This window comes from Photobacterium kasasachensis (genome assembly GCF_050336885.1).
GTDB lineage: Bacteria > Pseudomonadota > Gammaproteobacteria > Enterobacterales > Vibrionaceae > Photobacterium > Photobacterium kasasachensis.
Window position 1 is genome coordinate 173,015 of sequence record NZ_JAKJSH010000006.1, and the last position, 328,677, is coordinate 501,691.

The 328,677-nt window shown below is 49.5% G+C and carries 279 protein-coding genes, 3 tRNA genes, 1 pseudogene, 1 riboswitch and 2 other annotated features (1 of these 286 running past the window's edge); of the genes and pseudogenes, 163 read left to right on the plus strand and 120 right to left on the minus strand.

Features of this window, described 5'->3' with window-relative positions; genetic code table 11:
- Together feoB and L4D19_RS08505 are read left to right on the plus strand one after the other, a co-directional pair.
- On the plus strand, nucleotides 1–1,906 hold the 3' portion of the coding sequence (gene feoB, locus L4D19_RS08500) for a Fe(2+) transporter permease subunit FeoB (protein WP_428452112.1). The gene continues 371 nt to the left of window position 1, outside the view; 1,906 of the gene's 2,277 nt are visible here — the last part of the coding sequence; the start codon falls outside the window, past its left edge; its stop codon occupies nucleotides 1,904–1,906.
- Nucleotides 1,903–2,145 (plus strand): FeoC-like transcriptional regulator, encoded by a 243-nt coding sequence (locus tag L4D19_RS08505; RefSeq protein ID WP_428452113.1) that lies wholly within the window; start codon nucleotides 1,903–1,905, stop codon nucleotides 2,143–2,145. The genes feoB and L4D19_RS08505 overlap by 4 nt, the downstream gene beginning before the upstream one ends.
- A gap of 64 nt (nucleotides 2,146–2,209) precedes the next feature.
- Here the strand turns inward: L4D19_RS08505 and L4D19_RS08510 are convergent, their stop codons facing one another.
- The gene (locus L4D19_RS08510) at nucleotides 2,210–2,638 is read right to left on the minus strand and encodes an HIT domain-containing protein (RefSeq protein ID WP_428452114.1); all 429 of its coding nucleotides are present in this window, start codon (nucleotides 2,636–2,638) and stop codon (nucleotides 2,210–2,212) included.
- A gap of 239 nt (nucleotides 2,639–2,877) precedes the next feature.
- Between L4D19_RS08510 and L4D19_RS08515 the strand changes: the two genes are divergently transcribed.
- The gene (locus tag L4D19_RS08515; RefSeq protein ID WP_075768314.1) at nucleotides 2,878–3,483 is read left to right on the plus strand and encodes a DUF924 family protein; all 606 of its coding nucleotides are present in this window, start codon (nucleotides 2,878–2,880) and stop codon (nucleotides 3,481–3,483) included.
- Nucleotides 3,484–3,573: 90 nt separating this feature from the next.
- On the opposite strand, the gene L4D19_RS08520 is transcribed toward L4D19_RS08515, so the two are convergent.
- Both L4D19_RS08520 and argS read right to left on the minus strand, forming a co-directional pair.
- A complete protein-coding gene (locus L4D19_RS08520; protein WP_428452115.1) occupies nucleotides 3,574–4,593 on the minus strand; it encodes a GGDEF domain-containing protein in 1,020 nt (339 codons plus the stop codon).
- A gap of 142 nt (nucleotides 4,594–4,735) precedes the next feature.
- A complete protein-coding gene (gene argS, locus L4D19_RS08525) occupies nucleotides 4,736–6,466 on the minus strand; it encodes an arginine--tRNA ligase (protein ID WP_428452116.1) in 1,731 nt (576 codons plus the stop codon).
- Nucleotides 6,467–6,900: 434 nt separating this feature from the next.
- On the opposite strand from argS, the gene L4D19_RS08530 reads away from it, so the two are divergent.
- Nucleotides 6,901–7,485 (plus strand): VOC family protein, encoded by a 585-nt coding sequence (locus tag L4D19_RS08530; protein WP_428452117.1) that lies wholly within the window; start codon nucleotides 6,901–6,903, stop codon nucleotides 7,483–7,485.
- 61 nt (nucleotides 7,486–7,546) lie between these two features.
- Here L4D19_RS08530 and purU (L4D19_RS08535) read toward each other — a convergent pair whose 3' ends face one another.
- Nucleotides 7,547–8,380 (minus strand): formyltetrahydrofolate deformylase, encoded by an 834-nt coding sequence (purU, locus tag L4D19_RS08535; RefSeq protein ID WP_428452118.1) that lies wholly within the window; start codon nucleotides 8,378–8,380, stop codon nucleotides 7,547–7,549.
- A gap of 152 nt (nucleotides 8,381–8,532) precedes the next feature.
- Between purU (L4D19_RS08535) and L4D19_RS08540 the strand changes: the two genes are divergently transcribed.
- The 8 genes from L4D19_RS08540 to rnd all read left to right on the plus strand — a co-directional run bounded on the left by L4D19_RS08540 (nucleotide 8,533) and on the right by rnd (nucleotide 16,808).
- Nucleotides 8,533–9,009, plus strand: coding sequence for a group I truncated hemoglobin (locus L4D19_RS08540; RefSeq protein WP_428452119.1), 477 nt, complete (start codon nucleotides 8,533–8,535; stop codon nucleotides 9,007–9,009).
- 147 nt (nucleotides 9,010–9,156) lie between these two features.
- A complete protein-coding gene (gene yoaA, locus L4D19_RS08545; protein WP_428452120.1) occupies nucleotides 9,157–11,115 on the plus strand; it encodes a DNA repair helicase YoaA in 1,959 nt (652 codons plus the stop codon).
- Complete coding sequence (tsaB, locus tag L4D19_RS08550) at nucleotides 11,116–11,817, plus strand: tRNA (adenosine(37)-N6)-threonylcarbamoyltransferase complex dimerization subunit type 1 TsaB (RefSeq protein ID WP_428452121.1); 702 nt, start codon at nucleotides 11,116–11,118, stop codon at nucleotides 11,815–11,817.
- Nucleotides 11,818–11,949: 132 nt separating this feature from the next.
- A complete protein-coding gene (locus tag L4D19_RS08555) occupies nucleotides 11,950–12,231 on the plus strand; it encodes a hypothetical protein (RefSeq protein ID WP_075768321.1) in 282 nt (93 codons plus the stop codon).
- Nucleotides 12,232–12,288: 57 nt separating this feature from the next.
- A complete protein-coding gene (locus L4D19_RS08560; protein ID WP_428452122.1) occupies nucleotides 12,289–12,843 on the plus strand; it encodes a Slp family lipoprotein in 555 nt (184 codons plus the stop codon).
- A 12-nt stretch (nucleotides 12,844–12,855) separates the two neighbouring features.
- Nucleotides 12,856–13,776, plus strand: coding sequence for an alpha/beta fold hydrolase (locus L4D19_RS08565; RefSeq protein ID WP_428452123.1), 921 nt, complete (start codon nucleotides 12,856–12,858; stop codon nucleotides 13,774–13,776).
- 129 nt (nucleotides 13,777–13,905) lie between these two features.
- Nucleotides 13,906–15,591, plus strand: coding sequence for a long-chain-fatty-acid--CoA ligase FadD (fadD, locus tag L4D19_RS08570; protein WP_428452124.1), 1,686 nt, complete (start codon nucleotides 13,906–13,908; stop codon nucleotides 15,589–15,591).
- A gap of 95 nt (nucleotides 15,592–15,686) precedes the next feature.
- The gene (gene rnd, locus L4D19_RS08575) at nucleotides 15,687–16,808 is read left to right on the plus strand and encodes a ribonuclease D (RefSeq protein ID WP_075768325.1); all 1,122 of its coding nucleotides are present in this window, start codon (nucleotides 15,687–15,689) and stop codon (nucleotides 16,806–16,808) included.
- Between the two features lie 46 nt (nucleotides 16,809–16,854).
- Here the strand turns inward: rnd and minE are convergent, their stop codons facing one another.
- Genes minE through minC form a run of 3 tightly spaced genes read right to left on the minus strand, consistent with a single transcriptional unit; the run spans nucleotide 16,855 to nucleotide 18,621 of the window.
- Nucleotides 16,855–17,118, minus strand: coding sequence for a cell division topological specificity factor MinE (gene minE, locus L4D19_RS08580; protein ID WP_428452125.1), 264 nt, complete (start codon nucleotides 17,116–17,118; stop codon nucleotides 16,855–16,857).
- 6 nt (nucleotides 17,119–17,124) lie between these two features.
- The gene (gene minD / locus L4D19_RS08585; RefSeq protein ID WP_075768327.1) at nucleotides 17,125–17,937 is read right to left on the minus strand and encodes a septum site-determining protein MinD; all 813 of its coding nucleotides are present in this window, start codon (nucleotides 17,935–17,937) and stop codon (nucleotides 17,125–17,127) included.
- 21 nt (nucleotides 17,938–17,958) lie between these two features.
- Nucleotides 17,959–18,621: a septum site-determining protein MinC gene (gene minC, locus L4D19_RS08590; protein ID WP_075768439.1), complete on the minus strand. Its 663-nt coding sequence runs from the start codon at nucleotides 18,619–18,621 to the stop codon at nucleotides 17,959–17,961.
- Between the two features lie 223 nt (nucleotides 18,622–18,844).
- On the opposite strand from minC, the gene L4D19_RS08595 reads away from it, so the two are divergent.
- Both L4D19_RS08595 and L4D19_RS08600 read left to right on the plus strand, forming a co-directional pair.
- A complete protein-coding gene (locus L4D19_RS08595) occupies nucleotides 18,845–19,132 on the plus strand; it encodes a YcgL domain-containing protein (protein ID WP_075768328.1) in 288 nt (95 codons plus the stop codon).
- A 2-nt stretch (nucleotides 19,133–19,134) separates the two neighbouring features.
- Nucleotides 19,135–20,106 (plus strand): lytic murein transglycosylase, encoded by a 972-nt coding sequence (locus tag L4D19_RS08600; protein ID WP_428452126.1) that lies wholly within the window; start codon nucleotides 19,135–19,137, stop codon nucleotides 20,104–20,106.
- Nucleotides 20,107–20,319: 213 nt separating this feature from the next.
- On the opposite strand, the gene L4D19_RS08605 is transcribed toward L4D19_RS08600, so the two are convergent.
- Nucleotides 20,320–20,718, minus strand: a complete 399-nt coding sequence (locus L4D19_RS08605; protein ID WP_428452127.1) for an H-NS family histone-like protein — start codon at nucleotides 20,716–20,718, stop codon at nucleotides 20,320–20,322.
- Nucleotides 20,719–21,090: 372 nt separating this feature from the next.
- Nucleotides 21,091–21,274, plus strand: a riboswitch (Lysine riboswitch).
- A gap of 95 nt (nucleotides 21,275–21,369) precedes the next feature.
- On the opposite strand from L4D19_RS08605, the gene L4D19_RS08610 reads away from it, so the two are divergent.
- Nucleotides 21,370–22,971 carry a Na+/H+ antiporter NhaC family protein gene (locus tag L4D19_RS08610; RefSeq protein WP_428452128.1) on the plus strand — a complete coding sequence of 534 codons (1,602 nt, stop codon included), beginning with the start codon at nucleotides 21,370–21,372 and terminating at the stop codon, nucleotides 22,969–22,971.
- A 165-nt stretch (nucleotides 22,972–23,136) separates the two neighbouring features.
- A complete protein-coding gene (locus L4D19_RS08615) occupies nucleotides 23,137–23,715 on the plus strand; it encodes a thymidine kinase (RefSeq protein ID WP_428452129.1) in 579 nt (192 codons plus the stop codon).
- 115 nt (nucleotides 23,716–23,830) lie between these two features.
- On the opposite strand, the gene hisIE is transcribed toward L4D19_RS08615, so the two are convergent.
- The 11 genes from hisIE to L4D19_RS08670 form a co-directional block, all read right to left on the minus strand.
- The gene (hisIE, locus tag L4D19_RS08620) at nucleotides 23,831–24,457 is read right to left on the minus strand and encodes a bifunctional phosphoribosyl-AMP cyclohydrolase/phosphoribosyl-ATP diphosphatase HisIE (RefSeq protein WP_075768333.1); all 627 of its coding nucleotides are present in this window, start codon (nucleotides 24,455–24,457) and stop codon (nucleotides 23,831–23,833) included.
- Nucleotides 24,454–25,227 (minus strand): imidazole glycerol phosphate synthase subunit HisF, encoded by a 774-nt coding sequence (hisF, locus tag L4D19_RS08625; protein WP_428452130.1) that lies wholly within the window; start codon nucleotides 25,225–25,227, stop codon nucleotides 24,454–24,456. The genes hisIE and hisF overlap by 4 nt, the downstream gene beginning before the upstream one ends.
- 18 nt (nucleotides 25,228–25,245) lie before the next feature.
- Nucleotides 25,246–25,980, minus strand: a complete 735-nt coding sequence (hisA, locus tag L4D19_RS08630) for a 1-(5-phosphoribosyl)-5-[(5-phosphoribosylamino)methylideneamino]imidazole-4-carboxamide isomerase (protein WP_428452131.1) — start codon at nucleotides 25,978–25,980, stop codon at nucleotides 25,246–25,248.
- A 42-nt stretch (nucleotides 25,981–26,022) separates the two neighbouring features.
- Complete coding sequence (gene hisH, locus L4D19_RS08635; protein WP_428452132.1) at nucleotides 26,023–26,664, minus strand: imidazole glycerol phosphate synthase subunit HisH; 642 nt, start codon at nucleotides 26,662–26,664, stop codon at nucleotides 26,023–26,025.
- The gene (gene hisB, locus L4D19_RS08640; RefSeq protein WP_428452133.1) at nucleotides 26,664–27,734 is read right to left on the minus strand and encodes a bifunctional histidinol-phosphatase/imidazoleglycerol-phosphate dehydratase HisB; all 1,071 of its coding nucleotides are present in this window, start codon (nucleotides 27,732–27,734) and stop codon (nucleotides 26,664–26,666) included. Before hisB ends, hisH begins: the two co-directional genes overlap by 1 nt.
- A 19-nt stretch (nucleotides 27,735–27,753) precedes the next feature.
- A complete protein-coding gene (gene hisC / locus L4D19_RS08645) occupies nucleotides 27,754–28,806 on the minus strand; it encodes a histidinol-phosphate transaminase (RefSeq protein WP_428452134.1) in 1,053 nt (350 codons plus the stop codon).
- Nucleotides 28,807–28,808: 2 nt separating this feature from the next.
- Complete coding sequence (gene hisD, locus L4D19_RS08650) at nucleotides 28,809–30,131, minus strand: histidinol dehydrogenase (RefSeq protein WP_428452135.1); 1,323 nt, start codon at nucleotides 30,129–30,131, stop codon at nucleotides 28,809–28,811.
- Nucleotides 30,132–30,134: 3 nt separating this feature from the next.
- Complete coding sequence (gene hisG, locus L4D19_RS08655) at nucleotides 30,135–31,031, minus strand: ATP phosphoribosyltransferase (RefSeq protein WP_428452136.1); 897 nt, start codon at nucleotides 31,029–31,031, stop codon at nucleotides 30,135–30,137.
- Between the two features lie 39 nt (nucleotides 31,032–31,070).
- Nucleotides 31,071–31,208 (minus strand) — a sequence feature (His leader region).
- Between the two features lie 252 nt (nucleotides 31,209–31,460).
- Nucleotides 31,461–31,646 (minus strand): hypothetical protein, encoded by a 186-nt coding sequence (locus tag L4D19_RS08660; protein WP_160650436.1) that lies wholly within the window; start codon nucleotides 31,644–31,646, stop codon nucleotides 31,461–31,463.
- Nucleotides 31,647–31,913: 267 nt separating this feature from the next.
- Nucleotides 31,914–32,435, minus strand: a complete 522-nt coding sequence (locus L4D19_RS08665; RefSeq protein WP_428452137.1) for a YchJ family metal-binding protein — start codon at nucleotides 32,433–32,435, stop codon at nucleotides 31,914–31,916.
- Nucleotides 32,436–32,438: 3 nt separating this feature from the next.
- Nucleotides 32,439–33,665, minus strand: coding sequence for an EAL and HDOD domain-containing protein (locus L4D19_RS08670; RefSeq protein WP_428452138.1), 1,227 nt, complete (start codon nucleotides 33,663–33,665; stop codon nucleotides 32,439–32,441).
- A gap of 230 nt (nucleotides 33,666–33,895) precedes the next feature.
- Here L4D19_RS08670 and L4D19_RS08675 point away from each other — a divergent pair, with 230 nt between their 5' ends.
- The gene (locus L4D19_RS08675; RefSeq protein WP_160650431.1) at nucleotides 33,896–34,789 is read left to right on the plus strand and encodes a sulfite exporter TauE/SafE family protein; all 894 of its coding nucleotides are present in this window, start codon (nucleotides 33,896–33,898) and stop codon (nucleotides 34,787–34,789) included.
- A 112-nt stretch (nucleotides 34,790–34,901) separates the two neighbouring features.
- Here L4D19_RS08675 and lpxH read toward each other — a convergent pair whose 3' ends face one another.
- Both lpxH and L4D19_RS08685 read right to left on the minus strand, forming a co-directional pair.
- A complete protein-coding gene (gene lpxH / locus L4D19_RS08680; protein ID WP_428452139.1) occupies nucleotides 34,902–35,636 on the minus strand; it encodes a UDP-2,3-diacylglucosamine diphosphatase in 735 nt (244 codons plus the stop codon).
- 42 nt (nucleotides 35,637–35,678) lie between these two features.
- Nucleotides 35,679–36,176: a peptidylprolyl isomerase gene (locus L4D19_RS08685; protein ID WP_075768345.1), complete on the minus strand. Its 498-nt coding sequence runs from the start codon at nucleotides 36,174–36,176 to the stop codon at nucleotides 35,679–35,681.
- Between the two features lie 351 nt (nucleotides 36,177–36,527).
- On the opposite strand from L4D19_RS08685, the gene cysS reads away from it, so the two are divergent.
- Together cysS and glpQ are read left to right on the plus strand one after the other, a co-directional pair.
- A complete protein-coding gene (cysS, locus tag L4D19_RS08690) occupies nucleotides 36,528–37,910 on the plus strand; it encodes a cysteine--tRNA ligase (protein ID WP_075768346.1) in 1,383 nt (460 codons plus the stop codon).
- 329 nt (nucleotides 37,911–38,239) lie between these two features.
- Nucleotides 38,240–39,325 carry a glycerophosphodiester phosphodiesterase gene (gene glpQ, locus L4D19_RS08695; RefSeq protein ID WP_160650425.1) on the plus strand — a complete coding sequence of 362 codons (1,086 nt, stop codon included), beginning with the start codon at nucleotides 38,240–38,242 and terminating at the stop codon, nucleotides 39,323–39,325.
- A gap of 107 nt (nucleotides 39,326–39,432) precedes the next feature.
- On the opposite strand, the gene L4D19_RS08700 is transcribed toward glpQ, so the two are convergent.
- From L4D19_RS08700 to L4D19_RS08710, 3 genes are all read right to left on the minus strand, one after another.
- The gene (locus L4D19_RS08700; protein ID WP_428452140.1) at nucleotides 39,433–41,043 is read right to left on the minus strand and encodes an SgrR family transcriptional regulator; all 1,611 of its coding nucleotides are present in this window, start codon (nucleotides 41,041–41,043) and stop codon (nucleotides 39,433–39,435) included.
- 192 nt (nucleotides 41,044–41,235) lie between these two features.
- The gene (locus tag L4D19_RS08705; protein ID WP_428452141.1) at nucleotides 41,236–42,054 is read right to left on the minus strand and encodes an ion transporter; all 819 of its coding nucleotides are present in this window, start codon (nucleotides 42,052–42,054) and stop codon (nucleotides 41,236–41,238) included.
- Between the two features lie 137 nt (nucleotides 42,055–42,191).
- Nucleotides 42,192–42,830, minus strand: coding sequence for a YchE family NAAT transporter (locus L4D19_RS08710; protein WP_160650419.1), 639 nt, complete (start codon nucleotides 42,828–42,830; stop codon nucleotides 42,192–42,194).
- Between the two features lie 724 nt (nucleotides 42,831–43,554).
- Between L4D19_RS08710 and adhE the strand changes: the two genes are divergently transcribed.
- On the plus strand, nucleotides 43,555–46,260 hold the full coding sequence (gene adhE, locus L4D19_RS08715) for a bifunctional acetaldehyde-CoA/alcohol dehydrogenase (protein ID WP_428452142.1): 2,706 nt from the start codon (nucleotides 43,555–43,557) through the stop codon (nucleotides 46,258–46,260).
- Nucleotides 46,261–46,366: 106 nt separating this feature from the next.
- Here adhE and L4D19_RS08720 read toward each other — a convergent pair whose 3' ends face one another.
- From L4D19_RS08720 to cmoA, 8 genes are all read right to left on the minus strand, one after another.
- On the minus strand, nucleotides 46,367–47,059 hold the full coding sequence (locus L4D19_RS08720; protein ID WP_160650415.1) for an SDR family oxidoreductase: 693 nt from the start codon (nucleotides 47,057–47,059) through the stop codon (nucleotides 46,367–46,369).
- A gap of 357 nt (nucleotides 47,060–47,416) precedes the next feature.
- A complete protein-coding gene (locus L4D19_RS08725; RefSeq protein WP_160650413.1) occupies nucleotides 47,417–47,926 on the minus strand; it encodes a VC2046/SO_2500 family protein in 510 nt (169 codons plus the stop codon).
- Between the two features lie 74 nt (nucleotides 47,927–48,000).
- On the minus strand, nucleotides 48,001–49,161 hold the full coding sequence (locus L4D19_RS08730) for a MalY/PatB family protein (RefSeq protein WP_428452143.1): 1,161 nt from the start codon (nucleotides 49,159–49,161) through the stop codon (nucleotides 48,001–48,003).
- Between the two features lie 147 nt (nucleotides 49,162–49,308).
- The gene (locus L4D19_RS08735) at nucleotides 49,309–50,283 is read right to left on the minus strand and encodes an alpha-L-glutamate ligase-like protein (protein ID WP_160650410.1); all 975 of its coding nucleotides are present in this window, start codon (nucleotides 50,281–50,283) and stop codon (nucleotides 49,309–49,311) included.
- 3 nt (nucleotides 50,284–50,286) lie between these two features.
- Nucleotides 50,287–51,792 carry an inactive transglutaminase family protein gene (locus L4D19_RS08740; protein ID WP_428452144.1) on the minus strand — a complete coding sequence of 502 codons (1,506 nt, stop codon included), beginning with the start codon at nucleotides 51,790–51,792 and terminating at the stop codon, nucleotides 50,287–50,289.
- Nucleotides 51,793–51,806: 14 nt separating this feature from the next.
- Nucleotides 51,807–52,577, minus strand: coding sequence for an ATP-dependent zinc protease family protein (locus L4D19_RS08745; protein ID WP_428452145.1), 771 nt, complete (start codon nucleotides 52,575–52,577; stop codon nucleotides 51,807–51,809).
- 89 nt (nucleotides 52,578–52,666) lie between these two features.
- On the minus strand, nucleotides 52,667–53,641 hold the full coding sequence (gene cmoB, locus L4D19_RS08750) for a tRNA 5-methoxyuridine(34)/uridine 5-oxyacetic acid(34) synthase CmoB (RefSeq protein ID WP_160650404.1): 975 nt from the start codon (nucleotides 53,639–53,641) through the stop codon (nucleotides 52,667–52,669).
- A gap of 16 nt (nucleotides 53,642–53,657) precedes the next feature.
- Nucleotides 53,658–54,386, minus strand: coding sequence for a carboxy-S-adenosyl-L-methionine synthase CmoA (gene cmoA, locus L4D19_RS08755; protein ID WP_428452146.1), 729 nt, complete (start codon nucleotides 54,384–54,386; stop codon nucleotides 53,658–53,660).
- A gap of 544 nt (nucleotides 54,387–54,930) precedes the next feature.
- Here cmoA and L4D19_RS08760 point away from each other — a divergent pair.
- On the plus strand, nucleotides 54,931–56,871 hold the full coding sequence (locus L4D19_RS08760) for a methyl-accepting chemotaxis protein (RefSeq protein ID WP_428452147.1): 1,941 nt from the start codon (nucleotides 54,931–54,933) through the stop codon (nucleotides 56,869–56,871).
- Nucleotides 56,872–57,021: 150 nt separating this feature from the next.
- Here L4D19_RS08760 and L4D19_RS08765 read toward each other — a convergent pair whose 3' ends face one another.
- A complete protein-coding gene (locus L4D19_RS08765; protein ID WP_428452148.1) occupies nucleotides 57,022–57,909 on the minus strand; it encodes a DUF72 domain-containing protein in 888 nt (295 codons plus the stop codon).
- A gap of 329 nt (nucleotides 57,910–58,238) precedes the next feature.
- On the opposite strand from L4D19_RS08765, the gene aspS reads away from it, so the two are divergent.
- The 6 genes from aspS (at nucleotide 58,239) to ruvB (ending at nucleotide 64,825) form a co-directional block, all read left to right on the plus strand.
- Nucleotides 58,239–60,023, plus strand: a complete 1,785-nt coding sequence (gene aspS / locus L4D19_RS08770; protein WP_428452149.1) for an aspartate--tRNA ligase — start codon at nucleotides 58,239–58,241, stop codon at nucleotides 60,021–60,023.
- A gap of 106 nt (nucleotides 60,024–60,129) precedes the next feature.
- Entirely contained in the window at nucleotides 60,130–60,873 is a 744-nt protein-coding gene (locus tag L4D19_RS08775; protein ID WP_160650397.1) for a YebC/PmpR family DNA-binding transcriptional regulator, read from the plus strand.
- Nucleotides 60,874–60,926: 53 nt separating this feature from the next.
- The gene (ruvC, locus tag L4D19_RS08780; RefSeq protein WP_428452150.1) at nucleotides 60,927–61,448 is read left to right on the plus strand and encodes a crossover junction endodeoxyribonuclease RuvC; all 522 of its coding nucleotides are present in this window, start codon (nucleotides 60,927–60,929) and stop codon (nucleotides 61,446–61,448) included.
- A 167-nt stretch (nucleotides 61,449–61,615) separates the two neighbouring features.
- Entirely contained in the window at nucleotides 61,616–63,079 is a 1,464-nt protein-coding gene (locus tag L4D19_RS08785; RefSeq protein WP_428452151.1) for a methyl-accepting chemotaxis protein, read from the plus strand.
- A gap of 95 nt (nucleotides 63,080–63,174) precedes the next feature.
- Nucleotides 63,175–63,795, plus strand: coding sequence for a Holliday junction branch migration protein RuvA (gene ruvA, locus L4D19_RS08790; protein WP_428452152.1), 621 nt, complete (start codon nucleotides 63,175–63,177; stop codon nucleotides 63,793–63,795).
- A 13-nt stretch (nucleotides 63,796–63,808) separates the two neighbouring features.
- Nucleotides 63,809–64,825 carry a Holliday junction branch migration DNA helicase RuvB gene (ruvB, locus tag L4D19_RS08795; protein WP_075768367.1) on the plus strand — a complete coding sequence of 339 codons (1,017 nt, stop codon included), beginning with the start codon at nucleotides 63,809–63,811 and terminating at the stop codon, nucleotides 64,823–64,825.
- Between the two features lie 70 nt (nucleotides 64,826–64,895).
- Here ruvB and L4D19_RS08800 read toward each other — a convergent pair whose 3' ends face one another.
- On the minus strand, nucleotides 64,896–65,792 hold the full coding sequence (locus L4D19_RS08800; RefSeq protein WP_428452153.1) for a dihydrodipicolinate synthase family protein: 897 nt from the start codon (nucleotides 65,790–65,792) through the stop codon (nucleotides 64,896–64,898).
- A 312-nt stretch (nucleotides 65,793–66,104) separates the two neighbouring features.
- On the opposite strand from L4D19_RS08800, the gene L4D19_RS08805 reads away from it, so the two are divergent.
- The 18 genes from L4D19_RS08805 to L4D19_RS08890 all read left to right on the plus strand — a co-directional run bounded on the left by L4D19_RS08805 (nucleotide 66,105) and on the right by L4D19_RS08890 (nucleotide 83,235).
- A complete protein-coding gene (locus tag L4D19_RS08805) occupies nucleotides 66,105–66,971 on the plus strand; it encodes a MurR/RpiR family transcriptional regulator (protein ID WP_428452154.1) in 867 nt (288 codons plus the stop codon).
- 496 nt (nucleotides 66,972–67,467) lie between these two features.
- On the plus strand, nucleotides 67,468–68,178 hold the full coding sequence (locus L4D19_RS08810; RefSeq protein WP_428452155.1) for an N-acetylmannosamine-6-phosphate 2-epimerase: 711 nt from the start codon (nucleotides 67,468–67,470) through the stop codon (nucleotides 68,176–68,178).
- A gap of 8 nt (nucleotides 68,179–68,186) precedes the next feature.
- Nucleotides 68,187–69,062, plus strand: coding sequence for an N-acetylmannosamine kinase (locus tag L4D19_RS08815; protein ID WP_428452156.1), 876 nt, complete (start codon nucleotides 68,187–68,189; stop codon nucleotides 69,060–69,062).
- A gap of 56 nt (nucleotides 69,063–69,118) precedes the next feature.
- A complete protein-coding gene (locus L4D19_RS08820) occupies nucleotides 69,119–70,612 on the plus strand; it encodes a sodium:solute symporter family protein (RefSeq protein WP_428452157.1) in 1,494 nt (497 codons plus the stop codon).
- A gap of 82 nt (nucleotides 70,613–70,694) precedes the next feature.
- Nucleotides 70,695–71,180: an N-acetylneuraminate anomerase gene (gene nanQ, locus L4D19_RS08825; protein ID WP_428452158.1), complete on the plus strand. Its 486-nt coding sequence runs from the start codon at nucleotides 70,695–70,697 to the stop codon at nucleotides 71,178–71,180.
- Nucleotides 71,181–72,200: 1,020 nt separating this feature from the next.
- Nucleotides 72,201–73,787: a cytochrome ubiquinol oxidase subunit I gene (cydA, locus tag L4D19_RS08830; protein WP_428452159.1), complete on the plus strand. Its 1,587-nt coding sequence runs from the start codon at nucleotides 72,201–72,203 to the stop codon at nucleotides 73,785–73,787.
- Between the two features lie 17 nt (nucleotides 73,788–73,804).
- On the plus strand, nucleotides 73,805–74,941 hold the full coding sequence (cydB, locus tag L4D19_RS08835; protein ID WP_075768375.1) for a cytochrome d ubiquinol oxidase subunit II: 1,137 nt from the start codon (nucleotides 73,805–73,807) through the stop codon (nucleotides 74,939–74,941).
- Between the two features lie 11 nt (nucleotides 74,942–74,952).
- Nucleotides 74,953–75,060 carry a cytochrome bd-I oxidase subunit CydX gene (gene cydX / locus L4D19_RS08840; RefSeq protein ID WP_075768376.1) on the plus strand — a complete coding sequence of 36 codons (108 nt, stop codon included), beginning with the start codon at nucleotides 74,953–74,955 and terminating at the stop codon, nucleotides 75,058–75,060.
- A complete protein-coding gene (ybgE, locus tag L4D19_RS08845; protein WP_160650384.1) occupies nucleotides 75,053–75,364 on the plus strand; it encodes a cyd operon protein YbgE in 312 nt (103 codons plus the stop codon). Before cydX ends, ybgE begins: the two co-directional genes overlap by 8 nt.
- Before the next feature lie 310 nt (nucleotides 75,365–75,674).
- A complete protein-coding gene (gene ybgC / locus L4D19_RS08850) occupies nucleotides 75,675–76,082 on the plus strand; it encodes a tol-pal system-associated acyl-CoA thioesterase (RefSeq protein ID WP_428452160.1) in 408 nt (135 codons plus the stop codon).
- A complete protein-coding gene (gene tolQ, locus L4D19_RS08855; protein WP_160650380.1) occupies nucleotides 76,079–76,765 on the plus strand; it encodes a protein TolQ in 687 nt (228 codons plus the stop codon). Before ybgC ends, tolQ begins: the two co-directional genes overlap by 4 nt.
- 6 nt (nucleotides 76,766–76,771) lie before the next feature.
- A complete protein-coding gene (gene tolR, locus L4D19_RS08860) occupies nucleotides 76,772–77,218 on the plus strand; it encodes a protein TolR (RefSeq protein ID WP_075768380.1) in 447 nt (148 codons plus the stop codon).
- 12 nt (nucleotides 77,219–77,230) lie between these two features.
- Nucleotides 77,231–78,334 (plus strand): cell envelope integrity protein TolA, encoded by a 1,104-nt coding sequence (gene tolA / locus L4D19_RS08865; RefSeq protein ID WP_428452161.1) that lies wholly within the window; start codon nucleotides 77,231–77,233, stop codon nucleotides 78,332–78,334.
- Nucleotides 78,335–78,358: 24 nt separating this feature from the next.
- Complete coding sequence (gene tolB / locus L4D19_RS08870) at nucleotides 78,359–79,705, plus strand: Tol-Pal system beta propeller repeat protein TolB (protein WP_428452162.1); 1,347 nt, start codon at nucleotides 78,359–78,361, stop codon at nucleotides 79,703–79,705.
- 37 nt (nucleotides 79,706–79,742) lie between these two features.
- A complete protein-coding gene (gene pal, locus L4D19_RS08875) occupies nucleotides 79,743–80,282 on the plus strand; it encodes a peptidoglycan-associated lipoprotein Pal (protein ID WP_428452163.1) in 540 nt (179 codons plus the stop codon).
- 16 nt (nucleotides 80,283–80,298) lie between these two features.
- Nucleotides 80,299–81,057: a tol-pal system protein YbgF gene (gene ybgF / locus L4D19_RS08880; RefSeq protein ID WP_428452164.1), complete on the plus strand. Its 759-nt coding sequence runs from the start codon at nucleotides 80,299–80,301 to the stop codon at nucleotides 81,055–81,057.
- 156 nt (nucleotides 81,058–81,213) lie between these two features.
- Entirely contained in the window at nucleotides 81,214–82,275 is a 1,062-nt protein-coding gene (gene nadA / locus L4D19_RS08885) for a quinolinate synthase NadA (protein ID WP_428452165.1), read from the plus strand.
- A 105-nt stretch (nucleotides 82,276–82,380) separates the two neighbouring features.
- Nucleotides 82,381–83,235, plus strand: a complete 855-nt coding sequence (locus L4D19_RS08890; RefSeq protein ID WP_428452166.1) for a bile acid:sodium symporter family protein — start codon at nucleotides 82,381–82,383, stop codon at nucleotides 83,233–83,235.
- A gap of 73 nt (nucleotides 83,236–83,308) precedes the next feature.
- On the opposite strand, the gene L4D19_RS08895 is transcribed toward L4D19_RS08890, so the two are convergent.
- Nucleotides 83,309–83,884, minus strand: coding sequence for a UPF0149 family protein (locus L4D19_RS08895; protein WP_428452167.1), 576 nt, complete (start codon nucleotides 83,882–83,884; stop codon nucleotides 83,309–83,311).
- Nucleotides 83,885–84,169: 285 nt separating this feature from the next.
- On the opposite strand from L4D19_RS08895, the gene L4D19_RS08900 reads away from it, so the two are divergent.
- The 11 genes from L4D19_RS08900 (at nucleotide 84,170) to L4D19_RS08950 (ending at nucleotide 96,707) form a co-directional block, all read left to right on the plus strand.
- A tRNA-Ser gene (locus L4D19_RS08900) sits at nucleotides 84,170–84,257 on the plus strand.
- 239 nt (nucleotides 84,258–84,496) lie between these two features.
- Nucleotides 84,497–85,369: a formyltetrahydrofolate deformylase gene (gene purU, locus L4D19_RS08905; protein WP_428452168.1), complete on the plus strand. Its 873-nt coding sequence runs from the start codon at nucleotides 84,497–84,499 to the stop codon at nucleotides 85,367–85,369.
- A gap of 740 nt (nucleotides 85,370–86,109) precedes the next feature.
- The gene (locus L4D19_RS08910) at nucleotides 86,110–86,562 is read left to right on the plus strand and encodes an L-alanine exporter AlaE (protein ID WP_160650365.1); all 453 of its coding nucleotides are present in this window, start codon (nucleotides 86,110–86,112) and stop codon (nucleotides 86,560–86,562) included.
- Between the two features lie 836 nt (nucleotides 86,563–87,398).
- On the plus strand, nucleotides 87,399–88,079 hold the full coding sequence (locus L4D19_RS08915) for a methyl-accepting chemotaxis protein (protein WP_428452321.1): 681 nt from the start codon (nucleotides 87,399–87,401) through the stop codon (nucleotides 88,077–88,079).
- A 15-nt stretch (nucleotides 88,080–88,094) separates the two neighbouring features.
- Nucleotides 88,095–88,463 carry a response regulator gene (locus tag L4D19_RS08920; RefSeq protein ID WP_075768397.1) on the plus strand — a complete coding sequence of 123 codons (369 nt, stop codon included), beginning with the start codon at nucleotides 88,095–88,097 and terminating at the stop codon, nucleotides 88,461–88,463.
- A gap of 13 nt (nucleotides 88,464–88,476) precedes the next feature.
- Entirely contained in the window at nucleotides 88,477–88,788 is a 312-nt protein-coding gene (locus tag L4D19_RS08925) for an STAS domain-containing protein (protein WP_428452169.1), read from the plus strand.
- Nucleotides 88,789–88,825: 37 nt separating this feature from the next.
- Nucleotides 88,826–91,102 carry a chemotaxis protein CheA gene (locus L4D19_RS08930; RefSeq protein WP_428452170.1) on the plus strand — a complete coding sequence of 759 codons (2,277 nt, stop codon included), beginning with the start codon at nucleotides 88,826–88,828 and terminating at the stop codon, nucleotides 91,100–91,102.
- Nucleotides 91,103–91,188: 86 nt separating this feature from the next.
- Nucleotides 91,189–91,719: a chemotaxis protein CheW gene (locus tag L4D19_RS08935; protein ID WP_428452171.1), complete on the plus strand. Its 531-nt coding sequence runs from the start codon at nucleotides 91,189–91,191 to the stop codon at nucleotides 91,717–91,719.
- A gap of 93 nt (nucleotides 91,720–91,812) precedes the next feature.
- A complete protein-coding gene (locus L4D19_RS08940) occupies nucleotides 91,813–94,608 on the plus strand; it encodes a methyl-accepting chemotaxis protein (protein ID WP_428452172.1) in 2,796 nt (931 codons plus the stop codon).
- A gap of 122 nt (nucleotides 94,609–94,730) precedes the next feature.
- Nucleotides 94,731–95,582: a CheR family methyltransferase gene (locus L4D19_RS08945; protein ID WP_428452173.1), complete on the plus strand. Its 852-nt coding sequence runs from the start codon at nucleotides 94,731–94,733 to the stop codon at nucleotides 95,580–95,582.
- A 39-nt stretch (nucleotides 95,583–95,621) separates the two neighbouring features.
- Entirely contained in the window at nucleotides 95,622–96,707 is a 1,086-nt protein-coding gene (locus L4D19_RS08950; RefSeq protein WP_428452174.1) for a protein-glutamate methylesterase/protein-glutamine glutaminase, read from the plus strand.
- Between the two features lie 36 nt (nucleotides 96,708–96,743).
- Here L4D19_RS08950 and mscM read toward each other — a convergent pair whose 3' ends face one another.
- Nucleotides 96,744–100,040 carry a miniconductance mechanosensitive channel MscM gene (gene mscM, locus L4D19_RS08955; protein WP_428452175.1) on the minus strand — a complete coding sequence of 1,099 codons (3,297 nt, stop codon included), beginning with the start codon at nucleotides 100,038–100,040 and terminating at the stop codon, nucleotides 96,744–96,746.
- 221 nt (nucleotides 100,041–100,261) lie between these two features.
- Between mscM and L4D19_RS08960 the strand changes: the two genes are divergently transcribed.
- The 5 genes from L4D19_RS08960 to L4D19_RS08980 all read left to right on the plus strand — a co-directional run bounded on the left by L4D19_RS08960 (nucleotide 100,262) and on the right by L4D19_RS08980 (nucleotide 107,025).
- Nucleotides 100,262–100,349, plus strand: a tRNA-Ser gene (locus L4D19_RS08960).
- Between the two features lie 24 nt (nucleotides 100,350–100,373).
- Nucleotides 100,374–100,464: transfer RNA gene (locus L4D19_RS08965), tRNA-Ser, on the plus strand.
- Nucleotides 100,465–102,108: 1,644 nt separating this feature from the next.
- Nucleotides 102,109–103,074, plus strand: a complete 966-nt coding sequence (locus tag L4D19_RS08970; protein WP_428452176.1) for a hypothetical protein — start codon at nucleotides 102,109–102,111, stop codon at nucleotides 103,072–103,074.
- A 520-nt stretch (nucleotides 103,075–103,594) separates the two neighbouring features.
- Nucleotides 103,595–104,608, plus strand: coding sequence for a cytochrome-c peroxidase (locus L4D19_RS08975; RefSeq protein ID WP_428452177.1), 1,014 nt, complete (start codon nucleotides 103,595–103,597; stop codon nucleotides 104,606–104,608).
- Complete coding sequence (locus tag L4D19_RS08980; protein WP_428452178.1) at nucleotides 104,605–107,025, plus strand: ATP-binding protein; 2,421 nt, start codon at nucleotides 104,605–104,607, stop codon at nucleotides 107,023–107,025. The genes L4D19_RS08975 and L4D19_RS08980 overlap by 4 nt, the downstream gene beginning before the upstream one ends.
- 22 nt (nucleotides 107,026–107,047) lie before the next feature.
- On the opposite strand, the gene L4D19_RS08985 is transcribed toward L4D19_RS08980, so the two are convergent.
- On the minus strand, nucleotides 107,048–107,497 hold the full coding sequence (locus L4D19_RS08985; RefSeq protein ID WP_428452179.1) for a MarR family winged helix-turn-helix transcriptional regulator: 450 nt from the start codon (nucleotides 107,495–107,497) through the stop codon (nucleotides 107,048–107,050).
- Between the two features lie 89 nt (nucleotides 107,498–107,586).
- On the opposite strand from L4D19_RS08985, the gene L4D19_RS08990 reads away from it, so the two are divergent.
- The 4 genes from L4D19_RS08990 to L4D19_RS09005 all read left to right on the plus strand — a co-directional run bounded on the left by L4D19_RS08990 (nucleotide 107,587) and on the right by L4D19_RS09005 (nucleotide 110,920).
- A complete protein-coding gene (locus L4D19_RS08990) occupies nucleotides 107,587–108,753 on the plus strand; it encodes an Acg family FMN-binding oxidoreductase (RefSeq protein WP_428452180.1) in 1,167 nt (388 codons plus the stop codon).
- A 154-nt stretch (nucleotides 108,754–108,907) separates the two neighbouring features.
- On the plus strand, nucleotides 108,908–109,357 hold the full coding sequence (locus L4D19_RS08995; RefSeq protein ID WP_428452181.1) for a hemerythrin domain-containing protein: 450 nt from the start codon (nucleotides 108,908–108,910) through the stop codon (nucleotides 109,355–109,357).
- A gap of 17 nt (nucleotides 109,358–109,374) precedes the next feature.
- Nucleotides 109,375–109,653, plus strand: a complete 279-nt coding sequence (locus L4D19_RS09000) for a DUF2249 domain-containing protein (RefSeq protein ID WP_428452182.1) — start codon at nucleotides 109,375–109,377, stop codon at nucleotides 109,651–109,653.
- Entirely contained in the window at nucleotides 109,634–110,920 is a 1,287-nt protein-coding gene (locus L4D19_RS09005; protein ID WP_428452183.1) for a hypothetical protein, read from the plus strand. Before L4D19_RS09000 ends, L4D19_RS09005 begins: the two co-directional genes overlap by 20 nt.
- Before the next feature lie 4 nt (nucleotides 110,921–110,924).
- Here L4D19_RS09005 and L4D19_RS09010 read toward each other — a convergent pair whose 3' ends face one another.
- Complete coding sequence (locus tag L4D19_RS09010; protein WP_428452184.1) at nucleotides 110,925–112,070, minus strand: anaerobic sulfatase maturase; 1,146 nt, start codon at nucleotides 112,068–112,070, stop codon at nucleotides 110,925–110,927.
- Between the two features lie 266 nt (nucleotides 112,071–112,336).
- On the opposite strand from L4D19_RS09010, the gene L4D19_RS09015 reads away from it, so the two are divergent.
- Both L4D19_RS09015 and L4D19_RS09020 read left to right on the plus strand, forming a co-directional pair.
- Complete coding sequence (locus L4D19_RS09015) at nucleotides 112,337–113,722, plus strand: DUF1254 domain-containing protein (RefSeq protein ID WP_428452185.1); 1,386 nt, start codon at nucleotides 112,337–112,339, stop codon at nucleotides 113,720–113,722.
- A 54-nt stretch (nucleotides 113,723–113,776) separates the two neighbouring features.
- Nucleotides 113,777–114,946 carry an OmpP1/FadL family transporter gene (locus tag L4D19_RS09020; RefSeq protein WP_428452186.1) on the plus strand — a complete coding sequence of 390 codons (1,170 nt, stop codon included), beginning with the start codon at nucleotides 113,777–113,779 and terminating at the stop codon, nucleotides 114,944–114,946.
- A gap of 114 nt (nucleotides 114,947–115,060) precedes the next feature.
- Here L4D19_RS09020 and L4D19_RS09025 read toward each other — a convergent pair whose 3' ends face one another.
- The 8 genes from L4D19_RS09025 to L4D19_RS09060 form a co-directional block, all read right to left on the minus strand.
- Nucleotides 115,061–115,843, minus strand: a complete 783-nt coding sequence (locus tag L4D19_RS09025) for a hypothetical protein (protein ID WP_428452187.1) — start codon at nucleotides 115,841–115,843, stop codon at nucleotides 115,061–115,063.
- Between the two features lie 481 nt (nucleotides 115,844–116,324).
- Nucleotides 116,325–117,653 carry a heavy metal sensor histidine kinase gene (locus L4D19_RS09030; protein ID WP_428452188.1) on the minus strand — a complete coding sequence of 443 codons (1,329 nt, stop codon included), beginning with the start codon at nucleotides 117,651–117,653 and terminating at the stop codon, nucleotides 116,325–116,327.
- A 9-nt stretch (nucleotides 117,654–117,662) separates the two neighbouring features.
- A complete protein-coding gene (locus L4D19_RS09035; protein WP_428452189.1) occupies nucleotides 117,663–118,343 on the minus strand; it encodes a heavy metal response regulator transcription factor in 681 nt (226 codons plus the stop codon).
- A gap of 112 nt (nucleotides 118,344–118,455) precedes the next feature.
- A complete protein-coding gene (locus tag L4D19_RS09040) occupies nucleotides 118,456–118,833 on the minus strand; it encodes a DUF3316 domain-containing protein (RefSeq protein WP_428452190.1) in 378 nt (125 codons plus the stop codon).
- Between the two features lie 174 nt (nucleotides 118,834–119,007).
- Nucleotides 119,008–120,555, minus strand: coding sequence for a sulfatase-like hydrolase/transferase (locus L4D19_RS09045; RefSeq protein ID WP_428452191.1), 1,548 nt, complete (start codon nucleotides 120,553–120,555; stop codon nucleotides 119,008–119,010).
- Nucleotides 120,556–120,592: 37 nt separating this feature from the next.
- The gene (locus tag L4D19_RS09050) at nucleotides 120,593–122,029 is read right to left on the minus strand and encodes a DUF1254 domain-containing protein (protein ID WP_428452192.1); all 1,437 of its coding nucleotides are present in this window, start codon (nucleotides 122,027–122,029) and stop codon (nucleotides 120,593–120,595) included.
- Between the two features lie 71 nt (nucleotides 122,030–122,100).
- Nucleotides 122,101–123,015, minus strand: a complete 915-nt coding sequence (locus L4D19_RS09055) for a LysR family transcriptional regulator (RefSeq protein WP_428452193.1) — start codon at nucleotides 123,013–123,015, stop codon at nucleotides 122,101–122,103.
- 219 nt (nucleotides 123,016–123,234) lie between these two features.
- Entirely contained in the window at nucleotides 123,235–125,946 is a 2,712-nt protein-coding gene (locus L4D19_RS09060) for a molybdopterin-dependent oxidoreductase (protein WP_428452322.1), read from the minus strand.
- 447 nt (nucleotides 125,947–126,393) lie between these two features.
- Between L4D19_RS09060 and cobA the strand changes: the two genes are divergently transcribed.
- The 7 genes from cobA to yiaY all read left to right on the plus strand — a co-directional run bounded on the left by cobA (nucleotide 126,394) and on the right by yiaY (nucleotide 137,233).
- On the plus strand, nucleotides 126,394–127,242 hold the full coding sequence (gene cobA, locus L4D19_RS09065) for a uroporphyrinogen-III C-methyltransferase (protein ID WP_428452194.1): 849 nt from the start codon (nucleotides 126,394–126,396) through the stop codon (nucleotides 127,240–127,242).
- A gap of 44 nt (nucleotides 127,243–127,286) precedes the next feature.
- Nucleotides 127,287–129,836, plus strand: coding sequence for a nitrite reductase large subunit NirB (nirB, locus tag L4D19_RS09070; RefSeq protein ID WP_428452195.1), 2,550 nt, complete (start codon nucleotides 127,287–127,289; stop codon nucleotides 129,834–129,836).
- A gap of 12 nt (nucleotides 129,837–129,848) precedes the next feature.
- A complete protein-coding gene (gene nirD / locus L4D19_RS09075; RefSeq protein ID WP_428452323.1) occupies nucleotides 129,849–130,220 on the plus strand; it encodes a nitrite reductase small subunit NirD in 372 nt (123 codons plus the stop codon).
- Nucleotides 130,221–130,514: 294 nt separating this feature from the next.
- The gene (locus L4D19_RS09080; RefSeq protein WP_428452196.1) at nucleotides 130,515–131,990 is read left to right on the plus strand and encodes a NarK family nitrate/nitrite MFS transporter; all 1,476 of its coding nucleotides are present in this window, start codon (nucleotides 130,515–130,517) and stop codon (nucleotides 131,988–131,990) included.
- An 84-nt stretch (nucleotides 131,991–132,074) separates the two neighbouring features.
- The gene (locus tag L4D19_RS09085; protein ID WP_428452197.1) at nucleotides 132,075–133,835 is read left to right on the plus strand and encodes a bifunctional protein-serine/threonine kinase/phosphatase; all 1,761 of its coding nucleotides are present in this window, start codon (nucleotides 132,075–132,077) and stop codon (nucleotides 133,833–133,835) included.
- A gap of 368 nt (nucleotides 133,836–134,203) precedes the next feature.
- On the plus strand, nucleotides 134,204–135,712 hold the full coding sequence (locus tag L4D19_RS09090) for a lytic polysaccharide monooxygenase (RefSeq protein WP_428452198.1): 1,509 nt from the start codon (nucleotides 134,204–134,206) through the stop codon (nucleotides 135,710–135,712).
- A 372-nt stretch (nucleotides 135,713–136,084) separates the two neighbouring features.
- Nucleotides 136,085–137,233, plus strand: coding sequence for an L-threonine dehydrogenase (gene yiaY / locus L4D19_RS09095; RefSeq protein ID WP_428452199.1), 1,149 nt, complete (start codon nucleotides 136,085–136,087; stop codon nucleotides 137,231–137,233).
- A 98-nt stretch (nucleotides 137,234–137,331) separates the two neighbouring features.
- On the opposite strand, the gene L4D19_RS09100 is transcribed toward yiaY, so the two are convergent.
- From L4D19_RS09100 to cls, 5 genes are all read right to left on the minus strand, one after another.
- Nucleotides 137,332–138,429: a GGDEF domain-containing protein gene (locus tag L4D19_RS09100; protein ID WP_428452200.1), complete on the minus strand. Its 1,098-nt coding sequence runs from the start codon at nucleotides 138,427–138,429 to the stop codon at nucleotides 137,332–137,334.
- Nucleotides 138,430–138,477: 48 nt separating this feature from the next.
- Complete coding sequence (locus L4D19_RS09105) at nucleotides 138,478–138,810, minus strand: putative pterin-binding protein (RefSeq protein ID WP_428452201.1); 333 nt, start codon at nucleotides 138,808–138,810, stop codon at nucleotides 138,478–138,480.
- 488 nt (nucleotides 138,811–139,298) lie between these two features.
- Nucleotides 139,299–141,161, minus strand: coding sequence for a response regulator (locus tag L4D19_RS09110; protein ID WP_428452202.1), 1,863 nt, complete (start codon nucleotides 141,159–141,161; stop codon nucleotides 139,299–139,301).
- 8 nt (nucleotides 141,162–141,169) lie between these two features.
- On the minus strand, nucleotides 141,170–142,009 hold the full coding sequence (locus tag L4D19_RS09115; protein ID WP_428452203.1) for a PhnD/SsuA/transferrin family substrate-binding protein: 840 nt from the start codon (nucleotides 142,007–142,009) through the stop codon (nucleotides 141,170–141,172).
- A 121-nt stretch (nucleotides 142,010–142,130) separates the two neighbouring features.
- The gene (cls, locus tag L4D19_RS09120; RefSeq protein WP_428452204.1) at nucleotides 142,131–143,588 is read right to left on the minus strand and encodes a cardiolipin synthase; all 1,458 of its coding nucleotides are present in this window, start codon (nucleotides 143,586–143,588) and stop codon (nucleotides 142,131–142,133) included.
- A gap of 352 nt (nucleotides 143,589–143,940) precedes the next feature.
- Here cls and L4D19_RS09125 point away from each other — a divergent pair, with 352 nt between their 5' ends.
- The 4 genes from L4D19_RS09125 to L4D19_RS09140 all read left to right on the plus strand — a co-directional run bounded on the left by L4D19_RS09125 (nucleotide 143,941) and on the right by L4D19_RS09140 (nucleotide 147,570).
- Nucleotides 143,941–145,275, plus strand: a complete 1,335-nt coding sequence (locus L4D19_RS09125; protein WP_428452205.1) for a sodium-dependent transporter — start codon at nucleotides 143,941–143,943, stop codon at nucleotides 145,273–145,275.
- 142 nt (nucleotides 145,276–145,417) lie between these two features.
- Nucleotides 145,418–146,104: a TIGR01621 family pseudouridine synthase gene (locus L4D19_RS09130; RefSeq protein WP_428452206.1), complete on the plus strand. Its 687-nt coding sequence runs from the start codon at nucleotides 145,418–145,420 to the stop codon at nucleotides 146,102–146,104.
- A 194-nt stretch (nucleotides 146,105–146,298) separates the two neighbouring features.
- Nucleotides 146,299–146,505, plus strand: a complete 207-nt coding sequence (locus L4D19_RS09135; protein ID WP_428452207.1) for a hypothetical protein — start codon at nucleotides 146,299–146,301, stop codon at nucleotides 146,503–146,505.
- A gap of 126 nt (nucleotides 146,506–146,631) precedes the next feature.
- Entirely contained in the window at nucleotides 146,632–147,570 is a 939-nt protein-coding gene (locus tag L4D19_RS09140; protein WP_428452208.1) for a class I SAM-dependent methyltransferase, read from the plus strand.
- 95 nt (nucleotides 147,571–147,665) lie between these two features.
- Here L4D19_RS09140 and L4D19_RS09145 read toward each other — a convergent pair whose 3' ends face one another.
- From L4D19_RS09145 to L4D19_RS09200, 12 genes are all read right to left on the minus strand, one after another.
- Nucleotides 147,666–148,052 (minus strand): GspS/AspS pilotin family protein, encoded by a 387-nt coding sequence (locus tag L4D19_RS09145; RefSeq protein WP_428452209.1) that lies wholly within the window; start codon nucleotides 148,050–148,052, stop codon nucleotides 147,666–147,668.
- A 46-nt stretch (nucleotides 148,053–148,098) separates the two neighbouring features.
- Entirely contained in the window at nucleotides 148,099–148,398 is a 300-nt protein-coding gene (locus L4D19_RS09150; protein ID WP_075768424.1) for a YciI family protein, read from the minus strand.
- A gap of 139 nt (nucleotides 148,399–148,537) precedes the next feature.
- Complete coding sequence (yciA, locus tag L4D19_RS09155) at nucleotides 148,538–148,936, minus strand: acyl-CoA thioester hydrolase YciA (protein WP_428452210.1); 399 nt, start codon at nucleotides 148,934–148,936, stop codon at nucleotides 148,538–148,540.
- Between the two features lie 15 nt (nucleotides 148,937–148,951).
- Nucleotides 148,952–149,491 carry a septation protein A gene (locus L4D19_RS09160; protein WP_428452211.1) on the minus strand — a complete coding sequence of 180 codons (540 nt, stop codon included), beginning with the start codon at nucleotides 149,489–149,491 and terminating at the stop codon, nucleotides 148,952–148,954.
- 187 nt (nucleotides 149,492–149,678) lie between these two features.
- Nucleotides 149,679–150,932, minus strand: a complete 1,254-nt coding sequence (locus tag L4D19_RS09165) for a dicarboxylate/amino acid:cation symporter (RefSeq protein WP_428452212.1) — start codon at nucleotides 150,930–150,932, stop codon at nucleotides 149,679–149,681.
- Between the two features lie 374 nt (nucleotides 150,933–151,306).
- Nucleotides 151,307–152,113 carry a tryptophan synthase subunit alpha gene (trpA, locus tag L4D19_RS09170; RefSeq protein ID WP_428452213.1) on the minus strand — a complete coding sequence of 269 codons (807 nt, stop codon included), beginning with the start codon at nucleotides 152,111–152,113 and terminating at the stop codon, nucleotides 151,307–151,309.
- A complete protein-coding gene (gene trpB, locus L4D19_RS09175) occupies nucleotides 152,113–153,303 on the minus strand; it encodes a tryptophan synthase subunit beta (protein WP_075768429.1) in 1,191 nt (396 codons plus the stop codon). Before trpB ends, trpA begins: the two co-directional genes overlap by 1 nt.
- A 14-nt stretch (nucleotides 153,304–153,317) precedes the next feature.
- Nucleotides 153,318–154,688: a bifunctional indole-3-glycerol-phosphate synthase TrpC/phosphoribosylanthranilate isomerase TrpF gene (trpCF, locus tag L4D19_RS09180; RefSeq protein ID WP_428452214.1), complete on the minus strand. Its 1,371-nt coding sequence runs from the start codon at nucleotides 154,686–154,688 to the stop codon at nucleotides 153,318–153,320.
- 2 nt (nucleotides 154,689–154,690) lie between these two features.
- Nucleotides 154,691–155,701 (minus strand): anthranilate phosphoribosyltransferase, encoded by a 1,011-nt coding sequence (gene trpD, locus L4D19_RS09185; protein ID WP_428452215.1) that lies wholly within the window; start codon nucleotides 155,699–155,701, stop codon nucleotides 154,691–154,693.
- Nucleotides 155,702–155,722: 21 nt separating this feature from the next.
- Nucleotides 155,723–156,340 (minus strand): aminodeoxychorismate/anthranilate synthase component II, encoded by a 618-nt coding sequence (locus tag L4D19_RS09190; protein ID WP_428452216.1) that lies wholly within the window; start codon nucleotides 156,338–156,340, stop codon nucleotides 155,723–155,725.
- 11 nt (nucleotides 156,341–156,351) lie between these two features.
- Nucleotides 156,352–157,932 (minus strand): anthranilate synthase component 1, encoded by a 1,581-nt coding sequence (locus L4D19_RS09195; RefSeq protein ID WP_428452217.1) that lies wholly within the window; start codon nucleotides 157,930–157,932, stop codon nucleotides 156,352–156,354.
- Nucleotides 157,929–158,942 (minus strand): bifunctional 3-deoxy-7-phosphoheptulonate synthase/chorismate mutase, encoded by a 1,014-nt coding sequence (locus L4D19_RS09200; protein ID WP_075768434.1) that lies wholly within the window; start codon nucleotides 158,940–158,942, stop codon nucleotides 157,929–157,931. The genes L4D19_RS09195 and L4D19_RS09200 overlap by 4 nt, the downstream gene beginning before the upstream one ends.
- A 101-nt stretch (nucleotides 158,943–159,043) precedes the next feature.
- Nucleotides 159,044–159,138 (minus strand) — a sequence feature (Trp leader region).
- Between the two features lie 117 nt (nucleotides 159,139–159,255).
- Here L4D19_RS09200 and rnm point away from each other — a divergent pair.
- The 3 genes from rnm (at nucleotide 159,256) to rluB (ending at nucleotide 162,038) form a co-directional block, all read left to right on the plus strand.
- Entirely contained in the window at nucleotides 159,256–160,137 is an 882-nt protein-coding gene (rnm, locus tag L4D19_RS09205; RefSeq protein ID WP_428452218.1) for an RNase RNM, read from the plus strand.
- 8 nt (nucleotides 160,138–160,145) lie between these two features.
- Nucleotides 160,146–160,766: an L-threonylcarbamoyladenylate synthase gene (locus tag L4D19_RS09210; protein ID WP_160648145.1), complete on the plus strand. Its 621-nt coding sequence runs from the start codon at nucleotides 160,146–160,148 to the stop codon at nucleotides 160,764–160,766.
- A 264-nt stretch (nucleotides 160,767–161,030) separates the two neighbouring features.
- Entirely contained in the window at nucleotides 161,031–162,038 is a 1,008-nt protein-coding gene (gene rluB, locus L4D19_RS09215) for a 23S rRNA pseudouridine(2605) synthase RluB (protein ID WP_428452219.1), read from the plus strand.
- A 277-nt stretch (nucleotides 162,039–162,315) separates the two neighbouring features.
- Here the strand turns inward: rluB and L4D19_RS09220 are convergent, their stop codons facing one another.
- The gene (locus L4D19_RS09220; RefSeq protein WP_428452220.1) at nucleotides 162,316–163,074 is read right to left on the minus strand and encodes a YciK family oxidoreductase; all 759 of its coding nucleotides are present in this window, start codon (nucleotides 163,072–163,074) and stop codon (nucleotides 162,316–162,318) included.
- A 105-nt stretch (nucleotides 163,075–163,179) separates the two neighbouring features.
- On the opposite strand from L4D19_RS09220, the gene sohB reads away from it, so the two are divergent.
- Together sohB and L4D19_RS09230 are read left to right on the plus strand one after the other, a co-directional pair.
- A complete protein-coding gene (sohB, locus tag L4D19_RS09225; protein WP_428452221.1) occupies nucleotides 163,180–164,241 on the plus strand; it encodes a protease SohB in 1,062 nt (353 codons plus the stop codon).
- 9 nt (nucleotides 164,242–164,250) lie between these two features.
- Nucleotides 164,251–164,664 carry a DUF805 domain-containing protein gene (locus L4D19_RS09230; RefSeq protein WP_428452222.1) on the plus strand — a complete coding sequence of 138 codons (414 nt, stop codon included), beginning with the start codon at nucleotides 164,251–164,253 and terminating at the stop codon, nucleotides 164,662–164,664.
- A gap of 66 nt (nucleotides 164,665–164,730) precedes the next feature.
- Here the strand turns inward: L4D19_RS09230 and L4D19_RS09235 are convergent, their stop codons facing one another.
- Entirely contained in the window at nucleotides 164,731–164,979 is a 249-nt protein-coding gene (locus L4D19_RS09235) for a YciN family protein (RefSeq protein ID WP_075766568.1), read from the minus strand.
- Nucleotides 164,980–165,580: 601 nt separating this feature from the next.
- On the opposite strand from L4D19_RS09235, the gene topA reads away from it, so the two are divergent.
- Nucleotides 165,581–168,226, plus strand: coding sequence for a type I DNA topoisomerase (topA, locus tag L4D19_RS09240; protein WP_428452223.1), 2,646 nt, complete (start codon nucleotides 165,581–165,583; stop codon nucleotides 168,224–168,226).
- A 129-nt stretch (nucleotides 168,227–168,355) separates the two neighbouring features.
- Here the strand turns inward: topA and miaE are convergent, their stop codons facing one another.
- Nucleotides 168,356–169,150 carry a tRNA isopentenyl-2-thiomethyl-A-37 hydroxylase MiaE gene (gene miaE, locus L4D19_RS09245; protein ID WP_428452224.1) on the minus strand — a complete coding sequence of 265 codons (795 nt, stop codon included), beginning with the start codon at nucleotides 169,148–169,150 and terminating at the stop codon, nucleotides 168,356–168,358.
- Between the two features lie 382 nt (nucleotides 169,151–169,532).
- Between miaE and L4D19_RS09250 the strand changes: the two genes are divergently transcribed.
- The 3 genes from L4D19_RS09250 to L4D19_RS09260 are packed head-to-tail and all read left to right on the plus strand — an operon-like array spanning nucleotide 169,533 to nucleotide 172,740.
- Nucleotides 169,533–170,531: an ABC transporter substrate-binding protein gene (locus L4D19_RS09250; protein WP_075766565.1), complete on the plus strand. Its 999-nt coding sequence runs from the start codon at nucleotides 169,533–169,535 to the stop codon at nucleotides 170,529–170,531.
- A 57-nt stretch (nucleotides 170,532–170,588) separates the two neighbouring features.
- Nucleotides 170,589–171,488 carry an ABC transporter permease gene (locus tag L4D19_RS09255; RefSeq protein WP_075766564.1) on the plus strand — a complete coding sequence of 300 codons (900 nt, stop codon included), beginning with the start codon at nucleotides 170,589–170,591 and terminating at the stop codon, nucleotides 171,486–171,488.
- Entirely contained in the window at nucleotides 171,481–172,740 is a 1,260-nt protein-coding gene (locus L4D19_RS09260; protein WP_428452225.1) for a quaternary amine ABC transporter ATP-binding protein, read from the plus strand. Before L4D19_RS09255 ends, L4D19_RS09260 begins: the two co-directional genes overlap by 8 nt.
- A gap of 98 nt (nucleotides 172,741–172,838) precedes the next feature.
- Here L4D19_RS09260 and L4D19_RS09265 read toward each other — a convergent pair whose 3' ends face one another.
- A complete protein-coding gene (locus L4D19_RS09265; protein ID WP_428452226.1) occupies nucleotides 172,839–173,600 on the minus strand; it encodes a DNA repair protein in 762 nt (253 codons plus the stop codon).
- A gap of 321 nt (nucleotides 173,601–173,921) precedes the next feature.
- Here L4D19_RS09265 and cysB point away from each other — a divergent pair, with 321 nt between their 5' ends.
- Nucleotides 173,922–174,896 carry an HTH-type transcriptional regulator CysB gene (cysB, locus tag L4D19_RS09270; protein ID WP_239412706.1) on the plus strand — a complete coding sequence of 325 codons (975 nt, stop codon included), beginning with the start codon at nucleotides 173,922–173,924 and terminating at the stop codon, nucleotides 174,894–174,896.
- A 130-nt stretch (nucleotides 174,897–175,026) separates the two neighbouring features.
- A complete protein-coding gene (locus L4D19_RS09275) occupies nucleotides 175,027–176,229 on the plus strand; it encodes a methyltransferase (protein ID WP_428452227.1) in 1,203 nt (400 codons plus the stop codon).
- A 28-nt stretch (nucleotides 176,230–176,257) separates the two neighbouring features.
- Here L4D19_RS09275 and L4D19_RS09280 read toward each other — a convergent pair whose 3' ends face one another.
- The 3 genes from L4D19_RS09280 to tyrP all read right to left on the minus strand — a co-directional run bounded on the left by L4D19_RS09280 (nucleotide 176,258) and on the right by tyrP (nucleotide 179,465).
- Nucleotides 176,258–176,971 carry a sulfite exporter TauE/SafE family protein gene (locus L4D19_RS09280; protein WP_428452228.1) on the minus strand — a complete coding sequence of 238 codons (714 nt, stop codon included), beginning with the start codon at nucleotides 176,969–176,971 and terminating at the stop codon, nucleotides 176,258–176,260.
- Nucleotides 176,972–177,056: 85 nt separating this feature from the next.
- Nucleotides 177,057–177,950, minus strand: a complete 894-nt coding sequence (locus L4D19_RS09285; RefSeq protein ID WP_428452229.1) for a DUF3943 domain-containing protein — start codon at nucleotides 177,948–177,950, stop codon at nucleotides 177,057–177,059.
- 306 nt (nucleotides 177,951–178,256) lie between these two features.
- Entirely contained in the window at nucleotides 178,257–179,465 is a 1,209-nt protein-coding gene (gene tyrP, locus L4D19_RS09290; RefSeq protein WP_428452230.1) for a tyrosine transporter TyrP, read from the minus strand.
- 546 nt (nucleotides 179,466–180,011) lie between these two features.
- On the opposite strand from tyrP, the gene L4D19_RS09295 reads away from it, so the two are divergent.
- Entirely contained in the window at nucleotides 180,012–181,226 is a 1,215-nt protein-coding gene (locus L4D19_RS09295) for a CinA family nicotinamide mononucleotide deamidase-related protein (protein ID WP_428452231.1), read from the plus strand.
- Nucleotides 181,227–181,601: 375 nt separating this feature from the next.
- Entirely contained in the window at nucleotides 181,602–183,221 is a 1,620-nt protein-coding gene (locus L4D19_RS09300) for an EAL domain-containing protein (protein ID WP_428452232.1), read from the plus strand.
- A gap of 7 nt (nucleotides 183,222–183,228) precedes the next feature.
- Here L4D19_RS09300 and yfaE read toward each other — a convergent pair whose 3' ends face one another.
- The 6 genes from yfaE to L4D19_RS09330 all read right to left on the minus strand — a co-directional run bounded on the left by yfaE (nucleotide 183,229) and on the right by L4D19_RS09330 (nucleotide 189,298).
- Complete coding sequence (gene yfaE, locus L4D19_RS09305) at nucleotides 183,229–183,528, minus strand: class I ribonucleotide reductase maintenance protein YfaE (protein ID WP_428452233.1); 300 nt, start codon at nucleotides 183,526–183,528, stop codon at nucleotides 183,229–183,231.
- Nucleotides 183,525–184,658: a class Ia ribonucleoside-diphosphate reductase subunit beta gene (gene nrdB, locus L4D19_RS09310; protein ID WP_428452324.1), complete on the minus strand. Its 1,134-nt coding sequence runs from the start codon at nucleotides 184,656–184,658 to the stop codon at nucleotides 183,525–183,527. The genes yfaE and nrdB overlap by 4 nt, the downstream gene beginning before the upstream one ends.
- Before the next feature lie 49 nt (nucleotides 184,659–184,707).
- A complete protein-coding gene (nrdA, locus tag L4D19_RS09315) occupies nucleotides 184,708–186,975 on the minus strand; it encodes a class 1a ribonucleoside-diphosphate reductase subunit alpha (protein WP_428452234.1) in 2,268 nt (755 codons plus the stop codon).
- Nucleotides 186,976–187,355: 380 nt separating this feature from the next.
- A complete protein-coding gene (locus tag L4D19_RS09320) occupies nucleotides 187,356–188,042 on the minus strand; it encodes an HAD family hydrolase (protein ID WP_428452235.1) in 687 nt (228 codons plus the stop codon).
- A 191-nt stretch (nucleotides 188,043–188,233) separates the two neighbouring features.
- Nucleotides 188,234–188,941 carry a bifunctional 2-polyprenyl-6-hydroxyphenol methylase/3-demethylubiquinol 3-O-methyltransferase UbiG gene (gene ubiG / locus L4D19_RS09325; RefSeq protein WP_428452236.1) on the minus strand — a complete coding sequence of 236 codons (708 nt, stop codon included), beginning with the start codon at nucleotides 188,939–188,941 and terminating at the stop codon, nucleotides 188,234–188,236.
- 222 nt (nucleotides 188,942–189,163) lie between these two features.
- Nucleotides 189,164–189,298: a hypothetical protein gene (locus L4D19_RS09330; protein WP_275690342.1), complete on the minus strand. Its 135-nt coding sequence runs from the start codon at nucleotides 189,296–189,298 to the stop codon at nucleotides 189,164–189,166.
- Between the two features lie 430 nt (nucleotides 189,299–189,728).
- Here L4D19_RS09330 and gyrA point away from each other — a divergent pair, with 430 nt between their 5' ends.
- The 5 genes from gyrA to L4D19_RS09355 all read left to right on the plus strand — a co-directional run bounded on the left by gyrA (nucleotide 189,729) and on the right by L4D19_RS09355 (nucleotide 196,907).
- Complete coding sequence (gyrA, locus tag L4D19_RS09335) at nucleotides 189,729–192,380, plus strand: DNA topoisomerase (ATP-hydrolyzing) subunit A (RefSeq protein ID WP_428452237.1); 2,652 nt, start codon at nucleotides 189,729–189,731, stop codon at nucleotides 192,378–192,380.
- Between the two features lie 265 nt (nucleotides 192,381–192,645).
- Complete coding sequence (locus L4D19_RS09340) at nucleotides 192,646–193,086, plus strand: DUF2846 domain-containing protein (RefSeq protein WP_428452238.1); 441 nt, start codon at nucleotides 192,646–192,648, stop codon at nucleotides 193,084–193,086.
- Nucleotides 193,087–193,328: 242 nt separating this feature from the next.
- Complete coding sequence (gene serC / locus L4D19_RS09345; RefSeq protein ID WP_428452239.1) at nucleotides 193,329–194,411, plus strand: 3-phosphoserine/phosphohydroxythreonine transaminase; 1,083 nt, start codon at nucleotides 193,329–193,331, stop codon at nucleotides 194,409–194,411.
- A gap of 342 nt (nucleotides 194,412–194,753) precedes the next feature.
- Entirely contained in the window at nucleotides 194,754–196,034 is a 1,281-nt protein-coding gene (locus L4D19_RS09350; RefSeq protein ID WP_428452240.1) for a DUF5666 domain-containing protein, read from the plus strand.
- A 195-nt stretch (nucleotides 196,035–196,229) separates the two neighbouring features.
- Nucleotides 196,230–196,907 (plus strand): hypothetical protein, encoded by a 678-nt coding sequence (locus L4D19_RS09355; RefSeq protein WP_428452241.1) that lies wholly within the window; start codon nucleotides 196,230–196,232, stop codon nucleotides 196,905–196,907.
- A gap of 325 nt (nucleotides 196,908–197,232) precedes the next feature.
- On the opposite strand, the gene L4D19_RS09360 is transcribed toward L4D19_RS09355, so the two are convergent.
- Nucleotides 197,233–197,658 (minus strand): nucleotide triphosphate diphosphatase NUDT15, encoded by a 426-nt coding sequence (locus tag L4D19_RS09360; protein WP_428452242.1) that lies wholly within the window; start codon nucleotides 197,656–197,658, stop codon nucleotides 197,233–197,235.
- 166 nt (nucleotides 197,659–197,824) lie between these two features.
- Between L4D19_RS09360 and aroA the strand changes: the two genes are divergently transcribed.
- From aroA to lapB, 6 genes are all read left to right on the plus strand, one after another.
- Nucleotides 197,825–199,105: a 3-phosphoshikimate 1-carboxyvinyltransferase gene (aroA, locus tag L4D19_RS09365; protein ID WP_160648167.1), complete on the plus strand. Its 1,281-nt coding sequence runs from the start codon at nucleotides 197,825–197,827 to the stop codon at nucleotides 199,103–199,105.
- Between the two features lie 254 nt (nucleotides 199,106–199,359).
- Nucleotides 199,360–200,043, plus strand: a complete 684-nt coding sequence (gene cmk, locus L4D19_RS09370) for a (d)CMP kinase (RefSeq protein WP_428452243.1) — start codon at nucleotides 199,360–199,362, stop codon at nucleotides 200,041–200,043.
- 99 nt (nucleotides 200,044–200,142) lie between these two features.
- Nucleotides 200,143–201,813 (plus strand): 30S ribosomal protein S1, encoded by a 1,671-nt coding sequence (rpsA, locus tag L4D19_RS09375; protein WP_160648168.1) that lies wholly within the window; start codon nucleotides 200,143–200,145, stop codon nucleotides 201,811–201,813.
- Between the two features lie 72 nt (nucleotides 201,814–201,885).
- The gene (ihfB, locus tag L4D19_RS09380; protein ID WP_075766543.1) at nucleotides 201,886–202,179 is read left to right on the plus strand and encodes an integration host factor subunit beta; all 294 of its coding nucleotides are present in this window, start codon (nucleotides 201,886–201,888) and stop codon (nucleotides 202,177–202,179) included.
- A gap of 130 nt (nucleotides 202,180–202,309) precedes the next feature.
- The gene (locus tag L4D19_RS09385; protein WP_075766542.1) at nucleotides 202,310–202,594 is read left to right on the plus strand and encodes a LapA family protein; all 285 of its coding nucleotides are present in this window, start codon (nucleotides 202,310–202,312) and stop codon (nucleotides 202,592–202,594) included.
- A 6-nt stretch (nucleotides 202,595–202,600) separates the two neighbouring features.
- Nucleotides 202,601–203,770, plus strand: coding sequence for a lipopolysaccharide assembly protein LapB (lapB, locus tag L4D19_RS09390; protein ID WP_160648169.1), 1,170 nt, complete (start codon nucleotides 202,601–202,603; stop codon nucleotides 203,768–203,770).
- Between the two features lie 68 nt (nucleotides 203,771–203,838).
- On the opposite strand, the gene L4D19_RS09395 is transcribed toward lapB, so the two are convergent.
- Entirely contained in the window at nucleotides 203,839–204,720 is an 882-nt protein-coding gene (locus tag L4D19_RS09395; protein WP_428452244.1) for an AEC family transporter, read from the minus strand.
- A 357-nt stretch (nucleotides 204,721–205,077) separates the two neighbouring features.
- Here L4D19_RS09395 and pyrF point away from each other — a divergent pair, with 357 nt between their 5' ends.
- Both pyrF and L4D19_RS09405 read left to right on the plus strand, forming a co-directional pair.
- Complete coding sequence (pyrF, locus tag L4D19_RS09400; RefSeq protein ID WP_428452245.1) at nucleotides 205,078–205,773, plus strand: orotidine-5'-phosphate decarboxylase; 696 nt, start codon at nucleotides 205,078–205,080, stop codon at nucleotides 205,771–205,773.
- A gap of 184 nt (nucleotides 205,774–205,957) precedes the next feature.
- On the plus strand, nucleotides 205,958–207,229 hold the full coding sequence (locus L4D19_RS09405) for an MgtC/SapB family protein (RefSeq protein ID WP_428452246.1): 1,272 nt from the start codon (nucleotides 205,958–205,960) through the stop codon (nucleotides 207,227–207,229).
- Between the two features lie 71 nt (nucleotides 207,230–207,300).
- On the opposite strand, the gene L4D19_RS09410 is transcribed toward L4D19_RS09405, so the two are convergent.
- The 6 genes from L4D19_RS09410 to pspF all read right to left on the minus strand — a co-directional run bounded on the left by L4D19_RS09410 (nucleotide 207,301) and on the right by pspF (nucleotide 213,738).
- A complete protein-coding gene (locus L4D19_RS09410; protein ID WP_160648173.1) occupies nucleotides 207,301–208,125 on the minus strand; it encodes an ATP-binding cassette domain-containing protein in 825 nt (274 codons plus the stop codon).
- Nucleotides 208,122–209,123, minus strand: a complete 1,002-nt coding sequence (locus L4D19_RS09415) for a peptide ABC transporter ATP-binding protein (RefSeq protein ID WP_428452247.1) — start codon at nucleotides 209,121–209,123, stop codon at nucleotides 208,122–208,124. Before L4D19_RS09415 ends, L4D19_RS09410 begins: the two co-directional genes overlap by 4 nt.
- Nucleotides 209,123–210,010: a putrescine export ABC transporter permease SapC gene (gene sapC, locus L4D19_RS09420; protein ID WP_160648174.1), complete on the minus strand. Its 888-nt coding sequence runs from the start codon at nucleotides 210,008–210,010 to the stop codon at nucleotides 209,123–209,125. Before sapC ends, L4D19_RS09415 begins: the two co-directional genes overlap by 1 nt.
- Complete coding sequence (locus tag L4D19_RS09425) at nucleotides 209,997–210,959, minus strand: ABC transporter permease (RefSeq protein ID WP_428452248.1); 963 nt, start codon at nucleotides 210,957–210,959, stop codon at nucleotides 209,997–209,999. Before L4D19_RS09425 ends, sapC begins: the two co-directional genes overlap by 14 nt.
- A gap of 4 nt (nucleotides 210,960–210,963) precedes the next feature.
- Nucleotides 210,964–212,583, minus strand: coding sequence for an ABC transporter substrate-binding protein SapA (gene sapA / locus L4D19_RS09430; RefSeq protein WP_428452249.1), 1,620 nt, complete (start codon nucleotides 212,581–212,583; stop codon nucleotides 210,964–210,966).
- A 147-nt stretch (nucleotides 212,584–212,730) separates the two neighbouring features.
- Nucleotides 212,731–213,738 (minus strand): phage shock protein operon transcriptional activator, encoded by a 1,008-nt coding sequence (gene pspF / locus L4D19_RS09435; protein WP_428452250.1) that lies wholly within the window; start codon nucleotides 213,736–213,738, stop codon nucleotides 212,731–212,733.
- A gap of 197 nt (nucleotides 213,739–213,935) precedes the next feature.
- Here pspF and pspA point away from each other — a divergent pair, with 197 nt between their 5' ends.
- From pspA to tyrR, 6 genes are all read left to right on the plus strand, one after another.
- Nucleotides 213,936–214,601 carry a phage shock protein PspA gene (pspA, locus tag L4D19_RS09440; RefSeq protein WP_075766531.1) on the plus strand — a complete coding sequence of 222 codons (666 nt, stop codon included), beginning with the start codon at nucleotides 213,936–213,938 and terminating at the stop codon, nucleotides 214,599–214,601.
- Between the two features lie 48 nt (nucleotides 214,602–214,649).
- Nucleotides 214,650–214,874 (plus strand): envelope stress response membrane protein PspB, encoded by a 225-nt coding sequence (pspB, locus tag L4D19_RS09445; protein WP_428452251.1) that lies wholly within the window; start codon nucleotides 214,650–214,652, stop codon nucleotides 214,872–214,874.
- Nucleotides 214,871–215,257 (plus strand): envelope stress response membrane protein PspC, encoded by a 387-nt coding sequence (pspC, locus tag L4D19_RS09450; RefSeq protein WP_428452252.1) that lies wholly within the window; start codon nucleotides 214,871–214,873, stop codon nucleotides 215,255–215,257. The genes pspB and pspC overlap by 4 nt, the downstream gene beginning before the upstream one ends.
- A 166-nt stretch (nucleotides 215,258–215,423) precedes the next feature.
- Nucleotides 215,424–216,821 carry a YcjX family GTP-binding protein gene (locus tag L4D19_RS09455; RefSeq protein WP_428452253.1) on the plus strand — a complete coding sequence of 466 codons (1,398 nt, stop codon included), beginning with the start codon at nucleotides 215,424–215,426 and terminating at the stop codon, nucleotides 216,819–216,821.
- Nucleotides 216,818–217,849: a YcjF family protein gene (locus tag L4D19_RS09460; RefSeq protein WP_428452254.1), complete on the plus strand. Its 1,032-nt coding sequence runs from the start codon at nucleotides 216,818–216,820 to the stop codon at nucleotides 217,847–217,849. Before L4D19_RS09455 ends, L4D19_RS09460 begins: the two co-directional genes overlap by 4 nt.
- Nucleotides 217,850–218,100: 251 nt before the next feature.
- Nucleotides 218,101–219,636 carry a transcriptional regulator TyrR gene (gene tyrR / locus L4D19_RS09465; protein ID WP_075766526.1) on the plus strand — a complete coding sequence of 512 codons (1,536 nt, stop codon included), beginning with the start codon at nucleotides 218,101–218,103 and terminating at the stop codon, nucleotides 219,634–219,636.
- 51 nt (nucleotides 219,637–219,687) lie between these two features.
- Here the strand turns inward: tyrR and L4D19_RS09470 are convergent, their stop codons facing one another.
- A complete protein-coding gene (locus L4D19_RS09470) occupies nucleotides 219,688–220,173 on the minus strand; it encodes a methylated-DNA--[protein]-cysteine S-methyltransferase (protein WP_075766525.1) in 486 nt (161 codons plus the stop codon).
- 203 nt (nucleotides 220,174–220,376) lie between these two features.
- Between L4D19_RS09470 and rimJ the strand changes: the two genes are divergently transcribed.
- Nucleotides 220,377–220,961: a ribosomal protein S5-alanine N-acetyltransferase gene (rimJ, locus tag L4D19_RS09475; protein ID WP_428452255.1), complete on the plus strand. Its 585-nt coding sequence runs from the start codon at nucleotides 220,377–220,379 to the stop codon at nucleotides 220,959–220,961.
- Between the two features lie 128 nt (nucleotides 220,962–221,089).
- Here the strand turns inward: rimJ and pyk are convergent, their stop codons facing one another.
- Nucleotides 221,090–222,535 (minus strand): pyruvate kinase, encoded by a 1,446-nt coding sequence (gene pyk / locus L4D19_RS09480; protein WP_428452256.1) that lies wholly within the window; start codon nucleotides 222,533–222,535, stop codon nucleotides 221,090–221,092.
- A gap of 418 nt (nucleotides 222,536–222,953) precedes the next feature.
- Nucleotides 222,954–223,808, minus strand: a complete 855-nt coding sequence (locus tag L4D19_RS09485) for a MurR/RpiR family transcriptional regulator (RefSeq protein ID WP_075766522.1) — start codon at nucleotides 223,806–223,808, stop codon at nucleotides 222,954–222,956.
- 316 nt (nucleotides 223,809–224,124) lie between these two features.
- On the opposite strand from L4D19_RS09485, the gene L4D19_RS09490 reads away from it, so the two are divergent.
- From L4D19_RS09490 to fabV, 4 genes are all read left to right on the plus strand, one after another.
- On the plus strand, nucleotides 224,125–224,973 hold the full coding sequence (locus L4D19_RS09490) for an SDR family oxidoreductase (protein ID WP_428452257.1): 849 nt from the start codon (nucleotides 224,125–224,127) through the stop codon (nucleotides 224,971–224,973).
- A gap of 1,363 nt (nucleotides 224,974–226,336) precedes the next feature.
- Nucleotides 226,337–227,011 (plus strand): TetR family transcriptional repressor PsrA, encoded by a 675-nt coding sequence (gene psrA, locus L4D19_RS09495; RefSeq protein ID WP_428452258.1) that lies wholly within the window; start codon nucleotides 226,337–226,339, stop codon nucleotides 227,009–227,011.
- Nucleotides 227,012–227,057: 46 nt separating this feature from the next.
- The gene (locus tag L4D19_RS09500; RefSeq protein ID WP_428452259.1) at nucleotides 227,058–229,334 is read left to right on the plus strand and encodes an acyl-CoA dehydrogenase; all 2,277 of its coding nucleotides are present in this window, start codon (nucleotides 227,058–227,060) and stop codon (nucleotides 229,332–229,334) included.
- Nucleotides 229,335–229,635: 301 nt separating this feature from the next.
- The gene (gene fabV / locus L4D19_RS09505) at nucleotides 229,636–230,838 is read left to right on the plus strand and encodes an enoyl-ACP reductase FabV (protein ID WP_428452260.1); all 1,203 of its coding nucleotides are present in this window, start codon (nucleotides 229,636–229,638) and stop codon (nucleotides 230,836–230,838) included.
- A 105-nt stretch (nucleotides 230,839–230,943) separates the two neighbouring features.
- Here the strand turns inward: fabV and L4D19_RS09510 are convergent, their stop codons facing one another.
- From L4D19_RS09510 to L4D19_RS09525, 4 genes are all read right to left on the minus strand, one after another.
- Nucleotides 230,944–232,287, minus strand: coding sequence for an ATP-binding protein (locus tag L4D19_RS09510; RefSeq protein WP_428452261.1), 1,344 nt, complete (start codon nucleotides 232,285–232,287; stop codon nucleotides 230,944–230,946).
- Nucleotides 232,284–232,958: a response regulator gene (locus L4D19_RS09515; RefSeq protein ID WP_075766516.1), complete on the minus strand. Its 675-nt coding sequence runs from the start codon at nucleotides 232,956–232,958 to the stop codon at nucleotides 232,284–232,286. Before L4D19_RS09515 ends, L4D19_RS09510 begins: the two co-directional genes overlap by 4 nt.
- A 213-nt stretch (nucleotides 232,959–233,171) precedes the next feature.
- Complete coding sequence (locus L4D19_RS09520; RefSeq protein WP_428452262.1) at nucleotides 233,172–234,854, minus strand: aspartate:alanine antiporter; 1,683 nt, start codon at nucleotides 234,852–234,854, stop codon at nucleotides 233,172–233,174.
- 156 nt (nucleotides 234,855–235,010) lie between these two features.
- Nucleotides 235,011–235,274: a GrxA family glutaredoxin gene (locus L4D19_RS09525; RefSeq protein ID WP_075766514.1), complete on the minus strand. Its 264-nt coding sequence runs from the start codon at nucleotides 235,272–235,274 to the stop codon at nucleotides 235,011–235,013.
- 276 nt (nucleotides 235,275–235,550) lie between these two features.
- Between L4D19_RS09525 and L4D19_RS09530 the strand changes: the two genes are divergently transcribed.
- From L4D19_RS09530 to L4D19_RS09550, 5 genes are all read left to right on the plus strand, one after another.
- Entirely contained in the window at nucleotides 235,551–236,753 is a 1,203-nt protein-coding gene (locus tag L4D19_RS09530; protein ID WP_428452263.1) for an iron-containing alcohol dehydrogenase, read from the plus strand.
- Nucleotides 236,754–236,859: 106 nt separating this feature from the next.
- Nucleotides 236,860–237,585, plus strand: a complete 726-nt coding sequence (gene nfsA, locus L4D19_RS09535) for an oxygen-insensitive NADPH nitroreductase (protein ID WP_428452264.1) — start codon at nucleotides 236,860–236,862, stop codon at nucleotides 237,583–237,585.
- Between the two features lie 173 nt (nucleotides 237,586–237,758).
- Nucleotides 237,759–238,982, plus strand: a complete 1,224-nt coding sequence (locus L4D19_RS09540) for a hypothetical protein (protein ID WP_428452265.1) — start codon at nucleotides 237,759–237,761, stop codon at nucleotides 238,980–238,982.
- A gap of 421 nt (nucleotides 238,983–239,403) precedes the next feature.
- Nucleotides 239,404–239,994, plus strand: a complete 591-nt coding sequence (locus L4D19_RS09545; protein WP_075766510.1) for an acetate uptake transporter — start codon at nucleotides 239,404–239,406, stop codon at nucleotides 239,992–239,994.
- 146 nt (nucleotides 239,995–240,140) lie between these two features.
- Entirely contained in the window at nucleotides 240,141–241,109 is a 969-nt protein-coding gene (locus L4D19_RS09550) for an ADP-ribosylglycohydrolase family protein (RefSeq protein WP_428452266.1), read from the plus strand.
- A gap of 119 nt (nucleotides 241,110–241,228) precedes the next feature.
- Here L4D19_RS09550 and L4D19_RS09555 read toward each other — a convergent pair whose 3' ends face one another.
- The 4 genes from L4D19_RS09555 to pabB all read right to left on the minus strand — a co-directional run bounded on the left by L4D19_RS09555 (nucleotide 241,229) and on the right by pabB (nucleotide 246,311).
- Complete coding sequence (locus tag L4D19_RS09555; RefSeq protein WP_428452267.1) at nucleotides 241,229–242,590, minus strand: L-serine ammonia-lyase; 1,362 nt, start codon at nucleotides 242,588–242,590, stop codon at nucleotides 241,229–241,231.
- A gap of 240 nt (nucleotides 242,591–242,830) precedes the next feature.
- Nucleotides 242,831–244,084 carry an aromatic amino acid transport family protein gene (locus tag L4D19_RS09560; RefSeq protein ID WP_428452268.1) on the minus strand — a complete coding sequence of 418 codons (1,254 nt, stop codon included), beginning with the start codon at nucleotides 244,082–244,084 and terminating at the stop codon, nucleotides 242,831–242,833.
- Nucleotides 244,085–244,275: 191 nt separating this feature from the next.
- Nucleotides 244,276–244,875, minus strand: a complete 600-nt coding sequence (locus tag L4D19_RS09565; protein WP_428452269.1) for a CoA pyrophosphatase — start codon at nucleotides 244,873–244,875, stop codon at nucleotides 244,276–244,278.
- A 32-nt stretch (nucleotides 244,876–244,907) separates the two neighbouring features.
- The gene (gene pabB, locus L4D19_RS09570; protein WP_428452270.1) at nucleotides 244,908–246,311 is read right to left on the minus strand and encodes an aminodeoxychorismate synthase component I; all 1,404 of its coding nucleotides are present in this window, start codon (nucleotides 246,309–246,311) and stop codon (nucleotides 244,908–244,910) included.
- 305 nt (nucleotides 246,312–246,616) lie between these two features.
- On the opposite strand from pabB, the gene L4D19_RS09575 reads away from it, so the two are divergent.
- The 4 genes from L4D19_RS09575 to L4D19_RS09590 all read left to right on the plus strand — a co-directional run bounded on the left by L4D19_RS09575 (nucleotide 246,617) and on the right by L4D19_RS09590 (nucleotide 253,659).
- Complete coding sequence (locus L4D19_RS09575) at nucleotides 246,617–248,125, plus strand: fumarate hydratase (RefSeq protein ID WP_160648199.1); 1,509 nt, start codon at nucleotides 246,617–246,619, stop codon at nucleotides 248,123–248,125.
- Nucleotides 248,126–248,466: 341 nt separating this feature from the next.
- Nucleotides 248,467–249,501 (plus strand): efflux RND transporter periplasmic adaptor subunit, encoded by a 1,035-nt coding sequence (locus tag L4D19_RS09580; protein ID WP_428452271.1) that lies wholly within the window; start codon nucleotides 248,467–248,469, stop codon nucleotides 249,499–249,501.
- A 1-nt stretch (nucleotide 249,502) separates the two neighbouring features.
- On the plus strand, nucleotides 249,503–250,591 hold the full coding sequence (locus L4D19_RS09585) for an efflux RND transporter periplasmic adaptor subunit (protein ID WP_428452272.1): 1,089 nt from the start codon (nucleotides 249,503–249,505) through the stop codon (nucleotides 250,589–250,591).
- A complete protein-coding gene (locus tag L4D19_RS09590; RefSeq protein WP_428452273.1) occupies nucleotides 250,591–253,659 on the plus strand; it encodes an efflux RND transporter permease subunit in 3,069 nt (1,022 codons plus the stop codon). The genes L4D19_RS09585 and L4D19_RS09590 overlap by 1 nt, the downstream gene beginning before the upstream one ends.
- A 98-nt stretch (nucleotides 253,660–253,757) precedes the next feature.
- Here the strand turns inward: L4D19_RS09590 and pyrC are convergent, their stop codons facing one another.
- Both pyrC and L4D19_RS09600 read right to left on the minus strand, forming a co-directional pair.
- A complete protein-coding gene (gene pyrC, locus L4D19_RS09595; RefSeq protein ID WP_428452274.1) occupies nucleotides 253,758–254,792 on the minus strand; it encodes a dihydroorotase in 1,035 nt (344 codons plus the stop codon).
- A gap of 220 nt (nucleotides 254,793–255,012) precedes the next feature.
- A complete protein-coding gene (locus L4D19_RS09600; RefSeq protein WP_428452275.1) occupies nucleotides 255,013–257,016 on the minus strand; it encodes a methyl-accepting chemotaxis protein in 2,004 nt (667 codons plus the stop codon).
- Between the two features lie 378 nt (nucleotides 257,017–257,394).
- Here L4D19_RS09600 and hinT point away from each other — a divergent pair, with 378 nt between their 5' ends.
- The 8 genes from hinT to L4D19_RS09640 all read left to right on the plus strand — a co-directional run bounded on the left by hinT (nucleotide 257,395) and on the right by L4D19_RS09640 (nucleotide 264,389).
- Complete coding sequence (gene hinT / locus L4D19_RS09605) at nucleotides 257,395–257,745, plus strand: purine nucleoside phosphoramidase (protein WP_160648204.1); 351 nt, start codon at nucleotides 257,395–257,397, stop codon at nucleotides 257,743–257,745.
- Nucleotides 257,746–257,867: 122 nt separating this feature from the next.
- Nucleotides 257,868–259,253, plus strand: coding sequence for a COG3014 family protein (locus tag L4D19_RS09610; protein ID WP_428452276.1), 1,386 nt, complete (start codon nucleotides 257,868–257,870; stop codon nucleotides 259,251–259,253).
- A gap of 2 nt (nucleotides 259,254–259,255) precedes the next feature.
- Nucleotides 259,256–259,642, plus strand: coding sequence for a YcfL family putative periplasmic lipoprotein (locus tag L4D19_RS09615; protein WP_160648495.1), 387 nt, complete (start codon nucleotides 259,256–259,258; stop codon nucleotides 259,640–259,642).
- Nucleotides 259,643–259,701: 59 nt separating this feature from the next.
- Complete coding sequence (gene lpoB / locus L4D19_RS09620; RefSeq protein WP_428452277.1) at nucleotides 259,702–260,295, plus strand: penicillin-binding protein activator LpoB; 594 nt, start codon at nucleotides 259,702–259,704, stop codon at nucleotides 260,293–260,295.
- 42 nt (nucleotides 260,296–260,337) lie between these two features.
- A complete protein-coding gene (locus L4D19_RS09625) occupies nucleotides 260,338–261,192 on the plus strand; it encodes a phosphotransferase (protein WP_428452278.1) in 855 nt (284 codons plus the stop codon).
- A gap of 204 nt (nucleotides 261,193–261,396) precedes the next feature.
- Complete coding sequence (locus L4D19_RS09630) at nucleotides 261,397–262,242, plus strand: DUF6279 family lipoprotein (RefSeq protein ID WP_428452279.1); 846 nt, start codon at nucleotides 261,397–261,399, stop codon at nucleotides 262,240–262,242.
- Nucleotides 262,243–262,351: 109 nt separating this feature from the next.
- On the plus strand, nucleotides 262,352–262,894 hold the full coding sequence (gene ycfP, locus L4D19_RS09635; RefSeq protein WP_428452280.1) for an alpha/beta hydrolase YcfP: 543 nt from the start codon (nucleotides 262,352–262,354) through the stop codon (nucleotides 262,892–262,894).
- 205 nt (nucleotides 262,895–263,099) lie between these two features.
- Nucleotides 263,100–264,389, plus strand: a complete 1,290-nt coding sequence (locus L4D19_RS09640; RefSeq protein WP_160648210.1) for an FAD-dependent oxidoreductase — start codon at nucleotides 263,100–263,102, stop codon at nucleotides 264,387–264,389.
- Between the two features lie 110 nt (nucleotides 264,390–264,499).
- Here L4D19_RS09640 and bamJ read toward each other — a convergent pair whose 3' ends face one another.
- The 15 genes and pseudogenes from bamJ to L4D19_RS09715 all read right to left on the minus strand — a co-directional run bounded on the left by bamJ (nucleotide 264,500) and on the right by L4D19_RS09715 (nucleotide 281,953).
- Nucleotides 264,500–264,973 carry a BamJ family beta-barrel-assembly machinery protein gene (bamJ, locus tag L4D19_RS09645; protein WP_428452281.1) on the minus strand — a complete coding sequence of 158 codons (474 nt, stop codon included), beginning with the start codon at nucleotides 264,971–264,973 and terminating at the stop codon, nucleotides 264,500–264,502.
- Between the two features lie 111 nt (nucleotides 264,974–265,084).
- Nucleotides 265,085–265,663, minus strand: a complete 579-nt coding sequence (locus L4D19_RS09650; RefSeq protein ID WP_428452282.1) for a GNAT family N-acetyltransferase — start codon at nucleotides 265,661–265,663, stop codon at nucleotides 265,085–265,087.
- Nucleotides 265,664–265,753: 90 nt separating this feature from the next.
- The gene (locus L4D19_RS09655) at nucleotides 265,754–266,350 is read right to left on the minus strand and encodes an IS630 family transposase (protein WP_428452283.1); all 597 of its coding nucleotides are present in this window, start codon (nucleotides 266,348–266,350) and stop codon (nucleotides 265,754–265,756) included.
- The gene (locus L4D19_RS09660) at nucleotides 266,301–266,621 is read right to left on the minus strand and encodes a helix-turn-helix domain-containing protein (RefSeq protein WP_428452325.1); all 321 of its coding nucleotides are present in this window, start codon (nucleotides 266,619–266,621) and stop codon (nucleotides 266,301–266,303) included. The genes L4D19_RS09655 and L4D19_RS09660 overlap by 50 nt, the downstream gene beginning before the upstream one ends.
- Nucleotides 266,605–267,563, minus strand: a pseudogene (locus tag L4D19_RS09665) (IS1595 family transposase). Before L4D19_RS09665 ends, L4D19_RS09660 begins: the two are co-directional and overlap by 17 nt.
- A 183-nt stretch (nucleotides 267,564–267,746) precedes the next feature.
- A complete protein-coding gene (locus L4D19_RS09670) occupies nucleotides 267,747–269,486 on the minus strand; it encodes an ABC transporter ATP-binding protein (RefSeq protein WP_428452284.1) in 1,740 nt (579 codons plus the stop codon).
- Between the two features lie 14 nt (nucleotides 269,487–269,500).
- Entirely contained in the window at nucleotides 269,501–270,784 is a 1,284-nt protein-coding gene (locus tag L4D19_RS09675; protein ID WP_428452285.1) for a radical SAM protein, read from the minus strand.
- A 1-nt stretch (nucleotide 270,785) separates the two neighbouring features.
- A complete protein-coding gene (locus L4D19_RS09680; RefSeq protein ID WP_428452286.1) occupies nucleotides 270,786–271,466 on the minus strand; it encodes an ABC transporter ATP-binding protein in 681 nt (226 codons plus the stop codon).
- Between the two features lies 1 nt (nucleotide 271,467).
- On the minus strand, nucleotides 271,468–272,721 hold the full coding sequence (locus tag L4D19_RS09685) for an HlyD family efflux transporter periplasmic adaptor subunit (protein ID WP_428452287.1): 1,254 nt from the start codon (nucleotides 272,719–272,721) through the stop codon (nucleotides 271,468–271,470).
- Between the two features lie 9 nt (nucleotides 272,722–272,730).
- Nucleotides 272,731–275,112 carry a hypothetical protein gene (locus L4D19_RS09690; protein ID WP_428452288.1) on the minus strand — a complete coding sequence of 794 codons (2,382 nt, stop codon included), beginning with the start codon at nucleotides 275,110–275,112 and terminating at the stop codon, nucleotides 272,731–272,733.
- A 161-nt stretch (nucleotides 275,113–275,273) separates the two neighbouring features.
- Complete coding sequence (locus tag L4D19_RS09695; protein WP_428452289.1) at nucleotides 275,274–275,480, minus strand: hypothetical protein; 207 nt, start codon at nucleotides 275,478–275,480, stop codon at nucleotides 275,274–275,276.
- Between the two features lie 448 nt (nucleotides 275,481–275,928).
- Nucleotides 275,929–276,822: an IS1595 family transposase gene (locus tag L4D19_RS09700; RefSeq protein WP_428452290.1), complete on the minus strand. Its 894-nt coding sequence runs from the start codon at nucleotides 276,820–276,822 to the stop codon at nucleotides 275,929–275,931.
- Between the two features lie 228 nt (nucleotides 276,823–277,050).
- Nucleotides 277,051–277,890 (minus strand): peptidoglycan binding protein CsiV, encoded by an 840-nt coding sequence (locus L4D19_RS09705; RefSeq protein WP_428452291.1) that lies wholly within the window; start codon nucleotides 277,888–277,890, stop codon nucleotides 277,051–277,053.
- 29 nt (nucleotides 277,891–277,919) lie between these two features.
- On the minus strand, nucleotides 277,920–281,375 hold the full coding sequence (mfd, locus tag L4D19_RS09710) for a transcription-repair coupling factor (protein ID WP_428452292.1): 3,456 nt from the start codon (nucleotides 281,373–281,375) through the stop codon (nucleotides 277,920–277,922).
- Nucleotides 281,376–281,380: 5 nt separating this feature from the next.
- Nucleotides 281,381–281,953, minus strand: a complete 573-nt coding sequence (locus L4D19_RS09715; protein WP_428452293.1) for a PilZ domain-containing protein — start codon at nucleotides 281,951–281,953, stop codon at nucleotides 281,381–281,383.
- Between the two features lie 189 nt (nucleotides 281,954–282,142).
- On the opposite strand from L4D19_RS09715, the gene lolC reads away from it, so the two are divergent.
- From lolC to lolE, 3 genes are read left to right on the plus strand one after another with little or no spacing between them, the layout of a single operon-like run.
- A complete protein-coding gene (lolC, locus tag L4D19_RS09720; protein WP_428452294.1) occupies nucleotides 282,143–283,351 on the plus strand; it encodes a lipoprotein-releasing ABC transporter permease subunit LolC in 1,209 nt (402 codons plus the stop codon).
- Nucleotides 283,344–284,033: a lipoprotein-releasing ABC transporter ATP-binding protein LolD gene (gene lolD, locus L4D19_RS09725; RefSeq protein WP_428452295.1), complete on the plus strand. Its 690-nt coding sequence runs from the start codon at nucleotides 283,344–283,346 to the stop codon at nucleotides 284,031–284,033. The genes lolC and lolD overlap by 8 nt, the downstream gene beginning before the upstream one ends.
- Complete coding sequence (gene lolE / locus L4D19_RS09730) at nucleotides 284,033–285,277, plus strand: lipoprotein-releasing ABC transporter permease subunit LolE (protein ID WP_428452296.1); 1,245 nt, start codon at nucleotides 284,033–284,035, stop codon at nucleotides 285,275–285,277. Before lolD ends, lolE begins: the two co-directional genes overlap by 1 nt.
- 249 nt (nucleotides 285,278–285,526) lie before the next feature.
- On the opposite strand, the gene L4D19_RS09735 is transcribed toward lolE, so the two are convergent.
- Nucleotides 285,527–286,036: a DUF2062 domain-containing protein gene (locus tag L4D19_RS09735; protein WP_075766486.1), complete on the minus strand. Its 510-nt coding sequence runs from the start codon at nucleotides 286,034–286,036 to the stop codon at nucleotides 285,527–285,529.
- A gap of 32 nt (nucleotides 286,037–286,068) precedes the next feature.
- Between L4D19_RS09735 and L4D19_RS09740 the strand changes: the two genes are divergently transcribed.
- From L4D19_RS09740 to kdsB, 5 genes are all read left to right on the plus strand, one after another.
- Nucleotides 286,069–288,402 (plus strand): DNA internalization-related competence protein ComEC/Rec2, encoded by a 2,334-nt coding sequence (locus tag L4D19_RS09740; protein ID WP_428452297.1) that lies wholly within the window; start codon nucleotides 286,069–286,071, stop codon nucleotides 288,400–288,402.
- A gap of 119 nt (nucleotides 288,403–288,521) precedes the next feature.
- A complete protein-coding gene (gene msbA / locus L4D19_RS09745) occupies nucleotides 288,522–290,279 on the plus strand; it encodes a lipid A ABC transporter ATP-binding protein/permease MsbA (protein WP_160648219.1) in 1,758 nt (585 codons plus the stop codon).
- Nucleotides 290,279–291,295, plus strand: coding sequence for a tetraacyldisaccharide 4'-kinase (gene lpxK, locus L4D19_RS09750; protein WP_428452298.1), 1,017 nt, complete (start codon nucleotides 290,279–290,281; stop codon nucleotides 291,293–291,295). The genes msbA and lpxK overlap by 1 nt, the downstream gene beginning before the upstream one ends.
- Nucleotides 291,276–291,455: a Trm112 family protein gene (locus L4D19_RS09755; protein ID WP_075766482.1), complete on the plus strand. Its 180-nt coding sequence runs from the start codon at nucleotides 291,276–291,278 to the stop codon at nucleotides 291,453–291,455. The genes lpxK and L4D19_RS09755 overlap by 20 nt, the downstream gene beginning before the upstream one ends.
- On the plus strand, nucleotides 291,455–292,204 hold the full coding sequence (gene kdsB / locus L4D19_RS09760; RefSeq protein WP_075766481.1) for a 3-deoxy-manno-octulosonate cytidylyltransferase: 750 nt from the start codon (nucleotides 291,455–291,457) through the stop codon (nucleotides 292,202–292,204). Before L4D19_RS09755 ends, kdsB begins: the two co-directional genes overlap by 1 nt.
- A 114-nt stretch (nucleotides 292,205–292,318) precedes the next feature.
- Here kdsB and L4D19_RS09765 read toward each other — a convergent pair whose 3' ends face one another.
- The 3 genes from L4D19_RS09765 to elyC form a co-directional block, all read right to left on the minus strand.
- Complete coding sequence (locus tag L4D19_RS09765) at nucleotides 292,319–292,678, minus strand: YgiW/YdeI family stress tolerance OB fold protein (RefSeq protein WP_428452299.1); 360 nt, start codon at nucleotides 292,676–292,678, stop codon at nucleotides 292,319–292,321.
- A 201-nt stretch (nucleotides 292,679–292,879) separates the two neighbouring features.
- Nucleotides 292,880–294,271 carry an L-cystine transporter gene (locus L4D19_RS09770; RefSeq protein WP_428452300.1) on the minus strand — a complete coding sequence of 464 codons (1,392 nt, stop codon included), beginning with the start codon at nucleotides 294,269–294,271 and terminating at the stop codon, nucleotides 292,880–292,882.
- A gap of 318 nt (nucleotides 294,272–294,589) precedes the next feature.
- Complete coding sequence (gene elyC / locus L4D19_RS09775; protein WP_428452301.1) at nucleotides 294,590–295,432, minus strand: envelope biogenesis factor ElyC; 843 nt, start codon at nucleotides 295,430–295,432, stop codon at nucleotides 294,590–294,592.
- Nucleotides 295,433–295,552: 120 nt separating this feature from the next.
- Between elyC and cmoM the strand changes: the two genes are divergently transcribed.
- The 10 genes from cmoM to L4D19_RS09825 all read left to right on the plus strand — a co-directional run bounded on the left by cmoM (nucleotide 295,553) and on the right by L4D19_RS09825 (nucleotide 310,113).
- Complete coding sequence (gene cmoM / locus L4D19_RS09780; protein ID WP_428452302.1) at nucleotides 295,553–296,389, plus strand: tRNA uridine 5-oxyacetic acid(34) methyltransferase CmoM; 837 nt, start codon at nucleotides 295,553–295,555, stop codon at nucleotides 296,387–296,389.
- Nucleotides 296,386–297,708, plus strand: a complete 1,323-nt coding sequence (gene mukF, locus L4D19_RS09785) for a chromosome partition protein MukF (RefSeq protein ID WP_075766476.1) — start codon at nucleotides 296,386–296,388, stop codon at nucleotides 297,706–297,708. Before cmoM ends, mukF begins: the two co-directional genes overlap by 4 nt.
- The gene (gene mukE, locus L4D19_RS09790) at nucleotides 297,689–298,420 is read left to right on the plus strand and encodes a chromosome partition protein MukE (protein WP_160648224.1); all 732 of its coding nucleotides are present in this window, start codon (nucleotides 297,689–297,691) and stop codon (nucleotides 298,418–298,420) included. The genes mukF and mukE overlap by 20 nt, the downstream gene beginning before the upstream one ends.
- Entirely contained in the window at nucleotides 298,420–302,880 is a 4,461-nt protein-coding gene (mukB, locus tag L4D19_RS09795; RefSeq protein ID WP_428452303.1) for a chromosome partition protein MukB, read from the plus strand. The genes mukE and mukB overlap by 1 nt, the downstream gene beginning before the upstream one ends.
- 294 nt (nucleotides 302,881–303,174) lie before the next feature.
- Nucleotides 303,175–304,209: a hypothetical protein gene (locus L4D19_RS09800; RefSeq protein ID WP_428452304.1), complete on the plus strand. Its 1,035-nt coding sequence runs from the start codon at nucleotides 303,175–303,177 to the stop codon at nucleotides 304,207–304,209.
- 325 nt (nucleotides 304,210–304,534) lie between these two features.
- Nucleotides 304,535–305,320, plus strand: coding sequence for a tetratricopeptide repeat protein (locus L4D19_RS09805; protein ID WP_428452305.1), 786 nt, complete (start codon nucleotides 304,535–304,537; stop codon nucleotides 305,318–305,320).
- A 298-nt stretch (nucleotides 305,321–305,618) separates the two neighbouring features.
- Entirely contained in the window at nucleotides 305,619–305,792 is a 174-nt protein-coding gene (locus L4D19_RS09810; protein WP_428452306.1) for a periplasmic nitrate reductase, NapE protein, read from the plus strand.
- Nucleotides 305,793–305,830: 38 nt separating this feature from the next.
- Nucleotides 305,831–307,015 (plus strand): pentaheme c-type cytochrome TorC, encoded by a 1,185-nt coding sequence (gene torC / locus L4D19_RS09815; protein WP_428452307.1) that lies wholly within the window; start codon nucleotides 305,831–305,833, stop codon nucleotides 307,013–307,015.
- Nucleotides 307,016–307,036: 21 nt separating this feature from the next.
- A complete protein-coding gene (gene torA / locus L4D19_RS09820; protein WP_428452308.1) occupies nucleotides 307,037–309,517 on the plus strand; it encodes a trimethylamine-N-oxide reductase TorA in 2,481 nt (826 codons plus the stop codon).
- Between the two features lie 158 nt (nucleotides 309,518–309,675).
- The gene (locus tag L4D19_RS09825) at nucleotides 309,676–310,113 is read left to right on the plus strand and encodes a group II truncated hemoglobin (RefSeq protein ID WP_075766468.1); all 438 of its coding nucleotides are present in this window, start codon (nucleotides 309,676–309,678) and stop codon (nucleotides 310,111–310,113) included.
- 84 nt (nucleotides 310,114–310,197) lie between these two features.
- Here L4D19_RS09825 and L4D19_RS09830 read toward each other — a convergent pair whose 3' ends face one another.
- Together L4D19_RS09830 and cuyB are read right to left on the minus strand one after the other, a co-directional pair.
- Entirely contained in the window at nucleotides 310,198–310,326 is a 129-nt protein-coding gene (locus L4D19_RS09830; RefSeq protein WP_275690343.1) for a hypothetical protein, read from the minus strand.
- Between the two features lie 88 nt (nucleotides 310,327–310,414).
- Nucleotides 310,415–311,125 (minus strand): cysteate racemase, encoded by a 711-nt coding sequence (gene cuyB, locus L4D19_RS09835; protein WP_075766467.1) that lies wholly within the window; start codon nucleotides 311,123–311,125, stop codon nucleotides 310,415–310,417.
- Between the two features lie 192 nt (nucleotides 311,126–311,317).
- Here cuyB and L4D19_RS09840 point away from each other — a divergent pair, with 192 nt between their 5' ends.
- Together L4D19_RS09840 and L4D19_RS09845 are read left to right on the plus strand one after the other, a co-directional pair.
- Entirely contained in the window at nucleotides 311,318–312,202 is an 885-nt protein-coding gene (locus L4D19_RS09840; protein ID WP_075766466.1) for a LysR substrate-binding domain-containing protein, read from the plus strand.
- 131 nt (nucleotides 312,203–312,333) lie between these two features.
- Nucleotides 312,334–313,104 carry a TSUP family transporter gene (locus L4D19_RS09845; RefSeq protein ID WP_428452309.1) on the plus strand — a complete coding sequence of 257 codons (771 nt, stop codon included), beginning with the start codon at nucleotides 312,334–312,336 and terminating at the stop codon, nucleotides 313,102–313,104.
- Here the strand turns inward: L4D19_RS09845 and L4D19_RS09850 are convergent.
- Nucleotides 313,064–313,909 (minus strand): LysR family transcriptional regulator, encoded by an 846-nt coding sequence (locus L4D19_RS09850; RefSeq protein ID WP_428452310.1) that lies wholly within the window; start codon nucleotides 313,907–313,909, stop codon nucleotides 313,064–313,066. The two genes, L4D19_RS09845 and L4D19_RS09850, sit on opposite strands and share 41 nt — an antisense overlap.
- Before the next feature lie 95 nt (nucleotides 313,910–314,004).
- Nucleotides 314,005–314,493, minus strand: a complete 489-nt coding sequence (locus tag L4D19_RS09855; RefSeq protein ID WP_075766463.1) for a MarR family winged helix-turn-helix transcriptional regulator — start codon at nucleotides 314,491–314,493, stop codon at nucleotides 314,005–314,007.
- Between the two features lie 404 nt (nucleotides 314,494–314,897).
- Between L4D19_RS09855 and L4D19_RS09860 the strand changes: the two genes are divergently transcribed.
- From L4D19_RS09860 to L4D19_RS09910, 11 genes are all read left to right on the plus strand, one after another.
- Nucleotides 314,898–316,154 carry an imelysin family protein gene (locus L4D19_RS09860; protein WP_428452311.1) on the plus strand — a complete coding sequence of 419 codons (1,257 nt, stop codon included), beginning with the start codon at nucleotides 314,898–314,900 and terminating at the stop codon, nucleotides 316,152–316,154.
- 87 nt (nucleotides 316,155–316,241) lie between these two features.
- Nucleotides 316,242–317,681, plus strand: coding sequence for a di-heme oxidoreductase family protein (locus L4D19_RS09865; RefSeq protein WP_428452312.1), 1,440 nt, complete (start codon nucleotides 316,242–316,244; stop codon nucleotides 317,679–317,681).
- 12 nt (nucleotides 317,682–317,693) lie between these two features.
- Entirely contained in the window at nucleotides 317,694–318,704 is a 1,011-nt protein-coding gene (locus L4D19_RS09870) for an imelysin family protein (RefSeq protein ID WP_428452313.1), read from the plus strand.
- Entirely contained in the window at nucleotides 318,685–319,794 is a 1,110-nt protein-coding gene (locus L4D19_RS09875) for a DUF1513 domain-containing protein (protein WP_428452314.1), read from the plus strand. Before L4D19_RS09870 ends, L4D19_RS09875 begins: the two co-directional genes overlap by 20 nt.
- Before the next feature lie 243 nt (nucleotides 319,795–320,037).
- Nucleotides 320,038–321,720 (plus strand): L,D-transpeptidase family protein, encoded by a 1,683-nt coding sequence (locus L4D19_RS09880; RefSeq protein ID WP_428452315.1) that lies wholly within the window; start codon nucleotides 320,038–320,040, stop codon nucleotides 321,718–321,720.
- A 152-nt stretch (nucleotides 321,721–321,872) separates the two neighbouring features.
- Nucleotides 321,873–322,421 carry a peptidoglycan L,D-endopeptidase MepK gene (mepK, locus tag L4D19_RS09885; protein WP_160648238.1) on the plus strand — a complete coding sequence of 183 codons (549 nt, stop codon included), beginning with the start codon at nucleotides 321,873–321,875 and terminating at the stop codon, nucleotides 322,419–322,421.
- A 174-nt stretch (nucleotides 322,422–322,595) separates the two neighbouring features.
- A complete protein-coding gene (locus L4D19_RS09890; RefSeq protein ID WP_428452316.1) occupies nucleotides 322,596–323,249 on the plus strand; it encodes an MBL fold metallo-hydrolase in 654 nt (217 codons plus the stop codon).
- Between the two features lie 426 nt (nucleotides 323,250–323,675).
- Complete coding sequence (gene uhpT, locus L4D19_RS09895; RefSeq protein ID WP_428452317.1) at nucleotides 323,676–325,076, plus strand: hexose-6-phosphate:phosphate antiporter UhpT; 1,401 nt, start codon at nucleotides 323,676–323,678, stop codon at nucleotides 325,074–325,076.
- A gap of 189 nt (nucleotides 325,077–325,265) precedes the next feature.
- The gene (uhpA, locus tag L4D19_RS09900; protein ID WP_075766455.1) at nucleotides 325,266–325,874 is read left to right on the plus strand and encodes a response regulator transcription factor UhpA; all 609 of its coding nucleotides are present in this window, start codon (nucleotides 325,266–325,268) and stop codon (nucleotides 325,872–325,874) included.
- The gene (gene uhpB / locus L4D19_RS09905; RefSeq protein WP_428452318.1) at nucleotides 325,874–327,385 is read left to right on the plus strand and encodes a signal transduction histidine-protein kinase/phosphatase UhpB; all 1,512 of its coding nucleotides are present in this window, start codon (nucleotides 325,874–325,876) and stop codon (nucleotides 327,383–327,385) included. The genes uhpA and uhpB overlap by 1 nt, the downstream gene beginning before the upstream one ends.
- 49 nt (nucleotides 327,386–327,434) lie before the next feature.
- A partial coding sequence (locus tag L4D19_RS09910; RefSeq protein WP_428452319.1) for an MFS transporter occupies nucleotides 327,435–328,677 on the plus strand: 1,243 nt, incomplete at its 3' end.

The window sequence follows — 328,677 nt, forward strand, 5'->3', positions numbered from 1 at the left end:
GCAACGTCAGCGTCAGGTGCTGGATATCAAGGCTCTGGAAAAAGCGCTGGGTTGCCCGGTATTGTCCCTGTCTGCAAACAACCTCAAGCAGGTACAGGAGTTTAAGACCCAGCTTCACAAGATGCTGGCGCAGGGGATCGCGGTTAACGATCTCAGCCTGAACTACGGCGATCAGTTCGAGACTGCGATTGGTGAGCTTGAGTCTATGTTTGGCAGTGAAACACTGAACGTGCGTGCCCAGGCGATCCGCGTGCTTGAAAACGATACGCTGGTGATTAACGGTTTGTCTGAAAATGAGAAAAACAAAGCGTGTAACATCCGCAACAAACTGATGGTTGATGTCGACCCGGATATACAGGTTGCCGATGTCCGTTATACCTATCTGCACCAGTTATGCCAGAAGGTACGTCGTCAGGAAGGCAAGCTAAGCCGTAGCCTGAGTGACAAGATTGACCGGGTACTATTACATCGCGCCTTTGGGATTCCATTCTTCTTTATCGTGATGTACCTGATGTTTATGTTCTCTATCAACATCGGTAGCTCATTCATTGACTTCTTTGATATCAGTGCCGGAGCCCTGTTGGTTGATGGCGGCCATTACTTACTTGATGATCATCTGCCGGTTTGGCTGGTGACGATTATTGCCGATGGTATTGGCGGCGGTATCCAGACGGTAGCCACCTTTATTCCTGTGATTGCCTGCCTGTATCTGTTCCTGGCAGTACTGGAAAGTTCGGGTTATATGGCGCGTGCAGCGTTTGTTCTGGATAAAGTGATGCAGAAAGTCGGCCTGCCGGGCAAAGCATTTGTCCCGTTGGTGCTAGGCTTCGGTTGTAACGTTCCTTCTATCATGGCAACCCGTACCCTGGAGCAAGAGCGTGAGCGTAAGCTAGCCGCTGCAATGGCACCGTTTATGTCATGTGGTGCACGCCTGCCGGTATACGCGTTATTTGCCGCGGCGTTCTTCCCTGAAAGCGGCCAGAATGTCGTGTTTGGACTTTACCTGCTAGGTATTTTCGCCGCTGTGATGACCGGCATGATCCTGCGCAGTACGCTGTATCCGGGAACGAGTGACAGTTTCATTATGGAGATGCCGGACTACGAATTGCCGACAATGCGCAATGTGGGTATCAAAACCTGGCAGAAACTGAAGAAGTTTGTCTTGGGTGCCGGTAAGACAATTGTTGTTGTGGTCGCTTGCCTGAGCTTCTTTAACTCGCTGGGGGCTGATGGCTCGTTTGGCAACGAAGATACCGAAAACTCGGTACTCTCCAAGGCTGCTCAGGTCGTAACGCCAGTGCTGGCACCAATTGGCGTTAAAGAAGATAACTGGCCAGCAACGGTCGGTATTATCACTGGTATTTTTGCCAAAGAAGCCGTAGTTGGTACGCTAAATAGCCTTTATGCGCCGTCAGAAGGTGAAGAGGGCGGTGAGTATGATCTGCTGTCAAGCTTGCAAGAAGCGGTTGAGACTATCCCGGCGAACCTCGCTGATCTAAGTTACTCAGATCCTCTGGGTATCGAAGTGGGTGAGTTGACGGATCTTGATGCTGTTGCTGAAGATCAGGAAGTGGAAGCATCAGTTTTTGGTAATATCCAGCACCACTTTGTCAGCTCGGCGGCGGCAATGGCTTATCTGGTCTTTATCCTGCTATATACGCCTTGTGCTGCGGCGATGGGCGCCTATGTTCGTGAGTTTGGCCAGAAGTTCTCTGCCTTCATTGCCGGTTGGACAATGCTTCTAGCCTACACCTTCGCTACGGTCGTGTATCAGGTGGCCCACTTTGCTGACCATCCTGTGACCAGTATGCTGTGGATTGGCTTCTTTGCCCTGATTAATATCGGCTTGTATGTTTTGTTCAAGCGTCAGGGACAGAAACAACCGGAAGAGGTGTTGGCACTGTGATCCTTCAGCAACTGAAACAGTATATTGAGCAGCATGGCCGTTCCAGCAGAAAGAGTCTGGCCAATCACTTCGGCATGAGCGAGGATGGGGTCGATACTATGCTGGATGTCTGGGTACGCAAAGGCTTGATCAGCAAAGAGCTGATAGGCTGTGGCAAAGACATTTGTTGTCAGAGTGCCGAAGACGTCTGGTATCGAAGCCAGAAGGTCGATGAGCTGTCGGTGACTGTTTTGCGCTGATGAAAATGCAGAGGCAGCCCAAGGGCTGCCTTTGTTTTATTTGCTAAAGGGTAAATAGTTTCGGCTAAATGGCCGTAAACCCGTCGATATTGGCTAGCTCGTCCCGAAGCTCTTCTGCCAATGCTTGCTGTATTCCTTCTTCTCGCTGTGTTCCGTCGGTATTTCCCCATATCGGTCCCGGCCAGGCGATGTCTGACTGAAATCTTGCTATATGGTGAACATGCAATTGGGGAACCAGGTTGCCCAGCGCGCCGACGTTGATTTTATCTGCCTGATAGTCAGTTTCCAAAAGGCGGGCAACAGCGCTCGATTCGCGCATCAGCCGAAGCTGATCCTGTTCGGGCAGATGATGAATTTCGGTGATTCCGTCCCTGCGTGGAACCAGTATAAGCCAGGGACCCAGTGCTTCTTTTGATAGTAACACTCTGCATAACGGCAAGTCGCCGAGAACCGTGGTATCTGCTGCCAGTCTCGGATGGAGTGAAAAATGCATTGTTGTATTCCTTAAATGTATTGAGCTGCTCACATGCTGGAACATTGTTCATCGTTATCGGTGAAGGCTGCTTGTATGCTGGTAATACCACAGAAGGATAAACAGTCTTCTAACTACTCATGTCATGGTAATACCAATTGAAATAAAGACCAGTATTGATAACCACAGATTGATGAAATCGGTGGTAGTTGGGCGGTGGCGAACACATTGAGCTTGCGATAATCGTTGGGGGGTAAAGTATGGTCGCGGAATATCAGGAAGTTCTGGATTTTTGGTTTGGCGAGCTTGGTGAGGAAGTTCCGGCTACCGATCGAAATTCGCTCTGGTTTCAGGGGGGAGAGGAAACGGATCAGCTTATAGCCAAACGTTTTCAGCCTCTGGTGAGCCGGGCCGGGCTCGGTGAGCTGAGTCACTGGGCGGAGGAGCCGAAAGGGGCATTGGCCATGATTATCTTGTTGGACCAATTTACCCGCAATATCTACCGCGGCCTGAGCGCGGCGTTTCGTTATGACTCCTTGGCGCTGGCAATTTGCAAGCGAGGGTTGGCCAACAACTTCGATGAGCAGCTGAGTCCTATTGAGCGCGTCTTTTTCTATCTCCCGCTTGAGCATTCGGAAACGGTTGAAGATCAGGAGGAGTGTGTGTTTCGTTTTGACCGTTTGCGCCAGTCAGTCTCGCCGGCACATGCCGTTGTTTTCGAAGGGTTTTACCAATATGCCGTGAGTCATCATGATGTGGTTAAACGCTTTGGTCGTTTTCCGCATCGCAATGCGGTTCATGGGCGACTGTCTACTCAGGAAGAGCTTGACTGGCTCCATGGCGGGGGCCAGCGCTTCGGGCAGTAAAAAGCGGCCATTCAATAACACCACCACACCTGGAAATACCAGGGAGAGGGTGGTGTTTTTGTTTCAATCTGTTGTCTGGGGAAACAATAATCAGTTGATGGGAAGTACCCGGTTTCTTCCAAGTTGCTTGGCTTGATTGAGGTGGCTGTCGGCGCGAGCAATGACATCGGCGGTGGTTTCGTCTTCCTGCTTGGTGGCAATACCAAACGAGGCGGTAACAGAGTTGATCCGCTGGCCTGATTTTTTATCCAGCACCGATATTTTTTCGATGGCACGACGGATAGTTTCTGCCTGCTGTCTTGCCGAAGACAGTGTTTTGTGCGGCAAGATGATAATAAACTCCTCCCCCCCAAAGCGATAGGACTGTGCATAGTCACGGCTGCACTCAAGTAGCCGGCGGGCCACGATTTTGAGCACCTGATCACCGAGCAGGTGGCCGAAGTTATCGTTGAAGTCTTTGAACTTGTCGATATCCATAATGATAAGGCTGTAAGGAATTTGGTTATCGGAATAACTGTGGATATCTCGCTCAAAAGCCCTTCTATTGTTAAGGCCGGTCAGGGCATCCTGGTTTGCTTCTTTTTGACTTTCGCTCAAGGCTTCCCTTAGCGCGGCAATCTCTTGCTGGGCATTGCTTAGCTGGCCTTTAAAGGTGCCGGTTGTTAGCTGGATCTGACGGGATTCCCGAATGAGTTCGCGTACCAGTGTCATAGTGTCTTCCAGCGACAGTCCCTCTCTTTCGGCAGACTCCAGTTTGCTGAAGGTATGGCTCAGCGCCCCCTGGAATGTCTCGGCGTTAGACAGCGTATCTGACATCGTACTGGTTAGCTCCTGCATCATTGCCGTCAGGCTTTGCTTGAGCTGAGCCACGTCCTTATCGGTCTGGCTGGCCAGGTGTTCCTGATACAGGCTGTCACACAGGGTCGGCGTGCAATGCCCTAGTGCCTCGATGCCTTGATCAACCGCGTGGTTGAGCGTCGGCTGTTGCTGAGTCGCATAGGTATACCAGAGCGCATAGTTGGTCGGGGTCGTTGGTACTTTGTGTTTTATCATCAGGGGAACCGTTTTTTTCAACGTTTCCGTCGATTCCACAAAGCTGTCTTTGCTCATACTTTGAATTCCATTTTTGTCGCAAATACAAAAGCAAACTGATTGAATGCTGGTAGCATAAAAAAAGCCTTCTAAGGATACCCTAGAAGGCTTCGGATTTTTAGTATGTAACAGGTTATTTCTTTGAATGAAATAGCAAAAATTACATACGTTCTAGTGTTTCGATACCTAGCAGATCAAGACCCTGCTTGATAGTGTTAGCTGTTAGTAGAGCCAGTTTCAGACGGCTTTGCTTCACTGCTTCCTCGGCATTGAGGATTGGGCAGGCTTCATAGAAGCTAGAGAACTTGCCGGCAAGCTCGAACAGGTAGCTACACATTACGTGTGGATGACCTTCGCGAGCAACGGTCTGAACGGCTTCTTCGAACTGAAGCAGGGTGGACAGAAGTGCCTGCTCCTTTTCTTCGTTAATCACAACAGGGTGCGTCAGATCAGCAAGCTTAACATCGGCACGTTTGAAGATAGAAGCAACACGTGTGTATGCATACTGCATGTATGGTGCCGTGTTACCTTCGAAGGCCAGCATGTTGTCCCAGTCGAAGATGTAGTCAGTGGTACGGTGCTTGGAAAGATCTGCGTATTTAACTGCGGCCATCGCAACAGTCTTGGCAATGTTCTCTTTTTCAGCCGCATCCAGATCGGGGTTCTTCGCTTCGATTAGCTTCGCTGCGCGCTCTTCTGCTTCGTCCAGAAGATCGGCAAGGCGAACGGTACCACCCGCACGGGTCTTGAACGGACGACCGTCTTTACCCAGCATCATACCGAAGGCGTGGTGCTCCAGGGTAACTTCTTCTGGTACATAGCCGGCCTTACGAACAATCGTCCATGCCTGCATCAGGTGCTGGTGCTGACGTGAGTCGATGAAGTAAAGCACACGGTCAGCGCCAAGCTGCTCGTAGCGGTATTTGGCACAGGCGATATCGGTGGTGGTGTATAGGAAGCCGCCATCACGCTTCTGGATGATAACACCCATAGGCTCGCCGTCTTTGTTCTTGTATTCCTCAAGGAAGACAACCTGTGCGCCGTCGTCTTCAACTGCCAGACCTTTCTCTTTAAGGTCGGCAACAATGCCTGGTAGCATGTCGTTGTACATGGATTCGCCCATGACGTTATCACGGGTCAGGGATACATTCAGGCGATCATAGTTATGCTGGTTTTGGACCATAGTAACGTCAACCAGCTTCTTCCACATTTCTGCGCAGTACTCGTCACCGCCCTGTAGCTTAACAACGTAGTTACGTGCGCGCTTTGCGAACTCTTCGTCTTCGTCGTATAGCTTTTTGGATTCGCGGTAGAAGGCTTCAAGGTCAGACAGTTCCATTGAAACTTCGCCAGACTCTTGCTGAACACGTTCCAGGTTGGCAATCAGCATACCGAACTGAGTACCCCAGTCACCGATGTGGTTGGCACGCACGACTTTGTGACCCAGGTGCTCAAGGGTACGAACAACAGCATCACCAATGATAGTTGAGCGCAGGTGGCCAACGTGCATTTCTTTGGCAACGTTCGGCGCTGAGTAGTCGACAACAATAGTTTTCTGCTCTTCTTTGGCAACGCCAAGACGTTCGTCAGCCAAAGCTTCTTCGGCACGCTCGGCCAGCCAGGTTTTGCTTAGGAAAATGTTGATGAAGCCAGGGCCTGCAATTTCAACTTTCTCTGCGATACCGTCAAGATCCAGTACGTCGATAACTTTTTGTGCGAACTCGCGAGGGTTAGTGCCAAGCTTTTTGGCTACGCCCATGACACCGTTAGCCTGGTAGTCACCAAACTGTGCTTTCGCAGACTGGCGAACCGCTGCTGGGCTACCTGCTGGTGCGCCTGCGGCTTCTAATGCCTGAGATACTTTATTGTTAATTAGTGCTTGAATGTTCACACGCTTATCCTTTAAATCATTTAGTTCGCCAGTAGACTGATTGTACTGGCGAGGCAAAAACGTCACGGTATTCAAGAGCTGCCAGAAGCAAAACCGTCAAAAATAATCACGTAAGCAGGCCACATCAATTGCAGCATAATGAATGCTGGTGGGGATCACATGAGTATTTTTGACGGGACACTCTCTTGGATCAGAGGTGATATCTTGAATACGTACATTGCATTGCCTTAATAATACCCACAAAGTTAGGTGTTTTGGCAACCCGAAAAAGGCATTGTTTGCGATTTTTTTTTCGTTTTGGATAGAACGTGAAAATTATGCACAAATCAAGCAGCAACAAGGCTTGTCGTCGCCTTGAACGGGGTTTCTATAAACCTAAAACTGTGGATAATTATGCGTTCGTTTTCCGATGCAGTATTAACTGGAGAAAAAACATGCAGAAGCTAATTGATGCCGGCCTTCACCCCGAACAAATGCTGGCAGGGCTGCCTGCTTTTGTTGCGCGTATCGAGTCTCTGGCGCAAGAGATGAATATATCGTTGTCTGGCTACCAGGCTGATCATATTGCATTACGGGTGAATGACCTTGAAGTGGCCAAGGCGTTGCACCATGCCTGGTTGGAATACGGTGAGGAGTGGTCGAACAACGAAATCAACGGTCGGCCGATTATTGTGATTGGTTTTCACCAGCCGCTAGAAGTTGGTCGTTGGCGCATTGAAGCACTGGAACTGCCGTATCCGGGCGACAAGTCCTATCCGCAGCAAGGCTGGGAGCATATTGAGTTTGTTATTCCGGCCAGGGCCAATAATACTGATGAGCTTAAAATCAGACTGGATGAGGCGTTTCCGCTGTTAGCGTGGGATAAACTGGCTGAGCAAGATATTAAGGTAAAGGCCAGCATGCCGTCGGGTGAAAAAGAACGCCTGCCGAATCCAACGTATGCCTTTAAGAAGCAGGGTGTGTGTATCAAGCTACATCCTTGTTCGCTCAAAGATGTGATTGCAAGTGAACAAGGCTAGTTCAGAATGAGCCTTGTGTTGCGGGCCAGTTAGCAGCCCGCAACGTAAAAGGTATTTGTTGTTAGAGAATGACGGTGCGGTTTCCGTGTACAAAGACCTTGTCGTCAAGCACCAGGCCAAGTGCCTTGCTCAGAACCGACTTTTCAACATCACGCCCGGATCGGGCCATATCGCCGGCGCTGAAGTTATGATCCACATTGATGACATTCTGGGTAATGATCGGGCCTTCATCTAAATCGTTGGTCACAAAGTGGGCAGTCGCCCCGATGATTTTTACCCCGCGCTCGAATGCCTGCAGGTACGGCTTGGCACCGATAAAGGCCGGCAGGAAGCTGTGGTGTATATTGATGATTTGGTGCGGGAACTGGGCGACAAAGTTTGGCGTCAGGATCCGCATATACTTGGCCAGTACGACATAGTCGGGACTGTACTGCTCGACGGCCTCAAGCATTTTTTCCTCATGAGCCTCGCGGCTCAGCCCTTCATGGCAGACATGGTGGAACGGGATATCAAACTTCTCGGTTAGCCCTGCCAGCGTATCGTAGTTGCCGACAACGGCTGCAATCTCAACATCCAGGGTCCCGTCGAAGGCTTTGACCAGAATATCGCCCAGACAGTGTGCCTCTTTGGTGACCATAATGACAATGCGTTTGCGGGCCGAGCTAACCAGACGGCGGTAGCTGCCTTCGGGCAACGCGCGGTCAAGATCGAACAGGAAGGTTTCGTCGTTAAATACCCCCTCCAGCTCGGTGCGCATGAAAAAGCGGGTATGGGAGTGATCAACAAATTCGTTGTTATGAATAATGTTTAACTGGTGTTTGTAACAGATGTTGGTGATTTTAGATATTAAACCCATTGCATCTGGGCAGTCGGTGAGAAGGGTTTTGGTTTCCATGTGCTTCCTTGAACTACTATATTTATATTTCCGTTCTCTTTTATTTACCGCGTATTTATTTCAGGGTCAAAACAAAATTCGAATTAGTTTCAGTGATAGTTGCCATTTGTACAAAAACCTAACTAATGAGTTGCATTATCTAGGAGGAAGCTATGTGGTCACACCGGCTGACATTTTTTTTGAAAACCCTTTTGCTCGCTCTACCGTTTCTTAGTATTGGCTTCGCCTATGCCGACAGTCACTCCAAGGACAGCAAGTCGCTGTATACCCGGCTCGGGGGATTGCAGCCCATTTCAGTTGTCGTCAGTGATTTTATCGATGTGATAGTGGTCGATGACACTCTTAATGCCAACCCGGCAATTGATGCGGCACGAAAAGTGGTTCCAGCGCCCTACCTGAAATACCAGGTTACGGCAATGGTTTGCAATGCCACTGGCGGCTCGTGTAAATATCAGGGGCGGTCAATGAAAGATGCCCATGTCCACTTGAACATTTCTGAGAAAGACTGGCAGCAGATGGAGATCTTGCTGAAAGGGGTACTGGACAAACATGGCGTGCCGGAAAAAGAGCAGCAAGAGCTAATGGAAATTGTCGGCTCGACCAAAGCTGATATTGTTACTGCGCCCTAATAACCGTCTCTGGTTGCTAATAATGCAACCAGAGATCTGCTCGTCTAACCCATCGACATCCTGGGTATAAATAACCATAGTCGCAGGCTGGCAAACTTGGCATAATGTTATTTTTCTACTGTATATATAACCAATAAGCTCGTTGGAATGATTGCCAAGTTTTTCGCCTCAGGTGGCGCACTCGACAAAGCTATACCCGGTTTCCAGGCTCGCCAGCCGCAGATTGACATGGCCCAGGCTGTCGATGATGCAATTTGTGAACAGACCCAGCTGGTAGTGGAGGCGGGGACGGGTACCGGCAAGACTTTTGCCTATTTAGTTCCGGCGTTGGTTCGCGGTAAAAAAACCATTATCAGTACCGGTTCGAAGAACTTGCAGGAGCAGCTTTTTCACCGGGATCTGCCTTTGATGGCTGATGCCCTGGGCTTTACCGGGTTGGTCTCCCTGCTGAAGGGACGGGCCAACTACTTGTGCCTCGACCGTTTGAGTCGCCAGATCACCGAAAGTCATGGTACGCATGTCGATCCTACCTTGTTGAGCCAACTGGTGAAGGTCCGCAGCTGGTCTTCGACCACCCACACCGGCGATCTTGGCGAGTGCGAAACGATTGCCGAAGACAGTCCGGTGATCCCGATGATCACTTCAAACAACGACAACTGCATCGGCCGGGAATGCCCGTCCTATGAGGATTGCTTTGTTGTCAAAGCGCGCCGCAAGGCAATGGAAGCAGATGTCGTCGTCGTGAATCACCACCTGTTCCTGGCGGATCTGGCCATCAAGGAAACAGGGTTTGGTGAATTAATTCCTGAAGCAGAAGTCTTTATCTTCGATGAGGCTCACCAGATGCCGGATATTGCCAGTCAGTATTTTGGTCAGAGCCTGACCAGCCGCCAGGTGCAGGAACTGGCGAAAGATGTCGAAATTGGCTATCGCACCGAAGCAAAAGACATGCGTCAGCTGCAGAAAACGGCCGATAGGTTGGCTCAGTCAGCTTCGGATTTACGTATCGTGCTGGGCGACCCCGGTTTTCGTGGCAACTGGCGCGAAGCGGTAACCAGCCCGGCGATTCAGCGTGAGCTGACCCGGTTAAATGACGCGCTTGATCTGACCCATGAGGTGCTCAAGCTGGCCCTTGGGCGTAGCCAGTTACTTGATGCGGCTTTCGAGCGGGCGACCTTGCTAAAAGCTAAGTTGGCCAGACTTTCCGATACCTCTATCACCGGCTATTCCTATTGGTATGAATGTACCCCGCGTCATTTCAGCCTGAATATCACCCCGCTGTCGGTGGCGGAAAAATTTCGTGAACAGATGCAGTTGCAGCCGGGAGCCTGGATATTTACCTCAGCCACCCTGGCGGTCGATGATGATTTTAGCCATTTCAGCCATCGCCTTGGGTTAGAGCCCAAGCAGCAGTTTGCGCTGGAAAGCCCTTTCGACTACCAGCAACAGGCCCTGCTGTGCGTGCCCCGTTTTCTCCCCGAACCTAATAGCTTTGGTATTGCCGACAGGCTGGTGGAGATGCTGGCTCCGGTCATTGAGGCTAATGATGGCCGCTGTTTCTTCCTGTGTACCTCGCACCAGATGGTCCGTGAACTGGCAGAAGGGTTTCGGGCGGTACTGGATTTGCCGGTACTGGTTCAGGGAGAGACGACCAAGCAAAAGTTATTGGCGGAATATCTGGAACGTGGCAATGCCTTGTTGGTAGCGACGGGGGCATTTTGGGAAGGCGTCGATGTTAGAGGACAAGCCCTTAGCTGTGTTATCATCGACAAATTGCCCTTTACAGCACCGGATGATCCGTTGCTGAAAGCGCGAATCGAGGATTGTCGCCTGCGTGGCGGGGACCCCTTTTCGCAAGTTCAAATACCCGATGCAGTGATCACCCTGAAACAGGGCGTTGGGCGTCTTATTCGCGATAAGCAGGATAAAGGCGTGTTGGTTATCTGCGATAATCGTTTGGTAACGCGTCCGTATGGCGCGGTATTTTTAAGAAGCTTGCCACCAATCCCACGTACGAGGGATGTTGATGGTGTCGGGCAGTTTTTGTCTGCAGTGAACGGAAACGCGAGTACTGTTCAGTGTGACGACCAGCATTCAGAGGCTTGAATGAGCACCAAAATCCTTGCAGTCGATACTGCAACCGAAAATTGTTCTGTTGCCCTAATGGTAGGCAACGATGTCATTTCACGTTGTGAGTATGCCCCGCGTGAGCATACGACGAAGATTCTGCCGATGGTGGATACCGTTCTGGCCGAAGGTGGCCTGAAGCTTAACCAGCTAGACGCACTGGCCTTTGGTCGTGGACCTGGCAGCTTTACTGGTGTCCGTATCGGTATTGGCATCGCTCAGGGGCTGGCCTTTGGCGCGGACTTGCCGATGCTTGGCGTCTCGACGTTGGCGGCGATGGCTCAGGGATCCTATCGCCTGCATCAGTCAGAGCAGGTACTGGCGGCCATTGATGCCCGTATGGGTGAGATTTACTGGGGACAGTACCAGCGCCAGGCCGATGGTGACTGGCTAGTTGTTGACAACGAGCTGGTTATTCGTCCTGAAGGATTGCTTGAGCAGTTTCGCGCTGACAATGGCCCTTGGTTAACAGCTGGTACAGGTTGGGAGAGTTACGCTGAACCTCTCGCTCAGCTGAAGGTCCAAATGGAGAAAGGAACTGTTTTATATCCGGATTCGCAGGATATGGTTCACTTGGCGAAATTTGCGCTGACTCGAGGCGAGGCCGTTGATGCAGAGCATGCCAGCCCGGTTTACCTGCGTGACACGGTTACCTGGAAGAAGCTGCCGGGCCGTGAGTAATAACTAGAATCTGGGTGCCGGGCTTTGAAAGCACAGCACCCCGATCTTAAGTACCGCAATGAGCCCTGTTTGGCTCTTCTGTCGGTCTTTGAAATCAGCTGAAGGATCTACTCTGCCGATAGGTATTGCATTATGGTTTCAATTCAACGTTTACCAACATCAATACACTCCCCGCACAAGCCCCGGGTCAATAAACCGGTACAGGCACCAGTGGCTGCCGAACAGACGGTGGTCGCAAAAGCGGTGGCCAAATCGGTCCGTGATCCGGAGCTGATCCAGGATGCCCATTCCAAAATTCAGTATGACGAACCTGAGGGCAAGAATCGCCAGGCCCTAGATTCCTACATGGGTGTAATGTATCAAAACCGTAAGGAAGAGCTATCTTCCCTGGTTGGTGTCGACGTCTACGTTTAGCCTGTCTGACAATCTGGAAAGTTGACTGGATAATGAGCATTTGTCTAGGAGTATCTGATGTTTAGAGTGCTATTTCTTGGGCTGTTAACGGTCTTTATGGTAGGCTGCGCCAGCGTGCCTGAAAGCTTGCGCACTCAGTCAGAGAGCCCCATCACCGACTTTATGCTTATACGCGATAATCCTGCGATTGCTCAGGATCAGGAAGTGCGACTTGGTGGCGTTATCGCTGCTATCCACAATGAGAAACGACGTACTCGGATCGAGATAGTCAGCCTGCCGTTGACCAGCGACGGCAGACCCAAGATAGATGCGAAACCGCAGGGGCGCTTTGTCGGATATGTCGAAGGATTTATCGAACCGTTGGAGTATCGCCCCGGTCGCTTGCTGACAGTAGTCGGTATAGTCAACGGTCAGGAGCTGGGGACCGTGGGCGACTTTGACTACCAGTTTCCTGTTGTGGATATTTCCGGTCGGCAGTTATGGCAGGTCAAGCAGGAAATACGGATTGATGATTTTGCCCGCTACCATGACTGTACCGGTACACGATGCTCGTTTATGAGCTACGGCATAGGCTTTACCCGGGGCGAGGTCACGCAACGGGTGACCAAGTAGATTGAGAGTGTTGTGTCGAATGTAATGTACAATACACGCTTCCGGCTGGCGGAGATAACGCTGGCGGGATTGTGTTCATTTCAGCATCCGGGCGAGGTTGTTTCACCTTCATCGCCGCTGTCCTACCCGTGTGATCAAAAGCCGATATTACTGTTCTTGCATGGTTGGCAGGATAATGCCGCCAGCTTTGACGCCTTGTTTGTGACACTGGCGGAAAAGTGTCATCTGATTGCAATTGATTGGCCGGGCCATGGTTATTCTCAGCCTAGGAGCAAGGATAACTATTACCATTTTGTTGATTATATCGATGATCTTAATCAGCTGATGGCTTTGTTGCCAGACCGGGAGGTTTTTCTGGTCGGGCATTCGCTGGGGGCGTTGGTTGCCGGTTGCTATGCGGCTGTCTTTCCGGACAAGGTTGCCGGGGCTGTGCTGATTGAAGGGCTTGCCCCGCTGCATGAGTCGCCGGAGCTGGCGGTACAGCGCCTGCGTGACGGGATTGCCAGCAGGCAGCGCTACCGTCGTCGGGCCGAGCGATGGGGAAAGGGCAGGGGAATGTCGTCGTTCCAGGAGGCCTTGCAGTTACGCTGCGCGGTCAACCACCTGTCGGCAGAACAACTTGCCCCATTGGTGGCGAGAGGCACTTGTCAGGACGGCTCGAGCTGGTATTGGCGGCATGATAATAAATTGCGCTGTGACTCCCTGTATCGCATGGCCAAAGAGCATGCCAAGACATTGGCGTCACAGATCCAATGTCCGGTGCTGTCGATTATCGGCCAAAGCGGATTTGAAACCCTGAGTCAGCCGGATGGCGGGAGATATTGGTTGCAGAATGGCTCTCAGGTAGTCGTTGACGGTGGCCATCACTGTCATATTGAAAGCCCGCAGGCGGTTTGTGAACACGTAGTGGTATTCACATCAAATTTCAAATAACTGGTCCAATCAGTTGTTGTTAATTCTTTGTTAATTGTGTTGTAATGGTGGTAACAAACACTTGTTTGAATGAGTCCCCCTACAACAAGCATTGGGCGATGACGCCAGAAAAAATAAGGAGAGTGCAAAGTGGATAAGGTTTGGCTTAACCGCTATCCGGAAGATGTACCGGCAGAAATTAACCCGGACTTGTACCCGTCTCTGGTAGAGATGTTTGAGCAATCTGTACAGAAGTATGCAGACCAGACAGCCTTTATCAATATGGGGCAGGTCATGACCTTCCGCAAGCTGGAAGAGCGCAGCCGTGCTTTTGCTGCATATTTGCAAAATGAGCTCAAGCTGAAAAAGGGTGACCGTGTTGCAGTGATGATGCCGAACCTGCTGCAGTATCCGATCGCCTTGTTTGGAATTTTGCGCGCCGGTTGTGTGGTGGTTAATGTTAACCCGCTGTATACCCCGCGAGAACTTGAGCATCAGCTAAACGATTCCGGAGCCAAAGCGATCGTTATTGTTTCGAACTTTGCACACACTCTAGAAAACGTGGTGAAAAATACTGGCGTCCAGCACGTTGTCCTGACCCGACTGGGCGATCAGCTGTCACGGCCGAAAGGTACGCTGGTTAACTTTGTTGTGAAGTACATTAAGAAGATGGTGCCGAAGTACCACCTTCCTCATGCCACCTCCATGCGCTCGGCGCTGAGCAAAGGCCGCCGGATGCAATACGTCAAGCCGTTCATGTCCGGCGACGATACCGCCTTCCTGCAGTATACCGGTGGGACAACCGGTGTCGCCAAAGGGGCGATACTGAGCCACCGCAATATGCTGGCCAATGTCATGCAGGCCAAAGGGGCCTACGGGCCGGTACTGACCGAGGGACGCGAGCTGATTGTGACGGCACTGCCGCTCTACCATGTCTTTGCGCTGACGGTGAATTGTCTGCTGTTTATTGAGATGGGCGGCCGAAATCTACTGATCACCAACCCGCGTGACATTCCGACTTTTGTCAAAGAGCTTCAGCGCTACCCGTTCACGGCGATCACCGGGGTCAATACGCTGTTTAACGCGCTTGTGAATAACGAAGATTTCCACGAACTTGACTTTAGTAACCTGCGCCTGTCGGTTGGCGGTGGCATGGCTGTACAGCGAGCCGTGGCCGACAAGTGGAAGCAGATGACCGGCAACTACTTGCTGGAAGGGTACGGTTTGACGGAATGCTCTCCGTTAGTGGCTGCTTACCCGTATGATCTGGTTGATTACAATGGTTCAATTGGCTTGCCGGTACCGTCTACTGATGTGCGTATGGTCGATGACGAAGGCAATGTGCTGGGTAACGATCAAACTGGTGAGCTGCAGGTCCGTGGTCCTCAGGTGATGCAGGGCTACTGGCAGCGTCCGGAGGCGACTAAGGAAGTACTGACGGACGATGGCTGGTTGTCCACCGGCGATATTGTTCGCTTTGACGAAGACGGCTTCTTGCATATTGTTGATCGCAAGAAAGACATGATTCTGGTGTCGGGTTTTAACGTTTACCCCAATGAAATTGAAGATGTTGTTGCCCTGAACAGCAAGGTGCTGGAAGTGGCCGCGATTGGTCTGCCGCATGAAGTCTCCGGCGAAGTGGTGAAGATTTGCGTGGTCAAGCGGGATCCGAGTCTGACCCGCGATGAGCTTCTGATGCACTGCCGCGAGCACCTGACCGGGTATAAAGTGCCGAAGGTTGTCGAGTTCCGTGACGAGCTGCCGAAAACCAATGTCGGTAAAATCTTGCGCCGAGCTTTGCGTGAAGAATCGGATAAGCAGCCGCAAGAAGCATAAGCTGTCAATTCAGGTTACAATGAGATTAATTTGAGTGCCGGCTATAACGCCGGCACTTTCTTTCGGTTAGTCATAACTGATAAAAAAGGTTTGCTGTGAATTTTGAAATCATAACAACAACTGAGCGGTTGGAAATTGTCTGCGAGCATGCCCGCACCAAGGCGGCAGTCATGCTTGATACGGAATTTGTCCGCACGCGTACCCTGTACCCCAAGCTCGGATTGATCCAGCTGTTTGACGGGGACAGTTTGGCTTTGATTGATCCGCTGGAAATTGACGATCTAGAGCCGCTATGGGCCCTGCTCCGCGACCAGTCAGTCACCAAGGTACTGCATGCCTGCGGCGAGGATCTGGAAGTCTTTCAGCATTACGCCGGCTGCCTGCCGACACCAATGATCGATACCCAGGTGATGGCTGCGTTTCTCGGCTATGGCGTCTCTGCCGGTTTCGGAACCCTGGTTAATGACTTCCTGGGGATAGAGCTGGATAAAGGCGAAGCTCGCACTAACTGGTTGGCTCGTCCGCTATCGGCAAAACAGCTCGATTATGCCGCGGCAGATGTGTTTTATCTGCTGCCGCTGTACCAGAAGCTCTCGGCACAGGTTGAAGAGAAAGGATGGCAGGATGCATTGGTGCAGGAGTGTGCTGCGCTTATGCTAAAGCGCATTAAGCCGGTTGACCCCGAGAAAGTGTATCTGGATATCAAGAATGCCTGGCAGCTTGAACCCAAGCAGCTGGCCGTGTTGCAGAAAGTGGCCAAGTGGCGTTTGCTGGAAGCCCGCAAGCGGGACTTAGCTCTGAACTTTATTGTCAAAGAACTGCACCTGTGGAAGTTGGCGCGCTATAACATTCGCTCCAAGGCCGTTATGGCCAAAGAGGGCTTTGATAATATGGAGATTCAGCGCCATGCCAATCGCCTGTTGAAAATGGTGCATGATGTTGATGATATGCCTCCTCAGCAGTACCCGGAAAAAATCGTTCGGCTTGTAGATCTGGCTGGCTATAAGCAGCTGGTGAAGCGGATAAAGGATGAAGTCGCAAAAGTTGAGAAGGAAACAGGCCTTGCCCCGGAGTTTCTGGCCTCCAAGAAGCAGGTCAACCAGCTGATTTCATGGGCGTGGAAAAAGCAAAGGCCTGACGATGATCGTCCCGATATGCTTAAGAACTGGCGAAAGGAGCTGTTCGAAGCGCGTGTTCTCCCTTTGTTGGACAGATAAAAAAAGCCCCGGTTGTAGTGACCGGGGCTTTTATTTTGAATGATGGTTATTTTTCTTCATCCGGCAAGGTGACATTGAGCTCCAGAACAGAGAGATCTTCTTCTTTCTGATCCAGGTTGACACTGACTTGGTCCGGAGTGATCTCAACATATTTGCGGATCACCTCAAGAATGTCTTGTTTTAGCTGCGGCAGGTAGCTAGGCGTGCCTTGGTTGGCCGTACGCCTTTCGGCAACGATGATTTGTAGCCTTTCTTTGGCTACGCTCGCCGTTGTTGGTTTCTTGGGGCGGAAGAACTCTAGCAAAGCCATAGTGAATTAGCCTCCAAACAAGCGTTTAAGGAAGCCTTTTTTCTCTTCCTCTAGGAAACGGAACGGGCGTTCTTCACCCATTAGACGGCCGACGGTATCTTCATAGGCCATACCTGCGTCGGATTCCTTGTCGAAAATTACAGGCTCACCTTTGTTGGAGGCATTCAGTACCGCCTGACTTTCAGGGATCACGCCCAACAGTGGAATGTGCAGTATCTCCTCGACATCACCGACACTGAGCATTTCCCCCAATGTCACGCGAGCAGGGTTGTAGCGGGTCAGAAGCAAGTGCGTTTTCACCGGCTCCAGCGAGTTTTCCGCACGGCGCGACTTGGAATCGAGAATACCCAGGATACGGTCGGAATCTCGGACCGAAGAAACTTCCGGGTTAGTCGTTACAATTGCTTCATCGGCGAAATACAGTGCCATCAGCGCACCGGTTTCAATACCAGCCGGTGAGTCACAGATAATAAAGTCGAAGCCCATCTCATCCAGATCATTGAGTACACGCTCGACACCTTCACGGCTGAGGGCGTCCTTGTCACGTGTCTGAGAGGCCGGCAGCACGAAGAGGTTCTCGACGCGCTTGTCTTTGATCAGTGCCTGGTTGAGGTTGGCTTCACCGTTGATCACATTGACAAAGTCATATACGACACGACGCTCGCAACCCATGATCAGGTCAAGGTTACGCAGGCCGATATCGAAATCAATGACTGCAGTTTTTTTGCCGCTTAAGGCAAGGCCCGATGCGATAGCTGCACTGGAGGTTGTTTTACCAACGCCACCTTTCCCCGAGGTAACAACGATAATACGTGCCATCTATAAATTCCTTATCAAACGTTATAAAGCCAAATGCTCTATGTTTAAATTATTTTCAGCAAGTGAGATAACGACACCTTTACCCCAGAACTCAGCTTCAATTTTATCACTTAGCCAGTAGTTTCCGGCAATGGAAATCAGTTCAGATTGCAAATTTTGACAAAAAATACGCGCCTGTTGCTGGCCGCTGGCCCCGGCAATTGCTCGGCCGCGCATAGTACCGTAGATATGGATACAACCATCGGCAATAATTTCCGCACCGGCACTGACATGGTTCATAACTACCAGATCACAGTTTTTGGCATAGATTTGTTGGCCTGAGCGTACTGGCGTGCGAATAATCCTGGTTGGCTCCATGGCCGTTTCGGCCGCTTTAGTTTGTCGTGCAGCATTCATGATAGCAAACCCGGCGCGCTTTGCCTGACTTTGCAATTGAGTATCTTTACAGCCACTTATCCCTACAGGGATCATTCCTGCCTTTTGCACTTCCGATTTTAATGTACTGAAGTCGATGTTGTTGCCGGCTTGGCTAATGTCGATGACGACGGGTGCAGCGGCGAAGAAATTGGGCGCCTGACTGACTTTTTCTTTTAAAAAGTCCGTCGCCTTTTCGATGTCCCCATCAACAAGATGCAGGGCCGAGAGCGTGAAAGAGCTCCCTTTCAGTTCTGCTGGTTTTGTCATACTCATTTAATGACTGTCGCTTAATTAGCCGTTAAGGCTCGTTATCACATAGATACTTGCATGTTATATTCCCAAGGGTATATCAGCAAGCTATCCTTGCTTTAGCGTTGGAAATTCAGACAAGCGTCCCATCTGTGCCGTCTTAGACTGGCTATTCGAGGGAATGATTTCGCAAAATCGCGGTCTGAATGAGATGAAAGCTTTAACGAACAGGCTATTTTTAATGTTTTGTGCAATCTACAAAAGCCCTAAGAAAGAAAACACATATCTATATATCAATACTAAAGATGACTTCTCAGATGTTCCTGAGAGTCTTATGGCAACCTTTGGTACTCCGCAGTTTGTGATGGTACTTAAGCTTGATAATGGACGTAAATTAGCACTGGCTGATGTGGAGAAGGTAAAAGAAGCTCTGGCGACAGTTGGTTATTACCTTCAGGTTCCACCGCCAGTTACGAATTTGCTTGAGAAATATAAGGCCGACAAAGTCGGAAAAGATGCAAAAGGGTAACTATGCGTAAGAGATTGATGTCGGCCCTGGTGGCCTTAGGTTTAGGGATCTCGTCATCGGCCTTTGCGGCCGATGCAGGGTTTGACGAATATGTACTCGGGCTGAAAGCTGAAGCCCGGGAAAATGGAATTTCAGAGTCGATAATCAACTCTGCTTTTGACGGTATTACATTTACTGAGCGTGCCGTTAAGGCTGATAAAAACCAGCCTGAAAAAAAGCTGACCTTAGATGAATATATCCCCCGGGCAGTTCCGGAATGGAAAGTTAAGCAAGCAAACCAGTTATATCGGAAGCACAAAACGGCATTGGATAAAATTGGTCGGCAGCTGGGCGTACAGCCAAGGTTTATTGTCGCCCTGTGGGGCGTAGAAAGTAACTTCGGTCGTCTGATGGGAAATTACAATGTGATTGAAGCGCTCTCTACATTAGCTTATGAAGGGCGCCGAGAAGCTTTTTTCCGTGGCCAGGTGATGGCGGCGCTAGAAATTTTGGATGCCGGACATATCACCCCAGCGAAGATGAAAGGTTCCTGGGCGGGAGCGATGGGGCAGCCTCAGTTTATGCCGACGTCATTTTTAGCCTATGCGGTCGATGGAAATAATGATGGTCGCATTGATATTTGGAACACGGAGGCAGATGTATTTGCCTCGGCAGCCAATTATCTGAGCAAGTCAGGCTGGGATGATAAATATACCTGGGGACGGCAGGTGAAAATACCGAATGGTATAGATGAGTCACTTCTGGGTATTGAAAAGGATAAAGGTCGTCCTCTGGCAGAATGGCAACAGCTAGGTGTCAGAAGATTAAACGGGCAGTCTCTACCCAAGGCTGATATTAAAGCTTGGCTTATTCAACCCGATGATAATCATGGCAGGGCATACTTGGTATACGGAAATTACCAGACGTTGCTAAAGTGGAATCGATCACATTATTTTGCGCTCGCTGTTAGCCACTTGGCTGATCAAATACGATAAGGTTGAAAAGAAAGCCAGACATAATGTCTGGCTTTTTTATCTTTGATAAAACACGCTGAGTTCTATCGTCAGAGTTATTAATTCAATGAATGGTATTTGATTTCCGCCCAGCAGCTAGCCCTTTATAGGGAGGCATGACAGGCATGTCTGCGAAGGCCAGATACAAAAAAGCCTGGAATTATTCCAGGCTTTTGTTCAGCTTATATTCAGCGTTTATTTGATTTCGAACTCTTCTAGAGATTTGCCTTCATCAAGTGCTTTCTTCAGTGCACTTGGTGTACGGCCTTGACCTGTCCAAGTTTTTTCTTCGCCGTTTTCATCAAGGAATTTATATTTAGCAGGACGAGCAGCACGTTTTGCTTTAGGAGCTTTGCTTAGTGTTGCCAGTAATTCTTCCGGGTCGATGCCGTCAGCTAGAAGCATTTCACGGTACTGAGCCAGTTTCTCGTTACGTTCATTTTCTTTTGCACGTTCTTCAGCTTCAGCTTCTTCACGTTCAGTAACGACAGTTTGTAGTTTCTCTAGAGCTTCTTGAAGTTGTTCTAGAGTATATTCACGAGAAAGAGCGCGAAGGCTACGTAGGTTTAACAGCGCTTTCATTGCATCAGACATTTTTAATTTCCTGTTGGCCTAAAACTATTTTAAATAATAATAGCAGTCTCAAATCAATAATTGCAATAATAATACTTTTAATACCCTGATGCCAAATAAAATATCCACTCTCTATTTGAAATTTTTCTAATTGGGTTCAAATAATCTCATTTGTAATAACATCTAACCCATGCTGTTAGTGCAATTAATCAAGAGAATAGTGGTATTGATCAGAATAATTAAGTGCGTGCTATTTCATATTGGGGCAATATAGAGGCTCGATAGTTGGTTGTTTTTTCGGCATGCGAGCAAGATTATTCACTATTCGTGTTAATTTTTTCACTTGAAGTTGTTGCAAATGAATCGCTATCCCGTAGAATTAGCCATTCCTTGACTAAGGGTAGAGGCGCATTGTCTATAAGTAGCAGGTTGGAGGGTGATTCCAATGATGATCTGCAAAAGGAGCCAATGCCGAAGTAAGTAAGGATTATCACTCCTTCTTGCTGGGGTTGTCACCGAATAGGGGCAACACTGCCATAGTATATAATTACATTAACTATGGAGCGCTACTGTGGGGTCGGAAAAGGTAACATCCTCTTCTTATGCTCTTTTCTCGCGACATTGTCGTGTTCAGCAGTAGATCTCCAACCAAAATCGGTTGTTATTGAGATCATGAACATTGTAGATTTTTCCCATTCTTCTATTTCGCTTCTACCGCCATTGGTGGCGTTAGGTCTAGCGATTTTAACTCGCCGCGTTTTGATTTCATTAGGCGTTGGTGTCCTTCTCGGCTCATTGTTATTGACTGACTTCTCCTTTGGTGCAACGGCAGGATATGTCGGTACCACAGTGAAGGGACTTTTCATTGATGACGGAGCAATTAATAGCTGGAATATGAGTATCGTCGCCTTCCTTATTTTACTGGGGATGACGACGGCATTATTGACGCTCTCGGGCGGTACCCGTGCGTTTGCCGAGTGGGCGCAGACCAAAATTAAAAGCAAACGTGGCGCTAAGCTGCTGGCTGCTTTTCTGGGTGTATTCATTTTTGTCGATGACTATTTTAATAGCTTGGCAGTGGGCTCGATTTCCCGTCCGGTAACTGACCGCTTTTATGTGTCCCGTGCAAAACTGGCCTATATTCTCGACTCAACGGCTGCTCCGATGTGTGTGCTGATGCCGGCATCCAGCTGGGGTGCTTATATTATTACCCTGATTGGCGGTATTCTGGTTTCACATGGCATCACTGAATATTCAGCATTAAGTGCATTTATTCAGCTTGCTCCAATGAACTTCTATGCGGTCTTTGCACTATTAATGGTATTTGTTGTGGCCTGGTTCCAGCTGGATATCGGTGCAATGAAGAAGCATGAACTTCAGGCGAGCCATGGTCATGGCTTTGACGACGGCGATGATGACAGCCAGGCAAAGGATCTGAATGACGAGCTGGAAATTGAAGAAAGCGATAAGGGCCGTGTATCCGATTTGATCATGCCAATTGTTGCCCTGATCTTCGCGACCTTCTTCTTTATGATCTTCACCGGTTACCAGGCGCTGGCTGCCGACGGTCTTGCCTTTAATATTCTGGGCGCGTTTGAAAATACCGATGTTGGTATGTCGCTGGTATACGGCGGTACTGTTGGTCTGCTGGCTGCGCTAGTACCAGTATTGCGCCAGCGTCTGCCAATGGCTGATGTTACCAGTACGATGTGGATTGGTGCGAAGTCAATGTTTGGTGCCATCCTGATCTTGTTGTTTGCCTGGAGTATCGGTAGCGTGATCAGCGATATGGCAACGGGTAAATACCTCTCGACCTTGGTGCAGGGCAATATCAACCCGATGCTACTTCCGGCAATCCTGTTCCTGCTGGCAGGTCTGATGGCGTTCTCGACCGGTACCTCTTGGGGGACATTCGGTATTATGCTGCCTATCGCCGGTGACTTGGCGGGAGCGACTGAGATTGCTCTGATGTTGCCGATGCTGGGCGCAGTACTGGCCGGTTCGGTGTTTGGTGACCACTGTTCGCCAATCTCGGATACGACAATTCTGTCTTCAACCGGTGCACGCTGTCACCATATTGACCACGTTGCAACGCAGCTACCATATGCTGTAGCCGTGGCGGTGGTATCGACAGTCGGCTTCCTAGTGCTGGGTTTGACCAGCTCGATGGCTGTGGCATTCATGGCAGCAACAATTACCTTTATCCTGGTTTGTCTGCTGCTGATGTGGCTGTCTCGTCGCCCTTCAGCGCTGGCCGCTAATATGAAAAGCTAATAACTTCCAGCTTCTGTTTTGATGAAAAGCCTGCAATGTGATTGCAGGCTTTTTTCTTATCTTCCGCTTAGTATTTGTTACCTTTTCATTGATGCTGACGCTTTTAATTCGGTGCCGTTTTCTGTAGCATTTCGGCAGTTTTTTTGCGCTTGGACGGGGAGCCTTATGGCCCAGATGTATTTCTATTACTCGGCAATGAATGCGGGTAAGTCAACGACGTTATTACAGTCATCTTTTAACTATCGTGAGCGTGGAATGACTCCGGTGATCTTTACCGCTGCTATCGATGACCGCTACGGCAAAGGCAGGGTGAGTTCGCGTATCGGGCTACAGGAAGATGCTGAACTGTTTAATTCGAAGGATGATTTGTACTGTAAGCTTCAGGATATTCATGCAACGAATAAAATCGACTGTGTATTAATTGATGAGTGCCAGTTCCTCACCAAAGAGCAGGTATATCAGTTGACCGAGGTAGTGGATAAAATGCATATTCCTGTCTTGTGTTACGGCCTGCGCAGTGATTTCCGTGGTGAATTGTTCGAGGGAAGCAAATACTTGCTGTCATGGGCCGATAAGCTGGTCGAGCTGAAAACTATTTGCCACTGTGGCCGAAAAGCCAATATGGTGATCCGACAGGATGAAACCGGCCGTGCGATAGCCGATGGTGATCAGGTCGAAATTGGTGGTAATGACCGATATGTGTCTGTTTGCCGCAAGCATTATAAAGAAGCGCTTGGCCGCTAATTCCTGTTGAAACAAACAGTCGATTTGAAAAAGCCTGAGTCATGGACTCAGGCTTTGTTATTTCTGCGCCGCTAACGGAACCCGTTCGGAAGGGCTTTGGTTATCTAAATCCGGCTTATTTATGACGCTCTTGCAGCTTGGCCGTGACATCAGACAAAGAGAGTCCTTGGTCCTGAAGCAAGACGATCAGGTGATAGATCAGATCCGCCGACTCGCAGACTAGCTCCTTCTTGTCACCCGACGTTGCCGCAAGCGCGACTTCAACGCCTTCTTCGCCCACTTTTTGCGAAATACGCTTGGTACCGCGGGCGTAGAGGCTGGCGGTGTAGGAGGAGTCAGGATCGGCATCTTTACGAGCAGCCAGAACTTGTTCAAGTTGATGAAGGAACACCAGGGCAGGTTGCTCGTCCTGTCCTTCGATGGCGTTATCGCTGTCAAAACAGGTGGTGGTACCCAGGTGGCAGGTCGGGCCGACAGGATTTACCTTAACCAGCAGGGTATCCTGATCACAGTCTAGCTTGATGCTTTTTAGCTCCAGCACGTTGCCTGAGGTTTCTCCCTTGGTCCACAAGCGGCTCTTGGTACGTGACCAGAAGGTAACCTGCTTGGTTTCCAGGGTTTTATTCAGAGCCTCGTCATTCATATAGCCCAGCATCAGCACCTGGCCGCTGGTATTGTCCTGAACAATGGCGGGGACCAGTCCGTCTACTTTTTCCCAGTTAATGCTTGTTGTTAGACTCATAGTCGGATCTCCACGTCCTGTTGTTTCAAATACTGCTTAAGTTCACCGATATTGATGACTTGTTTGTGGAAGACAGAAGCGGCTAGGGCACCGTCTACATTGGCTTGGTTGAAGGCATCGGCAAAGTGAACCATTTCACCGGCACCGCCGGATGCGATAAGCGGGACATGGCACACTTCACGCACCATATTAAGCTGAGTCAGATCATAGCCGTTGCGAACGCCGTCCTGGTTCATCATGTTCAGGACAATCTCGCCGGCACCGCGTCGCTGCACCTCCTGTACCCAGTCGCGCGTTTCCCACTGGGTCGCCTTGGTACGCGCCTCGTCACCGGTAAACTGGTACACCTGATATTTGCCGGTATCGGCATCGAAGTAGGAGTCAATGCCGACAACGATGCACTGCACGCCAAACTTATCGGCCAGTTCGGTGATTAGCGCCGGGTTGGCCAGAGCCGGTGAGTTGATAGAGACTTTATCGGCGCCAAATTGCAGGATGCGGCTGGCATCTTCTGCTGACTTAATACCGCCGGCGACACAAAACGGGATGTCGATAACCTCGGCTACCCGGGCTACCCAGCTTTTGTCGACCACCCGGCCGTCGCTTGAGGCGGTGATATCATAGAACACCAGCTCGTCAGCCCCTTCTTCGGCGTAGCGCTTGGCAAGCGGTACAATGTCACCGATGATTTCGTGATTCCGGAACTGAACGCCCTTTACCACCTGTCCGTCACGGACGTCTAAACAAGGAATGATTCGTCTTGCTAGCATACTGTTACTCCTTGTCTGTTAGCTGTTCCAGCACTGAAAAGCTTCTTCAGCGCTGAACTTTCCGTCGAGTAGTGCACGACCGACAATCACGCCCGCCACACCACTTCCCTTGAGGGCTTCGATATCTTTCAGGCCGCCGATGCCGCCCGAAGACTGGAACTGCACCTGCGGATACTGGGCACAAAGATCGACATAGAGTTCGACATTTGACCCGGCCAGTGTGCCGTCACGGGAGATATCGGTACACAGTACATGCTTGAGGCCGACGGTGAGGAAGTCATCCAGCAGGGCTTCGATACTGACCCCTGAGTCTTCCTGCCAGCCCGAAATGGCAACATGGCGGTTGCCGTCTTCGTCGATGTTGACGTCGAGCGCCAGAACAATATGTTCCGGGCCATATTTTTCCATCCAGCCTTTGACCAGCTCCGGCTGTTTTACCGCTGTCGAACCAATAACCACTCGCTGGGCACCGGCTGCCAGCAGATCAGCGACGTCCTTTTCGGTTCTTACTCCGCCGCCAATCTGAATGTTGGCAGGGGTACTGGCGAGCAACTGGCTGATCAGTTCCAGCTGACGCGCCGAGGTGTCTTTGGCCCCGGTTAGATCAACCAGGTGCAGCCAGTCGGCCCCGGCCTGGTTATAAAGCTTGAATTGTTCGGCAGGGTCGACTTTGTATTCTGTGACTTGGCCGTAGTCGCCCTGAAAAAGGCGAACAACCTGGCCGTTAATTAAATCAAGTGCGGGAATAATCATCCTAAGTCCTTTTGATGTGTTTTAGCTCGCTGAGTTAACAAGTCACATCTCTAAAAAGTTTTTAATGAGCTGGGCACCGGCTTTGCTGGAGCGCTCGGGGTGAAACTGTACCCCGTAGTAGTTCCCGCTCTGCACTGCTGCCGTAAAAGGCTGCCCATATTCACAGCGGGCGATAGTATAGCCGCTTTGTTCTACTTCTTCGGCTGAAACCGGCATCGCATAGCTGTGAACAAAATAGAAATAGCTACCGGCTGGAATGTCCTTAAACAGCGGGTGTCCTTCCGCAGGAGAAACAGTATTCCAGCCCATGTGCGGCAGCGGCAGCGAGCCGGTTTCCAGCTTTTTAATCGGGGCATCACACAGTGCAAGACACGGGACGAGCTCGGTGCCGCTCTGGCCCTGCTCCTCAGAGAAGGCGCCCAGTAGCTGCATGCCGAGACAAATGCCCAGCAAGGGCTTGTCGACCTGTTTGACAAGCTCGACTAAGTCACGTTGTTCGAGGTTGTTCATTGCCTCGCTGGCGGTGCCGACGCCCGGTAAGAACAGCTTGTCGGCGGCCAGTACAATGCTTGGCTCCTTGCTGACGGTGACGGTGTAGCCAAGGCGCTCGATGGCAAACCGGACCGATGAGACATTGGCGCAGCCTGTATCAATAATGACGACTTTCTGGTTCTCGCTGGCCATTACAGTACTCCTTTACTGCTCGGTAGTTCGGTCCCTTCTACCCGGATAGCCTGGCGTAATGTACGGCCAAACGCCTTGAACAGGCTCTCAACGATGTGGTGATCGTTCTCACCCGTCGAAGACAGGTGCAGGGTACAGGCCAGGGTATCGGTGAGTGAACGGAAGAAGTGCGACACCATCTCTGTCGATAGATCACCCACTTGCTCGCGACCGAAATCGGCATCGAATTTTAGGAACGGGCGGCCGGACAGATCCAGCGCACATTGTGCCAGGCATTCATCCATTGGCAGGCTGAAGCCAAAACGGCCAATTCCGCGTTTGTCTCCCAAGGCATCTTTCAATGCTTGTCCGAGCGCCAGTGCGGTATCTTCGACACTGTGGTGGTCATCAATGTGCAAGTCTCCCTTGACGGTCAGCTCCATGCGGAAACCGCCGTGGGTGGCAATTTGATCCAGCATGTGATCGAAGAAGCCAAGGCCGGTTTCGATCTTGTTGCCGCCAGTCTCATCAAGGTTAACTTTGACCCGGATATCGGTTTCCTTGGTGGTACGTACCACCTCGGCGATCCTTGGATTGGTAGTCAGATCCTTAACGATCTGTTGCCAACTCATCGTCTCGGGGTTGTACTGGATCCCGCGAATGGCCATATTCTCGGCAAGTTGCAGATCGGTCTGGCGATCGCCGATAACTGCCGAGGTGGCGAAGTCCACTCGACCTTGCTGCAGGTACCCCTTAACAAGCCCCAATTTAGGCTTGCGGCAGCTGCAGTTGTCTTCGTCGAAGTGCGGGCAGATCAGGACATCATCGAACTTGACGCCCTGTGACTCGAAGATTTCCATCATCATGTTGTGTGGCGCATCGAAGTCTTGCTGCGGGTAGCTGTCTGTGCCCAGGCCGTCCTGGTTGGTTACCATGACAAGTTTATAACCTGCATCCTGAAGCTGAAGCAGTGCCGGGATCACGAAGGGCTCAAGCTTGAGCTTATCCAGGCGGTCAACCTGAAAATCTTCGGGTGGCTCGACAATCAGGGTGCCGTCGCGATCAATAAATAGAATCTTTTCCTTGCTCACAATGTTCTTCCTTTAATGCTTAATTCTGGGTCAGCTGCTCGCGGATAAATGCCAGCGTCTTTTCACATTCATCGCGGTTGCCGATACTGATGCGAATACAGTTTTCAATCGGGGAGCGACGCAAAATAATGCCGTGGTCCCACAAGGCTGCGAACAGGGCGTCTGCATCCGGGAATTTCACCAGCAGGTAGTTGCCATAACCGTCGAAGACAGTGACACCTTCGAGCATGCCCAATCCGGCCTGTAGATAGGCGCGGTTGGCGTTGAGATCGAGCACCTGGAACTTGGTCTTTGCCAGCCCGGCAGGTGAGAGGGCCTGTACGGCAATGTCAGTGACAGGAACCGGGACCGGGTAGGGGGCAATGACTTTGAGCAGTAGCTCGATAATTTCCGGATTGGCCAGTGTAAATCCGCATCGTAGACCAGCCAGTGCAAAGGCTTTTGACAGGGTACGCAGGATGACCAGGTTCGGGTAGCGATCCAGTAAATCGACCGTGGAGGCTTCCGGGCAGAAATCAATGTAGGCTTCGTCGACCACAACCAGCGCATTATCTGCCGCCATATCAAGCAGCGCTTCAATATCCTGACGGTCAAGCAAGTTGCCGGTCGGGTTGTTCGGGCTGCAGACAAAAATCAGTTTTACACCGTCGAGGTTGTCGCGGATGGAGGCGAGATCCAGCTGCCAGTCAGCGGTCAGCGGGACCGTTTTGGCGCTGACATCAAATGTCTCGGCACTGATCGCATACATACCATAGGTCGGCGGGCAGTATAGAATGCTATCCTGATTCGGTTCGCAGAAGGCACGGATCAGCAACTCGATGCCTTCGTCTGCCCCACGGGAAGTGAGCACCTGCTCTTTCTTTATTCCCGCGTAGTCGGCATAGGCCTGGATCAGCTCTTCTGGCTGGCAGGTACTGTAGCGATTGAGGCGATCACACTTGATGTTGTATTCATTGGCGAAGGGAGACTCGTTGGCATTGAGCCAGATATCACCGCTGCCACCGAGGCGGCGGGCTGACTGATAGGGTGTCAGCTCCCGGACTGTTTTTCTCGCTAGCTTTGAAACTGTCATACCTATGCTTCCTTTGCTGCTGTCTGGGCGGCTTGCTGCGCCTGTAGTTTCTCGACCCTGATCGTGACGGCACGTTTGTGGGCATCGAGGCCTTCCGCTTCGGCGATTGTCACCACTGTCGGTGCCAGCTGCTGCAGGCCGTCGGCACTGAGCTCTTGTACGGTCATGCGCTTGGTGAAGTCGGCCAGTCCCAGGCTGGAATAGGTTCGAGTATAGCCGTATGTCGGCAATACGTGGTTGGTTCCCGAGGCATAGTCTCCGACAGATTCCGGTGACCAGTCGCCGAGGAAGATGGAGCCCGCATTGTCTAACAGTGGCACCAGCTCACGCGGGTTCCGAGTCTGGACAATCAGGTGCTCGGGACCGTAGTGGTTCGAGATAGCAATACACTGGGTCAGGCTGTCGGCCACAATCAGCAGACTTGATCCGAGTGCCTGGCGGGCAATCTCGGCCCGTGGCAGTTCGGCCAGCTGCTTCTGGATAGCATCGGCAACGCGATCGGCGATACTTGGCTCCGGAGTAACCAGTACAACCTGGGAATCAGGACCGTGTTCGGCCTGGCTGAGCAAATCAGCGGCAATGAAATCCGGGTCTGCCGTTTCGTCGGCAATCACCAGCACCTCAGAAGGGCCGGCAGGCATATCGATTGCCGAGCCGCGGAAGTCGTTGCTGACCTGACGCTTGGCCTCGGTAACAAAGGCATTACCCGGACCGAAGATTTTATCCACTTTGATAACCGACTCTGTGCCGTAGGCCATCGCAGCGACAGCCTGGGCTCCGCCGACATTGTATATTTCGCTAATTCCGCACAGCTTGGCCACGTACAGAATTTCATCGGCGATAGGCGGTGGCGAGCACAGAACTGCCTGGCGGCAACCGGCAATTTGCGCTGGCACACCGAGCATCAGGACTGTGGACGGTAGCGGCGCACTGCCGCCGGGAATATACAGACCGACAGTGTTAATAGGGCGCGTTACCTGCTCGCACACAACGCCTGGCTGGGTCTCTACCCGCAAAGTTTGTTGCTGTTGCGCTTTGTGGAAAGTTGCGATGTTGTCATAGGCCTGCTTGAGGGCCTGTTTCATTTCGTCACCAAGGCGATCTGCCGCGGCTTCCACTTCCAGGTTGCTGACTTTGATTGATTCCGGACGAATCTTGTCGAACTTCTCTGTCAGCTCCAACAGGGCATCGTCACCGCGTTGACGGACATCTGCAATCACCTCAGAGACGATCGCCGTGATATTGGCCCCTTCGGTGATCGCCGGACGCTGGAGCAGGGATTCCTGCTGGTTATCGCTTAAAGATTGCCACACAACCGTCTTCATGGCTTACTCCATCATCTTTTCAATTGGCAGGACAAGGATTGAGCTTGCGCCAAGCTCTTTAAGCTGTTCCATGGTTTCCCAGAACAGGTTCTCTGAGCTGACAAGATGGATGGCAACACGGCTCTTATCAGCAGCAAGCGGCAGCACGGTCGGGTCTTCGGCGCCTGGCAGCAGTGCCGTGATTTGGTCCAGACGATCCGTCGGGGCGTGTAGCATGATGTACTTCGACTCTTTGGCCTGGATAACGCCCTGCATACGGGTAAGAATACGCTCGATGAGCGCCTGCTTGTCTTCGCTGAATTCACCCGTACGCTGGATCAGAACCGCCTTGGAGCGCAGAATAACTTCGACTTCCTTCAGGCCGTTGGCCTCGAGGGTCGCGCCGGTTGATACCAGATCACAGATAGCATCTGCCAGGCCTGCTCGAGGTGCGACTTCGACTGAACCGTTTAGCATACACGGGCTGAACTCGACACCCTGCTCATCCATATAGCGCTTGACCAGCTGCGGGTAGGTGGTGGCAATACGCTTGCCATGCAAGTCTTGCGGGCCGGTATATTGCTCGTCTTTGTCGATGGCAATAGACAGGCGGCAACCACCAAAATCAAGGCGGCGCAGTTTGGTGTAATCGCATGGCTCGTTAAGGGCGGCACGTTCAAGACCGACTTCCTCAAGCTCGTTTTCACCGATGACACCCAAATCGACCACGCCATCCATGATCAGGCCCGGGATATCATCATCGCGTACCAGCAACAGGTCGATAGGCATGTTTTCGGCGTGTACGACCAGGCGCTCACCCATCAGGTTGAATTTAATGCCGCAGCGTTTGAACAGATCCTGGCACTCTTTGCTCAGGCGTCCTTTCTTTTGAATTGCGATTCGTAGTCGTTGAGTCTGCATCGTTGTGTTCCCTGTATCGATTATTCTTAAAGCCTGAAAACGAAAAAACCCTCGGAAGTGAGTTCTTCCGAGGGTCTGAATTCTGTTATTTCTAATGACCGCTGGAAGAGTTTTTGTCCGTCTTCCAGAGTGAGGCGTATCCTCCCGAAAGACTAGTCAGGATGATGATGGTGATGTAGGTTTACCATTGGGATACGCATAATTATGTACTCTGTTTAAATCGTTATTAACTCGTTGCTTGCTATTCACACTAACCAAGCTAATTTGATTTTGCAACAGTATTTTTACCGAAATATTGATTTATTAAAAAAAGGTAAATAAAACAGGTGAAAAAGGCTCAGGGCCAGTGAGTTATCGAATGGATGGCCCTGAACTGATGATTAATAAAGTGAAATATTTAACATTTGCCGCTAATGGTAGGCATAAAAGTTAAACATAAATATCAAGCAGACCTTTGGGCGGGCGCTTTTTGGATTGCTCCCTGGGGGGATCCTGCTTGTTGTCTTCGCTTTTGGCTTCGACTTTTTGTTTGCGTTCATCAATCAGGGATGCCTGGGTGACTTTCTTTAGCTGTTTATGAGCGTTCAACGGCAGATTGTTGTTGGGGTTTATCATGTCATTGCCTCATTTCTTTAAAGAGTTGTGGTCAATTTATCGACAATGAGGGGTTGAAATTGAGTGTTTTTTGTTCGTTGTGTCTGTGTTGTTAGACAGATTGTGACCCTGATCAAACTGTTACTGAGAATCGTAACACTAATTCGTAGAAGCTGATCAGACAACAGTGAATGTGGAAATCGTCAGTTGGGTAATAGAGTGAATGGGAAAAGCAGGGTTGGAAGGGGAAAAAAGCCCGATAATTCGGGCTTCGGACAGGCTTACCGGTTAGCCGCAGCACTTTTTGAATTTTTTGCCGCTACCGCACGGGCATGGGTCATTACGACCGACTTTATCGCTGATGGCCGGTGTCGGTGTTTCAATTGGCTGTTCTTCTGCCAGTTGCGGGTATTCCCCGTCGATATAAAACCACTGGCTTTCCTCGCCGACAGGCTCGCGCAGGAAGCGTGATTTTTCTTGTAGGCAAAATTCATCGTCGCCTTCTTGGTAATAGGCCTTGAATTCAACATACCCTTCACCGTTTTCGGCAACTTCGCTACTGATAACTTCCAGGCCCAGCCAGTGAGAATGTACTGATTCGGCAATGGCCTCGCGGTATTGCTCTGCCTCGCAGCTTGGGTGGTAGGTGGCAACGACAAAGTCAACAAGGCCAAGGACATGCGCACTGTACCTGGCACGCATTAACTGCTCCGGGTGCTGGGCTCGTGATGGCTGTTGATGGATGGGCTGGCAGCAAGTTATCTGTGTTTTCTTGCTACCGCACGGGCATTGCTGGTCTGGCGTAGACATGGATTAATCAGTCGCTGTATGTTCAAAATAAGAAGACCATTTTAAAGACTCCAGATACAGTTCTGCAACGTCTGATTCATTGATTTGGAGTTGTTTGCTCAGCAGGCTAACGGCTTCCCACTCGGCTTTGTCATACGCTGTAATTAACTTGAGAATATGCCCCAGCGGACCGGTTTGGTGCACCAGTGCCTGCTGGACTTGCTTATCCAGAGGAAGCAGGGTGATCACCTCTTCTATCGGCTGGTCGAGCAGGGAGTCCAAGAGCGAGAACAGTCCGGTCAGGAAGGCCTGATTCCCGATGATGTCGGTTGCTGCCAGATTACTTAGGCGCTCACAAAAATGGGCTCGCTGCAGCGACAGGCTATAGAGTGACTGCGGTTTTTTTTCGGTGGCATGGGCAGTGGCCACGAAGGTAACAAATCGTCTCAGGCGCTCTTCACCGAGATAGACCAGCGCCTGTTTGAACGAGGAGATCGGTTTAGCCCGGGTGTATGTCAGGTTGTTGACATGGCGTAGCAGCTTGTATGACAGCGAGACATCGGTGGCGATGATGCTTTCGATGGTGCCAAAGTCGACGTCGGAAAGGGTAATCTCCTTGTACAGGCGCAGCGTGGTCAATGCACAGGGCGTGAGAGTCTTTCGCTGCAACATTTCCGGCTTGCTGAAGAAAAAGCCCTGGAAAAGGTCAAAACCCGCCTCGCAGGCTTCGGTAAACTCGTCGTGCGTTTCTACTTTCTCGGCCAGAAACAGGATCTTGTTCGTCTTGTCCTTATGGTGGCGGATAAAGAAGCGGGCCTTGGCAATAGGTACCGTGCGAATATCAAATTTGATGATATGGATATACGGCAGGAAACGCTTCCACTCGGCACTGGGAACGAAGTCATCAAGTGCAAGGGTATAGCCTTTGCTGTTGAGCTCGATCACCGCTTCGAGTAATTCGTCACTGGGATCGCAGGTTTCAAGGATCTCGATGACAAAGCTTTTCTTAGGGAACATCAGCGGGGTGCGCTGAATGAGGCTGGTATAGGGAAAATTGACGAAGGCTTTTTTCCCCGACGTCGCTTCTATTGCCCCCGAGGTAAAGAAATTATCAGCTAACAAACGATTGGTAGCATGTTCGTCACCAACATCCGGAAAACAATTATTAGGGCCATCACGGAACAGCAACTCGTAACCAACGGTTGCTTTGTCTCTGTTTAAAACAGGTTGTCGAGCAAGATATGAGTGCATGAAATCTGACGTAATCTATTGATATTGTAATTAATGAGCCGTCCGGCACCAGAGTTTGCTTGGCAGGCGATAAAACGCTTTATCAGGCTGCCTTAAAGACAAAATACTATAAATGATGATGGTTTCACAGAGTGCATCCAATAGCAAATCACGTCTGTGACCAGTAGCATAGAATTAATCACTAAGTTAATCCACAATATAGTCCCTTTTGAGAAAATTTTGTGCAAAATATGACGGTCTTTACAGTCATACAAGCTGGATTGCTTGTAGGTGGAGGCATTTTTGTTGTCATGCTGCTAAATGCGTGGCGCAAAAATCGTAAGCAGGAAGCGCAAACTAAGATTTTTCCGATTGGCCTTATTGGCGGCTTTGCCAATTTTTGCGATACCCTCGGAGTGGGTAGCTTTGCAATTAAAACGGCCGGGTATAAACAATTCAAGCTCGTTGATGACAAGCTCCTGCCCGGTACCCTGAACAGTCAGGCTGTGGTAGCGACGGTTGCTCAGTCACTGATCTTTTTAACTGCGGTTGATGTTGACGAAGTCACCATGGTGAGCCTGGTCCTGGCTGCCTGTCTTGGGGCGACGGTTGGCGCTCGGCTGGTATCCGGCTGGGATCGCCAGCTGATACGGTTGGCGATGAGTGCGGCGTTGCTGGTGGTTGCCACCCTGATGCTCGCCGGTCAACTGGAGTTGTTCCCGCTTGGCGGATTAGCCCTCGGGCTGAGCGGCTGGAAGCTGGGGGTTGCCATTGCCGGTAACTTCTTGTTCGGGGCGCTGATGACGGTGGGAATTGGCTTGTATGCGCCGTGTATGACGATGGTGTACCTGTTGGGTATGCACCCGCTGGCAGCCTTCCCAATCATGATGTGTTCCTGTGCATTCTTGACGTTTTTCTCGGCTGGCAGTTTTATCCGGATGAATCGTATTAACAGCCGGGCGGCCTTGGTGGTAGCAATTACCGGACCGATAGGGGTGGTGATTGCGGCATACCTGGTTAAGTCGTTAAATCTGCAGCTGTTGGCCTGGCTGGTAATTGGCGTTGTACTCTACACCTCGTTCTCGATGTACCGCTCCTGGGCGGGTGAACGTGCGAAGCTAAGCTCTGCACAATCGCTGTCCTAGCCATTAGAATCAGTCGTCATCACAATAAAAAAGGTACGCATGGCGTACCTTTTGAGTGATGAGCTAGTAAGTAATGAGCAAGAGGCGAGCGGCCTGGCTGAACCGCTAGCGGTCAGGACGACAGGGTAAAGTCGCGCGTTTCCAACTGGCAGCCGTCAGGTGTGCAGACCAGTACCGAGCCATGATCATACCAGTCACCCAGTACCGTTCTCGATGCAGGCAGGCTGTCGACATTCAGGTGATGAATTGCCGGGCGATGGGTATGGCCGTGGATCATTGCCGTTACCTGGTACTGTGCCATGATTTTTTCCACCTCATCCGGGGTGACATCCATGACATCCTGCGCTTTTTCCTGGTTCGTCATGCTGCTGTTACTGCGCATCTTGTTACCGATTTTCTGTCGATAGGACAACGGCAAGCGGAAGAACAACCATTGAATGAATCGGTTATGTACTTTTTTCCGGTAGCGTTGATACTCTTCGTCCAGGGTGCACAGTGTATCGCCATGGAGGATCAACGTCGGCGTACCATACAAGTCGATCACACTATGTTCCGGCAGTAGCTGGACCCCGGTTTCCCGGCTAAATCGTTTCCCGACCAGAAAATCACGGTTACCGTGAATGAAGTAGCAGGGGACTCCCGAGTCTGTCAGTTGCCGGAAGGCTGACTTGATTTGCTGGTGGAAGGGAGAGTCGTCATCATCGCCAATCCACATTTCGAAGAGATCACCCAACACGTACAGGGCATCGATCCCCGTGGTTTCTTCTTTCATGAAAGTAAGAAAACAGTCGGTGATATCGGTACGCTCGGCACTGAGGTGCAGATCAGAAATAAACAGTGTTGTCATAAGGAAGGGAGGGCGGCCATAAGGCCACCCTGAGAGTATGGATTACTCTTCGATAGTGACGCTGTTGATGACCACTTCTTCAACAGGTACGTCCTGGTGCACATAGCCCCAGTTACCGGTAGAAACCGCTTTGATCTTGTTGACAACGTCCATGCCTTCAACAACTTCTGCAAATACACAGTAGCCCCAGCCGTCAGGTGTTTCTGATTTGAAGTCCAGGAACTTGTTGTCGTTTACGTTGATGAAGAACTGAGAGCTTGCAGAGTGCGGCTCCATAGTACGCGCCATTGCCAGCGTACCAACTTTGTTGCTTAGGCCGTTGTTCGCTTCATTTTTGATTGGCGCGCGAGTTTCTTTCTCTACCATGCCAGAAGCCATGCCGCCGCCCTGGATCATGAAACCATCGATAACACGGTGAAATAGTGTATCGCTGTAGAAACCGTCACGGCAGTATTGCAGGAAGTTTGCACACGTTTCAGGCGCTTTTTCTGTGTTTAGCTGAATCTTGATGTCACCAAAAGTAGTGTGAAGCGTTACCATGAGCTTGTCCTTTAATGGATGTTTATTGCTTTAAATACCGGATTTTATATTACTAAGGAAAGGCGTCAACATGATCTCTCATCATTCTCAGTCTATGGTGAAATAAGATGATTATTTCACCGAATTTCATGCCAAACCAATAAGTAACCATATTGGTATAACTATAGGTGAACCGTGATGAAAGCGGGAAATCAATTACCCTGCGATTGCGGACTTTCCGGCACAGTGGTTGTTTTCTCTCCCAGGCCGGTATAAACCGCGTCCTGAGCGTATTTTTCCTTGCCTTCATTAGTTATTAGAGGTGTAATTACTCCTCTTAAAGTAACCCCATAAAATGAGTAACTACGAGACATGTTAAAGATCTATAACTCGCTCACTAGACAGAAAGAGGAATTTACACCCATCCAGCCTGGTAAAGTAGGCATGTACGTCTGTGGGGTTACCATTTACGATTTGTGTCACATCGGTCATGGCCGTACTTTCGTGTCGTTCGACGTGGTTTCGCGCTACCTGCGCTATTCCGGTTATGATCTGACCTTTGTACGTAATATCACCGATATCGACGACAAGATCATTAAGCGTGCGGCAGAAAATGGCGAAAGCTGTGATTCGCTGACCGAGCGCCTGATCGGTGAAATGCACGCCGACTTCGATGCGCTGGGCATGAAGCGCCCGGATATTGAACCTCGTGCTACGGACTACATCGCTGAAATTATTGCCATGTGTGAGCGCCTGATCGAACGTGGTTTTGCCTACGTCGCTGACAATGGCGATGTGATGTTTGAAGTCAGCAAGTTTGACGAATACGGCAAGCTGTCCAAGCAGGATCTTGAGCAGCTGCAGGCCGGTGCCCGCGTTGATATCGAAACGGCCAAGCGTAGCCCGCTGGATTTTGTGTTGTGGAAAATGTCCAAGCCGGGTGAGCCGACGTGGGAATCGCCATGGGGCGCAGGTCGTCCGGGCTGGCATATTGAATGTTCGGCAATGAACTCGGCGATCCTGGGTGATCACTTTGATATCCACGGTGGCGGTTCTGATCTGCAGTTCCCGCACCATGAAAATGAGATTGCTCAGTCATGCTGTGCAACAGGCTCACAGTATGTGAATACCTGGATGCACAGTGGCATGGTAATGGTTGATCGCGAGAAGATGTCCAAGTCTCTGGGTAACTTCTTTACCATCCGTGACGTACTGGGTTATTTCGATGCCGAAACTGTACGTTACTTCCTGATGTCCGGTCACTACCGCAGCCAGCTGAACTATAGCGAAGATAACCTGAAGCAGGCTCGCTCTGCCCTTGAGCGCCTGTATACCTCGCTACGCGGTCTGGATGCCGACGCACCAGCAGCTGGTGGCGACGAGTTCGTGACTCGCTTCAAAGAAGCGATGGATGACGATTTCAATACGCCGGAAGCGTATTCTGCACTGTTTGATATGGCACGTGAAATTAATCGCCTGAAATCAGATGATCTCGCTGCGGCATCGGCGCTGGGCGCACGTATGCGTGAGCTGGCTGATGTTCTTGGCCTGTTGGCGCAGGAGCCTGAAGCCTTCCTACAGGGTGGTGCCGGTGAAAGTGATGACGTTGCTGAAATCGAAGCGCTTATCCAACAGCGCCTTGATGCGCGTGCAGCTAAAGACTGGGCGGCAGCCGATGAGGCCCGTGACAAGCTCTTGGCAATGGATATCATCCTTGAAGATGGTCCTCAGGGCACGACATGGCGCCGTAAGTAGTTGCATGTAACAACTGCCCAATAGATTGAAAACCGGAGCTTTTTTGCTCCGGTTTTTTTATATCTGACGATGACGCTTGAGCTTGAGAGGAAAGTGCAGGTATACCAGTACAGATTGACGGACGAGGTAACACATTTCGAACGAGTATGGAAATGGACCCAATATCACTATTCGAAACTATTATGTGGTTATTCGAATGTATCTGATCACGTTTAGAGTAAAAGTTCAGAAATTGTCATCCAATAGTGCTTATTATGATTGCCGTTGTATAAGCCGGTATTGGCTTTGCTTCCCCAGATAAGAGCACCGAACGTTAAGGATTGATAATAATGAAAAAAATATGTCTTGCCGCAGCTATTGCCAGCACTTTGCTTGCTGCTCCTGCTTTCGCTCAATCAGCCCCTGACTCAGACAAGATAGTTGTCGCCCACCGTGGCGCTTCCGGATACCTGCCAGAGCATACTTTACCGGCCAAAGCGATGGCATATGCAATGAAGCCTGACTATATCGAGCAGGATGTAGTCATGACCAAAGATGACCGGTTGGTGGTACTGCATGACCACTATCTGGATCGTGTTACCAATGTGGCTCAGCTCTTCCCTGATCGTGCCCGTGATGACGGTCGCTATTATGCGATTGATTTTACCTTGCCTGAAATTAAACAGCTGAGCGTAACCGAAGGTTTTAATATTAAAGACGGCAAGCAGGTTCAGGGTTTCCCTGAGCGTTATCCGATGTGGCAGTCGGACTTCAAAGTACCGACTTTCGAAGAAGAAATCGAGATGATCCAGGGGTTGAACAAGTCGCTGGGCTATGACATCGGTATCTACCCTGAAATTAAAGCGCCATGGTTCCACCGCCACGAAGGCAAAGACATCAGTAAAGCGGTGCTGAAGGTGCTTAAAGACTATGGCTACACCAGCAAAGACAGCAATGTCTTCCTTCAGACGTTTGATTTTAACGAGCTAAAGCGCATTCATGACGAGCTGATGCCGGCCATGGGCATGGATGTTAAGCTGGTGCAGCTACTGGCCTACACCGACTGGAACGAAACAATGGTTTATGACGGCAAAGGACAGGCCCAGCCTTATAGCTATGACTGGATGTTTGCCAAGGGCGGAATGGAAAAAGTGGCCAAGTACGCCGATGGTGTAGGTCCTTGGAAGCCAATGGTGGTGTCCGATCAGTCAACCAAAGGTAACATCAAGCTAACCGGTTTGGTGAAAGCCGCTCATGAGCAAGGTATGCAGGTTCACCCTTACACCTTCCGTGCCGATACCGGCCGCATTCCAGCTTATGCCAATGACTTTAACGACATGCTGGATATCTTCTACAATACGGCAAATGTAGACGGTGTCTTTACCGACTTCCCGGACAAGGCCGTGGGCTACTTGTCGTCCAAGGACAGTAAATAAGGGATGTGACTGCGGATATAGGGCCAAACTGGCTCTTTAGTCCAGCAGCGGAAAGGTGATTTAAGAGAAGGCGATCTAAGTGATCGCCTTTTATTGTTTTGGAGTAACTACACCGTTTGCACCAAAGCTGTATGCTCGGGAGTGTCATTAATCCATAAGGTTGAGAAGTCGCACCAACCAACGTGATTGACCTCGAGCCCCTGGAGTTTGATCGGAGCGGTGATCGAGAAGCCCTTGGCGTTCAGACGACGGATAACCTTGATCTCTTCCAGCCAGTCGAGCAGGCCAACGAGCATATCTAGCGCTTTCTTTTCGATAGGCTGAAGCTGGGTTTCAAGCAGCTGACTTCGAAAGAGCTGGTACTCGGCCTCTGTCAAAATCGCCTGCCAGTTCATATCGCACTGGAAAAAGTAGCGCAGGCTGGTGATTTTACAGCCTTCAGTCCTTATTGCGCCAAGCAGCACATCTTCGCTGCTGTTGCTATCGTTGATGCAGCGAGAAGAAAAGGTCAGTTCAGAGTTGCTATCCTGTGCCGCCTTGATTTCTTCGGCCTGCTTGCGACCGTCATTATTGTTTTCGACCGCAATGTGGATATTTCCTTTTATCGGCTTATCAGCCGGATTGCCGAGTAGCAGGCCGCCGATGTCAGCGATAACCGGGTTGTCTCGGCATTCCCTATTTGTTGTTAGCATATAGAAGATGCCGCCGCCGGAACGACTGACGGTGTAGACCGGTTGATGCTGCTCTAGGAAAATAAGGTGCTCCCGGCATTCTTTCAGATCTTCCCACTCATTGTGAAACCATATTTCGATCACTGGGGCGAGAGCAAGCTGTCCGACATAGCTGGGATTGCGCTTTAGCCTTAGCATTCTTGCCGATACGACATCGGGGAAGAAAGGTCCGGATCCGACGGGGCCATCTTGCACCGTGGCTGCATTGATCGTGGCCGAACTCATGATCGAGGCTTCCGGTCTGGCAAGCAGCCGGGGCAGGCACCAGTCAGGATGCGACAGCCTGATCGTCACGGTGGTAGACGAAATGATATCGATGCCGGTGATGTGGCCGTAAAGCTGTTGCCAGAAGGGGCGCCTTGCAAGCCATAAAAGACTGGCTTTAATGTCTTTGGCACTCAGCTCGCTCTGATTATGAAAGAAGACGGAAGGGCGCAGATGGAATGTCCATTCATCACCCGTTGAATTCGACCACCAGTGGTGGGCAAGATCCGGCATGACCTTGTCATTTTTATATTGCGTCAGGCGCTGGAAAATTTGCAAGATCAAATGGCGTTCGGTGCGCTCGAATGCCAAATGAGGGTGAAGCGATTTTAACTGGCGATGAAAAGGGATCCGAATAGCGGACTGGCTTCTGTCGAGAGACGAGGCCAGATAATGCTGAAGCTCGGTAGACAGCTTGCGGTCATTGAAGTCCATAAGCTTGATCGCGGCTTCCGTTTTTCCCTGTGCCATCAACTGGTCGACAAGCTGATAACAGGCATCGGTGGGTTCTATTTTGCACGTTATCTTGGCCCGCTTGCCCCGACCGGGAGCTGCCTGCCAGTCAATCCAGTCCATATCGGTGAGCTGGTGCAGCAGGTTTCGTGCATGGCGGGGTGAACAGAAAACAATTTCGGCTACGTCTGAAAGCTGCGTGTCGACACAGCAGGGACCAAAGCGTCTGAAAAGTCGCTCGTAGTTCTCGAGTGCGCGCTTGTAGTTCATTGAGGTGGTGCTTTCCTTATTCCTGTGGACTTGCAGCTGTGGTCGCTGCTAGGGGCGATCAGGTTCCCTCTCATCCGCCTGTTTGAATCCAGTATTCTGGGTTGGTTACAAGCGGAAAAATAGAGAAGGAAATGAGTAACAGTTCCGTAAATTGATACATGTGCAAGAGGTATCTGAATAGCTGGCTTGCGACTAGGGATGCTGAGGCAGTTCGGTCCCGCATTTTTTACAGTAATTGGCGTCCGCCTCATGTCCGCTGGTGGCGCAGTTCAGGCAGCGGATAAAATCTCGCTGGGTCTTCATTTCCTGACTGAGCTCTGCCGTAATAATGCCAGTGGGCACTGCCAAGATGGAGTAACCAAGCAGCATGGTAAAAGCGGCCAGTGTTTTGCCGAGATCTGTCTGCGGAACTATGTCGCCGTAGCCGACGGTGGTGATGGTGACGATAGCCCAGTAGATACTGGTCGGAATGCTGGTAAAGCCGTTTTCCGGCCCTTCAATTGCGTAGAGCAATGCACCCAGTACAGTGACAAGGATGGCGACGGTACTGAAGAAAACCAGGATCTTGCGCTGCGCCATTAACAGGGATCTAAGCAGGATATTGGAATCTTTGAGAAAGCGCGCCAGCTTTAATATCCGGAATATACGCATGACCCTGATCAGCCTGACGATCAACAGGTAGTTCGAGCCCGGGAATAAGAAGGCAATATAGCTCGGCAAGATAGCAATTAGATCGATGACACCATAAAAGCTCTTGGCGTATGCCCAAGGGCGCGGCGAACAATAGAGCCGGGCGATATACTCAACGGTAAATAACAGGGTAAAGACCCATTCCATCACAAATAGAAGACTGGAGAACTCTGTCGCTACACCTTCGAGCGACGAGAGGATGAGGACCAGCTCGGAGCACAAGATAGCGAGGATTAGTACAATGTCAAAGTACTGCCCGGCCTTGGTTTGGGTGCCAAAAATAACTTGATAGAATTTTTGCCGAGTGTTGAGCGTAACCATAAAACCCTGAAATAAAAATAGAAGTACTACCCGTTAGGATAATGAACATTAAAGGGGGTTACCAGTTGGCGGCAATAAGTACCTCTCCAAAATGAGATAGAGAGGTACAATTGTGCGGAGACTCCGCGGGGAGTGTGTTAGGCGAGACCCGGAAATAAGGCGCGAAGGCCGTTGGCAATGAATTCAATGCCCAGGGCTGCCAGGATCAGACCCATAATACGGGTGATAACGTTGATGCCGGTTTGACCCAGAAAGCGAACGATAATCGGGGCTGCGCGAAACAGCATCCAACAGCAAAAGGCAAATGCCGCTATTGTGGCTGCAATTCCCAGTGTGCTGGTCATGCCTGGGTAACGTGCGCTGTACACAATTGTCGAACTGATAGCACCTGGGCCGGCCATAAGCGGCATAGCCAGCGGGACAACGCCAATTTGCTCCCGGCTAACTGATTCTGACTTTTCTTGTTTGTTCTGTTTATCCTCACCCAGTTTACCGCTCATCATTGAGAAGGCGATAGTCAGCAGCAGTAAACCACCGGCAACGCGGAACGAGTCGAGGGAGATGCTGAACATATCCAATAAAAACTGTCCGGCCAGCAACGAGACAATAAGGATCACGCTGACGGCGAGGCTGGCGGTATAGGCTGTTCTGTTTCTCTCCTCGGTGTTCATGTGGCCGGTAAGAGAAACAAAGATAGGCATAATACCGATCGGGTTGACGGCTGCGATCAGACCGACGAAAAACTGTAAGAAAATGGCAATTTCGATTGTTTGCATTGTGGGATCATCTAACAAACGTAAAAAACAAGAAGCTAACTTCCTCCTCTTTAACAGGTTGCCACGTAATATCTGAAAGGGCTTAAAAAAAGGCGCAAAAAGCAGTGCGTGAAAAGTGCTGCCTAGGGGCCAGAGTTGCGACGATATTAGGCGGCTTCCTGTTATTTGGCGCTACTTTAAGCTAAAGCTTAACGTCAGACCAATTAAAAATAGTTATCTCTACCCTTATTAATAATTATCGGTAAATTATGTGTTACACCCCTGTAAAAAGGCGGTGTTTTGGATTACTCTTTATGGGCACTCGGCGTGCCACACGCAATGTAATTAAGGTAACTGTATCCTGCTAAGCCTGTGATTTACTTCACGTTAAGTGTTGAAAGTGGCCAATTATGTATGTTTGTTACGTAATATTTGTTACTTGAAATGTCGCTTTATGAAGTAATCTGATATAATTTCAACCTTGCCGGTCACATTATGGACTTTTAAGTCTTTGAATTAACATGATGCAGCTCGGATTTTGACAAAAAGTACTCCTATGGGGTTACAAGTGATCTAAATCAATTTTTTTCGGGGTGTGAAAGAATATAATCAGTTTTGAAAGCAATTTACTAAGTATGTGTGTTGTCGGGGCGTTAAATGCTGGGTTTGCCAGGTACTGATAAATCGAAAGTAGCGACGACAGATTCTTACTAAAAAGTTTTTAATATTAAGTTAGGAGTTAACTATGCCTGTAACAAATATGGCTGAACTAGATGCAATGATTGCACGCGTTAAGAAAGCGCAAGCAGAGTTTGCTACATACTCTCAGGAGCAAGTAGACAAAATCTTCCGTGCAGCTTCTCTGGCAGCTAACCAAGCTCGTATCCCGCTAGCTCAACAAGCGGTTGCCGAGTCTGGTATGGGTATCGTTGAAGATAAAGTAATCAAAAACCACTTTGCTTCTGAGTTTATCTACAACAAGTACAAAGATGAGCAAACTTGTGGCGTTCTTGAAGAGGACGACAACCTAGGTACGATGACTATCGCTGAGCCTGTAGGTATCATCTGCGGTATCGTACCAACAACTAACCCAACTTCTACAGCAATCTTCAAATCTCTAATCTCTCTGAAGACTCGTAACGGTATCATCTTCTCGCCACACCCACGTGCGAAGAACTCTACCAATGACGCAGCTAAACTCGTTCTAGATGCAGCAGTAGCTGCTGGTGCGCCAAAAGACATCATCGGTTGGATTGACCAGCCATCTGTAGAGCTTTCTAACGCGCTAATGAAGCACGACGACATCGCTCTTATCCTTGCAACTGGTGGTCCAGGCATGGTTAAAGCTGCTTACTCTTCTGGTAAGCCAGCAATCGGTGTAGGTGCAGGTAACGTTCCTGTTGTTATCGACGAAACTGCTGACGTAAAACGTGCAGTAGCTTCTATCCTGATGTCTAAGACTTTCGATAACGGCGTTGTATGTGCTTCTGAGCAGGCTGCAATCGTTGTTGACGAAGTATACGACGAAGTGAAAGAGCGTTTCGCTTCTCATAAAGCATACGTACTGAGCAAAGCAGAAGCTGAGAAAGTACGTAAAGTGCTTCTAATCGACGGCGCACTAAACGCGAAAATCGTTGGCCAGCCAGCTGCGGCAATCGCTGAGATGGCAGGTGTTTCAGTTCCAGCTGACACTAAAGTACTTGTTGGTGAAGGTCTGGGTAAAGTGTCTTACGACGACGCATTCGCTCATGAGAAACTATCTCCAACACTTGGTCTGTTCCGTGCTGACAACTTCGAAGACGCTGTTGCTCAGGCTGTGACTATGGTTGAGATCGGCGGTATCGGTCACACATCTGGTCTATACACTAACCAAGATGTTAACGCAGACCGTATCCGTTACTTCGGCGACAAGCTGAAGACAGCTCGTATCCTAATCAACATTCCAACTACTCACGGTGGTATCGGTGACCTGTACAACTTCAACGTTGCACCGTCTCTAACACTAGGCTGTGGTTCTTGGGGTGGTAACTCAATTTCTGAGAACGTAGGTCCTAAGCACCTAATCAACAAGAAAACTGTTGCGAAGCGAGCTGAAAACATGTTGTGGCACAAACTACCTAAGTCTATCTACTTCCGCCGTGGTAGCCTTCCAATCGCTCTTGGCGACCTAGAAGGTAAGAAGCGTGCATTCCTGGTAACTGACCGTTTCCTATTCAACAACGGTTACGCAGATGATGTTGTTCAGCTACTGAAAGCACAGGGCATGGAAGTTCAAACGTTCTTCGACGTTGAAGCTGACCCAACGCTAACAGTTGTTAAGAAAGGTGCAGAAGCAATGCAAAGCTTCCAGCCTGACGTAATCCTGGCTCTAGGTGGTGGTTCACCAATGGATGCTGCGAAGATTATGTGGGTAATGTACGAGCACCCAGAAACAGCATTCGAAGAGCTGGCAATGCGCTTTATGGATATCCGTAAGCGTATCTACAAGTTCCCTAAAATGGGTCAGAAAGCTGAGCTTGTATGTATCACTACCACTTCAGGTACTGGTTCAGAAGTTACTCCATTCGCCGTTGTTACTGACGACGAGACAGGTGCTAAGTACCCACTGGCTGACTACGAGCTAACGCCACAGATGGCTATCGTTGATGCTAACTTGGTTATGAACATGCCTAAGTCTCTGACAGCGTTCGGTGGTTACGATGCAGTAACTCACGCACTGGAAGCTTATGTATCTGTTCTTGCTAACGAATACTCTGACGGTCAGGCTCTGCAAGCGCTTAAGATGCTTAAAGAGTACCTACCTTCAAGCTACGCGAACGGTGCTAACGACCCAATCGCTCGTGAGAAAGTACACAACGCAGCAACTATCGCTGGTGTAGCATTTGCGAACGCATTCCTGGGTGTGTGTCACTCAATGGCTCACAAAATTGGTGCTGAGTTCCACCTACCTCACGGTCTGGCGAACGCACTGCTTATCTCTAACGTTGTACGTTACAACGCGAACGATAACCCAACTAAACAAACTGCGTTCTCTCAGTACGACCGTCCACAGGCACGTCGTCGTTACGCAGAAGTTGCTGACCACCTAGGCCTAAGCCAGGCTGGTGACCGTACTGCTCAGAAGATCGAACGTCTTCTAGCATGGTTGGATGAGCTTAAGACTGACCTAGACATCCCAATGTCTATCCAGGCTGCTGGTGTTTCTGAGGCGGACTTCAACGCTAAACTGGATGAGCTATCAGTAGAAGCGTTTGATGACCAGTGTACAGGTGCTAACCCTCGTTACCCTCTAATCAGCGAGCTGAAAGAAGTTCTTCTGGCTTCTTACCACGGTACGCCTTACGTTGAAGGTGAGACTTTCGAAGGTACGACAGTAATCAAGAAGAAAGCAGATCAGAAACCTGCTGAAGCGCCAAAAGCTGCAGCAAAGAAAGAGACTGCTAAAGCTTAATCATTGTTTTAGCTAGCGCACTTTAAGCCCGCCATTTTGGCGGGCTTTTTCGTTTTACCAAATATAAAGTGCGATTCAGAAACCAGACCAGCGGCCTGTATTCCCCTTATCCCACTTCAGCCTCTATCATCCGGCCATTAAAATAGTCGTTGGCAACAATGTACTCGGCGCTTCTGACAATTTCGTACTGGAGCGGCTGGCTGAGCAAGTTGCCGAGCGGAGGGTGGTCATCCTCGTGGGCAAAGCTTAATGGAACAACGCCCCCGACCCGGATATTGAACTCAGCCAGTTCTTTGGCCCAGCTCTGGGTCAGCCCCGAAATCATGGCTTTCGAACCGTTGTTGATGGGTTGGTGGGTGTTTATCAGATTGGCCGCCAGATTGACGATAACCCCCTCGCAGTGATGTACCCGCATGTAGTTGGCGGCCTGTTTGCCAAAAATGAAGAAGGGGGTTGCGCCTTCTGACATGGAGCGGCAAAACTGATCGACAGAGGATGGGCTGAACAAAGTGGGCAGATCTGAGCCGAACCAATAGTTAATCAATACATCAATGGTGCCAAACCGTTGATGAACCCTATCGATGAGGTTGGAAATCGATACCTCATCTTGGCATTCCAGCAAGAAAGGATGAGAGTTCCCTCCTGCTGCCAGGCAGGCTTGCTGAGTTTGCTGCAAGCGGTCAGCTTCGACATCTACAAGGGCTAGCTTGGCCCCTAATGAAGCGAAGTGGAGTGAAATCGCTTTGCCCATTGGGCTGCCAGCGGCAGTGATTACAATGACAGATTGCGCGATATTCATAACTCGTTCTTTCCCCCGTTTGTACCGGATGGTGCGCTGCTTGGTAGCAGTTTCTGGGCACTTCGAAAGTGAAAGTCTTCAATTTGGCACTGTTGGGATGTTGTGTTTTTTATTGCCAAATTTATCCAATTCCAAAGTTACGCACCTGGCCGATAAATCGATCATCAAGTAAACGAAAAAGATAATTCTATAGTGAAGCCTTGGGCGGGGATTAACTGTGAAAAAGCGCCCAATTTGCCCCAAACCGCCACTAAATGTTAGTGAATTGTGAGCAGTGTGCTGCCGGAAAATAACAAAGCTATGATGGTTGTCACGAAAATACAAATACTGTGAGCAACGGGGGAATTTGGCTGCAATTTAGGCAGTTTGATACATTTCGGCAAAGCGTTTGGCGTGGATCAGTGACAGGTACAAATCCTGTGGCGATGCCTTAATGGTTGCGTCTTCCTTCGGGGGGAGCATCCGGCGTTCATGACCGGACAAGTTGTGGTAGACCTCCTCCGGCATGCCCTTGGTACCCTGCGGCGGAAAGTTGAGTGCCGTCGGCTGCAATTCATGGAGCAGACGGGCGTCTGCAATCCCGCTGCTATGAAAGGCCTTGGCTTGCGCGGCCCCGTTATCATAGCAGTGCTCGGTAGTACTTAGCGGTTGTGGATCCTGCAGCTCGAAGTAGGCGCGCAGTTCCGGCTCTGTCTTGCCGGGCTTGGGCAGTGCGTCAACCGGGATAGTTTCCAGATGATCCGGCGACAACATGGCGAGCATCAATGCAAAGTCAGCACGGCGACCACCTTCAACCGCATGGTTGAGGTTATTGCCGAGCTGCACTTCATTAATGAGCTGCGCTTTGTCTAAAGTATGGATCTGCATTGTCTGAGAAAATAGGTTCCCGGTTTGTATTACTCCTTTTATCGGATTTAACTGTTAGAACTTTAGCAGTATTTTTATTTCGTTTTATCTAATGCCTCAATGGCGGTCCGCATTCGGCTCAGCCCTTCGTCCAGCGTATCGCTCCGGCAGGCAAAGTTGAGTCGGACAAAGCGGGAGTTGCCAAAGTCAGCCCCGGGTGACAGGCCGATACCGGCTTTCTCGAAGAATTTGAACGGACTGGCTACCGGCAGTGCCGAGGCGTCTATCCAGGCGAGGTAGGTGGCTTCAATCGGGTGAAGCTTGAGATACGGCATCGCATTGATTTCCAGCTCGACTTTTGCTTTTTGCTGACGAAGAAAATCAAGCTGCTGATCGAGCCAGGGCTGACAGTTCTCGTAAGCCGCCTGTGCCGCCGTATAAGCCAATACATTAACGTCCGGGACAATGCCGGCCTTGGCACGGATAAACCGCCTTCGCAGGTCCGGATTTGGGATGATGGCCATCGAAGCGCCGAGGCCGGCAATATTGAAGGTCTTGCTTGGCGCGATAAGTGTTACCGAGCGCTGGGCAGCATCTTCGTTCAGGCTGGCAAAAGGAATATGCCGGGCGGTTTCGTCGAGGATTAAGTCACAGTGAATCTCATCGGAGCAGACGTAAAGATCATGTTTCTGAGCAAAATCAGCCAGCGCTAGCAGTTCATCACGGCGGTAGACGGTCCCGCCGGGGTTCAGCGGGTTGCAAAACAAAATCAGTTTGGAGTCTGGAGTCACTTCAGCCTGCGTTAAATCCATCAGCCAGCGATTGTTTTGCAGGGCAACCGGGGCAACAGACAATGGACGTTTGGCCAATCTTACTGATGACATAAACGGTGGGTAAATAGGCTTGGGGCTGATCACGCCCTGGCTATGCTCGGTCAGTGATCTGACGGCGAGGTTGAGTCCGCAGACGAGTCCCGGCAGGTAGACAATCCATTCCGACTGTATGTCCCAGTTATAGCGTTGCTTCATCCGCTCGACAAGCAGCTCGGTAAGACGATCAGGTGCCTGCCCGTAGCCAAATATACCATGCTCAACATGCTGGTGCAGTGCGAGCGTAATGGCTTCAGGCACCCGAAAGTCACTGTCGGCTACCCACATTGGCAGGATGTCCCGGTCTTTGTATTTGTTCCACTTTACGCTGTTGCTGTCGGTACGGTCGATAGGTTGCTCGAAGAGCGGGAAAGGGGAGTGCGTCATAGTGAGTCCATTCATGATGCTGTCGGTTGAGTATTATCTTATACCAATTAAGTTAAGCATTTGATTTTTTTGAGTATCATAGCCGCAAATTAGAGTGAAAAAAAAGCCCTGACGATGAGATCAGGGCTTTCGTTTTTAGCGGTAGGCTTAGAACGCGGACTTGGTGCCGAACTGCTTGGCTGCGTAGGCCACACGCTCTTCCGGTGTCGGCGGGGTATTCGGGGTACCGAGGTTTTCGATATGGTGCAGACGTGGCAGCAAGCCACAGCCGTTGGCTGTCTGGATAGCCAGCCCGGGACGGGCATTGAGTTCCAGCACCATTGGCCCCTGTATTTTATCCAGCACCATGTCGGTTCCCATGTATCCCAGTCCGGCCATCTCCCAGGCACTAGCTGCTAGTGTCAGCAGCTTATGCCAGTTAGGCACCGCGAGCTCGCTAAGCAGTTTGCCGGTGTCCGGATGGCGTTCAACCGGCTGATCGAACTGAACGGCCCGGATTGCCTTGCCGGTCGCGATATCGATGCCGACCCCGACCGCCCCCTGGTGGAGGTTCGCCTTGCCGTCCGAAGCCGCCGTCGAGCAGCGCATCATGGCCATGACCGGATAGCCCTTAAAGACGATGACCCGCACATCGGGCACCCCCTCGTAGCTGAAACCGTCAAACACGTCATCAAACTGGATCAGGTTCTCGACCATGGCGACGTCATTCTTGCCTCCTAGCGAAAAGAGGCCCGCCATGGTGTTGTTGATATGGCGCTCTACGTCCTGCTTGTTGATTTCCGCACCCGACGGTTTGATGTAAACCCCGTCTTTGTGCTTGACGACAACCAGGATCCCCTTGCCCCCAGAGCCCTGGGCAGGCTTGATCACAAAGCCCGGCCAGTCTTTCACCATGTCGTGGATCTTTTTCACGTCGACCTGGCTGTCAATAACCCCAATCAGCTCGGGAACAGTCGCCCCCGCCCGTTGGGCGATATGCTTGGTCTTCAGCTTGTCATCCACTAGCGGATACAGGCTGCGGTCATTGTAGCGGCCGATGTAGCTATGGTTGCGCTGGTTCATTCCCATGATACCGCGCTCACGAAGCTTGAACGGAGAGGTAAACTGTGAAAATAAGGACATAGTTTAGCTCTCCGCGAGTGGTTTAAAGCGACGAAGCTCACTGAGACGGTAGCCTGTGTAGTTACCCAGCATCAGGATTAATGCCAAAATAATTAGTTGGATACCAATAAAGTTAAACGTCAGGTGGCGAACCAGGCCGTTGGTCATCGCCAGGTAGACCAGAACTGCGGTAAGCAGTGAGCCGCCACCCTGGATCAATACTTCCTTGGCACCTTCTTCTTCCCACAGGATCGACATACGCTCGATGGTCCAAGACAGGATGATCATCGGGAAGAAGGTGATGGACAAGCCCTCAACCAAGCCGATCTTGAAGGCCACGACGGTAAAGACCGAAATGATCATGATCACCGTGATGATCACCGCGGATATTCGGGCAACCAGCAGCAGGTTGAGTTTCGACAGGTAGCTACGGATAACAAGGCCGGTGCCGACAATCAGCAGGAAGCCGAGAATACCGGTAACTAGCTGAGTCTGAACGAAGGCAACCGCAATCAGAACCGGCATAAAGGTACCGGACGTTTTCAGGCCGACAATTATCCGCAGGAAGACGACAATCAGGGCACCGATCGGAACCAGCATGATGGTTTTGAACATTGCCTGCTCTTCAACCGGTAGGCTGTGAATGGAGAAGTTCAGCAGATCTTCTGCCTGGACTTTCTCCCGGGTTGCCTGCTGAGGTGTGATGTCCTGGGCGATGATCGAGAAGCTGATGTTGGAGTTGCGACCGCCAATGACATCCAGTAATGAGTGGCCCTGCTGGTTCCATACCAGCACATCATCAGGCTTGCCTTCCTGTCCGGTCTGGAGGTTAAACAGCTGCCACTTGGTGCCGTCCCAGACTTCTACCATCGGGTTGATGCTCTGACGGCGGCGGCCGTCTTCAAGCAGCAGACCACCGACAATACGCGCGTGGATGTTTTCCAGCGACAGCAGGTTGATAATGGCCTGCTCGCGGCTCAGGCTGTTGAGCAGCAGTGAGGCATTCTGATTCGTCTTGTCGTTGAACTGCTTGATGAGTTCGCGGGCGAGGGTGATATTGTCGGCAGACAGGCTACGCGCCTGACTAATCAGAGCTGTTGCTGCTGTCTGTTGCGGGTTATCCAGGCTGACAGAAACCGTTGCACCTTTTGGAGGCTCGGAAGAGTAAGTAGCCAGCTGGTCAACCAGCATCTGGGTTTTGTAGTAGAGGATTTGTTTGCCGGTAGCTTCACGGATCGACCACTCGGCTCGGCGTCCCATGTCGGTATCAATCAGGGCAACGCCATAGCCAGGTGACGATGTGCTCTCGTCGATGAGGGTAAAGCCCTGCTGGGTTTCCGGTGCCGCCATCGAGACTTTGACCGGATCGCCAATAGCATCAAACTCGATACGCGCTTCCAGTTCCCATAACGCGCGTTCTTCACCTGGCGTCCACGGTACACCGTAGACATCATGACGGTACATGCTTAGTGCAGCCCCGGCAATGACAAGCAAGGTGATTAAGAAATAAAACGGAATTCTTGACGTCATGGCATCCTCATCAATTAATTAGTCGTTGTTAGTATTTGCTGCTCATTCATTCCCTGAACGAACTTTTTGCCGACATCAACCAAGGCGATATCTTTGAAGAACTCGCGGCCAAGCAATACTGGGTAGGTCATGTGGCTGCGATCAGCCAGCGTAAACTGGGCTTTTTCGTGCAGCTGTCCAAGTTTGACCCAGGCTTCAATAACAGGCCGGCGTTCTGACTGCTCCGATGTCGACTGACGAACTTTTACCCAGCGTACAACCGGGGCTTCGACAATTTCACTATTATCACCGTTTCCTTCAAATGTATGGTTGAGATTGAAACGAGCCCACTCTTTTCCATCACGTTCGAAGATCTGAATATCGATAGCATTGAGAGAGGAGGTCGTCGCACCAGTATCGATTCTGGCTTTGAAGAATGACTGTATTGAATCTAGCCAAACCCATTCTTCCTCGCCCAAAATGACTTTGCCGTGAGCCATTTTGGTATCAATGACCGGCTCGCTAACGGCAACCGCTTCCTCTTCTTCAACCGTAGCGTCGACAACCGAGGCAACATGTACTGGTGGTCGTGACAATTCCTCAGAAATTGATGATAACTCTTTTTCTAGATTAGCAATATATTCATTTTGTTCATTAATTTGCTGAATCATTGTCGCAAATTGAAAATTAACACGCTCTTCCATCGTATTGATGGCATTCATTGTTTTTTCATGATTGGCTGATTGCGTGAGAGTGCAGCCGGAAAGTAAAGCAATAGTGAGTAATGGCACACAGCGGCGAAGCATTATGTCTCCTAGAAGTACTTCTTATTTTTCTATAGGCGGCAATATTTTAACGTACAAAAAGGGATGCGAATAGCATCCCTTGTCAATAGTTAGTCAGGATTTCTGGCCACCAGGACCGCCCGTTTAGGGGCTGGGTAGCCTTCTATTGTTAGGCTCGGGTTCTGCGGGTCTAAATATTCAGGGAGTGAATTATTGGTCATCCAGTCAGTTGACCTTTGCTCGTCGGTTGTGGTGACACATTCGTCGACAATGCGTACGTCCTCGAAGCCACATTTCTCCATCCACACCTTCAGCGCTTTGGCCGACGGGAAGAAGTAGACATTGTGCATTTGGGCATAGCGGCCGGTTGGTACCAGGACATCATTTTCATCGCCCTCGATAACCAGGGTTTCAAGAATAACTTCGCCACCTTTGCGCAGCTGGTTCTTCAACTGGATGATATGGTCCAGCGGAGAGCGGCGGTGATACAGTACGCCCATGCTGAACACGGTATCAAAGGCTTTCAGTTCCGGCAGCTGCTCGATGCCGAGCGGCAAAAGAAAGGCACGGTTATCCTGGCCCATAAGGCGACGGATAGCCTCGAACTGGATCAGGAACAGGTTAGACGGGTCGATCCCCACGGTCAGCTTGGCGTCTTCACCCAGCATTCGCCACATGTGGTAACCGTTACCGCATCCAACATCCAGTACCGTCCGGCCTTTTAGTGGCGAGATATGCGGTAGGACGCGATCCCATTTCCAGTCCGAGCGCCATTCGGTGTCAATGTGGATGCCGTGCATGTTGTACGGCCCTTTGCGCCAAGGATGAAGCAGGCGAAGCAGGCTTTCCAGGCGTTTCTGTTCGCCATCGGCAATCCCGTCTTCATAACGGACACTGACTTCATTTTTTAGATCGATAATGTCTGGCTTGGCGGTCGGGAATTTTTGCAGTGCGCGCATCCAGCGGCCCATGTCGCCATGCTCGGCCGCTTCCCAGTCACTCAGCTGCTTAGGCAGTGTATTGAGCCAAGGACGCAGTGTTTCATGTTGGGCAATGAGTTGATAAAACTCAGAAAAACTAAACATAGTGGAACGAATTACCTTATTTAATGGCGAACATAGAGCCGAAGTTGAAGCATTGGAACCAGACTTCAGAGCTGCTGAAACCGATATCGGCAAAGCGCTGCTTATGGGTGTCGATGCTATCAGGGCGCATGACATTTTCAATGGCACTGCGCTTTTGGCTGATCTCCAGCTCGCTGTAGCCATTGGCACGTTTGAAATCGTGGTGAAGATCGATCAGCAGCTCGTGGGAGCGCTCATCGTCAAAAATGTATTTTTCAGACAGGATCAGAATGCCGCCGGGACGCAGGCCGGCAAAGATTTTTTCTAGCAGAACCTGACGATCTTCTGGTACCAGAAACTGCAGAGTGAAGTTCAGTACGACGACCGAGGCATCGCTGATATCAATGTCGCGGATATCGGCTTCGATAACCTGTACCGGGGTGTCAGAGCGGTAGGCGTCGATATGTAGACGGCAACGTTCAACCATGGCCGCGGAGTTGTCAACGGCAATGATCTCGCAACCTTCCTGGTTGATATGACGGCGCATTGACAGGGTTGCCGCACCCAGTGAGCAGCCCAGATCATAGATTTTTGAGTGTGGTTTGGCAAAGCGCTCGGCCAGCATGCCAATTGCAGAAATGATATTGCTGTAGCCAGGTACAGAGCGTTGGATCATATCCGGAAACACTTCAGCTACGCGTTCATCAAAAGTGAAATCGCCGAGCTTTTCTATTGGCGCAGCAAAAATGTTGTCGTGGCCTGCCATTCTCACGAACCTCTTATCATGTAAAGAACTGGGATCCTGATGTCATGGGTAATTATTGTCTTACCCTCGGGTGATCCTTCACCGCCTGAAAGGCCGCGTATTGTAGAGAAAATGCGGCCATTTGTCTTTAGTGATTTGCGACATTGATTGGTTTGCCTGCTCCTGGCATTGGTGTGCGCCTTGCTCGCATCATTGCATTTCGTGATAAGCCAGCCACATTGAGGCAGATAGAATTGATAACAACAAGCGATAATTAATAGGCTGGCCAAGTTGAGTTTTATTTAATTTGTCACATGATGGTTTTAATATTAACAATATGAGGCAATATGAATATTATGCAAATATATGCTCTTTGGCAGTATTGGTAAATATAAGGGTAATACAACGCCAGTCATGTGATACTGGTTTAATATTGTCGTTTGATATATTTTTCATTACTTTGAGGGATGTCAACTTTATGACTACTGTCATAATTTTGTTGGTTCTGTTTTCGTTATTAATCGTTACAGTGGTTTTGGACGAATAGTAAAGAAAAGGAAGTTCAATGAAACTACAACAACAATTAATAAGTGGTTTTGGCTTACTACTGATCCTATTGCTTGCATTATCTATTTCATCATTTTTTCGGTTCAGTACGACATTGGATGGGTTTGTTGAATACCGGGGGCTGGCAAAATCGAGTGTTTCCTCTGGCCGGATTCAGGCCAATATTTTAGAGGCGCGATTGGCGGCAAATAAATATATAAAAAACCAGTCAGAAGATCTGAAGCAAGCGATAAACAATCGTATCGATACCGCCATGGGGCTGTTGGACCAGGAGCTGGCGGCTGAGTTAGAGCCGGAGCTACGGCGTCGCTTCCAGGATATCAAAACGGGAGTTGAGAATTATCAGCAAGGGTTTACTCAAGTAGAAGCATTAATAAAAGAGCGTCATAAAACCGTCGTTAACAGACTTGATCCTAATGGTTTAACCATGCGGAAAATGCTCACTGATATTGCACACACTGCATATGACGATGGTGATTTAGAAGCGGCTTTTTATTCCGGTGAATTGCAGGAAAGTGTCATGTTAGCACGGCTATATGTGACGAAATATTTGGTCAGCAATGAAATTGAAGACAAAGATCGAGCATTAGCTGAATTTAATAAAATTAAACGTCGCGCTGGCTCGTTAATAAATCAAATTCAAAACCCTAAGCGAGTTGAGCTATTTAGAAAGTTTGAGAATGCCTTTTCTGCCTACCAGCTAGCATTTAACGATACGTCAGACATTATCGAAAAAAGAAATAGTTTGGTTGCTGAAGTTTTGGATGTGGTTGGCCGAGAATCGGCTGCCTCAATTGAAGAGATTAAATTGGAAGCTAAGAAGCACCAGGATGAAATTGGCCCGACACTGCAGAGTGATATCGTTAATGCCAAATATATATTAACTATTTTATCTATAGTCTCTGTCATTATTGGTTTGTTATCTGCTTTATATATCTACAAAGGCGTGATGCGTGTTGTGGGTGGCGAACCGAGCCAGATTGCAGAGATGGTGAAGAAAGTCTCGGAAGGTGATCTCACCTCCGATTTTACCGTCAGCGGGAAAGAGACCGGCATTTACGCCAATACTATTGCTATGCACCGTGAATTGAAGCGAATAATTGCAGGCTTTCACTCCATTTCTGACAATGTCTCTTCGGCATCGGTTGAGCTGACGGCAGTGATGGCGGAGTCTAAAGCCAATTCGGAGCAGGAACTTGCCCAGGTTGAGCAGGTTGCTACGGCGGTAAATGAGTTATCCAGTACCGCGGCTGAGGTCAGTGCCAATGCTGCCAGCGCTGAAGAAGCGGCGAATGTGGCGGGAAGAAATGTTGCTGATGGCCAGCAGGCCCTGCAGCGCTCGGATAAGATTTCGGAACAAATTAATAGCTCGGTGCAAGAGTCGACACAAATCGTCAATCAGCTCAAAGACTACTCGAATGAAATCGGTACCGTTGTCGATGTGATCAATGGTATTTCAGAGCAGACCAACCTATTGGCATTGAATGCGGCAATCGAAGCGGCCCGGGCGGGCGAGCAGGGGCGCGGTTTTGCTGTGGTTGCTGACGAAGTACGCTCTCTGGCTGCCAAAACGCAACAGTCAACAGTCGATATACAGGAGCTTATTTCCCGGCTTCAGGAGCAAGCGCAGCAAGCGGATGACTTTATGCAGTCTAATGCCGAGCTGATTGCAGAATCGCTGGTTATTACTCAACAAGTCGGTGAGGCGTTTAGCAGTATTTCCAGCTCCGTCGCCCAGATATCGGAGCTCAATACCTTGGTGGCGACAGCTTCTGAAGAGCAGTCTGGCGTGACGAAAGAGATCTCCGAGAACGTTGAAACGACGTCTGAGATTGTCCATCAGAATGTCAGCGGCATTACTCAGAGTACCCATGCAAGCGAAGAGCTATCGCGTTTGTCCGAAGAGCAGAAGTCGCTGCTGGCGTACTTTAAGGTATAGCTATTGAGCGCACTTGGTTGTCGCTAATAGCCGCGATACTACGTTTAACCATTTGACGAGTAGCCCCTGCCAGTGGCAAGGGCTACCTTTTTGTGAGTGACTATATCGCAGCTAAAGGTGTTGATAGTCGCAACGCCTTGTTATTCCCGGTTATAACAAATCAAACTGCGGGTTGGCCTCGGCCTGCGGTGGAAGCTTGTGATCCGGCAACTGGAGTGAACCGGACATCTGTTGTTGTAATTGTGCGTAGAGACGGACGGCCAGTTCCGGAGCATGGTTGTTGTCGGGGGTATGGATAAACAGATAGGGCTGCTTGCCATTTTCCAGCCACGCGGGCAGGCGCTTAAGCCAGTTGGCAAAGAACGCATCATTGCTGGGATCGTCTGGATGGCCGATAAATCGGATCATCGGGTTTTCGGCTGTCGCTATGGCGTGTACCGGTACCCGCGGCTTTTTCTGATGGGCATCAATGACGGCTTCGGACGTTGGCGGGGCGGCAAAGACCGGGCGGCTGTCCATAATAATGCGGTTGGCCTTGTTATCGACCAGCAGCCGATTCAGCGCTGTTTCTTCTTCCCCTTTGGCAAAGAAAGCCGGATGGCGAACCTCGACACCACAGGTAAAGCGGGCAGGCAGTTTTTGCAGGAACTTTTCAAGTGCCGGCAGAGCCTGCGGGCCGAAGTGGGCGGGCAGCTGAATTTTCCACAGCCCGACCTTTTCTTCGAGCGGACTCATCACCGTCAGAAAATCTGCCAATAGCTGATCACAATGCATCAGCTGGTTCTGGTGGGTGATGGCTGACGGCAACTTGAAGGTAAAGCGAAAGTCATCCGGTGTCGCGTCATGCCATTTTCTGACTGTCGTGATGGCCGGCGTCGCGTAGAAAGTGGTATTGCCTTCTACGGTATCAAAGGTCTCTGCATAGCGGGCAAGGCGCTCGCCGGTCTTGCAGCCTGTACCATACAGGCTTTGTTGCCAGTGGCTGTGGGACCACATGGCCAAACCAAGACGCAGCGGGCGGGCAGAAAGTACAGGCATAATCAAAACCGTGTATTTGGTTGAAATTGAATCAATGGCTGAGACGTCGAAATGCTGTTAATGATTCATTGTGAATAGTTTGTTTGCGGTAAGTCAATCATCGCCCAAAAGAATAGGGGATTTTTGCTTGATTTCGGGGCGCTATTTTTCCTACAGTGACGTTTTTGCTTTATAATACCTCGTTATTTTTGCCTCTCGGCCAGTGTTAATCCCCTATTTCGGATAAAGATTGAGCATTCTGGGCCGGGATTGAATCAGCCTGTGAAGGAAAGTGACTAGCAAATCTAGTTCACCCACAGGATAGTAAGTAAACAGATCGGGAATTTCATATGCGCACCCAATATTGTGGTCACCTGAACAAGTCCCTAGCAGGACAAACAGTAGAGTTATGCGGCTGGGTTAATCGTCGCCGTGATTTAGGCGGTCTTATCTTCATCGATATGCGAGATCGTGAAGGTATTGTTCAGGTAGTTGTCGACCCGGATATGAAAGACGTATTTGAGGTGGCTAACCACCTGCGCAACGAATTCTGTATCCGCCTGACCGGTGAAGTACGTGTTCGCCCTGAAAGCCAGATCAACAAAGACATGGCAACGGGTGAAGTAGAAGTCTTGGCTAGCGGCCTGGAAATCATCAACCGTTCAGATGTGTTGCCACTGGATTTTAACCAGAAGAATACTGAAGAGCAGCGCCTGAAGTATCGTTATCTTGATCTTCGTCGTCCGGAAATGAGTGATCGCATCAAGTTGCGCGCTAAAGCATCTAGCTTTGTTCGTCGTTTCCTTGATGACAACGCGTTCCTGGATATCGAAACGCCGGTACTGACCAAAGCGACACCGGAAGGTGCCCGTGACTACCTGGTACCGAGCCGTGTTCATAAAGGCAGCTTCTACGCACTGCCACAGTCTCCGCAGCTATTTAAGCAGCTGCTGATGATGTCAGGCTTTGATCGCTACTACCAGATCGTTAAATGTTTCCGTGATGAAGATCTTCGTGCTGACCGTCAGCCTGAGTTCACTCAGATCGATATCGAAACGTCATTCATGTCTGCCGAGCAGGTACGTGACGTAACTGAGCGTATGATCACTGAAATGTGGCAGGAACTGCTGAATGTCGATTTGGGTACTTTCCCAATTATGCCATTCGAAGAAGCAATGCGTCGCTTCGGCTCAGACAAGCCGGATCTACGTAACCCGCTTGAGCTGGTAGACGTTGCTGATCTTGTTAAAGACGTTGACTTCAAAGTGTTCTCTGGCCCGGCTAACGACGAGAAAGGTCGTGTTGCCGTGATCCGTGTGCCAGGCGGTGCTTCTCTGTCTCGTAAGCAAATTGACGAGTACGGCAAGTACGTGGGTATCTACGGTGCCAAAGGTCTGGCATGGATGAAGGTGAACGATCGCGAAGCGGGCTTCGACGGTGTTCAGTCTCCGGTTGCCAAGTTCCTGAGCGAAGATGTGGTTGCGGGCATCCTTGACCGTACCCAGGCGCAGACTGGCGACATCATTCTGTTTGGTGCTGACAAGAAGCGCATCGTTGACGAAGCGATGGGTGCACTGCGTCTGAAGCTAGGTACTGATCTTGAGCTGACCGATACGTCTGCATGGGCTCCGCTATGGGTTGTTGACTTCCCGATGTTCGAGGAAGACGACGAAGGTAACCTGCATGCGATGCACCACCCGTTCACCTCTCCACTAGGCGTTAGCCCTGAAGAGCTGAAGGCAAACCCTGCAACAACCAACTCAAACGCCTATGATATGGTAATCAACGGTTATGAAGTCGGTGGTGGTTCGGTACGTATCCACAACGCTGAGATGCAGTCGGCGGTATTTGACCTTCTGGGTATTGAAGCCGATGAGCAGAAGCTGAAGTTCGGCTTCCTGCTAGATGCGCTGAAGTTTGGTACGCCTCCACACGCAGGTCTGGCATTCGGTCTTGACCGTCTGGTGATGCTACTGTGCGGTACCGAGAACATCCGTGACGTGATTGCATTCCCTAAAACAACAGCGGCATCTTGTCTGCTGACAGATGCGCCAAGCCTTGCTAACCCAGCAGCACTTGAAGAGCTAGCTGTGACGGTATCTGTTGCGAAAAAAGAAGAAGCGAACCAGGAATAATTGATTCGCATACTGGCCAGCTTTTGTCACCTTCAGCGGTGGCAGGCTGGCCATATTTATTTTTGTGAAACTTGAAGCCACTTAGGCTACATATACGGAGCGTGTTATGGCAGGTCATAGTAAATTCGCCAACATCAAACACCGTAAAGCAGCACAGGATGCTAAACGCGGTAAGATTTTCACCAAGCTTATTCGTGAAATTGTCGTCGCGGCCAAAGAAGGCGGCGCAGAGCCAGAAAATAACCCGCGTCTGCGTGCCGCCGTCGACAAAGCACTGTCAAACAACATGACGCGCGACACCATTAACCGTGCGGTTAGCCGTGGTGCTGGTGGCGAAGGTGACGAAGGCGTCGAAACTGTTATCTACGAAGGCTACGGCCCGGCAGGTACGGCAGTGATGGTTGAGTGTATGACAGACAACCGTAACCGTACGGTTTCAGGTGTGCGTCATGCATTTAGCAAGGCTGGTGGCAACCTGGGTACCGATGGTAGCGTAAGTTACCTGTTCGACAAAAAAGGGGTGATTTCTTACGCCCCGGGCCTGGACGAAGATGCGATTATGGAAGCGGCGCTGGAAGGCGGTGCTGATGATGTCGAAACCAATGATGACGGCTCAATCGACGTATTCACGACGCCTGCAGATTTCGGTGCCGTGAAAGATGCGCTGGATGCCGCGGGTTTTGAAGCGGCCAATGCAGAAGTAACCCTCGTGCCATCCACCAAGGCTGATCTGGATGCAGATACCGCACCTAAGCTGCTGCGCCTGATTGACGCGTTGGAAGATCTTGATGACGTTCAGGAAGTCTACCATAACGGTGACATCTCTGATGAGGTTGCAGCGCAGCTTTAAGTTCATAAGAACTTTAGGCTTGCAGCAGCTTCCTTGCAAAGGAGCGTGACTGAATGTCAGTCATCCTAGGGATTGACCCCGGTTCGCGAATTACCGGTTACGGCGTAATTCGGCAAGTCGGGCGAAACCTTGAATATCTCGGCAGCGGGTGCATTCGTACCTCTGTCGAAGATATCCCCGGTCGGCTTAAACAAATTTACGCCGGCGTATCAGAAGTTATCACTCAGTTTCAGCCTGATTTTTTTGCCATTGAAGAAGTGTTCATGGGCAAGAATGCCAGCTCGGCGCTTAAGCTCGGTCAGGCCCGCGGGAGCGCAATTGTTGCTGCCGTGAATGCCGACTTGCCGGTGAGCGAGTATGCCGCACGACTGATTAAACAGGCGGTGGTTGGCAGCGGCGGTGCCGATAAGGCCCAAGTTCAGCATATGGTGTGTTCGGTATTGAAGTTACCGGGCAAGCCCCAGGCGGATGCCGCCGATGCGCTGGCTGTGGCCATTTGTCATGCCCATACGCATAAGACATTGATTGCGATGTCTGGTCAGGCACGCGGTGCTCGTCGCGGGCGGTATCGATAATAAGTGTGATAACAATTTGTTATCGATGTACTGTCTCAGTTGCATAGTGATAGCTTGATCAAAAAAGCAGCCATTGGCTGCTTTTTTCTTTTGTTAATTTATTGTTTCTTGGCATATATTGGTCGGAGGTCATACTAGTGATAATATTGTTGATAAGGATGTGATAAATGACCCCACTGGCGTTATGGCGAGCCCTGTTCTTGCCTTCTTCGCATAGCTGGCAGGGAGAACACGCCCGCTATGTCGATACCCTTCTATTCTTCACCCTGTTGTCCTTCTTTGTTGGGTGTTACAGCTTACTAAAATGGTTTAATCACGATCACTCACTGTTGGTCATAACATCAATGTTGCTTATCGGTTGCGAGCTGATGGCCGGTGTGATTTTACGTCTCGTGCGTTCACCCGTTCTGGCCTTGAACATCGGCTTTTTCGGTATGGTTGCCCACGCCATGAATATCGTCTATCAGAGCGGTGGCATTGTGGTATCGACACAGTCATTCTGGATGCCGTTGCTGATTGTTGCCTTTTTTCTTGCCGCCAAGCCGATGATGGCAGCTATTTGGAGCGTCACTGTGGTGATTGTGTCGGCTTGGATGATTGGCCAGCATTTGTCCGGCTATGCATTTCCGCACCTGGAACTGACTGAGGCGGCAGCGGCTGTTGAGGTGTGGTCAGGCATGCTTATGCCGCTGGTGGTGATTGGCATAGCGCAAGCTTATACCGTCAGACAGCGACAGGCTGCGATTCAGTCATCCGAGCTGGCTCAACAGTCAAGCCAATTGCTTGCCGAGCAGGCTCAGCAGGGGGAACATCAGCTTTCCTCGGTATTGGCACAGGCCACAGACAACGCCACTCAGCTTGGCCGGGTTGCCGAGCAGCTAGAACAACAGTCGGGCAGCCTCCACCAACAAGTTAATGATCTGAACCTAAACTGTGACTCGCAGGCCAGTGCGGCCGAGCAAATGAGCCAGCAGCTGGCGCAGATGACCTCAGGGATCGACGAGTCAGACCGTTTTGTCGGTGAGCTGAAAAACCGTAGTGAGACCATTCGTGCCCAGGCCGAGAAGAGTTCGACCTCGCTGAGCGCATCTACCGAGGCGATTGCCCAGATCTTGAGCAGTAATGACGAGATCATGTCGGTCGCTGATCTCATTACCTCGGTGGCGGAGCAGACCAACTTACTGGCACTTAATGCTGCCATTGAAGCCGCGAGGGCCGGTGATCAGGGGCGTGGCTTCGCCGTGGTTGCCGATCAGGTCCGTGAGCTGTCGGCGAAAAGCAATAGTTCGGCTGTCGAGATCCGTGCCTTGCTCGATAAAAGCAGGCAGGAAGTCCAGCACGGGCAGGCGGTGATAGAGGCCAGTGCCAATGAACTGTCTGGGATCATCGAACAGGTGGGGAGCATCTCGGGCGATGTGAACAAACTGGCAGAAATTATCGGCCATCAGGTCCATGCCCTTAAAGAGCTCAATACGGCCAGTAGCAATGTCGCTAATGGTGTTGTAGAGACTAATCAGGTTTCCGACTCGGTTGCCATTCAGGGCGCCCAATTGGCTGAGCTGGTGGAAACGCTAAAGACACTGGCAGATAGCCTGAATGCGGTGGTGTCTGTCAAGCCCCAAGCATACTGAATCCTTGTCGAGATAACCTGAAAAAAGAGCTGGATATATATCCAGCTCTTTACTATCCTAAAGCCTATTTTGTGAATCAATAAAGAGATGTTGCTGTGATAGGCCGACTACGTGGAACGATTTTAGAAAAGCAACCGCCTGAAGTACTGCTTGAAGTAGGTGGTATTGGCTATGAAGTACAGATGCCGATGAGTTGTTTTTATGAACTACCGGAAGTTGGTCAGGAAGCGGTGATCTCCACGCATTTTATCGTTCGTGAAGATGCCCAGCTACTTTACGGCTTCAACAAAAAAAGCGAGCGAGAACTTTTCCGCGAAGTGATAAAAGCCAATGGTGTCGGACCCAAGCTGGGGCTGGCTATTCTGTCGGCGATGACGGCTAGCCAGTTTGTGCTTAGTGTGGAAAATGAAGACATCACGACTCTGGTGAAAATTCCGGGCGTGGGCAAGAAAACCGCCGAGCGTCTGGTCGTTGAGATGAAAGATCGTCTGAAAGGCTGGGGCGAGGGTGACTTGTTCACACCTGCTCTTGATTCGGCAGCGTCCAATGCGCCGGTTGAGGATCATTCGGCTGCCCGTGCGGAAGATGAAGCGGTCAGTGCGCTGATTGCGCTGGGATATAAACCTCAGCAGGCATCGAAAGTGGTGTCTCAGATCGCACAGCCAGATATGACTAGTGAAGCGATGATCCGCGATGCACTGCGTTCCATGGTTTAAGGTGTAATATCCGATGATTGAAGCAGATCGACTCGTTTCCAATGATTTCCCGGTTAGTCGCGAAGATGACATTATTGATCGCGCGATTCGCCCCAAGCTGCTGGATGATTATCAGGGGCAGGATCATGTCCGTGATCAGATGGAAATCTTCATCAAAGCGGCCAAGCTTCGCGATGAGGCGCTGGATCACCTGTTGATCTTTGGCCCTCCCGGGTTAGGTAAAACAACATTGGCGAACATTGTTGCCAATGAGATGGGCGTGAGTATCCGGACGACATCAGGCCCGGTCCTGGAAAAGGCGGGCGATCTTGCCGCATTGTTGACCAACCTTGAAGAGAACGATGTCCTTTTCATCGATGAGATCCACCGTTTGAGCCCTCAGGTCGAAGAAGTCTTATACCCGGCAATGGAAGATTACCAGCTGGATATTATGATTGGCGAGGGGCCGGCAGCACGTTCGATCAAAATTGACTTGCCGCCTTTTACCCTGATTGGTGCGACAACACGTGCAGGCTCGCTGACGTCACCGCTGCGTGACCGTTTTGGTATTACCCAGCGACTCGAATACTACAAGGTGGATGATCTTAAGGATATTGTTCAGCGTAGCTCTAACTGTCTTGGCCTGTCGATGGAAGAGGCCGGGGCGATGGAAGTGGCCATGCGTGCCCGTGGTACGCCTCGTATTGCCAACCGCCTGCTGCGTCGTGTCCGTGATTATGCCGAGGTGAAAGGGAATGGTCATATTTGTCCGGACATTGCTGCCAAAGCGCTGGATATGCTGGATGTCGACAGCAGTGGCTTTGACTATATGGATCGCAAGTTGCTAATGGCGATTATCGATAAGTTTATGGGCGGTCCCGTCGGTTTGGATAACCTGGCAGCAGCGATTGGTGAAGAAAAAGATACCATTGAAGATGTGCTGGAACCGTATTTGATCCAGCAGGGCTTTTTGCAACGGACTCCCCGCGGTCGCATTGCGACCCAGCGTGCGTATTTGCACTTTGGTTTGGATCTTCCTGAAACGCGTTAATCTTGTCTATTTAACTGTTGATATAGAAACGAGGCCCGATGGCCTCGTTTTTTTTATGTTCTCTTTTCTGTTAAAGCTGGGTGAAGCCTGCCGCACGCATTTTGCTGACGACGTCTGCTTTTTGCTCGTCGGTCAGAGGCTTAAGCGGAAGACGAGGATCACCGGCATTAATATCATGCAGTGCCATTGCCGCTTTGCCAGCCGCAACTCCGCCGTATTGAACGAGTACTCGGATCAGCGCAATAACACTGTCCATATCTTTATAAACAGCGGCCTGATCGCCTTTGGCGAAATCGTTGATGATTTTATGGAACAAAGGGGCGGCATAGTTATAAGTACTACCGACAGCGCCGATTGCACCCACAGCAAGCGCACCCGGCAAGTGCTCATCAACACCAAACGGAATATCAAACTTGCCATTGCAGGCGCGCAGGCAGCGCTGGTACTCGTAAAGATCACCGCTGTTAAATTTCAGTCCGTATAGGTTCGGGATGCGTGATTCTGCCTTGATCAGAAACTGCTCCATATCCAAGTTCACCCCGGACATACCCGAGTGGTAATAGTAAAACCCTTTGGAAGGGGCTGCCGCGGCCACTTGTTCACAGTAGTCAACAAGATCATCGACAGAGCCGGGCTTAAAGAAGCATGGGCCAATGGCAGATGTGGCAAAAATGTCGATCGTTTCAGCATGGCGGGTTAATTCCAGGGTATCAACAATACTCAGGGCGCCGGTATGGACGGTAATTTTCAGCTTTCCTTGGGCAGCACGGACCCAGCGCTCGGCAATAGCCTTACGCTCTTCAACCGAACAGTGGATACCTTCACCCGTCGTCCCGCAGATATAGACGCCGTTAACACCATCGCGGATCAGGTGCTGGGCGATTTGATCAATGACGGGGAAGTTAACATTGCCGTCAGCATCAAACGGCGTATGCGGAGCGGCGATAAGGCCTGTGAGTTTTTCCATTGTGTAGCACCTCTAAGTGATGAAGTTAAACTTCAAAATAAGGAATCTTGGTGGAGTTTTGTTTTATTCTATGGAGTAAAGTTTCATCTGACAATCATGAACGAAAGGTTTTTTTCGCCGTGGCTTAAAAGTGTGACACCGCTTACAAAGCATCATTTTTGCGACAATAGAGGATAGAACAGGTGAGGCAAAGGTGATTAAGTGCATATTTTATTGATATCTGCGGAGTAATACTTCACAACAAATGGAGCTCATGGGAAAATCACTATAACGAATCAGAGTTAGTCGATAGCCAGAGGTAGAAGGATGGTTATGCAACATATTCCGGCAAAAGCAGGGAAAGTGCTTGATATGATGGGCAGCCTGCATGAGAGCCTGACTCCATCAGCAAGACGTATATCCGATTTTGTCTTGGCCAATCCCGCTGAAGTCACCAAGTTGTCCATTGCGGAATTGTCTCAAACGGCCAATGTCGGTGAGGCGACGATCATTCGATTTTGCCGTACGCTTGGCTTCAAAGGGTTTCAGGACTTTAAGATGGAGTTGGCCATTGAGCTCTCCAGCCAGAGCAAAAATGAGAAATCGATTCTTGATACCGATGTCACCCCAGAAGATGATGCCGAGCTGATCGGACAGAAACTGCAGAGCACGATAAACAGTGTATTAGCTGAAACACTTAACTTGCTTGATTTTACGACGTTAGAGAAAGTGGCTGAGCAAATTCGAACCTCGCGCGCTGTCTATTTCTTTGGTGTAGGCTCGTCCGGTATTACGGCAGAAGATGCCAAGAATAAATTTATGCGGATTGGCTACAATGTAGATGCACTAACCAATAATCACTTTATGTATATGAAGGCCGCGTTACTGCAGCCCGATGATTTGGCAATAGGTGTGAGCCATTCAGGCAGCTCTGCAGAAACCGCCAAGGCGTTGAAATTGGCGAAAGAGGCCGGTGCCAAGACAGTTGCGATAACTCACAATCCGCGCTCGACTATTACTGAGCATGCCGACTGGGTATTGGTGAACGGTAATCGCCAGGGCAAATTGCAGGGGGACTCCATTGGTACCAAGATCTCTCAGTTGTTTGTGTTGGATTTGGTGTATACGCTGCTGGTCAGAGATGATGTTTCCGGCGCTCAGGTTAAGAAGCTAAAGACAACCAAAGCTCTGGAGTCATAGTAGAGCACTATATTAAGTGCCAGATTTTAATGGAACAGTGCCCGGTCTATTGATAATAAGCCGGGCTTTGAGTTTCTGTGCCTGTTTTGCTCTCGGCTGAGGTTTAGGCTTAGCCTTTCCCAATACTTGCCTTGTCCCACATTTAGTTTTCCCATCATTTGTTTTTTCTTTAAGCATTATCTCTGCATGTAGAGTGAAGCCGCTTTTTCATCCCAACTACACTTAACATACCCAACATTTCTGGCCTGTTAGTTTGAGATACGCCGCTTATCCTGAATAGAGGATTGATTTGTAGAATCTTGCGTGGAGTGTAACTCCATCTCAATATGTGCTTATGGCGGTAAAATTTGCGCGTGATCGCGTTTATTGTGGAGTTTACGGTCAAAAGTGAGCTTGAGATCGCTGTTTTGAGTCATGGTTGTTGAAGTTTAACTCCGCAATAAATAAATTGGAGTCAAACTTCATTAGTAAATATCATCCTGGAGTGGTGCTACACATGACTGCCATATCTAAAAACTGCTTTACAGCCTTGCAACAGGGGTTCGTGGCTTCCTGTCAGCCTGTTGATGATGGGCCGATGGATTCTCCTGAAATTGTGGCTGCAATGGCGAAGGCTGCCGTTGCTGGTGGGGCTGCTGGCCTCAGAATTGAGGGGATCGATAACCTGAAAGCCGTTCGAGCGGCTGTATCCGTACCGATTATAGGGATAGTCAAACGTGATCTTGCAGGATCCGAGGTTCGCATTACCCCTTATCTTGAAGATATCCGGGCACTAAAAAGTGCAGGGGCGGACATTATTGCTATTGATGCCACGGAGCGCGAGCGCCCGGTGCCGGTATCCGACCTGATCAATGAGATCCACCGGCTTGGCTGCATGGCAATGGCTGACTGCGCAACATTTGAAGAAGGTGTGCGCTGCCATCAACAAGGGGTAGAAATTATTGGATCAACTTTGTCGGGTTATACCGGTGGTCCGGTCCCCGAAGAACCTGACTTCGAACTGGTCCGTCGACTCAAAGAGGCTGGGTGCAATGTGATGGCAGAAGGGCGTTACAACACACCGACGCTTGCTCGCAAGGCAATAGAAGCCGGAGCATTTTGCGTGACTGTCGGCTCGGCCATTACACGTATCGAACACATATGTGATTGGTTCCGCTCTGAGGTCGATCTTGGTCGACAGCAGATTTCTCAAGCGCAGGCATCATAGGTGTAGCTATGAAAACGTATCTAGCGGTTGACCTTGGTGGAACGAAAATAGCGGCGGCGTTAGTCCGCAACCATATTATTATTCAGCGAGCGCAGATAGAAACCCCGTCATCACAATCACCAGCAGCGCTTTCTGATGCTTTGAAAGCCTTGTTGTTACCTCTTTCTCATGAGGCTGACTCCGTCGCGATTGCCTCGACGGGGATCATCGACAACGGGGTTCTGACAACACTTAATCCGGATAATCTGGGTGGCCTGAATAACTACCCGTTGCAGGACGTTGTTGCTGATATAACGGGGCTGGAGACAGTTGCGATCAATGATGCCCAGGCAGCGGCATGGGCTGAATATAAGGCGCTGTGCCAACCTGCTGAAAATATGGCTTTTGTTACTGTATCGACAGGTGTAGGGGCCGGATTGGTCATTGATGGAAAACTACTGACCGGGCCTCGCGGCGTAGCCGGTCATGCCGGGCATATGCTGGCAAATCCTACTGGGTCGATGTGTGGTTGTGGCCGCAGAGGGTGTGTCGAAAGCGTGGCATCCGGCAGAGCTATCGCACGAGCGGGAGAAGCTTTTTTTGCTGCCGGTTGTAGCGGATATGCGGTTTACCAGCAATTTCTGGCGGGCGATGAAAATGCCGAGGCAATTATCCGCCGCTCTGCAAAGGCGATAGCCAATTTGATTGCTGATCTGACTATTAGCCTTGATCTTGACGTCGTGACGCTCGGTGGCAGTGTCGGGCTCGCTGAAAACTACCTTGCTCTGGTTCAGTCGTATTTATCCCAATTGCCTGCAGTCTACCAACCTAAGTTGATCCCGGCTGTAACCGGGGCTGACGCAGGGTTGATCGGCATCGCCCGATGGGCTGAAGCCAATACCTAAAACAGAATAAATGAATCAACTTACCTCAACCTACTTTCATTGACAGGAGTTAAGGCATGGAAATGCATGCATTTGGTACCCTCAATTATATCGTTCTACTGGTGTATCTCGCCGCCATTATGCTAGTGGGGGTGTATTTTGCACGTCGCCAAAAGTCAGCGGATGACTACTTCAAGGCGGGAGGTCGGATTCCCGGCTGGGCTGCCGGGATCAGTGTTTTTGCCACAACATTAAGCTCGATCACCTTTATGTCGATCCCGGCCAAGGCCTATACCGGAGACTGGACGTTTCTGATTGGCCAGTACATCGCGATCCTGATATTGCCGTTCGTGTTTATGTACTATATTCCGTTCTTCCGTAAGCTGAACCTCACCTCGGCCTACGAGTATCTGGAAAAGCGGTTTGATATCAAGATGCGTCTGTTTGCCAGCATTTCTTTTATGCTGTTTCACATCGGTCGTATTGCAATCATTACCTACCTGACGGCGCTGGCACTTATACCTTTCATCGACATCAACCCGCTAACAATTGTCTTCCTGATTGGTGTTCTGTGCATTATCTATACCTTTATGGGCGGGATTGAAGGCGTTATTTGGACCGATGTGATCCAGGGGATAATGCTCTCTGTGGCCGCGGTGATGATCTTTGTCATGATCTGTTTCAACGTCGACGGTGGAATGACCGAGATATTCAGTATGTCAGCACAAGCCGACAAGTATTTCCCTGCTGACAAGTTTGCCTGGAGCTGGTCTGAAAGTACGATACCGGTACTGATGATAGGGTTCCTGTTCGCCAGTCTGCAGCAATTTACAGCCAGCCAGGATGTTGTCCAGCGCTACATCGTGACTGATTCCATTGATGAAACAAAAAAGGCCCTGGTGACGAATGCAAAATTGGTTGCCTGCATCCCGGTGTTCTTCTTTGCAGTAGGGGCGGCGCTATACGCTTATTACACACAAAACCCATCGTTATTGCCTGAAGACTTTAATACCGGCGGGATTTTACCTTTCTTTGTTATCTCGCAGATGCCAGCTGGGATCGCCGGTCTTATCATTGCCGCTATTTTTGCCGCATCACAATCAAGTATTTCAAGTAGCCTGAACAGTATCTCGGCCTGTTTCACCTCTGATATCTACAACCGTCTTGGTACAACCAAGACGCCGGAAGAGAACCTGAAGGTAGGGCGAATCGTGACAGTGCTGGCTGGTGTCTTTGGCGTGCTGGCTTCCACTTACCTCATTATGTCGAATGAAAGCGAGCTGTGGGATGCCTTTAATAGCCTGATTGGCTTGATGGGCGGCCCGATGACAGGTCTGTTCATGTTGGGCGTCTTTGTTCGTAGAGCCAATGCCAATAGCGCGCTGGTTGGTGTGGTTGCCGCTGTTGCCTCGGTATTGTGGGTTCGCTCGACAACCGATCTGAACTTCTTCTTCTATGGTGTTATCGGTACCCTGGTAGTGGTTATTGTTGGCTATCTGACTGCGCCACTATTCAAAAACACTCACGCGAAAGAAGAAATTGAAGCTCTTACGATTCAGGGCCAAGACTAGCCGCTTGATTTGAATTTTCTCCCATTCCCCCTGAAGGCTTAAGTCTTGATGGCTTAGGTCTTCTCTTTTAGAGAGTCAGATAATGATATTAGGTCATATAGAACAGCCGGAGAGTTATGCTTTTCTGCCTGGGGCGATAAAAAAGAGCCTCGACTATTTGCGTGCTACCGACTTACAGGCACTTGAGCTGGGTCGGCACGAAATAGATGGCAATGACATCTTTGCCAATGTGATGGCATTCGACACCGTGGATGCCAATGAGAAACTGGCCGAGGTCCACAAGGAGTATATCGATATCCAGTACTTGATATCAGGTACCGAGCGAATTGGCTTTGGCCTGCCGTCAGCGGCTAATCAGGTAGCCAAAGAATATGATCAAGCGGACGATTACTATCTGGTTGAAGGTATGGAGTGTGAATCTGAAGTCAACCTCGGACCGGATATGTTTGCCATATTTTTCCCGGAAGAACCTCATAAGCCGGGTTGCCGTTGTCAGAGCAGAAGTTCTATCAAGAAAGTGGTGGTCAAGGTACATAAAAGTTTATTGGCCGCCACTGCATTGGGATAGCCTTTCATCTTCTGTGAACCGTTTGGACTACAGCGAGCAGGTATAAAAAAACGAGGCACGATGGCCTCGTTTTTCGTTTTTGCTAATCCCAGAGCATATTAATCGCTTAACGTGTTCCTGTTCCGTTTACATTACGTTGACAATTCACACAGTGGCCTTGAGCCCTTTGAGTTTTGCCAAGTGAGTTAACGGCGATTAATGGGGCGTTTTTAGCCCAATTTAATGATTGCTTTTGTACAACTCGGCAAAGCTTGGTTGGTACAGGGCAATAACTTTTTCAAAAATACGAGCCATAACTACTTCCTCAATCTAAAAACAATTCTGATGGGGAAACAGCTTACAACCCGCCTAAAAGACGTCTTTTACTGTCTGGGCGGCTTAATCTGTTTCTGACGCTGATTATAGATATTTATTTGTCATGCAAAAGCGAGATAAATTCTGTTTTGGCATTAATTTTTCTAATCTGAAATATTATCCCTATGTTCTCGCATATTCATGTTTTATAGCTTTTATAGAGAGTTGCCTGAGTGATTTATTGATACTGTGATCTCGATAGACCTGTTTTTTCTAAGCCATTTTCCTGATGAATATGACGATTTAAAACAGATTGTGACCATGTATTAACTGGTCGTTTTTAGTATGAAAGATCGTGTTTTTTTCTATTCACAGAGAGATTTATCTAGTTGTGGCTTTGGTTGATCTAAATCAATTAAAATCGATGTGTATAAATCTTGAGCGGCGTTTCTTGATATTTATCAAAGCAAATTGTGAGATAAATAGATTGAGCGGGGCGGAGAATATCAGTAATATTAGCAATGACTTTATTAGCTGTAGCTTAACAACAAATTAACTAATTTGGCACATGACTGCAACATAGAAAGGAAGCCATTGATTCTTAATAAAATGGCTACCAGGAAGGTGACCTAAATAAGCGGTTTGTAAGCTACATTTTGCTAGCCCAACCATTGGTACACAGTGTAGTACTGTCGTCAGTCAGCCTGGCGAAAAAAGGAGTTCTCAATGTTCACTGATATCGTCGAACTATCGCGGTTACAGTTCGCATTAACTGCGATGTATCACTTTTTGTTCGTCCCCCTGACTCTTGGTATGGCGTTCCTGCTTGCCATCATGGAGTCGGTTTATGTAATGACCGGAAAGCAAATCTACAAGGACATGACTAAGTTCTGGGGTAAGCTTTTCGCCATCAACTTTGCCCTGGGTGTTTCTACGGGTCTAACCATGGAGTTTCAGTTCGGTACGAACTGGGCTTACTACTCCCACTACGTAGGTGATATCTTCGGTGCCCCGCTGGCTATCGAAGCACTTATTGCCTTCTTCCTTGAATCTACTCTTGTCGGCCTGTTCTTCTTCGGCTGGGATCGCCTGTCTAAGCGTCAGCACCTTGCTGTAACTTGGTTGGTGGCTCTTGGTTCCAACTTCTCGGCATTGTGGATCCTTATCGCAAACGGCTGGATGCAGAACCCTGTGGGTGCAGAGTTCAACTTCGAAACCATGCGTATGGAAATGGTGAGTTTTGCCGAAGTGGTGATGAACCCTGTTGCTCAGGTGAAATTTGTTCACACTGTAGCATCTGGTTATGTCTGTGGTGCGATGTTTATCATGGGTATCAGTGCCTACTACCTGCTGAAAGGCCGAGATATTCCGTTTGCTCGCCGTTCTTTCGCTATTGCCGCTTCTTTCGGTATGGCGTCAATTCTGTCGGTTATCGTACTGGGTGACGAATCTGGTTATGAGCTGGGTGACGTACAGAAAACCAAGCTGGCTGCTATCGAAGCCGAATGGCACACAGAAGAAGCCCCGGCAGCGTTTACACTATTCGGTGTACCTAACCAGGAAACCATGGAAACGGACTTCGCGATTAAGATCCCTTATGTGATGGGGATTATCGCTACGCGTTCTTTTGACACTGAAGTGACTGGTCTTCGCGATCTTAAAGACGAGCACGAAGTGCGTATCCGCAATGGTATGGTCGCCTACGGTCTGCTAGAGAAGCTACGTGCCGGTGAGAAGACACCTGAGAACATTGCAGCCTTCGATGAAGTGAAGCATGACCTGGGCTATGGCCTGCTACTTAAGCCGTACGCTGACAATGTGGTTGACGCGACAGAAGCCGATATTGCACAGGCGGCAGATGATTCAATCCCGACGGTTTGGCCGCTATTCTGGAGCTTCCGTATTATGGTGGCTTGTGGCTTTATTATGCTGGGTATTATTGGTGCCGCATTTATTCAGACTTGCCGTCATAAGATCACTGGTAACAAGTGGGTACTAAAAGCAGCGCTTTACGGTATTCCACTACCTTGGATCGCTATTGAAGCGGGCTGGTTCGTTGCTGAATATGGTCGTCAGCCTTGGGCGGTGGGTGAAATTCTGCCGGTATCAATGGCCGTGTCGAACCTTCAGGCCTCTGACATCATTACTTCTATGTTGGCTATTATCGCCTTGTACACCGTGTTCCTGATCGCTGAGATGTACCTGATGATCAAGTTCGCTCGTCTGGGTCCAAGCAGCCTGAAAACAGGTCGTTACCACTTTGAAACAACCGATGCACCGCAGAATGTGGTATCGCGTCAGGTTGAAGCGTAATCAGGGAGAATTAGGCAATGTTTGAATATGAAGTATTGCGATTTATCTGGTGGGTGTTGATCGGTGTGCTATGCATCGGCTTTGCAGTCACGGATGGTTTTGACATGGGTGTTGGTGTTCTGTCCCGAATCATTGGTAAAACAGACACTGAGCGCCGAGTAATGATTAACTCGATCGCCCCGCACTGGGACGGCAACCAGGTTTGGTTAATCACCGCGGGTGGTGCGCTATTTGCGGCATGGCCACTGGTTTATGCAACGGCATTTTCTGGCTTCTATTTTGCCATGATCATCACGCTGGCTGCGCTTTGGCTGCGTCCGATTGGTTTCGATTACCGTTCGAAAATTGAAAACCCACAGTGGCGTGAAACATGGGACAAGGCGATCTTTGTCGGTAGCTTCGTACCACCAGTGATCTTCGGTGTGGCTTTCGGTAACCTGCTGCAGGGTGTTCCGTTCGAGCTAAGCGATCTGTTGATCCCTACCTATACCGGTTCGTTCTTCGCGCTGCTTAACCCGTTCGCACTATTGTGCGGTATCGTGAGCATCCTGATGATCACCACCCAAGGTGCAGCGTACCTGCAGATGAAGACATCTGATGCGATCCGTGAGCGTGCTCGCCGCGTCGCAATGATCACTTCGATCGGTACAGCAGTGTGCTTTGCAATTGCCGGTTTCTGGGCTCAGAGCATTGAAGGTTATGTGATCACCTCTGAGATCATGACCAATGCGCCATCTAACCCACTGACCAAAGAAGTAATGCGTCAGTCTGGTGCACTGTTTGCCAACTTTGATGCCTATCCGTTGCTATGGATTGCGCCGGCACTGGCGGTATTCATGCCATTGCTGACAGTACTGGCTTCACGTGCGAACAGCGGTGCGCTGGCATTTATTACCTCTAGCCTGACAATGGCGGGGGTGATTCTGACAGCAGGTTTTGCACTATTCCCGTTCATCATGCCTTCAAGCACGGTTCCTAACCACAGCCTGACGATGTGGGATGCGACTTCATCTGAGCTGACGCTGAACATCATGACGGGTGTTGCGGCGGTAATGGTGCCGATTATCCTGGCGTACACCTCATGGTGTTATTACAAAATGTTTGGCCGTCTTGATAACAAATATATCGAAGACAACAAGACTTCACTGTACTAAGGAGACAGACTATGTGGTATTTCGCTTGGATTCTCGGTGTTCTGCTAGCCTGCTCTTTCGGTATCATCAATGCCCTGTGGCTTGAGACAACCGAAAATATGGATGAGAACGGTGAGTAAGGTTAATCACTGGGTGAAGGGTACTCACCTGTTATTGGATAACGGTCTATTACGCCTGGTATCCATGGTGCTGTCATTATCGGCGGCAGGTCTGGTGATATGGGAACCCACACTCTTTGCCCAGGCGATTGGTGGATTCGGGCCGGTGATCTCACCAGCCCTGATATGGGCGACATGTACAGCAATGATTTATGGTGTGGGTTTCGTACCGCGCCGTTGGTACTGGCAGGTGTTCTTCACTCCGTATCTGGCATTGCCGATTTTGTCCTATATCATGTGGTTACGTCTGTTTCCTTCGGTGTAATCGCCGAAACAGACAGATAACGATAATTCACACAATGAAACAGCCCATTACAAAACAGTAGTGGGCTGTTTTTTTATACGTCTGTTAGTGTTTATTGCCCAGATAAGTGTGCAAAATGCATATACTGACACGAATTATGCAGTGTTGCCGGTAACGAAATGACAAGCTTGTCAAAAAATCATCGCTTTTGTGAGTGTTAGTAAATGCGGTGTTTTATAAAGCTTCGCAACTTCGGTATAGTAAGCGATTATTTGAAGACTGGGCGAGTACCTGACGGGTACTGGCTGCTATGTGATTGCATGGATATCTGATGACCGAAGAAAGTGCCTTTGAGTGGCCAATCACTATTTATTATGAAGATACCGATGTAGGTGGGATTGTTTACCATGCCAACTACCTGAAATTCTTTGAGCGGGCGAGAACGGAACTCTTCCGCAGTCATGATGTCAGTTTACAGGCATTATTTGCACAGAATGTTAGCTTTGTGGTGCGCCATATGGATATTGATTTCCTGAAAGGCGCCAAGCTCGATGAACGGCTGGTGGTCAGGACATGGCCGGTTAAAATTCGCCGGGCCTCGATCGAATTTTGTCAGGTTTTAGTTAACAATGCCGGCCAAACCTTGTGCAAAGCGATGGTTCAGGTAGCCTGTGTGCATCCTGAATCCATGAAACCAATTCAGATCCCAGAAAATATTAAGTCGGAGATATCTAAGTGACTGCTGAACTATCGATTTTAGATCTTTTTTTACAGGCCAGCCTGCTTGTTAAGATCGTGATGCTTATCCTGCTAGGTATGTCTGTCGTTTCCTGGGCAATGATCATCAAGCGCTCCTCGGTACTGTCGGATGCCGCCTCCAAGGCTGAACGCTTTGAAGACCGTTTCTGGTCGGGCATTGATTTGTCACAGCTTTACCAGGAAGTGCAGGCAAGAAAAGACAACCTGACTGGCTCAGAGCAGATTTTCCATGCCGGTTTTAAGGAGTTCGCCCGTCTGCACCGCAGCAATGGCAAAGTGCCGGAAGCGGTAATGGAAGGTACGGGACGCGCAATGCGTGTTGCCCTGTCTCGTGAAGTGGACGATATGGAAACAAATCTGCCGTTCCTGGCAACGGTGGGTTCAATTAGCCCGTATATCGGCCTGTTCGGTACGGTATGGGGTATTATGCACGCCTTTATTGCGCTGGGCGCGGTAAAACAGGCAACACTGGCCATGGTGGCTCCGGGTATTGCCGAGGCCTTGGTGGCAACCGCCATGGGCTTGTTTGCTGCAATCCCAGCGGTCATGTTCTACAACAAATTGACCAACCAGGTGTCGAAACTAGAACACACCTATGCCACTTTCATGGAAGAGTTCTCAAGTATTCTACACCGCCAGGCATTTGCCGCTGCGCAGGAGTAATAAGCAATGGCTTATCAACCGAAAAAGCGCAAAATGACGGCGGAGATCAACGTCGTACCTTATATCGATGTGATGCTGGTACTGTTGATCATCTTCATGGTAACGGCCCCGTTTGTGACTCAGGGGGTCGATGTCGAGTTGCCGTCTACTCAGACGGCGAAGACCGCAGCTGAGCTGGTCGGCGATGAAAACAGCAATGCACCGATCATTGTTGAAGTCGACCAGGACGGCAATCTGGGCCTGAGCGTCGATAACGGCGATATGCTTCGCGGCCTCAGACTGAATGATCTGCTTACCCGGGTCAGGGCCGAGCTTCAGCTGAATCCAAAATCGACTGTCTTGGTCGGCGGTGACAGCCGTGCACCTTACTCTTACATTATCGAGACGCTTGATGCACTGAATCAGGCCGGAGTAGGTTCTGTAGGTTTGATGACCGAACCTTTAGAGAAGTAGGCAGGCTTGCGGATGAAAAACAATAATTACAGCGCTGCCGTCATTATATCGTTACTTCTTCATGGTTTATTGTTAGCGGCTTTGTTATGGGGAACGGATTTCACCATGGACAAGCCAAAGACGTCGGGTAATACCATTAAAGCGGTTGTTGTCGATCCGGCGTTGGTTAATCAGCAGGCCAAGCAGATCCGCCAGCAGCGTGACGCGGCGAAAAAAGCCGAGCAGGATCGCCTCAAGCGACTTGAACAACAGGCTGCAGCGCTTGAACAGCAACGCCAGGCTGAAGAGAACAAGTTGCGCCAGCTGAAAGCTGACAAGCTCAAGGCCGAAAAAGATGCCCGTGTAGCAGAAGCTGAACGTAAGCGAGTGGCTGCCGAGCAGAAGAAAGTGGCTGAGGCAAAACGTAAGGCGGAAGAAGAGAAGCGCAAAGCTGACGAAGCGGCCCGCATCTCTCGGGAGAAAGCGGCCAAAGCGGAAGCAGAGCGTAAGAAACAGTTAGCCCAGCAGCGCAAGGCCGAGGAAGCCAAGCGCAAAGCGGAAGAACAGAAACGTCAGGCGGAAGCTGCTGCCCGTAAGGCAGAGGAAGAGCGTCAGGCAAAACTCGCCGCCAAGAAAAAAGCGGAAGAGGAAGCCCGCAAGGCTGAAGAAGAGCGCAAGGCGAAAATAGCGGCGAGGAAGAAAGCCGAAGCTGAAGCTCGCAAGGCAGAAGCAGCCCGTAAGGAAGCCGAGCGTAAAGCGGCGGAAGCCCGCGAGAAACAGAAACAGCAGGAAGCGGCCCTCAACGATATGTTCGCGGGTCTGGAAGCCGAAACTGAGCAGCGCGGCGGTGCCCGAGGCCAGTTTATTGCTGACGAATCTCAGCGTTATGGTGCCATCTATACTCAGATGATCCAACAGAACTTGTTAAAAGATGAAAGTTTTGTTGGTAAAGAGTGCAATTTGAGAATGCGTCTTTCTTCGAATGGCCTGGTATTAGATGTATCAAGTAACGGTGGCGATCAGAGTGTTTGCCGTGCAGCCAAAGCTGCTGTGGTTAAGATAAGTCAGTTCCCGATGCCGGAAGATCCGGCAGTAATTGAGAAAGTTCGCACTGTATCGATGATTGTGAAACTGTAAGCCCGCAATGGTGAAGGAGTAGTTATGAAACGTTGGTTAATGGGCTTGTGTATTGCTCTTCTGAGTTTTAGCCAAGTCGCACGAGCAGAATTGGAATTGGTGATTACTGAAGGTATCGATTCTGCCCGTCCGATAGGTGTGGTGCCGTTCCAGTGGGAAGGCGAAGGCAAAATGCCGTCGGATATTTCTGCGGTAATTGCATCGGACTTGCGCCGCAGCGGTAAATTCAGCCCGGTCGCGACCAGTAAAATGCCACAGACGCCATATAGCGAAGAAGAGGTTGATTATAATGCCTGGACATCGTTAGGGGTTGATGCGCTGGTAACAGGCAAAGTTAGCCTAAATGCCGACGGCAACTATGTGATTAACTACCAGCTGGTAGACGTGGTGCGTGGCCAGTTGACCAGTGGCGAAAGCCGAGGTCTGGAAAATGGCGAGCTGGTACTGACCAAAGATCATTTGCTGGTCAATAACCGTGCGACTGTTAAAGAGAGCCGTCTGCGTCAATACGCTCACCGAATTTCTGATGTTGTCTATGAAAAACTGACAGGCGAGAAGGGTGCATTCTTGACTCGTATTGCTTATGTCGTGATTGACGATAAGGCCAAGTATCCGTATCAGCTACGTATTGCCGACTATGATGGCTTCAACGAGCGTTTGGTACTGAAATCACAGCAGCCTTTGATGTCACCGTCATGGTCGCCGGATGGCAGCAAACTGGCCTATGTCAGCTTTGAAAACAAACAGGCGCAGATCTTTGTGATGGACATTTACAAGGGTAGCCGCGAGATGGTTGCGTCCTTCCCGCGTCACAATGGTTCACCACGTTTCTCGCCAGATGGCAAAAAACTTGCCATGGTGCTGTCGAAGAGTGGCAGCTTGCAGATCTACATTTTGGATCTGGAAACGAAGAAAATGACCCAAGTTACCCGTGGTCGGGCCAATAATACCGAGGCATTTTGGGATCCAAATGGTCAGTCTATGATCTTTACCTCAGACAGAGGTGGTAAACCCCAGATATATCGAGTAAATTTAGCAGATGGTTCGACCGAACGCCTAACTTGGCAAGGAAGTCAGAATCTGGGTGGTCAATTGACGCCTGATGGACGGTTCCTGGTAATGGTACACAGATCAGACTCTGGGTATAACATTGCCAAACAAGATCTGAAAACAGGTGCGCTTCAAATTTTAACGAAGACATTTTTGGATGAGTCGCCAAGTATTGCACCGAATGGCGGCATGGTGATATACAGCTCAGTTAATGATAAATCCAACGAGCTGTCGTTAGTGTCGATTGACGGGCGCTTTAAGGCACGATTACCTGCGACGAACGGGCGGGTTCGGGCTCCATCCTGGGGGCCGTTCCTCTAACGTTCACCGTAATTAGCGATATAAAAGGAAAAAAATAATGCAACTGAACAAAGTTCTAAAGGGGCTGGCAATTGCGCTGCCAATGATCACTCTTGCTGCGTGTAGTTCAACAGAAAGCACTGATAGCTCAGCTGCGTCTGAGTCAACTACTGGTACAGGTACTACTGCTACTGAGCAAACTACAGTTGCAACACCAGTAGAATCAGGTTCTGCAGCAATGTCTGAGCAGGAGCTACGCAGCCAGCAGCTACGTCAGGAGCAAACTGTATACTTCAAGTTTGACAATGCTGAAATTCAGTCTGACTACCAGGAAATGCTAACTGCTCACGCTGATTACCTGCGCGACAACACAGCAGTTAAAGTGATTGTTGAAGGTCACGCTGATGAGCGCGGCACGCCAGAGTACAACATTGCACTGGGTGAGCGTCGTGCGGCAGCCGTTGCTAAATACCTTCAGGCTCTAGGTGTTTCTGCAAGCCAAATCTCAATTGTCAGCTACGGTGAGGAAAAGCCTTTGGTACTAGGCCACTCTGAAGCTGACTATGCTAAGAACCGTCGTTCGGTTCTAGTTTACTAATTTATAGGTAAACACGATGAACAGTAACAAAATGCGGACCCTCGCGTTGACGTTGCTGGTTGGTGCGGCGACCCAGGTGGTCGCCGCACCTGCTCCTGTTACCGAGCTTAACGGAAACAGTGCACAGGGCGGAGATAATAGCCTTGCGCGTTTGGAGCGTATGATTGAGGCGCGAAACCAGGTGCAGATTGATATGCAGCGTCAGCTGGATCAGCTTGCATCTGAAATGGATGAACTACGCGGTCTTGTCGAGCGCAATAGCTATGACCTGAGTCAGATGCTGGAGCGACAGCGAGAATTGTACCGTGAGGTTGATGCACTTAGCCGCCAGCCTCAGAAAGAAGTCGACGAAACGTCAGATTCCACTCCGGCTTCTACTGAGACGTACACCAGTAACGTGAGCGAAAACGAAGCCTATGAAAGCGCCGTTAACCTGATCCTCAAGGAAAAAGATTATCCTGGTGCGGTCAAGGCATTTCAGGCGTTCTTGTCGGCTTATCCTGAGTCTGTGTACAAGCCCAATGCCCACTACTGGCTAGGTCAGCTGTACTTTACTAAAAGTCAGCTGAAAGAGGCCGGTGAGCAGTTTACGGCTGTGGCTAGTTTCAGTGACTCTAACAAGCGGGCTGATGCCATGCTGAAGCTTGGCGTGATCGCCGAGCGGAGCAAAAAGCCGGATGAAGCCAAGAAGTATTACCAGCAGGTAATTGAGCTTTACCCTGGCTCGACCAGCTCCCGCCAGGCTGAGAAAAACCTCAAGGCGCTTGCTAAGTAGCCATGGTGCAGCCATTGATAAAGGCCAGTTTTTACTGGCCTTTTTTATTTCTATAACCAAACAGTAACAGTGCGATTGCCAGAAAGGTGATTATTTCGATGTTTGCGGTGTATAATGCTCGGATTAGTAAGGACGAGCTGATAGAGCAATCGAGAAATGAGCCTGACATTTGATCCCTCAGAAATGGTATATCCGTTTCCACCAAAGCCAACGCCGTTGACTGTTGACGAGCAACTGGCATACAAAGAGAAAATCAAAGCCCTGTTGAAGGAAAAAGACGCGGTTTTGGTTGCCCACTACTATACCGACCCTGAAATTCAGGCGCTGGCTGAAGAGACCGGTGGATTTGTCGGTGACTCTTTGGAGATGGCCAAGTTCGGCAACCAGCATCCGGCGAAAACCCTGGTGATTTGTGGCGTTCGTTTCATGGGGGAGTCGGCTAAGATCCTAACACCGGAAAAGCGGGTGTTGATGCCGACGCTTGAAGCCGAGTGTTCTCTGGATCTCGGTTGCCCGGCAGATAAGTTTACCGAGTTTTGTGATGCCCACCCTGATCATACTGTGGTTGTCTACGCCAACACCTCTGCGGCGGTGAAAGCGCGTGCCGACTGGGTGGTCACATCAAGTATTGCGCTGGAGATTGTCGAGCATCTTGATAGCGAGGGCAAAGACATTATCTGGGGACCAGACCGTCACCTTGGCTCTTACATCCAGAAGCAAACAGGCGCTGAAATGCTCTTGTGGCAGGGCGAGTGCGTGGTTCACGATGAATTCTCGTCCAAAGCGCTGCGTGATATGAAGAACCTGTACCCAGATGCGGCTATCTTGGTTCACCCTGAGTCACCGGCATCTGTAGTTGCGCTGGCTGATGCGGTCGGCTCGACGAGCCAGCTGATCAAGGCGGCGAAAACCTTGCCGAACAAGCAGCTGATTGTGGCGACTGATAAGGGTATCTTTTTTAAGATGCAGCAGATGGTGCCTGACAAGGAACTGATTGAAGCGCCGACTGCCGGTGCCGGTGCAACCTGTCGTAGCTGTGCCCACTGTCCGTGGATGGCAATGAACGGTCTTCAGGCTATCGAGCAAGGTTTGCGTGAAGGCGGCGAGCAACATGAAATTTTTGTTGATGAGTCACTGCGTGAAAAATCACTTATCCCGTTGAATCGGATGCTGGACTTTGCAGCAGAGCTGCAATTGAAAGTGAAGGGCAACGCGTAATATTATTGCAGAATAATTAAGATGAGAATGGCGACCTTATGGTCGCCATTTTTATCGGCTATAGTTCGACAGTTATTAATACTGGTATAACAAGGATAAATAACAATGAGCCAGACAATGTTAACAGTGGCATTGCCGATTGCCCTCGCATGGATGATGTATTGCGTCGGGCTGACCCTGTCTACCACAGACTTTAAGCGGGTCGGGCAATATCCTGGCCGGGTGCTTATGGGGCTGGTGGCCCAGTTGCTAGGGTTGCCGTTGCTGGCATACGTCATTATTACCTTGTTTGCGCTGCCAGAGGCGGTGGCGATAGGTCTATGGTTATTGGCACTGGCACCGGGTGGGGCCTCGTCAAATGCGATAACCCATATGAGCGGCGGTGACTCGGCGCTTTCTATCAGTATGACAGCGGTCAGTAGCCTGATCATTCCGTTCAGCCTGCCGGTGATGCTGCTGTTGGTCGTCCCGGATACCCAGTTAGTCTTCCCGCTGAAAACGGCCATTTTGCAGCTCACAGCGGTCACGCTGGTTCCCGTATTGCTGGGCATGGCGACTCGGCATTGGGCTAAGGGCGAGTGGTTTGCCCGGTTCTCTCACTTTGCCGGCCGTTCGGCGCTAGGGGCGCTGTTTTTGACAGTCATGGTGACGGTTGCTGCCAATACTGGCGTTTTTCACCAGCTCTTTTCGGTGGCATCGGTAGCGGCGATCAGCCTGTGTGTGGCGGGTATGCTGTTGGGTGCCTTCGTGGCTAAAATGCTGCGTGGTGATAAGGTACTGGCTAAGACACTGGCCATTGAAGTCGGGGTACAGAATGCAGGGACGGCTATCTTTGTTGCAGTGGTACAACTGCAGCGCCCGGAGTTGGCATTAACGCCATTGCTGTATGGGTTGCTGATGAACTTGCCGGCTTTTGGATTGATCTACGTTTATCAGCGCCGTAAGCTGGCGAGTGCCTGACAGGCCTTAGAGAAAAAGCCAGGGTAGCAGGCTACGAAATGAGACATTAACAGCATTTCGTAGCCAATCATTGTTATTGCTCTTGTACCAGTGCCTGCGCTTTTATTGTCAGGCCGCAAAGCATGGTCGGAACAGATGTGAAGATTTCCTCGAACTGGGCAAGACCGTCAGCACCTTCCTGAGACAAGGCCTCCATCGCATTTTCTGGATCATAAAGCAGGCTGAAACACAGCAATACACCACCTAGCAGTGCATTGTCCTCACTGCCTTCCGGCATGATGGTATCCCAATCGTCACGGGAAAGCTGCCAGCCTTGTAACATACCTTCTGCCAGCTCACGGGTTGCTTCGGTAACCAGCTCCTTGTCGTCAAGCGTGCAGCCTTCTGGCCAATGCCATTGGCCTGTCAGCAAGTCCTCGCGGCTTTGGTTCCACATATTGACGATTTCATTGGCGTAAGCTTCAAGCTCTTCGTGGCTTTCAAACGGTGAGGTTTCATCGCCTCCCCACAGAAAAGCCAGCCACTCGGACGGATCAATCAGGTGTGGCGCTGCTGCCATCGCGGTAACAAAACCGCGGGTCTGGGCTTCGGACAACAGTTGCTCGGCTAGCTGTGGGTTTTTCAGTAACTCACTTAGCGGTGAAGACATAATACAATCTCAGTTCGGTTGTATGTTTTCCCTCTACGCCGACATACGCTGGCATAAAGTGTTAACAGTAATAGATAGAATGGTTGCAATGCTGGCTATTGTAGCAGCCTGGGGTGCTCAGCACAGCTTAAGTACTCTTTTTATCGTCGCGATGGCCAATACCGTCGTAAAAATAGACATCTGACAGCCTAAATATTGATTTTTATTGACCTTCCACCGCGAGAGCACTATAGTAGCGCTCCGTTGAGAAAATAGCAGCTTGCTCCTATTGCTCAACAACAAGATGGTGAGGTGTCCGAGTGGCTGAAGGAGCACGCCTGGAAAGTGTGTATACGGCAACGTATCGAGGGTTCGAATCCCTCCCTCACCGCCATCAAATTCAGAGAAAACCCGTTGAGCATCAACGGGTTTTTTCGTATCTGAAGCTTATCAAACCGCCAGATTCCAGGGGCTATTCTCCCCTGGCCTATATCTTTCCCCGTTTCAAATTATGTTATGTCTGTGGCGTAATTGAGAAAAAACGCAATAGTCTCCCGTTTCGTACTCTATGCTGCTAGAAAAGCGCGCCCGAATTAAGGCGTGCCGGCGTTGCTACTGAACAGGGGGGAGGATATGAACCAACAGAGTGCGACTTATATTTTAACGGCGAGCTGTCCGGGCCAGTCGGGGACGGTGGATGTTGTTACCCGTTTTCTGCGGGAGTTTGGTTGTTATATCAATGAGCTGAATTCCTTTGACGATGCGTTGAACCACCGGTTTTTCATTCGTACGGTGTTCCGTGTCGAGGACAATACGCCACTTGACCAATCGGCATTCTGTACCCGGTTCGCCGAACGGGCCAAGGTGTTTGATATGGAGTGGGCGCTGACGCCATCGGATTACCGACCTAGAGTGGTGATCATGGTGTCAAAATACGATCACTGTCTGAATGACCTGTTATACCGCTACCGGGCCGGCAACCTTCCGGTAGATATTCGCGCCGTGATTTCCAATCACCCAGATCTGCAGTCACTGGCCGAATGGCACGAAATCCCTTATTACCACTTTCCCATTACCGCCGACACCAAGCCGCAACAGGAGGCCCAGGTACAAGCTGTCCTAGACGAAACAGGGTGTGAGTTGCTGATACTTGCTCGCTATATGCAGGTACTCTCTCATGACATGTGTGTTCGCTGGTCAGGGAAGGCCATCAATATTCATCATTCGTTGCTACCGGGCTTCAAAGGGGCTAAGCCGTACCATCAGGCCTATAACAAGGGGGTCAAGATGGTGGGGGCCACGGCGCATTATGTCAGCGATGATTTGGATGAAGGGCCGATCATTACTCAGGGGATGGAAACGGTCGATCATACATATTACCCCGCGGATTTGGCACGAAAGGGGATGGATGTAGAGTCTCTGACACTGGCAAGGGCCATTCATTATCATGTCGAGAAACGGGTATTTCTGTTTAACGACAAAACGGTGGTGTTTGAGCGCTCGTGAACCACTATAAGGCACTGTACCAATCGTCTGTATTGTCGCAGTGCCTGTTATATCCTTCTATTTGTGTAATTTAATTACATCCTTTAAGGCTCAATTCTCAGCAGCCAGCAAAGTGCGAGTAATAGGTTTCTCGCAATATCCACCATGAATCGCATTAATGCTACGGATAAAAGTTAGCCAATAGTATCAACTTCGATCATGTGTATGGCTAATTGTGGTGGGCTGGATTAAATATGCTGAGTTGTGGTGGTTTAAAAGTCTTATGGTTGGTTTTTTATTAATGTTTTGAGACTTTATTCTGTTTTGGTTTCTTCTGTATAAGTATGTGTAAAGTGTTTTAATTCAATTGGTTATGCTTAACTTTCTTCTCGTGTTATCTGTTGGTTGTATTTTAACCTTGCATTTTTCAAGGTTTAAACTGACTGTTGATGCTAATTCTCTTCTTTCTTTCATTTTGCGCTCACATTTCAGCTAAAACTGTAAAGTTTAGTGAGTGTTTTGAATCCTCTTTCTACCAAATTTTAACATGCAGCACGGCAGTGCCGCCTTTGTGGTGATTTGTGCCAATTTGTATGTCAAAAGTAGTTGTAAGTTTACCAGTTTATTAGATCTTTGGTGATTAATTCTAGTTAAAACCTGTTCTAATACGCAAATCAACTGGCTTATTGCTTTATAGCCAGTGAAAGAGTCTTTTAATCCTGCGTTTTCTGGCCTTATTTTCTATTTTGGAGGTTTGCGGTATGTCTGTTAAAGGTCAATTCAATGTGCGTAATGCGGCTGCTGATACATTTGCTATGGTGGTTTTCAGTTTTGTGACTGGCATGTTGATTGAGGTGTTCGTGTCGGGGATGACATTCGAACAATCTTTAGCATCGCGAACCTTATCTATCCCGGTCAATATTGCGATTGCCTGGCCATACGGGCTTTTCCGTGACTTTGTGATTCGCTCTGGTTATCGTTTTTCGCCAACCAACGGGATGAAAAGCCTGTCTGATATGGTTGCCTATGTACTGTTTCAGTCACCGGTCTATGCAGGTATTTTGTTTGTTGTCGGGGCAGATTTCGATCAAATCGTTACGGCTGTAACCAGTAATGCATTTGTATCAGGCGCTCTGGGCGTGGTGTATGGCCTGTTCCTGGATAGCTGCCGCCGTATGTTCCGTGTACCTGGCTATTACCACCAGCAAGCCTAACAGGCTATAACGGCACAGTGTCAAAAAGCTCCTACGGGAGCTTTTTTCGTATCTGGACAGTAGATATTGTTAGTAAACATGATATGCAACTAGCTATATAGGCTGCCATCAGGATCAGAAATACATCAATTGCAGCCAAATCTCCTGAATTTATTAACATGGCAGCGGAACTCATTGATAGTCTTCAATATTTGAACCTCGTCAAGGTTTTGAGTTATACCGTATTCTGATAAGCCTATCTTCCAATATTCCATCAGTTTGTGTGCCTATACTTCAGTATTCCATTTGGAAACATTATGTATTGAATCTGGTAGCGGGGCTTTATGGAAAGAAGCCGTTTCTTATGGGTACCTGTCGGGCTGTCTGTTGTTGCGGCACTCGGGGTGATCCTGGTGGGCAATCTGAGTGAAATGTCTTGGGTGATAGCGGGCGGGCTGATAGTCATCAGCTATTTTGCAGCGCGCTTTCTTCTCGCGGGTTATGACAGGGCGATTGCCGATATTCGTGACAGGCAAAACAGTGAGTTGCTTTATAAACAGCAACATGCGCAACAAGAACTAAAACAGCTGGTCGAGCTGTGCCTGCAGATCTTGCCAATCTGGCAGCGTCAGTTATGTACCGTCAGAGTGCAAACCGAAACTGAAGTGACGGCGTTGTCACAACGCTTCTCGGAAATTATCAGTGAGCTGGATCAGGCTGTTACCGAATCACAACATGTTGCCGGTGGTGGTTCGGATAAAAGTGACAATGGTGTGTTTGCGGTATTGAACAACAGTGAGCAGCGGCTGGATCAGGTTATCGACCTGCTTCGCTCGGCGATGCAGGCAAAAGAAGAAATGCTGGCTCAGGTTCGCCATTTGGCGAGCTATACCGAAGAACTTGACAGTATGGCGGTTGATGTCGCCAAGATTGCCGAGCAAACAAATCTGTTGGCCCTGAATGCGGCGATAGAGGCGGCAAGAGCGGGCGATCAGGGACGTGGCTTTGCCGTTGTTGCCGGAGAGGTGCGCAAGTTGTCTCAGCTGTCTGGTGAAACAGGGAAGCATATTCGTGACAAGGTCCAGCTGATCAACCAGGCCATGGACGATACCGTCAGTATTGCCGAACAGAGTGCCCGGCAGGATGCCCAGGCTGAAGCGGCGTCAGAAGCCAACATTGAATCTATCTTGGCGAACTTCAAACAGCTGGCCTCCGAGCTCACAGACTCAACCTCATTACTTCAAGATAAAAACCTGGATATTCAGCGTGAGATTTCCGGCGTGATAGTGTCGCTGCAGTTTCAGGATCGTGTCAGCCAAATCATTACTCAGGTTGAGAAAAACCTCGACAAGCTACAGGCAGAAATTTCCGATTACGAGTCAGAGCAGCATAGCGATGACGAGGCACATCGCCTTGATGTGAATAATTGGCTTAATGAAATGAAGCGAGACTATGTTGCTCAGGAGCAACACCATAATCATGAAAAAGGCGAGGCGACGACAGCTTCCTCTAAAGATAGCGAGATAACTTTCTTCTAACCCTCGGAGAGTACTATGGCTAAGACAATTTTGATTTTGGATGATTCGGCGCCGATCCGTCAGGTCGTTGGGATTGCTCTCAGAGGAGCGGGCTATGAGGTGATTGAAGCGAATGATGGTGTTGACGGGCTGGGTAAACTCGATGGCAAGAAGGTGAACCTGATCATTACCGATGTCAATATGCCGAGGATGGACGGGATCACGTTTGTCAAAGAGGTCAAAAAGCTGCCTCGTTATAAATTTACTCCCATCATTATTCTGACGACTGAGTCGCAGGACCATAAAAAGCAAGAGGGGCGGGCTGCAGGAGCCAAGGCCTGGGTGGTTAAGCCCTTCCAGCCGCCTCAGTTGCTTGATGCCGTCTCCAAACTGATATTGCCTTAACCGGGAGCTACCAATGGACATCACGATTGCACAGGAACAAGCGGGTACGGAGTGCAGGCTAAGCCTTAGCGGGGAAATGTCTATTTATAATGCCGCCGAGTTAAAACCCCGACTATTGGCCTGCTTACAGGATGCAGAATCACTGGATCTCGATCTTACCGAAGTCACCGAACTGGATACCGCCGGCTTGCAGCTGCTGTGGCTGTGTCAGCAGGAAGCAGCATTGACAGGCAAGGCGTTTACTATCACCGCGACCAGTGCTGCGGCAATGGAATCTATCGCCTTGCTGGGACTCGAACAGCCATTCAACTTACTGCCTATGTAGCCGCCGGGTTTCATTGCCCCATGATCAAGGAGCGAAAATGGAAGAGATGGAACATGCCCAAGAGATGTTTGTCGATGAGAGCCTGGATTTGCTGCAGGAGATGGAATCGGCTTTAAATAAGCTAAAGGCAGCCCCTGAAAATATCGAGATGATCAACCTGGTATTTCGTGCTGCACATACCATCAAGGGGGCGGCAGGGCTGTTTGGCTATGACGGCATTGTTGCCTTTACCCACACGGTTGAAAATGTTCTGGAGAAGGTCAGAGCTGGTGAACGTCATTGCGACGATACGCTTATTGCGGTCTTGCTAGACTGCCGGGATCATATTGAGAGTCTGATTGAACAACTGGGCAGTGAGGATGCCTCAAGCGAACAGGAGTTGGTGCGGCAAGGTCAGGCTTTACTGACGCAGTTGTCGGGTTCGGCGGATTCTCAGCAACACTGCGGCGTTAATGATCTGTCATCATTGGGCCAATATACCGAGCATCTGCCGGGATTGGATCACAGTAATATCAACCGGGCCGCATTCAATCCCTATTGGCACTTTTCTCTTCGGTTCGGTGAGGATGTGCTGCGTAACGGTATGGATCCGCTGTCATTTTTACGTTATCTCCGCTCCTTGGGAGATATCGTAGAGTTGGTTCCCCTGTTTAGCTTGCCCGGTAGCAGCAGGATGGATCCCGAGTCCTGTTATCTCGGTCTGGAGCTGATATTAGACAGTGATGCCGATCAGCCCACCTTGCAGTCTGTGTTTGAATTTGTTGCTGACGAGTGTCAGATCCACATTATTCCTCCCCATAGTGATCTTCAGCAGTATGTCGCACTAATGAAGGAGCTTGACCAGGAGGCTGATGAACTCGGTCAGTTGTTTATTCAGTGCGGTGCGCTGACGCAGGAAGAACTTGCGTATGTGCTGGAGGCGCCCCTGGCCGACCTTATCCAGCCTGCTCAGTCTATGCATGAGTTTGACTCAGAACCCCAATCACAGTCATTGTCACAGCCACAACTAGATCCACAGTTACAGCCACAAACGCCGCTTCAGTCGGAAGTCGGGGAACCTGCGCAGCAGATATCCCCTCAAGAAGTGGCTCCGAAAAAAGCGGCGGCGGGCCTACCAGATCTCAAGCGCCAGGAAAGCCGCAGTCTTCGGGTTGATGCCCACAAACTGGATCAGTTAATTAACCTGGTGGGAGAGCTGGTGATTGCCGGTGCCAATACCAGCTTGCTGGCGAAACAAAATGGCGATCCTGAACTGATGGAATCCAGTGCGGCAGTTTCTTTGTTGGTTGAAGAAATCAGAGGGCTGTCGCTGCACCTGAGAATGATACCAATCGATGAGACCTTCAAGCGTTTCCATCGTGTGGTACGGGAGATAAGCCGTGATTTGGACAAAGATATCCGGCTGATGATTGAAGGCGGCGAGACCGAGCTTGATAAAGGTGTCGTGGAGAAAATCAATGATCCACTGATGCACCTGGTGAGAAATGCGATTGACCACGGTATCGAGGCCAAGGAAGACAGGCTTGCCAAGGGAAAACCTGCCACTGGTACGGTGATCCTCCGGGCCTATTACGATTCTGGCAGTATTGTGATTGAAGTGTGTGACGACGGGGGAGGCATAGACCCGGCTAAGGTGCGGGCCAAGGCGGTCGAGAATGGCCTCATTAGCGCAGAACAGCCAATGAGTGAGAAAGATATTCTGCGGCTGATATTGGAGGCCGGTTTGACGACCAAAACCGCTGTGAGCGATCTTTCGGGGCGAGGGGTCGGCATGGATGTGGTCAAACGTAACATCGAGGCGTTGCAGGGCAGTATCGAGGTCGAAAGCCGGCTGGGTGAGGGCTCGTTGCTGCGCCTTCGCCTTCCTTTGACGCTTTCTATTATCGATGGCTTCGCCGTTGGCGTGGGGGCATCTAGCTACGTTATTCCACTCGATGCGGTTGTCGAGTGTATCGAGTACAGCGAGCAGCACAGCAAAAATGGCAATTACGTCAATCTGCGGGGGGAAATCTTGCCCTTTATCAACCTGAGGCAGCGATTCAAGGAAAGCCATATTGACGTTAAACAACGCAATATCGTTGTGGTACAGAGCGGCGAGCAAAAAGCCGGATTCGTTGTTGACCAGTTACAGGGCGAGCTTCAAACCGTTATTAAGCCGTTAAGCAAAATCTTTTCTCATCTTAGCGGGATCAGCGGTTCGACAATCCTGGGCAGTGGCGAGGTGGCAATGATCCTGGACGTCCCGGCCCTGATCCGGGATGCAGAAACACATTGTTCACCGCGTTATATCGGCCACGCAGAGGTAGTGCCATAACTCGGGATCAAAACCACCACGGTGTAAAGCTCGAAGTCTGAATAAATGGGTATTTAGCCCGGTTGCAGCATATAGAGGGGGGCGCAATGACGCACAGCCTAACTCTGGCAGAGTCCAGAGGCCAAGAAGATAAGGACGTTGATATTACACAAGAGCAACAGCAGTTCCTGACATTTGTTCTGCGGGAGGAGCTGTTTGCTATCAATATCCGTCCCATTAAAGAGATTATCGAGTATGGCCAGCTGACCGTGGTCCCCATGGTACCTGAGTTCGTCCGTGGTGTGATTAATGTACGCGGCAACGTCGTGCCCATTATTGACCTGGCAGTGCGTTTTGGCTGGCCGACCACGAAGGTGACCAAGCGCAGCTGTATCGTGATTGTCGAGGTAGAAAGCGAAGGGGAGCGGATCGAAATTGGCGTGGTGGTTGATGCCGTTAGCGAAGTGCTTGATATCCCGCTGACGGATATAGAGCCTGCGCCGAGCTTCGGTGCCCGGCTCCGGACCGATTTTATTGAAGGGATGGGCAAAGTAAATGACGAGTTCATCGTGTTGTTGAATGTTGGCCGGGTGCTGTCAGTGGAAGAGCTGTCATCGCTTGAGGCGTTGCAGGAATAGCCGTTTAGGTGTGGTTGCTGTTGGTTAGGCTGGCTGCAAAAGCGGGTGATTATTGAATAATTAATAACCGGAATATTAATCCAGGGAGGCGTTATGCTCCGTTTTAGTGACATCAGGATGAGACCTAAGTTGATCGGCCTGTTTTTACTGGTCAGTCTTATTCCATTGGCTATTGTTGTATTTATTGCCGTAAAAGCGGCTGCAGATGCGTTGACCATGGAGTCTAACCATCAGCTCATCGCAATGCGAGATGTGAAAAAATCTCAGATAGAAGATTATTTCGCAGAGCGTCAGAGCGACTTAGGCGTTTTGGTCGATACCATTGATACGCTACGGACTAATACGCTCAACAAGCTTCATGCCGCGAAACAGAGTAAGCGCGCTCAAATTGAAGGGCATTTTCAGGCTCTGCAGGATGATATCGTTATTCTGGCGGAAAGCGATGCTGCCTCCGAGGCGTTAATCGGCTTCGATATTGCCTATCGAAATGCCGGTCTGCAAGCTGGCGGTGATGACTGGCAAGCTGTAGATAGTCAGTACGGGGCCTGGCTGAGTCGCTATACCGAACATTATGGTTTCTATGATCTGTTTTTGGTGAATGTAGACGGTGAAATTGTTTACTCCGTCACGCAGGAAGCTGATCTCGGGCAAAACATAAAGTCCGGGCCTTTACGTGACAGTGGTATTGGTCGGCTATTTGGCAAGGCCCAGTCAGGTGTGGCCATTGAAGATTTTTCCCCTTATGCCCCATCGAATAATCAGCAATCGGCATTTATCGGCGCGCCCGTTATTAGCAACGAGGAGCTGTTAGGGGTGCTTGTTATGCAGATCCCGACAGAAGGCATTGATGCCATCATGCAGCGTGATGACAACCTCGGTGAAGTGGTCGAGACCTATCTGGTCGGGAACTATTCTGGCAGCAATACCTTGCGAAGTAATTTTGTCGGCACGGACGGAACTGAGCATCAGATTGGCATGCCGACAGACGATCTTTTTGTTGAGCAGTCATTGGCTGGCAAGGTCGTTGATGGTGCCTATACCGATCAAAGCGGTCGGCTATTGATGGTATCGGCGTCTCCGCTTGAGATTTTCGGCCTTAATTGGGCGCTGGTCTCGGCCATGGATCTGGAGCAGGCCTTTATCAGTATCAAGCCTGGCGAGACAACGGACTTTCTGGCCAATTATAGCCAGAAGTACGGTTACTACGATCTCTTCCTTATCCATCCAGACGGTGAAGTGTTCTATAGCGTAAACCACGAGTCGGACTATCAGAGCAATATGCTTGATGGTAAATACGCCGATTCGAACCTCGGCCAGCTGGTTCGCCAGGTATTGAAGAGTCGTCAGTACGGCCTGGTTGATTTTGCCCCCTATGCGCCGAGTAACGGCGAGCCGGCGGCTTTTATTGCCCAGCCGTTGATTGAACATGGTGATATTGAGTTGGTGGTGGCCATCCAGTTGCCGCTGGAAGCGGTTAATTCAATTATGCAACAGCGAAGCGGAATGGGGGAAACCGGAGAAACCTATCTGGTGGGGATGGATAAGCGGATGCGATCTGACTCGTTCCTTGATCAGGAAGGGCGGTCGGTGAAAGCCTCTTTTGCCGGTACAGTGGAGCGTAATGGGGTTGATACCCAGGCCAGCAGCGCTGCCTTGGGTGGTGAAACCGGGATTAATCGGGTTAAAGACTATAACGGTAACAATGTATTGTCGGCATATACCCGGGTCGATGTCGGGGATACCCATTGGGCACTGTTGGCCGAGGTGGATGAAGCCGAGGTGAACGAGCCGATCACTAACTTGCTGATGATGGTCGGTATTGTCATTGCTGTTGCGGTTATTTTGATTGTGCTGGTGGCCATGATGGTTGCCTCGACTATTACCCGTCCGCTGGCGACAGCGTTACATGTTGCCGATGCTATGGCGAACGGTGATCTAAACAGTAAAATTGAAACCAGCAGCAAAGATGAAACCGGTCAGTTGCTAAGCCGAATGGGGCACATGAGCAACCAGCTGCGCCAGATTGTGGGTGATGTGAACAGCAATGCCAACGGTTTGGCCAGTGCTTCTGAAGAGATCAGCGCGACTGCGCAGTCCCTAAGCCAGGCTGCCAGCGAACAGGCCGCCAGTGTCGAGGAGACCAGTGCCTCTCAGGAGCAAATAGCCGCATCCGTGCAGCAAAATGCCGAAAATGCCAAGATCACAGACGATCGCGCCACCAAGGCATCGAGCCAGGCAGCCGAAGGCGGGCGGGCAGTCAGTGAAACCGTGGTAGCCATGAAGGAGATTGCCGAGAAAATCAGCATTATCGAAGATATTGCCTATCAGACTAATCTGTTGGCACTGAATGCAGCCATCGAAGCTGCGAGAGCTGGCGAACATGGAAAAGGATTTGCAGTAGTGGCCGCTGAAGTGCGTAAGCTGGCGGAACGCAGTCAGGTGGCGGCGCAGGAGATCAGTAATCAGGCTGGAAGCAGTGTTCAGGTCGCCGAGCAGGCCGGCCGCTTGCTCGATGAGATTGTCCCCAGCATTACCAAAACTGCTGAGCTGGTGCAGGAGATTGCGGCAACCTCGGATGAACAGGCTAGTGGCGTGACCCAGATCAGCGTAGCGATGGGACAAATGGATCAGGTGACTCAGCAAAATGCCTCGGCGTCTGAAGAGCTGGCATCGACGGCTGAAGAAATGAGTGCGCAGGCCGAGCAGTTACAACAGCTAATGAGCTTCTTTACCATCAATGAGTCGCCTGCTGTTGCCCCGGAGTCACATACCGCGAATGTGGCTGGAAAGCGGACTGTTGTCCCGTCCGCACTCGTACCGAAGAAGCCGGCCAAGAAACTGGAGAATAAGCACCAGGAAATCATTGAGGAGGATTTTGAGGCATTTTAGCCGTAACGAGTACGATTTCTGACACAGATAGCGTCTTGTCATTGCGATGACTATCAGCAAGAGCAAGGCGCCAGTCAGGAAAAAAGGGAAATAATTGTTGTAATGGCGAAAGGGAGGACAACATGGAATCTAAACATGCAGTCCAGGAGCTGTCTGGTGAGTTATTTAATCAGGGCGCCATTACAGACTGGGAGTTCGCGCGGTTTCGGCAGCTTATCTTTGATTTGGCCGGTATTACCCTCAGTGAACATAAGAAAAATCTGGTTGCTGTCAGGCTGGCAAGCCGGCTCCGATATTATTCCTTAGCAAATTTTGCCGATTATTATCGGATGCTGATGAATGATCCCCCGGAAGGGGAGCTACAAACAGTGGTTGATCACTTAACGACCAACGAAACCCACTTTTTTCGGGAACCTCGGCATTTTGGCTTTATCAAGCGGCATATTCTGGACAATAGAACATCGCAGGTGCCGATACGCTGCTGGAGTGCTGTCTGTTCAACGGGTGAGGAGCCGTATAGCTTGGCAATGTTGCTGGCAGATCATTGTGGCTATACGTCGGATTGGCGTGTGCTGGGATCTGATATCAACGCTAACGTCTTGGAGCAGGCGCGTAACGGGTTATACCTAAACTCAAGGCAGGCTGAAATTCCGAAACGCTATTTGCAGAAATTCTGTCTGAAAGGGGTGCGCTCCCAGCAGGGGACATTGTTAGTCAACAGCAAGGTGCGGGAGCATGTTCGCTTCAAACAGATCAACCTCAATACATCGCTGCCAAACATCGGTTTTTTTGATCTGATATTGCTACGCAATGTACTTATCTATTTTTCTGCGGAAACCAAGCACGAGGTTGTGTTACGGGTGGTGGAAAAGCTAAAGCCCGGCGGTCACATATTGGTTGGCCATTCAGAGACTATAACGGGGATCAGTGATCAGCTGCGTTTGATAAAGCCCAGTATCTACCAAAAGGTATGATGGAAAATACATCAAGGATTGCATTTTTAGGTAGGTAATATGAAAAGAAAGAAAATAAAAGTGATGGTCGTTGATGACTCGGCGGTGGTGCGCCAAGTTGTATCCTCTGTCCTGAAGACCGACAGCGAGATTGAAGTGTGTGGCGCTGTTGCAGATCCGCTATTTGCCATGACGAGGATGCGGATGCAATGGCCGGATGTCATTGTCCTCGATATAGAAATGCCGCGGATGGACGGGATTTCTTTTCTTAAGAAAATCATGGCAGAGCGACCGACGCCGGTCGTCATTTGCTCGACCCTGACAGAACAAGGGGCGGAAACGACGATGCAGGCCATTTCAGCCGGTGCCGTCGAGATCATCACCAAGCCCAAGGTGGGGTTGAAAGGTTTTCTCCATGACTCGGCAAAGGTATTAATCGGTGCCGTCAAGGCGGCCAGCAAAGCCAATCTCAAGCCGATTCAGATAGCCTCGGTTAAGGCGTCAAGCCTGAAAGTGAAGCCTAAACTCAGTGCCGATTCTATACTCGCAGCTGGCAAGAACTCGACACTTAAGACCACGGAACAGGTTGTTGCCATTGGTACCTCGACTGGGGGGACTCAGGCACTGGAACTGGTATTAAAAGCATTGCCGCGACTGTCCCCGGGAATTGTTATCGTGCAGCATATGCCCGAGAAGTTCACGGCGGCCTTTTCCGAGCGATTAGATAGTTTATGTGAGATCAGCGTCAAGGAGGCCCGGCATAAGATGCGGGTGCTACCTGGGCAGGCGTTAATTGCGCCCGGGGGAAAACACATGCTGCTCAAACGGAGTGGGGCGCAATATTATGTCGAGGTGATTGACGGGCCGTTAGTCAGCCGCCATCGTCCTTCGGTTGACGTGTTGTTTCGTTCGGTGGCTCAATCGGCCGGGGCCAATGCGCTTGGGATCATTATGACCGGCATGGGAGATGATGGCGTTAAGGGCATGCTTGAGATGCGACAGGCTGGGGCGTTAACACTGGCCCAGGATGAAGCAAGCTGTGTTGTTTATGGTATGCCCAGGGAGGCCGTTAACCGCGGTGCGGTTGAGCGTAGCCTGCCGCTTGTCGAAGTCCCGCAGGCTATATTGGATTACAGTCAGTCGTAGAGTCATTAAGCCAACGTCTTATCTAATCGAGCGAGCTTAATGGTTGAGTGGGTGGGCCTGCTTCTTCTTGATCGTCACTTCCAGCTGAGGGTGGGCTATGGTGATATTGTGCTGGATAAACTTGGTTTTTATTCGGTTGTGCAGATCATGGGTCAGGCTTAGCCGGTGAGCGGTTTCTGCTGCATAGGCCCGGACTTCGAAGTTTTGGCTGTCAGCGGTCAGGGTCAGGAAAAAGACCTCAGGCGCCGGGTTGTCTAGTACCAAATCACATTCTTCAGCAGCTTCAAACAGCAGTTTGGTGACCAGCTCGCTGTCAGCGAGATATTTGACACTGATAGAAATGGTCACCCGGGTAATGGGATCGGATAGTGACCAGTTAATAAACTGCTCGGTCACAAATGCCTTATTCGGCACAATCACTTCTTTACGGTCCCAGTCAACAATTGTAGTTGCACGGGTTTTGATCACTGCCACAACGCCGGTCAGTTGGCGGATAGTGACGGTATCTCCGATGCGAATTGGCTTTTCGAACAAGATGATCAAGCCGGAGATAAAATTGGCGAAGATTTCCTGCATGCCAAAACCGATTCCGACCCCGAGTGCGGCTACCAGCCATTGCATTTTGGACCAGTCAAAACCTATCAGTCCGGAGCCGATGATGATCCCGAGAAAAATAGCGACATAGCGGGTTAGCGAGGTAATGGCATAACCTGTACCCGGCGAGAGATCTAAATGTTGCAGGATCAGCAGCTCCATCGCGCCCGGCATGTCGCGGGCAATGATGGCGGTGAGCCAGAAGGCCAGAATAGCAAGCAATAGGCTTTTCAGCGAGATAGCACTAAGTTCGTCGATACCGTCAATGGTACTGGTCACGTCCCAAAGCGTTATGTCTTCAAGAAAGGTAATGGCCTGATAAAAATCTGACCATACTACGGCCACGACAGACAGGTAGATTAATAACAGCAATGAACGTAGCAGGCGTAAAGACTGGGCACTGATTTTTTCAAGATCGACCTCGGGCTCCTCGATTTCAATCTGCATTTCGCTGCTGCTGAAGCTGTCATCTTTCTCTTCTTTCATTTCGGCTAATCGTTGAGCCAGAATCTCTTGTCGTTTGGCCTTGGCCCGGTCAAAAGCCAAGCGTCTTTTCTGAATGAGCATCAGGCGTTTGATCAGGTAGTAAACAAGCAGAGTGACCACCCCAAGAACGGCTGATACCTCTAGCTTGGTCATGACGGACTGGGACGAGGTCAGGTAGCCCTTTAATGCCGTGTAGTTGAGAACCTGAGGGATGATGATTAATGCCCACCAAAATAAATTATGGCCGATGTGGGCTTTGCCCTCGGGCACCTCACCATAGGTCATGGGGATTTTTTCGTGATATAGGCGCCAGAGGAAAAAACTGATAGCGATGTTGCTAATAACAAAGGCCAGACGGCCAAGGGTAGCGCTGACATCAATGTCACTGTAGAGGTTGGCAAAATCCTGTATCACCATCATGGGGAAGTAGACCCACAATAGCCGCCGATAGTGGGCAAAGCAGCGATGGACAAGGCCGAGATCCCAGCCAAAGTGGCTGATGAACAGACCATCGCTTCGGACAAGCTCGCGAATAAAGCAGAACACTGCCAGTGCTACCGGGATGGCAAGCGCCTGACCAAGGTGATGGACAAACGGGTACTGCCAGGCTGAGCTGAGCAATACACCGACAAGGCCAATAATAAAGGGAAACGGCCAGGCCAGGATAAAAGACGCACAAACATTCAAGGTACTGAACCGAAATTTATCCAGTGTGACCTTGCCTATCTGCTGGCTGGTGGTGGCAAGATATTTTTTCCAGTGTTTTCGAACCCAGCTGAATAAAATGATGATGATACCAATAAAGCTCATTACAAAAATTAGGGTAGATATATCGACAACTGTGGGAACTTTTAGCAGGTTTATCCATTGAAAAGGAGAGAAGAACCATTTCAACTTTTCCCAGGTGTTGGTGATCAGGTTTACGCTAAGCGGGTTTGCATTCGGTGCCCAGAACAACCGTTTGTTCGCCTGGCTTCTCAAGTCATTGAGATTGGTATTGAGGTTTTCATAGGCGACTTTTAAGGTTGCCTGTTGATAGATAAGGGTATCGGATCTGTCGAGCAACCTGTCTATCAGGGTGAGATTGGTCTCTATCAGTTCCTGTTCCTTTTTTTGCTGCTCAGGCGTTAGCTCTTTGGTACGAGGCCGCAGGGCGAGTTCTTTAAGAGAGTCATACTGTTGCTGGTACTCATATTTCTTAATTTGGTTCTGAGCGATGTCCTTATCAAGCGCTTCAATAGGGGGATTAGACGGCAGCCGGTTAAGCCGGGTCCGGAGGTTTTCGCTAAAGGCAGGACTCAGTTTTAGCCATTCGGCCATTGTCTCTAGGTCATCGGCAGTACTGTTCACTGTTTCGGTTTGCTCGGTGGCAGCCTGTTGTTGTTGTTGTACTTGCTCGGTTTTTTCAGAGATTGTGGCAAGGGCGCGGGTATAGCGTTTGTTTTCTTGTAATAGACGTTTTAGGGCCTTGGGTTGGTCGTCAAGCTCCTCAGGCAGCCCTTCATTACTCTGGGAGGGTTCGGCGGCATTGGTTCGCATGACACGACTAAGCCTGCGTTGCAGGTTGTTGCGATAGGCCTGACGAGCCTCGATTTCGAGGTTATTGAGCTGGATGCGCTGTTTGGCTAATGTCCGCCGGTTCCCTGCACTGAGTTGTTTGGCCTCAAGGGCGTAAAGCTGACTGACATAATACTGATGGGCGATTTCCAACAGTAATAGGGCGTCCTCACTCTCTGTCTGCTGCTGTTCGTGTTTAAGCTGGCTTTCTGCTTTCTTGATTGTGGCGCGTAGTTGTTCTGATAAATAGGCAAACTCATCAATACCTTGCTCGACAGCTTGCAGTTCGTTTTTATTATTACTTCGACTTTGTTCAAGCTGCTCTAGCCTTTTGTCCTGCTCGCTAATCTCCTGGGTCAGCTTTTCTTCTTCCCAGTTGCTGAAATCCGGAAATTCGGTAGTAGAAAAAGCCGATATCTGTTCGGTAAGTGCCTGTGTTTGTTCGCTAAAGTTGGTGACCAACTCACGGTATCTTTGGGTTTGGTTATGAAACTCAATGGTTTTTTCAAGCTGGTTTTTTGCTTCGGTCAAGGTATCAAGTGTCTTGATGATCTCCGGTGTTTGATTTTGTTGGTGAAGTGCTTCTATTTTCTGGTCGAGTAGCTTCTGGCGTGTCTCATTCTCTTCCTGGGCAGCGAAGGTCCAACCCGAGTTGATACTGAATAGGAAGAGTAGGAGTGAAAGCCATATTCTCATTACTGGTTCCTGTCGCTGGTGAGAAACTGCATCGTGCTTATCTTAAAAAGTGCGATTCTTTGAAGTGTAGCAGCGAATAAAAACAATCGATTGGGCTAAGAATGGAACGAATTGATCTATTCATCGGCAGTCGTGAATAATTTCACTAAAAGCGCTTGACCCTAAGGCCCTAAGCCATTACATTAGCCGCCGTTGAGACGCGCAGCGTCGAACAACAATGTGGTGAGGTGTCCGAGTGGCTGAAGGAGCACGCCTGGAAAGTGTGTATACGGCAACGTATCGAGGGTTCGAATCCCTCCCTCACCGCCATCATCTTTTAAGGTGATACAATTCGGAGAGATGGCTGAGTGGTTGAAAGCACCGGTCTTGAAAACCGGCATACGTTTGTAGCGTATCTAGGGTTCAAATCCCTATCTCTCCGCCACATTTAAAGAAGGGCGCTGAACTATCAGCGCCCTTTTTGCTATTTCGGAAGTAGTGAACCGGGGGTTCTAATCCGCAATACCCTCGAAGCACTCCGCCACATTCTAAGCCCCAGCAGAAATGCTGGGGCTTTTTCGTTGGATATTGCTGTATTGGATAGGGATTTGAAAATCCCCCTATACCCAAAGCGCTCCGCCATATTTTAAAGAATCGCTGAACTATCAGCGGTTTTTTTCACCAAAATTTCGTGATTTGAGATAGGGTGCAGAACCCTAGAGAAGGGTTCACCTGAGCGAAGCGAAAGCACTTTGCCCGCGCCGTAGGCATGAAGAGGCAATAGCCCGAAGGGCGCGAGCTTGCGAGCAGTAAATCCCTATCTCTCCGCCACATTCTAAAGGCTTGCAGAAATGCGAGCCTTTTTTCGTTTTTTATCGTTTATGAAATTTGAGTGTGAGGCTGCCCTGGTAATAGCCTGTACGACAGTATATGTTTCCACTGAAATTACGAAATGTAGTTTTATCATTTATATATAAATAATAACTATGAATAGCAAAATATCTTGGTAATATTGATTGTTATAATAGACATTATTATTAATGCGCATTTTAAAAATAGCACTTTATATATTAATCATAATAGAATTGTTACTATATTATAAATGTGAGCTAATTGTTTAATAGCTGTTGTTTTCTATCCTTTGTCAATGGTTTGTTATACCTATAATTCGTAGTGGGGGACGTATATACAATTATATTATTGTGTGTATGCTCTATCATTTCTACTTTATAGTAGGTTTTATCTGTTCTAGTACTGAAGTATCCTCATTCCTATATAAATAAGCTCACAACTATAAATAAAAAGGTTAAACTTTAAGGGTAGAATATAAACACTTATCGGTAGGAAATAAGATTGTAGTTGTTTTTGCCGCTGTTGCTGCAATTATTATGGCATTTGGTGTGTTTTTGATGAGCGCGCTTAAAATGGTTCATGCGGGAACCGTTAACTATACGGATTCGACATTATCCCGATTAGAATAAGCTTGGCGGAAAACCGCCAAAAAACGTGTCACTAAAAAGTGAAACGGTATGGTAACCCGCTGCGATCCCGTCATACTTTTGCTGCACAAGAGATGCACGTGAGCTGCGGGCAAGAGATGTCTCTCTTGACTCTCTACCATGCAAACAATTCTGGTTTGCAACTTTTATATGACGTTTTCGTTAGTGTTAAGCTTTTTCTAACTGACTTGGCTTTGAGTTGAAGGAATGTTCCAGAAAAATCATTGTCACATCACATTTTTAGTCCTTTCGGAGTATCTATTTTTTGTTAATTTAATAAAATCAGATAGTTACAATAAATAACACGTAATACTAAAATTTTATAGTCAGTGGTATAAAAAATGAAAAAAACAATTCTTGCTGTCTCGATGACAGCATTAACTCTTGGAGGCTGTGCAAGTGGCCCTGATTTCAAACCTGTTGACACCGTATTAGTTGTTAATTCGGAGTGTCTTTTGAGTACGCTGTAGAAGGTAACAAACACACACTGAATGGCAATACGTATTTTAAGCCTTTGCTCTACTAAACCCGACATAATTCTTTAACTCACATTGAACCACATTCATTTTATTACATTTGGGGATTTACTCATGCGTATTCACTGGCAGCAAGCCACCTTGGCTGCAATTATTTCTACTGCGTTATTGAGCGGGTGCTCGGTAAGACACGATAGAGAAGCAATGGTGGATAACACCGAACAAGCTTCAGAAGTCAATATCTATCAGCATGATAACTACGAGCAATACAGTCAAGCAATGCAAATTATGTATGTATATACGGAGCGCGAGCCGACACGCTTAGGCAATGCCGATGTATTGGCGAAAAACTACTACGATACACTGGCGAATAAAAACACCATTAGCACGACCGCGACTGCGGTGATGTTGATTGGGAACTTAGCATCAAGCCTCGATATTACTACGTTCTTTTTTGGCACCCAAACGAGTGACAAACTGCCGTATTTCTACAAATATCAGCACAATATTGCCATTGAGCCAATTGAAGATGATGTCACTTATGACTCAATCTACCGTGAAGATTTAGATCGCTTGAAGCAGCTCATGAGTCAGAAATTCCCGAACGCTGAAATCTTTGTGTTTGAGCAAGACTTTCTCAATGTACGCAACACAAGCGTCAGTGCTATGGATATCACCAAACCAGAGTGCGCAGAATTTAGAAAGTCAGATGAGTTCTCGCCAGATACCGTATTTGTCGATGAAGAATTCGATCATTGCTTTCTATCGACTCGCCGCCCTAATCGATTCAAGAAAATCGTTGAGGGGGAAATCGATTTCATTGAGGGCATACCGAAAGCAAACCGCTATCTAGTGTATTCCGTCTCCGATGAAATGATGTCTACATATGAAGATCAAAGCCATTTCTACCGTTACGTTCCTTATGTTGGTTGGATGGATTTTAAAGATCAACAAATGTACGAGTCAAATCCTGATAAACTCCACGAGGACATAGAAGCAATGAAAACATCGCCTTATCCGTACCTCTACCGTTACTCTGACAACAAAGTATTACTGTTCAAAACAGATACGACAGCATAAAACGTAGGGTAACGCACCCTAACAGGAATCAAAATTCCAGAAATCAAAAAGATATACATAAACCAGTTTTGTCCAAAAGTGTGTCAGGTGCTCAGTCCGAGGGTCAAAGTTAGTAAGTTCAGTAACTAATTTACTAACATAACAATCGTATGTATCTTGATGTTAAACGGTGAAGTGAGGTTTAATCTGTACAAGACAAACGATTAAAATGACTTCCGGGAAAGCCTGTAAGTTTTTGTAAAATAATAGTTTAATTCTTAAAGCTTTGGGGTTCAAATCCCTATTTCTCCGCTACACTCTAAAGCCCCAGTAGGAATGCTGGGGCTTTTTCATTTTGTCCAGATACGGCTTAATGTTCTGATTCAGATGAAACAGGTTGTCTGAATTGCCGGGCACAATGACCTGGCCTTGAACTTGGCTGCTTAGTTGTTCTTTGGTCTTATTATGGATGTTGCATAATTTGCAATATGCAACACATAACCCATACTTAATTCATGGTTAGGTACAAAATGGATTTTGTATGCATATAGCGCTTGTTGGGTGGGGATGTTCTATTGTTTTGCTTGCATCACTCGGTGCGTATTTTCATTTATCTTTAACGCCAGATAATGAGCGACCAGAACATACTGAGTTGTCTCACCACATTATCCATGATTATGTCTCGCCTGTAGAGAAACCTATTCTTATTGAGTCGGAAAAGATAAAGCTGGGCTTTGAATTGTTTATCGATACCAATTTGTCATCGAACGGGAAAGTCAGTTGTGAGTCATGCCATCATCTAAATGGTAATGGTGCTGAGGATACCCGGGTTTCTGTTGGGGTTGCGGGGACGGGAAGTAGAAACTCACAAACGGTCTTTAATGTTAGCTTGAATTCACGTTTTTTTTGGGACGGAAGAGCTGCCAGTTTAGAGCACCAGATCGACGGTCCTATTCATAGTCCCTTGGAAATGAATTCGAACTGGAATGACGTGGTGAGTTATGTGAAAAACTCTCCGACTTATGCTGAAGCATTTTATGCCTCATACAACGGTGTGGTTTCAGAGCAAAATATAAAAAATGCCCTGGTAACCTTTATGGAGGTGCTATTAACGCCAGATGCCCCGTTCGATCAATACCTGAAAGGTGATCATGATGCCATCAGCCAGACAGCTCAGTTAGGTTGGGAGAAATTTCAAAAACTGGGCTGTGTTATTTGCCATCAGGGGCAGAATCTTGGTGGTAATCTATTTCAAAAGCTGGGGAATGTTCAGGATGATAGGCTTATTTTAGAAGAACAAGATCTCGGCCGTTATAACGTTACCGGCAATGAGAGTGACAAGCTGGTGTTTCGCGTATCGAGCTTGAGAAATGTGGCAAGAACTCCCCCTTATTTTCATGATGGGCGAGCTGAAACGTTGGAAGAGGCGATTGTTATCATGGCGAAGCTTCAGTTAGGGCAGGAGCTTGATGCTGCCTCTATCATTGAAATCAGCGCGTTTCTTTCATCGCTAACTGCTCCCAATCCACTTATTTTGGAGGAGTTAACAAAATGAATCTTCAATACACGCCGAAGCGGGAACTCTGTATTATCGGGCTTATTACCCTGATTGGCGCCCATCTGATTTTCAGTATTTATTGCAGTTATACTAAATCGTATTACCAGAAAGGTTATATTGGTATCTCACAACGAGTTACTCACGCGACTGAGCAAATCTACAATTTCGAATATTCTGAAACTAAGTCTTACGATACGCTTGCCAGCGTGCTGGTTGATATCGAGCTTGATGCTGAGTTTCTTTATAACAAATTACATCAAGCACAGTATGTCCCATTTCAAATTTATTCTGTTATTAGCGCGGATACTCTGGATCAGGCTAATCATATTAACTCTGAGCTTCAAGAGTTTACCCGTGCGATAAACTCAATTTTAAGTGCCAAAGTGTCGTATGAGTATGCACTAAAGACGATTACCAATACTCAATACCTTTTGCTAGATAAATATAAGACCTCAACGGATCAGTTAGCAGTTATGCAGTCAATTTATCAGGCCGAGTCAAAAGTTGAGATCTCTGATACCTTGGCTGGGGATCAAATGTTCAAGAATTTAATTAGCTATGTTTCTCTTCGCGACCGGGTTGGAGCAGATATTCAGGATGAAAAAGTAAAGCTTGCTGAAGCACATATTCAAGCTAACCTTGATAGATTTAATAATTATTGGATAGATCAATCATCAAAAAGCAAAATAGAAGCGACGATATCGGCGTTATGCCTGTTATTGGCCTTAGGTAGTTATTTCTTTTGGCGACAGTGGAATAACTATCGGCAGACTACGGTTTATCAAGACGAGTTGTTAGATATCGAGCATGAACGAGCCAAGTTGAGTCTGGCACTGGAGTACGCCCAGGACACCATTATTATCACCGATAAAGAGGGGTTGACGACTTGGGTGAATAAAGGCTTTGAAGCGTTGACGGGTTATTCTTTCGATGAAGCCCTGGGGATAAAACCGGGTGATCTTTTACAGGGAAAGGACACAGATCAAAAAGAGAAACAACGTATTTCAGAAAGCTTGCAACAAAGCCATAGCATTCAAACTGAGTTGCTCAATTACCACAAAGATGGCACGCCTTATTGGATTGATATGATTATTACTCCAATTTTCGATGCGCAGGGGAACACGGTCAATTTTATAGCGGTCGAGCGAGATGTTACCAAGCGGAGAGAGCTGGAGCAAAATTTGGCTCTCAGTGTCGAGCAGGCCGAGTCGTCCAATAAAGCCAAATCGACGTTTCTTGCTACCATGAGTCATGAATTGCGAACACCATTAAATGGCATTATGGGCATGGCACAAATCCTTGAAAGCTCAACGGAAGATGAAACACAGAAAGAGCAGTTGGGTATTTTGCTAGAGTCTGGTGATCACCTGCTTTCCTTGCTTAATGATATTCTTGATTTCTCGAAGATAGAGCAGAATAAGCTGGAGCTTGAAGCAATTCCCTTCCAGTTCGACGACATTATTTCTCCCGTCCTCTCAACGTATAAAGCCTTGTGCGCTGATAAGGGGGTCGATCTTATTATTAAAAATAGTATTCCTAAAGATCGGGGCTTCCGGGGGGATAAGGCCCGTATCCGCCAAGTGATTTTTAATCTGCTGAGCAACGCCGTTAAGTTTACCCCGCAGGGACGTATATCTCTGAGCTTCGCCGAGCATGTCAGCAATTGCTTCCCTGAAACAGCACTGAATGTATCTGGACAGAGTCGCTCAACGATTTCAATTGTGATTAAAGACTCGGGAGTGGGGATTTCACAAGAGCGATTGCAACATATCTTCGATCCGTTTGTTCAGGCGGAATCATCGACAACAAGGGAGTTTGGCGGAACAGGGTTGGGGTTGGCGATAGTCAAACAGTTGGTATTGCTTATGGACGGCAGAATCTCTGTTCAGAGTGAGGCCGGAGTCGGTACTACCTTCTTCATTGATATTGAGTTGGAAGTAACGACGCAGAGAGCGCAACCAGAACAGACGAAACTATCATTGAGTCGCCAAGCGATCAGCCAGGCGCTTTCCATACTTATTGTGGAAGACAATCCTATTAATGCTGTGGTGACAAAGACATTCTGTCAGAAACAGGGGCACAAAGTATCATTGGCAGAAAACGGGCTTGTTGCCATTGAGTTCCTCAAGAATAAACGCTTTGATTTGATCATTATGGATAACCATATGCCAGAGATGGATGGCATTACCGCGACGAAAGTGATCCGCCAAGAGCTGAAATTGGACACGGTCATCTTTGGCTGTACTGCCGATGTGTTTAAAGAGGCTCGTGACAATTTCATTAGTGCTGGCGCAAATCATGTACTGACCAAGCCTCTGCAGAAAGAGAGTTTTATCGATGCCCTGCAGCAGTACCAGACCCAATTGATCAGCAGTGAGGCGCCTTCTATAGCCTTAGGCAATGAGTCGTGTTAAGTCTGAATGGCTATGGCGAAGCTTATCTGTTGTTATCAAACCAAGTTTGAAGTTGTTGAGCATGCTTCCGCATATTTTCCAGCTCATCTGCCTCCCAGTCTGAGAAGCAGTCAGATATGTCATTCATGACGATTGATTGCGCCAGCGAAAGCTTTTCCTGTCCAGTTGTGTTGATTTTTAGCCACTTTTTCCTCGCATCTTGTAGGTCTTTTCTAATCTCAATCAAACCCATCTCAGTGAGTTTGTTAACAATTTTGGTGATCCCTGGCTGGTTCATTTGCATTGAATTGGCTAGCTGGCTAACAGTGAACTCCTGCTCTGGATCATTGGAGAAATGGTTTAACAAAGAGAATTGAGAATAGCTGAGATTGAGGGGGCGCAGAGCCTTGGTAACTTTTGCTGTACTTAGCTGATTTATTATTTCCAATGATTTCATTAGGTTAAATGCTAGCTCATTTTTATTTTCGATCATTGCTGTAAAACACCTTGATTTGCATTCCTTGGAATGTATATTTATTCCATGGAATGAATATTAACAAAGTATCGGAATAGGTGATAGCCATGGACAGACGTAATTTCATAAAAGTAATCGGCACAGGGGCAGTGATCGCAGCGGCAGTTCCTGTTGTGGGGGCACTTACAGGGAGCAATGAGACTAGAGCAGGCCTACCAGCGCAACAAATACGACCATCGCATCAATATGATGATATTCGGAAAACCTTAATCAGCTACGGCATGCTTTGCGCTAATCCCCATAACAAACAGCCGTGGAAAGTTGCCTTTTCTGGTCAAGATACAATCTTGCTCTATGTTGATGAAGAAAGGCTATTACCTGAAACCGATCCGTTTCATCGCCAGATCCATATCGGGCAAGGCACCTTCATTGAAACTTTGGTGATTGCAGCGACACATTTCGGTATTCATGCTGAAGTTGATTACTTCCCTCAGGGTGAATATGACAATAAGACACTCGAATTCAAGCCTGTAGCTAAAATCACCCTGATTAAAATGGAGCCTATGCGCCCTGATCCCCTGTTTGTATATTTGCCGGTACGTCAAAGCGTGAAGCAATCTTATACCTCGTCCACATTAGCTAGCGGTGAGATTACATTATTGGAGCACGTTGCTATTGAGGCCGGCTTTCCTCTTCGGGTACTGAGTCGGAAGCAGGAAACGACAGAATTGGGAGCGATGCTGACTGAGGCAATGTCGATTGAGGAGCAGGACACTCAACGTAATCTAGAGACCATGGAGATGTTCAGATTTAACGACAAAGAAATGGCTAAATACAGAGATGGCTTTGGTTTGGCTCAAAACGGTGTTACGGGGATAAAGAAGGTTATTGCCGAGAACTTTTTTGTAACCAGAGAGCAAGCCTACAAAGATCCTGCTTCATTTGGTAAAGAGGGAGTGAAACTTGTCGAGAAAGTCACCGCAAGCACGCAGCATTATGGTTTGCTATCAAGTCGTGACAATAGCCGCAAGACCCAGGTTGAAATTGGCAGGCTCTACACCCGTTTAAATTTAGCCGCGACATCTATCGGAGTCGCAATGCATCCGCTGAGCCAGATACTGGAAGAGTATGATGACATGTCGTCCTTGCAGCAAAGTTTCAAGACACGTTTTGATATCCCGGAACAAGATACCGTGCAAATGCTATTTCGCTTAGGCAAAGCCTCGGCAACACCTTTGTCACCGCGAAGAGAGGTCGGGGATATTATTGTTTGATGGGTTAAACGGCCCTTAACCAATACTGATATCGATCAAGATATAGCTTCTATTTTAAAAGGTGACTTTTTAATGCATCTTTTATGGTGTAGGATTACTCGTACGATAAAACACTACTTTTTGTAGTTCTATACCACTAGTACGCGAGGCGCATATGGCTAACATCAATACTTATATGACTCAACATCACAGAAGCTGTGACCACCTGTTGGTTGAGGCAGAAGGCCCGCTAGCCGAAGGCAACTGGACGGCATTTAGCCAGGCGTGGAGTCAGTTTGAAGCCGAAACCTTGCACCATTTCGATCTTGAAGAAGATATCCTCTTTCCTGCATTTGAAGCCCAAACAGGCATGACGTCGGGACCGACCATGGTGATGCGTCAGGAACATGCCCAGGTTCGCTCTCTGTTTGAGCAGATGCAGCAAGCCATTAGCGAGCAGGCCACCGAGCGTGCTATGGGGATTGTGGAAAGTACCATGCTACTTATCCAGCAGCATAATATGAAAGAAGAGCAAATCCTTTACCCGATGTCGGATGCCCATTTGGCCAACGGTGAGGAAATTGTTGCCCAAATGGACGCCAAGCCTAACAACTCCGCATCCTAATGACGGAGGCAGATTCTATGGATCCTATTATCACTCTGGATGTCAGTGAGCTTGAGCCGCCTCAGCCGATGCATAAGATCTGCCAGACTCTTACCACCTTGCAGCGAGGCCAGTTGCTGCATGTCAGGCACCGACGCGAACCCGTTCCGCTGTTTGCCATTCTTGCCCAGCAGCAATTTGATTATCGTCATACCGAAGAAGAGGCGGGTAAGCACCATATCTGGATTTGGCGTCAGGGTGATGAGCAAGCTTATAACTGCTTGATGAGAAAGAGCGATGAGACTGACCGGGCTTAACTTCGATGATATTCCGCAGCTGGACGTACCGCTGCGCTTCTACCTGACAGCACCGTTTTTTGCTGTGATTGCCTCACTGATGCTGATTTGGCAAGGTGATGCTATCTGGCTGGGTCGTTGGCTTCCCGCTTCTCTGGCGATCACTCACCTTGTAGCGATAGGTATGATGGCAATGATCATGATTGGGTCGTTGTTTCAAATCATGCCGGTATTATGTGGCGCTCCGATCACTATCCCACCTATACCTCTACTCCTGATGCAGGCAAGCTTAATTCTCGGCACGTTAGCGTTAAGTGCCGGTTTTTTCGGTTTGCCAACGTTTAGCGCTAGCTTTGTCTTATTGGGCCTGAGCTTGGGCTATTTCGTGATTTCGCTGCTGGGTGTACTGCTGCGAAAAGCTGGCGGGCAACAGACCAGGGTTCCGATAATGCTTGCCGGGTTGGCACTTGCCGTTGTTGTGCTGGCCGGATTATTGCTGCTGGCGGGTTACCTGTGGGGCTATTTCCCGTTTGCCGGTAAAAACTTGACCAACTTTCATGCCAGCACGGGCATTTTCGGCTGGGTCTTATTATTGATTATGGCGGTCAGCTTTCAGGTGATCCCGATGTTCCATGTTACGCCTGAGTTTCTAAGGTATTGGCGTATCGCGTTGCCTGGCTTGCTGGTTGTCGGTCTGGTTTCCCTCGCAGTGGCGAGTGTATTTCAGCTCAGCCTCTATTACAGCACTGCCTTGATAGCGGCCGTCGGGGTTTTGTATGCAGCTATCGGATTACATCGACTCCGCCAGCGAAAGCGCAAACTTCCGGATACCGTCGTCAGCTATTGGCAATGGTCGTATTCATGCCTGATTTGTGGATGCGTGCTGATGATTGCCATGCCCTTGATCCCAGTTCAGCTGCAGGGCAGGGCAGAGGTCTTTGTTGCGCTTATTATCGGCATGGGCTTTGTGCTTGGGGTGATCCAGGGCATGCTGCTCAAAATTGTCCCGTTCTTGATTACTCTGCACCTTCAGCCTATTGCGATGGCGAACCCTAGTGCCATGATGCTGCTACCCGATCATTACAGCCTGATTAGCCGTCAGCAAATGAAGGTTCAGCTCCGCTTATACCTGCTTGGCATGGTGAGTGTGCTTGTGTCGCTGCTCTATCCGCCAGTTACGGCAAGTATTGGCCTGATGATGCTGCTTAACTGGCTGTGGATTGGTTATAACATTGCTTCTGCCAGTATCACCTACCGTAATGTGCGCCAGGAGATGATGGCGAGTTAGCGAGTTAAACCAGTTGATAGTGGGCTGGCGAGTGGCCCTGACGCATGGCATCAGTCATTTTTAACATCCTCGGCAGGGCATAGCGAAAGAACATCTCATAGCCTTCGCAAAGCACATTGATAGGTTCCCCTTCTGCTGTTTTGGTGACGCGGTTTTTTGGACAGCCACCCGAGCAAAGGGGGAGGAAATCGCATGACTGGCATTGCTGGCTTAAAGTATCGAGTTTATCTTGGCCAAATTTACGTTGCTGTTTCGAGCCAACAAGGGTTTTGAGCCTGATACGGCAGGCATTTCCCAATTTGTAATCATCATAGCCGAAGTGATCGCAGCTATAGATATCTCCATTGGCCTCTGCCATTAACTGTTGGCCGCAAGTAGGACTGTGGTGGCACATTTGGCTAGGATATCCCATTAAAATCATCAAACAGTTCTCAAAAAATTGAATATATACACTGCCGATATCTTCTCTGCACCATTCATCGAATACTTCGCAAAGGAATTGTCCCCACTGCTTGCCTGTGAGGCTCCAGTCATAGCCGGATCGTCGGTCAAGATCATGATCGATGCAAGGCTGAAACTGTAGGTAGCTGCTGCCATTTTCCCGTAGAAATTCATAGATAGCTTTTCCACGCCTGTAGGTTCTGTTGTTGATTACAGTGAGGGTGTTGAACTCTACCTGTTGGTCGTTGAGGTGTTGCAGGCCGCGCATAGTTCGCTCAAAAGAGGACTTACCTTGTTTGTCGATTCGGGCAATGTCGTTTTGCAGGCTAGGGCCGTCGATACTGATACCGACCATAAACTTGTGTTGCTTGAAAAACGTAGCCCAGCGCTGATTAATGAGAGTGCCATTGGTCTGGATGGTATTTCTAATATGATGCTGGTGTCGATGCTTTTGTTGTAATTCGACAGCTTTCTGGTAAAACGGCAGGCCACGTAACATTGGTTCGCCACCGTGCCAAATAAAATCAACCTGAGCGTTTTTTTTCGGTTGTGCTTGTATATGGCTTTTCACTATATATTCTAATGTCTGCTCAGACATACTGGAATGTTGTTTATGCTCCCGTTGCAGGTAGTAACAATAAGAACAGTCCAAATTACATTTTGCGCCCTCAGCTTTAATAAACAGGCTGTATGGAATAGATTCTGACATAATTTTATTATCTGGTTGTTGGTGTTTTTTTGGAAGCTAGCAATTGGGGGAGGTAATAACAAGCTCAAGACTTCCTGAATTTTATTTGATAGTTTGATTTTTTTGAGGGTTGATTTTTAAGGTGTTGTTTTTAATGTTGTTTATTTTTGTTTGGCATGAACTTTGATTCAATTTGAAATATTAATAACGGTTATTAAAACGAAATGTTTGGGTGTTTGATAATCTGGCTTAAAGAAAATTAGTTATTCCATTAACAAGGCCTGATTATGAAAAGAAAATTAATTTCTACTGCTGTTATTGTAATAGCAAGTGCAACGCTGGGCCCAGCGATAGCCAGTACTTCAATTCATCCGGAAGAAGAACTGGCTTATAACCTTGGTATGCAGGCGCTTATATATGGTACTGGCCCTCTAACTGTCGCTCAGGTAAGGCAAACATCGACGTCGGTAGATGAACCGATGAATAACGCCATGGCGCCGATTAATGAAATGGGCAAAACTCGGATATTGTCTGGTCCTCAGCATAAAATTGTGCCAACGGTGAACAACGATACCCTGTATTCTCAATCGCATATTGATCTTAACTTGTCCGGCCCTATGGTTATTGAGATCCCTCGAACCAATGATCGTTACTATATCGTCCAGTTACTTGATGCGTATTCAGACTCAATTGACGACTTGATAAAACAAAATGCCGGTAACCAGGGCAGTAAGATCTTGCTGGTGAACAAAGGTTGGCAGGGAGAAGTTCCTGCCGGCATTGATGGAGTGATTGAGTCGCGTACGCCCAAAGTGTGGTATATCCAGCGTACTGGTGTTGCCGGTAAAAAAGATTTGCCAGCAGCTCTGAAAGTGCATGATGGCTTTATCAATTATCCGCTGTCTGAATATGGCAAGCCGCATGGCGTGGTAGATCTCGCCCTGGCAAAGGGTGGGATTCCGCCAATGGCAAGGCCGGAAGGACTGGAGTGGTTTAGCCTGATTGATAAAGAAATCCGTGAAAACCCATTACCGGAGGAAGCGGCTATTGTTGAGCAGTTTAGGTACATCAATATCGGCACTGAAAAGCCGTTTAATCCAGACGAGCTGACAGAGGCACAGAAAAAAGGCTTACTTCGTGCTGTCGAAGCTTCCCAGCAGGTTATTCAATATGCTAGCCGTAGTGTAGGTACCCAGAACAACGGTTGGTCGATGATGTTTGAAGGAGGGCGTTACGGCAATGATTTCCTCAGTCGTGCCAGCATTAACCTACGTGCTGCTGGTCTGAACGTGCCAGAGCGGGCGTTGTATCCGAATCGTTATTCCGACTCCGAAGGCCACCAACTGTCGGGAGACTATAGCTATCGTATGACCATGCCTGCCGATGCACCGGCCGAGGCATTTTGGTCGCTGACTATGTATGACGCGAAAGATCTGTTCATGGTGCCAAATGAAATTGATCGCTATTCGATTTCAACCAACCGTAATGATGAGCTGACTTATAACAACGATGGCACCTTATCTATCTGTATTCAGCATGAGCGACCGATAGATCCTTCTTGCAATTGGTTACCGGCTCCCGAAGATGATTTTTATCTACATATGCGTTTATATGAGCCGACTCAGGCAGTGCTCGATAATGAGTATCCGCTTCCGCAGGTGATCAGGCAGTAAATTATCGTTAAAGGGAGGAAGGCGTATGCCTCCTTCTTTTTGGGCAGGTAAAATATGAAACATAATATTAAGCTAACTTTGCTAAGTACCTTGGTGCTGGGCAGTTATGGCGTGCAGGCGGCAGGTACGTTAGTATCGGAAATGAGTAAAATGAATGTCAGTACTGCCGGAGCTGGTGGGGCTGCCGTCGCTGAAAATGCTTCTGTGGCTTATTCGAACCCCGCCGGTATGAGCTATCTTGATAAGCGCTCTTTATCGGTGAATGCTGCTGGCATGTATATGGATATCCGTTATCACGATGCTCGCACTGATGACTTAAGCAGTGGGAATGCGGGTGGCTTTCAACCATATGGTTCACTGTACTGGGTTGAGCCAGTATCAGAAAATATCCATCTAGGATTGAGCCTGGTGGCGACGGGAGGAAGTGCACTCGATTATGGGACTAGTTACGCCGGTCAGCTGGAACTGAATGACTTACGACTGAGTGTGATGCAACTGAATCCGGCGGTTTCCTATCAGATCAATGACTCGTTTTCGATTGGTGCTGGCGTTCAGTTCGACTATGCGTCCTTTGAGCAAACGTTAGTCCGTGAAAATGTTGAGCTGGAGACTGATTCAGCAGCATTTGGCTACAATTTGGGGGTGATATATCAGATTAATGATAATCATCGGTTAGGTCTGAGCTACCGTTCCCAAATGAAGCATGATTTGACAGGGAATGTAGATACTTCCGTTGGCTACAATGGGGATATTGGGCTGAATATTGTCAACCCGGCCCAGCTGGAAATATCGGGGCTGCATCAGCTTAACGAGCCACTGAGTGTTGTCTGGAGTGTCGGGTTTGAAGAATGGAGTGAAAATGACTCGTCCCGGATTGATATCAATGACAATGAGATAGGTCAGATTCAGCGAGGCTTTGACGATCTCTGGATTGCAGCGTTAGGTGCACGCTACCAAGTGACACCAACATGGCGCTTAGAAGCTGGGGTTGGTTATGCGAGCTCCCCCTTGGACGATCCGCAGCGGCAATCTGCCGATCTACCAGTTGATGAGCAGTATCGTTATGGTTTAGGCGCCACCTATGACTGGAGTAAGCGGGTGTCTGTGAATGGTTATTACAGTTACGTGGATTATGGAACACCGGAAATTGACGGTAAGTTTATGACTGGACAGTTTGATAATAGCAATCAGTTTTTTGGGGTTACGGTGAATGTGTCATTTTAACCACTGACGGTATTTATTTCCTAACAGATAAATGGTTTATTTGGATAGTTTGAAAACCTGCATTGAATAATGCAGGTTTTTATTTAGCTGAATATGGCTAATCCAAAGTTGGATTTAGAATTGGTAGTTAAATTCAACACGATGATCACCATCAGAAAAATCAGTATTCTCACTCCAGTTTGCGAAGTATCGGACGTTGAAGCGAGGGTTGATTTGATATGAAGCCGCAAACTCATGGGTTAATACATTATCATTATCTTCAAAGGCATACTCTTTATAAGTATCTGAACCTGAGAGTGTCTTTTTCCACATAGGGTTGTAGTTCAGCCATACCTTGTCGGTAAGAGATAGTTTTGTGTAAGTACCGGCAACGATGAAAGTACCGGGAACTGAGTAACCGCTGATAGTTTCACCGTCATCACCGACGACGTTGTTGCCAAAAGAAGCTCCAATTCCTGCTAGAGGAAAGAAGTTAAACGGTCCAATTTGGGGAAGGGCCTGTATAAAGCTGTAGGATGCCGTGCCCATTTCATTGTTGAGATCATAGTTGATATCAATTTGCTTTGCCTGGCCGTCTTTTATGTTGGCCTGGAAGTTACGAATGCGAACCAGGCTTGGACTATCATTGTTATTTTCCCGTGAGCTACCATTCCAGCCGAGCGACTCCCCGCCGATGCCTTTGAGCTCAAAAACATTCATTCCTGCCGTGTTTTCTATACCGGTATCATATGACCGGCCAACCTTTATGTTCAGGCCCTTGTCGGTGTAACCCAAGCCAGCCTGGGTATAGACGGCGAGTGGATCAGACATATCCTTTACGTCATCATCGGCAAAGGAAGTCGATGTGAATAAAAGAACTAATGGCAGGGGAATTAAAGTTACAGCTGTCGTTTTCATTGATTAAACCTGAATGTGTTATATTTTCTGGAATATTTATGGATATTGAGTGATATATTTGAGTCTTACTGTATATTTATTTGACCTATTAAAGGTAAATATCAATTATCTGATTTTTTAATAATCGTCATGTATAAGGTTGTTAATAGTCGCTGGGTAAATCTGTTTGTTTCTTGAGTTGATCGTTTTAAATGGTCTTGTGGTTGGTTTTATGATTTGCCAGTACAACTGGCTTTGTAATTTTGGCTGTTTTTTAATACACCTAAAGGTATTTATGATTTATTCAATTAGTAGCTCTGCTAATATAATGCCTCTCATTGTTATATTGAGTTTGAGCTATGATACTGAACTGGTTATGACAGGAAAAAGTCTTAGTAATGACATTGTTGTCATTTTAATGAACAATAAGCTTGCCAACTAAAATGAACGAATATACTTCTAACAGAGTATATTCGTTCAAAGCTTCGTATTGTTATGCGGCTTAACTTGGCAGTGTCAGGGTGAAGCAGGTAATACCATCTTCCGAGCTGACAGAAATATCGCCGTGATGGAGACGGGCTATTGAGCGAGAAATGGCCAGTCCAAGCCCGGCTCCGGCAGTTGCTCGGTGAGTGCGGGATTTATCGACACGGTAGAAACGCTCAAATAAATACGGCAGGTAGTTTTTATCAATTGTATCGCCTTTGTTGATGACAGAAACCGCGGTAGACGCTTCATCAGTGCTAATTTGTACTTTGATTGTTTCGTTGTCATAACTGTGACGGACCGCGTTTGAGATCAGGTTGCCGATCGCCCGTTTCAGCATTTCCTTGTCACCACGTATGATTGCGTGGCCGGACAGAACAATTGACAGCGCTTTTTCATCCCCGGCCAGTTCGTAATAGTCCACAACACTTTCGAGCAAATCATATAGCTCAATGTCGTTAGTTGATGTCTCCAGCAGGTTATGTTCAGATTTTGCCAGATAAAGCATATCGGTTATGTTTTTCGCCAAACGGTTAAGCTCTTCTGTCGTTGAAATCAAATTCTCCTGATACTCTTCTACTGTACGGGGGTGAGCCAGTGTCACCTGGGTCTGAGTCATCATGTTGCTGATTGGTGTACGCAGTTCATGGGCGATATCGGATGAAAATTCCGACAGACGGTCGAAGTCGCTCTCGAGACGGGAAAGCATGTCATTAAAACCTATGACCAGATTTTGCAGTTCGGCAGGAAACTGGCTTGGTTCCAGCCGTTGATTTAGCTGTTCAGTCGAGGTTTGCTCCATGTGGTGTTTTAGCTTCTTCAACGGCCATAAGCCATGCCTTACAATTACCCAGCCCAAGAATCCACTGATCATGCTGGCCAGCAGGGTGCTCCAGATTAGTACGGTGCTGAACCCATCTAAAAAGCGCAGTTGATGGTCAATGTTAACACCCAATACTAATTTGGTTTGGGGGTCATCACTTACATCAAAACGAAAGGCGCGGTAGTGGTTCTGGTCAGATTGCCACTCAAAACTGCTGGGTCTGCGTTGATGGATAAAAATATCGGGTAATGCCAGCTGCTGGGGTTGATAAATAACCTCTCCCTCTTTGATCACCCATAATTTTGTCTCCCCAAGCTCGAAGAGCGTTCCGTAACGGGTGATGAAGTCGCCCTGGAGCTGAAGAGTATTGATAGTGTGGAATTTTTGCTCAATCTGGTATTTGTCCTGTTTGAGAAAATGATGCTCGAGCGAGTAGAGTGTGGCTGCACTGAGGGCAAACAGAACGAGAATGGAAGCGGAAAAAAACGAGATTATTAATCGTGATGAAATCGACTTAAACATCATGCCAACCTAGATTTGTTCATCGAGCATATATCCCATTCCACGAATGGTATGAATAAGTTTGGGTTCATAACCTTTGTCAACCTTTCCCCTTAGCCTCTTAATGGCCACATCTATTACGTTGGTATCGCTGTCGAAATTCATATCCCAGATAATAGATGCAATCTCAGAACGGGAGAGAACTTCGCCTTGCCTGCGCATCAGAAGTTCCAGCAGAGAAAATTCCTTGGCGGTAAGGGTAATCGTCTCTCCTTCGCGTGTGGCCCGTCGTTTGAGCAGGTCCAGGTGAAGGTTAGCTACATCCATTGCCAGCTTCTGCCCCGGTACGGCTTTCTTTCTGCGTAGGGTGTTTCTGATCCGAGCAACCAGTTCAACAAACGCAAAGGGCTTCACAATGTAGTCATCAGCCCCCAGTTCCAGGCCTTTGACTCGATCTTCTACCTGATCTCTTGCAGTCAGCATAATGATTGGCGTTTCAATTTGGCTGGCCCGAAGTGTCGTGAGTACCTGCCAACCATTAAGTTGGGGCAGCATTACGTCAAGAATGATCAGGTCATAATTACTGCTGGTTGCCTGATACAAGCCATCAACACCGTCACAGGAAAGGTCGACCACATAGCCAGCTTCCGTTAACCCTTTTCTCAGGTATTCACCGGTTTTGGGTTCATCTTCAATCAGTAATAACTTCATTGCTTTGCCTAACCATCTTGATTGTTTTTTTATGATAATGCTCTTAGCTTAGATCTGACCCAGGGAGCAAAGAGTGCTCCCTGTCATGATAAAGTGTTTCATGCCTGACGGCTTAGTTATTATCGTAACGCAGGTGCTGGTACTGGACATTAACAAGTGCACGATATTCAATATTTCCATCGGTGTTCATGCTTTCTTCAACAGTCACATAGCTGTTGTCCTTTAGCTGCAGGCTCGCCAGCTCTTTAGGTCGAAAGGTACTTACATTAAGGACACTGCGCAGTTCTGACGGTTGGCTGTGTTTTAGTTCATCCAGCATCTTTTTGCCTGTCGCATAGGCATCCTCTTTGTTGTTGCTCTCCTGTGACACTAAGGTACGAGAGTTGGTCTCAACACTGTACTTACTGCCAGGAACCAAAGAAGAAGCCGTAACCGGAAGGCTGAGTACAACTAACGATGCCGCAACTAGGAGTGATTTGACTGTTTTCATGGGGGATTCCTCACATTGTTTTACTCTATGTGGGCTATATTACCGAGTCGACCATGACCAGAACTGGACTCGAAAATGACATTTTTGTCATGTTGTCGGTTGGGCTATAAATGAGTGTTTTAAAAAACAGGTGCAACTAGGGCTGCACCTGTTTTCTAGTATCTTATCAACACGTTATTTGGCAACAACCGACTTATCGGCCATACCGATCCCCCCCAGGCTCTGTCGCGGCGGGAACTCTTTCAGTGACTGCTGATGCTGCATAATGTGTTTTTGCAGCGTAGGCACTACCCAAGTCTTTTCCTTCATCCACAGAAACCAGCCGCGAGTGCTGATGGAGCGCTCGTACGGATCTGCTTTGATATTCATCAAAATACCCAGCGGCCATTTTTCTACTGGTGCCATCCATTCGGTTTTAGTCTTCATATGTACTTTCCATTCATCGACCCGTATGGCGTTAAGGCTGTCTTCGTTGTAGTAGAAGAAATCACGACGGTTACTTGGGGCCCCCTTGGTCAGCATATCTAGCTGGTTATAACCATCCAGATGGACCTTGTACTTTGTGCCATTGAGCTTCTTGCCTTGCAGCAGCTGCTCTTTGATGTTGGGCTCACCTGCAGCAGCCATCAAGGTAGGTACCCAGTCTTCTGAGGTCATAAAGCCATCGGTATACTCGCCTTGCGGGATGTGTGCCGGCCAGCTGACCAGCATAGGCACTCGGAACCCGCCATCATAGGTGGTTCCTTTCTGGCCCCGGAAAGAGGCGGCTCCGGCATCCGGCCAGTGGTCCAGGTTTACCCCGTTATCGGCAGTGAACAGGATGATGGTATTGTCCATTTCGCCGGTTGCTTCCAGTTTGTCCAATAGCTTACCAATCTGATCATCGACCTCTTTAAGCGCATCGTAGTAGAACGTCGTTTGGCTGGCGCCCAGGTAGGCATCCTGAACATGGGTTTGCTGGTGCATTCGTGCCGGGTTGTACCACATAAAGAATGGTTTATCTGGCGCTGCTTGCTGTTGCTTGTCAATCCAGTCGATAGCGAATTCATTGAATTCTGTATCGATGGTTTTCATTCGCTCAGAGCCCAAAGGCCCTCTGTCGCTGATTTTCTGCTTGCCAACGGCACCAAAGCGAGGGTCTTCGGTATCATCATATTTATCTGTGGCGACGGCGTGAAGTACGTTGCGTGGGAGGCCAATGAAGTCAGGATCTTGCGGGTACTCCGGCTGCTCAGGCATCTCCATCACGTTTAAGTGGTAGAGAAAACCTATGAACTCATCAAAGCCGTTAACCGTCGGCAACATGCTGTTGCGATCGCCAAGGTGGCTCTTGCCGACATGAACTGTGTCGTAGCCTTTGGCTTTTAGCATGGTCGCCAACGTCGGGTCTTCTTGTTGCAGGCCGCGAATAGAGCCCGGTTGCCCTACAGAAGTTAAACCGGTACGGATTGGGTACTGGCCGGTAATGAATGCGGAACGGCCCGCTGTAGAACTGCCCTGCGCGTAGTAGTCCGAAACCATCATGCCGCGTTCAGCGATGCGGTCGATGTTAGGTGTTTCGACCGCTCCGAGACCTCTGTGATAGGCCGAGATATCCATGGTGGTTACGTCGTCGAGCATAATTGCAACGATATTTGGCTGGGCCGGAGCTGCCACCACGTTGAATGAGGCTGCCGATGAAATGGCAAGTGCCAATAATGATTTGGTTATTTTGGAGGTCATAAGTTTTCCTTAGCTATTATTGTCTTTAAGGCTTGGCTTAGTTGACTTGATCAAGGCCCGGAACGGTCCAGCTCATTTCCAGCACTTCTTTTGATGGAATATAGAGCCGTGTAAGGACATAGAAGGGTCCGTTCGGTGTCGGAAGCCAGTTTTTGGCATTTACGCCATTGGGCTTTTTGCTTGAGAAGTGGATCTCGAACGAACCGTCTTGATGCTTGTTGATATCAGTCAGATCATTGATGTTGTAGCGATTGATTGCGTTGTCGATCAGTAGCTTGGATTTGGCGTCGTATACGGTGACGGACCAGAATGCCCCCACAGGTGGTTCGCCGTCGAACTTCATGACATAGTTGTTAGTGCCCGATAATGGCATACCAGTCGCGTCAGTGGCTGCCATGGGGTAGATAGCCTCCTTGGGTCCCTGACCGCCTAGATAGGGATGAGCAATGAGCGAGCGCATGGCGTTGTCATCACCAAAACTGTCCAGAGAGAAGGCATAGACCCAGCCATCTTTCATTTCCAGATTGCCAGGGTTTGCAGCTTGGGCATTGACGATTTTCTGGCCATCCTCGATAGCCTTAGTCAGTGACTTTTCCATCGCCGGCGTTATTGCCGAGCGGTCAAAACCGTGCTCAGTTGTTAGTCCGATTTTGGCAAACTGGCCAGCTAAGGCCTGTTGGCGTGTAGGGAGCGGATTGGTCTTGAGATATTCCCCTAACTCGACAAAGAAACGAAGCGGATCGTCTTGCTGACCCGGGCGGGGTGGCAGAGATGTAAACTCAACCAAAGAGGTTGTTTCGCCCGTGTACTGGCTCAGTGGTGTTAGGGTGTATTGATCCTGAATTGCGTTTGCGGTTGTATAGTCTTGCTCGCCAAAGACCTGTGTTCGCCCCCAAAGCCAGGCTTTTGTCGTTGGCGACTCGACAATAGTCAGGTTCCTTGGTGCTGTTCCGTTATCCTTCCATCCCGGTGGGACAATCAGGAACTGTTTGGCGAGGCTTCCGGTTTCACGGGTACCGACGTACTTGAACAGGTTGTGCCACATATCGAACATATTGATGACAAAGTATCGATCAGTTACATCGGGAACAGAAAGTACCAGCGGTTCCTGACTGAGATCGAGGATAGCGCTGGAATAGAGCGTATCTCGGTTGGCGGTTGGCATGTCTTTATCTGCCGGGGAGCTAAGGCGTCGGGCATGACCGAATTGGTTTAGCGGGGCTCGATAACTGGTGTCAGCCAATGGCTGGGACATATCGGTATATTGACGGGAAATCTGCTCCATTCGTACCAAAGTTGATCCCCACAGATATGCGTTGACCCCGAGGGTATATGTTTCTTTGGCGAGCGCCTGATGGACTTCAACCGCAGTTTGATTTTGCGAAGTGTTGGCGTGGGCAAAATTAATTGGTGTAAGGCTGCAAGAAGCGAGTATAACGGCTAATGTAATTTTTCTAAGTGTATGTTTAAGCATGGTGGGTTCCTCCTTGCGATTAGACTATCGCAGCAAGGAGGAAAGGTGTTGAATAGTGTGTATTACGTCATTTAATACGCCGGGGTTGGCATTGATTTCATAATTTTTATTGCTTCTTCATGTAACCATTTGGTAAGCGGTTCATTGCGGTTTCTTTGATGAGTAAATAATGACAAAGCACGATATGCTGTGTCGCCTTTTATTAAGTCAGGAGTATGTTCAAACCGGTAATGTTGATTTAGAAACCTGCAATTATGTTTCGACACAATACCGATGAAATTACTTTCACTGATTAGATGTAGCATCATGCTAATATCACTGGTCCGAACATTCACATGCTTGCTTAAATTATATTTTTTGATCAGCATCTCGGTTCGAGATGGCTCTATATCACCCTGGACAATATTAATACAGAGGGGGTACTGAAGAATTTCCTCAAGCACATTCGATGATAACGGGTGTCCTTTTCGCATGATCAGAATCATCTGATCTGAACCGATATCTTTTTGGATAATGTTCTTGTTTGTCTCCATTGGCAGGTAGCTGATCCCCCAGCTTGCGTTTTTCTCTTCAAGATCGGCTATCGCGTTGCTTCCCCAGTGATAGCATTGCACGGTGACATTGGGTGCGAGTTCGGTCAGCCGGCTGACCATCGGGGCGGCCAGCACGCTCATCAGAGGAGGCGAAAAGAGAAGACTCACTTCACCGCAAACTTTGCTGATATCCCAGTTGTCTTTGTCGATATAGAGTGCATCGAGCTGGTCAAGCAGGGCGGGTATCTGTTGCAGCAACTGCAGGCACTTGACGGTTGGCTCTAATTGATTTTTATCTCGGACGAATAATTGATCATTAAACTGATCGCGAAGCTTTTTTAGCATGACGCTAATGGTTGGTTGGCTTAAGTTCATTCGCTTGGCAGCTAGAATTGTCTGCCGCTCTTCATTGAGCACGATTAATAAACGAAGCAGGTTCAGATCTTTTGTCATGCACGATTTCTCTGAAGAATGTATTTTTTTGAAATGTTAAGGCTTTAATATATGTCGAGGCATATTAAATAATACTGATGCTGAACACGCAATTAACAGTGAAGGTAAATATGTGCTCGTATATGTTGTTCATGAATAATGCCGTGATAGACCTGGTTGGTGTATCACGGCAATTGCTTGATGTTAGTGTGACAGCGAGGTTTAAGGGTTATGAACCTGCTAATTAACCTGTTGGATCAGTATTTCTTCATCTAGTAGCTGCTGAATTTCAGATACGCAACTTCCGCATCCTGTCCCGGCTTGCGTACTGGCACTGATTGCTTCGACTGAAGATAACCCCTGTTCTTTTATCGCCTTACAAATGGTGTTTTTTCCTACTTGCTTGCAGGCACACACTGTTTTCCCGCCAGCCAAGTTTCCTTCAGCTTGTCCTGACATCAGACTACGTTCTACCGATGAATCAATGGGTTCATCTAATAGGTGGTTGAGCCAGGCGACATCTTGTTGATGTAAGTCTGTGGCGATCAGGTAGCAGCTTAACAGGCGTTGCTGCTTGATTTTGGCGTAGCGGTAAGGCCCGTTTCCGGCACCGTTGAAGCTGAGCTCTCTGCCATTTTCAGACTGGCAATAGCGGGCAAGTTGCGGCATTAGTTGCTCTGGGGGCAGAGTGCTGGCAATGCGATATAAATACCCGTTGCTGACTTTTTGTCGTACCCAGTAGTCAAATTCGCTGATGTCATGGGGTGTTGTTAACAGCAATAATGCCTCGCTGCGAAAAGCTTGCGGTGCAACAGAGACCGGAGTGAACTTAAACTCGGGCTGGCCGGACAGCGAATCGTTATCCGGAGTGATTAGGTTACAGACCTTGCCGGCACTGGAGGTGCTGTCATTCCAGTGGATCGGGATAAACAATTCTCCCGGTTTTACATCGGTGGTGATATTGACCCGGACTGCGGCTGTACCATATTCACTGTTAACAGCAGCAATCTGGCTGTCATTGAGCTCATAGTGCTTGGCATCAATAGGGTGGATGGAAGCATAGGGCTCCGGTAAATGTTCCCCTAGTCGTGCCGATAGGCCGGTTCGGGTCATGGTATGCCATTGGTCGCGAATACGGCCGGTATTTAAGACTAGCGGATAGTCCTTGCTGGTATGGCTTGCTGGCGGCTGGTACCTGACCGCAACAAAGCGGGCCTTACCGGAAGGGGTTGCAAACACGCCGTCGGTAAAGAGTCGCTTGTGTGGAAGGTGTTGCGGCAGCTCCTGGCTGTGGTGATGAAGTTCGCTTTTGCCTGCGACGGGCCACTGTTGAGGACTGAGCTGGTGGTATTGTGCTGGCGTTAAGTCAGACAGCCCGGTGAGGTTGAGGGGGCGCCGAGCGGAACCATGATTTCCCAGACCGGTCATCTCGCTGTATTCCTGAAAAATATCGGCCTCATGCTGATAGCTGAAGGCATGGCCAAAGCCCATCTTTCTGGCAACCTCGCAGATGATCCACCAGTCGGGTTTGCCTTCTCCGGGCGTTGGCAAGAGCCTGCGCTGACGGGAGATACGTCGCTCCGAGTTGGTAACCGTGCCGGATTTCTCACTCCATCCCTGTGCGGGAAGCAGTACATTGGCGTGGCGGGTAGTATCCGTATCGGCAATACAGTCCGACACCACCACTAATGGACATTTCTCCAGTGCCCGGTTGATTTTGTTGCTATCGGGCAGGCTAACGGCGGGGTTGGTGGCCATTACCCAGACAGCTTTAACTTTGCCGCTGTCTATGGCATCAAACATATCGATAGCTTTCATACCCGGTGTGTTTGACAAGGTATCAGTTTGCCAGAAATCACTGATCAGCTGGTGCTGGGTCTCGTTGCCAAACTCCATGTGGGCAGCCAGTGTGTTGGCCAGCCCGCCGACTTCTCGTCCGCCCATGGCATTGGGTTGTCCGGTAACAGAAAACGGGCCGCAGCCGGGTTTGCCTATCCGCCCGGTGGCGAGGTGGCAGTTGAGCAGGCTGTTGACTTTGTCTGTGCCATGCGTTGACTGGTTAACCCCTTGAGAATAGACAGTGACGACCTTTTCAGTATTGCTAAAGAGCTGGTAGAAATCGGTGAGCTGCTGCGGTGATAATCCGGTAACGCATGATAGTTTGTTATTGTCCTCAGCATCTTGGCGGGCACCAGCTAAAGCGAGCTCAAATCCTTCGGTATGTGCAGCGATATAGTCAGGGTCGAGTTGTCCATGCTCGGCGAGATAGGCCAGCAGGCCATTGAAGAGTGCTACGTCACTACCCGGTTTGATCGCAAGATGAAGGTCGGCGATTTCGCAACTGCTGGTGGCGCGGGGGTCAATAACGACGACGTTCAGATCCGGCCGCTCGGCCTTGGCTGCTTTGATCCGCTGAAACAGTACCGGGTGGCACCAGGCGAGGTTGGATCCGGTCAGAATGATCAGATCTGCCATTTCCAGATCCTGATAACAGCCGGGGACGCAGTCAGCACCAAAAGCCCGTTTGTGTCCCGCCACACTCGATGACATACAGAGGCGGGAGTTGGTATCGATGTTGCTGCTGCCGATAAAACCCTTCATGAGTTTGTTGGCGACATAGTAATCTTCGGTCAGCAACTGACCGGAGACATAGAAAGCTACGGCATCGGGACCATATTCGCCGATGATTGAATTAAATTGTTCGGCAACATAGTCCAGCGCCTGATCCCAGTCGCAGTCATTACCGTTAATTGATGGCGCCAGTAAGCGTCCCTGATGGGTGACAGTCTCACCCAGTGCCAACCCTTTTGAGCAGAGGCGACCGTAATTGGCAGGGTGCTCAGCATCCCCACGGACCTCTAGTTGTCCGTCAGGTGTCGGTTTTGCTTCTATACCACAACCTACGCCGCAGTATGCGCAGGTGCTCTTTATCCATCCATTGCTATTTGTTATGCCCAAAGCATCCCTCCTGATCCCAATAAGCTGTCGTTATCTCAATCCTTTCATCATCTATGTATCGGTACAGCAATAACCAAGCCAGCTTCGTTGCTATAGAGGGAAAAGGGGAGAATACAAAGAGTGAATTGACGAAAACAGGTCCTCCAAATGGAATATTTTTCTATTCATACCACTAAAGTGGTAGCTTGGCTGGTGTTTGATGTCGGTAATTTTGCTTAGGCGATGCATTATTCTGGTGTGTGGTGCACTAAATATGTGCGAAGCACTGACAACTAGGCTATGTACTATCGGGGAAAAAAGCGAAGGGATATATAAAATTTTACTTATAGATCATTTGATTACATCTAATTATCGCAAGGTGTGAACGCTAGTGGCACTTTCCTTGCTCTGATGCTAGCAGAGCAAATAAAGACGTACACGGAAGGTACGTAAGGATGAGAGATGTCACTAATTCCAACGATTGCAAATAAGACGACAGAGGTTGTCAGTTTCACTTCTGTCACCGTCAATGAACCCAAGCAATCTGGTCGTGTAAGCCTGGTTGGAGCTGGCCCTGGCGATCCTGACTTACTGACAGTCAAGGCACTGCGGGTGATCCAGCAGTCTGATGTGATTGTCTATGACCGCTTGGTGAGCAAGGAAATCTGTCAGCTTTTCCCTTCATCAACCCCAACGATTTATGTCGGCAAAGCGAAAGATCACCACAGTGTGCCTCAGCAGGACATTAATGAACTACTGATCACCAAGGCTAAACAAGGACTGAATATCTGTCGCCTGAAAGGCGGTGATGCCTTTGTGTTCGGTCGCGGCGGAGAAGAAATGCTGGAGCTTAGAGAGCAGGGAATCAAAGTCGACTTGGTACCGGGGATCACTGCGGCGGCCGGTTGTACAAGCTATGCCGGGATCCCGCTTACTCATCGCGGACTCTCGCAGGGCTGCACTTTTGTTACGGCACATGCCGAGAAAGATCTTCAAATCTGCTGGCAGTCGCTAGCCCAGCTTGATCACACCCTGGTGTTTTATATGGGGTTATCCAAAGCCGAGATGATTGCCAGCAGCCTGACTCAGGCTGGATTGTGTGCCCATACACCTGTCGCGTTGATTGAAAATGGCTGTTGTCCTCAGCAGCGGGTGATCCGTGGCGAGCTGCATCAGCTAGCCGACTTGGTTACCCGGGAGCAAGTGAAGTCACCCGCATTGATTGTCGTCGGCAAGGTGGTGGCCCTGGCTGAACAGTTGCAATGGTTTGCCGAAATGGCCAGCCAGCAGGCGAGCAGATTGTCCGCGTAAAAAATATTGTCGGTATACAGAATTAGAAACAGTGAGGAAGTTATATGAGTAAGCAGCGTGTTGTGGTGGTTGGCAACGGAATGGTTGGCCACAAGTTTATCGATGATTTGGTGCAGCGAGATAAAAACGAACAGTTTGAGGTGATTACTTTTTCCGAGGAACCAAGACTTGCCTATGATCGGGTTCAGCTCAGCAAATACTTTTCCGGGACAACGGCGCAAGAGTTGGCACTGACCGATGAAAATTACTACCAGGAGTGCGGGGTCAATTATGTTCTTAATGAAAAGGTGACGGCTATTGATAGCGAGCACCGTCAGGTGATAACGGCTAATGGCAGGGTGGAGAACTATGACAAGCTGGTATTGGCTACGGGCTCCTACCCGTTCGTTCCCCCGATCCCCGGTAATGAGCAACCGCACTGTCATGTTTACCGGACCATCGAGGATCTGGAGGCAATTGAAACATCTGGCCGCCAGAGTGAGGTAGGCGTAGTTGTCGGGGGCGGGTTGCTGGGACTGGAGGCTGCCAATGCACTGCAGTGTATGGGGCTGAAAACCCATGTGGTCGAGTTCGCACCGAGACTGATGGCAGTACAGCTCGATGCCGGTGGTGGTAAGCTGCTTGAGCGAAAAATCTCTGAGCTGGGGGTTGAGGTACACACCGAAAAAGCCACTACGGAAATCGTTGCCGGTGAAACCTGCCGTTACCGAATGAATTTTGCCGATGGTAGTTTTCTCGAAACGGACATGATTGTGTTTTCGGCTGGGATCCGGCCACAGGACGAACTGGCACGACAGAGTGGACTGGCGCTCGGTGAGCGAGGTGGCATCGTTATTGATGACAGCTGTCAGACCAGCGTGACAGATATCTATGCCATCGGTGAGTGTGCACTGTGGCAGGGGCAGATTTTTGGTCTGGTGGCACCGGGCTACCAGATGGCGAAGGTTGTCGCCTCGCAATTGTGTGAGAAACCGGGGAGTGAAGCTCAGAATGCGTTTACCGGTGCCGATATGAGCACCAAGCTGAAATTGCTGGGCGTTGATGTAGCCAGTATTGGCGATGCCCACGGTAATACGCCGGGCGCGCAGTCGTATACCTTTAATGATGAGATTGAGCAGGTCTACAAGCGACTGATTGTCTCTCAGGATGGCCAGAAAATTCTTGGTGCTGTGCTGGTGGGAGATGTCGAGGCATACAGTAGTCTGCTGCAGATGAAGCTCAATGACATGCCGTTGCCGGAAAATCCTGCCGTACTGCTATTGCCTGCGATAGGCGATGAAGAGAGTACTGCTATGGGCGTGGAGGCGTTGCCAGACAGTGCTCAGATTTGCTCCTGCTTTGATGTCACCAAGGCCGATATCAAACAGGCTGTGGCTGCCGGATGTACTGATATGGCCAGCCTGAAAGGGAGTACTAAGGCATCGACAGGGTGTGGCGGTTGTTCGGCCCTGGCCAAGCAGGTACTTGATGCCGAGCTGGCAACCCTCGGTTTCGAGATCAATAACCATCTTTGTGAACACTTTGCCTACTCGCGCCAGGAGCTGGCCGATATTGTCCGCGTCAAGCAGATCAAAACCTTTGATCAGTTGCTGGACGAATATGGGCAGGGGTTGGGCTGCGATATATGCAAACCCACAGTAGGCTCTATTCTGGCCTCTTTCTGGAACGACTATGTGCTGGATGAGCAGCATATCGGCCTGCAGGACACCAATGATATTTTCCTAGGCAACATGCAAAAAGACGGCACCTATTCGGTGGTGCCTCGGGTCGCCGGCGGGGAGATTACCCCAGATAAACTTATCGTGCTCGGTGAGGTTGCCAAAGAGTTCGACCTGTACACCAAGATCACCGGCGGTCAGCGAGTGGATTTGTTTGGGGCGCAATTACATGAATTACCGCTAATCTGGCAAAAGCTTATTGATGCCGGTTTTGAAACCGGCCATGCCTACGGTAAATCGCTGCGAACGGTCAAATCGTGTGTCGGGAGTACCTGGTGTCGCTATGGTGTGAAGGACAGCGTTGGCTTTGCGATAGATTTAGAGGACCGTTACAAGGGGTTGCGATCGCCCCACAAATTGAAGTTTGCGGTATCGGGTTGTACTCGCGAGTGCGCAGAAGCGCAGTCAAAAGATATCGGGGTGATTGCAACAGAAAATGGTTGGAACCTCTATGTGTGCGGTAATGGGGGGATGCGTCCGCGCCATGCCGATTTGTTTGCAGCAGATTTGGATGACAACACGCTGGTGACCTATATCGATCGAATTTTGATGTTTTATATCCGAACCGCAGATCGGCTTCAGCGCACCTCGGTATGGCTCGAAAATCTCGAGGGAGGCTTGGAATACCTGCAACAGGTCGTGATTGAAGACAAGCTAGGTATCGTCGGTGAACTGGAACGCGAAATGGCGCATAATCTCAGCCAGTACCAGTGTGAGTGGAAGACAACCCTGGATTCTCCGGAGAAACTGAAACGCTTCCAGCATTTCGTCAATAGTGAGGCAACAGATAACAAGCTCAGCTATGTCACCGAGAGAGGGCAGCGCCGGCCAAAGAACAAGTTTGAGCAGATTGAAATTGTCGATGTAACCGAATAGGAGCAGGGAATGATGGAACAGGTAATTAAAGAGCCGGTAACTCAAAAGCCGGTACTGAAAGAAAAGTGGCAAACTATCTGTAAATACAGTGATCTGGTGAAAAACACCGGCGTATGTGCCCTGGTGGATGACGAGCAGGTGGCCATTTTCTATTGTGGCCGGAGCCAGTCTGTCTATGCCCTGTCAAATTATGACCCTATCGGCGAGGCGAATGTGATGTCGAGAGGGATCATCGGCTCTGTAGAAGGTGAGGCGGTAGTGGCATCACCGCTATACAAGCAGCATTTTAGCTTAACGACTGGCGAGTGCCTTGAAGATCCGGAGTACAGCCTGAAGACGTATCCGGTCCGAGTTGCCCAAGGTGATATTCAGCTACGCATTTAATGGGTGTTTTACGTAAAAAAAATGGAAATGGAGCCTGATGGCTCCATTTTTACTTTTATAAGTTGCTGATATTATTTTTGTTGGGCTGCAGGGGGGAAGGAGAAAACAATAACCACATTAAAATGGGCTATTTGTCGCGAGATGGTGCAGGCATGCACCATTAACAGGAAGATAATGTGTCTAAAGTGAGATTTTATTAAGTATTGTTATTTATTTTATTGATTTTAAAGGTTTAATGTATCTGGCATGATAACTGCAATTAACTTACCAGAGAGTCAATAAAGGAATTGAATAATGACAGATACAGGTAAGTTCAACATATTCTCCATGACTGGCAAAATGAAGATCCTTCATTACAGCTGGTTCGCATTTTTTATAACATTTATGGTGTGGTTTAACTTTGCGCCTTTGCTTCAGGCGGTGAAGGAGTCACTCGGGCTGACCACCGCCGAGATTAAGACCTTGCTGATATTGAATGTCGCGTTCACGATACCGGCACGAGTCATTATTGGCATGCTGACCGATAAATATGGCCCCCGGATCGTCTATTCAGCGCTGCTGGCAATCTGCTCCATCCCCTGTTTCATGTTTGCTTTTGCAGATAGCTTTGTTCAGGCAGCGATAGCACGTTTTGCTCTCGGGCTTATCGGTGCCGGTTTTGTTGTGGGGATCCGACTGGTCTCAGAATGGTTCCCTCATAACGAACTGGGCACCGCGGAAGGAATATACGGCGGCTGGGGGAACTTTGGTTCTGCAGCAGCTGCTTTTACATTGCCGACCGTCGCTGTGATGTTCGGTGGTGAGGATGGATGGCGTTACGCGATGGCGATCACGGGTGCCATGAGCCTTATCTTTTCCTATATCTTTTATATCAATGTGACCGATACCCCGAAGGGAGCCACGTATTTCAAGCCCAAGAACTTAGGGGCAATGGAGGTGACTTCCAAAGGGGATTTTTTCCTGCTGCTGCTGATGAAGGTGCCGATGTATGGCGCCCTGGCCCTATTGGCCTGGAAACTGTCACCAAGCGGTGTCTCTATGCTTAGTAGTGAGATGGTGAACGGCATCTACGCGTTGCTGGTCGCGATTTACTGCTACGAAGTGAGTCAGGCGTGGAAGGTCAACAAGACGGTATTCAAAGAGCCAGTTCCTGAAATTCACCAGTATAAATTCAAGCAGGTCGCCGTCTTGAATGTGCTTTATTTTGCGACCTTTGGCTCGGAGCTGGCTGTCGTTTCGATGTTGCCGCTGTTCTTTTCCGATACCTTTGAGTTGACTCCGGTAATGGCGGGAATGGTGGCCTCAGCCTATGCATTCATGAACCTGATGTCTCGCCCGGGTGGCGGCTGGATTTCCGATAAATTTGGCCGTAAGCCGACATTACTGATTTTGACAGCAGGTTTAGCAGCGGGCTACTTCCTGATGGGACAGGTGGATGCAAGCTGGCCGGTATGGCTGGCGGTAGCAGCGGCTATGGCCTGTTCGTTCTTCGTTCAGTCGGGTGAAGGAGCGGTATTTGCAACGGTGCCTTTGATTAAACGTCGTATGACAGGCCAGATTGCAGGGATGACTGGTGCGTATGGTAACGTTGGCGCTGTGTGTTATCTCACGATTTTGTCGCTGGTGGACTATAGCACCTTCTTCTATGTGATTGCGGCAACGGCCGTGCTCGGGTTTGTCACCTTGTTGATGATGGAAGAGCCTTCCGGTCAGATTGCAGAAATCAACGAAGACGGCAGTGTCACTATGATAGATGTCGCCAAAAGCTAGATGCTGAATGTCTAACTAGATGAAGGGTAATACAGTGGTGGCTTTTGTTGAGAGGCCGCCACTCAGTCGTACAAGGATATAACGATGGCAGAGACAATGGATATCTCACAGAAAGTGGCCGAGGAGTTACAAGTTTCGGTAGGGGGCTTTTCCAGTGCAGGTTGCCGTGACGCCAACCAAGATGCCTTTGCTGCGAAACATGCGGTTCGCAAGAGTGTGCTCAAGTATAAGGGAGTGGTGGCATGCATTGCGGACGGTGTCAGTTGCAGTGAAAATGGACAACAGGCCAGCCATACCAGTGTGACTCAGTTTATCGATGACTACTACAGTACCCCGAATAGCTGGGGAGTCAGGAAGGCGGCGGCAAAGGTGCTGACGGGGCTGAACAGTTGGCTATATCACCATGGGCAGCAAAGTGATTTGCGACACAATGGGCTGGTAAGCACCTTCAGTAGTGTGATTGTCAAATCCAATACCGCGCATTTGATCCACGTTGGTGACAGTCGAATTTACCATTATCGGGCCGGGAAACTCGTTCAGCTCACACAGGATCACAGTCGAAAGCAAGGCGGGCGCAGTCATTTCCTGACCCGGGCGCTGGGGATGAATAGTCGGCTCGATGTGGATTACCAGCAGGAGCCTGTCGAGGTAGACGATGTACTGGTACTGACCACCGACGGCCTGCATGATTGGCTGAGCAAACAAGAGCTAGAAGCACTGCTATCGCGAACAGAACTGACAGCCGAAGAGTTGGCGCACCTGATCGTACAATATGCCCTGAAAAATGGCAGTGATGACAACCTTACCTGCCTGCTGGTAAAAATAGACGCGTTACCGCAAGAGGATCTGCAAGAGGCAAGCAGGCAGTTGACGCAAAGGGTGATTCCTCCGGTATTGGCCGAAGGGAATCGGATCGATCACTATGAAATTTTAAGGGTGTTGCACAGTGGTACCCGGAGCCATGTCTATCTGGCCAAAAGTCATTTTGATAAAAGGTGTTATGTACTCAAGGCACCGTCGCCGAACTTTGTAGATGATTTTGTCTATCTGCAGGGGTTTATCCGGGAAGGCTGGGTTGGAAGGCAAATAGATCATCCGTCGGTAATGAAAATCCATCCCTATGCCGATGCATCGCCTTTTTTGTACCACGTTTGTGATTATGTGGAAGGCAAAACCCTCAGGCAGTGGATGATTGATAATCCGGCACCGAGCCTGGAGAAAGTACGTCAGGTGGCATCTGAAATAGTAAAGCCAATTCGTTTTTTTCAGCGAATGGGTATCGTCCACCGCGATTTAAAGCCTGAGAATATTATCCTGACCGAGAATGGCAGGGCAGTGTTAATTGATTTTGGTACGGCACAGGCGGAAGGGTTCGATGAAGTTTCTACTGTCATCACTGAGGACGTGCCTGTTGGAGCAACAGACTATATCGCTCCCGAGTATTTGGCTGGCGAAAAAGCAACAGCCTACTCGGATTTATTTTCTGTTGGGGTGATTGTTTATGAAATGCTGACCGGAAAACTGCCATACCGCTCTCGACATTCTCAGGTATTTGATGGAATAAAGCCTCATTACTATCAATATATCCCGGCTACTAAATACAGATCCGATTTACCGGCATGGCTAAACCTGGTATTAAAGAAAGTGTGTCACCCTTCTCCTGATATACGCTATCAAGTCATCTCTGAATTCATTCAGGATTTATCCTTGCCTGACCAAAAAATACTCAAGGAGTTGAAAGAATCACCTTTGATCCAGCGTAACCCGTTGCAGTTTTGGAAGATAACGGTGTTGGTATTGATGGTGGTTGTTTGTATAGAAACATATATTATTGCCCTTGGGTAGTGATTGTTTTATTTAAAGTAGGAATGTGTTTTCTGATGCCAATATATTATTTTTATATTCATACGGGTAATTAATTTACTTGTAAACATCTTGTTCTGATTATTGATATCATGATTAATTTTATTTGATATTATTGTATTGGGACCATGATTCCATAATATCATTGCGATTTTTGATAACTGCAAAATTCTGCCTATAAATATCCCTGTCAGCTAAAGGCAACTGATTTAAAAAGATCAGACGCAAAACTACCGACCTAAAGAATAACAACTATTTCTATGTGGTTTATTTATTTAGCTTGGTATAAGCAGTGGCTATTTTGTTTCCCGCTAGCTGGCTTCCCAAACACTCATTAGGAAGCTAATAAAATGAAAAGAATAATGACTCTCTCTTTTGCAGCAAGTTCAGTGCTGGCTGCATTGGTGCCTATAAAAGCAAGTGCCCATGGATGGGCAGACTTTCCCAAAGCCCGTCAGGTGATTTGCCAGGAAGATGGCGGCCACTGGGGCGCGCCGGATGGTTCGCAGATCCCAAACGAGGCGTGCCGGGCCTCTTTCCAGGAGTCCGGGACGTATCCTGTTGTGCAGGTCAACGAGTTTGCGACTTTGGTAAAGGACTACACCAATATGGATGCGGTAAAGGCCGCGGTGAAGGATGGATTGATTTGTTCCGGTGGTGACGAGCGAAAAAGCGGTATGAGCGTCGCGTCGCAGTATTGGCAGCGGACCGAGATGCAGGCGGGTGAGACCTTTACCTTGAAATACCGCGCTACCGCGCCGCATAACCCGAGTCACTGGCAGATCTACCTGACAAAGCCTGGCTACAACGCAGCCCACAGTCGTTTGGGCTGGGATGATCTTGAGCTGATCCAGGAGTTTGGCAATATTGAGAAGGTTAATGTCGATGGTGCCAATTACTACTTCATGAATGTTACCTTGCCGGCTGAACGAAACGGTGAGGCGACCTTGGTAACGCGCTGGCAGCGAGATGATCCCGCAGGTGAAGGCTTCTATAACTGCAGTGATATCAAATTTGACGGCGATGCGCCGCAACCAGAGTGGTCCCCAATCGGTTCGTTTGTAAAACCGGGTGTTGTTGCCGAGGAAGGCGACGTGGTGTTGTTCCGAATCTTCTCTGCGCAGGGTAATCAGGAGCTAGTCTCTGAGAAGTTGCCGATCACTGCGTCAAATAGCGATGTGAATGCCTGGTCCTATGAACTTGCGCAGCGGGTAAACCAAAAGCACAGTGCCATCACGCAGATAGGTATCGAACAGGCCTCTGGCGATATCGTATATAGCCCGGAAGACTTGTATGCCAACCAAGTCTTTGTGACCAACCCGAACTATAGCTATGCGGTAGATGTTCGTGATGGCGATACTATTGAACCGGCACCTGTAACGGTGACAGGCCTGCAGGATGAATATACCCAGAATGAAGAAGGGCTGGCATATATCAGTGCCGCTGTTGAATCTGAAGGCCGATATCTTATTAACATGAAGCTGCTGGACAGTACGGGTCATCAGCTGTCACTGGCTAGTGACATCGTTGATAACGGTGAGATCGATCTGACTCTGTTCACCTCCCAGTTGGGGGATTTCACCATTGAGGTATATGCCGCCGAGCAAGATGCCGAACATAAGTTGATCGAAACCAAGTCTGTCACAGTGAAGGTTCCGTCAGGAGGGGGAGATTATGACTATGCCTATCCTGAAGGCATCGGCCAGTATGTCCCGGGTGAAACACTGGTATTGGGGCGCGATGGTAGCACCTATCAATGTCGTCCATTCCCGGAAGGCGGCTGGTGTAACATCGACTCGGCTATCCACTATGAGCCAGGTTTTGGCTCGGCCTGGGAAGACGCCTGGATCCGCCAGTAACGATTGATGATCTTTTAATTAAAGCCATGAGAAAGCGCTGACATGTTTCGGCGCTTTTTTGTGTGCGGATCCTCTCATTTAATGGACTGAATCTATGACGATACGAAAGAGAACGTTTCCTACGGTGAACAATCGTGGGGGCATTTTTAGTGAAAAAGTGATCGAATTCAAAAAAAACAACGCTGACCAGTCACTTTTTTTCATAAATTGTCCGAGATCAAATTGTTGCACATTTTGAAAGTGTTAGATATGTATGCCTAGCCCGAATGGGGTATGCGGGATACTCATTACAGGTAGCTTTTTAATCCGCAAAGAGATTGGTGGCTTAGTTGGTTAAAGTAATTAGTATTTGATAATTATGGAGAATTAGATATGAGCAGTGCATTTTTTATCCCTACAGTTAACCTAATGGGTGCAGACTGCCTGATTGAAGCGGCTGATGCGATTAAAGCACAAGGCTTTAAAAAAGCACTAATCGTTACTGATAAAATCCTAAGCCAAATCGGCATGGTGAAGCAGGTTGCGGATCTGCTAGCAGAGCGTGAAGTTGAGTCTGTTGTTTTTGACGGTACACAACCAAACCCAACAATTGGTAACGTTGAAGCGGGTCTTGAACTGCTAAAAGCGAACGAGTGTGACTTCGTTATCTCTCTAGGTGGTGGTTCTCCACACGATTGTGCCAAGGGTATTGCGCTTGTTGCCTCTAACGGTGGCAAGATTGCTGACTACGAAGGTGTTGACCAGTCTGCGAAGCCTCAGCTTCCGTTAATTGCAATCAATACAACAGCGGGCACAGCTTCTGAAATGACTCGTTTCTGCATCATCACTGATGAAGCGCGTCACATCAAGATGGCGATTGTTGACAAGAACACAACTCCACTGATGTCTGTTAACGATCCTAAGCTAATGCTTGCCAAGCCTGCGTCACTGACTGCAGCGACGGGTATGGATGCATTGACTCACGCTATCGAAGCATACGTGTCTATTGCGGCAACGCCAATTACCGATGCGGTAGCTATCAAAGCGATCGAGCTTATCCAGGCGCACCTACGTACAGCCGTAAAAGATGGTCAGAACCTGGAAGCACGTGAGCAAATGGCTTACGCGCAGTTCATGGCGGGTATGGCATTCAACAATGCTTCTCTGGGTTACGTACACGCAATGGCACACCAGCTAGGTGGTTTCTACGACCTTCCACACGGTGTTTGTAATGCTGTTCTTCTTCCACACGTACAGCGCTATAACGCACAGGTTTGCCCTGAGCGTCTGCTGGATGTTGCAAAAGCAATGGGTGTGAAGGTTGAAGGCATGACTGCTGAGCAGGGTGCAGAAGCGGCACTGGAAGCAATTCAGGTTCTGTCTAAAGATGTAGGTATCCCTGCAGGTCTTACAGAGCTAGGCGCTAAAGCAGAAGATATCGCTGTTTTGGCAGACAATGCGCTGAAAGATGCTTGTGGTTTCACTAACCCTAAACAAGCGACTCACGAAGAGATTTCTGCTATCTACACTGCAGCAATGTAAGCTGATAGAAAAGCAAACTATTCCTAATGAAAAAGCGGTCATCTGACCGCTTTTTTTATGTCTTTAACCCATATTAACATGGGAGTATCTAAGCAGCTTTAGCTTATCACCCGTTGGTTATCTGGCAACGAAGATAATGCGCGGTAATGCAGTAGGCCATCTTTTCCTTGTTGTTTGACCTCGTACATCGCAAAGTCGGCCTGCTTCAGGACTTCAGAGACAGACTTGGCTTCTTTGGGAAATTGGCTAACCCCAATACTGGCCGAAATCGGATGAAATGAACCGGCAAACATGGCTGGCTTTCTGAGGATCTCCGCTAATTGCTCAGTGATACAGGAGCTGTTGTCGCCAGTTGGCTGGCAAAGCTCAATAACTGCGAACTCGTCACCGCCCATACGCGCGGCACAATAATGCTTACAACGTAGTTTCGACAGTCGCTGGGCAACTTCGACCAGCAACTCATCGCCGGCGTGGTGACCCATTGTGTCATTGATCCGCTTAAAGCCATCCAAATCTATAAGGTAAAAATGAAAGGAGGTGTTGGTTTGTTCAAGCTCACGGAGCTTTTGGTTGAGCCAGAGTCGGTTGTGAATACCAGTCAGGGAGTCTTTCATTGCTAATGCATGGTGTGAATTGGACTCTCGAAGTAAGAGGTAAGTCATCAGTGCCCCCATCAGGAGGGTTGTCAGCAGTAGGTAGCGAATGACTGTTTCAACTTCAGAGATCGCTGTGATCCGATCCCCGAGATCGCCGCTTGATAGCCGGAATTTGTAATTGAGGAAAACCATCAGTTTTTCGTAGTCTTCCCGGAACAGTTGCAGTACTGGTTGGGTTTCCTGCGGTGAAGACAGGGATAGCAGATGAAACTCTAGCATTTTTACTCGTTCAAAATGGCTATTAATTTCATCTATTGCCCCTATGAATTGGTCAAAGTGTATTATCTGGCTGTTGTTAACAATGGTATTGAAGCGGCTCCAGAGTATTTCATACTGGATCATCATGTCGTCATGATTGCTGTTGCCAAATTGGTAGCTTTGCAGCTGGTAGACAAACTCCGAGTATTCTTTCGTTAGCTGGAGAACGAACCATATTGCTTCGTTTTGGCTTTTAGATACGATCTCGGAACTATTTTTTAAGTGATTGACGGCAACCAGCGTACTGGCAATCAATAATGGGGTGATGATGTATAGAATCATCTTTACCCATTTTCTTTTAGATCGTGTTGAACTGCTTCGGGCCATGATTTATTCCGCTTTAATCGTTTCTAATTGCCAGACCATTTTGGCCAGATTTTTTCGCTTGCCGAGCTCTGGATATTTGTCGATAGAAAAGACGAGCCAGTAGGGGCCGTAGTCACGGATTTTCAGGTATTGGTTGTTCTTTTCGATAGCGATAATCGGTTCGTACTTCGTTATGTGTTGCCAATCTGTTGAGGCGGAATAGTCGTTCAGCGCACTCATCAGTATCTTAGTGGGTTTGAGCTGATAGGCATTAAGTAATGTAGTCAGCTTTACTCCTTTAAACTCAGCCTGTCCTTTGACCCAGGGAAGGTGGGTAGTAAGAGTTGTTTGTGGCATGTTTTCCAATTCTGAGCGGGTAAGAGTGACATTAACCTGTTGCCCTGATGAATTCTGGCCCGTGATTGTTAGCGTTGTCTCATAGGCGAGAGCTGATGAGGACGCTACACAGCATAGTATAATGATGAATAAGCCAGTTACAGCTTGTGACAACCTAATGGACATCCTGAAACCTCATGGTGGTTATCGATAAATACAGTGTTGAGTTATGAAGTACGGTAAACAGCGAGTCTTGGTACTAAATCAGCACTTTATGTACATGTTTTTGTATATTGTAGTCTGGATTCTATAAACAGCCTGAATGTCATAGTGTGATCAAACACGTCATTTTTTTGACATTTTAACCGAGTTTTTAACGATGTAATCGATTTTTTGTGTCAAAAAGTACTTTTTGGAGCTGTTCGTAGTAACGTCAACATTGAAGCTGATGCAAAATTCGGGCTAGAATTTTCAGAATCATTCATATTCATTATCTTTTTATTGCTTGCCTAGGAAACCTGCGAATAAAGGGTGGTGCCCTGATGATTTCGGCCCAGCCAATAGCAGATCACCTGAAGCATTTTGTTTTTATCTATTGGTTTGGTAAGAAAATCGTCCATTCCGACGGACAAACATTGCCGCTTGTCCGTGTCACTGACATTGGCTGTCATGGCAACGATGGGGACTTTCTTTTGAGTACTGGTTAGCTTGCGTATTTCACTGCAGGCATCAAGCCCGTTCATTTCGGGCATCTGCAAGTCCATCAGTACCAGAGCAAACTTGTTGTTTCTCATCGCCTGAACGGCTTCCAGACCGTTGTTGGCTGTATTGACTTGAAACCCATACTTGGTCAAGAGAGTTTTGGCAATCAACTGATTGGACGGGCTGTCTTCAACCAGTAATATCGGTAATGCCTGTTGCTGAAGAGTCGGAACAATGGGTGTGCAGTTGCTCTTGTCTTTGGTGTGGTCGGCAGGCTGGAGTGTTAACCTGAAGGAGAAGCTTGAGCCTTTCCCCAAGCTGCTGTTGATATCGAGCTGTCCACCCATGATAGCGAGTAGCTTGTTGCTGATAGCAAGCCCCATGCCGGCTCCGCCATAGCGTCTCGAGAAGGATGGATCGCTTTGGACAAACGGATCCAAAATAGTAGTGAGCTTTCCTTTATCGATACCTATTCCGCTATCTTCTACCGTGAAGGAAAGGCTTGTGCTGTCCTGTAATTTCTTGCTGGTGATGCTGAGTGAAATTGCTCCGTTTTCGGTAAACTTAACGGCATTTCCCAACAAGTTGGTTAGCACCTGGGTGATTTTACCTTCATCTCCAATGAAGTGAGCCTGACTTGCCTGATCTGAATGGAAATCAAGCTCAATGCCTTTTTCTGCCGCCTGCTCAGAAAAAAGTGCGATAACATTTTCGGCCGTATTTACCGGTGAAAATACGGCATTATTGACAGCTACTTTGTTGGCGTCGAGCTTTGAATAATCAAGTATGTCGTTGAGTTGGTTTAGCAATAGCTTGGCGGCATTTTGTGCCGTAGTGGTGAACTGCTTGGCCGTTATTGATAGCGACTCATCCTTGAGAATGTCCAGAGAGCCAAGAATGACATTCATTGGGGTTCGGATCTCATGGCTCATGGTTGCAATAAACTCAGTTTTGCTCTTGTTGGCTGCTTCGGCATGTCTCTTTGCTAACTGAAGTTGGCGTTCTTTCTCTTTCTGTGCTTTTAGTACCTTCTGAAGTACGTTAACGGATTTGTCGAGACGCGCTAACTCTGATAAGTGCTCCTGATTGACGGGCAGAGCAAGCTCGTCTACAGACAATAACCTTCTGTTGATTCTATTTAATGGGGAAAGCAGCAGGTAATGGGTCAGGAAATAACAGAAAAAGCCTAGCAGCAATAACGAGGCGGCCGAGATAAAGCGAATCTGATCGACATGGTGGCTGATGTCAGCCAGCAGCCTTTCTTTGCTGAGCGCAAGGGTCATCGAGCCAAAGATCTCACCTTCGAACATGATAGTACGATGGTACTGGGCCGTTAGCGGGTTATTGTCGCCGGGATTTTGCCCTGAACTGGCTAAGAGCACTCCAGCCTCATTACAGATAAGGACGTAGGTAAGATCAGGGTTATGAGAGGTTGCCTGCTCCAGTATGGTTTCCAGGTGGGGGACATCTTCGGTCAGCACATCCTCGATGGTTGTCGACGATAAGGTCTGGAAGTAGCTTTGTAACTGCCTGTCTACCTTGTCTTCGAGGTAGTTTCTTTCGTAACCTCGGACAATTTCTCCGGCACTGAAGCTTAGCAACAGCGTGATCAGCGAAATCAGGAAGGCATACTTGAGCCACAGAGGCTGTGATTTGATATAGGCAGCCATAAGTCCCCCTACTCAGAAAAGAAACGGTTGTCGGCCATGGCAAGACGGATCCTTTCATAATCGCTGTCGTTACCGGGAAGAAAGCCATTTTTCTTTAGTGCTTTTAACGCTTTGGGGTCGGCTAGCTCAAGCAGGCTTTCTTTCAGGCTGACAGCGATTTTCGGTTCGAGTGTCGAGCTGGCAATCCATGGCTTGGTAACATTTTCAAAGCGGGCTATAGCGCGAAGCGGCGCCCCTTTATTGACCAGTTTGTTGAAGGTGCTTTCTTTAAGCGCCCCGGCATCGTATTGCTCTGATCCAACAGCCGCCCCGACCTTGTCGTGACGTCCCAGGTAGCTGTAGGAATCCAGGGTGCTGGCAGTAATGTTGTGGTCGGCCAGATAACTTTGCGACAGATAACGGCCGATCGTTGAGTTCTCGTCGCCAAATGCAAATGACTTTCCTGCCAGATCAGTTGCAGAGTGAATATGGCTATCATTATGCACGCAGATTACGCCGTAAAAAGTCTTTCCGCCGTTGTTGCTCTCTACTGCCAAGATTTTAATACCAGGGTTGTTTTGCTTGGCCAAAATGTAAGAACTCGGGCCAAACCGTGAGAAGTCGACACGGCCCTCGACAAGATTGCTGAGTCCCTGCTGGTAGTCTTTTGAAATTTGCATCCTAATATGCACAGGCTCTTTGAGTTTTGCTGTCATTTTGGCTTCAAGAGCATTAAGCACAGGACGAAACTGCTTAACCATAGCCGTTGCTTTGTCAGAGGTGTATACCCCAAAGGCCAGCTGAATATCAGACAGTGCAGGGAAGCTAATAAAAGCTAAGGCAATTAGCAGGAAATGGGCTTTTTTCATGGCGGCTCTCACTTCTGGACAGACAGTTAGTCAGAGCAATAAACAGACCATGTTGTGCAATAGGTGAGAATCTGAAGTAGAGAATGCGTGGCAGTGATGTATGTAATAGTAAAACAGCCCTTTATAGCAAAGGGCTGAACATATAGAAGAACTGTTCAATCAGCTTGTTGATCACCGGACGCTTTTCCCATTCGCTAAGCTCGATATGGACGGAGTCTTTGATGTATTCCTGCTGTAGCCAGCTCAGTTGCTGGGTGAACTCAGGGTTATCGACAGCCAGGGTGACTTCAAAGTTAAGCCATAGGCTGCGCATGTCGAGATTCACGGTACCAATGAGGCAATGATTGTTATCGATCACAACGGACTTGGTATGCAGCAGTCCGCCGTGAAAACGGTGGATGTTGACGCCGGCAGCGAGGAGTTCGGTAAAGAAGGAACGGCTGGCCCACTCAACCATGATCGAGTCATTTTTGTCGGGAATAACAATGTGAACGCTTATGCCACGTTCGGCGGCACTTTCCAGGGCATGGAGCAGGTTTTCGCTCGGGACGAAATACGGTGTGGTGATGACAATGCTCTCTTTTGCCTGATAGATGCTCAGCAGCAGTACCTGATGGATAATTTCATCAGGCATACCGGGGCCAGAAGGGATCACCTGGATCATGTCAGAGCTGTCTGCCGGTGAGGGGAGCTGACAGGCAGGCAGTGGCGGTAGATAGCGTTCGCCCGTTTCGACTTCCCAATCCCAGGCCTGGATACAGTTCAATACTGAGACGGTCGGCCCTGTGACTCGCACCATGACATCAATCCACTGGCCCACACCCGCATCGGTTTTAAAGTACTCGGGATCGACCAGATTCATCGAACCGGTATAGGCGATATTGTTGTCGATAACGACAATCTTCCGGTGCTGGCGGAGATCAAGTCGACGGAGGAACATCCGTAGCGGGGACACCGCCAGCGCCGCGGTGATCTCGATACCGGCATCACGCATCAATTTTGGCCAGTACGAGCGGAAAAAACGCATACTGCCAGCCGCATCGAGCAACACTTTCACTTTGACACCGCGTTTGGCAGCTACGATCAGTGCACTGGCCACTTCGTCAGCCAGACCGCCCGGGTGCCAAATATAAAATTCGAGATGAATCGCTTCCTTCGCCTGTTGAATATCATCTATCAGCGAGTGCAAGATTTTATGCGGGGAGTCCTGAAGGGAGAGGCTATTGCCGCACAGTGCAGGGATACCCAGCCGGTTTTCACATAAATCGCTGATTGGGCGGGCGTGAAGGCTCATTTGCTGCGGCTGGTGGCCGGGGCAGTCATTCAGGCGCTGAAACCAGTCGGCAAAGGGCTGGAACATTTCCAATGCACGCTCAGCCCGTTTCTTACCCAGGTTGAGCTCGCCCACAAGCAGATAAGCAAAGACGCCGCCGATAGGAATGATATAGATGATCATCAACCATGCCAGTGATACGCCCACGACTCGGCGCTTAAATACAACCCGCATTGTCACACCAGCGATGATCAGCCAGTAAAAGAAAACGCCGACCCAAGCGAGTACTTGATAAAACTGTTCCATGTGAATGGCTTATCTGATTAATAAAGAGTTATATGCTCTCTATTTTGCATTGAAATAGAAGGAATACCAACGTTATCTTTCCGACAGAAATATCTGCCAATACTTTTAACAAAGGTGAAACAAAACAGTGCTGATTGACCAATAAATGTGCAGAAAAACGCGTTTGACGGAGAAATGCTAGTGATAGATCAAAAAATAGAATCGCGGGCTTCACATTCTATTCCTAAACTGTTTTACTTGCCAATGTTGACGGTGTGATTGATACTCTTTTAAATGTACATATAACTTTACACCCGAAATGAGACACAACAAACAGCAGCATAATAATTATCAACTAGTGTAGAGAGCTCGTATGGCAAGTGGATCAAGAGCGCAATTTAGCTCAAGGATAGGTTTTATTTTGGCAGCAGCTGGTTCTGCTGTCGGTTTGGGGAATATTTGGGGCTTCCCGACTCAGGCAGCAAGTAACGGTGGTGCTGTCTTTCTGATGGTTTACCTGCTGATGGTGTTCGCATTGGCGTATCCATTGCTGGTAGCGGAACTGACTATCGGTCGTTACGGCAGTGCCAACCCGATTAAGTCACTGCGTTCGGTATGGCCCCAGCAGCGCGGCATTGCCACGTTGCTTGGTGTGGCAGGGATGATTGCGGTATCAATGATCCTGAGCTTCTACGCCATTGTTGCCGGTTGGCTGTTTGGTTTCCTTGTCGGCCCGATCTTCGAGGCAATTGGCCTGACATCTGCGGCTAACTGGCTGGAATCTTTCAGTGCTTCACGTAACCTGGCCCTGATGATCTTCTTCATGGTGCTGACTATTCTGGTGGTACGCAACGGGGTTGCAAACGGTATTGAGCGCTGGTCGACCCGATTGATGCCAGTATTGCTGCTGTTGTTTGTGGTGATGGTGATCTACATCCTGACTCAGGATGGTGCTATCGATGGTCTGAAAATGTACCTGGTTCCGGATTTTTCTCACTTTAGCCCTGGTCTGGTGGTGAGTGCCATGGGACAGGCATTCTTCTCGCTATCGCTGGGCGTCTGTTCAATGATGGTATATGGTTCATACATCAAAAAAGATGTGAACCTGCCGAAAACCGCAGCGCAGGTTGCCTTGCTGGATACTTCTGTAGCCTTTATTGCCGGCCTGCTCATTCTGCCTGCGATGTTTGTTGCCCAGCACAATGGCGTCGAAATCTACAGCGACACCGGTGCACTACTGTCATCAGATACCCTGGTATTTAGCGTATTGCCTGCAATGTTCGATACCATGGGCTCGGCCGGACTGTTCATTGGCGTGCTGTTCTTCGTATTGATGGTGATTGCAGCCCTGACTTCATCTATCTCGATGCTGGAAGTACCGGTTGCCTGTGCAACTGAAGAGCTTAATCAGGATCGTAAAATTGCCGTGTGGTGGATTGGCGGCCTGATCACCTTGTTCTCTGGCATTATCGTATTCAACTTTGGTGATATGTTTGGCCTGGTTATCTCTATCACGACAGAATACGCCCAGCCTATTCTAGGTATGCTGTTTGCCCTGCTAGTCGGCTGGGTATGGAAGCGTGACAAAGTACTGCAGGAGATCAAGGAAGGCTACCCTGAGCTTGAACAGGGGCTGTTCTGGAAAATCTGGCCTTGGTATGTTCGCGTCGTCTGTCCGCTGATGATGCTGTGGGTATTCTTCGCCTGATTTAGGGCTGAAGCCCCCTCGATACAGTGACCTAACAAAGCCGCTCGATTGAGCGGCTTTTGTGTGTCAGGCATTTGGTATTAACGGCAAACGGTATATACTCCGCCTCTCGATTATTTGGCTTGTTCTATGGTATTTGGTTATGTTCACTCTGATTTATCAGCATCCTGATTTTTTGGTTATCAACAAACATCCGGATGTGAGCGTACATAAAGATGATAATGAGCAGCCCTTGCTGGCAGCCGTGGCCGAGCAAACCGGGGACGAGAAGCTATACCTTATTCACCGCCTTGATAAGATGACCTCCGGGTTGCTGTTGCTGGGAAGAAATAAACAGGCAGCCTCGGTGCTGTCGGGTAATTTTGCCCGTCGTGATGTCGAGAAGTTTTATTTGGCTATCGGTACGAAAAAGCCAAAGAAAAAGCAGGGCGTTGTGATTGGTGACATGACCCGCTCCCGCCGTAGCAGCTGGAAGCTTGAAAGCAGCAAAGACAATCCCGCCGTGACGCAGTTCTTCTCGACGGCGGGTGGTAACGGGCGTCGCCTGTTTTTGTGTAAGCCCCATACCGGAAAGACCCATCAAATTCGCGTAGCATTGCGCAGTGTGGGATCGGGCATTGCCGGGGATATGATTTATGGTTGCGAGGAGGTCGATCGTGGCTATCTTCATGCCTATGCGTTGCGTTTTCCCTATCAGGGCGAGTGGTGCCAGTTTATCTGCGGGCCGGACCGGGGCGAGCTGTGGCAAACCGCAGAAGTCCAGCAGGCCCTGAATGAATGGCAGTGTCCATGGGAGCTGAGTTGGCCGAAACTAGCGGTCAAAAAGTAGCAGTGGTTATCAAATAACCACAATTGTTAAATCAGAGTGTTTAAAAGAGGCCTTAATGGCCTTTTTTTACACATAATCGGTAAAAATATAAATTAAAGTCGTCTAACCGGCTGTAACTTGAGCAAACGCAATTAAATTATTGATAGAGATCACATATAATAGCGGTCTAGGAAACGCCTAGACAGAGGATTACAATGCGCCTGACCCGCTCCACGTCGCTTCGTATGCGACTGAAGAAGAAAAAGAACAAATCTCTATTTTGGGGGCTGGCATCATTTCGACGTAATCGTCAAAAGTTCAAATCCCGCGTTAAGCGTCAAAGGCACGTCCGTGTCACTGCTGAATATGTCACCCTCGCCAGCCATCGCCACCCTGATGAAAATATCAAACTCGTAGCCTGATCTCTCTTAATCACCTTTTGTCGCTGCTCCTTTGTATAGGCAGATTGTGCTGCCGATAATTGTGTGGAATGGTATGAGCCAATGGTATTAGAATAGCGCCCTAATTTTGATCAAGATTGTAGAGTTATGGAAACCACCGCGCTGCCGACCTTAGAACAACACCTGCTAACTGAACTGTTGTCACCACCGACTGAAGTACGCCGCTTATTTCACGGTCGGGGACGTTGTTGGCAGGGGCTGGAACAGCTTACTGTTGACTGGCTGAGTGGTCAGGTCTTAGTTTCCTTATTTAAAGAGCCATCGGAACCGTTCCTTGCAGCACTGCATAGCACTCTGACGACTTTGGTTTCCTCCGAAGCCTGGCTGCAAAGCGGAGCGACATCGCTGCTACTGCAGCATCGCGACCGGCAGGGATCACCGATGGAGCTTCTATGGGGCGAAAGCGGTGAATATCAGGACGTGGTAGAAAATGGGCTGACATTTAAGCTGGATCTGGGGCGTAAGCAAAACAACGGCCTGTTTCTCGACATGCGTTATGGCCGCCGCTGGGTAATGGAGCATGCCGCAGGAAAGCGGGTACTGAATCTGTTCGCCTATACCTGCGGGTTTTCGGTTGCAGCCATTGAAGGCGGCGCCGAACATGTGGTCAACCTCGATATGGCCAAGGCAGCATTGAGCCGCGGCCGTGATAACCATCATCTCAACAAGCATGATCTTAAGAAAGTGAGCTTCCTAGGGCATGAGTTATTCAAGTCTTGGGGCAAAGTCCGCAAACTGGGGCCTTACGACTTGATCATCATTGATCCGCCTTCATTCCAGAAGGGCAGCTTTGCCTTGACCAAGGATTACCAGAAAATCCTTCGGCGTCTGCCGGAACTGCTGACAGAAAAAGGCCAGGTCGTCGCCTGTGTGAACGATCCTTCTGTGTCGTCTCAGTTCTTGATTGATGGTATGGCGACCGAAGCGCCGGAGCTGGCGTATACCGAGCGCTTGGCCAACCCGCCGGAGTTTAAGGACATTGATCCTGAAGGCGGGCTAAAAGTACTGGTATTCGACAGACAGTAATTGCAAAAAAATACCGCCAGAGGTTTAACACTGGCGGTATCTATGATTTATAGCCCCGAAGAGGGGAATGCCTCCGCGAGGTATTACTCTACCTGTTATTTCGTCAGGTCTTGGCAGTATTGGTCATAGACTGGCTGTTCTGCCATGGTGCGTCCACGCATATCCATGATCATTATCTTATAGTTCACGCCTTCGTTAAACAGAGGGGTGAGCTCTTCACTGTTGCAGTAATTCACGGCCGCATTTTTGACTGCCTGCGAAGGTGGGATCTTGCCGCCACCACCATATAAAATGGTGATTTCGACAGTCTTCTCACGCGCCTGGGCTTTCATGATCTGGTATTCACCCACCTTATCATAGGGGGCTTTGTTGTTGATCAGCGACGCACGACTTTTGGCCAGCGCTTTCGCTGCATCATCTGGGCTTGATGCGCAGCCAGCCAGTGAAAGTAATGCGATGAATATAAGTGTTTTCTTTAACATCAGATAATTAATCTCGATCTATGCGGGTGTGTAATGCCGTGGCCAGTTAAGGAAGGACTTTCTTAAATGGCTTAACAATAACGTTGTCATACACACCGGCCTCAATGTAAGGATCGGCGTCAGCCCATGCTTTGGCATCAGCCAAAGAGTTGAACTCAGCAATGACGGTTGAGCCTGTGAAACCAGCTTCGCCCGGATTGTCGCTGTCGATAGCCGGCATTGGGCCCGCAACCAACAGGCGACCTTGTTCTTGAAGCTCTTTTAGGCGGGCAAGGTGTTTTTCGCGAACACTCAGGCGACGCTCTAAGCTGTTTTCAACATCCTGAGAAAAGATTACATACCACATTCGCTGAATTCTCCCTGTAGCTAAATTAGACCATGCCGCTTCTGTTTGAATAATGAAGGGCTTGGATTGATACTGGAGGGTTATCTTAAAGCAAAAAAAAAGCCCCAACCAGAGGTTAGGGCCAATTGTGAGGACAGCTTTACGCTTTTCGTATCGGGCGCGGGCGTCCTTCGCTGTTGATCGCGACGTAGTTGAAGGTGGCTTCGCAGACACGGTAGCGCTCGCCGATACCATCAATGGCAACCGGTTTTACCCATACTTCCAATGCCACGCTCATCGATGTGTTGCCGATGCGGCTGCATTCGCCGTAACAGCAAACAACATCGCCGACGCTGACAGGAGCTTTGAAGGCAATACTTTCGACAGAGACAGTAACAACGCGTCCGCCTGAAATCTCTTTGGCCAGAATGGCACCGGCCAAATCCAGCTGAGACATAATCCAGCCACCAAAAATATCGCCGTTGGCATTGGTGTCTGCAGGCATTGCTAGAGTGCGGAGCAGCAGTTGTCCGCGAGGAATATTATTTTCTGTGGTCATGGTTCGATCTTACAACTATTCAGAATCAGTTTCTTTGGGCATATGGTGGTAAATATAACCGCCGGTGGCAAGGGTGAAAATCAAAGTTAGGGCTAATAGGCCAAAGACTTTAAAGTTTACCCATACATCAAGCGGAAGCTGGAAAGCGATATAGACATTGGCGATGGCACAAGTGACGAAAAACAGGATCCAGGCCATATTAATCCGTTTCCATATCAGCTCCGGCAGATTAATTTCGTTACTCAGCATTCCTTTGATTAGCGGCTTGCCCAGGTATTGGCTGACGGCGAGGCCGATAGCAAATAGTACATAGACAATTGTGACCTTCCATTTGATGAAATTGTCATCATGGAGAAACAGGGTCAGTCCGCCAAATACAGCAACCATCGCGAAGGTGATCAGCTGCATTTTCTCCACTTTCTTGTACAAGAACCATGTGAGTGCCACCTGAACCGCCGTTGCCGCAATCAAGGCGCCTGTCGCAACATAGATGTCATGGGTTTTATACAAGATAAAGAAGACGATCAGCGGAATAAAGTCGATCAGTTGTTTCATTCAATAGCAGCCTTATTATTGCCAAGTCATAAATGACCTAGCGAAATGAATCTATATCCAAGTATTGCTTGCTACTAGTATACCTAATAGCCACAGGGATAAATATCTGCCGAGTGAATTCTCCCGTATGAACAACGAAAAAGGCCGCTGATAGCTATCAGCGGCCTTTGTTATACAGGCTTAGATATTAAGCGTTCTGAACTTCTTCAGAAACCTTGCCAGCTTCTTTGCTTACCATGTCATCGATAATGACGGCACAGGCAGCATCGCCAGTGATGTTCAGCGCGGTACGGATCATATCGAAGATACGGTCAAGAGCGAATAGTAGTGGTAGACCTTCGATTGGAATACCGGCAGCAAGCAGTACCGCAACTACCAGGAATGAAGGACCCGGAACACCGGCCTGGCCAACAGCACCTAGTGTCGAGGTAACAATGATGGCAATGTATGCGCTCATACCCAGGTCAATGTTGAACATCTGGGCGAAGAAGATAGCAACCAGACCGTAGTAAATGGCGTTACCGCTCATGTTGATGGTCGCGCCCAGCGGCAGTACGAATGCAGCCGTTGAGTTCTTGACACCCAGCTCATCTTCACAGGTTTCCATGGTGACAGGCAGGGTTGCCATAGAAGAGGCTGTTGATAGCGCAACTGCCTGTGGCTTTTTCATTGCCGACAGGAACTTCATTGGTGATGTTTTGCTGAATGCTTTGATCATTAGCGGGTAGAAGACGAAACCGTAGACCAGGATGGCACCGACGTATACCACAAACAGCTTAAAGACGACCATTAGGGCGCTAAAGCCAAAGGTACCAACGGCATCCGCCATCAGGCCGAATACACCCAATGGCGCAATTTTCATCACGACATTGATCATCCAAACCATTGCATCAACAATGGCATTGACACCATTGATCAGCGGGTCGCGGCGTTCTTTTTCCAGTTTCGATAAAGCGATACCAAAGAAAAGGCAGAATACGAGAATTTGTAGAATATTCGCTTCGTTCAGTGACTGGAAAACGTTGGTCGGGATCATTCCAAGTACGGTTGCCCAGAAAGATGGCAGGTCGCCTTTGTCGGCATAGACATTGGAGAACAAGCCTTCGACACCTGTCAGGTCAACGCCCATTCCCGGCTCAAACATTTCACCCATGAACAGGGCGAGTGCGACGGCGACGGCAGACGTGAAGCCGAAGAAGCCCAATGTTGCAAAGCCCACTTTTCCTGCTGAGTGGCTGCTGCCAAGTCCGGCGGCACCGGAGATAATTGCAACGGCAACCAGTGGGATAACAAGCATTTTGATCAAGTGGATAAAAATACTACCAAGCGGCGCGAACAGGCTGGCTGATTGCCCCATCATCGCGCCAACAAGCGTACCTACACACATGGCAATGACGACTTGGACGCCGATATTGCCTAATAGTCCTTTTTCTTTTAACACTTTTTATACCTCAGTTGTGTTTGTTAATTCTGCTTAGGGTTAAGTGTTGTATTTGTTGTGAATGTTAACCCAATATTTTGCGGTTGTGTTTTTACACACAATTATTGTATTTATCAATCATTGTTTTCGATATTTTGCTTTGCTGTTATCGGGTGTGACAATGTCTGGTGACAAAATCGCTACCCTTAACAACTCGGCTACTGTAAGTCGGGGATGGGGGAAGATCTTTGATCTAATACGGGTTTAGCTTTGTTAATAGGGGAAAAGGTGGTGGAATCTTGCACGTAAATGGTGTGTTTGGGGTGAAAAAGCCGCAATGAATGCGGCTTTGTAAGGTGATCATCTTGTTGGCGAGCCTATTAATAGGCGTATGGCTACAAACGCGTAGCGGTTTTCATATTGCTGATGAACTGACCCATCTGGGTTAACATTTCATCATCGTGTCCCAAATTCTGCTCGATAACTTTTACGACGGCTGAGCCTGAGATGGCACCGGCAGCGCCGGCCTCGATGGCTTCTTTTACCTGTGCGGGCTCTGAAATACCAAAGCCAAGCAGTGCCGGTGGCGCCTTGTGAACCTTCAGGCTTTCCAGCAGGTGCCCAATAGGCATGCCTGCCTTGGTTTCGGCACCGGTAACACCAGCACGAGACAGTAGGTAGGTATAGCCACCACCATATTCGGAAACTGTTTTCAGCGTTTGTTCGTCGGCATTCGGTGGCGCAATGAAGATCGGGTGAATGCCGTATTTCTTGGCGGCTGCCCGGAAATCGGCAGACTCTTTGACCGGTACATCAGCGATTAGCACCGAATCAACCCCGGCATCGGCACACTTACGGTAGAAGTTCTCGATACCTGCACCGAAGACAAGGTTGGCGTACATTAGCAGGCCAATGGGCAGCTCCGGATATTTGGCGCGGATCTTGGCCAGAAGTTCAAAACACAGGGCCGGTGTGGTACCAGATTCCAGCGCCCTGATTGTCGCGCCCTGGATAGTCGGGCCGTCGGCCAGCGGATCAGAGAACGGAATACCCAGCTCTAATGCATCGGCGCCGGACTCGACTAGCGTGTCGATGATTTTCAGTGACTGTTCGGGATTGGGATCGCCGATGGTTACAAAAGGAACAAATGCGCCTTCATGTTTTGCCGCCAGGCGGTCAAATAGTGCTTGATAACGATCCATTACAGCGCTCCCTTCTCTTCTAGAATATCGTGGACTGTGAAAATATCTTTGTCGCCGCGCCCGGACAGGTTGACGACCAGTATCTGTTCTTTTTCTGGTTCTTTCTCAATCATCTGCAGGGCATAAGCCAGTGCATGAGCAGATTCCAGTGCCGGGATAATGCCTTCGTTGCGCGCCAGTGACTGGAAGGCTTCCAGTGCCTCGTCGTCAGTCACCGAACCATAGACCGCGCGGCCGGTTGCGTTCAGGTGGGCATGCTGCGGGCCGACAGACGGGAAATCCAAACCGGCAGAGACAGAGTAAGACTCTTCGACCTGGCCGTGTTCGTCCTGCATCAGCGGGGCTTTCATGCCAAAGAAAATACCCAGCTTGCCGTGTTTCAGTGGTGCACCGTGCATGTCGGTATCAAGGCCTTTGCCCGCTGGCTCTACACCAATTAGGCCTACTTCTTCATCATCGATAAAATCGGCGAACATCCCGATAGCATTGGAGCCACCGCCGACACAGGCGATAACGGCATCAGGCAGGCGACCTTCTTTGGCCAGGATCTGCGCTTTGGTTTCCTCACCGATAATATGCTGGAACTCGCGGACAATGGTCGGGAACGGGTGCGGACCTGCCGCCGTACCTAACAGGTAGTGGGCTTTGTCGTAGGTTGCCGACCAGTCGCGCATTGCCTCGTTACAGGCATCTTTCAGGGTTGCCGAACCGGAGTGAACCGGGATCACTTCTGCGCCCATCAGCTTCATTCGGAATACGTTCGGACTCTGGCGCTCAACGTCTTTGGCACCCATGTACACACGGCATTTTAGTCCCAGCAGGGCGCAGGCCAATGCTGTTGCTACACCGTGCTGACCGGCACCTGTCTCGGCGATGATTTCTTCTTTGCCCATTCGTTTGGCAAGCAATGCCTGACCCAGTACCTGGTTGGTTTTGTGGGCGCCACCGTGCAGCAAGTCTTCACGCTTTAGGTAGAGCTTGGTCTTGGTGCCCTTGGTCAGGTTTTGACACAGGGTCAGGGCGGTCGGGCGACCAGCGTATTCTTTCAGCAGTGTAATAAACTCTTCCTGAAAGCTTGGGTCTTGCTGGGCCTCGACGAAAGCTGCTTCAAGCTGGTCAAGGGCCGGTACCAAAATCTGGGGAACGTATTGTCCACCAAATTCACCGAAGTAGGCGTCTAGTTTGCTCATAATCTTATTTATCCTTAATACTTTCTGATTGCCGCGAAGGCCGCATTCAATTTTGTCTGATCTTTTTTACCCGGGGCGCTTTCAACACCAGAGTTTAAATCCAATCCCTTGCAGCCCAGCTTGGCTGCCTCACAGGCATTTTCCGGTGTCAGGCCACCTGCCAGCATGATGTTTTGTTTGTCGGTATCGCTTAGCAGGTTCCAGTCAAAGGCGATGCCTGTTCCGCCTGACTGCTGGCCGACCTTGCTGTCGAGCAGGTGTTTGTCGGCCGGCCATCGTTCGAAGTCCGGGACTTCCATACTGATGCCATGCGCCTTCCAAATCTCACAGTCATCGGGAAGGTGAGCCTTTAGCCCCTGGACATATTCCGGTGATTCTTCACCGTGGAGCTGGACGGCTGACAAAGACAGGGTCTTGGCAGCCTTGGCTACAGCGTCAGGATCAGCATTGCGGAACACGCCGACGTACTTGAGCGGAGCACCGCTCATCACCATACGGGCTTGTTCGATATCGACCTGTCGTGGCGAAGTGGAAACGAAGATCAGCCCGCCGTATACGGCTCCGCTTTGATAGGCCGCGCTGGCATCATCGGCACGAGTCAGGCCACAGACTTTGTTCTCACCCAGTAGTACCCGGCGCACGGCAAGCTCTAGGTTATCCTCGGCCATCAGGGAGCTGCCAATCAGGAAGCCGTTGGCATAGGCGGCAAGATCACGAACCTGCTGGTGGTTGTAGATCCCAGACTCCGAAATGACAATGGTGCCTTCAGGCAGGCGTGGCGCCAGTTCCTTGGTGCGATTAAGATCAATGCTTAAGTCACGCAGGTTGCGGTTGTTGATCCCGACGACTTTGGCGTTCAGTGCGATAGCCCGCTCCAGTTCGTGTTCATTGCTGACCTCGGTCAGAATGCCCAGGTTCAACGATTCGGCAACGGCGGCCAGCTCGCGGTATTCGTCATCATTGAGCACCGATAGCATCAGCAAAATGGCATCGGCATTGTAGTGACGCGCCAGATAGACCTGATAGGTATCTATCATGAAGTCTTTGCACAGCACTGGTTGCTTCACCTGGTTGCGAACCAGTGGAAGAAAGTCAAAATTACCCTGGAAGTACTTCTCGTCCGTCAGAACCGAAATGGCACTGGCATGGCCGTTGTAGACCTTGGCAATGTGATCCAGGTTGAAGTCATGGCGGATCAGGCCCTTTGACGGCGAGGCTTTCTTGCACTCAAGAATAAAGGCTGTCTGCTCGCCGGATAGGGCATCGTAAAAGCTCCGGTCACTCGGGGTTAAGCCGTCAATAAAATTCTCAAGTGGCTGCTCCTGTTTGCGCGCTTCCACCCACAGGTGTTTGTCGGCCACAATTTTTGCTAGTACGGTTTCCATGGTTAACCTCGTGCTGCCAGTTTCTCAACCAGCTCAAATGCTTTGCCAGATTGCATCACGTCAATGGCTTGTTGGGTATTGGCTTTTAAATCTTCGTTGCCGAACAGGCGTAGCAGCATAGCAACATTGACTGCAACGGCACCTTGCTGGGCAGCTGTTCCTTTGCCGGTCAGAATATTGGTGATAATGGCCCGGTTCTCTTCCGGCTCGCCGCCCTTGATAGCTTCAAGCGGGTAGGTATCGAGGCCAAAGTCTGCCGGAGTCAGGGTGTATTCCTTGGTTTCGCCATTTATGATTTCAGCAACCGTCGTCTCGCCGTGGATGGCAACTTCATCCAACCCGCTGCCGTGAACCACGGCTGCCCGCTTCATGCCCATGGCTGCCATGGTTTCGGCAATCGGGCGTACCAGTGCCTGGTCATAGACACCCATCAGCTCGATGGTTGGCCGGGCCGGGTTAATAAGCGGACCAAGCACATTGAAGATGGTGCGGGTTTTTAATGTCTGGCGCACCGGCATCGCATGGCGGACACCGCCGTGATATTCCGGCGCAAACAGAAAGCAGACACCGAGCTCGTCAAGTGCCCCACGGGCATTGTCAGGTGTCATCGCCAAATTAATTCCGAATTTGTCGAGCAGATCGGATGAACCCGATTTGCTCGATACCCCGCGGTTGCCGTGTTTGGCAACCTTAACGCCACAGGCGGCAGCGACAAAAGCCGCAGTGGTCGAGATGTTGATGGTGTTGGCGCCGTCACCACCGGTGCCGACGATATCAGCAAAATCATAGTCCGGGCTAGGGAACGGGTTGGCATTGGCCAGTAGGGCACTGGCGGCACCGGCGATCTCTGCCGGGGTTTCACCTTTGATCTTCAGGGCAGTCAGTATGGCTGACAGCAGGATCGGTTCGACTTCGCCTTTGATGATGGCATCGAACAGGGTATGGCTTTCTTCCTGGCTGAGTGCCTGCTGGTCATATAATTTGTTGGCAATGGTGTAAATGCTTGCATCCATAATCTTTTTCTCCCTAAAGCTTTATTTATTCGATGCCACGCTATGGCTGTCCGGCTTTGACATTACCCAGTTCAGCGTATTGGTCAGTAGCTGAGCCCCTTGTGTGGTTAGAATCGACTCAGGGTGGAACTGGTAACCGCAAACACGATTCTGGTCATTGGTTACTGCCATCACCAGGCCGTCGACATTGGCAACGGTTGTCAGGCTGTCAGGTACCTCCGTGGCAACCAGCGAATGGTAGCGGGCAATGGAGAGCGGACTCGGCAAGTCACCAAATACAGTATGGCCACTGTGACGCATCATGGCTGCTTTGCCGTGGACGATATCGCCGGCGCCTTCAACTTTGCCGCCATAGGCTTCGACGATTGCCTGGTGGCCAAGGCAGATACCAATCATTGGTACCTTGCCGCGAACTCGCTTGATAAGCTCGGGCATACAACCAGCATCGGCTGGCGCACCAGGGCCGGGAGAAAGTACCAGCACCGGATTGGTTTTTTCAGCCAGCGCCTGTTCCATCTGGTCCGCACTCAGGCTGTTACGGTAGATGGTGACTGGGTAACCCAGCGAGCGAAACTGATCGACCAGGTTGTAGGTAAAGGAATCAAAGTTATCTAGTAGTACGATTTCAGCAGCTGTCATGACTTTGATCCTTATACTGATTGGGTCGGGGCACTGTGTGCCTTGCGGATAGCGGTGATCACAGCCTGCGCCTTACCACGGGTTTCATCGGCTTCGGCCTGCGGGACTGAGTCATAGACCACACCGGCACCGGCCTGGACACTGGCTACGCCATCTTCGACATAGGCCGAGCGGATCACAATACAGGTGTCCATATCGCCGTGTCCGGTCAGATAGCCGACAGCACCACCGTAGCTGCCGCGGCGACGTTGCTCAACATCACGGATCAGCTGCATTGCCCGGATTTTCGGTGCACCGGTCAGCGTGCCCATGTTCATGCAGGCCTGGTAGGCATGCAGCGCATCGAGATCGCCACGCAATTGACCGACAACACGGGAGACTAGGTGCATCACATGGCTGTAGCGGTCGACTTTCAGCAAATCAGCTACATAGCGGCTGCCGGGTTCGCTGATCCGGGCCACATCGTTGCGGGCCAGATCAACCAGCATCATGTGCTCGGCGTTTTCTTTCATGTCACTGCGCAGTTCAAGCTCAATGCGGCCGTCGAGATCCAGGTTAATGGAGCCGTCCGGGTTTTTGCCGCGGTGGCGAGTACCAGCAATCGGATAAATTTCCACCTGGTTGCTCTCGGTACAATATTTCAGTGCACTTTCCGGCGAGGCGCCGAACAGGGTGAAATCAGCGTCCTGCAGAAAGAACATATACGGGCTGGGATTGCCGATTTTCAGCTCTTTATAGGCGACCAGTGGTGACGGGCACGGCAGCGTGAACTGACGGGACGGTACTACCTGAAAAACATCACCGTTGATGACGTGCTGTTTGAGATCGACCACGGTCTGGCAGAATGCCTCGTCGCTGACACTGGCAACCGGCTCGCACTGGTCCAGGAACTCGGCCTCTGGCAGCGGTTTCGGCTCCAGACAGGCCTCTTTGATATGCTGCAGTCTGCGGCTTAGCTCAAAATAGCTGGAGGTGTATTGATCGCCGCCAAATAGCGTTGCCTGCAGCTTGCCCCGGCGGCGCTGGTGGTCGATAACCAACAGGGTCTCGGCAATATAGAACAGGTAGTCCGGGCATTTGTTGTCCTCGGCGACGTTCGGCAGCGGCTCGAAACCGGCGACGACGTCATAGGCAAACAGGCCGCCGAGAAATAAGGCTTCCCGTGGGTGGCCAGAGGTATCAAAGGCGTGCTGGATCATGCGCAGCGCGTCAAACGAAGAGGTCTGACGCAGGCGGCTATCTTCATCCAGCGTGCGCTCGGCACTGGGAAAATCGAGGATCAGGCAGTCGTTTTCACGTCGTCCCTGAATATCGGCAGCCAGTGCCTGCTCAAGGGTCTGCAGGACATTGAGTCCGTTGTCGGTTAATGCTTCCAGCCGGACTTGCTTGCCGCGGCATACAATACGGACCGCAGCATCAATCAGCATCAGGCTTTTCAAATCCTGCTTGGAGTCAATTTCGGCTGACTCCAGCAGTAAGTTATGCGGGCGGTTGCCACAGACGGAATAATACAATTCCGTCGGGTCGGCCACATAGGGTACGTCGAGACTAAGTAGTTCCAGCTCGCCAGTACCTAAAGGGGTCGTATTCACAGCGTTCTCCCTGCCGCTTCTACAAACGGTTTCAACTCTTGCATTAACTGTTCAAACATTGGGCCAGTCAGCGCCTGGTGGCCGTCGGACAAGGCCTCACACGGGTTAAGGTGTGATTCGACAATGATGCCATCAGCGCCAACTGCCGCTGCTGCCCGTGAGAGCGGGATAACCAACTCGCGTACACCGGTGCCGTGGCTTGGATCAACCACGACAGGTAGGTGGGTACGCTGCTTGAGATAGGCAACGGCATTGAGGTCCAATGTATTCCTTGTTGCTGTCTCGTAGGTGCGGATACCACGCTCACACAGGATAATGTTAGGATTTCCTGCGTCATAGATGTATTCCGCGGCCAGTAACAGCTCTTCGATAGTGGCGGAAAGTCCGCGTTTGAGCAAGACCGGTTTTTTACTTTCACCCACAGCTTTTAACAAAGCGTAGTTCTGCATATTGCGGGCACCAATCTGTAGGCAGTCAACATATTCACACATTGTATCGACCTGACCGACTTCCATGACCTCAGACACCGTCGGCAGCCCAAGCTGCTGGTTGGCTTTATGCAGCAGTTTCAGTCCTTCTACTCCCATGCCCTGGAAATCATACGGGCTGGTACGAGGCTTGTAGGCACCGCCGCGAAGTGCGACGGCACCGTGTTGTTTTACGACTTCGGCAACCGCCATCAGTTGTGCTTCGGACTCGACGGAACATGGACCGGCGATAACGGCAAACTTGTTGCCACCAACTGCGGCATTGCCGAAACGCACTACAGTGTCGTGGGCCTGAACTTCACGGCTTACCATTTTGTACTTGGTCAGGATCGGTTTGACGTTCTCGACGCACGGGTAGGCATCCAGGTGTAGCTGTTGCAACACGCGCTCATCACCCAGTGCACCCAGTACGATACGCTCGACACCCGGCATGTAGAGTGGTTTTAGGCCAGCAGACTCGATACGGCTGAGGATTTCTTTGGCTTGCTCTTCGGTCGCGTTGGGCTTTAGTACAATAATCATTTCGCTATCTCTTAATCTGTGTCGTGCACTTGCAGGCTGTTGGAAGAGGCTACATTGTGCTGAAAGTCGTAGTCGTCAATTCGGGTATAAAAAGTCGGGGTATAAAAAAGCCCGCAGTAAGCGGGCTTGTGTCTGTTTGGCCGTTAGGCACAGCAAATCACACCACCCGCAGAGGGAAGTGCCACCACCAAGAAAAGAAAGCGCAGAGCTGATGATGAATTTGCTGTAACATGTAAATATCCTGTAATTCTATTACTGGGTAACTGCGTACTAGTAAACTAGTTCATGAAAATAATGTCAAGAAATTTAATTTATGTTGTTTGATTTACATAGCCATACCACAGCATCGGATGGCCGTTTAGTGCCTGAAGAGCTGGTAAGAAGAGCGGTTGAACGACGCGTTGATGTGCTTGCGATCACAGATCACGATACCGTGGCGGGCCTTGAATTGGCACAGCAGGCAATCGATGCAGAAAATCTGCCTCTAACTCTCATCAAAGGTATTGAAATATCGACACTTTGGCGAAATTTTGATATTCACATTGTCGGCTTGAACATAGACCATGAACACCCGGCGATCACTGCCTTGATCGCTGAACAGGCGGCGCGGCGTGAAACTCGGGCTGCGCTGATAGCCGAGCGACTTGAGAAAAACCGTATGCCGGGTGCGCTGGCCGGAGCCAAGGCGCTGGCTGGCGGTGCGACGCTGACGCGGGCGCATTTTGCCCAATGGCTGGTAGAACAAGGTTATGCCAAAAATATGCAGGCGGTGTTCAAAAAATTCCTGACCCGGAACAACCCGGGCTATGTACCGCCTTGCTGGTGCTCGATTGCCGAGGCCGTCGAGGCCATTCATGCTGCCGGAGGCCAGGCGGTATTGGCACATCCCGGTCGCTACAAGATGACGGCAAAGTGGTTAAAGCGTCTGCTGACGGCGTTCGTTGAAGCCAACGGGGATGCAATGGAGGTTGCACAACCCCAGCAGTCTCAGCAGGAGCGCAGGACACTTGCTGACTACTCGATAGAATATAACTTGCTCGCTTCGCAAGGTTCTGACTTTCATTATGCCTCTCCATGGACCGAACTTGGGCGCAACCTCTGGCTGCCAAAAGGAGTGACTGAGGTCTGGCAAGAGTGGAAGGTTGAAAAGAAGCGGGTTGATGACGAGGTTCCGCAGAGAACGGAACTATCCTAGGAGGAACAATGAGCCAATTTTTTTACGTTCACCCCGAAACACCGCAAAACCGCCTGATTAACCAGGCCGTGGCAATTATTCGCAATGGCGGGGTGATTGTTTACCCGACAGACTCGGGCTATGCCCTGGGCTGCCAGTTGGAAAACAAGCAGGCGCTGGAGCGTATCTGCCAGATCCGCCGTCTTAATGACAAGCACAACTTCACGCTGCTGTGTCGTGATCTGTCCGAGCTGTCGTTGTATGCCCGTGTCGATAACACGGCGTTTCGTCTGCTGCGCAATAATACGCCGGGTGCCTATACGTTCATTTTCAAGGGAACTAAGGAAGTACCGCGTCGCCTGATGAACCCTAAGCGTAAAACCATAGGTATCAGGGTGCCAGACAATGCTATTGCCCTGGCTTTGTTGGATGCGCTGGGCGAGCCGATGATGTCGACCTCGTTGATCCTGCCTGATAGCGATGTCGCCGAGTCTGATCCGGATGAAATCCGCGATAAGCTGGAGCATGCCGTCGATTTAATTATCAATGGCGGTTACCTGGGCGAGCAGCCGACAACGGTAATTGACTTCAGTAATGACGAAATGGAAGTGGCGCGTGTCGGTGCCGGGGATCCCGCTCCGTTCGAATAATCGCTTGAGAAATAGTCACCGCATTTCTTATTGGTTGCTTTGGACGGATCTCCTGACGGAAAAGAAGTCGTTGACGATGGCTATCTAATCCGTCTTTTCGGTGGTATCTGCATCAAGCTTTTGGCATAATCCACGGTCGCTTTAAGAGGGCTTAGGGCGTGATACCAAGCAGTGTGCGGATACAGCCGAAGAGGCTTGATAAGCGTGCTGCCGGTATATTTGATGATATTTCGACGCCTGTGAAGGCGACAAAGGTTTATCCAAATGAGTGAAAAATTACAGAAGGTGCTGGCTCGTTCAGGCCAAGGTTCCCGTCGCGAGCTTGAATTAATGATTCAAAATGGCCGGGTAAGCATTGATGGCAAGACCGCAAAGCTAGGCGATCGTCTTGAAGACGGTCATGATTCAATTGTTCGTATTGACGGACATAAGATCAATCTAGTTGCACCTTCTGAAGAAGTGTGTCGTGTCCTTGCCTATAACAAACCTGAAGGTGAGTTATGTACGCGCCATGATCCTGATGGTCGCCGTACTGTTTTCGATCGCCTTCCGCGCCTGGAGTCGGGTCGTTGGGTGTCTGTGGGCCGCCTGGATGCGAACACGTCAGGTTTGTTGCTTTTTACTACTGATGGTGAACTAGCAAACCGACTGATGCACCCGAGCCACCGCGTTGAGCGTGAGTACATGGTACGTGTGTTTGGTGACGTCAACGAGCAGATGATCAAGAATCTGGTTAACGGTGTTGAACTGGAAGACGGTATGGCACGTTTTGAGGACGTGGTATACGCCGGTGGTGAAGGAATGAACCACACCTTCTACGTTATGCTGACTGAAGGTCGTAACCGTGAGGTTCGTCGTCTGTGGGACTCCCAGGGTGTGACGGTAAGCCGTCTGAAGCGTGTTCGCTACGGTGATATCTTCCTGACCAAGGACATTCCCCGTGGTGGCTGGATGGAGCTTGAACTGAAGGAAGTGAACTACTTGCGTGAAATGGTTGAGCTGAAGCCGGAAGAGAACACCATGCTGACGGTAGAAGGCCAGAAGCGCAAGAAAGGGGTTCGTCAGATCCGCCGTGCTGTTCGTCGCCATGAAGAGCGAATCAATGATGATTCGCCACGTGGTCGTCGTGGCCGCCAGGACAAGCGCCGTACTTCCTCTCGTAACAAAGATGCCGAAGCAACTTCGCAAGGCCGACGCAAGCCTTCCGGTAATGCGGCAAACCGCCGTAACCCGCTGAAGAACAAGCCGGCTAAGCCGCGCACGCGCAAATAAGGCGTGATTAGATTTAAAAAAGCAGCCAGTTGGCTGCTTTTTTTATGTCTGGACTCATTGCATAAGGGGCTGCAACCCCTCCCAGCCTCCCCCTTGAAAAGTGGGAGGAGCAACTTTTGTCGTTGTATTTACAGCGACAAAGTTGACTCCCTCCCTTGAGCGGTTAAGCGATTGTTTTCGCTAATGCTGCCTCCAAGGGAGGGCTGGGGAGGGTTGTTGTGAGGACTATTGGGGATCCACCTTGAATTCATTGTCCATTTTGAGTCAAGCGCCGGGGTTAAGCCGCGCCTGGCTTGCGCTTTGGCTGGGCATCAATGCACTGGCCGTTAACATCCTTGCTTTCCGGACCCATCAGGTATAGGTACAGCGGCATAATGTCGGCAGGTGTTTTCAGTTCTGAGCTGTCTTCCGCCGGGTAGGCCTTGGCACGCATCGCCGTACGGGTCGCTCCCGGGTTGATGGCATTGACGCGGACATTGGTATTGCTCATCTCGTCAGCCAGGATCTGCATCATGCCTTCGGTGGCAAACTTGGAGATCGAGTAGGCGCCCCAGAAGGCACGGCCATGGTGACCTACCGTCGATGACGTGAAGACAATACGGCCGTCCTCGGCTTTCTTGACCAGTGGCATCAGCGATTGGGTCATCAGGAACTGGGCTTTGACATTGACCTGCATGACATCGTCGAAGGTATCTTCGCCGAGCTGATCGAACGGGCTCATCACACCGAGCAGGCCGGCATTGTGCAGCACGCCATCAAGGCGGCCGAACTGGCCTTCGATGGTTTCGGCCATGTCGTCGTAGTTCTGCTTGGTCGCCCCTTGCAGGTCCAGAGGAATAATCGCAGGCTGAGCATAGCCAAGCGCTTCAATTTCGTCGTAAACGGCTTCGAGCTTGGCAACGGTACGGCCAAGCAAAATAACAGTTGCACCGTGAGCTGCATAGCTGATGGCAGCCTGACGGCCGATACCCTCACCAGCCCCTGTCACCAGAATGACACGATCTTTAAGAGAATCTGCAGCAATTTGATATTCCACGTGTAACTTCCTTATTTGTTTTTTAGTTTTCCTATTGTATTGCGATAGCGGTATGGGTGACAACTTGGTTACAATGGTAAAAATGCCAAAAATGAGGACTCAACATTGGATTTTTTGTTTGATTATGGGCTGTTCCTAGCCAAAATCGCCACGGTGGTGATTGCAATTGTCAGTATTCTTGTATTAGCGAAAGGGTTGAGCGGGCGTCACGTGACGCAGAAAGGCGAGCTGGAAGTGACCGATCTGACCGAGCAGTACAAAAATACCGTTCATCAGTTAGAGTCGCATTTATTTGACAAGCCATTGCTAAAAGCCCGTGAAAAGGCTGAAAAGAAGGCGGAAAAAGAGAAAAACAAAGAGCGTCAGAGCGAGATCAAAAAAGCGGCCAAAGCCGGTGATCTTTCCCATGTTCGTGAGCCTCGTTTATTTGTTCTCGATTTTCATGGCAGCATCGATGCCCGTGAAGTAGCGGCATTGCGTGAAGAGGTGACGGCGGTATTGGCTGTTGCAATGGAAGGTGATGAAGTGCTGCTGCGTCTTGAGACCGGCGGCGGTATGGTTCACGGCTACGGTCTGGCCTCTTCGCAGCTTGATCGCCTGAAAACGGCGGGTATCAAGCTGACTATTTCGGTGGATAAGGTTGCAGCCAGCGGCGGCTATATGATGGCTTGTGTTGCCGATAAGATCATCTCGGCGCCGTTTGCGGTAGTCGGCTCAATCGGGGTGATTGCCCAGTTGCCGAATTTCAACAAACTGCTGAAGAAAAACGATATTGAGTTTGAACAGATCACAGCCGGTGAGTTCAAGCGTACCTTGACGATGTTCGGTGAGAATACCGATAAAGCGCGTGAGAAGTTCCAGGCAGAAATCGAAGAAACTCACGATCTGTTCAAGAACTTCATTGAAGATCACCGTCCGGAACTTGATCTTGAGAAGGTGGCAACCGGCGAGCACTGGTTTGGCAAGCAAGCCCACGAACTCGGCTTGGTTGATGAAATTGGTACCAGTGATGACTTTATTACCCATGCCTGCAAAGATCGCGAAGTACTGCAGGTTCGCTATGTTCAGCGTAAAAAGCTGGCCGAAAAGCTGGCTGGCGCAACGGGCGAGGCTGCTGATAACCTGCTGCTGAAATGGATCAGCCGCGGCCAGCGTCCAATCGTATAAGGTCGGTCGATGAATCAGAAATGGGCATTGTTTTCGTTTCAGGGGCGGATGCGACGTCGGGATTACTGGCTATACAGCTTGCCTGTCTTGTTGGTATCGCTGCCGGTGTTCTTCTATAGCGCCACTGGAAACACGGCAGGCAATCCTGCACTGGAAGTCTTGTCATTGGTCATTCTTGGCTTTGTTTTTTGGGCTTCTGCGGCTCTGAACGTCAAGCGGCTTCACGACAGGAACAAAAGCGCCTGGTGGATTATCGTGACATTTTTGCCGTATATCGGGCCAATATTCGTTATTGTCGAGTTAGGGATCCTAGACGGAACCAAAGGGCCGAATCAATTCGGTGCTGACCCGAAAGGTCGTGGTGAGCCGCCTGCCAATGGTGACAGCGACGACAACAAAGATACTATGACAATTGATATCTGATAGGTGTTGTTAGTTAGCGTCACAGCCCCGCGAGTGCGGGGCTGTTTGCTTTGGAGAGTGCGGTAACTAGCCTTTTAGCGTGAACTCAGGTGACAGCTTATGGGCTAGGAATTTGAACATATTGAAAACCGCTGTGGTTTTTTCAGTCGGTAATCCGTTGTCGTCCAAGAAGTATTCGCCTTTGAACACCAGCACATCGTCTTTCTCTTCAACGGAAGTGGCTCGCATACCATCCTGGTAGGATTCATGGTCCTGAATTAGCTGGTTAGCAATCATCAGTAACTCTTCGGAAGAAATGGTTTTTTTATTGCTCATGCGGTTATCTCTTGAATCGTAGCGTGATCATGTTATAGCAGCCGATGATTTCAGGGCGCTATAGATGCCTCACAGTGTATTGAAGTTAACGCGATAAAACAAACCCTTACCCGGTACCGGGAATTGCACCCAAATTGGTTAAAGAGTGTGTGGTCGGGGCGGAAATTCGACCAATTTATGTGAGCGACGGCAAAAATTTATGGGTTTTAATAGTCAAAGACGGGAGGAGGTGGTAATGATTAGCGCCCTCAGCCACTTTATGGTTATAAATAAAGAGAAAGAGGCGTGGATTACAGTCAGTTTTGAGGGGCGAAATCGGCTTTAACCTGGTGTTAACAACTGGGGAAGGGACGAGCAAACAGACCGTTTTGATCAAAAAGCAGTTGACCTTCTAGGATTGTAGCCCAATATGTAAATACCAATTAGATTAAGTAACTACTCATCCTGAGTGCCACTCTCCAGCAATTGAGAATGCCTCTAGTGATTAGTTACTTAATCAGTTTGGTTTATTAGCGTTGCCGTGCCACTGTGTGAATATTAGCGTGCAACTATTTGTTTTATATTGAAAGTTTTGCGAGCACGAGGACGTAATAGAGTCATTATGGGTAAATCTCTCGTTATCGTGGAGTCCCCTGCCAAGGCGAAAACTATAAATAAGTACTTGGGTAAGGACTTCATTGTAAAGTCAAGCGTGGGTCACGTCCGTGATTTGCCAACGGGTGCACGTAGTACGGGTAAAAAAGCGGCTGCCACCTCGACCAAGGGGTTGAGCGCTGAAGAGAAGGCCCGTATCAAGAAAGAAAAAGAGCGTAAGGCGCTGATCGGCAAGATGGGGGTTAACCCTTACAACGATTGGGAAGCGCAATACGAAGTGCTACCGGGCAAAGAAAAAGTCGTTAACGAATTACAGAAACTGGCTGCAGACGCTGACTATGTTTATCTGGCAACCGATTTGGACCGCGAGGGAGAAGCTATTGCGTGGCACCTTCGTGAGATCATCGGTGGCGATGATGAACGTTATAAGCGAGTGGTTTTTAATGAGATCACTAAAAATGCTATTCAGCAGGCGTTTGAACAGCCTGGTGAGCTGAACATCGACGGTGTGAATGCCCAGCAGGCACGACGCTTCCTTGACCGTGTGGTCGGTTTCATGGTGTCGCCCCTGTTGTGGAAGAAGGTCGCTCGAGGCCTTTCCGCAGGTCGTGTCCAGTCCGTTGCGGTAAAACTGATTGTTGAGCGCGAACGCGAAATTAAAGCGTTCACGCCGGAAGAGTTTTGGGATATTCATGCCAATACCCAGACGGTAGGCAAAGATGCACTGCGTCTGATGGTTGCCCAACAGGCAGGCAAGGCATTCCGTCCGGAAAACGAAGCCGATACCATGGCGGCGAAGTCGCTATTGGAAAAGGCCGCCTACAAAGTTGTTGATCGTGAAGACCGCCCGACCAGCAGCAAGCCGTCGGCACCCTACATCACCTCGACCCTGCAGCAGGCAGCAAGTACCCGGTTGGGCTATGGCGTAAAACGTACTATGGGTTTGGCACAGCGTCTCTATGAGGCGGGTTACATTACCTATATGCGTACCGACTCGACTAACCTGTCGAAGGAAGCCGTTGAATCTGCTCGTGACTTTATCAGTAGCGAGTACGGTGATAACTATTTGCCGGCCAAGCCGAATGTCTATGGCAGCAAGGGTAATGCTCAGGAAGCGCACGAAGCGATCCGTCCATCGAGTGTTGATGTGAAAGCAGAAAACCTTGAAGGCATGGAGCAGGATGCGATTAAGCTTTACGATCTGATCTGGCGCCAGTTTGTTGCCTGTCAGATGGTGCCTGCGAAGTATGACTCGAGCACAATCACCGTTCAGGCTGGCGACTTCACGTTGAAGGCCAAGGGGCGCACGATGCGCTTTGCGGGTTGGACTCATGTTCAGCGTCCGTCTGGCAAAACAGAAGACACGACGCTGCCTATGGTCCATGTAGGCGACATATTGGCACTGGAAGAGCTAGAACCGAAGCAACACTTCACCAAGCCGCCAGCGCGCTTTACAGAAGCTGCATTGGTTAAAGAGCTTGAGAAGCGTGGCATTGGTCGTCCTTCTACCTATGCGTCAATCATCTCGACGATTCAGGATCGTGGTTATGTCCGCGTTGATCAGCGCCGTTTCTATGCCGAGAAAATGGGTGAGATTGTGTCAGATCGTCTGGACGAAAGTTTCTCTGATCTGATGGACTATGATTTCACGGCTCGCATGGAAGGCAATCTGGATAAGATTGCGGAAGGCGAGGCGAACTGGAAAGGCGTATTGGATCACTTCTTCAGCGACTTCACCTCCGAGCTTGAGAAAGCCGAGCGTGACGAAGATGAAGGCGGCATGAAGCCGAACAATATCGTGCTGACGGATATCAAGTGTCCGACGTGTGAGCGTCCGATGGGGATCCGCACGGCATCGACCGGGGTATTCCTGGGTTGTTCCGGTTATGCTCTGCCGCCGAAAGAGCGCTGCAAGACGACAATCAACCTTGGTGACGAGGAAGGCATCGTCAACGTTCTTGAAGAAGACGTCGAAACCGCTGCCCTGCGTGCCAAGAAGCGTTGTCCGAAGTGTGATACGGCGATGGATGCTTACCTGATTGACCAGGACCGCAAGCTGCATGTCTGTGGTAACAACCCGAGCTGTGACGGTTACATTGTTGAGAAAGGCGAGTTCAAGCTGAAAGGCTATGACGGCCCGGTTATCGAGTGTGACAAGTGCGGCTCGGATATGGAGCTGAAAAACGGTCGCTTCGGTAAGTACATGGGTTGTACCAGCGAAACGTGTAAGAACACGCGTAAGATCCTGAAGAACGGTGAAATAGCGCCGCCGAAGGAAGATCCGGTTCACTTGCCTGAGCTGCCGTGCAGCCAGGATCAGGATGCTTACTTTGTATTGCGTGACGGTGCGTCTGGCCTGTTTATGGCAGCCAGCACTTTCCCTAAATCACGCGAGACACGTGCTCCGCTGGTGGAAGAGCTTGCTCGATTCAAGGATCGTTTGTCGCCGAAGTTCACTTATTTGGCCGAGGCCCCGACCGAGGATCCGGATGGTCGTCCGACAGTGGTACGCTTTAGCCGCAAGACGAAAGAGAACTACATCCGTTCGGAAATTGATGGCAAGCCATCGGGCTGGACTGGTCTCTTTATTGACGGTAAATGGGAAATTACCGACAAGCGTAAGAAGCCGAAGAAAGAAAAAGCCGAGAAATAATAAAAAACCGCCGAAAGGCGGTTTTTTTATATCTGTATAGTGCAACTTAACCCTTCCTGTCTCTTCTTGAAAAGAGGGGGGAGGGCGTTCATGGGCTTCCTCAGCCTTCCTTGTTAAGGGGAGGTAGCATCAGGCTCCTGCTTCAGCAAAGGCCGGAATACCGCTGTGGAAGCGGAAACTGCTATCCGGAGTGCTAATCAGCTCGGCTTCTCTGGCACCGATCGCTTTCACTCGGACAGAGATGTCTTCGCCCGCAATCTGCTCGGCCAGTGTCAGGTAGTCCTGATAGTGGCGCGCTTCAGAGCGGAGCAGCGAGATATAGAACTTCTTCAGCTCTTCATCTAAATAAGGGGCCAGCTTGGCAAAACGCTCGCAGGAGCGGGCTTCGATATAGGCACCGATGATCAGTTTATCGATCAGGGTTGCTGGCTCGTGGGTCCGCACAACTTTCATTAGCCCCTTGGCATAGCGACCGGCACGCAAGTTGTTGTAGGGAATATCACGTTGCTCCATGATCTCCAGCACTTGCTCGAAGTGATGAAACTCCTCTTTGATTAGCCGAACCATCTTGTCGATGAGTTCCTGACCGTGAATGAAGCCAGGCTTTGGAACCAGCGGGGCTGACAGGCCGTTTTTCTTGCCGTGGAAAGCATCTGTGCAGCGCGCTTTGCCATAGACAAAGTCCTCGTAAGGCTTGGCCCATGCCAGTAGTTCCTTTCCGCTCCCTTCATCGACTGCGTATTTGCGAATTAGCCACATGGCAGTCTGGCTGGCTTTCAGTTCACAATTGCAATGGTCGACAAGGAGAGCCGTCAGGTTCTCTGGTTTTCTGGCTTCTTCAATCCAGCTTTCGGGCGTGTCGCACTGGAGAAATAGTCTGATTGGCGATAACAGCTCGTCAATCATGCGCTGAGTGTCGTTCATGGGAATTCTTGTTGAGTCTCTGGTTTATTGTCGTTGGAACTGAAATCAGCCCTTTTATGACAGGGAGTATAACAAATCAAAGCCTTGGCATAGAGTTCTATAGTGTTGGAATAGAGCACTATGAGGCTAGCTAAAGGCAGTTTTTTAGACTAGATGTTAAATGAGTTACAGTGGTTTGGGGCATTTGGTTGCATTTAAATGATTACAGTACTAACTATTTTTGTTTGGAGTTAACTAACGTAACTTGCTGCTGTTTAGTGTTGTTACTTTACATATAACCACATAATTACTTAGTATACTAACAACATGTGTGTTACTGAAATGTTGTAACACCATGCTTTCAGATAACTGAAGGACCGAAATTCGAAATAAGGACATTGTTATGCGAAAGCTTCTCGCAACATCAGTTTTACTTGCTACGGCCTCATTTAATGCATCGGCAGAAGAGTGTGGAACAGTCACTATTGCAGATATGAACTGGAATTCAGCTACGCTGATTGCCAACGTGGATAAGTTTATTCTTCAGCACGGGTTTGACTGTGATGCCGAGTTGGTACCGGGCGACACAATGCCGACAGGTACCTCGATGATTGAGAAAGGGGAACCGGATATCGCGCCTGAGTTGTGGAGTAATTCAATGAAGGCGGCACTGGATCGCGGGGTCAAGGAAGGACGCTTGCGTTATGCCGGTGCAACCCTGTCGGATGGGGGAGAAGAAGGCTTCTGGGTGCCGGCTTATTTGGTTGAAAAAGATCCGAGCCTGGCGACTATTGCTGGGATCAAGGCAAACCGACAGCTGTTTGAACATCCGGAAGACCCTGAAAAATCAGCTTTTATGGGATGCCCTGCGGGTTGGAACTGCCAGATCACGGCCGGTAATCTGTTCCACGCTATGGAGCTGGATAAAGCCGGGTTTGAGCTAATCGATCCGGGTTCGGGTGCCGGATTGTCGGGTGCTATTGCCAAAGCTTACGAGCGCAAGGAACCGTGGTTTGGCTACTATTGGGCACCGACGGCCGTATTGGGTAAATACAAGATGGTGAAGGTTGATTTCGGTAGCGGCATTGATGAAGACCATTATCGGGCCTGTATTACCAAGGAAGAATGTTTAGATCCTAAGCCGACCATGTATCCGCCGTCACCGGTTGATACGGTAGTGACTGAGAGCTTTGCCGAGCGAGCGCCAGAGGCACTGGCATATCTGTCGTCGCGTTCATTTGGCAACCAGCAGATGAACACCTTGCTGGCCTGGATGGAAGACTATCAGGCAGACGGTGAAATCACGATGGAGCACTTCTTGACTGAGTATGAGTCAACGTGGACCCAGTGGGTGAGTCCTGAGGTCGCGAAGAAAGTGAAACAGGCCCTGTCGGAGCTGTAGTGGGAGTGTGCCCGGCTATAGGCCGGGCTTGTTGTAATCTATCGGATCTAAGTGGTTATGTCTGATCAATCTTGGTTTACCGAATTTCCGCAGCTTGACCGCCATCAGCTGCTGGAGATCCGCAAAACGTTGGATGGTGCCTATCGAGCATTTTCCCGCGAATATGGTGACAGTATCGAGGCGTTTTTCGACCCGCTGCTGTCTTTTCTTATTGGTTTCGAAAAATTATTGCTGGCCACGCCCTGGTGGCTGGTTATCGGAGTTCTTGCCGCACTGGCCTATGTTGCCAGTCGCTCCTGGAAGTTAACGGTTGGGGTTATCGTCGCCTTTGTACTGATTGGTGTTTTCGGGATGTGGGAGAACACCATGCGGACTATGAGTATTATTCTGGTCTCGACTCTGGTGGCTATTGGTCTCGGGGTGCCGATAGGCATCGCGATGGCACGCTCCAACCGGGTGCAGTCGGTCGTGACGCCGATGCTTGATGTCATGCAGACGATGCCGGCATTTGTTTACTTGATCCCGGTGGTGATGCTGCTCGGGATAGGCAAGATACCCGGTGTCATTGCGGTGGTGATCTATGCCATTCCGCCGGTGATCAGATTGACAAATCTTGGTATCAGGCTGGTGGATAAAGAGGTGCTGGAAGCGGCCACGGCGTTTGGTGCCAGTCCGACCCAGAGGTTGCTGGGTGTTCAGCTGCCACTGGCACTGCCCAATATTATGGCCGGTATCAACCAGACCATTATGATGGCACTGGCGATGGTGGTAATTGCTTCTATGATTGGTGTTAAAGGCTTGGGACAACCCGTTTTGAAGTCCATTACCAATCAGTATTTTACGCTAGGCCTGCTTAATGGTTTGGCGATTGTGGCGTTGGCGATCATTTTTGACCGGGTCACGCAAAGCTATGCCAAACGTACTCAGCAGCACTTAGGAGGCCACGATCATGGCTAGTAAAGAGCGAAAGACCCCGTTAATAAGGGTAAAGAACCTTTACAAGGTCTTTGGTCCCAATGCCGGTAAAGTATTGCAGCAGGTGAAAGAGGGTAAGTCCAAGGACGACATCCTGGCCGAAACCGGGCATACCGTTGGACTCAGTGACATCAATATGGATATCTACCCCGGCGAAATCTTCGTTGTGATGGGTCTGTCGGGTTCGGGAAAATCGACCCTTATCCGTCATTTCAATCGCTTGATAGATCCTACCGCAGGGGTGATAGAAGTCGAAGGCAGTGATGTGATGTCGTTTGACGATAAGGCCTTGCAGCAGTTTCGTCGTCATAAGATGTCGATGGTATTCCAGCGCTTTGGGCTAATGCCGCATCGTAGTGTCTTGGATAATATCGGCTACGGTCTACAGATTCAGGGTGTTGCGAAGCAAGAGCGTGAAAAGCAGGCGAGATACTGGTTAGAAACCGTAGGGCTTGACGGTTATGACAAGCAGTTTCCTGCTAATCTGTCTGGTGGTCAGCAGCAGCGTGTCGGGCTGGCCAGAGCCTTGTGTACCGACGCCGATATCCTGCTGATGGATGAGGCCTTCTCGGCACTGGATCCCCTGATCCGGAGCGAGATGCAAGATCAGCTTATCGAGTTGCAGGAAAAACTGCACAAGACAATTGTGTTTATTACCCATGATCTGGATGAGGCGCTGCGTCTTGGTGATCGTATTGCCATTTTGCGTGATGGTGTACTAGTGCAGCAGGGAGAGCCGGTTGATATCTTGCTCCATCCTGCTGACGATTATGTTGAAGCCTTTGTGAAGGACGTAAACCGGGCGCGTGCACTGACCGTCGAGACGGTCATGAAGCCGCAGGTTTGCCGTATTTCTGCCGAGACTATCGGTGAGGCACTTGCCGAGATGCGCAAGTCTAAGGATGACTACGGCTATTATATTAACGAAGATGGCTATCAAGGCGTGATCACCCAGGAAACGCTCGAGGGTGTCGAGCAGTCCGAGTATGACAAGGCTATCGATCCGTCATTGCTCGACAGTGTACCGGCAGTTCATACCGATGCCTTGCTGGAAGCGGTGATCCCTGAAACACTAGACAGCGAGCACCCGTTGCCGGTCATCAACGCGGACGGAGACGTTGAAGGGCGATTGTCCCGTTCGACGCTCGCGGAGGTGCTCAGTGATCAGGCAGGAGTAGAAGAGGGCGATGAAAAGGTAAAAAAGCTGAAGACGACTAAGTCGCTGGCTGCCTGATAGTGGCTTGGGTATAGATGATGTAAATAAAACAAGGCCGCATTATGCGGCCTTGTTTGTGGTGTTCTTTGTTTTGGAAACTTACTTAAGCTGTCGTCCTACCATTTCCGTTTAGGCTGGAACAATACATCCAAATCATCCTGTTCTTTTTCGATGATCTGCTGACGCTCCTGCTCATGGTTCTGGTTTTGGCTGCTGTCTATTTCACCCAGCATTTTTTGCAGTTTATCGCGGGTCTGATTGGCATAATTGTCGTTTTTGCTCGCTAGTACATCGATGCCTTTTTTAAGCAGCTGTTTCGCCGTACCAAGCTGGCGTTTCATGCGGGCATCGTTGGCTCGCTTGATAACGTTTTCAATGTTGATCCGTAACTGAATACCTTCAAGGCGGGCATTTTCGGCCACAAAAGCCTGAGTAGCAAATCGACCTTTGCTATGTTCGCTTTTAATAACGGTTTTCAGGCGTTTTACAAGTTGCAGCATCCCAATCGCCTGTTTGTCGGTGCTTGGCACTTTGAAGGTCGCCACATCGGCATTGGAATAATTCTGCTGGAGCTGGTTGATTTGCTCGGCAACATTTTTGATTCGTGCAGGCAAGTTTCTGTCCGAAGGATCAGCTTCGCTCATGCTTTCCAGCGCGTGCAAAATTCGTTGGTTCAGGCACACCAGAAGTTCTTTGCTGTACGGCAAATGGTGAGCGTTACCGATAAGATCTTCAGTAGCATCAATGATAGCAATGAATTTGGCCAGCTCTTGGTGTTTCGCGCTTTCTAGACGTTGGCGATACTGGATGATGATGTTGTATCCAACAATCAGTATCAGCAACAACGAAATGAGGCCAATCATTAAAGGTATACTCATAAGATACGTCTGTCTTCCGTGCGTTTGGTCGAGCCCTATAAGATACACTATCTGGCAATTACGGCATAGCATGACAGTCAATTTTGCTACACTAGTCGCTAATGCTCGGATAGATAAGCGGTTTTATCCATAGTGGGTCTGGCTTATCCGGAGCATCGGCGCTATTCCAAATGTGCTCTTGGTTTATATTGAACAAAAACCGCGCTCACATGCTGTAAAATCGTAAAGAAATGCTATGAAAATGAAGAGATTCGATATATAACATGATGAAATACATGGTTGCACTGATATGATGTAACGGACTATAAGTTGGGCGGTACCATGAAACTACAACAGTTAAGATATATTGTTGAGGTTGTTAATCATAACCTTAATGTCTCTTCTACAGCAGAGAGCTTATACACATCTCAGCCCGGCATCAGTAAGCAGGTTCGTTTGCTTGAAGATGAGCTGGGGATCCAAATTTTCGAGCGTAGTGGTAAGCATCTGACCAAGGTGACACCTGCCGGTCAGGACATTGTCCGAATTTCCCGTGACATTTTATCACGTGTCGAGAGTATCAAGTCAGTCGCGGGCGAGCACACCCACCCGGAAATCGGAACCTTGAATATTGCCACAACGCATACTCAGGCCCGCTATGCCCTGCCTTCAGTGATTCAGGGTTTTACTGCAAGGTACCCTAAAGTCTCGTTACATATGCACCAGGGTACGCCATCCCAGATTGCTGATGCCGTTGCGAAGGGCACCACAGACTTCGCCATTGCCACCGAGGCGCTGCATTTATATCAAGATATGATCATGCTGCCTTGTTACCACTGGAATCGCTCCATTGTCGTCAAGGCCGATCACCCACTGGCCAAGAAGTCCGAAATTACGATTCATGACCTGGCTGCCTACTCGTTGGTAACTTATGTCTTTGGTTTTACCGGTCGTTCAGAGTTGGACAGCGCATTTAACCGTTCGGGGCTGACGCCAAGAATCGTATTTACTGCGACAGATGCTGATGTGATAAAGACCTATGTGCGACTGGGGATCGGGGTTGGCGTGATTGCCAGTATGGCAATGGATCCGGCAACCGATGACGATCTGGTGGCGATAGATGCCAGCCATATCTTTGAAGCCAGCACGACCAAGATTGGCTTTAAGAAGGGTACCTTCCTTAGAACTTACATGTACGACTTTATGGAACGATTCGCCCCGCATCTGACGCGAAATGTGGTTGATCAGGCGGTGACACTGAAAACCAACGCCGAAATCGAGGCGATGTTCTCGAGCATGGATTTGCCGGTTAAGTAGTAACATGACAACGCGTTATAAGGGCTGCACTTGTGCGGCCCTTTCTTTTTGATTAAAACAATGCGTAAAGATAGCGGCAATTGGTATAGAATGCCGGGCTGATCCCATTTTGCCTGAGAGTAGTCGTTTCATGACAGGGTATTCCCCACTGTATCGCCGCCTTGATACGCTGTTAACCTCAAATCGCGAGTTTTGGCAGTTCATGCCGTTTGCCTCAAATCAACTGGTCTGGACGCAAAGCCATCCCGGGCTTTGCCAGTGGCTGTTGTCGTTGGATGACGAGGCGATTGCACGCTATATCGAAGAGGGCGACGCATTGTCACAGGCATTAGCCGAGTGGATCCCTGATGGCCCGGAGTTGTATCAGCTTGCGATGACCGAGTCTTATCCCAGTCAGCAAAAGTCTTTGCCTAAAGGACTGGATGTTGGGATCCCCGGACGAAAGTGGCAGCAGATCACCGCATTTAACCAAGTCATCCCGGCGCTGGAATTGCCCTGGCTTGAGTGGTGTGCCGGCAAAGGGCATCTAGGCCGGGTGCTGGCCGCGAGCCACGGCACAGCGGTTACCAGTTTGGAATGGCAACAGGCATTGTGTGAAGAAGGGGAGGCAGCAGCCCGTAAGCTTGAGTTGCCGATTGATTTTGTCCAGGGTGATGCCTTTGATCCGGCCAGCGAACAGCATATCTGCTCACAGCAACATGCGGTTGCCCTCCACGCTTGTGGGGATTTGCATGTATCGTTATTGCAGCGTGTGGCTGCCAAGCAAGGCCGGGCCGTAAGTATCTCTCCGTGTTGCTATCATTTGATCCGAGCGAGTCATTATCAGCCACTGTCTCGGATCGGCCGGCAAAGCACATTGACTTTAGGTAAGCATGACTTGAGGTTGCCGTTGCAGGAGACCGTGACAGCAGGCCAGCGTGTGCGCAAACAGCGCTTTGTCGAAGTGAGTTTTCGTCTCGGTTTTGACAGCTTACAACGGTTTGTACGAGGTTGTGATGACTATATGCCTGTACCAAATGTCCAGAAAGCCCAGCTTAATGATGGATTTGAGGAATTTTGCCGTTGGGCAGCCGACAAGAAGCAAGTTACTCTGCCAGCGGGTATTGACTATCAATACTGGCAGCAGATGGGTGAGAATCGTTTTGCGCTTGTGGAGCGAATGGAGTTAGTACGCCAGTTGTTCAGGCGCCCGCTGGAAATGTGGCTGGTGTACGACCGGGCTTGCTATATGGAAGAGTCGGGATATCAGGTGTCCGTTGGTACTTTTTGTTCCAAGCCGATCACGCCAAGGAATATATTAATTCACGCAGAGTGGATGCCTGAATCCCTTTAATCCAGAATTCCTTTAATCCATAGTCCCTTTAAGAAAGGGCCGAGACAATGGCCGTTATCCCCGACACAAAGCAAATAGCCAACGAGGCCTGGCGAACGGTTTTTTTGGGGATCCGGTTTATATAGCGCATTGCGACCTTGTACCCGAGATAGGAAGCAGGAAGCAGCGGTAATGACAGATAAAAATGGTGCATGGTCATGTAGCCGATCGGGACCTGGACGATCAAAGATAGCAAACTGCTGACCACGAAGAAGGCCGACAGGTTGGCTCTGATTAAGTTACCCTCCTGGTGCTGTAGCAACAGCGCCATTGGTGGTCCACCGATTCCGGAGCTGGTACCAAAGAAGCCGGAAAAAAAGCCGGCAATCATCATTCTGTTAGGCGTTGGCTGAATACGGAAAGGGAGCAAACTGACAGCCACGGCGAGGATCACCAGCACGCCCAGCCAAAGCGACAATTGGTTAGCGTCAACCCAGTAGAGCAGAAATGCGCCAGCCACCGAACCGGGCACCCGGCCGATGAACGCCATCCACAATCCTTTCAGGGAAATGGTTGCCCTGTGATGGCTGGCATTGATGATGGACAGGAAAAGCGCCACGACAGTAATGGGGGCCGGGACATAGCTGGGTGAAATTTGAAATAGGATAGGTGCGGTCACTATCGCCAGTCCAAAACCTATTGAACTTTGTACGAACGAGCCGATAAAAATCAGCGTCATCGCCAGTAATATTCCTAAATCCATCTCAGCCTATGTGTGACAATTTACAGAAACCATATTATGTCGGAGCATGCCTAAAAAATCACCATATATTAAGCGGTTGTGTCGGCTAGTTCAGGTCGAGCCTGACTTGCAGGCCGATAAAGGCGCTATCGTAGTTTGCGCCGGCGTCCAGGGCGAAGTTGGCTGCTTCTGTGTTACCAAACCAAGGGGTATAGGTGAAGCTTACCTCGGTATCGCCTTCCCACCAGTTCGTCATCCAATAATGGATATGACCGACAGGGTTTAGCAGAAACAGGCTGACATTCCCCAGTCTCTCTGATCCCATCACCTCGCCGCCGTTGGCAGTAATATCGGCTTCGGTCTGGTACATCCATTCACCCACGGCGGCACCGAATAACGGTGTTACGATGATATCCTGGATGGAAGGGACCTCGGCAAACGCTTCTACTCCATACTCCCAGAAGAACGTCGACATCGTTGCGGAATATAAGAACGACTCCCACTCATTGAAGCCAGAATGGCGGGCCGCAGTATAATAAACCCCGCCAAAGTAAGGGTGCATAATGTAGTTAAGATAGTGCGCATCCTCATCCCAAACCGGCCCTGCACTGACATTGTCCCACCATTTTTTCCCAAGGTTACTCAGGTTACGATCTTCTTCGTCCCAGTTTGTCACACTCTCCGGCAACAGTGTCATTAGCCCGACGGTAGCAACGCTAAGTCCTAGAATGGTATACGACTGGCCCAGCAAATAGTCCCAGTCTTTCTCAGACGAGCCCGATAGGTGCAGCGGCAGAGGAGCTTCCTTCAGCTCGTTGTCAGTATCGGCAGCCAGGAGAGGGGCTGAACTTGAGGCCGAGTACTGAACCGTCTCGGTATAAGCGTGCAAAAATAAAGGTTGGGTATAGGTATCGTAGGATGCCGTAACATCATTCCATGCCAAAGCAGACATGCTTAGCGAGCAGCCCAGCATCGCAGAGGACAAGTGTGTAGTGCGCAAGGTACGCTCCGAATTAACGAAATCAGGGTGGGGTTAAGGACGGGCAAGAGTATTGCTGAAATGGGGGGAAATTCCTAGAGGAAATACTTATTGTTTTTGGTTTTTCGCGGCGATTGGCGTTAGATGGTGAATTTTGCCTGCAAAGTTTATTGTTATCGCTGATAATGAATAAGGCTTGCATGTGCAAGCCTTATAGTTGTAACAAGCTGGCAATAAGTGGGTGCCCATTAGATTGTCAGCCTATTTATGTATCTGTCTATTAATCTGGCGTCTATATACCTTGCGTTATTAACCTGATGCTATCTATTAACCTACGGCTGGAATGATGCCGGCCATTTGCAGGAACTGAGCCGAGATGATCATGATCCCCAGACCGGTGACAAGCGCCAGTGCTGCAGAGCCACCACTTACCTGGTAGTCGGTTTCACTGCTCGGACGCTGTTTGCGTTGAGCCTTTACCATAGCGACAGGCAAGAAAATTGCCAGGATCACAAGGGCGATGGCAGCAAAACCCAGCGCCATAATAAACCCTTGCGGGTAGAAGAGGGCAAAACCCAGAGGCGGCACGAAAGTGACCAGGGCTGTCTGCAGGCGACCTTTAATCTGGTTACCGCGCTTCAGGCTGTCAGACAGGAAGTCAAACAATCCCAGGCTTACGCCTAGAAATGAGGTTGCCAGTGCCAGATCAGCAAAGACAGACACCGACTGGCTTACCATTGGGTTGTGTAGCATCTGGCTTAGCGTCGCGATGAAAGTGCCAAGCGTGGTACTGGCCAACAGATCGGGTTGGCTCAATACGCCCTGGCTGGCAACCTGCCAGAAAACGTAGATCATCAACGGCGTTGCCGAGCCCACAATCATGATTTTCCTCAGCGCTTTCATATCCAGGCCAACGTAGCGAACGATGGACGGAATGCTGCCGTGAAAACCGAAAGACGTAAATATGACTGGCAGAGCAGAAAGCAACAGGCCTTTTTGGACTGGCATATCAACGAGGTGTCCGCCCTGTACGTGTGGTGCCAGCAAGAAAAGCATGGTAGCAAGCGCGACAATCTTGAGGGCAAACAGGATCCTGTTCACCATATCAACCGAGTGAGTACCCACCGAAACGACCGAAGCAATCAGCAGAGTAAAAATAATCGTACCGGTTTGCGGGCCGACATGCATTCCCATCCAGTTGTTTAGCTTGTCATTGAGCTGGGCTCCGCCACCGGCAATGTATGCCGCGCAGAGAGAGTAGAACAGGAACAACATGGCAAAACTGGCAATGACCTGGCCTTTCCGTCCCAGTAACTGGTGGGCTAGGGTATGCAACGTTGCATTCTGATCGGCGTGCTGGTGGACCTCCAGCATGAGCAGCGCGGTGTAAATCATCAGGGCCCAGATACCGAACATGAGAAGTGTCGCTGTGGCAAAGCCAAGTCCGGCAGATGCCAGTGGCAGTGCTAGCATACCGGCACCTATGGTGGTTCCGGCAATAATCAATGTGCTGCCGAGTGTTTTGTTCATGGTCATTGCGTTAAATTTCCCTGTTGTTAGTTCTAGTTAGTGGGGGGAGATGGCTGTTGTTTGATAGGTGCATACCTGTGCTCTTATCTCCCGGTAGAGAAATGGCCACAATGGCGGAAGCGAGATGAATACTGAGTACCGAGTGGTAACTATTCTTTACACCTGTTCGTGCCACTGTGGCTATCGATAGTCGGTGTAGATGAAGTGAGTTTTCACGTTATTTGACCTTTCTATAGTTAAACAGCCTGCGTATCCGAAGCCTGCTCCTGATTGAAACTGCCTGCTACCTTAAAGGTAGTGATACTGACTGTCAACAATTGTATTTTTGGTTGTAAATTTTGCTTTACAGCTAGGGTGGTGGGTGAGTGAGGGTGTTGACTTTTACAAAAAACACCAAAGCGTGGGGCCGGCTATAAAATCAACTTTATATTTGTGCCTGGCCTGCGCGGCTCGACCTAGTAGTAAAGTAATTCTCGCTGAAACTAGCATCTTGAGGTAGCTTGGGTATAAGGTGTATTAGATACCGATCATCATGACAAAAAGAGGGAAAGCATGCTGCAAGTAGCAATGATCAGTACCGGGGAAGAAGTACTGCATGGGGATATTGTCGATTCAAATGCCGCATGGCTATCGCGTTTGTTTTTTCAACATGGTTTTCCTTTGTCCCGCAGAACGACAGTTGGCGATAAGCTTGAAGACTTAGCGGCTGAAATTGAGCATTGTAGCCTAACGGCTGACATTGTGGTGGTTAACGGTGGGCTCGGGCCGACAACGGATGATTTAACTGCTCAGGCGGCTGCTATTGCTGCTGATTCAGGCCTGGAGCAGTCGGACTACTGGGTCCGGCAGATGCAAGCCAAGTATCAGGCACTCGGACGGGAGATGCCTAAAACAAACCTCAAGCAGGCAATGCTGCCTGAAGGGGCTGAATTGCTCGAGAACCCAATTGGCACAGCCTGTGGTTTTGCGATCAAGCTTAATCGGGCATGGGTCTATTTTACGCCCGGTGTGCCCAGTGAGTTTAAGAAGATGACGCAGGAGGAAATTCTGCCCCGTCTTAAGTCAAAGTTTGACACTGTTCATGCGCTTGACTGCCATCGTTTTTACACCTTTGGTCTGTCTGAGTCAGGGATCGGTCAAACGCTGGCTTCCGTGCAGTTGCCTGCCGGGTTTGAAGTGGGATACCGCTCTTCGCTTCCATTTATTGAAGTAAAGTTATTTACGCCGCGAGCTAACGAGCAGGCTGCTTTGGTACAGCAGCAGATGATTGAGTTGTTAGGCGATAATGTTGTCAGTGTTGATGTCGACCTGGTGCAACATGTGGGTCAAAAGCTGGTGGCGGCCGATCAGCGTCTGACGGTTGTTGAGCATTTTACCGGCGGCTGGCTAGCAAATTGGTTGCAGGATCATGACGAGAGCAGAGGTGCCTTACAGCAGGCCTGGACAATGTCGGCAGAGCCAGACTTAGAAAGCGAAAGCCCGGAAGAAGTCGCGGCGGTAGCCGCTGCCGTTCGTGAAGAAGTGGGAGCTCAACTGGCATTGGTATCGGGAGCGTGTAATGACGGGGGAGTAATTGTAGCGCTGTCGACCCCGACGGGGAGTTGGGCACAACGGATCACGCCTAAACGTAACTATAATCACCGTGCCAAGCGCAGTGTCATTGCCACTGTCATGCTAGATATGCTGAGAAGGTATTTGGATCAATGTCCGGTTATCGGCCAGTATGAATCACTGGCAACAGAGCAGGAAGTATTTCTCTCGCTTTAATAAGTTAAATTGTTATTTAAAGCTGTCATTTGGCAGCTTTTATTTTTTATTCTAATGACCCTATTACTAATAGAACTATCATTATAATAAACAATAAATTGTATTTGTTTCATATGGATATGGGCTGAAATCTAAAGTAAAAAGATATATTTATCGCAAAAAATAATGCTTGCAACTTAGTGTCGGTTGCAAAAATATGTGAATATTATCATTGCTATGATAAGGTCAATATCATATTTGAACTGTTCGTTTGATCCGCTCTTTTTATTTGCCGAAATAGTATGTAGTATCCCCATTATAAAGATAAAAATTAGACATCACTTCCATATTTTAATGAAAAATAACTAAACAAGTTGGCTTGGATGCATGGTGATAATGATAAAACGGAATAATAAAACATCGAAGCGAAAAGGTTTAGGAAATCAGACAGGTACTAACCGCTCCTTATTTAGGGATGTGGTTGTTATTTATTTACTGACATTTTTTCTTAGTTTGCCCTTTTATTTCTGGAAGCTCCATGCGGATCTTTCGATATTGGGTGAAGATGCGCTATCTCGAATTAATAGTTTTGTTGATAATACTGCTGCGAGTCTTCAGCCGTTGCTGATGGACAATATGGCCTGTACGCCGGGTGATGTCGGGGCGCTGCGTAAAACGGTTTTTCTTTCATATCGTGTGAAAGAGATAGGCCTGATTAACCAGGACAACAGAGTATACTGTACCAGTAACCTTGGCCGGACATCGATACGTATTTTTCCCAGTACGATTGCGCGCTGGCCGGAAACCGCAGGCAGCAGAACACTTTCTTTAACCCGGGCGAAAACGGGGAAGACCCAATCCTTTTTTATATACCTGCGTGGTCAGGATGGCATGGGGGCGAATGCACTGATCCCGCCCGATGTTCTTACTGAGCTAGTCGGGAAAGGGCTGCAGTTTGATAATTTACCCTTTGTTGTTACCGTTGCCGGAAAGCCCCACCTGAGTGCTCACAATAGCATTGATGTTAATGAGGCAAGGCATCAGGTGAGTGTCTTGAATTTTTCTTCACCCCAGTATCCACTAGAGCTTGAATTTCTGGTGACGCCGCGGTTTAAATTACATTACTTGATAGAGCAGTACTGGATATCGATACTGCTTGGCAGTGTCTTTAGTCTGATTTATGCCTATGCGAGCCACCGCAGGGTATTACGCCAGTCTTTGCCGGCCACGTTTGAGTGGGCACTAAAAAATCGCGAACTGGAAGTTTACTTCCAGCCAATCGTTGATCCCCGTATCGATAAGCCCCTGGGCTTTGAATTGCTATTGCGCTGGCAACATCCGGTTCATGGGATGATTTCGCCGCTAATATTTATTCCGTTGGCCGAGCAACTGGGAAAAATCTCCGCGCTAACCGATTTCGTACTCGACACGGCTATCGATTTTATTCGAGACAATGAAGCTCTGATGGAGTCGCGTTATCTGTCGGTGAATATTAGCCGTCACTCACTGCTCGATCACGAGTTTGCGGATCGTATCTGCCAGCGTTGCAATAACGACAGGCTGATCACCAAGCACTTGCTTCTGGAGGTGACCGAGGAGCTGGCATTTTCGGAGTCGGAGATGGTGACTGTTATCGCCCAGCTCAACCGGCTTCAGGCCTGTGGTTTTCGAATTGCAGTGGATGATTTCGGCACCGGTTACTCAGGGCTTGATTTGATCCGACGTTTTCCGTTTGATGTGGTTAAAATCGACAAGGTCTTTATTAAGGAACTCGTGGAAGAAGGCACCGCCATTCCGCTTCTGGATTCGATGATAGGACTGGCTCGTCGCCTAGATATGTCGATCATCGCCGAAGGTGTGGAAACAGTCCAGCAGGCAGAGAGCCTGCTGCAGCGAGGGGTGAACTATCACCAGGGGTTTTATTATGCTAAACCGATGCCGCAGCGGACATTGCTGGAATGGCTGAAGACGTTCAAGCGGCCTACGCTGAGTGAAGAGGTCGAGTTGGTGTCGTAGTCAGCTGCTAGCTGTTGGCGGCTTGTTGGTCGGCCTGTGGGTTTTCTGCCAGCAGGTAATCGAATTCAATCTCGAGGTTGCTCTTGGGCACCGAGCAGCAAGCCAAGACTTCGTTAGGGGCGACAAAAGCCATCACATCATCCTGATTGACGGCACCGGCCTTCAATTTGCAGCGGCACGCACCGCACATGCCGTTTCGGCACTGGAACTCAGGTTGTAGTCCGGCTTTTTCCAGTTGGTTGAGTAACGGTTCACGGCTGTTGCCGTAAACCGTCTGTCCGTTAACCTTGATGGTTAATTGACTCATAACTCGAAATCACCCAGATCGTCGGCGCTGACGTCGTTGTCAATCTGACCGACCAGGTATGAGCTGATCTCAGCTTCCTGCGGGGCAACCTGAACGTTGTCCGAAGATAGCCATGAGTTAATCCACGGAATTGGGTTTTGCGTAGCACCCGGATAAGCATGCTCAAGGCCAACCGCTTTCATGCGCAGGTTGGTAATGTATTCGACATACTGGCACAGGATGTCTTTGTTCAGACCGATCATCGAACCATCTTTGAACAGGTATTCCGCCCACTCTTTTTCCTGCTCGGCAGCCTCTTTGAAGATATCGAAGCACTCTTGCTCACACTCTTGGGCGATCTCAGCCATCTCAGGATCATCCTGACCGGTACGCAGCAGGTTCAGGATATGCTGGGTGCCAGTAAGGTGAAGTGCTTCGTCGCGAGCAATCAGCTTGATGATTTTGGCATTACCTTCCATCAACTCGCGCTCGGCGAAAGCGAATGAGCAGGCAAAGCTGACGTAGAAGCGGATCGCTTCCAGGGCATTGACCGACATCATGCAGACATAGAGCTTCTTCTTGATATCACGCAGGTTAACCGTAACGGTTTGACCATTGATGGTATGAGTCCCTTCGCCCAGGCGATGATAATCACTGGTGGCGGCAATCAGGTCATCATAGTACTTCGAAATATCGCCGGCACGCTTGATAATGTGTTCGTTGCCAACAATATCATCAAATACAATCGCCGGATCTGTCACAATGTTGCGGATGATATGGGTATACGAGCGCGAGTGGATCGTTTCTGAAAACGACCAGGTCTCAATCCAGGTTTCAAGCTCCGGGATCGAAACAATTGGCAGTAGCGCAACGTTCGGGCTGCGGCCCTGAATCGAATCAAGCAGCGTCTGGTACTTCAGGTTGCTGATGAAAATGTGTCTTTCGTGATCAGGCAGGTTGTTGTAATCAATACGGTCACCTGAAACGTCCACTTCTTCAGGACGCCAAAAGAAAGAAAGCTGTTTTTCAATCAGCTTTTCGAAAATTTCAAACTTCTGTTGGTCATAACGAGCAACGTTGACTGACTGGCCGAAGAACATCGGTTCTTTTAGCTGATCGTTATTGGTTTGACAAAAAGTACTATACGCCATCATATCCTCAACATCGATGGGAGCTTAAGCTCCCATCGTTTCAATTCAGTTAAATCTTGCAGCTGGTGCAGTCATCTGCGCCTGCATCACCCTGGCTGTCTGAAGCGCCGTCGCGGGTGTTGTGGTAGTACAAGGTTTTCACGCCGAGTTTATACGCTGTCAGCAGGTCTTTTAGCAAGAGTTTCATTGGTACTTTGCCGCCCGGCTGGATGCTCGGGTCGTAGTTTGTATTGGCTGAAATCGCCTGATCGATGAATTTCTGCATGATCCCGACTAGCTGCAGGTAGCCGTCGTTGCTGCCGATGTTCCAAAGTAGCTCGTAGTTGTCTTTGTACTTGCTGTACTCAGGTACGACTTGCTTCAGGATACCGTCTTTCGATGCCTTGACTGATACGAAACCACGTGGTGGCTCGATACCGTTGGTTGCGTTCGAGATCTGAGAGGAGGTCTCAGATGGCATCAGGGCAGACAGGGTTGAGTTGCGCAGACCGTGTGTTTTGATCTCTTCGCGCAGCGTTTCCCAGTCGTAGTGAAGCTCTTGGCTACAGATCTTATCGATGTCCTGCTTGTAGGTATCGATAGGCAGGATGCCCTGGGCATAGGTGGTTTCGTTAAATGAAGGACACGCGCCTTGCTCTTTTGCCAGACCGACAGATGCTTTCAGCAGGTAGTACTGCATTGCTTCAAATGCCTGGTGAGTCAGGTTGTTTGCGCTGCCGTCTGAGTAGCGAACACCGTTTTTCGCCAGGTAGTAGGCAAAGTTAATCACACCGACACCCAGGGTACGACGGTTCATGGTTGAACGGCGTGCAGCCGGAAGCGGGTAGTCCTGATAATCAAGCAGGGCATCCAGCGCGCGAACCGTTAGTTCTGCCAGCTCTTCAAGATCATCGAGCGAGTCGATGGCACCAAGGTTGAACGCGGACAGCGTACACAGGGCAATTTCGCCGTTCTCGTCTTCAACGTTGTTCAGCGGTTTGGTCGGCAGTGCAATCTCCAGGCACAGGTTAGACTGGCGGATTGGTGCGACAGCCGGATCAAACGGGCTGTGGGTGTTGCAGTGGTCGACGTTCTGAATGTAGATACGGCCTGTTGACGCACGCTCTTGCATCAGCAGCGAGAATAGCTCAATGGCCTTGATGGTCTTGCGCTTGATGCTGCTGTCTTGCTCGTACTTCACGTACAGGCGTTCAAATTCGTCCTGGTCGGCAAAGAACGCATCGTACAGGCCAGGAACATCTGATGGTGAGAACAGGCTGATGCTTTCACCCTTGATAAGGCGCGTGTACATAAGCTTGTTGATTTGAACACCGTAGTCCATGTGACGGACGCGGTTTTCTTCAACACCACGGTTATTCTTAAGAACCAGTAATGACTCGACTTCACCGTGCCAAATTGGATAGAACAGGGTTGCGGCACCGCCACGAACACCGCCCTGCGAGCAACATTTTACGGCAGTCTGGAAATATTTGTAGAACGGGATACAGCCGGTGTGGAAGGCTTCACCGCCACGAATTTCCGAGCCAAGAGCACGAATGCGGCCAGCGTTGATACCGATGCCGGCACGCTGGGAAACGTAACGTACGATTGAGCTTGCTGTGGCATTGATTGAATCCAGGCTATCGTCACATTCGATCAGTACACAGGAGCTGAACTGGCGTGTCGGGGTACGTACACCTGACATGATAGGTGTCGGTAGTGAAATCTTGAATGTTGATACTGCATCATAGAAACGCTTGATGTAGCCAAGACGGGTTTCTTTCGGATACTTGCCGAACAGGCAGGCAGCAATCATCATGTACAGGAATTGGGCGCTTTCGAAAATTTCGCCTGTTACACGGTTCTGAACCAGGTACTTGCCTTCCAGCTGTTTAACAGCGGCATAAGAGAAGTTCATATCACGCCAATGGTCAATGTAGCTGTCCATCAGGTCAAATTCTTCTTTGCTATAGTCTTCGAGCAAATGGTTGTCGTACTTACCTTTTTCTACAAGGTTCGTAACGTGGTCAAAAAGTTTTGGGGGCTCGAACTGACCATAGGCTTTCTTGCGCAGGTGGAAGATAGCAAGACGTGCAGCAAGGTACTGATAGTCAGGCGTTTCCTCTGAAATCAAGTCAGCTGCTGCTTTGATGATGGTTTCGTGAATATCCTCAGTCTTGATCCCTTCGTAAAACTGAATGTGAGATTTTAGCTCGACTTGTGATACGGAGACATTTTCCAGGCCTTCGGCAGCCCAGGTGATCACTCGGTGGATTTTCTCCAAATCGATACTTTCTTTGCGTCCATCACGCTTGGTAACAGTTAGCTGTTGATTCATTTTTGGTCTTTTTCCCAGTATTTCTTGAATAACAGTGTTTTTTGCAACTTTCACATTAAGAGTAGCAAAGATTGTGATCTTTGTTCACTTCCTGCGCTGAAACGAAAACACTATATATTGGGGTGTTGAGCTTATGGGGTTACAAGATAGTGATGAAAGGGCTGTTTGGCAAGGCGGTAATTTTTAACCGCCTGTGGATAACATGGGGATGGCAAAAAAAATGTTAGCGTTCACTAACTGATTTAGACAGATGCGCCAATATAATAGAAAAAATCAAATAAAATCCGAGGGAAAAATTATCGGGATAAAAAAAAATTCCCTTGATTTTTATCAATTTTGACGTACTCAAGATGCTGTGAACTTATTGATTAAGAAATGACTTATTCTGAGCCCTGATGGTTGTTCTGCAGCTCAAGCATATCTATCAACGCTTCGGGCGTTGGCAGGATACCTTTGGCCTGCCAGGTGCTCGGGGTATGATCCTCACCGATATATCCCCAACCGGCAACATACCCATGCATACGGGCAGCATTGGCCGCTATCATGTCTTTTTCTATGTCACCGATATAGGCACACGCCGTATGCGCGATGCCAAGCATTTCGCTTGCGTGAAGCAATGGCTCGGGATGCGGTTTGGCAACGGTTAGCGTATCACCACATACAATGACTTGTGCTTTTTGCAGCTCAGGGAAAAACGGTAGCAGCAACTCGGTCAGAAAACCGGGCTTGTTGGTCATGATCCCCCAGGGAATACGCTGGTGATCGAGATAGGCGAGTAGCCGGTTGATGCCGCGGTAGATGGATGTGCCCTCGCAGATGTTCTGCTGGTAATAGCCGAGAAACTCACGTCTGAGCTGCTGGGCATCCAGGTGGGAGGGAATAGAGCCGAAGCCCGCGGTTAGCAGCCCTTTAGCCCCGTAACTGGTATTGGCCTGAATTTGTTCCTCGGTGAGCGGGCCGTGGTCATAGTCCGCCAGTACTTTGTTGGCGGCCTCGGCCATGTCGGGCGCAGTGTCCAGTAAAGTACCGTCGAGATCAAACAGTACGGCTCTGATAGGCAGGCTCATGATTACAATATCCTTATCATAAAGAGGGGACTATCGTACCTTATCCAATTGAAATAGTTGGCGGTAACGTAAAATATTGCGAGTTACTTTTCTTATTGTAGCCGCAGAAAGCGAGGGTGTGTCGAAAGTCGCTGAAGAGGTAGTATCCGGGTTTTATTGAAGGGCGCCGAAAAGCGCCCTTGCGAAACCGGTTAGGGTTTGACGGTATGGACAATGTAGTTGACGTCTACATTGTTACCCAACCAGTAGTTGTCGGTAAGCGGGTTATAGTGGAGGCCGGTAATGTGGCGCTCCTGCAGCGGGGTTTGGTCGATCATGTCAATCAGTTCTGACGGTCGAATGAACTTATTGTGATCGTGGGTTCCCTTGGGAACCAGTTTCAATAGCTGCTCGGCCCCGACAATGGCAAACAAGTAGGATTTGATGTTGCGGTTGAGGGTCGAGAAAAAGACATGGCCGCCAGGCTTCACCATTTTGGCACATGACGCGATGACGGAAGCGGGATCCGGTACGTGTTCAAGCATCTCCATACAGGTCACGACATCGTAGGTTTGCGGGAACATGTCGGCATGCTCTTCGGCGGTTCGCTGGACATATTCCAGTTTGGTGCCAGTTTCCAGTGCATGAAGGCGAGCGACAGTAAGCGGTTCCTTACCCATGTCGAGGCCCGTTACGTTTGCGCCTTCTACAGCCATGCTTTCGGCCAGAATGCCACCGCCGCAACCTACATCAAGGACTTTTTTGCCAAACAGGCCGCCAGCATTATCGATGACGTAATTCAGGCGTAATGGATTGATTTGATGAAGTGGTTTGAATTCACCCTCCAGATCCCACCAGCGGGAGGCCATTTCTTCAAATTTACTGATTTCTGCCGGATCGACATTCAACTGCTTGGTCATTCTTATCGCCATTTCCTTTATTGGTGGCGACATTATAGCGGAAGACCGGAGCAGGAAATAATAGTTTTTGTTGCCTGGGCAGACGATAAGCGGCGGGGGGGCAGGCAGCAGATTTTGGACGTTCCTAGAAAAGGAAGCAGCAGATCAAGGCTACTGCTTCAGGTTTTCTCCTGTTCGTTTTTACACGACTCTGGGAGTAGGGTGCTTGGGGTATGATCATTGTTAACTATTGTTAAATGCCAGTAATTCAGGGCTGAAAGAGCCTGAAAAAACCGTCATTGCAGCGAGAATTAGCATTAAAATGTATTTACCGCCAATGATGCACAGTCCGATGGTGTTGATTGCTTTGCCTAACATAGTGACCTCACTTATTTTCCTTTGAAAAATATTAGTGTACAGGTCCGTTTCATATTGCTAAACGGTGGGTGCAACAGCAATTTTACGCCGCACTATGATGATTAAAGTGACCTTGATCAGATAACCATTCAGCTCCCAGTCAGGCGTTGCGCTAAGTTGCATAAAAAGCGACAAGATCCATTTTTTACAATTGGTAGCACTTTTTTTATTTTGAGAAAAATCTCAATTCATCGAAGTGGGTGAAAAATAACCGTTTGAGCGTGATTAATGCCAGAAAGGCGTCAAGTTAGTGTCTGATTTTTGGTAAATCCGCTAAATTACTCACAACATAAATTGTGAAAGGTGTGCCTATCTAGGCTGATTTATGCTATATTCTCGCACCTTGCACGTATAAAAATACGACAGAAATTACCTGAGGGATATTGGCTCCATGAGCGATCTTGCAAAAGAGATCACGCCCGTAAACATTGAAGAGGAGCTGAAAGGCTCATACCTCGACTACGCGATGTCAGTTATCGTGGGTCGTGCTCTTCCGGATGTGCGTGATGGCCTTAAGCCAGTGCACCGTCGCGTATTGTTCGCGATGAATGTGCTAGGCAATGACTGGAATAAAGCATATAAAAAATCAGCCCGTGTGGTTGGTGACGTAATCGGTAAATATCACCCACACGGTGATAGTGCGGTCTACGACACCATCGTACGTATGGCGCAACCTTTCTCTCTTCGCTACATGCTGGTAGATGGTCAGGGTAACTTCGGTTCTATCGATGGCGACTCCGCGGCTGCGATGCGTTATACCGAAGTTCGTATGGCAAAAATTGCCCACGAGCTGCTGGCCGATCTAGACAAAGAAACGGTTGACTATGTGCCTAACTATGATGGCACTGAACAAATTCCGGCAGTACTGCCTACGAAAATTCCGAACCTGCTGGTTAACGGTTCTTCGGGTATTGCCGTCGGTATGGCAACGAACATTCCGCCGCACAACCTTGGCGAAGTCATCGATGGCTGCCTGGCCTATATCAATGATGAAGACATCACCATTGATCAGCTAATGGAATATATTCCAGGTCCGGACTTCCCGACTGCGGCACTGATCAGCGGTCGCAAAGGTATCATTGATGCCTATAAGACGGGGCGCGGTAAAGTTTACATGCGCTCAAAAGCCGAGATCGAAGCGGACAAGAATGGCAAAGAGACCATTATTGTTACCGAAATCCCGTATCAGGTGAACAAAGCCCGCCTGATCGAGAAAATCGCCGAGCTGGTTAAAGATAAGAAAGTTGAAGGCATCAGTGCCCTGCGCGATGAGTCAGACAAAGACGGTATGCGTATTGTTATCGAGTGTCGACGTGATGCGACTGGCGAGGTTGTTCTGAACAACCTGTACGCTCAGACGCAGCTGCAGACGACATTCGGCATCAACATGGTTGCGCTGGACAATGGTCAGCCTAAGCTTTTCAACCTGAAAGAGATGCTGAAGTGCTTCGTGAACCACCGCCGTGAAGTGGTGACACGCCGTACTATTTACGAATTACGCAAAGCCCGTGAGCGTGCCCATATCCTTGAAGGATTGGCACTGGCGCTGGCCAATATCGATGAAATTATCGAGCTGATCAAGAGTGCTCCGTCACCTGCTGAAGCGAAGGCTGGCCTGGTTGCGCGTGGTTGGGATCTGGGTAACGTTGCTGCAATGCTGGAACGTGCCGGTACCGATGCGGCACGTCCGGAATGGCTGGAAGAGCAATACGGTATTCGTGACAACCAGTACTACCTGACAGAGCAGCAGGCACAGGCAATCCTTGATCTGCGCCTACACAAGCTGACCGGTCTAGAACACGAGAAGATCCTTGGCGAATACAAAGCGCTGCTGGAAGAAATTGCTGAACTGTTGCATATCCTAGGTAGCTCTGAGCGCCTGATGGAAGTGATCCGTGAAGAACTTGAACTGGTTAAAGAGCAGTTCAATGATCCGCGTCGTACAGAAATCACTGCCGCTAGCCATGATATCGATCTTGAGGATCTGATCACTCAGGAAGATGTGGTTGTTACGCTTTCACACGAAGGCTACGTGAAATACCAGGTGCTGAGTGACTACGAAGCTCAGCGTCGTGGTGGTAAGGGTAAGGCGGCAACGCGAATGAAGGATGAAGACTTCATTGAGCGTTTGCTGGTTGCCAATACGCACGACACCATTCTGTGCTTCTCTAGCCGTGGCCGTATGTACTGGCTGAAAGTGTACCAGCTGCCATTGGCGAGCCGTACCGCGCGTGGTAAGCCTATCGTCAATATCCTTCCTCTGGAAGACGGCGAGCGTATTACTGCAATCCTGCCGGTTAAAGAATACGAAGCAGATAAGTTCGTCTTCATGGCCACGGCAGACGGTACCGTTAAGAAGACACCTCTGACTGACTTCAGCCGTCCGCGTAGCGCAGGTATCATTGCGGTGAACCTACGTGAAGGCGATTCGCTGATTGGGGTCGATGTGACAAACAGTACCGATCAAATCATGCTGTTCTCCGAAGCGGGTAAAGTGGTCCGCTTCTCTGAAGAGCAAGTACGCGGTATGGGCCGTACTGCTGCGGGTGTCCGCGGTATGAAACTGGCCGACGGCGACAAAGTGGTGTCTCTGATCGTTCCTCACAACGAGGGTGACGTGTTGACTGTAACCGAAAATGGTTACGGTAAGCGAACTTCGCTCGAAGAGTACCCATCGAAGAGCCGTGCGACACAAGGTGTTGTATCGATTAAGGTCTCTGAGCGTAACGGCAAAGTTGTCGGTGCTGTTCAGGCCGAAGACGGCGATGAGTTCATGATGATCACCAATGGTGGTACGTTAGTTCGAACTCGTGTTTCTGAAGTCAGCCGCGTTGGCCGTAATACCCAGGGTGTTACACTAATCCGTACTGCTGAAGAAGAGTTGGTTGTTGGCCTGCAGCGTATCGATGAGCCTGAAGAGGAAGACATCATTGATGCCGATATCGAAGATGCAGAAGTAACAGAAGCGCAAGCTGCTGATACCGACGCCGATTCAGCCGAGCAATCAGATTCTGATGAAGCACCTTCTACTGACGAAGAATAAGCTTCACGACAGACTTGCTTAACAAGAACGCAGCCTACGGGCTGCGTTTTTTTTATATTCAAATGTGCCAAATAATCATCAAACAGCTTTCCCTCCATATTTACTAGCAGGGAGTAGCTCGCAAAATCCCTCTTCCGAAATAACTTCTCTTGATGACTTTATTATTATCAAAAACGCCTGATGATTGTAAGTTTTTGAATAATATAAACATAAACCAGGCTGAAGCTAACAAGGTTATGTAGTTATAAGTAAAGAAGGAATTGATATGTTCAAGAGATTATTCGCCGTTGCAGGCCTGGCACTTATCATGACAGGCTGCGCCAGTGTCCCGTTGGCTGATTCATCGAAAGATGCTGAGCTGAAGCATTTTGCAGCGAACTCTGAAAAGGCCGGGGTATATATCTATCGTAATGAGACCTTTGGTGCAGCAGTAAAGATGGATGTCTCTGTCAATGGCGAGCCGTTGGGGCAGACTGCAGCAAAGACTTATTTGTTTACTGAACTTCCGGAAGGCAAGCACACTATTAGCTCTGAAGCGGAAAACACGGCAGAGCTTGAAGTCGATGTCGCCAAAGGCCGCCTCTACTATATCTGGCAGGAAGTTAAAATGGGCATAATGTCGGCGAGGAGCAAGTTGCAATTGGTTGATGCCGATACGGGCCAGGAAGGGGTGCGGGAATCTAAGCTGGCACTGGGTGTTCAGTAACCACGAGTAGGGGAGCCCAAACGGCTGCTATTTTTCCTGTTGAGTCTGTGAATTGTTCAGTTTGCTCTGAATATCCGGTCAGTTGTTCTTTTTTGCAGAAATACTTGTTGTTAAGGCTTTTCAGCGTACGCATAAAGGTGTAAAAACAAAAGTAATTGATCTTTGTCACACTTAGCCTGCGGGCTCCAGATGTGACAAATAGCTATATTATCCCTATGCAGAGCAGGAGCGAGTCTTACATCATGGAAAAGGTCTACAATTTTTGTGCTGGTCCGGCAATGATCCCAGCAGATGTCTTACAGAAAGCACAGAAAGAATTGGTTAACTGGAGCGGCCTGGGCACCTCTGTGATGGAAATTAGCCACCGCAGCAAGGAGTTTCTTGCGGTTGCCGAGCAATCAGAAAAAGATCTGCGAGAGTTGCTGTCGATCCCTGCTAACTACCATGTACTCTTCTGTCACGGTGGTGCTCGCGGCCAGTTTGCGGCGGTACCGATGAATTTGTTAGGTGAAGCCGATACCGCCGACTATATGGATGGTGGTTACTGGGCTAACAGTGCGGCCAAGGAAGCCGAGAAATACTGTCAACCGAATGTTGTTGATATCACCTGTGAGCGTGACGGCAAGAAGGCGGTATTGCCTGCATCTGAGTGGCCGCTGTCAGGTGATGCTGCATTTGTTCATTTTTGTCCCAATGAAACTATCGACGGTATCGAGATCCGTGATCTGCCAGTGACAGACAAACCGATTGTTGCCGATATGTCTTCGACCATACTGTCACGAAAAATCGATGTATCGAAATACGGTGTGATCTATGCCGGTGCTCAGAAAAATATCGGTCCGGCCGGTCTGACGATTGTTATTGTTCGTGATGATTTGCTCGGAAAGGCCAAGCAGGTGTTGCCGAGTATTCTTGACTATACCGTGTTGGTTGATAAGGACTCGATGTTCAATACGCCGCCGACCTTTGCCTGGTATCTGGCCGGGGAAGTGTTTAAGTGGCTAAAAGAGATCGGCGGGGTCGAAGAGATGCAAAAGCGCAATGAGGCCAAGGCGGAAGTGCTATATCGCTTTATTGATCAGTCTGATTTTTACCGCAACGAGGTACACCCTGCGAACCGCTCGCTGATGAATGTTCCGTTCCAGCTGAAAAAGCCGGAACTGGATAAAGTGTTCCTTGAGCAGGCGGATGCTGCCGGCCTGAAGGCACTGAAGGGGCATCGTGTTGTCGGCGGTATGCGGGCGTCTATCTACAATGCCATGCCGCTCGAGGGCGTGCAGGCATTGGTAGACTTTATGATGAAATTTGAGCAAGAAAACGCATAGAAACCTGTAGTAGTTCTGATTCAATAAATCTAAGCCTCTCTGTCGAGAGGCTTTTTTGTCATAGATTTGACATTACGGTTAATCCATTATCAACCTTTTGATATATCAATTTATTTTCCTGTTTCCAGAAAGAGCAAAGCAACGTTAACGTGCTTCTGCTTATCGTTGTCTCAATTCTAATTCTTAAGATACTTCTTTTGTTCACTACGCTAACCGATGTCTGGGAGTGGTGTAAGTAACACCGCTCATAACTGCCAGTAACGATTTTCATCGTAAGGGGTATGGGGGCTGATATTGTCGTTATTGGTTATTGAGTACTGGCGAAACGACATAGGTATAACAATGAGAAAATTATTAAGTGTCGCAGTATACGCAAGCTTGATAGCTGGTTGCGGAGGAGACAGCTCCTCTGGATCTGATGGCTCAGGCTCTGGCACATCGGTAAAAATTAATGGCACGGTAGATACTGTGTCCTACTCTGATCTCCAGTTGGGAGTAAGCGGACATGATCTTGATGCCTCTAGTGCCACAGTCAACTACGATGACCAAAGCTTTAGCTTTGAGACTGTGGTTGCAGGTACGAGAGTTGAGATAAGCAGTTTAAACGGGCTTGCCCAAACTATAGGCCTGGAGCCTGCTGTAGCCGGACAGGTAACTGCAGTGTCCGCCAATACGGTTACCGTTAACGGCGTAACGTTTAGCTTTGGGTCTAGCGAACTGTCTGTGGGGGACTGGGTGATGGTGTTTGCCCAAATTCAGCCTGACGGTAGTTGGTCGGTAAGCGCTATAACCGCTGTGGACCCATTACTCAATGCTGAAATAGAAGGCACAGTTTCGGCATTGGGGGACAATGGCAGTAATACCTTTATGCTGGGAATCGTGCTTGTTGATTTCAGCAATGCCTCTATCGAAGATGGACGTAGTCTGGCGAACGGGATGTGGCTGGAAGTGTTTGGCCAGTTTAATAACGGCGTCTTTGTCGCATCTTTCATCGATATAAGGGATAACCAAGATTTTAATGGCCTTGAGTTTGAAGGGATTGTTACTTGGGTCAGCGATGATAAAACAATCTTTGAAGTGGCAGGGCATTTGCTTGTCAGCGTAACTAGCGGCACCTTATTTGATGACGGTACAATCAATAACCTCATTACCGGGACAATTGTGGAGCTGGATCTGGTGCAGTCAGGTGATTCGTTAATAGCAACCAAGGTTGATTTTGAGAACCAGCTTGTTGCGCCCGGTAATATAGAGTTCAAGGTTGAAGGTGAAACAAGTTTTGTTAATGGCGAGTTGTCAGTCAATGGCATTACCTTTATGGCCGATAGCCTTACCCGTATTGAAGATGGCTTAACCTTAACGTCGGGGAGCCTGAATGGCCAATGGCTTGAGTTATCAGGGAAACACATCAACAATCAATTTGTACTCAAGCGTATCAGGCGTGAGGATAAAGATAATGAGATCAGCCTTGAAGGTCTGGTCGAGAGCAATACGATTTGGGGCTATACCGCTTCTGATAATAGCCTTGCTCAATTTAACGGCCAGTGGGTTGATATTGAATGCCTGCGTACAGACAGTGCGAACGGGAGCGACCTGACTCTATGCCGGTTAGATGTCAACCAGTGACGACGCTAGTATTTACTTAGTCTTGTAGGCAGCGACAGTTTAGCGGCTGTAAATTTTTTTTGCAGCCGCCAAAAGTCACACTTTTTGTACAAAATTTAATCACATCAATAAACACAGTTTCCCTCAGCGGAAACAGTGTCGAGGCTATTTTCTTGTATCATATGGGGAAATTATTGCGAGGGATTAGCTAGAACGATGATGAACTCAAATGTATATCAAAAGAAAGCATCAGATTTTCAGTTACTGAGTTTGCAAGGCCGCGACAAGGAGTGCCTGACTTCTTTGTTTAGTGAGCATAAGGCGAGTCAACAGCTGCAGGATGCAACGTGTTACCTGGTTTTCAATCAGCAGAAGCCATTCTTTTATTCACTGAAAAAGCACCTTGTGAGCACAAGGTACTTTTCAGGTAGCGACAGCGAAGCGATGCTTCCGCATACAGCGGCTGCAAGCGACAGCGCTATTGCAGAAGTCGAAGTTGATTTTCCGCTTGCGCTATATCGCTCCGCACTGCGCCACGATATTTTTAATATGCTGGTTTCGCTTAAGGAACAATGCGGCCATCACACACTTAACCTTCGCTTGCCGCTGGATGAAATTGCGTCCGAGTATGAGCTTAATGATATAGCAAAGTTATGCATTGTTGCCGGTGCAGACAACCTTACCCTGTCACTGACGAGGAGCCTCGATGGTCAGCAGGAAGCTCGAATCAATTTGCTTGCCAATCTTTTAAAGCGCTTCTTTGTTTCAGACTCTTGCGGCCTGATTTTTAGCGGGCTGACGACACTTCCAGTGATGCAGCGTATTTCATCCCTGGCCATTGAGATCCTTGGTGAAGACTGGGTGGATAATGCATCCCTCAAGTTCGAGTGCTAGAACCCGACAAACAACAATACCGGTGTCCACGACACCGGTTTTTATATATGTATACCCAAACTACCTCAAGATGCTCGTTTCAGCGAGAATTACTTGGCTTGTAGGCTAGGCACCGATTAGAAAATCTAGTGGCTCTAAATTAATAATCGGTAACAACGCATAGAAGCCAAGTAAACTCGCCCTTTGGGAGTGAGCCAGCGACCCCATTTCTGTGTCAAATAACGTTGAAAGGGAATAGCCATTCCTACCGTCATTTTCCTTGAACTGAGCTCGCTGGACTCACTCTGAATTCTGCATCTTGAGGTAGTTTGGGTATAGATTGGTATTACTCAAGGCAAAAGCGTTTTTCCAGGTAGCAGCGAATAGCCTGCTCGCTGGCATCAAACTGCGGCAGGGGAAGGTGAGCAGGATCGACCCATTGCCAACCCTCGCACTTATCAGGCTCGCGTAGCTCCAGCTGACCGCTAAATTCGGTGGCCAGCACAGTCACACTGATATAGTGCTTGCCGGACTCATGGTAGGTTTGCAGGTTGTTGGTGACGGCAATGACTTTTGGGTTTTTAATCAGCAGCCCGGTTTCCTCTTCTATCTCGCGCGCAGCACACTGGGTAAAGGTCTCTCCTATGTCCATGTGGCCTCCGGGGATCGAATAGTAGGGCGCGTGGCTATTCTTCCTTTTGCCAATCAAGACGTTTCCCTGGTCGTTAACAATGATCACACCGACCCCGACTTTGGGTGTTTCAGCTGCCACATCTTTCTCCTTGTTATGAAAAATTTCTCTGGATGCCTGCGAATTTACGGCTGACTCATCTTACCATTTTCTGTGACATCGATTGGGTTTAATCAGTACTAGCTAACTGAGACATTATTCGCTAATCTGCTGGAACGCCCAAAAAACAGGATTGAATAGATAACAGATGGAAAGTTTAACGTTACAGCCGATAAATCAGATCAATGGCGAAGTAAATCTACCGGGGTCGAAGAGTGTTTCAAACCGTGCCCTTCTATTGGCGGCGTTAGCTCAAGGTACCACGCGACTTACCAACTTGCTCGACAGCGACGACATCCGTCACATGCTCAATGCCCTCAAGCAGCTGGGTGTGAGCTATCAGTTGTCCGATGACAAAACAGTCTGCGAAGTCACCGGGTTGGGTCGGGCGTTCAAACCCGAGCAGGCGCTTGAACTCTTCCTGGGTAATGCCGGTACCGCGATGCGTCCGTTAGCCGCGGCATTATGTCTCGGAGAGGGAGAGTTTGTTCTGACTGGTGAGCCTCGGATGAAGGAGCGTCCGATCGGCCACTTGGTAGAGGCGCTCCGCACTGCCGGTGCTGAGATTACCTACCTGGAAAATGACAACTATCCACCGCTTAAAATCAAGGGAACGGGCCTTCAGGGGGGAGAAGTCGAAATCGATGGCTCTATCTCCAGCCAGTTTCTGACCGCATTTTTGATGTCGGCACCCATGGCCAAGGCCGATACCCTAATTCGGATCAAAGGCGAGCTGGTTTCCAAGCCCTATATTGATATCACTCTGCATATCATGGCCCAGTTCGGGGTGACGGTAGAGAACCGTGACTACCAGGAGTTTGTTGTTCCGGCAGGTCAGATCTACCAGGCGCCGGGCGAGTTTCTGGTTGAGGGCGACGCCTCGTCGGCATCTTACTTTTTGGCAGCGGCTGCTATCAAGGGCGGGCAAGTGAAAGTAACCGGTATTGGCAAGAAGAGTATCCAGGGGGATGTTCAGTTTGCCGATGCACTGGCAGCGATGGGTGCTGAGATTGAGTGGGGCGACGATTATGTAATTGCACGCCGTGGTGAGCTAAAGGCTGTCGATATGGACTTCAACCATATCCCGGATGCGGCAATGACCATTGCGACGGCAGCGCTGTTTGCTGACGGGGTGACGTCGATCCGCAATGTCTATAACTGGCGGGTCAAGGAAACCGATCGCCTTGCTGCAATGGCTACCGAGCTGCGCAAGGTCGGTGCCGAGGTCGAGGAGGGCAGTGACTACATTATCATTACCCCGCCGGCGCAGCTTAAGCATGCGGCGATTGATACCTATGATGATCACCGGATGGCGATGTGTTTCTCGCTGGTGGCACTGAGCGATACCCCGGTGACCATTAATGATCCCAAGTGTACCTCGAAGACCTTCCCGGACTATTTTGACAAGCTGGCCGAGCTAAGTTGCTAAGCTAATAAACCGCTAAGTCATTCTGTTATTAGAGAAACCCGCTACCTGGCGGGTTTTTGTCTTCTGTGGGCCAGCAACAATGCCAGATAACAAACATTCGGTGGTTTGAGTAATTCGATTTGATAGTACTCACGGTTTTTTTCCCGTATAATACGCCCCCGTTTGTGAGCTGTAATACCAAACCTATTGGCCAGCGCCATTGGCTAAATGTTTGGTATTAAAGCTCGATATTTGAACGAATTCGGAGAAAACCTATGTCTACTCATGCTCCAGTGATCACTGTTGATGGGCCAAGCGGCGCCGGCAAGGGGACGCTATGTATGCTATTGGCAGAAAAACTGGGCTGGAAACTGCTTGATTCCGGTGCGATCTACCGCGTACTGGCACTGGCAGCTATTCACCATGGTGTTGATCTTGAATCTGAAGATGCGCTGGTTCCGCTAGCGGCACACCTTGATGTTCAGTTCAAGGCCGAAGGCGAGCTGGTCAAGGTTATTCTTGAAGGCGAGGATGTGTCCGGCGAGCTTCGTCGAGAAGAAACGGGCATGGCCGCATCAAAAGTGGCCGCATTGCCACGCGTGCGCGAAGCACTGCTGCGTCGTCAGCGTGCATTTAGCGAGGCGCCAGGACTGGTTGCCGACGGTCGTGACATGGGGACCGTGGTCTTCCCGGGCGCAGAAGTGAAAATCTTCCTTGATGCCAGTGCGGAAGAGCGTGCAAATCGCCGCATGAACCAGTTGCAACAGAAAGGCTTAGATGTTAACTTTGACAGTCTTTTAAGCGAAATTCAGGAACGCGACGATCGCGACCGCAACCGTGCGGTGGCTCCGTTGCGTCCCGCTGCTGATGCTTTGGTGCTAGACTCTACTGAGATGTCAATAGAGCAAGTTACTGCCCAGGCATTGGCTTATGTTGAAAAAAAATTATCTGCTGAGTGATCAGCATGATGGCGTCGGTGTCACGGATGAATACTGACATTACTACCAACCCCATGCGGTAGGATACCCATGGTTGTTAATCATATTGAAGATTAAATAATGACTGAATCTTTTGCTTTACTCTTTGAAGAGTCTCTAAACGAAATCGAAACTCGCCCAGGTGCGATCGTTAAAGGTACTGTAGTAGCTATCGAGAACGGTTACGTTCTTGTAGACGCTGGCCTTAAGTCTGAGTCTTCTATCCCTGCTGACGAATTCAAAAACGCTGCTGGCGAAATTGAAATCGAAATCGGTGCAGAAGTAGACGTAGCACTTGACGCAATCGAAGACGGTTTCGGTGAGACTAAACTTTCTCGTGAAAAAGCTAAGCGTCATGAAGCTTGGATCCAGCTTGAAAAAGCTTACGAAGATGCTGAAACAGTTGTTGGTATCATCAACGGTAAAGTTAAGGGTGGCTTCACAGTTGAACTTAACGGCATCCGTGCGTTCCTACCTGGTTCACTAGTTGACGTACGTCCAGTTCGTGACACTGCTCACCTAGAAAACAAAGAGCTAGAGTTCAAAGTAATCAAGCTTGATCAGAAGCGCAACAACGTTGTTGTTTCTCGCCGCGCAGTTATCGAATCTGAAAACAGCGTTGAGCGTGACGAGCTACTTGCTTCTCTACAAGAAGGCATGGAAGTTAAAGGTATCGTTAAGAACCTTACTGACTACGGTGCATTCGTTGATCTTGGCGGTGTTGACGGTCTTCTACACATCACTGATATGGCTTGGAAACGCGTTAAGCACCCAAGCGAAATCGTTAATGTTGGCGATGAAATCAACGTTAAAGTTCTTAAGTTCGACCGTGAGCGTACTCGCGTATCACTAGGTCTTAAGCAGCTAGGCGAAGATCCATGGGTAGCAATCGCTAAGCGTTACCCAGAAGGTACTAAGCTTTCTGGTCGCGTAACTAACCTAACTGACTACGGCTGCTTCGTTGAAATCGAAGAAGGCGTTGAAGGTCTTGTTCACGTTTCTGAGATGGATTGGACTAACAAGAACATCCACCCATCTAAAGTTGTTAACGTGGGCGACGAAGTTGAAGTTATGGTTCTTGATATCGACGAAGAGCGTCGTCGTATCAGCCTAGGTCTTAAGCAGTGTAAAGCTAACCCATGGCAGTCATTTGCAGAAATGCAAGCTAAGGGCGATCGCGTAACTGGTAAGATCAAGTCTATCACTGACTTCGGTATCTTCATCGGTCTAGAAGGCGGCATCGACGGTCTAGTTCACCTATCTGACATTTCTTGGAATGTTTCAGGTGAAGAAGCAGTTCGTGACTTCAAGAAAGGCGACGAAATCTCTGCAGTAGTTCTAGCAGTAGACGCAGAGCGTGAGCGTATCTCTCTTGGCGTTAAGCAGATCGAAGAAGACCCATTCAACGGTTTCGTTGCAGTTAACAAGAAAGGTGCTCTAGTTACTGGTACTGTTACTGCTGTTGACGCGAAAGGCGCAACTGTCGAGCTAGCTGAAGGTGTTGAAGGTTACCTACGTGCTTCTGAAGCATCTGTTGACCGTGTTGAAGACGCAACTCTAGTTCTTTCTGTTGGCGATTCTGTTGAAGCTAAGTTCACAGGCGTTGATCGTAAGAACCGCGTAATCAACCTATCTGTTCGTGCTAAAGACGTTGCTGAAGAGCAAGAAGCAATGGCTAACCTGAACAAGCAAGAAGATGCTTCTTTCGGTAACGCTATGGCTGACGCTTTCAAAGCGGCTAAAGGCGAATAATTGAGCTAAGGGGGATCACTTTTCCCCCTAAGCGGTTATACTATTGAGAAACATACTAAAAACGGGGTGTTTATGACAAAGTCTGAATTAATTGAAAGACTGTGTAGTCAACAAACACATCTTTCTGCCAAACAGGTAGAAGATGCAATCAAGGAAATCCTTGAGCACATGGCGACCACTCTCTCTGAGGGCGATCGTATTGAAATCCGTGGCTTTGGTAGCTTCTCATTGCATTACCGTGCTCCACGCGTCGGTCGTAACCCTAAGACAGGCGACAAGGTTGAGTTGGACGGCAAGTACGTCCCGCACTTCAAGCCTGGTAAGGAATTGCGCGATCGAGTTAACTCGGCAATTGCTGCTGGTTAAGCGTGATTAGAACAAAAAAACGGCATGCTGATAGTATGCCGTTTTTTTATGTCTATTGATCATGGTCTGATGTGTCAAAATCTTGCATAATCAACCCATCAAACTTTTGATCAAGTGAGAAGGATTTACGATGAAGATAATTAGCTTTCTGATTTTAGCTGTTTGCTTTTTGCTCACGCTGGCTCTTGGTGCCCAGAACCAGCAGCTGGTAAATTTCGATTTTCTTGTAGCTCAGGGTGAGTTCCAGCTATCTACTTTGCTTGGTATTGCATTCGGTTCCGGTTTTGCGATTGGTTGGTTGATTTGTGGCCTGCTGTATCTGAAAACCCGTTTCTCAAGAAACCGCCTAAGCAAAAAGGTAGCCAAACAACAGCAAGAGCTGAACCAGCTACGTGCTGAGCCTGTTAAGGAATAATCGTTAATGCTAGAGCTGTTGTTCCTGTTACTCCCGATTGCCGCTGCCTATGGCTGGTATATGGGTAACAGGAGCGCTAGTAACAAACAACAGGAGCAGTCTCACCACATGTCGCGCCAGTATGTGACTGGCTTGAACCTGCTGTTATCTGATCAGTCAGATAAAGCGGTTGATGTGTTTATAGAGCTGCTCCAGGTTGATAGCGAAACCATTGATACTCACCTTGCTCTGGGAAACCTTTTCCGCAGCCGGGGTGAGGTTGATCGCGCCATTCGCATTCACCAGAATTTAATTGCCCGCCCCAACCTAACCATAGATCAGCGAAATCTGGCGCTGCAGCAACTGGCAAAAGATTACATGGCTGCCGGCTTTTTTGATCGTGCCGAAAAAATCTTCGAACAATTATTGGATGAACCCGATCACCGCAAAGGGGCGCTGCAGCAGTTACTGACAATTTACCAGCAGACCCGCGAATGGGAAAAAGCCATCGAGGTGGCCTCTCAGTTGGTGAAAATGGGCAAAACCAAGCTAAAGCATGACATCGCCCATTACTGGTGCGAGATGGCTATGCTCGAAATGAGCGCCCTGAACTCGGATAAAGCCAAACAGTTTCTGAAAAAAGCATTGTCAGCGGATAAAACCTGTGTTCGAGCATCGATAATGATGGCGAAAATTCTGATCAGTGCCGAAGACTATAAGACGGCCGCCAAACAGCTGGAGCGGGTGGTCGAGCAGGATATCGATTATGTCAGCGAAACGCTGCCAATGCTGCTGCAGTGCTACGAAGCCACCAACAATGAGACTGGCTGGCTGAAATACCTGCGCCAATGTGTCGAGCAGAAGGCCGGGGCAACGGCTGAGCTAATGCTGGCCGATGAGATCTCCAAGCATGAAGGCTCTGTGATGGCCCAGACATTCATGACCCGCCAGCTCACCAAGAACCCGACAATGAAAGGTTTCTATCAATTGATGGATTACCACCTGGATGAGGCGGAAGAGGGACGGGCAAAAGACAGCCTGACAACCCTGCGATCGCTTGTCGGTGAGCAACTGAAGATTAAGCCCCATTTCCGTTGCCGCAAATGCGGATTCGCGACCCATTCACTGTATTGGCAGTGCCCGTCTTGTAAAAGCTGGGGAGCTGTCAAACCGATCCGCGGCCTTGATGGCGAATAATGTTGAAAAGCCCGTTCTGCTGAACGGGCTTTTTTTTGGGCTTCAACTTTATCAGGGTCACTATCTAATCATAGCGCCAGCGCACCCCACAATAAGACTGGCAGGGTGACTACCGCAAAGAAGTTGCCAAACAGCACCATCGACGCCACGTTGGTCGGCTCGACGTTAAACCGCTCGGCAAAAAGGTAGTTCATGACGGCCGGCGGCAACATGGTAAACAGCACCATCATTTGCAGCTGTTGGTGGGGAAGCGGGATGAAGAGGTAAATCACGGCAAAGGTGATGGCACCTGTGCCAAGACTGAACAGGGTCGTCATCAGGCCGATACGCAATCCTGCCATGCGCAGATTGACCATCTGTGCGCCCAGGGATAACAGCATTACCGGGATCGATGCCTGGCCCAGAAGTTGGGTTGCCTCGTAAACGGGCCGCCAGACCGGAATCTCCAGCAGGTTAAAGGCAAGAGCAGCCAGTGTGGCCAGTAACAGAGGGGTTTTCAACAGCTGCTGTAACGACAGGGGGCCCTTTTTGCTGAGCAGGGCCATCCCGACGGTGATATGCAAGGTGGTCGAGACTACAAACAGCAAGACAGCAGATCCGATGGCGGTATCACCAAAGGTATAGCTAAAGAGCGGGATCGCGAGGTTGCCACTGTTACGAAACATCTGTGGCGGCCCCCAGGCCTTGAAGGTGATTTTCCTGAACCGACACAGGGCGAACATCAGCAGCCCGGGGAGCAAGACGGCACAGGTTGCGGCAGCGAGCAGGGTAACCTGAGTTGTATCAGGCTTCATGGTTACCAGTGATGAGAAGATCAGAGCCGGGACAAACACGTCCATGTTGATGCGATTGATTGGTTTGAAGTCGGGCTTGAGATGTCGGCTTATCACGTAGCCGATCAGCACAATCGCAAAGACGGGGAATAATATACCGATGACTTTCTCAAACACACTCGCATCCTTGCAAAGTTTTAGTGGATAGGGTGACCTGTTATGAAAACGGGCCTCACCCTTTATCGTACAAATCGTCAGGTCAATATACCCTAATCACAGCAAAATGCAGAGTGTTGAGAAAGCGGTGAGGCGGGCTTGACAGGTTAGTCGTTTAGCCCTTGCCGGATACCACTTTTTCAAACCCCGATATGTTTGCTACTGAGGTAAAACGATTGGCTGGCAAAGAAGAGTGCTGCTTTTAGTGGCTTCGGTTCAATATTCAATTAATGCTCGAAAAAAAATGATTTTACTGTACAATCCTGACCGCCCTCAGCGCGCTGGGGAGGATTGAACAATAACTAAGCAGGAGATGCCATGTTAGACCCAAAAGTGATTGTCGCTCTCGACTACCCAAGCCAAGACGAAGCCCTGGCGTTCGTTGACCGTATTGAACCGGGAAGTTGTCGACTGAAAGTTGGCAAAGAGATGTTTACTTATTTTGGCCCTGACTTTGTGCGTAAACTGCATGATCGGGGCCATTCTGTATTTCTGGACCTGAAGTTCCATGATATTCCGAATACCTGCTCCCGGGCGGTTGCGGCAGCGGCGGATCTCGGGGTGTGGATGGTCAATGTCCATGCGAGCGGTGGCGAACGTATGATGGCGGCCTCGCGTGACATTCTCGAGCCGTATGGCAAAGACCGCCCGTTGCTTATTGGCGTGACGGTGCTTACCAGTATGGAAGCGGCGGATCTGCGTGGCATCGGTATCCAGGCTGAGCCGCAGGAGCATGTGCTGAATCTGGCACGGCTGACCAAGAACAGCGGCCTGGATGGAGTGGTATGCTCGGCCCAGGAAGCGGGTATGCTGAAGGCTGAGCTTGGCGAAGCGTTCAAGCTGGTTACTCCGGGTATCCGCCCTGCAGGCAGTGCTGCTGGCGACCAGCGCCGGGTGATGACGCCAGTCGAGGCTGTTCAGGCCGGTTCGGATTACCTGGTCATTGGACGCCCGATAACCAAAGCGGCCGATCCTGCGGCTGTGCTCGCCGAGATCAACCAATCTCTGGGATAGACAATTTACCGTGATAATGTCTAATAACGCCCGGCTAATGCCGGGCGTTTCTTTTGGACCGGAGTCGATCAAAGTTTCGATGGATATCGATGTTCAGCAATGTATTTTTTCATACACTTAGACTAAACAGGGAATTGTTGTTCATTATTTCGGCCGTGGTTGGAGTAGGCTGAGGAGCGCGAAAATGGATGTGGCATTCGATTTTGATTCATCGTTCTGGCGTTTGTTCATAGCTTTGATGCTAGGCGCTATTATCGGTATCCAGCGTGGCTGGGTCGATCGTAATGAAGCCGCGGGATCACGTATCGCCGGTATTCGTACCTACTCGCTGATTGGCCTGCTGGGAGGCATATGCGGCCTGTTGGCATCGTTCTTTTCAGAGCTTTTTCTCGGCTTTTCTCTCTTTGCCTTTTCTGTCCTGATTATCGTCGCCTACATCAAGAGCCAAAAAGTAAAAGTAAACCTCAGCATTACAGGCTTGGTCGGCATGCTGATCACCTTTTTGCTGGGTAGCCTGGCAGTTGTCGGTGAGCCGGTGATCGCAGCCTCGGCGGCGGTGATCACTGCCATTATTCTCGATAACAAGAAAGAGCTGCATACGGCACTGATGAAGCTTCAGGAGTACGAGCTGGATGCTGCCCTGCGCCTGTTACTGATCTCTGTTGTGATGCTGCCACTGCTGCCCAATCAGGGGATGGGGCCATGGCAGGCCGTCAATCCCTATGAGATTTGGTGGATGGTGGTGTTGATTGCCGGTATTTCTTTTGTCGGTTATTTTGCAATCAAGATTGGCGGCGCCGAAAAGGGGATCTTGTTTACCTGTCTCTTTGCGGGACTGAGCTCTTCGACCGCATTGACACTGCAGTTTTCACACCTTTCCAAACAGCAGGCGCATCTCAGCGGATTGCTGGCTAGCGGGATCCTGATCAGCTGCGGAACTATGTTTCCGCGTATCTTATTTGTCTGCTCTGTTGTGAACTACACCCTGGTCGAAATGCTATGGCTACCAATGCTGCTGATGATGCTGGGCTTTTATCTTCCAGCATATTGGATCTGGACTCACTACAAGATTGAGACGGATGAGTCACCGCAGGTAAAACAAAATCCGCTGGCGTTGTCCTCGGCATTCTTTTTCGGCATCGTGCTGCTGGCGATCATGTTGCTGGCTAATTTGCTGCAAGACTGGTTTGGGAATACCGGAACGCTGCTGCTCGCGGCGATTTCAGGCATTACCGATGTCGATGCCATCACTCTGGCACTGGGCAGGCAGAGTGCCAATGGCTTGCTGGTGAATACGGCAATGCTGGGAATCTTTATTGCTGCTTCCGTTAACAGCCTGATTAAAATGGGCATGGCGAGTGTTATTGGTGCCAAGTCACTGCGTAAGTTCATTATCGTACCGATTTTGGGCTCTGTGCTTGTAGGGGCAGGCTCGGTGTGGGTGACATTTGGCTGATTGGACTATGGACTGTTGCTCTGAGGCAGACGGGCTGTAGTTAGCCCGTCAGGCAGATTATTTTCGTGTGTTTAGCACTCAATTTTAGGTGTGGCGCTGCTTATACGGTTGGTTCGGTCGTGCGACGGTGCCGAGAAATGGCTGTCGAGCAGTTTTTGTGTCAGAGGGTGTTGGGGGTTGGCGAAAACATCCGCCGTCAGGCCCTGCTCAACCACCTCGCCATTTTGCATAACCATCACCTTGTCGGTGAAATGTTTGATAACCCCCATATGCTGCGATACGTAAACATACGACAGTCCCATTTCTTCCTGTAGCTCCAGCAACAGGTTGAGGATCTGGGAGCGCATTGACATATCTAGACCGTTAAGGGCTTCATCAGCCACGATAATACAAGGCTGGAGGATCAGGGCGCGAGCAAGGGAGACACGCTGCTTTTGGCCGGTTGCCAGCATTTGCGGGTAGAAATAGGCGTGCTCGGGCAGCAGGCCGACGCGTTTCAGGGTCATCATGATCCTGCGCTCGCGGGCCTGTGGCGTCATATTGGTATTTCGCTTCAGCGGTCCTTCCAGAATTTTACCAATCTGGATCCGTGGATTCAGCGAGGTATTGGGATCTTGAAAGATCATCCGGATCAGCTTGCAGCGGGTCTGAAAGTCATTGGGGGCCAATGGCTCGCCGTTGACGCGAATGATCCCCTCGGTCGGCTCGACAACCCCTGACAGCATTTTTGCCAGCGTCGATTTGCCTGAACCGTTTTCGCCCATAAACGCGATAGTCTCACCGGCTTCCAGGGTGAAGGAAACAGGCTTGACGGCCTCTATCGTCCGGCGGCGAAACAGCCCCGAGCGGTAGTGATAGTCTTTTTTCAGATGTTCGACTTCTAGTAGCGCACTCACTTATTCGTTTCCTCCATATTCAGCGGAAAATGACAGCTGAATTTATGGTTTTTTATCTTTCTTCGCTTCGGTACTTCGACGCATTTGCGCTGGGCATGGGGACAGCGCGGGCCAAGTCGACAGCCGATGGGCAAATGCTGCAGAGGAGGAATAGAGCCAGGCAGCGTTTCAAGTTTACATTTGTGAGGCAGCACATCCAGATTGAAGTCAGGCATGGCACGGAGCAGCGCTTCGGTGTAAGGGTGATGCGGTGATTGCAGCAGCTGTTTACGGCTGCCGGATTCGACCGACTGGCCGCAATACATCACGGTGATCCTGTCTGCCCACTGGGTCACCGTCGTCAGGTCGTGGCTGACCAGCAAGATAGTGGTATTGCCGAGTTGGTTCATCCGGCTAAGCAGGCGGAAGATCTGCGCCTGGGTGATCGGATCCAAATCGTTGGTTGGTTCATCGGCAATCAATAGGCGAGGGCGGTTGGCAATTGCCATGGCAATCATGACTTTCTGGCACTCGCCGTCGGTTAGTTCATACGGGTAGCTTTTCATTACCCGCTTGTGATCTTTGATCCCCACTTTGTGCAGCAAGGCAATAGCCTGTTTCTGGCGCCACTGAAAGCGCTGCCACCAATGGCCGTTGAATGATAGCTGGGGGATCGCCTCTTCCAGCTGTTCACCCACATGTTCGGACGGATCCAGGCAGGAGGAAGGCTCCTGGAAAATCATGGCGATTTCGCGGCCGACTATCTTCCGGCGCTCACGGGTAGATAGCGAGAGCAGATCAACATCGCCCAGCCTCAAACGGTCGGCCGTGACACGCCAGCTGTCTTTGGTGACCCCGGCGATGGCCTTGGCGACAAGACTTTTGCCTGAACCTGACTCACCCACGAGCCCTCTGATCTCGCCTTCGTTGAGCGTCAGGCTCATACGGTCGACGGCTTTGACCAACCCTTGCGGGGTCTCGATTTCAATGGTCAGGTTACGGATATCTAATAAAGGCATTAATCAATCCCCGCATTGATTGCTTGGCGGAGTCCTTCTCCTACTAAGTTTACTACCAATACACTGAAGGTGATTGCCAGCCCGGGCAAGGTGACGGTCCAGGGCGCAAGGTAAATCAGCTCGATGGAATCGCCCAGCATTGCTCCCCATTCGGAGGACGGTGCCTGGGCGCCGAGCCCAAGAAAACCCAGTGCGGCAATATCAAGGATGGCGATCGAGATGGCCCGGGTGAGCTCATTGGTAATGGCCGTCAGGATATTGGGCAGAATGGAGTTATAGAGCAAATAGAAATCGTTGGCACCGTCCAGGCGGGCAGCGATGATGTAGTCTTTTTCAACCTCGTTGTGCACTGCCGTGTAGATGGCACGAATGAAGCGAGGGATCAGCGCCAGCCAGATAGCCAGCAGGATATTGACTTCGCCCGGGCCCATATAGGCCACGACAATGATGGCCAACAGCAGCGACGGAATGGACAGTACAGTATCGAGAATATGGTTCAGGAAACTCGACTTGAGCCCGCGGGTCATACCTGCCATCACACCGATGACAATACCGATTACACTGGATGCCAAGGCAATGAGCAGTGCGTAGCCGAAGGTTAGCTGGGTGCCCAGTAGCAGTCGGCTCAGTATGTCACGGCCGAGATCGTCGGTACCGAAGAAAAACTCGACATGGCCGCTCGGATCCCACGATGGCGGCATCAAGAGTTCGCCTACCTGCTGGTTGGGCGCGTAGGGGATGATAAAGTGCGCGCTGAGGGTAACAATCAGCAGGAAAAGCAGACACCACAGCCCGAACATGGCCAGCGAATTGGCCCGGTAGTTTTGCCAGGCCCGCTCCCACTGAGTCGGGATTTTCTGCTCCTGGTAGATGTTATTTGATAGCATACCATTCCTTTCTGACAAGCGGGTTAACAACGGCGCCAGTGAGATCTGACAGAATGTTGGCAATCAGGATAAAGCTACCGACAGTAATGACACCGGCCTGAATTGCGACATAATTTTGCTCGGAGATAGCATTGAGCAGCCAGCGGCCAATGCCCGGCCAGTTGAAGATTGATTCGGTCAGCATCGCAAACGTCATCATGGTCGAAAACTGCATGCCGAGTTTCGGGATGATCGGCGGAATCGCATTCTTCAGGACATGGCGCATGATAATTTCGAACATCGACAGGCCCTTGGTCTGCGCGACTTTAATGAAGTTCTGGTTCATCACTTCGGCCACCGAGGTGCGGGTCAGGCGGATCACCTCGGTGGTCGGTGCCATTGCCAGTACCAAGGTCGGGAGGATCAGATGGCGGATAGTGTCCATCAGGGCTTCCGAGCGGTACGGCTTGTCAGAGAGCAGGACATCAATCAGGGCAACGCCGGTCACATGGTCAATTTCATAGAGGACGCTGTAGCGTCCGGCCACGGGCAGCCAGCCAAGCTGCTGTGAAAAGAGCATGATCAGCAATACTGCCAGCCAGAATAGCGGGATGGAGTAGCCGACCAGGGCCAGGGATGAAATTGAGGTATCGATTAAGCGGCCACGTTTCACGCCGGCCAGGGTTCCTAGCGGGATACCAGCCAGCAGTGATAGGGTGAAGGCAAAGAAACATAGCTCGAGCGTCGCCGGGAAGACCGTCAGCACGTCAAGCAGTACCGGCGAACCATGTTGGTTCAGCCCCAGGTTGCCCACGAGCAGATTGTCGATATAGGTGAACCAACCACTCCAGAATGGCTGGTTGCTCCAGAGCGAGCTGTGATCGAGGCGGAGAATGCTGAAACCGACCATGGTCAAAATAGCCATGGTGATCATGAACAGATTCAAACGGCGAATAGTATAAATAAACATGATGTCACTCGCTGCGGTAAACACTGGAGAATGAGCGAGTACCAAAGGGACTCATTTGTAACCCACCCAGAGACTGATGGTGAACCTGGAAGTGGACACCGTGAGCCAGTGGAATAATGGGTACCTCTGTATCTAAGATATCCTGTGCCAGATGGTAGTAGTCGACGCGCTGTTCGAGCTTGTTGGTGCGCGACGCCAGCTCGAGCAGATTATCGAATCCGAGGTTGCACCAATTGGCAACGTTTAACCCGGCGCTCTTGGCACTGCATGACAGCAGCGGACGAAGGAAGTTGTCCGGATCACCATTGTCGGCAATCCAGCCGGTGAGCACCATGTCGCTGTTCGTTGCAACCGTTGAGCTCAGCCTGCTAAGGGTGTCTTGCGATAAAATTTTCAGCTGAACACCTACGGCATTGAGATCGGCCTGTATCAGCTCGGCGGTTTTTCTCGGGCTTGGGTTATAAGGCCTCGGTTCGAGCGGTACCCACATCGTCAGGCTAAGGTTTTTGTCAAAACCGGCCTGCTTGAGCAGTGCCAGAGATTTAACCGGGTCGTAATCCAATGCTTTGCTGCTGTGGTTATAGGCCCAGGACATTGGCGGCAGAATGCTTTTTGCCTTGGTGCCGGTGCCGTAGTAAACCGAATTGAGCAAGTTTTCGCGATTGATGGCCAGGTTGATGGCCTTGCGAACCCGCGGATCTTTCAGTTCGGATTTGCTGTTATTGAGGGCAACAAAGGCCACATTCATCCCGGTCTGGGCAATAAGTTCAAACTCCTCGCTGTTGCTGATCACCGGCAACTGGCTGGCAACAGGGGACGAGAGGACATCGCATTCTTTGCTAAGCAGTTTTGCCAGGGTGCCGGTACCGCGAGACGAGATGTCAAAGACGACCTGCTCCATCGGGGCGGCGCCTTGCCAGTAGCCCCAGTGGCGGACCAGCCGGATCAGGTCGTTGGGCAGATATTGCGACAGGTAAAACGGTCCGGTGCCGATTGGCTTCATGTCCAGCTGATGCAGTTTACCGGCTTTTAACAGGCTCTGGGCATATTCTTGTGAATGAATAACCGCATAGGTGGTCGCCAGGTTAGACAGGAAAGCATTGTCCGGGCGGGCAAGGGTAAACTTCACCGTATGAGAGTCTACGACCTCGATGTTATCAACCAGGCTACTAAAGCCCTGGCTCTCGAACCAGGGATAGCGGCCACCGGAGACCTTGTGGAAGGGGTGGCCGGGGTCGATAATGCGCCTGAAACTGAATACGACATCCTGGGCATTGAGCTGACGGGTCGGTTTGAACCAGTTCGTGCTCTGAAACTCGATGCCTTTACGCAGGTTGAAGGTATATTCGAGGCCATCATCACTGACAGACCAGCTGCGGGCAAGCGACGGAAGCGGCTGGTGGCTGATCGGATCGAGCAGTAACAGGCGATCGAAGATCTGTGCTGCCAGCGTATCCGCGGTCAGTCCGCCATCAATAAGTTGGGGGTTAAAGGTCGTCGGCGTATCTTGCCCGCAATAAACGAAGCCGCGGCTACGAATATTGCTGTCTTGGTGTGGCTCCGAGCAGCCGATAAGGCTGAACAGTCCAAAGCACGCAAGCAGTAGACGAGTATAGGCGCTCATAAAGAAAAGGATTTTTTTGAAAACAAGTGGCTAAATTTAACATTATCCATCACAGTCACCAAGCTATCTCCTAAAATAACCTTCTATTACTTAGTGCTATTGCCTATGCGGCTGTCTTTTGTCAGGGCAAAAAAGGACTTTTGGGGCTTACTCCGAATGGCCGACCAGCTGGTATTTGCGCAGCAGCCCTCTAAGTTGATGGTAGCTTAAACCTAATAGCTCAGCGGCTTTTCGCTGATTAAATTTAGCCTGTTCCAAGGCCTGGCGAATAACCGTGATTTCCTGATCCTGCTGCCACTGGCGAAAGTCGAGCGGAAAGTCCACTGCTGCCGTTGCAAGCGCAGACGGTTCTTCGGCAGGTTTCTCGACGGGCTTGTCGTGCCAGGGGGCATGAAAAGGATCGATAATGATGTGATCAACGGCCTCTCCTTCCAGGGCATGCCGAAACACTGAACGCTCAATGACGTTTTTGAGCTCGCGAATATTGCCCGGCCAGTGATAGTCGAGCAATTCCTGTCTCGCGGCCGGGGTGAAGCCGGCAAAGAAGCTATAGTTGAGCTCCCGGCACATGCGGACCGCATAGTATTCGGCCAGCGGCAAAATATCCTCGCGACGTTCGCGAAGCGGCGGTAAATGAATAATGTCGAAGGCCAGCCGGTCAAGCAAATCGGCGCGGAATTTTCTTTCTTCGGCCAACTGGGGCAGGTTTTCGTTGGTCGCGCAGATAAGGCGTACGTTGGCCTGGCAGGTTTTGCTGCCGCCGACTCGTTCGTATTCGCCGTATTCGATAACGCGTAACAGTTTTTCTTGTACGCCAAGTGGTGCCGTGGCCAGCTCGTCCAGAAACAGGGTTCCGCCCTCGGCACGCTCGAAGCGCCCCTGGTGGCGGCCTTTTGCACCGGTAAAGGATCCGGCTTCATGGCCAAACAGCTCGGAATCGATAACCCCTTCGCTCAATGCAGCACAGTTTAGCGTGACCAATGGCTGGTCCCAGCGCTTGGACAGGTAGTGAATGCGCTGGGCAATAAGCTCTTTACCTGTGCCCCGTTCACCCAGGACAAGGATAGGGCGGTTGAGCGGGGCGAGGCGGGAGGCCTGATCGAGCACGGCAAGAAATGATTCTGACTCACCGATAAGGTTATCTGTTTTTTGCATGGTCAATCTCGCTAACTATTGGCGTACTTGTTCACACCATAGCATTGGGAGTTAGGGATTGCAAAGCTAAGCTATTGATAAATATAAGACAAAAAGTTGGCACAGAGCTTGATACAGTGCTTAGTGTAGAGTAATTACAACAACCTAGCATGTAGGCCTAGGAACCAACGCGGATTAACGTATTAAGGAGATTCAATATGGGCATTTTTTCTCGCTTTGCAGATATCGTCAATGCAAACGTCAACTCATTGCTGGATAAGGCTGAGGATCCGCAGAAAATGATCCGTCTTATCATCCAGGAAATGGAAGATACGCTGGTTGAAGTACGCACTTCGTCAGCTCGGGCATTGGCAGACAAAAAAGAGCTGCAGCGTCGTATCGACTCACTGCAGGTACAGATTGATGACTGGCAGCAGAAAGCGAGCCTGGCGCTACAGAAAGGCCGTGACGATCTGGCGCGTGCCGCGTTGATCGAAAAACAAAAACTCAGTGATGTGGTGCTAACGCTTAACGAAGAGTATAAGTTGGTTGAAGAGACTATCAATAAGTTGAGCGGTGAAGTGGCCGAGCTGGAGCGTAAGCTGCAGGAAACCCGCGCTCGTCAGCAGGCGTTGGTGACACGCCATCAGGCAGCAGGCAACCGTCGCGAAGTCCGCCGTCAGCTAGATACCGGTAAGGTAGATGAGGCCCTGTCTAAGTTTGAACAGTATGAGCGTCGTATTGATGAAATGGAAGCCGAAGCCGATAGCTACAGCATTGGTCGTGGTAAAAACCTGGAGCAGGAATTTGCCGATCTTCAGGCGCAGGACGAAATTGAGAAAGAACTTGAACGCATGAAGGCAAATATCAAGGATAAAGAGTAAGATAGTGACAATATTGGGTTCTGCACGAAACGAGGATGGAGGTAATTTATGGGTTGGATAGTATGGCCGTTGATGGCGTTCTTAATTTTTGTTGCGCCGCTATGGTTGATTCTGCACTACCGTGGTCAACGTAATGCTACTCAGGGGCTATCTGGCGAAGAACATGAACAGCTGCAAACCCTTGTGATGCGTGCAGAGCAGATGCAGGATCGCATCAAAACGCTGGAGCAGATTCTAGATGCGGAAGCACCGCAGTGGAGGCAACGCCGATGAGTAAAACCTTGTATAGAGATCCGCAGAACGGAAAGATAAGCGGGGTTTGTGCGGGTGTTGCTGAATACTTCGGTATGGAAATCTGGTTGGTTAGGATCCTGGCTGTGTCCGCTTTCTTGCTAGGGTTCGGGTTCTTTGCCATCGTGGCGTATATCGCGGCAAGCTTGATTCTGGATAAAATGCCGGAGGAGCGCAGAGAGCAGCAATACATCTACCGGGAACATACCGTCAAGCAGAAGCCTTGGCAGGCCGGGCTTTCTCCTGAGCAAATCTTAAGCAATGTCGAAGCCGAACTGGATGGCATGGAAAAGGATTTGCGTCACATGGAGGCCTATGTCACCTCTTCGGCATTCAAGGTTGCCAGAGAGTTTAAAAACCTCTGAGTACGTGCTGACATCTTGCCGAAAAGTTATTCCTGAAGCAGGCCTTATGCCTGCTTTTTACTGTTTGCTTATTCCCCTGTGCTGAATCTATCCGGACGAAGGTATTCATCGGTGGTTAATTTTGGGGTTGGTATTCTATTTATAGAGTAATGAGTTAGGAAGAAATATGAATCGAATTGGTAACGAGTTAAACAAGTTAGTGAACCGCAGCCTGGATCGCCACGTGCGTCTGGCGGTGACGGGATTGTCTCGTGCGGGTAAGACAGCTTTTATAACGTCGCTTGTTAATCAGTTGCTTCATGTGAGTACCAACCCGAGGCTTCCTTTGTTTTCAGCAGTGCGGGAAGGCCATCTTCTCGGCGCCAAACGCGTGCCGCAGGTAGACATGCACGTCCCCAAGTTTGGTTATGACGAAGGAGTGAGTGCACTGCTGGACTCTCCGCCGATGTGGCCGGACCCCACTCGGGATGTCAGCCAGACCCGGCTGGCTTTGCGCTACAAGCCGCAAAAGGGGCCAATGAAACTGCTGCAGGATACCGCGACCCTGTATCTGGATATTGTCGATTACCCGGGAGAGTGGCTGCTGGACCTGCCCCTGCTGGAGATGGACTATCTTAGCTGGTCGCAGCAGCAGGCTAAACTGTTAAAGGGCAAGCGTAGCGAACTGGCGCAAAGTTGGCTGGAGGTGGCCGAGGGCTTTGACCCGCTGGCACCGGCTGACGAGGCCTTGATTGAGCGGCTGTCAGCCGTTTTTACCGAATACCTGTACAAGTGCAAGGCCGAAGGGGGATTGCACTGGGTACAGCCGGGGCGGTTTGTACTGCCCGGCGAGCTGGCCGGCGCGCCGGTTCTGCAGTTCTTCCCGTTTGTCTGGGCTGACAAGTACACCGAAGCCCAGTTGCAGCAGGCAGACGAGCATAGCAATTTCGGGATGCTAAAGAGCCGCTATAAGTATTATCAGCAACACGTCGTTAAAGCGTTTTATCGCGAGCATTTTTCCAAGTTTGATCGCCAGATCATTCTGGTTGATTGCCTGCAGCCGCTCAATGCCGGACCCGAGTCATTCAATGATATGCGCCAGGCGCTGGATCAGCTGATGCAGAGCTTTAAGTACGGCCGCAGTTCGTTGTTGCGCAGGCTGTTTTCACCGCGAATCGACAAGGTGCTGTTTGCTGCGACCAAGGCTGATCACGTCACGCCGGAGCAGCATCCCAATCTGGTCAGCTTGCTCCAGCAGATAGTCAACGACGCCTGGCAGACGGCATCGTTTGAAGGGATCAAAATGGACTGTGTGAGCTTGTCGTCGATTCAGGCCACAGAGCCGGGGTTTGTCTCCCATCAGGGGCAACAGGTGCCTGCACTGCGTGGGCATACCCTGAGTGGACAGGCACAGATGCTGTTTCCGGGGGAAGTGCCGCGCCGTTTGCCGAATGACACCTACTGGCAGCAGTATGGTTTTGATTTTGTTAATTTCCGTCCGTTGGACATCCAGAGCGATGAGCCTTTGCCTCACATCAGAATGGATAAAGCACTGGAATATCTGTTGGGAGATAAATTGCGATGACTCAACCTTATAAAGCGAAAATATTATTTGATGAGCCTGAACAGGCGGCATCGACAGCGGAGCAGGAGCTGACTGCCCAGCAGCAGTTTGCCGAGGATGAGGCTTTCTTGCCGGACACTGCCTCTGAGCCCGATGTCGAGGAGCAGCTGGCGCAGACTCTCGCCAGCAAGCCCAAGCGTAGCGGGCGTTGGTTTAAGGGGCTCCTGGTTGCGGCAGCGGCAATGGCTGGCTGGCAGACGCTGGACTATGTTGTCACTGCCTACCAAAGTGCCGACTGGCTGGCACTTGGCTGGAGCACGATTATCGCCGCTGTGGCAGCCACAGGGATTACGGCTATTGGCAGTGAGCTGTTCAAGCTTCGCCGCCTGAAACACCGCCAGTCCGAGCGGGAGCAGGCGCAGGCACTGTTGGAAGCCGACAGCATTGGTCAGGGCAAGGCGTTCTGTACCAAGTTGGCGAGACAGAGTGCAATTCGTGACGATCATGTCGGCTATGACCGCTGGATGCAGTCGCTGGCGGCGACACATAACGACCGTGAGGTGTTGCAGCTTTATGATCAGATGGTGCTGACCCATCAGGATAAGCTGGCCCGCCGTCTCGTGGCCAAATATGCCAGCGAGGCCGCGGTGATGGTGGCGGTGAGTCCGCTGGCCGTTGCCGATATGCTGCTGGTGGCGTGGCGGAACTTCAAACTGATTGATCAGGTATCGGCTGTCTATGGCGTTGAGTTGGGGTACTGGTCGAGGATCAAGCTTGTTAAGTTGGTACTTGCCAACATGGCCGTTGCTGGTGCCAGCGAGATGATTGCCGATACTGGCATGGATATGTTGTCGATGGACCTGGCCGGCCGGATGTCGACACGGGTGGCGCAAGGTGTCGGTGTCGGACTGCTGACCGGACGCCTGGGACTCAAAGCGATCAGCTTGATGCGACCGCTGCCTTGGCAGCCTGACCAGCAACCGAAGTTAAGTGAAATCCGCAAAGATTTGGTCTTGCGCTTGACTCGTCAGCAGAAAGACGCGAAATAACCAGTAAAGTAAATAGCCATGTGGGCCCTTCCGCATGGCTAAACCTGTCCCCGCTTAACCTTAACTGCAAGATATTCCCCGAGCTATATTGCTGATGTGGCGACTAAATGGTCAAACTCGCCTCCCGCTATTGTCCAACCTCTCATCATGCACCATTGCGAACTTGACTCGTTTACAGTGAAGGCGCACACTTCTTCAGTGTCAACAATTCCTGACACCTTGTAAGAAAAGTAATTGAGAAGGCGTGTGATATGAGGCTACAAGTCAATTGTGAAGACCGACTTGGTATGACCCGCGAGCTACTGGATATTCTGACCAGTCAGCAGATAGATTTACGGGGTATTGAAATTGATCGAATAGGGATTATCTACCTCAACTGCCCGGAGATCGAGTTCGAGCAGTTTAGTCAGCTGATGTCGCAAATCCGCCAGCTGGACGGTGTGACCGATGTCCGCAAGATCCAGTTTATGCCGAGCGAGCGCGAGCACAAAGAGCTGAAGGCATTGCTGGAGACCCTGCCTGATCCGTTTTTCTCAATTAACTTGCAAGGTAAGGTTGATCTTGCCAATGATGCTGCCGAGTTGCTGATGGGCAAAACTCGCGGTGACATTCTTGGTGAAGGCATTCAGACGCTGCTTGGGTTTAATTTCCATCGCTGGCTAGAAAAAGAAGAGGCGGCCAAGCGTAGTGAAATGATCGTGCTCTCCGGACTGGACTACATGATGGAGATCATGCCGGTGTATGTTGCCGACGAAAGTGAAAAGCAGGTACTGGCCAGCGCTGTTATCCTGCTCAAGTCTTTGTCTGAAGCGAAAATGCCTGTCGCGATGCGGGAGATCAGCAGCGACAACGGCTTTGAGCACTTTGTCGGGCAGTCTTCTCGATTCAAGCATTTGCTTGCCCAGGCCAAGAAGCTTTCACTGCTGGACGCTCCCTTGTTGATCCAGGGAGAAACCGGCACCGGTAAGGAAATGCTGGCTCGCGCTTGCCACCGCCGCTCTCTGAGACGTGACAAACCATTTTTGCTGGTGAACTGCGTCTCGATGCCGGATAACGCCGCCGAAACCGAATTGTTTGGTTTTGCAGGCAGTGCCACAGAGCCGGGCAAGAAGGGGATATTTGAGCAGGCAGACGGCGGTACCGTTTTCCTGTATGAAGTGGGCGAAATGTCGGCACATCTGCAAATCAAACTGCTTCGCTTCCTGCAGGACGGCACGTTCCGCCGGGTAGGCGAAGAAAAAGAAATGAAGGTTGATGTCCGGGTAATTTGCTCGACACAGAAGAAATTGCCTGATTTGGTTGCTAGCGGTGAGTTCCGGGAAGATTTGTATTACCGCCTGAATGTACTGGCTCTTGTCGTGCCGCCGCTGCGTGAGCGTACCGGTGATATTGTCTCGCTGGCCGAGCTGTTTCTGGCCCAGTTTGCGCAGGAGATGCAACAGCCGAAGCCGGTTATTTCGGATGAACTGGCGCAATACCTTAGCCAGTATGCATGGCCGGGGAATATCAGGCAGTTACGAAATGTTCTGTTCCGTGCCATGACGCAGGTAGACGGCACCGAAGTGACTGTGGACGATGTCCAGCTACCGGAAAACGAAACGGCCAGTGTTATTAGTGACGAGACGCTGGATGGCTCTTTGGACGAGATCATGAAGCGCTATGAGTCGGGGATCCTGAACAACCTTTATCGCAGCTATCCGTCGACCCGTAAACTGGCAAAACGGCTGGGGGTTTCGCATACTGCTGTTGCCAATAAACTGCGTGAATACGGCATTGGCAAGCACTAATTAGGTGTAGCTTAACGACTTAATATTAAAGGAGGCGTTTGCCTCCTTTTCTTATATGGGCTGCAATAATGTCAACTTGCCCGACTCGAGTGCCAGTAACTGCAGTGTCATATCTTGACCGTAGCGGCAATTAGTTTGCTGGTGGTTGTCTCCCTGAACCCGGTGACAGGGGATAATAATAGGGATCGGGTTGACGTTCCTGGCCATGCCGATGGCCTGCACCGCTGCGGGTTGGTGAATTTTATCGGCAATTTGCTGGTAAGAGAGGCATGTGCCAAACGGGATTTCGGTGATTGCTTGCCAGACTTGTTGTTGAAAGGATGTGCCTTGGGGGGCGAGGGAAAGGGTGAAGGTTTTGCGTTGTCCTTGAAGGTATTCCTTGAGCTGGGAGGTGAATTGTTGCATGAATTCCGGACTGTGTTCCCAGCTGGAATCAGGGCAAAAGCCACCGCTCCCTACTGTTAGTTGCCTGAGCCCCTGGTTGTCTGCAAGTAAATAGATTTTTCCTAATACCGTATCAAGGTAGTCATAATACATAATCAATCACTGTCATTTGAAGAATTACTACTTGGCGGAAGCGCTAGCTGATCCAATCATAGCTCAGAAAACCGTATACAAGTTGGCTTTGCGGGCAAAATGTTATGCTGGTCATTCATTTATGAAATGACTAAAAGTATGTTGTCGGCACGATGCGTGTGGTAACGTTTTATTATTGGGCCCTAATCTAACGTGAGGTACTGTTGTTTCATTCAATTATTAATCGTTCTCCGAGCATCACGGTGGATGAGCTTAAGGTACGACTTATCACCACAAGGGATGCTCCCTTGATTGCAGCCTACTATCAAAGGAACAGAGCATTCCTGCAGCCCTGGGAGCCGCTGCGCGAGGAGGCTTTCTTCACCGAGTCTGGCTGGGATAAGCGCCTCGGTCAGCTTGCGGAGCTACATAAGCACAAACTGGCTTATTATTTTATTATCGTGAAACCGGGGTCTGATGATATTTGCGGAGTGATCAACTACAGCAATTTGGTCAGACATCCGTTCTTTGCCTGCCATGTCGGGTACTCACTTGATGAGCGCTGCCAGGGGCAAGGAATAATGCGGAAAACGCTTGAGGCAACGGTAGAGTGGATGTTTGAGCAGCAGCATTTCCACCGGGTCATGGCTGCCTATATGCCGAGGAATCAAAAAAGTGCTGCGGTGCTCGATGCCGCCGGCTTTAGAAAAGAAGGTGAGGCGAAGGACTATTTGCTGATTAATGGCCGTTGGGAAGACCATGTTCTGACCTCGCGCATCAACCCCAATTGGATCCCGCCTAAGCAGTAACCGCTTGCGACAGGAATAATCCCATCTGGTTTCATTACCTGAAAGGACGGGGACCAGATACAGCGATCGCGCGCGCGTGGTCCTGTTCCCTCCCCATAAAGGGGAGGGGCGAACACGGTTGGCAGAGTTTATTCTACTGTCAGAATACGCATGTTGTTGGTCGAGCCAACAATATCCATTTCGTCACCTTGAGTGATGATGACCAGATCGCCTTCTTTCAGGTAGTTTTGCTCTTTCAGTACCGCGATGGCATGTTTTGCCGCCGCCAGTCCTGCATCGCTGTCACGATCGAAATAGATCGGAGTAACACCTCGGTATAGGGCTGAACGGTTTAGCGTGCTTTCGTTGCGTGACATAGCATAGATAGGCAAACCAGATGATATACGTGACATCATCAGCGGTGTACGGCCTGATTCCGTCATGGTAATCATCGCCTTGACACCTTCCATGTGGTTGGCTGCATACATGGTAGACATGGCGATGGTTTCTTCCGACGAGGCAAACGTACGGGCCAGGCGGTGGTTAGACACGTTAATGCTCGGCTCTTTCTCGGCACCGACACACACGCTTGCCATTGCCTTGACGGTTTCTTCCGGGTATTGGCCTGCTGCTGTTTCGGCTGACAACATTACCGCATCAGTCCCGTCAAGCACGGCGTTCGCTACGTCCATGACCTCTGCACGTGTTGGCATAGGGCTGGTGATCATCGACTCCATCATCTGCGTGGCTGTGATCACGGTACGGTTCAGGCTGCGAGCGCGGCGGATCAGTTTCTTCTGGACGCCGACAAGTTCCGGGTCGCCAATCTCTACACCGAGATCACCACGTGCAACCATTACGGCATCGGAAGCCATGATGATGTCATCCATTGCCTCGGTAGTCGCAACGGACTCGGCACGCTCAACCTTGGCCACCAGTTTCGCTTCCAGACCGGCCTCAGTCGCCAGCAGGCGGGCGTACTTCATGTCTTCGCCGTTGCGCGGGAAAGAAACGGCCAGATAGTCAACTTTCATTGCCGCAGCGGTCACGATATCGGCTTTGTCTTTGTCGGTCAGCGCCTCGGCAGACAGACCGCCGCCTTTTTTGTTGATGCCCTTGTTGTTGGACAACGGACCGCCTACAGTTACCTCGGTATGAACTTTGTTACCATCTACGGTTGTCACACGTAGTTGAACACGGCCATCGTCAAGGAGCAGGATATCGCCCGGGATAACGTCCTTGGGTAATTCTTTATAGTCCAGACCAACGGCTTGCTGATTGCCTTCGCCTTTAGGCAGGTCGCTGTCGAGGGTAAAAGTCTCGCCGATGGCCAGCTCGATTTTGTCGTCTTTGAAAGTAGAAACCCGGATTTTCGGACCTTGAAGATCACCAAGAATCGCGACATGTTTACCAAGCTTCGCGGCAATTTCACGTACAGTTTTAGTCCGCTGGATATGATCCTCAGGACTACCATGCGAGAAGTTCATTCGGACGACGTTGGCACCGGCTGCGATAATTTTCTCTAGATTGTTATCGCGATCAGTCGCAGGACCCAGGGTCGTCACGATTTTTGTACGTCTTAGCCTTTCAGACATTGGAAACTCCATCTTTATGTTGTGGAAGACAATGAAACGATGATTTTTAGATAATCAAGCCACATTGAATGTGGATGAAACTTTACTACACGATAGCGCTTTACGGCGCTGTTCTCAATCAAGTAATTGTAAGAAACTACCAAGTCAAGATGAAAAGTTTATGAATAAATTTTCATTGTCATTCAAGCTGTTGTATTTGCTTCCCGGGGCCGCAAGAATAATCAGTCAGGCCGCTTTGGCGTGAACTGATGCCATTCATACGGGCTTGCGGGGGATTGCTGAACTGTAATAAGTGTAGTGTGTTGCTCGTTGAGTTGAAGGACGTGCTGGTTTTCTGGGGAGTGGGGTGAATAAAAAAGCATGAACAGGTTACGGTTCATGCTTTTAGGGTATGCAGGCTGGTAGAGTGATGCAGCCGTTACGCGATGCCTTCTTTCGAGAAACGTGAGTCCTTCAGGGACTCTTTCACTCGCTTGAGGTTTTCGCGAAATCCGGCGCCTCGGCGTAGAGTAAAGCCGGTCGCCAGCACATCAATGACAGTCATCTGAACCACACGGCTAGCCATTGGCATGTAGATGTCAGTATCTTCCGGTACGTCAAGACAGATAGAGAGCGAGCACTCACGATCTAGCGGCGAGTCTTTGGCTGTAATACCAATTACTGTTGCACCGTTCTCACGTGCCATACGGGCGATTTCTACCAGGCTCTTCGTGCGACCGGTATGCGAAATCATCACAACCACATCGCCGTCAGTGCAGTTGATCACACTCATGCGTTGCATAACAATATCATCGAAACAGACGATAGGAATGTTAAAGCGGAAGAACTTATTCTGGGCATCGTGGGCAACAGAAGCCGAAGCGCCGAGTCCGAAGAATGAAATTTTCTTCGCTTGGGTCAGCAAGTCAACGGCACGGTTAACCTGCATCGGATCAAGGCTATTTTTGGCAACATCCAGGCAAGCCATGGTTGATTCAAAAATTTTCGATGTATAGGCGTCTGGACCATCGTCTTCTTCAACGTTACGGTTAACGTAAGGTGTTCCGTTTGCAAGGCTTTGTGCGAGGTGCAGTTTAAAGTCCGGAAAACCTTTGGTATCAAGGCGACGGCAAAAACGGTTCACGGTAGGCTCACTGACATCAGCCATTTTGGCCAGTGTCGCAATACTGGAGTGAATCGCTGTCTGTGGTGACGCGATGATTACTTCAGCAACCTTACGTTCGGATTTGCTGAAGTTATCTAAGTTCTTTTGAATTTTCTCTAGGGTATTCATAGCGATTACCGCGCTTCGTTACTGAATTTCATTAGAGGCCTTCATGGGTTCACGAAGCCAATTTGGTGAAACTATACTACTTTTTATGGATATGCTCCTAGCAAATCGATGAATATAGCTTTTACTTTTTATTATAGTTTGACAGGGATCGAATTTTTCCTTTCAGTTCTGAAAAATTTTTTTAGAAAAATGCCTGTTATGCGCGAATTATTCGAGGATTTGTGTTGTTTATTTTCATTTGTAAGGAATTAATTTACAGATCGAAATAAATAACCGTAGTTATTTTATGTCTTTTGTTGCATTTGAAGAGGGATCAATGATGAAGGTGAGTATATGCGGCTGCGGGTGGCTCGGGTTGCCTCTGGCAAAGCATTTGGTTCAAAACGGCTATGAGACATATGGTACCAGCCGGGATCGAAACCGGATTAGCCAGCTAGCTGCTGTCGGCATTCATGGTGTTGAATTATCGCTTCCGATCGAAAATCCACAGGCTGAAAACTGCGATGGAAGACAGGGGCAACATGCTGACTTTTTCAATACAGACGTATTAGTTATCAATGTTCCGCCCGGTAGGGGGGAAGGCGCTGATGCAGCTTTTGTTGCGAAGATAAAAAGCTTGTCGGCTGCCGCTCAGGCGCATGGCTGCAAACGGGTAATATTCATCAGTACAACCTCCGTTTATGGCAGCGTCGCAGGAGAAGTTACGGAATCTACGGCACCTGTGCCGGACACTGCGAGCGGCAAGGCGCATCGGTTGCTTGAACAGTGGCTTCATGATCAATGGGGGGAAGAGGTTGTTGTCCTACGGCTTGCAGGCTTGATTGGGCCGGATCGTCATCCGGTGAAATTCCTGTCTGGCCGCACAGCGTTGGCTAATGGTGCTGAGCCTGTGAATCTGGTGCATCTTGATGATTGTATCCAGGCAATCAGCTGCGTGATTGCATGCTGGCCAACTCAGTCAGTGTTGCATCTGGCTGCGCCGAGTCATCCGACACGGCAAGTCTATTATACGAAAATGGCGACGCTGGCAGGTTTGCCTTTGCCTGATTTTGCGCCTTCGGTTGTCGTGCAGGGAAAGGAGATCAACGCAGAGCAGACATTTGCTGTATTGGGGCTCGCGTTGACACACCCCGATCTGATGGCGATGAGCCCCGAGTACGACTGATGCATCTGAGGTAGCTTGGGTATATTAGAAATTACGCAAAAAAAAGCGCTGAGAAAAGGCTCAGCGCAACATTCCATTATATGAATAGGAGTTAAAGCAGCAGTGGCAATCAATAATTACCTGCTCGAGATATGACCTTACATATACAGAGCCGATAACATTAATCTTACTTAATATGACTGTGCCAACTCAGTAAGGTTCAAAAAAAATTAAAAAAATAGTATCGGCTTTCTATAAACGCTTTATTTACTTATAGTTAGTGTGTTTTATGGCCTGTTTTTGATTTGCTCAGATGTAATTGCCAGTGTGATTACTAATACATTTCAGGCTTGCTTCTGTCTTAATTGCAAGAAGTGAGTAACAAGTGAGAACGAGGATCGTATTTCAAACTTGTTCAATAGGCAAAAAAAAGCCCGCTGAAAATTCAGCGGGTTAAATCCTTAACACAATTAGGAGTTTAGCAGCAGTGGCATTGTTGATTAATGAAAAGTGTTGGTTAACTCTCCATTAATGTGAATGTCATTAGTTATGACTGGCATAAAAAGGAATGGTTCAAAAAAAGATTAATTTTTTTTGTTTTTTAATAGAGCTAAAGCTCAATAGCTGTCGGAACGGTAGTAGGTAAGAGCAGTACAGTGTTTAGCGACAGTAATAACAGCATCTTATATCACGACATATAAAAAAAGCCCGCTGAAAGTCAGCGGGCAAAGGCTCTATTTACACAATTAGGAGTTTAGCAGCAGTGGCATTGTTAGATTAAAGAAAGAAGGCTTGCTTGGCGGCCAGCTAACAAAATAATGTGTCTTTAATCTTAATGTCACTATATATGACTGATCGTTTTTGCGTTGGTTCCTTAAATTTCAAAAAATCGATCAAATTTTTTCCAGTGTCTGTATTTGTTGCTAGCAGCGATACCAGGGGAGAGGAAAGCTAGGTTGCAGTCTCTGAACGTTCGGCTCGGTCTTGGTGATCGGCCGCCAGAATAAAGAAAGCCCATCTCCATTAGGTGACGGGCTCTGAAGAAAGTCTTCTAAGAAAAAGCAGTGGCATAATATATGACCCACGATCTGTTTTTTTGTTCCCGTTAAATGGCATTTTTTCTTATTATTTTTTCTCTGCTGCCCAAGTAAATATGCTTTCATCATTCTGGTGGTATATTAGTTGTTGATTTAACAAGTTTTTAACGTGATTGGGTGTGGTACTTCTCTTTTCTCATTCTACAAAAATTGGCGATCAGCGTCACAGACTGGCTGATTCATGTGGGTTTTGAGCCCCAAATGACTCATTCGAATTTATTTGTGTCTTGTTAAAAATATTAATGAGATGTAAAGTTTAAACATGTGTTTAATACAGGTGAATGAAAATGGCGGGAAAAGGAGAAACCAAAAGCCGTATCCTTGATGCGGCAGAGCTGTTGTTTGCAGAACATGGCTTCAAAGAAACGTCATTGCGGACCATAACCAGTAAGGCCGGTGTTAACCTAGCCTCGGTAAATTATCATTACGGCGATAAGAAAACCTTGGTCAGAGCGGTGCTGAGCCGTTATCTGGAAGAGTTTATGCCTGCCCTGAAAGCTGAGCTGGAAGTGCTGCTGACACGTGACGATTTTTCAATGGAAGATGTCTTTCGTTGCGTGAAAACACCGTTGATCAACCTGAACGACTACCGTCAGAAAGGCGCGACAATCTTCATGTCTCTTATCGGCCGGGGGTATACCGATGTTCAGGGGCACCTACGCTGGTTCATTCTTACCCGCTATGAAGACGTGCTGCAATTGTTTACCACGGCGGTATGCCGCGCCAACCCCTCTTTGGATCCCGAAACCTTATTCTGGCGATTGCATTTCACCCTGGGAGCTTCTGTTTTCACCATGGCCTCGACGACCGCCTTGTGTGAAATTGCCGAAAGTGACTTCTCCCGCACGGTAACGACTGAAGACTTGATTGAACGACTGGTGCCTTACCTGGCTGCCGGCGTTGCTGCACCCATTGAACAACCGCTCTTGCTTGTGCAAGAAGAGCCGACAGGAACACGATAAGTGACATAAAACCAATAACGACAAATGAGACAAAAGGACCTGAAACATGAGCACGTTAACCAACATGCGAAAACGCTACCTCAGTGATCCCGCATTTAAGATGTTTAAGAAAGTACTGCCGCCACTGTCTGATACCGAACGCGAGGCCATGGAGGCCGGAAGCGTATGGTGGGATGGGGAGCTATTCAGCGGTTCTCCCAACTGGAATACGTTGCTGAACTACCCGAAGCCATCGCTCAGCGATGAAGAGCAGGCTTTTATCGACACCAAGCTGAAAACACTGCTTGATATGCTTGATGACTACCAGATTGTTCAGGAAGACCGGGATTTGCCGCCTGACGTCTGGGAATACTTGCGTAAAGAAAAGTTCTTCTCATTAATCATTGGTAAAGAATACGGTGGGTTGAACTTTTCCGCCCACGCCAACTCAACAATTGTGACCAGTATTGCGACTCGTAGCCTGAGTGCCGCGGTGTGTGTCATGGTGCCGAACTCTCTCGGCCCGGGTGAATTGCTGTCCCATTACGGTACTAAGGATCAGAAAGACTACTGGTTGCCACGTCTTGCCCATGGTGACGATATTCCATGTTTTGCCCTCACTGGACCGGAGGCGGGTTCTGATGCCGGCGGCATCCCGGATCTGGGGGTGGTGTGTTATGGCGAATATCAGGGCGAGGAAGTACTGGGTATCCGCGTGAGCTGGAATAAACGCTATATCACTTTGGCGCCTGTCGCTACCGTGCTCGGACTTGCCTTCAAGCTTCACGATCCGGATGGCCTGATTGGCGATAAGACTGATATCGGTATTACCTGTGCGTTGATCCCTGCAGATCACCCGGGAGTCGAAATCGGTGAGCGCCATGATCCTCTGAATCTTGCCTTTATGAATGGCCCGACTCGCGGAGAGGATGTCTTTATCCCGATGGATTGGGTCATTGGCGGCCAGGATTATGTCGGACGCGGCTGGCGAATGCTGGTGGAGTGCCTGTCGGCCGGTCGCGGTATCTCATTGCCGGCATTGGGAACCGCAGTCGGTCACCTGACAGCCAGAACCACCGGGGCGTACGCCTATGTGCGTAAGCAGTTCGGTATGTCGATTGGTAACTTTGAAGGGGTTGCCCAGGCCATGGGTCGTATCGGTGGCTACACCTATATGCTGGAAGCGTCCCGTACCCTGACAACCAGTTCGCTGGATATGGGGGAAAAGCCGGGTATCGTCACTGCAATAGCCAAGTACCACATGACTGAAATGGCCAGGACAATCCTGAACGATGCCATGGATATTCACGCCGGGCGGGCAATTCAGCTGGGTCCGATGAACTACCTGGGTCATCATTATTTCGGCATGCCGGTGGCAATCACGGTTGAAGGGGCAAATATCCTGACCCGTAACCTGATGATCTTCGGTCAGGGGGCAACCCGATGCCATCCCTATGTTCTGAGCGAAATGGAGGCGGCTGCCAATCCTGATGCCGAACAGGGGGCCAAAGAGTTCGATACGTTGCTGTCGAAGCATATCGGCTTTGCAATTGGTAATGTGTCGAAATCCCTGCTTAACGCTTTCAGCGGTTCCCGCTTTAACCGATCACCTGTCAGCGGTGAAACGGCGGCTTACTACCGTCACTTGTCGCGGATGAGCCGGGCACTGGCTGTCGCTGCTGATTTTGCCATGCTGAGCCTGGGCGGTGAGCTGAAACGGCGTGAGCTGGTATCGGCGCGATTGGGTGATGTGCTTAGCCATTTATATCTGGCTTCGGCAACCTTGAAGCGGTTCGAAGACGAAGGTCGTCAGCAGGATGATTTGCCGATGGTACATTACGCGTTGCAGCACTGCCTGCATCAATGCGGTGTGGCCTTTGACGAAGTGCTGAGCAACTTCCCGCGTCAGGGCGTTGGTCGTCTGCTGCGCACTTTGCTGTTCCCGCTGGGGATTCGCTACCAGGCACCGAAAGATGAGATTACGGTGAAGATTGCTGAGCTGTTAATGACTCCCGGTGCACATCGTGAGCGCTTGACCCATATGTGCTATGTCGGAGAGAAGGACAGCGATCCCGTAGCGATTATGGAGCGTGCCTTTATTGCCATGCACGGTGTAAAGGATATTGAGCGTAAACTTGCCAAGGCAACCAAGTCTGGTGAGATCCCGCGCAAGGTTTCGTTAACAGAGAAATTACAAATTGCCTTGAGTGCGGGTATCGTCACAGATCAGGATGTCGAAAAAATGCACAATGCTGACCAGCTAAGACAGAAAGCGATTCAGGTTGATCACTTTGCTGCTGCTCAGTTTAAAAAAGGTAGTTTGCAACCGGGAAAGGCTGCCTAAGAGCGATTGCTCTCTAACGAACGATAAACCTGGTGTCTCCCATGTGCCACGCAATTGCGTGGCACTTTTTTATCTGCAGTTTGCCGATCTCCCGCAATGGCATAACGAACTTCTTCCCTTCTTTTTTCACTTTTTCGACGGCTACAGAGAGTGAAATTTGTGCAAAAATAGGCAGTATGAGTCGAAAAGTGGTGTTCAACACCTCCAACCACTACCCTTTTTAGCGTTTACGCTCATAAATTTAATGCGAATTTGTAATTAACCTTTTATCCTACAGTCAACTATGTAAGGGAAGTTGAAAATGATCATCAAACCTAAAATTCGTGGATTTATTTGTACAACAACTCACCCGCTGGGTTGTGAAGAGAACGTAAAAGAGCAGATTGCTTATACCAAGGCTCAGGGCCCAATTGCTGATGCGCCAAAGCGTGTACTTGTTGTGGGTTCTTCAAGCGGCTACGGCCTGTCCTCTCGTATTGCTGCAGCATTCGGCGGCGGTGCGGCGACCATTGGTGTGTTCTTTGAAAAACCAGGTACAGAGAAAAAGCCAGGTACAGCAGGTTGGTACAACTCAGCTGCATTCGACAAGTTAGCCAAAGAAGAAGGCCTTTACTCGAAAAGCCTGAATGGTGATGCTTTCTCTCACGAAGCAAAACAAAAAGTCATTGATCTGATTAAAGAAGATCTTGGTCAGATTGATATGGTAGTTTACTCACTGGCGTCTCCAGTGCGTAAGATGCCGGAAACCGGTGAAGTGGTACGCTCAACCCTGAAACCTATGGGCGAGACTTACACTGCAACAGCCGTTGATACAAACAAAGACGTACTGATTGAAGCAAGCATCGAGCCGGCGAACGAGCAGGAAGTGGCTGATACGGTAACAGTCATGGGCGGCCAGGACTGGGAGCTGTGGATCAATGCTCTGTCAGAGGCCGGTGTGCTGGCTGACGGTTGTAAGACTGTTGCTTACAGCTACATTGGTACCGAAATTACTTGGCCAATTTATTGGCATGGTGCGCTGGGCCAGGCGAAAATGGACCTGGACCGAGCAGCGACAGAGCTTAACAACAAGCTGTCTGCAACTGGCGGCGCGGCAAATGTTGCTGTACTGAAGAGTGTCGTCACTCAGGCAAGCTCTGCAATTCCTGTAATGCCATTATATATTGCAATGGTATTCAAGAAAATGCGCGAAGAAGGCGTACACGAGGGCTGCATGGAGCAGATCCACCGTATGTTTACTCAGCGCCTATACAAGGCTGACGGAAGCGCGGCAGAAGTTGATGCTGAAAACCGTCTGCGCCTGGATGACTGGGAACTGCGCGAAGATATCCAGAAGCACTGCCGTGATCTGTGGCCAAATGTAACGAACGAAAACCTGTTTGAGGTTGCGGACTACCAGGAATACAAAGATGAATTCCTGAAGCTGTTCGGTTTCGGTATTGAGTCTGTAGACTACGATGCAGATGTGAACCCGCTGGTTGAGTTTGATGTAGAGAATATCTAATCAAGCTACCTTAGCCGGTAACACCAGAAAGCTTAAAACCGCCCTCGGGCGGTTTTTTTGATTGGAGCCGCTTGTTCAATTGCTTTATCAAGGTAAAGAACAGGCTTAGTGCTTGGGTATGCGAATCACAAATGCCGCGCCCTCGATGCTGGCTGTCTCGACATGGATCGTGCCCTGATAGCTTTTGACGATCTCGTGGCAGACTGACAGGCCGATGCCCTGACCGGGGTTGAGCTGGTCGGCACGGACTCCGCGCTGGAAAATCGCCTCGCGCATCTCTTCGCACACACCCGGGCCGTCATCTTCAATCCGGATCATATAGCAATCATTATGTTCATCGACACAAACCCGCACTTCACTAATACAGAAGCGGTAAGCGTTCTCGAGCAGGTTGCCTAGCAGCTCCATCAGGTCGGTACGGTTGATAGGCAACTTGAGCTTAAGATCGAAAAAGTATCTGAGATTCACGCTCTTATCGCTGTAGACTTTGCTCAGCAAACGGCTGAAGCTGTCTACGGCCGGTTTTAGCTCGGTTTGATCTTTTTGCAGGCCTTGTTGGCCCATCATGGCGCGTTTGAGCTGGTACTGAACCAGTTCATCCATCTGGCTGATTTGCTCCATGATCCGCTGGTTGAGATCGGGACGGGCGATGTCCTTGTCATCCAGCAGGGCATTGGTAGCGGCTAGCCGTGTTTTCAGGCTGTGGGCCAGATCGTCCATCGCGTGGCGATAGCGCCCCTTTTGGTCGTTACTGATCTGGATAAGTCGGTTCAGCGCCAGAGTAACGTCCTGAAGCTCCATCGGAAAATCATCATCAAGCTTGTTCCGCTTGGCTTCGGTCATCTGATCCAGCTGTGCTGCCAGTTTTCGCAGTGGCTGGAAGCTCCAGTGAAAAGCGGCGATAAGAAAGGCTATCGCGATCAGGACAAACAGTCCGAGATAGAAAGTCGTGCGCTTGTGCAGCTGGTTCAGTGACGACTGGTAGGATTCACCCGAACGCAGTACGACCAGCTGGTAGATATTGCCACCTTCGCGATCCCGGCTCATGTTGTAAGCAATAAAGCTCTCATTATCTGCCGTTTCGATTAAGGTCGGTACCGGGATATCGTCCGGCAGCTCGCTGCAGATGTTGCCAATGTTGGCCTCCTTGGCTTCGTCTGACAGCCAGATCGTATGGTCTTTCATATCACAGACGACGGACATGTAGTCTGTATCGGAAGGATCGACAGAATCAATCCACTTATCGACATCTTTAATCAGGCCAGCCCGGTTGAGCTGTGCTACCACCATCGGCATCTGCGCCACCAGTTCCGAAGAATAGGCAGCCATATAGCTCTGGCTGTAGAGTTGGTTGATAACGCCAGCCAGTGCCGAGGTGATAAGGACAATGATCGCCACTGAGGTAACCAGTACCCGGCGGCGAAGCCTTGGTTTCAGGATCTGACTCATTGAGCTTGCAACTCGAAAATATAGCCCTGGCCACGAATCGTCGAAATAGGGTTTTCCTGGCCATTGGTGGTGAATTTCTTGCGCAGGCGGCTGATCATCACTTCAATGGTGTTTGGATCGCCTTCCTGATCTTCGTACAGTACATCGAGCAGGCGTTGCTTAGACACTACCTGGCGGCTGTGGCGCATCAGATACTCCAGCAGATCATATTCAAAGGCGGTCAGCTCCAGCTGGGTCTCGCCGATGAAAACTTGCTTGGCCAGCAAATCGACGCGGATTTCACCCGCGGTCATCTCGGGTTTTACAAACCCGGCGCTGCGGCGAACAAGGGCGCTCAGGCGAGCAACCATTTCCTCTTTCTGGAATGGCTTGACCAGGTAGTCATCGGCGCCTGCTTCAAGGCCGGTCACTTTGTCTTGCCAGTTCGAGCGGGCAGTCAGGATCAGAATCGGCAACCGAAGTCCTTTTTTGCGGATATCTTTGATCAGGCTGATGCCGTCGCGATCCGGCAGGCCAATATCAACGATCGCGACGTCATTGGGGTAATTTTGGGCAAAGAACAGGCCTTCCTCTGCAGTGCCTGCACATTGTACCTGGTGGCCTAGTTCACTGAGCTGAGATTTTAGGTGATGACTGAGAATTGGGTCATCTTCGACGATAAGGATACGCATAATTCTGATTACCAAAAATAAAAGTATTAATTCAATATACTGAATACAAAAGGGGCTGGCGAATATCGGGCTGATGAAATGTGTGCTCAAACCGCACTATTCGCTTAAAAATGCTTGTATTGGTATCACTATAGGTAAGAGGACTGAATAGACGCTGACTCGTCAATCACAATTCCGTGATTGCGAGTCAGCGTCCGGTACTGTTGTAACAGTCTAGCCGAGGATGATGATGAGGGTACCGGCGATGGTCAGCAGTACGTTGGCAATGGCATAGGTCCCGGCATAGCCAAGGGCAGGGATAGTACTGCGGGCATGTTCATTGATCATATCCATGGCCGGTGCACAGGTACGGGCACCGATGATGGCACCAAACAGCAATGCCCGGTTCATCTTCAGGATATAGGCACCGAACAGGTAAGCCAGTACGACCGGGATCACGCTAACCATCAGACTGGTCGCAAATACGGCCAGGCCGACTTGGGCCAGTGATTCGAACAGGTTGGAGCCGGCACTCAGACCGATACCCACCATAAATACCATGAGGCCGAGATCTTTGGTCATGTTCAGTGCGCCTTGCGGTACATAACCGAAAGTTGGGTGGTTGGCCCTCAGGAAACCCAGGGTGATACCGGCGACCAGCAGGCCGGCTGCGCTACCCAGCCCGAATGCAATCTGGCCAAAGGTCATGGTGATAGTTCCTACCAACAAGCCAATGATGAAGAAGCAGCAGAAGGCAAGCAGATCGGCAATCTGGCTGTGTACCGAGATAAAACCGATACGTTCTGCCAGGCCGAGTACCCGACTTTTCTCACCGCTGACCTGCAGGATATCCCCTTTGTCGAGCAGAATATTGTGGTCCATTGGCATTTCGATCTGGGCGCGAACAACGCGGTTCAGGAAACAGCCGTATTCAGACAGGTTCAGATCGGACAAGCGCTTGCCGGCAATACTGTCATTTTTAACCACGATCTCTTCTTCGACAACACGCAGATCGAGCAGGTCGCGGTCAAAAACCTCTTTCCCGTTTCGAAAGCTGGGATCCAGACGGGCATGGCTGTCCGGGTAGCCGACCAGGGCGATTTCATCGCCCTCTTGTAAAATGGCATCGCCGTCGGGGTTGGCCAGGATACCGTTACGGCGAACCCGCTCGATATAACAACCTGTCTGGCGGTAAATACCTAGCTCACGCAGGTTACGGCCGTCAATCCAGTCAATCAGCTCAGGGCCGGCACGGTAAGCACGGATAATCGGCAGGTAGACCTTGCGTTGGCCGACTTCGCCAATGCCGCGCTCACGGGCGATTTGCTGTGAAGATTCGGCCAGATTTTGCTTCTGAAGTTTCGGCATGAGCTTGGCCAGCACGATAAGGCTCACCAGACCAACCAGATAGGACATGGCATAGCCGACGCTGAGGCTGTCAACCATATGTTTGATCATATTGCTGTCGACAATGCCTGACAGGCCGCTATTCAGCGCGTCCTTCGCACCTACCAGTACCGGTGTAGCTGTCAGAGAACCGGCCATCAAACCGGTGGCTAATCCCAGTTCAAGGTTGAGGTAGTTGGCCATGCTCATGGTGATGGCAATCGCTGAAAGCAGTACGACCAGTGTCAGCATTAGATAATGCTTGCCGTCGCGGAAGAAGATACCGAAAAAATTCGGCCCGGCTTCGATACCGACGCAGAAAATAAACAGCATAAAGCCGATATTCAGGGACTCGGCATTGAACGTAAACCCGGCATTGCCAAAGAGTAATGCTGTGAGCAGTACACCGATGGAATTACCGATTTGAAGGTTGGCGATTCGGAGTTTTCCGACACTGAGACCAACAGCGAGTACAACAAAAAGCAACAGAATATCATTCTGATGAAGAAGGGCGGCTACATCAATGTTCACAACAACATTTTCCGGTGAAGAAAGACAGCAACAAGAGTGGTGGAATTCTAGCTGATTTTAGGCGACGGTTATACCGAAAAATCACATATCAGTACAATAAGTCACAAAAAAAGGCTGAATAGTCAGCCTTTTTTAAGTGTTTGTTAAAACTAGGTTTTACTGGAAAAGACCCAAGTTTTCTTTTGCGTATGCTTCAAATTCAGTGCAGCCGCCGACATGTTCCTGGTCGATGAAGATCTGAGGAACAGTTTCTACAGGTTTTCCGACTGTTTTTTCAAGATCAGCCTTGCTGATGCCCTCGGCGTGGATGTCGACATAACGGTAGTTGAAGTCTTCACGATCTTCTTTCAGCGTGTCTGCCAGCTCTTTGGCACGAACACAGAATGGGCAGCCCGGACGACCGAAAATAACAACGAACATAATCTCTCTCCTTTATTCTGATGCGGTAACTATATCGTGACTGGATGTGATGAGAAAGTGGGATTTATCTCTTGCTGTGATAGATAAAACCGATTGATAGCGAGTTTTCGCTTTTAAGGGTGAAAAGGGCGGAAACGAACGAAGTGTGATGAGGTAGTGATTATGGCTGACAAGTACCACGTTCTCGGCAAAATGTTGCTCAGAATCAACATTGCACTCCGTCTAGCGGGCACACTCGATGATAATGAAATAATTCAATAGTGTAATGGAGTGCCTATGTTCCAGTTTATGACGTCTACTCGGATCATATTCGGAGAAGGAGCCCTGAATAATTCACTGTCCTCGCTTAATCAGTTTGGCTATAGCGTCTTGCTGGTGACCGGTAGAGACAGCCAGCGGGCCGATCCGGTGATCAGTTATCTCAAGCAGCAGAATATGCGTTATCAGCAAGTTGCCGTTCATGGCGAGCCGCTGATAGCCATGATCGAAGAAATGGCCGCGATGGGGCGCAAGTTCCGGCCGGATATGGTGCTGGCGATTGGTGGTGGCAGTGTGCTGGATGCCGGTAAGGCGTTGGCGGCGATGATCCCGAATCAGGGCAGTGTGTATGACTATGTCGAGGTGGTCGGGCGAAACGTGCCGTTGCAGGCCAAGCCCATTCCGTTTATTGCGGTTCCGACCACTGCCGGAACCGGCTCGGAAGTCAGCAAGAATGCCGTGCTCCGGTCGGCCCAGGAAAACGTCAAGGTCAGCTTGCGGAGCCCGGATATGCTGGCTGATCTGGCGATAGTCGACCCGACGCTTACCTACGGGATGGATCCGGTTATGACGGGCTGTTGCGGGATGGATGCCTTCAGCCACCTGATGGAAGCCTATGTGTGCGGTGATCCTAATCCGTTGACCGATATGGTGTGTGAAGAAGGGCTGCGGCGTCTGTCCGGTGCGATCCTGGCAGCCAGTGAGGATGATGATCCACGCGCTCGTTCTGACATGTCGTTTGCGGCGATGCTGGGTGGAATGGCATTGGCGAACGCCAAGCTCGGGGCTGCCCACGGGCTGGCATCTGCACTTGGCGGTCGCCTTGATGCTCCCCACGGGTTGATCACAGCCCAACTTTCTCCGTATGTGATGCAGGAAAATGTATTGGCCGCCAGGGAAGCGGGCAGGGCAGATGTGCTGAACCGCTACCGTCAGCTTGCGTGTATCCTGACGGGCAGAATGAATGCCGAAATCATTGACGGCATTCTATGGACCAAGCGGACCCTGAAGCGGCTGAATCTCCCCCCGATTTCGGACTATGGCCTGTGCAATGTCATGTTCAATGAAGTTGCCGAAGATGCGCTGTTGTCGAATGCCATCAAAGGCAATCCGCTACCATTAAATAAGGAGCGCCTATTAAGCATCTTGGAGCAAATATGTAACTGTTGTCCCAACAAGCGGTCACCTGAGCTTGATTCTGCTGACAAGTTGGATAATTAACCGGCAGACTTGGTTCCATCTTGACAGAAGCTTAATGATAGAGACGGTGAATTTGTGTTACATTGCGCAGCAATTTTAAATAATCTCAAGTGTGATAAGGATATCCATGAATCAGACCATCGAGACTATTCTCCAGCACCGTTCAATCCGTAAGTTTACGGAGCAGCCTATTTCTGCCCAGCAGTTATCGGCCATTCTTGACTGTGCGATTGCGGCCTCATCGTCTAGTTTCATTCAGTGTGTCAGTATTGTTCGGATTACCGAAACTGACAAACGCGAGCAATTGGCCGAGTTCGCCGGTGGTCAGCCCTATGTTGCCTCGGCAGCCGAGTTTTTGGTGTTTTGCGCTGATTTCCAGCGTCATCAGCAAATTCATCCCGAGGCGCAACTGGGATTTACAGAGCAGACTCTGATTGGTGCTGTGGATGCCGCGCTGATGGCGCAAAATGCCTTGGTAGCTGCCGAGTCTCTGGGGCTAGGCGGGGTGTACATCGGCGGAATTCGGAACAAACCTGAAGGCGTTTCGAAATTATTGTCACTTCCGCACCACGTGATCCCATTATTTGGATTATGCTTGGGATATCCGGCACAACATCCTGAATTGAAGCCTAGATTGCCTCAGTCAATGATTGTGCATCAAAATAGCTACCGGGCCGAGCTGGATAGCGTACAGCTGGCGCATTATGACAATGAGGTGCGCGAATATTATCGAACCCGAACTGGTGGTAACAAAGAAACTTCGTGGTCTGAGCAAATCACAGCGACATTGAATAAAGAGGCTCGGCCATTTATGAAGGATTTTATCAATACTAAAGGCTTTAGCGTTAAATAATAACAAGATAGAACTAAAAGACTCAATTTGAGTCCAAAATACTAATAAGCGTATTTGCTTAGATACTGATTGAGACATGCAGCCATGCTTTTTGGCCGATAATGACTTTTTGATGTCTGTTGGTCGATTTTAATCAGTATTGTGTTTTGCAAATTTTAACAGCGGAATGAGATATGAAACAATTTGGGAAAGTGGCTTGTATTATTTGCCTTGCCACTTTACTGAGTGCTTGCCAAAGCACACCAGAGGGTGAAGAAGGAGTTTCATCTCAGATACATACCGAAAATCTTTTTCAGGGTGCCCTGAAAGCACACCAAATCTGGCTAAAAAAGCTGGAGGATACCGAGCAGCTGAAAGTCTATTCACCCGATAAGTATGCCTTAATGATGTCGAGCTGGGAAAAGGCGGATTCAATTTTCCAGGAATTTAAAGATTCGCCAGAGGTGGCATCCAAAAGCTATTCGCTGTTTTCATCATCGACTTACCTTGATCGCTTTTATGAAGAAGTCATCGTGCTGGAGCAGACCTTAAAGGAACTCGAGCACTTAAAACGTGTAGCGGATGATCTGCTTGAGCCGGCAATCACTCAGTTGAACTATCTGAATTCGATCGATGCTCGCCAGTATTATCGCAGCGAGTATGTCAGGCTGACCCGGTTTTACGCCAAGTTATTCCGCTTGGTGGAAAACAGTGAATTGAGCGATGCCAAAGAAGAGCAGGACGAATTTCTAGAGCGTGCGCATAGCTTGGAAATTCGGACAATTAAGAAGACTTATATTTCTCCTCAGGAAGATGCGCTGCGAAAGCTGCGGCGTGAAGATGTTAGATACTATGCGCCTGTAAGTTATGCCAGAGTCGAGGCGGAGATTTTGAAAGGCAAAGAGCTGATTGAACGAGCCCCCAGAGCCTTTGATGATATAAAGCGAATTGTTTCTGAAATTCAGTTCGAACTTGCCCATGCCAAGCATATAGCACTGGAAGTAAAAGCACTTCGTGATCGAAGCAAAGATGAATACGAGAACTTTATCCTTGATATCGAGACCAAGCTGTTGCAAATATCCATGGCACTCAATGGCAGTGATCTGAGGGATCAGTCGTTAAAAAGCCAGGCCGAGCAGATTAAGGGCGAGGTGACGAATGCAAGTCAGTTGTATGCCGCCTCGCAAAAGGCAGGTGGTGCTCAGGACAATGATGAACAGCTTGCAGCCCTAACGGCATTGGTGACTGCGCAGCAGAAACAGATTAAGCAGCTTAAGGCACGTCTCATGGGTAACCCCGACAGCTTGCCGACAGCCAATGCTGAGCAGCTTGCAGCAGGAACAGGCTCTCTGGAGCTGAATACTTCAGCTGAAGATGTACCGGAGAGGCTGACGTCGGGGCGTACAGTCAGTCAGTAATTCGCGAGATATCGGTCGTTGTGTCTGAAGTATAAGGCATGTTAGCCGGGATAAATGTTGTTTAGAACAGAAAAGCAGCCACAGGCTGCTTTTTTTGTGGTTTTTTATTGTGTAAACAAATGCTAAAGCTAGTGTAAAGTGTTTTTGTGATGTATATCAATAAGTTATACTGAAATGGCCTTTTGTATTCAGCTAGGTATGTGAATTTGATTACATTTAAACACGATAAACCGAGTCAAAAATCACAAAAAAACTTTACATATTTAGCCCATAATTCCACTTTTTTTTAGTTTGGCTAAGAAATGAGCTGAAATTGGATTGATTTGCCCCCCATCATCCTTTAGAATTCGCCGCGCATCAAAAATGCACCCATTTTTTAATTTTTATCACATTTTTTGAATTACTCCTGTAGGGGAACTAAATGTCTACGAAACTTGCTAACCCAGCGCCTCTTGGCCTTATGGGTTTTGGTATGACCACTATCCTTTTGAATATCCACAATGCGGGCTTCTTCCCGATTGATTCTATGATCCTGGCGATGGGTATTTTCTATGGTGGCATTAGCCAAGTGATCGTAGGCACAATGTGCTTTAAGCGTGGTGATACGTTTGGTACAACAGCATTTACTTCTTACGGCCTGTTCTGGCTAACGCTGGTTGGTCTGATTGTTATGCCTTACATGGGTCTGCCTGCAAGCCCTGCAAGCTTCATGGGTTGGTACCTGCTACTTTGGGGTGTCTTCACGGGCTTCATGTTCATTGGCTCTCTATGCTACCCACGTGCTAAGCAGTTCGTATTCGGCTCCCTGACTGTATTGTTCTTCCTGTTGGCTGCTCGTGATTTCACAGGTAGTGAACTGATTGGTACTATCGCTGGTTTCGAAGGTATCATCTGTGGTGCAAGTGCAATCTACTTCGCGATGGCTCAGGTACTGAACAATGAGTACGGCCGTACAATCCTACCGGTTGGCGAACTGAAAAAAGAGAAAGCAAGCCTGAAAGCCGCTGCTTAATCTGACAGAATTTGGAAAAACCTCGCTCCGGCGAGGTTTTTTTATACCTGCGATTTGTAACCAGCTGCCGGGGGAAAGGGAACTATAGTGCGGCTGAAATTGGTATAAGCTTATGATTATATTTTCTGAGCAAAAGGGTGGGGACAATGGCGCAACGTTACGCAGCGTTAATGGGCGCATTGGTTGCCGATGCCGCCAGCATGGGAACGCACTGGATATATTCTCCCGAACGGATCAAGCAGCTGGCAGACATGCCGCATTTTCCTTTTATCGAGCCGAATGCCGAACACTACGAAGGAGTGGACGGTTATTATGCTCATGACAAGTTAACTGCTGGCGAATTAACGGCTTATGGAGAATGGTTGGCTCTGTATATTCGCTTGTTGGGTGGTTCTGATACAGGGACTCATGCTATCCAGCAGCAGATCCTCGAGTACTTCGGACCGGGCGGTGAGTTTATTGGTTATATCGATAGCCCGACCAAGGCGCTGTTGCTGACCTTGTTCTCACTGCCTCCGGAAGATTGGCCTGAAGATTCGGGGAGCGAAGACGACCAGAATCCGGCCCTGTGCTCTGTGCCGGCACTGGTATCACTGAAAATGCCCTCTGAGCAGCTTGAACAGGAGATTGAGCGCATCGTCGGCATTACCCACCAGAACGAGACAGCGCTCGCGTGCGCCAAGGCCTTTGCCAGTGCCCTCAACGAGGCGTTGCGCTCAAGGCGGATGGAGCCTGTGCTCAACGTGCTTAAGGTGAAAGCGCCGGAAGCCATCCGAGACAAGATAGAGCAGGTCAGGCTGCTCAGCGGAGATGTGAACGACTTGAGCCATGTCCTGGCTATTGTCAATCAGGCCTGTCACCTTGCTGACAGTCTGCCGATGGCTGCCTGGATACTGCAAAACAGCGAGAGTTATACCGAGGCGATTATCAAGAATATCCAGGTTTCGGGTGATACCTGCGGTCGTGGGATCCTGGTTGGTGCGCTAGCCGGAGCCTGCTACGGTTTTGGTGACGAGAAGGGGATCCCAATCTCCTGGGTAACAACCCTACAGTGCGGCGAAGCGCTGGCAGAAGATATCGAACAGCTGTTGAAGGTTTCGAGTACCGAGTCGTAAGTAAAGAAGTTAAGGTACGAAAAAAGCTACCCAGTGGGTAGCTTTTACTACATAGCTTCCAAGTTATTTAACGAGAAAGAGCACTTTCTCGAAACTCGTCACTCAAAACGCCTAACTGCTTAGCAGATAACCTTGATAGCCAGGCCGCCCTGAGAGGTCTCACGGTACTTGGCGTTCATGTCCTTACCTGTCTCAAGCATGGTTTCGATAACCTTGTCCAGAGAAACGCGAGGCTCAGAGGCACGACGTAGCGCCATGCGAGATGCATTGATTGCTTTAACCGCTGCAATACCGTTACGCTCGATACATGGTACCTGTACCTGGCCGGCAACTGGGTCACATGTCAGACCAAGGTTATGCTCCATAGCAATTTCTGCGGCCATACATACTTGCTCAGGGCTACCGCCCATCAGCTCAGCAAGGCCGGCAGCTGCCATTGAACATGCCACACCCACTTCACCCTGACAGCCTACTTCGGCACCCGAGATAGAAGCGTTGCGCTTGTACAGGCCACCAATTGCACCAGAAGCGGCGAAGTAGCGAGTATATTCTTTTGGTCCAACAGACTGGATGAACTTGTCGTAGTACGCCAGTACCGCAGGGATGATACCGCAAGCACCGTTGGTTGGAGCCGTAACAACACGGCCGCCAGCCGCATTTTCTTCGTTGACAGCAAATGCGTACATGTTAACCCAATCAACGACTGTCATTGGGTCATTGCTCAGTTTTTCAGTCGTCATTAGCTGCTGGCGCAAGGCGGCAGCACGGCGAGGAACACGTAGTGGTCCAGGCAGAATACCTTCTTCGCTCATACCACGTTCCATACACTCACGCATGGTTTTCCAGATATTGGCGAAGTAAGTGTTAATCTCTTCCTCGGCATTCATCGCGCGCTCGTTAGCCATTACCAGAGAGCTGATAGACAGACCGCTTTCTTTGCATTGTTCAACCAGCTCTTCAGCCATGGTGTACATGTAAGGAACTTTAACGCTTGATTCTGCTGCTTTGCCGAAGTTTTCTTCATCAACGATAAAGCCACCGCCGATGGAATAATACGTTTTCGTATAGGCTTCTTCGTCACCAATCCACGCGTGGATGGTCATGCCGTTTTCGTGCAAAGGAAGGTTGGTAGTATGGAAGTTCATACCGCCGTCGCGAGGGAAATCTACAGTGTGGCAGTGCATGCCAACAGGAAGGCGCTCGGTTTCTTCAACACGAGACATAAAGCCCGGGATACTATCGATATCAACATGCTCCGGGCTGTTGCCCGCAAGCCCCATAATGATAGCGATATCTGTGTGGTGACCTTTACCGGTAAGAGAAAGTGAACCATAAACGTCAACGGTAATTTTAGTTACATCACGTAATTTGCCCATTGAGCGCAGGTCGTCAATAAACTCCTTACCTGCTTTCATTGGACCAACCGTGTGCGAACTGGAAGGGCCCACACCAATTTTGTAGATATCAAAAACACTGATCATGCGAATTACCTCAGTCGGTAGGAAGCGCTCTTGCCTCCGGCCAAGACTGTCATAGTATTAAACTCTCGCCCCTTCCTTGGCGAGATCACTAGAAAAACAAAAGAGCAGTCGGCACACGCTTCCTGCTCTTTGGTGTCATATATTCTACCCGAATTGCTTGAGAAGACTATGCGTAGTGGCACATTTTCTCAGACAGCTAAGTTGGTAGTCCATATTAATCACAACAAGTGTGATGCTCTCTTAGAATGCGCCGTAGATTACAGAAGTAATTGCCGCGATACCACAAAGAGCTGTGAAGATCTGTACTGGTGCAGATGTCTTGTACTTAGCCATAGCTGGTACTTTGTACATTGCGAATACAGGCATCAGGAACAGGATTGCTGCAATCATTGGAGCACCCATAGTTTCAATCATGCCCAGGATGCTTGGGTTGATAACCGCAACAATCCAGGTAGTAACTACGATGAAACCTAGAGAGATTTTCTCAATCTTCTTAATAGGCATTTCAGAGCGAGATTTCGCCAGGCCTACAAGACCTTCGTGAGCACCCAGGAAGTGACCGAAGTAGCTTGAAGTAATTGCCGCGAAAGCAACCAGTGGACCAAGCAGAGAAATCAGCGGAGACTCGTGAACGTTAGCAAGGTAAGACAGAACACTGATGTTTTGTGATTTTGCTGTTGCTAGCTCCTCTGGAGACAGAGACAGAACAACAGAGAATACGAAGAACATCACAAAGCCCATCAGCATCATTGCTGCGCCGCCAGTGATCATGTCAGTTTTCTTCGCTGCATCTTCACCGTATACACGACGCTGTTCTTTAGAGAACTGGCTGATGATTGGGCTGTGGTTGAAAGAGAATACGATGATTGGAATTGCTAGCCAGATAATAGCTGGCATTGCGCTCCAGTCAGGGCTTACCGATACCATTGATGTGTTCCAATCAGGGATCAGGTATACAGATAGTGCAAGCAGGATGAATACCAGTGGGTATACCATTGCAGAGGTGGCTTTAAGCATTAGCTCTTTGCCGAAGACAACACCTGCAGTCATCGCAACGATCAGGCCGCCAGACAGAAGCCAGCGTGGAACAGATTCCATGCCCATCTGGTTAACCATGAAAGAATCGACTGTGTTGGTAATACCAACGCCGTAGATTAGAACGATTGGGTAGATGGCGAAGAAGTAAGCAAAAGTGATGATGTTTGCGCCAGCTTTACCAAAGTGTTCTTCAACAGTATCGGTGATGTCAGCTTCTGGGTTTTTAGCAGAAAGTACAAAACGAGCCAAGCTCTTGTGTGCGAACCAAGTCATTGGTGCTGCAATCAGGGCCAGGATAACCAGTGGCCAGAAACCGCCGGCACCGGCTTTAATCGGAAGGAAAAGTACACCGGCACCTACAGCGGTACCGAATAGTGAAAGTGCCCAAGTAAAATCTTTATACGTCCATTTTGCTTTAGCCGTTGAAGCTACTGCTGTGTTGGAAGTGGTATGCATGGTTATATACCTAAGTTAAATTACGGAACGGAAATTAGGAACGGCGCGCATTTTGAGGATTTATAGAAGGAAAACTTTGATCGAGATCCCGTTATGTAATGGGTGCAAATTGCAATACAATTAAAGGTGATCTTGATCACAAAGGATGTTGCGGGCAGGTTAGGGAAAATGATGTGTTAGAAGTGGGTTTATTAATACCAAAGCTGTTTTGATAACAATCGAATCATCTGGGCGGTTGCCCCCCAAATAGCATAATCACCGTATGGAATTGCATAAATATTGTGTTTTATGCCGTCGATAGTAAATTTCTCAGTGCGCATATTCACCGGGTTTAATAGGTGGTTGATAGGTACTTCAAACAGGTCGTCAACCTCGTTTGGGTCCAGGTCTGGCCTGTAGTTTGGGGAGATGATCGACAAGTACGGCGTAACGATATAGCCACTGATTGTCGGCAAAGAAGGAAGCTGCCCCAATATGCGCTCTCTGTTGCATAAAATTCCAGTTTCTTCTTTTGTTTCCCGGATGGCAGTCTCAATTAAATCAGTATCTTGTGACTCATATCCGCCACCTGGAAAGGCAATTTGGCCCGGGTGGTGTTTTAAGTGGCTGGCGCGACGTGTCAGGACAACGTTGAAACTATTCTGGCGAGGAACAAGGGGGATCATAACCGCTGCTCGCTTAAACGAGCCGGACGCAGACACATGCTGTCTGACCCGAGCCGAGTGGCTTTGGTCATAGCTGGTCTGTGGGGCTAGCAGAAAACGCGCTAGCAATTGTTGCTGATAGTTCATAAACCGTCCGTGGTTATTGATAGATAAACAATCTACTTTTCTAAGATTGGCAGAATTTTACTCAGTTTGTCCAGTGTTTCTTGGTATTCGCTGTCGGCATCACTGTCTGCAACAAGCCCGCCGCCCGCCCAGGCATACAGGATATTTTGCTGGGAAATAAGGGTTCTTATGGTGATACTGGTATCCATTCGACCGCAGCGGCTGATATAGCCAATACTGCCGCAATATACGCTGCGGCGGTGTGGTTCTAGCTCTTCAATGATTTCCATGGCGCGAATTTTAGGTGCGCCGGTAATTGAACCACCGGGAAAACAGGCGCGCAATAGATCGGTTGAGGAGTACTGTGTATCCAGCTCGCCGGTAACCGTACTGACAAGGTGATGGACGGCCGGAAAGCTTTCGATCTCAAACAGCTTGGGGACAGCCACTGACCCAGGCTTGGCCACCCGGCCGATATCATTTCGCAGCAAGTCGACAATCATTAAGTTTTCCGAGCGATCCTTGCTGGCATGGCGTAGCTCGGTGGCGTTGGCGGCATCTTGTTTCTCATCGATAGAGCGAGGCCGTGTGCCCTTGATGGGTTTCGTTTCAACATAACCTTGATTATGTTGAAGAAAACGCTCCGGAGATACAGAGAGAACCGTACATTCCGAGGTGCGGATAAAACCGGAGAACGGCGCGCCATTGGTCTGTTCAAGGCGCAGGTAAGCTGTCCATTCATCACCCTGGTAGCTTGCCTGGAAGCGCTGGGCAAGGTTGATTTGGTAGCAGTCCCCGGATAGCAGATAGTCCTGCACTTGGTCAAATTTGTTGCAATAAGCCGCCTTTGTCATATTGGCGGCCCATTGGGTTGTTAATGAAAATGGTCTATTTTGTTGCTTGCTGGCGCCGCCCTGTTGCAGTTTAAAGGCATTTTGTTGCTCCTGGAGCCATTGTAGGCGTCCGCTGTCTTTTGGCGAGACGAGGAACAGCGTTTGGGTATGGTGATCGGCGATCAGTGCCCAGTCGTAAATGCCGACAGCCATGTCTGCTGCATCAATATCCTGCTCGGCAAGCGATGGGAGATCTTCCACCCGTCGACCGAGGTCGTAGCTGAAATAGCCAAGGGCACCGCCAATAAATGGTACATCCGTCATAGGGTTAAGCGGTGGCAATAATGAAGCCTGCAGTTCTTCTACTAGCTTGAACGGATCGGCGTTGCTCGCTTTTTGGTCGCCATTTGAAAACTTAATACGGGTTGTTTCACCATGTGTCTCTAAAGTGGCTAAAGGATCGGCAACTAGAATATCAAAGCGATTATCAGGGTGATCCTGAGCTGCCGAGCGTAATATCATAGCCCAGGGGTGGGTGGATAAGGGCTCAAACCACGACAGAGTTGCTTCTGGGGTATAATCGAGTTGTTCAATTGCGAGTAGCGGATGCGATTTACAAATCATTTTCTTTTTTGTGACAGGTGTTCGATTGGCGCATGGCGCGAAATTGTTGGCAAGAGTATCATAAACGCAGAATTTAATACGACGCCCAAGGACGATCCTTTGTGTTTTATTTTTACTGATTCAGTCTGAGTAGCTCATAAAGGACACAGCCATGAGGATCATGGCATGTGGTTGCATTGCTTTCTGCACATCCTATTCCCTATACGCAGGACTCGAGCAATGCTAACCACACCCTACACTGGAAGCATGCTGTAACGGCACAATAGTCGGGCGCCATGGAATGATAATAATTAACGAGGGCAATTATGACCGTCATTCGTAAGCAAGATGTGATTGATAGTGTGGCGGACGCACTACAGTACATTTCATACTACCATCCGCTGGATTTTGTTCAGGCCTTGGAAAAAGCCTACAACAAGGAGCAGAGCCAGGCAGCGAAAGATGCCATTGCGCAGATCCTGATCAATTCGCGCATGTCGGCAGAAGGCCACCGTCCGATCTGCCAGGACACCGGTATCGTCACGTGTTTTGTCAAAATTGGTATGAATGTGCAGTGGGACAGCGATCTGACTGTACAGGAAATGATTGACGAAGGTGTTCGCCAGGCCTATACCAACCCGGATAACCCGCTGCGAGCCTCTGTCGTTGCGGATCCAGCCGGAAGCCGCAAGAACACCAAAGACAATGCCCCTGCCGTGGTACATATCGATATGGTACCGGGCGACAAGGTAGAGATTCAGATTGCTGCCAAGGGCGGCGGTTCGGAAAACAAGACCAAGATGGTGATGCTGAACCCGTCGGATGATGTTGCCGAGTGGGTTGAAAAAACAGTGCCGCTAATGGGGGCGGGCTGGTGTCCTCCGGGTATGCTGGGTATCGGTATCGGCGGTACTGCCGAGAAAGCGGCTGTGCTGGCGAAAGAGTCGCTGATGGAGTCGGTTGATATTCATGAGCTGCAGGAACGTGGTGCGCAGAATGCCGAGGAAGAGCTTCGCCTGGATATCTACAATCGTGTAAATAAGCTGGGTATCGGCGCGCAGGGGCTAGGCGGTCTGACAACCGTTGTCGACGTGAAGATCAAAACAGCGCCGACTCATGCCGCTTCCAAGCCGGTTTGTATGATCCCGAACTGTGCCGCAACCCGTCACGTCCATTTTAAACTTGATGGCACTGGCCCGGCGGAGCTAACGCCACCGAAGCTGGAAGACTGGCCTGAAGTAACTTGGGAAGTGGGTGAGAATGTTCGCCGCGTTAATATTGACGAAGTTACCAAAGACGATGTCCAGGAGTGGAAGTCTGGCGAGACCGTTTTGCTGTCAGGCAAAATCCTGACCGGCCGTGATGCTGCCCATAAGCGTATTCAGGATATGCTGGCCAAAGGGGAAGATTTCCCGGTTGATTTCAAAAACCGCTTTATCTACTACGTCGGTCCTGTTGATGCGGTAGGTGATGAGGTTGTTGGTCCGGCTGGCCCGACAACGTCGACCCGTATGGATAAATTTACCGAAATGATGCTCGGTCAGGCAGGGCTTACCGGGATGATAGGTAAAGCCGAGCGTGGTCCGGCTGCGATTGAATCCATCAAGGAGCACAAGGCTGTTTACCTGATGGCTGTCGGCGGTGCCGCTTACCTTGTGGCTAAGGCCATTAAGAAAGCGCGTGTTGTGGCGTTTGAAGATCTTGGCATGGAGGCAATCTACGAATTCGAAGTCGAAGATATGCCGGTGACGGTAGCGGTTGATGCTGAAGGGACCAATGCCCACCAGACCGGTCCGGATACCTGGAAAGTCAATATTGCCGAAATGGACGCTTAGCATTTCGTCTGACTGTTTGAGAAGGAGCCTGTATGGCTCCTTTTTTTATATCTTTTGAGGTTTTTTGCTTCCGCCATTTTTCTCCATTCCTGATTTTCTCTGAAATTTTGTCCTTGTAAATAGAGCATCGCCCAAAGACTTGGTAAGGTCCGGCGGTTCGGCTTAATGAATTGTTTTTTCTTCTTTTTCGTGGTTTGTTGGGTTTCTGTGTCGTTTTATTGGCTACACTAGTACCTTGTGGTCAAAGGCTTTTTGTTGTGAATGTAGCAGCGGCTGGTGATCTTGCGCTTAACACCAGAAGAAAAAACAAGAGTAGACAAAAATAATTTTGGAGAGGTTGTATGGGGCGCGCGCTATTAGCGACCGTCATTACTGGCTTGCTAGTGTCAGGGTGCGGTGAGAAAGAGGTAGAGGTACCTGAGCCGGAATCGAGGCCGGTAAAACTCCAGGCGGTATCCGTGGGTGACAATGAAACATTCCGTACTTTTCCGGCCACCGTTGAGGCCGGGGACAAGGCTGTACTGGCGTTTAGGGTCTCGGGGCAGATTGTTTCATTGGATGTTAACCCGGGTGAAGATGTTAAGCGGGGACAAAAGCTGGCCAGCTTGAATCCGGATGAGCTTACTTTGCTGGTTGAACAGGCGCAGGCGAACTATGAACTGGCTTATGTGCAGTTCAAGCGAGACAAGGAGCTCAGAAAAACCAACGTAGTGTCGGAGCTGGATTTCGATACCTCCAAGGCCGAGTTAAAACAGGCCAAGGCAGCCTTGAGCAAACAAAAATCAAACCTGGGCTACGCAACTCTGGTTGCGCCCTACGACGGGACACTTTCTCTGTCATTGATTGAAAACTATGAATATATCATGGCCAAAGAGCCGGTTATGCATATCCAGAGCGCCGGTCTGATCAATGTCACCTTCCAGTTGCCTGAACACCTTTTAGCCCGCTATCAGGGGCAGTCAGATACTCAGCCAAGCGTTATTTTCGATACGATCCCTGACGAAGTCTACCCGGCCGAGTTTAAAGAGATTGACACCGAGGCTGATCCCACAACGTCGAGCTATAAGGTGACGCTGTTTATGGAGCGCCCTGAAGGCAAGAATATTCTTCCCGGTATGGCGGGGCTGGTGAAAATTGCGATCCCGAAAGGTAATTCGGGGGCGATTCCTAAACGGGCAGTTATTCGAGAGGGAAGCGCAACTTATGTCTGGTATGTCGACGAAGCCGGTATTGCACACAAGACCGAAGTTGAGTTGGACGATAAGGGACGTGTGGTCGCTGGGTTGAATGATGGCGATCAGATTGCGATTTCTGGCGTAGGCGAACTTCAGGAAGGCCAGAAAGTGCGTGCCTGGGTTAAGGAGCGAGGGCTGTAAGATGAAAAAGCTATCCTTGATCTCATTGGCGCTGGGGGCGGTCTTCACATTACAAGGCTGTGAAAAGCCAGTGGTAGAAGAGCGGCAAATTGTACAACCCGTCAGCGTGGATGTTGTTGCCTTGGCTGATGCCGCGCCGCAATTGACCTTTCCTGCCGTGGCGGCAGCGGCCGATAAATCCAGCCTATCATTTCGAATTCAGGGCGAGGTGACCCGTATCGCGGTGCGCCCTGGGGATTTTGTCAAAAAGAACCAGTTGCTTGCCGAGCTGGATCCAACGGACTATCAGTTGGAAGTTGATGATGCACAGGCGAAGTACAATGTGGCCGATAGTCAGTATCGGCGCTCGGCCAAGTTGGTTGACAAAGGCTTCCTGGCCCAGTCGCAGTTTGATGAGTTGCGGGCGCAGCGTAAGATTGCCCGGGCAAGGCTCAACATCGCCAAGCTGAACCTGACGTTTACCAAGCTGGTTGCTCCTTTTGACGGGGTGATTTCCCGGGTGCCTATCGAGCAGTTCGAGAACATACAAGTCGGCCAGCAGGTGATGAACATTCATAGTGCCAACAGTGTCGATATTTTGATCCAGGCACCGGACCTCATTTATTCCCAAAGCTCTGCTGTTGATATTCAGGAATCAAAACCCGGCGCGCGGGTGGTGCTTGACGATGGTGCGGAGTATCAGGCCTCCCTGAAGGAATTTACCACAGAGCCGGATCCGGAGTCAGGCTCGTTCCTGGTTACTTTGACCATGCCGATGCCGGAGGATCGCTTCATCCTTGACGGGATGGCCGTAGAAGTCCGGGCTGATGCGCAAAAACTGAAAATCTACAGAAAGGGCGAGCCTGTGATCCCACTGGAGGCCATTTTTAATGAAGATGGCGATAACCTGTCATCAACAGACAAGTATGTTTGGGTAGTAAACGATGGCAAGACAGTAATCAAGCGCCGTGTGGTAACCGATAAAGTTGTCCCTGAAGGCGTTCGCTTGCTGGCGGGACTTGAGGAAGGGGAAACTATCGTGGTAGCGGGCGGAAACCGTTTGCGAGAAGGTCAGCAGGTGGACGTGATTGCCAAGGAGGCTGAACAATAATGAAACAAGATATCGCAGCCTATTTTATTAAAAACAAAGTCATTAGCTGGATGCTGTCGCTGATCTTCCTGATTGGCGGGACCATGGCCTTCTTTGGCCTGGGCCGCTTGGAAGACCCGGCATTTACTATCAAGGATGCCATGGTGGTGACGGCCTACCCGGGGGCGACTCCGCTTCAGGTTGAAGAAGAGGTGACCTATCCGATTGAGAAGGAAATCCAGCAACTGGCTTATGTGGATGAAGTCAACTCCATCTCCAGTCGTGGACTGTCACAGATCACGGTGACAATGAAGAACAATTACGGTCCTGATGACTTGCCGCAAATCTGGGATGAGCTGCGCCGCAAGGTGAACGATCTTGAACCGAATCTTCCACCGGGCGTTGCAGAGCCGTCAGTCGTTGATGACTTCGGTGATGTGTTCGGTATTTTGCTGGCAATCACGGGGGATGGGTATTCGTACAAAGAACTCAATGACTATGTCGACTATCTTCGCCGTGAGGTTGAGTTGGTAGACGGGGTTGCTAAGGTCTCTGTTACGGGAACCCAGCAAGAACAGGTGTTTATCGAAATCTCCCTGCAGCGGTTGAGCAGCCTGGGTATTTCGCCGCAGACGATTTACAACACCCTGGCGACGCAGAACTTGGTCTCGAGCGCCGGTGCGGTCAAAATCGGGACCGAGTATATTCGTGTCCACCCGACCGGGGAGTTTACCGATGTGGATGCGCTGGGTGATTTGATTATTACCGAGAGCGGTGCCCAAGGGCTGATTTACCTGCGCGATGTAGCGGAAATCAAGCGCGGGTTTAAAGAAGTGCCTGATAACCTGTTGAGCTACAACGGTAAGGTAGCACTGAGTGTCGGCGTTTCGTTTGTCGATGGCGTCAACGTCGTGGAAATCGGTAAAGGGGTCTACCGCCGTCTGGACGAGCTGAAAGAGCAGCAGCCTGTTGGGATTGATATTGGCGTGATTTACAGCCAGCCTGATGAGGTCGATAAATCCGTCAAGGGATTCATAGTCAGTCTCGGCCAGGCCGTAGCCATTGTTATCGTTGTTCTGCTGTTCTTTATGGGGCTTCGCTCGGGCATCCTGATCGGTTTGATATTACTGTTAACCGTACTGGGAACCTTCGTCTTTATGAGCTGGATGGCGATCGACTTGCAGCGAATATCGCTCGGGGCTCTGGTCATCGCCCTCGGGATGCTGGTGGATAATGCCATTGTTGTTGTCGAAGGGGTTTTGATAGGGGTGCAAAAAGGTCGGACGCGGATGCAGGCGGCGTCCGATATCGTAACTCAGACCAAATGGCCGCTACTTGGGGCCACGGTTATCGCGGTCACCGCTTTTGCGCCGATCGGATTGTCGCAAGACTCGACCGGTGAATATTGTGCCACCCTGTTCAGTGTATTGTTGATTTCTCTGATGCTGAGCTGGTTTACGGCTATTTCGCTAACCCCGTTTTTTGCCGATATGTTCTTTAAGGGCGTCAAGAATAAAGGTGATGGCGAGAACGATGACCCGTACAAAGGGTTTGTTTTTGTCACATACAAGAAAGCGCTCGAAGCCTGCATGAGGAATGCGTGGCTAACTGTGATTGTCTTGATCGCGATGCTTGGTGCAAGTCTGTATGGCTTTACGCAGCTGAAACAGTCCTTCTTCCCGTCGTCGACAACACCGATGTTCATGGTTGACGTGTGGTTGCCGGAAGGAACAGACATTCGCTCGACCAACGATAAATTGCATGAGCTTGAAGAGTGGGCCAGCCAGCAGGAGAACGTCAGCCACGTTTCATCCAGTGCCGGTAAAGGGGCACAGCGTTTTATGCTGACCTATTCGCCGGAAAAAAGCTATGCGGCCTATGGCGAGCTGATAATCCGCGTCGACACTTATGAAGACGTAATGCCGATGCTGAGAAAAGTCAGCGACGAGCTCGACACCAAACACCCTGACATTGAATACAAGCTCAAGCGTATCGAGCTTGGCCCGTCATCAGGCTCTAAGATTGAAGCTCGTCTGGTCGGGCCCGATCCGACGGTGCTCCGGGGCCTGGCCCAGCAGGCTGTGGATATTATGCGTGCTGATCCCGGTGCCTTTAATGTGCGCCATGACTGGCGTGAGCGGACCAAGGTACTCGAGCCTATCTTCAATGAAAGCCAGGCCCGCCGCTACGGGATCACCAAATCTGACGTCGATGATCTGCTGCAGATGGCGTTCTCCGGCTTGTCTGTCGGTCTCTATCGTGACGGCACCAACCTAATGCCGATTGTGGCGCGCTTGCCCGATGAGGAGCGTGTGGATGTCAGCACCATTGAAGGGATGAAGATTTGGAGCCCGGCTATTCAGGGTTATATTCCTATTCAGCAGGTGATGCTCGGGGTGAATGTGATCTGGGAAGATCCGCTGGTGGTACGTAAGAACCGTAAGCGAATGCTGACTATCATGGCCGATCCTGATCCTTTGGGGGATGAAACCGCGGCGACTCTGCAGGGCCGTATCCAGTCTAAAATTGAGGCGCTGGACTTCCCTCCGGGCTACTCGCTGGAATGGGGCGGCGAGTATGAATCGTCAGCCGATGCCAAGGCGTCATTGTTCCAGACCATGCCAATGGGTTATCTGTTTATGTTCCTGATCACCATTTTCTTGTTCAACAAGGTTAAAGAAGCCGTGATTGTATGGGCGACAGTGCCGCTGGCGATTATCGGGGTGACGACAGGATTGCTGTTGCTGAATACACCGTTTGGCTTTATGGCGTTGCTGGGCTTTTTGAGTCTGTCGGGCATGCTGGTCAAAAACGGTATCGTTCTGCTCGATCAGATCGAGATTGAGATCAGCAGCGGCAAGGAAAAGTATCAGGCAGTGGTCGATGCAGCTGTGAGTCGTGTCCGCCCGGTATGTATGGCGGCTATTACCACGGTATTGGGGATGATCCCGCTGTTGCCGGATGTGTTCTTCAAGCCGATGGCGGTGACGATCATGTTCGGGCTGGGTTTTGCAACCGTGCTGACACTGATTGTGGTACCGGTTCTGTACCGGATGTTCCATCACCTGAAAGTACCACAGGCGGCCTAGGTATGGTTTAGCATCAATTCGATACCAGTCGCTAGATATTCAAAGGGCTCCCGCGGGAGCCCTTTTCATTGCCTGGTTGGCTTATGGTTATCGGCCGTTTAGCTGGCGATAACTTTCCAGTTCATTTCTTCGCCTGCACGGATAGGTACGACCACGTCACTGCCGAAGGACATCGTCTCCGGTACGGTCCAGCTCTCTTTGACAAGGGTAATGGTATCGGTATTGCGTGGCAGGCCGTAGAAGTCAGGGCCGTTGAAGCTGGCAAAGGCTTCAAGCTTATCCAGCGCGCCTGCCTGCTCGAACACTTCAGCGTAGAGTTCAATAGCGGCATGGGCGGTGTAGGAGCCGGCACAGCCACAGGCTGACTCTTTGCGGCCTTGGGCGTGAGGGGCAGAGTCAGTACCGAGAAAGAACTTAGGGCTGCCGCTGGTCGCCGCTTCAATGAGTGCCTGCTGGTGGATGTTGCGCTTCAGGATTGGCAGGCAGTAGAAATGCGGACGGATCCCGCCAACCAGCATGTGGTTTCGGTTGAACATCAGGTGATGGGCGGTGATGGTTGCACCCACATTAGGACCGGCGTTGGTGACGAACTCAACGGCGTCCTTTGTTGTGATGTGCTCAACAACAATCTTTAGGTCCGGCATCTGCTCGACAATCGGGGCAAGTACCGTATCAAGGAACGTCTTCTCGCGGTCGAAGATATCGACATCGTGAGTGGTGACTTCACCATGGATAAGCAACAGCATGTCAACCTCTTGCATTGCCTGTAGCGTAGGTATTAGCTTGTCGATGGAGGTCACGCCGGAATCGGAGTTGGTGGTTGCACCTGCCGGGTAAAGCTTTGCCGCATAGATGTGGCCGGTGGCTTTTGCTTTACGAATCTCTTCAGGGGAGGTGTTGTCGGTGAGGTATAGCGTCATTAGAGGGGAGAAGTTGCCTTGAGGTTTTTCGGCAAGGATACGATCGCGGTAGGCCAATGCAGCGTCAGTATCGGTAACCGGTGGAACCAGGTTCGGCATGATGATTGCCCGCCCCATATACTGACTGATATCACGGACGGTATCTTTTAATACCTCGCCATCACGTAAGTGCGTGTGCCAGTCATCAGGACGTGTAATCGAAATTGTCGTCATAATTGCTTCCCTCCCAAAAAATTTGCCCGATTCTAAAAGCATCCCTACCTTAAGTAAAGCGCAATGATCAAACAAAGTAACCAGTTGATGATTTAAAGCGCAATCGTTTGCACTGTTATGGCTCTCAGTTGTGTATCGGTTCGGGCTGATAACTCCTGCTGATAAATTAAAGCCAGCAATAATGCTGGCTTTAGTGATTGCTGCCGTAGATGTATCTCAGTTACAGCTTAAATCGCATGACCAGGTCATTTTGCTGGTGAGCCAGGCTATCGAGCTTGCTGCTGGCTTCGGCGACTTCTTCCATTGAGCTGTAGTTGGAGTCAGCAATATGGCTGATATCTTCCAGGCTACGGGCGATGGAGGTTGTCGTCGTACGCTGTTCTTCGGCGGCCTGGGCAATTTGTGAGCTCATCTGGCTGATTTCGAAGATGATAGCCTGAATTTCCTCCATCGCGCTATTGGCATCCGACGCCTGGGTAATACTGTTCTCCATCTCGCTAACACAGCTTTGCATCACAGATACTGCCTGACCGGAACGTGACTGCAGGCTTTGAATCATGGTTTCAATTTCCGCTGTCGAGTCGGTGGTGCGCTTGGCCAGTACGCGAACCTCGTCGGCGACGACGGCAAAACCGCGGCCTTGATCGCCGGCCCGAGCTGCCTCAATGGCTGCATTCAGTGCCAGCAGGTTGGTTTGATCGGCGATGTTACGGATAACATCCAGAATTGAACCGATACTGCTACTCATCTCCTGAAGCTTGGATACCGCATTCACTGACTCGTCCAGACGCTCGGAGAGCTGGTGGGCAGTGTTGATATTGCGACTCATGACTTCGCGGCCGGTGTTGGATGCTTTCTCTACCTCGTGGACCCGCTCCATAGTGTTTTGTGCACTGTGTGAGACATCCGTCACAGATTGTTCCATCTCGGTCATGGCGGTGGCAACAGAGGCTGTTTGCTGTCGTTGCTCGTTGAGACGGTTTTTGGCTTCGGTGGTTGTTGACTGGTTTTCCTCGGCAACCGATGTCAGGTCCTGAGATGCCTGGCTGAGTTTGCCCAGTACTTCTTGTAAGTTATCGGCCAGCGTATTGATATGGCGGCTGAGCTTGTTGAATTCGACGAAATTGTTGTTGTCGCTACGCTTGGTCATGTCACCGGTGGTGAGTGCTTCCAGGGTCTTCAGCGTTGATTCAAGCGGTTTGCGGACACTCTGCGCCAGGTACCAGCCGATAAAAACGGCAAACAGGGTCGCACCGATACCGATCAGAACGGCATTGGTCAGCCCACGGCTATAGGCGCTGTCGGCATTGGCGATGGCGCTTTCCATGTAATCGTTGGCCTTGGTTCTGAAGGTATCGAGCAGGTTGGTAGCCTGATCGATTTCATTAGCCAGTGTCGCGATGTTGTCGTAGAGGCGGTTGCGGGCTTCGATGTAGCGAAAATGCACATCCAGTACCCCGCCGGACTTGCCGATATCAAGGGTGTACTGGGCAATAGATTTGTCGAAGGTGCCTTTGAGCTCCGGGATCAGGGCGGTGAGTGAGCGATAGGCGTTACCGAGGTGGTTGACGTTTCGCTTGTTGCTCTTGACCGCTTTTTCGATGACCGTGATGTTATCTGTCGCCAGTGCGTCAGAGGTGATGGTTTCGGTCTGGCGAAGCTTGATGAAATAGTTTTTTGCGATCATTTTGACAGAAATACTGCTCTGATCTTCGACGTACTCTTTCATCCGGGTATTTAGCTCGTTGTGGAGCTGCTGAAAACGGCGTGCTGACTTTAATCGGGCTTCTTGTGCAAGTAGCTGGGCACGATAGTTATCCATCGCGACATGGGCTTCGGAAAAATACCGTTCTTCCAGGGCGATAAGCTCGCTCAATTGGGTGCTTAGGGCATCATTCCCCGCCGCGGCTTCACGGAGCTGATCAAGCGCTGCGATAAAGGCGGTGTGGGCCTGACTGAAATTTTCTTCGTAGGCCTTCATCCGTTCCGGATTCTGGCTGGTGAGAAAGTCCTTGAATATTTTGTCGGCGGCAAGAAGTCGAACACTAGTCTGGTTGGCGGTAGACACCAGCGGCAGGGCATCAGATGTGACCGTTTTTAGTTGGTTGTGGATCCGGTTTGTTCCATCCAGCATCAGAAAAATGGTTGCAGCAAACAGTATGACCATTACCGCAAAACCAGTGTACATACGTCGAATGACAGAGGTCTGTCTTGTTGTCTTCATAATATCCCTAAACTCTGGCAAACGTGAGCGACAGCAAGCCCACATAAAGTACATTAATACGAAGCTGTAATTATGTTATTGACCTTCGTATAAATTGTGATGTTGTAATTTTAAGTAGCAAAAAAAGCAAACTAAAAAAGACAAAATCGACACATACCACTCTAGCATCTTGCCATGGGGACGAGCAGTAGCAGCAAATGATAAATGAAATTCAGCGCTACATACTTTGACGGCGGCATCAAAAAATAACTTAATTTATGAAATATTTACTGGATTAATGGTTTAAAACGGTGTTCAATATTGCTCTATAGTTTGGACTCAAGCATACTCCACTGACAGGAGATAACCTGAGACACAACATAGTAAATGGAGCATGATATGGCAGAAGAAACTATCTTCAGTAAAATTATTCGTAAGGAAATTCCGGCAGATGTCCTATATCAGGATGATTTAGTGACTGCATTTCGGGATATTAATCCGCGTGCGCCAAGCCATATCCTAATTATTCCCAACAAACTTATTCCGACGGTCAATGACGTCGAAGCGGATGATGAAGCCATGATGGGGCGTCTGTTTACGGTTGCACGTAAGCTGGCAGAGAAAGAAGGGGTATCGGAGGACGGATACCGTCTGATTGTCAATTGCAACCCGCATGGCGGTCAGGAAGTGTACCACATTCACATGCATCTTCTTGCCGGTCGCCCATTAGGCCCGATGCTGGTTGGGTAAGTAACAATAGATCGCCGTGATAACCGCGGGAACTAATATTGCTGGATCAGGTCTGAGTGGATTATGTTCTTTTACTATGAACACTCAGACTTTTTTGTTTTTGAATATGGGTTACTAACACAATGCTAAAACGTGCCGCAGTGCTGATGTTATCGCTGAGCATAACGGCCTGTGCGAACTTGTCGACTCAGAGTTTATTCAGTCATTACAGCGCGTCGAATGCGCAGGTTCACCAAGCCTTGCAACAGGGTAATTACACCGAGGCGGTCGAAGCCCTCCCTGATGCCCCGGCAGGAGATATCCTTGACGGGATGGAGCGGGGGCGGGTGAATTTTGTCGCCGGGCAGTACCCGGACAGTTTTGCCGCGCTTCAGCGTGCAGATATGGCGGTCAAAGAGCAGCAGCGGCAGGCCGTGATCCAGTTGTCCGAAGGCCTGAATCAGGCCGGGGCACTGCTGACCAATGACAATATGATCACCTACCAGCCCGCGGATTACGAGCTGGGTTTTATGCACCTTTACCTTGCTCTCAACTATATCCATCAAAAGGATCTGGAAGGGGCGCTGGTAGAGGTCCGAAGGGCCAACCAGGTTCAGGAAGCGGCCAAGAAACTGCGCGAGGCTGAGCTTGGTCAGGCGGCCCAGGAGGCACAGCGCAAGGGGCTGAACCAGAATCTCGGTGCCGTGCTGGCCCGTTACCCGGATGCCGGGGAGAAGCTCGCCAATGTACAAAATGGCTATTTGTTCTACCTGTCGGGTATTTTGTATGAGGCCGACGGTGATCTGAACAGTGCCTATATCGACTATAAGCGGGCCCTGGCGGTCGCACCGAACAATATATATATCGCTAATACCGTATTGCGGCTTGCGACGCGGATGCAGATGACCGAGGACCTTACCCGGCTGCAGGCGCGGTATGGCAAATACGCGCCGGCCAAGGCAGGAGAAGGCCGGGTGGTCATTCTGGACGAGCAGGGGGTTGTTCTGGCCCGAGACGGATGGCGCTTGCCCCTGTGGCTACAGGACAGTCGCGGCGACGGGGTGATTTATAACCTGTCATTGCCTTACTACCGTAATTCCACTCGCCCGCCGATGAGTACATTGGTGCTTGATGATAAGCCCGTTAACGGGAGTGAGCTAGCGAACGTCGACAATATGGCCAGGAACAGCCTGAACGAGGAGCTGCCGGTGATAGTGGTCCGTCAGGCGTTACGGGTATTGGCAAAAGACGAAGTCAGGAAATCGGCAGCGAAGAATGGCAATGAACTGGGCAATGCGCTCGCTAACATTTTTAATACGCTGACCGAGCAACCGGATACCCGAAGCTGGCAATCTCTACCATCTTCAATCAGTATGTATCATACTGATTTACAAGCAGGGACACATAAACTCAGCTGGAGCGGCCAGAGCCTGGACATCAAGGTTGCGGCAGGACGAACCACAATGGTCTGGGTTTCCCGCCAGGGAAATCAGCTTAGCTGGTGGTCGGTATTGTTAGGGGAGAGTTAATGATGAAATATATTTCTGTCTTGGTGTTCGCGCTGGCGCTTTCCGCCTGTTCGTCGACAACATCGGGGATCAGTATTGAAAGCAGCAACCAGAACGTCGTGATTGGCAATTCATCGCTGGCAGGCCAGATCGAAATCGAGAAAGCGATAGTTGCTGAAACGAATGGGTTGATGAAGGCGGGTGTACCCGTTACCAGTAAAGTCGATTCGGATATGAAGTTGCAATACCGCTTCTACTGGTACGATGCTCAGGGGTTGGAAGTCTACGGCAGTGACAGTCCGTGGCGCCAGTTTGTACTTCATGGGCGGGACTCAGTCACTTTGCAGGCGGTTGCCAGAAAGCCTGAAGCCAAACAGTATCGTATCTATATCCGCGAAGCGGATTATTAATGGGGATTGAGGCCACCCCGGTGGCCTGTTCTGCGACAACAGTAATGAAAGGTAATAAGATGAAAAAAAGCGTAATTGCATTATTAGGCGTAGCTGCATTGATGGGTGGTTGTGCGCAGAAGGTCAGCTACGGCGATGCACAGGCTGCAGAAACCACGACTATCGAGTTTGGCTCGACGGATCTGCAAAAGATTGCTGAGGAAATGACTGATAGCATGCTGAGCTCAGGTTCTGTGGCCTACATCACCGGAAACGGCAACCGACCAATTATTGTTGTTGACGGAATTAAGAACAAAACCAGTGAACATATCGATACCGAATCGGTGACTGACTCGGTCAGTACGCGCCTGCTTAACTCGGGTAAATTCCGTTTCGTTGATATGACGCGTGTTGAAAATGTGCGCAAGCAGCTGAACTTCCAAAACAACGATGAGCTGGTGAATCAGAGCACTGCGATTCAGTTTGGTAAAATGGTAGGTGCGGAATACATGCTATACGGCAACATGGCAAGCATCGTCAAGCAGGCTGGTAGCGATAAAGACGTATATTACAAGATGACAATGCGCCTGATGGATCTGGAAACCGGTCTGGTTGAGTGGGCGGACGAAACTGAAATCCGCAAGCAGGAAGCCAAGAGCCTGCTGGGCTGGTAATAGCACTATATGCTCGATCTCTGTCAAGACGTGAGGCGATGAGTGAATACGTTTGATCCCGCTTTGCTGAATGCCTTGCCGGATATCGAGTTACTTTCTGCCAGGCCGCTGACCGGCGGCCTGAGTAACCGTTGCTGGTTGCTTGAACTTCGAAATGTACGTACGGCCACGTACTCAAAGGCAGTATGGCGACCGATTGCCGAATCAAGCGTGGCATTCGGGCTCTCTCGCGAACGTGAGCATCAGGTGCTCAAGAATCTTGAGTCATCAAATCTGGCCCCGCGTAGTATTGCGCTGCTAGATAAGGGCTTGCTCGTTGAGTGGCTTGAAGGGGCGACGGCTGCTGATAACCTGTCTGATGAGGCGTTGCTTCAGCTCCAGGTCGACATTCATGCCTTGCCGGTACCTCGCTGGCGTCTTGATGTAAAGCAGAAGGCTGCCCACTACTGGAAGCAGATCGACATCAGGTTCAAATCTGCCTTATTGAATCAGATTTATAATCATTTTCAGCACCTCCCTCTGCAGACCTGGTTTGATGACACTTGCTGCCACCACGACCTGGGTCGCTACAATATTATTTGCCAGCCTGACGGCAATAAGCGGGTGATTGACTGGGAATATGCTGCGGCTGGTGACCCATCCCTCGATCTGGCGTTAACGATCAGTGCCAGTGGTTTGGAGCGGGAGCATGCTGTTGCGGTTTACTGCCGGCTGCTGGGCACCCAGGAGCATGAGCGCTGGCTGGCTGCGGTAACGGCATGGCAGCCTTGGTGCCGTTATCTGGCAATGCTCTGGTATTATGTCGGTGCAACGGTGTGGCAAGATAACAGCTACCAGACTGAAGCCGACAAGCTTGCCCAAGAGCTATTCCGAGAGCTACTCCGAGAGCTACTCTAATCATGATTCAGTCTCGTGCATGAGCTGACTATTGGACGGCGTCAAGCCAGAGGTATTATCAACAGTGGCTAACTCAGAAACGGGCTCCTCGCGGTACTAACTTACCTGCAGTTTCTTTGCTGCGAAATATACTGCCGAAACTCAGGTCTACACTATTAATTCACCGATTCATTGTTCTGCTTAAACAATTGAAAGGGAGTTAAGATGCCCCAACGGCTGACGCGTTTTGCTACGGGTGCTTTTATCATGCTCACCCTTCTGGGGTGTGTGATGCGCCTTGGCTACAATACTCTCAACTACTGGATCCCGTATTACCTTTCTGGTTATGTCACGCTGACCTCCGGCCAGAAAAAGGTATTTGATGCCGAGCTGGACAAAGCATTGGCTATCCACCGTCGGCAGGAGCTGCCAAAGATCCATCGTGACATCTTTGCGTTGCAATCCGATTTGCAGCGACCGTTGTCGTTCGGCCAGGTCCGTGGCTATCACTTTTCGTTCACCTCTCTGGGACAGGATTCAGTGGCTCTGCTGGCCAAACCGTTGGCGGCAACTTTCAAACTGCTGGATGATCAGCAAGTGGCGCAGCTGAACGGTAGTATTCAGTCTGCCATTGATGAGGTTAAGCAAGAGCGCGAGATCCTGACAACCAGGCAGAAGATCGATAAAAGGGCGAGTGCCCTTCAGGAGACGGCCGCGGACTGGGTTGGCACGTTGAGCAGCAGGCAAAAGTCCTTGCTGAAGGAGCTGGCCGGGTATCAGGTTGAAATGGAACCGGAATTTTTCACTGTTTGGTATCAGTTCCTGCAAAATTGGCGTGTGCTGATGACAAATAGAGAGCGGCCGGACTTTGAAGCTGAGCTGAGTCGCGAGCTCCAGCGTCTGGTTGCCCTGGAAAATGATGCTATTCAGTCCGAATTGAATTTTTACCTTAATCGCCGTTTTGAGCTGTTAAGGCGATTTAATCACAGCCTGTCACAGAACCAGCTTCGGTTTTTTGATAATCGGTTAAGTGCAATCCGCAAAGATGTAGCGGTTTTGATAAATCAATAGCGGTAAATGGCACTTATTTGTTAAGAAAATCGTGTTTTATGCCTTTTAAACCTTACGAAACGTGTTAGATTAAATTCAGAGTTAAGAATAAGAATGACGGGGATAACAAATGATCATCTATCTGCATGGCTTTGATTCTACAAGCCCAGGTAATCATGAAAAGGTACTACAGCTTCAATTTATTGACCCTGATGTTCGCTTTGTGAATTACAGTACGCTCCATCCTAAGCATGATATGCAGCATTTGCTCAAGGAAGTGCACAAGTTAATCGAAGAATCCAGCGATCCTCATCCGCTGATTTGCGGGGTAGGGCTCGGTGGCTTTTGGTCCGAGCGCATCGGCTTTTTGTGCGGGATCAAACAGGTCATATTTAACCCAAATTTGCACCCCGAACTGAACATGGAAGGAAGAATTGACCGACCTGAAGAATATGCCGACATCTCGACAAAATGTGTTACAGACTTTCGTAAAAAAAATGCCGGTAATTGTCTCTGCATACTTTCAACTAATGATGAAGTATTAGATAATCGCGATACAAAAGATGCCTTGGACGATTACTACGAAATCATCTGGGATGAGAATCAAACGCATAAATTTAAAAAGATCTCGCAGCATCTACAAACTATAAAAGCCTTTAAAGAAACACGTTAATTACCTCCTACCCTCCGCAGACGGGCCCAGTCCGTCTGCTTCAATACCAAATTGCACAGTGGACTTTGGCGTGCCTGCGTGACCAGAGCATTGTTCAGTTTGGTATTAGTCAGCTAGCCAGAGCGTTGTCATCTGTCGTTTAGGGATGAATAACGGGCAATCGGCTCTGAGCAATAAAATTTATACAAAATAAGAGGAAGTTATCGTGACTCGTATTATCGTAGTTGGTGGCGGTGCGGGCGGTCTTGAGCTTGCGACCAAGCTAGGTCGTACTCTGGGGCGCAAACGCCGTGCAACAGTAACACTTGTCGATCGCAAAGCCAGCCACCTGTGGAAGCCGCTGCTGCACGAAGTGGCAACTGGTTCGATGGATGCCGGGGTTGATGCCCTGAGCTATCGTGCTCACGCAAAAAACCATTCGTTTGATTTTCAGATGGGCAGCCTGCAGTCGATTGATCGTGAGAACAAGTCAATCAAGCTGGCCGCACTCTATGATGAGCACGACGAGCTATTAATGCCGGAGCGCGAGCTGGAATACGATATTCTGGTATTGGCTATCGGCTCGACCTCTAATGATTTCAATACGCCGGGTGTGCGTGACAACTGTATTTTCCTGGATAGCCCGGAGCAGGCGCACCGTTTCCGTACTGAAATGAACAACCAGTTCCTGAAGTTGCACGCGAACAAAGACCAAAAAACCGTTGATATTGCGATTGTCGGTGCCGGTGCGACCGGGGTCGAGTTGTCGGCGGAGCTGCATAACGCGGTGAAGGAGCTGCGTACCTATGGTTTCGGCGATCTGGACAGTTCGCGCCTTAATGTCAACCTGGTTGAGGCGGGCGAGCGTATTCTTCCGGCACTACCGCCACGAATCTCCAGTGCGGCACATAGCGAACTGACCAAGCTTGGGGTGAATGTGCGTACGGCGACCATGGTGACCAAGGCTGATGAAACCGGCCTGACAACCAAAGACGGCGATCATATCCCGGCTCAAATCATGGTGTGGGCTGCCGGTATCAAGGCGCCTGATTTCATGAAAGAGATTGCGGGTCTTGAAACGAACCGCATTAACCAGCTGGTGGTCAAGCCGACACTGCAGACAACTCGTGATGACGATATTTACGTGATTGGTGACTTGGCATGCTGCGAGCAAGAGGACGGTAGTTTCGTACCGCCGCGCGCTCAGGCCGCGCACCAGATGGCGAGCCGCTGTTTCTCTAACATTGTTGCCAAGATGACAGATCGTGCGCAGAAGCCTTATGTCTATAGTGACCATGGCTCACTGGTTTCTCTCAGCCGTTTCTCGACGGTAGGTAGCCTGATGGGCAACCTGACCAAGGGCTCGATGATGGTTGAGGGGCGTATTGCCCGCGTGGTGTATATCTCGCTGTATCGTATGCACCTGGTCGCGCTTCACGGCGTATTCAAGACTGGCCTGATGATGCTGGTCGGTCGGATTAACCGTGTGTTGCGTCCGAACCTGAAGCTACATTAACAGCCGAGCGCTTATTCGTTGCCTGAAATAAAAACGCCGCTATTTGTTAGCGGCGTTTTTGTGTCGTCATGGTTTACTTAGATGATTTTTAGCGTGTGCTGGTAAAAGCCTTAATTGATCTTGATGAGCTCGACATCAAAAATCAGTACCGAACCGGCCGGGATCGAGCCGACTGAGCGGTTGCCGTAGGCAAGCTCTGCGGGAATGAACAACCGGGTCTTTTCCCCTTCAACCATCAGCTGTAATCCTTCAGTCCAGCCTTTGATGACCTGGCCAAGGCCAAACTCGATAGTTTTGCCACGTTCGACCGAGCTGTCAAATACGGTGCCGTCAATCAGCGTACCGTGGTAGTGAACGGTTACCTTGTCAGACGGTTTCGGGTGTACCGCGCCGGTACCTTCCTGAAGAACAAGATACTGTAAGCCGGACTCTGTGGCTTTCACGCCTTCCTGCTGTCCGTTTTCAGCCAGAAACTCCTGACCAATCTTGATGTTTTCAGCTGCTGATTGCTTATTGTTTTGAGAGCGTTGCATGAAGAAAATGACAAGGCCGATGATCGCAATAGTGATGATAATTTTAAACACGATAGATACCCGCTCCTTAGCTTTAGGTCTGGCTCATAGTACCTTAACCGTATAATTCATACCAACTTTGTCCGCCGGTAGATAATAAACCTTTTTACGATGAACAACGAATCACTTACTTGGGAATAATGGCTTGCTGGGGCGTAAATCTTCAGGGATGAGTGAAAAAACGATGCCGTCACAGGCTGTTCCTGATGTGTAAATTCGGTTTCTGGCGGTGCATTCATATTTCGCCTTGCAGGCAAGTGCAGTTCGCTGACTGGCAAGGTTGCCGGTATGGACAACAATTTCCAATCGGGTTAGGCCAAGGGTGTTAAATGCGAAATCGGCGACAGCCTGGCATGCTTCGGTTGCAATGCCTTGCTGGTGGTAGTCGGTTCTGATCCAGTAACCTAGTTCTGCTGAATTTAGAATGACAGAGACATTGTTGAGTGAAATACTGCCGATCAGTTCTTCATTCTGGCGGTCAAAAATCGCCAGCTCATAGCTGATATCGTTCTGCCAGTTTAGGCGACTGGCATTGATCCACTCATAGGCGTCATGTTGGTCATAGTCATCGGTACACCAAGCCAGCCAAGGCTGGAGTTGCGTTACTGAAGTCAGTACTGCATCGAGGAGATCGTTGAGATCTGCGACTTTATAGGGGCGGAGCCGAAACCGTATTGTGGTGAGCTCGAAATCAGTTTTCATCAGACTTTCCGGAGCACTCATCTTGATTAACAAATTAGCTGATTAGCTGTAGAATAAAATATCAAACAGAACTAATACCATTCTAGGTAATTAACTGGTCAGGCAGCTCCAGCTTCTAGTACACATCTTCGTTACTCTTTGCGTGTTACTGAGAAAGCTATTCCAAGCACTGCAAACCTTATCAACAATCTCATCATAATTTTCAAAAGCTTGATTAGCTAAATGATGCTGCCTCATCCAACTCCAAACCTGTTCTATTGAATTCAGCTCAGGTGAATATGGCGGGAGTTTTATGATACTGACATTAGGAAACCGATGAACAGTGTCTTCAGTATGCCAGCCGACACCATCCATTATCACAACGGCATGCCTTTCTTTTTCTGTTGCATTTGATATTTGCTGGAGATGTTGCCTCATGGCATCTTTATTGGTCCAAGGGACAACTATCGTTTTTCCTATTCCATGGCTAGAGCAAACTGAGCCAAAGAGATAGGCATACTCGAACTGCTGCTGTTTGATGACTCGTGGACGTGTTACTGTTTTTGCCCAAAGTCTGGAAGTTGTGTTCTGCGGGCAAAACCTTGCTTCATCCTGAAACCAAACGTCAACACACTCAAGCCCTATGTGTCCGGGGATCTTAAGGATCGTTCCGATTTTGAATTTTTTTAAAATCCTCTTGGATTTCATCAGACTGTCTAGGGTGCTTTGCGCGAGAGGTTATCCATGAAAAGCCCATTTTTTTGAGCAATATATAGATGTAGTCCGAGTTGTATTCTTTACCAAATGTCAGTTTGATATAGTCATGAATATCATAACCTGTGAGTCTGTCGCCATCAGGTTTAGTCGCGTTATCTTCAATGTACTTGGCTAGCTGTTGCCTTTTTAGATTAGAGAGAAAAGCAGGACGTCCAGTTCGAGGTTTTTCCTTTAGTCCATTTCGATTACCACCGTTGCTCAGTCATCGTAAGCAGACGATACGGCATAGGCGGCGTGTGAATACTGGCGAAAATAAGCCTTTCGATCAGTAATTCCAAGTTGTACCGTCGATTGAACTTGTAGCAGAACTCAGCGAGATACCTTGGTAAGTGCTTTAGCCCTATTGCGTGATAAGTTCCATGAATTGAGTTTTTTACATTACTAATCATGGTGTTGACCCATTTAAAATAGGGCAACTCGACGCTAGAGGGGCCACCGCCTGTAATAATGGCCTTGTGGAATGTCTGAGCATCCTCAACGCCTCTGAAGCAGGCTAAACCGTCTGAAATTACAAGGGCTTGTGGCCTGAGGTGTGCTTGCGCCCAACGGCTTATCTCGTGTTTTCTGAAACCAGTCAGTGCGCTAAACCGCATCGCTATCGGATGAGCTTTCTCGTCCATGGCTACTGCGGCAACGAAGGGTCTTTTGCCTTTCGCTTCACGGCCTTTAGATTCTCTGCGAACGCCGCTCCAATAGGCATCATCAAGTTGAACGAACCCCTCAGAGGCTTCTTATCATCGCGTTCATTCATCGCCTGCATCAGCTTGTGCTTCAAGCGCTAAGTTGCGTTGTATGAAATGCCTAAGTGGCGCGACAGCTCCAAGATGGATAAACCATTTTTTACTTGGGTTATCAGATAAATGGCCATGAGCCACACAGTTAATGGCAATTTCGTGTGAGCAAACAGAGTTCCTGAGGTCAGAGATGTTTGAGTATGACAGTTGTTACACTGATAAACGGGGCGTGATTTGAGCTGGCAGTACTTATCATGGCCGCAGTTCGGACAATGATAGCCTTGTCGCCATCTCATGTTAAACAGGTACTCCTAGCATTGACGCTCATTACCAAATCGTTCAATAAATCCATAGATTGTAATGGTTTTTTGAAACTGAATTTTGTTTTTTTGGCATGATCCACCTCCCAGCAAGCTACCTTTAAGTTTAGTAAGAAGCTGGCTGAATGAAGGTGGTAATCAAATAATACTAAATCTATTTGATCAGCTCGCGAAATTACTTAAAAGTTCAGCTCATTAACTAAGTGTGATTCCGCCCTGGGGTGGAACAGCTGCTACAACTGCCAACGTTAAAGTTTTCAGCTGTTTTACCTGTTAGACATAACAGAGTTTATTATAGGTTTCACTTCTTCCAACCAATTCTTTATGTGTTCCACTATCTTTGATATACCCGTCATCGATAACAATAATTTTGTCAGCATCAATTAGGGTATGCATTTTGTGAGAGACTATAATTATAGTATGGCTGCTTTTTAATCGGTCCATTGTATTTCTGATAACTTTATCAGTAATATTATCAAGTGCATTTGTAGACTCGTCAAAAATAATTATTTCTGAATTTGAATACAAGGCTCTTGCGATAGCGAGCCGTTGACGCTCTCCACCAGATAAAGTCGCACCGTTTCTACCTATAGTATCAGTAAGCTTGATGCCTTTATTTGCAAGTACGCGATCAAGGCCAGAAAGTTCTATTGAATTTTTAAGCCGAGATAAGTCACCTTCTGTGTTACTTAAAATAATGTTTTGCTCAAGTGTCGCATCGAATATAAATGGATCTTGCTCAACTATTGTCACGGAGCGTCTTACCGTTGATTTTCTCATCAACATAATATCTGTACCACCAATAGTAATTCTACCTTGGTGAGGATCATATAAGCGACCTAATAGTTTTACTAATGTTGATTTTCCTGAGCCAGAACGTCCAACAATAGCTGTACAGGATTTAGCTGAAATCGTAATGGAAATATCCTTTAGTACCTGATGGTAATTACTGTTCGGATAGCTGAACGAAACAGACTCAATTGAGATTTCACTGCCAGAATTAATGTCCTCATGGCCTGGTAAATTTTCAATCACTAATTTTTCGTTTCTAATAATGCCTGTAATACTTTTCGCTGATTGTGCCATTTTACAAAAAATACTAGCAATGTCATGTATGGCTGCAACTGAATATGACACCATGAGCATTACCATAACAAAAGAGATTAACTCGCCAGAGCTAACTTCTCCTTGTTGAATGTGGATCATGCCCATCCACACGACCAGTAGTACAGCGGAAAAAGTAAGTAATAGAAAAATAGTTGAAGTAATCGACTCTAGTACCTTTACTTTGCTATTAGCTTCAACTAGATGCCGGATACGCTTTTCTAAGCGGGCATCGATAATTCTATAAAGATGTAATAATTTAATGCTTTGTATAGCTGAGTAACTTTCCACAACGAATGAGTCAAAGCTTGTTTGAGCCAGTTTTGTTTTCTTTAGTGCTGATGATACTCGATAACTTGAATAAAAAATCACAAAGATAACCATTGGAACAAGAATAACAGCAAGTGCAAATAGTTTTGTACTTACTGACATCATATATATAGAGCCAATAACAATAGTCATTGTAGATTGTGTTGCAATAGAAAAAACAAAATGGATGAACTCTTTTACATGCCTAATATCAAACTCCATGCTGGATTGTATTTTTGATGGTGAATTAAGGTCAAAGTAAACGAGTTCATTACGTAAGATACTTTTTGATAATTGACCATATAGGGATGAACATGTTTTGAGCTGAAGTTGACTTACCGAGTATTCTTTTATACCTGTAAACAATGCCAGTGAAAATATTAGTCCTAACACTTCCAGCGCAAAGAAGTTGACCCCGCTATCGTTTAAATTAACTTCGATTGAGGATATATTGTTTTCAATTGTAAAAGCAATTGAAAATGATGATACCATACATAAAAATACAGAAATGGTTGAGAGTAATATAAATAGTTTGCTTTTCCTTAACTCTGGCCACAAAAGAGCAGAGATAGTTCTGAAATTCTTTAGCAATACATTCATATTAATATTTATCCTTATAGGAACTCGGCTACAGTCTCAAACAAAATCTTTGAGCCACAACAGGTGTCATCATGATTTTTGCTATGTCGCCTTCCCATTAATCGGTCATGAGAGCAGCCACCATTACAGAATTTAAACCATTCACATGCTTTCATTTTTTCAATGGCTATTTTTTCTTCTGATATCATGGAATTATTGTGAGCCGATTTTTCGAAAAGTGTGGCTAAATCATGTTTAAGTAATGAACCATATATACTTCCAGAATCACCAATGTATTTATCACAAGGTGTTATGTCACCATTAGGCTCGATCGTAATTATCTCCTGAGAGCATTGAAGATCCCAATAACATTGAGAGTGGCCAGAACCAGGTTGACTAATGTTTTGAATGATATCAGTGAATAAAGGGATGCTGATAATGTCTTTATAGTTCTTCCACCATATTCTGAATACTTTTGACAAATATGAAACATACTCTTTATAGCTAATAAATCGATGGTCTGGTTTCTCTCGCTCAGATAGAGTATTGTCAGGGACATAATTCAAAAAATCGATTCCGGTAAGCTTTGCAGAAACAAAAAAATCAAACATTTCTTCTATGCTTGCTTCCATCACCTCGCGATCAACGACAACTAATGTACCGTAATCTATTCCTTTTTCGCGCATTCTTTTCGTCGAATTAATGATTCTCGTAGATGTTCCTCTTCCCTTGAAGTCTATGCGACGATTATCGTTAATACTTGGAGGCCCATCCAGGCTAATGCCAACAGATAGACCAACACCTTTAATAAATGTTAGCCATTCGTCAGAGATATCTACCGCGTTTGACTGAATACTATTAGAAATTTGTTGTTCTGGTCTTTTTAAATTTTCTTGAATCCAAATAAGTTTCTTAAAAAAAACCGGTTTAAGAAGGGATACTTCACCCCCATGCCAGACAAATTCAAAACGATTAATGTTTGGTATTGATAGTATTCTCTTCACAGCTGTTAACATGGTTTTGAAGCTCATCGTCATGTTTTTCTCATCAGACCATGAAACACAATACTTACAACGTAAATTGCACCTACGAGTAACCTTTAATATAGATACTATTTTTCTTCCATTGATGGGTTTTGAAGGGAAGTCAGTATTTTTAATCTCATTAAATAGTTTTATTTCTTCCTGAGATAAGACCTTTTCTTTAGGCATTTTACCTAGGATATGAGAAGCGAGAACTTTGTAATTTACGCTTGATAACTTGATGAGATCAGATAAATTCAAATCATTCGAGCTAATATCTTTTTGACTGTTTTTCACTTTAATTACCCTTGCCCCCAAAATCAACAATCTGACCATCAACCATATTTAGTTTTCTGGATGACATTGATGCAGCAACCTTAGAATGAGTGACCATTACTATAGTTGTACCGTTTCTGTTAATATCGCATAATGCGTCTAATACAGTCTGGCCAGATGTAGTATCTAGATTCCCTGTAGGTTCATCAGCTAAGATGAGAGTCGGCTTGCTCACACATGCTCTTGCAATTGCAACCCTTTGTTGTTGCCCACCAGATATTTGATAAGGCATATGATCAACTCTATTTCCTAAAGACATCTTTTCTAAGCTCTCTAGGGCAAGTCGCTTTCTGTCCAGGCGTTTGTATCCACGATATTTGAGTGGTAGTTCAACGTTCTCTAGAACTGAGAGATGGGGTATTAAATTAAAAGACTGAAAAACATACCCAAGGCATTCCCTCCGCAATTCTAATCGGGCACCATATGAAAGTTCTCTGACAGACTTATCTAATAATGTGTAGTTACCAGTATCAAGATTTTCAAACATACCTAAGATATTTAAGAGAGTCGTCTTACCGGAGCCTGATGGCCCCATTATAGAAACGAATTCGCCTTGCTCAATTGAAAGGTTAACCTTGTTAAGAGCTGTTGTTTGAATTGTTTCGGTCTCAAATTGCTTTGTAGCAAGAGAGAGTTCAATCATGCTAAGATACCTCCAGCATATTAATGCTTATTAGCGATTTGTTCTTAGGAATTAGCAACTTATAACCTGATTTATAGCCGCTTAATACTTCTACTACTCCATTACCGATAGAGCGTATAGTAAATTCTGATTTAATCGCAGTATTGCTTTCTGGTTCATACAGATAAGAGTAGTACTTTCCATTATCTCTTAAAAAAGCATCTGCAGATGCTGTATACGAATCTTCATGTGTACTTATTGCTATTTCAATATTAATTGTTTGCCCTCTTTTAAGACTCAAGCCTTCTTGATTATTAAAGTTAAGCGTAAATCCGAACCGTCCATTTTCGACTATGTTTGAAATCTTATTGATATTTAAATTAACTGTACGACCATTAATTATAGCGCTTACAGGTGTGCCAACAAAAATCTTGTCAAGATAATACTCACTTAATTCTGATTCAAAGTGATACTTACCATCATTATCAACTAATCCTATAGTTGCGCCATTTCCAACCTTTTGTCCCAACTTCAGATTAAGTTCCGACACAACTCCATCAATAGGTGAAAGAATTACAAGTTGGCTTAAACCATCTGTAATAGAGTTTCGCAGTTTATGTAGCTCTATAATTGATTTGTCTACAGAGCTAACATTCTCATCTGATTCTTTAACTTCAATATTAAGAAAACTTGAAAGTAAATCATACCTCGAAACCCAGTAATTTAATTTATCAGTTAAGTTTTTTATTTCATTCTCTTCAATAAATCCAGACTCAGATATAACTTTCTTTTTTGAGAGTTCTCTAGAAATTGTGTCCTTATTATATCTTGCTTCGTTATAATCTAGGTTTACCTCTAGTTTTTGCGATTGTAATGCTAATTTTAGATTGCGAAGATTGGCAATTTGCTCAGTAATGAAGGAAGCTTTTGAGGTAACATCAAGAACAAAGTCATAATTGTTTAAGTTTGCAATCACTTCTCCTTTAATAACACGATCGGATCTTTCTTTGAATATTTCTGTAACAATGCCTCCTTGAAGTGCTGTTAAAACCATACTGTTTTCTGGTATTGCAATTGCTCGCGCATTTAAATACTCAGTTACGGAGCCAGAGTTTATATCATATAACTGTGTTTCGCTGATTAAGATCGATTTAGTGTTATTCTTTATAAGTGCAAATGCTGCACTTATCACCCCTATGAATAATATAAAAAATATTGAGAATACGGCTATTTTTGCCTTTCTATGAATCTGGGTGCTACTAATTGCTTTATCCATTTTATATGCCTACCCTTGAATAAAACCCGTAATTCTTGTGCGACTGAACAAAAATGATGAGATAGACGCAAAAATAACGACTAAGCTTATGAGCATAATCGGGAATATACATGTAAATATGACTTGATTATAAGTTTCCTGAGAAATATCAAAAAATAGCTTTATTGTGTTTGCCCCTAATATATATGATAAGCCACTTGAAATAATAATGATCGGTGAATTAAGACTCAGTATATATATAATACTAGTATAGACAGAACCTCCCAGAGCCTCCATAATCCCTAAGGTTTGTTTTAATTTTTGAGTTTCAGATATCCCAACTAGTATTGATGAAAAAAACAGCATGCTAATAATAACTATTATAAGAAATTTAACTGAAGAGTTAAGTGTTTCCTGTTCATTGAAATGATTTTTCTTTAGGTCATCTATTGTAATAGCCCTGGAAGTCATAACACCTGAGTTAGCCATAGTTTCCATAAAATCATCGGCGTTAATATGATTTATGAAAGATACTAAACCATACCTTTGTGGGGAAGTGGAGATAATAATCAAAACGGGTTTATTCTCTTCCAGAGGACTTCCGAGATGAAAATTATCCACAATACGAATAATATTTACTGAGTGTTCATCATCTTCCATCTTAAAAAAGAACTTATTATTTAAGACTTCTGTATACGAGTTAAATCCAAATTCATCTAAAAATGATTCAGTTACTATAGCATTCAATTCATTTGATGAGCTGTTTGTTTTTATGCTGTTTTCGATACCGGCTAGTGTGCTTAATCCAAGAACTTTCAATATATCTTTTCCTGCATAAATTGCATTTACAGAAAGGTATTCGTCAGTAATTGTCTGTTTTGAATGCTTTAATCCAATGCTCATTCTTGACATATCAAAAGGGCGCCAACTACTAACTGTATAGTTTTCGATTGTATTTGATAAATTTGTTCTATTAAAAGTACCATGTAGATGGTTTACTGTTAGATTATCTTCAGGAACTTCAAATGTTAATATGTCTGTTGATTTATATCCATAATTAACATTGAATACCGACTCGTTTTTTATATATGTTGTTATTGCTATGAATGTAATAACCCCTGCAAGTAATAATTGCAGGCCAATTAATATACTATTTGTATTTGTAACTTTTGCATTTGAGTAACGTGTAACTGATAATGATCTAGATTTATTTATGATATAAAACGTTGAAATGCCTCCTTCATAAATAGTTAGTGAACCAAGCATAATTGCTAAAGTTAACATAGCCGAAAAGGATAGGGCATAATCAGAAATGTCACCAAGCATTCCAAATAGGAAGTTTGAGGTTAGATATGAAATTGTAAGGAACGCACTCGATAGGAAAAAAACTGTGGTTATAAATATAATCTTGCTGACAAATAGTTCAGAGATAACTTGAAGTGGACTTGCTCCGATAGACATTTTTGTAAAAATTGAATTGGTTTTTGAAGATAACGAAATTGAACTGGAACAGAAATAGCTTAAAATAGTACTGAGAACTATTATTAAACATATAAGATAAAGGATATACAGCGATGCTTCTGATAACGAAGTCTCAATATCATCAGCATATCCTGAAGAGTAATGAATATTCTTTATTTCATTTGCTTTAAGGCTTATAAACTCTTCCGCAGTGAAAGGGGCTCCGGGGAGTTGTGGAACACTATGTTTTACAACCATTTGCAAATAATCGTGGGACAAATCAAAACCATCATGAACTTTAGCGAAATTATATATTGCGGTATCGTACCAATTTTGTCGCTTACTATTGAAATAGCTATTCCAAATTTCACTGTATTTTAAAATTGCACCAAATTTTAGCGATGTATCTTTTCTTGTGTTTACAACGCCTCTAATTTTGAATGTGCCTACTCCAACTATCTGAATTGTAGCGCCTACAGGATCTGTGTAACCAAGATATTCATCGTTAAATTGATGTGTTATATATATTTCATTTTCTCTTAATTCAGCTAGTGCTGTATTAAATGGATTTATCATTGATAAAAAGGTATCACTTACCGCATATATATCTGAGGTGGTTGTTGAATGTTTTCCTGCTATTACATCTACCTTTACTCGTGCTGCAAAGGCTACATTTTTAATGTTGTCGTCTACTTTAAGAGCATCATAAAGTGGGAAGGGTGACATTGCGGAGCTGACTACATCACCACTAGGTAAGTTAAATGCTGTTTCAATTCTGTAAATTTGTTGGAATTCATTATGATATCGATCAATTTTAAAGTCATTAATAAAAAGTGCTAGAACAATAAAACAACAGCTTACACCTATTGCAGAGGTGATAATTGCCACGATTTGATTAAGAGGACTAGTTTTAATATCTTGTAAGAATTCTTTGATTGAATTTCTTATCATACATCTAACACCATAAACAATTTTACGCTTCAAGTAATAAAAGCAGTGTGTGCTATTAAAGCCACACTGCTTAGTTATGTGCCATGAGTGCTCATACAGCCATAGTAACAATATAATTTTCGTTATTTTGTTATGAATTTGATAAGCGCTTGGCTAAAAAATCAGATTTTTTGTTTGTCGAAGCTTTTTGACCAACTCCAAGCAGTGATCTCAGAGTTATTGTTAATTAGTGACAGTTTTTGTACGCCAAGCTCTTTAACAGAGGGGGCTTCATGGTTAAGCGAGGTGTTCAATGCCTCTAACTTTTCATCCAAACTTTTGGCCGTCTCCAATACTTCGGTATTTGTTAAATCAAGTGCTGCGTTCATATGGGTCTCCTTACGTTAAATTGTTATCCACTAACTCACCCTAAATCTTCATGGTATAACCACAATAATACTAAGGTGTTTTAAGGCTATCTTTTATCATAAGGTTGTCAAAGGCATAGCTGTCTAAATTGCGAGTGTAAGCTCTATTTATTACATATCTTCAATTGCATTCTGTAGCGGAACAGTGATTTGTGTCGCTCTATTCGATGAGCTTATTCCATCACTTCATTCAGAGGATTTGATATCGATAAATATGCTAGATTCAATATTCAGGTCGTATTTATACAGAGGACGTGTAACTGGTAACATTGGAAGATCGGATAGCCGAGACGCTATTCCTGTATGTGCTCTGTTCAGTAACTTAGTTGAGAGCCCAGAACCCAGCAATTCTCTCTGTGAATGTAGCCTTTGATAGTGAATCATCACTCAAGATACGCCGCCACCCTAACTACTTAGTAAGGTTCTTAGTTGCCACGCCGCAGAGCGTACAATTTATCCAACGCTTTAACGTACTGTGGTATCCATTGACATGTTGTATATGGAATACGCCATCGAGGACTGCAATTTTTGAACTGCTAACAATCTCTTTTAAAACAACTTTTAATCGCTTAGATACATGTTCGTGAGCAAGATGAGCATCAGCACAAAGCGGAGTTTCTGGTTTTATACGTCCATAAAGATGTTGGTAGAGCTCATCACTACTCACACGTGTTAATACCGCATCAGTAAGATTTCCTTGTCTATCACAAGCCACAAGTACAGGAACTTGTTTTACCCGAGGGTGTTTAATACCTTTCTTTTTGTAAACGCTTGAACCGCCGCGTTTTCTAGGCTTTTTTATACCGCGTTTACCTTTATGTGATAATCTGAAAAAAGTTTCATCAATCTCAACAATCCCTTCTAAATGTTCAGATTTGTTATTCTCAAACAGTGACATTAAGCGATGACGTATATGGAATGATGTATCAAGAGAAATAGAGCAATGACGGGCTGCTTTTCTTAAAGACATCCCAGTCAACATGCACTCAAGATATTGGTCAAGTACATCAATACAATGGACGCCTGATAATTCTGTTTTCGTGAGTGACGTGAATGTCTTCTTGCATTTTTTACATTGAAATCGTTGTTTATTTGCTTGTTTTCCCCACTTGCGAACATCCGTACTTTCACATAGAGGGCAATGAGGATGACTGCAAAAGTTTTCCTCAATGCGTTCGAATAGACTTTTGGAGTGGCTAGTTGAATGATTGTTTGGCTCCAGGATCTCTTTAATACACTGTTTTTGCTCAGGTGTAAGCCGTTGAATTGACTCTAATAGCTGCGTGAAGTTGAAGTCTTCCATGCTGGTAGCCTCAAGGGTTTAGCATATCTATCTACAATATAGTTCATCAACTTAAATACTGAACAGAGCCTCCTGTATGTGTGTGCGATACGCCAACCTAGATGGAATAGTTATACCGATTGGTATTAGACCCAGATTAGATGCTCGAAGTTTGGTAAAAAAAATCCCCTGCCGACTGGTAGGGGATTTATGTAAAAGACATTAATGATAGGCGAGTTCAGGGGGAGGTTACTCACCAATACGGCGAATCTGGACCACCATTCCCATCAGCGGGTGATCAAGGTAGTGGGTTTCGCCGCTGCGCATTTTCCGCTGCTGCTCAAAGCGGTAGCTTTTCAGGAACTCCTCAACTTCCACTTTCTTCTTCACTTCTTGCAAGTGGCCTACCTGAACATTGCTGTCCTCGGCCAGCAGGTCGGTTTCGAGATCGATAGGCTCGGCACCGACAATCACCTCACGACGACCCGGCTCGCGCAAGTCCAGGCTGGTTTCAGTAAACAGATAGTGCTGAACGTAGACGCGAATCTTGCCTTCCAGTTCATAAAGCGGTGGCTCAGGGGCAACGGCCGGTACTTCCGTCGTGACAGGCATGCCGTCTGTTGTCATTACGGTTTCGCTTTCGGCAGCAGCAGGTAGCTCCGGTTGCGGGCTGGTGGCCTCGCGGCTAAGTGCTGCTTTCGAGGTACCGTCGGCAAGGTACTGGGACGAATAATCTTTGCCGGCCGTTAGGTGAAACTTCGGAGCCGCCGCCTTGCTCAAGTCACCCTGACGCCAGCCAAAATGAGCCAGTGGTGTGAAACCGGCATGACCTTTGAGCTTATTGTACTGTGGCGTCAGTTGGTACTGCTCTGGCAACATCAGGCTGATGTCCTTGCTGGCCAGCAGGCTTTCGTCATCGAAAGATACGGTGCCCTTCATATTGACGGGTTGTTGCTGATCCGGCCAGGCCTCACTGACTTGCGCAGGATCGATGTTGCGCTTGAACAGAATAACCTCAATATCAAATTGTCGCGCTGCCAGACTTGGCCAGCTAATGGCAATAAGCAGCAAATAAATCAGTTTTTTCAAGATAATACTCCGCACTATAGTGCCATCAATTATAGGGTGTTTTCCGCAAGCTTTGTTAGAAGCCCGTCAACATACTTTATTCTGTCTTTACGATCACTCATCGGAGCCATCACTTTCAGTTTAGTCGGGCCATCCATTCGGTAGTGCTGCGGCTGCGATTGTAACAAATTGACCAGGAAGCCCGGGTTGATAGACGCGTTTTGTGCAAATTCTACATATCCGCCTTTCTCGCCAGCCTCTATACGGCGGACGCCCAAATCGGCAGCCTTCAGTTTAAGTTTGTTGACAGTCAGCAGGTTGGTGGTTGCATCCGGCAATAGGCCAAAGCGGTCTATTAGCTCGACTTTCAGCTCGTTCAGGGCGTTTTCGCTGTCGGCACTGGCAATGCGTTTGTAGAGCGACAGACGGGTATTGATATCCGGGATATATTCGTCGGGCAGCAATGCCGGCAGTCTCAGCTCAATTTCAGTCTGCTGTTTTAGCAGATCATCCAGCGACGGCTCCTTGCCTTCTTTCAGAGCCTCGACAGCCTGTTCCAGCATTTCCATAAACAATGTGAAGCCGACGGACTGGATTTGACCGCTCTGTTCGTCGCCCAGGAGCTCCCCGGCACCGCGAATTTCGAGATCATGGGTTGCCAGGGTAAAGCCAGCACCGAGATCTTCGAGTGACGAGATTGCCTCAAGACGTTTCACCGCATCTTTGGTCATACGTTTCGGGTGCGGTGTCAGCAGGTAGGCATAGGCCTGGTGGTGGGAACGTCCGACACGGCCGCGTAACTGGTGCAACTGGGCCAGACCAAGATGGTCGGCACGGTTAATCACTATGGTGTTGGCGGTCGGGACATCGATACCGGTTTCGATAATCGTGGTACAGACAAGCAGGTTGAAACGCTGGTGATAGAAATCACTCATGATTCTCTCAAGCTCGCGCTCGCGCATCTGGCCGTGGGCAAAGGTGATGCGTGCCTCCGGGATCAGCTTGGCCAGATCTTCGGCCATTTTTTCGATGGAGTCGACATCATTGTGCAGGAAGTAGACCTGCCCGCCACGCATGATTTCACGCAGTACTGCTTCACGAACCAGGATATCCTCGCGCTCGCGAACGAAGGTCTTGATAGCCAGACGTCTTGCCGGTGGGGTGGCGATAATCGACAGATCGCGCATCCCGCTCATTGCCATGTTCAGGGTTCGGGGGATCGGGGTGGCCGTAAGCGTCAGAATATCGACATCGGAACGAATTGCCTTGATTTTCTCTTTCTGGCGGACACCGAAACGGTGTTCTTCATCGACAATCAGTAACCCCAGATCCTGGTAGCTGACCGAGGCATTGAGCAGTTTGTGGGTACCAATCAAGATGTCGATTTTGCCCTCTGCAACGTCGGCCAAGATCTGTTTCTGCTCTTTGGCCGTCTTAAAGCGAGACAATACTTCAACCCGTACCGGGGTATTGGCAAAACGGTCGCGGAAGTTCTCAAAGTGCTGTTGTGCCAGCAGCGTGGTTGGTACCAGTACGGTTACCTGCTTGCTGTTATCAACGGCAACGAAGGCTGCTCGCATCGCCACTTCGGTTTTACCAAAGCCGACATCACCACACACCAGGCGGTCCATGGCCTTGGCCTGGCACATATCCGACAGCACGGCATTGATGGCCAGTGCCTGGTCGTGGGTTTCCTCAAACGGGAACCCGGTGCAGAAGTCGGCATAGGCTTCACGGTCGAGTGCGAATTTAAAACCGGGCTTCATTTCACGCTTGGCGTAGACGTCAAGCAGCTCGGCTGCCACATCACGGACCTTTTCGGCTGCCTTCTTACGCGCCTTGGCCCAGGTTTCTCCGCCCAGCTTGTGAATCGGTGCCGTTTCTTCTGCACCGCCGGAGTAGCGGCTGATCAGGTGCAGCGAAGCAACTGGGACATACAGCTTGGCACCGCCCTGATATTCAAGTGTCACGTATTCGGTAGTGATCCCGCCGGCTTCCAGGGTCTGCAGGCCTTGGTAGCGACCAATACCATGGTCAAGGTGGACAACGGGCTGGCCGATCTGGAGCTCGGCAAGGTTGCGAATAATGGTGTCGGCGTTGACGGTTTTTTTATCTTCGCGTCGGCGGCGTTGTACCACACGCTCTCCGAGCAAGTCGCTTTCGCAGATAAAGGCGATAGATGGTTCGCTCAGGACAAAACCTTGTTCCGCGGCACCGATAACCAGCGCAAATTTACCAGGAGCATTGGCGGCTTCGTGGAGAGTGTTGCACACCATAGGGCGAAGCTTGATACGGGCCAGCAGATCAAGCAGTGCTTCTCGGCGACCTTCGGAGGCCACGGAGAAAATGATTTTGCCATCAAACTGTTCCGAGAAACGGCGCAGTTCGGCAAGAGGCTCCTTGAGCTGGTGATTGATAGTTAGTGCCGGGACAGGTTGCAGCAGCGGGTTGTAGCGACCGGCCTTTTCCGGTTCGGCATCCGGGCGAATACGAACTTGCGGCAGGGTTTTAAAGCAACTGAACATTTCGTCTTTGCCTAGCCAGAGTTCCTTCGGGCTAAGGAGAGGACGGAGCGGGTCAACGCGGCGCTGTTCGAATCGGTACTCGGCATCTGCCAGAAACTGGTCTGCTGCCGGTTCCAGCTCACCAAGGGTGATAAGCAGGCTTGAGTCGGGCAGGTAGTCGAACAGGGTTTCGGTTTGCTCGAAAAACAAAGGTTGCCAGTATTCGATGCCGGCCGGCCAGGTGCGCTTGCTCACTTGCTGGTAGATAGATTCCGGCTCTCGGCGGGCTTCGAATCGTTCGCGCCAGCGCATGCGGAAGTTTTCTACCGCAATCTCATTGGTCGGGAATTCGTGGGCAGGTAAGAGGTGAATACTGTCCATTTCGCCTGTCGAACGTTGGTTTTCCGGGTCAAACTGGCGAATCGAGTCGACTTCATCATCAAAAAAGTCAATACGGTACGGCTGGTTGCTCCCCATCGGGAAAAGATCCAGTAGGGAACCTCGGCTGGCATACTCGCCATGCTCCATGACCTGATCAACATGCCGGTAGCCAGAGGCTTCAAGCTGGAGGCGAAGTTTGTCGAGCGAGAGGCGATCGCCATTGCTGACCATCAATGCATGCTGGTGGATAAATTCACGCGGTGTCAGACGCTGCAACAGCGTACTGATAGGAACCAGGATGATCCCGTCACTTTGCGTCGGCAGCTTATACAGGCGTGACAAACGATCAGAAATGATGTCCTGATGCGGCGAAAAATTGTCGTAGGGCAGGGTTTCCCAATCCGGAAAGACGCTAACTTCTACGCCGGTAAACTGGGTTATCTCGGGCTGTAGGCGAAGGGCTGTCTGGGTATCAGGCACAACGGCCAGTACCGGCCCCTGGTGTAATTGAGCCAGCTCTGCAACAGATAAGGCCAGAGCTGCGCCTGATACGTTACCGATAAACCGGTTGTCCCCTTGCTTGGTCGGTAAAGGAAGGGAGAGTAGTTGATTCGATTTCATGTGCTTTACTGGGTATCTGTTCGCTGTTGGGCGCGCTGGCGCAATAGTTTTTGTTGAAAATAGAGAGCTGCGCGTATCAGCAAGTCCCGATCATCTTCCTGCAGGCGGTTGTATTTGAGTGTAATTTCAAACTTATTACCTTTTGCTGCACTGCCAGTGACTTTGGCATAGCAGTAGACGGCTGCAGATGGCTTGTCTAAAAATAGCTTAACCCGGGCGTTGCTGCCGACAGGAAAAGCACAGTTAGAGTAAAATGTGAGCTGACTGGCACCAAACGTTTCTGTGAGATGGCGGTGGTCAGGGTTGTCTTGTTGTGACAACACGTAAGACAGCAGGAGGTTAATCTTGCTGTTCTGGGCCGTCAGGTAATCGAGTAGCGGCTTGCTGTCTTCCTTGGTTAGCTTTTGCAGTGACTGCTCAATGCCGTCCTCGAGGCCGGTACATTCGCTGGCGACACGAAACAGCGGCGGAATTTCATGGCTGAATGCTATCTCATCAGGAAGCTGTTCGTTGGGGGGAAGCAGCTCGACGTTGATGGTTAGCCCGGCACTGACCGAAAAATACTCGTCCTGATTCATGTCATACTCGTGATTAATTAACTATCCTTCGATTATCACTTACCCTTCGCTTTCGAGCAAGCGCGGCACTGTCACAGTGCCTATTTTACCCTCTGTTTTTACATTAGTTTTGCGCCTCCGGATGGTAATCACTTGCTGCAACGGGTATTCTTGCGGGCAGTTAATAACAGGATGGTTTCGACTTCGTTTATGTTTCATCCAGTCTCTTTCTTTATTGGCCTGCGCTACTTGCGAGGCCGTTCCGGGGACCGATTCAGCCGCTTTGTTTCCTATATGTCTACGGCGGGGATCACCATAGGTGTGCTGGCTCTGGTAACGGTGCTTTCGGTGATGAACGGTTTTGAACAGCAGCTCAAGGAACGGATCCTTGGCGTGATGCCCCAGGCACTGGTATCACATCCCGGTGGCAAGGTTAGCTGGGAGAGCGAGCCGCCGGCTTCGCTCACCGGTTTGCCCCATGTGGGCATGGTCACGCCGCTAACCCGCAGTGAAACTGTTCTGCAAAGTGCCTCGTCATTATCGGCCGGCACGCTGCTGGGCGTTGACCCGGGTGCCTTCGAGCCGGTCGGTTACTATGTTACTCAGGGGGATGTGGACAACCTTACCCCAGGTAGTTACCGCATTATTCTTGGTCAGTCTCTGGCCGGGCAGCTTGGCGTTGATGTTGGTGACAAGGTGCGCCTGATGGTCACCAGTGCCAGCCAGTATACGCCGCTCGGACGTATTCCCAGCCAGCGAAATTTTGTGGTTGAAGGCATGTTCAACACTGGCTCGGATGTCGATAAGCAACTGATCCTCACCAATATTGTCGATGCCGGTAAGTTGCTACGCTATAAGCCCGGCGAAATTAGCGGCTGGCGCCTGTTTGTCGATGACCCGTTTGTTGTGACCGAGCTTGCCCAGCTACCGCTGGAAAATGGCTGGGTGTGGTCTGACTGGCGTGAACAGCGTGGTGAGTTATTTCAGGCCGTCAAGATGGAAAAGAACATGATGGGCTTGATGCTTGGTCTTATCATCGGGGTGGCGGCGTTTAATATTATCTCGGCGCTGATCATGGTGGTGATGGAGAAGCAGGCCGAGGTTGCTATTCTCAAAACCCAGGGGATGACAAGCCGTCAAATCCTGCTGGTGTTTATTGTTCAGGGAGCCAGCAGCGGCGTTATTGGTGCGCTCTCCGGTGGCCTGTTGGGTACTTTTTTGGCGCTCAACCTGAATTCCGTATTGTCTGTGCTGGGCGTCAAGCTGCTTATGGTCGGTGGTTCACTGCCTGTGGTGGTAGAGCCTGTACAAATTTTCTTGGTTATTGTCGGCGCGATTGTCTTGAGCCTGCTGGCAACTGTGTTCCCTTCTTATCGTGCAGCATCTGTTCGTCCTGCTGAGGCATTGCGTTATGAGTAATTCGTTATTGGTTTGTCATGGGTTGCGTAAGGTTTATCGCGAAGCTCAGCTTGAAACAGAGGTATTGAAAGACGTTGGCTTCGGTATCAATGCCGGTGAACTGGTCGGGATTGTGGGTGCTTCCGGCTCGGGGAAAAGTACCCTGTTACACCTGCTGGGTGCATTGGATCAGCCGACGGCAGGGGATGTCTTTTTCAAAGGGCAGAAGCTCAATGCCATGAGTGCCAACAAACAGGCGAAAATCCGTAATCAGGAAATTGGCTTTGTTTATCAGTTCCACCATTTGCTGGCTGATTTCAGTGCGGTTGAGAATGTGGCGATGCCGCTGCTTATCGGCGGTGTTTCGTCTGATAAGGCAAGATCCCAGGCAGAAAGTATGCTGGAACAGGTTGGCTTGCAGCACCGGCTGGAGCACCGTCCTTCTGAACTCAGCGGGGGCGAGCGTCAGCGTGTGGCAATTGCCCGGGCGATTGTTAATAACCCAGCCTTGGTATTGGCCGACGAGCCGACCGGTAATTTGGATCATAAGACGGCCATAGAAATTTATGAGCTGATGCGCAAGCTGAACAAAGAGTCCGGCACCGCTTTTCTGGTGGTTACCCATGATAATGAGTTGGCCGGTAAGCTGGATCGCTGTATGCACATGCAAGATGGCGAGCTGGAGAAGGTAGAGGTGGCGTAATGTTCAGACCGCTTTCTCTATTTATCGGTAGCCGTTTTAGCCGGGCAAAACAACGCAACCGGATGGTGTCATTTATCTCGATTTCATCGACGCTGGGCATTGCTGTCGGCGTGGCGGTGATCATCATCGGTTTGTCGGCAATGAACGGTTTTGAGCGTGAGCTGCAAAACCGGGTGCTGTCGGTGATCCCGCACGGCGAACTTGAAGCGGTTAAGCCACCGTTTACCGAGTGGACCTCGGTGTTGGATACCGTGCAGGAGCATCCGCAGGTAACAGCCGCCGCCCCCTATATCCGTTTTACCGCGTTGCTCGAAAAAGGCAGCAGCCTGAAGGCGGTGGAGGTACGTGGGGTCAATCCCGAGGAGGAGCGTAAGGTCAGTGCGATTCCGGACTATGTGAAGGACAACGCCTGGCAGTCGTTCTCGGCGGGCAAAAAACAGGTGATTTTGGGGCAGGGAGTCGCTGACAAGCTGGGGATTACCGAGGGCGACTGGATCACGGCAATGATCCCGAATCCCGATCCGGCGCTGAAACTTAAGGCTCCGCACCGTATCCGGCTACAAGTGTCCGGCCTGCTGGCGCTGGGAGGTCAGATAGACCATAACTTTGCCTTGGTACCATTGGCGGATGCCCAGCAATATCTGTCTATGGGGGATGGAGTGTCCGGGATCTCGTTGAATGTCGAGAATGTACTGGATGCGCAAACCATAGTGCGTGAGGTCGGGTTTACCCTGCCAGTCTATGTCTACCTGAAGAGCTGGACCCAGAAATACGGCTATTTATACCGTGATATCCAGATGGTACGTACCATTATGTATCTGGTGATGGTACTGGTGATTGGCGTGGCATGCTTCAACATTATTTCGACCCTGATGATGGCGGTAAAAGACCGCTCGGCAGATATTGCCATATTACGCACCATGGGGGCCGGCGATGGGCTAGTGAAGGCTATTTTTATCTGGCACGGTATTTTGTCGGGGGTTGTTGGCAGTCTGCTGGGGGCTATGCTGGGTTCATTGGTTGCAATTAACCTGACATCGCTGATAAAGGGGCTGGAGAGTATAATTGGCCACCAGTTCCTTTCCGGAGATATCTACTTTGTTGATTTTCTCCCTACCGAGCTGGCCTGGCAGGATGTCGCGATAGTTTCGCTTACCGCGATTGTACTTAGCCTGCTGGCAACCTGGTACCCGGCAAGACGGGCCAGTGCCTTGCAGCCTGCTCAGGTGTTGAGCGCCAAGTAGCCAGTGCTAATATCCAAGACCTGTAGGTAATACAAGCCGGCAGAAAGGTTAATTGTGAGAGCAGAAAGGCTAATTGTGAGAATAGCCTCGCGGCTTCCGCAGCAAATGTTGATTGCACCGTCGATTGTTTGATAGCTGGTTCTCACACGGGTATTTAGGCATTGTATGTCATTGGCTAAACGTATAAAAAAACCTCGCTTAGGCGAGGTTTTTTACGTTCTGCAGTGTGGTGGACCTGAGAACCACCTGTTAGCGAAAACGCCGTTTGTTCCAGCTTCGTACAACCGAATAGCGCCACAGTCCACGAATACCCAGATAGCCCACAAGACCAAAAAATACCCCGCAGACGGCACAGCCGAGCAGGAAGGGAGGCCCGATTTGATTCATTTGGTGCAGCAAAAACTCCCACGAAAGTTCGAAGTGAAAAGGTTGGTGGGGAGTATTCATCAGCCAGGCCCCGATCTTATAGGCACCATAGAAAAGCACTGGCATGGTAACCGGGTTGCTGACCCAGACAAGGCAAACAGACAGGGGCAAGTTAACACTGAACAAGATGGCAAGGCCTGCAGCCATGATCATCTGGCTGGGGAGCGGAACAAATGCCATAAAGAGGCCCACGGCAAAGGCTCCGGAGGCCGACCGGCGGTTGAGACACCACAAATTGGGGTTGTAAAGCACATTACCGAAAATCTTGAGCGCTTTCTGGCGCTTGATTACGTCATGGCTTGGCAAGAAACGTCTAATTACTTGTCTTGGCATTTTTATTCGTTTGTAATTGTGGCAACACGGTTATGAACCAAGCCGTAGCCGGTATTGCGTTAGGAATTTTATCGCTTCATTTCTGGCCGTTAATACCAGATTACATATGGTTTATTACAGCCTTAATGATAGGTGGTGTAGTTTTATACCTTTCACGGCTCAGATTGTTGATCTGGGTCGTTATTGGCGCCTTTGTGGCGAAAATTGGAGCAACATTTTATGCAGATGCTGTCCGAATAATACCTAATGAGCGCGAGAATATTACCATAGTTGGTGAAGTTAGCAGCCTAATAAATCAAAATATCCCCACCTCCAGATTTGATTTTACGCTTTCTTCGATAGGGCAGCACGAACTACCTGCATATAATCCGTTGCGAGTGAGGCTGGAGTGGCCGCGTACTATCGAAATGAAGCAGGGCGAGCGCTGGGAGCTGGAAGTTAGGCTTCGTCGGCCCTATGGCAGGGTCAACCATGCAGGGTTTGATGCCGAGCGTTATTTCCTAGGTAATCAACTGCATGGTAAAGGGACGGTACTCTCCGGTCGGAAGCTGCCGTCATCTATCCGCTCCGGCCCAGTACTCTCCGAAATAACTTCGCGTCAACGGTTGCTGGATCGAGTGGTGGTGTTGACTGAAGGTCTGACTAATCGGTCCTACTTGCTGGCACTTGGCTTTGGCTTTCGCGACGGATTGTCTGATAAAGACTGGCTTCTGCTGCGAGACAGCGGCTTGTCGCATTTGATGGCGATTTCCGGCCTCCATATTGGCCTGGCTGTGGTGTGCGGATGGTGGCTCGGCAGCCAGATCCGCGGTATTGGCCCCGAATGGGATTGCCTGCTTTGGTTACCGCTATGGCTGGGCCTGTTGTTTGCTCTGGGCTACGCTTGGCTAGCAGGATTTAGCCTGCCGACACAACGGGCACTGTTGATGAGCACCATGGTCATGGTGCTGATTCGATGCCGGGTGCACTGGCCCGGCTGGCAGATTTTGCTGCTAGCCTTGATGGTGTGCCTGATCCTTAATCCGCTAGGCTCATATTCGGCAGGCCTTTGGTTGTCGTTTTCCGCAGTTTTCGTATTGTATGTCGCCAGTGTCAGCGGGATACGGGCTGACACCGGGGGCGAGACTTCCTGGCTGCGTAGCTGGCGGAACAAACTAAAGCTGTTGGTGATGGTACAACTGGTCCTGATGAGCATGATGCTGCCGGTACAGTGGTTGTGGTTCGGTGGAGTGTCTGTGGCTGCTGCCGTTGTCAATCTGTTCGCCGTCCCCTGGGTAAGCTTTCTGACCGTTCCCTTGGTGCTGGCCGCTATTGCCGCTTTATGGTTGCCGTCATTGTCGGCTTGGTTGTGGTGGTTGGCTGATCTGTCATTGTTTCCTGTCTTAAGGCTGGCTGAGCTTGCCAGTGGTTCCTGGTGGCGTATCTCGGTGTATTGGCTGCCGTATTTATTTGGCGTGCTGGCTCTGGCTATATTGTTGTGGTTTCTGCCTGTCCGCGCCTTTAAGGCGCTATACGCTGGAACTGCTCTGGTGATAGTTAGCTGGCACGGGACTTTCGGACAGCTTAAGCATGATGTTGACTCTAAGCCTGACTGGCAGGTTGAGATGCTGGATGTTGGCCATGGTTTGGCGGTACTGATCCGGCGTGGTGAGCTGACTGTCCTCTACGATACCGGTAACCGCTGGGAACAGGGGAGTATTGCAACTGCGGTGATTGAACCGGTCATGCTCGCAACAGGAAGGAACCGGCTTGATGGGCTGATTCTCAGCCATGCCGATAGCGATCATGCTGGCGGGGCGGAAGATGTGCTAACAAGATTAAAGCCTGAGTGGAAACGTAGCAGTGACAGGCGGGCTGGCTTTATGCCTTGCCTTCGTGGCGAACGTTGGCAATGGCGACAACTGGACTTTCGTGTACTCTGGCCCCCCAGGCTGGTGGCGCGGGCTGCAAACCCGCATTCATGTGTTATCGAAATCAGCGACAGGGCATTGAGCCCTGATAATCCGACATCAGTTCTGCTGACCGGCGATATTGATGCTATTTCAGAGCTGCTGCTGGCCAATCTAGAACCTGACCTCAATCCAGAGGTGCTTTTCGTTCCTCATCACGGCAGCAATTCCTCGTCGACTGCTACCTGGCTTGCCACGATGACGCCAGCTTATGCACTGGTTTCTGTGGCGCGTTATAGTCCATGGACGCTGCCCTCTGTATCTGTCAGGCAACGCTATCTGGACAAAGGGGCTGTCTGGCTGTCAACAGCCCGTAGCGGACAGGTGTCTGTCAGTATCAATCGTGGTGATATTGATATCACTCGCTATCGGCAGGAGGTGAAGGATAGCTGGTACCGGGCACTGTTTAACGAGTAACTCGCTGATAAAATGCCTAATAATTGCGCAGCTTGAGAAGGAGATGATGGAACTTGTTTGGTGCATCGGCACGAAAGGAGTAGAATGGTTAGAATTGTCTTCAAGAAAAATCGGTTTTCATGACACAACCAACAGATCAATCCACTTGGGATACGTTTAAACGGCTTTGGCCTTCAATCAGCTTATATAAGGCAGGCCTTGGCGTCGCCGTTGTTGCGTTAATTATCAGCTCGGCGAGTGATGCGCTGATGCTCTCGATGATCAAACCACTTATGGATGAAAGTTTCGGCGGCTTGGATAGCGTTGAATCGAACTTTTTGGCAATGATGCCTCTGTACTTGCTGGGACTGATGATCCTCCGTGGCCTCAGTGGTTTTGTGTCTGCCTATTGCCTGTCCTGGGTTTCCGGTAATGTCGTCATGTCGTTGCGTCGCCAGATGTTTAACCATTTCATGAAAATGCCAGTTGGCTTTTTTGATCAGGAATCATCCGGCAAGTTGTTGTCCCGTATTACCTATGACTCGGAGCAAGTAGCCGCCGCTACCAGTGGTTCCTTGGTTAGCCTGGTTCGAGAAGGGGCAAGTATTATTGCCCTTATGGGGATTATGTTCTGGAACAGCTGGCAGCTGTCGGCCATTCTGTTGGTTATCGCCCCGGTTGTGGCGATCAGTATTCGCGTGGTCTCCAAGCGTTTTCGCCGTATTTCAAAAAATATGCAGGATGCCATGGGCTCCGTGACCTCTTCTGCCGAGCAGATGCTGAAAGGCCACAAGGTGGTACTGAGCTACGGCGGCCAGCAGGTTGAGAAAGAGCGCTTCGATGATGTCAGTAACCGTATGCGCCAGCAGACGATGAAACTGGTATCGGCACAGGCGATAGCGAACCCGGTGATCCAGGTGATTGCTTCGCTGGCCCTGGTGGTGGTGTTGATCCTGGCCAATACCGAAGCATTGCGCGCCGAGCTGACGCCGGGTACGTTTGCACTGGTTTTCGGTGCCATGTTCGGTCTGATGCGCCCGCTTAAAGCCTTGACGAATGTCACCTCTCAGTTCCAGCGCGGTATGGCTGCCTGTCAGACTCTGTTTGGACTAATGGAGCTGGAAACGGAAAAAGATCACGGTACTGTCGTGGCCGAGCGTGTTAAAGGTGATATTGAGGTTAAAGATGTAACCTTCACTTATCCAACCAAAGATACCCCGGCATTGCGCAATGTTAACTTCACGCTCCCGGCTGGCAAGACTTTGGCCCTTGTTGGCCGTTCGGGATCGGGCAAGAGTACCATCGCGAATTTGTTGACCCGCTTTTATGATGTGGATTCGGGCCAGATCAGCATCGATGATCACGAGATCCGCGACTACAAGCTGGCCAACCTGCGTGAACAAGTCGCAGTGGTTTCACAAAACGTGCATCTGTTTAACGATACTATCGCCAACAATATCGCCTATGCCAGTGGCGATACGTTTAGCCGTGCCGAAATTGAAAAGGCGGCCGAGTTGGCCTACGCCATGGACTTTATCAAGGACATGGACAACGGTCTTGATACCATGATCGGTGAGAACGGCGTGAGCCTGTCGGGCGGCCAGCGTCAGCGTATTGCTATCGCTCGTGCCTTGCTGAGAAATGCGCCGGTGCTGATCCTTGATGAGGCAACCTCCGCGCTGGATACAGAATCTGAGCGAGCTATTCAGTCGGCACTGGATGAGCTCCAGAAAGACCGCACTGTGCTGGTAATTGCGCATCGTCTATCGACAATCGAGAACGCCGATCAGATCCTGGTTGTCGATGAGGGGGCAATAATCGAGCGTGGTGTTCATGCTGAACTGCTGGCGCTAAATGGCGCGTACGCCCAGCTGCATCGCATTCAATTTGGTGAATAATGTCGACCCTTATCGAAAAAATCTGGTTTGAGCAACATCCGGCGGGGTTATTGCTCAAACCTTTGCTGTGGCCGCTTAGCAAGTTGTTCGGTGTGATCAGCCGCCGCCGTCGCCAGCAGTACCAGTGTGGCGAGAAAGCTGCTTACCGGGCGCCAGTTCCGGTTGTCGTTGTCGGTAATATTACCGCTGGCGGCAATGGTAAAACCCCGGTGGTCGTCTGGCTGGTCGAGCAACTTCAGGCCAAGGGGCTGAAACCCGGCGTCGTGTCGCGAGGCTATGGTGGCAAAGCTCCGTATTACCCTTTTGCGGTGAGTGCAGAAACCTCGACGGCAGAAGCCGGTGATGAACCTGTATTGATTCATCGTCGTACAAGTGCTCCGGTGGTTGTGTCGCCAAAACGTGCTGAAGCCGTACAACGCCTGGTGGAACAGGATGTCGACGTCATCATTACCGATGACGGCCTGCAGCATTATGCGCTAGAGCGTGATATCGAAGTCGTTGTTATTGACGGCCAGCGTCGCTTTGGCAATGAGCAGCTGATCCCGATGGGGCCGTTACGTGAGTCTTGCGAGCGATTGAGTGAGGTCGACTTTCTGATCTGCAACGGTGGTCAGCCTCAACAGGGTGAAGCATCTATGCAGCTGCAACCGTCGGCGCTGATTAATCTTCAAACCGGCGAGCGTAGGCAGGCTGCAGAACTGACCGATGTGGTTGCGATGGCAGGTATTGGTCATCCCCCTCGGTTCTTTAATACACTAAGCTTGTTGGGAGTGACGCCCGTGGTATGTCAGCCTTTTGCTGATCATCAGGCATTCTCCGAGCAGGAATTAAAACAGCTGGCCGAGCAAGGCCGGCATTTGGTAATGACAGAGAAAGATGCGGTGAAATGCCAAACTTTCGCTCAGCCGAACTGGTGGTATCTGCCTGTTGATGCCGTGCTGCCAGCGCCTGAAGCTGAGGCTATTATTAACCGGATTATTGAGGTAAAGGAAGAATATGGATCATCGTCTGCTTGAAATCGTGGCTTGCCCTGTCTGTAAGGGCAAGCTGAACTTCGATAAAGACAAAAGTGAGCTGGTTTGCAAGTTTGACCGTCTTGCCTATCCCATCAAGGATGGCATTCCGGTTCTGCTTGAGCCTGAAGCTCGCACGTTAAGCCCAGACGAGGTGAAATAATGTCGTTTACGGTAATCATACCGGCACGCTACCAGTCATCACGCCTACCGGGTAAGCCGCTGGCAGATATTGGCGGCAAGCCGATGATCCAGTGGGTATACGAGCAGGCGAGCAAAGCCGGTGCCGAGCAGGTGATTGTTGCTACCGATGATCAGCGTATTGTCGATGCGGTTGAAGGGTTTGGCGGTGAAGTCTGCCTGACCCGTGATGATCACGAGTCTGGCACCGAGCGTCTGGCAGAAGTGGTTGAGAAGTACCAGTTGGCAGACGATCAGATCGTGGTGAATGTACAGGGTGACGAGCCGTTAATTCCTGAAACCATCATTCGCCAGGTTGCCGATAACCTTGCCCACAATGACGACGCGCCGATGGCCACGCTGGCTGTTGAGATTGACCATGCTGACGAAGTCTTCAATCCTAACGCAGTAAAAGTCGTGACGGACAAGAATGGCTATGCGATGTATTTCAGCCGGGCTTCGATTCCATGGGATCGCGATAATTTTGCCAAGCGTCCGCAGGAGATCCACCAGAACCTGATGCGCCATATCGGCATTTATGCCTACCGTGCCGGTTTCATTAATACCTATATTAACTGGGAGCCGAGCGCGCTGGAAAAAATCGAGGCGTTGGAGCAGCTTCGTGTGCTGTGGTACGGCGAGAAAATCCATGTTGAGGTTGCTATTGATGCACCGCCTGCCGGAGTGGATACGCCGGAGGATCTGGAAAAGGTTCGTGAGCTGATCGGCTGATAGCCAGATGAATAATAGCAGGCTGAACCATAGCGGCTGTAGTTGAAAGTAGAAGGCTGGTCATGATGACCAGCCTTTTTTGTCTCTTGGTTTACCGAGCAAGTTACGGTGGGCCTACAAGACCTGGATTTTGTCGATTTCAATCTCTGGGTTGGTGCTGCCTTCCACTTCGCCATAGACACGCAGACGGGTGTTGGGGGTAATGGCTTGCTCGAGGCGGATATCGTCATCGACTTCAACATTGATTTCATGTTTCCCGTCGCTGAAGACATAGGTATCAGCACTGATTTGCTTAACTAGCTTGCCTTCGAGAATGACATTTTGGTCAGAGAACAGGTTGGTCTGCTCTAGTACTTCGTTGACTGTGGTTGTTTGAATCGGGCCGCTGTACGACACGCCGTTAGGGTTAGCCAGTGCGACAGTCGGCATGATGATCATCGCGGCGGTAATTGCGTAAACAGTTGTCTTAATCATGGTCATCCTACCTATTTAATCGTGATTCGTATGGTGATTGATGTCTTGGTTGATGAAGCTATTAAACACCAGCGCGACTGAACTTGATGTGAGTAGGCAATTCATATTCCGTTCATGAAACGGTGTTGCCGAAAAAGTGATGATGGCAAAAACAAAAAGACCACCCGCAGGTGGTCTTTAATCTATTTGTTGGGATGGTTTTTAAGCGTTAACTGGTTTGTTGTCATTATCATCGTCAGCTTCAAACAGGCTGTTGTCGGCCTGGCCCAGAACTCGCGAGGTAATCGTGCCTGCAGTCATCGCACCGCTTACGTTCACCGCTGTACGTCCCATATCAATCAGCGGTTCGATAGAGATCAACAGGCCAGCGAGTGCAACCGGCATATCCAAGGCGGATAGGACAATCAAAGCGGCGAAAGTTGCACCGCCACCGACACCCGCGATACCGAACGAACTGATAGTGACAATGGCGATCAGTGTCAGCATGAAGCCAGGATCAAGCGGGTTGATACCGATTGTCGGTGCAATCATAACGGCAAGCATGGCGGGATACAGACCGGCACAGCCATTCTGGCCCATAGTGGCGCCAAAAGAAGCCGAGAAGTTTGCCACTCCTTCACCGTTACCCAGCTTTTTCACCTGAGTATCGACATTTAACGGGATAGTTCCTGCACTTGAGCGGGAAGTGAAGGCGAAGGTCAATACCGGGAGGATTTTCTTCAGGTACCGAACTGGGTTTACGCCTACGAATGAGACTAGCACTAAATGCATTACCAAGATAAGTGCCAGGCCGACATAAGAAGCGGTCACAAAATTGATCAGGCTCAGGATGTCATCATAGTTAGAACCGGCCACAACTTTGCTCATCAGGGCCAAAACGCCATAGGGTGTCAGGCTAAGTACCATGCGAACCAGGGTACGGACCACTTCCTGGGCTACATTGATGAACTTCTCGAAACTTGCACCAAGATCTGGCTGGTTACGGATAACGCTGAGGCCTGCGACACCGATGAAGGCTGAGAAGATCACTACGGCGATGGTTGATGTCGGGCGGCTGCCGGCTAAGTCGGCAAACGGGTTACCGGGGAAGAATGAAATGATCATGTCGGCAAACGACAGTGACTCGACAGTGCTAAGGCGAGTTTCAAGCACTTCGCCACGGGCAATTTCACGTGCGCCCTGAACGATGCCTTCAGCAGACAGGCCAAAGAGGTTGCTGACCAGGATCCCTATAAGCGCTGAAGCGGCTGTTGTTGCCAGTAATATACCGATGCTGAGACCTGAAATTTTGCCCAGCGAGCCGGAATCCTTGACCTTGATAATCGCACCGATGATGGAAACCATGATCAGCGGCATAATGATCATTTTCAGTAGGCTGACATAGCCGGCACCAACGATGTTGATATATTCGAGGGTATCAGCAATCACCGGGCTGCCACCACCGTAAACGAGCTGAAGCGCGCCGCCGAAGATGACCCCGAAGCCGAGGCCGGTAAAGACCTGTCTTGAGAGGGTGTACTCGGTTTTTTGCTGTTTGAACAAGAAACCAATTAGCAGGGCGAAGAGCGCCAGGTTTATCACTAGATACATCATGCTGAGCCGTTCCAAGTAGTATTTTATTCGCCTGAAAGTATGATTTCAGACTTATCTATTAGCTGGGAGCGCAATTGTATGATGCAAGGCACTTATCAGAAACGGTTTTTTATTACCAAAGCTATAAGAAAATCGAACATATTAAAACTGTTTGGAATATAGGCCCGATAATCACACTTATAGGTTGTTTATTAATCAAAACAATAGTTTGCGTGGATTGTTTGCTTGTTGTGTATATCGTGCTGGGGTGCAATTTGATTTATATGATTTGCATTGGGTTGTACCAGGCCAGTTTCCCGGCCTGATAGCAAAGGGAGACTAAGCGGGAGAGGCGGTATTCAGTGCCAGCTCCATGGACACATTAGAGGTTGATTCTGGTTGCTCGGGGGCTTGCTTGGTTTCGCCAAGCAGGTTTCTTAGCCGCTGCCACCACTGGCCCAGTGTTTCGTGCCAATAGCGCTCCGTTTGTTCCAGATATTTGGCCTGCGGCTTATAGCGCTCCCAAGGTTGTTTGATCTTGTTGCTGGCAAGAAAGTTGGTTGGCGCAGGGGTTGGGGCCAGGCCGGCTTGCTCAAACTCATTCATTGCGCGGGTCATATGACTGGCAGAGGTGACCAGAACCAGTTTTTTATCACCGACAACAGAAGCCGCCTGGAACGCTTCTTCCCAGGTATCCTTGGCGGTTTCGAGCAGCAGGATATCACTTTTGTTGGCACCCAGTGCCAGGGCTACTTTTGCCATCATTCGTGCCTGGCTGATACTGGTACCACCACCATAACCCGACAAGATCAGCTTGGACCCGGGGAACATGCGATGGATACGTATGCCTTCCGCCAGGCGCATCAGTGATGTACGCGATAGCTCGGAGGTGATTGGCATCGCATGGTCGATAACATGCCCGCTTCCCAGCACCATGACATAGTCCACCGTTGCGGATGTCGGGACGAAGGGGTTATTCTCGCGTTCCAATGGCCGAAGCAAGCTGGTTGCTATCGGCTGGAAGGATACGAGGAAAATGCCTATAAAGGCGAATCCGATGAAAAAGGACGCGAGTCCCTTGCGCCGGGTAAACCAGAGGATCAACAAGCCCAGGAACCCGATTATCAGCAGTGCGGGCAGGGGCATGAGTAATGCAGAAACAATTTTTTTTAGTTCAAACATGCAATGTAGTCCGAAAATTCAGCAGTTGAGCTCGAAAAAGCACCACAAGCCTTTATTCCTATAACGCTTGTGAGAAAATAAGCCACATTTTTTCAACCGCTATCATAACGTAAAGCTGACGTGATCAAAGATCGAAATTTTGACGACCTAGCGCAAAAATTTGCTAAAAATATCTACGGGACAGCAAAAGGCCAAATAAGGCAGACTGTTGTCTGGCAAGATCTTGAGCAAATTTTAGCCTTGCTGGAATCACAAACACCGTTGCATATTCTTGATGCAGGCGGGGGGATCGGCCAGCTATCGCAAAAAATTGCTGAGCTGGGGCATCGTGTCACTTTATGTGATCTTTCTGGTGAAATGCTGAAGCTGGCCGAGCAGGAAATTGCCAACAACGGCCTTCTTGAGCAATATCGTCTGGTTCACAGCTCGGTCCAGGAAATTGGCGAGCATTTGAGTGAGCCGGCGGACTTGGTGCTATTCCATGCTGTGATGGAGTGGCTGTCCGATCCGAAAGAGGCGCTTGAGCGGTTATTGGAGCAAACCAGGCCCGGCGGGGTTATCTCGGTGATGTTCTACAACTACAACGGACTGCTGTTCAAGAATTTAATTTGTGGCAACCTGACTCATATCGAAGAGGGAATGCCGCACCGCAAGCGCTTTAAGCTACAGCCACAGCAGGCTATCAAGCCGGAAGATGTCTATAGCTGGTTAACCGACGCCGGATTTACCATTCTCGGAAAAACCGGCGTGCGTACCTTCCATGACTATATGCAGACAACCATGGTAGGTGACTACAGTTTTGAACAAGTTCTTGAGATGGAGCAGAAGCTTTGTCGTCAGGAGCCTTATTTGTCCCTGGGCCGCTATATCCATGTATACGCCCAGAAACCATCAGATCCGGAGACACCGGCTGATAACGGGACAAGCAACGATAACAGCAATAAGGACAACGGATGAGTGATGTATCCCAGACCGTTCCTGAGTTGGTGAGTTGGGTTAAGCAGCATGAGTTTTCGCTTAACCTGCCAACTGAGCGGCTGGCGTTCTTGTTGGCGATTGCTGTATTAAGCGGCGATCGCTTTGATGAAGAATTAGGGGAAGGGGAGCTGATTGATGCGTTTCGCATTGTAAGCGATATGTTTGATCAGTCTCAGGAAACCCTGGCCTTTCGTGCCAATAACGCCATTAATGAACTGGTTCGCCAGCGCCTGATCACCCGCTTTACCAGTGAGGTGACGGATGGGGCCAGTATTTACCGTCTCAGCCCGCTTGCGCTGAGCATAACCGACTATTACGCCCGTCATCGCGAGTACTCTTCACTGAAATTGTCGATTCAGCTGGCAATGGTTGCCGACGAGATCAACAAGGCTGCGGAAGCTGCGCAGGAAGGTGGTGATGAGAAGCACTGGCGTCAGCAGGTCTACGCCGTACTGAAATATTCAGTGGCTGAAATCTTTGACCGGATTGATCTTAACCAGCGCACAATGGATGAGCAGCAGCAACAGGTCAAGCAAGATATTGCCGAGCTGCTGAATCAGGATTGGCGGGCGGCAATCACCAACTGTGAGAGCCTGCTGAACGAAACCTCCAGTACGCTGCGTGAGCTGCAGGATACTCTGCAGGCGGCAGGCGACCAGCTGCAAACCCAGCTGTTGGCTATCCAGGAGGAAATTCAGGGTAACCCGGATCTGGATTTCGTCGACGGGATGATCTTTATCCTGCAGGCGAAGCTTGACCGAATCATCAACTGGGGGCAGCAGGCCATTGATCTGTGGATTGGCTATGACCGCCACGTTCATAAGTTCATCCGTACCGCGATCGATATGGATAAGAACCGTGCCTTCAGCCAGCGCTTGCGTCAGTCGGTCACCGATTATTTCGACGAACCATGGCTGCTGACCTACGCCGATGCCGAGCGTCTGCTGGACATGCGTGACGAGGCGTTGGTGCTGAGAGACGACGAAGTTACCGGTATTGTGCCGGAAGAGATGGAATTTGAAGAGCTCAGCCTGGTGAACGACCAGTTGGCCGACCAAGTTGCTGCAATGCTGCAGACCCATAAAGAAACGGGTGCTGCAATCAACCTAAGTTTGCTTCTTAAAGATTATTTGGCTCAACAACCACATGCGCAGCACTTTGATTTGGCGCGCATTGTGATTGATCAGGCGGTAAGGCTCGGTTACTCGGAGTCGGACTTCAATGCAATACAGCCTGACTGGGAAGCAATCAATGAATATGGAGCCAAGGTACAAGCTAATGTCATCGATAAATATTGAAGAATTTATGCCTGAGAAGCTGGCCAAGGCAATAGCCAACCCGCTTTTCCCGGCACTGGATAATGCGCTACGTTCTGGCCGCCACATCGCCAGCGAAGATTTGGATAACCATGCTCTGCTGATTGAGTTCGAGCAGCCGCTGGTTATGTTTTACAAACGTTATAACGCCGAGTTGGTTCGCGCCCCGGAAGGTTTCTTCTACCTGCGTCCTCGCTCGACGTCACTGATCGGCCGCTCGGTACTGTCGGAAATCGACATGCTGGTGGGCAAGGTACTGTGTTTCCTTTATTTGAGCCCGGAGCGCTTGGCGCACGAAGGGATATTTACCAACCAGGAACTGTTCGACGAGCTACTGGCACTGGCCGACGAGACCAAGCTGATGAAGCTGGTCACCAACCGGGCAACCGGCTCTGATCTCGACCGGGAAAAACTGTTCGACAAAGTCAAAACGTCGCTGCGTCGCCTGCGCCGTATCGGGATGATCATTCCGGTAGGCGAGAACGGCAAATTCCGCATCAGCGAGGCGGTATTCCGCTTTGGTGCCGATGTCCGTACTGGCGATGACGTACGTGAAGCCCAGCTACGTCTGATCCGTGACGGTGAAGCGGTGGTGGTTCACCAGCAGGAGCCGAGCCAGTCTAGCCTGTTGGATGCAACGGGCGAGCAAGAAACAGAACAAGCCGAGCATGACGGACAGGAGGGCGAAGCCTGATGGAACGCGGTAAGTATCAATCGCTGACAATGGTCAACTGGAACGGCTTCTTTGCCCGTACCTTTGACATTGATAATTTGGTGACCACTCTGTCGGGTGGTAACGGTGCCGGTAAGTCGACAACGATGGCGGCATTCATTACTTCTCTGATCCCGGATCAGAGCCTGCTGCACTTTCGAAATACGACTGAAGCCGGCAGTTCGAACGCCTCGCGCGACAAGGGCCTGCACGGTAAGCTGAAGCCGGGTGCCTGTTATGCGGCGCTGGATGTGGTTAACTCCAAGAAGCAACGCATCATCTTCGCGGTCAAGCTGCAGCAAGTGGCCGGTCGTGACAAGAAAGTGGATATCAAGCCATTTATCATCCAGGGCCTGCCATCGGATATTAAACCGACCGAAGTCCTGGTCGAAACCTTGTCTGACAACCAGGCGCGGGTTCGCCAGATCAATGAAGTCAAAGAGATTGCCGCCGAGTACGAAGGGACCCACTTCAAGGCCTTTAACTCGGTGACGGATTACCATGCCCAGATGTTCGAGTTTGGTGTCCTGCCGAAGAAATTACGCAACAGCAGCGATCGTTCCAAATTCTATCGCCTGATTGAGGCCTCGCTGTACGGAGGGATCTCGAGTGCGATCACCCGCTCGCTGCGTGACTACCTGCTGCCGCAAAATACCGGGGTGAAGAAAGCCTTCCAGGACATGGAAGCGGCACTGCGCGAGAACCGGATGACGCTGGAAGCGATTAAGCTGACCCAGAACGACCGTGACCTGTTCAAGCATTTGATCACCGAGGCAACCAACTATGTTGCTGCGGACTATATGCGCCATGCCAACGAGCGTCGCCAGAAGCTGGAAAAGACCCTGAGCCTGCGTGGCGAACTGCTTGGTTCGCGCAAGGTGTTGGATGATCAGCAAACATCGATGATTAACATGACCGGCGAGCTGGATGAACTGACAGAGCGTGAAGGCGCACTGGAGCAGGATCATCAGGCAGCGTCGGATCACCTGCAGCTGGTTCAGACCGCAGTACGTCAGCAAGAGAAGATTGAACGCTACCGCGAGGATCTTGAAGAGCTGACCGAGCGCCTGGAAGAGCAGGTGATGGTGGTTGAAGAAGCGGCCGAACAGTTGGCGATGGCTGAAGAGCAGTCGCTGCTGAGCGAAGAGGAAGTCGACAGCCTGAAAACTCAACTGGCGGACTACCAGCAGGCGCTGGATATGCAGCAGACCCGTGCCCTGCAATATCAGCAGGCGGTACAGGCGCTGGAGAAAGCCCGTGATCTGTCCGGTGATCATCAGCTACTTGCAGATCAGGCGGTGCCTTACCTGTCTCAGCTCAAGCAGGAGCAGGAAGTACAGACTACAGCATTGCTGGCCCTGAAACATAAACTTGATATGTCTTCGGCGGCTGCTCAGCAGTTTGATAAAGGTCTGCAAATTGTCACCACCATTGCCGGTGCGGTTGATCGTGCCCAGGCAGGTGACAAGGCGCGCGAACTAATTGCACATGCCCGCCAGCTACGTGCCGTTGCTGATCGTGGTGAACAGCTCAAGGCACAATACCGTGACCTGGAGCGCAGTGTGCGCAACCAGCGTCAGGCGACCGAGCTGGCCGAAACCTATGCCAAGCGATTTGCCGTCACTGTCGACAGCGAGCTGACATTGGCTGAAGAGCAGGCCCGTCATGAAGCGACGCTGGAAAGCCTTGAGCAACAGCAAGAGATGTTAGTCGAGCAGCGTGGCGAGTTTCGTCGTCAGGAGCAGCAGCTGTCTGCACAAATTTCGTCGCTGGAGGCATCGGCGCCGGCCTGGATTGCGGCATCAGATGCACTGGAAAAACTGTCTGAGCAGTCTGAGCGCGAGCTGTTTGACAGCCAGGCGGTGATGGATGCGATGCAGCTGACACTGGATAAGGAGCGTGAGGCCTCGTCAAAGCGCGACCAGCTGGCTGCACGCAAGACGCAACTGGAGCTGGATATCGAGCGCCTGGCACAGCCGGGCGGTAGCGATGATTCTCGCCTGCGCGCATTGGCAGATACGCTTGGCGGTAGCCTGCTGTCAGAAATTTATGACGACATTACCCTGGCTGATGCCCCGTACTTCAGTGCGATGTACGGCCCGGCGCGCCACGCAATTGTGGTGCCGGATCTGAAGGGCATCAAAGACAAGCTGGTGGCGCTGGATGACTGTCCGGATGACCTGTATATCATCGAAGGGGATGCCGACTCGTTTGATGACAGTGGTTTTGACGTCGATGAACTGGAAGAGGCTGTTTGTGTTCACCTGAACGACCGTCAGCTGCGATACTCTCGTTTCCCGAAAGTCCCGCTATTTGGCCGTGCTGCCCGCGAGCAGCGTCTCGAGCAGCTGCGTGAGGAACGCGAGCAGGTTGTCGAGGATCACGCCAAGGCCGCGTTTGACTCACAAAAGCTGCAGCGTCTGTATCAGAGCTTCAATAGTTTTGTTGCCACTCATATGGCCGTTGCCTTTAATGCCGATCCGGAAGCTGGGCTGAAAGCGGCACGTGACAAGCGTAACCAGATCACTCGTAGCCTGTCTGACTCCGACGCCAAAGAGCAGCAGCAACGTAGCCAACTGACGGCTGCGCGTGAGGGGCTGGCGCTACTGGGCAAGCTGACACCAGTTGTTAACTTGCTGGAAGACGACACCCTGACAGCGCGCTTTGAAGACGTTGAGCAGCAACTGTCTCAGCTTGACGAGGCACGTAACTACCTTGACCGCCATGGCAAGGCAGTCGTGGAATTGGAAGGATTGGTGTCTGCACTGGATGCCGATCCGGAGCAGTTTGATGCCCTGCAGGCTCAATACGAGCAGGCTGACAACACTTTGCAGTCGCTGAAAACCAAAATCTTTGCGATTGCTGACTTGGTTGAGCGTCGCTACCACTTTAGCTATGCCGATTCAGTTGAGCTACTTAACAAGAGCTCGGAGCTTAATGAGCAGTTGAAGGCGAAACTGGTTGCGGCAGAACGCGAGCGTACCCGCAGCCGTGATGCGCTGAAGCAGTCACGTGCCCAGGCCAACCAGTACAACCAGTTGATGGCATCGCTCAAGAGCTCGCATCAGGCGAAACTGGAAACGGTTCAGGAGTTTGAACGTGAGCTGCAGGAGCTGGGCGTTCGCGCTGATCTTGAAGCAGAAGAGCGTGCCCGCTTGCGCCGTGACGAGCTGAACGAACGACTGCACAGCTCCCGTACCCGACGCAGCCAGCTGGAAAAAGCAATCACCTCGATTGAGCTGGAGATGAAAGCGTTGGTTAAGCGCCTGCGTAAAGTCGGTAAGGAATACCAGGAAATCCGCAAGCTGGTGGTTACTGCCAAGGCCGGTTGGTGCGCGGTGTTGCGTCTGGCGCGCGAAAGCGATGTCGAACGTCGCCTGCACCGACGCGAGATGGCTTACATGTCTGCCGACGAGCTGCGCTCGCTATCGGATAAGTCGCTGGGTGCATTGCGTCTGGCAGTGGCCGATAACGAGGAATTGCGAGATGCGTTACGTGCGTCGGAAGATGTTTCGCGTCCTGAGCGTAAGGTTCTGTTCTATATTGCCGTCTACCAGCATCTACGCGAGCGTATCCGTCACGATATTATTCGCACCGATGATCCGGTCGAGGCGATCGAAGAGATGGAAGTCGAGCTGGCTCGTCTGAGCGAAGAACTGACGGCCCGCGAACAGCGTCTGGCGATCAGTTCTGACTCGGTGGCGAATATTATCCGCAAGACAATCCAGCGAGAGCAAAACCGTATCCGTATGCTGAACCAGGGTCTGCAGAATATTGGTTTTGGTCAGGTGAAAGGTGTTCGCCTGAATGTCAAAGTGCGTGATACCCATGAGGCACTGTTGAGCGGTCTGGCGGAGCAGCAGGATCAGCATCAGGATCTGTTCGGCAACCATCGCCTGACGTTCTCCGAAGCGATTGCCAAACTGTTCCAGCGCCTGAATCCGCATATTGAGATGGGTCAGCGCTCGCCGCAGATCATGGGCGAAGAGTTGCTTGATTACCGTAACTACCTTGAGCTCAGCATCGAAGTGAACCGTGGTACTGATGGTTGGCTACAGGCCGAATCGGGTGCGCTATCGACCGGTGAGGCAATCGGTACGGGTCAGGCAATTCTGCTAATGGTTGTCCAGAGCTGGGAAGAAGAGTCACGTCGTCTGCGCGGAAAAGAGATCATTCCGTGCCGTCTGTTGTTCCTTGATGAGGCTGCCCGACTGGATGCAAAATCTATCGCTACATTGTTCGAGCTGTGTGAGCGTTTGGACATGCAGCTGTTGATTGCGGCTCCGGAGAATATCAGTCCTGAAAAAGGCACCACCTACAAACTTGTCCGGAAGATCTTCAAAGATCGCGAGCATGTTCATGTGGTTGGCTTGCGCGGTTTTGGCCAGGAGCCGAAATCCCAGGGCAATATCCAGGAAATGCTCGAGCTTGACCTCGCGTAACCGACGCAGCAAAGCCAAGTAACTGATGAGAAGACCGGAGAGATCCGGTCTTTTTTTATGGCACAATTTTATTGATTTCCCTGTCGGCACAGGTTCATTTTTGACCTTATGTCTTGTTACTAAGAACCTCATCTCATTACTTAATTACGTTACCGATAAATTATTTGCGGTGCTATTAGCCTCTAAAATTTTAACTGTTGGAATCGGCCATCCAGAATAACAAGCCAAACTGAGCGGCGGCCCGCGAATGCGTTTGGTCACGGCCAATTTATACATTGTCGTAGGGGTGTAGAGATGAGAAATATAATATTAACGATGCTCGCCACGTTAGTGGTGGCTGGGTGCGGAGGCTCGTCTGGGGATTCAGGTTCGGCAAATGCAACCCCGGGTTCGGGGAGCGGAGAAGTACCGGTTTCAGTAGGGGTGTCAAAACCACCAACAGAAGTGCCTGAAGTGCCGGATGACGGCGATCAGCTGCAGGCTTGTGTGGCAATTCAGAGTGTCAAGCTAACGAACCTGGCCGGCGAGATTGTCGAGTGGACCACAAGAAGCATGAACGGAGAAGTAAAAAGCTCTGAGCAATGTATTCCTGAAGGCTCGGAGATCCCGGTTTACGATGACGGCACACCGAAGTTTATCGTGATCGATTTGCATGATATCACTGGTGTTGATCTGGTTGATCTGATTTCGGAGCAGTTAGTTCCTGTCGGTGAATATGTCAGCATGGCATTGTCACTCGCAAGGGGTGAATATGAATTCCTTGATGATTTACCTGTGAATGTACCTATTGATGAATTTATGGGAGTGCCTTACTCCTATGTCGGTAGCTGGGTCGATAACAAGGTGATTGATGATGATCTGACGTTCGACGGTTTGAATATCAATATCAATGCCCCTGAAAAGTTCGTGATGACGTTTGATTTCAGGAGTATGTTCAAGCTGGTTGAGAATGCCTATAAGTTCAAGCAAGAAGCATTTCAGCTGCTGAATGAAAACTTATCAGGTAGCATTTTTGGTGACATTGACCTTTCGTCATGTCCTACAACAGATAATGCCTATGTCTATCTTTATGAATCCAATGATGAGCAGGAGAAGTACGGCGATCTTGGATCGGATGAATACACGCCGACCATGACGGCCAAGGTCACAGACGAAAATAATTACTCAATGCCATACGTTCCCGCGGGAAATTATGATGTGGTGTTAGTGTGTGATGGCCTGCTTGATTTGCCGGATCAGATTGACCTGGATATCGACCTGGACGGTGACTCGCCGAAGTATACCGATCAACAGCTTGCCAGTGGTGAAGACAAATACCTACCGTTGTAATTGTGAGCCATCGAACAGTGGCGCAGTGAAGCCGTCAGCGAGGGCTGGCGGCTTTGCCATCATGATGGTAGCAGAATAATCTTTGTAGATTCAGCTTTGGTTAAGCATATATCGGTAGTTTATATGGTGGAAGAACACGATCTATCTCTCATAATCAACAATACGCTACTAACTAATTTTAAATATAACTCTCTGAGCTGACATCGAATAATCGAAAATGTCGTTCATTCCAGTCATTGTTGCCTACCTTTTGCAGGTTGTTTTTTAATCATCACTTCTATAGATTTCAATCAACACCACGAAGCTAGATGAAAGAGAACCTAATATGCCTGCAGTAATGACCCTTAAAAAAGTTGTTTTCGGTGCCGTGCTCGGCCTTGCTGTAGTCGGCTACGGAACAGCCCAGGCCTCTGTAACGACATCTCCTGAGAATCACCTGTTATCAACCTTAAATTATGTCGAGCTAGAAGCCGAACAGGGCGATAAGAATATGCAGCTTTTTCTGGGACGAGCTTATCTTGAAGGCTCAAATGGCCTGAGAGCTGACCCGATGAAAGGCATGTACTGGTTGGAAAAAGCGGCAGTCGATATGCCGGAAGTAAAGACCATGATTGGTGACCTGTTTAAAGCGGGTCAAGTGTTGCCAAAAGATAACCTTCGTGCTGTTCAGTGGTACATGGAAGCGGCCAAAGAAGGTGACATACCGGCGATGGTTGAGCTTGGTGCCTACTATGCATCAGGTGCTACCGGCAAAGTAGACTGCGGCAATGCGATTAAATGGTTTAACGAAGCGTCCAACGGTGGTTCGCTAGAGTCTAAGCGTAACCTGGTATGGCTGTATGCAACGTGTTCAGACGAGCGTATGCGTGATGGCGAACGTGCCCTGAAATTGGCCAAGCAAGTGCTGAAGCGTACAGGAACAGGTGATGCAGGTGACTATGATAATCTCGCTGCTGCCTATGCTGCATGCGGTGAGTTCCGCCAGGCTATCGAAGCCCAGGAAGTGGCTATCGAAAAGCTGGAAGAAACTAACACCCAGCGTTATGTCAAATTTGAAAATCGCCTGAAGCTATATCAGCAGCACCAGACTATCTACATGGCGTCGCTATAATCGGATATTGGCTATAATCGAATACTGAAACCCTAAAAGCCTGCTTCTCTGAAGCAGGCTTTTTTGCTTTCTGTGTTAACCGTATTTCAATCTGCCTGCTACTTAATTCCCTGCCATTCTTGTTAACGCTCATCCTCTGATATCTACCGTATTTGTGCCGTCGTTTGTTGTTCGGATAAATAGGCAGGGCGGATCATTCTATTGAAGTGCAATTGATATCCTTAACTATACTTTGTGGTGCACTACCTCTTTGGCTGTAGGCAAAGAGGATAATCATAAAAATGATGGGATGTTAGCAATGAATAACTCAGAACCTGTTGAGACTCAAGACAGAGCAAAATATGAGTGGCAATCCTTCCTGTTTATTGTCATTTTTCTTTTCCCTATCCTGTCAGTTGTCCTTGTCGGTGGCTACGGCTTTATTGTCTGGGCAATGCAGGCATTTTTCATCGGTCCTCCCGGCCACGGTTAATACGCCCTCAGCAGTTAAGTTAACGAAAAGGTGGTCTTATGATTAGCTTGATAAATAAACTGTGGGCGACGTTTTGGCGTCCGGCAGTGCATATTAGTTTAGGTGTGTTGAGCCTGGGTGGCTTCATTGCCGGGATTATATTCTGGGGGGGCTTCAATACCGCGCTTGAGTTTACCAATACCGAGAAGTTTTGTATCGGTTGTCATGAAATGCGTGACAATGTCTATGAAGAGTTGCAGACGACAGTGCATTGGTCAAACCATTCTGGGGTGAGGGCTACTTGCCCAGATTGTCATGTTCCCCATAACTGGACAGATAAAATCGCCCGCAAGATGCAGGCCAGCAAGGAAGTGTTCGGGGCAATTTTTGGCACCATTAATACTCGCGAGAAGTTTCTGGAAAAACGGCTGGAGCTGGCCAATCACGAGTGGAAACGTTTTTCGGCCAACGGCTCGCTGGAGTGCAAAAACTGCCATAACTACGACAGTATGAATTGGGAAGAGATGTCCGATCTTGCCAAAGTCCAGATGAAACAGGCCGCCGAGCGCGACCAGAGCTGTATGGACTGTCATAAGGGAATCGCCCATGAGCTGCCGGGTAATATGGAGGCTTCCGGCGGTATGGTCTCCGAGCTGGTTCAGAAAGCCAACAATACCAGTTACTCGGAAGGTGAGAGTTACTTCAGCGTTCGTTATTTGCCAATGTACGAAGACGAAGCGCTGACGGTGGATGGTGGCCAGCTGAATCCGGCTTCTGAGGTGAAAGTGGTGCAGGTTAAGGATAATGCGATTCAGGTTGAGATTGCGGGCTGGCGGAAAACCAAAGGTTTTGGTCGGGTGATCAACGAAGACTTTGGCCTCAATATTCCGACGGCGGCGTTGAGCAAGGACGTTGCACTCAATGATGCATTGGTCGAAAAGTTTGAAGAGAAAGAAGACGATCTCACTGGACTCGGCTGGCAGCGGATCAGTGTCAAACTGTGGATGCCGAAAGAATCCCTGATGGAGGATGTCGAAGAAATTTGGGCGGTCGCGGGCCCTGCATATAAAGACAACTGTAGTGTCTGCCATACCCAGCCTGCCGAGAATCACTTCGATGCCAATACCTGGCCGGGTATGTTCAATGGGATGCTGGCATTTGTGAATCTGGATAACGATAGTGAGGCGCTGGTACTTAAGTATCTGCAGAAGCATTCATCAGATTTCTCTGATGGCGGTCATTAAGAGGCAAGTGAGGGAGAAACCATGTCATTAAGTCGACGTAAGTTCTTAAAAGGCCTAGCGACAACCTCGGCTGTGTCTGTTATTGGCCCGAGCCTGCTTGTTCAGGCAGCAAGAGCGGCAACAGAAGAGGCATCACCATATACGGCCGACGGAGTCTGGAAAGTCTCGGGTTCCCATTGGGGAGCGTTCCGGGCCCATATCTATAACGGTAAGGTTACTGAGATAAAACCGCTCGAGAGAGACAAGTATCCGACGGATATGATCAACGGGATTAAAGGTATTATCTATAACCCGTCGCGGGTACGTTACCCCATGGTTCGCCTCAATTGGCTGAAGAAGCACAAATACAGCGGTGATACGCGCGGTAATAATCGCTTTGTCCGGGTAACCTGGGATGAGGCGCTGGATCTGTTCTATCAGGAACTGGAGCGGATCCAGAAAGACTACGGTCCGTGGGCGCTGCATGCGGGTATGACTGGCTGGCGGCAAACCGGCCAGTTTCATAGCTGTGGTAACCATATGCAGCGGGCCGTGGGAATGCACGGCCGCTTTATGACCAAGGTCGGGGACTATTCCACCGGGGCCGGACAGACGATACTGCCTTATGTACTCGGGTCAACCGAAGTCTATGCCCAGGGCACTTCATGGCCGGACATACTGGCCAACAGCAAAACAATTATCCTGTGGGCCAATGATCCGGTTAAAAATACTCAGGTAGGCTGGCAGTGCGAGACCCATGATTCCTACGGCTATTATGAGCAGCTTAAAGACAAAGTGAAGAAAGGGGAGATCAAAGTGATCTCCATCGATCCCGTGCGCTCGAAGACCCAGAACTATTTGGGCTGCGATCAGCTCTATGTTAACCCACAAACCGATCTGCCGCTGATGCTGGCTATTGCACACACCTTATATAAAGAAGCGCTCTACGATAAGAAGTTTCTCGAGACCTATGCCTTGGGTTTTGATGAATTTATGCCCTATGTACTGGGTGAAACCAAGGACAAAATGGAAAAAACACCGGAATGGGCCGAGTCAATTTGCGGTGTTAAAGCCGAGCAGATACGGGAACTGGCACGGTTGATGGCCAAAGATCGGACTCAGTTGATCTTCGGTTGGTCAATCCAGCGTCAGCAGCATGGTGAGCAGCCTTACTGGATGGGAGCTGTTATCGCGGCGATGCTGGGGCAAATCGGTTTGCCTGGCGGTGGTGTATCGTACTCTCATCATTACAGCGGAGTCGGAATTCCTCCGACTGGCGCGTCGGGGCCGGGCGGCTTTCCGCGAAATGTTGATGAGGGTAAAAAGCCCAAGTGGGATAACGATGACTTTAAGGGTTACAGCAGTACCATTCCCGTAGCGCGTTGGATTGATGCGATCTTAGAGCCTGGCAAGGAGATCAACTACAACGGCAGCAAGGTTAAGCTGCCCGAGACCAAAATGCTGGTAGTCAGTGGCTGTAACCCCTGGCATCACCATCAGGACAGGAATCGGATGAAAACAGCTTTTCAAAAGCTGCAGACAGTCGTGACCATTGAGTTTGCCTGGACGGCTACCTGCCGTTTCTCCGATATTGTGTTGCCGGCCTGCACCCAGTTTGAACGTAACGACATCGATCTCTATGGTGCTTATTCTGCATCCGGTATTTTGGCGATGCACAAGCTGGTGGATCCTTTGTATCAGTCGAAAACGGATTTTGAAATCTTTACCGAGCTTTGCCGCCGTTTTGGCCGCCACAAGGAATATACCCGCGGCATGGATGAAATGGAGTGGGTAAGACAGCTCTATGATGAATGTCGCGAGGCCAACAAGGCAAACTTTGAGATGCCGGAGTTTGATAAGTTCTGGGCTGATGGTGTGGTCGATTTCGGGGAAGGCAAGAATTTTGTCCGACATGCCGACTTCCGTCAGGATCCCGAAATTAACCCGTTAGGAACACCGTCGGGATTTATTGAGATCTTCAGCCGTAAAATAGACCGCTTTGGTTACGAGCACTGTCAGGGACACCCTATGTGGTTCGAAAAGGCGGAGCGCTCGCACGGCGGCCCGAAATCGGACAAGTTTCCGCTCTGGCTTCAGTCTTGCCATCCCGATCAGCGTTTGCATTCGCAGATGTGCGAGTCAGAAGAATACCGGGCAACCTATACCGTCCAGGGTAGGGAACCCATTTATATCAGCCCTGAAGATGCCAAACAGCGCGGAATCAGTGACGGTGATCTGGTCCGGGTTTATAACGACCGTGGTCAACTGCTGGCCGGTGCCAGGGTGTCGGATAACTATCCGCCTGGTGTGGTGCGTATTCACGAAGGAGCCTGGTACGGGCCGCTGAACGAAAAGCTTGGTGCGATTGATACCTATGGCGATCCGAATACCTTGACAATGGATGTCGGCTCGTCGGAATTGGCGCAGGCGACTTCTGCCAACACGGTTGTGGTGGAAATGGAGAAGTTCGAAGGCGAAGCACCGCCTGTCACCTCGTTTGGTGGTCCGATTTACGAGAGTTAATGACCGTGCCGGAAAGGGCTGCTGTGTGGTAGCTCTTTACCGATGTCTGCTTGATTGATTCTGGCGAGGGCACCGTTCTGTGATCATTCTATTAATGACGGTGGCAGGCCTTGCTATACAATGAATCGGTACATTAATAATAAGTAGTAAGAAGTAACATGAAGCCTCAACAAGAAGATATTTCCGCAGTAAGTAAACCCACGGCACCTGTATACGGTGTTGGAGACAGTACCCTGCAAGCCGCCGGTGGCGAAGCGGGCGTGAAAAAGCTGGTCGAAGCATTTTACGAGTATATGGATACTCTGCCAGAAGCCGAAATAATCCGGGCAATGCATGCCGAGGATTTGACCGAATCAAGAGAAAAGCTGACGACATTTCTGGTCGGCTGGATGGGAGGTCCATCTCGCTATTCTGAAAAATACGGCAGCATGAATATCCCCGGCGCTCACCGCCATCTGGCGATAGGTGTGGCTGAAAAAGAAGCCTGGTTGCTTTGTATGCAAAAGGCTCTGGATGATCAGGGGTACGAGGAAGTGTTCAAGCGCTATGTGATGGTTCAGTTATCATTTCCGGCTGAGATGTGCCGTAATCGATGAACTGGAATCAGCATCTATAAAATGGCAAACAGGCGGGGTATTGCTACTCCACCTGTTTGATTGCTTCAGCTTTGATTGCTTTAGTTACGTATTGTCCCAGTGTTGGCGAAAGAACTCGTCTATCGCTTCAATGGCCTTTTCGACAAATTCATCCCAGTCATAGGGCTGAATTCTTCTCGCCTCGTTAAGCGTATGTCGGGCAAAACTGGCCATATTCTCTGCCTTCAGCTAATGCCGGGTTTTATGTTGTGGCATTAATAAGTATAACAGTTCCGTCGTGTACTAAAGCGAAACAGCGTGCCTAGGCGACGAGCTCTGGAGCGTCTTCCTGTGCCCATTGAATACATTGCTCGGCCAAGATATCGAGTGAATCCAGACAGCATTCAGGGCGGGACTGAGTCTGCTCAGCCAGAGCAACAGGAATTTCAGTACAGCCAAAGATGACGGCTTCCGCACCGCGTTCCAGCATTGCCTCAAATACGGGCAGCATTAGTTGCTTGCCGAGTTCGACGTCGCCGGCTTTGACGGCATAAATGCCATCCATCACAGCCTGCTGCTCAGACTCAGATGTTTCGAGCGCATTGATCTGCTGCTGGGCCAGTTTGGACTGGTACATCCGAGTCATCATGGTTGCGGTTGTGGCAAGTACACCCACTTGACGGTATTGGCGTTCTTTGGCTTCATTCACGACACTGTCGATAATGCTGATAGTGTGGACATTACAAAGTTGGGTCAGGCGGGGATACCAGTAATGAGCCGTATTGCAGGGCATAACAATGCACTCGGCGCCAGCTTGCTGCAGCTGCTCCATTCCCTGTTTCAATACCGGGAAGGGATCTTCACCATTACTGATCAGATAAGCGGTGCGGTCTGGGATCTGCGGGTTATTACTAACAAGCATCGGAATATGCTGCTGATCATTGTGAGCAGGTGTTCGAGAAATAATCTTTTGCATAAATTCAACCGTTGCCAATGGCCCCATGCCACCAAGAATCCCTAATTTTCTGCTCATGCTCTCATTCCTGCAGTACTTTTAACTGTGTTTACTATAAGACGAGGCTATTTTGATGAGAAATGCCGTTGCTGGGGCTGTCATGCCTGATCGGTATGGGTAATTGTCAAAACTGTGATCGCTGGTGGTTGAAATGTGTCTGTCTAATTATAGGGCTTCGCTATACTGCATTTTTTCCCTACGCAAATAGTTATGAATATAGAAAGTAAGTGGCTGGAAGATTTTCTGGCTCTCGCTGATGTTCGGAACTTCTCGCAGGCCGCGCAGATCCGCAATGTGACCCAGCCCGCTTTTAGTCGCCGAATCAAAGCCCTGGAGCAGACTGTCGGGGCTGAGCTGATTGACAGAAGTAAGACACCTGTTGCCCTGACCCCAAGTGGCCGCCTGTTCCGGATCACGGCCCGTACCCTGATTAATCAAATGATGGACGGCGTTGGCCAATTGTCGGATTTATCCAAGCTGGGCGGCAATATCGTCCGCGTTGCCGCAGCGCATTCGCTGGCAACCAACCTAGTGCCTTCTATTCAACCCAAGTTGCTGGCCGGCAAGCATAGTCCGTTATTGAGTGTTGAGGCCATTGATGTTGATCAGGCGATTGAAGAGCTGCAGGAAGGGGGCTGTGACATACTGCTGGCTTTTGACGATGAGCTGCTAAGGCTGCCGCCGTACCAGTCTTTGCAGATTGGACAGGCTGAATTGTTACCGGTCTGTGCATGCGACAGCGATGGTCAGCCACTCTATCAGATCAGTAATAACAAGGAGCTTCCCTGGTTGGCTTACAGCCCGAGTTCATATATGGGACGTCAGGTAGAAGCCATACGTGATCAGGTGAACCTGAAGGCAGTGTTTCTGTCGTCAATGACTGATTTGCTGAAAGTGCTGGTCTTGCAGGGGCAGGGTGTGGCTTGGTTGCCGGATTACTCTATCCAGGAAGAGCTGGCAAGCGGCAAAGTGGCGGTGGTCGGGGAGCCGCACTTAAGGCTCCCCATCACTTATTATGCTTACCGCTATCAGGCCCGTCTCCACCCGGCAGGCGAACAGGTCTGGCAGACACTCCGTACCCTGATTAATCAGTAATACATCAAGTTACACCTTGTATGCACTGATTCCTATTGGGAATAGGTTGTCGTCCTATGTTTCGCTATTCCTTGTCTGGCCGCAATGATAACTTTCACGCTCATTATGTATGGCTGAAGAGATATAGCTAAATGGATTTTTCGTACGATATTATTGCCTTGTTGTTTTTGGTGGCAGGGTTGGCCGGGTTTATTGATGCAATTGCCGGTGGCGGTGGATTGTTGACCGTTCCGGCACTGCTGGCCGCAGGTGTGCCTCCGACCCAGGCACTGGCGACAAACAAGCTACAGGGGGCATTCGGGAGCTTTTCAGCCTCATTGTATTTTGTGCGAAATGGCTTGGTGAACTTGAGCCAGATGCGAAACGCGATTGGCTGTACCTTTGTCGGTTCGGCAATCGGGGCTGAACTTGTCCAGCGCATTGAGGCCGGCGTACTGACAAGCCTGATCCCTGTCTTGCTGGTGTGTATCTCGCTCTATTTTTTGCTGGCACCTCAGGCTGGCAAAGGAGGCGGTGCACCTAAGCTATCGGACAATGCGTTTGCCTTGACTATCGGTGCCGGTGTCGGGTTTTATGATGGCTTTTTTGGTCCGGGAGCCGGGTCGTTGTTCACCGTCGGCTTTGTTGTCATCGCCCAGTTGGGGCTTGTTGAAGCAACGGCCAGAACAAAAGTGCTTAACTTCACCTCTAATTTTGCTGCGCTGTTGTTCTTTATTTTTGCCGGGTTGCCGGTTTGGGAAATTGGCCTGGTGATGGCAGTAGGTGGCTTTTTGGGAGCCCGTATTGGTGCCAAGGTTGTCGTGACCAAAGGTAGAAAGCTTATTCGTCCGATGGTGGTGATTATTTCAATGGTGATGGCGATTAAGCTTTTGCTGGAACAACATCCACAATGGTTTCAATAAGCGTACGGATCCGCGCTGACTGATAGCTGCTTTGCCGGTAGCAAAGGTGTACCGGACGGGTGAGCTCATCAAGAAAATCAAAATGATGACAAAATGCCGGATCTATCTTTAGCGTTTTGACGATAGAGGCCGGCACGAGCGCTGGGGCGACTCCTCCCAGTGCCAGCTGGGCTGCGGCCGTGTAGGAGTCCATCTCCATCAACGGAACAATACCGACTTTTTGAAGCAGGCTGGCCTGATTGGCGTTGGCCGGATTTTGGAAGTCATTGACCAGCAGGGCTTGTGGTGTTTGTTGCAGGGGCTGGTGGCTGATCACCGCAAAGTGTTCATCGAAGAGATGGCGGGTAGTCAGTCCGTGCTGCGGCGGCAGGTGACCGGCGCAAAAGCCGATGGTCGCCTCTCCCGACTGCACTTTTTCGACAATGACCGGGGTATGGTGGGTCGCAATGGAAATGTAGGGGTCGGTTTTAATATAGTTGCCCATCATTTCACCAAGGTAACCAGCGACCAGGGTTTCCGAGCACTCGAGTGTGATGATGGTGTGGTCCTGGAAGCTCTGCTGATCAAAGATCAGCCCTTTGATTTCTTTATAGCTGGGGCCGATATTGTCAATTAGGGCGATGGCGTCCGCGGTCAGCTTTATCCGGCGTCCGGAAGGTTCTATCAGCTTCTTTCCCAACTTTTTCTCAAGCCTTGCGATACGCTTGCTGACCGCACTCTGACTGATATACAGATAGCTGCCGGCTTTGCTCATGGTCCCTTCTTTAGCCAGTACCAGCAGGGTTTCTATGCCTTCGAGTAACATAGCTGTACTCCATGATTAAGGTAGTGATTGACTAAGGGGCCGACAGGATGGGCAAAGAGTTTGGAGCAAATAGCCGGTAAGCCGGCTATTTGGCATTAGGGGGCGATTTCTTCTTGCTTGGTGATACTACCGACTTCCAGTACCGCAGCAACATCAAGGTGTTCTGCGTTCATCATGGAAGAGATCCGTTGTACGGATGATAACAGCAGCGACTGCTCCCACTCTTCAAGCTCCTGAAAGCGGGAAACAAAGTTTTCCTGAAGCGGAAGCGGTGCTTTGGCAAGCACTTCTTTGCCGGTTTCTGTCAGGTAAGCATGTACTTTTCGCTTATCTAGCTTGCTTCGTTCACGAACGACCAGCTCACGTTTTTCCAGACGGTCAAGAATCGTTGTTGCCGTCGCCTGGCTCATGTTTGTGTTGTTTGATAGCTGGCGAATGGTGACTTCACCTGAGTCACGAATCGCTCGCATCAAAACTAATTGAGGCCCCGTGAGTCCTGCGACTTTATTGAGTTTTCTCGAGTGTAAATCGATAGCTCGAATGATTTGTCGAAGGGCAATGAGGACTTCTTCGTGCTTGTCCATTTAACTCTCCCAAATTAGTGTCGCGAAGGTACATCAATATTGATAAACATGAAAGACTTAGTTGCTGTAAACACGACAAAACCGTGGTTCTTCAATCTCATTATCGTCGCCAAAGAGTATTAACTCAATGAAAGGGCGCCTAAGGGAGCTACGATTGATAGTGTTTTGTGTCAATTGAAGAACAATCAAAATTTTAACTATGTTAGCAAAGTGCGTGGAATTTAAACAGGATAGCGTCTTTTGGTTATTTAAATGAGCGGTATGGTTGTTTTTTTAATTCACAGAGTGATTAGTTATTCCAAAATGTAAAAATCATGGTTATCATGCGTGAATAAAAATGATTATCACTAACATACGTATTAGTGACTACGGTAAAGCAGCTCATATAAAGGACGTAACTCACAATGAATAATAAGTTCACTCGCAACCTTATTGCGGCGTCATTACTGACACTTCCAGTTTTCGCGCAGGCGGCACCAACTAAAGCAGAGGTTGTTGAGCATTACGCAGATCTGGCTCACAGCGTATTCAGCGATTCTCTGATCACCGCTCAGGCGCTGGACAAAGCACTTGACGCACTTATCGCCAACCCATCAGAAGCTAACCTTGCCAAAGCGCGTGAAGCTTGGAGAGCGGCACGTGTACCGTACCAACAGTCTGAAGTATTCCGTTTCGGTAATGCGATTGTCGATGATTGGGAAGGACAACTTAATGCCTGGCCGCTTGATGAGGGTCTGATCGATTATGTTGCTGATGATTATCAGTATGAGCTGGGCAATGAAGGTGCGCAGGCTAACATCATCGGCAATGAGTCGCTACAGATCGGCAATGCCAAAATTGATGTGAAAAAAATTACACCTGAACTGCTGGCTGAGCTAAATGAGCTAGGTGGCTCTGAGGCGAACGTTGCGACCGGCTATCACGCTATCGAGTTCCTACTTTGGGGGCAGGATCTAAATGGCACTGGCAACGGTGCCGGTGAGCGTCAGTACACTGACTTCGCCTACGGTGAAGCGTGTACCAATGGAGGCTGTGAACGTCGTCGTGATTACCTGAAGGCGGCTTCTGAGCTGCTGCAGGCCGATTTAAGCTGGATGGAACAGCAGTGGTCTGCTGACGTCGCGTCTAACTACCGTACCGAACTACTGGCTGATTCGGCAGACAACGGTTTACGTAAAATGCTATTCGGCATGGGCTCTCTTTCTTTGGGTGAGCTTGCCGGTGAGCGAATGAAGGTTGCGTTAGAGGCGAACTCTACCGAAGACGAGCACGATTGTTTCTCTGACAACACTCACTACTCCCACTACTATAACGAACAAGGTATTTACAACGTATATACCGGTACCTATATGCGTGTGAACGGTACGCTGGTCTCTGGTCCAAGCATTCATGATCTTGTCGAGAAGAAAGACAAGCAGGCTGCGAAAGAGATCCAGGCTGAGTTTGACCGTGCCCGTAGCCAGGTTTATACCCTGGTTCAGTCTGCAGAAAAGCAAAATCAACATTTTGATCAGCTGATTGCATCTGGCAACAAGGCCGGTAATGCCCTGGTCGGAAAATCTATCATGGCGCTGGTTAAACAGACGGCAGAAATTGAGCGTGCAGCCTCTATTATCGGTGTTAGCAACTTAAATCCCGATACGGCTGATCACCAGTTCTAATTATCAGAAACACCTGATAACCACAATTAAGTGAAAAGGGGCTCGGCTGAGCCCTTTTGTCGTCATATAAAAATGAGTGTGTGAGCTATGAAGTTGTACTTTGCTGCAGCCTTTCTTTCTTTGTCTGCAATTTCTACTGTCGTTAATGCCCAAGATTCCAACGCAGGCTCTTCGCCAGAAAAACCTGATCCAAGTGTGATTAAAGCTTTGAAATCAGGAGGGGATACCACAGTCAAAAAATCGGGGCCGAACGCATTTTCGTTGCCTGCTGGTAACCTGCCTTTGTCAAAGCGCCTTGATTTCAGCGTTGGTAACAGTTTCTTCCGTAATCCATGGGTTCAGGCTCCGGCTACGACCGATGCCCGCGATGGCTTAGGGCCATTGTTCAATACCAATGGTTGCCAGAACTGCCATATAAAGGACGGTCGTGGTCATCCGCCTGAGCCTGGCGACAGCAATGCGGTTTCTATGCTGGTTCGTCTCAGTATCCCTGCAATGACCGCTGAGCAAAAGAAAGCCGTGATCACCGATGGTGTAATTCCGGAACCAACCTATGGCGGTCAGCTTCAGGATTTCTCCATTTCTGGGGCCAAGCCAGAAGGGCAGATCAAACTTACTTATAGCGATGTGCCAGTGACCTTCGCTGATGGTGAAGTGGTTACCCTGCGTAAGCCTGAACTGGCAATTACAGATCTGAACTACGGCCCGCTTCATGACGATGTATTGATGTCGGCCCGTATTGCCCCTCCTATGATCGGGCTTGGCCTGCTCGAGCAGATCCCGGAGGCGACTTTGGTGGCAATCGCGAGGGAGCAGGAAAATGCGGCTCAGGGTGTGTCCGGCAAGTTAAATAAAGTCTGGGATGTTGAGAAACAGCAACTGGTAACCGGTCGTTTTGGCTGGAAAGCTGGTCAACCGACGCTGATGCAGCAAAATGCTGCTGCATTCAACGGTGATGTTGGGTTGACAAGTAACTTGTTCCCGAACGAGAACTGTACTTCTCAGCAGTCGATATGTAACGAGTTGCCAGATGGCGGTAAACCAGAAGTCAGTGATAATGTGCTGGATTTTGTCGAGTTTTACTCGCAGCACCTGGCTGTCCCTTCACGCCGAAACGTTACTGATCCGCAGGTGATGAAAGGCGAAGCCATTTTCGCAGAAGTTGGGTGCGATAGTTGCCACCGTAGCCAGATTACTACCGCTAAAAATGCCGAGCTGCCGGCACTGTCCGAGCAGTTAATTAATCCGTACACCGATTTGCTCTTGCACGATATGGGCGAGGGGCTGGCCGATAACCGCGGTGAATTCTTGGCCAATGGCCGTGAGTGGCGAACTGCCCCGTTGTGGGGAATTGGTTATACCGAGGAAGTTAACGGTCATACTAACTTCCTGCATGATGGCAGGGCGAGAACCTTGATGGAAGCTGTGCTGTGGCATGGCGGTGAGGCCCAGCAAAGTCGTGACAAGGTACTGATGTTGTCGAAAGCGGACCGAGATGCCCTGACTGCATTTCTGCAGTCATTGTAAAAGGAAGCGGACATGAAACTATCAGTAACATCGTTATCAGCGGTTGCAATCGCAATGGCTGTTACCGGGTGTAATGATCAGCAGCAAAGCATGACCGGTACGATTCATCAGCAGCACCTGCAGGCGGCGGAGCTGTTTGCAGATGCCTCTCGTCAGGCCAATAGTGAGCTCACCGCCTTATGTCAGTCTTATGATGAAAATCAGCTAGAGGCAGCCCGTCAATCCTGGCAGCAGGTGATGCACAAGTGGATGGCATTGCAGGGGCGAGAGAAAGGCAGTGAAGAGGCGCTGGCGTTAAGCTGGCAAATCCAGTTCTGGCCTGACAAGAAGAATACAACCGGACGCAAGCTTAACCAGCTACTGAAGCAGGATACCGCATGGACGGCAGCCGATATTGCCGAGCAGAGCGTTGCGGTACAGGGGCTGGGGGCCGTCGAGTGGTTCTTGTATGAAAAGCCGACATTACTGCAAAGCGGCAAGGGATGTCAGCTGGCGGAAGCTGTCGGGGATCGTCTGCAGCAAAGTGGTGAGCAACTGACGAAAGCGTGGAAGGCAAATCCGTGGCAGCAACTAACGCCGCAGATGGCTCTTGGTGAGTATTTGGGCGCACTGAACAACCAGCTCGATTACAGTATGAAGAAACTGACCCGTCCGCTAGGAAAGCCGGGGTCGCCCAAGACCTATCAGACCGAGTCTTGGCGTTCGCAGACCTCGCTTGGCAACCTCAAGGTCAATGTGGAAGCGATGCAGCAACTTTATCTGGCTGATGGCAAGGGGCTTGATGCGTTATTACGTCAGCGTGGGTATGGCGTAACGGCCGATCAGATCAGCAATCGCTTTGCGTCCCTGCTGGAAAGCTGGCCGACGACGAACGCCATGGTGCCGATGTTGAAGACCAAAGAAGGCTATCGTGAGTTGCTGAATATTTACAACGGGCTGGAATATATTCAGATCGCGCTGCAGGATGATGTAGCAACAGAGTTGGGTATTGTGGTGGGGTTCAATGCAACCGATGGTGACTGATTTTACTCGCAGGAAACTGCTATGGACGGCGTTGGGGGCGATGGCAGTCGTCCCGGCAGTTGGCTTGCTGTCGGCCTGCTCGACGGGTGTGACAGCACAGCGTCTGACACCGAAGCTTATCGGATGTAGCCGTACTCCTGCTGGTGGTTACAGTGTGGTTGTTGCCAGTCAGGATGGTCAGCCGATATATCAATTCGCGCTACCGGGTCGTGGACACGGCATTGCTATACAGCCTAACGGTACCTTGGCGGCGGCGTTTAGTCGTCGTCCGGGGCAGTACTTGCAAGTATTCGATTGTCAGAGCGGGCAAGAGTGGCCGATCAGGGGCGCCGATCCCCAGCGCCATTATTATGGTCATGGCGTGTTCTCGGCAGATGGCAATTATCTCTATGCGACCGAAGGCGTTAAGACCAGCAGCGAAGGGGTGATTGGGGTCTATGACGTTAAGGCCGGGATGGCCAAGGTTGCCGAGTTTACGGGATTTGGTATCGGTCCCCATGAAGTCGTGTTAGCCGATGAGCATACTCTGGCTATTGGTGTTGGCGGAGTACACACCCAGGGGAGAAAGCCACTCAATCTGGATTCAATGCAGCCGGCGCTGGTGTATCTTGATGTTCGAACCGGTGACGTGCTGGAACGCGTTGAGCTGGAGGATAAACGGCTCAGTATCCGTCACCTGAGTGTCACGGATACCGGTGAAATCGCCTGCGGGCAGCAATACCGCGGCGAGCCCGAACAGGCTGCGCCACTGGTGGCGCTGCATCGTCGTGGCCAGCCGTTGCGACATCTTAAGGCTGACGATGAACATTGGTTGAGATTCAACCACTATGTGGCCAGTATTGCCAGTGTTGATGGCTATTTGTTGGCGACTTCTCCCAGGGGTAACTGCTACGGTATCTGGCATGAGGCAAGCATGGAGCTGGTTGAGATCCGGCCCCTGATTGATGCCTCCGGGGTCGGTGTGATTGACGGTGACTGGTTGGTCGGCTCAGGGGCAGGAAAAGTGCTGACAATCACCCCGCCCAAGCAAGTTCGTGCCTATCAAAGCCCGGTTATGTGGGATAACCATTGGAACGTCTTGCCAAGTTAATGCCTTTTTCCAGTCTTTTGTAAAAATAATTTGGCTATCTCCAATAGAGTCTGCCAGTACCTGTGTTGTTGAGTTAACTCAAAAGGATAGGGTACTGGCGGACTTTTCTGCTGCCTGTATCTTTTCTGACGAAATGGATTGAGTTTAAGAATTGAAACATTGCCGCGAGTTCCCCGAAGCTAAATTTAAATCCGTTATTTTGCGAGTTTGCCATACTTAAAATGTTGTTGACGGGGATCTCTCATGGCAATGTCAAAGCTTAGCTGTATCGGGCTTGTTCTGATGGTCACTTGTACACAGACGGTGTCGGCGGAAAGCCTACCGCCATCATCCCACTTGGCTGTAGGCGCTTCGCTACAGCAACCCGCTGAAGATGTCTTGCAACAGCAAAAGGCGAAACAGTGGGTACTCGAAATTGCAAATGATGTTTCTGCTATTCGCTACATTGATAAGCTTGCCCAGTTATACCATGCCATCGGCTATACGCCGCTTTGGCAAGACACCTTTACTGCCAATGAGTTTGAAGAGCAGCTTAGGCTCTTGGCCCAGTCCGGCGTTAGTGCTGACTACACGCGCCGTTACTCGTTGTTGCAACACTTCAAAAATTCTAACGACTGGCGCCAGTACGACTTACTGGCAACCGATTCGCTACTGGCTTATATGAGCTATATCGAAAGCCTGCCTGAATTCGGTCGCGGATGGTTGTTCGGTGCCGGGGTCGAATCGCGATTGCCAGCTCCCTCTTCGGTAGGGTTAGAACGCCTGCTCAGTGCCATTGAAGTTGACAGGCTGCGATTCTTTGTCGCCGGGCTAAAACCGGCTGATGATCGTTATACGCAAATCGAACTGGCGATAAAGGAGTTGGAGCAGGCCGCCACCCAGCGCTGGCCCGGGTTTTATCAGCAGGGGATTATTCGCCTTGGCACCCGGCTTAAGAATCCTGATGGCTTGATCACGTTGCTCGAAAATCTCGGTGATTTGCAAGATTACGAGGCGGAGCAACTGCGTGAGGCGAAGGTTCGAACCTATAACATCGACTTGGCCAATGCCATCAAAAGCTTCCAGCAGCGACATGGCCTCAAGGTTGATGGCACCATTGGCCCCAAAACCCGTTACTGGCTGGCGATGCCGGCAAAAGAACGTATTCGGATCCTGGCACTTAATGCGCAGCGCCTGCATCTATGGCCGGCCGATCAGCCCTCCATGCTTGTTGTTAATATTCCTGACTATGAGCTGACGCTGTGGCTGGATAACAAACATGTGCTGGATAGCAAGGTGATCGTCGGCAGGCCCAGTCGCCGTACCCCTTTGATGACCTCGACGGTAGCATCGGTTGTCTTCAACCCGTACTGGAATGTGCCGATTTCTATCATGCGTAAAGATATTCTGCCCAAGGCCAGGTATGACCGAGGTTACCTGTACCGGAATGATTTCAGGGTCATCCGCAGCTGGACAAGTTCAGAGCAGATCCCGATCCATACCATCGACTGGCGAATTGTGAATGCAAAAGCGTTCCCGTATCGGCTACGGCAAAAACCGGGCAAGAAAAATGCCCTTGGTCGCTTTAAGTTCAATATTCCGAACGATAACTCGATCTATCTCCATGATACACCGGCCAAAAGTCTGTTCAACAAAGACGAGCGGGCATTCAGTTCAGGCTGTGTCAGGGTCGAGCATGCCGATGACCTGGCGATGATTTTGCTGACTTACTCGGGCGTCACCGAGCAGCGTGTCAATGAGCTCAAGGCAAGGACGAAAACCAAAACTGTCGGACTCAACAACCGGGTTAAGGTGCATCTGATTTATCAGACAGCCTGGGTAGACAATCAGGGTTTGGTGAATTTTCGTGATGATGTCTATAGCTATGATCAAATGAGTGAGATGTCTCAAAAAGAAGAAAAATTTACAATTATTTACCACGAATAATTTTCTTATAAGTCAGTCATTAGCCGATGTCGGTACAATAATTAAGCGTTTTATTGCGTTTAACACGTTTGACTGAACAAAAACTGAACGGTATCTTGCTTTTCGATTCATGGCTTTGGCCCGACATTAGCAAGAAAGTGGTTTAGTTTAGGATGTCTGAGATTGATTACAAGCGCCGCCAGTTATTGGTTGCTGGGGGACTGGCGGTTGGCGCATGTTTATTGCCAGGAGTGGCATTGGCTAGCCCGTACAAAGCAACGAGTGCGAGAAAGATTTCGCTGTGTAATATTCATACTAAAGAAGATCTGGAAACCCAGTACTTTGATGGTCAAAGTTATATCAAGCAAGAACTGAAGCGCATTAACCATATTTGCCGTGATTTCCGCCGTAATGAAGTGGCAAATATGGATCGCCGTCTGTTTGATGCAATCGCCGAAATACAGGCGGGTTTAGGGCACAAGGGCCAGGTGCGGATTATCTCCGGTTATCGCTCTCCTGAGACCAACAAAGCATTACAGAAAAATGGCGGGGTAGCGAAAAAGAGCTACCATATGAAAGGCGAAGCCATTGACTTCAATCTTGAAGGGGTGCCCTTGTCCAAGGTGCGTAATGCTGCCCTCGAGTTACGCCTCGGTGGCGTAGGTTATTACCCGAAGAGTGGTTTTGTCCATATTGATACAGGCCCGGTTCGCCGTTGGTAAGTGATAAAGGTCGAACTGCCAACCGAGTTGAGTGCAATATTTGTCGAATAATTCCAAAGCCGGTTTCTATCTCCCTCTCTTGATAGATTCCGGCTTTGTTGTATCTGCGATTTTGTTGTTATTGCCTGTGGCGTGTTATCCTGCCCCCAGATTATTGCGAGTTAGGAAAGGGCTATGAGTCTCCAGTTTGAAATTGTTCCAGTTACCCCGTTTCAGCAAAACTGTTCGGTGATTTGGTGTGATGAAACCAATGAAGCTGCCTTGGTCGATCCCGGTGGTGATATTCATTTGCTAAAAAACAAGGTTCAGCAACTGGGGCTGACAGTCACCAAGCTGATCTTGACTCATGGCCATCTTGACCATGTCGGCGGTACCGCGCCGCTAGCGGCTGAGCTAGGTGTACCTGTAATTGGCCCGCATAAAGAGGATGCATTCTGGCTGCAGGGGCTGCCTCGTCAGAGCGAGATGTTTGGTTTCCCGCTGACAGAAGCTTTCGATCCGGATCAGTGGCTGGAAGAAGGTGATGTGGTCACTGTCGGCAACCAGTCATTAAGTGTGTATCACACCCCGGGGCATACGCCGGGTCATATTGTGCTCTACAGCGCCGAAGCCAGTGTCGCTTTTGTTGGAGACGTATTGTTCAATGGCGGGATCGGTCGTACCGATTTTCCGAAAGGCGATTTTCAGACCCTGATTAATTCTATCAAGAGCAAGCTGTGGCCGCTTGGCAATGATGTTTCCTTTGTTCCGGGTCATGGCCCGATGTCGACATTTGGCAAAGAGCGCGTGTCAAATCCGTTTGTGGCAGACGAAATGCCGCTGTACTAGCAGGCATTAATTCCAGGGAAAGGTAAAAGCGAGGGTGTTCAGCTCTCGCTTTTCTGTTTATTGATTCGCACACATTATAGTTCTCTTCTTTCATCCCCATATTTTTAATGTGACTACTTTCACGCTTTTTCGGCCAAGATTTAAAAACTAGGAATCTTTCCTAATTGTTTTAGGCCGGCTTCTCAAGCCAGCAAACCTGGCCGTCTTTAAAATCTTCACTCAATCGGGTTGAACATTCTTATGCCTTGCCTCCAACAGCCTTGTTTGGCGGGTTGCCGAGGTTTCGGTATGGGCATAACTATTTCTTTTGCTCCCGATGATTTCCAGGAGTCTGCTTACTGAATGCCGCTCTGATAGTTCGGTGATAAACATAACATGTCAGGTATTCAGTAAGTAGGCTTTGTATTAGAAGATTGAGGGTTTCACATGTTTAAATTGTTGGAGCAGGTCAGAAAGCCGACGCTGGATCTGCCTGTAGAAGAGCGCCGCAAGATGTGGTTTAAGCCATTCATGCAATCGTACCTGGTTGTGTTTATTGGCTACTTGACCATGTATCTGATCCGCAAAAACTTCAATGTTGCTCAAAACGACATGATCTCAACCTACGGCCTGTCGATGACAGAGCTAGGTATGATTGGTTTGGGCTTCTCTATCACCTACGGTATTGGTAAAACCGCCGTTTCTTATTACGCCGACGGTAAAAATACCAAGCAGTTTCTGCCGTTCATGCTGATCCTGTCTGGTATCGCGATGCTGGGTTTCAGTGTGAGCATGGGCGGTTCAGGTGTTAGCTTGTTCCTGATGATTGCCTTCTATGGTCTGAGCGGCTTCTTCCAGAGTACCGGCGGTCCGTCAAGTTATTCCACCATTACCAAGTGGACACCGCGTAATAAGCGGGGTACCTACCTGGGCTTCTGGAACATGTCACACAATGTCGGTGGTGCCGGTGCAGCAGGTGTTGCCTTGTTCGGTGCGAACTACCTATTTGATGGTCACGTGATCGGTATGTTTGTATTCCCGTCGATCATCGCCTTGGTAGTGGGCTTTATTGGTCTGCGTTACGGTAGTGATTCACCGGAAGCTTACGGCTTGGGTAAGGCCGAGGAACTGTTCGGTGAAGAAGTCAGCGAAGAAGATGTCAACGCCGAAGAAAACCAGATGACTAAGCGCGAAATCTTCATGGAATACGTGCTGAAGAACAAGATCATCTGGTTGCTGTGCTTTGCCAATATCTTCCTGTACATCGTACGTATCGGTATTGACCAGTGGTCGACAGTTTACGCCTATCAGGAGCTTGGTTTCTCGAAGGAAACGGCTATCCAGGGCTTTACTATGTTCGAGGTTGGTGCTCTGGTCGGTACCTTGATGTGGGGTTACCTGTCTGATTTGGCCAATGGTCGTCGTGCCCTTGTCGCATGTGTTTCTCTGGCGCTAATCATCTTCGCTCTTGAGTTCTATCAAACAGCGACGACTGAGTACATGTACCTGGGTTCTCTGTTTGTACTTGGCTTTCTGGTTTTCGGTCCTCAGCTGCTTATCGGTGTTGCTGCAGTTGGCTTTGTTCCGAAGAAAGCGATCAGTGTTGCCGATGGTATCAAAGGTACGTTTGCCTACTTGATTGGTGACAGTTTTGCCAAGCTTGGTCTGGGTATGATTGCTGATGGTACGCCTATCTTCGGTTTGACAGGTTGGCAGGGTACCTTTGCGGCTCTGGATACCTCAGCCGCAGTGTGTATCGGTTTGTTGCTCTTTGTTGCTATCGCGGAAGAGAAGAAAATCCGTCGCGAGAAGCGCTTGCTACAAGAGACTGAAGTAGAACTTGCCTAAGTTGTTCTGACTCAATAAACCACCCTTCGGGGTGGTTTTTTTATGCCTTTATGAATATATGGGAAGTGGGTCTGACTGCTTCTTGTGATAAGGGATGTAATGAATGCTGGGATTTCATTTTTCGCTCTTGCCTGTCAGGGCGGATGGATGTAGGTTATGCCTCTTTTTGCTTTGGCCGGGTGGTGCTAGATGATCAAAGTCGTACTGGTAGATGATCACATTATTGTGCGTTCTGGGTTTGCCCAATTGCTGTCGTTGGAAACCGATATAGAGGTTGTCCGGGAATTTGGCTCTGCGCAGGAAGCAAGGCTGGGCATTCCGGGCAGCCAGGCAACGGTTTGTATTCTGGATATTTCGATGCCGGATGAGAGCGGCTTGTCTCTGCTGGCCGATTTGCCAGAAGGAATCGCCTGCATCATGCTAAGTGTCCACGACTCGGTAGCGATTGTCGAAAAAGCACTGGAAGCAGGGGCCAGGGGCTATTTGAGCAAGCGTTGTAGCCCGGATGAATTAATTCAGGCGGTACGCACGGCGGCAACCGGTGGTTGTTATCTGACGCCTGACATTGCACTGAAACTGGCTTCTCCCGATCGTGGCGGAAAGCAGCTGACCCAACTGACCAAGCGGGAGCGTCAGATCGGCGAGATGCTGGCATTAGGGCTGGATGTAAAGACAGTGGCTGCCAAACTGGGGCTTAGCCATAAGACGGTTCATGTCCACCGCGCCAATGCGATGGACAAGCTGAACGTCAAGAACAATGTCGAGCTGGCAAAGTGCTTCGCTTCTGAGGCGCTTTGATGCGGAATTTTGCTATTACCTCTCTGTGTAGCTGGCTGCTGATATCCTGCAGCTGGTTCTGTCTGTGGATCATTGGCTTTTACTTCACGCTCGATCCCGAGCTGGCCGTCTTATTCTTTCCCTTTGCGATGAGGTTGGGGGTATCTCTTCATGCTCCCAAACAATACTGGCCGGCTATATACGGGGCGGAGTGGTGGCTGATTGTCTCTTTGGCTGTGATGCTCGAACAGCCACAGTGGGTGTCGGTTATTGCCGCGAGTTTACTCAGTCTGCCGGTCCTGTGGCTGGCCCATCAATATTATTACGGCACTCAGTGGCGCAGGTTATGCGTCATGGGGGCTGTGATCGGTCTGACGGCGCTGATAAATACGCTGGCAGTCGCCTCACAAAGCAATCATAGCCTGATGGTACTGCTGGTCAGCATTACCGGCGGGTTGATGCTGGTGCCCAGTTGCTATTTGATTTGGAGCTATTTGTTTCAGAAAGCGTGGATCCCGCTGACTGTCGGTCTGGTGTCTCGCCCTGTTGAGCTGCGAAGCCGGCATGTGGTGCTTTATGCCTCGTTGTTTATGGTTAGTATTGCGATTCAGCTTGGCCTGCCTGATGAGATGCGCCGGTTTGCGCCGTTCTGCCTGGCAATCCCGATTATTCTTTTGGCGTTTCGGTATGGTTGGCAGGGCGCTTTGCTAGGCACCTTGCTAAACAGTGTGGCATTGATTGCGGCCAGAACCGGAGGCAGCAATCTTGAGATCACCGATCTCTTGTTGTCGTTATCGGCTCAGAGCCTGACGGGAATTCTGCTGGGGATGGGGATCCAGCGCCAGCGTGAGCTGAACCAGCAGCTCCGCCATGAACTGGTTCGTAACCACAGCCTGTCCCGTCAGCTGGTAAAGGCAGAAGAATCGGTCCGACGCGAAGTTGCCCGCGAGCTTCATGACGAAATAGGGCAAAACATCACGGCGATTCGTACCCAGGCCTCGATTATCCAGCGTGTTGAAAATACGCCGATGGGGAAGACTTGTGCAACTACGATAGAGTCGCTGTCACTGAATATTTACGATACCACCAAGGGACTGCTGACCCAGCTGAGACCGAAGTCGCTGGATGATCTCGGCCTTGAAGATGCCGTGCAACAGTTGGTCCGAGAACTCGAGTGCGAAAGCCATGGCATCGATACCCTTATAGATTGGCACCATAACGGTCAGGATTTGGCTGCACTTAGTGACACCATGAGTGTGACTGTGTACCGGATTTGCCAGGAAGCGCTCAATAATATCGTGAAATACGCCAGGGCCTCCGAAGTGAGCATCCGTATCGACATCAGGGAAGAGGTTGAGCTGATTGTCAGGGATAATGGTATCGGCTTTAAGCCGGAGCTGACACTCAATGGATTTGGCCTGCGCGGGATGCGCGAGCGGGTTCAGGCTCTCGGAGGAACCTTCACACTGCACAGCCAGACAACGGGAGAAGCACAGGGCACTGAGCTTAGGGTGACTCTGCCTGTGTTGTAATTCTGCTTCTGTTGTAACGTCCTTGGGTTGAATGAATAAGTAAAGAATGATGCTGGGTTATCTAAAATCACCGCAATCTGCGCCAACGGTTACCGACCCCAAACAGGTCGACGAGATGTACCGTCATTGGCGCTTCCACATAATGTTTACCATGTATATCGGCTATGCCGTGTTTTATTTCACGCGCAAGAGTTTTAACTATGCCTTGCCGGCAATGATCGCTGATCTGGGCATTGATAAAGCCGATATTGGTATGATCGGAACGTTGTTCTATATCACCTACGGCTGTTCGAAGTTTCTCTCCGGGATCATTTCTGACCGCTCTAACCCGCGTTATTTCATGGGGATCGGTCTGATTGCAACAGGTGTGATCAATATTCTGTTTGGCTTTTCGAGCTCATTGCTGGTTATGACAAGCCTGTGGGTACTGAACGCCTGGTTCCAGGGCTGGGGGTGGCCACCGTGCTCCAAGCTGATGACGACCTGGTATTCACGTTCGGAGCGTGGGTTATGGTGGTCACTGTGGAGTACTGCCCACAATGTTGGTGGCGCCTTGATCCCGCTTTTGGTGGGTTTCCTGACCCTGCATTATAGCTGGCGCTACGGATTCATTGTTCCCGGCTTGATTGCTGTTGTGATTGGCCTGGTACTCTGCTGGCGGCTAAGGGATAAGCCCATGACTCTCGGGCTGCCGACGGTTGGCCGCTGGCGCAAGGACAGCTTGGAGCTGGCCCAGGAAAACGAGGGCAGGGGACTGAGCCACAGTGATATCCTGAATAAGTACGTGTTGAGCAACAAGTATATCTGGCTGCTGGCGTTTAGTTATGTGCTGGTGTATATCGTGCGCACAGCTGTTAATGACTGGGGTAATTTATATCTGACCGAGCAGCACGGTTACAGCCTGATCACTGCCAACACAACGTTGTCGTTGTTTGAGGTGGGTGGGTTTGTCGGCTCTCTTGTCGCCGGCTGGGGGTCTGACAGGCTCTTTGGTGGCAACCGGGGACCGATGAACTTGATCTTCTCTATCGGAATCTTTCTGTCGGTGGCGGCACTGTGGCTGATGCCGATCACTGGTTTTGTGCTTCAGGCTGGCTGCTTTTTTACTATCGGGTTCTTTGTTTTTGGTCCGCAAATGCTAATAGGCATGGCGGCGGCAGAGTGCTCCCATAAAAATTCTGCCGGGGCTGCGACGGGCTTTGTCGGACTGTTTGCCTATATGGGAGCGGCGCTGGCAGGTTATCCGCTGGCCCTGGTGATGGAGTATTACCACTGGTCGGGCTTTTTTACTG

Coding starts and splice junctions, on each gene's coding strand:
- L4D19_RS08510 (WP_428452114.1), bottom strand. CDS start 2,638: ATGCATTTTTCACTCCATCCGAGACTGGCAGCAGATACCACGGTTCTC.
- L4D19_RS08515 (WP_075768314.1), top strand. CDS start 2,878: ATGGTCGCGGAATATCAGGAAGTTCTGGATTTTTGGTTTGGCGAGCTT.
- L4D19_RS08520 (WP_428452115.1), bottom strand. CDS start 4,593: ATGAGCAAAGACAGCTTTGTGGAATCGACGGAAACGTTGAAAAAAACG.
- L4D19_RS08530 (WP_428452117.1), top strand. CDS start 6,901: ATGCAGAAGCTAATTGATGCCGGCCTTCACCCCGAACAAATGCTGGCA.
- purU (WP_428452118.1), bottom strand. CDS start 8,380: ATGGAAACCAAAACCCTTCTCACCGACTGCCCAGATGCAATGGGTTTA.
- L4D19_RS08540 (WP_428452119.1), top strand. CDS start 8,533: ATGTGGTCACACCGGCTGACATTTTTTTTGAAAACCCTTTTGCTCGCT.
- yoaA (WP_428452120.1), top strand. CDS start 9,157: ATGATTGCCAAGTTTTTCGCCTCAGGTGGCGCACTCGACAAAGCTATA.
- tsaB (WP_428452121.1), top strand. CDS start 11,116: ATGAGCACCAAAATCCTTGCAGTCGATACTGCAACCGAAAATTGTTCT.
- L4D19_RS08555 (WP_075768321.1), top strand. CDS start 11,950: ATGGTTTCAATTCAACGTTTACCAACATCAATACACTCCCCGCACAAG.
- L4D19_RS08560 (WP_428452122.1), top strand. CDS start 12,289: ATGTTTAGAGTGCTATTTCTTGGGCTGTTAACGGTCTTTATGGTAGGC.
- minE (WP_428452125.1), bottom strand. CDS start 17,118: ATGGCTTTGCTAGAGTTCTTCCGCCCCAAGAAACCAACAACGGCGAGC.
- minD (WP_075768327.1), bottom strand. CDS start 17,937: ATGGCACGTATTATCGTTGTTACCTCGGGGAAAGGTGGCGTTGGTAAA.
- minC (WP_075768439.1), bottom strand. CDS start 18,621: ATGACAAAACCAGCAGAACTGAAAGGGAGCTCTTTCACGCTCTCGGCC.
- L4D19_RS08595 (WP_075768328.1), top strand. CDS start 18,845: ATGTTTTGTGCAATCTACAAAAGCCCTAAGAAAGAAAACACATATCTA.
- L4D19_RS08600 (WP_428452126.1), top strand. CDS start 19,135: ATGCGTAAGAGATTGATGTCGGCCCTGGTGGCCTTAGGTTTAGGGATC.
- L4D19_RS08605 (WP_428452127.1), bottom strand. CDS start 20,718: ATGTCTGATGCAATGAAAGCGCTGTTAAACCTACGTAGCCTTCGCGCT.
- L4D19_RS08610 (WP_428452128.1), top strand. CDS start 21,370: ATGAACATTGTAGATTTTTCCCATTCTTCTATTTCGCTTCTACCGCCA.
- L4D19_RS08615 (WP_428452129.1), top strand. CDS start 23,137: ATGGCCCAGATGTATTTCTATTACTCGGCAATGAATGCGGGTAAGTCA.
- hisIE (WP_075768333.1), bottom strand. CDS start 24,457: ATGAGTCTAACAACAAGCATTAACTGGGAAAAAGTAGACGGACTGGTC.
- hisF (WP_428452130.1), bottom strand. CDS start 25,227: ATGCTAGCAAGACGAATCATTCCTTGTTTAGACGTCCGTGACGGACAG.
- hisA (WP_428452131.1), bottom strand. CDS start 25,980: ATGATTATTCCCGCACTTGATTTAATTAACGGCCAGGTTGTTCGCCTT.
- hisH (WP_428452132.1), bottom strand. CDS start 26,664: ATGGCCAGCGAGAACCAGAAAGTCGTCATTATTGATACAGGCTGCGCC.
- hisC (WP_428452134.1), bottom strand. CDS start 28,806: ATGACAGTTTCAAAGCTAGCGAGAAAAACAGTCCGGGAGCTGACACCC.
- hisD (WP_428452135.1), bottom strand. CDS start 30,131: ATGAAGACGGTTGTGTGGCAATCTTTAAGCGATAACCAGCAGGAATCC.
- hisG (WP_428452136.1), bottom strand. CDS start 31,031: ATGCAGACTCAACGACTACGAATCGCAATTCAAAAGAAAGGACGCCTG.
- L4D19_RS08660 (WP_160650436.1), bottom strand. CDS start 31,646: ATGATAAACCCCAACAACAATCTGCCGTTGAACGCTCATAAACAGCTA.
- L4D19_RS08665 (WP_428452137.1), bottom strand. CDS start 32,435: ATGTCTACGCCAGACCAGCAATGCCCGTGCGGTAGCAAGAAAACACAG.
- L4D19_RS08670 (WP_428452138.1), bottom strand. CDS start 33,665: ATGCACTCATATCTTGCTCGACAACCTGTTTTAAACAGAGACAAAGCA.
- L4D19_RS08675 (WP_160650431.1), top strand. CDS start 33,896: ATGACGGTCTTTACAGTCATACAAGCTGGATTGCTTGTAGGTGGAGGC.
- lpxH (WP_428452139.1), bottom strand. CDS start 35,636: ATGACAACACTGTTTATTTCTGATCTGCACCTCAGTGCCGAGCGTACC.
- L4D19_RS08685 (WP_075768345.1), bottom strand. CDS start 36,176: ATGGTAACGCTTCACACTACTTTTGGTGACATCAAGATTCAGCTAAAC.
- cysS (WP_075768346.1), top strand. CDS start 36,528: ATGTTAAAGATCTATAACTCGCTCACTAGACAGAAAGAGGAATTTACA.
- glpQ (WP_160650425.1), top strand. CDS start 38,240: ATGAAAAAAATATGTCTTGCCGCAGCTATTGCCAGCACTTTGCTTGCT.
- L4D19_RS08700 (WP_428452140.1), bottom strand. CDS start 41,043: ATGAACTACAAGCGCGCACTCGAGAACTACGAGCGACTTTTCAGACGC.
- L4D19_RS08705 (WP_428452141.1), bottom strand. CDS start 42,054: ATGGTTACGCTCAACACTCGGCAAAAATTCTATCAAGTTATTTTTGGC.
- L4D19_RS08710 (WP_160650419.1), bottom strand. CDS start 42,830: ATGCAAACAATCGAAATTGCCATTTTCTTACAGTTTTTCGTCGGTCTG.
- adhE (WP_428452142.1), top strand. CDS start 43,555: ATGCCTGTAACAAATATGGCTGAACTAGATGCAATGATTGCACGCGTT.
- L4D19_RS08720 (WP_160650415.1), bottom strand. CDS start 47,059: ATGAATATCGCGCAATCTGTCATTGTAATCACTGCCGCTGGCAGCCCA.
- L4D19_RS08725 (WP_160650413.1), bottom strand. CDS start 47,926: ATGCAGATCCATACTTTAGACAAAGCGCAGCTCATTAATGAAGTGCAG.
- L4D19_RS08730 (WP_428452143.1), bottom strand. CDS start 49,161: ATGACGCACTCCCCTTTCCCGCTCTTCGAGCAACCTATCGACCGTACC.
- L4D19_RS08735 (WP_160650410.1), bottom strand. CDS start 50,283: ATGTCCTTATTTTCACAGTTTACCTCTCCGTTCAAGCTTCGTGAGCGC.
- L4D19_RS08740 (WP_428452144.1), bottom strand. CDS start 51,792: ATGACGTCAAGAATTCCGTTTTATTTCTTAATCACCTTGCTTGTCATT.
- L4D19_RS08745 (WP_428452145.1), bottom strand. CDS start 52,577: ATGCTTCGCCGCTGTGTGCCATTACTCACTATTGCTTTACTTTCCGGC.
- cmoB (WP_160650404.1), bottom strand. CDS start 53,641: ATGTTTAGTTTTTCTGAGTTTTATCAACTCATTGCCCAACATGAAACA.
- cmoA (WP_428452146.1), bottom strand. CDS start 54,386: ATGGCAGGCCACGACAACATTTTTGCTGCGCCAATAGAAAAGCTCGGC.
- L4D19_RS08760 (WP_428452147.1), top strand. CDS start 54,931: ATGAAACTACAACAACAATTAATAAGTGGTTTTGGCTTACTACTGATC.
- L4D19_RS08765 (WP_428452148.1), bottom strand. CDS start 57,909: ATGCCTGTACTTTCTGCCCGCCCGCTGCGTCTTGGTTTGGCCATGTGG.
- aspS (WP_428452149.1), top strand. CDS start 58,239: ATGCGCACCCAATATTGTGGTCACCTGAACAAGTCCCTAGCAGGACAA.
- L4D19_RS08775 (WP_160650397.1), top strand. CDS start 60,130: ATGGCAGGTCATAGTAAATTCGCCAACATCAAACACCGTAAAGCAGCA.
- ruvC (WP_428452150.1), top strand. CDS start 60,927: ATGTCAGTCATCCTAGGGATTGACCCCGGTTCGCGAATTACCGGTTAC.
- L4D19_RS08785 (WP_428452151.1), top strand. CDS start 61,616: ATGACCCCACTGGCGTTATGGCGAGCCCTGTTCTTGCCTTCTTCGCAT.
- ruvB (WP_075768367.1), top strand. CDS start 63,809: ATGATTGAAGCAGATCGACTCGTTTCCAATGATTTCCCGGTTAGTCGC.
- L4D19_RS08800 (WP_428452153.1), bottom strand. CDS start 65,792: ATGGAAAAACTCACAGGCCTTATCGCCGCTCCGCATACGCCGTTTGAT.
- L4D19_RS08805 (WP_428452154.1), top strand. CDS start 66,105: ATGCAACATATTCCGGCAAAAGCAGGGAAAGTGCTTGATATGATGGGC.
- L4D19_RS08810 (WP_428452155.1), top strand. CDS start 67,468: ATGACTGCCATATCTAAAAACTGCTTTACAGCCTTGCAACAGGGGTTC.
- L4D19_RS08815 (WP_428452156.1), top strand. CDS start 68,187: ATGAAAACGTATCTAGCGGTTGACCTTGGTGGAACGAAAATAGCGGCG.
- L4D19_RS08820 (WP_428452157.1), top strand. CDS start 69,119: ATGGAAATGCATGCATTTGGTACCCTCAATTATATCGTTCTACTGGTG.
- nanQ (WP_428452158.1), top strand. CDS start 70,695: ATGATATTAGGTCATATAGAACAGCCGGAGAGTTATGCTTTTCTGCCT.
- cydA (WP_428452159.1), top strand. CDS start 72,201: ATGTTCACTGATATCGTCGAACTATCGCGGTTACAGTTCGCATTAACT.
- cydB (WP_075768375.1), top strand. CDS start 73,805: ATGTTTGAATATGAAGTATTGCGATTTATCTGGTGGGTGTTGATCGGT.
- cydX (WP_075768376.1), top strand. CDS start 74,953: ATGTGGTATTTCGCTTGGATTCTCGGTGTTCTGCTAGCCTGCTCTTTC.
- ybgC (WP_428452160.1), top strand. CDS start 75,675: ATGACCGAAGAAAGTGCCTTTGAGTGGCCAATCACTATTTATTATGAA.
- tolR (WP_075768380.1), top strand. CDS start 76,772: ATGGCTTATCAACCGAAAAAGCGCAAAATGACGGCGGAGATCAACGTC.
- tolA (WP_428452161.1), top strand. CDS start 77,231: ATGAAAAACAATAATTACAGCGCTGCCGTCATTATATCGTTACTTCTT.
- tolB (WP_428452162.1), top strand. CDS start 78,359: ATGAAACGTTGGTTAATGGGCTTGTGTATTGCTCTTCTGAGTTTTAGC.
- pal (WP_428452163.1), top strand. CDS start 79,743: ATGCAACTGAACAAAGTTCTAAAGGGGCTGGCAATTGCGCTGCCAATG.
- ybgF (WP_428452164.1), top strand. CDS start 80,299: ATGAACAGTAACAAAATGCGGACCCTCGCGTTGACGTTGCTGGTTGGT.
- nadA (WP_428452165.1), top strand. CDS start 81,214: ATGAGCCTGACATTTGATCCCTCAGAAATGGTATATCCGTTTCCACCA.
- L4D19_RS08890 (WP_428452166.1), top strand. CDS start 82,381: ATGAGCCAGACAATGTTAACAGTGGCATTGCCGATTGCCCTCGCATGG.
- L4D19_RS08895 (WP_428452167.1), bottom strand. CDS start 83,884: ATGTCTTCACCGCTAAGTGAGTTACTGAAAAACCCACAGCTAGCCGAG.
- purU (WP_428452168.1), top strand. CDS start 84,497: ATGAACCAACAGAGTGCGACTTATATTTTAACGGCGAGCTGTCCGGGC.
- L4D19_RS08910 (WP_160650365.1), top strand. CDS start 86,110: ATGTCTGTTAAAGGTCAATTCAATGTGCGTAATGCGGCTGCTGATACA.
- L4D19_RS08915 (WP_428452321.1), top strand. CDS start 87,399: ATGCTGGCTCAGGTTCGCCATTTGGCGAGCTATACCGAAGAACTTGAC.
- L4D19_RS08920 (WP_075768397.1), top strand. CDS start 88,095: ATGGCTAAGACAATTTTGATTTTGGATGATTCGGCGCCGATCCGTCAG.
- L4D19_RS08925 (WP_428452169.1), top strand. CDS start 88,477: ATGGACATCACGATTGCACAGGAACAAGCGGGTACGGAGTGCAGGCTA.
- L4D19_RS08930 (WP_428452170.1), top strand. CDS start 88,826: ATGGAAGAGATGGAACATGCCCAAGAGATGTTTGTCGATGAGAGCCTG.
- L4D19_RS08935 (WP_428452171.1), top strand. CDS start 91,189: ATGACGCACAGCCTAACTCTGGCAGAGTCCAGAGGCCAAGAAGATAAG.
- L4D19_RS08940 (WP_428452172.1), top strand. CDS start 91,813: ATGCTCCGTTTTAGTGACATCAGGATGAGACCTAAGTTGATCGGCCTG.
- L4D19_RS08945 (WP_428452173.1), top strand. CDS start 94,731: ATGGAATCTAAACATGCAGTCCAGGAGCTGTCTGGTGAGTTATTTAAT.
- L4D19_RS08950 (WP_428452174.1), top strand. CDS start 95,622: ATGAAAAGAAAGAAAATAAAAGTGATGGTCGTTGATGACTCGGCGGTG.
- mscM (WP_428452175.1), bottom strand. CDS start 100,040: ATGAGAATATGGCTTTCACTCCTACTCTTCCTATTCAGTATCAACTCG.
- L4D19_RS08970 (WP_428452176.1), top strand. CDS start 102,109: ATGCGTATTCACTGGCAGCAAGCCACCTTGGCTGCAATTATTTCTACT.
- L4D19_RS08975 (WP_428452177.1), top strand. CDS start 103,595: ATGCATATAGCGCTTGTTGGGTGGGGATGTTCTATTGTTTTGCTTGCA.
- L4D19_RS08980 (WP_428452178.1), top strand. CDS start 104,605: ATGAATCTTCAATACACGCCGAAGCGGGAACTCTGTATTATCGGGCTT.
- L4D19_RS08985 (WP_428452179.1), bottom strand. CDS start 107,497: ATGATCGAAAATAAAAATGAGCTAGCATTTAACCTAATGAAATCATTG.
- L4D19_RS08990 (WP_428452180.1), top strand. CDS start 107,587: ATGGACAGACGTAATTTCATAAAAGTAATCGGCACAGGGGCAGTGATC.
- L4D19_RS08995 (WP_428452181.1), top strand. CDS start 108,908: ATGGCTAACATCAATACTTATATGACTCAACATCACAGAAGCTGTGAC.
- L4D19_RS09000 (WP_428452182.1), top strand. CDS start 109,375: ATGGATCCTATTATCACTCTGGATGTCAGTGAGCTTGAGCCGCCTCAG.
- L4D19_RS09005 (WP_428452183.1), top strand. CDS start 109,634: ATGAGACTGACCGGGCTTAACTTCGATGATATTCCGCAGCTGGACGTA.
- L4D19_RS09010 (WP_428452184.1), bottom strand. CDS start 112,070: ATGTCAGAATCTATTCCATACAGCCTGTTTATTAAAGCTGAGGGCGCA.
- L4D19_RS09015 (WP_428452185.1), top strand. CDS start 112,337: ATGAAAAGAAAATTAATTTCTACTGCTGTTATTGTAATAGCAAGTGCA.
- L4D19_RS09020 (WP_428452186.1), top strand. CDS start 113,777: ATGAAACATAATATTAAGCTAACTTTGCTAAGTACCTTGGTGCTGGGC.
- L4D19_RS09025 (WP_428452187.1), bottom strand. CDS start 115,843: ATGAAAACGACAGCTGTAACTTTAATTCCCCTGCCATTAGTTCTTTTA.
- L4D19_RS09030 (WP_428452188.1), bottom strand. CDS start 117,653: ATGTTTAAGTCGATTTCATCACGATTAATAATCTCGTTTTTTTCCGCT.
- L4D19_RS09035 (WP_428452189.1), bottom strand. CDS start 118,343: ATGAAGTTATTACTGATTGAAGATGAACCCAAAACCGGTGAATACCTG.
- L4D19_RS09040 (WP_428452190.1), bottom strand. CDS start 118,833: ATGAAAACAGTCAAATCACTCCTAGTTGCGGCATCGTTAGTTGTACTC.
- L4D19_RS09045 (WP_428452191.1), bottom strand. CDS start 120,555: ATGACCTCCAAAATAACCAAATCATTATTGGCACTTGCCATTTCATCG.
- L4D19_RS09050 (WP_428452192.1), bottom strand. CDS start 122,029: ATGCTTAAACATACACTTAGAAAAATTACATTAGCCGTTATACTCGCT.
- L4D19_RS09055 (WP_428452193.1), bottom strand. CDS start 123,015: ATGACAAAAGATCTGAACCTGCTTCGTTTATTAATCGTGCTCAATGAA.
- cobA (WP_428452194.1), top strand. CDS start 126,394: ATGTCACTAATTCCAACGATTGCAAATAAGACGACAGAGGTTGTCAGT.
- nirB (WP_428452195.1), top strand. CDS start 127,287: ATGAGTAAGCAGCGTGTTGTGGTGGTTGGCAACGGAATGGTTGGCCAC.
- nirD (WP_428452323.1), top strand. CDS start 129,849: ATGGAACAGGTAATTAAAGAGCCGGTAACTCAAAAGCCGGTACTGAAA.
- L4D19_RS09080 (WP_428452196.1), top strand. CDS start 130,515: ATGACAGATACAGGTAAGTTCAACATATTCTCCATGACTGGCAAAATG.
- L4D19_RS09085 (WP_428452197.1), top strand. CDS start 132,075: ATGGCAGAGACAATGGATATCTCACAGAAAGTGGCCGAGGAGTTACAA.
- L4D19_RS09090 (WP_428452198.1), top strand. CDS start 134,204: ATGAAAAGAATAATGACTCTCTCTTTTGCAGCAAGTTCAGTGCTGGCT.
- yiaY (WP_428452199.1), top strand. CDS start 136,085: ATGAGCAGTGCATTTTTTATCCCTACAGTTAACCTAATGGGTGCAGAC.
- L4D19_RS09100 (WP_428452200.1), bottom strand. CDS start 138,429: ATGATTCTATACATCATCACCCCATTATTGATTGCCAGTACGCTGGTT.
- L4D19_RS09105 (WP_428452201.1), bottom strand. CDS start 138,810: ATGCCACAAACAACTCTTACTACCCACCTTCCCTGGGTCAAAGGACAG.
- L4D19_RS09110 (WP_428452202.1), bottom strand. CDS start 141,161: ATGGCTGCCTATATCAAATCACAGCCTCTGTGGCTCAAGTATGCCTTC.
- L4D19_RS09115 (WP_428452203.1), bottom strand. CDS start 142,009: ATGAAAAAAGCCCATTTCCTGCTAATTGCCTTAGCTTTTATTAGCTTC.
- cls (WP_428452204.1), bottom strand. CDS start 143,588: ATGGAACAGTTTTATCAAGTACTCGCTTGGGTCGGCGTTTTCTTTTAC.
- L4D19_RS09125 (WP_428452205.1), top strand. CDS start 143,941: ATGGCAAGTGGATCAAGAGCGCAATTTAGCTCAAGGATAGGTTTTATT.
- L4D19_RS09130 (WP_428452206.1), top strand. CDS start 145,418: ATGTTCACTCTGATTTATCAGCATCCTGATTTTTTGGTTATCAACAAA.
- L4D19_RS09135 (WP_428452207.1), top strand. CDS start 146,299: ATGCGCCTGACCCGCTCCACGTCGCTTCGTATGCGACTGAAGAAGAAA.
- L4D19_RS09140 (WP_428452208.1), top strand. CDS start 146,632: ATGGAAACCACCGCGCTGCCGACCTTAGAACAACACCTGCTAACTGAA.
- L4D19_RS09145 (WP_428452209.1), bottom strand. CDS start 148,052: ATGTTAAAGAAAACACTTATATTCATCGCATTACTTTCACTGGCTGGC.
- L4D19_RS09150 (WP_075768424.1), bottom strand. CDS start 148,398: ATGTGGTATGTAATCTTTTCTCAGGATGTTGAAAACAGCTTAGAGCGT.
- yciA (WP_428452210.1), bottom strand. CDS start 148,936: ATGACCACAGAAAATAATATTCCTCGCGGACAACTGCTGCTCCGCACT.
- L4D19_RS09160 (WP_428452211.1), bottom strand. CDS start 149,491: ATGAAACAACTGATCGACTTTATTCCGCTGATCGTCTTCTTTATCTTG.
- trpA (WP_428452213.1), bottom strand. CDS start 152,113: ATGGATCGTTATCAAGCACTATTTGACCGCCTGGCGGCAAAACATGAA.
- trpB (WP_075768429.1), bottom strand. CDS start 153,303: ATGAGCAAACTAGACGCCTACTTCGGTGAATTTGGTGGACAATACGTT.
- trpCF (WP_428452214.1), bottom strand. CDS start 154,688: ATGGAAACCGTACTAGCAAAAATTGTGGCCGACAAACACCTGTGGGTG.
- trpD (WP_428452215.1), bottom strand. CDS start 155,701: ATGGATGCAAGCATTTACACCATTGCCAACAAATTATATGACCAGCAG.
- L4D19_RS09190 (WP_428452216.1), bottom strand. CDS start 156,340: ATGACAGCTGCTGAAATCGTACTACTAGATAACTTTGATTCCTTTACC.
- L4D19_RS09200 (WP_075768434.1), bottom strand. CDS start 158,942: ATGATTATTGTACTAAAGCCCAACGCGACCGAAGAGCAAGCCAAAGAA.
- rnm (WP_428452218.1), top strand. CDS start 159,256: ATGTTGTTTGATTTACATAGCCATACCACAGCATCGGATGGCCGTTTA.
- L4D19_RS09210 (WP_160648145.1), top strand. CDS start 160,146: ATGAGCCAATTTTTTTACGTTCACCCCGAAACACCGCAAAACCGCCTG.
- rluB (WP_428452219.1), top strand. CDS start 161,031: ATGAGTGAAAAATTACAGAAGGTGCTGGCTCGTTCAGGCCAAGGTTCC.
- L4D19_RS09230 (WP_428452222.1), top strand. CDS start 164,251: ATGAATCAGAAATGGGCATTGTTTTCGTTTCAGGGGCGGATGCGACGT.
- L4D19_RS09235 (WP_075766568.1), bottom strand. CDS start 164,979: ATGAGCAATAAAAAAACCATTTCTTCCGAAGAGTTACTGATGATTGCT.
- topA (WP_428452223.1), top strand. CDS start 165,581: ATGGGTAAATCTCTCGTTATCGTGGAGTCCCCTGCCAAGGCGAAAACT.
- miaE (WP_428452224.1), bottom strand. CDS start 169,150: ATGAACGACACTCAGCGCATGATTGACGAGCTGTTATCGCCAATCAGA.
- L4D19_RS09250 (WP_075766565.1), top strand. CDS start 169,533: ATGCGAAAGCTTCTCGCAACATCAGTTTTACTTGCTACGGCCTCATTT.
- L4D19_RS09255 (WP_075766564.1), top strand. CDS start 170,589: ATGTCTGATCAATCTTGGTTTACCGAATTTCCGCAGCTTGACCGCCAT.
- L4D19_RS09260 (WP_428452225.1), top strand. CDS start 171,481: ATGGCTAGTAAAGAGCGAAAGACCCCGTTAATAAGGGTAAAGAACCTT.
- L4D19_RS09265 (WP_428452226.1), bottom strand. CDS start 173,600: ATGAGTATACCTTTAATGATTGGCCTCATTTCGTTGTTGCTGATACTG.
- cysB (WP_239412706.1), top strand. CDS start 173,922: ATGAAACTACAACAGTTAAGATATATTGTTGAGGTTGTTAATCATAAC.
- L4D19_RS09275 (WP_428452227.1), top strand. CDS start 175,027: ATGACAGGGTATTCCCCACTGTATCGCCGCCTTGATACGCTGTTAACC.
- L4D19_RS09280 (WP_428452228.1), bottom strand. CDS start 176,971: ATGGATTTAGGAATATTACTGGCGATGACGCTGATTTTTATCGGCTCG.
- tyrP (WP_428452230.1), bottom strand. CDS start 179,465: ATGACCATGAACAAAACACTCGGCAGCACATTGATTATTGCCGGAACC.
- L4D19_RS09295 (WP_428452231.1), top strand. CDS start 180,012: ATGCTGCAAGTAGCAATGATCAGTACCGGGGAAGAAGTACTGCATGGG.
- L4D19_RS09300 (WP_428452232.1), top strand. CDS start 181,602: ATGATAAAACGGAATAATAAAACATCGAAGCGAAAAGGTTTAGGAAAT.
- yfaE (WP_428452233.1), bottom strand. CDS start 183,528: ATGAGTCAATTAACCATCAAGGTTAACGGACAGACGGTTTACGGCAAC.
- nrdB (WP_428452324.1), bottom strand. CDS start 184,658: ATGGCGTATAGTACTTTTTGTCAAACCAATAACGATCAGCTAAAAGAA.
- nrdA (WP_428452234.1), bottom strand. CDS start 186,975: ATGAATCAACAGCTAACTGTTACCAAGCGTGATGGACGCAAAGAAAGT.
- L4D19_RS09320 (WP_428452235.1), bottom strand. CDS start 188,042: ATGAGCCTGCCTATCAGAGCCGTACTGTTTGATCTCGACGGTACTTTA.
- ubiG (WP_428452236.1), bottom strand. CDS start 188,941: ATGACCAAGCAGTTGAATGTCGATCCGGCAGAAATCAGTAAATTTGAA.
- L4D19_RS09330 (WP_275690342.1), bottom strand. CDS start 189,298: ATGTTAGGCAAAGCAATCAACACCATCGGACTGTGCATCATTGGCGGT.
- gyrA (WP_428452237.1), top strand. CDS start 189,729: ATGAGCGATCTTGCAAAAGAGATCACGCCCGTAAACATTGAAGAGGAG.
- L4D19_RS09340 (WP_428452238.1), top strand. CDS start 192,646: ATGTTCAAGAGATTATTCGCCGTTGCAGGCCTGGCACTTATCATGACA.
- serC (WP_428452239.1), top strand. CDS start 193,329: ATGGAAAAGGTCTACAATTTTTGTGCTGGTCCGGCAATGATCCCAGCA.
- L4D19_RS09350 (WP_428452240.1), top strand. CDS start 194,754: ATGAGAAAATTATTAAGTGTCGCAGTATACGCAAGCTTGATAGCTGGT.
- L4D19_RS09355 (WP_428452241.1), top strand. CDS start 196,230: ATGATGAACTCAAATGTATATCAAAAGAAAGCATCAGATTTTCAGTTA.
- aroA (WP_160648167.1), top strand. CDS start 197,825: ATGGAAAGTTTAACGTTACAGCCGATAAATCAGATCAATGGCGAAGTA.
- cmk (WP_428452243.1), top strand. CDS start 199,360: ATGTCTACTCATGCTCCAGTGATCACTGTTGATGGGCCAAGCGGCGCC.
- rpsA (WP_160648168.1), top strand. CDS start 200,143: ATGACTGAATCTTTTGCTTTACTCTTTGAAGAGTCTCTAAACGAAATC.
- ihfB (WP_075766543.1), top strand. CDS start 201,886: ATGACAAAGTCTGAATTAATTGAAAGACTGTGTAGTCAACAAACACAT.
- L4D19_RS09385 (WP_075766542.1), top strand. CDS start 202,310: ATGAAGATAATTAGCTTTCTGATTTTAGCTGTTTGCTTTTTGCTCACG.
- lapB (WP_160648169.1), top strand. CDS start 202,601: ATGCTAGAGCTGTTGTTCCTGTTACTCCCGATTGCCGCTGCCTATGGC.
- pyrF (WP_428452245.1), top strand. CDS start 205,078: ATGTTAGACCCAAAAGTGATTGTCGCTCTCGACTACCCAAGCCAAGAC.
- L4D19_RS09405 (WP_428452246.1), top strand. CDS start 205,958: ATGGATGTGGCATTCGATTTTGATTCATCGTTCTGGCGTTTGTTCATA.
- L4D19_RS09415 (WP_428452247.1), bottom strand. CDS start 209,123: ATGCCTTTATTAGATATCCGTAACCTGACCATTGAAATCGAGACCCCG.
- sapC (WP_160648174.1), bottom strand. CDS start 210,010: ATGCTATCAAATAACATCTACCAGGAGCAGAAAATCCCGACTCAGTGG.
- L4D19_RS09425 (WP_428452248.1), bottom strand. CDS start 210,959: ATGTTTATTTATACTATTCGCCGTTTGAATCTGTTCATGATCACCATG.
- sapA (WP_428452249.1), bottom strand. CDS start 212,583: ATGAGCGCCTATACTCGTCTACTGCTTGCGTGCTTTGGACTGTTCAGC.
- pspF (WP_428452250.1), bottom strand. CDS start 213,738: ATGCAAAAAACAGATAACCTTATCGGTGAGTCAGAATCATTTCTTGCC.
- pspA (WP_075766531.1), top strand. CDS start 213,936: ATGGGCATTTTTTCTCGCTTTGCAGATATCGTCAATGCAAACGTCAAC.
- pspB (WP_428452251.1), top strand. CDS start 214,650: ATGGGTTGGATAGTATGGCCGTTGATGGCGTTCTTAATTTTTGTTGCG.
- pspC (WP_428452252.1), top strand. CDS start 214,871: ATGAGTAAAACCTTGTATAGAGATCCGCAGAACGGAAAGATAAGCGGG.
- L4D19_RS09455 (WP_428452253.1), top strand. CDS start 215,424: ATGAATCGAATTGGTAACGAGTTAAACAAGTTAGTGAACCGCAGCCTG.
- L4D19_RS09460 (WP_428452254.1), top strand. CDS start 216,818: ATGACTCAACCTTATAAAGCGAAAATATTATTTGATGAGCCTGAACAG.
- tyrR (WP_075766526.1), top strand. CDS start 218,101: ATGAGGCTACAAGTCAATTGTGAAGACCGACTTGGTATGACCCGCGAG.
- L4D19_RS09470 (WP_075766525.1), bottom strand. CDS start 220,173: ATGTATTATGACTACCTTGATACGGTATTAGGAAAAATCTATTTACTT.
- pyk (WP_428452256.1), bottom strand. CDS start 222,535: ATGTCTGAAAGGCTAAGACGTACAAAAATCGTGACGACCCTGGGTCCT.
- L4D19_RS09485 (WP_075766522.1), bottom strand. CDS start 223,808: ATGAATACCCTAGAGAAAATTCAAAAGAACTTAGATAACTTCAGCAAA.
- L4D19_RS09490 (WP_428452257.1), top strand. CDS start 224,125: ATGATGAAGGTGAGTATATGCGGCTGCGGGTGGCTCGGGTTGCCTCTG.
- psrA (WP_428452258.1), top strand. CDS start 226,337: ATGGCGGGAAAAGGAGAAACCAAAAGCCGTATCCTTGATGCGGCAGAG.
- L4D19_RS09500 (WP_428452259.1), top strand. CDS start 227,058: ATGAGCACGTTAACCAACATGCGAAAACGCTACCTCAGTGATCCCGCA.
- fabV (WP_428452260.1), top strand. CDS start 229,636: ATGATCATCAAACCTAAAATTCGTGGATTTATTTGTACAACAACTCAC.
- L4D19_RS09510 (WP_428452261.1), bottom strand. CDS start 232,287: ATGAGTCAGATCCTGAAACCAAGGCTTCGCCGCCGGGTACTGGTTACC.
- L4D19_RS09515 (WP_075766516.1), bottom strand. CDS start 232,958: ATGCGTATCCTTATCGTCGAAGATGACCCAATTCTCAGTCATCACCTA.
- L4D19_RS09525 (WP_075766514.1), bottom strand. CDS start 235,274: ATGTTCGTTGTTATTTTCGGTCGTCCGGGCTGCCCATTCTGTGTTCGT.
- L4D19_RS09530 (WP_428452263.1), top strand. CDS start 235,551: ATGTTCCAGTTTATGACGTCTACTCGGATCATATTCGGAGAAGGAGCC.
- nfsA (WP_428452264.1), top strand. CDS start 236,860: ATGAATCAGACCATCGAGACTATTCTCCAGCACCGTTCAATCCGTAAG.
- L4D19_RS09540 (WP_428452265.1), top strand. CDS start 237,759: ATGAAACAATTTGGGAAAGTGGCTTGTATTATTTGCCTTGCCACTTTA.
- L4D19_RS09545 (WP_075766510.1), top strand. CDS start 239,404: ATGTCTACGAAACTTGCTAACCCAGCGCCTCTTGGCCTTATGGGTTTT.
- L4D19_RS09550 (WP_428452266.1), top strand. CDS start 240,141: ATGGCGCAACGTTACGCAGCGTTAATGGGCGCATTGGTTGCCGATGCC.
- L4D19_RS09555 (WP_428452267.1), bottom strand. CDS start 242,590: ATGATCAGTGTTTTTGATATCTACAAAATTGGTGTGGGCCCTTCCAGT.
- L4D19_RS09560 (WP_428452268.1), bottom strand. CDS start 244,084: ATGCATACCACTTCCAACACAGCAGTAGCTTCAACGGCTAAAGCAAAA.
- L4D19_RS09565 (WP_428452269.1), bottom strand. CDS start 244,875: ATGAACTATCAGCAACAATTGCTAGCGCGTTTTCTGCTAGCCCCACAG.
- pabB (WP_428452270.1), bottom strand. CDS start 246,311: ATGATTTGTAAATCGCATCCGCTACTCGCAATTGAACAACTCGATTAT.
- L4D19_RS09575 (WP_160648199.1), top strand. CDS start 246,617: ATGACCGTCATTCGTAAGCAAGATGTGATTGATAGTGTGGCGGACGCA.
- L4D19_RS09580 (WP_428452271.1), top strand. CDS start 248,467: ATGGGGCGCGCGCTATTAGCGACCGTCATTACTGGCTTGCTAGTGTCA.
- L4D19_RS09585 (WP_428452272.1), top strand. CDS start 249,503: ATGAAAAAGCTATCCTTGATCTCATTGGCGCTGGGGGCGGTCTTCACA.
- L4D19_RS09590 (WP_428452273.1), top strand. CDS start 250,591: ATGAAACAAGATATCGCAGCCTATTTTATTAAAAACAAAGTCATTAGC.
- pyrC (WP_428452274.1), bottom strand. CDS start 254,792: ATGACGACAATTTCGATTACACGTCCTGATGACTGGCACACGCACTTA.
- L4D19_RS09600 (WP_428452275.1), bottom strand. CDS start 257,016: ATGAAGACAACAAGACAGACCTCTGTCATTCGACGTATGTACACTGGT.
- hinT (WP_160648204.1), top strand. CDS start 257,395: ATGGCAGAAGAAACTATCTTCAGTAAAATTATTCGTAAGGAAATTCCG.
- L4D19_RS09610 (WP_428452276.1), top strand. CDS start 257,868: ATGCTAAAACGTGCCGCAGTGCTGATGTTATCGCTGAGCATAACGGCC.
- L4D19_RS09615 (WP_160648495.1), top strand. CDS start 259,256: ATGAAATATATTTCTGTCTTGGTGTTCGCGCTGGCGCTTTCCGCCTGT.
- lpoB (WP_428452277.1), top strand. CDS start 259,702: ATGAAAAAAAGCGTAATTGCATTATTAGGCGTAGCTGCATTGATGGGT.
- L4D19_RS09630 (WP_428452279.1), top strand. CDS start 261,397: ATGCCCCAACGGCTGACGCGTTTTGCTACGGGTGCTTTTATCATGCTC.
- ycfP (WP_428452280.1), top strand. CDS start 262,352: ATGATCATCTATCTGCATGGCTTTGATTCTACAAGCCCAGGTAATCAT.
- L4D19_RS09650 (WP_428452282.1), bottom strand. CDS start 265,663: ATGAAAACTGATTTCGAGCTCACCACAATACGGTTTCGGCTCCGCCCC.
- L4D19_RS09655 (WP_428452283.1), bottom strand. CDS start 266,350: ATGAAATCCAAGAGGATTTTAAAAAAATTCAAAATCGGAACGATCCTT.
- L4D19_RS09670 (WP_428452284.1), bottom strand. CDS start 269,486: ATGAATGTATTGCTAAAGAATTTCAGAACTATCTCTGCTCTTTTGTGG.
- L4D19_RS09680 (WP_428452286.1), bottom strand. CDS start 271,466: ATGATTGAACTCTCTCTTGCTACAAAGCAATTTGAGACCGAAACAATT.
- L4D19_RS09685 (WP_428452287.1), bottom strand. CDS start 272,721: ATGGATAAAGCAATTAGTAGCACCCAGATTCATAGAAAGGCAAAAATA.
- L4D19_RS09690 (WP_428452288.1), bottom strand. CDS start 275,112: ATGATAAGAAATTCAATCAAAGAATTCTTACAAGATATTAAAACTAGT.
- L4D19_RS09695 (WP_428452289.1), bottom strand. CDS start 275,480: ATGAACGCAGCACTTGATTTAACAAATACCGAAGTATTGGAGACGGCC.
- L4D19_RS09700 (WP_428452290.1), bottom strand. CDS start 276,822: ATGGAAGACTTCAACTTCACGCAGCTATTAGAGTCAATTCAACGGCTT.
- mfd (WP_428452292.1), bottom strand. CDS start 281,375: ATGAAATCGAATCAACTACTCTCCCTTCCTTTACCGACCAAGCAAGGG.
- L4D19_RS09715 (WP_428452293.1), bottom strand. CDS start 281,953: ATGAATCAGGACGAGTATTTTTCGGTCAGTGCCGGGCTAACCATCAAC.
- lolC (WP_428452294.1), top strand. CDS start 282,143: ATGTTTCATCCAGTCTCTTTCTTTATTGGCCTGCGCTACTTGCGAGGC.
- lolD (WP_428452295.1), top strand. CDS start 283,344: ATGAGTAATTCGTTATTGGTTTGTCATGGGTTGCGTAAGGTTTATCGC.
- lolE (WP_428452296.1), top strand. CDS start 284,033: ATGTTCAGACCGCTTTCTCTATTTATCGGTAGCCGTTTTAGCCGGGCA.
- L4D19_RS09735 (WP_075766486.1), bottom strand. CDS start 286,036: ATGCCAAGACAAGTAATTAGACGTTTCTTGCCAAGCCATGACGTAATC.
- L4D19_RS09740 (WP_428452297.1), top strand. CDS start 286,069: ATGAACCAAGCCGTAGCCGGTATTGCGTTAGGAATTTTATCGCTTCAT.
- msbA (WP_160648219.1), top strand. CDS start 288,522: ATGACACAACCAACAGATCAATCCACTTGGGATACGTTTAAACGGCTT.
- lpxK (WP_428452298.1), top strand. CDS start 290,279: ATGTCGACCCTTATCGAAAAAATCTGGTTTGAGCAACATCCGGCGGGG.
- L4D19_RS09755 (WP_075766482.1), top strand. CDS start 291,276: ATGGATCATCGTCTGCTTGAAATCGTGGCTTGCCCTGTCTGTAAGGGC.
- kdsB (WP_075766481.1), top strand. CDS start 291,455: ATGTCGTTTACGGTAATCATACCGGCACGCTACCAGTCATCACGCCTA.
- L4D19_RS09765 (WP_428452299.1), bottom strand. CDS start 292,678: ATGATTAAGACAACTGTTTACGCAATTACCGCCGCGATGATCATCATG.
- L4D19_RS09770 (WP_428452300.1), bottom strand. CDS start 294,271: ATGATGTATCTAGTGATAAACCTGGCGCTCTTCGCCCTGCTAATTGGT.
- elyC (WP_428452301.1), bottom strand. CDS start 295,432: ATGTTTGAACTAAAAAAAATTGTTTCTGCATTACTCATGCCCCTGCCC.
- mukF (WP_075766476.1), top strand. CDS start 296,386: ATGAGTGATGTATCCCAGACCGTTCCTGAGTTGGTGAGTTGGGTTAAG.
- mukE (WP_160648224.1), top strand. CDS start 297,689: ATGTCATCGATAAATATTGAAGAATTTATGCCTGAGAAGCTGGCCAAG.
- mukB (WP_428452303.1), top strand. CDS start 298,420: ATGGAACGCGGTAAGTATCAATCGCTGACAATGGTCAACTGGAACGGC.
- L4D19_RS09800 (WP_428452304.1), top strand. CDS start 303,175: ATGAGAAATATAATATTAACGATGCTCGCCACGTTAGTGGTGGCTGGG.
- L4D19_RS09805 (WP_428452305.1), top strand. CDS start 304,535: ATGCCTGCAGTAATGACCCTTAAAAAAGTTGTTTTCGGTGCCGTGCTC.
- L4D19_RS09810 (WP_428452306.1), top strand. CDS start 305,619: ATGAATAACTCAGAACCTGTTGAGACTCAAGACAGAGCAAAATATGAG.
- torC (WP_428452307.1), top strand. CDS start 305,831: ATGATTAGCTTGATAAATAAACTGTGGGCGACGTTTTGGCGTCCGGCA.
- torA (WP_428452308.1), top strand. CDS start 307,037: ATGTCATTAAGTCGACGTAAGTTCTTAAAAGGCCTAGCGACAACCTCG.
- L4D19_RS09825 (WP_075766468.1), top strand. CDS start 309,676: ATGAAGCCTCAACAAGAAGATATTTCCGCAGTAAGTAAACCCACGGCA.
- L4D19_RS09830 (WP_275690343.1), bottom strand. CDS start 310,326: ATGGCCAGTTTTGCCCGACATACGCTTAACGAGGCGAGAAGAATTCAG.
- cuyB (WP_075766467.1), bottom strand. CDS start 311,125: ATGAGCAGAAAATTAGGGATTCTTGGTGGCATGGGGCCATTGGCAACG.
- L4D19_RS09840 (WP_075766466.1), top strand. CDS start 311,318: ATGAATATAGAAAGTAAGTGGCTGGAAGATTTTCTGGCTCTCGCTGAT.
- L4D19_RS09845 (WP_428452309.1), top strand. CDS start 312,334: ATGGATTTTTCGTACGATATTATTGCCTTGTTGTTTTTGGTGGCAGGG.
- L4D19_RS09850 (WP_428452310.1), bottom strand. CDS start 313,909: ATGTTACTCGAAGGCATAGAAACCCTGCTGGTACTGGCTAAAGAAGGG.
- L4D19_RS09855 (WP_075766463.1), bottom strand. CDS start 314,493: ATGGACAAGCACGAAGAAGTCCTCATTGCCCTTCGACAAATCATTCGA.
- L4D19_RS09860 (WP_428452311.1), top strand. CDS start 314,898: ATGAATAATAAGTTCACTCGCAACCTTATTGCGGCGTCATTACTGACA.
- L4D19_RS09865 (WP_428452312.1), top strand. CDS start 316,242: ATGAAGTTGTACTTTGCTGCAGCCTTTCTTTCTTTGTCTGCAATTTCT.
- L4D19_RS09870 (WP_428452313.1), top strand. CDS start 317,694: ATGAAACTATCAGTAACATCGTTATCAGCGGTTGCAATCGCAATGGCT.
- L4D19_RS09875 (WP_428452314.1), top strand. CDS start 318,685: ATGCAACCGATGGTGACTGATTTTACTCGCAGGAAACTGCTATGGACG.
- L4D19_RS09880 (WP_428452315.1), top strand. CDS start 320,038: ATGGCAATGTCAAAGCTTAGCTGTATCGGGCTTGTTCTGATGGTCACT.
- mepK (WP_160648238.1), top strand. CDS start 321,873: ATGTCTGAGATTGATTACAAGCGCCGCCAGTTATTGGTTGCTGGGGGA.
- L4D19_RS09890 (WP_428452316.1), top strand. CDS start 322,596: ATGAGTCTCCAGTTTGAAATTGTTCCAGTTACCCCGTTTCAGCAAAAC.
- uhpT (WP_428452317.1), top strand. CDS start 323,676: ATGTTTAAATTGTTGGAGCAGGTCAGAAAGCCGACGCTGGATCTGCCT.
- uhpA (WP_075766455.1), top strand. CDS start 325,266: ATGATCAAAGTCGTACTGGTAGATGATCACATTATTGTGCGTTCTGGG.
- uhpB (WP_428452318.1), top strand. CDS start 325,874: ATGCGGAATTTTGCTATTACCTCTCTGTGTAGCTGGCTGCTGATATCC.